General features: G+C 72.0%; 354 protein-coding genes, 4 tRNA genes, 3 rRNA genes, 8 pseudogenes and 2 riboswitches (1 of these 371 only partly in view). Of the genes and pseudogenes, 153 read left to right on the top strand and 216 right to left on the bottom strand.

Annotated features, from left to right (window positions below; all coding sequences use genetic code 11):
- Positions 1 to 217, top strand: partial view of a YML083C domain-containing protein gene (locus tag EV371_RS15285; protein WP_130462621.1) — the 3' portion only. Its footprint begins 170 nt before the window's first position; 217 of the gene's 387 nt are visible here — the last part of the coding sequence; the start codon falls outside the window, past its left edge; its stop codon occupies positions 215 to 217.
- A 3-nt stretch (positions 218 to 220) separates the two neighbouring features.
- Complete coding sequence (locus tag EV371_RS15280; protein ID WP_486484626.1) at positions 221 to 496, top strand: flavin reductase; 276 nt, start codon at positions 221 to 223, stop codon at positions 494 to 496.
- Between the two features lie 143 nt (positions 497 to 639).
- On the opposite strand, the gene EV371_RS15275 is transcribed toward EV371_RS15280, so the two are convergent.
- From EV371_RS15275 to EV371_RS15255, 5 genes are all read right to left on the bottom strand, one after another.
- Entirely contained in the window at positions 640 to 1356 is a 717-nt protein-coding gene (locus tag EV371_RS15275; RefSeq protein WP_130462620.1) for an ABC transporter ATP-binding protein, read from the bottom strand.
- A complete protein-coding gene (locus EV371_RS15270) occupies positions 1349 to 3391 on the bottom strand; it encodes a branched-chain amino acid ABC transporter ATP-binding protein/permease (RefSeq protein WP_130462619.1) in 2043 nt (680 codons plus the stop codon). Before EV371_RS15270 ends, EV371_RS15275 begins: the two co-directional genes overlap by 8 nt.
- Positions 3388 to 4260, bottom strand: coding sequence for a branched-chain amino acid ABC transporter permease (locus EV371_RS15265; protein WP_130462618.1), 873 nt, complete (start codon positions 4258 to 4260; stop codon positions 3388 to 3390). The genes EV371_RS15270 and EV371_RS15265 overlap by 4 nt, the downstream gene beginning before the upstream one ends.
- Positions 4261 to 4421: 161 nt before the next feature.
- Positions 4422 to 5672, bottom strand: a complete 1251-nt coding sequence (locus EV371_RS15260; protein ID WP_130462617.1) for an amino acid ABC transporter substrate-binding protein — start codon at positions 5670 to 5672, stop codon at positions 4422 to 4424.
- A gap of 101 nt (positions 5673 to 5773) precedes the next feature.
- Positions 5774 to 6274: a DoxX family membrane protein gene (locus EV371_RS15255; RefSeq protein WP_130462616.1), complete on the bottom strand. Its 501-nt coding sequence runs from the start codon at positions 6272 to 6274 to the stop codon at positions 5774 to 5776.
- 545 nt (positions 6275 to 6819) lie between these two features.
- Here EV371_RS15255 and EV371_RS15250 point away from each other — a divergent pair.
- The gene (locus tag EV371_RS15250) at positions 6820 to 7653 is read left to right on the top strand and encodes an IclR family transcriptional regulator domain-containing protein (RefSeq protein WP_130462615.1); all 834 of its coding nucleotides are present in this window, start codon (positions 6820 to 6822) and stop codon (positions 7651 to 7653) included.
- 62 nt (positions 7654 to 7715) lie between these two features.
- Here EV371_RS15250 and EV371_RS15245 read toward each other — a convergent pair whose 3' ends face one another.
- Genes EV371_RS15245 through EV371_RS15230 form a run of 4 tightly spaced genes read right to left on the bottom strand, consistent with a single transcriptional unit; the run spans position 7716 to position 10913 of the window.
- Positions 7716 to 8078, bottom strand: a complete 363-nt coding sequence (locus EV371_RS15245; RefSeq protein WP_130462614.1) for a hypothetical protein — start codon at positions 8076 to 8078, stop codon at positions 7716 to 7718.
- On the bottom strand, positions 8075 to 8956 hold the full coding sequence (locus EV371_RS15240; protein WP_130462613.1) for a DODA-type extradiol aromatic ring-opening family dioxygenase: 882 nt from the start codon (positions 8954 to 8956) through the stop codon (positions 8075 to 8077). The genes EV371_RS15245 and EV371_RS15240 overlap by 4 nt, the downstream gene beginning before the upstream one ends.
- Before the next feature lie 11 nt (positions 8957 to 8967).
- Entirely contained in the window at positions 8968 to 9765 is a 798-nt protein-coding gene (locus EV371_RS15235; RefSeq protein WP_130462612.1) for a citryl-CoA lyase, read from the bottom strand.
- A complete protein-coding gene (locus EV371_RS15230; protein ID WP_130462611.1) occupies positions 9747 to 10913 on the bottom strand; it encodes a CoA transferase in 1167 nt (388 codons plus the stop codon). The genes EV371_RS15235 and EV371_RS15230 overlap by 19 nt, the downstream gene beginning before the upstream one ends.
- A gap of 282 nt (positions 10914 to 11195) precedes the next feature.
- Between EV371_RS15230 and EV371_RS15225 the strand changes: the two genes are divergently transcribed.
- Positions 11196 to 12641, top strand: coding sequence for an amidohydrolase family protein (locus EV371_RS15225; protein ID WP_130462610.1), 1446 nt, complete (start codon positions 11196 to 11198; stop codon positions 12639 to 12641).
- Positions 12642 to 12699: 58 nt separating this feature from the next.
- Here the strand turns inward: EV371_RS15225 and EV371_RS15220 are convergent, their stop codons facing one another.
- Entirely contained in the window at positions 12700 to 13542 is an 843-nt protein-coding gene (locus tag EV371_RS15220) for an aldo/keto reductase (protein WP_207230501.1), read from the bottom strand.
- A 293-nt stretch (positions 13543 to 13835) separates the two neighbouring features.
- Between EV371_RS15220 and EV371_RS15215 the strand changes: the two genes are divergently transcribed.
- Positions 13836 to 15707: an IPT/TIG domain-containing protein gene (locus EV371_RS15215; RefSeq protein WP_130462609.1), complete on the top strand. Its 1872-nt coding sequence runs from the start codon at positions 13836 to 13838 to the stop codon at positions 15705 to 15707.
- Positions 15708 to 15762: 55 nt separating this feature from the next.
- Here the strand turns inward: EV371_RS15215 and EV371_RS15210 are convergent, their stop codons facing one another.
- Entirely contained in the window at positions 15763 to 16215 is a 453-nt protein-coding gene (locus EV371_RS15210) for a hypothetical protein (RefSeq protein WP_130462608.1), read from the bottom strand.
- Between the two features lie 286 nt (positions 16216 to 16501).
- Between EV371_RS15210 and EV371_RS15205 the strand changes: the two genes are divergently transcribed.
- A complete protein-coding gene (locus EV371_RS15205; RefSeq protein ID WP_349337291.1) occupies positions 16502 to 17143 on the top strand; it encodes a helix-turn-helix transcriptional regulator in 642 nt (213 codons plus the stop codon).
- A 157-nt stretch (positions 17144 to 17300) separates the two neighbouring features.
- The gene (locus EV371_RS15200; RefSeq protein WP_130462607.1) at positions 17301 to 18026 is read left to right on the top strand and encodes a hypothetical protein; all 726 of its coding nucleotides are present in this window, start codon (positions 17301 to 17303) and stop codon (positions 18024 to 18026) included.
- A gap of 132 nt (positions 18027 to 18158) precedes the next feature.
- Here EV371_RS15200 and EV371_RS15195 read toward each other — a convergent pair whose 3' ends face one another.
- Complete coding sequence (locus EV371_RS15195; protein ID WP_486484625.1) at positions 18159 to 20102, bottom strand: aldehyde dehydrogenase family protein; 1944 nt, start codon at positions 20100 to 20102, stop codon at positions 18159 to 18161.
- A 548-nt stretch (positions 20103 to 20650) separates the two neighbouring features.
- Here EV371_RS15195 and EV371_RS15190 point away from each other — a divergent pair.
- The 3 genes from EV371_RS15190 to EV371_RS15180 all read left to right on the top strand — a co-directional run bounded on the left by EV371_RS15190 (position 20651) and on the right by EV371_RS15180 (position 22768).
- Positions 20651 to 21100, top strand: coding sequence for an STAS domain-containing protein (locus EV371_RS15190; RefSeq protein ID WP_165436702.1), 450 nt, complete (start codon positions 20651 to 20653; stop codon positions 21098 to 21100).
- A 497-nt stretch (positions 21101 to 21597) separates the two neighbouring features.
- Positions 21598 to 22461, top strand: a complete 864-nt coding sequence (locus tag EV371_RS15185; RefSeq protein ID WP_486484624.1) for a hypothetical protein — start codon at positions 21598 to 21600, stop codon at positions 22459 to 22461.
- A 151-nt stretch (positions 22462 to 22612) separates the two neighbouring features.
- On the top strand, positions 22613 to 22768 hold the full coding sequence (locus tag EV371_RS15180) for a hypothetical protein (protein ID WP_207230500.1): 156 nt from the start codon (positions 22613 to 22615) through the stop codon (positions 22766 to 22768).
- A 296-nt stretch (positions 22769 to 23064) separates the two neighbouring features.
- Here the strand turns inward: EV371_RS15180 and EV371_RS15175 are convergent, their stop codons facing one another.
- The 4 genes from EV371_RS15175 to EV371_RS15160 are packed head-to-tail and all read right to left on the bottom strand — an operon-like array spanning position 23065 to position 26914.
- Positions 23065 to 24015 (bottom strand): ABC transporter substrate-binding protein, encoded by a 951-nt coding sequence (locus EV371_RS15175; protein ID WP_130462605.1) that lies wholly within the window; start codon positions 24013 to 24015, stop codon positions 23065 to 23067.
- Entirely contained in the window at positions 23997 to 24812 is an 816-nt protein-coding gene (locus EV371_RS15170; protein WP_130462604.1) for an ATP-binding cassette domain-containing protein, read from the bottom strand. The genes EV371_RS15175 and EV371_RS15170 overlap by 19 nt, the downstream gene beginning before the upstream one ends.
- A complete protein-coding gene (locus EV371_RS15165; RefSeq protein ID WP_349337286.1) occupies positions 24813 to 25871 on the bottom strand; it encodes a FecCD family ABC transporter permease in 1059 nt (352 codons plus the stop codon).
- Entirely contained in the window at positions 25868 to 26914 is a 1047-nt protein-coding gene (locus tag EV371_RS15160; RefSeq protein WP_130462603.1) for an iron ABC transporter permease, read from the bottom strand. Before EV371_RS15160 ends, EV371_RS15165 begins: the two co-directional genes overlap by 4 nt.
- Before the next feature lie 126 nt (positions 26915 to 27040).
- On the opposite strand from EV371_RS15160, the gene EV371_RS15155 reads away from it, so the two are divergent.
- From EV371_RS15155 to EV371_RS15145, 3 genes are all read left to right on the top strand, one after another.
- The gene (locus EV371_RS15155; protein WP_130462602.1) at positions 27041 to 27631 is read left to right on the top strand and encodes a TetR family transcriptional regulator C-terminal domain-containing protein; all 591 of its coding nucleotides are present in this window, start codon (positions 27041 to 27043) and stop codon (positions 27629 to 27631) included.
- Positions 27632 to 27656: 25 nt separating this feature from the next.
- Positions 27657 to 28697, top strand: a complete 1041-nt coding sequence (locus EV371_RS15150; protein WP_486484623.1) for an alpha/beta fold hydrolase — start codon at positions 27657 to 27659, stop codon at positions 28695 to 28697.
- Positions 28698 to 28773: 76 nt separating this feature from the next.
- Entirely contained in the window at positions 28774 to 29883 is a 1110-nt protein-coding gene (locus EV371_RS15145; RefSeq protein ID WP_349337283.1) for a hypothetical protein, read from the top strand.
- Positions 29884 to 29952: 69 nt separating this feature from the next.
- Here the strand turns inward: EV371_RS15145 and msrB are convergent, their stop codons facing one another.
- The 3 genes from msrB to EV371_RS15130 all read right to left on the bottom strand — a co-directional run bounded on the left by msrB (position 29953) and on the right by EV371_RS15130 (position 34018).
- Positions 29953 to 30414 (bottom strand): peptide-methionine (R)-S-oxide reductase, encoded by a 462-nt coding sequence (msrB, locus tag EV371_RS15140; protein ID WP_486484622.1) that lies wholly within the window; start codon positions 30412 to 30414, stop codon positions 29953 to 29955.
- Positions 30415 to 30549: 135 nt separating this feature from the next.
- Positions 30550 to 33438, bottom strand: a complete 2889-nt coding sequence (locus EV371_RS15135; protein ID WP_130462601.1) for a BTAD domain-containing putative transcriptional regulator — start codon at positions 33436 to 33438, stop codon at positions 30550 to 30552.
- Between the two features lie 193 nt (positions 33439 to 33631).
- Positions 33632 to 34018 (bottom strand): VOC family protein, encoded by a 387-nt coding sequence (locus EV371_RS15130; protein ID WP_130462600.1) that lies wholly within the window; start codon positions 34016 to 34018, stop codon positions 33632 to 33634.
- A gap of 237 nt (positions 34019 to 34255) precedes the next feature.
- Between EV371_RS15130 and EV371_RS15125 the strand changes: the two genes are divergently transcribed.
- From EV371_RS15125 to EV371_RS15085, 9 genes are all read left to right on the top strand, one after another.
- Positions 34256 to 34765, top strand: a complete 510-nt coding sequence (locus EV371_RS15125) for a hypothetical protein (RefSeq protein ID WP_130462599.1) — start codon at positions 34256 to 34258, stop codon at positions 34763 to 34765.
- Between the two features lie 198 nt (positions 34766 to 34963).
- Positions 34964 to 35779, top strand: coding sequence for an SAM-dependent methyltransferase (locus tag EV371_RS15120; protein WP_130462598.1), 816 nt, complete (start codon positions 34964 to 34966; stop codon positions 35777 to 35779).
- An 89-nt stretch (positions 35780 to 35868) separates the two neighbouring features.
- A complete protein-coding gene (locus EV371_RS15115) occupies positions 35869 to 37074 on the top strand; it encodes a hypothetical protein (protein WP_486484621.1) in 1206 nt (401 codons plus the stop codon).
- Positions 37075 to 37214: 140 nt separating this feature from the next.
- Complete coding sequence (locus EV371_RS15110; protein WP_130462597.1) at positions 37215 to 38204, top strand: 2-dehydropantoate 2-reductase; 990 nt, start codon at positions 37215 to 37217, stop codon at positions 38202 to 38204.
- Positions 38205 to 38320: 116 nt separating this feature from the next.
- The gene (locus EV371_RS15105) at positions 38321 to 39862 is read left to right on the top strand and encodes an aldehyde dehydrogenase family protein (RefSeq protein WP_130462596.1); all 1542 of its coding nucleotides are present in this window, start codon (positions 38321 to 38323) and stop codon (positions 39860 to 39862) included.
- Positions 39863 to 39866: 4 nt separating this feature from the next.
- Positions 39867 to 41570 carry a glyoxylate carboligase gene (gcl, locus tag EV371_RS15100; protein ID WP_130462595.1) on the top strand — a complete coding sequence of 568 codons (1704 nt, stop codon included), beginning with the start codon at positions 39867 to 39869 and terminating at the stop codon, positions 41568 to 41570.
- 228 nt (positions 41571 to 41798) lie between these two features.
- On the top strand, positions 41799 to 42560 hold the full coding sequence (locus EV371_RS15095) for an FCD domain-containing protein (protein WP_130462594.1): 762 nt from the start codon (positions 41799 to 41801) through the stop codon (positions 42558 to 42560).
- A 125-nt stretch (positions 42561 to 42685) separates the two neighbouring features.
- Positions 42686 to 43078 carry a YciI family protein gene (locus EV371_RS15090; RefSeq protein WP_130462593.1) on the top strand — a complete coding sequence of 131 codons (393 nt, stop codon included), beginning with the start codon at positions 42686 to 42688 and terminating at the stop codon, positions 43076 to 43078.
- The gene (locus EV371_RS15085; RefSeq protein WP_349337276.1) at positions 43062 to 44342 is read left to right on the top strand and encodes an RNA polymerase sigma factor; all 1281 of its coding nucleotides are present in this window, start codon (positions 43062 to 43064) and stop codon (positions 44340 to 44342) included. Before EV371_RS15090 ends, EV371_RS15085 begins: the two co-directional genes overlap by 17 nt.
- Positions 44343 to 44430: 88 nt before the next feature.
- Here the strand turns inward: EV371_RS15085 and oxc are convergent, their stop codons facing one another.
- Positions 44431 to 46164, bottom strand: coding sequence for an oxalyl-CoA decarboxylase (gene oxc, locus EV371_RS15080; RefSeq protein WP_130462592.1), 1734 nt, complete (start codon positions 46162 to 46164; stop codon positions 44431 to 44433).
- Between the two features lie 619 nt (positions 46165 to 46783).
- Here oxc and EV371_RS15075 point away from each other — a divergent pair.
- Positions 46784 to 46993: a hypothetical protein gene (locus tag EV371_RS15075; RefSeq protein WP_130462591.1), complete on the top strand. Its 210-nt coding sequence runs from the start codon at positions 46784 to 46786 to the stop codon at positions 46991 to 46993.
- A 7-nt stretch (positions 46994 to 47000) separates the two neighbouring features.
- On the opposite strand, the gene EV371_RS15070 is transcribed toward EV371_RS15075, so the two are convergent.
- From EV371_RS15070 to frc, 5 genes are all read right to left on the bottom strand, one after another.
- Positions 47001 to 48026 (bottom strand): TerC/Alx family metal homeostasis membrane protein, encoded by a 1026-nt coding sequence (locus EV371_RS15070; protein WP_130462590.1) that lies wholly within the window; start codon positions 48024 to 48026, stop codon positions 47001 to 47003.
- The gene (locus EV371_RS15065; RefSeq protein WP_130462589.1) at positions 48023 to 48601 is read right to left on the bottom strand and encodes a hypothetical protein; all 579 of its coding nucleotides are present in this window, start codon (positions 48599 to 48601) and stop codon (positions 48023 to 48025) included. Before EV371_RS15065 ends, EV371_RS15070 begins: the two co-directional genes overlap by 4 nt.
- A gap of 40 nt (positions 48602 to 48641) precedes the next feature.
- Complete coding sequence (locus EV371_RS15060) at positions 48642 to 50192, bottom strand: Nramp family divalent metal transporter (RefSeq protein ID WP_207230498.1); 1551 nt, start codon at positions 50190 to 50192, stop codon at positions 48642 to 48644.
- Positions 50193 to 50341: 149 nt separating this feature from the next.
- Positions 50342 to 52507 (bottom strand): acetate--CoA ligase family protein, encoded by a 2166-nt coding sequence (locus EV371_RS15055; protein WP_130462588.1) that lies wholly within the window; start codon positions 52505 to 52507, stop codon positions 50342 to 50344.
- Between the two features lie 121 nt (positions 52508 to 52628).
- Positions 52629 to 53858 (bottom strand): formyl-CoA transferase, encoded by a 1230-nt coding sequence (gene frc, locus EV371_RS15050; protein ID WP_130462587.1) that lies wholly within the window; start codon positions 53856 to 53858, stop codon positions 52629 to 52631.
- Between the two features lie 387 nt (positions 53859 to 54245).
- Here frc and sucC point away from each other — a divergent pair, with 387 nt between their 5' ends.
- The gene (gene sucC / locus EV371_RS15045; protein WP_130462586.1) at positions 54246 to 55424 is read left to right on the top strand and encodes an ADP-forming succinate--CoA ligase subunit beta; all 1179 of its coding nucleotides are present in this window, start codon (positions 54246 to 54248) and stop codon (positions 55422 to 55424) included.
- Between the two features lie 5 nt (positions 55425 to 55429).
- Positions 55430 to 56305, top strand: coding sequence for a succinate--CoA ligase subunit alpha (gene sucD, locus EV371_RS15040; protein ID WP_130465930.1), 876 nt, complete (start codon positions 55430 to 55432; stop codon positions 56303 to 56305).
- A 73-nt stretch (positions 56306 to 56378) separates the two neighbouring features.
- Here sucD and fdhD read toward each other — a convergent pair whose 3' ends face one another.
- Both fdhD and EV371_RS15030 read right to left on the bottom strand, forming a co-directional pair.
- Positions 56379 to 57227 (bottom strand): formate dehydrogenase accessory sulfurtransferase FdhD, encoded by an 849-nt coding sequence (fdhD, locus tag EV371_RS15035; RefSeq protein ID WP_130462585.1) that lies wholly within the window; start codon positions 57225 to 57227, stop codon positions 56379 to 56381.
- A gap of 81 nt (positions 57228 to 57308) precedes the next feature.
- Positions 57309 to 58682 carry an MFS transporter gene (locus tag EV371_RS15030; protein WP_130462584.1) on the bottom strand — a complete coding sequence of 458 codons (1374 nt, stop codon included), beginning with the start codon at positions 58680 to 58682 and terminating at the stop codon, positions 57309 to 57311.
- Positions 58683 to 58873: 191 nt separating this feature from the next.
- Between EV371_RS15030 and EV371_RS15025 the strand changes: the two genes are divergently transcribed.
- Complete coding sequence (locus EV371_RS15025) at positions 58874 to 60085, top strand: molybdopterin molybdotransferase MoeA (RefSeq protein ID WP_130462583.1); 1212 nt, start codon at positions 58874 to 58876, stop codon at positions 60083 to 60085.
- A gap of 83 nt (positions 60086 to 60168) precedes the next feature.
- On the top strand, positions 60169 to 60513 hold the full coding sequence (locus tag EV371_RS15020; RefSeq protein WP_130462582.1) for a hypothetical protein: 345 nt from the start codon (positions 60169 to 60171) through the stop codon (positions 60511 to 60513).
- Positions 60514 to 60606: 93 nt separating this feature from the next.
- On the opposite strand, the gene EV371_RS15015 is transcribed toward EV371_RS15020, so the two are convergent.
- The 3 genes from EV371_RS15015 to EV371_RS15005 are packed head-to-tail and all read right to left on the bottom strand — an operon-like array spanning position 60607 to position 63533.
- Entirely contained in the window at positions 60607 to 61782 is a 1176-nt protein-coding gene (locus EV371_RS15015) for a glycerate kinase family protein (RefSeq protein WP_130462581.1), read from the bottom strand.
- 13 nt (positions 61783 to 61795) lie between these two features.
- On the bottom strand, positions 61796 to 62680 hold the full coding sequence (locus EV371_RS15010; protein ID WP_130462580.1) for a 2-hydroxy-3-oxopropionate reductase: 885 nt from the start codon (positions 62678 to 62680) through the stop codon (positions 61796 to 61798).
- Between the two features lies 1 nt (position 62681).
- The gene (locus EV371_RS15005) at positions 62682 to 63533 is read right to left on the bottom strand and encodes a TIM barrel protein (RefSeq protein ID WP_130462579.1); all 852 of its coding nucleotides are present in this window, start codon (positions 63531 to 63533) and stop codon (positions 62682 to 62684) included.
- A gap of 207 nt (positions 63534 to 63740) precedes the next feature.
- Between EV371_RS15005 and EV371_RS15000 the strand changes: the two genes are divergently transcribed.
- On the top strand, positions 63741 to 64583 hold the full coding sequence (locus tag EV371_RS15000; RefSeq protein WP_349337268.1) for a polyamine aminopropyltransferase: 843 nt from the start codon (positions 63741 to 63743) through the stop codon (positions 64581 to 64583).
- Here the strand turns inward: EV371_RS15000 and EV371_RS14995 are convergent.
- The 8 genes from EV371_RS14995 to EV371_RS14960 form a co-directional block, all read right to left on the bottom strand.
- The gene (locus EV371_RS14995; protein ID WP_130462578.1) at positions 64488 to 65024 is read right to left on the bottom strand and encodes a hypothetical protein; all 537 of its coding nucleotides are present in this window, start codon (positions 65022 to 65024) and stop codon (positions 64488 to 64490) included. The genes EV371_RS15000 and EV371_RS14995 overlap by 96 nt on opposite strands.
- 106 nt (positions 65025 to 65130) lie before the next feature.
- A complete protein-coding gene (locus EV371_RS14990) occupies positions 65131 to 65349 on the bottom strand; it encodes a formate dehydrogenase subunit delta (protein WP_130462577.1) in 219 nt (72 codons plus the stop codon).
- Between the two features lies 1 nt (position 65350).
- Positions 65351 to 68164 carry a formate dehydrogenase subunit alpha gene (fdhF, locus tag EV371_RS14985; RefSeq protein WP_130462576.1) on the bottom strand — a complete coding sequence of 938 codons (2814 nt, stop codon included), beginning with the start codon at positions 68162 to 68164 and terminating at the stop codon, positions 65351 to 65353.
- Positions 68161 to 69744, bottom strand: a complete 1584-nt coding sequence (locus EV371_RS14980) for a formate dehydrogenase beta subunit (RefSeq protein ID WP_130462575.1) — start codon at positions 69742 to 69744, stop codon at positions 68161 to 68163. The genes fdhF and EV371_RS14980 overlap by 4 nt, the downstream gene beginning before the upstream one ends.
- On the bottom strand, positions 69741 to 70217 hold the full coding sequence (locus EV371_RS14975; protein WP_207230497.1) for a formate dehydrogenase subunit gamma: 477 nt from the start codon (positions 70215 to 70217) through the stop codon (positions 69741 to 69743). Before EV371_RS14975 ends, EV371_RS14980 begins: the two co-directional genes overlap by 4 nt.
- 124 nt (positions 70218 to 70341) lie before the next feature.
- Positions 70342 to 70836, bottom strand: coding sequence for a GNAT family N-acetyltransferase (locus tag EV371_RS14970; RefSeq protein ID WP_130462574.1), 495 nt, complete (start codon positions 70834 to 70836; stop codon positions 70342 to 70344).
- 30 nt (positions 70837 to 70866) lie between these two features.
- Positions 70867 to 71826, bottom strand: coding sequence for a sensor histidine kinase (locus tag EV371_RS14965; protein ID WP_130462573.1), 960 nt, complete (start codon positions 71824 to 71826; stop codon positions 70867 to 70869).
- Complete coding sequence (locus EV371_RS14960) at positions 71823 to 72662, bottom strand: MEDS domain-containing protein (protein WP_349337262.1); 840 nt, start codon at positions 72660 to 72662, stop codon at positions 71823 to 71825. The genes EV371_RS14965 and EV371_RS14960 overlap by 4 nt, the downstream gene beginning before the upstream one ends.
- A 162-nt stretch (positions 72663 to 72824) precedes the next feature.
- Between EV371_RS14960 and EV371_RS14955 the strand changes: the two genes are divergently transcribed.
- The 3 genes from EV371_RS14955 to EV371_RS14945 all read left to right on the top strand — a co-directional run bounded on the left by EV371_RS14955 (position 72825) and on the right by EV371_RS14945 (position 77583).
- Positions 72825 to 73400, top strand: a complete 576-nt coding sequence (locus EV371_RS14955) for a ferritin-like domain-containing protein (protein ID WP_130462572.1) — start codon at positions 72825 to 72827, stop codon at positions 73398 to 73400.
- Positions 73401 to 73792: 392 nt separating this feature from the next.
- Positions 73793 to 75715 carry an ATP-binding cassette domain-containing protein gene (locus tag EV371_RS14950; protein ID WP_207230496.1) on the top strand — a complete coding sequence of 641 codons (1923 nt, stop codon included), beginning with the start codon at positions 73793 to 73795 and terminating at the stop codon, positions 75713 to 75715.
- The gene (locus tag EV371_RS14945) at positions 75712 to 77583 is read left to right on the top strand and encodes an ABC transporter ATP-binding protein (protein ID WP_207230495.1); all 1872 of its coding nucleotides are present in this window, start codon (positions 75712 to 75714) and stop codon (positions 77581 to 77583) included. The genes EV371_RS14950 and EV371_RS14945 overlap by 4 nt, the downstream gene beginning before the upstream one ends.
- Positions 77584 to 77647: 64 nt before the next feature.
- Here EV371_RS14945 and EV371_RS14940 read toward each other — a convergent pair whose 3' ends face one another.
- Complete coding sequence (locus EV371_RS14940; protein ID WP_165436701.1) at positions 77648 to 79039, bottom strand: condensation domain-containing protein; 1392 nt, start codon at positions 79037 to 79039, stop codon at positions 77648 to 77650.
- 256 nt (positions 79040 to 79295) lie between these two features.
- Here EV371_RS14940 and EV371_RS33410 point away from each other — a divergent pair, with 256 nt between their 5' ends.
- From EV371_RS33410 to EV371_RS14915, 6 genes are all read left to right on the top strand, one after another.
- Positions 79296 to 79682 carry a phosphopantetheine-binding protein gene (locus EV371_RS33410; RefSeq protein ID WP_349337259.1) on the top strand — a complete coding sequence of 129 codons (387 nt, stop codon included), beginning with the start codon at positions 79296 to 79298 and terminating at the stop codon, positions 79680 to 79682.
- Entirely contained in the window at positions 79679 to 80962 is a 1284-nt protein-coding gene (locus tag EV371_RS14935; protein WP_349337258.1) for a cytochrome P450, read from the top strand. Before EV371_RS33410 ends, EV371_RS14935 begins: the two co-directional genes overlap by 4 nt.
- Positions 80959 to 82278 carry a condensation domain-containing protein gene (locus EV371_RS14930; RefSeq protein ID WP_130462570.1) on the top strand — a complete coding sequence of 440 codons (1320 nt, stop codon included), beginning with the start codon at positions 80959 to 80961 and terminating at the stop codon, positions 82276 to 82278. Before EV371_RS14935 ends, EV371_RS14930 begins: the two co-directional genes overlap by 4 nt.
- Positions 82275 to 83819 (top strand): amino acid adenylation domain-containing protein, encoded by a 1545-nt coding sequence (locus EV371_RS14925; protein WP_165436699.1) that lies wholly within the window; start codon positions 82275 to 82277, stop codon positions 83817 to 83819. The genes EV371_RS14930 and EV371_RS14925 overlap by 4 nt, the downstream gene beginning before the upstream one ends.
- 441 nt (positions 83820 to 84260) lie before the next feature.
- Positions 84261 to 87104, top strand: a complete 2844-nt coding sequence (locus tag EV371_RS14920; protein WP_130462568.1) for a BTAD domain-containing putative transcriptional regulator — start codon at positions 84261 to 84263, stop codon at positions 87102 to 87104.
- A gap of 343 nt (positions 87105 to 87447) precedes the next feature.
- Positions 87448 to 88890, top strand: coding sequence for an XRE family transcriptional regulator (locus tag EV371_RS14915; RefSeq protein WP_165436698.1), 1443 nt, complete (start codon positions 87448 to 87450; stop codon positions 88888 to 88890).
- A 199-nt stretch (positions 88891 to 89089) separates the two neighbouring features.
- Here EV371_RS14915 and EV371_RS34325 read toward each other — a convergent pair whose 3' ends face one another.
- Positions 89090 to 89242 carry a CGNR zinc finger domain-containing protein gene (locus EV371_RS34325; protein WP_486484620.1) on the bottom strand — a complete coding sequence of 51 codons (153 nt, stop codon included), beginning with the start codon at positions 89240 to 89242 and terminating at the stop codon, positions 89090 to 89092.
- Positions 89243 to 89258: 16 nt separating this feature from the next.
- Between EV371_RS34325 and EV371_RS14905 the strand changes: the two genes are divergently transcribed.
- Both EV371_RS14905 and EV371_RS14900 read left to right on the top strand, forming a co-directional pair.
- Positions 89259 to 89744 carry an alpha/beta fold hydrolase gene (locus EV371_RS14905; RefSeq protein WP_486484619.1) on the top strand — a complete coding sequence of 162 codons (486 nt, stop codon included), beginning with the start codon at positions 89259 to 89261 and terminating at the stop codon, positions 89742 to 89744.
- A gap of 141 nt (positions 89745 to 89885) precedes the next feature.
- Complete coding sequence (locus EV371_RS14900) at positions 89886 to 90587, top strand: MerR family transcriptional regulator (RefSeq protein ID WP_130462565.1); 702 nt, start codon at positions 89886 to 89888, stop codon at positions 90585 to 90587.
- Between the two features lies 1 nt (position 90588).
- On the opposite strand, the gene EV371_RS14895 is transcribed toward EV371_RS14900, so the two are convergent.
- The 5 genes from EV371_RS14895 to EV371_RS14875 all read right to left on the bottom strand — a co-directional run bounded on the left by EV371_RS14895 (position 90589) and on the right by EV371_RS14875 (position 96870).
- A complete protein-coding gene (locus tag EV371_RS14895; RefSeq protein WP_130462564.1) occupies positions 90589 to 91170 on the bottom strand; it encodes a carboxymuconolactone decarboxylase family protein in 582 nt (193 codons plus the stop codon).
- Positions 91170 to 91496 (bottom strand): carboxymuconolactone decarboxylase family protein, encoded by a 327-nt coding sequence (locus EV371_RS14890; protein ID WP_130462563.1) that lies wholly within the window; start codon positions 91494 to 91496, stop codon positions 91170 to 91172. Before EV371_RS14890 ends, EV371_RS14895 begins: the two co-directional genes overlap by 1 nt.
- A gap of 97 nt (positions 91497 to 91593) precedes the next feature.
- Positions 91594 to 94506, bottom strand: a complete 2913-nt coding sequence (locus EV371_RS14885) for a LuxR family transcriptional regulator (RefSeq protein ID WP_130462562.1) — start codon at positions 94504 to 94506, stop codon at positions 91594 to 91596.
- Positions 94507 to 94896: 390 nt separating this feature from the next.
- A complete protein-coding gene (locus EV371_RS14880; protein ID WP_349337249.1) occupies positions 94897 to 95715 on the bottom strand; it encodes a hypothetical protein in 819 nt (272 codons plus the stop codon).
- Positions 95716 to 95781: 66 nt separating this feature from the next.
- Positions 95782 to 96870: a toll/interleukin-1 receptor domain-containing protein gene (locus tag EV371_RS14875; RefSeq protein ID WP_165436697.1), complete on the bottom strand. Its 1089-nt coding sequence runs from the start codon at positions 96868 to 96870 to the stop codon at positions 95782 to 95784.
- A gap of 322 nt (positions 96871 to 97192) precedes the next feature.
- On the opposite strand from EV371_RS14875, the gene EV371_RS14870 reads away from it, so the two are divergent.
- The 6 genes from EV371_RS14870 to EV371_RS14845 all read left to right on the top strand — a co-directional run bounded on the left by EV371_RS14870 (position 97193) and on the right by EV371_RS14845 (position 106719).
- Positions 97193 to 97771 carry an LURP-one-related family protein gene (locus tag EV371_RS14870; protein ID WP_130462560.1) on the top strand — a complete coding sequence of 193 codons (579 nt, stop codon included), beginning with the start codon at positions 97193 to 97195 and terminating at the stop codon, positions 97769 to 97771.
- A gap of 207 nt (positions 97772 to 97978) precedes the next feature.
- Positions 97979 to 99280, top strand: a complete 1302-nt coding sequence (locus EV371_RS14865) for a tetratricopeptide repeat protein (RefSeq protein ID WP_486484618.1) — start codon at positions 97979 to 97981, stop codon at positions 99278 to 99280.
- A gap of 276 nt (positions 99281 to 99556) precedes the next feature.
- Complete coding sequence (locus EV371_RS14860; protein WP_486484940.1) at positions 99557 to 102163, top strand: fibronectin type III domain-containing protein; 2607 nt, start codon at positions 99557 to 99559, stop codon at positions 102161 to 102163.
- A 47-nt stretch (positions 102164 to 102210) separates the two neighbouring features.
- A complete protein-coding gene (locus EV371_RS14855) occupies positions 102211 to 103206 on the top strand; it encodes an AAA family ATPase (protein ID WP_130462559.1) in 996 nt (331 codons plus the stop codon).
- Between the two features lie 10 nt (positions 103207 to 103216).
- The gene (locus EV371_RS14850; protein WP_130462558.1) at positions 103217 to 104371 is read left to right on the top strand and encodes a DUF58 domain-containing protein; all 1155 of its coding nucleotides are present in this window, start codon (positions 103217 to 103219) and stop codon (positions 104369 to 104371) included.
- A gap of 41 nt (positions 104372 to 104412) precedes the next feature.
- Positions 104413 to 106719 carry a transglutaminase TgpA family protein gene (locus EV371_RS14845; protein ID WP_130465922.1) on the top strand — a complete coding sequence of 769 codons (2307 nt, stop codon included), beginning with the start codon at positions 104413 to 104415 and terminating at the stop codon, positions 106717 to 106719.
- Positions 106720 to 106808: 89 nt separating this feature from the next.
- Here EV371_RS14845 and EV371_RS14840 read toward each other — a convergent pair whose 3' ends face one another.
- A complete protein-coding gene (locus EV371_RS14840; protein WP_130465921.1) occupies positions 106809 to 107789 on the bottom strand; it encodes an LLM class F420-dependent oxidoreductase in 981 nt (326 codons plus the stop codon).
- An 84-nt stretch (positions 107790 to 107873) separates the two neighbouring features.
- Here EV371_RS14840 and EV371_RS14835 point away from each other — a divergent pair, with 84 nt between their 5' ends.
- A complete protein-coding gene (locus tag EV371_RS14835) occupies positions 107874 to 108713 on the top strand; it encodes a DUF1028 domain-containing protein (RefSeq protein WP_130462557.1) in 840 nt (279 codons plus the stop codon).
- Between the two features lie 132 nt (positions 108714 to 108845).
- On the opposite strand, the gene EV371_RS14830 is transcribed toward EV371_RS14835, so the two are convergent.
- Positions 108846 to 109433 (bottom strand): dihydrofolate reductase family protein, encoded by a 588-nt coding sequence (locus EV371_RS14830; protein ID WP_130462556.1) that lies wholly within the window; start codon positions 109431 to 109433, stop codon positions 108846 to 108848.
- Between the two features lie 140 nt (positions 109434 to 109573).
- Here EV371_RS14830 and EV371_RS33810 point away from each other — a divergent pair, with 140 nt between their 5' ends.
- Entirely contained in the window at positions 109574 to 112309 is a 2736-nt protein-coding gene (locus EV371_RS33810) for a winged helix-turn-helix domain-containing protein (RefSeq protein WP_130462555.1), read from the top strand.
- On the opposite strand, the gene EV371_RS14820 is transcribed toward EV371_RS33810, so the two are convergent.
- Positions 112306 to 113169, bottom strand: a complete 864-nt coding sequence (locus EV371_RS14820) for a phosphatase PAP2 family protein (protein WP_130465920.1) — start codon at positions 113167 to 113169, stop codon at positions 112306 to 112308. The two genes, EV371_RS33810 and EV371_RS14820, sit on opposite strands and share 4 nt — an antisense overlap.
- A gap of 474 nt (positions 113170 to 113643) precedes the next feature.
- Positions 113644 to 116553 carry a glycoside hydrolase family 48 protein gene (locus EV371_RS14815; RefSeq protein ID WP_130462554.1) on the bottom strand — a complete coding sequence of 970 codons (2910 nt, stop codon included), beginning with the start codon at positions 116551 to 116553 and terminating at the stop codon, positions 113644 to 113646.
- A gap of 1069 nt (positions 116554 to 117622) precedes the next feature.
- Between EV371_RS14815 and EV371_RS14810 the strand changes: the two genes are divergently transcribed.
- Together EV371_RS14810 and EV371_RS14805 are read left to right on the top strand one after the other, a co-directional pair.
- Positions 117623 to 119119: a GH1 family beta-glucosidase gene (locus tag EV371_RS14810; protein WP_130462553.1), complete on the top strand. Its 1497-nt coding sequence runs from the start codon at positions 117623 to 117625 to the stop codon at positions 119117 to 119119.
- A 40-nt stretch (positions 119120 to 119159) separates the two neighbouring features.
- Positions 119160 to 120188 carry a phosphotransferase gene (locus EV371_RS14805; RefSeq protein WP_130462552.1) on the top strand — a complete coding sequence of 343 codons (1029 nt, stop codon included), beginning with the start codon at positions 119160 to 119162 and terminating at the stop codon, positions 120186 to 120188.
- A gap of 101 nt (positions 120189 to 120289) precedes the next feature.
- On the opposite strand, the gene EV371_RS14800 is transcribed toward EV371_RS14805, so the two are convergent.
- From EV371_RS14800 to EV371_RS14790, 3 genes are all read right to left on the bottom strand, one after another.
- Entirely contained in the window at positions 120290 to 120712 is a 423-nt protein-coding gene (locus tag EV371_RS14800) for a roadblock/LC7 domain-containing protein (protein WP_130462551.1), read from the bottom strand.
- Positions 120709 to 123162, bottom strand: coding sequence for a sensor histidine kinase (locus tag EV371_RS14795; protein ID WP_486484617.1), 2454 nt, complete (start codon positions 123160 to 123162; stop codon positions 120709 to 120711). The genes EV371_RS14800 and EV371_RS14795 overlap by 4 nt, the downstream gene beginning before the upstream one ends.
- A 215-nt stretch (positions 123163 to 123377) precedes the next feature.
- Entirely contained in the window at positions 123378 to 124790 is a 1413-nt protein-coding gene (locus EV371_RS14790; protein ID WP_130462549.1) for an FGGY family carbohydrate kinase, read from the bottom strand.
- 309 nt (positions 124791 to 125099) lie between these two features.
- Between EV371_RS14790 and EV371_RS14785 the strand changes: the two genes are divergently transcribed.
- Both EV371_RS14785 and EV371_RS14780 read left to right on the top strand, forming a co-directional pair.
- Entirely contained in the window at positions 125100 to 127136 is a 2037-nt protein-coding gene (locus EV371_RS14785) for a chorismate-binding protein (protein WP_130462548.1), read from the top strand.
- A gap of 301 nt (positions 127137 to 127437) precedes the next feature.
- Positions 127438 to 128694, top strand: coding sequence for a sensor histidine kinase (locus tag EV371_RS14780; protein WP_130462547.1), 1257 nt, complete (start codon positions 127438 to 127440; stop codon positions 128692 to 128694).
- A gap of 75 nt (positions 128695 to 128769) precedes the next feature.
- Here the strand turns inward: EV371_RS14780 and EV371_RS14775 are convergent, their stop codons facing one another.
- On the bottom strand, positions 128770 to 129915 hold the full coding sequence (locus EV371_RS14775; protein WP_130462546.1) for a winged helix-turn-helix transcriptional regulator: 1146 nt from the start codon (positions 129913 to 129915) through the stop codon (positions 128770 to 128772).
- A gap of 83 nt (positions 129916 to 129998) precedes the next feature.
- Between EV371_RS14775 and EV371_RS14770 the strand changes: the two genes are divergently transcribed.
- Entirely contained in the window at positions 129999 to 130667 is a 669-nt protein-coding gene (locus tag EV371_RS14770; RefSeq protein WP_207230494.1) for a GNAT family N-acetyltransferase, read from the top strand.
- Positions 130668 to 130761: 94 nt separating this feature from the next.
- On the opposite strand, the gene EV371_RS14765 is transcribed toward EV371_RS14770, so the two are convergent.
- The 5 genes from EV371_RS14765 to EV371_RS14745 all read right to left on the bottom strand — a co-directional run bounded on the left by EV371_RS14765 (position 130762) and on the right by EV371_RS14745 (position 136202).
- A complete protein-coding gene (locus tag EV371_RS14765) occupies positions 130762 to 131622 on the bottom strand; it encodes a DMT family transporter (protein ID WP_130462545.1) in 861 nt (286 codons plus the stop codon).
- A gap of 154 nt (positions 131623 to 131776) precedes the next feature.
- Positions 131777 to 132985, bottom strand: coding sequence for a sn-glycerol-3-phosphate ABC transporter ATP-binding protein UgpC (locus EV371_RS14760; RefSeq protein ID WP_130462544.1), 1209 nt, complete (start codon positions 132983 to 132985; stop codon positions 131777 to 131779).
- 7 nt (positions 132986 to 132992) lie between these two features.
- On the bottom strand, positions 132993 to 133832 hold the full coding sequence (locus EV371_RS14755) for an ABC transporter permease subunit (protein WP_130462543.1): 840 nt from the start codon (positions 133830 to 133832) through the stop codon (positions 132993 to 132995).
- A gap of 115 nt (positions 133833 to 133947) precedes the next feature.
- Positions 133948 to 134919, bottom strand: a complete 972-nt coding sequence (locus EV371_RS14750) for a carbohydrate ABC transporter permease (protein WP_486484616.1) — start codon at positions 134917 to 134919, stop codon at positions 133948 to 133950.
- On the bottom strand, positions 134916 to 136202 hold the full coding sequence (locus EV371_RS14745) for an ABC transporter substrate-binding protein (RefSeq protein WP_130462542.1): 1287 nt from the start codon (positions 136200 to 136202) through the stop codon (positions 134916 to 134918). The genes EV371_RS14750 and EV371_RS14745 overlap by 4 nt, the downstream gene beginning before the upstream one ends.
- 596 nt (positions 136203 to 136798) lie before the next feature.
- Between EV371_RS14745 and EV371_RS14740 the strand changes: the two genes are divergently transcribed.
- From EV371_RS14740 to EV371_RS14730, 3 genes are all read left to right on the top strand, one after another.
- Positions 136799 to 137230 (top strand): hypothetical protein, encoded by a 432-nt coding sequence (locus tag EV371_RS14740; RefSeq protein ID WP_130462541.1) that lies wholly within the window; start codon positions 136799 to 136801, stop codon positions 137228 to 137230.
- A 137-nt stretch (positions 137231 to 137367) separates the two neighbouring features.
- On the top strand, positions 137368 to 137652 hold the full coding sequence (locus EV371_RS14735) for a hypothetical protein (protein WP_130462540.1): 285 nt from the start codon (positions 137368 to 137370) through the stop codon (positions 137650 to 137652).
- 171 nt (positions 137653 to 137823) lie between these two features.
- Entirely contained in the window at positions 137824 to 139851 is a 2028-nt protein-coding gene (locus tag EV371_RS14730; RefSeq protein WP_130462539.1) for an EAL domain-containing protein, read from the top strand.
- Positions 139852 to 139871: 20 nt separating this feature from the next.
- Here EV371_RS14730 and EV371_RS14725 read toward each other — a convergent pair whose 3' ends face one another.
- The gene (locus tag EV371_RS14725) at positions 139872 to 140849 is read right to left on the bottom strand and encodes an FAD-dependent oxidoreductase (protein WP_130462538.1); all 978 of its coding nucleotides are present in this window, start codon (positions 140847 to 140849) and stop codon (positions 139872 to 139874) included.
- A 168-nt stretch (positions 140850 to 141017) separates the two neighbouring features.
- Here EV371_RS14725 and EV371_RS14720 point away from each other — a divergent pair, with 168 nt between their 5' ends.
- Positions 141018 to 141365, top strand: coding sequence for a hypothetical protein (locus tag EV371_RS14720; protein ID WP_130462537.1), 348 nt, complete (start codon positions 141018 to 141020; stop codon positions 141363 to 141365).
- A 77-nt stretch (positions 141366 to 141442) separates the two neighbouring features.
- Here the strand turns inward: EV371_RS14720 and EV371_RS14715 are convergent, their stop codons facing one another.
- The 16 genes and pseudogenes from EV371_RS14715 to EV371_RS14645 form a co-directional block, all read right to left on the bottom strand.
- Positions 141443 to 142198 (bottom strand): alpha/beta fold hydrolase, encoded by a 756-nt coding sequence (locus EV371_RS14715; protein ID WP_130462536.1) that lies wholly within the window; start codon positions 142196 to 142198, stop codon positions 141443 to 141445.
- 49 nt (positions 142199 to 142247) lie between these two features.
- Positions 142248 to 144200 carry a BTAD domain-containing putative transcriptional regulator gene (locus EV371_RS14710; protein ID WP_130462535.1) on the bottom strand — a complete coding sequence of 651 codons (1953 nt, stop codon included), beginning with the start codon at positions 144198 to 144200 and terminating at the stop codon, positions 142248 to 142250.
- A 79-nt stretch (positions 144201 to 144279) separates the two neighbouring features.
- Positions 144280 to 146070: a fatty acyl-AMP ligase gene (locus EV371_RS14705; RefSeq protein ID WP_165436696.1), complete on the bottom strand. Its 1791-nt coding sequence runs from the start codon at positions 146068 to 146070 to the stop codon at positions 144280 to 144282.
- Positions 146071 to 146666: 596 nt separating this feature from the next.
- Entirely contained in the window at positions 146667 to 147617 is a 951-nt protein-coding gene (locus EV371_RS14700) for a TauD/TfdA family dioxygenase (RefSeq protein WP_130462533.1), read from the bottom strand.
- 49 nt (positions 147618 to 147666) lie between these two features.
- Positions 147667 to 148608 carry a TauD/TfdA family dioxygenase gene (locus tag EV371_RS14695; protein ID WP_130462532.1) on the bottom strand — a complete coding sequence of 314 codons (942 nt, stop codon included), beginning with the start codon at positions 148606 to 148608 and terminating at the stop codon, positions 147667 to 147669.
- 110 nt (positions 148609 to 148718) lie between these two features.
- Positions 148719 to 150215: an MFS transporter gene (locus tag EV371_RS14690; protein ID WP_486484615.1), complete on the bottom strand. Its 1497-nt coding sequence runs from the start codon at positions 150213 to 150215 to the stop codon at positions 148719 to 148721.
- Positions 150212 to 151159 (bottom strand): ornithine carbamoyltransferase, encoded by a 948-nt coding sequence (locus EV371_RS34320; protein ID WP_349337560.1) that lies wholly within the window; start codon positions 151157 to 151159, stop codon positions 150212 to 150214. The genes EV371_RS14690 and EV371_RS34320 overlap by 4 nt, the downstream gene beginning before the upstream one ends.
- A gap of 213 nt (positions 151160 to 151372) precedes the next feature.
- Positions 151373 to 154123 (bottom strand): annotated as a pseudogene (locus tag EV371_RS14685) (non-ribosomal peptide synthetase); the annotation flags it as partial.
- Between the two features lie 5 nt (positions 154124 to 154128).
- Complete coding sequence (locus EV371_RS14680; RefSeq protein ID WP_130462530.1) at positions 154129 to 165183, bottom strand: non-ribosomal peptide synthetase; 11055 nt, start codon at positions 165181 to 165183, stop codon at positions 154129 to 154131.
- The gene (locus EV371_RS14675) at positions 165180 to 170306 is read right to left on the bottom strand and encodes a non-ribosomal peptide synthetase (protein ID WP_130462529.1); all 5127 of its coding nucleotides are present in this window, start codon (positions 170304 to 170306) and stop codon (positions 165180 to 165182) included. The genes EV371_RS14680 and EV371_RS14675 overlap by 4 nt, the downstream gene beginning before the upstream one ends.
- 29 nt (positions 170307 to 170335) lie before the next feature.
- The gene (locus tag EV371_RS14670; RefSeq protein ID WP_101365415.1) at positions 170336 to 170551 is read right to left on the bottom strand and encodes an MbtH family protein; all 216 of its coding nucleotides are present in this window, start codon (positions 170549 to 170551) and stop codon (positions 170336 to 170338) included.
- A gap of 114 nt (positions 170552 to 170665) precedes the next feature.
- Positions 170666 to 171682, bottom strand: a complete 1017-nt coding sequence (gene sbnB / locus EV371_RS14665) for a 2,3-diaminopropionate biosynthesis protein SbnB (protein ID WP_130462528.1) — start codon at positions 171680 to 171682, stop codon at positions 170666 to 170668.
- Positions 171682 to 172695, bottom strand: coding sequence for a 2,3-diaminopropionate biosynthesis protein SbnA (gene sbnA, locus EV371_RS14660; protein WP_130462527.1), 1014 nt, complete (start codon positions 172693 to 172695; stop codon positions 171682 to 171684). The genes sbnB and sbnA overlap by 1 nt, the downstream gene beginning before the upstream one ends.
- 216 nt (positions 172696 to 172911) lie before the next feature.
- Positions 172912 to 175404, bottom strand: a complete 2493-nt coding sequence (locus EV371_RS14655) for an FtsX-like permease family protein (RefSeq protein WP_130462526.1) — start codon at positions 175402 to 175404, stop codon at positions 172912 to 172914.
- On the bottom strand, positions 175398 to 176132 hold the full coding sequence (locus EV371_RS14650; protein ID WP_349337222.1) for an ABC transporter ATP-binding protein: 735 nt from the start codon (positions 176130 to 176132) through the stop codon (positions 175398 to 175400). Before EV371_RS14650 ends, EV371_RS14655 begins: the two co-directional genes overlap by 7 nt.
- A gap of 107 nt (positions 176133 to 176239) precedes the next feature.
- On the bottom strand, positions 176240 to 177724 hold the full coding sequence (locus tag EV371_RS14645; protein WP_130462524.1) for a condensation domain-containing protein: 1485 nt from the start codon (positions 177722 to 177724) through the stop codon (positions 176240 to 176242).
- A gap of 134 nt (positions 177725 to 177858) precedes the next feature.
- Here EV371_RS14645 and EV371_RS14640 point away from each other — a divergent pair, with 134 nt between their 5' ends.
- Positions 177859 to 179052, top strand: coding sequence for an RNA-guided endonuclease TnpB family protein (locus EV371_RS14640; RefSeq protein WP_207230493.1), 1194 nt, complete (start codon positions 177859 to 177861; stop codon positions 179050 to 179052).
- On the opposite strand, the gene EV371_RS14635 is transcribed toward EV371_RS14640, so the two are convergent.
- The 22 genes from EV371_RS14635 to EV371_RS14530 all read right to left on the bottom strand — a co-directional run bounded on the left by EV371_RS14635 (position 179049) and on the right by EV371_RS14530 (position 201238).
- Complete coding sequence (locus EV371_RS14635; RefSeq protein WP_130462522.1) at positions 179049 to 179318, bottom strand: phosphopantetheine-binding protein; 270 nt, start codon at positions 179316 to 179318, stop codon at positions 179049 to 179051. The genes EV371_RS14640 and EV371_RS14635 overlap by 4 nt on opposite strands.
- A 32-nt stretch (positions 179319 to 179350) precedes the next feature.
- The gene (locus EV371_RS14630; protein WP_130462521.1) at positions 179351 to 181069 is read right to left on the bottom strand and encodes an acyl-CoA dehydrogenase family protein; all 1719 of its coding nucleotides are present in this window, start codon (positions 181067 to 181069) and stop codon (positions 179351 to 179353) included.
- Positions 181066 to 182883, bottom strand: a complete 1818-nt coding sequence (locus EV371_RS14625) for an acyl-CoA dehydrogenase family protein (protein WP_130462520.1) — start codon at positions 182881 to 182883, stop codon at positions 181066 to 181068. Before EV371_RS14625 ends, EV371_RS14630 begins: the two co-directional genes overlap by 4 nt.
- Positions 182884 to 182888: 5 nt before the next feature.
- Entirely contained in the window at positions 182889 to 184724 is a 1836-nt protein-coding gene (locus tag EV371_RS14620) for an AMP-binding protein (RefSeq protein WP_165436695.1), read from the bottom strand.
- A 123-nt stretch (positions 184725 to 184847) separates the two neighbouring features.
- Entirely contained in the window at positions 184848 to 185600 is a 753-nt protein-coding gene (locus EV371_RS14615) for a DsbA family protein (protein ID WP_130462518.1), read from the bottom strand.
- A gap of 30 nt (positions 185601 to 185630) precedes the next feature.
- Entirely contained in the window at positions 185631 to 186377 is a 747-nt protein-coding gene (fabG, locus tag EV371_RS14610; protein WP_130462517.1) for a 3-oxoacyl-ACP reductase FabG, read from the bottom strand.
- Positions 186374 to 186877 (bottom strand): 3-hydroxyacyl-ACP dehydratase, encoded by a 504-nt coding sequence (locus tag EV371_RS14605; RefSeq protein WP_130462516.1) that lies wholly within the window; start codon positions 186875 to 186877, stop codon positions 186374 to 186376. The genes fabG and EV371_RS14605 overlap by 4 nt, the downstream gene beginning before the upstream one ends.
- The gene (locus EV371_RS14600) at positions 186877 to 187257 is read right to left on the bottom strand and encodes an ApeI family dehydratase (protein ID WP_130462515.1); all 381 of its coding nucleotides are present in this window, start codon (positions 187255 to 187257) and stop codon (positions 186877 to 186879) included. The genes EV371_RS14605 and EV371_RS14600 overlap by 1 nt, the downstream gene beginning before the upstream one ends.
- Positions 187254 to 187442, bottom strand: a complete 189-nt coding sequence (locus EV371_RS33805; RefSeq protein ID WP_349337559.1) for an acyl carrier protein — start codon at positions 187440 to 187442, stop codon at positions 187254 to 187256. Before EV371_RS33805 ends, EV371_RS14600 begins: the two co-directional genes overlap by 4 nt.
- Positions 187385 to 188953, bottom strand: a complete 1569-nt coding sequence (locus EV371_RS14590) for an acetyl-CoA carboxylase biotin carboxylase subunit (protein ID WP_207230492.1) — start codon at positions 188951 to 188953, stop codon at positions 187385 to 187387. Before EV371_RS14590 ends, EV371_RS33805 begins: the two co-directional genes overlap by 58 nt.
- Positions 188954 to 188964: 11 nt before the next feature.
- On the bottom strand, positions 188965 to 189570 hold the full coding sequence (locus EV371_RS14585; RefSeq protein WP_130462513.1) for a biotin/lipoyl-containing protein: 606 nt from the start codon (positions 189568 to 189570) through the stop codon (positions 188965 to 188967).
- Positions 189563 to 191341, bottom strand: a complete 1779-nt coding sequence (gene accD, locus EV371_RS14580; RefSeq protein ID WP_486484614.1) for a Clp protease/crotonase-like domain-containing protein — start codon at positions 191339 to 191341, stop codon at positions 189563 to 189565. Before accD ends, EV371_RS14585 begins: the two co-directional genes overlap by 8 nt.
- A 3-nt stretch (positions 191342 to 191344) precedes the next feature.
- The gene (locus EV371_RS14575; RefSeq protein ID WP_207230491.1) at positions 191345 to 192463 is read right to left on the bottom strand and encodes a beta-ketoacyl synthase N-terminal-like domain-containing protein; all 1119 of its coding nucleotides are present in this window, start codon (positions 192461 to 192463) and stop codon (positions 191345 to 191347) included.
- Positions 192464 to 192478: 15 nt separating this feature from the next.
- Positions 192479 to 193426: an SDR family oxidoreductase gene (locus tag EV371_RS14570; protein ID WP_207230490.1), complete on the bottom strand. Its 948-nt coding sequence runs from the start codon at positions 193424 to 193426 to the stop codon at positions 192479 to 192481.
- Complete coding sequence (locus tag EV371_RS14565; protein ID WP_130462512.1) at positions 193420 to 194463, bottom strand: beta-ketoacyl synthase N-terminal-like domain-containing protein; 1044 nt, start codon at positions 194461 to 194463, stop codon at positions 193420 to 193422. The genes EV371_RS14570 and EV371_RS14565 overlap by 7 nt, the downstream gene beginning before the upstream one ends.
- The gene (locus tag EV371_RS14560; RefSeq protein ID WP_130462511.1) at positions 194460 to 195632 is read right to left on the bottom strand and encodes a beta-ketoacyl synthase N-terminal-like domain-containing protein; all 1173 of its coding nucleotides are present in this window, start codon (positions 195630 to 195632) and stop codon (positions 194460 to 194462) included. Before EV371_RS14560 ends, EV371_RS14565 begins: the two co-directional genes overlap by 4 nt.
- Complete coding sequence (locus tag EV371_RS14555; RefSeq protein WP_207230489.1) at positions 195629 to 196618, bottom strand: acyl-CoA thioesterase family protein; 990 nt, start codon at positions 196616 to 196618, stop codon at positions 195629 to 195631. The genes EV371_RS14560 and EV371_RS14555 overlap by 4 nt, the downstream gene beginning before the upstream one ends.
- Positions 196615 to 197559, bottom strand: a complete 945-nt coding sequence (locus EV371_RS14550) for an alpha/beta fold hydrolase (RefSeq protein WP_130462510.1) — start codon at positions 197557 to 197559, stop codon at positions 196615 to 196617. The genes EV371_RS14555 and EV371_RS14550 overlap by 4 nt, the downstream gene beginning before the upstream one ends.
- On the bottom strand, positions 197559 to 198527 hold the full coding sequence (locus EV371_RS14545) for a beta-ketoacyl synthase N-terminal-like domain-containing protein (protein ID WP_130462509.1): 969 nt from the start codon (positions 198525 to 198527) through the stop codon (positions 197559 to 197561). The genes EV371_RS14550 and EV371_RS14545 overlap by 1 nt, the downstream gene beginning before the upstream one ends.
- A complete protein-coding gene (locus tag EV371_RS14540; RefSeq protein ID WP_165436694.1) occupies positions 198527 to 199669 on the bottom strand; it encodes a beta-ketoacyl synthase N-terminal-like domain-containing protein in 1143 nt (380 codons plus the stop codon). Before EV371_RS14540 ends, EV371_RS14545 begins: the two co-directional genes overlap by 1 nt.
- Positions 199666 to 200919, bottom strand: a complete 1254-nt coding sequence (locus EV371_RS14535; protein WP_130462508.1) for a beta-ketoacyl-[acyl-carrier-protein] synthase family protein — start codon at positions 200917 to 200919, stop codon at positions 199666 to 199668. Before EV371_RS14535 ends, EV371_RS14540 begins: the two co-directional genes overlap by 4 nt.
- A gap of 55 nt (positions 200920 to 200974) precedes the next feature.
- Positions 200975 to 201238: a phosphopantetheine-binding protein gene (locus EV371_RS14530; RefSeq protein ID WP_130462507.1), complete on the bottom strand. Its 264-nt coding sequence runs from the start codon at positions 201236 to 201238 to the stop codon at positions 200975 to 200977.
- Positions 201239 to 201516: 278 nt separating this feature from the next.
- Here EV371_RS14530 and hrpA point away from each other — a divergent pair, with 278 nt between their 5' ends.
- The 5 genes from hrpA to EV371_RS14510 all read left to right on the top strand — a co-directional run bounded on the left by hrpA (position 201517) and on the right by EV371_RS14510 (position 208628).
- A complete protein-coding gene (gene hrpA / locus EV371_RS14525; protein ID WP_130462506.1) occupies positions 201517 to 205599 on the top strand; it encodes an ATP-dependent RNA helicase HrpA in 4083 nt (1360 codons plus the stop codon).
- A 98-nt stretch (positions 205600 to 205697) separates the two neighbouring features.
- Positions 205698 to 205789, top strand: a riboswitch (SAM riboswitch).
- A gap of 7 nt (positions 205790 to 205796) precedes the next feature.
- Positions 205797 to 205919: a hypothetical protein gene (locus EV371_RS34315; RefSeq protein ID WP_349337206.1), complete on the top strand. Its 123-nt coding sequence runs from the start codon at positions 205797 to 205799 to the stop codon at positions 205917 to 205919.
- 172 nt (positions 205920 to 206091) lie between these two features.
- Positions 206092 to 206973 carry an ABC transporter substrate-binding protein gene (locus EV371_RS14520; protein ID WP_130462505.1) on the top strand — a complete coding sequence of 294 codons (882 nt, stop codon included), beginning with the start codon at positions 206092 to 206094 and terminating at the stop codon, positions 206971 to 206973.
- Between the two features lie 82 nt (positions 206974 to 207055).
- Entirely contained in the window at positions 207056 to 207850 is a 795-nt protein-coding gene (locus EV371_RS14515; RefSeq protein ID WP_130462504.1) for an amino acid ABC transporter permease, read from the top strand.
- Complete coding sequence (locus tag EV371_RS14510) at positions 207843 to 208628, top strand: ATP-binding cassette domain-containing protein (protein ID WP_130462503.1); 786 nt, start codon at positions 207843 to 207845, stop codon at positions 208626 to 208628. Before EV371_RS14515 ends, EV371_RS14510 begins: the two co-directional genes overlap by 8 nt.
- A gap of 130 nt (positions 208629 to 208758) precedes the next feature.
- On the opposite strand, the gene EV371_RS14505 is transcribed toward EV371_RS14510, so the two are convergent.
- Positions 208759 to 209949: a cytochrome P450 gene (locus EV371_RS14505; protein ID WP_130462502.1), complete on the bottom strand. Its 1191-nt coding sequence runs from the start codon at positions 209947 to 209949 to the stop codon at positions 208759 to 208761.
- Positions 209950 to 210152: 203 nt separating this feature from the next.
- On the opposite strand from EV371_RS14505, the gene EV371_RS14500 reads away from it, so the two are divergent.
- The 3 genes from EV371_RS14500 to EV371_RS14490 all read left to right on the top strand — a co-directional run bounded on the left by EV371_RS14500 (position 210153) and on the right by EV371_RS14490 (position 212178).
- Positions 210153 to 210803 (top strand): CG0192-related protein, encoded by a 651-nt coding sequence (locus EV371_RS14500; protein ID WP_130462501.1) that lies wholly within the window; start codon positions 210153 to 210155, stop codon positions 210801 to 210803.
- 196 nt (positions 210804 to 210999) lie between these two features.
- Entirely contained in the window at positions 211000 to 211542 is a 543-nt protein-coding gene (locus EV371_RS14495; RefSeq protein ID WP_130462500.1) for a MarR family transcriptional regulator, read from the top strand.
- Positions 211543 to 211650: 108 nt separating this feature from the next.
- A complete protein-coding gene (locus tag EV371_RS14490) occupies positions 211651 to 212178 on the top strand; it encodes an SgcJ/EcaC family oxidoreductase (RefSeq protein ID WP_165436693.1) in 528 nt (175 codons plus the stop codon).
- Between the two features lie 184 nt (positions 212179 to 212362).
- Here EV371_RS14490 and EV371_RS14485 read toward each other — a convergent pair whose 3' ends face one another.
- On the bottom strand, positions 212363 to 213250 hold the full coding sequence (locus EV371_RS14485) for an imine reductase family protein (protein WP_130462498.1): 888 nt from the start codon (positions 213248 to 213250) through the stop codon (positions 212363 to 212365).
- Between the two features lie 44 nt (positions 213251 to 213294).
- On the opposite strand from EV371_RS14485, the gene EV371_RS14480 reads away from it, so the two are divergent.
- Positions 213295 to 213645 (top strand): winged helix-turn-helix transcriptional regulator, encoded by a 351-nt coding sequence (locus EV371_RS14480; protein ID WP_130462497.1) that lies wholly within the window; start codon positions 213295 to 213297, stop codon positions 213643 to 213645.
- Between the two features lie 177 nt (positions 213646 to 213822).
- On the opposite strand, the gene EV371_RS14475 is transcribed toward EV371_RS14480, so the two are convergent.
- Both EV371_RS14475 and EV371_RS14470 read right to left on the bottom strand, forming a co-directional pair.
- Positions 213823 to 214029: a DUF397 domain-containing protein gene (locus EV371_RS14475; RefSeq protein WP_130462496.1), complete on the bottom strand. Its 207-nt coding sequence runs from the start codon at positions 214027 to 214029 to the stop codon at positions 213823 to 213825.
- Positions 214030 to 214047: 18 nt separating this feature from the next.
- Positions 214048 to 214914 (bottom strand): Scr1 family TA system antitoxin-like transcriptional regulator, encoded by an 867-nt coding sequence (locus EV371_RS14470; RefSeq protein ID WP_130462495.1) that lies wholly within the window; start codon positions 214912 to 214914, stop codon positions 214048 to 214050.
- A 248-nt stretch (positions 214915 to 215162) separates the two neighbouring features.
- Here EV371_RS14470 and EV371_RS33400 point away from each other — a divergent pair, with 248 nt between their 5' ends.
- Both EV371_RS33400 and EV371_RS14465 read left to right on the top strand, forming a co-directional pair.
- On the top strand, positions 215163 to 215312 hold the full coding sequence (locus EV371_RS33400; RefSeq protein ID WP_165436692.1) for a hypothetical protein: 150 nt from the start codon (positions 215163 to 215165) through the stop codon (positions 215310 to 215312).
- 372 nt (positions 215313 to 215684) lie between these two features.
- Positions 215685 to 216215 (top strand): pyridoxamine 5'-phosphate oxidase family protein, encoded by a 531-nt coding sequence (locus EV371_RS14465; RefSeq protein WP_130462494.1) that lies wholly within the window; start codon positions 215685 to 215687, stop codon positions 216213 to 216215.
- A gap of 433 nt (positions 216216 to 216648) precedes the next feature.
- Here EV371_RS14465 and EV371_RS14460 read toward each other — a convergent pair whose 3' ends face one another.
- Positions 216649 to 218091 (bottom strand): cytochrome P450, encoded by a 1443-nt coding sequence (locus tag EV371_RS14460; protein ID WP_130462493.1) that lies wholly within the window; start codon positions 218089 to 218091, stop codon positions 216649 to 216651.
- Positions 218092 to 218450: 359 nt separating this feature from the next.
- On the opposite strand from EV371_RS14460, the gene EV371_RS14455 reads away from it, so the two are divergent.
- From EV371_RS14455 to EV371_RS34310, 4 genes and pseudogenes are all read left to right on the top strand, one after another.
- Complete coding sequence (locus EV371_RS14455; protein WP_486484613.1) at positions 218451 to 219143, top strand: LmbU family transcriptional regulator; 693 nt, start codon at positions 218451 to 218453, stop codon at positions 219141 to 219143.
- Between the two features lie 111 nt (positions 219144 to 219254).
- Positions 219255 to 223850: a non-ribosomal peptide synthetase gene (locus EV371_RS14450; RefSeq protein ID WP_165436691.1), complete on the top strand. Its 4596-nt coding sequence runs from the start codon at positions 219255 to 219257 to the stop codon at positions 223848 to 223850.
- A 12-nt stretch (positions 223851 to 223862) separates the two neighbouring features.
- Positions 223863 to 224246: a VOC family protein gene (locus tag EV371_RS14445; RefSeq protein WP_130462491.1), complete on the top strand. Its 384-nt coding sequence runs from the start codon at positions 223863 to 223865 to the stop codon at positions 224244 to 224246.
- 61 nt (positions 224247 to 224307) lie between these two features.
- A pseudogene (locus tag EV371_RS34310) lies at positions 224308 to 224508 on the top strand (MbtH family protein); the annotation flags it as partial.
- Between the two features lie 414 nt (positions 224509 to 224922).
- Here the strand turns inward: EV371_RS34310 and EV371_RS14435 are convergent.
- From EV371_RS14435 to EV371_RS14425, 3 genes are read right to left on the bottom strand one after another with little or no spacing between them, the layout of a single operon-like run.
- Complete coding sequence (locus EV371_RS14435) at positions 224923 to 232965, bottom strand: non-ribosomal peptide synthetase (protein ID WP_130462489.1); 8043 nt, start codon at positions 232963 to 232965, stop codon at positions 224923 to 224925.
- Positions 232962 to 234038, bottom strand: coding sequence for a BtrH N-terminal domain-containing protein (locus EV371_RS14430; protein WP_130462488.1), 1077 nt, complete (start codon positions 234036 to 234038; stop codon positions 232962 to 232964). The genes EV371_RS14435 and EV371_RS14430 overlap by 4 nt, the downstream gene beginning before the upstream one ends.
- A 3-nt stretch (positions 234039 to 234041) precedes the next feature.
- Complete coding sequence (locus EV371_RS14425) at positions 234042 to 234584, bottom strand: hypothetical protein (RefSeq protein WP_130462487.1); 543 nt, start codon at positions 234582 to 234584, stop codon at positions 234042 to 234044.
- Between the two features lie 271 nt (positions 234585 to 234855).
- On the opposite strand from EV371_RS14425, the gene EV371_RS14420 reads away from it, so the two are divergent.
- From EV371_RS14420 to EV371_RS14400, 5 genes are read left to right on the top strand one after another with little or no spacing between them, the layout of a single operon-like run.
- Entirely contained in the window at positions 234856 to 238146 is a 3291-nt protein-coding gene (locus EV371_RS14420; RefSeq protein WP_130462486.1) for a non-ribosomal peptide synthetase, read from the top strand.
- Positions 238127 to 239644 (top strand): histidine ammonia-lyase, encoded by a 1518-nt coding sequence (gene hutH / locus EV371_RS14415; RefSeq protein WP_130462485.1) that lies wholly within the window; start codon positions 238127 to 238129, stop codon positions 239642 to 239644. Before EV371_RS14420 ends, hutH begins: the two co-directional genes overlap by 20 nt.
- On the top strand, positions 239644 to 243057 hold the full coding sequence (locus EV371_RS14410) for a non-ribosomal peptide synthetase (protein ID WP_130462484.1): 3414 nt from the start codon (positions 239644 to 239646) through the stop codon (positions 243055 to 243057). The genes hutH and EV371_RS14410 overlap by 1 nt, the downstream gene beginning before the upstream one ends.
- Positions 243054 to 246098: a type I polyketide synthase gene (locus tag EV371_RS14405; RefSeq protein ID WP_130462483.1), complete on the top strand. Its 3045-nt coding sequence runs from the start codon at positions 243054 to 243056 to the stop codon at positions 246096 to 246098. The genes EV371_RS14410 and EV371_RS14405 overlap by 4 nt, the downstream gene beginning before the upstream one ends.
- Positions 246095 to 248260 carry an acyl-CoA dehydrogenase family protein gene (locus tag EV371_RS14400; RefSeq protein WP_130462482.1) on the top strand — a complete coding sequence of 722 codons (2166 nt, stop codon included), beginning with the start codon at positions 246095 to 246097 and terminating at the stop codon, positions 248258 to 248260. Before EV371_RS14405 ends, EV371_RS14400 begins: the two co-directional genes overlap by 4 nt.
- Here the strand turns inward: EV371_RS14400 and EV371_RS14395 are convergent.
- The 9 genes from EV371_RS14395 to EV371_RS33800 are packed head-to-tail and all read right to left on the bottom strand — an operon-like array spanning position 248249 to position 256099.
- Complete coding sequence (locus EV371_RS14395) at positions 248249 to 249205, bottom strand: transketolase family protein (RefSeq protein WP_349339841.1); 957 nt, start codon at positions 249203 to 249205, stop codon at positions 248249 to 248251. The two genes, EV371_RS14400 and EV371_RS14395, sit on opposite strands and share 12 nt — an antisense overlap.
- Positions 249202 to 250029 carry a transketolase gene (locus tag EV371_RS14390; protein ID WP_486484612.1) on the bottom strand — a complete coding sequence of 276 codons (828 nt, stop codon included), beginning with the start codon at positions 250027 to 250029 and terminating at the stop codon, positions 249202 to 249204. Before EV371_RS14390 ends, EV371_RS14395 begins: the two co-directional genes overlap by 4 nt.
- A complete protein-coding gene (locus EV371_RS14385) occupies positions 250026 to 251072 on the bottom strand; it encodes a M20/M25/M40 family metallo-hydrolase (RefSeq protein ID WP_130462481.1) in 1047 nt (348 codons plus the stop codon). Before EV371_RS14385 ends, EV371_RS14390 begins: the two co-directional genes overlap by 4 nt.
- Before the next feature lie 5 nt (positions 251073 to 251077).
- Positions 251078 to 251911, bottom strand: coding sequence for an acetylglutamate kinase (argB, locus tag EV371_RS14380; RefSeq protein WP_130462480.1), 834 nt, complete (start codon positions 251909 to 251911; stop codon positions 251078 to 251080).
- Between the two features lie 9 nt (positions 251912 to 251920).
- Positions 251921 to 252946 (bottom strand): N-acetyl-gamma-glutamyl-phosphate reductase, encoded by a 1026-nt coding sequence (gene argC, locus EV371_RS14375; RefSeq protein WP_130462479.1) that lies wholly within the window; start codon positions 252944 to 252946, stop codon positions 251921 to 251923.
- Positions 252943 to 253818 (bottom strand): RimK family alpha-L-glutamate ligase, encoded by an 876-nt coding sequence (locus tag EV371_RS14370; protein WP_349339845.1) that lies wholly within the window; start codon positions 253816 to 253818, stop codon positions 252943 to 252945. The genes argC and EV371_RS14370 overlap by 4 nt, the downstream gene beginning before the upstream one ends.
- Positions 253815 to 254567 carry a sulfotransferase-like domain-containing protein gene (locus EV371_RS34305; RefSeq protein ID WP_349339846.1) on the bottom strand — a complete coding sequence of 251 codons (753 nt, stop codon included), beginning with the start codon at positions 254565 to 254567 and terminating at the stop codon, positions 253815 to 253817. Before EV371_RS34305 ends, EV371_RS14370 begins: the two co-directional genes overlap by 4 nt.
- A 24-nt stretch (positions 254568 to 254591) precedes the next feature.
- Positions 254592 to 255893, bottom strand: coding sequence for a DegT/DnrJ/EryC1/StrS aminotransferase family protein (locus tag EV371_RS14365; RefSeq protein ID WP_130462477.1), 1302 nt, complete (start codon positions 255891 to 255893; stop codon positions 254592 to 254594).
- Positions 255894 to 255919: 26 nt separating this feature from the next.
- Positions 255920 to 256099 carry a lysine biosynthesis protein LysW gene (locus EV371_RS33800; protein ID WP_207230487.1) on the bottom strand — a complete coding sequence of 60 codons (180 nt, stop codon included), beginning with the start codon at positions 256097 to 256099 and terminating at the stop codon, positions 255920 to 255922.
- A 214-nt stretch (positions 256100 to 256313) separates the two neighbouring features.
- Between EV371_RS33800 and EV371_RS14355 the strand changes: the two genes are divergently transcribed.
- Both EV371_RS14355 and EV371_RS14350 read left to right on the top strand, forming a co-directional pair.
- Positions 256314 to 257531, top strand: a complete 1218-nt coding sequence (locus tag EV371_RS14355; protein ID WP_130462476.1) for a S8 family serine peptidase — start codon at positions 256314 to 256316, stop codon at positions 257529 to 257531.
- An 88-nt stretch (positions 257532 to 257619) separates the two neighbouring features.
- Positions 257620 to 258684 (top strand): glycosyltransferase family A protein, encoded by a 1065-nt coding sequence (locus tag EV371_RS14350; protein ID WP_165436689.1) that lies wholly within the window; start codon positions 257620 to 257622, stop codon positions 258682 to 258684.
- Between the two features lie 4 nt (positions 258685 to 258688).
- Here EV371_RS14350 and EV371_RS14345 read toward each other — a convergent pair whose 3' ends face one another.
- From EV371_RS14345 to EV371_RS14335, 3 genes are all read right to left on the bottom strand, one after another.
- Complete coding sequence (locus EV371_RS14345; RefSeq protein ID WP_130462474.1) at positions 258689 to 259489, bottom strand: ABC-2 family transporter protein; 801 nt, start codon at positions 259487 to 259489, stop codon at positions 258689 to 258691.
- A gap of 16 nt (positions 259490 to 259505) precedes the next feature.
- Positions 259506 to 260306, bottom strand: a complete 801-nt coding sequence (locus EV371_RS14340; RefSeq protein ID WP_130462473.1) for an ABC-2 family transporter protein — start codon at positions 260304 to 260306, stop codon at positions 259506 to 259508.
- A gap of 115 nt (positions 260307 to 260421) precedes the next feature.
- The gene (locus EV371_RS14335) at positions 260422 to 261501 is read right to left on the bottom strand and encodes an ABC transporter ATP-binding protein (protein ID WP_486484611.1); all 1080 of its coding nucleotides are present in this window, start codon (positions 261499 to 261501) and stop codon (positions 260422 to 260424) included.
- Positions 261502 to 261613: 112 nt separating this feature from the next.
- Here EV371_RS14335 and EV371_RS14330 point away from each other — a divergent pair, with 112 nt between their 5' ends.
- Together EV371_RS14330 and EV371_RS14325 are read left to right on the top strand one after the other, a co-directional pair.
- Positions 261614 to 263020: an FAD-dependent oxidoreductase gene (locus EV371_RS14330; protein ID WP_165436688.1), complete on the top strand. Its 1407-nt coding sequence runs from the start codon at positions 261614 to 261616 to the stop codon at positions 263018 to 263020.
- A complete protein-coding gene (locus EV371_RS14325; RefSeq protein WP_130462470.1) occupies positions 263017 to 263970 on the top strand; it encodes an NAD-dependent epimerase/dehydratase family protein in 954 nt (317 codons plus the stop codon). The genes EV371_RS14330 and EV371_RS14325 overlap by 4 nt, the downstream gene beginning before the upstream one ends.
- Before the next feature lie 9 nt (positions 263971 to 263979).
- Here the strand turns inward: EV371_RS14325 and EV371_RS14320 are convergent, their stop codons facing one another.
- On the bottom strand, positions 263980 to 264795 hold the full coding sequence (locus tag EV371_RS14320) for a thioesterase domain-containing protein (RefSeq protein WP_207230486.1): 816 nt from the start codon (positions 264793 to 264795) through the stop codon (positions 263980 to 263982).
- A 560-nt stretch (positions 264796 to 265355) separates the two neighbouring features.
- On the opposite strand from EV371_RS14320, the pseudogene EV371_RS14310 reads away from it, so the two are divergent.
- Positions 265356 to 265993, top strand: a pseudogene (locus EV371_RS14310) (IS256 family transposase); the annotation flags it as partial.
- A 90-nt stretch (positions 265994 to 266083) separates the two neighbouring features.
- On the opposite strand, the gene EV371_RS14305 reads toward EV371_RS14310, so the two are convergent.
- Complete coding sequence (locus tag EV371_RS14305; protein WP_486484610.1) at positions 266084 to 267259, bottom strand: IS110 family RNA-guided transposase; 1176 nt, start codon at positions 267257 to 267259, stop codon at positions 266084 to 266086.
- 310 nt (positions 267260 to 267569) lie between these two features.
- Between EV371_RS14305 and EV371_RS14300 the strand changes: the two genes are divergently transcribed.
- A complete protein-coding gene (locus tag EV371_RS14300; protein WP_130462469.1) occupies positions 267570 to 268604 on the top strand; it encodes an IS110 family RNA-guided transposase in 1035 nt (344 codons plus the stop codon).
- Positions 268605 to 268912: 308 nt separating this feature from the next.
- Here the strand turns inward: EV371_RS14300 and EV371_RS34300 are convergent.
- Positions 268913 to 269038: pseudogene (locus EV371_RS34300) on the bottom strand (LuxR C-terminal-related transcriptional regulator); the annotation flags it as partial.
- Between EV371_RS34300 and EV371_RS34295 the strand changes: the two are divergent.
- Positions 269022 to 269150 (top strand): hypothetical protein, encoded by a 129-nt coding sequence (locus EV371_RS34295; protein ID WP_486485003.1) that lies wholly within the window; start codon positions 269022 to 269024, stop codon positions 269148 to 269150. The pseudogene EV371_RS34300 and the gene EV371_RS34295 overlap by 17 nt on opposite strands.
- Positions 269151 to 269708: 558 nt before the next feature.
- A complete protein-coding gene (locus EV371_RS34290; protein WP_486484609.1) occupies positions 269709 to 270209 on the top strand; it encodes a tyrosine-type recombinase/integrase in 501 nt (166 codons plus the stop codon).
- A 26-nt stretch (positions 270210 to 270235) separates the two neighbouring features.
- Here the strand turns inward: EV371_RS34290 and EV371_RS14285 are convergent.
- From EV371_RS14285 to EV371_RS14180, 22 genes and pseudogenes are all read right to left on the bottom strand, one after another.
- Positions 270236 to 270309, bottom strand: a tRNA-Pro gene (locus EV371_RS14285).
- Between the two features lie 227 nt (positions 270310 to 270536).
- A complete protein-coding gene (gene der, locus EV371_RS14280) occupies positions 270537 to 271943 on the bottom strand; it encodes a ribosome biogenesis GTPase Der (RefSeq protein WP_486484608.1) in 1407 nt (468 codons plus the stop codon).
- A gap of 103 nt (positions 271944 to 272046) precedes the next feature.
- Entirely contained in the window at positions 272047 to 272730 is a 684-nt protein-coding gene (gene cmk / locus EV371_RS14275; RefSeq protein ID WP_130462468.1) for a (d)CMP kinase, read from the bottom strand.
- Positions 272731 to 272999: 269 nt separating this feature from the next.
- The gene (locus EV371_RS14270; RefSeq protein WP_130462467.1) at positions 273000 to 273749 is read right to left on the bottom strand and encodes a pseudouridine synthase; all 750 of its coding nucleotides are present in this window, start codon (positions 273747 to 273749) and stop codon (positions 273000 to 273002) included.
- Positions 273736 to 274713 (bottom strand): SMC-Scp complex subunit ScpB, encoded by a 978-nt coding sequence (scpB, locus tag EV371_RS14265; RefSeq protein ID WP_207230484.1) that lies wholly within the window; start codon positions 274711 to 274713, stop codon positions 273736 to 273738. Before scpB ends, EV371_RS14270 begins: the two co-directional genes overlap by 14 nt.
- On the bottom strand, positions 274710 to 275906 hold the full coding sequence (locus EV371_RS14260) for a segregation and condensation protein A (protein ID WP_486484607.1): 1197 nt from the start codon (positions 275904 to 275906) through the stop codon (positions 274710 to 274712). The genes scpB and EV371_RS14260 overlap by 4 nt, the downstream gene beginning before the upstream one ends.
- Before the next feature lie 119 nt (positions 275907 to 276025).
- Positions 276026 to 276955 carry an AAA family ATPase gene (locus tag EV371_RS14255; RefSeq protein WP_130462466.1) on the bottom strand — a complete coding sequence of 310 codons (930 nt, stop codon included), beginning with the start codon at positions 276953 to 276955 and terminating at the stop codon, positions 276026 to 276028.
- Positions 276956 to 277201: 246 nt separating this feature from the next.
- On the bottom strand, positions 277202 to 278188 hold the full coding sequence (locus tag EV371_RS14250; protein WP_130465903.1) for a site-specific tyrosine recombinase XerD: 987 nt from the start codon (positions 278186 to 278188) through the stop codon (positions 277202 to 277204).
- A gap of 139 nt (positions 278189 to 278327) precedes the next feature.
- Positions 278328 to 279443: an alanine dehydrogenase gene (gene ald / locus EV371_RS14245; RefSeq protein WP_130462465.1), complete on the bottom strand. Its 1116-nt coding sequence runs from the start codon at positions 279441 to 279443 to the stop codon at positions 278328 to 278330.
- Between the two features lie 220 nt (positions 279444 to 279663).
- Positions 279664 to 280272 carry an NUDIX hydrolase gene (locus EV371_RS14240; RefSeq protein ID WP_486484606.1) on the bottom strand — a complete coding sequence of 203 codons (609 nt, stop codon included), beginning with the start codon at positions 280270 to 280272 and terminating at the stop codon, positions 279664 to 279666.
- A 51-nt stretch (positions 280273 to 280323) separates the two neighbouring features.
- Complete coding sequence (gene pyrG, locus EV371_RS14235) at positions 280324 to 282126, bottom strand: CTP synthase (RefSeq protein WP_130462464.1); 1803 nt, start codon at positions 282124 to 282126, stop codon at positions 280324 to 280326.
- Positions 282127 to 282272: 146 nt separating this feature from the next.
- The gene (locus EV371_RS14230; protein ID WP_130462463.1) at positions 282273 to 284591 is read right to left on the bottom strand and encodes a hypothetical protein; all 2319 of its coding nucleotides are present in this window, start codon (positions 284589 to 284591) and stop codon (positions 282273 to 282275) included.
- A 143-nt stretch (positions 284592 to 284734) separates the two neighbouring features.
- A pseudogene (locus tag EV371_RS14225) lies at positions 284735 to 285874 on the bottom strand (glycosyltransferase family 4 protein); the annotation flags it as partial.
- Between the two features lie 131 nt (positions 285875 to 286005).
- Positions 286006 to 287745, bottom strand: a complete 1740-nt coding sequence (murJ, locus tag EV371_RS14220; protein WP_130462462.1) for a lipid II flippase MurJ — start codon at positions 287743 to 287745, stop codon at positions 286006 to 286008.
- A gap of 1 nt (position 287746) precedes the next feature.
- Positions 287747 to 288622 (bottom strand): hypothetical protein, encoded by an 876-nt coding sequence (locus tag EV371_RS14215; RefSeq protein ID WP_130462461.1) that lies wholly within the window; start codon positions 288620 to 288622, stop codon positions 287747 to 287749.
- Entirely contained in the window at positions 288619 to 289554 is a 936-nt protein-coding gene (locus EV371_RS14210) for a copper transporter (protein ID WP_130462460.1), read from the bottom strand. Before EV371_RS14210 ends, EV371_RS14215 begins: the two co-directional genes overlap by 4 nt.
- Before the next feature lie 50 nt (positions 289555 to 289604).
- The gene (steA, locus tag EV371_RS14205; RefSeq protein WP_130462459.1) at positions 289605 to 290783 is read right to left on the bottom strand and encodes a putative cytokinetic ring protein SteA; all 1179 of its coding nucleotides are present in this window, start codon (positions 290781 to 290783) and stop codon (positions 289605 to 289607) included.
- Positions 290784 to 290962: 179 nt separating this feature from the next.
- On the bottom strand, positions 290963 to 292720 hold the full coding sequence (gene recN / locus EV371_RS14200) for a DNA repair protein RecN (protein ID WP_130465900.1): 1758 nt from the start codon (positions 292718 to 292720) through the stop codon (positions 290963 to 290965).
- 282 nt (positions 292721 to 293002) lie between these two features.
- Complete coding sequence (locus EV371_RS14195; RefSeq protein ID WP_130462458.1) at positions 293003 to 293887, bottom strand: NAD kinase; 885 nt, start codon at positions 293885 to 293887, stop codon at positions 293003 to 293005.
- A complete protein-coding gene (locus EV371_RS14190) occupies positions 293884 to 294711 on the bottom strand; it encodes a TlyA family RNA methyltransferase (protein WP_130462457.1) in 828 nt (275 codons plus the stop codon). The genes EV371_RS14195 and EV371_RS14190 overlap by 4 nt, the downstream gene beginning before the upstream one ends.
- Positions 294712 to 294736: 25 nt before the next feature.
- Complete coding sequence (locus tag EV371_RS14185) at positions 294737 to 295000, bottom strand: hypothetical protein (protein WP_130462456.1); 264 nt, start codon at positions 294998 to 295000, stop codon at positions 294737 to 294739.
- Between the two features lie 52 nt (positions 295001 to 295052).
- Positions 295053 to 295670: a histone H1-like repetitive region-containing protein gene (locus EV371_RS14180; RefSeq protein ID WP_130462455.1), complete on the bottom strand. Its 618-nt coding sequence runs from the start codon at positions 295668 to 295670 to the stop codon at positions 295053 to 295055.
- A 118-nt stretch (positions 295671 to 295788) separates the two neighbouring features.
- Between EV371_RS14180 and EV371_RS14175 the strand changes: the two genes are divergently transcribed.
- The gene (locus EV371_RS14175) at positions 295789 to 296127 is read left to right on the top strand and encodes an alkyl sulfatase C-terminal domain-containing protein (RefSeq protein WP_130462454.1); all 339 of its coding nucleotides are present in this window, start codon (positions 295789 to 295791) and stop codon (positions 296125 to 296127) included.
- A 59-nt stretch (positions 296128 to 296186) separates the two neighbouring features.
- Here the strand turns inward: EV371_RS14175 and EV371_RS14170 are convergent, their stop codons facing one another.
- From EV371_RS14170 to EV371_RS14150, 5 genes are all read right to left on the bottom strand, one after another.
- Positions 296187 to 297215 (bottom strand): HAD-IIA family hydrolase, encoded by a 1029-nt coding sequence (locus tag EV371_RS14170; protein ID WP_165436687.1) that lies wholly within the window; start codon positions 297213 to 297215, stop codon positions 296187 to 296189.
- A complete protein-coding gene (locus EV371_RS14165) occupies positions 297212 to 298057 on the bottom strand; it encodes a tetratricopeptide repeat protein (RefSeq protein WP_486484605.1) in 846 nt (281 codons plus the stop codon). Before EV371_RS14165 ends, EV371_RS14170 begins: the two co-directional genes overlap by 4 nt.
- A 1772-nt stretch (positions 298058 to 299829) precedes the next feature.
- Positions 299830 to 299946: ribosomal RNA gene (rrf, locus tag EV371_RS14160) — 5S ribosomal RNA — on the bottom strand.
- A 104-nt stretch (positions 299947 to 300050) separates the two neighbouring features.
- Positions 300051 to 303166 (bottom strand): 23S ribosomal RNA (locus EV371_RS14155).
- A 357-nt stretch (positions 303167 to 303523) separates the two neighbouring features.
- Positions 303524 to 305039 (bottom strand): 16S ribosomal RNA (locus EV371_RS14150).
- Together the 16S, 23S and 5S rRNA genes form the textbook arrangement of a ribosomal RNA operon.
- Before the next feature lie 617 nt (positions 305040 to 305656).
- Here EV371_RS14150 and EV371_RS14145 point away from each other — a divergent pair.
- Positions 305657 to 305881 (top strand): hypothetical protein, encoded by a 225-nt coding sequence (locus tag EV371_RS14145; protein WP_130462452.1) that lies wholly within the window; start codon positions 305657 to 305659, stop codon positions 305879 to 305881.
- 133 nt (positions 305882 to 306014) lie between these two features.
- Here EV371_RS14145 and EV371_RS14140 read toward each other — a convergent pair whose 3' ends face one another.
- The 6 genes from EV371_RS14140 to EV371_RS14115 all read right to left on the bottom strand — a co-directional run bounded on the left by EV371_RS14140 (position 306015) and on the right by EV371_RS14115 (position 311527).
- Entirely contained in the window at positions 306015 to 306812 is a 798-nt protein-coding gene (locus EV371_RS14140; RefSeq protein WP_130462451.1) for a nitrilase-related carbon-nitrogen hydrolase, read from the bottom strand.
- A gap of 61 nt (positions 306813 to 306873) precedes the next feature.
- Positions 306874 to 308166 carry an ATP-dependent Clp protease ATP-binding subunit ClpX gene (gene clpX, locus EV371_RS14135; RefSeq protein WP_130462450.1) on the bottom strand — a complete coding sequence of 431 codons (1293 nt, stop codon included), beginning with the start codon at positions 308164 to 308166 and terminating at the stop codon, positions 306874 to 306876.
- Between the two features lie 217 nt (positions 308167 to 308383).
- Complete coding sequence (locus tag EV371_RS14130; RefSeq protein WP_101367584.1) at positions 308384 to 309052, bottom strand: ATP-dependent Clp protease proteolytic subunit; 669 nt, start codon at positions 309050 to 309052, stop codon at positions 308384 to 308386.
- Positions 309053 to 309063: 11 nt separating this feature from the next.
- Positions 309064 to 309684 carry an ATP-dependent Clp protease proteolytic subunit gene (locus EV371_RS14125; protein ID WP_130462449.1) on the bottom strand — a complete coding sequence of 207 codons (621 nt, stop codon included), beginning with the start codon at positions 309682 to 309684 and terminating at the stop codon, positions 309064 to 309066.
- Between the two features lie 258 nt (positions 309685 to 309942).
- The gene (tig, locus tag EV371_RS14120) at positions 309943 to 311301 is read right to left on the bottom strand and encodes a trigger factor (protein WP_130462448.1); all 1359 of its coding nucleotides are present in this window, start codon (positions 311299 to 311301) and stop codon (positions 309943 to 309945) included.
- A 152-nt stretch (positions 311302 to 311453) separates the two neighbouring features.
- Positions 311454 to 311527, bottom strand: a tRNA-Pro gene (locus EV371_RS14115).
- Positions 311528 to 311803: 276 nt separating this feature from the next.
- Here EV371_RS14115 and EV371_RS14110 point away from each other — a divergent pair.
- A tRNA-Gly gene (locus tag EV371_RS14110) sits at positions 311804 to 311877 on the top strand.
- 546 nt (positions 311878 to 312423) lie between these two features.
- Here EV371_RS14110 and EV371_RS14100 read toward each other — a convergent pair.
- Positions 312424 to 312786, bottom strand: a complete 363-nt coding sequence (locus EV371_RS14100) for a hypothetical protein (protein ID WP_130462447.1) — start codon at positions 312784 to 312786, stop codon at positions 312424 to 312426.
- 841 nt (positions 312787 to 313627) lie between these two features.
- Positions 313628 to 313976, bottom strand: a pseudogene (locus tag EV371_RS14095) (ADP-ribosylation/crystallin J1); the annotation flags it as partial.
- Positions 313977 to 314135: 159 nt separating this feature from the next.
- Here EV371_RS14095 and EV371_RS14090 point away from each other — a divergent pair.
- The gene (locus tag EV371_RS14090; RefSeq protein WP_130462446.1) at positions 314136 to 314378 is read left to right on the top strand and encodes a hypothetical protein; all 243 of its coding nucleotides are present in this window, start codon (positions 314136 to 314138) and stop codon (positions 314376 to 314378) included.
- Positions 314363 to 314695 carry a type II toxin-antitoxin system PemK/MazF family toxin gene (locus EV371_RS14085; protein ID WP_130462445.1) on the top strand — a complete coding sequence of 111 codons (333 nt, stop codon included), beginning with the start codon at positions 314363 to 314365 and terminating at the stop codon, positions 314693 to 314695. Before EV371_RS14090 ends, EV371_RS14085 begins: the two co-directional genes overlap by 16 nt.
- Positions 314696 to 315003: 308 nt before the next feature.
- Here the strand turns inward: EV371_RS14085 and EV371_RS14080 are convergent.
- A pseudogene (locus tag EV371_RS14080) lies at positions 315004 to 315608 on the bottom strand (IS1634 family transposase); the annotation flags it as partial.
- Between the two features lie 200 nt (positions 315609 to 315808).
- Between EV371_RS14080 and EV371_RS14075 the strand changes: the two are divergent.
- Entirely contained in the window at positions 315809 to 316540 is a 732-nt protein-coding gene (locus EV371_RS14075) for a response regulator (protein WP_207230482.1), read from the top strand.
- On the top strand, positions 316537 to 317988 hold the full coding sequence (locus EV371_RS14070) for a sensor histidine kinase (protein WP_130462444.1): 1452 nt from the start codon (positions 316537 to 316539) through the stop codon (positions 317986 to 317988). Before EV371_RS14075 ends, EV371_RS14070 begins: the two co-directional genes overlap by 4 nt.
- 207 nt (positions 317989 to 318195) lie before the next feature.
- Here EV371_RS14070 and EV371_RS14065 read toward each other — a convergent pair whose 3' ends face one another.
- Positions 318196 to 320343, bottom strand: a complete 2148-nt coding sequence (locus tag EV371_RS14065) for an MMPL family transporter (RefSeq protein ID WP_130462443.1) — start codon at positions 320341 to 320343, stop codon at positions 318196 to 318198.
- 622 nt (positions 320344 to 320965) lie between these two features.
- On the opposite strand from EV371_RS14065, the gene EV371_RS14055 reads away from it, so the two are divergent.
- Positions 320966 to 322171 carry a monooxygenase gene (locus EV371_RS14055; RefSeq protein ID WP_130462442.1) on the top strand — a complete coding sequence of 402 codons (1206 nt, stop codon included), beginning with the start codon at positions 320966 to 320968 and terminating at the stop codon, positions 322169 to 322171.
- Between the two features lie 240 nt (positions 322172 to 322411).
- Here the strand turns inward: EV371_RS14055 and EV371_RS14050 are convergent, their stop codons facing one another.
- Together EV371_RS14050 and EV371_RS14045 are read right to left on the bottom strand one after the other, a co-directional pair.
- On the bottom strand, positions 322412 to 323077 hold the full coding sequence (locus tag EV371_RS14050; protein ID WP_130465897.1) for a response regulator transcription factor: 666 nt from the start codon (positions 323075 to 323077) through the stop codon (positions 322412 to 322414).
- A gap of 456 nt (positions 323078 to 323533) precedes the next feature.
- Positions 323534 to 324520 (bottom strand): winged helix-turn-helix domain-containing protein, encoded by a 987-nt coding sequence (locus EV371_RS14045; protein WP_207230481.1) that lies wholly within the window; start codon positions 324518 to 324520, stop codon positions 323534 to 323536.
- A 96-nt stretch (positions 324521 to 324616) separates the two neighbouring features.
- On the opposite strand from EV371_RS14045, the gene EV371_RS14040 reads away from it, so the two are divergent.
- The 8 genes from EV371_RS14040 (at position 324617) to EV371_RS14005 (ending at position 334978) form a co-directional block, all read left to right on the top strand.
- Positions 324617 to 325831, top strand: a complete 1215-nt coding sequence (locus EV371_RS14040; protein WP_165436686.1) for an MFS transporter — start codon at positions 324617 to 324619, stop codon at positions 325829 to 325831.
- A gap of 633 nt (positions 325832 to 326464) precedes the next feature.
- The gene (locus EV371_RS14035) at positions 326465 to 328018 is read left to right on the top strand and encodes an alkaline phosphatase D family protein (RefSeq protein WP_349340276.1); all 1554 of its coding nucleotides are present in this window, start codon (positions 326465 to 326467) and stop codon (positions 328016 to 328018) included.
- A 17-nt stretch (positions 328019 to 328035) separates the two neighbouring features.
- Positions 328036 to 328776 (top strand): discoidin domain-containing protein, encoded by a 741-nt coding sequence (locus EV371_RS14030; protein ID WP_130462440.1) that lies wholly within the window; start codon positions 328036 to 328038, stop codon positions 328774 to 328776.
- 148 nt (positions 328777 to 328924) lie between these two features.
- Positions 328925 to 330139 carry a response regulator transcription factor gene (locus EV371_RS14025; RefSeq protein ID WP_165436685.1) on the top strand — a complete coding sequence of 405 codons (1215 nt, stop codon included), beginning with the start codon at positions 328925 to 328927 and terminating at the stop codon, positions 330137 to 330139.
- A gap of 156 nt (positions 330140 to 330295) precedes the next feature.
- On the top strand, positions 330296 to 331978 hold the full coding sequence (locus EV371_RS14020; protein WP_207230480.1) for an aldehyde dehydrogenase family protein: 1683 nt from the start codon (positions 330296 to 330298) through the stop codon (positions 331976 to 331978).
- Positions 331975 to 333105: an acyl-CoA dehydrogenase family protein gene (locus EV371_RS14015; protein WP_130462438.1), complete on the top strand. Its 1131-nt coding sequence runs from the start codon at positions 331975 to 331977 to the stop codon at positions 333103 to 333105. The genes EV371_RS14020 and EV371_RS14015 overlap by 4 nt, the downstream gene beginning before the upstream one ends.
- 73 nt (positions 333106 to 333178) lie before the next feature.
- Positions 333179 to 334417, top strand: a complete 1239-nt coding sequence (locus EV371_RS14010; protein WP_130462437.1) for an aminotransferase class III-fold pyridoxal phosphate-dependent enzyme — start codon at positions 333179 to 333181, stop codon at positions 334415 to 334417.
- A gap of 90 nt (positions 334418 to 334507) precedes the next feature.
- Positions 334508 to 334978, top strand: a complete 471-nt coding sequence (locus EV371_RS14005) for an SRPBCC family protein (protein WP_130462436.1) — start codon at positions 334508 to 334510, stop codon at positions 334976 to 334978.
- A 64-nt stretch (positions 334979 to 335042) separates the two neighbouring features.
- Here EV371_RS14005 and EV371_RS14000 read toward each other — a convergent pair whose 3' ends face one another.
- Together EV371_RS14000 and EV371_RS13995 are read right to left on the bottom strand one after the other, a co-directional pair.
- Complete coding sequence (locus EV371_RS14000; protein WP_130462435.1) at positions 335043 to 336269, bottom strand: cytochrome P450; 1227 nt, start codon at positions 336267 to 336269, stop codon at positions 335043 to 335045.
- Positions 336266 to 337216: a ferritin family protein gene (locus EV371_RS13995; RefSeq protein WP_130462434.1), complete on the bottom strand. Its 951-nt coding sequence runs from the start codon at positions 337214 to 337216 to the stop codon at positions 336266 to 336268. Before EV371_RS13995 ends, EV371_RS14000 begins: the two co-directional genes overlap by 4 nt.
- 227 nt (positions 337217 to 337443) lie before the next feature.
- Here EV371_RS13995 and EV371_RS13990 point away from each other — a divergent pair, with 227 nt between their 5' ends.
- A complete protein-coding gene (locus EV371_RS13990) occupies positions 337444 to 338118 on the top strand; it encodes a class I SAM-dependent methyltransferase (protein WP_130462433.1) in 675 nt (224 codons plus the stop codon).
- 62 nt (positions 338119 to 338180) lie between these two features.
- On the opposite strand, the gene EV371_RS13985 is transcribed toward EV371_RS13990, so the two are convergent.
- Entirely contained in the window at positions 338181 to 338732 is a 552-nt protein-coding gene (locus EV371_RS13985) for a GNAT family N-acetyltransferase (RefSeq protein ID WP_130462432.1), read from the bottom strand.
- Positions 338725 to 340122, bottom strand: coding sequence for an amino acid permease (locus EV371_RS13980; protein WP_130462431.1), 1398 nt, complete (start codon positions 340120 to 340122; stop codon positions 338725 to 338727). The genes EV371_RS13985 and EV371_RS13980 overlap by 8 nt, the downstream gene beginning before the upstream one ends.
- 111 nt (positions 340123 to 340233) lie before the next feature.
- Between EV371_RS13980 and EV371_RS13975 the strand changes: the two genes are divergently transcribed.
- Both EV371_RS13975 and EV371_RS13970 read left to right on the top strand, forming a co-directional pair.
- A complete protein-coding gene (locus EV371_RS13975; protein ID WP_130462430.1) occupies positions 340234 to 340707 on the top strand; it encodes a winged helix-turn-helix transcriptional regulator in 474 nt (157 codons plus the stop codon).
- 166 nt (positions 340708 to 340873) lie between these two features.
- Positions 340874 to 343993 carry a BTAD domain-containing putative transcriptional regulator gene (locus EV371_RS13970; protein ID WP_130462429.1) on the top strand — a complete coding sequence of 1040 codons (3120 nt, stop codon included), beginning with the start codon at positions 340874 to 340876 and terminating at the stop codon, positions 343991 to 343993.
- Between the two features lie 48 nt (positions 343994 to 344041).
- Here the strand turns inward: EV371_RS13970 and EV371_RS13965 are convergent, their stop codons facing one another.
- On the bottom strand, positions 344042 to 344947 hold the full coding sequence (locus EV371_RS13965) for a hypothetical protein (RefSeq protein ID WP_130462428.1): 906 nt from the start codon (positions 344945 to 344947) through the stop codon (positions 344042 to 344044).
- A gap of 229 nt (positions 344948 to 345176) precedes the next feature.
- On the opposite strand from EV371_RS13965, the gene EV371_RS13960 reads away from it, so the two are divergent.
- Entirely contained in the window at positions 345177 to 345749 is a 573-nt protein-coding gene (locus EV371_RS13960; protein ID WP_130462427.1) for a hypothetical protein, read from the top strand.
- Between the two features lie 30 nt (positions 345750 to 345779).
- Here the strand turns inward: EV371_RS13960 and EV371_RS13955 are convergent, their stop codons facing one another.
- A complete protein-coding gene (locus EV371_RS13955) occupies positions 345780 to 346991 on the bottom strand; it encodes a type III PLP-dependent enzyme domain-containing protein (RefSeq protein WP_486484604.1) in 1212 nt (403 codons plus the stop codon).
- Positions 346992 to 347244: 253 nt separating this feature from the next.
- Between EV371_RS13955 and EV371_RS13950 the strand changes: the two genes are divergently transcribed.
- Positions 347245 to 349491 carry an Hsp70 family protein gene (locus EV371_RS13950; protein ID WP_130462426.1) on the top strand — a complete coding sequence of 749 codons (2247 nt, stop codon included), beginning with the start codon at positions 347245 to 347247 and terminating at the stop codon, positions 349489 to 349491.
- A 153-nt stretch (positions 349492 to 349644) separates the two neighbouring features.
- A complete protein-coding gene (locus tag EV371_RS13945; protein ID WP_130462425.1) occupies positions 349645 to 350445 on the top strand; it encodes a hypothetical protein in 801 nt (266 codons plus the stop codon).
- A gap of 157 nt (positions 350446 to 350602) precedes the next feature.
- Here EV371_RS13945 and EV371_RS13940 read toward each other — a convergent pair whose 3' ends face one another.
- On the bottom strand, positions 350603 to 351427 hold the full coding sequence (locus EV371_RS13940; protein WP_486484603.1) for a CDP-alcohol phosphatidyltransferase family protein: 825 nt from the start codon (positions 351425 to 351427) through the stop codon (positions 350603 to 350605).
- A 113-nt stretch (positions 351428 to 351540) separates the two neighbouring features.
- On the opposite strand from EV371_RS13940, the gene EV371_RS13935 reads away from it, so the two are divergent.
- The 5 genes from EV371_RS13935 (at position 351541) to EV371_RS13915 (ending at position 356334) form a co-directional block, all read left to right on the top strand.
- On the top strand, positions 351541 to 352533 hold the full coding sequence (locus EV371_RS13935) for an MDR/zinc-dependent alcohol dehydrogenase-like family protein (RefSeq protein WP_130462424.1): 993 nt from the start codon (positions 351541 to 351543) through the stop codon (positions 352531 to 352533).
- A gap of 44 nt (positions 352534 to 352577) precedes the next feature.
- Entirely contained in the window at positions 352578 to 352976 is a 399-nt protein-coding gene (locus EV371_RS13930; protein WP_130462423.1) for a 6-carboxytetrahydropterin synthase, read from the top strand.
- A gap of 50 nt (positions 352977 to 353026) precedes the next feature.
- Positions 353027 to 354175: a glycosyltransferase gene (locus EV371_RS13925; protein WP_207230478.1), complete on the top strand. Its 1149-nt coding sequence runs from the start codon at positions 353027 to 353029 to the stop codon at positions 354173 to 354175.
- Complete coding sequence (locus tag EV371_RS13920) at positions 354172 to 355029, top strand: methyltransferase domain-containing protein (RefSeq protein ID WP_130462421.1); 858 nt, start codon at positions 354172 to 354174, stop codon at positions 355027 to 355029. The genes EV371_RS13925 and EV371_RS13920 overlap by 4 nt, the downstream gene beginning before the upstream one ends.
- Positions 355030 to 355173: 144 nt before the next feature.
- Positions 355174 to 356334: a lysylphosphatidylglycerol synthase transmembrane domain-containing protein gene (locus EV371_RS13915; RefSeq protein ID WP_130465891.1), complete on the top strand. Its 1161-nt coding sequence runs from the start codon at positions 355174 to 355176 to the stop codon at positions 356332 to 356334.
- A gap of 62 nt (positions 356335 to 356396) precedes the next feature.
- Here the strand turns inward: EV371_RS13915 and EV371_RS13910 are convergent, their stop codons facing one another.
- Positions 356397 to 357089, bottom strand: a complete 693-nt coding sequence (locus EV371_RS13910; protein ID WP_130462420.1) for a dihydrofolate reductase family protein — start codon at positions 357087 to 357089, stop codon at positions 356397 to 356399.
- A 224-nt stretch (positions 357090 to 357313) separates the two neighbouring features.
- On the opposite strand from EV371_RS13910, the gene EV371_RS13905 reads away from it, so the two are divergent.
- From EV371_RS13905 to EV371_RS13885, 5 genes and pseudogenes are all read left to right on the top strand, one after another.
- On the top strand, positions 357314 to 358039 hold the full coding sequence (locus EV371_RS13905; protein ID WP_130462419.1) for a GTP cyclohydrolase II: 726 nt from the start codon (positions 357314 to 357316) through the stop codon (positions 358037 to 358039).
- A 141-nt stretch (positions 358040 to 358180) separates the two neighbouring features.
- On the top strand, positions 358181 to 359161 hold the full coding sequence (locus EV371_RS13900) for an acetylxylan esterase (protein WP_130462418.1): 981 nt from the start codon (positions 358181 to 358183) through the stop codon (positions 359159 to 359161).
- Positions 359148 to 359594, top strand: coding sequence for a hypothetical protein (locus EV371_RS13895; protein ID WP_130462417.1), 447 nt, complete (start codon positions 359148 to 359150; stop codon positions 359592 to 359594). The genes EV371_RS13900 and EV371_RS13895 overlap by 14 nt, the downstream gene beginning before the upstream one ends.
- The gene (locus tag EV371_RS13890; protein WP_486484602.1) at positions 359476 to 359736 is read left to right on the top strand and encodes a WhiB family transcriptional regulator; all 261 of its coding nucleotides are present in this window, start codon (positions 359476 to 359478) and stop codon (positions 359734 to 359736) included. Before EV371_RS13895 ends, EV371_RS13890 begins: the two co-directional genes overlap by 119 nt.
- 52 nt (positions 359737 to 359788) lie before the next feature.
- A pseudogene (locus tag EV371_RS13885) lies at positions 359789 to 359914 on the top strand (helix-turn-helix domain-containing protein); the annotation flags it as partial.
- A gap of 58 nt (positions 359915 to 359972) precedes the next feature.
- Here EV371_RS13885 and EV371_RS13880 read toward each other — a convergent pair.
- The 4 genes from EV371_RS13880 to EV371_RS13865 all read right to left on the bottom strand — a co-directional run bounded on the left by EV371_RS13880 (position 359973) and on the right by EV371_RS13865 (position 362208).
- Entirely contained in the window at positions 359973 to 360668 is a 696-nt protein-coding gene (locus EV371_RS13880; protein ID WP_130462415.1) for a hypothetical protein, read from the bottom strand.
- 87 nt (positions 360669 to 360755) lie between these two features.
- Positions 360756 to 361364: a matrixin family metalloprotease gene (locus tag EV371_RS13875; protein ID WP_130462414.1), complete on the bottom strand. Its 609-nt coding sequence runs from the start codon at positions 361362 to 361364 to the stop codon at positions 360756 to 360758.
- Between the two features lie 142 nt (positions 361365 to 361506).
- Entirely contained in the window at positions 361507 to 361800 is a 294-nt protein-coding gene (locus tag EV371_RS13870; RefSeq protein ID WP_130462413.1) for a hypothetical protein, read from the bottom strand.
- Positions 361801 to 361803: 3 nt separating this feature from the next.
- Positions 361804 to 362208, bottom strand: a complete 405-nt coding sequence (locus EV371_RS13865) for a hypothetical protein (RefSeq protein ID WP_130462412.1) — start codon at positions 362206 to 362208, stop codon at positions 361804 to 361806.
- 260 nt (positions 362209 to 362468) lie between these two features.
- Between EV371_RS13865 and EV371_RS13860 the strand changes: the two genes are divergently transcribed.
- Positions 362469 to 363257, top strand: a complete 789-nt coding sequence (locus EV371_RS13860; RefSeq protein WP_165436683.1) for a Scr1 family TA system antitoxin-like transcriptional regulator — start codon at positions 362469 to 362471, stop codon at positions 363255 to 363257.
- A complete protein-coding gene (locus EV371_RS13855; RefSeq protein WP_130462410.1) occupies positions 363244 to 363435 on the top strand; it encodes a DUF397 domain-containing protein in 192 nt (63 codons plus the stop codon). Before EV371_RS13860 ends, EV371_RS13855 begins: the two co-directional genes overlap by 14 nt.
- Positions 363436 to 363534: 99 nt before the next feature.
- Here the strand turns inward: EV371_RS13855 and EV371_RS13850 are convergent, their stop codons facing one another.
- The gene (locus tag EV371_RS13850) at positions 363535 to 363741 is read right to left on the bottom strand and encodes a hypothetical protein (protein WP_130462409.1); all 207 of its coding nucleotides are present in this window, start codon (positions 363739 to 363741) and stop codon (positions 363535 to 363537) included.
- 62 nt (positions 363742 to 363803) lie between these two features.
- On the opposite strand from EV371_RS13850, the gene EV371_RS13845 reads away from it, so the two are divergent.
- The 3 genes from EV371_RS13845 to EV371_RS13835 all read left to right on the top strand — a co-directional run bounded on the left by EV371_RS13845 (position 363804) and on the right by EV371_RS13835 (position 367379).
- Positions 363804 to 365435, top strand: coding sequence for a S8 family peptidase (locus EV371_RS13845; protein ID WP_130462408.1), 1632 nt, complete (start codon positions 363804 to 363806; stop codon positions 365433 to 365435).
- Between the two features lie 25 nt (positions 365436 to 365460).
- On the top strand, positions 365461 to 366726 hold the full coding sequence (locus tag EV371_RS13840) for a hypothetical protein (RefSeq protein ID WP_130462407.1): 1266 nt from the start codon (positions 365461 to 365463) through the stop codon (positions 366724 to 366726).
- 191 nt (positions 366727 to 366917) lie between these two features.
- Complete coding sequence (locus EV371_RS13835) at positions 366918 to 367379, top strand: ATP-binding protein (protein WP_486484601.1); 462 nt, start codon at positions 366918 to 366920, stop codon at positions 367377 to 367379.
- A 164-nt stretch (positions 367380 to 367543) separates the two neighbouring features.
- Here the strand turns inward: EV371_RS13835 and EV371_RS13830 are convergent, their stop codons facing one another.
- On the bottom strand, positions 367544 to 373792 hold the full coding sequence (locus EV371_RS13830; RefSeq protein WP_130462405.1) for an RHS repeat-associated core domain-containing protein: 6249 nt from the start codon (positions 373790 to 373792) through the stop codon (positions 367544 to 367546).
- Between the two features lie 261 nt (positions 373793 to 374053).
- On the opposite strand from EV371_RS13830, the gene EV371_RS13825 reads away from it, so the two are divergent.
- Entirely contained in the window at positions 374054 to 375301 is a 1248-nt protein-coding gene (locus tag EV371_RS13825) for a phosphodiester glycosidase family protein (RefSeq protein ID WP_207230477.1), read from the top strand.
- 64 nt (positions 375302 to 375365) lie between these two features.
- Here EV371_RS13825 and fusA read toward each other — a convergent pair whose 3' ends face one another.
- The 3 genes from fusA to EV371_RS13810 form a co-directional block, all read right to left on the bottom strand.
- On the bottom strand, positions 375366 to 377468 hold the full coding sequence (fusA, locus tag EV371_RS13820) for an elongation factor G (protein WP_130462404.1): 2103 nt from the start codon (positions 377466 to 377468) through the stop codon (positions 375366 to 375368).
- Between the two features lie 697 nt (positions 377469 to 378165).
- A complete protein-coding gene (locus tag EV371_RS13815) occupies positions 378166 to 378846 on the bottom strand; it encodes a response regulator transcription factor (protein WP_130462403.1) in 681 nt (226 codons plus the stop codon).
- A complete protein-coding gene (locus EV371_RS13810) occupies positions 378843 to 380033 on the bottom strand; it encodes a sensor histidine kinase (protein ID WP_165436682.1) in 1191 nt (396 codons plus the stop codon). The genes EV371_RS13815 and EV371_RS13810 overlap by 4 nt, the downstream gene beginning before the upstream one ends.
- Positions 380034 to 380360: 327 nt before the next feature.
- Here EV371_RS13810 and EV371_RS13805 point away from each other — a divergent pair, with 327 nt between their 5' ends.
- Positions 380361 to 381059 (top strand): DUF998 domain-containing protein, encoded by a 699-nt coding sequence (locus EV371_RS13805; protein WP_130462401.1) that lies wholly within the window; start codon positions 380361 to 380363, stop codon positions 381057 to 381059.
- A 50-nt stretch (positions 381060 to 381109) separates the two neighbouring features.
- On the opposite strand, the gene EV371_RS13800 is transcribed toward EV371_RS13805, so the two are convergent.
- On the bottom strand, positions 381110 to 381334 hold the full coding sequence (locus tag EV371_RS13800; protein ID WP_130462400.1) for an AlpA family phage regulatory protein: 225 nt from the start codon (positions 381332 to 381334) through the stop codon (positions 381110 to 381112).
- Between the two features lie 243 nt (positions 381335 to 381577).
- On the opposite strand from EV371_RS13800, the gene EV371_RS13795 reads away from it, so the two are divergent.
- The gene (locus EV371_RS13795; protein ID WP_130462399.1) at positions 381578 to 381859 is read left to right on the top strand and encodes a hypothetical protein; all 282 of its coding nucleotides are present in this window, start codon (positions 381578 to 381580) and stop codon (positions 381857 to 381859) included.
- A gap of 404 nt (positions 381860 to 382263) precedes the next feature.
- Here EV371_RS13795 and EV371_RS33395 read toward each other — a convergent pair whose 3' ends face one another.
- From EV371_RS33395 to EV371_RS13780, 3 genes are all read right to left on the bottom strand, one after another.
- Positions 382264 to 382413 (bottom strand): hypothetical protein, encoded by a 150-nt coding sequence (locus tag EV371_RS33395; protein ID WP_165436681.1) that lies wholly within the window; start codon positions 382411 to 382413, stop codon positions 382264 to 382266.
- A 146-nt stretch (positions 382414 to 382559) separates the two neighbouring features.
- A complete protein-coding gene (locus EV371_RS13785; RefSeq protein ID WP_130462398.1) occupies positions 382560 to 383087 on the bottom strand; it encodes an O-acetyl-ADP-ribose deacetylase in 528 nt (175 codons plus the stop codon).
- A 116-nt stretch (positions 383088 to 383203) separates the two neighbouring features.
- On the bottom strand, positions 383204 to 384226 hold the full coding sequence (locus tag EV371_RS13780) for a VldE C-terminal domain-containing protein (RefSeq protein WP_130462397.1): 1023 nt from the start codon (positions 384224 to 384226) through the stop codon (positions 383204 to 383206).
- Between the two features lie 3 nt (positions 384227 to 384229).
- Positions 384230 to 384363: riboswitch (cyclic di-AMP (ydaO/yuaA leader) on the bottom strand.
- 577 nt (positions 384364 to 384940) lie between these two features.
- Between EV371_RS13780 and EV371_RS13775 the strand changes: the two genes are divergently transcribed.
- The gene (locus tag EV371_RS13775; protein WP_486484600.1) at positions 384941 to 385663 is read left to right on the top strand and encodes a polysaccharide deacetylase family protein; all 723 of its coding nucleotides are present in this window, start codon (positions 384941 to 384943) and stop codon (positions 385661 to 385663) included.
- Positions 385664 to 385690: 27 nt separating this feature from the next.
- On the opposite strand, the gene EV371_RS13770 is transcribed toward EV371_RS13775, so the two are convergent.
- Together EV371_RS13770 and EV371_RS13765 are read right to left on the bottom strand one after the other, a co-directional pair.
- A complete protein-coding gene (locus tag EV371_RS13770; protein ID WP_165436680.1) occupies positions 385691 to 386812 on the bottom strand; it encodes a glycosyltransferase in 1122 nt (373 codons plus the stop codon).
- Positions 386813 to 386910: 98 nt separating this feature from the next.
- Entirely contained in the window at positions 386911 to 387459 is a 549-nt protein-coding gene (locus EV371_RS13765) for a hypothetical protein (RefSeq protein ID WP_130462394.1), read from the bottom strand.
- A gap of 107 nt (positions 387460 to 387566) precedes the next feature.
- Here EV371_RS13765 and EV371_RS13760 point away from each other — a divergent pair, with 107 nt between their 5' ends.
- Positions 387567 to 388817 carry a GNAT family N-acetyltransferase gene (locus tag EV371_RS13760; RefSeq protein WP_130462393.1) on the top strand — a complete coding sequence of 417 codons (1251 nt, stop codon included), beginning with the start codon at positions 387567 to 387569 and terminating at the stop codon, positions 388815 to 388817.
- A gap of 38 nt (positions 388818 to 388855) precedes the next feature.
- Positions 388856 to 389179, top strand: a complete 324-nt coding sequence (locus tag EV371_RS13755; protein WP_130462392.1) for a hypothetical protein — start codon at positions 388856 to 388858, stop codon at positions 389177 to 389179.
- A gap of 16 nt (positions 389180 to 389195) precedes the next feature.
- Here EV371_RS13755 and EV371_RS13750 read toward each other — a convergent pair whose 3' ends face one another.
- From EV371_RS13750 to EV371_RS13740, 3 genes are all read right to left on the bottom strand, one after another.
- Positions 389196 to 389669 (bottom strand): ribose-5-phosphate isomerase, encoded by a 474-nt coding sequence (locus EV371_RS13750; protein ID WP_130462391.1) that lies wholly within the window; start codon positions 389667 to 389669, stop codon positions 389196 to 389198.
- A gap of 159 nt (positions 389670 to 389828) precedes the next feature.
- Positions 389829 to 391094 (bottom strand): DUF1015 family protein, encoded by a 1266-nt coding sequence (locus EV371_RS13745; RefSeq protein WP_130462390.1) that lies wholly within the window; start codon positions 391092 to 391094, stop codon positions 389829 to 389831.
- Between the two features lie 139 nt (positions 391095 to 391233).
- Positions 391234 to 391863, bottom strand: coding sequence for a mycothiol-dependent nitroreductase Rv2466c family protein (locus EV371_RS13740; RefSeq protein ID WP_130462389.1), 630 nt, complete (start codon positions 391861 to 391863; stop codon positions 391234 to 391236).
- A gap of 219 nt (positions 391864 to 392082) precedes the next feature.
- On the opposite strand from EV371_RS13740, the gene pepN reads away from it, so the two are divergent.
- Both pepN and EV371_RS34285 read left to right on the top strand, forming a co-directional pair.
- A complete protein-coding gene (gene pepN, locus EV371_RS13735; RefSeq protein ID WP_130465888.1) occupies positions 392083 to 394635 on the top strand; it encodes an aminopeptidase N in 2553 nt (850 codons plus the stop codon).
- Positions 394636 to 394738: 103 nt separating this feature from the next.
- Positions 394739 to 394864 carry a hypothetical protein gene (locus EV371_RS34285; RefSeq protein WP_486484599.1) on the top strand — a complete coding sequence of 42 codons (126 nt, stop codon included), beginning with the start codon at positions 394739 to 394741 and terminating at the stop codon, positions 394862 to 394864.
- A gap of 113 nt (positions 394865 to 394977) precedes the next feature.
- Here EV371_RS34285 and EV371_RS13730 read toward each other — a convergent pair whose 3' ends face one another.
- The 4 genes from EV371_RS13730 to EV371_RS13715 form a co-directional block, all read right to left on the bottom strand.
- A complete protein-coding gene (locus EV371_RS13730) occupies positions 394978 to 395406 on the bottom strand; it encodes a DUF5130 family protein (protein ID WP_130465887.1) in 429 nt (142 codons plus the stop codon).
- 4 nt (positions 395407 to 395410) lie between these two features.
- Positions 395411 to 395713, bottom strand: a complete 303-nt coding sequence (gene ctaJ / locus EV371_RS13725) for an aa3-type cytochrome oxidase subunit CtaJ (protein ID WP_486484598.1) — start codon at positions 395711 to 395713, stop codon at positions 395411 to 395413.
- A gap of 194 nt (positions 395714 to 395907) precedes the next feature.
- Positions 395908 to 397188: a kynureninase gene (kynU, locus tag EV371_RS13720; protein WP_130462388.1), complete on the bottom strand. Its 1281-nt coding sequence runs from the start codon at positions 397186 to 397188 to the stop codon at positions 395908 to 395910.
- A gap of 142 nt (positions 397189 to 397330) precedes the next feature.
- Entirely contained in the window at positions 397331 to 398224 is an 894-nt protein-coding gene (locus EV371_RS13715; RefSeq protein WP_486484939.1) for a tryptophan 2,3-dioxygenase, read from the bottom strand.
- Between the two features lie 275 nt (positions 398225 to 398499).
- Between EV371_RS13715 and EV371_RS13710 the strand changes: the two genes are divergently transcribed.
- The 3 genes from EV371_RS13710 to EV371_RS13700 all read left to right on the top strand — a co-directional run bounded on the left by EV371_RS13710 (position 398500) and on the right by EV371_RS13700 (position 400462).
- The gene (locus tag EV371_RS13710; protein ID WP_130465885.1) at positions 398500 to 398952 is read left to right on the top strand and encodes an AsnC family transcriptional regulator; all 453 of its coding nucleotides are present in this window, start codon (positions 398500 to 398502) and stop codon (positions 398950 to 398952) included.
- A 147-nt stretch (positions 398953 to 399099) separates the two neighbouring features.
- Entirely contained in the window at positions 399100 to 399621 is a 522-nt protein-coding gene (locus EV371_RS13705) for a hypothetical protein (RefSeq protein WP_349338224.1), read from the top strand.
- Between the two features lie 13 nt (positions 399622 to 399634).
- Positions 399635 to 400462 carry a class F sortase gene (locus tag EV371_RS13700; RefSeq protein ID WP_130462386.1) on the top strand — a complete coding sequence of 276 codons (828 nt, stop codon included), beginning with the start codon at positions 399635 to 399637 and terminating at the stop codon, positions 400460 to 400462.
- 38 nt (positions 400463 to 400500) lie between these two features.
- Here EV371_RS13700 and EV371_RS13695 read toward each other — a convergent pair whose 3' ends face one another.
- Entirely contained in the window at positions 400501 to 401034 is a 534-nt protein-coding gene (locus EV371_RS13695) for an HNH endonuclease (RefSeq protein WP_130462385.1), read from the bottom strand.
- A 383-nt stretch (positions 401035 to 401417) separates the two neighbouring features.
- Between EV371_RS13695 and EV371_RS13690 the strand changes: the two genes are divergently transcribed.
- The 3 genes from EV371_RS13690 (at position 401418) to EV371_RS13680 (ending at position 404773) form a co-directional block, all read left to right on the top strand.
- Complete coding sequence (locus EV371_RS13690; protein ID WP_130465883.1) at positions 401418 to 402452, top strand: mechanosensitive ion channel domain-containing protein; 1035 nt, start codon at positions 401418 to 401420, stop codon at positions 402450 to 402452.
- A gap of 347 nt (positions 402453 to 402799) precedes the next feature.
- Positions 402800 to 404170 (top strand): MFS transporter, encoded by a 1371-nt coding sequence (locus EV371_RS13685; RefSeq protein ID WP_130462384.1) that lies wholly within the window; start codon positions 402800 to 402802, stop codon positions 404168 to 404170.
- Between the two features lie 171 nt (positions 404171 to 404341).
- The gene (locus tag EV371_RS13680; RefSeq protein WP_130462383.1) at positions 404342 to 404773 is read left to right on the top strand and encodes a globin domain-containing protein; all 432 of its coding nucleotides are present in this window, start codon (positions 404342 to 404344) and stop codon (positions 404771 to 404773) included.
- Between the two features lie 26 nt (positions 404774 to 404799).
- On the opposite strand, the gene EV371_RS13675 is transcribed toward EV371_RS13680, so the two are convergent.
- The 4 genes from EV371_RS13675 to ettA form a co-directional block, all read right to left on the bottom strand.
- Positions 404800 to 405402, bottom strand: coding sequence for a YbjN domain-containing protein (locus EV371_RS13675; protein WP_130462382.1), 603 nt, complete (start codon positions 405400 to 405402; stop codon positions 404800 to 404802).
- Between the two features lie 131 nt (positions 405403 to 405533).
- Positions 405534 to 406337, bottom strand: a complete 804-nt coding sequence (locus EV371_RS13670; protein WP_130462381.1) for a DUF8185 domain-containing protein — start codon at positions 406335 to 406337, stop codon at positions 405534 to 405536.
- A gap of 47 nt (positions 406338 to 406384) precedes the next feature.
- Complete coding sequence (locus tag EV371_RS13665) at positions 406385 to 406846, bottom strand: thioesterase family protein (RefSeq protein ID WP_130465882.1); 462 nt, start codon at positions 406844 to 406846, stop codon at positions 406385 to 406387.
- A 34-nt stretch (positions 406847 to 406880) separates the two neighbouring features.
- Positions 406881 to 408557, bottom strand: coding sequence for an energy-dependent translational throttle protein EttA (ettA, locus tag EV371_RS13660; protein WP_130462380.1), 1677 nt, complete (start codon positions 408555 to 408557; stop codon positions 406881 to 406883).
- 437 nt (positions 408558 to 408994) lie between these two features.
- Between ettA and EV371_RS13655 the strand changes: the two genes are divergently transcribed.
- Entirely contained in the window at positions 408995 to 410395 is a 1401-nt protein-coding gene (locus EV371_RS13655) for a trehalose-6-phosphate synthase (RefSeq protein WP_130462379.1), read from the top strand.
- 11 nt (positions 410396 to 410406) lie between these two features.
- Positions 410407 to 413001: a trehalose-phosphatase gene (gene otsB / locus EV371_RS13650; protein ID WP_130465881.1), complete on the top strand. Its 2595-nt coding sequence runs from the start codon at positions 410407 to 410409 to the stop codon at positions 412999 to 413001.
- Positions 413002 to 413105: 104 nt separating this feature from the next.
- Here the strand turns inward: otsB and EV371_RS13645 are convergent, their stop codons facing one another.
- Complete coding sequence (locus tag EV371_RS13645) at positions 413106 to 414731, bottom strand: family 10 glycosylhydrolase (protein ID WP_130462378.1); 1626 nt, start codon at positions 414729 to 414731, stop codon at positions 413106 to 413108.
- A 210-nt stretch (positions 414732 to 414941) separates the two neighbouring features.
- Entirely contained in the window at positions 414942 to 416282 is a 1341-nt protein-coding gene (gene cobA / locus EV371_RS13640) for a uroporphyrinogen-III C-methyltransferase (RefSeq protein WP_130462377.1), read from the bottom strand.
- A gap of 114 nt (positions 416283 to 416396) precedes the next feature.
- Here cobA and EV371_RS13635 point away from each other — a divergent pair, with 114 nt between their 5' ends.
- Entirely contained in the window at positions 416397 to 417602 is a 1206-nt protein-coding gene (locus EV371_RS13635; protein ID WP_130462376.1) for an RNA-guided endonuclease TnpB family protein, read from the top strand.
- Here EV371_RS13635 and cobT read toward each other — a convergent pair.
- Complete coding sequence (gene cobT / locus EV371_RS13630) at positions 417599 to 418681, bottom strand: nicotinate-nucleotide--dimethylbenzimidazole phosphoribosyltransferase (protein WP_130465880.1); 1083 nt, start codon at positions 418679 to 418681, stop codon at positions 417599 to 417601. The genes EV371_RS13635 and cobT overlap by 4 nt on opposite strands.
- Positions 418681 to 419814, bottom strand: a complete 1134-nt coding sequence (gene cobC, locus EV371_RS13625) for an Rv2231c family histidinol phosphate aminotransferase CobC (protein ID WP_486484597.1) — start codon at positions 419812 to 419814, stop codon at positions 418681 to 418683. Before cobC ends, cobT begins: the two co-directional genes overlap by 1 nt.
- A 138-nt stretch (positions 419815 to 419952) precedes the next feature.
- Here cobC and EV371_RS13620 point away from each other — a divergent pair, with 138 nt between their 5' ends.
- A complete protein-coding gene (locus EV371_RS13620; protein WP_130462374.1) occupies positions 419953 to 422118 on the top strand; it encodes a transglycosylase domain-containing protein in 2166 nt (721 codons plus the stop codon).
- 108 nt (positions 422119 to 422226) lie between these two features.
- Here EV371_RS13620 and EV371_RS13615 read toward each other — a convergent pair whose 3' ends face one another.
- Complete coding sequence (locus tag EV371_RS13615; RefSeq protein WP_130462373.1) at positions 422227 to 422808, bottom strand: GNAT family N-acetyltransferase; 582 nt, start codon at positions 422806 to 422808, stop codon at positions 422227 to 422229.
- 105 nt (positions 422809 to 422913) lie between these two features.
- Positions 422914 to 425016: a cobyrinic acid a,c-diamide synthase CobB gene (locus EV371_RS13610; protein WP_130462372.1), complete on the bottom strand. Its 2103-nt coding sequence runs from the start codon at positions 425014 to 425016 to the stop codon at positions 422914 to 422916.
- A 195-nt stretch (positions 425017 to 425211) separates the two neighbouring features.
- Here EV371_RS13610 and EV371_RS13605 point away from each other — a divergent pair, with 195 nt between their 5' ends.
- Positions 425212 to 426042, top strand: coding sequence for an SURF1 family cytochrome oxidase biogenesis protein (locus tag EV371_RS13605; protein WP_130462371.1), 831 nt, complete (start codon positions 425212 to 425214; stop codon positions 426040 to 426042).
- Positions 426043 to 426187: 145 nt separating this feature from the next.
- Positions 426188 to 426673 carry a hypothetical protein gene (locus EV371_RS13600; RefSeq protein ID WP_130462370.1) on the top strand — a complete coding sequence of 162 codons (486 nt, stop codon included), beginning with the start codon at positions 426188 to 426190 and terminating at the stop codon, positions 426671 to 426673.
- 66 nt (positions 426674 to 426739) lie between these two features.
- On the opposite strand, the gene EV371_RS13595 is transcribed toward EV371_RS13600, so the two are convergent.
- Both EV371_RS13595 and EV371_RS13590 read right to left on the bottom strand, forming a co-directional pair.
- Entirely contained in the window at positions 426740 to 428587 is a 1848-nt protein-coding gene (locus EV371_RS13595) for an ATP-dependent DNA ligase (RefSeq protein WP_130462369.1), read from the bottom strand.
- Positions 428588 to 428665: 78 nt separating this feature from the next.
- On the bottom strand, positions 428666 to 428872 hold the full coding sequence (locus EV371_RS13590) for a hypothetical protein (protein ID WP_130462368.1): 207 nt from the start codon (positions 428870 to 428872) through the stop codon (positions 428666 to 428668).
- A gap of 184 nt (positions 428873 to 429056) precedes the next feature.
- Between EV371_RS13590 and EV371_RS13585 the strand changes: the two genes are divergently transcribed.
- On the top strand, positions 429057 to 430751 hold the full coding sequence (locus EV371_RS13585) for a hypothetical protein (RefSeq protein ID WP_130462367.1): 1695 nt from the start codon (positions 429057 to 429059) through the stop codon (positions 430749 to 430751).
- Positions 430752 to 430874: 123 nt separating this feature from the next.
- Here the strand turns inward: EV371_RS13585 and EV371_RS13580 are convergent, their stop codons facing one another.
- The 3 genes from EV371_RS13580 to EV371_RS13570 form a co-directional block, all read right to left on the bottom strand.
- Positions 430875 to 432239, bottom strand: coding sequence for a dipeptidase (locus tag EV371_RS13580; protein ID WP_130462366.1), 1365 nt, complete (start codon positions 432237 to 432239; stop codon positions 430875 to 430877).
- A gap of 108 nt (positions 432240 to 432347) precedes the next feature.
- A complete protein-coding gene (locus EV371_RS13575; protein WP_130462365.1) occupies positions 432348 to 433517 on the bottom strand; it encodes a M48 family metallopeptidase in 1170 nt (389 codons plus the stop codon).
- Positions 433518 to 433608: 91 nt separating this feature from the next.
- On the bottom strand, positions 433609 to 434211 hold the full coding sequence (locus tag EV371_RS13570) for a hypothetical protein (protein ID WP_130462364.1): 603 nt from the start codon (positions 434209 to 434211) through the stop codon (positions 433609 to 433611).
- Positions 434212 to 434259: 48 nt separating this feature from the next.
- Between EV371_RS13570 and EV371_RS13565 the strand changes: the two genes are divergently transcribed.
- Positions 434260 to 434670, top strand: coding sequence for a rhodanese-like domain-containing protein (locus EV371_RS13565; protein WP_130462363.1), 411 nt, complete (start codon positions 434260 to 434262; stop codon positions 434668 to 434670).
- A gap of 118 nt (positions 434671 to 434788) precedes the next feature.
- On the opposite strand, the gene EV371_RS13560 is transcribed toward EV371_RS13565, so the two are convergent.
- Together EV371_RS13560 and EV371_RS13555 are read right to left on the bottom strand one after the other, a co-directional pair.
- Positions 434789 to 436381: a cobyric acid synthase gene (locus EV371_RS13560; protein WP_130465879.1), complete on the bottom strand. Its 1593-nt coding sequence runs from the start codon at positions 436379 to 436381 to the stop codon at positions 434789 to 434791.
- A 5-nt stretch (positions 436382 to 436386) separates the two neighbouring features.
- Positions 436387 to 437373 (bottom strand): cobalamin biosynthesis protein, encoded by a 987-nt coding sequence (locus EV371_RS13555; protein ID WP_130465878.1) that lies wholly within the window; start codon positions 437371 to 437373, stop codon positions 436387 to 436389.
- Between the two features lie 485 nt (positions 437374 to 437858).
- On the opposite strand from EV371_RS13555, the gene EV371_RS13550 reads away from it, so the two are divergent.
- Positions 437859 to 439187, top strand: coding sequence for an acyltransferase family protein (locus EV371_RS13550; protein WP_130462362.1), 1329 nt, complete (start codon positions 437859 to 437861; stop codon positions 439185 to 439187).
- 262 nt (positions 439188 to 439449) lie between these two features.
- Here EV371_RS13550 and ssb read toward each other — a convergent pair whose 3' ends face one another.
- Both ssb and EV371_RS13540 read right to left on the bottom strand, forming a co-directional pair.
- The gene (gene ssb / locus EV371_RS13545; RefSeq protein WP_130462361.1) at positions 439450 to 440304 is read right to left on the bottom strand and encodes a single-stranded DNA-binding protein; all 855 of its coding nucleotides are present in this window, start codon (positions 440302 to 440304) and stop codon (positions 439450 to 439452) included.
- A gap of 201 nt (positions 440305 to 440505) precedes the next feature.
- On the bottom strand, positions 440506 to 441552 hold the full coding sequence (locus EV371_RS13540; protein WP_130462360.1) for a hypothetical protein: 1047 nt from the start codon (positions 441550 to 441552) through the stop codon (positions 440506 to 440508).
- Positions 441553 to 441664: 112 nt separating this feature from the next.
- On the opposite strand from EV371_RS13540, the gene EV371_RS13535 reads away from it, so the two are divergent.
- The 5 genes from EV371_RS13535 to EV371_RS13515 all read left to right on the top strand — a co-directional run bounded on the left by EV371_RS13535 (position 441665) and on the right by EV371_RS13515 (position 450939).
- Positions 441665 to 441737: transfer RNA gene (locus EV371_RS13535), tRNA-Arg, on the top strand.
- 293 nt (positions 441738 to 442030) lie between these two features.
- On the top strand, positions 442031 to 444928 hold the full coding sequence (locus tag EV371_RS13530) for an AAA family ATPase (RefSeq protein WP_165436679.1): 2898 nt from the start codon (positions 442031 to 442033) through the stop codon (positions 444926 to 444928).
- A gap of 374 nt (positions 444929 to 445302) precedes the next feature.
- Entirely contained in the window at positions 445303 to 449211 is a 3909-nt protein-coding gene (locus EV371_RS13525; RefSeq protein WP_207230475.1) for a S8 family serine peptidase, read from the top strand.
- 172 nt (positions 449212 to 449383) lie between these two features.
- Complete coding sequence (locus EV371_RS13520; protein ID WP_130462358.1) at positions 449384 to 449911, top strand: GNAT family N-acetyltransferase; 528 nt, start codon at positions 449384 to 449386, stop codon at positions 449909 to 449911.
- Positions 449912 to 449970: 59 nt separating this feature from the next.
- Positions 449971 to 450939, top strand: a complete 969-nt coding sequence (locus EV371_RS13515; RefSeq protein WP_130462357.1) for a non-homologous end-joining DNA ligase LigD — start codon at positions 449971 to 449973, stop codon at positions 450937 to 450939.
- Positions 450940 to 451127: 188 nt separating this feature from the next.
- On the opposite strand, the gene EV371_RS13510 is transcribed toward EV371_RS13515, so the two are convergent.
- Positions 451128 to 452477 carry an extracellular catalytic domain type 1 short-chain-length polyhydroxyalkanoate depolymerase gene (locus EV371_RS13510; protein WP_130462356.1) on the bottom strand — a complete coding sequence of 450 codons (1350 nt, stop codon included), beginning with the start codon at positions 452475 to 452477 and terminating at the stop codon, positions 451128 to 451130.
- A gap of 249 nt (positions 452478 to 452726) precedes the next feature.
- Between EV371_RS13510 and EV371_RS13505 the strand changes: the two genes are divergently transcribed.
- The 3 genes from EV371_RS13505 to EV371_RS13495 all read left to right on the top strand — a co-directional run bounded on the left by EV371_RS13505 (position 452727) and on the right by EV371_RS13495 (position 454875).
- Positions 452727 to 453074, top strand: coding sequence for an ArsR family transcriptional regulator (locus EV371_RS13505; RefSeq protein ID WP_207230742.1), 348 nt, complete (start codon positions 452727 to 452729; stop codon positions 453072 to 453074).
- Entirely contained in the window at positions 453074 to 453328 is a 255-nt protein-coding gene (locus EV371_RS13500) for a hypothetical protein (protein ID WP_130462354.1), read from the top strand. The genes EV371_RS13505 and EV371_RS13500 overlap by 1 nt, the downstream gene beginning before the upstream one ends.
- 125 nt (positions 453329 to 453453) lie before the next feature.
- Positions 453454 to 454875 carry a prolyl oligopeptidase family serine peptidase gene (locus EV371_RS13495; RefSeq protein WP_130462353.1) on the top strand — a complete coding sequence of 474 codons (1422 nt, stop codon included), beginning with the start codon at positions 453454 to 453456 and terminating at the stop codon, positions 454873 to 454875.
- Positions 454876 to 455062: 187 nt separating this feature from the next.
- Here EV371_RS13495 and EV371_RS13490 read toward each other — a convergent pair whose 3' ends face one another.
- The 6 genes from EV371_RS13490 to EV371_RS13465 all read right to left on the bottom strand — a co-directional run bounded on the left by EV371_RS13490 (position 455063) and on the right by EV371_RS13465 (position 461371).
- Positions 455063 to 456103 carry a substrate-binding domain-containing protein gene (locus tag EV371_RS13490; RefSeq protein ID WP_130462352.1) on the bottom strand — a complete coding sequence of 347 codons (1041 nt, stop codon included), beginning with the start codon at positions 456101 to 456103 and terminating at the stop codon, positions 455063 to 455065.
- A 72-nt stretch (positions 456104 to 456175) separates the two neighbouring features.
- Positions 456176 to 457180, bottom strand: coding sequence for an asparaginase domain-containing protein (locus tag EV371_RS13485; protein WP_130462351.1), 1005 nt, complete (start codon positions 457178 to 457180; stop codon positions 456176 to 456178).
- A 124-nt stretch (positions 457181 to 457304) separates the two neighbouring features.
- Positions 457305 to 458081 carry a Clp protease N-terminal domain-containing protein gene (locus EV371_RS13480; protein WP_130462350.1) on the bottom strand — a complete coding sequence of 259 codons (777 nt, stop codon included), beginning with the start codon at positions 458079 to 458081 and terminating at the stop codon, positions 457305 to 457307.
- 62 nt (positions 458082 to 458143) lie between these two features.
- Entirely contained in the window at positions 458144 to 458572 is a 429-nt protein-coding gene (locus EV371_RS13475) for a hypothetical protein (protein ID WP_130462349.1), read from the bottom strand.
- Between the two features lie 133 nt (positions 458573 to 458705).
- Positions 458706 to 460481, bottom strand: coding sequence for a hypothetical protein (locus EV371_RS13470; protein ID WP_349338206.1), 1776 nt, complete (start codon positions 460479 to 460481; stop codon positions 458706 to 458708).
- A complete protein-coding gene (locus EV371_RS13465; RefSeq protein WP_130462348.1) occupies positions 460478 to 461371 on the bottom strand; it encodes an ATP-binding cassette domain-containing protein in 894 nt (297 codons plus the stop codon). Before EV371_RS13465 ends, EV371_RS13470 begins: the two co-directional genes overlap by 4 nt.
- Positions 461372 to 461373 lie beyond the last annotated feature (2 nt).

Genomic DNA, 461373 nt, shown 5'->3' with positions numbered 1-461373 from the left:
CAGCCGCGCGACGCCGCCCGTCGACTTCACCGAGACCGAGCGGTCCGAAATCCGCGCTCTGACGCCGGACCCCGCTCCCCCACCGGCCCGGTCACGAACGACCAACCGCCGCCCCGCCCAGGACCCATCCACCAGCCCGCAGCCGAGGAATCGCCGCGCGGAAGCGCGCAGCCGCCAACCTCAGGAGCAGCACGCCCGGCGCGGTGAACGGGTGTGACCGGTGATCGGCCCGCAGGAGCGCTGGCTACGGCACGTGCGGCGCAAGTACGCCCGAGACGGCCACAACCCGACCAGGTCGTACGCCTGCCGCGCCTGCGCCTCTCCGTGGCCCTGCCGGCCCGCCCGCCTGGCGCTGTTGACCGCCTACCACGGTGACCGGATCGGCCTGATGGTCTACCTCGGCACGCATCTCGCCCGCGCCCTGTGCCAACTCCCCGACACGCACCCCGCGCTGATCACGGCACAACTTCTGGGCTGGCTCCCCCGCCGCCACTGACCCGTCTCATCACCCACGCCCGCCCCGGACCGTCTCTCCCCCGGTCCGGGGCGGGCCCAATTCCCACCGTCGACCGCCAGTCCCACCGTCGACCGCCAGCGAACCCGCACAGCCGACCCCCTCCGGTGCTCCGGACCGGCGGCTCACAACCCCAACACGCTGCGCCGCACCTCGGGGCTGTCGCGCAGTTCGTCCGCCGGCCCGGTCAACACCACCCGACCCTCACCGAGCAGGTACGCCCGGCCCGCCACCGCGAGCGCCCGCTGCACGTCCTGCTCCACCACGACCACGCTCACCCCGGTCGCGTTGATCTGGACGATCGCGTCGTAGACCTCGTCGACCCGGACCGGTGCGAGCCCCAGCGACGGCTCGTCGAGCAGCAGCAGGCGCGGCCGGGCCATCAGCGCCCGCCCGATCGCCAGCATCTGCTGCTCTCCCCCACTCAGACTGCCGGCGAGCTGACCTGCACGTTCGCTCAGCCTGGGGAAGAGCGCGTAGACCTCGGTCAGGGTGTCCCGGTGTTCCCGGCGGGCACCCCGTCGATAGGCGCCGAGCACCAGGTTGTCCAGCACGGTCATCCGGGGAAAGATCCGCCGCCCCTCCGGGACCACCGCCACGCCGTGCCCGCAGACGCGGTGGCCGCGCAGCCGGGTGACGTCGGCGCCGCCGACGGTGATTTTGCCACGGTACGCCGGATGCAGCCCGGCGATGGCGTTCACCAGTGTCGACTTGCCCGCACCGTTCGGGCCGACGACGCAGACCGTCTCCCCCTCCTGCACCTCCAACGCGACGTCCCAGAGCGCCTGGGCGTCGCCGTAGCGCACGTCGAGGTCGTGGACCCGCAACAACGGTTCAGACATGAGCTTGCCTCCCCAGGTAGGCGCGGACCACGGCCGGATCGTTCAGCACGGTCTGCGGGTCACCGTCGGCCAGGCAGGTGCCCCGGTCGAGCACCACCAGCCGGGTGGCGAGCTGGTTGAGCACCCGCAGCAGGTGCTCGACGATGACGATGGTGATGCCGCTGTCGTGGATCCGCCGGACCACCCGGACGGCGTTGTCGACCTCGGCCGGGTTGAGCCCGGCCAGTGCCTCGTCCAGCAGCAGCACCCGGGGGTTGGCGGCGATCGCCCGGGCCATCTCCAGCAGTTGCCGCTGGTGCAGGTTGAGGCTGCCGGGGTACGCGTCCGCGAGGTGTTCCAGCGCGACCGTACGCAGGTGGCGTTCCGCCATCGGCCGGGCCCGCTGCAACGAGGTTGGCGTACGCCCGAACATGATCGCCATCGCCACGTTGTCCCGGACGGTCATCGAGTCGAACGGTCGGGGGATCTGGTAGGTCCTCGCCATCCCGACGTGCGCGATCCGGTGCGGAGGCAGCCGGGTGATGTCCTGCCCGTCCAGCAGGATGGTGCCCCGGGTCGGCCGGATCGCCCCGGAGAGCAGGTTGACCAGGGTCGTCTTGCCGGACCCGTTCGGTCCGACGAGACCGACGAGTTCGCCCTCCCGGATCTGCACGCTCACGTCCTCCAGCGCGTGCACCCCACCGAAGTACCGGGCCACCTGGCGGCACTCGACCAGCACCTTGCCGCCGCTCAGATCCGGTACCGACCGACCGCCATCACCGTCACCGACACCGACAGCACCGTCACCCGCAACGGCCCCGGCGAGAGCATCGGCGACAGTGACCTGGTCCGACACCGGTTCGGCCACGCCGTCGCCGTCGGGCGCACTATCACCGCCGGCCGCGCCGTCACCGCTTGCCGCACTGCTGCTCGGCACGCTGCCGCCGGTCGGACGCAGGCCGAGCCGGGCCGCGATCTGAGGCGTGCCGAGCACGATCGCGGCCAGGCTGGCGGCGAGCATCCCGACGACCAGCCAGTCCAGCAGTTCGCCCCAGAATCGCAGCACCGCGAGGCCGCCGGTCACCACCACCAGGGTGCCGGCCGCGACCAGCGGCCGGGCCCGGAGCCGCGCGTACAGGCCGTCGGGGGCGAGCGCGACCAGCAGGGCGAGGACGCCGCCGAGAATGATCAGGTTGTACGCGTCCAGCCCGTACGACGAGAGCCGGTCCTGCAAGGTGACGATCAGTACCGCGCCGATCACCGGTCCGAGCCAGTGTCGCCGCCCGCCCAGCACTCCCATCACGATGACGAAGAGCGGGATGGTCAGCCCGAAGACGCTCTCGACGGTGACGAAGCCGATCTGCAGCGCGTAGACGCTGCCGGCGACGCCGCCGAGTACCCCGCTGAGCAGCATCGCCAGCATCTTGTACCGGAACGTCGCCACCCCGGTCACCTCGGCCACGTCCTCGGCGTCGCGGATCGCGGCCAGCGCGGCGCCGGGCCGGGTGTGCTGGACGACGTACGCGACGGCGACCGCTGCGGTGGCGATCAGCAGTGCCAGCAGGAACTGGAACTGCTGGAACGAGCCGATCCCGGCCGGCAGTTCGGGCACCGGGACGGTGGCGCCCTGTCCACCGTCGACCGACCGGTTGATCCGGGCGAACGCGGCCAGGATGAACGGCACGGCGAGGGTCAGCAGCGCGAAGATCTCGCCGCGCAGCGAGCCGAGCCGGAACGCCACGGCGCCGATGCCGAGGGCGAGCAGTCCGGAGAGTACCGCCGCCACCGGCAGGGTGAGGAAGAAGTCGACGCCGTGCCGGCCGGCGAGCACCGCGGTGCTGTAGGCGCCGACCCCGACGTACGCGGCCTGGCCGAAGCTGAAGTAGCCGCTGTAGCCGGAGAGGATGTTCCAGCTCGTCGCCTGGGCGATCCAGAAGCAGATCGAGCCGAGCAGCACCAGATGGAACGAGGCTATCCCGAGCTGGTCGGCGAAGGCGCCGAGCGCGGCCAGCGCCAGGAACGCCCCGAGCAGTCCCACCCCGCCCCGGCGCATCATCGGACACCTCCGGTGGTGGCGAAGAGTCCCTGCGGGCGCAGCAGCAGGGCGAGGATGATCGCGGAGAAGAGCACGAACGGCGCGGTCGCCGGTGACCAGACCGCGGCGACGACGCCGGAGAGCACCCCGACCAGGATCCCGGAGGCGAAGGTGCCGACCACCTCGCCGATCCCGCCGAGGATCACCACCGCGAAGACGGTGCCGAACCACTCGTACGCGGTCTCCGGGGTGAGCGCGTTGGCCAGCGCGAAGACCATCCCGGCGAGGGCTGCGGTCGCACCCACCACCCCGCCGAGCAGCACGCTGAGCCGCCGGTGGTCGACGCCGAAGGCACCGGCGACGGCCCGGTCCTGGGCCATCGCCCGCATCGCCCGGCCGGCGAAGGTACGCCGCAGCACCAGGTGTGCGGCGGCCACCACCAGCAGGGCGAGGCCGAACGCCATCAGGGTGGTGATCGGGAAGACCAGCCGGCCGAGCGTGACCGAGCCGGTGGCGTACGGGTTGACCTCGGCCGGCATCCGCTGGAAGTCGGCGCTCCAGATGTTGCTGACCACCTGGATCGTGATGCTCAGCAGCCCGAAGCTGACCAGCAGCGAGTTGAACTCGCTCAACCGCAGCCGGTCGAAGAGCCACTGGATCGCGGCGCCGGCCACGAAGAGCGCCGGCACCGTCACCACCAGAGACAGCAGCGGGTCGAGCCGCCACGAGACGGTGATCTGGAACGTGAGGTACGCGCCGATCAGAATCAGTCCGAAGTGGGCCAGGTTGATGACGCGCAGCACCCCCCAGGTGACGGAGAGGCCGGTGGCCATCAGGGCGTAGAGGCCACCGATCAGCGCTCCGCTGAGCGTGGCCTGGATGACGTTCATACGGGGGTCGCCTCGGCTTCTGGTCGGTCGGGCGGTTTCACTTGGTGATGTCGTCCACCGGCGACAGCGCTGTCGGGCCGGGGAGTGGATCGGTCGGGTCGGTGGGCGCGTCCGGGCCCGGGTCTGGGGCCGGGCCCGGACGCGCGGTCACGGGCGGGCGGTCACGAGCGGGCGGGGGCGAACGGCGCGGCGGCCCGGTCGGCCGGCCAGACGGTGACCCAGTCGCCCTGCTGGATCTGCTTGATGGCCTGGGTGGTCGGCCAGAAGTTCTGCACCTTCGGGTCGAAGCTGAGGTGGCCGCTGAAGGTCGTGTCCGCGCCCTTCTCGTGCAGGGTGTCGCACATCTTCTTCTGGTCGGTCCCGCCGCTCTCCTTCACCCCGGCGGCCAGGATCTCCCAGGCGTTCCAGGAGGCGGCGGCCTGGGTCTCGAAGACCGTGTACGGCAGCCCTGCCGCCTTGGCCCGGGCGGTGAAGTCGTCCACGATCTCGGTGGCCGGCGCCCCGAGCCGCTCCAGGGTCGGCTTGTTCGGCTCGAACATCGACACCGACAGCACCCCCTCGGCCACCTCGCCGAGGTCGAGCAGCGGTCCGGGTGCCGGGAAGAGGCTGAACATCCGCTTCGGCTCGTAGTTGAGCTGGGCCATCGCCTGGAGGAGGTTGACCGCGTCCACCCCGAGACCGTTGTTGATCACGAGATCGGGGTCGGCGTCGCGTACCTGGGTGGCGATCGGCGCCCAGTCGGTGGTCGTCGGCGGGTAGTGCACGTCGACCACGACGTCGATGCCCCGCTCCCGGGCGATGCTCAGCGCGCCGGTCTTGTCCTCGCCGTAGCCGTCGGAGACGAAGGCGGCCGAGCCGCTCTGGCTGGTCAGCACCGCGACCGACTTCGGCGGGTCGGGTTGGGCGGCGAGCGCGTCGAAGAGCTGGGTCGGGATGAACTGGTTCGGGGTGGGCCCGATCGACCAGGCCGGGAACTGGCACTCGTAGGTCAGCTGTGGTGCCAGCACGGCGGTGTGCTGGGGCATCACGTACCCGTGCCGCTGGGCGACCGCCATCGCGGAGAGGATGTTCGGGGTGGCGTACGGGCCGATGATCAGGTCCACCCGGTCCTGGCTGATCAGCCGCTCGTAGAGCTGGCTGACCTTGGACTGGTCGGACTGGTCGTCGACCACCTTCCACTCGACCTGGCGGCCAAGAAGCCCACCGGCGGCGTTCAGCCGCTCGACGAAGGTCTCGCCGGCGAGTTTGTGTATCTGCCCGGTCGCCGCGAAGGCGCCGGTGAGGGAGAGGGTCGAGCCGACCACGATCGGGTCGTCGTTGTCGGAGCCGGAACCGGAGCCGTTGCCGCAGCCGGCGGCGGCCACGCCGAGCGCCAGTGCGGTGGCGACGGCGGCAAGGGAACGCTTACGCATCTGTCGGATACCTTTCGTCGCTGTCGGGAGTGGGTCGCTGTCGCGGGGGCCCGGGGGCGGGTACGGCTCCCGGCGGTGCCGGGCCGGCGCCCCGGGGCCGGTCAGTCGCCGGCGGCGAGGGCGCGCCGGCGGCGCAGCAGTGGGGGTACGCTGCCGAGCAGCCCGACGGCCAGGGCCAGGGTGCCCCAGCCGTAGCCGGCGAACCCGTCGAGCCCGATCAGGTGATCCAGCGACCAGGCGCCGGGTCCGGTGTACGCCAGCACGATGGCGAGCGCGCCGTAGACGAAGGCGACCTCGTAGCCGCCGAGGTGCGCCCAGAGCCCGTTGGGGACGTTGACGGAGGCGGCCACGATCATCGTGCCGAGCACGACGCTCGCGCCGAGCGGGGTGGCCAGGCCCAGCGCGATCAGTGCCGCGCCGAGGAGTTCGGCCGTTCCGGCCAGCAGCGCCATGGCCCGACCGGGCCGGAAGCCCCAGGTGTGGAAGGTGCTGCCGGTGCCGGCGGGGCCCTGGCCACGGAACCAGCCGAACAGCTTCTGGCTGGCGTGGCCGAAGAGCAGCGCCGCGAGGAGGAGCCGGAGCAGTAGCAGGCCGAGGCTCATGCCGCACCTGCCGAGCCCGGTCCGCCGGTCTGGCCGGTGGTGCCTGGCCGGCTCTCGGCCGACCGCCGGGTGGGGTTGGTGCTGTGGGTGGACGCGGGACGCGGAACCACCGCCGATGGCGCCATAACTCTCTCCTCCGAGGCTGAGCCCTGCGCGACCTCTTCTGCGGACGAGCGTCCGCTACACGGACGCGACGCACATCACAATCTCCGCTGCCACCTGTTAGATGTCAAGACTCAGGCTGGAAACAATTGCGTCTGAGCGCGGACTGGTGTTCGCTTGACGGTCAGAGGTCGGGTCGGCGGCACAATTCCGTACCCGATCCACTTCGACCACCGGCCGGACGTGCCGGGACGGACGCCGCCCGGCCGAGCCGGGGGCGGGCCCGCCCGGACGTCGCCGGCGGGACACCGTCCGGGACGCCCCGGCAGTGCGCCGTCCGGCACCCCGGGTGGGCCCGTGGTGAACTGATGGACGCCCGACTTCCGTCCCGGCGGAAGCCGGGTGGCGGGTACCGACACGGCGACGACGGAGCGAGGCGGACGATGGCACAGCGCGGCGAAGGACCGGACTTCATCGAGGCCCTGGCCCGAGGGCTCAAGGTGATCACCGTCTTCCACGCCGACCAACCCCGGCTGAGCCTCAGCGAGGTCGCCGCCGCGGCCGGGCTCGCCCGGCCCACCGCCCGGCGCTTCCTGCTCACCCTGGAAGAACTCGGCTACGTCCGGGCCGACGCCGGCAGCTACGAACTCACTCCCCGGGTGCTGGAACTCGGGATGGCCTACGTCGGCGCGCTCTCGCTGTGGGACATCGCCCGCCCGCACATGCAGGACCTGGTCGCCGCCACCGGGGAATCCAGCTCGATGGCCCAGCTCGACGGCTCGGACATCGTCTACATGGCCCGGGTCGCGGTGCCGAAGATAATCGCGCTGCGGGTGCAGATCGGCACCCGCTTTCCGGCCAGCGTGACGTCACAGGGCAAGGTTCTGCTCGCCGCGCTGGACCCGGGCGCGCTCAACACGGCGCTGGCCCAGCCCAGCCGCTCCGGGGTGCAGCCGAAGGTCCGGCATGGACGGACCGCGCTGGACGCCATGCTCCGGGAGGTCCGGGCCCGGGGCTGGGCGCTCGCCGACGACGAGTTGGCCCCGGGCATCCGCTCGGTGGCGGTGCCGATCCGGGACGGCCAGGGCATGGTACGGGCCGCGATGAACGTCACCGTCAACTCGGCCGAGACCAGCGTCAAGACCCTGGTCGAGCAGCACCTTCCCCAGCTCATCCGGGCGGCCAGCGCGATCAGCGCGGACTGGGCCCGCTGGCAGTCCCGGCCGCAGATCGAGATGGGCGGTGTGGTGGAGACGGTCGTCGCCGCCCGACCCTGAGCCCTCGGCAGGACTTCGCACCGGCGGTGCCGTGACCGCCGGTGCGGGGGGTGCCGCCGTGGTCAGGTGGCGATGTCCGGGTACGGCAGCGAGAAGTGCGCCAGCCGGGCCGCGTAGTGCTTCTGGAAGCCGAGCGGTTCGGGGTGGTCCCGCTCGAACATCGCGATGAACAGGGTCAGCGTCAGGAACGGGTGTGCGCCCAGCTCGAAGAGTTTGACGTAGTCGTGGTCGACCAGCGCCTCCCGCTCGGCGTCGGAGAACCGCAGCCAGGTGCTCGCCTCGCCGGTGTGGCAGTTCAGCACCGCGTTGGCGCGCTCCGCCTCCCACCAGGTGACCATCCCGCGCGGGTCGTCACGGTAGCGCTCGACCAGCTCCGGATCCCGGTCCACGGTGTAGAGGAACTTGTTCAGCAGGTACTTGCTCACCGCCGCACCTCGCTTCCGGTCGGTACGCCGTTCGGATACCAGGTGAAGTAGGCCTCCATGGTGTGGAACAGGTCGAGGGTGTCGACGTGGTCCGCCCTGGCGCCCGCCCCGGCCACCCCCATCATCAGCATGAAGTCCATGAAGCCGTGGGTGGCGTTGCCCGGCGTGTGCAGGCTCTCCAGGGTCACCTCGGCCAGGCAGCGCTCCAGGTCACCGGTGGCGATCCACTCCACCGCCTTCCGGTCGAACTCGGGATCCGGCCCGTGCGGGCCGAACTGGCGGGGGCCGCCGAGTTCCAGCGACAGGTGGCCGGTGCCGATGATCGCCACCCGCAGGTGGCTCGGCCACGACTCGACCAGTTCCCGGATGGTCTGGCCGAGCTGCACGAACCGCTTCGGCTGCGGCAGCGGCGGCGCGAAGATGTTGGTGTAGATCGGCACGATCGGCAGGTCCGCCTCGGGACGCAGCGTGATGATCGGGCAGGTGATGCTGTGGTCGATCCGCAGCTCGTTGCTGAACGCCAGGTCGAAGCCGGCGTCCAGGCCCTCGCGCAGCAGGTGGGCCGAGAGGTCCTCCTGGCCCCGCAGCAGCATCCGGGGCAGGCCGAACTCGCGTTCCTCGTTGTACCAGTTCCCGTCGTAGAACGGGGCCTTGCCGACCAGGAACTGCGGCATGTTGTCCAGCCACAGCTGGTGAAAGTGGTCCGAGCCGACCATCACCAGCACGTCGGGGTTGGCCCGGGTCAGGGTCTCCCGGAAGTCCAGGATCTTGCGAACCCACTCGTCCGCGAAGGGCGGCCGGTCCTCGCCCTGTGCCGTGCTGGCCCGGTAGTAGAACGGATGGTGGGTGGAGGCGATCACCGCGGCGATGGTGGCCATCGCGACTCCTTTCAGACGGGTTCGGGGGGTGTGTAGCGGGCGTTGCGGTCGACGGTGCGGTAGATCTCCATCCCGAGGCCGGTACGGCGCTCCTCGGCCAGGTGGCCGAGGAGTCCGGCGGCCCGGGCCAGCAGCGCGAAGCCGCGCAGCAGCTCCGGCGGCAGGTCGAGGTCGGCCAGGGCGGCACCGCAGACGCCGGCACCGTTCAACGGCAGGGTACGGCCGAGCACCTGCGGGTGGACCCGGCCGATCGCCTCGAAAAGCCGCAGGTGGGGGCCGCGCAGGCCCTCCCGCTCGGCGAGCGCGATCAGCACCGGGGTACGCGGATCCCGCACCCTGTGCACCGGATGCCCCAGTCCGGGCACCAGCCGGCGCTCGGCCCGGGCCCGGGTGACGGCGCCGAGGGCCAGCTCGTCCCAGCCGGCGTCGTCGGTCGGTACCTCGGTCACCTCGGCCAACGTGTCGGCGAGGAACCGGCCGCTGTCCTCGGTGACGCCGAGGAACCGGGAGCCGCCACCGAGCAGGCCGGCGGCGAGCGCCCCCTGCAACGCCTCGGGGGCGCTCTGGTACGTCACCCGGGCGGCGATCGCCGTCGGGGTGAAGCCGTGGTCGGCGAGCGCGACGAGTACCGCCTCGAAGACGCGTACCTGGGCCGGGGTGGGGCGGCGCCCGGCGACCAGCCAGAAGGCGAGTTCGCCGAAGCCCACCTGGCCGATCAGGTCGGCGGCCAGGTCGTGACCGAGCAGGTGGATGGTGTCGGCGTCGGAGGTGCCGATCGAGGTGGGAAAGGTCAGTTCTGGGTCAGCCACGCGCGGATCTCCTCGCCGTGTTCGTCGAGCCCCGGTGGGGGCAGGTCGTACCGGGGATGGGTGGTGGAGAAGGTGATCGGGTTGCGCACCATCGGCACCGCGCCGTCGCCGTCGCCCACCGTCACCACCGGGTCGAGGCCGAGCCGCTCGGCGAAGGCCACTCCCCGGTCGATGGTGTTGATCGGCGCGCACGCCACCCCGGCGGCGATCAGGTCGGTGAACCACTCGTCCCTGGTCCGGGTGCGCAGCCGTTCGACCAGCAGCGGGCGCAGCTCCTCACGGTTGGCGGTGCGGTCCTGGTTGCGCCCGAACCGTGGGTCGTCGACGAGTTCCGGCAGGCCGAGGACCTCGCAGAGCTTGCGGAACTGGCCGTCGTTGCCGGCGATGACGATCAGTTCGCCGTCGGAGGTTGGCAGCGGCTCGTACGGGAAGAGGCTGGGGTGCGCGTTGCCCATCCGGTACGGCACCACCCCGCCGGCCACGTACCCGCTGCTGTGGTTGACCAGCCCGGACAGGGCCGAGGAGAGCAGGTTGACCTCGACGTGCTGGCCCCGGCCGCTGGCCGTGCGGTGGTGCAGCGCGGCCAGGATGCCGATGTTCGCGTGCATCCCGGCCATCACGTCGAAGACCGAGATCCCTGCCCGGTACGGCGAGCCGTCCGGGTCGCCGGTGAGGCTCATCAGCCCGGAGATCGCCTGCACCATCAGGTCGTAGCCGGGCAGCGCGGCGCCGGCGCCGGTGCCGAAGCCGCTGATCGAGGCGTAGACGATGCCCGGGTTCTCCGCCGCCACCGACTCGTAGTCGAGCCCGAACCGCCGCATGCCGCCGGGCTTGAAGTTCTCGATCATCACGTCGGCGCGCGCGGCGAGGGCGCGGGCCACGGTGAGGTCCTCCGGTGACCGCAGGTCCAGCGCGATGGAACGCTTGTTCCGATTGATGCCCAGGTAGTAGGTGGCCACCCCGTCCCGGACCGGTGGCATCCAGGTCCGGGTGTCGTCCCCGGCCGGCCCCTCCACCTTGATCACGTCGGCGCCGAGGTCCGCCAACAGCATCGTGGCGTACGGCCCGGCGAGGATCCGGGAGAAGTCGGCCACCACCAGTCCGGCCAGCGGTCCCGGTGTGCCACCGGTACCCGGCTGATCCGCCATGCTCCCGCCTCCGTCCGTCTCGCGGACGTTTGTCCGTCGCCGACAGTCTGTTCGCGCCCGACACACCTGTCAACTGTTGATCGGTCGCGCCGGGGCCGACCACGCCTGGGATAGCCGCCCTCCATCGGGCGCGGGCCGTAGCCGCCGCTCAATCCCGGATGCATCCGGCCGAGCACTACTCGTTGACAGGCGTGAAACACCGGGACAATAATTGCGCCACCTGCTCGCGCCCGCTATACGGACGATCGTCCGCGTAGATCGCTCCGTCGATAGGAGTTGGCGATGGCCACGACCGAGCCCGACCGCCCGGTGCTGCTGCACAACGGGCTGGTACTGACGATGGACGACGCACACACCGTGCTGACCGGCGGCGACGTGCTGGTGGTCGGCGACCGCATCGCCGAGGTGGGGGTCGGGTTGACCGCCCCGGACGGCGCGCTGGAGATCGACGCCAGCGGCGGCATCGTGCTGCCCGGAATGATCGACACCCACCGGCACATGTGGCAGACCGCGATGCGCGGCTACGGCGCCGACTGGACCCTGACCCAGTACTTCGTCTGGTACTACCTGGAATCCGGCAAGCTGTTCCGGCCCGAGGACATCTACGCCGGCAACCTGCTCGCCGCCATCGAGGCGATCGACGCCGGGGTCACCACCACGGTCGACTGGTCGCACGGACTACAGACCCCGCAGCACGCGGACGCCGCCGTCGACGCCCTGGAGGCGGTGCCCGGCCGCTTCGTCCTCGCCTACGGGAACATCCAGCAGGGGCCGTGGGAGTGGGCGACCCGCCCGGAGTTCCGCGACTTCGTCGAGCGGCGCATCGCCGGCAAGGGCGACAGGCTCGGCTTCCAGATGGCCTTCGACGTCACCGGCGACCCCGCCTTCCCGGAGCGGGCCGCCTTCGAGGTCGCCCGTGACCTCGGCGTACCGGTCACCACCCACGCCGGCGTCTGGGGCGCCACCAACGACGACGGCATCCGGCTGATGCACGAGAACGGCTTCATGACCCCGGCCACCGTCTACGTGCACGCGGCCACCCTGACCCGGGACTCGTACAACCGGATCGCCGCCACCGGCGGTTCGGTCTCGGTCTCCACCGAGAGCGAGCAGAGCGCCGGCCAGGGCTACCCGCCCACCTGGCAACTGCGCCACCACGGCATCCCGGTCTCGCTCTCGATGGACACCAGCGTCTGGTGGAGCGGTGACCTCTTCACCGCCATGCGCACCACACTGGGCGCGGACCGCTCCCGGGAGCACCTGGAGGCGCACGGCCGGCAGGACACCGTCACGCACTGCCACCTGCGCGCCGAGCAGGTGGTCGAGTGGGCCACCCGGGGCGGCAGCCGCGCGCTCGGCCTGGACGACAGGGTGGGCAGCCTGGAACCGGGCAAGAAGGCGGACGTCGTACTGATCAAGAACGACGACTCGCCGGTGATGTTCCCGATCCTCAACCCGTACGGCCACGTGGCCTTCCAGGCGCAGCGCGGTGACGTGCACACCGTCCTGATCGACGGCCGGCTGGTCAAGCACCAGCACCGGCTGGTCGGCGTCGACCTCGGCCGGGCCCGGCGCGAGGTGGAGCGGACCGTCGAGTACCTGATCGGGTCGATGGGTCGGGACGCCTGGGCGAAGGGCATGAACCCGGACGTCCCGGAGACCAAGGTGCGGGACAACCCGTACACGTACACCGAATGGGACGCCGGCTCCGCCCAGTGGAAGCGCTGAGCGGCGCAGGCCCGCGCCAGCCCCGGGTGGCACCGGCCCGGGCGGTCGGTGCCGGGGACTAGAGCATCTCCAGCGGCTGCGGGCCGCTCGGCGGCGGGAAGACCGCGTCGAGTACGACCAGGTCCTCGTCGCCGAGCCGCAGGTCGAGCGCCCCGGCGTTCTCCCGGGTGTGCGCCGGATCCGACGACCGGGGAATGGCGGCGACCGGATCCTGCCGCAGCACCCAGGCCAGCGCCACCTGCGCCGGTGTCACCCGGTGCCGGCCGGCGATCTCCGAGAGCTGGTCGTTGCCGAGCAACCGGCCCTGCTCGATCGGTGCGTACGCCATCGCCGGGATGCCGTGCGCACCCAGCCACGGCAGCAGGTCGTACTCCGGACCTCGTCGGGTCAGGTTGTAGAGGATCTGGTTGGCCGCGCAGGACTCGCCACCGGCCTCCATCAGGTCCACCATGTCCGACAGGTCGAAGTTGCTCACTCCCCACTGCCCGATCTCGCCCGCCGCCACCAGCTCGTCGAACGCCTCGATCGTCTCCGGCAGAGGATGGGTGCCGCGCCAGTGCAGCAGGTAGAGATCGATGTGGTCGGTCCCGAGCCGGCGCAGGCTTCGGCGACACGCCCGTACCGTGCCCTGCCGGCTGGCGTTCGCCGGCAACACCTTGTCGACCAGGAACACCTCGTCGCGGCGCCCGGCGATCGCCGCACCGACCAGTTCCTCCGCGGACCCGCTGCCGTACATCTCGGCGGTGTCGATCAACCTCATCCCGAGGTCCAGCCCGGCACGCAGCGCGGTGATCTCGTCCTGCCGCTGCCCGGGGTTCTCCCCCAGGTACCACGTTCCCTGGCCGAGTACCGGCATCGTCTGGCCCGACGGCAGTCTGATCGCGGGCATCGCGACGGTCATCTCGGCCTCCCGGCGGGTGGAACGCGTGCCGACGACAGCGGGGTTGCCGCACGGCACCGCCGGCCTACGACATGCGGCCCCGCCGGCCCACCCGCCGTCGGCCTACCCGGCACACCGCCGGCCAAACGAAAGCTCTGACCGCCGCCTCGGTGTAACGAAAGCTCTGACCGCCGCCGACGGCGTCCCGATTTGCGTAACCCGTCCGCTTATGTCTCGTTTCTTGGTGGAAGGGGCGGGGATGGCTGGCTGCCGACCGCCGCTCGGTACCAGCACCTGAGCTCCACGGGGGAAACGTGACGTCCATACGGAGAAGACTGTCCACGCTGGCGGTGGCGCTGCTCGCCGCCGACGCCGTACTGCACCTGCCGGCACCGGCCCTGGCCCAGCCCGGCTCCGCCGCCGCCCAAGGGGTGGTGGTCGACCTCTCCGCCGACGTGGCCGGCGTCGTGGTCGTCGACGCGGACGCCACGATCGGCAGCGCGACCGCGCCGGCCGGTGGTGGCACCGACACCTCCACCCTGGTGGACATCTCACTGGCGGGTGCGATCGGGGTGACCGCGGACGGCACCGTCGAGGAGGTCACCGCGACCCGTGGCGCCACCGCCTCCTCCGCGTTCTCCAGCGTCAACGGTCTGAATCTGACGGTGCTCGGCATCGACGTCCTCGACGCCGGCGAAGTGACCGCCACCGCCACCTGTCCGCTGGTCGGCGCGCAGACCGCCGAGACCACACTCGCCGACGTCTCGCTCTTCGGCACCACCGTCGTCCTGACGGCGAACGGCCCGGCGGTGCAGGGCAGCGCCGACGTCACCGTACCCGGACTGCTCGGTGCCAGCCTCGACGTGACGTTGACGCGCACCGAGACCACCACGGCGGCCGGTGCGGCGGCGACCGCCATCCTGGCCACGCTCACCCTGACCGGAACCGTGGCCGGACTGCCGGTGGCCATCCCGGTCGGCACCGTGATCGTGGCGCGGGCAACCTGCGAACGCCCGCCGGCACCCGCACCGCCCACCGCGTCCGCCATCGATCCGGACTCGGGTCCGCAGTCCGGCGGGCAGACCGTCACCATCACCGGCACCGGCTTCGTCCCCGGCGACACCACCGTCACCTTCGACGGCGTACCCGCCACCAACGTCACCGTCGCACCCGGCGGCACCTCACTGACCGCCGTCACCCCAGCCAACCCGATCGGCCCAGCCACCGTCATCGTCACCACCCCCGGCGGCTCCGCCACCCCACTCGACTACACCTACCTCGCCGACGGCAGCGGCGCCGTAGTGACCGGCCTCGACCCCACCTCCGGCCCCACCAGCGGCGGCACCACCGTCACCATCACCGGCACCGGCTTCACCGGCGCCACCGGGGTGACCCTCGACGGCGTGCCGGGCACCGACTTCACGGTCAACCCGGCCGGAACGACGATCACCGTCGTCACCCCGCCGAACGCCGCCGGGCCGGCCGAGGTCGCCGTGACCTTCCCGGCCGGTACCGCCGAGGACGGAACCTTCAGCTACGTGGCACCGACGATCACCTCGGTCTCCCCGCCGGCCGGGCCGAGCACCGGCGGAACCCGGGTGACGATCACCGGAACCGGCCTCACCGGGGCGACCGGTGTCGACTTCGGCGGCGAGCCCGGCACCGATCTGGTGGTCGACCCGAGCGGCACCTCGCTCACCGTCACCACCCCGCCCGGCACACCGGGCACCGTCGACGTCACCGTGCAGTTGCCCGGTGCGGATGCGGTCGCCGACGACGGCTTCACCTACCGGGCCGTGGTACCCGTGATCGAGACGGTCGACCCGGACCAGGGGCCCACCTCGGGCGGAAGGGTCGTGACCGTCGGCGGCAGCGGCTTCGTACCGGGGCAGACGACGGTGACGATCTGTGGCCGTACCATCCCGGCGAGCGCCGTGACGGTCGCCGCGAACGGGGGCTCCCTGACGTTCCGCACCCCGGCCTGCCCGGCCGGCGACGCCGCGATCACCGTCGGCACCCCGGCCGGCGTCTCCAACACGCTGCCCTTCCGGTACGCCGGGGCGCCGTTGCCGGTCACCGGCGATTCGGTGGTCTCGCTGGTCGGGATCAGCGCCGCGCTGACGGGTCTCGGGATCGTCCTGTTGCTGCTGACCCGACGACGCCGTACCGACCGGGCGACCGGCTGATCGGCAGCGGATCCGGCGCGGGCCCCGGGGGTGGTAGTCCCGGGGCCCGCGCCGGTCAGCGGGGCGGGCGGTCCGGTAACCGGATGACCGGTGGGGGAAGGACCTCGTCCTCGTCGATCCGGCCGACCAGATAGCGGCTGGTCTCGTCGAGATGCAGCACCCGGACCCCGGGCCGGTCGCGCAACCAGCGCCGCACCGTGACGGCGGCGAACCACCGGTTCATCCGGCGTACCGGCGGCAGACTCCGGCCGAAGGGCAGCAGTGCCGCCGGCGTGAGCCGCCAGACCGAGCAGCCGTCGAACTGGACGTGCGGGCGTCGACCGCGCAGCCGGCGCGGCCGGTGCACCAGCAGGATCCGCCGGTCGTCGAGGCGCTCGCCGGTGACGATCCGGAAGTAGTGTTCCGCGGCCCACTGGCCGTCGCCGGAGAGCACCGACCAGGTTCGTACGTCGCCGTCGGGCAGCGCGGCTCGGGTCTGCGCGGCTCGGGTCTGCGCGATGATCAGCACGGTCGGCCTTCCTGGTCCGGGATCGCCGGGGCGGGGCATCAAGACGTTCGTGATGAAGCTGTAACAAAGTCTAATCACCACAAACTTGACAAATGTCACCAACTGCGAGAGAGCGGGCCCCGCCGGCATTGTCGGGTGGCGGCGGGCAGCCCGCGCCAACACCGGGGTCGGCATGATGGTGCGGCGGGCGCCGTTCGACATCGGCACGCCGTCGCCCGGCCGCCCCGGTCGGCTCGCGGGTGGCGGTGTCCCGAGCGACGGCACAACGAGAAGGGGGTGACCCTCCGTGGTCGAGCTGACCGGACGGGCCCGGCGGGAGCACGCGGCTGAGCGGATCGTCCGATGGCTCCGGACGCCACGGGGTCGGCGGGCCGTACGCGTGACCGCCGTCCTCACCGGCTGCTACGTCTGGGCCATGGTCATCGTCGGGTTCTCGTTCGCCCTGGTCGAACGCGGCGCCCGGCACTGGTGGCTGATACTTCCGTTCGGCCTGCTGGTTCCGCTGATCGCGCTGGCCGCCGTACGCGCCGTCCCGGCCGCACCAGGGCCCGGCGCCGAGGCGGATGAGCCGGGCGTCGAGGCGGTCCGGCCCCCGGCCGGCACCGGCCCCGCTGCGAGGTCCCGGTCGGACGCCCGGCCGCCGCAGCCCGACGGCACCGGATCGGCCCGCCCCGCCGGGCCGGAGACCGGCACCGCGGCGGCCGGGCTGCCGCTGGAGCCGCTCAGCGGGCGGGAACTGCAGGTGCTGGCGCAGTTGGCGGCAGGGCGCTCCAACCGCGAGATCGCCAATGCCCTGTACGTCGCCCAGGGCACCGTCAAGGCGCACCTCAACCACATCTTCCGGAAGCTCGGGGCCGCCAGCCGGCTCCAGGCGGTCACGCACGCGCACCAGGCGGGCCTGCTCGACCGGGTCCGCGACGAGAAATAAACCCCCCGCTAAACCCCGGCATGGCCGTTCGGCAGACGCCGGCCGCGCCGCCGGCTGCCTAGCGTCGGGCCCCTGCGTTCGATCCCGCTGGCACCGCGACTCGTCGAGGCGATCGCAGCTGCGCAGCAGACCGGAAGAGAAGGAGCCTGCGATCGCCATGCCCCACGACGCACAGACCAGCCGTGGCTGGCCACGTCCACTACTGCTGCCGCTCTCGCTCGCCGTGGCGTTCGTCGCCGTCGTCGAGGGACTGTCCCTGGCCGAGTTTCTCCCGGTTCCGGTCGCGCTGCTCGTCGCGGTCGGTTGGGGGCTGGCGATCAGCCTGCTCACCGGCTGGCTCCGGAACCGGGCGACGCTGAGCGCGTGGTTCGAGGACGGCCTGGTCGCCCTCGGTGTCGTCGCGATGGCCCTGTTCGCCTTCGGCGGTGCGGCCGGGCTCCTGCTGCTCGGTGCCGCCCTGGACAGCCCCACCCTGACCGGAGAGACCCTGGTCCTGATGTTCCTGCCGAGCATCCCGGTCGCGATCATGGCGAACGTCCCGACGGAACTGGTCGTGGTTCCGATGCTCCTGGTCCTGGGCTGGCGCCCGGGACTACGGCGGATCCTGATCGTCGCCGCCGCGGCGCTGTACCTCGTACACCGGATCTGGACCTACCTGGTCTTCGCCTCCTCCCGGCTGGACTTCGCCGAGACGGAGCGCTCGACGACAGCGCTGACCGAGGCGGAACGCGAGCAGCTGGCGGCGGCCCTGCAGGTCGACGACCCCCGGTGGATCCTCAACCTGGCCATCTTCGCGGTCTTCCTCCTGGCCGCGTACTTCTCCCGGGTACGGGAGACCAGCTGGCGGGCAGCGGTGCCGGGCAGCCGCGTGCGCGCCACCTGACCGGCGGCGTCGACCCAGACGCCGACGAGCGGTGCCCGGCGGGTCGGCTCCGGATCGATCAGCTCCGGATCGATCAGCGGAGCGGATGGCGGGTGGTGCCGGCCAGGACCCGGCCGGCACCACCCGCAGAGGTCAGGTCAGCAGTTCCCCGTTGACCCGGCGCGGCAGCCCGAGCGGGTTGCTCGCCCGCAGCGCCGCCGGCAGCAACTCGTCGGGCATGCCCTGGTAGGCGACGGGACGCAGGAACCGGCGCAGCGCGGTGACCCCGACCGAGGTGTGCAGCGAGCCGGTGGTCGCCGGCCACGGCCCGCCGTGCTGCATCGCCCAGGTCACCGCCACCCCGGTCGGCCAGCCGTTCCAGATCACCCGGCCGGCACGCCGGGCCGCCAGCTCCACCACCCGGGCCGCCACCGGATCGTCGGCGCCCTCGCCGTGCACGGTGGCGGTCAGCGCACCCGGGACGACGGCCAGCGCGGCCAGCAGTTCCGCCTCGTCGGCGTACTCGACCAGCAGGGCTGCCGGACCGAAGCACTCCGCGAGCAGCCGGTCGGCGTGCCGGACGAGGTCACCTGCCGAGACCGCCAGCAGTTGCGCGGCGGCCCGGTAACCGGACTGGTCGACCTGGCCGGGCGGAACCACCGTCCGTACCCCGGGCACTCCGGCCAGCGCGGCCGCCCCCTCCCGGTACGCGTCCCGGATCCGGGAGTTGAGCAGCGGGCCGAGCGACGCGGCGGCGACCGCCTTGCCGAGTACCCCGTCCAGCTGGTGCCCCGCCGGCAGGAAGAGCAGACCGGGCTTGGTGCAGAACTGGCCCGTGCCGAGGGTGACCGAGCCGACGAACGCCTCGGCGATCGTGTTGCCCCGGGCGGCGAGCGCGGCCGGGGTGACCACGGTCGGGTTCAGCGAGCCGAGTTCGCCGTAGAAGGGGATCGGGTCGGTCCGGCCGGCGGCGAGGTCCGCCAGCGCCCGACCGCCGGAGGCGGAGCCGGTGAAGGCGCCGGCCGCGATCGCCGGATGGGTGATCAGGGCCTGGCCCGCCGCCATCCCCCGGACCACCGCGAACGTGCCGACCGGGGCGCCGCCCTCGGCGAGGGCGTTGGTGATCAGCGCGCCGCACAGGTCGGAGAGCCCCGGGTGGCCGGGGTGCGCCTTCACCACCACCGGGCAGCCGGCGGCCAGCGCGCTCGCCGTGTCGCCGCCGGGCACCGAGAAGGCGAGCGGGAAGTTCGACGCCGCGTAGACCGCGACCGGACCGACCGGAACCAGCATCCGGCGCAGGTCCGGTCGGGGTGCCGGCAGCGCGTCCGGGTCGGGCAGGTCGATCACCACCTCCAGGAACGACCCTTCCGTCACGGCGTCGGCGAACATCTCCAGCTGCACCCGGGTCCGGGTCAGCTCGCTGTGCAGCCGGGCCGTGCCGAGCCCCGTCTCGGCGTCGCCGAGCGCGACGATCTCGTCCCGGGAGCCCTCCAGCGCGGCGCCGATCCGGCGGAGCAGCTCCGCGCGGGTGGCCAACGGCAGCGCCGCGTACCTCTCGGCCGCGGCGGCGGCCAGCCGGCAGACCGCGTCCAGGGCGTCGGTACCGGTGTGCGGCACCGGGTGGCCGGTCGGCGTGCCGGTGTACGGGTTCATCGGCTGGTCCAGGTCCATACCAGTCTCCGTCGGTCGAGGGGTGATCACGGGGCGGGTACCAGTGTCCCCAACATCCTCTCCGGGGTCGCGGGGTGCCGCCCGCCGCGAGCAGTCCGCCGTCGCCCGGGTCACCCGGTGCGGTAGTTCCGTCCGGGCGGCACGGAGGGTGTCCATAATCCCTGCGGCCACCTCGGCGGCCGGCCGCTGCCGGGTCCGCTCGTCCAGCCAGAGGTCGACGAGCGTTCCGGACGAGTTGAGCGTCACCTCGACCAGCCCGTCGGCGTCCCGCGTGCTCACCCGGATCGCGGCGAGCCGGCGGGACAGCTCATCGGCCCGCTCCACACGGTCGGCGAACGAGACCTGCCAGGCGTCCACCAGGCGCCGCGCCGCGGGGAGTTCCGCCTCGTTGTTCCACATGCCGCCCTCTCCCGGTGCATCGGTCATCACCGGCAAGTCTGCCCGGCAGGCGTCCGGATGTCCGTCCATCCCCGCCGGGCGCGCAGCGGTCCGGCGGGGGATCAGGGTCGTCGACTCGGCGGTACCCCGCCGCCGCAGGCGGACACCGCCCCGGTCTCGCCGCGCCGTCCCGGCCGATCAGGGGTAGCATCGTGTCACCGGGTCAGACATGCGCCCAGCGTCGCCACCGATGCGAACGGTGACGACACGACGACGGATCATCGATCGACCGTCCGACCGGGAGGCAGCGTGTCGACAGGACCGAGGCCGGAGATCGCCGCGCGACGCTCCTGGTCCGGCCCGAGCCGACCCGCCGGGTGACCCGCCCGTCGCCATCAGCCGCAACCAACATCGCCGACAGTAGGCCCGCTGGTCGGCTCCGGTGCACCGACGCAGTGCCGACGCCTGCGGGGGCACAGCCGGCACGCCACGCTGGGCGATTCTCGACCGCCATCGGTACAGCGGCACCGCACGGACAGTCGATCGAGGTCAGTCTCGGCGGCCTCAGCCGATCACCAAATTGAATGGATACTCAGGTGAATAGTCACGCCTTTTCCGAAACAGCCGGCGAGCCGGCGTTCGCCATCGAACTCGACCCCGGCCCCGACCAGACCCTGATCGTCCGGCTCGTCGGTGCGCTGGACATGGACAACGCCGACGCGCTGCACGAGACGCTGCACCGCGCGCTGCGTCACCGGTTCCGTCGGGTGACCGTCGACCTTTCCCAAGTGACCTTCTGCGACTCCTCCGGTATCAGGGCGCTGCTGCTCAGCCACGCCGAGGCCGATCGGATCGGCTGCCGGCTCATTGCCGTCGCCCCTCGTCCCTTCGTACGGCGGGTGTTCGAACTCACCGGGGTGACCGGACTGCTCGGCCTCGATCCGCCCAGCATCCCCGAGCCGTCCGGTCCCGGTCGTAGCGCCGCGGCGGTCGCCGTCGACCCCGGCCCGGGTCCGAACGCCGAAGGCTCGCGGTCGGTGGCGTAGGGCGAGGACCACCGGCGTACGGTTCCCGCATCGAATCCACAGCGACCGGTCCGCGAAGGAAGGTCAGATTGACGCCTTTCATCCGTCCGGGGTGGGTTCAGGGCGTTCGCGCGGGGTACTGAGGGCTCAACCGACCCGAGGTGAGGCACTCATGACCTTCAATCCCCTGATTGAACCGGGAATCCCTCTGGACCGACAGCTCAGGAACTGGCGCGAACTGGACGTCGAGCCGCTGGACCCGGACGCCACGGACCCGTACACCCGGTGTCGGGTCATCGTCATGAACGGCATCGAGATCGAGTCCATCATGTTCAGCCACCATCTCGCCCGTACCTGCCCGGATCCGGAGGTGAAGCGGCAGCTGGCGTACACGCGGTACATCGAGGCGCAGCAGCAGAAGGTCGTCAACTGGCTGCTGCCGCCGATCGCCAGCACGCTGGAGACCACCATCGCCTACGAGCAGGTGGCGGTCGACCTGACCGCCTGGGTCGCCCGGATTGGAACCCGACCCGTACCTGAAGCAGGCGTACCAGTTCGGGGTGCTGGAGGACTTCGACCACCTGTACCGGTACGCCAACCTGTTCGAGATGGTCGAACGGCGCAAGGCGGAGAAGGTGGTGGACGGCCTGACCGAGGTGATGCCCGGGCGGCCGACCAAGGCCCACCACCGGCACCCGTACGACAACGTCCGCGATCCGTACGACCGGCACACCGTCGACCCGCTGTCCCGGCTACACGCCCTCACCGTCATGTCGGCCGAGCAACAGACGATGAACTTCTACATGAACGTCGGACCGCAGTACATGGAGCCGATCGCCCGGCAGCTCTACGTCGAGATCGGCATGATCGAACAGGAGCACGTGACCCACTACGAGTCGCTGGTGGATCCGGGCGAAACCTGGTGGGAGCGGCTGGTCACGCACGAGTACAACGAGGTGTACCTCTACCACTCCTTCATGACCCAGGAGCCGGACCCGAGGATCAGGGCGATCTGGGAACTGCACCTGAACATGGAGCTGGCGCAGTTGCGGCTCGCCTGTGACCTGATGCGTCGCTTCGACGGCCGGGACCCGGCCGAGGTACTGCCGGCGGAACTCCCCACCCCGGTGACCTTCGAGCCGAACAAGGAGTTTCTGCGGCACCTGCTGGACACGCAGATCGACCTGACCACACTGGGTGCGGGCTACGTGCGCGAGGCGCACGAACGATTCGAGAAGCTCCAGGAGCAGATCCACGGCGGGGCGGAGCCGCCCAGCGAGCGGGTGATCGACATGCACCGGGAACGCTTCGGCGCGGAGTACCGGATCGAGACCGAGGGTCCGCATCCGGTGGAGTCGCTGCGCGCGGAGCGTGACCGGTGAGCGCCGGCCGGACGGACGGCGGTACCGACGGAGTGGACGTCATCGACCTGCTGCTCGCCCAGCACGCGCGGATCGAGGAGCTGTTTCGCACGGTCGCATCGAGCGACGGCGACGCGAAACGCCACGGGCGGCCCACCCCGCGCACCGGTTGGTGGCGCTCGCCGCGGCGGTCCGGGCCGCCGAGGCGGTCGCTCCGACCCGGCCACACCCCGGGGTGGAGTCGGCCACCGCGAACCTGCTGCTCGGTCCGCCCGTCGCGGTCGTCGCCGCGGTTCGCAACGCGATCCGCGGCGTGACCCGTGCCTGAACGAGTCTTCCGCAGCGGCCCCGACGGGACGGCGGCGGGATCGCGGCGGCCGGGCGGGCGGTAGGGGCGGAGAACCCGGCCCGCGCGGGGTGTCGCCGCAGTGCGCCCTGGCCACCGCCATCCCGCCGCCGCCACGGGTGTCCCGGCCGGTGAGTCCGGGTGAGCTGGTGGCGCCGCTGACCGGGCCCGGTAAGCGGCGCTGGCCGCACCCGTCGGGCGACCGGTCACGGTCGGGGCCGGGCCCCGTCCCGCACCAGGTGCCGTACCCGGGTCCACGCCACCAAACGGCGGACCGGTCACGCCACCGGGACGTACTTCTCCAGGTCGTCAAGGATCTTGCCGGCAGCGGTGACCCCGATCCCGGTCATCCAGGTCTCGTCGGCGACCACGTACGCCCGGCCGGCCTTGACCGCCGTGAGGTTCTTCCAGAGGCTGCCGCCGGTCACCCTGGCCTGCTCGGCCGCGGCCTTCTCACCGAACGCGGTGACGAAGATGATGTCGCCGTCGACCTCGGAGATCCGCTCCGGGCTCACCTTGTCGAACCGCCTGTCCTCCTTGTTCGCCAGCAGTTGCCGCTCCGGCCGGCCCAGCCCGACGTCACCGAGCACCAGCCCGGAGAAGGACTCCGGACCGTAGACCCGGATCTCGGTGGGGCGGAACCGGACGATCGAGATCCTCCGGGCGGCGGCGTTGCCGAGCCTGGCGCCCAGCTCCTCGGCCCGCTTCTCGTAGCCGGCCAGCAGCTCCCTGGCCTCCTGCTCCTTGCCGAGCGCCTGCCCGTCGAGGAGGAAGTTCTCCTTCCAGGTGATGCCGACACGCTCGGTGAAGACGGTCGGGGCGATCGCGGACAACTCGTCGTAGAACTTCTCCTGGCGGAACTTGCTGCCCAGGATGAGGTCCGGCTGGAGCGCGGTGATCGCCTCCAGGTCCGGCTCGGTGAGCAGGCCCACCCGCTTGATCCCGGCGACCCGCTCCGCGCCGAAGTACGACGGCCAACCGGCCATCTCACCGGCCAGGGCGGCGCCCACCGGTACGACACCGAGCGAGAGGGCGGTGTCGACCTTGTCGGTGTCGAGTACGACGACCCGCTTCGGCTGTGCCGGTACCTCGGTGCTGCCCATCGCGTGGGTGACGGTCCGGGTCTCGCCCCCGGCCTCCGCCCCGACCACGGGGTCGCTGCTGGTGCAGCCGGCCAGGCCGGCGCCGAGGGCGGCGACGGTGAGCATCGTCATGACTGTGCGGCGCATGGGGAACCTTTCTCCAGGGAGAGCGTGCCCAGGGCGGGGACGACCAGTGGCGCCCCGGTCACCGGGCAGGGCACGACGACGCAGTCGAGCCCGAAGACGTCGCGGACCAGGTCCGCGGTGAGAATCTGCCGGGGCGGCCCGGTGGCCACCACCGCGCCGTCGCGCATCGCGACCAGGTGGTCGGCGTACCGGGCGGCCAGGTTGAGGTCGTGCAGGACGGCGACGACGGTCCGGCCGCGTTCGGTACGCAACCGGTGCAGCAGGTCGAGCACCTCCACCTGGTGGGCCAGGTCGAGGAAGGTGGTCGGCTCGTCGAGCAGGAGCGCCTCGGTGTCCTGGGCCAGCGTCATGGCGATCCAGACCCGCTGCCGCTGCCCGCCGGAGAGGGTGTCGACGGGCCGCTGCGCCAGCGCCGCGACGTCGGCCAGCACCATCGCCTCGCGGACCGCGACCTCGTCCTCCGGGGACCACTGCCGCCACCACCGCTGGTACGGCTGCCGCCCCCGCCCGACCAGGTCGGCCACGGTCACCCCCTCGGGCACCAGCGGGCTCTGCGGGAGTACGCCCAGCCGGCGGGCGACCGCCCGGGTCGGCAGGTCCCGGATCGCCGCCCCGTCCAGCAGCACCGTGCCCCGGCGCGGGGCGAGCAGCCGGGCCATGGTCCGCAGCAGGGTCGACTTGCCGCAGGCGTTCGGCCCGACGATGACGGTGAACGCGTCGGACGGCAGGTCCAGGTCGAGGCCGTCGATGACCGACCGGTCCTCGTAGCCGACCGCGAGATCGCGGGTGGAGAGCATCTAGGAGACCTTCCGTCGGGCGCGGAGCAGCAGATAGATCAGGTACGGACCGCCGAGGGCCGCGGTCAGTACCCCGGCCGGAAGCTGGGTGGGTGCGAAGAGCCGGCGGCCGGCGAGGTCGGCGAGGACCACCAGCAGCGCACCGACCAGGGCGGCGCAGAACAGTGGCGGCCGCTCGGCCCGGACCAGCCGCCGGGCCATCTGCGGGGCGGCGAGGGCCACGAAGTCCACCGCGCCGACCTGCGCGGTGACCATCGCGGCGGCCAGCACCCCGGCGGTGGCCAGGCCGACCCGGCGGGCGACCGGGCGCAACCCGATGCCCCGGGCGGTGTCGTCGTCCAACGCGCTGCCGTTCAGCGCCCAGCCGGCCCAGAGCAGCACCGGCAACAACAGCAGCAGGGTCGCCCCGAGGTACGCCGTCTCCCGCCAGCCCTTGCCGGCAAGCGTGCCGACCAGCCAGATCTGGGCCCGGATCCCGTCGATCGGGTCCGCCGAGAGCATCACCACCTCGGTCAGCGCCCGCAGCGCCACCGCGACGGCGACACCGGCCAGCACGAACCGCTGCGCGGCCAGTCCGTGCCGCAGGCCGAGCAGCAGCACCGCGACCGCCGCGAGGAGGCCACCGGCGAGCGCGGCCGGGGCGATCAGCACCGCGCTCGCCCCGGCGGTCAGCGCCACGGTGGCGGCGAGTCCGGCGCCCTGGCTGACCCCGATGACGTCGGGACTGGCCAGCGGGTTGCGGGCGACGGTCTGGATCAGCGTGCCGGCGATGCCGAAGACCGCCCCGACCGCCACCGCGAGGACCACCCGGGGCAGCCGCAGCTCGAGGACGACGAGGTCGTACCGGGTACCGGCGCCGGTGAGCGAGCGGAGCACGTCCTGCGGGGCGACGTACGGGGTGCCGAGGGAGAGCGCCAGCACCACGGCGGCGGCGAGCAGCAGGGCGAGTGCCCCGCCGACCAGCAACGGCCGGTGCCGGACGACCACCCGGGTGGGGCCGAGCCGGACCAGGGTACGTCCCACCGGCATCGCCGGGATCACCTCGCTCCGGCCGGTCACGCGGTCACCACCCGGGCCCGGCGGATCAGCAGCACCAGCAGGGGTGCCCCGAGCAGCGCGGTGACGATGCCGGCCGGCACCTCGCCGGGCGGCGCGACGAGCCGGCCGATGACGTCGGCGGCGAGCAGCAGGGCCGGCCCGAGCAGCGCCGCCAGCCCGAGGGTCCAGCGGTGGTCGGCGCCGACCAGGGCGCGGGCCAGGTGCGGCACGGCGAGCCCGATGAACGCGATCGGTCCGGCCGCCGCGACCGCCGCCCCGATGAGCAGCACCGCGCCCACTCCCCCGGCGAGCCGGACCAGCCCGATCCGGTGCCCCAGCCCGCGGGCGACGTCGTCACCGAGGGCGAGCGCGTCCAGGCCTCGGGCGGCGAACCCGGCCAGCAGGAGGCCGACCAGCACGAAGGGTACGACCTGGCCGGCAACGCCGACGTCCCGGCCGGTCAGGCCGCCGACCACCCAGAACCGGTACTCCTCGAAGGTGCGGGCGTCGACGGTGAGCAGGGCGATGACCGTCGCACCGAGGCTCGCGTCCAGGGCGACGCCGACCAGCGCCAGGGTCACCGGGCTGGCACCCTCACGGACCCGGTTGGCGATGCCGAAGACGAGCAGGCCGGCGAGGAGGGCACCGACGACACCGAACCAGACGTACCCGGCCAGCGTCCCGACCCCGAAGACCGCGATCGCGAGCACCACACCGAGGGATGCGCCGGCGCTGACCCCGAGGATCCGCGGCTCGGCCAGCGGGTTGCGGGTCAGTGCCTGGAGCAGCACCCCGGCCAGCGCCAGGGCCGGCCCGACGACGAGCCCGAGCAGGGTACGCGGCACCCGCAGCTCCCGGACGATGGTGCTCGCCTCGCCGCCGTCGGGTGCGACCAGCGCGAGCCACACCTGGCCGGGGGCGAGCGGCTTGCTGCCGAGCGCGAGACTCGCCAGTACGGCCAACGCCAGCAGTACGGCCACCGCGGCGGTGACCGTGACCCGCCGGCCGGCCCGGCGGTCCGGTCGGGCTGCGGTCCTGGGCGCCTCGGCCGGTACCGTCGTCACGTGCTTTCCCCGTACCTCTCGAATTAGGTTCGCCTAACCTTACGACCCGCGTTTCGCCGCGCCTCACCGGGATGACGTACGGATGCAGGCTTTGCAGGAAACGAACGATCGTGCTATCAATTCCGGGTGAGCAAGGGTGCGGCCACCCGGCAGGCGGTGCTGGCGGAGGCGACCGAGGTCGCCAGCCGGCTCGGTCTCGGCGGCCTCACGATCGGCTCGCTCGCCGCCCGGCTCGACATGTCCAAGAGCGGCCTGTTCGCGCACTTCCGCTCGAAGGAGGCGCTGCATCTGCAGGTGCTCGGCTACGCCCGGGACGCCTTCGTCGCCGAGGTGGTCCGCCCGGCGCTACGCGCCCCCCGGGGCGAGGCCCGGATGCGGGCGCTCTTCGACAACTGGCTGGAGAGCGTCAACGTCGCCGCCGCCTGCCTCTTCGTCTCGGCCTCGACCGAGTTCGACGACCAGCCCGGTCCGGTCCGGGACCAGTTGGTCGCCGACCACCGCGACCTTTCCGACGTCATCGCGCAGATCTTCCGCACCGGGATCGCCGAGGGCCAGTTCGACGAGGCCGCCGACCCCGAGCGGTTCGCCCACGACCTGCACAGCGTCATGCTCGGCGCCTTCCACTCGCGGCGCCTGCTGAACGACCCGCGCACCGACACCTGGGCCCGGCAGTCCTTCGAGGCCCTGCTGGACGCCGCCCGGCCGAAGTCCGGCTGACCGCACCCCGACCCGAGGAGTCATCGTGACCGGCACCTACGTCCGACGCAAGAAAAGCACGATCGTTCGTTCCTTTCGCTGGGTCATCATCACCGGGATGCGGGCCGCCTTCCGTACCCTGGAACACCTGGCGCCGGAGGCCGGCGGCCGGCTCGCGCTCCGGCTCTGGTGCACCCCGCCCCGCCGGCGCACCCCCACCGCCCGCACGGTGCCGGCCGGGACCGGCGCCGCCACCTTCACCGGCCCGCACGACGGCGCCCCCCGCACCGTCGCCGTCAACGGCGGTACGGTCACCAGCCGGGCCTGGGGCAGTGGCCCCTTCGTCTACCTGGCGCACGGCTGGGGCGGTTCCGCCACCCAGCTGCACGGCTTCGTCCCCACGCTGGTGGCCGCCGGCTACCGGGTGGTCGCCTGGGACGCGCTCAGTCACGGCCGCTCCGGACCGGGCGTGCTCGGCCCGCACCGGGCCACGCTCAGCGAGTTCGCCGACGCGCTGACGGCGGTCGTCCGCGCCCACGGCCCTGCGCACGCCGTGATCGCCCACTCGCTCGGCGCCAGCGCGGCCGGGCTCGCCGTCCTCGACGGGCTGCCGGTGCGTCGACTGGTGATGATCGCCCCGCTCGCCGACCCTCTCCCCCACATCGGGGCGTTCCGGCGGACTCTCGGTATCGGCCCGGCGGTCGGCGACCGGCTCATCGCGGCGATGGAGTCGCTGGTCGGCCGGCCGATCGCCGACTTCGACCTAGGGGCCCGCGCCCGGGGTGCCGGGCAACTGCCGCCGCTGCTGGTGGTGCAGGACCGCGACGACCGCGAGGTGAGCCCGACCGACGGGGTCACCATGGCCGCCGCCTGGCCGGGCCGGCTGTACCGCACCGCCGGGCTCGGGCACGGCCGCATCCTGGCCGACCCCGAGGTCGTACGCCGGGTCGTCGACTTCGTCCGCGAGGCGGGGCCCGACGCCGAACCCGACCACACCGCCGGCACCGGCCGGTCACCGGTGCCTCGGGAAGACCCGCCTCCGGTACCTCCTGGGGACGCCCTTCCGGTACCACAGGAGGTGACCTGACGGGTGACGGTCCCGCGATGGGCTGACCCCGTCGGGTCCCGGCTCGAAACGTGAAACCCCGTGCCACACTTGCCGGATGCGGCGCCTGACGACCCTGGTGGCCGCCGCGGTGCTGGTCCTCCCGGCCGGCGGCGCGGCAGCCCGACCGGCCGCCGGGCAGGTGGCGGCCGCTGCCCGCGCCGCCGCCGGCACCCCGGTCTGCACCGTCGACGACGAGCGGCTGGTGGAGATCTCCGGGCTGGCCGCCACCGACGACGGCTACGTGGTGGTCAACGACAGCTCCGACCTGGAAAGCCGGCGGCGGATCTTCTTCCTCGACCGGGACTGCGCGGTCACCCGCACCGTCCGCTACCCGTCCCGCCCCCGGGACACCGAGGACCTGGTCCGGGCGCCGGACGGCACCATCTGGATCGGTGACGTCGGCGACAACAACCGGGTACGCGAGACCGTCGCGTTTTGGAAACTGGCCCCGGGTGCCCGGTCGCCCGTGCTGTACCGGGTCAGTTACCCGGACGGCGCGCACGACGCGGAGGCGCTGCTGCTCTCCGCCGACGGCACCCCGATCATCGTCACCAAGGACTCCGGCACGCCCGGCCTCTACGCCCCGGTCCGGGAGCTGCGGGCCGGGCAGACCACCCCGCTGCGCAGGGTCGGCGAGGTCACCCTGCCGAGGAGCACCACCAGCAACCCCTTCTCGATCTTCGGACGGCTGCTCGTCACCGGCGGCGCGGTCGCCCCGGACGGCACCCGGGTGGTGCTGCGCACCTACGCCGACGCCCTGGAGTTCGACGTCACCGACGGCGACGTGGTCCGCGCCGTCACCGAGGGGACGCCCCGGGTCGTACCGCTGCCCGACGAGCCGCAGGGCGAGGCGATCACGTACGACCCGGACGGGACGGCGCTGCTGACGCTCTCGGAGAAGGCGGAGACCGAATCCGCCGCCGACCCGGTGCTGCTGCGCTATCCGATCCCGGACCGGGAGCCGAAACAGTCCTCCTCGCCGGGCACCAGCGCCGGGCCGGCCACACAGGACACCCGACTCGACCGGGACCGGGCGGCGGAGTCGAGCCGGGACGTGACCGGCCGGTTCGTCGGCGCGGTGACGCTGACCCTGCTGGTCCTGGTGGTGGCCGCCGGATTCGCCATCTGGCGGGCCCGCCGCCGGCCGTCGGGCCGGGGTCGATAGCGCCCGTCACCGACGCACCCCGCGCAACTCTGGCGGATCGACCCGGCGCGCTGACGTCACCGGCGACGGTCAGCCCCCGTCAGCACCGTCGAAGAGCCGGCGGTACTCGCCATATCCCTCGCGCTCCAGGTCGGCCAGGGGTACGAAGCGCAGCGCGGCGGAGTTCATGCAGTACCGCAGCCCGCCCCGCTCCCGTGGACCGTCGTCGAAGAGGTGGCCGAGGTGGCTGTCCCCGTGCGCCGACCGCACCTCGGTACGCACCATCCCGAGGGTCGAGTCGTCGACCTGCACCACGTTCGCGGGTTCGATCGACGCGGTGAAGCTCGGCCACCCGGTACCGCTGTCGAACTTGTCGACCGAGGCGAACAGCGGCTCGCCGGAGACGACGTCGACGTAGATGCCCGGTTCCTCGCTGTCCCAGTACTCGTTCCGGAACGGCGGTTCCGTGCCGGACTCTTGGGTCACGTGGTACTGCTGCGGGGACAGCCGGGAAACGACCTCCGGGTCCTTGCGGTACTCCTTCGACACCACCGGTCCTCCTTGCCCGTATCCTGCCCGGACGGGTACGCCCGGCGCCGCGCTGGCCACGGACGCGCTGGGGCGCGGGTGGCAGAGCCGGAGTTCCCTACCCGACCGGCGGCACCGGAAACCACTGCCGGGCGTCGCTCACCACTGGGGTGACGCGGAGCCGTCGGCGCCGACCCCGGTGCCGACCACCTGGCCCGGCCGGTCGAGCGCGGCGAGCTTGGCACGCACCTTGCCCGCCTCGATGTGGTCGACGTCGCCGAGCACCGCCAACGCCTCCCGCCAGACGTCCCCGGCGGCTCGCGGGTCCCCGAACGCGTGGTGGGTGTCACCGAGGTGCGACAGGGTGATGCCCTCCAGGTGGCGGTCGCCGATCGCCCGGTAGAGCCGCAGGGCCTGGTCGTAGCAGCGCAGCGACCGGGCCCGGTGGCCGAGATGGTGGTGCGCCCGGCCCAGACTCTCCCAGGTGTTGGCCTGCCCGTTGCGGTCGTCGAGTTCCTGGAGTTCGAGGAGGGCCTGCTCGCAGTAGGCCAGTGCCGAGGAGTGGTCCTCCAGCAGGGTGTGGTACCAGCCGACCGCGTTGCGCGCCCGCGCCACCCCGAGCCGACTGCCGGCGTCATGGAGCAGCCCGAGCGCCCTCCGGGCGTGGTCGAGCGCCTCGGGAAGCCGGCCCCGCCGCTCCCACATCAGCGACAGGTTCAGGTGCGTGTGCCCCTGCCCGGCCTGGTCACCGCAGTGGTCGTACAGCTCCAGGGCGTTGCGCAGCTGGGTGTCCGCGTCGTCGAGCCGGCCCAGCCGGGTGTAGGCCCGGGCGAGGAACCGGTACGCGACGGCCTGGGCCGCCGGCTCGGCGAGCCGGCGCGCGGCGGCCACCGCCGCACGCTGGGTGCCGACGAGGTCGTACCAGTGGCCGCGGCGGTCCAGATAGGTGGCCAGGATCCAGGCCAGCTGCCATGTCTGCACGTCGCGTCCACTGCCGGCGACGTGTACGAGAAGGGCCAGCAACACGAGGCGTTCGGCGGCGAACCAGTCGAGTGCCCCCTGGTCGTCGACGGGACACTCCGGGGTGACCCCGGGGCGGAGCCGGCCGAGCGGAAGCGGACTCGGCTCGGTCCGCAGCTTGGCGTCGGCGGCGTTCCCGCTGTGCAGGTAGTGGTCGAGCAGCCGGTCGACGGCGGATCGACGCCGCCGCGCCGAGTCGACCTGCTCGGCCACCTCGGCCGCGTAGGCTCGCAGCAGGTCGTGCGGGGCGTACCGGCCGACGGCGCGCTGCCCGAGCAGGTTCGACCGGGTCAGCTCGGCCAGTGCCTCCCGCACTTCGGCCAGCGGCCGACCGGCGAGACTGGCCGCCGCGGCGGCCGAGAGGTCCGGCCCGGGGTGCAGGCCGAGCAGTCGGAACAGTCGCGCGGCGGCCGGACTGAGCGACCGGTACGACCAGGAGAAGACCGCTCGCAGGTCGGTGGTCGGATCGCCGGTGCTCAGCGCGTCGAGCCGGCTGGCGCCCCGGCGCAACTGGCCGGCCAGATCGGCCAGGGAGAGGTTCCGGCTGGTGGCGACCTGGGCGGCCACGATCGCCAACGCCAGCGGCAGCCCGGCACACCGGGCCAGGATATCGACCACCGCCTGCGGTTCCTCGCCGGCCCGGTGATCGCCGATCCGCCGCAGGAGCAGTTCGCGGGCCTCCCGGGCGGGCAGCGGCTCGACCGGTACCGGTGTGGCGCCCTCGATGGCGACCAGGTCCGTCAACCGGGCCCGGCTGGTGACCAGGACCAGGCAGCCGGGCCCGCCGGGCAGCAGTGGGCGAAGCTGGGCGGCGTCCCGGGCGTTGTCCAGCAGCACCAGCATCCGCCGGTGGAACATCTGGCTGCGGTAGAGCGCCGCCTGCGCATCGGGGTCGGTCGGGATCCGCTCGGCCGGCACCGCGAGCGCGTCGAGGAACTGCCGCACCGCCTCGGCCGGGTCCACCGCCGGGCCGGCCGGGTCGAAGCCACGCAGGTTGACGTAGAGCTGGCCGTCGGGGAAACGGTGTGCCGCCTGGTGTGCCCAGTGCACCGCCAGGGTGGTCTTGCCGACACCGGCGGTGCCGGAGACCACGGCGATGACGGTCGCGGCCGGTCCGGGCGGCCGGGTCGCCCGGTCCAGCAGGCCGTCGAGCCGGGTCAACTCGCCCGTCCGGCCGGTGAACTCCGCCAGGTCCGCCGGAAGCTGCGCCGGCTTCGACGCGTTCCGGGCCACCCCCACCGGAGGCATCACCGGGCGGGCCGGACGGGCCGGCTGTTTCTCGTCCCGCAGCAGCGCGGCGTGCGCGGCCGCCAGCGCCGGCCCGGGCGCCACGCCCAGGTCCTCGGCAAGCCGCCGGCGCACCTCGTGGTACGCGGCGAATGCCTGCCCGCGCCGTCCCGCCACGTGGTACGCCCGGATCAGCCGGGCGTGTGCCGCCTCGTCCAGCGGCGCGGCGATTGCCGCCTCCGCCAGGATCGGCAACCCCTCGGCGGCCCGACCGGCGGCGATCATCACCTCGCCGTACCGGCCGAGTGCCGCCTGCCGCTCGCCGGCCAGCGCGACCACCTTCGGGTGGCTCGCCAGGGTGGGTATGTCGGCGAGCGCTGGGCCGTGCCACAGCGCCAGCGCCTCGCCGAGCAGTTCCGCCGCCGCGTCGAGTTGCCCCCGCCGCTGCGCGGTCGCGGCCGCGTCGACCCGCTGGCGGAACTGCGTGACGTCCAGCCCGGCGTCCGGCAGGTGCAGCGCGTAGCCGTCGCCGACCAGCCGCAGCACGGTTCCCCGGTCCCGGGGGCGCCGTTCCGGTTCGAGCAGCCGGCGCAGGTGCTTGACGTGGGTCTGGATGACGTTCGCCGCGCTGCTGGGCGGCTCCCGGTCGTACCAGAGCCCGCGCATGAGTTCGGCGCGTTGCAGCGGCTTGCCCCCGGCCAGTGCCAGCAGGCCCAGCACCACCCGTCGGGCCGCCGGTCCCAGGTCGAGCGGTTCACCGTCGCGCCAGGCCCGAACCGGACCGAGCAGCTGAATCCGCACGAGCGCCCCCCGCCGTCCGTCCACCGCCACCGCCGCCGGGTGTTTTCGGGTGCGGCGGCCACCTGACGTCGAACTTAGATCAGCGCCGGTTGATGTGCCTATCGGACCAACGGCGGTTTCCGGAGGCGGCCATCACTGCTTCACCGGGTCTACCGAGCCACCACCCGGACGGCGAGGCAACGGTGCCCGGGACTCACTGTCCGGGCCCGTTCCAGTCGACCAACTGGACGATGACGCCGTTGGGGTCGCGTACCTGGAAGGCCCGCTCGCCCCATTCCTCGGCGGTGAGCGGCATGGTGATGGTGACGCCCTCGGCCTGGAGGCGGGCGAGTTCGCCCTCCAGGTCCTCGACCACGAAGGCCAGGATCAGGCCGCGGGCGTGGTCGTCGCGCTGGTCCGCCGGCAGTGACGGTAGGCCCTGGCGCAGGAAGACGACGTTCATCCCGGCGTCTTCCCTGGTCAGCGAGGCGAAGCCGTCGGCGGCCATGGTCTCGTGGAATCCGAAGTGCGTGACGAGGAAACTGCTGGAGGCGGCGACGTCGGCCACGTTCAGCGAGACGGCGGATGAGGTGATCTTCACGAGCGGCTCCCTGGGAATCGAACTAACTCCTTACATTGTACAACGTACTAGGTACGGATATTCCCACCCGGAGGCACCCGCCAACGACGCGGCACCCCGGACCCGGCCGCGCGATGTCCGGAACACGCCCAGCCCCACCGGGCGGTTTCGCACACCTGTCGGGTAATTTCTGTTCTGGCCGTCGCCCGCCGAGGAGCTGGCGTCGGGCGGCCTCGCGGGACAGGAGATGGCACAGGCATGGGTAAACGGACGGTTCACGTCTCCGACTTCAGTGGCAAGGTGGTCCGGTCCGCCGACGAGGTGGTCCGGATCGTGGTGCTGGACCACCCCGACCTGGTCGCCGGGCCGGTGCGGTTGGAGGCCGAGCCGACCGAGGTCGAGAGCATCGACGACGCGGCGCTCGACGTCGCGGTCGTGGAGATCCACGATGGCCGGCCCGGGGAGGCGCCCCGCCGGGTGGTGCTCACCGCCAGCGAGTTCGACGCCCTCGCCACCGACGTGCCCATGGCCCAGCTGCTGCGGACCGCCGAACGGGTACGCCCGGCCAGGGCGAGCCGGGAACGGATCGACTACGCCACTCTGGAGCACGCCGGCAAACCGCACCGGGGCCGGGTCACCGAGGAGGAGGCGCGGTTGGTGCGCGACCACCTCGACGAGGTCAACAAGCGCCTCGCCGACGAGGGGATCCGGCAGATCGACCCCGCCGACCCCGAGCACGCCGCCCGGTACGGCTTCCTGACCGCCTGACGGTGACCTGCGGTCCAGTCGTTCCGGGCAGGGGTCCGCGGTCCGGTCGTTCCGGACAGGAACGGGGACAAGATCGACGGGACGGGCGCCGTGAACCATAATCGGTGCGGTGCCGCACCCCGGCATCACGTCCGGTTCCGGGCGACCCCTCGGCCGCCGCACCGACCGGACCGGTGGAACCGACTCCTCGGAGGTGCCGTGAGCGACCCGACCAGCCCGGCGGGCAAGGTGGACACGACCCTGGCGCATCCCGCCCGCCGCTACAACTACTGGCTGGGTGGCAAGGACAACTTCGCCGCCGACCGGATCTCCGGCGACCAGGTGGCCGCCGTCTTCCCGACGGTCAAACGCGCCGCCCAGGAGAACCGCAGGTTCCTGCAACGCACGGTGGGGTTCCTGACCGGGGAGGTCGGCATCCGGCAGTTCCTCGACATCGGCACCGGGCTGCCGACCGCCGACAACACCCACGAGGTAGCCCAGCGGATCGCACCCGAGTCCCGGGTCGTCTATGTGGACAACGATCCGCTGGTGATGGCACACGCCAGGGCCCTGCTCAGCTCCTCCCCGGAGGGCCGGAGCGCCTACATCGAACGGGACCTGCGCGATCCGGCGTCGATCCTGGAGGCCCCGGATCTGCACGACACCCTCGACCTGCGGCAGCCGGTCGGGTTGACGCTGGTCGCGATCCTGCACTTCGTACGCGACTTCGAGGACCCGTACGGCGTCGTGGCCCGGCTCGTCGGCGCGCTGCCGTCCGGCAGTTACCTGGTGATGTCACACGGCACCTACGACGGCGTACCGGCGGAGGTTGTCGCGAAGCTGGAGGAGGCGAACGCCGCCACCGGCGGACTGAGCCGGCCCCGCAGCCGGGACGAGTTCAGCCGGTTCTTCACCGGCCTGGACCTGGTCGACCCGGGGGTCGTGCCGATCGGGAACTGGCGGCCGGCGCCCGGCAGCACCCCACCCGAGCCGGACGACATCTGCATGTACGGGGCGGTCGCCCGGATTCCGTGAGCGTCCGCACCGGCCCGCCGGTCTGAAGAGTTCCTTAAGCCGGCCGGCTGGCCTCGGCCGATCCGAGCGTCCACACCTAGGATCTGCCGGTGCGTACCAGGACCATCCCCGGGCTGATCGCGACCGTACTGGCGACCGCGATCGGCCTGACCGCTTGCGGCTCGGCGGCGGACGACCGGTCCACCGCCCCGCAATCGGCTCCAGCGGTCGCCGATACCGGTGCCGCGACGCCGTCGCCGTCGGCTCCGGCCACTCCGTCACCCACCGCCAGGCCGTCCGCCTCCACCAGGCCGGTGCCGGCGCTGCCCCGGCCGGGCAACCCGAAGGGCCGGGCCGCCGTCCCGGCCGAGGCCCGCGCGGTGGACACGGCCAGGCCGACCCGGGTGATCGGCACCGGAACGCCGGCGAGCTGCACCTCCGAGGCGGTGGTCGCGGCGGTCGCCAAGGGCGGGATCATCACCTTCTCCTGCGGCCCCGCCCCGGTCACCATCACGATGCGGGCGACCGCGAAGATCCGGAACTCGACCGGTCCCCGGATCGTGCTCGACGGCGGCGGCAAGGTCACGCTCAGCGGCGGCGGCAAGCGCCGGATCCTCTACATGAACACCTGCGATCGGGCGCAGGGCTGGACCACCTCGCACTGCCAGGACCAGGACCACCCGCAGCTCACCGTGCAGAACCTGACCTTCGCCGACGGCAACTCCACCGGCGAGAAGGCCGAGGGCGGCGGTGGCGGGGCGATCTTCGTCCGGGGCGGGCGGTTCAAGGTGGTCAACTCACGGTTCGTCCGCAACCGGTGCGACCGGACCGGTCCGGATCTCGGCGGCGCGGCGATCCGGGTGCTCAGCCAGCACAAGGGGCTTCCGGTGTACGTGGTGAACAGCACCTTCGGTGGCGCCGCCGGGCAGGGCGGCAGCTGCGCCAACGGCGGCGCGCTGAGCAGCATCGGTGTCTCCTGGGTGGTGCTCAACAGCGTGCTGAGCCACAACCGGGCGGTCGGCCGGGGTGCCAACCCGGCCCGGAGCGGTACGCCCGGCGGTGGCAGCGGCGGTGCCATCTACGCCGACGGCAACCGGTTCACGGTGACGATCGCCGGCAGCGTGGTGCAGGACAACCGGGCCAACGAGGGCGGCGGAGCGGTCTTCTTCGTCAGCAACGACCGGACCGGGACGATGCGGATCGAGGGTTCGACGTTGCGGCGCAATCCCAGCGACGGCTTCGAGACCCGGGGCTTCCCGGGGATCTTCTTCCTCGGCGCCCGCAACCCGACGGTCACCGGCTCGACCCTGCGGTAGCGCGTCCGCTCCTGCCCCGACCGGCAGGCTTGTCAGCCTGAACTCAGATTGCATACTGTAGTCAGGATAACGCATACGGGGCCGCGCCGCTGTCGCGTCGCTGGGCGCCGGGCGGACGTCGTACGAGAAGGGAGCAGCACGTGCGAGTTGCAGTGCTCGGAGCCGGCGCCATCGGCGCGTACGTCGGTGCGTCCCTGTGCCGGGCCGGGGTGGATGTCCAGTTGATCGCCCGCGGTGCACACCTGGCCGCGCTGCGGGCGAAGGGGGTACGGGTGCACAGTCCCCGGGGCGACTTCGCGGCGCACCCGCACGCCACCGACGACCCGCACGAAATCGGGCCGGTGGACTACGTGTTCCTCGGCCTCAAGGCGCACTCCTACCCCTCGGTGGGGCCGCTACTGGAACCGCTGCTCGGCCCGGAGACCGCGCTCGTCGCCGGGCAGAACGGCATCCCGTGGTGGTATTTCCACAAGCTCGCGGGGCCGTACGAGGGGCAGCGGATCGAGGCCGTCGATCCGGGCGGGGCGACCTCGGCGGTGATGGCTCCGGAGCGGGCGATCGGCTGCGTTGTCTACCCGGCCACCGTGATCGAGTCGCCCGGGGTGATCCGGCACCTGGAGGGGACCCGGTTCTCCATCGGTGAGCCGGACGGCACGGTCTCGCAGCGGTGTCAGCGGTTCAGCGACGCGATGGTGGCCGGCGGACTGAAGTGTCCGGTCGAGCCGCGACTGCGCGACGACATCTGGATCAAGTTGATGGGGAACGTGTCACTGAACCCGATCAGCGCCCTGACCAGGGCCACCATGGCGGAGATCTGCGAGAGCCCCGGCACCCGCCGGGTGGTCGAGCAGATGATGACGGAGACACTCGACATCGCCAGCCGGGTCGGCAGTACGCCGGAGATCTCGATCGGCAAGCGCGTCGAGGGCGCCCGGCGAGTCGGCCACCACAAGACCTCGATGTTGCAGGACCTCGAGGCGGGCAAGGAGATGGAACTCGACGCGATCGTCGCCGCCGTGGTGGAGATCGCCGACATCACCGGTGCGCCGGCACCCACGCTGCGCACCATCTACGCCGCGACCGAGCTGCTGGCCAAGACCGTGGCCCGGCCGGCGCCGGCCCCAGCATGACGACCGCCTGACCGTCCGGTGCCGGTCGACCATCGGCGGGACCCACCGATCCATCGACCCGTCCCGGCCCGGCGATCTCGCCAATCCGCAGGACACCCGAGGCCCTGGAGGCTCCCGTGACCCTGATCCGCAAGCCAGGCACCGCCTGGGAGGACGTCTTCGCCCGCTGCCGCGAGACCGCACCCGAGGCCTTCGCCGACGACCGCGTCCGCAACTACTGGGGCGGGCGGTGGCGTGCCGACGGCGACCCGGTCCCGGCCACCTCACCGGTCGACGGCACCCCGATCGCCGGCCCGCCCCGGCTGACCGCGGCCACCACCGCCGAGGCGGTCCGGGCCGCCGCCGACACCCACCGCGGCTGGTCGACCCGGCCGCTGGCCGAGCGCAGGGCCCGGGTCAGCGCGACGCTCGACGCCCTCGCGGCACACCGCGACCTGTTGGCGCTGCTGCTGGTCTGGGAGATCGGCAAACCGTGGCGGCTGGCCACCGCGGACGTCGACCGCTGCCTCGACGGGGTGCGGTGGTACGTCGAGGAGATCGACTCCATGCTCGCCGGCCGCTCCCCGCTGCCCGGGCCGATCAGCAACATCTCAAGCTGGAACTACCCGATGAGCGTCATCATGCACTCGGTACTGGTGCAGGTGCTCGCCGGCAATGCGGTGGTGGCCAAGGCGCCCACCGATGGCGGGGTGAGCTGCCTGACCCTGGCCATCGCCCTCGCCGCCCGGCACGACCTGCCGATCACGCTGGTCAGCGGCGGCGGTGCCGAACTCTCCCCGGTGCTGGTGGACTCGCCCGAGATCGCCTGCGTCTTCTTCGTCGGGGGCCGCTCCGCCGGCAGCCAGGTCGCCGCCGGCCTGCTCAACTCCAGCAAGCGGCACGTGCTGGAGCAGGAGGGGCTGAACTGCTGGGGCGTCTGGGAGTTCAGCCACTGGGACGCCCTCGCCGGCAACGTCCGCAGGTCCTTCGAGTACGCCAAGCAGCGCTGCACCGCCTACCCCCGGTACGTCGTACAGCGCTCGCTCTTCGACCGGTTCCTCGCCGCGTACCTGCCGGCGGTCCGGGACGTCCGGTTCGGACATCCGCTCGCGGTCGAGCCGGGACAGGACGGCTTCCCCGACCTCGACTTCGGTCCCCTGATCAACGACCTCAAGGCCAAGGAGCTGACCGACGTCGTCGAGGCGGCGATCGCCAAGGGCGGCATACCGCTGCACCGTGGGTCGCTGGACGACGGTCGGTTCCTGCCCGGCCAGGACCGGTCGGCGTACCTGGCCCCGGTGGCGATCCTCGCTCCGCCGCCCTCCTCGCCGCTGTTCCACGCCGAACCGTTCGGGCCGGTCGACACGATCGTGCTGGTCGACACCGAGGCCGAACTGCTGGCCGGGATGAACGCCAGCAACGGGGCGCTGGTCGCCTCGCTGGCCTGTGACGACGACGCGACCGCGCAGCGGCTGGGCGGCGAGCTGCGGGCGTTCAAGATCGGTGTCAACCGGCCCCGCTCCCGGGGTGACCGGCAGGAGGTCTTCGGCGGCCGGGGCGCCTCCTGGCGGGGCGACTTCGTCGGCGGCGCCCTGCTGGTGCACGCGGTGACCGAGGGCCCGCCCGGCGAGCGCCGGTACGGCAACTTCCCCACCCACGCCCACTACCCGGAGGTCTGAACCCATGACCAGGATCCCCTGCATGGACGCGGTCGTCTCGGTGCTCGCCTCGGAGGGCGTGGACATCGCGTTCGGCTGCCCGGGTGCCGCGATCCTGCCGCTCTACGCGGCGCTGCGGCGCAGCGACATCCGGCACCTGATCGTCCGGCACGAGGAGGGTGCCACGCACATGGCGGACGGCTGGGCCCGGACCAACGGCCGGGTCGGGGTCGCGATCGGCACCTCCGGCCCGGCCGGCACCAACATGATCACCGGTCTCTACACCGCACAGGCGGACTCCATCCCGATGGTCTGCATCACCGGCCAGGCGCCGACCACCAAGCTGCACCAGGAGGCGTTCCAGGCGGTCGACATCGTCGAGATCGCCAAGCCGGTGACGAAGTGGGCGGTGCAGGTGAAGGAGGCCGCCCAGGCGCCCTGGATCTTCCGGGAGGCGTTCCGGATCGCCCGCTCCGGACGGCCCGGGCCGGTCCTGGTCGACCTGCCGATCGACGTGGCACGGCAGGAGATCGAGTGGGACGCCTCGATCGACGCCCCACTTCCGGTGGCCCGGGTCGAGCCGCACCTGCCCCGGGTCGAGCGGGCGCTGGACATGCTGCTCGCCGCCGAGCGGCCACTGATCCTGGCCGGTGGCGGAGTGATCATCGGCGAGGCCACCGACCTGCTCCGGGAGGTCGCCGAGACGCTGGACATCCCGGTCCAGGTCACCCTGATGGGCAAGGGCGCGATCCCGGAGGACCACGATCTCTTCGCCGGGATGACCGGCATCCAGACCACCCAGCGCTTCGGCAACGCGTCCTTCCTGGAGTCCGATCTGGTGCTCGCGCTCGGCGCCCGGTTCGGCGACCGACACACCGGGGACCTCCCGACCTACCGGGGCAACCGGAAATTCATCCACGTCGACATCGAGCCGACCCAGCTCGGCAAGGTTTTCGGGCCGGACCTCGGGGTGGTCTCGGACACCGGGGCGTTCCTCGCCGCGCTGCTCGACGCCGTCCGGCGTCGGGGGGTACGGCGGGACCGGGGTGAATGGGTCTCGCTGGTCCGCAGGCTGCGCGCGACACTGCGCCGCCGGGACGACTTCGACGCCGTACCGGTGAAGGCGCCCCGGGTCTTCCGGGAGCTCAACGAGTTCTTCGGCCCGGACACCTACTTCGTCACCGCGATCGGTCTCTACCAGATCTGGTCCGGACAGTTCCAGCGGGTGTTCAAGCCCCGGCACTACCAGGTCTGCGGTCAGGCCGGTCCGCTGGGTTGGGAGATCCCGGCGGCGATCGGGGTGAAATCCGCCAGACCCGACGCCGAGGTGGTCGGGGTGGTCGGGGACTACTCGTTCCAGTTCCTGGTCGAGGAGCTCGCGGTCGCCGCGCAGTACAACATCCCCTTCGTACTGGTGATGTTGAACAACGAGTATCTCGGACTGATCCGGCAGGCCGAGATCGGCTACGAGATGAACTACGAGGTGGACATCCACTACGACGAGTACGGCACGGACAACGTCAAGATCATGGAGGCGTACGGCTGCACCGGGCGCCGGGTGCGGCACCCCGACGAGATCGCCGACGCCCTCGCCTGGGCCAGCAAGGAGGCCCGGCGGACCAGCCGTCCGGTACTGGTCGAGGTGATGGTCGAACGCGAGGCGAACACCGCGCACGGGCTCTCCATCGCCCAGGTGCACGAGTTCGAGCCGGTGCCGGAAACCGAATAGTGGATCTCGCGGCCCGACCGGCGGGGTGGGCGACGTCGCCCACCCCGCCGACGCGCGCACGGTCGACCCGTACCATCGCTGGCGGTGATTCCGGCTGACCGCCGTGGCCTTTGCCGCCTCCGGGATGGCGACCTGCCGCGCCGGGATGGCAACGACGATTGCATCTGGACGACTGTATGCTATAGCCAACGAACGTCCGATCGGTTTCTTCGCAGCCGGAGGTAGTCCATGACCGAATGGGGGGGCTCGGCCTCGCCTGCCGGCGCCAGTAGTGGGCGGCGACGACTCACCGCGGCCCGCCGCGAGCCACGGGTGGCGCGCCAGCCCCTGGAACGGCCCGCGCCGCTGCGGCAGGCGGTCTACGACGTGATCGCGGAGATGATCATCAATCGCGAGCTGCGCCCCGGCGAGCACCTGGTCGAGAACGAGCTCGCGGCCCAGCTCGGCGTCAGCCGGCAGCCGGTCCGGGAGGCGCTGCAACGGCTGCAGAGCGAGGGCTGGGTGGACCTGCGCCCGGCACTCGGCGCGTTCGTGCACGTGCCGACCGAGGAGGAGGCGGACCAGCTCCTCGCCACCCGTACCCTGCTGGAGTCGGAGTCGGCCCGGCTGGCCGCCCGGCAGGCCACCGCGGAGCAGGTGGAACGGCTCCGCGAGCTACAGGAGGCCGGCGAGAAGGCGCTGCAGGACGACGACCAGGTGGAGCTGGTCGCCGCGAACGCGGCGCTGCACGCGTACGTTGTCGAGATGTCCGGCAACAAGGTCCTGGCCGAACTGATCGCGATGGTCGACCGGCGGGTGCGGTGGTACTACGCCCCGATCGCCCGGTCACGGGGCCGGGAGGCCTGGGACGAGCACGCGGAGCTGATCGAGGTGATCGCCAGCCGCAACGGCCGCCGGGCCGGCGAGCTGATGCGCAAGCACACCGAGCGCACCCGGGAGAGCTACCACCAGCGCCGCAGGGAGGCCGCCGAGCGGGAAACCCTGGGCTGATCCTCCCTGATGCCCGGCTGCCGTCCCGGAAATCGTGACCGCGCGGTGTCGACATCGGCGGGGCCGCACCGACGTTCCAGTCGAGCGACGGAACCGCCCCGTCGCGCGACCCGGAGGTGAATCCGATGAAGTACCTGATCCTGATCCACTCGAATCCCCAACCGTGGGGACACCCGACCGGCGACTACCTCGCCGCCCACCAGGAGCTGCCCGAGGACCTGCGCAAGCGGCTGAACGCCGACTTCGAGCAGGTGCTGACCGAGCTACAGGCCAATGGCGAGCTGATCAGCGGCGAGGCGCTGGGCGCACCGTCGGCGGCGCGGCTCTACCGCTGGCAGGACGGTGCGCCGCTGGCCACCGACGGTCCGTACTCGGAGGCGAAGGAGCATCTGGCGGGCTTCTTCCTCATCGACGTGGAGAGCCGGTCCCGCGCCGAGGAGGTCGCCGTGAAGTTCTCCGGCCCCGGGGAAACGGTGGAACTGCGGCCCCTGATGTGGCCCGGTGGCGACGACCAGTAGCCGTCCGGCCGGAACCGGACTGCCGACGCTGGCGGACGTGTGGCGCCGGGAGGCGCCGCACGTCCTCGGCGCGCTCCTGCGCCGGTACGGCGACCTGGCCGACTGCGAGGACGCGGTCCAGGATGCCGCGGAGGCCGCCGCCGCCCAGTGGTCCGCCGGCGGGCTACCGGACGATCCACGGGCCTGGCTGATCCGGGTCGCGTCGCGGCGCCTGATCGACAGGTTTCGGGCGGACTCCGCCCGGAGCCGCCGCGAGGCGCTGGACGCCGCCCGCCAGGGGAACGATCCTGCCATCGCGCCGGCCGCCGACGAGGTGCCGCACCCGGAGGTCGACGACACGCTCCGGCTGCTCTTCCTCTGCTGCCATCCCGTGCTGAGCAGGCCGTCACAGGTGGCCCTCAGCCTGCGCGCGGTGGCCGGGCTGAACGTGGAGCAGATCGCCGCCGCCTACCTCGTACCGGCCCGTACCATGACCCAACGACTCAGCCGGGCCCGCACGGCACTGCGGCAGGCGGGCGCACGGTTCGAGATGCCGTCACCGCCCGAGCTACCGGCCCGGGTCGCCGCGGTTCTCGACGTGTGCCACCTGGTCTTCACCGAGGGCTACGCCCGGACCTCCGGCGAGACCCTGCTCGACGCCTCACTCGCCGAGGAGGCGATCCGGCTCACCCGCCAGGTACACGCGGCACTGCCCGACCATGCCGAGGTCTCCGGCGCCCTCGCGCTGATGCTGCTCACCCACGCGCGGTCACCCGCCCGGACCGACGCCGCCGGCGATCTCGTACCGCTGGCGGAGCAGGACCGCTCACGCTGGCGGCGGGACATGATCGACGAGGGTGTCGCGCTACTCGAGACGACCCTGCCCCGCGGGCACGTGGGCAGGTACCAGCTCCAGGCCGCGATCGCCGCGGTGCACGCCGAGGCCGGCAGCTACGAGCACACCGACTGGTTGCAGATCAGTGTCCTCTACGACATGTTGGGGCGGACCGCTCCCGGCCCGACCGTCACACTGAACCACGCCGTCGCCGCCGCCATGGCCCACTCACCAGCGGTCGGTCTGGCCATGCTCGACCCGTTGCGCACCGACCCCGCCATGCGCCGGCACCACCGGCTGTACGCGGTACGCGCGCACCTGCTGGAACTCGACGGTGATCCGACCGGCGCCGCGGACGAGTACCGGCTGGCGGCGCGGTTGACCGCGAGCCTGCCCGAACAGCGCTATCTCAACCGGCGGCTGGCCCGGCTGGAGAACCCGTCCCGGTAGCCGCTGTCGTCCTCGTCGGGTCCGCTGTCGTCCTCGTCCGGTCGATGCGGGCTCGGCTCCGCGTGTCCGGAGGAGGTAGCGCCGGGCCTCACCGCTGCACCGTGATGCCCTTGGGGTTGAGGTGGGAGATGTTGCCGCTCTCGGTTCCGTCGGCGGGGTCGATGACGCAGTCGATCAGCGCGGGTCTGCCCAGCGCCAGGGCCTCGCGCAGGGCGACGGCGACCTCCGTCGGCGTCGTCGCCCGGTAGCCCCGGCCGCCGAATGCGGCGATCATGAGGTCGTGCCGGGCGCTGAGCGCGGTCGGTGCCGGGTCCCCGGACGACGACCCCTCGTCGCCACGGTAGACGCCGCTGTTGTTCAGCACGACGGTGACGACGGGCAGGTTGTAGCGGCAGATCGTCTCCATCTCCATGCCGCTGAACCCGAACGCGCTGTCGCCCTCGATGGCGACGACCGGGTCCCCGGTCTCGACGGCGGCGGCGATCGCGTACCCCAGACCGATGCCCATCACCCCCCAGGTGCCGCTGTCGAGGCGGTGACGCGGCACCGGCATGCCGATGGTGTTACGCGCCAGGTCCAGCGCGTTCGCGCCCTCGTTGACCAGATACGTCCGCGGGTTCTCCCGCAGGACGTCGCGGATGGCCTGTAGGGCGCCGAGGAACTTCATCGGATGTGCCGTCTCGGCGGCCTGCAGGCGCTTGGCCATCTTGCCGACGTTCTCGGCGGAGCGGGCCGCGAGTTCGTCCCGCCACTGGGCCGGGACCACGATCCGGCCGGGTCCGGTCCGGTCGATCAGCGCCTGCATCACCGAACCGACATCGCCGACGAGCGGTGCCGCGATGGGCTGGTTGCTGTCCAGTTCGGTACTGGCGATGTCCACCTGGATGAACCTGGCGTCGGCGTTCCACTGTGGCGCGTCGCCGTGTCCGAGCAGCCAGTTCAGGCGCGCACCGACGAGCATCACCACGTCGGCCCGCCGGAGGGCCAGTGATCTGGCGCTGGCCACCGACTGCGGGTGGTCGTCGGGCAGCAGGCCCTTCGCCATCGACATGGGCAGGTAGGGCAGACCGGTGAGCTCGACGAACCGCCGGATCTGGTCGTCCGCCTGCGCGTACGCGGCACCCTTGCCGAGCACGACCAGCGGCCGCCGTGCGCTCGCGAGCAGTTCGATCGCCCGGTCCAGGGCCGCGGGTTCGGGCACCTGGCGCGGGGCCGGGTCGACGACCCGCCACAGTGACGCCGCGCCCAGCTCCGCGTCGATGACCTCGCCGAGGACCGCGGCCGGGATGTCGAGGTAGACCCCTCCCGGTCGCCCGGACACGGCGGTGCGGATCGCGCGGGCCACGCCGCGGCCGATGTCTTCGGCCCGCTGTACGCGGTATGCCGCTTTGGCGAACTGTCGAGCCGCCGCCAACTGGTCCATCTCCTCGTAGTCACCCCGTTGCAGGTCGACGAGGTGCCGCTCGCTGGAGCCGGAGATCTGCACCATGGGGAAGCAGTTCACCGTGGCGTTGGCCAGGGCTACCAGCCCGTTGAGGAACCCCGGGGCGGAGACCGTGAGGCAGATTCCCGGCTTCTTCGTCAGGAAGCCGGCCGCCGCCGCCGCGTGCCCGGCGGCGCTCTCGTGCCGGAATCCGATGAAGCGGATGCCGGACGCCTGCGCCAGGCGGGCCAGGTCGGTGATCGGGATGCCGACCACGCCGTAGATGGAGTCGATCTCGTTGAGCTTGAGCGCGTCGACGACCAGATGGATCCCGTCGGTCAGCTTCTGCGCACTCACGAGGCCGCTGGCTTCTGACTCCCCGAGGGAAGCGATGGTCATGATCAGAATCCTCCATCATCGTCGTACGACGGGAAGCCGTGTCCTTCCCGTGCCCCAAAGACTGCATACCGTATGGGGTAGGCAATAATCGTGGACCATGTGACAGCGGAGTGTCTAGGGGTGACGGGGACGTTTTCCGGGCACGCTGGCCCCGCACGGGCGCCAGCCTGGTAGTCGTGGGCCCGGTCGGGTGATGCGGGTGGCTTTGGTCACTAGATCGTTTTTTGTATACCGAAGGCGGTATCCTGGAAGCGTCGAACAGGACCTGTCGCCGGAGACGAGCACGAGGGTTTGTGGTGGCGCGACACCGGGTAGCTCCACACAGGAGGCCCGACCTACAGTTCACGCCACGGTCCGGGCCGCGAGGTGGCGGCCCCGCACGGGCACGGCGGGCGACCCCCGCCGGTCATCGAGCCGGCGACAGACACAGATCCGGCCGCCACGCGACGAGGCGTGCCGGCGGAAGATCCGGCGACCCGGGTGCGCCCGGCCCCACCAGGCACACCCGGGTGTCCTGCCGGACCACCGTCCCGGACGGATTCACGCCGTCCGGAATGGTGCGCACGGTCCCGGGAAGCGTCGTTTCCCGGGAAGACCGACAAGCAGGAGTGATGCTGTCATGACCACCTGGCGAACGTTCTCACGTTCCCTGACCCGCCTCTCCGACCGGCTGGCCCTGCCGGCCGCGTTCCCGGCCGACGGTCGCCGCCTCGGGCTCGGCCTGGCGGCCGCACTGGAGAACCAACGCCGGGCCGCCCGGCCGAGCGACGAGGAGATCGAGCGCTTCCTCCGCGGCACCGCCGGGGACGAAGACCTGATCAAGATCTGACGACCGGTCAGGCCCCGTCCCGGTCCGCCGTCACGGTCTCGTGGGCAGCGGGGGTCCCGACCCCCGCCCCCTCCGTGGCGGCGGACGGCCGTTCGAACCGGTCCCGGCGGGACTTCGCCAGGCTGGCGACGGTGGTGACCAGCAACGTGCCCAGGATGACCCCGAGCGAGACCATGATCGGCACCTCCGGCGCCCAACCGATCCCATCGTGGTGCAGCGCCTCCAGCACGAGCTTGACCCCGATGAAGGCCAGGATGAACGCCAGGCCCTTGCTGAGGTACACCAGCCGGTCCAGCAGGCCGCCGATCAGGAAGTAGAGCTGCCGCAGCCCCATCAACGCGAACGTGTTGGCGGTGAAGACCAGGTACGGCTCCTGGGTCAGCCCGAAGATCGCCGGAATGGAGTCCAGCGCGAACAGCAGGTCGGTGGTGCCGATGGCGACCATGACGATCAGCATCGGGGTCACCATCAGCCGGCCGTCCACCCGGGCCAGCACCGAGGAACCCCGGTACGACCCGGTGGTCGGCAGGATCCGCTTCGCCGTACGCAGCGCCAGGTTCTCGGAGAACTCGTCCTCCTGCTGCGGCCCCACCAGCTTGACGGCGGTGTAGATCAGGAAGGCGCCGAAGAGGTAGAACAGCCAGTCGAACCGGGTGATCGCCTGCGCGCCGGCCGCGATGAAGGCACCCCGCATCAGCAGCGCCAGTACGATGCCGATGAGCAGCACCTTCTGCCGGTACTGCAACGGCACCGCGAACCGGCTCATGATGATGATGAAGACGAACAGGTTGTCGACGCTGAGCGAGTACTCGGTGATCCAGCCGGCGAAGAACTGACCGCCGTAGCCGCCCCCGACCGTCGCCGTCAGGACGAACCCGAAGGCGACCGCGGCCAGCACGTAGAAGCACACCCAGGCGACGCACTCCCGGAAGCTCGGCTCGCGCGGATTGCGGGCGACCAGGTAGAAGTCGAAGGCGATCATCACGAGGAAACCGACGATCGTCACGGCCCATACCCAGACCGGCAGGTTCATAACTCTCCCTTGGCTCGGAACACGGTGGATCGACCGGCAGCCCGAGCGGCGGCCCGGGCCCGCCGACGGCTCTCCCGGGCCTTCCACTGTGCCTCGGCATGCCGGAGGTAGAAGGTGTACAGCCGGTCGGCGGCCGGGTTGCGGTGCCGGATCCGGCGCAGCCAGCCCGGCGCGATCCGCTCGTGCAGCCAGCTGAAGCCGATCGCGAAGCCGAGACTGACGATCGCCTGGTAGGCGAGGAAGCCGGGCAGGTCCGGCGGCAGTGCCGGCCGACCGACGACCATCAGGCCGACCAGCATCTCGTGGACCACCCGGGCCACCGGAAATCCGATGAACCAGTAGAGCGCCGCGGGAGCGAAGACGCCCGGCGACACCACGCCGGCACCCGTCAGCAGCGCGAAGCCGCCGCCGAGCAGTACCAGCGGCAGGCCGAGCCCCACGCCGGTGGCCACCGCCCAGCCGATCGGTTGGCCGGCGAGCAGGGCGAGCCCGACGGCCGCCACCCCGGCGGTCGCACCGATGCCGGCTCCCGGCAGGGCGAGCTCACCGAGGTGGCGTACTTTGTCGCCGGTCATGCCATCTCCCCGTTCCGTTCGTGTCCCGCGGCCGGCCGGCTCATATGACCACGCCGAACCGGAGCAGGCTGTAGACGAGCATCCCGAGATAGAACAGCGCGCCGAACCCGATCACCGCGTTCTGCACGATGCCCGGCCGGATCGGCTTCGGCAACATGCGGTTGTTCACCAACAGCAGCACGACACAGTACGCGCCCATCGCGAAGGTGGAGAGGAAGGCCAGCACGTCGAGGATCGCGCCCGGGCCGTCCGCCGGCCCGAAGTTCAGGATCAGGATGCCGAACGTGATGACGCCCCAGAGGAACCCGGCGTACAGCTTCGACATGCTGAACCGCTTGGCCCCGGGCACGAAGTGGTAGGTCATGTCCGCCTGGCCCCGGGAGAACGAGTCGAAGAGGCCGAGCGTGGCGTTGAGGCCGATCAGCGCGATGAAGCCGAGGAAGACCCCGTGCAGCACCGGCGCCCCGGCCGCGGCGAACGCGTCGGCCATCGCGGTCAGCGCCGCCTCCCGCTCCCCGTCGCGGATCACGTCCCCGACGCCCGGGTTCTCCCGGACGGCGGTCTGGGCCAGCACCGTGAACGAGATGGTGACCAGCATCGTGACGCCCCAGAAGAGCAGCAGGGCGTCGAAGGTGACCCAGCGTCTCCAGCCCTTCCACTTCCTCATCTCCTCCGGGCTGTCGGTGTCGAACATGAAGCCGCGGGACGGCATCTCCTCCTGCTCGCCCGCGTGCCGCAGGCCACGGATCTTCGGGATGTGCGCGCCCATGCCGGCACCGGAGTCCCGCAGGTGCAGTGTGTACCACATCTGCTGCATCCCGGACGGGCCGGCGAAGGCGATCGCCCCGACGATGACCGGGAACCATGCCGCCGACATCGCCTCGTCCGGCAGGTAGCCGAAGTGGAACATGCCGCCGAGCGTGGAGGTGACGTCGCTCCACTGCCCGACGATCGAGGCGACCACCGAGGTGCCGATCACCAGTACGCCGATCAGCAGGCCGAGCAGGCTCTCCAGCAGCGGGTAGATCACCTTGGCCAGACTGAACACCACGCCGACCAGGATCAGCCCGACACAGGCGCTGACCGTCCAGGGTATGCCGGTCACCTCCTCGAAGGCGGCGGCGCCGGTCGAGAGGTGTCCGGGCCAGATGTAGACCAGGATCGCCACGCTGAAGAAGAACCACATCAGTGGTTTGAAGACCCGGGCGGCCCCGAAGAAGATGCTCTCTCCGGTCGCCATCGCGTACCGGGCCATCTCCAGCATCACGAAGGCCTGCAGGGTGACACCGATCAGGAAGAGCCACCGGATCTCCGGCCCGAAGATCAGGACCAGTCGGGGCCACATGTACGACTCGCCCATGCCCACGCCGAGCGCGACGAGGAACACGGTCGGGCCGAGGAGGTGGATCGAGGGCGGAGCCTTGGGCAGTTCCCGGATCGGCATCGGTTCGAGCCGTCCGGCCCGCCACACGCGCTCCTCGGCGGGGGGTGCCGCCGGGACACCGCCAGGCTGCTCGGGCATCGCGGCGGTGCCGGCCGCCGGGGTGGTACTGGTCGGCTGGGTTGGATAAGGGCTGTTCGAAGCGTCCACGCTGGACCTCCTGGGGACTGTGACGTCGTACGGAGCCGGAGGACGGGCCGGTTCCGACGCTTGTGTCCGTTGACCCTTGGCCGCGGAGCGGGTCGCCGTGTCGCTTAGTGGCCCCTCCAACTGACCGGTCGGGTGGAACCGTGCATTGCTCAGCGGCCGTCCGGTTGGCCGCCCAGCAGACCGGCGGAACGTGCCCACCGGTACTTGGCGCCGAGCACCGCGACCGGCTTCTCCGTGGTGTACGGGTAGGCGACGATCCGGTGCCGGTACAGGTACTCGCTGGCCTCCTCGACCTCGACGTCGCCGGCGAGCGAGGCGACCACCGGCTTGTGGACGCCCTTGGCCCGGAACTCCTCGACCACGTCGACGACCAGCTCGGCGAAGACCATCGGCGGGGTGACGATGGTGTGCCAGTAGCCGAGGATCAGCGAGTGGATACGGGGGTCGGACAGTCCCAGGGCGATGGTGTTGCGGTAGGTCGACGGCGGCTCACCGCCGGTGATGTCCACCGGGTTGCCGGCCGCGCCGAACGGCGGGATGAACCTGCGGAACGCCTCGTCGAGGTCCGGTGGGATCTCCATCAGGGTGAGCTTGTTGTCCACGCAGGCGTCCGAGAGCAGCACCCCGGAGCCGCCGGCACCGGTGATGATGACGACGTTCTCGCCCCGCGGGGTGGGCAGCAGTGGGATGCCCCGGGCGTACTCCAGCAGGTCGTTCAGGCCCGGGGCCCGGATCACGCCGTTGGAGCGCAGGATGTCGTCGTAGACCATGTCGTTGCCGGCCAGCGCCCCGGTGTGCGAGCTGGCCGCCCTGGCGCCCTGGTCGGTGCGGCCCGCCTTGAGCACCACCACCGGCTTGGTCCTGGAGACCCGGCGGGCGGTGTCGGCGAACGACCGGCCGTCCTTGAGGTCTTCCAGGTGCATGGCGATGAGCTGGGTGTTCGGGTCGCTCTCGAAGAAGGTCAGCAGGTCGTCCTCGTCGATGTCGGCCTTGTTGCCGACGCCGACGATCGCGGAGACCCCCATCCGGGCGGCCCGGCTGAAGCCGAGAATGGCCATCCCGATGCCGCCGCTCTGCGAGGAGAGCGCCACCCCGCCCTTGACGTCGTACGGGGTGCAGAACGTCGCCGAGAGGTTCTCCGGGGTGTAGTAGTAGCCGTAGATGTTCGGCCCGAGGATGCGTACGCCGTGTTCGCGGGCGACCCTGACCACCTCGGCCTGCAACTCGTGGTTGCCGGTCTCGCCGAACCCGGACGGGATCAGGATCGCCCCGGCGACCCCCTTGGCGCCGACCTCGGCCAGCGCCTGCGGCACGAACTTCGCCGGGATGGCGAAGACCGCCACGTCGACCGGGCCGGGCACGTCGGAGATGCTCCGGAACGCCTTGCGGTCTTCGATTTCGCTGGCCTTCGGGTTGATCGGGTAGATCTCGCCCTGGTAGCCGCCGTTGACCAGGTTCTTCATCACCGAGTTCCCGATCTTGCCGGCCTCGGCGGAGGCGCCGATCACCGCGACCGAGGCCGGCCGCATGATCCGGGTCATGCTGGCCAGGATCTCCTCGTCGGTGAAGCGCTCCGGCCGCACCGCCGCGGCCGGGTCGACCAGGATCCGCACGTCCACCGCGGTCGCACCGGCGGCGGTGGCCAGCACCGGGTTGAGATCCACCTCGGCCAGTTCCGGGAAGTCGGTGACCAGGTGCGACAGTCGGACGATCAGGTCGGCCAGCACCGCACGGTTGGCCGGCTCGGCGCCGCGTACCCCGCGCAGGATCTCGGCCGAGGCGATCCCGTCGATCATCGACAGCGCGGTGTCGGTGTCGGTCGGAGCGAGCCGGAACGTCACGTCCTTGAGCACCTCGACGAGTACGCCGCCGAGCCCGAACGCGACCACCTTGCCGAAGGTGGGGTCGGTGACCGTACCGACGATGACCTCGTGGCCGGCGTCGAGCTGCCGCTGCACCTGCACCCCGACGATCTCGGCATCCGCCCGGTACGCCCGGGCGTTGGCGAGGATGGTGTCGTACCCCGCGGCCACCTCCTCGGCGGTGCGCAGGCCCACCAGCACGCCGCCGGCCTCGGTCTTGTGCAGGATGTCCGGCGAGACGATCTTCAGCACCACCGGCAGGCCGATCCGCTCGGCCAGCGCGACCGCCTCCTCGGCGCTACCGGCCAGGCCCTCACCCGGGGTGGCGATCCCGTACGCCTCGACCACCAGCCGCCCCTCGGGAGCGGTCAGCGAACTCCGGCCCTGGGCGGCGGCCTGGTCCAGCACCCGCCGCACGGCCTCGCGGTCGTAGCTGCTGTCGTTGGATGGCATGACGTCGTCTCCTTCGGGGAACGCCGGTGCCGGCGGTGCCGGCGGACCGGGGAACGTGCGGTTCGGCTCGGACGGTGGTCGCGGATGCGGTGCCGGACGCCGTCGGATGACGTCCGGCCATTCAGACCGCGCCGGCGGCGCGCAGCTCGCCGACCTGGTCCTCGGAGTAGCCCAACTCGCCGAGGACCTGGCGAGTGTGCTCGCCGAGCAGCGGCGAGCGCTCCACCTCGACGTGCGAGTCGGAGAGCTTGATCGGGTTGCCGACCGTCTTGTACGCCCCCCGCGCGGGATGCGCGACCTCGACCACCGAGCCGAGCTGGGCGAGGGTCTCGTCCTCGATCAGCTCCCTGGTCGACAGGATCGGCCCGCACGGGATGTTGTACGCGTTGAGCCGCTCCATGACCTCCTGCTTGGTGTGCCGCTCGGTCCACTCCTCGATCAGCGCGAACGCCTTGTCGAGCTTGTTCAGGCGCACCTGCGGGGTGTTCCAGGCGGGGTCGTCGGCCAGCTCGGGCTTGCCGATCAGCTCGCAGAGCGGCTTCCAGCCCACCGGCTGGATGATCACGTAGATGTAGTCGTTCGGTCCGCCGGGGGCGCACCGCACCGCCCAGCCGGGCTGGCCGCCGCCGGAGGCGTTGCCGGAGCGGGGCACCTCGTCGCCGAAGGTCTCGTTCGGGTACTCCCCCAGCGGGCCGTGCGCCAGCCGCTGCTGGTCTCGCAGCTTGACCCGGCAGAGGTTGAGCACCGCGTCCTGCATGGCGACCTGCACCCGCTGCCCCCGCCCGGTGCGGGTGCGCTGGTAGAGCGCGGCCAGGATGCCGGCGACCAGGTGGATGCCGGTGCCGGAGTCGCCGATCTGCGCTCCGGTGGCGGTCGGCGGCCCGTCCTCGAAGCCGGTGGTGCTCATCGCCCCGCCCATCGCCTGGGCGATCACCTCGTACGCCTTGAAGTTGGCGTAGCGGCCCGGCCCGAAGCCCTTGATGGAGGCGTAGACCAGGCCGGGGTTGATTTCCTGGAGCCGTTCCCAGGGGAAGCCGAACCGCTCCACCACCCCGGGGCCGAAGTTCTCCACCAGGATGTCCACGCCGGACACCAACCGGGTGAAGACCTCCCTGCCCCGCTCGTGCTTCATGTTCAGGGTGATGCTGCGCTTGTTGCCGTTGAGCATCGTGAAGTAGAGGCTGTCCACGTTCGGGATGTCGCGCAGCTGGGTACGGGTGATGTCACCCTGGCCCGGCGCCTCCAACTTGATCACGTCCGCGCCCAGCCACGCCAGGATCTGCGTGGACGAGGGGCCGGACTGTACGTGCGTCATGTCGAGGACCCGTACGCCCTCCAGTGCCTTACCCATGCCAACCTCCTGTGCGCGCCCCGCCGTGCACTGCCGGCCGTCGAGCTGATGCCTCGGTTGCCTGCCGTCGCGGTTGCCGTGGACCTGTTCGATCCACCCCTGCCCGGGATTGCATACCGTATGGGGTAGGCAATATCGTGGCGCATGTAACAGCGGAGTGTCTAGGGGGTAGCGGGACGTTTTCCGCCGAAGTCGTTGAGGTCCCGGCGGTGCGACCCCCGTGCGTCGGTGCGGGTCAGAACCCGCTTCCGCTGCCCGCACCCCATCCCGGTCCGACCCTTACCTCCGGTCCGATCCGCACTCCCCCGGCTCTCCGACCGCCCGTCCGGGACCCGCCCACGGGCGGTCGGAGCCAACCCACCGAAGGTCGAGAAGAAGGGAGGCCCGGTGGACCTGTTGGAGCACCAGGCACAGGAACTCTTCGCCACGCACGGCGTACCGGTCAGCCGCAACCGCGTGGCCGGTACGCCCGACGAGGCCCACGCGGCCGCCGCCGAGATCGGCGGACGCGTGGTGGTCAAGGCACAGGTCAAGACCGGCGGCCGGGGCAAGGCCGGCGGGGTGAAACTGGCCGACGGGCCAGACGCGGCCCGGGACGCGGCCAGCCGGATCCTCGGGATGGGCATCAGGGGCCACACCGTGCACCGGGTGCTGGTCACCGAGGCCGGCGACATCGCCGACGAGTACTACGTGTCGTTCCTGCTCGACCGGTCCAACCGGTCGTTCCTGGCCCTCGCCTGCGCGCAGGGCGGCGTCGAGATCGAGCAGGTGGCGGCGGAGAACCCGGAGGCGCTGGCCCGGGCCTGGGTGGACCCGGCCGACGGGTTCGACCTGCCCGGCGCGCGCCGGCTGGCCACCGACGCCGGGCTGCCCGACGGGGTACGCGAGGAGGTGGCCCGGGTGCTCGTCCGGCTCTGGCACGTCTTCCGGTCGGAGGACGCCACCCTGGTCGAGATCAATCCACTGGCCCGACTGACCGACGGCAGCGTACGGGCCCTGGACGGCAAGGTGACGCTGGACGACAACGCCCGGTTCCGCCAGCCCGGGCACCTGCGGTACGTCGACATCGGCGCCACCGACCCGCTGGAGGCCAGGGCCGCCGAGAGGGACCTCAACTACGTCAAGCTGGACGGCGCCGTCGGAGTGATCGGAAACGGCGCCGGACTGGTGATGAGCACCCTGGACGTGGTCGCCTACGCCGGTGCGGAGTACGGCGGGGTGAGGCCGGCCAACTTCCTCGACATCGGCGGCGGCGCCTCGGCCGAGGTGATGGCGAACGGTCTGGAGATCGTCCTCGGCGATCCCGACGTGCGCAGCGTCCTCGTCAACGTCTTCGGCGGGATCACCGCCTGCGACGCGGTCGCCGACGGCATCGTCGCGGCGGTCGGGCTGCTCGCCGCCCGGGGTGAGGCGATCAGCAAACCGCTGGTCGTCCGCCTCGACGGCAACAACGCCGCACAGGGGCGGCGGATCCTCACCGAGGCCGCGCTTCCGGGCGTACGGCTGGTGGACACGATGGACGGGGCGGCGCGGCTCGCCGCCGAACTCGCCGGCAGGGGGGCGTGACAACCATGGCAATCTTCCTCACCGAGAAGAGCAGGGTGCTGGTCCAGGGCATCACCGGCACCGAGGGGACCCGGCACACCCGTCGGATGCTCGCCGCCGGCACCAACATCGTCGCCGGGGTCACCCCGGGCAAGGGCGGCCGGGACGTCGACGGCATCCCGGTCTACGACGGCTGCGCCGAAGCGGTCCGGGCGACCGGTGCCGACGTCAGCGTGGTCTTCGTACCACCGCGGTTCGCCAAGGCGGCCGTGCTGGAGGCGGTCGACGCTCGCCTCGGCCTGGCCGTGGTGCTCACCGAGGGCATCCCGGTGCACGACACCGTCGAGTTCTGGGCCTACACCCGGGCCGCCGGCAACCGCACCCGGATCATCGGACCGAACTGTCCCGGGCTGATCAGTCCCGGTCAGTCCAACGCCGGCATCATCCCGGCCGACATCACCAAGCGGGGCCCGATCGGCCTGGTCAGCAAGAGCGGCACCCTGACCTACCAGATGATGTACGAGCTGCGCGACTTCGGCTTCTCCACCTGTGTCGGAATCGGCGGCGACCCGATCGTCGGCACCACGCACATCGACTGCCTCCAGGCCTTCGAGGACGATCCGGAGACCGAGGCGATCGTGATGATCGGCGAGATCGGCGGGGACGCGGAGGAGCGTGCGGCGGCGTATATCGCCGAGTACGTCAGCAAGCCGGTGGTCGGCTACGTCGCCGGGTTCACCGCCCCGGAGGGGAAGACGATGGGGCACGCCGGGGCGATCGTCTCCGGGTCGTCCGGTACGGCGCTGGCCAAGCAGGATGCACTGGAGGCGGTCGGGGTCCGGGTCGGCCGGACGCCGTCCGAGACCGCCGCCCTGATGCGCGAGACGTTGCTGGCGCGCTGATCCGCGTCGGCGGCGCCGGTCCGGACGGTGTCCGACACCACCGTCCGGACCGCGCACCTCCCGCCCCGAACTGTCAGGCGGACAGGGTCGCCGGGGGCCGCTCGGTCAGCCGGTGCGCTCCGGCGTAGACGTTCATCGAGCTGCCCCGGAGGAAGCCGACCAGGGTCAGCCCGGCCTCCGAGGCCAGGTCGGCGGCGAGCGAGGAGGGCGCGGAGACCGCGGCCAGCGCCGGGACGCCGGCCATCACCGCCTTCTGCACCAGCTCGAACGAGGCCCGTCCGCTGACCATCAACACGGTGCCGCGCAGCGGTACCCGCCCGTCGCGCAGCGCCCAACCGACGACCTTGTCCACCGCGTTGTGCCGGCCGACGTCCTCGCGCAGGCAGTGCAGCCGGCCGTCGGCGGAGAAGAGCGCCGCGGCGTGTAGCCCGCCGGTGCGGTCGAAGACCCGCTGCGCGGCCCGCAGGGCGTCGGGCAGCGCGCTGAGCACATCGGGGTCGAGCCGCACCGGGTCGTCGGCCACCGACCAGGCCGCGCTGGTCCGCACCGCGTCCAGGCTGGCCTTGCCGCAGAGTCCGCAGGACGAGGTGGTGTAGAAGTTTCGCTCCAGCGACGGGTCCGGTGGCGCCACTCCGGCCGCCAGCACCACGTCGACCACGTTGTAGGTGTTGGCCCCGTCGGCGGTGGCACCCGCGCAGTAGCGGATGCCGGCGATCTCAGCGGCGCCGCGCACCACGCCCTCGCTGACCAGAAAGCCGGCCGCCAGGTCGAAGTCGTCCCCCGGGGTCCGCATGGTCACCACCAGGGAACGCCCGTTCACCCGGATCTCCATCGGCTCCTCCGCTGCCAGCGTGTCCACCGGCTCGCTGACCACGCCGTCGACGATCCGGACCAGCCGGCGTCGGCTCGTCACCCGTCCCATTCCGCCCCACCACCGTCCTCGCTCGGTCTCACCCGGCCGGTCGGCCCGTTCCACGGTAGGGCCGACCAGCCTCCGTCCGCACTAGAGCCGATCTGCGGGCAGCGGCGACGGCAGCCGGACCATCGCCAGTCCGGGCTGGCGCATCCAGCGGGTCAGCGCCGCACCGAACAGCCCCAGCGAACCGGCCACCAAAAACGGCACCACCGAATCCGGGGTGGTCACCACCAGCCCGGCCAGCACGATGCCGAGCAGTCCGCCGAGCGCCTTGCCGGTGTAGACGATGCCGTAGTTCGGCACCGTGGCGGCGTCACCGAACCAGTCCCGGACCAGGCTGACCAGCAGCGAGTAGCCGGCTCCGGTGCCCGCGCCGGCCAGCGCGGCGAAGCCCGCCACGGCGGCCGGGTGGTTGTCGTTGGCCGCCGCCGCGAGCAGGCCGAACTGGGCAATCCCGCCGACCAGCAGGGAGAGGCCGAGGGTGCCGCGCCGGCCGATCCGGTCGGAGAGCGAGCTGGTCACCGCCCGGCCGATGCCGTTCGACGCGGCCAGCGCGCCGATCCCGGCCACCAGGGTCAGCGCCGGCAACCCCTGGGTGTACGCGGCGCCGGCCAGGTACGCGATGTCGAACAGCGCCATCGTCGCGGTGAGTACCACCACCACGAACATCAGCGGCAGCATTCCGCTGCGTACCGCCGCGCGGGGCGGGTAGGGGCGGGCGGCGGGGCGGTTGTGCGGGATGCTGCGGTTGATCCGCCGGTCGACGGCCCAGCGCTGCGGGTCGATCTGCGCCGGCCACCAGTTGCGGGGCGGCTTGCGCATCAGCACGCCGCAGGCGGTCACCACCGCGAAGACGGCGACGGCGGTCCCGGTCAGCATCGTCGTCCGGTTGCCGGCGTCCAGGCCGTAACCGGCGAGCACGACGAATGGGATCGACCCGTAGCCGAACGCGGCGCCGACCACCGCCACCCGGCCAGCGATCCGCTCCGGGAACCACTCGGTGACGCAGGCGATGCAGGTCAGGTAGACGAGTCCGGCGCCGATGCCGCCGAGCACCGAGTAGCCGAGCAACACGGTGGCGAGGTCGGCCCGGTGCGCCAGGGTGAGCAGTGCGGTGAGGCAGCAGGCGGCGCCGACGAGCATCGGTACGGCCAGCCGGCGGCCGAGTCGCCGGTACCACCACCCGGCCAGTGGTGAACTGCCCGCCTGGCAGATCACCCAGAGTGCGAGTACGGCGAACGCCTGCCACAGGCTCCAGCCGTTCGCCTCGATCAGGGTGGGCAGCGCGGCGCCGTAGCCGTACTGGAAGAGGCTGATCGCCAGCATCGCGGCCCAGGGCAGCAGCAGCATCCACGCCCGGGACCGGCCCAGCAGGGCCCGGTCGCTCTCGCCGATCCGGTAGCGGCGGCCGTAGAGGTCGCTGATCTCGCGCACCGCCGTGTCGTTGCTGGAGTCCGTCATCTGATGCCTCCAACTGGCCACTGTATACTGTATGGTGAGTGCACTATTCTCTACCACCGAGGGGCGGCTGTCCAGGTCGATCTGCGGGCGAACGGATCGACCGGTCGGGTTCCCCCGAGGTCATCACGTCGGCGACGCGGCGAGGAGAGCGGCATGAGCGGGCTGAGGCCACCGATCCGGGACGCCGCGCGATGAGCGCCGTCGCCTGGCACGAGGCGCGGCGGTGCGCCCGGGAGATCGCCCGGCCACTCGGCACCGTCCAACGGGCCCTGTCCGAGGCGGTCGGCTCCGCCCTGGCGGTGCCGCTGGTCGCGCTGGCCCCGCTGCCGGCGTACCACTGCGCCGCGATGGACGGATACGCGGTGGCGGGACCCGGCCCGTGGCGGCTCACCGGACGGGTACTGGCCGGCGATCCGGGCATACCGGCACCGCTGACCGCCGGGGACGCCGCCGAGATCGGCACCGGTGCCGTGGTGCCGGCCGGCGCCGACGCCGTACTGCCGTACGAGCGGGCGACCCGAACGGACCGGACCGTCCACGGCGAGATCGAGCGGGGCCGGCACGTACGCCGCAGGGGCGAGGACTGTCCGGTGGGTCAGGAGGTGCTGCCCGCCGGCACGGTGGTCAACCCGGTCGTGCTCGGCCTGGCCGCCAGCCTCGGCCACGACACCCTGACCGTGCACCGGCACCCCCGGGTCGGCATCGTGCTGACCGGAGCGGAGCTGCGCACCGCCGGCATCCCGACGGCCGGACAGGTCCGGGACGCGATCGGGCCGATGCTGCCGGGACTGATCCGGGCCGCCGGAGCCGAGCTGGCCTGGTCCACCCGGATCGCCGACGACGCCTCGGCGCTGGTCGCCGCGTTGCTGCGCTCCGACGCCGACGTGCTGGTGGTCTGTGGAGCAACCTCGGCCGGCGCCGCCGACCACCTGCGCCGGGCCCTGGACACGCTCGCCGCCGAGGTACCGGTACGCGGCGTCGCCTGCCGGCCGGGCCACCCCCAACTCCTGGCCGGCCTGCCGGACGGCCGGTTCGTGGTCGGGCTGCCCGGCAACCCGTACGCGGCCCTGGTCGCCGCGCTGACCCTGCTCTCCCCGCTGCTCGGCCGGCTCGCCGGGCGTACCGAACCGGCGAACCTGACCGCGACGCTGGCCGGTCCGGTAGCACCGCACGACCGGGACACCCGGTTGGTGCCGGTGGCCCGGGACGGGTCGGCGGCGATTCCGGTCGGGCACGACCGCCCCGGTTCGCTCTGGGGCGCCGCAGGGGCGGACGCGCTCGCGGTCGTCCCGCCCGGCTGGGCCGGCGCGGAGGTCGAGTTGCTTGCGCTGCCGGCCGCCGAGACCGCGCTGACCTCGCCGGCTCCGGTCCCGTTCCGGCCGGTGGTCGCCGCCACGGCCTGAGCCGGCGGCCCGTCTCCGGCGGCCCGTCTCCGGCGGCCCGCGGGAGAACAAGCAACTGGACAGGCATCGATACGCTGTGCTTTGTGGCCGTGACGAAAGGGATTGCTTCGGCCGTCGCCGCTGGTGCCGTTATCGGCTTCATAATCGGGGGCGTCTTTGAGACCGTGGCCGGCGGAATCGTTCTCGGCTGCGGCATCGTCGCCGCGACCGTCTGGTCGTATGTGGCCGAACACCAGGGGTGGCGCGAGCGGGTGCAGTTCACCGGCATCTTTGCTGTAGGTGGCGGCGCACTCAGTGTCGCGGCGGCCCTGGGCAAGCCGTCCGTCTTGGTTGGTGCCTGCTTCGGCCTGTTCGCTGTCCTGCTCTCGGTGATCGTGTGGTTCACCGCGGAGGGCGGAAGCAGCGACCTCGGCGGTCCCACTGACTGACCGTAATCGTGTCTGTGTCGCGTCTACCCAGTTCAGGCGACGTCCACCGGAGCGTGAGCAGCCCGCCTGGCCGCCCCGGGGTGGCGACCCGGGTCAGCGCCGCCGGACCTGCCCGGACGGTTCCAGCCAGTCGGCGGCGAGCAGCTCCGCGACCTTTTCGACCAGCTCGGCGGCGCGGTGCAGGCAGGCCGCCGGGTCCGGTTCGACCGAGGTCAGCGGGTAGACCGCCTGAATGCCGGCGTCCCGCAGTTCCTCCGGGCCGACGCTGACCTGGCCGGCGACGGCCACGGTGGGCACGCCGGCCCGGGCGGCAGCCCCGGCCACCCCGACCGGCGCCTTGCCGTGCAGGCTCTGCGCGTCCAGCGATCCTTCCCCGGTGACCACCAGGTCGGCGCCGGCCACCGCCTCGGGAAAGCCCAGCAGGTCGAGCAGCAGTTCGATGCCGGGCCGGAACCGCGCACCGAGGAAGCCGAGCGCGGCGAACCCGACCCCGCCGGCCGCGCCCGCACCGGCCCGGTCCCTGACCCGGGGGCCCGGGGTGGCGCAGGGCGGACCCGCCGCCCGGATCGCCGGCTCGACCAGATCGGCCCAGCGGGTCAGACCCGCCTCCAGTACCGCGACGTCGTCGGTGGACGCCCCCTTCTGCGGGCCGTACACGGCGGCGGCACCGGTCGGGCCGAGCAGCGGGTTGTCCACGTCTCCGGCCACCACGAACCGGGTACGCCGGACCGCCGGATGCAGCCCGGTCAGGTCCACCCGGTGCAGGCGGCGCAGCGCCGCACCGCCGTCCGGCAACTCCGCGCCGCGTTCGTCCAGCAGGCGTACGCCGAGCGCGCCGACCAGCCCCGCCCCGCCGTCGGTACTTGCGCTGCCGCCCAGCCCGAGTACCACCTCGGCACACCCGTACTCCAGCGCCGCCCGGATCGCCTCGCCGGCACCACGACTGCTCGCGTGCAGCGGATCGGGTACCCCGGCCGGCAGCCGGCGCAGCCCGCAGGCGTCCGCCAGCTCGACCACGGCCACGCCGTCGGCGTACCCGAACGCGGTTTCCACCGATGTGCCGGTCGGGCCGGCGACGGAGACCGGGATCCGGTGGAAGCCGGCCGAGACCGCCGCGTCGAGGGTGCCGTCACCGCCGTCGGCGACCGGGAAGCCGCGTACCTCGATGCCGGGTGCGGCCCGGCGTAGCCCGGCGGACAGATGGTGGACGACCTCGGCGGCGGTCAGCGAGCCCTTGAACTTGTCCGGTGCCAGTAGGACGTGCCCCATCGGCGCGACGTGGTCAGCCGGCGGACCGGCCGGAGAGCTGCTGGACCAGTTTGAGCAGCGCGCTGTGGTCGAGGCCGCCGTCGCCCTGTGCCTTGAGCGCGGCGATGAGCTGGGCGACCGTCGCACCGAGCGGGATCACCACCCCGGCCTCCCGGGCAGCCGAGGTGACGATCCCCATGTCCTTGTGGTGCAGGTCGATCCGGAAGCCCGGCTGGAACTGCCGGGCCAGCATCCCGGCCGCCTTACGGTCCAGGATGCGGTTGCCGGCCAGGCCGCCGGCCAGCACCCTGACCGCCGCCTCGGTGTCCACACCGTACGCCTCGAGGAAGACGATCGCCTCGGCGACCAGCTCGATGGTGCCGGCCACGATGAGCTGGTTGGCCGCCTTCACGGTCTGGCCGGCGCCGACCGGACCGACGTGCACGACGGTACCGCCCAGCACCTCCAGGATCGGCCGGGCGGCGGCGAAGTCCGCCGGCTCGCCACCGACCATGATGGAGAGGGTGCCCCCGATCGCGCCCGCCTCGCCGCCGCTGACCGGGGCGTCCAGCACCCGCACGGAGAGGGTCCGGGCGGCCTCGGCTACCTGCCGGGAGGTGCCCGGCGAGATGCTGCTCATGTCGACGTAGAGCTGGCCGGGGCGGGCGTTGGCCAGGATGCCGGAGTCGCCCAGGGCGACCGACTCGACGTCGGCCGAGTCGCGGACCATCGTGATCACCACGTCGACCTGCCGCACCAGCTCGCCGATGCCGGCGGCGACCTTGCCACCGGCCTGGTCCAAGGCGGCGTTGCGGGCCGGGCTGACGTCGTAGCCGACGACGTCGTGACCGGCCTTGATCAGGTTGACGGCCATCGGACCGCCCATGATGCCGAGGCCGATGAAACCGATGCTGGTCATCTCAGCGCTCCCCTTCGTTGGTCTGGTCGGCACCGCCGCCCCGGCGGTGCCGGGGCAGCCACTCGAAGCTGTCCGCGCTCGGTCCGCTGGGCAGGTATTCCAGGCCGACCCAGCCCCGGTAGCCGGCCCGTTCGAGCTGGTCGAGCTGGCCGTCGAGGTCGATCTCACCGGTGCCGGGCTCGTGCCGGCCGGGCGCGTCGGCGATCTGCACGTGCCCGATCCGGTCGGCGTACTCGGCGAGCACCTTGGGCACGTCGTCGCCGTTGACGGTGAGGTGGTAGAGGTCGGCGAGGAGGGCCACGTTGCGGATGTCGCGTTCGACCAGCAGCTGGTCGAGTACCGCGACCACGTCGGCGGCGGTACGCAGCGGGTAGGGCTGCGGGCCGCTGACCGCCTCGACGAGCACCGTGCCGCCGATCCGGGCCACCGCGGCGGCGGCGAAGGCCAGATTGGCCACTGCCGTCTCCTCCTGCGTGCTCGGGTGCAGGTCGGCGATCCGGTTGCCGTAGAGGGCGTTGAACGACCGGCAGCCGGTGGCGGCGCCGATCATCGCGACCAGTTCGACGTTCTCCCGGAACTCGGCGGACCGGGCCGGCCAGGAGACCACTCCCCGATCACCGCCGGGCAGGTCCCCGGCGAAGAAGTTCAGCCCCACCAGTCGGACGTCGGCGTCGTGGAGGGCGGCGAGGAACGCCTCCACTTCGGAGGCCCGGGGCACCGCCTCGGTGAACGGCCACCAGGACTCGACGGCGTCGAATCCGGCCGCCTTGGCCGCCGCCGGCCGTTCCAGCAGGGGCAGTTCGGTGAAGAGGACCGAGCAGTTCACGTCGTAGCGGAGGTGGTGGGCGGGCACGGGTCCTCCCGAGCGGCTGGACGAGACTTGATTACCTACAGAATTCTGTATGCAGTATGGAAGTGAGTGTACACCAGTCCCGGCCGCAGCAGCCGATCGAGGTGCAAGGTGATCGCCGTACACCCGGAGTGGCCCCGCCCGGCATGGACGTCCGAGCCGGGCGATACGATCCCGCCCAAGCGGACGAGGTGGAGGGGTGGGCCCGGGTTGAGCGCGCGCTTCGAGGAAATCGACCGGCGCGACACGCCCATCGGCACGATCAGTCTCCGGCGGAGGCTGGAGCCCTCCCTGCGGATCGACGTCTACGAGGTAAAACTCGGCGACGAGTTCCTGATGTCCAGCCTGTTTCCGGTGGCCGAGATCGAACTCGCCCGGCTCGGTCTGGCGCGGGTCTCCGGCACCGGCCTCGACGTGGTGGTCGGCGGACTCGGGCTCGGCTACACCGCACGCGCGGCGCTGGCCGATCCCCGGGTGCGGTCGCTGACCGTGGTGGAGAGGCTCGGCGCGGTGATCGAGTGGCACCGGGAAGGGTTGTTGCCGCACGCCGCCGAGTTGACTGCCGACCCGCGCACCCGGCTGGTCTGCGGCGACTTCTTCGCCATGGCCAACGGGGCCGGATTCGATCCCGACGCACCGGGCCGGCGGTTCGACGCCGTCCTCCTGGACGTCGACCACACGCCACGGCAGGTCCTGCATCCGAGCCACGCGGCGTTCTACCGCCGCGAGGGCCTGCGCCGGCTCACCGACCACCTGCTGCCGGGCGGCGCCTTCGCGCTCTGGTCGAACGACCCGCCGGACGAGGAGTTCACCCGCACCCTCGCCGAGGTCTTCACGAGGCCGGTGGCGCAGGTGGTGCGTTTCCACAACCACCTACAGGACCGCGAGGCGACCAACACGGTCTACCTCGCGGAGTGGGCGGCACCACCCGGCCCGGACCGGCACCAGCGAACTGGTTCAGGACCAGAGCAGGGCGCTGGCCAGGGAAATCAGCGCAGTGACCAGCAGGGCGCCGCCGGACCCGACACCGGTCACCGCACTCACCGGCAGTGACCGGGCCCGCGCCACCGGTACGGCAACCAGCGCCACCACGGTCACCAGGACCGCCGGTAGGTGGACGAGCGGATAGTTCATCAGCACCGCCACCGGAAAGAGGTGCAACCCGACGACGAGTGCGACCCAGGCGGGGATCAGCTCCCTGTGCCGGACCAGCGCCAGGGCCACCGCGCCGAGGCCGGCGGCGCCGAACTCGATGCCGACGACCACCCCGAACGCCTTACTGGTGTCCGCGTCGAAAGCGGTGCCGTCGGTCCAGTGCCGCCAGGCGAGCAGGCCGCCGGCGGCCGCAATCAGCATCGACCCACCGGACCCGATGCCGAGCCACCTCGGCCAGCGCGGCGGCGGCTTGTCCTGGGCCCACCCGAACCAGGAGGAGGCGAAGAAGCCAAGGATGACGGCGGTCATCGCCGCGTCCCGGACGAACTCTGCGCTCATCGGTCGTGTCCCCTCCGCCCGGGCAGCGGACCACGGACCTTGATCACCGTACGCAAGGCGCTCTGACCGGATTCAGCCGGGTCAACGCGCGGCTGGAACGAGGCCGTCAGCTATCGAGCGACCGGGCGGCGGCCAGGGCGAGCGGATCGAGCGCGTCCGGTTCGGTCTCCGCCCGGCGCAGCAGGTCGGCCCGCATCCGGGGATCCCAGAACGCCCGAATGTGTGCGGCGATCGCCGCCGCCGCCTCGCCCGGCGGCTGGTGCCGGAAGTGCACGGCGATCTCGTTGGCGAGCCTGACCTGTGCCGAGGTGGTGTTGGCCGACATCTCAGTCCGCCATCGCCGGCAGCCGGGTCTCCGCCTCGGCAGCCCCGGCCGGTGCCGACGGACTCTTCAGGCCGACCTGCACCGCCGTCACCTTGTACTCCGGACAGTTCGTCGCCCAGTCGGAGTTCTCCGTGGTGACCACGTTCGCCCCGGTCACCGGATGGTGGAAGGTCGTGTAGACCACCCCCACCGGCACCCGGTCGGTCAGGACCGCGCGCAGCGAGGTGGCACCGACCCGGCTGGCGAGGGTGACCTCGTCACCGTCGTTGATGCCCCGGACCTCCGCGTCGTGCGGGTGGATCTCGAGTACGTCCTCCGGGTGCCACGCCACGTTACTGGTCCGCCGGGTCTGCGCCCCCACGTTGTACTGGCTGAGGATCCGCCCGGTGGTCAGGATCAGCGGGAACTTCCGGGTGCTCCGTTCCCGGGTCGGCACGAACGGGGTCTGCACGAACCGGCCCCGGCCCCGGACGAAGCCGTCCATGTGCATGATCGGAGTGCCCTCCGGCGCGCCGTCGTTGCAAGGCCACTGCACGCTGCCCAGCTTGTCCAGCTTGTCGAAGGAGACCCCGGCGAAGGTCGGGGTGAGCGCGGCGATCTCGTCCATGATCTGGCTCGGGTGGTCGTACCGCATCGGATAGCCCATCGCCTCGGCGATCTCGGCGACGATCTCCCACTCGTGCTTGCCCGTCTTCGGGGGCATCACCGGCCGAACCCGGTTGATCCGGCGTTCGGCGTTGGTGAAGGTGCCGTCCTTCTCCAGGAAGGAGGTGCCGGGCAGGAACACGTGGGCGAACTTCGCCGTCTCGTTGAGGAACAGGTCCTGCACCACGAGCAGTTCCAGTGCCTCCAGCGCGGCATGCACGTGCGTGATGTTCGGGTCGGACTGCGCGATGTCCTCGCCCTGCACGAAGAGCGCCCGGAAGCTGCCGTCGATCGCCGCGTCGAACATGTTCGGGATCCGCAGCCCCGGTTCGGCCAGCAGCTCGCGTCCCCACATGTTCTCGAAGACGCCCCGGACGACGTCGTCGGAGATGTGCCGGTAGCCGGGCAGCTCGTGCGGGAACGACCCCATGTCGCAGGAGCCCTGCACGTTGTTCTGCCCGCGCAGCGGGTTGACCCCGACGCCGTCCCGGCCGATGTTGCCGGTCGCCATCGCCAGGTTCGCCATCCCCATCACCATGGTCGAGCCCTGGCTGTGCTCGGTCACGCCGAGCCCGTAGTAGATGGCACCGTTGCCGCCGGTGGCGTAGAGCCGGGCCGCCGCCCGGAGTTCCTCGGCCGGTACCCCGGTGAGGTCCTCGACCGCCTCCGGGCTGTTCTCCGGCCGGGCGATGAACTCGGCCCAGCCGTCGAAGTCCTCGCAGCGCTCGTCGACGAAGGCCCGGTCCACCAGCCCTTCGGTGAGCACCACGTGGGCCATCGCGTTCACCACCGCCACGTTGGTGCCGGGGGCGAGCTGGAGGTGGTGGGTCGCCTCGACGTGCGGCGACCGGACCAGGTCGATCCGGCGCGGGTCGATGACGATCAGCCTGGCGCCCTCGCGGATCCGGCGCTTCATCCGGGAGGCGAAGACCGGGTGTGCGTCGGTCGGGTTCGCACCGATCACCATGATCACGTCGGCCTCGGCCACCGAGCGGAAGTCCTGGGTACCGGCCGAGGTGCCGAAGGTCTGCTTCAGTCCGTACCCGGTCGGCGAGTGGCAGACCCGGGCGCAGGTGTCCACGTTGTTGTTGCCGAACGCGGCCCGGATCATCTTCTGCACCACGTAGACCTCCTCGTTGGTGGTACGCGAGGAGGTGATGCCGCCGATCGCCCCGACCCCGTGCCGGGCCTGGATCTCCTTGAGCCGCCCCGCCGTGTAGGAGATCGCGGTCTCCCAGTCGACCGGTCGCCACTCGTCGGTGATGCTCTCCCGGAGCATCGGGGTGAGGATCCGGTCCGGGTGGCTGGCGTAGCCGAACGCGAACCGGCCCTTGACGCAGGAGTGCCCCTCGTTCGCCCCGCCGTCCTTGTAGGGCACCATCCGGACCAGCTCGGCACCGCGCAACTCGGCCTTGAAGGAGCAGCCGACACCGCAGTAGGCGCAGGTGGTGACGACGGTCCGGGTCGGCATGCCGAGCTGCACCACCGTCTTCTCCTGGAGGGTGGCGGTCGGGCAGGCCTGCACACAGGCGCCGCAGGAAACGCACTCGGAGCTCATGAAGTCGGTGCCGCCGGCCGACACCTTGGAGTCGAAGCCGCGTCCGGCGATGGTCAGCGCGAACGTCCCCTGCACCTCACCGCAGGCCCGCACGCAGCGGGAGCAGGCGATGCACTTGGACGCCTCGAAGTCGAAGTACGGGTTGCTGGAGTCGGTCTTCTCGTCGAGGTGGTTGGCGCCGTCCTGGCCGTACCGGACCTGGCGCAGCCCGACCACTCCGGACATGTCCTGCAACTCGCAGTCGCCATTGGCCGAACAGGTGAGGCAGTCCAGCGGGTGGTCGGAGATGTACAGCTCCATCACGCCCTGCCGGAGCTTCGCCAGCTTCGGCGACTCGGTGCGTACGCTCATGCCCTCGGTGACCGGGGTGGTGCAGGAGGCCGGAGTGCCGCGACGGCCGTCGATCTCCACCAGGCAGAGCCGGCAGGAGCCGAACGCCTCCAGGCTGTCGGTGGCGCAGAGCTTCGGAATGTCGATCCCGGTCAGCGCCGCCGCCCGCATCACCGAGGTGCCCTCGGGAACCGCGACGGGATGGCCGTCGACGGTCACGGTGACGGTCGCCGGGCCGGGCCGGGCGGGGGTGCCGAGGTCTGGTTCCTTCAGCAGACTCATGACGGTGTGGCCTCCTCGTATCGGCCGGCGGACCGCTCCCCCCCGGCGGTGAAGTCGTCCGGGAAGTGCAGCAGTGCGCTGCGTACCGGCATCGGTGTCAGGCCGCCCATCGCGCAGAGCGACCCCTCGGTCATCAGCTCGCATAGATCACCCAGCAGGGCCAGGTTTCCGTCCGGGTCCTGGCCGGCGGTGATCCTGTCGATCACCTCGACGCCCCGGACCGCGCCGACCCGGCAGGGGGTGCACTTGCCGCAGGACTCCTCGGCGCAGAACTCCATGGCGAATCTCGCCATCGCCGCCATGTCGACGCTGTCGTCGAAGACCACGATGCCACCGTGGCCGAGCATCGCGCCGGCCGAGGCGAAGGCCTCGTACTCCATCGGCAGGTCCAGGCCGGTCGCCGGCAGGTACGCCCCGAGAGGGCCGCCGACCTGGACCGCGCGGACCGGCCGGCCGGTGCGGGTACCGCCGCCGTAGCTGTGGATCAGCTCGCCCAGCGTCATCCCGAAGGCGGTCTCGAAGATGCCGCCCCGGGCGACGTTGCCGGCCAGTTGGAAGACCTGGGTGCCCCGGGACCGCTCCACCCCGAGCGCCTGGTACGCCGCCGCACCGTCGGCGAGGATGGTCGGCACCGAGGCCAGGGTGAGCACGTTGTTCACCACGGTCGGCCTGCCGAACAGACCGGTGATCGCCGGAATCGGCGGCTTGGCCCGGACCATGCCGCGCTTGCCCTCCAGGCTCTCCAGCATCGCGGTTTCCTCGCCGCAGATGTAGGCGCCCGCGCCGACCCGGACGTGCAGGTCGAAGCGGAGCCCGGTGCCGAGGATGTCGCCGCCGAGCCAGCCGTGTTCCCTGGCGACCCCGATCGCCTGCCCCATCGTCCGTACCGCGTCGGGATACTCGGAGCGGATGTATAGGTAGCCCTCGGTGGCGCCGACCGCGTGCGCGGCGATGGTCATCCCCTCGATCAGGGTGAACGGATCGCCCTCCATCAGCATCCGGTCGGCGAAGGTGCCGCTGTCGCCCTCGTCGGCGTTGCAGCAGACGAACTTCAGCTCGCCGGGGGTGTCCAGGACCGTCTTCCACTTGATTCCGGCCGGGAAGCCGGCGCCGCCCCGGCCGCGCAGTCCGGACTCGGTGACCTGGGCGACCACCTCGGCCGGGCTCATTTCCAGGGCGCGGCGCAGCCCGGCGAGACCGCCGTGTGCGAGGTAGTCGGACGGACTGAGCGGGTCGGTGACGCCGACCCGGGCGAAGCAGAGCCGGGTCTGGTCGCGCAGCCAGGGCAGCTCGGCGACGACGCCCTGGCACAGCTCGTGGTCGGCGCCGTCGAGCAGTCCGGCGTCGACGAGGTCGGCGACCGCCTCCGGCTCGACCGGCCCGTACCCGATCCGGCCGCGCTCGGTGACCACCTCGACCAGCGGCTCCAGCCAGAGCATGCCGTGCGATCCGTTCCGGACCACCCGGACCACCCGGCCGGCCTCGGCCGCGGCCCGCTCGATCTCGGCGGCGACCAGGTCGGCGCCGACCGAGACGGCGGCCGAGTCACGGGGTACGTAGACCGTCACCGGGGCCGTCATGCCTGCACCGCCTTCGTCAGCAGGGCGTCCAGCAGGGCCGGGGTGAGTCGCCCGTGCACCCGCTCGTCGATCTGTCCGGCCGGGCCGAGCGCGCAGTTGCCCAGGCAGAACACCTGCTCCAGGGTGACCGAACCATCCGATGTGGTCTGTCCGATCTTGACGCCCAGGGTCCGCTCCGCGTACCCGACGAGTTGTTCGGCGCCGACCGACTGGCAGGCCTCGGCCCGGCAGAGCTTCAGCACCGTCCGCCCGGCCGGCTCGGCCCGGAAGTCGGTGTAGAAGGTGACCACCCCGTGCACGTCGGCGCGGGAGATGTTCAGCTCGCTGGCCAGGACCGGCACGACGTCGGGGTCGACGTAGCCGAACTCGGCCTGGATCCGGTGCAGGATCGGCAACAGCGCACCACGATCACCACGATGCGCCGCGACCAGCGCGCGCACCCGATCCGTCACCGAGGGGTCCGGACTGGCCACGGTGATCCCACCTCCACTCGCGCCGACTGGACCTCCACCATACGTCTCTGTGGATACCGTATGCAATATCGCGCGACAGGCGTCCGGCCGACGCGCGGGCACGGTCGGCGGCCACCGCGCAGCGTCAACCGACCGCGGTACTGCGCCGCTCCAGCAGCACCACGTCCCGCCACTTGCCGTGGTGCCGCCCGACCCGCTCCCGTACGCCGACGACCCGGAAGCCGACCCGCTCGTGCAGGGTCAGGCTGGCGACGTTCTCCGGAAACACCCCGGACTGGATCGTCCAGATCCCGGCCGCCTCGGTCGAGGCGATCAACGCGTCCAGCAGGGCCCGCGCCACGCCCCTGCCCTGGGCGGCGGGATCGACGTAGACGGAGTGTTCGACCACTCCGGCGTAGACGGCCCGGCTGGAGACCGCACTGACCGCCGCCCAGCCGCGCACCGTACCCTCGTCGTCCACCGCGACCAGCCGGTGCGCGGCGAGCCGCCCGGCGTCGAACGCCGGCCAGGTCGGCGCGGCGGTCTCGAAGCTGGCCTGGCCGGTGTCCAGCCCGGCCTGGTAGATCGCCAGTACGGCGGCGGCGTCGGCCGGCTCCATCACCCGGATCCGCATCGGCATCCTCCGGTCACGGTCGGGACGGGCCTGGCCTCAGTCGGTGAAGTGCGGGTTTCCGGCGGTGAGCCGGAGAGTGAAGGCGCCCTGGCCACGGTGCAGCGCCACGTGGTTGCACGACTGGTAGGTGATCCACAGACCGAGCCCGCCCGCACCGCCGTCGGCCGTCGGCAGCAGCCCGGCGAACGGGTCCGTCGGACCGCCCCCCTCGTCGCTGACCGCGACGACCACCCGATCCGCGCCGACCCAGAGCCGGAACCGGACCGGCGGGCGGCCGTGCCGCAGCGCGTTGGTCACCACCTCGCTGACGGCGACGACCAGGTCCTCGAGTTCGTCGGTCGGGAGCAGTCCGGAGTCGACCTGGTGGATCGCCTGCCGGGCCCGGGTGGGTGACGGATCGACGAGTTCGACGAGCGGCGGCGTCCGCTGGAGCGGATCCGGCACCGGCGACCGCTCCTCCGACAGGTACGCCTTCGGCTCGGTGTACGTCTCGCTCGGGCGACGGCCGTCCGCCGTGACCACCCGCGGGTGGGTACGCAGCACGTCCCGGAGCACCGCGGACGGGGTGATCCGGGTGTCGTACGCGCACATGCTCCAGAGCGGAAAGCTGTCGTACGCGTGATTGATCGCCGATTCGTAGCGGGCCCACCAGTCCCAGGTCACCCCGAGCGCGGCCGGCGGCACCTCGCCGACGATCCGGATCTGCCGGGCGCCCTCGGCGAGGTATCCGGCCAGCATCCGCTGGTAGGAGCGGATCGCGACGGCCGGGCGGGCGTAGAGGTCACCGCCGGGCAGGAAGGTGACCCCCGAGCCGGCGGGCAGCGCGGCCCGGACCAGCGTCGCCGTCCGCTCGCCGACGGCGACCACCGTCGGTTCCCCGGCCGAGACGCCGCCGAGCAGGAACGGCAGTACGACGGCGAGCAGCTCCTCGTCGGAGCGGTAGGGCACGGCCTCGTGGTAGTAGCCCTCGTGCCCGGCCCCGGCGCCCGTCCTCATCGCGCCGCCTCGACCCGGACTCCGGAGAGCCCGAGCAACTCGACCAGACGGGCGGCGGCGGTCCACGGAGTCCGCAGTACGGCGGTGGCGTCCCGGACTCCGGCGTAGTCGTGCAGCCGGGTCAGGCAGTTGTGGTCGATGAACCGCAGGTCGCCGGCCCGCATCACCAGCTCACCGCCGACCGGGCTCAGGTCGGCGTGCTCCAGCGCCGTGGCGAACATTTCGTGGTTGAGGGTGTCCAGCTCCCCCGCCAGCGCCGCCGCGCCGTCCCCGGGGTGGCAGGCGTAGAGCCGGAACAGGACGTCGGGAACGTTGCTCACCGGGTGCAGGCAAGCCAGCTCGGCGATGGTCCGGTCGCCCAGCGCGGCCCGATGGTAGCCGCACATGCCGGCGAGGGGCCGCAGTCGCATGTACCGGTCGATGGCATGTTCATAACGGGCAAACGCCCTGAGTTGGGCCGGAGTGCGCACCAGTGGTGTGACGTCTGCCACCACCCGCAGTCCGGTGTAACCGGCGGCGAGGGCCTCCTCGGTCGCGGCCGTGAAGCGCCGGACCTGCTCAACGGGCTCGATGACGCCGCCCGGATACGTCGAGTCGAGCCCCGGCACCAGGGCGGCGCCCCGGCGTAGCGCCTCGGTGAACCCGACCAGCCCGGCCAGCCGCTCGACGACCGGCTCCGGTGGCCCCGGCGCCACGTACCAGACCCGCTCACCGGCGGCGAGACCATCGGCGAGGAACCGCCGGGCCCGGCGCTCGAATGCCGCCGGATCGTCGTAGGACCAGCAGACATGACCGTACGGCACGACCGCACGAGGGTTGATCATGCCCGTACCCACACCCGAGAGTCTAGGCCGCGCGAGCCCGACGGTCACCCGCCGGGTAACGGACCGAAGACCGTCCGGTCGGGCCTGACCTGGGCCAGCTTTCCTGGTTTGTCGCCACGACGGCCGGGTAGGCGCCTGTCTCCTAGCACCGTCGCCGGTCGGAAGGGGCGCGCGATGAGCGGTCCGAGTCACACCATGGGCAGCCAACCGTGGCTGCACCAGCACGACGGGCGGATCCAGGAGTTCGGCACCGTTCGGCAGTTCCCCCTCGGGCTCTCCTCGGACGCCCGGATGTACTCCTGCCAGCGGCTCAACCGGGTCTTGGCCGACAGCCAGATCCTGTACGCGCTCTACAAGAAGCACCACTGGTTGATGCGCGGGCCGACCTTCTACCAACTCCACCTGCTGCTCGACAAGCACGCCGGCGAGCAGTTGGCGTTGATCGACATGATCGCCGAACGGGTACAGACGCTCGGCGGGGTGGCGGTCGGCGACCCGAGGCACGTTGCCGAGATCACCCGGATCCCCCGGTCGCCCGACGGCGCCGAGCAGGTGCCGGTGATGCTCTCCCGGCTGCTCGAGGCGCACGAGATCATCCTGATCGACGTCCGCGACGCAGCCCGACGGGTGGCCGAGCTGGGCGACGACGGCAGCAACGACCTGCTGGTGTCCAGCGTGCTCCGGACCGGTGAACTGCAGGCCTGGTTCCTCGCCGAGCACCTGGTCGAGACGCCGCTGGCCCGGACCTGATCGGGGCGCCGGCTCGGATAGACCCACAGTTCGGAAGACCTGGCCGGCGGGCCAGCCGGTGTTGCCGGTGAACACCCGCCGGCCGTAGCGGGTCGGGTGGCCGGAAGGCGACCGTGCCCGTGTTCCGCGGTGGCCGGACCGTGGCCGGCGTGCCACCGTCGTCCTGGTCGACCTGCCGCCCGCCCGACCCCCGGACGGTGCCGGCAGGCTGGTCAGGATGGTTGACGTCGGTGTGGAACCGATCCAGCCCGTCGACGGCGCCGGTCCGAACAGTTCCGAACAGGCCCGAACAGCGACGGTCGGCTATCCCGATACGAAAGCTGTGAAGCTTTCCGCGTCGTCATCTCTGTCGTCGTCGCTGTCGTCATGTCTGCTGGAATGTGGGTGGATCGTTGCGGAGTCACCAACGATGGTCGGCAGTCGCCAGGCTGCTGCGGTACGCGGGTCCGCCCGCCGTGGTCGCCGTGCTGCTCAACGTTGCGATCGGCGTGCTGCCGTTGGGCTTCCTGGTCGGAATGAGCGCCATGCTGGACCGGCTCGCCTCGGGCGGTGACGAGCTGCCGCTGCTGGCCGCGGCCTTCGGCTGTTTCCTCGTCCAACAGATTCTGGCGCCGTTCCAGCCGGCGCTGGGTGAGGTGATCACCCGCCGCGTCGACGGGCGCTGTATCCAACGGCTGCTCGCCGGATCGTTCCGGGGAGCACCGATCTCCGCCCTGGAAGATCCGTCGACGCTCGACAGGCTGGCGGACATCCGAGCGGCATTCGACGGCAACCTGCCGACGCCGGGGCGGGCGGTAGCCGGCGCGTTGGCGCTGGTGGCCCGCTACAGCCAGCTCGTCGGTGCGGTCGCACTCGTCGCCGTCGTCCTCGGTGGCCCGGCGGCGACGGCGGTCGGGGCGAGCGCGCTGATCGTCCGCTTCGGGCAGCGCGGCTCGCTGGGCAGGTTCGCGGCGCTGTGGGACGGCCTGGCCGCTGCCCGGCGCCGGGTGCTGTACCTGCGCCGTCTCGCGGCTGGGCCGGAGGCAGCAAAGGAGATTCGGGTGTTGGGCCTGCGCGGGTGGCTCGGCGAGCGGCACCGGAAGGCCAGCGAGGACTACCTGCGTCCGCTGTGGGCGGGACGCCGGCGGCTGTTGGCCACACCGTTTCTCGGCTACGCGGCGGCCGGCCTGGCTGGTGCGACGTACGCCCTCGTCCATCTGGCGCAGGCGGGCGCGGGCGGCGCCCTCACGGTGCTCGAGCTCGCCATCGCCGCGCAGGCGGTGCTCATCCCGATCAGGTTCGGTGTCTTCTTCCCGGAGTCGGACGTGCAGACCCAGTTCGGGGTCCAGGCGTACCGTGCGCTCACCGAGCTCGAGGCACGAGTGGAGCGAGCCTCGCAGGAGGCGGCGGGGATCGACCCGGTTGCCGGTCCCGGTGAGCCGGCCGAGACCGCCGGTACGGTCGCCCGGGCCGTGGCGACCGCCCCGCACCGTGAGATCCGGTTCCAGGGCGTCCATTTCGGCTATCCCGGCGGCAGCCCGGTCTTCTCCGGACTCGACGTCACCCTGCCGGCCGGTCGCTCCACCGCCGTGGTCGGGCTCAACGGCGCCGGCAAGACGACGCTGGTCAAGCTCCTGGCCGGCTTCTACCATCCGGACCAGGGCGCGGTCACCGTCGACGGCCGGGATCTGCGTGACCTGGACGGCGACAGCTGGCGTAGGCAGCTCGCGGTCATCTTCCAGAACTTCATCCGGTACGAGCTCACCGCGGCGGAGAACATCGGACTCGGTGCGCCCATGCGCATCGACGACCTCCCGGCGGTACGCGACGCAGCGCGTCGGGTGGGCGTGCTGGACGCCCTCGACGAGCTGCCGGCGGGCCTGGCGACCCCGCTGCACTCGCACCAGGACGGCGGCCGGGACCTGTCCGGCGGCCAGTGGCAGCGGGTCGCCCTGGCCCGAGCGCTGTTCGCGGTGCGGGCCGGCGCCTCGATCCTGGTGCTCGACGAGCCGACCGCGCACCTCGACGTCCGGGCCGAAGCCGAATTCTTCGATCGCTTCCTGAAGACCACCGCCGGCCTCACCAGCCTGGTGATCTCGCACCGCTTCTCGACGGTCCGCCGAGCCGACCACATCGCGGTCCTGGAGCAGGGACGGGTGGTGGAGTACGGCGACCACGACAGCCTCGTCGCGTCCGGCGGCCGGTACGCGGAGATGTTCGCCATGCAGGCGCGGCGCTTCGTCGACCTCGCCCCCGCCGCTGCCGATATCTCCGCAGACCTTCGCCGGTCCGCTGGTGCGACTGCCGGCCAGGGCACGGCGGAGGTGGACCGGTGACCGGGCCGCTGCGCGCGATCCGCTACCTGCTCGCCCTCGCGGTTCGAACCGACCCGACCCGCCTGGCCGTAGCCGGCACCCTGATGCTGCTGGGTTATCTGGCCACACCCTTCATCGGCGTGTTGCTCAAGGAGCTGACCGACGCGGCGATCGCCGGAGCAGCGCGTACGGCGGTCTGGCTCGCCGTCGGACTGGCCGCCCTGCTGGTGTGCGAGCTGATGATGGGCCACTTCGCCCACCTCTACCATCACGAGCTGGGCGAACGGCAGGAGGCGGCGATCGACCGGGAGCTGCTCGACATCGCCCACGGTGGGCCCGGGCTGCGACACTTCGACGATCCCCGGTTCGTCGACGCGCTCACCCTCGTACGCCAAGACGTCAACCAGACGAGGCCAGCCCTGGAGGCCGTACTCCAGTTGCTCGGCATCGCGGTGCAGTTGGCCGTGACGACCGCTGTTCTCGCGCTCGTGGATCCCTGGCTTGCGCTGCTGCCGGCGGCGGCGGTGCCGCCGGTGCTGTTGTCCCGGTATGCCCAGGATCTGGTCGACCGGGCTCGCAGCGGCCAGACGGGGCGTATCCGGACCACCGTCCACCTGATGGATCTCGCGGCTTCCGCGGACGCCGTGAAGGAGATCCGGCTCACCGGAGCCGCCAGGTTCCTGATGGCACGGCAGGATGCGGACTGGTCGTCCACGACCGCCGTGCTGGCCCGCGCGCACCACGCGGCGGCGGGACTGCGCGCTCTCGGGCAGGTGACCTTCGGTTGCGTGTACGGCGGCACCCTGTTGCTGGTCGTGCAGCGGGCGGGGCGCGGAGAGGCCAGCATCGGCGACGTCGTGCTGCTGGTCACCCTGGCGATGCAGATCTCCACGCAGGTCGCCGGTGCGCTGGGCCTTCTGGGAACGTTGCAGGCGGCCGGCCACACGGTGCGACGCCTGGACCTGTTGCGTCGCCGCGCGGCAGCCGCCTCGCCGTCGACCGTGCCGATCGTGCCCCAACGGACCGTGCGGCGGCCGGCCGCCCGTGACACCACCGGAGCTCGACCGTCCGCGCCGGGGCGGGTGCCGCCCGGTGGCGTCCTGCCCGACCGTCTGGTCAGCGGAGTCCGGCTGGTCGGCGTCACCGTGCGCTACACCGAGGACGCCCGGCCGGCGCTGCGCGACGTCACCCTCACGATCCCGGCCGGTGCGACCGTCGCCGTCGTGGGCGAGAACGGCGCGGGCAAGTCCACTCTGGTCAAGCTGCTCTGCGGGTTCTACCAACCGAGCGCGGGCCGACTGCTCGTCGACGACGTCGAGCTGACCGGCGCCGCCGCCGAGCAGTGGCGGTCGCGAATGTCGACCCTCTTCCAGGACTTCGCCCGGCTACAGCTGACCTTGCGGGAGAACGTCGGCGTCGGCCATCTCCCGTCGGTCGGCGACGACACCGCCATCACCGCCGCCATCACCGCCGCCGACGCCGAGTCGGTGACCCGGCGGGTGCCCGGCGGTCTGGACGGACTACTCGGCCGAGACTTCGGCGACGGAGCGGAGCTGTCCGGCGGGCAGTGGCAACGGCTCGGGTTGTCCCGCGCGTTCATGCGACCGCGCCCCCTGCTGGTGGCACTCGACGAACCGGCGGCCGCCCTGGACGCGCCAGCGGAACACGCCCTGTTCCAGCGGTTCCACAGCGCGGCGCGCCAGGCCCGGAAGGAGGCCGGTGCGGTGACCCTCTTCGTGTCGCACCGCCTCTCGACGGTGCGCGAGGCGGATCTGATCATCGTCTTGGACCGTGGACACGTGGTCGAACTCGGCGACCATGGGCAGCTCATGTCGCGCGACGGGCTCTACGCCGAACTGTTCCGTCTGCAGGCCCGGGTCTACGGGTGAGCGGCCGGGGTCGGCGGTCACCGGCGGGTCCGTGCACACCGGGAGGGGGCCCGGCAGCGGCTGGTCACCGGCGGGTCCGTACCGCCCGCACGCCGGTGACCGTGCCGATGTCGGCCGCGGACACCTGGGCGGTGGCGGCACGTACCAGCAGACGCTCCATTCCGGACAACGCCAGCCGCATGTCGGGAAGCGGCACGAATGTGGTGTCGGCGAGCAGCGCGACGGTGGTGGCCGAGCCCTGTACGCCCGTCGTGACGAAGTATGTCGCGTCCACCCGTGGCCACCCTCCCGCCTCGACGATGGTGGTCTCGCTGGTGAGCGCGGCAAGTTGCTCTTCGGTCACGTTCGGCCCCGTCGCGGGCCGGAGGTCGGCCGGCCGGACGTCGTTGAAGTAGGCGCTGATGTCGATCTCCGCGCCACGCTCCCGGGCCAGGTCGGCGCGGAGCCGGCGAATCGCGTGCGGCTCGTAGTACCCGGACTGGTACGCCCTGAGCATCCCGCCCAGCGTCGCGGTGACCGCCTCGTCGAAGGACCGTCCGGTAAGATCCACCCGGAGCAGCCCGTCCTGGGCGAACGTGCCGACGACGCCGCGCCGTCTGGTGTCGAACCGGTTGTTGACGATGATCTGCATGGCGAGATCGGTATGGCCGGTCACCTGGCCCAGCACGCAGGCCGCGGCCGCGCACAGGACGGTCGAGTTCGTGACCCGTCGGCGCGCGGCGATCTCGTCGGCGGCCAGGGTCACGGCCTGCGATGCCATCATCAGCGCCTGGAACCTCGGCTGCGCGGCGGGGTGGGCAGGGTAGTCGAAAAGCGTCGTCGGCGCGTCGGTCAGGGCGAGTCGCCAGTATTCCAGCGCGCGTGCGTGACGCCGCAGCAGCGGGGTCGTGGCCTCCTCCGCCGCGATGTCCAGAAGGCTCGCCGGCTCCTCGGTGACGTCCTGCAACCCGCCGCCGAGCAGTCGCTCGAGTTCGGCGACGAGCAGCAGTGCTCCGGCGCCGTCCACCGCGTGATGGCTGAGCACCAGCAGCAGCACCGAGGAACCGCCGGAAGCCGTCACCAGGTATGCCCGCAGTGGCCAGTCGCGCTCCGGCCAGAGCTCGATCGACCGGCGCTGCTCGTGCAGGTCCCGCACCGTGGGGGCGACCTTGTCCGCGGACACCTCGTGCACCTCGAGGCAGATCGCACCCGCGCCGTCCACGACCTGACGCATCTCGCCGGCTGTCTCGACGAACCGGGTACGCAGCGCAGCGTGGCGCACCAGCACCGTCCGCAGCGCGGCAACGACGTCGTCGACGTCGGTCCCGGTCGGTACCGCCACCCGGTAGCCCATGTTGAAGTAGCCGACGTCGTCACCCACCCACTCCATCGACCGCAGGATCGCCCGCTGCCCCCAGGTCAGCGGGGCAGTACCGGTGACGGCCCCGGACACGGAGATCGTTCGAACATGTGACATCAGAAGCCCTCCGACGATCCCCTGCCCACGGTTGCGCCTCCCCCTGTGCCGGCCGAGGCCGGCGCAGGTACTCCACCACGGTCCGGGCCAGAAGACACGACCATCAGCTGCGCGGATACGTTCAGAACTGTTCCGTACGAGGGCGAACACCCGCACCCCTGGCGCCCCCGACGGCGAGCGGGTTTGCATGTCGAGGTCACCGCCGGCGCCGCGGCCCTGGTCGCCTGGCGGACCGGACTCTTCCCTGGAGGTGCCCTTGACCACCGCCGTGTCCCGTGACCAGCTGGGCATGTCGTCGCCGTACGTCCCACCGGAGGACGAGCTGGAGCACCGGCTGGCGCAGCTCTGGGGTGCCCGGCTCACCGTATGGCCGATCGGCCGCCACGATGACTTCTTCCAGCTCGGCGGGGACTCCCTGCTCGCCGCCGAACTGCAACTGGACATCGACCAGGCACTCGGGGTCGAGGCGGACATTGCCACCCTGTTCATCGCCCCCACCGTCGCCGAGCTGGCCGACGCCGTACGGGAACTCCTGCCGCCGTCCCGGGCGGAGGTGCCGGCACCGATCTCCACCATCGGCGACCCACCGGTCCCGTCCACCGTCGGCGCAGGGCTACCGGTGTCCCCGGTGGGCGAAGAGTGAGCACGCCCGCGGCTGGTGGCTCCGCTCTGTCCGGCTCGGCCTATCCGGACCTGGGAGACCTGTCGCGGATCGACCTCGCCGACCCGATGCTGCTGGCCAGCGACCGGCGTTACGAGGTCTGGGATCGGCTCCGCCGGCACCGGCCGGTGCACTGGCAATCCGTGGCCGACGCCGGCACGGCGGACGGCTTCTGGTCGGTGACCAGGTACGCCGACGTGTGCCGGGTGCTCGCCGACCACGCCCGCTTCACCTCCGAGCGCGGCACCCTGCTCAACCTGCTGGGCCGCCGCGATCCCGCCGCCGGACAACAGATGGCGGCCACCGATCCGCCCCGGCACGGCCGGATGCGGCTGCCGGTGCAGCGGGCCATGGGTCTCTCCTCCGCCCGCAACTACGAACGGGAGGTGCGGGCCGGAGTCCGGTTGCTGCTCGCCGACCACGCCGCAGGTGGGCCGTTCGATGCCGTGACGATGCTCGCCGGGCTGCCGCTGACGGTGCTGGGGCCACTGCTCGGGGTGCCCACCGCGGACTGGCCTGAGCTGGCCCGGCTGGCCGCCATGTGCACCGCCGAGGACGATCCGGCCTACCAGCTCCCCGAAGGAGCCGAGGCGACGCTGCGACGTGGCCACCGTGCACTCTTCGGCTATTTCTCGGACCTCGCCCGTAAGCGGGCTCGCCAGGGCGGCGACGATCTGGTGAGCCTGCTGCTCAGGATGGATGTCGACGGTCAGCGGTTGGGACGTGGAGCGGTGGTGTCCAACTGTTACAGCCTGCTGTTGGGCGCCAGCGTCACACTTCCGCACGTGCCGACGGCGGCTCTCGCGCACCTCGCCGGCACCGACCGGTACGCCCACTGGGCACGCCGCCCCGACCTGCTCAACAGCGGCGTCGAGGAGGCGTTGCGCTGGGCGTCGCCGGCCAGCCACTTCATGCGGGTGGCCCGCCACCCGGTCGAACTGTCCGGAGTGACCGTCGCCGCCGGAGAGGCCGTCGTCGCCTGGTTGGGATCGGCGAACCGTGATCCGGCGGTGTTCTCCCAGCCGGACCGGTTCGACGTGCGGCGCACACCCAACCGGCACCTCGCGTTCGGGACCGGCCGGCACTACTGCATCGGTTCGCACCTGGCCCGGCTGGCGCTGCGGCTGTTCTTCGCCGAGCTGTTCGCCACCTTCGAGTCGCTGACACCGGACGGCGAACCCGTGCGTGTGCGGTCGACCTTTCTCAGCGGTTACCAGCGGCTTCCCCTGCGCGGGCAGCCTCGTCGGAGGGACGAACGATGATCGTGACCAGAGTGTCCGGATCACCCCTGACCTATGCCCAGGAACTCCTCGACGAGTTGGAGCGCTGGAGCCCGGGGCGGATACGCGGCCCCCGGTCGGTGCTGGCGGCGGCCCACCGGGTCACCGGCCCGGTGGACATCGCGGTACTGCACACCGCACTCGGCGATGTCGTTGCCCGGCACGGCGCGCTGCGGACGGTCGTCGTCGCTGACGGCGCTGCGCGGTACCAGCAGGTGCGGGCCCCGGAGCCGGTCACGCTGACGGTGACGGATCTCCACCCCGACGACCCGCCGCAGGGTTTCGTGGCGTCGGTCGATCGGCTGGAGCATCCGATCGACGAGGTGCCACGATTGTGGGCCTACCTGGGGCGGTACTCGGAACGCGACGCCGTGCTGGTGCTCGTCGCCCACCGGGTCGCGGTCGACGAGTGGTCGTTGCCGGTGCTCGCCCGCGACCTGGTCGCGGCCTACACCCACCGGATCCGCGGGCTCGGCCCGTTGGACGTCGCCGTCATGCAGTACGTCGACATCGCCGACGACGACCACTCCGCACAGTGGCAGGCGCGAATCCGCCGGCTGGTCCCGTACTGGCGTGACCGCCTGCGCGGGGTCACAGAGCTGGGCCTGCCGGTATCACCCGCCGGCACCCGGCGGCGGTCGGAAACCTCCGGTCAGCCGCCCACGGAGGGGACGGCCACGGCGACGTTCGCCGTAGACGAGAATCTCTGGCGATGCGTCGCGGGCGCCGCCCGGCGTCGGCGAACCACGCCGTTCACCCTGCTGCTCACCGCATTCGTCGCCGAATTCTTCGCAGACACCGATGGTACGGCGATGGTGCCGGTACTCACCGCCGGACGCACCCCGGCGGAGCGGGACACGGTGGGATGCCTGTTCAACATGCTGTCGATGCGTCTGGACCTCTCCGACCGCCCCGACGGGGAGGAGCTGCTGCGCCGGGTCGATGCCACCTGCCGGGAGGCGTACGTCAACGACATCCCTCTGATGCCGGTGCTGCGGGAGACGCCGGAACTCGCCACCGCGCTGACCAGCCGGGACCGGATGCTGCCGTTCTTCCAGTACGTACCGCCGCCACCGCTGCGTCCGCTGGTGGACGAACCGGCCGTTGGGCTGACACCACTGGACGCCGTCCCGTTGACGATGCCGCTGCTCCCGACCGCGCTGCTGTGGCGCCTCGTCGGGGCGGGCCCGGTCACCGGACACGTCGGCTACGACCCGATGCTGGTCGACGCGAGCTGGGTGGCGGAGCGCGTCGACGGCTACCTGCGCCGGCTCGACCGGCTGGCAGGCGACCGGTGAGTGACTGGAAACCACAACTGGTCGGGGCGGCGGTGACGGCCCCGCCACACATCCTCGATCTGCTCGAGCCGTGGTTCGATGCCGACGCCGCAGCGGTGAGTGACCAGGAGGCGGGCCTGACCTACCGCGAATTGGCCGACCGGTCCGCCGCCGTCGCTCGGGCGCTGTACGAGCATGGGGTCAAGGCCGGGGACTGCGTGGTCGTCCACGCGTTGATGTCCCGTTGGGCGGTGGTCGGCATGCTCGGCGCGCTACGGGCGGGTGTCCGGTACGTCGCCGTCGACGCGGCCTTCCCGGTAGCCCGCCAGCGGCTGATCGCTGCGGCCTCCGGAGCCCGGTTGGCGGTGGTCGAGCCGGGACTTCCGCTCGCCCTGGACGGGCTGCCCCGGTTGGAGATGGAGCGGGTCACGCCGCCCGCGACGGACTCGGGTCCGGCGCCCGGCACAACGGTGTGTCCAGCCCCGCCGGCCCCCCGTGCCGAGGCCGCCTACACCTGTTTCACGAGCGGTTCCACCGGAGTGCCGAAGGGGGTGACCGTGCCGGCGGCAGCGCTGGCGTACTCCACGGCCGCACGGTTGGCCTACTACCGGGACCCCGTCCGGGTGTTCCTGCTCTGTTCGTCGATCTCCTTCGACAGCTCGGTCGCGGGGATCTACTGGACGCTGGCGGCTGGCGGGCACCTGGTCATTCCGGCCAGTCGTCCCGCAGACCTGGTCGCCGTCCGCCGTGCGGCCCGACGCTGGCCCCCGTCCCACCTGCTCATGGTGCCCGGCCTGTACCGGGCGGCACTGCGCGGAGGTCTCGCCGCGGAGCTGGGCTCCCTGTCGACGGCGATCGTCGCCGGGGAGCCCTGCCCACCCGCGTTGGTGGGTGAGCATCTGGCGGCGTTGCCCCGAACACGGCTCTACAACGAGTACGGACCGACCGAGTGCACCGTCTGGTGCACCGTGCACGCCTGCGGCTCGGCCGACGCCACCGGGCTGTCCGTGCCGATCGGTGTCCCGATACCGGGTGCCCGACTGTACGTGCGGGACCCCGCCGGCGCGCCGACACCGACCGGCGAGGTCGGCGAGTTGTACGTCGGCGGGCCGGGGGTCGCCCGGCCGGCCTCACCGGACGCTGATCCGGACAACTCGCCATTCCGCCGGGTCGGCGACGAGTGGCTCTACCGCACCGGGGACCTCGTCGCCGTCGGCCGTGACGGGTCGCTGACCTTTCATGGTCGTTTCGACGACCAGCTCAAGCTCGGTGGCGTGCGGGTGGAACGGATGGAGATCGAACAGGCGCTTGCCGAGGCCCCTGGGGTGGTCGCCGCGGCGGTGGGGGTGACGACCGCAGGTGCACAGCCCCGGGTTGTCGGGTTCGTGGTGCCGGGGGCGGCCCGGGACACCGCTGGGATCCGGGCGTTCATGCTCACCCGACTGCCGGCCGCCGCGCTGCCGGTCCGGTTCGAGGCCGTGTCGACGTTGCCGTTGCTGCCGAACGGCAAGGTGGACCACGGTGAACTGGACCGCCGCGCCGCTGCGGTGCTCGCGGTCTGACACGGGCCAGCGCCCCTCCGGCCGTCAGTGCGCGAACGCCCGTTGGCATCGGTCGCGGGGTGACGCGTTCCCGATATCCCGGCCCAACCGGTGTACCCCTGCCGAGGAGCAGGTGAGCTACGCCGCCGCGAATCAGCCTCACCGATCACTGACGGCTGCGGCGCCACTGCCGAAGGCCGCCGCTCGCCCGTCGGAGGGCGACGCGGGCCCCGCGTCCCGATCGGATGCCGAAAACGTCGGGTCGGTCCGGCACCCGAGAGCACACGGATCCGGTCGTGCCCTCGTAGGGTATTGATGGAAATTGACGACGTACCCGGTGTGGGAGGGCGAGGCGTGGAGATTCAGCCGCACCCGAACCGGGCAATCCCGCGCGCCCCGCCTCCGTACGGATGACCCCGAAGAGTTGCCAGCAGCCCGGTATTCGATCGCTGGGAGCATCGGATGCACTTCCGTCTACTTGGACCGCTGCGGGTCTCCACCGCTGCCGACGACGAGATACCGATCGGCCGGCCGAAGCTCCGCCTCCTGCTGGCCCTTCTCCTGGTCAGGGCCAACACCTCGGTTTCGGCGGACAGTCTGGTGAATGACCTGTGGGGGGCGGACCTGCCGGAGTCGGCCTCGTCGAATCTGCGTACGTACGTGTGGTCGCTGCGCCGGCTGCTGACGCAGGCCGACCCGGCGACCGCACTGATCAGCACGGATTCGCGCGGGTACATGATCCGGGTGTCGCCGGAGTGCCTGGACGTGCTGACGTTCGGTCGGCTGATCGCCGACGGCGCCGATGCGCGCCGGCTCGGGGATCTCAAGCTGGTGGTCAGACGGCTCGAACAGGCACTGGGATTGTGGCGCGGCGCGGCGTTCGAAGGCATTCCCCACACGAGCGGCCTGCTCGTCGCCACGGCGCAGCGCCTGGAAGAACAGCGGCTCGCCGCGGTGGAGGAACTTTTCGACGCCCGTCTCGGGCTGGGCCGGCATACCGAGGCGATCGCGGAGCTTCAGGGCTGGATCGTTCAGCATCCGTTGCGGGAGCGGTTGTGGGAGCAACTGATGCTGGCGCTCTACCGTGACGGGCGGCAGGCTGACGCGCTCGCCGCGTATCAGCGGCTACGGAGGCGCCTGGTCGAGGAGATCGGGGTGGAGCCGAGTCAGCCACTGCGGACGTTGCAGGGCCGGATTCTGCGATCCGATCCGACACTGGCACCGTCCGGTGGCGTCGCCACGGTGGCATCGTTGCGTGACGGCCTGACACCGCGGCAGCTACCGCTGGATGTCTCCACATTCGTTGGCCGGGCGGGCGAGCTGGCCATGCTGGGAGGGATGCTCGACCCGGGCGACGGAACCGGACATGGTCCCGTGGTGATCATCCACGGCCCTCCTGGCGTGGGCAAGTCGGCGCTGGCCGTCCATGCCGTCGACCTCTGGTCCAGGTGCTTCCCAGACGGGCAGCTGTATGTGAATCTCCGTGGGGCGACGCCGGGCGTCGAGCCGCTCTGTCCCGGCGAGGGCCTGGGCCGGTTCCTCCGAGCGCTGGGGGTTCCCGCGGCGGAGGTGCCGCACGACATCGAGGAGGCGGCAGCCCTCTACCGCACCCTGGTGGCCGCTCGACGGATGGTGGTCCTGTTGGACAACGCCGCGACGGCGGGTCAGGTGCGTCCGCTGCTGCCGGGCACGTCCCGCACCGCCGTGCTCGTCACCAGCCGGGCCGGTCTGACCGCCCTTGAAGGCGCCACCCACGTGGGTCTCGGCCCGCTCGACCCGGACGCATCGCGGGCGATGCTCGAACGCCTGATCGGCGATGCCCGGACGGCGGCCGACCCGCCGGCCACCGCGCGACTCGTCGAGCTGTGCGACCGGATGCCGCTCGGGCTGCACGTGGCCGCCTCCCGGCTCAAGACCAGGCCGGCCTGGACCGTCCGGGACCTGGTGGACCGCCTCACCGACGAGCAGCACCGGCTCACCGAACTGGCCTCCGGTGACCTCGCGGTGCGCAGCAGCCTTGGGGTGAGCTACGCGGCCCTGCGGCGAAGCGACGATCCGGGCGACCGTGCGGCCGCCCGCACGCTGTGCCTGATCGGCCTGGTAGCGGTAACCGACATCGATTCCCACATGGCGGCGGCCCTGCTCGACACAACGCCGGCCGAGGCGGACCGGGTCATCGAACGCCTGCTGGACGCCCATCTGGTGGAGACGGTCGAGTCCGACCGCTACCAGGTGCACGATCTGGTCCGGCTGTTCGCCCGGGAACTGGCCGCCAGTACCGTCCCAGAGGGTGAAGCCACCGCCGTGATCAGCAGGCTACTCGGCTACTACCTCGCCACCGCCCGCGACGCGACCCGACTGTTGTACTCGAACCGCACGCAGTATCCGGTGCCGGACGTGTCCGTGATGCCGAAGCCGTTCACCGCCCCGGACGAGGCTCACCGGTGGCTGGAGGCGGAACGGGTGAACCTGCTGGCGGCGGCCCGTCAGTCGTGGCATGGCCCGGACGAGCACGTTCGGCTCGGCATCGGGCTGGCACTGGCGCTGCACTGGTTCTTCTGCGTGGAGGGCTACCCCCGCGACATGATCGAACTGGACGAGCAAGCCATCGGCATGGCGAGGAAGGTGGGTGACCGGCGTTCGGAGGCGTACGCCAACGGCAGCATCGGTGGCGCGTTCATGATGGTCGGGCGCCCGGAGAAGGCCGAGGCACACATTGCGGCGGAGCTGTCCATCTGCCGGAAGCTCGGTGACCGCTTCGGCGAGCAGCGGGCGCTGGGTAACCTCGCGCTCACCTACCTGCTTCAGGACCGCCCTGAGGAGGCGGTCGTGCATCTGGAGCAGCAGTCGACGGTGGCCCACCAGATCGGTGCTGTGGTCGGCGAGGTGTACGCGCTCAAATCCCTGGGCCGGGCGTACCACCAGCTCGGCCGGCACGACGAAGCTATCCGGTTCGTCGAGAAGGCCCTGGCCTGGTACGACGAGACCGGCGACGACTATGCCGCGGCCGGGGCGCTCCAGCGGTTGGGCCTGATCCATATCGATCTCGGTCGCCTGGATCATGCTGCGGACCTGCTGACCCGCGCCGTTGAACGCGCGCGTCGGATCCGCCACCGACCGGGCGAGGCACAGGCCCTGATCGCCCTGGCCCGCGCCTCGCGGCTGCTCGGCGCCACGGACAGGGCGGCCAGCTACGCCGAGGAAGCGATCGCGATCGCCGACGAGCTGGGTTTGACCTGGGTCCGGACCATGGCGAGCACGGAGCACACAGCAGCCCTCGACGCCGGCCACGAGCACCGCGGCTAGCCGGTGCGCGCCGCGAGTCCCCGCCGGCGGCGGCACCGCCGGTCGTCGTCCGGCGGCATGGCCGGCCACTTCCAGGACGATCTCGGACGGGCTCGGCCTGTGTATGAGGCGTAGACCAGGCGTGTACGACCATCGATGAAACTTGACGAATGGGTGGGACATACGCAGAAGGCGGGTAGGCCGACCGAACGGCCTGAACGACCTGAGCGCTCGTCCGAGAGCGTCGGCGACAACGGTTCGGGGTAGACGATCTCCCCGCCGCACGGCACCTTCGCCGAGCTGTCGGAAGGTACACCCCGAACAGCCCGGCCCGGTGGCGGTCGCAGAGGGGGATGAGCATCCGGTGACGTACGTCGATCCAGACGCCGCCCAGGACAGTGCCGAGTATGTGCTGCTGCTTCGGCGGCGTCGAGAGGCGGCCGGTCTGTCGTACCGGCAGTTGGCCCGTCAGGCACGGCAGGGTGCCCGCTCGCTGCCGCCGAGTACGGTCGCCACGATGCTGCATCGGTCTACATTGCCCAGTCGCGACCTGGTCACGACATACATCCGGGCCTGCGGCGGCACCGACGCGGAGGTGGCCGCGTGGCTGGAGACAAGGACGCGGATCGCGATGTCGGCCGGCACCCGGCACCAGCGTCCGCCGGGCGGCGCCAAAATACACGGCGCCAGCACCGCCACGATCTCCGCCGAGCCGGTACTGCCGCGCCAGCTTCCGCCCGCGGTCGCCAACCTGGTTGGCCGGCGACACCAGATCGTCGAGATGGACACCGCGATCACCGGTCCCGGCCCCGGGCTGATCATCGTCTCCGGCGCGCCCGGCGTGGGCAAGACAGCGCTGGCGGTGCAGTGGGCACACCGGGTCAGCCGCCGATTTCCGGACGGTCAGTTCCACCTCGACCTCCGTGGCCACGGCCAGTGCGCCGCCGTGCCGACGCGGGCCGCGCTCGTCCAACTGCTCGTCGCACTCGGCGTGCCGGCCGGCCGGGTACCCACGGACGAGCGGCAGGCCGCCAGCCTGTTCCGGTCGGTGGTCGCGGGCCGGCGAGTCCTCCTGCTGCTGGACGGTGCGGTCTCGGCCGAGCAGGTGCGGCTGCTGCGCCCCGGCGGACCGGGTACCTGCACGGTGGTCACCAGTCGGGACAGCCTCGTCGGACTCGCCGTGCACGACGGTGGCCGGATGATCGAGGTACCACCGCTGGAGCAACCGCACGCGGTCCAGCTGCTGTCGCAGACCGTCGGTGAGCGGGCTGTCGCGGCCGAACCGGAGGCGGCCGGCGTGCTGACCGAGCTGTGTGACAGGTTGCCGCTGGCGTTACGGATCGCGGCCATCGGGCTGGGCCCCGGCACGAGGACTCCGCTCGCCGACCTCGTCGCCCGGATGCGCGCCAACGGGCGACTCACCGCGCTGGCCGTACACGGCGACCCGGAGGCCGGGCTCGAGGCATCCTTCGCTCCTTCCTACCACCGCTTGGACAACGCCTCGAAGCGGGTCTTCCGGCTACTCGGGACGCTTCCCACGGCTGTGGTCACCGCGTCGGTCGCGGCCGCCGCCCTGGCCGAGACGGTCGGGTACGTGCAGACCGCACTGTGCCGGCTCGTGGACGGGCACCTGGTCACCCGCCTGGGTGTCGACAGCTACTGGATGCCGGACCTGCTGCGCGAGTACGCGGGCCAGCTCGCCGTTGGATCTGACCCGTTTCTCGGACATCGCAGATCAGGGCGCGGCGAGCCCTCGAGGAGGATGTTCGTCGTGGAAGGCATGGGTAGGAGGTCGCCTGCCTCGTGAGGCGTTCCGGCAGCTCCTCGCGGCGCACCTGGTCGAGGCCGAGCTCACCGGCGTCATCCGACCAGGTCCTCCATGCGCAGCCGATCCTGTCGGTCGAACAGCAGGTCGTGCACCTTTCACCGCCGCCGGGAGGTCGGCGAGGTGATCCGCGCCTCGTCCGCGACCACTTTCTCGCCTGGTCCTCCCCTCCGGTCCGCGATCACCTCCCCGGGATACGCCCGCGGCGGTAGGCCCGCTGGCTCTTCTCCCGGCTGCCGCACACCGCCATGGAGCACCAGCGTCCAGAGCGGTTACGGGAGGCATCGTAGAACGTCCAGCGGCAGTAACCGCGCTCGCACGCCTTCAGCCGCACCCAGGTGCCGTCGTTGATGGCCCGGTGGAGGACGGGCCTCGGCGAGCAGTGGGACACCGCCAGGGCGTACTGGGCCGACCCGACCGACGACAGGCGCGCCGAGCTTCCGGACTGGCTGCACTTCGCCGGCACCCGTGACCAGTACCGCGCCGGGCTGCCCGAGTACCTGCGGGTGCTGCACCCGCCGGAGTCATGGCACCTCGACTGGGAGCGCATGAGCCGCCCCGGCAACGTCGAGGCGCAGTTCGCGCTCTTCACCGACTACGCCAACCACGTCGCCCGGTTCGAGGAGATCGCCGAGTACCACCGGGCTCACCAGCCGCCGGCCCTCGTGCTGTGGGGACGCCGCGACCCGTACTTCGACGTCGCCGAGGTCCTCGCCTACCACCGCGCCCTCGATCACCTGGACGCGCACATCTACGACGGCGGGCACTTCCTGCTGGAGACGCACCCGGCCGAGTGCGCCGAGCTCATCCGGGCGTTCGTGCTCGACAACGCCTGAACCGATCCGCCGCGGTGCATGGCCGGCCCGACCAGCTGCGGAGCGCTCACCTTCCGGCCATGACGGCAGTAATTTCACTGATACCCCACACCGGGTCGCGTCGGTACGTTCGAATCGCCCCAGGACGTGAGGAGAGCGGCCGTGACGGTTACCGTGTCCCAGCTCGGCGGCGACGCCGGTCCGGCACCGGCGCCCCCGCGGTACACCATCGACAACCTCGCCCGGCTGGTCGGGATGTCGCCGCGCAACATCCGGGCGCACCAGGCCCGCGGCCTGCTCGCGCCGCCCGCCCGGTACGGCCGGACCGCCTACTACGGCGCCGGCCACGTACGCCGGCTGGAGAACATCAAGTCGTTGCAGCGGCAGGGTTTCAACCTGGTCGCCATCGAGGCGATGCTCGGGGTACGCCACCTGACTCCGCCACCGGCCGAACCGCTGACGGACGCGCTGAACCGGCTGGCCGTCGAGCACCCCGCCCTGCTGCACAGCCTCGCCCGGCACGGCGTGCTGGTGCGCGCCGAGGAGGGCGCGGTCACCACGGCTCGCCCCCGGGCCGTGCAACCCGCACTCGCCCTGCACCAGGCCGGCGTGCCGGTGCTGGCCTCGCTGCGGCTGCTCGCCGAGGTGCTGGACCGGCTTCGCCCGGTCGCCGACGAACTCGTGCCGGCGGCCGAGGGCCGGTTGGCGCAGCTGTACCCGGCCGATGCCCCGGCCTCCCCCGGGCAGCAGCCCGGGCACGAGAGCGGGGTGCTGACCCAGGGCCTGGCCCGGCTGCTCAGCGAGGCCTTCCGGGTCGTCGCGGAGAACACCGGCACCGCCCGCGCTATCGATAGCCCCGCTTGAGCTATCGATAGCCCCGCTTGAGCAGGTACCTGGCCCCTGCCTCGAAGCCCTCGGGACTGAGTACCTCGAAGCCGAAGGCGTCGGCGAGCCGGGCGGTCGTGTTGAACGCGACACAGACCGCCAGCGCGTCCTTGACCTGCTGGCGTGAGACGCCGGCGGAAAGCACCTCCCGGACGTCCTCGGCACCGAGCTTTCCCTCGGCGGTCAGCTTGCCCAGCATCCGCAGCGTTGCCCGCAGCGGTTCCGGCACGGGGGCCGATTCCACGTCGGCCAGCACCGCCGCCACCAGCGGCCCGTCCTGGTATGCCTGCCGAGCGGTCGCGGTGTGCGCGGCTATGCAGAACGCCGACTCGTGCACCTTGGACACGTAGGCCGCCATCAGCTCCCGGTCGGCCACCGTCCAGGCGGACGGCCCGCGCATCGCCTCGTGAATGAACACCTTTGCCCGGGCGCCGTAGAAGTCGGGCCGGTAGAAGACCAGCTTCGCCGCGTCCGGAACCGGGTGCCCGGAGAAGAGCCGGATGAGCGCGAACAGCAGTTTGCTCCCGGGGTGGTAGCCGCGGTTGAGGATGTCGAGGCGCATTATTCGGCCCTCCCGTCGACGGTTGCCTCGGCCAGAGCCGCCAGTCCCGCGTCGTACAGCCGGGTGGACTGGCCGACCACAGCGCAGATGACCAGCTCGAAAAGCTGGTCCTCGCTGAAGCCCGACGCCCTTGCCGCGGCGAGGTCCGCCTCGGTGAGCTGCGTCGGCGTCGCGACGACCTTGTCGATCAGTGTGTCCAACGGCGGGGACAGGCCCTCGTTGCCGAACGCGCGGGCCCGCTGCTCTGCCGTGGCCCTGCCCTCGCCACTCAGGATGCGATCCACCAGTGCTCGGTGTGCCGCTCGCTTGCTGTCCTCGTCCGGCATGGCGTCCCCTCCTCCGCGGCTGGGCTGTCTGCCCTCCTGTAATTAGACGATCGGCGCGCGCCCGGACACGACACGGGGCAGAATCTTTTCGATTACCTCATCCCCGGGCCAGCAGGCCGACCAGCGCGGTACGCGAGGTCACCCCGAGCTTCCGGTAGATCCGCATCAGGTGCGCGTCGACCGTACGTGGGCTGATCTGGAGTTGCCTGGCGATCGCCCGGGACGTGGCACCGGTGACCGTCAGCTCGGCGACCTCCCGCTCCCGGGCGGTCAGCAGCGCCAACGGATGCGCCGGATCCGACACCGCCCCGGGCCGGTCGGCCGGCACGGCACGCCGGGACAGCCGCGCGGCCAGCTGGCGCTGGGCCCGGTCCGCCCGCCCGGCCAGCCAGCGTGCCCCGCTGGCCGTGAAGAGCCGCTTGGCCCGGCCGAGCTGCTCACGGGCCGACCGCGGGTCCCCGGTCGCCGTCAGCCCCTCGGCGAGCACCATCCGGGCCTGGCCCTCCGTCACCGGCATGCCGGCCGCGCCGAGCCGACCGATCGCCGGTGCCGCCTCCGTGACGGCGTCACCCGGATCGCCGTAGGTCAGGGCCAGGGTCGCACCGGCCATACCGACCAGCCCGAGTCGACCGGGCAGGTCGCCGGCGGCGTCGGCGGCCCGGATGAGCCAACGCCGGGCCGGCGGTGGTACGCCCCCCGGCCCGTCTCGCACCGGTCCGGGCCCCCCAGCGAGGGCGGCGGCGGAGAGCGCCCGTACGACGAGCACGCCCGCCTCGGCCGGCCCGAGGCAGCGGTACGTCTCCGTGTCGGCCAGCAGCTCCTGGCAGCCGGCGTCGTCGCCGACGGCCGCGCTCGCCTCGGCCAGGTGCATCCGCACCACCGCCCGGTACAGCGTGGACCGTGGGGCGGCGCTGCCCCGCAGCCGGTCCAGGGCCGGGCGTACCGCATCCGGTCCGGCGAGCCAGAGCAGCGGCCGGAGCCGTACCGCCGCCGCCAGCGTCGCCGCCTCGGCGCTCCCCTGCCACCGGGCGATCTCCTCCGCCTCCTCGGCGTCCCGTAGCGCGTCGTCGACCCGGCCCACGGTGCCGTAGAGCACACTCCGGGCGGCGTAGAGCAGTGGATGCACGTGGATCCGCCCGTACCGGAGCCCCACCTCGATGCCCCGCTCCGCGTGCGCCAGCCCGTCGTCGACCCGGTCCAGCATCGCCTCGATCCAGCCGAGCAGCGCGATCGCGCCGAGTTCGTCCCGGAGCGCGACGTCGCCGAGGGCGTCGACCAGCCGGGCGGCGTAGGAGACCCGCAGCCGGGCGGTGGCCAGTGGTTCCCGGGCGACCGCGCAGGCCGCCAGCACGGTGCTGGCGGCGGCCTCGACCCCCCGATGACCGCCCTGCCGCGCCCGGTCCATCGTCCTGCCGGCGTGCCTGGCCCCGGTTCGCCAGCGACCGGCCAGCATCTCCGTCACCGCGAGTTCGAGCCGCAGCATCGCCTGCGGGGTGCCGGTGCCGCCGAGCCGTTCCAGTTCGCTGCTGAGCAACGCGCTGGCGACGTCGAGCCGGCCGGCGAGCCGCTCCAGCACGGCGAGCTGCTCGACCGCCGCGTGCCGGTGCGGGCCGGCTACCGCGACGAGATCGTGCAGCACGGTCCGCGCCTCGTCGAACTGGCCGGTCACCCCGAGCGCCTTGGCGAACAGCAGCCGCAGCTCGGACCGGCGATCGGCCCGACCGGTGCCGTCCGGCAGCGCCGACAGTGCGACGCGCAGCCAGCCGGCGCTGGTGCTCGGCGCCGTACCCATGGTGGTGATCGCGGCCATGGCGATGACCTCGGCGGCGGCCTCGTCGCCCGGCTGGATCGCCCTCGCCAGGTGGTGGGCCCGCAGCGTCAGCGGGGCGCCGCCGCGTTCCAGGTGGGCGGCGGCGCGGCGGTGGGCGGCCAGCCGCCAGGCCGGACCGGCGAGCCAGTACGCCACCGCCCGCACCAGCGAGTGCCGGAAGTCCAGCTCCGCGCCGACCTGGCGGAGCAGGTTCCGGGCCACCAGCGCGTCGAGCGCGGCGGTGGTGCGGTGCGAATCGATCCCGGCCGCGGCGGCGACGGCGCCGATGTCGAGGCCGGGGCCGACCACGGCGGTCGCCTGGAGCACGAGCCGTTCGGTCGGGTCCAGCCCACGGATCTCGATCGCCATCGCACCGTGCAGGGCGTCGGTCACCGGCTCGTCGGGGAAGTCGCCGCGGCGCAGCGCGGCGAGGACCTGCGTCGAGGTGCCGGCCAGCAGCTCCAGGTAGAGCGGGTTGCCGCCGCTGACCTGGTGCAGCAGCCGACGCCGGGACGGCGGCTCGGCGGGCAGCAACTGGTGCACGTCGGCGCCGGTCAGCGGGGCGAGCCGGAGCCGATCGGGCAGCGGCGCCAGGTGGGCGAGTTCCTCGGCCAGTCTGGGCGGGCACTGCGCGGACCGGAACGCGAGCACCACCGTGATCCGGGCGTCCGGCGGATGCCGCAGCAGGTAGCCGAGAAACTCGACGGAGGCGTCGTCGGCCCACTGCACGTCGTCGAAGACCAGCAGCGCTCCGGCGGGGCGGGCGGCGGCGGTGACCAGGCCGCGCAACCGGCGGTGCCGCCGGTGCCGGTCGACCGCCGCGGTGGCCGGCCCCGGCCCGCCGGGGTCGTGCACCGCGAGAGTGTCGAGCGCCGCGTGCAGGTCGGCCCGATGATCGGGTACGCCGGCCAGCGCGTCCAGCAGCACGCCGTACGGGAGGGAGTGCTCGAACTCGGTCGCCCGACCGAGCAGCACGGTACGACCACGGTCAGCGGCCAGCTGTGCCAGTTCGGCCACGAGTCGACTCTTGCCGATGCCCGGTTCGCCGTCCAGCACCAGGAACCGGGGCCGTGTCCGGTCCTCGTCGAGCAGCGCGACCATCCGGGCCAGCTCGGCGTCCCGACCAACCAGCGCGGCGACGGTGTGCGCCGCCGCCGGTCGCGGTACGGCCGTCGGCTCCGATGGCGATGTGACCGGCACCTGCGAACCTCCAGGACATGGGGTGATCCTGGTCCGAGGTAACCGCGTCGACAGCCGCCCATGCCAGAGGAGATCGGGCAGAACTATAAGCGGTCATCAGTCCATTGACACCATGGCGCCGGGAATCCCGGCGCGCCCCCTTCCCGGCTCCCGGGGCCGTTACCGCAGCTCCGAAGCGCCGGACGGACCGGGCGACGGGCTCGGACACGGCGCCGGCGCCGCCGGCGGGCGGTGGCCACGGAGGCGGGTGTAGTCGCGGATGGCGCCCACTCCCGTGCCCGGTGCCGCGGGCGGCTTCCCGCAGTACGGAACGCACGGTCCCGCAGGTGGGACCGGGCGGGCGCCCGCGCTGACCGGTCCGTTCGGACCGGCTCCCGCCGCGGCAGCCGGTCAGTGGCGGAGCTTCCGGGCCGCCGTCCGGGCCACCCGCACCCCGACCATCCCCGGCACCGCCCGGGTCGCCGCCTCCCGTACGCCCCTGATGGCCATGCCCGGCATGCTCCGGTCGCCCCGGCCGCCCATCTCGCGCACGCCCCTGGCCACCATCCCGCCCAGGCCCATGCCCATGCCCTTGCCCGTCATGCCGCGCATTCGCTTGCCGGCCATCCCACGCATCTGTTTGCCGGCCATCCCCCGCATGCTCCTGGTCCGGTGCGCGATCCCACCCATCCGGTGCAGCACGCCCTGGATCACCTGGCCGGGCTTCTGCTGCTCGCCGGCGAGCGCGGTGACCACGATCAACCCGCCGGTCAGGGCCGGGATCACCCACTGCAACACCCGCAGCTGCCGCTGCCGGGCCGCGACACCCGGCGGCGTGCCGTTCTCCGGAGCCGTCGTCGCCACCACCGGCGCCTCGCTGCTCTTCTCCAACTGCATCCCGAGCATCCGGCTGTAGCCGGTCGCCGCCAGCGCCGCCACCGTCAGCCCGGTCTTGACCGCGCTCATCCGGCCCACCCCGGCCTGGACCAACATCCGCGGGCTCTCGGTGATCAGCTCACCGGCGGCACCGGCGACATGGGTGCCGATCGCCGCCGCGTTCACCGGGGTCCATCTGGCCCAGCCGGCCGAGGCGACCCCCAACCGCTGTCTCGAATCGCTCACCTTCGCCGCCGCGCCGTTGACCCCGATCGCACCCATCAGCGCGCCGCCGAACCAGGCAGCCAGGCCGAGATCGTGCATCGAGCGCAGTACCGTGTGCCGCTCCGACATCTGCCAACCTCCGTCGTAGGAGATCCGCCGGGTACCCGCCCGGGCGACTTCCAATCCCCGGTCGGGCTAGTCCAACACGATGTCGTCGTCGGGTACGCCCAGGTCCTGGACCTGGTAGTCGATGCCGCGCAGCGGCAGGTTCCGGACGAAGAAGACCCTCGACGGCAGCCCTGTCGACTGCCCGGTCCCCTGGGTGATCCCGGTACCCGTGAAGCAGAGCCAGCTGATCCCGAGCACCTCCCGGATGAAGTAGTCCGGGCCCCACGGGGTGTACCTGCGCTGCCGGATGGTGCAGCTCGCATACCACGCCTGCTGGTCGCCGGAGTAGTAGTTCCGGGGTGGGCGGCCGAGCAGCGCCCGTTCCTCGTCGGTCGCCGCGAAGCACGCCGCGCGGGCCGGATCGGAGAGGATCCGGAAGGCCGCCTTCCAGGTGGCCGGCAGCAGGTCCATCCTGCGGCGGTTGCGCTCACCCAGCTCGAAGGTGAGGGCCAGCCAGGGGCCGTTCGAGTTTTCGACCTGCTCGAAGGCGTCTCCGATCCAGAGGTTGGCGAGGATCTGCCGCAGGGTGCGGTGCCGCTGCTCGTCGTGGTCCCCGACGAAGACGTACTTGCGGGTGCCGAGGCCGAGCTGCCCGGCGGGGTCGAAGCCGTCCCGGGGTACCAGCCGGACGGCCCGCTCGACCACCGTCCGCTCCTCGTACCGGCGCAGAAGCTCGTCGGCCGGCATCGCAAGACGGTGTCGGAAGGTCTCCCGCAGCCGCCCGGCGACCTCCGGCAGCCCGCCCGCGGCGGTGACCGGGAGTGCCTGCCCGAGCCGCAGGCCGAAGGGAAGGTGACCGTTCCCGGCGGACCCGTTCAGCAGGATGGGCACGACCCGGTGCGCTCCGTTCTCCCGGCGGGACAGCTCGACGGCCTCGGCTACCTCCTCCCGCTGGTGGTAGGCGCGGTCCGTAGCGTCGGAGATCAGCATCAGGGTGATCGCCGCGCCGCGCCGGGCGGCCGGCAGCCGATCGCCCCGGTCGTCGCCGGGCGGCAGGCTCCGGTGGTCGAGAAACACCCGGAAGGGGGGACTGAGCAGGTCGTACAGTTCCTCCGCGGCGGCGCGGTCCGCAGGCGCGTACTCGATGAAGAAGTCCCAACGGTCCTCTCGGGTCATGCCCTGCTCCGTCATCTCGGCATCATCGCCGGTGGGGATCGCACCGATGCCCCATCCAAGCAGCCCGTCCGGCGTCCGTCGATGCCAACCACCAGCCCGATGGTCGCCGATCGGGCGACGTTCGCGGCCGGTCCGGATCCGTTCGTCGGGATCGGTGGTGCGACCGGTCGGCAGCGTCGGCGCGCCAGCCTCCGGACCGGGCGGCGCGAACTCCCCCGGCTGTGCCACACTCCGAGGCTGCGCCTGCACAGCAGGTGGCCGGCACGCCGGCCCCACCGCCGACGCCCCAGAAGCCGGACGCCCCCAAGAAAAGGAAACCCCCATGCAGCTCGATGTGCTCCAGTCCCAGCGCCAGTTCCACGTCCGGCAGCGGATTCGGTTCATGGTCAACCAGTACGAGGTACACGCGGTCAACCCGGACGGCTCAGAGGGCGAGCTGCTGGCCTTCGCCCAGCAGAAGCGGCTCGCCTTCAAGGAGCAGGTGACCCTCTACGCGGACGACACCAAGCAGCAGCCGGTGCTCGGCTTCAAGGCCCGTCAGGTGATGGACCTCGGTGCGACGTACGACGTGACCGACGCCGCCGGTACCCCCATCGGGCTGTTCCGCAAGGACTTCAAGGCATCGCTGCTCCGCTCCACCTGGCACGTCGAGCAGCCGGGGCTCGGGCAGGCCACCGGCCAGGAGCGCAGTCTGCCGGTCGCGCTGCTGCGCCGGTTCGTCGACTCGCTGTCCTGGTTGCCGTACCACTTCGACTTCACCATCGGCGGCCAGCCGGCGTTCTCGGTGGTGAAGAAGTGGGGTCTGCGCGACCGGTACGTGGTCGACATCCACCTGCCGCAGCTCGACCGCCGACTGGTCATCGCGATGGCGGTCGGGCTGGACGCGTTGCAGAGCCGCTGACCCGCGAGCCGTCCGATGGGGGCCGGCGTCGACCGCCGGCCCCCATCGGAACGTAGGGCTCGATCCCGAAAGCTCGGGCAGATCCGTGGGTGACCCGATCCACCCTGGCCAGTGGCTTGCAGTGCGCGGAACGCGGTCCGGCACAACGCCGGAACGGCGCGGTGGAACCGCGGCCCGGCTGGCGCGGTACCCGGTCCAGGAGGCAGCATGGCGGGCGTGTCTCAGCCACCACAACTTGCCGCCGTGCAGGGCCGCGCCCGGGCGCTACGCGACGGCGGTGACGATCCGGGTGCCCGACGGCTGCTCACCCAGGCGCTCGACGCGGCCCGCCCGGCCTACGGCAAGGACCATCCGGAAGTGCTGGCCACCGTCGGGGTGCTGGCACGGTGGCACCGGGAGGCCGACGACCCGGCGGCCGCCCGGCGGCTGCTCGAGGAGGCGCTGCTCGATGGTCAACGCCGGTGGGGCGAAGCCGACCCCCTGATGCTGTCGCTCAGCTTCGAGCTCGGCGCCGTCGCCGAGGAACTGGGCAACCGGCACGAGGCACGCCGCAACTTCGGCCGGGTCGCCTCGCTCGGGCCGGGTGTGCTCGGCGACGACCACTGGCAGGTCCGGGCGGCCCGGGACTACCTCGGGGAGGCGGCCGGCGCGGCCACGGCACTCTCCGCGCCACCCGCCGGGCCGGCCGCGGTCCCGCCGCCACCGGCCGGGCCGAACCCGGTCCCGCCGCCACCCGCCGGGCCGAACCCGGTCCCGCCCCCGCCTCCGTCGCCGATGTCCGCACCACCGGCCCAACCGGCCGGCGGTGGATCGTTCCAGCCGGCCGCCACCTCACCGACCTACGCACCAGCCGCCGGACCGGTGTCGGGACATCCGGCCGGACCGGTGTCGGGACATCCGGCCGGACCGGGGTCAGGACATCCGGCCGAGCCGGCAACCTCGCCGTACGCCGAGCAGATGCCGGCGACGTACCCGCCGTACTCGGCGCAGTCGGCTGCCCGGTCCGAGCCGTACCCGGTAAGCGCTCCACCCCCGGCTGCCGTCCCGGCCGCACCGGCGCCCGAGCCGAGCCGCGGTCGCGGTTCGACGGTGGCCGCCGCGATCGCCGCCACCGCAGCGGTGGTCGCCGCGATCGTGGTGGTGGTCACGGTGGTGGTCGACAGGAGCGGTTCACCCGGCCCGGGGCCGACCGACGAGCGCGGCGAGCCGATCGTCGCCGGTGAGCCACCGACCGACGTGAAGCTGCTCGACGAGGGCACCGCGATCACCGTCACCTGGACCGACCCGAGCGGCGGAACCGTGCCGTTCGTCGTCGCCGGCGGCCGCGCCGGCCAGCAGACCAAACCGATGATTACTCTCAGTGCCGGCGAGACCACCTACAAGGTGAACGCGCTGAACCCCAAGCTCGATTACTGCTTCTCGGTGCTCGCCGTCTATTCGACCAATGAATTCGCCCCATCCGATCTTGCCTGCACGAAGCGCGACGGCACCGGGGCGACGCCGCCCTGATCACAATTCGACAACCGTTCTTACCACGCTGACCTGCGGAGACGGTGACGGGCGACGGAGCTTATCCACAATTCGCGCCGCCTCCGTCCACAAGGGCACGCTCCAGGTACCCGCGGGCAAAGCCAGGGCCCTATGATGGCACGCGGTTTCGGGAAAGATTCGCTGACGACGGCGGTCGGACACGACCGCCCACGGGTGGGGAGGCGGCCGACTGTGGTCACCACAGGCAACGGCTTGACAGGCAGTGACGGCACCGGCGGGGCCGACCCCGCCGGCGTGGCGCCCGGTGCGCCGCCGGCCCGCCGCCGCACCCGGATCCGGGGCGGACTGGTCACCATCGCCACCGTGGCCGCCCTGGCCGCCGCGATGGGGCTGACCGTGCTCGGGCTCGGCGCCGCCGACAACGCCGTGGCCAGCTTCGATGCCAGTTCCTGGCTGTGGAGCACAGCCAGGAGCGAGGTGGCCCGGGTCAACGGCGTCACCGGTCGGGTCGACACCCGGGTCCAGATCCCGCAGGGCCGCAACCATCGGATGCAGGTGGTGCAGACCGACCGGTTGCTGATCCTGCGCGACCTGAACACCGGCCAGGTCAGCTCGCTGGACCTGGCCACCCTGCAGATCATCGCGACCACCAGTACCACCGCCGGGATCGGGGTCAACGTGGCCCTGCACGAGGACGCGGCGTTCGTCGTCGACGCGGTGCAGGGGATCGTGCGCCAACTCGACCCCCGGTCGCTGACCCCGGTCGGCGAGCAGATCCACTACCCGCCCGGCATCACCGGCGGCGAGTTCGACGGCACCGGGCGGCTCTGGGTCGCGGTGCCCAGCGAGGGGACCGTCTCCGCCATCACCGCCGCCAAGCTCCCGGCGTCCGACAGCGGCGGCACGGGCGGCAGTGTCAGCCCGGAGCAGGTCTTCAACGACGCGGTCGCCGACCCGAGCCACGACCTGACGATCTCCACTCTGGACGACGGCGTGGCGGTGCTCGACCGGACCACCAACACGTTGACCACACTGCGCGGCGGGGACAAGCAACCGGTCAAACTGCCGCTCACCGGCCCGGGCGCGATGCCGCCCCGGACCACCGGCCTCCGGGTGCCGGTGACGGTGCTGGACGACCGCAACATCGTGGTGGCCGACAACGGCACCGTGGGGCAGCAGTTCAGGGTGCCGGGCGCCGGCACCCGGCTGAGCCCCGCCGTCGCCTGGGCGGACCGGTTCTACTGCGCCGACGAGGACACCGGCACCGTCTACTCGTTCGATCCCACCGGCAAGCTGCTGGAAAAGATCGAGATCCCGGGCGCCAACGGCCCGCTGGAGCTGGAGGTCCGGGAGAACCACCTCTTCATCAACGCCCCGAACTCCGCCGTCGCCCGGGTCATCGACGACAAGCACCAGGTCAAGGAGGTCGACAAGTACGCCAACGACGTGCTCGGTGGTGACCCGCCGCCGAACCCGCCGCCGCCTCCGCCGCCGCCGAAGCCGGTGATCAGCAAGCCGAGCGCGCCGAAGTCGGTGACCGCCGCCGCCGGCAATGCCCAGGCCCGGGTGAGCTGGCGACCCGCCGCGGCCAACGGTGCTGCCATCACCCGGTACGTGGTGCAGGGCGCCGGCCGGACCTTCGAGGTGGGCGCCAACCAGCGCTCGCTGGAGGTGACCGGCCTGACCAACGGCGAGACCTACCGGTTCTCGGTGCACGCGGTGAACGCCAAGGGCGCCGGTCCGGCGAAGAGGAGCAACCCGGTGGTGCCGACCTCCGAGGTGCCGGATCCGCCGGCCAGCGTCACCGCCGAGGAGCGGCCGGACGGCACGGTCGTGGTCAGGTGGCCGGCCGCCAACGGCCAGGGCTACAAGATCAACAAGTACGCCGTGACCGCCATCTCGGCCGGCGCCAACGCACCGGTCGGCGAGTCGACCAAGACCGAGCTGGTGATCCCGGCCGGCGAACTCGACTACGGCAACCAGTACGCCTTCACCGTGGTCTCGATCAACGAGAAGGGCGCCGGCTCGGCCGCCTCGCCGGCCAGCAACACCGTCGTCCCGTTCAGCACCCCGGCCGCGCCGGTCAACCTCCAGGCCAAGACGGTTGCCGGCTCACCCGGCACCGTCTCGATGACCTGGAGCCCGCCGGCCGACAACGGCCGTCCGATCACGAAATACCTGGTCGACGCGGGCGGGAAGAAGAGCGAGGTGACCGACACCCAGGCCACCGTGGGAGGGCTGGGTGACGGGGCGACCGTCACCGTCCGGGTGCAGGCGGTCAACGAGGCCGGCCCCGGTGCCACCGCGACCGACACGGCCAGGACGGTCGCGGCGCCCCGGGTCACCATCACCGGGACCTCCGCCGACGCCACCTCGGTCACGGTCGACTTCACCGTGGACGACGGCGGTGGGAAGGCGAGTTGTTCGGTGACGCCGGCCGGCCGGGCCAAGGTCAACGGCAACTGCTCCAGCATCCGGGTCACCGGGCTGACTCCCAGCACGTCCTACGACCTCACGGTGACGGCGACCAATGCGGCCGGCAACGGCACCGACAAGGTCAGCAAGTCGACCGCCGCTGTCTACGGCATCGCCACCTGCAAGAACGGACCCGACGGGGACCAGCGGACCTACTGCGACTCGGACGGCCCGGGCCGCAATGGCAACGAGATCTTCTCGGGGACCCGGCAGAACAACGACCAGCAGGTCGGCTGGGCGAGGCCGGGCACCCGGTTGGAGGCGTACTGCAAGAAGTCCGGCCAGGAGATCGACGCCTGGATCTACAACGACAACAAGAAGAGCACCTGGTGGGTCCAGGTCAAGTACGAGGGCAAGAACTACATCCCGTTCGCCTGGCTCGACCTCGAGGGGGGCGACAATATCAACATCCTGCCGACCTGCTGACCGCGTCGGTAGCAGGGAGCACCTCCGGTAACAGGGAGCACCACGACGTGAACAACCACGAGCCGCTTACCCCGCACCATGTACAGGGCTTCGCCAACCTGGCCGCCCGGATCGCCGACAACATCAGCTCGGTGGTGCTGGGTAAGCCGCACGTGGTCCGGCTGGCGCTCACCGCGCTCTTCGCCCAGGGGCACGTCCTGCTGGAGGACGTGCCCGGGGTGGGCAAGACCACCCTGGCCCGGGCGATCGCGGCGACCGTGCACGGCCAGTGGCGGCGGATCCAGTTCACGCCGGACCTGCTCCCCGCCGACGTCTCCGGGGTGACCATCTTCAACCAGGCCAGCCGGGCCTTCGAGTTCCACCCCGGCCCGGTCTTCGCGAACATCGTCATCGCCGACGAGATCAACCGGGCCTCCCCGAAGACCCAGTCGGCGCTGCTGGAGGTGATGGAGGAGCGCAACGTCACCGTGGACGGGGTCCGGCACCCGGTCCCCCGGCCGTTCCTGGTGGTCGCCACCCAGAACCCGGTCGAGATGGACGGCACCTACCGGCTGCCCGAGGCGCAGCTCGACCGGTTCCTGGTGAAGCTCTCCGTCGGCTACCCCGACGAGGCGGTCGAGATCGAGGTGCTCCGCGGTGCCCCGATGCGCTCGCCGGAGGCGCTGGAGCCGGTCACCGACACCGCCACCGTCGGCGAGATGGTCCGGATGGCCCAGCGGGTGCACATCGCCGATCCGCTCTACGCGTACGCGGTCCGGCTGGCGGCGGCGACCCGCACCCACCCGCAGGTCCGGGTCGGGGTCAGCCCCCGGGGTGTGATCGCGCTGACCCGGGCGGCCTGCGCGTACGCCCTGATCGACGGGCGGGGCTGGATCCTTCCCGAAGACCTCAAGACGCTCACCGAGCCGGTCTTCGCACACCGGATCCTGCTCTCCCCCGACGCCCAGGTCCGGGGCGTCACCGCGACCGAGGTGCTGCACGAGGCGGTCGCGTCGGTGCCGGTGCCGCTCCCGTCGGGCCAGCTCGCCTCGGCCGGCACCTGAGCCCGGCGTCATGACGGTCACCTCCCGCGGCGTCGGCCTCCTCGTCGGCGCCGCCATCCTCCTCGTCACCGGTTTCCGGTTCGGCTACCCCGAACTCGCCCTGCTCGGCACCACCGCCGCCATCGCGGTCGCCTGCGCCGCCGGCAACGCCGCCTGGCGCCCCCGACTCGACGTCAGCCGGGTCGCCGACCCGGACCGGGTGGGTCGGGGCGAGCCGGCGAGCATGACGCTGACGGTCCGCAACAGCGCCCGGCTCCGCTCGGCCAACCTGATCGCCGAGGACCGCTGCGGCGACCGCGCGGTGCCGGTGCCGCTGCTCCGGCTGCGTCCGGGTCGGGACACCACGGTCAGCTATCCGGTCCCCACCTTCCGGCGCGGCGTGATCGACGTCGGCCCGCTGCGGGTCACCGGGCGAGACGCGTTCGGACTGATCACCGTCGCCCGCTCGCACGGCGAGACCGCGCAGGTCTGGGTACATCCCCGGATCCACCCGCTGGCGGCGGTGCCGGCCGGCGTCGCACGGAGCATGGACGGCCGGATCGACAAGGTGCCGCAGGGGTCGATCACCTTCGACTCGCTCCGGGAGTACGTCGTCGGTGACGAGCTGCGCCGGGTGCACTGGCGAAGCAGCGCAAAGGTCGGCGAGTTGATGGTCAAGGAGCAGATGGACACCAGCCTGCCCCGGATCGTCGTACTGCTGGACAACCGGGCCGGTGCCCATCCGGGGCGGGTCGACGGGATCGCCGAGACGTTCGAGTCGGCCTGCGAGGCGGCGGCCTCGGTGGTGGTCGCCGCCCGCCGCGAGGACCTGCCGGTGACGCTGCTGCTGGTCGCGGACTTCGACGGCTCCGGGGAGTTCCTGGACCGGCTCGCCGCCGCCGACCTGGTGCGGGGACCGCAGGGCACCGAGGGCGACCCGCTGCGCACCACCACGCTGCGGCTGCGGCAGGAACGGCTCGGCGACACCCTGGTCTTCCTCACCGGTCCGGGCGCCGCCGCCGACCTCGGCTACGTCGGCGCGCTCCGCCCGGGGTACCCGTCGGTGGTGGCCGGAGTGTTCGGCGCTGGCGGGCAGAGCCCCGCCGGCACGTCCGGACTGGTCGTGATCGACGCGGCCGACGGTGCGGAGTTCGCGGCCGAGTGGGACGGGGTCCGCCGGTGGTGAGATTCCTCCGGACGCTGCCGGTGCCGCTGGCCCTGGTGGCGATGATCGGCCTGGCCGGTGCCGTCCTCGGCGGGGTGTACGCCGACCCGCTGCTCAGCCGGCTCGTCCTCGGCGCGGCGGTCGGCTCGGTCGGGGTCAGCCTGGCCGCCCGGCGCCTGCCGTCCTGGCTGGTCGCCCCGCTCTCGGTGCTGGCCCTGTTCGGCTACACGGCCGCCGCGGTCCGGTTCACCGCCCAGCGGGCCGACCTGCCCGGCTCGCTCGGCGAGGTGGCGGCCGACGCCGCCCGCAACGGCATCCCCCGGCTGCTCACCGCGCTGATCCCGGTCGAGCCGACGCCGGACACCGTGATCGTGCCGCTGGTCGCGGCCTGGCTGGCCGGGCTGGCCGGTGCCGAGGTCGGGATCCGGGCCGACCGGGTGCTGCTCGGCCTGACCGCCCCGGCTGCCCTGTACGCGGGCGCGCTCTACGTCGTGGGCCCGAACGCCGACTCGACACCCTGGCTGACCGTGGCGTTCGCCGCCGCCGGTGCGCTGGCCCTGGCTGCCGGCGCACCGCCGGCTCCGCCGGAGCACCGCCGCGACCCCGATCCGGCCGCTGAGCTGGGTCCGGGGGTCAGGGCCGCGCTGCGGGCCCGCACCCTGGCCAGTACCGCACTGGGCGTGGTGGTGGTGCTCGGCCTCACCGTGCTGGTGGCGCCCGTCGTGGCCCGGCAGGTCGGCACCACCCCGGTCGACCCGCGCCGCTACGTCCAACCGCCGCAGGTGGACAGCCTCGACGAGAATCCGCTGATCCGGATCTCCGGCTGGGCGCTGAACCCGGACCAGAAGCTGCTCGACGTGGCCACCGTCGCGGGCGGCCCGCCGGCGGCCAGCACCGCCACGCCGACCCCGGCCGGCGACGGCGCGGAGCCGGCCGAGGAGGAGGGTCCGGGACCCGGCCAGCGGATCCGGCTCGCCGTGCTCGGCGACTACGACGGGGTGACCTGGCGGGTCGGCGCGACGTACCGGAACGCGGGACGGGTGCTGCCCGAGCCGGAGCCGCTGCCCGACAGCCGGGTGAGGCAGGTGGTGCAGCAGATCACCATCGACGGACTGACCGGCAAGTTGCTGCCTGCGGTACCCACCCCGCGTGAGGTGACCGGCGCCCGGGTCGCGTACGACCAGGAGAGTGGGACGCTGATCCGGCCGGAGGGGCTGACGGCCGGGCTGACCTACTCGGTCACCTCCCGACAGGAGAGCCCCGACTACAGCCTGCTGCCCTCGGCCGGCGTGCCGGCCGGCGACGAGGTGGCCCGGTTCCTCAGGGTCGAGCCGGGTGCGCCGGAACAGATGCAGCAGCTAGCCGCCCATCTCGCCGAGGAGAACGGCGCGCCGTACGCCCGGGCCGACGCGATCGAGAGGTTCCTCGCCGAGCACTACCGGGTGGTAGCCGACGCGCCGAGCGGGCACGCCTATCCCAACCTCAACTTCTTCCTCTTCGGTCCGGGCAACGGCGGTGGGCAGCGGGGCACCTCGGAGCAGTTCGCCGCCTCCTTCGCGGTACTCGGCCGGATGATCGGGCTGCCCACCCGGGTGGTGGTCGGTTTCCGGTCGCCGACCGGCACCGGACCGGTGCGCGGCGCGGACGCCCTCGCCTGGCCCGAGGTGCTCTTCGACGGCCTCGGCTGGGTGGCGTTCGACCCGTTGCCGAAGCCGAACACCCGACCAAAGCCGGTGGAGCGGGACTTCAAGCCGGAGCCGGAGGATCCCACGCCGCCGCCGGACGAGGCGTCGCAGACTCCGGCGGCCACCCCGAGCGGCACGCTCGGCCCGCAGGCGGCGCCGGACCGGGGTGGCCTCGGCACCCCGGTCCTGGTCGGCGGCGGTATCGGCGGGCTGCTGCTCCTGCTCGCCGGGCTGGCCACCCTGATCGTCGGCATGCGCCGGGGCATGCGTCGCCGCCGACTCACCGAGGGGCCGCCGGCCCAGCGGATCGCCGGAGCCTGGCGGGAGGTGACCGACGCGTTGCGGCTGGCCGGGCGGCCGGTGCCGGATCATCTGGCGGCCACCGAGGTCGCCGAGCACGCCAGGTCCACCCTGCGCCGAGCGGCGGAGGCGGGGCGGGCGCCCGACGGCGTTCCCGAGCAGCCGGTCCGCCCCGGAGCGCTCCGCCCGGCGGCGCCGGCCGTCGACGACCTGGCCGCGCTGGTCAACCTGGCCGCGTTCGCGCCCGGCAACGCCACCGACGACCAGGCTCGGCGGGCCGGTGAACTGGCGGTGGCGTACGCGGCGGAACTCCGCGCCGACCGGCCGTGGTGGCGCCGGCTGCTCTGGTCGCTGCATCCCGGCCCGCTCCGCTGGCGGCGTTGACCAGCCCTTGCGGACGTGCGGCGCCACGCTACCGGCCACCACGGTGACGCCACCGAGGAGCAACGATGCCGAGCGGGCGGTCCGGGTGGTCAGCCCGAGGGCGTCGTCGCCGGGCCGAGCTGCGCGAGCAGGGTGGTCAGCGCGGCGGCGCCGCCGGCCGTGACCTCCGGGGTGGGCAGCAGGGCCAGCACCGGAACGTCGACCCCGGCTGCCACGTAGCGCTCGATCCGCGTCCGGCACGTCTCCGGGCTGCCGTGCACGACCAGTTCGTCGACCAGCTCGTCCGGGACCAGCTCGGCGGCACCCCGACGGTCACCGGCCGCCCAGGCCCGCCACATCGGAGCGAGCACCGCCTCCCGGCCGAGCCAGCGGTGGAAATCCGCGTACGCCGGAACGGTCAGGTAGGTGGTGATCAGCCGGCGGGCCAGCTTCCGGGCGTACCCGGCGTCCTCGGTCGGGCAGACGAAGATCCGGGCGGCCACCTCGAAGCCGGGACGGCGCTCGCCCAGCGTGGCGATCACCTTCGGTACGTCGTCGTCGGCCAGCCAGTTGAGGATCGTCCCGTCCGCCTCGGCGGCGGCCAGCCGCAGCATCCGGGGACGCAGCGCCGCCAGCAGGATCGGCGGCGGTACGGCCGGCGGCCGCTCCAACCGGAACCGCCGCACGGTGAAGGTGTCGTAGACCTCGTCGACCGTCTCGCCCCGCAGCGCCGCCCGCAGGAAGCTCAGTACGTCGCGGCTGCGCCGGAACGGTTCGGCGAACCGGGTCGCGTTCCAGTCCTGCACCAGCACCGGTGACGAGGCGCCGATGCCGAGCGAGAACCGGCCGGGGGCGGCCTCGGCCAGTGCCGCCGCGCTCATCGCCAGCAGGCCGGGTCCCCGGGTGAAGACCGGGGCGACGGCGGTGCCCAACCGCAGCGACGGCTGCCAGGCTGCGGCGAGCGCCAGCGGGGTGAACGCGTCGGTGCCGGCCACCTCTGCGGACCACAGGTCGGTGAACCCGGCCTCGGCGAGCGCGTCGTAGACCGCGTCGTGACCGTCGAGCGGTACGCCGCCCAGCGGCACGGTCATTCCCCAGCGTGTGGTCACCGGTCGATGGTGCCCGCTCGCCGCGGCCCCGGCAACCGGGCGCCCCGATCTTGTAGCCTCTGCCGGGTGACCTTCTCGATCGTGGCACGCTCCGACGACGGCCGGCTGCACGGGGTCGCGGTCGCCAGCAAGTTCCTCGGTGTCGGTGCCATGGTGCCGGCCGCCGAGGCCGAGGTGGGCGCGCTGGCCACCCAGGCGCACGCCAACCTGGCCTACCGGCCACAGGGACTGGCGTTCCTCCGTACCGGCCTGGCCGCGGCCGACGCGCTGGCCGGGTTGGTCGCCGCCGACGCCGGCCGTCCGCAGCGCCAGCTCGGGATCGTCGATGCGGACGGCACGGCCGCCACCTACACCGGCGCCGGCTGCCACGACTGGGCCGGCGGGCAGGCCGGTGCCCGCTGGGCGATCCAGGGCAACATCCTGGTCGGCCCACAGGTCGTCGAGGAGATGCGGGACGCCTGGCTCGGCGGCGCCGACCTGCGCTTTCCGGACCGGCTGCTCGGCGCGCTCCGGGCCGGGGACCTGGCCGGTGGTGACCGGCGTGGCCGGCAGAGCGCCGCCCTGCTGGTGGTCGGCCGTGGCGGTGGGTACGGCGGCACCGGCGACGTGGTCGTGGACCTGCGGGTGGACGACCATCCCGATCCGGTGACCGAGCTGGCGCGGCTGCTGGACCTGCACCGGATTCTCTTCGACCGCCCCGATCCGGAGACGCTGCTCGACCTGACCGGTGACCTCGCCGAGGAGGTGTCGCGGCTGCTCGCCAGGGTGGGCCACCCGGACGACGGCGCGACGCTGGAGGATCGGCTCGCCGACTGGGCCGGAGTGGAGAACCTGGAGGAGCGGCTGGTGCCGGCCAGGATCGACCCCGTCGTGCTCGCGCAGCTACGGATACGGGCCCGGTCCTGAGCAGACGGCTGCCGCCTCGAACCTGCGTACCGCGAGCAGTAGCCCCGCCCTGCCCTCGACGGCGGCAGGCCGGGTGCGTAGACCGCACCCGGCCTGCCGCCGGAACCCCGGTTACCGACGACCTGCCCCGGTTCAGGCGGTGGCCTCGGGGTCCTGCACCGACCCGACCAGCTGGTCCTGGCTGGGGGTGTAGGTCGACACGACCACACCCGACTCGAACGTCTGCACGCCGACCAACCGCAGGACCATCGGCTCGTCCGACTCTTCGAAGAGCCGCACCCCACCGCCGAGCACGACGGGGTAGGTGACCAGGCGCAGTTCGTCGAGGAGGTCGTTGCGCAGCAGCCACCTGACCAGTCCGACGCTGCCGTAGATCAGGATGTCGCCGTCCACCTCGACCTTCAGCTTGGCGATCGTCTCGGCGACGTTCTCGCTGATCACGGTGGTGTTGTTCCACTCGGCCCGGTCCAGCGTCGTCGAAACGACGTACTTGGGCATGTTGTTCATCTTGTCGGCGAAACCCGCCTCGTCGGTCATGTTCGGCCATGCGGCGGCGAACCCCTGGTAGGTGACCCGGCCGAGCAGCAGGGCGTCGGCGGCCCGGAGCTGCTCCAGCCCGGTCTGCATGGAGTCCTCGCTGACGAACTGGAAGGTGAACCGCTGCGGCTCGTCGACGATTCCGTCGGCGGTCGTGAAGATGGACAGAACGATGCGTCCCATGTTGTGCCTCCCGTGTGTGTTTTCGGTGACCTGAGATAGAGCCTCCGGCACGGGGACGGCGCGGGCATCCGTGGCGACCACGCATTCCAGCACGGATTCGGCCGCTCGGTACTGATCCGGGGGTCCGGCATGATGGTGCGATGACCGTCGCGTATCCCGTCGGAGCGTCGAAGCGCGAGATCGAGGTACTCGTCATGCTCGGCGCGCGCCTGTCCAACGCTGACATCGCCGGCAGGCTCCACATCTCGGTACGGACCGTGGAGAGTCACGTCTCCGCGCTGCTGCGCAAGTACGGCGTCGCCGATCGCAGGGCGCTCGCCGAGATCGCCGTGCAGGCGCAGGCGGGTGCGCCGGTACCGGGGCGGCTGGCCGGACTGCAACCGGCGCTCACCGCCTTCATCGGCAGGAGCGTCGAACACGAGCACCTGCTGGAGACGCTGCGCGACGCGCGCCTGGTGACCCTGGTGGGACCCGGCGGGGTGGGCAAGACGCGACTGGCGGGCCAGCTCGCCGAGGCGGCCGGGCCGTCCTTCCCCTCCGGTGGCGCATTCGTCGATCTCGTCCCGGCCCGGGGCGGGTACGTCGCGCAGGCGGTCGCCGCGGCGCTCGGCGTCAGCGAGCGTCCGCAACAGTCGCTGGAGGACGCCGTGGTGGAGCGGCTCGGCGAGGGCCGGTCGCTGCTGGTGTTGGACAACTGCGAGCACGTGATCGACGTGGTGGCGCCGTTCGCGGAACGGGTGCTGGCCGGCTGCCCCGGTACCCGCATCCTCGCCACCAGCAGGGAGCGACTCGGCGTACCGGGCGAGCGTGCCGTACCGCTCGGCCCGCTGCCGCTGGGGTCCGACGCCGAGCGACTCTTCGTCGACCGCGCCACCGCCGCGGATTCCGGGTTCGCGGCGGACCCGGCGGTGGTCGCCGATCTGTGCCGGCGGCTGGACGGCATGCCGCTGGCGATCGAGCTGGCTGCGGCCCGCAGTGCCACCCTGGGCGAGGACGGGTTGCTGGCCGCGCTCGACGACCACCTGCGGCTGGTGGCCGGCGGCAGGGGTGTGGACGAGCGGCACCGCTCGCTGCGCGCGGTCATCGGCTGGAGCCACGACCTGCTCGACGAGGAGGAACGTGTGCTGTTCCGGCGGCTCGCCGCCTTCGCCGGGGCGTTCGACCTCGACGCCGTCGTCGCGGTGAGCCCGGTCGGGAGCACCCGAGGCGCGGTTGCCGACGTGCTCGGCCGGCTGGCGGACAAGAGCCTGGTCACCGTGCACCGCCGGGAGGGTACGGCCCGGTGGCGGCTGCTGCAGACGGTGCGCGCGTTCGCCACCGAGCAGCTGGACGGGTCGGGCGAGCGACCGGAGATCCAGGACCGGCATCTGCGCTGGGCGACCGATGTCGCCACCGGGCTGGAGACGAGACTGGACGGCGACGAATGGTACGAAGAGTTCGACGCGGTCGCCGACGACCTGAGAGCCGCCCTCGCCGCCGCTCCCGAAGGCCGGGCCGAGCTGCCGCACCGGCTGGCCCGAGCCCTGGCTCACCTCGCCTACAGCCGACGGTTCCTGGCGGAATCTCTCGGCCACTACCGGGCCGCCGCCGAGCGGGCCCCGGCACCGGGCACGGCCGCGGCGGACCTCTACGCCGCCGCCGCCGTTTCGCACGCGCTCGGCGACGACGGCCAGCGCCCGTTCGACCTGCTGCTCGCGGCGGCGGAGCGGGCCCGCGCGGCCGGGGATCACGGGGCCAGGGCCATCGCGCTGGCGCAGGCGGTCACCACCGCCCGGAGGCATCCGGCAGGCTTCGCCGTTCCGTACCAGCGCCTGCGTGATCTCCTCGACGAGGCGACGTCGGCGGCGGACGGGGCCAGCGACGCCGTGGTGTCGGCCCGGCTCGCCGAGGCCGCGGCCTGGGCCGCGACCTCCGACAGGTACGAGGCGGACCCGGCGCTCGCCGACGCCGCCGCGGCAGCCGCCCGGGCCACCGGCGATCCGGTGCTGATCAGCGCGGCCCTGGATGCGGTGGCCACCGCCGGCATCGTGGCGGGGCGTGGCGGAGAGGTGCGCCGGGTGACGGAGGAACGGTTGGCCCTGCTGCCGGCGATGCCCCGGCACGACCCGACCGCCGCCCCGGAGATCGTCGACACGTACCGGATGGCCCACCTGGCCGCCCTCGGCGTCGGCGACCTGCCGGCCGCCCTGTCGATCGGGCAGCGGACCGTCGACGACGACCTCGCGGGTGGCTCCTACTACTCGGCCGCCCTCCTGATCACCCCGCTGGTGCTCAGCGGGCGCTTCGACGAGGCGCTGCGGATGGCGGGCACCGCGTGGGACGGCTGGCAGCGGGCCGGCCGTCCCCGCACCGGCACGATGTCACCGCCGATGGCCGCCGTCGCCCTCGTGCACGGGCTACGCGGCGACGACGACGGGTACGCCTTGTGGCGTTCCCGCGCGATCGAGGTCATCGGGGAGCTGCCCGCGCACTCCACGTTCCTGACGATGGTCGATGCGCGGCTCGCCGTGCACACCGGGCGGGTCGGGGACGCCGCCGCAATCGTCCGCCTGGCGTTCAACGGGGTCCGCAGCTGGTCCCCGCCCTACTCCCGGGCGGCCGGCGCCGAACTGGCCGTCCTCGCCGGGCTGCCCGACGCGCCGGAGCTGCTGTCGGCCGCCGAACGGCACGAGAGCGCCTGGGCCGCCGCCTGCACCGCTCGCGCCCGGGGGCGCCATGACGGCGACAGCGCGGCCCTCACCGCCGCCGTGGCGGGGTGGGAGCGGATCGGCGCCCGGTTCGAACGGGCCACCACGCTCCTGCTGTTGCCGGAGCGCGCCGCCGAGGGCCGACAGGAGCTCGCCGCCCTCGGTGTCGAGGTGCCGGCCGGTCCCTAGTCCGCCGGCCCCTTGCCACCTCGGCCGGTATCTCGGGGCACCACTCGATGCAGGGTGACCAGTACCAGGGCGGTCACCAGGGCTGCGGTACCGGCGATCCCCGCCGCGCTGCCGCCGTACGCGACCAGGAGCTGGCGCCGGCCGAACTCGGTGATCGGCGTGGACCGCACGCCATCGGTCCAGCCGAGGGCGACCGCGGCAACCAGCAGCAGAGCCAGGCCGACGATGGCCAGCACCGCGCTGGCCCGCCGGTTGCCGTCCACGGCCGCGACCTGTGCGGTCTCGCGCTGGGTCAGCAGCAGCGTCAGGCTGGCCGCGGACGCCCAGGCGCCGACCACCAGAAGGGCCGCCACGGCATCGCTGGGCCGGTGCCAGCCGGCCGAGAGGGTACCGACACCGGTCGCGGCGGCGTACCCGGCGCCGACCAGCGCGGCCCAGCCGCGCACCCGGGGCGGCAGCACCATGACCAGCGCGATCGCCACCGAGGCGGCGACGGTGGTGTGTCCACTGGGCAGGCTGTTGCCGGCCGCGTCCCGGGCCTCGTCGACGTTGAAGTCGGGCCGCTCGATGAGGACCTTCAGCGCCTGGGTGGTGAGATTGGCGCCCAGGATCAGCAGCACGGTCACCACCGCCAGGGTGATCCGGACCCGGATCAGCGCGATGAAGCCGATGACCGCGGTCGCGACCAGCAGGGACAGCAGGGAGACGGCGTTCAACACGCCGCCGACGATGCCCTCGATCCGGTGCTGTCCGACCGAGGTGCCGGTGAGTGCGATGGTGTCCAGCACCTGGCCGTGTTCGGTGCCGACGGCGAACCGCCAGAGCACGACAAACGCGAGTATCTGTAGCGCGGTCCACATGACCAGCCAGGACGCTGTCAGGATGCCGCTTTGGCGACGCACGCCGGACACCGTATCGGACGCTCCCGGCATAGCCGACACCGCACCGTCCGGTGCCGGTCGGGAACAGGGCGAGATGACAAGAAGCGGGAGGGGCCGCCACGGGGGAAGCGGCCCCTCCCACTGAGGGAAGGATACTCCGTCACGCCGTACGCGGCACCCCGTACTGACTGGAAACTCAGTGTCTTTGTCCAGTCCCGCCATGAAGGTCTCCGCCAGGACGGCCGGCGGAGCATGCCGGTCCCGGGCCGGCCGGAGGCGAGTCCGGGCGGGCGGCACCGGTTGGTGCCGCCCGCCCGGGCAGTGGTGCGCGTCCTCGCGCCGTCCGGAGTGGAACGGGAGTGGCGGGCCGGCCGGATCGCTGCGTTGGCCAATCCGGCCGGGCCCGCCACGGTTGGCCTGACCGTGGGAATCAGGCCCGTCTGGTGACCGGGATCAGCCGATCAGCCGGTCGTAGTCGTGCAGCGCCATCGCCACGTCGATCTGCGCCCAGAAGCGGTGGTAGTTGAACGTCGGCACCGGGCCGCCGTTCAGGTACGACTCCACCTTGTCCCAGTCCGGGTCGTCCTCGAGGAACGAGCGGATGCTCAGGAAGGTGGAGTTGGAGTTGATCGGGTCACCGTTCGGCATGGTGCCGGTGAAGCCGGACGGGACGTAGAGGCCCTGGCCGGTGCTGGAGTTGTAGGTGTCGTCGAAGCGGTTGTAGTCCGCCTTGGTCTCCGTCACCGAGACGCCCAGGTCGTCCTTGTGCTGCAACACGGCGTCGAGCAGGGCCTTCGCCATGTCCTTGGACGGCTGGTGGTTGGCCTTCGCACCGTAGTAGACCAGCGTACGGGCGTAGGCACCCGCGACGCCGACGTCCTGGGTGTAGTCGACCACCGAGACCCGCAGGTTGCTGTTGTTCACCGAGGTGGTACCGGAGGTCCAGCTGCCACCCGGCTGACCGCTCCAGCTCAGCGTCGACGGGATCTCGTAGTTCGCGCCGCTCACCGTGGTGTGCTCGAGCGCCCAGTTGACCCACTTGTCGAGCAGCGCCTTGGCCCGGGTGTCACCACTCTCGTGGTAGTACTCCGCGACCCGCTCCATGCTCCACGCCTGGAAGCCGAACCACTGGTTCGACGGCGGGTCGTGGTAGACCGGCTTGACGTCGTACACCATGCCGTAGAAGGTCGGCACCCCGGACGGGCGGGCGCTGTAGTCGCCGTTCCAGCTGTTGGTCGCGCCACCGGCGATGGCGCCGTCGGCCGACTGGAGCCAGGTGTAGAAGTCGATCTGCCGAGTGAGGCTGGTGGCCCAGTCGGTCCGCGCGGTCGGCGACCGCGGGGTCAGCTCGGAGACCGTGGAGAGGGCGTACGCGGCGAACGGGTTCTGGTAGCCGCCGTGGTTGTGGCTGGAACCGATCCGCCACGACCAGCTGCTGCTGCCACCCTGCGAGCCGCCCCAGGCGTAGTACCAGGAGAGCAGGTACGCGGCGCTGTTCTTGCCGGTGCCGGCCGCGCAGGACGGCGAGGCGCACCCGGGCTGCTTGAAGTACTTGTCGTACATCGCGTAGCGCAGGTAGTCACCCATCTTGGCGGCGTTGGCGATGGTGGCCGAGATCTGACCCTCGGCACCCTGCTCCTTGGCCCACTTCAGCGCCCAGTACGCGGCCTGGACGGCGCGCGCGTCGGCGTCGGGAGCGTTGGTGTAGCGCCACTGCTGGGCGTAGGACGAGTCACCGATGAAGATCGGCAGGTAGCCGTTCGGGCCGCCGTGCGTGAACGTCTCGCAGGAGGGGTGCGGGACGGTCTCGAAGACCGACTCCTGCGGGCCCCGCTGGTAGGTGTTGATGTACGCCGGCTTGGTGGTGCCGTCGCCGCACTTGCCGTAGCCGTAGACGTTGTCCACGTCGAGCAGCCAGTGCATGCCGTACACCCGGCCGCTGTTGTAGGTGGACTGCAGCTCGGCGGCGAGCGGGTCCTGGCCCACCTTGACGCTGGAGTCGAGCTTGCCGCCCTGCTGCGGATAGAGGTCGGGCCGGTTCGCCTCCGGGGCGTAGTCCGCCGGGTCGCTGGCGTTGTAGTTCGACTGGGTCTCGGACGGGATGATGTACCGGTCCATGACCTCCCAGGCGTCGTTGAACGGTCCCCACTCGCCGGTGGTCCGGCCGTACATGGCCTCCAGGAAGAGCCAGTAGCTGAACGCCTCGGAAGTGGTCTCGTGACCGTGGTCCGGGGCCTCGACCAGCAGCGTCTCCACCGAGTGGTACGGCACGCCCTCGGGGCTGAAGTAGCCGTTCGCCGGCGCCTTGATCTTGTTGTACAGCTCCAGGAACTCCTCACCGTACTCGCCGGCCGGTCCGCCACCCTCGTCGTCGGTGACGGTCACCTGGGTGGTGCCGGGGGTGCGCCCGCTGGCGCTGGCGGTGATGGTCGCCGTGTCGTTGGTGTCGTCGGCGTCCTGTGCGGCGTTGACCTGGACGTTGACCCCGGTGTTCCAGTTCGACGGGGTGATCGTCGCGGTGCTGGCGCCGAGCGTCACGTCCGCGTCGCCGGTCTTGCTCAGGTTGACGGTGACGTTGCTGGTCGGCGCGGCGCTGAGCCTGACGTTCAGCGCGGCGTTGCCGCCCTCGGGCACCGTGAGGGTCGCCGGGACCACCACGCTCGCCTGGCTGGTGCCGCCGACGGTGAAGGCCACCTCGTCGATGCCGCTCAGTCCGGCGCTGTCGTACGCCCGGGCCTGCGCGGTGTACGACCCGGCCGGCAGCGCGCTGTTGGTGTAGCTGTACGGCGCGCTGGTGTCGGTGCCGACCAGCAGGCCGTTGCGGTAGAACTCGACGCGCTCGACCGGTCCCTCGGCGTCGGTGGCGGTCGCCGTGACGGTGACGTTGGCCGGTGCGGTGAAGGTCGCGCCGTTGGCCGGGCTGGTGATGTCGACGGTCGGCGCGGTGTTCTGGGCGCCGTTGCAGGGGTTGCCGTTGATGGTGAACGCGGTCGGGTTGGCGTTCGTCCCGGAGTAGGAGCCGTTGAACCCGATGCTGGTGGAGGCGCCGGTGGCCAGGTTGCCGTTCCAGGACATGTTCGTCGCGGTCACGTTCGCGCCGGACTGGGTCCAGTTCGCCGACCAGCCCTGGGTGATGCGCTGGTTGCCCGGGAACGTGAATCCTAGGCTCCAGCTGGTCATCGGGTCGCCGACGTTCCTGATGGTGATGGACGCGCTGAATCCGGAGCCCCAGCTGTTGGCGGTATAGGTGACGTCGCAGCCGGGTGCCGCGTAGGCGGTGCCGGGGATGACGGCAACACCTCCGACCACCAATATGCCGGCGGCGGCCATCGCCAGTCGGCGTCTTCCTAACCTCAACTTCATGTCGTGACTTCTCCTCGCGGACCGGGCCGCGGTCATGCCGCGGCTGGGGCGCCTCCTGTGCGCGTGGTGCGGGGGCGATGCGCGTGGTGGGGTGGGCGCCGGAATGGTGGTGATCAACCCGTCCCGGACCGGGGTCGGCGGACGCCGGAGGAGACGCCGGACGTGGCGGCTCCGAGCGGTGCAGGGACGCCGTTACCGAGAGACTCGGATGCCCTGGCGGCCCACGTTCGCGTCGGCTGGTGGCTCCCTACCGCGATAGTTCGACAGTGTTGCATGGGAGCGCTCCCGCAGCAAGTGGAGGCGGTTCAGCTCCACTAGGGACGACCAGAAGAGCCCGCTGACCTGGGCATAGCGTCGATCCCCACAGCACGGCGGGGTTTCGTCGACGTTGGCCTGATGTTTCGATCTTATTTTGGGTCTTTCACAAACCCGTGACGCGGGCTACAGTCCAACCAACGTCGATGGGAGCGCTTCCATCGATGACGGTGTAAGTAGCTTGGATCGCACCACCACGGAGGTGCGAGGACCCGGTCCGCCGGGTCGATCGCTCCCCGATGGGCGAGCTACGGACATGTTACGTAGCCGCCGACCGCTCAGCCAGAGGGCTGAGGGCGGGCCAGCCCGGACTCCGCCGTCAGCCAGCTCACCAACGTCGGAAGGAGGTGGAACCAGAGCCACTCGCGTGGCCCGGCTCCCGCGCGGCACGCACGACCTGGACGCCAATTCCGCTCGTGCGTGTTTGTAACTCATGCTGGGGACGGGGGTTGCCCTCCCCGTCCCCACACTAACCCCCCGCCAACGACGGGAATATCGGTCATCGGTACAGCGTCCCGACGCCGAACCGGTCGATCGGCTGCGTCATCGGCACCTTGGACGGCGACCGGCCTCGTCGCGACGCGACGAACGGTCGCCGTGGTCATGGTGCACGTGGGGACGGGCAATGGACGAGGCCCAGACCCGCCATTGCCACCCGAACATCCCATACGCAATCGCCCGGTAGATCGCTACGCTCTTGTGTGGGAGCGCTCCCGGAGTACTGCGGAGGGCCCCACTCACGAGGAGACACAGCATGTCCGTACTGACTCGGCGGCATCTGCTACGCCGCGCCGCGTTGTCCGCCAGTGCCGTGCCGGCCGGCCGCCTGTCGACGAGCACGGCGGCGGCAGCAGCCGCCGGCGCGGTGGCGACCGGCTGCGACGCCGACCCCGAGGCCGACGACGAGCGACGTACGGCGCCGGACGCGCAGCTCGGACTCCGCTTTCCGGACGGCTTCGGGTGGGGCGCGGCCACCTCGGCATACCAGATCGAGGGGGCGGCCAAGGACGACGGACGGGGCGAGTCCGTCTGGGACACGTTCAGCCACACCCCGGGACGGGTCCGGGGCGGGGACACCGGCGACGTCGCTGCCGACCACTACCACCGGTACGTCGAGGACCTGGACCTGATGAAGGAACTGGGACTGCGGACGTACCGGTTCTCGATCTCCTGGCCGCGGATCCAGGCCGACGGCACCGGCGCGCCCAACCAGCGCGGACTCGACTTCTACCGGCGCCTGGTCGACGGCCTGCACGACCGGGGCATCGCCCCGATGGCCACCCTCTTCCACTGGGACCTGCCGCAGTCGCTGCAGGACGTCGGCGGCTGGGAGTCCCGGGACGTCGCCTACCGCTTCGCCGACTACGCCGAGGCGATCTTCGAGGCGCTCGGCACCAGCGTGCCGGTCTGGCTGACCATCAACGAGCCCAAGACGGTGGTGCAGAACGGCTACCTGCAGGGGCACCACGCCCCCGGGCTGCGCGACCCGGACGCGGCCTACCTGGTCGCGCACCACCTGCAACTCGCGCACGGCCTGGCGGTACGCGCGCTGCGCGCCACCGGCAGCGACAGCCGGATCGGCCCCGCGCTGAACCTGCACCCCTGCTACCCGGCCGACGACGCCCCCGGGGTCGCCGACGCGACCCGGCTCTACGACGGTTACGAGAACCGGCTCTACCTGGACTCCATCTTCCGGGGCGCCTACCCGGGCGACGTCCTGGCCGACCTGGGCCCGGACAGCCGGATGGTCCGAGGCATCCGGGACGGCGACCTGGCGATCATCTCGTCCCCGGTGGACCTGCTCGCGGTGCAGTACTACACGCCGCTCTACATCACCGCCGACGGCGGTACGGTCCGCCGGTGGGCGACCTCCGAGGCGAGCTGGCAGCAGATCTTCCCCGAGGGGATGTACGACATCCTCACCCGGGTGACCCGGGACTACGGCGACGTGCCGCTCACCGTCACCGAGAACGGCCTGCCCACCCCGGACCGGCTCGCCGCGGACGGCACGGTGGACGACATCGGCCGGATCGCCTTCCTCCGCGACCACCTGGCGGCCGCACACCGGGCCATCGGCGACGGCGTACCGCTGGAGAGCTACCACGTCTGGTCGCTGATGGACAACTTCGAATGGAACGAGGGCTACGAGCAGCGATGGGGGCTGGTCTACGTCGACTTCCCCACCCAGCGCCGGATCCCCAAGCGCAGCGCGCACTGGTACCGGCGAGTGGTCGCCGAGAACACGGTCTGACCCCGAGCCGGCCCGACCGTACCACCGTCGAAGGGGTTGCATGGGGAATTACAGCTCGACAAGAAGGCACATCACCGAGGCCGAACTCCGGTCGCTGGTCCGGCGCGGCTTCGGTGACCGGACCGGGATCACCGACTGGCAGGAACTGACCGGCGGCACCTACAACGCGGTGTACGCGATCACCCTCGGCGAAGGCACCGAACTGGTGCTCAAGGTCGCCCCGCCACCCGAGCTGAAGCTGCTCAGCCACGAGGTCGACCTGATGCGCACCGAGGTCGACTTCTACCGCCGGGCCGCCCGGGTGGTGCCCGTCGTACCCGAGGTCGTGCACGCCGACTTCCACCGGGACCTGATCGGCACCGACTTCGTCTTCCTCAGCCGCGTGGCCGGCAGGGACCTGAACGGCATCCGGGACGAGCTGACCCCGGCGCAGCTCAGCACCGTACGCGGTGAGATCGCCGCGTACGCGGCCGGGCTGCACACCGTCACCGGCCCGTCGTACGGCTATCCGCTGCGTGGCAGCCGGAGTTGGCAGCCGACCTGGCGGGGTGCCTTCGGCGCGATGGTCGACGACATCCTCGCCGACGCACTCCGGCTGGGCAGTGCGCTCCCCGCCCCGCCCGACCGGATCGGCGAGCTGCTACGGCGGCACGCCGACGTCCTCGATGAGGTACGCCGGCCCGCACTGGTCCACTTCGACCTCTGGGACGGCAACGTCTTCGTCGCCGCCGATCCCGCCGGCACGGTCCGGGTGACCGGCCTGATCGACGGCGAACGGGCCTTCTTCGGCGACCCGCTGGCCGAACTGGTCTCGATGACGCTCTTCCGTGAACTGGACGACGAACCGGAAATCCTCGCCGGCTACGCCTCCGCCGGACACGGCCGAATCGAACTGACCCCCACCGCGCGGCGCCGGCTCACCCTGTACACGATCTATCTCTATCTCATCATGTGCATCGAAGGCGCCACCCGGGGCTGGGACGGACCGGAACGGGACGAGTACGAACAGAGGCTCGCCGGGCGGCTCGACGCGCAGCTGAGCCGGCTCGACAAGGTGGGATCGGCTTAGGAGGGACAAGGCCGGATCGGCACAGGACGGCAGCAGCGCCGGACGGGATCGAGGCGACCCGGCGGCTGGCACACCGTCGCCCCGCTGACCGGGACCACCGGTCAGCGGGGCAGTGCCTGCTGGAGCTCCGCCCGCAGCGCCGGAGTCAACATCTCACCCGCCGCCTTCGCCAGCTTCGCCATCTCGTAGCCCACCACGCCGATGTCGGCGTCGTTGGCCGCGAGGGTGGCCAGAATCGAACCGTCCCGGATCTGCATCACCAGGAAGTAGCCCCGCCCCATCTCGACCACCGTCTGCTTGACGATGTCGCCGTCGAACATCTCCGCTGCCCCGGTCGTAATGCTGGACAATCCGGAGGTGACCGCGGCGAGCTTGTCGGCGTGGTCCCGGGGCAGGTGCTCGGAGACCGCCACCAGCAACCCGTCGGCGGAGACCACGATGGCGTGCGCCACCCCCGGCACCCGCTCCGTGAACCCGCTCACCAGCCAGTTCAGATCCCGTGCCTCTTGACTGAGCGTGCTCAATACTTCTCCTCTTCGGTGCGCGCGCCGGCCGGCGCCATGGGTATGACCATCGTGTCCTCTGCCTCGGCCCGCCGCAGCCCACCGTAGTACCGGGAGAGCATGCCGCCCACCTGCTCCGGATCGGGCGCCTCACGCTGGACCGGCGGCCTGGGGCGGGCCGACTCCGCCTTCACCCGCAGTTGGGCCATCGGCACCCGGATCGGCAGCCCGTTGGCGTTGGTCCCGCCGGTCACCGGCACCGCCGGTGGGGCGTTCCCGGTGGCCAGCGCCCCGGTCGGCCCGCCGGCCGCGGCCGGCGGCGCCATGTTCGCCCTGCCCTGCCGCGACCACCAGGTACTGGCCGGCGCGGAACCGGCACCGCCGGCCATCCCGAGCACGTCCTCGGCCCGGGTCGGCGTCTCCCGGCGACCCGGCCGGCGAAGCTGCCCGGCGTCGACGCCGCCGCCCTCCCCCGGCGCCGGCCGGCCCTGCGGCGGACGCGTCCCGTTCGGTCCGGTCACCGCACCCGCGACCATCTCGAGCATCCGCCGTTCCGGAACGGCCGACGGATCCGCGGTCGGCGCCGGGGCGAGCAGGTTCGCCGGCAGCCGGACCGCCGCCACCAGGCCGCCCTGCCCGCTGCTCCGCAACCGCACCCGGATTCCCTGCCGGGCGGCCAGGTGGCTGACCACGAACAGACCCATCCGCTCCGACGCGGCAACGTCCGCGGCCGGCGGCACCGCGAGCATCTGGTTAGCCCCCTCCAGCGCGGCCGGACTCATCCCGAGGCCCTGGTCCACCACCTGCACCAGGACGCTGCCGTCCGGCTGCCTGGCAGCGTCGACCTGGACCACGGTGTCCGGACGGGAGAACGCCGAGGCGTTCTCCAGCAACTCGGCCAGCAGGTGCACCAGGTCGGCGACGGCGTGCCCGACGACGTACAGCTCGTCGGCGACGTTGTGCCGGATCCGCTGGTACTGCTCGATCTCGGCAACCGCGGCCAGCAGCACCGTGCCGAGCAGCACCGGGCGGTTCCACCGCCGGGTGGCCTCGCTGCCGGCCAGTACCAGCAGGCTGTCGTCGTTACGCCGCATGCGCGCGGCGAGGTGGTCCAGTTTGAACAGGTTCTCCAGCTGGTCCGGGTCGCTCTCGTCCTGCTCCAGCCCGTCGAGCAGCTCCAACTGCCGCTCGACCAGCACCTGGCTGCGTCGGGCCAGGTTGACGAACATGGCGTTGACGTGTCGTCGCATGATCGCCTGTTCCAGCGCCACCGTCACCGCGCTGCGGTGCACCGCCACGAACGCCTCGGCCACCTCGCCGATCTCGTCCATCGACCGGACGTCGGCCGGCGGCACGTCGAACTCGGCGGCGACCGGATCGACCGTACGCAGCCGTTCCAGGGTCTCCGGCAACTCGACCTGCGCCACCCGCAGCGCCTGACCGCGCAGCATCCGCAGCGAGCGGGCGACCGAGCGGCCGATCGCGATCGAGGTGAACAGGGCGGCCAGCAGTACGCCCAGCACGCCGCCCGCGGTGAGCAGCGTCCGACGTAACTGCGCCGCGCTGCGGGAGTCCGCCAGCGCCACCGCGTCGTCCACCGCACCCGCCTGGACCTGCCGGAGCAGCTCCTGGCGCTGCTGGCTGATCGTCCACCAGGAGCCGGGTTCCAGCACCGCGGCGGTGCGCTCGCCGGCGGAGAAGGTCGTCTCCTCCAACCGGACCGCGGCCACGAAGTCCGGGTCAGCCGCGGCCCGCTCGTACCGTTCTATCTGTCGGTCGGTGGCCGAGCGCCGGAACCCGGCCAGGCCGGTGAGCTGCTGCGCCCGCAGGTCTGCCAGCTTGACCAGGTCGTTCTGGTCGTACCGGCCGGCCCGGGCGGCGGCGTAGAGCTCTCCCCGGATCCGCGAGTTGATCTCCTTGACCTGGGCGAACTCGACGTATCGCAGTACCGCGTCGGTCAGGTCGGCGCGATCCGCACCCGGCGACGGCTCGGCCAGCAGCACCAGCAGCACCTCGATGGCCCGGTCGTACTCGGCCAGTACCGGATCGGGGTTGAAGCCGGCCGCCGGCACCGAGGCCCGGACCTCCGGCAGCCGACCGAGTGCGTTGTCGACCCGGTCGTAGGAGATCCGCCACGAGGCCTCGCCCCTGGCCAGCGGCGCCGCCGCCGCCCGGAACCGGTCGATGGCCCGGTCGGCGACCGGGTAGACCGCCTCCAGCGCCGGCAGCGGGCGGCCCGGCTCGACCAGCGGCCGCGCGCCGGTGCCCAGCGCCGCCAGCTCGCCCGCGGTCTGGTCCCGCTCGCGCTGCAGCTCGTGCACCAGCGCGGTGATCTCGCGGCCGACCGTCACCTGGTCGGCGAACTCGTCGAGCAGGTCGGCCTGGCTGACCAGGGCACTGGTCTGCGCCCCGGCGAGCACCAGGAACGCGACCGACGGGACCACGAGGACGGCGCCCAGCTTGGTACGCATCCGCCAGTCCCGCACTCGGAACGCGGACCTGCGGCGATGCGGCACCACCCGGACATCGAGACGGCGTCGGCGGTGACGCGAGACGGCGCCATGTGACGGGTCCGGGGCAACAGCCACCATGCCTCCTACCGTCCTCGATGCAGGGGCGCGCCAAGGAGCGGAGCTATTCCAATTCAGCCCCGGCCTGCTGTCAATGATCAGGGGGGCGGTACAGCTCACGAAGGATACTGCGGGTGATCAGATCTTGTCGCTGTCGCCGACTCGTCCTCATCCGTCCGGACGATGCGCTCAAGTCCGGACGCACCGTCGAGTCGACCGATCGCCACCAGAGCAGCGCCGACCGCACCGATCTCCGGGTTGCGGACGTGACGTACCTCCCGCGGGGCCAGCGCGACCGAAAATGAACGCCGCCACCACCCGGACGCGGCGACGGCCCCGCCGCCGAGTACGACCTGGACCGATTTGTCCAGGGTAGACTCGATCATCGTGACCACCTGCGCCACCTGGAGGCAGAGCGCACCCATCAGTCCGGCCAGGATGTCCACCGCGGTGGTGTTGAAACCGAGCCCGGCCAGCGCGCCGGAGCCGGCCGGGCCGAGCCCGGGTGGCCGGTCGCCGCCCAGCCGGGGATCGGCCGGTACGCCGTCACCGGGCGGCAGCCGGGCCAGCGCCCGGTCGAGCGCCGGTCCCTCGGGCAGCCTCATCTCCCGGCGGGCCCACGCGTAGAGGTTGCCGCCGCCGGAGAAGGCGGTACCGGTCACCACGTGCTCGTGGTCCACCCGGTAGCGCCAGAGCTGCTCCGGCAGCGGCGGCAGCTCGACACCCGCCGGAACCCGCTGGACCAGCCGCACCGCCGCCGACGTGCCGACGGTGACCGCCGCGCGCCGGCTGTCGTAGCAGCCGCAGCCCACGTTCGAGGCGGCGCCGTCGCCGCTGGGCGGCGCCCAACGGGCGGCCCGCAGCGCCGGCCAACGCCGGGCGTACTCGGAACGGAGCCGGCCGTGCCAGGCCAGCGGTGCCAGCGTCGGCAACTCGCCCGGGCGTACCCCGGCCAGCTCGGACGCCTCCGGATCCCAGTCCAGGGTGCGCAGGTCGAGCAGGCCGGTGCCGGAGGCCTGGGAGATGGACATGACCGTCTCGTCGAGGAGCGCGCCGCAGACGTACTCGACCAGGCCGGCGAAGCGGACCCTGGCCGCGCCGCACCGCTGGCGGAGCCAGGGCAGCCGGACCGACCAGTAGAACCGGTGCCACCAGGTGCCGGTACGCCGGTGGTAGTCGGCCGGATCCACCGGTCCGGCGATCCCCGCCGGTGCGCTGGGGCGAGTATCCAACCAGGTCAGCACCGGGCCGAGCGGATCGCCGGAGGCGTCCAGCGGGACCACCGAGTGCCACTGCGCCGAGGCGACGACGAGCTCGACACCGTCGAGGTGGCGCGCCGCCGCCAGCTCGTCCAGGCACTCGACGAGGGCGCCGAGGTAGGCCGGGCCGTCAAGGCTGGCCTGGCCGTCGCCGCCGATCAGGATCTCGACCGGTCGCCGGGCCAGCGCACCGGGCATCGGCCGGGCAGCCCCGTCCAGCACCAGGCCGCGCACCGACGACGTACCCAGGTCGAGAGCGAGAATCCTCATCGACCGAAACCGTACCGGTTCCCGGCTACCGACCAGGGCAAGGTCGCCGGCTACCGGCCGGACGGGGTGCTCTCGTCCCGGCCGCCCACCTGGTGGACAGGTCTGCCGAAGGGGTGCCGGCCCGACCGGCGCTGACCTAGACTCGGCCCGTGCTCGCGCGACTCAACTCCTGGTGGCCCGCCATCCCGGCGGCCGACCTCCGCGCGTAGCGATCTTCCACGCGGCCGCCCCACGCGGCGGCCGCCAAGGGTTCCCCCACGCCACTCCCGGCCACCGCCTGGAACGGCCCCCGGCTGTGAGGGACGACCGATGACCCTGCTGAACCATCTGCTGCACACCATCGCGAGTGGGGCCGACCCCGGCCCGTTCGCCCTGCTACGCCGGGACGGCGCCGCCGATCTGGAGATCTTCACCGGCGTGCCGCGCACCGTCGACCGACTCGCCGACATCCCCCTACCGGCCGGGCCGGCCGGGCCGCGCACCCTCGCCGTGGTGCCGTACCGGCAAATCGGCGAGCGTGGCTTCGCCTGTGTCGACGACGGCGCCCCGCTGGAGTGCCTGGTACTCGACGAACCCGAGCGGGCCCCGCTGGCCGACGCGGTGGCGGTCCTGCCCGAGGTGCCGGTACCGGTCCGGGACGCCGGCTTCGACATCGCCGACCCGGAGTACGCGGAGATCGTCGCCCGGGTGCTGCGCGACGAGATCGGCCGGGGCGAGGGGGCGAACTTCGTGATCCACCGTTGCTACCTCGGCACCCTGGCCGGTCCCCCGCTGCCGGCGGCGCTGGCCGCGCTGCGCCGGCTGCTCACCGGAGAACGCGGCGCGTACTGGACGTTCCTGGTGCACACCGGCGGCCGGATCCTGGTCGGCGCCTCGCCGGAACGGCACGTCAGCGTCGAGGACGGCCTGGTCATGATGAACCCGATCAGCGGCACCCTGCGCCACCCGGGCCGGCCGGCGGACCGGGCGGAGCTGCTGCGGTTCCTCGCCGACCAGAAGGAGATCGACGAGCTGTACATGGTGCTCGACGAGGAACTGAAGATGATGGCGACCGTCGCCGAGCAGGGCGGCCAGGTGATCGGGCCGTACCTCAAGGAGATGGCGCATCTGACCCACACCGAGTACCTGCTCGCCGGGCGCGGCTCGCACGACGTCCGGGAGGTGCTCCGGGAGACGATGTTCGCGCCGACCGTCACCGGCAGCCCGATGGAGAACGCCTGCCGGGTCATCGCCAGGCACGAGCGGCGCGGCCGGGGCTACTACGCGGGCGTACTGGCGCTGCTCGGCTTCGACGAGGCCGGGCGGCAGACCCTGGACGCGCCGATCCTGATCCGTACCGCCGAGATCTCGCCCGGTGCCGAGCTGCGGGTGCCGGTCGGCGCGACGCTGGTGCGGCACTCCACCGCCGCCGCCGAGGTGGCCGAGACGCACGCCAAGGCGGCTGGCGTGTTGACCGCGCTGGGGCTGCGACCGGGGCCGGCCGGTCCCGCCGACCGGGCCGGCGCGACCACGGGCTCCAGCACGACCACGGGCTCCAGCACGACCACGGGCTCCAGCACGACCACGGGCCCGGCGGAGCCGGTCACCGACCCCGCGCCGGCCGCGGAGGTCCGGCTCGCCGACGACCCGGCGGTACGGGCGGCGCTGGCGGCCCGCAACATCGGGCTCGCCCCGTTCTGGCTGGAACAGCGGACGCCGGGTGCCACGGCACGGCCGGAGTTCGGCGGCCTGCGGGTGCTGGTCGTCGACGCCGAGGACACCTTCACCGGCATGCTCGCCCACCAGCTGCGGGCGCTCGGGCTGGCCGTGGCGGTACGCCCCTGGGCCGAGGTCACCAGGGCGGGCGGGTTCGATCCGGCCACCACCGACCTCACGGTGCTGGGCCCCGGGCCGGGCGACCCCGGACACCCGACCGACCCGAAGATGGTCGCCCTACGCGGCCTGGTCGGCCGGCTGCTCGACGCCGGGTCGCCGACCCTCGGCGTCTGCCTCGGCCACCAGATGCTGGCCGCCCGGCTCGGCCTGACCCTGCACCGGCGCGCCAGCCCCTACCAGGGGGTGTGCCGGGACGTCACGCTCTTCGACACCGTCGCCCGGGTCGGCTTCTACTCCAGCTACACGGCGCTGGCCGACGCCGACCGGCTCGACACCGCGTACGGGCCGGTGGGGCTGGCCCGGGACCCGGTCGACGGTGCGGTGCACGCACTGCGCGGGCCGACGTACGCCGGGGTGCAGTTCCACCCCGAGTCCGTACTGAGCCGGGACGGGATTGCGGTGCTGACCGGCATGCTGGGCCGGCTGCTTCCGACCCCGGCCACGGCGCATACTCCCCGGTATCCCGGGTAGGCATTCGCAAGCCGGTGGTCCGGGCGGGTTGAGAGCCCTCGTCCGGGCCACCGGTCCACGTGTGCCAGCCGCTCGGGGGCCCCGGTCGACCTGCGTGCCACCCGGCCGGGGCGCCGGTGGACCTGCGTGCCACCCAGCCGGGGCCCCGGTCGACCTGTGCGCCAGCCGCTCGGGGCACGGGTCGACCTGCGCCGTCCGGTCGGAAAGGGCGTGCGACCATGGGCGGAACCGGCTCGGGGCCGGTCCGCCGACCCCCGGTGCGCCGCCTCCCCCGGGTCCGGTGCGTTGGAGGTCTGCTGCGATGTCCGGCCACGTCTCGTCGACCCGGGCGACCGACGCCGCCGCGGCGGAGACCGCCGTGGGGGGTCGGGCCGAGCCGGACACCTGGGCCGGCCGCTACGGGTTCTGGGACCTCTACTTCGGGCTGGTCATGCTCGGGGTCGCCGGCTTCCTGGTGGTCAACGGCCCGGATCCGCTACCGGGGCGGCTCGCGGTGTTGCTGCCGCTGGCCGGGCTGACCGGCTGGTACCTCGGTTTCGGCCGCCGCCTGATGCGCGACGAGATCGAGGACTGGCGCGGGTACGCCTATCTCGCCGGTGCCCTGGCGCTCTACGTACCCGCGGTGCTGCTCGACGGCGCGGCGTCGTTCGTCCTGTTCGCGCTCTGCCCGCAGGCGTTCATGGTGGCCGCCGCGCTGCCGGCCACGGTCATGGTGGTCGTGTTCACCTCGGTGCATCTCACGGTACTGCTGGCCAGGGGCTTCGAACCTGCGCAGGTGGTGAGCGGCCCGCTGCCGGTCGCGGGGCTGGGCGTGGTGCTCTCCGCGGTCCTGGGCACCTGGAGCCGGCGGGTGGTCGCGCAGAGCCAGGAGCGGGCCCGGCTGATCCGCGAGTTGGACCGGTCCCGGTCCGAGGTGGCCCGGCTGTCGCACGAGGCGGGCACCCTGGCCGAGCGACAACGGCTGGCCGGCGAGATCCACGACACCATCGCACAGGGCCTGACCAGTGTCGTCCTGCTGGTGCAGGCGGCCGACGACGACATCGACGGCGATCCGGAGCGGGCGCGCCGGCACCTGGCGCTCGCCGCGCGTACGGCCCGGGAGAACCTCGCCGAGACCCGCGAGTTGATCGCGGCCCTGACCCCGGCGGCGCTGGCCGGCTCGTCCCTGACCGACGCACTCGCCCGGCTGGTCGCCCGGTTCACCGCCGAGGTCGGTATCGCCGCCGACTTCCGGTGCACGGGCAGCCCCGTCGGCTTGGCCACGGCGACCGAGGTGGTACTGCTGCGGGCCGCCCAGGAGTCGCTGACCAACGTCCGCAAGCACGCCGACGCCCGGACCGTCTCGGTACGGCTCGCCTTCCAGCCGGACCGGGCGGTGCTGACCGTTACCGACGACGGTCGTGGCCTGACCGCGACCTCCGGCGCCGATCCGGCCGCCGGCGGTTATGGGCTGACCGCGATGCGGGCCCGGGTGGAGCAGGCGTCCGGGGTGTTGACGATCGGTCCCGGTACGCCGGCCGGAGCCGGGACCACGGTACGAATCGAGCTGCCCGCCTGATCGCCACCAGGGTCAGCGGCTGCCGGGCCGTACCTGCGGCCGGTGGAGGCGCGGAACGGCCGAGTACCGCCGGAGTCAGCCGGCACCGTGCCGGCCGTGCCGCCCGGGCCCGGGTGAGCGGAGACCGAGCCGGCCGTGCTGCCCGGCCCAGCTGTCGAGGCCGGTCAGCACCTCGCGGAGTCCGGTGCCGCGTTCGGTGAGCGCGTAGCTGATCCGGGTCGGTGGCCCGGGGTCCACCCGGCGGCGCAGCAGCCCCTCGTCGGCGAGTTCACGCAGCCGCTCGGTGAGCACCCGCCTGGAGACGCCGGGCAGGGCCTCCACCAGATCACGGAACCGTGCCTCCCCGTGGCCGAGGACGTGCAGCAGGTCGAGAGTCCAGCGCCGGCCGAGCAGATCCATTGCCGCCGAGGTGGCCGCCGGGACGCGCCGGTCGGAGGCGGTGGTTACTTTTCCAAACCTGGTTGTCTCTTCGGTTCGTGATCCGCCGGGCTCGTCCGCCGGGCTCGGCTCGCCGGCCGGGATCGGCTCGCCGGTCAGGAAGACGGCGATGCCGTCGAGCACCCGGGCCAGGCCGAACTCGAAGTCCTGCCGTACGGTCCCCGGGGCGGCACCGACCTGCCCGATCAGCCGGGACAGCCGCGGAAACCGCCCGGTGCCGAGCAACCGGGTCAGCGTGGGCGTCTCGGCCGCCCACCACTGCTCGCTGCTCACCCCGGTCCGCCGCTCCTCCTCGGCCTCGGCCTGTACGTACCGGGCAGCGCCCTGCACGTAGTCACTGACGGTGAGGTAGACCTGGAGCATCGTCGCCGGCTCCAGCCCGAAGCCGTCGACGGCGCCCAGTACCCACTCCACGCTGGCCAGCACGTTCGAGCCCAGCGGCGGCCGCCCGGTGCCGGCCACGATCGGCAACACCCACTGATGCCGCTGGTACATCGCCCACTCGAGGCGGGCGTGGAGCTCGATCCTGGCCCGCCAGCCGGCCGGGCCCGGCTCCGGATAGTCGATCTCGCCGAAGACGCTCTCCACCATCAGGTCGACCAGTTCGGCCTTGCCCGGCACGTACCGGTAGAGCGACATCACCCCGGCGTCCAGGGCGGCGGCGACCCGCCGCATCGAGAGGGTCGCCAGACCGTACGCGTCGGCGAGCCCGACCGCCACCCGCACGATGCGGTCCAGGCTCAGCCCCGCGCCGGTCCCGGCATCGTCACCGTCGCCTTCCATCCGCTCCCGCCCTCACTCCGCTACAACGTACGCAGGTTCGCGTACACTGTACCGACCCCATCCGCGAGCTTGACGAGGTGACGATGACCGAGACGATCACGGTACGCCGGGCCGAATTGGCCGACGCCCCGACGATCGCCGCCATGGTGGGCCGGGCCGGCGAGGACGAGGCGGTGCTGGACTGGGTGCTGCCGGACGAGCGGGCCCGCCAGGCGTGTGCGCAGGCGTGGGTCGACCTCGCCTCCGACTGGGTCGGCGGCGCGCTGGAGGCCGGCGAGATACTGCTGGCCGGCGACGAGTCGTCCGGGATCGGTGGCCTGTCGGTATGGGAGTGGCGTGCCGCCGGCCAAAGCGAAGCCCCGACCACCGCCGACCCGGGGCGGGACGAGCGGCAGGCCGCCTTCCTCGCCCGGGCCTACGGCCGGTACGCGCCCCGGATGGCCCTGGTCGGCGAGCTGATCGCGGCCCGCCACCCCGATCGGGAACCACACTGGTACCTCCAGCAGATGGCGGTGCTGCCCGCACTGCGCGGTCGAGGGCTCGGCGGCGCGATGCTGCGGCACCACCTCGTCCGGGCCGACGCCGACGGGATCGGCTGCTATCTGGAGGCGAGTTCACCGCGCAACCGTGCGCTCTACGAGCGGCACGGCTTCCGGCCCGAGGGCGAACCGATCCGGCTGCCCGACGGGGGCCCGGCACTGCAACCGATGTGGCGCGATCCCCACCGCGCCCCGAGCCCGGCCGGAACCTGAGCCCTGCCGGGAGGTGAGCCCCGCCGGGACCTGAGCCCCGCCGGGTGGTGACTCCGGCAGGATCTGCGCCGGCCGGGACCCGAGCCCCGGCCGCTCAGCCGCCCTCGTAACCTTCCCGGCCGGTGGACCGGGTACTGGCCAGCCAGATCCCGAAGCCCATCGCCAGCACGGCGGGCACCTCGACCAGGAGCCGGAGTCCGCCGACCGAGAGCGTCTCGTGGAACGCGGTCACCCCGATGACGATGCTGGCAACCGGATCCACCAGGGTGATCGAGGTGAGCGGCGCGGCCAGTGGGCCGTTCTGAAAGGCGTTCTGGTTCAGCGCCACCGAGGCGAACCCGACCACCGCCAGCGCGTACAGGTGCCAGTCGACCAATGTCGAGAGCGGGTCGTGAGCGACCCGCTCGGCGACGGTCTTCAACAGCGACGCGGTGCCGGCGTAGAGCAGCCCGCTGGCGATCCCGAGCAGCGTTCCCCGGAGGGCGCCGGTGGCCCGGTGGGCGAGGAGCAGACAGATCCCGACCAGGGCGCTGCCGATCAGCGCGACTCCGAGCCAGCCCATCATGGAGGGCTGGGCCACTCCCGCCCGAGGTCGGGCCGCACCGAGGAAGGCCGTGAGCCCCAGGACACAGACGGCGACCGCGGTGATGTCCCGGGGATGCGGCCGGCGGTGGTCGAGGGCCGCCTCCAGCGGGATCGCCAGGAACATCGCGGTGATCAGCAGGGGCTGGATCAGGGTCAGCGGCCCGAACCGGAGGGCGAGCGCCTGCAGGAGCGTACCGGTCAGGTCGGGGAGCTTGCCGAGCAGCCAACTCCGGCGACGCAGCAGCCGGATCAGCAACCGTGGGTCGGCCGTACCGTGTTGCGGTTCCCGTCGCGCGGCGCGCTGCTGTAGGGCGGCCCCGAAGGCGAAACAGACGGCGGAGCCGACCGCCAGCCCGATCGCCGCGATCATGCGGCGGTCCCGGCACCGAACCGCGGCACGCGCTCCGCATCCACACGGCTACGCTACGTGCTGAAGTGGCTGGTCACGGACCGTTCCGTCCCTGGTCGTCGGCCCCTTCCCCTGTCGTCCGAGCCGCCGGGTCCCCGCGACCGCGCTTGCCGGCTCAGGAGGCGAGCGTTCCGGCGGCCCTGCCGTCGTGCAGGGTGAGGTTGCGGCCGTTCGACGGGTCGAACAGGTGGATCTTCTCCAGGTTGAACCAGATCCGCTGGTTCCGCCCCTCGGTGACCGCGGACTCCGCCGACAGTCGGGTCACCAGGTTCGTCCCACCGCCGCCGAACCCGTCGGCGCCCACGTCGGCGGCGAGCTCCTCCAGCTCTGCCGCGCTGGCCCGCTCGCCCTCGACCGTCAGATAGACGTACTTGTCGGAGCCCATCGACTCGACGATCTCGACCGGCGCCTCGAACTCCATCCCCCGCTCCCGGGTCTGCTCGTCGACCAGGGCCGCGTCCTCGAAGTGCTCCGGACGGATGCCGAGGATCAGCTCCCGGGGTGCGTCCTCGGCCGCCAACTCGCGCCGCAGCCGGTCGCCGACGGGTACGTCGCCGATCGCCGTACGAAGCCTGCCGTCCTCGACCGCGGCGTGCAGGAAGTTCATCGACGGCGAGCCGATGAACCCGGCCACGAAGAGGTTGGCCGGCTGGTCGTACAGCTCCTGGGGCGGGCCGACCTGCTGCACCGCGCCGCCCCGCATGATCACGACGCGGTCGCCGAGGGTCATCGCCTCGGTCTGGTCGTGCGTGACGTACACCGTCGTGGTGCCGAGCTGCTTCTGCAACCGGGACACCACGGTACGCATCTGCACCCGCAGCTTGGCGTCGAGGTTGGAAAGCGGCTCGTCCATCAGGAACGCCTTCGGATTGCGCACGATCGCCCGGCCCATCGCCACCCGCTGGCGCTGCCCACCGGAGAGGTTCGCCGGCTTGCGGTCCAGCAGCGGGGTCAGCTCCAGCACCTTCGCCGCCTCGGCCACCTTCTGCTCGATGGTCGCCCTGTCCAGCTTGGCGAGCCGGAGCGGGAACGCCATGTTCTCCCGGACTGTCATGTTCGGATACAGGGCGTACGACTGGAAGACCATCGCGATGTCCCGGTCCCGGGGCGCCTTGTCGTTGACCCGCTCACCGTCGATGCGCAGCTCGCCGGAGCTGATGTCCTCCAGCCCGGCGATCATGTTCAGGGTGGTCGACTTCCCGCAGCCCGAAGGGCCGACCAGGATCACGAACTCGCCGTCGGCGATCTCCAGGTCGACGTCCCGGACCGCGACGGTCCCGTCCGGGAACCTCTTGCTCACCTTGTCCAGCACGATGTCAGCCACTGCGACCTCACCCCTTGACGGCGCCGGACGTCAGGCCCGACACGATGCGACGCTGGAAGAACAGCACGAACAGAATGATCGGAACCGTGATCACCACGGCGGCGGCGCAGATCGCCCCGGTCGGATCCTCGAACTGCGACTCCCCGGTGAAGAACGACAGCGCCACCGGTACCGTGCGGGACCGCTCGGTGGAGGTCAGCGAGATCGCGAAGAGGAAGTCGTTCCAGCAGAAGATGAAGACCAGGATCGCGGTGGTGAAGACCCCGGGCGCGGCCAGCGGCGCGATCACCCGGCGGAACGCCTGCCCCGAGGTGGCGCCGTCCATCTTGGCGGCCTTCTCCAGATCCCACGGGATCTGCTTGAAGAACGCCGAGAGCGTGTAGATGGCCAGCGGCAACGAGAAGGTGATGTACGGCAGGATCAGCCCCGGCCAGGTGTCGAAGAGCCCGAGCGACCGCTCGATCTCGAACAGCGGCGAGACCAGCGAGACCTGCGGAAACATCGCGATCAGCAGGGAGACCCCGACCAGGGCCCGCTTACCCGGAAAGTCCAGCCGGGCCACCGCGTACGCGGCCATGGTGCCGAGCACCACCGCGACGGCGGTGGCGATCAGGGCGATCCCGATGGAGTTGCCCAGGGCCCGGACGAACTGGTTGGTGGAGAAGATCGTGCGGTAGTTGTCCAGGGTCCACTCCCGGGGGATGAAGTTCCCGTCGGTGAGCGTGCCGGTGGTCTTGAACGACAGCGAGGCGATCCACAGCACCGGGACCAGCGCGAAGACCACCACCACGAGGTCCAGCAGCCCCCACCGCCACTTCGCCGTGGCCGTGGTGTCGATAGCAGCCATTAGCGCCTCCTTCCGATCGCGACTGCGGGGCTCCGCTTCGCTGCGCTCCTCGCGCTCACCCAGCGCCTCCTTCCGATCGCGACTGCGGGGCTCCGCTTCGCTGCGCTCCTCGCGCTCACCGGCGGCTTCCCTCGTCCGGGCTGCCCGGGGCAGCGGTGCCGAACAGTTTCACGAAGACGAACGCGATGATCGCCACGGCCAGGAAGATCAGTACCGACATGGTCGACCCGATCCCGAGGTTGAGCCCGCGCATCAGGTTGTTGTAGGCGAGCATCGACACCGACGAGGTCTCGTTCGACCCACCCGTCAGGACGAAGATGTTGTCGAAGACCCGGAACGCATCCAGGGTGCGGAACAGCAACGCCACCAGGATCGCCGGCTTCATCACCGGCAACATGACCTTGGTGAACCGCTGCCAGGCGGTGGCGCCGTCCATCGAAGCCGCCTTGAGCAGGTCCTCCGGCACCAGCGCCAGACCCGCCATCAGCAGCAACGCCATGAACGGGGTGGTCTTCCAGATCTCCGCCAGCATGATGATCGCCAGCGCGCTGGCCCGTTCGGTCAGCGGCGCCCCCTCACCGAAGAGGTTGGCCAGGTATCCGGTGCCGGGGGTCCAGGCGTACCGCCAGGAGAAGGCCGCGACCACCGTGACGATGCCGTACGGGATCAGCGCCGAGGTGCGGACCAGGCCGCGCCCGACGATGGTCCGGTGCATCACGACGGCCAGTCCCATGCCCAGCACGAGTTCGACGGCGACCGTCACGACGGTGATCAGCATCGTCACCCCGAACGCGGTCCACCAGTAGTCGTTGGTCAGTACGGTGACGTAGTTGGTCAGGCCGATGAACTCCCGCTCCTCCGGAAACTTGAGGTCGAAGCGCTGCAACGACAACCAGACGGAGTAGAGGATCGGATAGGCGGTCACCGCCAGCATCACCAGCGCGGCCGGGGCGCAGAGCAGCCAGCCCAGCCTGCGCTCGGCCCGCTTCCCCTCGCTGCGCGCCGTCCGACCGGTCCGGCCGCGCCGGGGCGCCGGCACCGTGCCGGCCCGGTCCACCGGGGTCGAGGTCTCGGTCTCGGTGCTCACGGCAGCACCCCCTTGGAGTCGAGCGCGTCCTGCGTCGCCTCGCGCATCCGGTCCGCGGTCTCCTCCGGTTCGATCGACGACGGCGGGGAGAGCATCGCCGACAGCACCGTCGAGATGTTCTGGTACGCCGGGCTGCGCGGCCGGGTCGCCGGATCCTTCAGCTCCTCGAGGATGGTGTCCCGCATCGGGTACGCCTCGGCCATCTCCGGCTCGGCGTAGACGCTCTCGATCGTCGGCGGTACCCCGTCGTTGATCGCGGAGAACTTCTGGTGTTCGGCGTTGCGCAGGCAGGCCGCGGCGTCGAAGGACTCGTCGGGATGCCGGGTGTACCGGCTGACTCCCAGGTTGAACCCGCCGATCGTCACCTTGCTCGGCATCTGCGGGTCCACGCCCGGATAGCGGGCCCACTTGACCTTCTTCGCCAGCTCCGGATCCGCCTCCTGCATGGCCGGATAGACGAACGGCCAGTTGAGTTGGAAGGCGCCGGCCCCGGACTGGAAGTCGAGCCGCGCCTGGTCCTCGATCGTGTTCGAGAACGAGGAGGTGGTGATCCCGGCGGTGGCGAAGTTCCGCAGCACCTCCAGCGCCCGGACGGCACCGTCGTCGAAGACCGCCTTGCTGCCGTCGTCGTTGATGATCTGGCCACCGGCGCTGGCCACCAGGGTGTTGTAGAGGACGACGAGCCCCTCGTACTGGGCGCCCATCGTGATCACCCGGTACGGCTTGCCCTGTCCCCGCAGCTCCTGGGCCATCCGGATCATCTCGTCCCAGGTCTTCGGCGGCTCCGGCACCAGGTCGGAGCGGTACCAGAGGAGCTGCACGTTGGTGTTCTTCGGAGCGGCGTAGAGCCTGCCCTCGTACCGGGCGGTCTCCAGCGGACCGGCCAGGGTGCCGCGCTCGGCCTCGGCCCGGCGCTCACCGGTCCACTCCAGCAGCCAGCCCGCACTGGCGAACTCCTGGGTCCAGGTGACGTCCAGGCCCAGGATGTCCATGCCCGAGTCCTCGGCGGCCAGCCGCCGGACCAGCTGCACCCGCTGATCGTCGGCGGCCCGGGGCAGCACCCGGTACGCGATCCGGTACCGTCCGCCCGCCTGGGCGTTGCAGTCGTCGACCACCTTCTGGATGTTCTGTTCGGTGGTGTAGTAGAGGTTGATCGTCGGGATGCCGCCGTCGTCACCGGAGCCGCAGGCGGCGAGGGGGCCCAGCAACGTCAGCATCGTCAGCGCGGCCGCGAGCCGGAACCGGCGGCCTCGGCCCGGGCCGACCCGCTCGGGCTCAGTCATCGCCACACCCCGCTGCCCGCCCGGCCGTTCCGCCGACATCGGCCTCCGCCGACCATGTCCACCGGTGGCAGCCCACCGACCGCCTGTCGCGCGCCTGGTGACCGCTCATCGCGCCGTCCTCCCTCTCCACGACGGCCGGGGCGGAGCCGTCCCGGCACACGGCGAAAAGCACCCCGCCACCAGCCGCAGCGAACCACCGGACCGGGCGTAGGTGTCGAGTACCCCCTCTGCCCCGCGACCCAGCGGCCGAAACATCGACAGCGCTCGGCGCCGACGGCCGTCGAGCCGCCCGCGGAGCCGATTCCGGTCCACTGTCGTATTCCCGCTGGCCGACGCCTCCGCTACCGTGGGTGCTACCTCCGGCGCCAGCAGGTCGCCGTCGATGCCGACCCGTCTGGGGAAGTCGATGCCGACCCGTCTGGGGGAGTTGGCCACGCCGACACGCCTGAAGAGCACGCCGACCCGCCTGAAGAGTTGGCCACGTCGCCGACGACGCGTCTAGGTCCGGCCCTTGGGCACGGCCGGCTCCGACAGGCGAAACGCGCCCCGTCCCCACGATCCTTCGCCCGGGATCGTCTGCAAGAGGAGGTGCCGCCGTGCGGAACACCCGGGAACTGACGCTGTCCTTCGAGGTCAGCGGGCCACCACCGGTCAAGACCGAGGCACTTTCGATCTTCGCGGCCGGGCATCGGCAGGCCGCCCGGGTCCGTACGCTGCTCCAGGCCGCCTGCGCCGCGGCGCAGCGCAGCGGCTGGACCGCGTTGACCGAGCCGGTCGCCCTGGAGATCGTCCTGCGTTGCCCGCCGGGCCGCCGAACCTCCGACGCGGCGACCCTGATCGGCGGGATCGGCGCCGTGCTCCAGGACAAGAAGCGGGCCGCCGACATCGGCCTCGCCCACCTCGGGGTGCTCGCCGACGTCGCGCTCTACGTGGACGACCGGCAGATCCAGCGGGTCTCGTACCGGGAGGAGCCGGCCGAGGAGATGTCGTACCTGGTGCGGGTGACCAGCCTGCCCCCGGTGGTGTGAGCGGGTCGCCGGCGGGGAAGACGTCGGCACCGGTGCGCCGGATCCGGTTTGGCCGCCACCGGGCGCTGGGTACGCGTCGGTGACCGACGGGTGACGGGGACCGACGGGCAACGGCACCGGCGACGAGAGGAGCGGCCATGTCGGAGCCATACGTCACGCTCGACCCGACCGGGCTCGACCCGGCGCGGCAGCACCTGCGGGGGCCCCTGGAGGAACAGCTCAGCTCCGCGCTGCGCGCGGCGACCGACCGGGTCCGGGCCGACTACGCCGGTGAACCGGTCGAGGAGGTCTGTCGGCGGCTGCTCGACGAGACCCGGGCGGGGCTGCATCCCGACATCGCCGACGGATTCACCCCGGACATGGACGAGTTCTGCCGGGTGGCCGTGGCGATCGTCCGCCGGGACGCCTCCGGATCCCCCTGACCGTGCCCGGGGACCGGTGACCGCGCCGGGGACCGGCAAGATCGACGACTGTCGGCGTAGGGACGCTGGCCGTGCGGCTCCGGCCTCCGTACACTCAGTGCGCCGTCACGGCCGACCGTCCGCGTCCCGCGTCCGCTGCACCCGATCCGGTCGATCTCTACGGGAGGCCCAGTGCCCGCGCTGCCGTCCAGTGTGCCCGCCGCGGTGCTCGACACCACCTCCACTGCCCTGCTGACCACCGCCGAGACCGGCGAGGTGACCTGGTACAACCGGGCGGCGCAGCGACTCGGCCAGCTGATCGGCGCGGACATCGGCTCGCTGCCGTTCGGCACGGCCACCCCGGACGGGCCGCCGGTCGAGCTGCGCTGCCTGACCGCCGACGGCGCGGTCCGGCACCTGCGGGTGACGTGCCGACGGCTGCCGTCGCTGCCGCGCGCCGCCGCGGAGCCGGACGGCCGGTTGGTGTACGAGCTGGCCGACGTCACCGAGCAGCGCGCCGACCGGCGCCGTGCCGACGACTACGCCTGGCGGCTGTCCCACATCGAGCAGCTGGCCCGGGTCGGCACCTGGGAGTGGCACCTCCCCACCGACCAGGTGGTCTGGTCACCCACCCTGAAGGCCATGATCGGGCTGGACCCGGAGACCGCGCTCGACTACCCGACCTACCGGACGATGGTGCATCCGGACGACCTCGGAGTGATCGAGGCGACGCTGGAGCAGGCGATCCGGGAGGCAAACTCGTTCACCTACACCCATCGGATGTACCTGGCGAACAGCCGCCAGATGCGCGTCCTGGAGTGCTACGGCGAGGTCTTCACCGACGAGTCCGGCCGACCGCTGCGGATGCTCGGCACCGCACACGACATCACCGAGATCCGGCAGGTCCAGGACGAGCTGGCGTACCTGGCCGAACACGACCCGCTGACCGGGCTGCCGAACCGGCGGGCCCTGACCGCCCGGATGAGCGAGCTGACCGGCGGCGACGCGGCGCCGGCCGCACTGCTCCTGATCGACATCGACAACTTCAAGGACATCAACGACCTGCGCGGGCACGCCATCGGCGACGAGGTGCTCCGGCTGCTGGCCCGGCTGCTCCCCGACCACCTGCCCGCCGAGGCGGTACTCGGCCGGCTCGGCGGGGACGAGTTCGCCGTCCTGCTGCCCTGCTGCGACGCCGACCGGGCACTCGCGGTCGGGGCCGGGCTCTGCGACCTGGTCGCCCGTACCCCGCTGGCGGTGCGCGGCGAGCCGCTGCGGGTCACGTTGAGCATCGGCGCCGCCCCGCTGGACGCCGCCGACGACGACGCGCTGTTGCTCGCCCACGCCGACCTGGCGCTGTACCAGGCCAAGGGCGAGGGCCGCAACCGGGCCCGACTCTTCGCCCCGGAGCAGCAGCGGCTGGCCGCCCAGCGGGTCGACCTCGTCTCCCGGGTACGGCGTGCGCTGGACACCGGCCAGCTGCAGCTCGACGCCCAGCCGATCATCGACCTCGGCGACGACCGGGTACGCAGCTACGAGCTGCTGATGCGGGTTCGCGACGACCAGCACCGGCAGATCGGCCCGGGCGACTTCCTGCCGGCGTTGGAGAGCGGTGACATGATTTACGAGCTGGACCGCTGGGTGGTGGAGACGGCCACCCGCGCACTCGCCTCGGCCCGGGCCGCCGGGGTGGAGCTGCGGCTGGACGTGAACATCTCCAGCCGTTCACTGGAGGACCCGAGCTTCGGGGACTGGGTGGTCGGCACCCTGGCCGCCGTCGGCGTACCGGCGACCCAGCTCGGGCTGGAGATCACCGAGACCACCGCCATCGCCAACCTGGCCGCGGCCCGCCGGCTGGCCTCGACGCTCACCTCGGCCGGCTGCCGGTTCAGCCTGGACGACTTCGGTGCCGGGTACGGCTCCTTCGTCTACCTCAAGCACCTGCCGTTCACCGCCGTGAAGATCGCGGGCGAGTTCGTCCGGCAGGCGGACCACGGCGGTTCCGACCCGATTCTGATCGACGCGGTGGTCAGGGCCGCGCACGGGCTCGGAATGCGGACGGTCGCCGAGCACATCGACCGGCCCGAGCTGGTGCCGGTGCTGCGCGGACTCGGCGTCGACCGGGGCCAGGGATACCACCTGGGCCGCCCGGAGCCGCTGCGTGAGCTGATGGCCCGCACCATCGCCCGGGGCGGGGTCTCCGCGACCACCACCCGGTAGCCGCACACCGTCCCGGGCCGCTAGCCGACGGCCAGCGCCACCACCTCGTCGGCGCAACCCCAACCCAGGGTGACGCCGGCCCCGCCGTGCCCGTAGTTGTGGATCAGCCGGGCCGGTCCGGCCAGCCCGGAGGCGTCCTCGGCCAGCCGGGCTCCGCCGAGCCGGCCGGGCCGCAGCCCGGCGAGCTGCCCGAGCACCGGCGCTCCGGCCAGCTCCGGGACCAGTGCGACGCATCGGGCCAGGATCGCCGCCCCGACCTCGTCGTCCGGTCCGGTCTCCGTCCGGTACGGCTCGAAGGTGCCACCCAGCACCACGTCCCGGCTGCGCGGGTGTACGTAGGTGATGCCGGCCGGGTTCTGCTCGTCGCGTACCGAGGCGGTCAGGCCGGGGTTGCCGACCAGCACGATCCGGCCCCGGATCGGGTGCACGGCCGGATCGTCGGCGAGTTTCCCGGCGGCCAGCCCGGTCGCGTTGACCACCAGCGGTGCCCGCCGCGCCGACGGCAACGCCTCGGTGGCGATCCCGGGCACGTCGGCGAGCCGGTCCACCCGGTACCGGCGCACCGGCACGTCCCGCCGGGCGAGCCGGTCGACCAGCCACTCCAGGTACGGGCCCATCTCGACGGTCGGCACGGTGAACCGCCACTGTCCGGCGTACCCGGGCGGGGGTGCGACGGCCCGGAAGTCGGGCACCGCCGGGGCCCACCACGGATCCCCGGTGACCGGCTCGCGCAGCAGCATCCGGGTCGGTCGCATCACCACCCCCGGCACCGCCTGCCGGGCCTGTCCGGCGAGCACCTCGAAGGTGCGCCGCGCCCAGCCCAGCACCCGGGAATCGCCACTGGTCCGGGTCGGGTACCAGACCGCGGCGGCGACCCGGGAGACGGTGTCGGCGGGCTCGTCGGCGCTCAGCACCGCCACCCGGGCACCGGCCTCGGCCAGCCGTATCGCGGTGGTCAGACCGACCACCCCTGCGCCGAGCACCACGACGTCCCGCATCCGACCAGCCTGCCGGTCGATACTGCCGGTGACAACCTCCCGCAGGGTAGTCGAAATATCACTCCAAGTCCATACAGGAAGACCCCTAAACCGCGCTGGAAGCCCGTAAGTAAATAAACTCGCTTGACGAGGGATCAATGAGGGTTTCTGCGCATGAAAGGTACGACTATGCTCGGGACCGTGAAGGAAGAGATGGACCGCGATCTCGGCGCTTCCACCCGGACCCAGCGCTACGTGGTGGTGTCCGAGGTCGTCGTCGAGGTGGAGAACGACTACCGGCTCCGGGCGGCGGCGCTGGCCAAGCTGGATGCGGTGGCGTCCAGCACCCCCGAGGGTCTGGAGCGGATGCGCAGCCGCATCGAGGGTGACACCGCGGTCGCGCTCGACTTCCTCACCGATCCCGTCGCCGCCATCGCCGCCGCAGACGGCATCCGCGCACACGGCCACGGCATCCGGGTGCGGCGCTACCTCCCCCGGGACGACGGCGACGGTGGCCCCGGTGGCGAGGAGCGGTGACCGCTCGCCGATCGCGTTCGACCGGTCCTGTGACGCGATGACCGCGCCCCCCGGAGCGAGCCGGTTCCTGCCCGGCCCTACCGGGGCAGGATCCGCTCGACCAGCAGCGGGACGAGCCGGTCGGCCTGGTCGTCGAGATAGAAGTGCCCGCCGGGCAGCGAATGCACGTCGAGCCCGGCGCTGGTGTGCACCACCCAGCGACGCGCGTCGGCGGTGGTGAAGGTGTGGTCCCGGTCCCCGACGATCGCGGTGACCGGACAGTTCAGCGGCTCACCGGCCGCATACTGATAGGTCTCGATCAGCCGCAGGTCGCTCCGGACCATCGGCAGGGTCAACTGCCGAATCTCGTCGAGTTCCAGCAGTTCCACGCCGGCGCCGCCGAGTTCCCGGAGGTAGGCGAGCACCCCGTCGTCGTCGCGCAGGTGCACCCCGATCGACCGCCGGGCCGACGGCGCCGGACCGGCCGACGCGAAGAGTCGGCGAACCGTCAACGAGTCGCTGTTCCGTAGCCGGCGGGCCACCTCGAAGGCGACCACGGCACCCATGCTGTGCCCGAAGAAGACCACCGGCCCGGTCAGTTCCCGCTCGACCGCCGCGACGATCTCGTCGACCAGTACCGTCATCTCCTCGATGACCGGCTCGCCGTACCGGTTCTGCCGGCCGGGATACTGGACCGCGACCACCTCGATCGGGTCGGGGACGAGTTCCGCGAAGCGCCGGTATCCGGCCGCCCCGCCGCCCGCGTGTGGAAAGCAGACCAGCCGGACCGTGGCCCGGGGTGCGGCTCCGAAGCGGAGGAACCAGGCGTTCGTGACCCTGCCGTACGTGCTCACCGGTGCAGCCCTTTCCCGTGCTGGAGTGTGCTCTGGCGGAGCCGGACGGTCACCCGTTCTCCTTCGTACCCGGTCCTGACCGGCTGCCGAACGTCCGGTCCAGCGCCGCGTACCGCTCGTCGGCCGTCTCCTCGTCGGCGGCCTGCTCCAGGGCGAGTGCCCGGACCAGGTCGTGGAAGAAGTACCGGGCCTGGCTCGAACCGTCGACCTGGGTGACGTCGAGCAGTCGGGCGTCGACCAGTTGTTCCAGCAGTTCCCGCGCGGTGGCGAGGGTGACGTCGAGCAGCACCGCGGCGGTCCAGATGGCGAACCGGGGCGCGTCCAACAGGGCCAGCAGCCGGAAGGCGCGCCGGGCCGGCTCGCCCAGGCCCTGCAGGCTCAGCGCCACGCTGGCCCGGACCTCCAGGTCGCCGATCCGGAGTTCGTCGAGCCGGCGGCGCTGACTGGAGAGCCGGTCGGCGAGCCGGGCGAGCCGCCAGTGCGGCTTCGCGGTGAGCCGGGCACCCGCGATGCGTACCCCGAGCGGCAGGTGGCCGCAGAGTTCGACGATGCGTACCGCGGCCTCCGGCTCGGCTGCCACCCGGGCGGCACCGACGATCTTGGAGAGCAGCTCCAGCGCCTGCTGGTGTTCGAGGACGTCCAGGTCGATCAGGGGTACGCCCTCCAGCGCCGCCAGCCGGGCCCGGCTGGTCACCATCGCCGCGCAGGTCGGGCTCTCCGGCAGCAGCGGGCGCACCTGCTGCTCGCTGGCGGCGTTGTCGAGCAGCACCAGCACCCGGCGCCCGGCCAGCCGGCTCTGGTAGAGCTGGATCCGTTCCGCCATCGACGGCGGGACCTCGGACGCCTCGGTGCCGAGCGCCCGCAGGATGGTGCCGAGCAGATCGGCGGGGTCCGCCGGCTGCGGTCCGGCACCGCGCAGGTCGAGATAGATCTGCCCGTCCGGGTACGACGACCGCAGCAGGTGGCCGACGTGGATCGCCAGGGCCGTCTTGCCCAGCCCGGCCATCCCGCCGATGACGCAGGCGAGCCGCCGCCCGCCGTTGTCCGCCCGGGTCCGCAGCAGCGCGACCACCTGGGCGGCCTCCCGGTCGCGGCCGGTGAAGTCGGCGACATCCGGAGGGAGCCGGGCCGGCAGCGGCTCGGCCGGGGTGTGCCGGACGACCACCCGGGCCTCGGATGCCGGCAGGGTGAGCGACGGCTCGGCGGCCAGGATGGACTTGTGCAGGTCCTGTAGTTCGCGTCCCGGATCGATGCCGAGTTCCTCGGCCAGCAGGTGCCGGTAGTCCTGGTAGCTGGCCAGCGCGTCGGCCTGCCGACCGCAGCGGTAGAGCGTCAGCATGAGCTGGCTGCGCAACTGCTCGCGCAGCGGTTCCACGGCGACCAGTCCGGTCAGTTCGACGACCAGCCGCCCGTGCTGGCCGAGCGCCAGTTCGGCGTCGATCCGGTCGCCGAGCACGGCCAGCCGCGCCTCCTCCAGGCGGGGCCGCTCCGCGTCGCTGAGGAACTCGGTCACCCCGGCGAGGGCGGGACCGCGCCAGAGCGCGAGGGCGCCGCGCAGCGCCGCGGCGGCGTCGGCCGGCCGACTCTCGGCGAGAGCGTCCCGGCCGCGCGCCGCGAGTTGCTCGAAACGCACCAGGTCGAACCGCTCGGGCGCGACCCGAAGTACGTAACCGGGGCGCTGCCGGACGATCTCGGCGTCCGGGGCGAGCTTGGCGCGCAGCCGGGAGACGTACGTCTGGATCTGCGCGGCGGCGGTGACCGGCGGGTCGTCCCCCCAGAGCACGACGGCGAGTCGCGAGTCGGAGACCACCCGCCCCCGCGCCAGCAGCAGTACGGCGAGCACGGTGCGCACCTTGGACGCGCTGAGCTCGACCACGCCGGTCGAGTCGACCACCTCGACCGAGCCGAGGATCCGGAATTCCATCCCCCTCGACCGGGAATGGTCGGCCAGCTCCGGGTCGGTGGGATCGGGCGGCGCCGGAGTCGGCGGGGTTCCGAACATCAGGACCTCCGGTGAGCGCGAGGAGCGTAGCGCAGCGGAGCCCCGCAGTCGCGAACGGACGCAAGCCGCCCGCCGCGGCTCATCGGAAGTCCTTGCCGTGGCCCACCGCGAGCGGCCGGCCGACGGCGCGGTAGCGGCGCCGCGTCTCGATGTCCAGGTCCTCGTAGACCGGGTCGAGGGCGTCGGCCATGAACAGCTCCCGCATCAGCGCCCGCTGCACCTTGCCACCGGGCGACTTGCGGACCTTGCCGGGGCGCAGGAAGGCCACGTTGGCCACCCGCACCCCGAAGCATCGGCTGAGCCAGTCCTTGACGGCGCGGGCCAGTGACGACAGCGTGGCCGGGTCGACCGGCTCCGCCTGGACCTCGTGCAGGACGACGATCTCCTGCCGGGGCGACGGCACCGCGAAGACCGTACCGGTCAGGTCGGCGAAGCGGGTGTCGGAGATGCGTACCGCCTTCTCCATGTCGTGCGGGTAGAGGCTCCGCCCGCCGATGACGAGCATCTCCCGCATCCGACCCAGCACGTAGAGCTCGGCACCGGCCCAGACCCCGAGATCACCCGTGCGCAGGTAACCGCCCTCGCCGTCGGCGGTGGTCGCCCCGAAGACCCGGTCGCTCTCCACCGCCCGCCGCCAGTAGCCGCGGGCCACGCTCCGGCCCCGGATCCAGATCTCGCCGAGTCGCCCGTCGGGTAGCACGGCGGCGGTGTCCGGGTCGACGATCCTGACGTCGAGACCGTTCACCGTGCCACTGCTGACGAGCGATCTCGCCGTGGCCGCATCGGCCGCCGCCGGCAACAGAATGTTCTGTTCCAACCGGCTCGGATCGAACCTTTCCAATGCGAGCGGACGACCGGGGCGGGTACCGGACACGAACAGTGTCGACTCGGCGATGTGATAGCCCACCCGGACCGCCTCGCGACGGAAGCCGGCCGGCGCGAACCGGTCGGCGAATTCGATCAGGGGCTCGGGTTCGATCGGGTCGGCGCCGCCGACGCAGGCGTGCTCCCAGCGGGTCAGGTCCACGCCCCTGACCTGCTCGTCGGTCACCTCCCGCGCACACAACCGGTACGCGAAGCCGGGTGCGGAACTGAGCCGTACATCGTATTTGTCAATAGCTTTCAACCAGCGGACCGGATCAGTAAAGAAATCGTCGGCCGCCATGAGCACGGTGGTGGCACCGCGATAGAGCGGTTCGAGCAGCATTTCGATCAGGCCGGCACCGTCGTGCAATGGCAGCCACCCAAGGGAACGGTCCTCGGGCGTCAGGGAAAAAGCGTCCCGTAATATCTCGAAGTTGTGCGTCAGGTTGCCATGGCTGATCATTACGCCTTTCGGATCGCTCGTGGAGCCCGTGGTGTAGCGCAGCAGCGCGAGCCCGCCCGGACTGATGTGTGTAGGGCCGTCCCACGCACCCGGGGCGGCCGGCCCGGCGATGTCGGTGGCGGTACACAGCAGCCGGTCCAGCCCGTCCTGACTCATCCAGTCCGAGACGGTGACCAGGCTCGCGCTGTCGGTCAACACGATGCGCGGATCGGAGTCCAGCGCTATCCCGGTGGCCCGCATGAGGTGGTGCTTGTCCCCGTTGGGCAGCGGGGCCGGCACCGGCACGATCCCGGCGTACATGCAGCCCAGGATGCTTTTGACGAACTCGAGGCCGGTCGGATAGAGCAGCAGTGCCCGATCACCCGGACGGCACCGGTCCCGCAGGCGGCCGGCCAACTCCCGGGCTGCCCGGTCCAGCTCGCCGTAACACAAAGATTCCGAATGCTCCTCACGTTCGCCCCAGCGGAGGAGGACAACAGCCTCCCGGTCCGGATCCTGGTCGGCGCGTCGGGCGACCCGCTCCACCAAACCCACGATTCCCACCCGCATTTCCCCCCAAAATGTTGGCTACGGGAAGCGTGGCCAACCACGGCGGACCACCCAATGAGCGACAGGCTCCGGGGGCCACGACCGCGGACGCCAGATCTCCCCAAACGCTCACGGACGGTTCCGCCTACGATATCGGTGCACGCATATTCAATCAAGTCAGGTTGGAGACACCGATAAGAACTTTGCGCGAAGCATCTGGAAAACATCCTGCCACTTATCAGGCCCGGTCTTTACTACCGAAAAGTAACCTCGTTCCACGTTGCCGCAATGTCCCGCTCACCAGGGCAATTGGCCCGGTTCGGTCGGGACACTTCCACTTCTTTGTCGAAGCAGACAACATAGGCGGGCGTCGCGGGGATACGGTCGCGTATCTATAAGACAAGACAGTTTCACATTCTCGTCCGTAACCGGGCGATCCATGGCCGGAACGGGCCCTGCGGCGGAGTCGGGAAATAGCGGACGCGCCACGCGAGAAGCCCGCCCGGGCGGCCATGGGGCTGCCGGAGGCGGGCTCCGCTTGTTGGGTCAGACGTTTCGACTCGCCGGGTCAACCGTTTCGGCTAACTGAGTCAACCGTTTCGGCTACTTGGTCAGGCGTTCGACGGCTCCGCCATCGCGACCGCGATCTGCCGAGGGCCGGTGAACGGCTCGCGACCGTGCGCCGCGAGCATGTTGTCCACCACCAGCACGTCGTCGTACTGCCAGTCGAACCGTACGGTCGCGGCCCGGTAGCAGTCGCGCAGGTGGGCGATGACGTCGTCCGGGATCCGCGCCCCGTCGCCGTAGTAGGTGTTCGTCGGCAGGTCCTCCTCGTCGAACATCTCCAGGACCCCCTCCCGGACGTCCTTCGGCAACGTCGTCACGTGGAAGAACGTCGCGTGGTTGAACCACACCGTCTCGCCACTGACCGGATGTGTGTGCACCGGCTTGCGGACCGCCCGGGTCCGCAGCCCGCCGCCGTCCCGCCACTCGGTCTCGATCCCGTTGCCGGCGCAGTACTCGGCGACGGCCACCCGGTCGTCGGTGTTGAAGATCTGCTGCCAGGATGTGCCGAACGAGCCGTGGAAGTTGCGCACCACCATCCAGCCCCGCCGGACGAACTCCTCCCGGATGGTCGGGTCGATCGCCCGATACACCTTGCGGATGTCGGCCAGCGGGGTCGCGCCCCGGGTGGCCGGCGCCTGGCGGCAGTAGAAGTAGAGGGTGAGCGGCCACACCGCCTGATAGGAGTTCTCGTTGTGCAGGAAGATCTCCTCTTCCGGCGGATAGTCGGTCGAGGTGTAGACCTGGCCCTTGATGGTGCTACGCGGCGAGGAGCGCTCCGAATAGGTCAGCGGCGGGCCGGAGAGCGCGCGTACCACCGCGTCGAAGCCGTCGACGCCGCCGACGGAGAAGCCGCGCAGCAGCAGCGCACCCCGCTCGTTGAGAATCCTCCGCAGGCCGGCGCGCTCGGCCCGGATCAGCTCCCCGATCTCGGCGCCGGCCGACTCGCGGGTGACCAGGTGCGGCATTGTTCCGGTGTCAGTGGTGGAGAGAGTCATGGTCGGAGTCCTTCGTCTGGACGAGCCCGCGGTTCAGGTCGGGAAAGGATCAGTCGGACATCGCCACCAGGACCCGACGCCGTCCGGTGAACGGGCGCCGGCCGTGGCCGACCAGTACGTTGTCGATCAAGAGCACGTCGCCCTGCCGCCAGTCGACGTCGACGGCGCTCTCCAGCCCACGGTCGCGGACCTGGATGACGTACTCGTCCGGGATCGGGGTGCCGTCGGCAAAGGTGACCGACTGCGGCAACTCGTCGGGCGGGAGCACCTCGGCCAGCGACTTCGCGGTCTCGTCACCGAGCGCCGCCGGGTGCCACTGGTCCGACTGGTTGAACCACACCTCGGTCCCGGTCACCGGGTGCCGGGTGGTGGACGGGCGGTCCTGGGTGACCCGCAGCCCGCCGTCGGGCTTCCACTCCCAGCTCGCCTCGGTGCTGCTCAGGAACGCCTCGACCTCGTCCCGGTCGGCGGTCTCGAAGGTGTCCTGCCAGCTCTTGCCGAGGCCGAAGCCGTCGTGCAGGTTCTGGGTGTAGCGCACCCCGCCGGCGTACGCGGCGCGTACCTCCGGGTCCAGGGACTCCAGCCACCGGACACCGTCGACCACCGGAGTGGCGCCGCCGGTCTCCGCGGCCGTGTGGCAGAAGAACATCAGCCGGGACGGCCACTGGTGCGCGTACGACAGCTCGTTGTGCATCGAGATGGTGAACTCGGGCGGGTACTCGGTGGAGGTGTAGACGTTCTTCCCCACCTTGGTGCGCGGCGAGTTGCCGTGCACGTACGCCAGGCGGTTGGGCAGCAACCGGTCCATGACCGGGTCGAGCGTCTCCTCCGTCACCTGGAAGCCCCGGAAGACCAGCGCCTTCTCCGCGGTCAGCAGCTCTGCCAGGTCCGGCGAGGTCGAAAGGTAGTCGACCAGCCCCTGCGGGCTCGCCTCGACCCCGGCGGCCGCCGGGTCGATCTCCATCGGTCTCCAGGTCTGGTGACCTTCCATCGGACTCTCCCTTCGAGGGGACTCCCGCGAAGGTGGAGACCGGTAGCGGGAATCGGAAGGTAATGCGTCGGTGACACAGCCGTCATCCAGTCCAAGGATGAGGGCAAGATCTATACTTTCTCGATACTGCGGCCATCAGACCGCTCGACGCCGGCTCCACCGCTCCCGGACCAGTCGGCTGCCGGCCGGACGATGTCGTTGCGGCCCGGCGCGGCGTGCCGGCCGAGCCGGCGGACGAGCCGAGCGTTGTCCGGGGACTTGACGATGCCCCGCACCGCCGGACTGACCAGGGCGAGAAGCACCAGCGAGGCCATCACCGCGCTCAGACCCAGCACCGTCGCCCGGACCCCGGCACCGCCCAGCAGCACCCCGCCGGCCAGCGCGCCGAGGAAGTTCGCCCCCGAGGCGAGCAGCGTGGCGACGGCGCCGATCCGGCCCATCATCGGGTCCGGGGTGATCCGTACCATGTAGACCCCGCCGACCACGTTGAACAGACCGCCGACGTAGCTGTTGACGGCGAAGATCACCGCCAGGCTGACCGGATCGGTGGTGAACGCCATCAGCGGCACCGTCAGCGCCCAGGCCGCCAGCCCGCCCACCACCAGGGTCCGCAGGGTGGCCCGGCGCATCCACCACATCCCGCTCAGCGCGCCGAGCATCCCGCCCACCCCGCTGGCTCCGATCACCGCACCGACCAGCGCGGCCGAACCGCCACCGTTGCGGATGGTGACCATCAGGGTCAGGGTCAGCGCCTGGAAGACGGCGTTGCTGACCGCGACGTAACCCAGCACGGTACGCAGGAAGCGCTGCTGCCAGAGCCAGGCAACGCCCTCGGCGATGTCGGCGCGCAGCGTACCGCGGCCCGCCGGCCGGGTCTGCTGGAAGGGTCGCCGGATCAGCAGCAACGCCAACAGCGAACCGAGGTGGGCGACCGTGGTGAACAGGAACGGCGCCCACCTGGCAGCGGTGAAGAGGAGGCCGCCCAGCGGCTGGCCGATCAGCACCGCCGCCCGGCCACGGGTCTCGTTCTGGGTCAGCGCGGCCGGCAACTGATCGGCCGGGACCAGGTGCCGGACGGCGGCCCGCTCGGCAAGCTGGTAGAAGACGGTCAGGCTGGTCTGCACGAACGCCACGACCATGAGCTGGGGCACCCAGACCCGATCGAACAGCACCGCCACCGCGACGCTGCCGGTGGCGACGAGACAACCCAGGTCACAGAGGATCATCATCCGGCGCCGGTCCCAGCGGTCCACGAACGCGCCCGCCGGCAACTGCACGAGCAGGTGCGGCAGCAGCGCGGCGGCACCGACCAGGCCCGCGTTGCCGGCCGAGCCGGTGTACCAGAGCACCAGCATCGGGTACGCGATCGAGGTGATCCGCGCCCCGATCAGGGTGCCGGCCGCCCCGGTCCAGAGCAGCAGGAAGTCCCGGTTACGGCGCAGCGGGACGCTCGGCACGGGCGGCCCGCCGGGATCCGCGGGCGGCCCGCCGGGATCGGACGGCACCGCCACACCGGGCGGCGCCGACGAGGCGGTGGACGGCGCCGACGGCGCACCGCGCGGCACCGCCCCGCCGGATGGCGGGGCGGGCTCCTCCACGAGGCTCACGAGCCGGTCCCTGGCGGTTCGCCGACCGGACCACGACGGCACCACTCCAGTACCGCCATCGCGCTGTGCAGCTTGTTCTCCGCCTGCTCGAAGGCGATGCTCGCCGGCCCGTCCAGCACCTCGGCGGTGACCTCCTCGCCACGGTGCGCCGGAAGGTCGTGCATGAAGACCGCGTCCGGACTGCCGGCCCAGAGCCCGGTGCCGACCTGGAACGGGGCGAAGATCTCCCGCCAGTTCGGGTCGGGTTTGCTGGTGCCGGTCGTCTGCCACCGGGTGGTGTAGATGACGTCGAACCCGGCGGGCAGCTCGGCCATGTCGTGCCGCTCGCAGATCGTCGCGGTACCCCGGGCCGCCTGAGCGGTGGCGGTCGACCTGATCTCCTCGGTCAACCCGTAGCCGGGTGGCGTCCGCAGCTCCAGGTGGGTGCCGGCGTACCGGGTCAGGGCCAGGGCGAGCGCGGCGGCGCTGTTGTTGCCCTCCCCGACGTAGAGCACCCGCAGCCCGTCGATCCGACCGAAGTGGTCGAGCATCGTGGTCAGGTCGGTCAGCGCCTGGGTCGGGTGCTCGTCGGCGGTCATCGCGTTGACCACCGACATCCGGTCCTGGCCAGCCAGCTGGCGCAGCTCCGCCGGGTCGCCCGAGGTCCGGGCCACCAGCGCGTCGAGCATCCGGGACATCACCCGACCGGTGTCGGCGTACGTCTCGCCGGTGTTGAGCTGGAGATCGTCCGGCCCGTACGCGACGATCTGCGCCCCGAGCCGCAGCGCACCGCTGGAGAACGCGGTCCGGGTCCTGGTCGAGGTCTTCCTGAAGTAGACGCCGACCACGTCGCCGTCGAGCGGCCGCTCCCGCCGGGCCCGCCCGGACCGGAACCGTACCCCCCGGGCGACGATGGACCGCAGGTCCTCGTCGGTCAGGTCGTTGATCGAAATCAGATGCCGCACCGCCCGCGCCTCCTCCCGCACCGTGCCGCCGGCCGGCGGCACGTCCCCGGCCCGGTCGGCGGCGAGGCCGGGACGGCCGGCCGGCTCCCCGACCCGGATGGTCTCGCCGTCGCCGACCGCGGCGTAACCGGTCGGCTCTGCACCGCCGGGCCGCTCGGCCCAGCCGGCCAGCTCGGTGGCGACGAACGACTGCACCGCCTTGCCGGACTCGGAGTTGGTCAGCACCACGAAGCCGTCGCCGGCCCGGAGCCGGCCCAGGGTCATCGCCCGGTAGCCGACCGTCTCGCCCGGATGGCCGAACTCCAGGTCCGGCGCGGTGTCGTCGACGACCGTGCCGAGACCGTAGAAGCTGCCCGGCGAGGCGACTGCCACCAGTTCGGCGGCGAGCCCCGGGGTGAGCAGCTCACCGCCGCCCCGGTGCGCGCGGTGGATCTCGACCAGCACCCGGGCCAGGTCCGCGGCGGTCGTCCAGAGACCCCCGGCGGCCAGCGCCGGGCGGTTACGCCAGCCACCGGGTACGGGTACCCCGTGCGCGTCGTGCCCGAGCGCGACCCGTCGGGCCGGGTCGGCCGGGAACGCCGGGTCGAAGCTGCTGCCGGTCATGCCCAGCGGTGCGAGGACGAGCCGGTCGATCAGCTCCGGGAAAGGTTCCCCGGTCAGGTCGACCAGCACCTGTTGCAACACCGCGTAGTGGCTGTTGGTCTTCCGGAACGACTCCCCCGGGGCCAGGTCGGGCCGGACCGGCTCGGATGTCGCGGGCGGGCGGCCGTACAGCACGTCGAGCAGGGACGGTGCCGGCTCGGTCGGGGCGTACCCGGTGTTCGGGCTGGTGGAGAGGCCGGAGACGTTCGCCAGCAGGTGCCGTACGGTGACCGGCCCGGGTCCGTCCGGCACCCGCCACGAGGTCAGATACCGGTTCACGTCGACGTCCAGCTCCAGCCGCCCCTCGCGGACCAGCCGGAGTACCCCGAGCGCGGTAACGTGCTTGCTGATCGAGGCGACCTGGAACGGGGTCTCCGGGGTGACCGGCTCGGCTCCGCCGGCGACCAGTACGCCGTAGCCGCGTACCTTGGCGACCTGGCCGGCCCGGACCAGCGCGACACTCGCCCCTGGCACGTGGTGTGCGGACATGATGGGCAGCGGCGACGGACCGCCCTCGGCCTTCCCGGGCTCGACGACGGGGAGAAGCTGGGTCGGTTCGACCAGGACACTGGCCGGGGCCGGCGCGCCGAGGGCGACGGCCAGCTCGGCGACCGTGCCGTGCTGGTACAACATCCGCAACGAGACCGGGAGTCCGGCCTTCCGGGCGGCGGTGACGAGTTGCACGATCCGCATCGAGTCGGCGCCCAGGTCGAAGAACCTGTCGTGCACACCCACCCGGTCGATGCCGAGCACCTCGACACAGACCCGGGCGATCCGCCGCTCGGTCTCGGTGCGCGGCGCCACGAACTCCCGCTCCCCGCCGAACGAGGTCCGCTCCGGCGCCGGAAGGGCCCGCCGGTCCACCTTGCCGGCCGAGTTCAGCGGCAGCGCGTCCAGGGAGACGAACGCGGCCGGCACCATGTAGCCGGGCAGCGCCGCGGCCAGGAACTCCCGCAGCTCGGTCGGCTCGATCGGCCGGCCGTCCACCGGTACGACGTAGCCGGCGAGCCACTTCTCGCCGCCGGTGTCCTCCCGGGCCACCACCACACCGTTGCGGACGCTCGGATGGGCGAGCAGCCGCTCCTCGATCTCGGGCAGCTCGATCCGGTGCCCCCGGATCTTCACCTGGTGGTCCGCCCGGCCCAGGAACTCCAGGTTGCCGTCCGGCCCGTACCGGACCAGGTCGCCGGTGCGGTACATCCGGCTCCCGGCTGCCCTGCCGAACGGCTCCGGCAGGAACTTCTCGGCGGTCAACTCCGGGCGGTTGACGTACCCCCGGGCGACGCCGTCACCGGCGATGTACAGTTCGCCGACGACGCCGAGCGCGACCGGCTGGAGATCCCGGTCCAGCACGTAGGTCCGGGTGTTGGCGATGGGTCGGCCGATCGGCACCACCTCGACGTCGCCGGGCACCTCCCAGGTGGTCGACCAGATGGCCGTCTCGGTCGGACCGTAGACGTTGACGAGTCGCTTCACCCGGCCGCGCAGTTCACCGGCGAGCGCCGGCGGCAGCGCCTCGCCGCCGACCAGCCCGACCACCGGCCGCTCCGCGAATCCGGCGTCCAGCAGCAGCTTCCAGCCGGACGGCGTCGCCTGGACGTGGGTCACCGGAAAGCGGTCCAGCAGGCCGAGCAGTTCGCCGCTGTCCCCCACCTCGTCGTCGTCGGCCAGCACCAGCCGGCCGCCGGTGACCAGCGGAAGGTACAGCTCCAGCCCGGATATGTCGAAGGAGAGCGAGGTCGCGGCGAGCCAGACGTCATCGCTGCCGGCGTCGAGCAGCCGCCGCATCGAGAAGAGCAGGTTCAGCAGCGCGCGGTGCGAGACCTGTACGCCCTTGGGCCGGCCCGTCGAACCGGAGGTGAAGATGATGTACGCCAGTTGGTGCTGGTCGTCACGGCGGGACACCGGTTCCGCCGGCCGGGACTCGATCACGTCGGAGTCCCGGCCGGCGAGGACGTGCCGGCCGGAGTAGACCCCGTCCAGCCGGCCGACCAGCCGTGACTCGCTCACCACCAGCTCCGCCCCGGCGGTTTCCAGCATGTAGCCGAGCCGTTCCGGCGGCAGGTCCGGGTCCAGCGGCACGTAGGCGGCGCCCGTCTTCCAGACCGCCAGCAGCCAGGCCAGCAGCGACGGCTCCCGGGGCAACAGCACCCCGACCACCGCCTCCGGCCCGACCCCGGCCGCCCGCAGGTGCCGGGCGTACCGGTTCGCCAGCGCGTCGAGTTCGGCGTACCGGACCCGCTCGCCACCCTGGACCACCGCCACCGACTTCGGGGTGGCCGCGGCCTGTGCCTCGATTACGTGGTGCACCGATCGACTCATCCTGCTCACCACTCCACGGCCGTGTCGTTCCAGTCGGTCAACACCGTCTCCAGCTCCCCCGCCGGCACGTACGTCGCCCGGGCGTCACCGTCGGCACCGGCGGCCATCGACTCCAGCACCGCCCGGTACATCGCCACCACCCGCTCGGCGTTCTCCAGGGTCAGTGCGGAGCGCCGGACCCGCAGCATCAGGTGCCCCGGACCGGTCGACACCGCGAGCGCGAACTCGTTGGCGGCGTCGCCCGCGCCGGCCCGCACGTCGACGAGATCCGTGTCGACCTGGTGGAAGTCCTGATAGCTGAACATCACCTCGATGAGCTGCCGGCCGCCGACCTGGCGTTGGATCGCCGGCATCGGGTAGCGCCGGTGCGGCCAGAGTTCGACCTCGCGGTCGAAGACCTGCCGGACCAGGTCACCCCAGGTGCCGGCCATCCGGTCGTGCGCGAACGGCAGCGTGTTGAGGTACATCCCGTAGACCTTGTCGGCGCCGTCGATCTCGGGTCGGGCGCTGCACACCAGCCCGGCGAAGAACGCCGGCTCGTCGGTGAGCTGGCTGAGCACCTTCAGGTGTGCGGCGTGCAGCACCGCCTTCATCGACGTACGGGTCGCCGTCGCCAGCGCGCGCAGCCCGGGCTCCAGGTCCGGGAAGCCGACCGGGATCCGGAAGCTGCTGGCGTCGTCGGCGGCACCGCCCCAACCGGCGGGCAGGGTGAACCGGGCGTGCCGGGTGACGATCCCCTGCCAGTAGTCGCGATCCACCGCCGACCCCAGCGAGTCGAGTTCGGCCGCGATGAAGTCCGCGTACCGGACCTCGGGTGCGGCGACCGGCTCGGGGGTCTCGCCGGCGGCAAGCTGCCGGTAGAGGTCGAGCACCTCCATCAGCAGCGACTGCTGGCTCCAGCCCTCGGTGACCGCGTGGCACTGGGTGAAACCAAGCCGCCAGGCGTCGTCGCCCTCCACGAACCCGGCCATCCGGAGGAGCGGCGGGCTGGCCAGGTCGAACAGGCTCGACCGCTCCCGGGCGATCAGGTCGTGCAGGGCCCGCTCCCGGCCCGGGTCGTCCAGGTGCCGGACGTCGCACACCTCGACCGGCATCTCGGCGGTGTCGTGCACGAGCTGCATCGGCACCGAGTACGTGTCCAGGTCGAACGAGGTCCGCAGCAGTTCGTGCCGCTCGACCACGAACCGGGCCGCCTCGCGCAGCGCCTCCGGCTGGAAGGGCCGCTCGTCCCGGATCCGGAAGAAGCTGGTGTTGTGGTAGCGGTTACCGCCCACCCCGCCGAGCATCTCGACGACCATGCCGAGTTGCACCTGCGACAGCGGGTAGGCGTCGACCACCCCGGCCGGCAGCTGCGCCCGGTCCTCGGCGGAGATCAGCGCGAAGGGCGCCACCGGACCGGCCTCGGCCGGCTGATCGGTGACCGACTGGCCGGCGAGCTTCTCGGCGAGTTCGGCGACCGTGCGGTACTGGAACACGTCCCGGACCGCCACCTCGAACCCCGCCGCCCGCAACCTCCCCACCAACGCCACCGCACGAATCGAATGCCCACCCAGATCGAAGAAACTCTCCGTCACCCCCACCCGATCCAGGCCCAGCACCTCCCGCCACACCGCAGCGATCCGCTCCTCCACCGGCGTACGCGGACCCACAAACACCGAACCCGCATCCACCGCGGCAGAATCCGGATCCGGCAACGCCCGCCGATCCACCTTCCCGTTCGCGTTCAACGGCAACGCATCCAACGACACGAACCCCGCCGGCACCATGTACTCCGGCAACCGAGCCGCCACATGCGCCGTCAACCCGGCCACATCCAGCCCACCCGACGAAACGGGCACGCAGTACGCCACCAGACGCTTGTCCGACGCCGCACCCACCGCGACCACCACCGCATCGCGAACCGCGTCGTGCTCCAGCAACACCGACCGGACCTCACCCAACTCGATCCGATACCCGTGCACCTTCACCTGATCGTCAACCCGACCCACGAACTCCACATCGCCCGACGCCAACACCCGCACCAGATCACCCGTGCGATAAAGCCGGGCACCCGGAACAGAACCGAACGGATCAGGCACGAACCGCTCCGCCGTCAACTCCGGACGATTCAGATAACCCCGAGCCACACCAACGCCGCCGACATACAACTCACCCACCACACCCAGCGGGACCGGCGACAGATCGGCGTCCAGCACGTACATCGCCATGCCGGGCAGCGGACGACCGATCGGCACCACGTCCGAGCCGGGCGTGCCGGTGACGGGGTGGACGCAGGTACCGACCGACGCCTCCGTCGGCCCGTACTCGTTGACCAGGCGGCCGTCGCCGAGGAACCGGCGCCAGTTCTCGGCGACCGGGCCGGGCAGGGCCTCGCCGGCCACCACCACGACCTCGGCCAGTGCGGCGAGCTGGGCCGGCTCGGCCTGCTGGCCGAGGATCTCCAGGTGGCCGGGGGTCAGCTTCAGGAAACTGAACGGACCCGCCGCCACCAACTCCCGACCCAGATCCGCCATATCCAGATCCGCACCCGCCAACCACACCCGCTGACCCGACACCAACGGCGCCCACACATTCGGCACCACCAGATCGAACGCCACCGACGAGAACAACGCCGAACCACCCACACCACGACCAACCAACTCCCGCGCCGCCCACGACACATGGTTGACCAACCCACGATGCGACACCGCCACACCCTTCGGCCGACCCGTCGACCCCGACGTGAAAATCACGTACGCCAAACGGTCCAGGTCGGCGGGTTCGGCGATCGGAGTCGCCGGACGGTTGCCGATCTCCAGGCGCTCGGTGTCGACGAGGACGCAGTCCAGGGCCGGGTCGAAGCGGTCCGCGTGCCGGGACCGGGTGACCACCACCCGGGCACCGGCGTCGGCGAGCATCGTGTTCACCCGGTCGGCCGGGAAGGAGGGGTCCAGCGGCACGTACGCGCCACCGGTCTTCCAGACCGCCAGGAAGGTGGCGATCAGGTCCGGACCCCGGTCCAGCAGCACCCCGACCAGGGACTCCGGCCCCACGCCCCGGGACCGCAGGTGCCGGGCCAGCCGGTTCGCCCGGGCATCCAGCTCCGCGTAGTCGAGTTCCAGTTCGCCGAGTGCCACCGCGGTCCGGTCCGGGTGCGCGGCCACCACGTCGGCCACCAGCTCCGGCACGGTACGGGTCGGTGCCGCGGTGGGGTTGACGGCGTACTCGCCGAGCAGCCGCTCCCGCTCGTCCGCCGGCAGGTGGTTGTCCCGGGCGTCGCCGTCGGCACCACTCGCCGCCATCGCCGCCAGCACCGCCCGGTACATCGCGCCGAGCCGGGTCGCGTCCGGCCGGCTCAGCACGTGCGTGTCGGCGGTCAGTACCAGGCTGCCGGTCATCGCGGCGACGGCCAGACCGAACTCGGTGGCCCCCTCGCCGAGACCGGACTCCACGTCGACCAGCTCGGTGTCGACCGCGTCGAAGTCCTGGTAGCTGAACCGCACGTCGAGCAGGCGCTGCCCGTCGGCCAGCTCGCGCTGGATCGCCGGCATCGGGTAGCGCCGGTGCGGCCAGAGTTCGACCTCGCGGTCGAAGACCTGCCGGACCAGCTCGCCCCAGGTCGCCGCGCCGCGCCGGTGGGCGAAGGGCAGCGTGTTGAGGTACATGCCGTAGACCCGGTCGGCGCCGTCGACCTCGGGCCGCGCGCTGCACACCAGGCCGGTGTAGAAGACCGGCTCGTCGGTGAGCTGGCTCATCACCTTCAGGTGCGCGGCGTGCAGCACCGCCTTCAACGACGTACGCGTCGCCGTGGCCAGTGCCCGCAGCTCCGGCGCCAGGTCCCGGACCGGCACGGTGACCGAGTACGGCTCCCGGGGTGTCGCCGGATCACCAGCCCAGCCGGTCGGCAGCGACAGTCGGGTGTAGCCGTCGACGATCCCGCGCCAGTAGTCGCGGTCCTCGGTCGAGGAGAGCGAGTCCAGTTCGGCGGCGACGAAGTCCGCGTACCGGACCGCTGGCCGGGTCGCGGGTGCGGGCTGCTCGCCGGCCTGGAGCTGCTGGTAGAGCTCCAACAGCTCGGTCAGCATCGCCCGGTGGCTCCATCCCTCGGTGATCGGGTGGGAGACCGTGACGGACATCCACCACGCCTCGTCGCTCTCCTCGTGCACGGTGAACCGCAGCAGCGGAGCCACCCCGAGGTCGAACAGCTCGGCCCGTTCCGCCGTGGTGAACTCCCGGATCGCCTGCTGCCGCCCGGCGGCGTCGAGCTGCCGGATGTCGCGTACGCCGATCGGGATCTCGGCGGTGTCGTGCACGAGCTGCATCGGCACCGAGTACGTGGTCAGGTCGAACGAGGTTCGCAGCAGTTCGTGCCGCTCGACCACGATCCGGGCCGCCTCGCGCAGCGCCGCCAGGCCGAACGGCCGCTCGGTGCGCAGCCGGAACGAGGTGACGTTGTGGTAGGCGTGCAGGTCGCTGTCGGCCAGCATCTCGACGACCATGCCGAGTTGCACCTGCGACAGCGGATACGCGTCGACCACCCCGGCCGGCAGCTTCGCCCGGTCCTCCGTGGACACCAGCGCGAACGGCGCCACGGTCGGCCCGTCGACGGTCGTACCCTCGACGGCCGCCTCCGGCGCCGGACCGGCGAGCTTCTCGGCGAGTTCGGCGACCGTGCGGTACTGGAACACGTCCCGGACCGCCACCTCGAACCCCGCCGCCCGCAACCTCCCCACCAACGCCACCGCACGAATCGAATGCCCACCCAGATCGAAGAAACTCTCCGTCACCCCCACCCGATCCAGGCCCAGCACCTCCCGCCACACCGCAGCGATCCGCTCCTCCACCGGCGTACGCGGACCCACAAACACCGAACCCGCATCCACCGCGGCAGAATCCGGATCCGGCAACGCCCGCCGATCCACCTTCCCGTTCGCGTTCAACGGCAACGCATCCAACGACACGAACCCCGCCGGCACCATGTACTCCGGCAACCGAGCCGCCACATGCGCCGTCAACCCGGCCACATCCAGCCCACCCGACGAAACGGGCACGCAGTACGCCACCAGACGCTTGTCCGACGCCGCACCCACCGCGACCACCACCGCATCGCGAACCGCGTCGTGCTCCAGCAACACCGACCGGACCTCACCCAACTCGATCCGATACCCGTGCACCTTCACCTGATCGTCAACCCGACCCACGAACTCCACATCGCCCGACGCCAACACCCGCACCAGATCACCCGTGCGATAAAGCCGGGCACCCGGAACAGAACCGAACGGATCAGGCACGAACCGCTCCGCCGTCAACTCCGGACGATTCACATAACCCCGAGCAACCCCCACCCCACCGACGAACAACTCACCCAACACACCCACCGGAACCGGCGACAGGTCAGCATCAAGGACGTACATCGCCATCCCCGGCAACGGCCGACCGATCGGCACCACATCAGCGGTCCGCGCGTCCCGAACCGGGTGGACACAGGTGCCAACCGACGCCTCCGTCGGCCCGTACTCGTTGACCAACTCCGCGTCGGGGGCGCACTCGCACCAGCGTTCCAGCGTCTGCCGGGTGAACGCCTCGCCGGCCACCACCGTGACGGCGGCGAGCCCACTGGCCTGGCCCGGTGCGAGCTGGTGCGCGAGCACCTCCAGGTGGCCGGGGGTCAGCTTCAGGAAACTGAACGGACCCGCCGCCACCAACTCCCGACCCAGATCCGCCATATCCAGATCCGCACCCGCCAACCACACCCGCTGACCCGACACCAACGGCGCCCACACATTCGGCACCACCAGATCGAACGCCACCGACGAGAACAACGCCGAACCACCCACACCACGACCAACCAACTCCCGCGCCGCCCACGACACATGGTTGACCAACCCACGATGCGACACCGCCACACCCTTCGGCCGACCCGTCGACCCCGACGTGAAAATCACGTACGCCAAACGGTCCAGGTCGGTCGGGACCGCGAGCGGGGTCGCGGGCTGTCCCGCGATGGCCGGCGCGTCCTTGTCGACCAGGACCCGCACCGGGACGTCGGGGAACCGGTCGGCGTAGCCGGCGCCGGTCACCACCACCCGGGCACCGGCATCGGCCAGCATGTCGGCGAGCCGGTCGGCCGGATGGGCCGGGTCGAGCGGGACGTACGCGCCGCCGGCCTTCCAGACCGCCAGGAGGCTGGCGACCAGGTCCGGACCCCGGTCCAGCAGCACCCCGACGACCGACTCCGGCACCACGCCGCAGGCGCGCAGGTGCCGGGAGAGCCGGTTCGCCCGGGCGTCCAGCTCGGCAAAGCTGAGCTGCCGGCCGGCGTACTCCACCGCCACCGCGTGCGGGGTGGCCGAGACCTGCGCGCCGAACCGCTCCGGTACGGCCGGTCCGGCCGGCTCGGCGGTGGTGCGGTTCCACTCGACCACCAGCCGCTGCCGCTCCTCGTCGGCGAGGAAGGTGCCCCGGGCGTCACCCTCCGGGTCCGCCGCCATCGCCTCCAGCACGGCCCGGTACATGGCTCCCATCCGGTCGCCGTTGGCCCGGCTCAGCACCCGGGGGTTGACCGCCATCGTCACGTAGCCGAGCCGGACCGCCACGGCGAGCGGGAACTCGGTCGGGCTGTCGTCGATGCTGGCCATGTAGTCGACGAGATCCCGGTCGACCTGGTCGAAGTCGTGGTAGCTGAACCGGACGTCCATCAGCCGCTGGCCGTCACCGAACTCGCGCTGGATCTCCGGCATCGGGAACCGGCGGCGGGGCCAGATCTCCATCTCCCGGGCGTACGTCCGCGTCACCAGCTCCAGCCAGGTCCGGGCACCCCGGTCGTAGCCGAACGGCAGGCTGTTCAGGTACATCCCGTAGACCCGGTCGGCGCCGACCACCTCGGGCCGGCCGTGCAGCACCAGGCCGGTCAGGAACGACTCCTCGGCGCTGAGCTGGCTCATCACCTTCAGGTGCGCGGCGAGCAGCACCGTCTTCAGCGACGCCTTCGCCCGGCTGGCCAGCTTGCGCAGGTCGGACTCCAGGTCGTGGAACGGCACCCCGAGCATCAGCGACTCGCGCGGTGCGTTCTCGTCGCCCCAGCCGGTCGGCAGGGAGAACCGGGCGTACCGGCCGACGATGTCCCGCCAGTAGTCCCGGTCCTCCGCCGAGGCCAGCGAGCGCAGCTCGGCGGCGATGAAGTCGGCGAACCGCACCGGCGGGGCCTCGACCTCCGCCGGGGTGCCACCGTCCCGGATCTCCCGGTAGAGGTCCAGCACCTCCATCAGCAGCGAGTGGTGGCTCCAGCCCTCGATGATCGCGTGGCACTCGGTGACCGACAGCCACCAGGTCTTGTCGTCGCAGACGTGCGCGTGCAGCCGCATCAGGGCCGGCTGGGTCAGGTCGAAGACGTCGGCCCGCTCCACGGCGGTGAACTCCCGCAGCGACCGGTCCAGTTCGGCGGCGTCCAGGTGCCGCAGGTCCCGCTCGCCGACCGGCATCTCGGCGGTCGGGTACACCACCTGCATCGGCACCGAGTACGTGGTCAGGTCGATCGCGGTCCGCAGCACCTCGTGCCGGGCCACCACGATCCGGGCCGCCTCGCGGAGCGCGTCCAGCGCGAACGGCCGCTCGTCCCGGATTCGGAACGAGGTCACGTTGTGGTACGCGTGCAGCTCCCCGTCGGAGAGCATCTCCACGACCATGCCGGCCTGGACCCGGGACAGCGGGTACGCGTCGCTCGCCCCGGCCGGCACCTTCGCCCGGTCCTCGGCGGAGATCAGCTCGAATGGTGCCACCGGGCGCTCCTGCTCAGCCGGCGTCGACCGGCCGTCGAGGATCCCGCAGAGTTCGGCGACGGTGCGGTGCGCGAAGACGTCCCGGACGGAGACGTCCAGCCCGATCGCCCGCAGCTCGCCAACCAGGGCGACCGCCCGGATCGAGTGACCGCCGAGGTCGAAGAAGCTGTCGTGCACGCCGACCCGCTCGACCCCGAGCACGTCCCGCCAGATCGCCGCTACCCGCTCCTCCACCGGGGTACGCGGGGCGACGTAGACCTGCTCTCCGGAGAGCGCGGCGCGGTCCGGTGCGGGCAGCGCGCGGCGGTCGAGCTTGCCGTTGGCGGTCAGCGGGATCTTCTCCAGCGGCACGAACGCCGCCGGCACCATGTACTCCGGCAGGCCGCGGGCGAGGAACTCGCGTAGTTCGGTTGGGTTCGGCACCTGGTCGCCCTCGGCCACCAGGTAGCCGACCAGTCGCTGGTCGCCGGGGATGTCCTCCCGGACCACCACCACCGCGTCCCGGACGCCGGGGTGTGCGGCCAGCACGCTCTCGATCTCGCCGAGTTCGACCCGGTAGCCGCGGATCTGCACCTGGTGGTCGATCCGGCCCAGGAAGTCCAGCCCACCGTCGGGCCGGCGCCGGGCCAGGTCACCACTGCGGTACATCCTGGCCCCGGGCTCGGCCGCGAACGGATCCGGCACGAACCGCTGCGCCGTCAGCTCAGGCCGGTTCAGGTAGCCCCGGGCCACGCCCGGACCACCGACGTGGATCTCACCGGGCACCCCGACCGGGACCAGGTTGCCGTAGCCGTCCAGCAGATAGATCCGGGTATCGCTCAGCGGATAGCCGACCGGATTGCCGGCGCCGGTGATGTCCTGCGGGCGTACCCGGTGGTAGGTGGAGTGCACCGTCGTCTCGGTGATCCCGTACATGTTGATCAATGCCGGTCGGTCACCGAACCGGGCCATCCAGGGGGCCAGCTCGGCCATCTCCAACTTCTCGCCGGCGAAGACCACGGCCCGCAGTTCCAGGGCGGCGAGCCGGGGATCGTCGTTGCGGGCATACCCGACCAGGCTGCGGAACGCCGACGGGGTCTGGTTGAGCACCGTCACCCGCTCGGCGACCAGCAGCTCCAGGAACTCGTCCGGCAGCCGGGTCACCTCGCGCGGCACCACCACCAGCCGACCGCCGTAGAGCAGGGCACCCCAGAGTTCCCAGACCGAGACGTCGAAGGCGTACGAGTGGAACAGCGGCCAGACGTCGTCGGCGGAGAACCGGTAGTGGGTCTCGCCGACGGTCAGCAGTCGGAGCACGTTGGCGTGGGTCAGGCAGACCCCCTTCGGCCGGCCCGTCGACCCCGACGTGTAGATCACGTAGATCAGGTTCTCCGGGCCGGAGACCGGAACGGGGTTCTCCGCCGACTGCCCGGACAGGTCCTCCTCGTCCAGGTTCACCACGGCACCGGCGGAGAAGCCGGCGACCGTAGCGGCCAGGGACGACTGCGTCACGATCACCGACGCGCCCGCGTCGCCGACCATGAAGCCCAGCCGGTCCACCGGCTGCGCCGGGTCCAACGGCAGGTAGGCGGCCCCGGCCTTCAGCACCCCGAGCAGGGTCGGCACCAGGTCGATGCCCCGCTCCAGGCAGACCCCGACCAGGGACTCCGGTCCCACGCCGAGCGCGCGGAGCCGGTGCGCGAGTCGGTTCGCCCGGGCGTTCACCTCGGCGTACGACAACGAGACACCCTCGAAGGTCACCGCCACCGCGTCCGGCGCGGCGGCCACCCGCTCCTCGAAGGCCTGGTGCACGGTCCGGGTCGGCGGCACCGGGTCGATCCGGAACGGGTCGGCGACCCCGGTGACCTCGGCCCGCTCTGCCTCGTCCAGCAGCTCGACCGTGCAGAGCGACCGATCCGGGTCGGCGACGACGGCCTGGAGCAGCCGGACCAGGTGCCCGCCCATCCGCCGCATCGTGGCACCGTCGAAGAGCGCGGTCGCGTACTCCAGGTGGGCGCGCAGCCCGCCGTCGGCCGCCTCCTGGATCTGCAGCGTCACGTCGAAGCGGGAGACCTGGGAGAGCGCGTCCAGCGGGGCGACCGCCAGCCCCGGCATCGCGTACCCGCCGGCACCCGCCTCGTGCATGGTGAAGGCGACCTGGAACAGCGGGGTACGGGACATGTCCCGCTCCGGCTGGAGCTCGTCGACGAGCTGCCCGAACGGCACCTCCTGGTGGTCGAAGGCGGCCAGCACGGTCTGCCGGTTGGCCGACAGCAGCTCACCGAAGGTGATGTCGGAGTCCCAGCGGGCCCGCATCACCAGGCTGTTGATGCCGTACCCGATCAGCTTGGAAAGCTCGGGCCGGTTGCGTCCGGAGACCACCGTGCCGACCGGGATGTCGGTGCCGCCGGTGTACCTGGACAGCAGTGCCTGGTAGCCGGTGAGCAGCACCATGAACAGGGTCGCGTCGTGCCGGCGGGCGAGGTCGCGCAGCTGCCCGCCGAGTCCGGCCGGCAGCTCCACCTCGACCACCGCACCGGCCCAGTCCCGGGTCGCCGGGCGGGGGCGGTCCGCCGGCAGGTCCAGCGGCGGCACCCCGGCGAGCTGCTGCCGCCAGTAGTCCAGGTGCCGCTGGTGTTCCGCCGCCGAGCGGTTCCGCTCCCAGGCGGCGTAGTCGGCGTACTGCACGGGCAGCGGGGCGAGGGTGCTGGGGCGGCCGGTGAGCGCGGCCGCGTACAGCTCGCTGAGTTCCTCGGCGAAGACCCCGACCGACCAGGCGTCGCAGGCGATGTGGTGGAAGACCACGACCAGCAGGTGGTCGTCGTCGGCCAGCCGGATCAGCCGGGCCCGGACCGGCCACTGGGTGGCCAGGTCGAACGGAATCGCCGGCTCCTGGGCGGCCCGCTCGAAGCCCCGGCGCTCCCGCTCCGCCTCGGGCAGATCGGTCAGGTCCGACACCGCCAGCGGTACCGGACCGGCCGGGTCGATCACCTGGGTCGGCTCGCCGGCGACCAGCGCGTAGCGGGTGCGCAGGATCTCGTGCCGGCCGACCAGTTCGGTCAGCGCCCGGCGCAGTGCGGCCGGGTCGAGCCGGCCGCGCAGTCGCAGCGCGAGCGGCACCAGGTACTCCCAGCTGCCCGGGTCCAGCCGGCTCAGGAACCACATCTGCTGCTGCCCGAAGGAGAGCGGCAGCGGGCCGGTCCGGTCCACCCGGGTCAGCGCCGCGCGGCGACCGCCGCGCAGCCGCCCGGCGAGCCGGGCCCGCAGCAGTTCCTCCCGGGCCGCCTCGACACCGCGTTCGATCGTGCCCTCGCCCGTGCTCATCCCTTTTGCTCCTTCAGCAACGCCAGACCGGCCAGCAGGTCGGAATCGGATAGCTCGTCGATCTCGGCGCGGATCCGCTCCTCGACCGCCTCGGCGATCCGCGCGATCGTGGGCCGCTCGAAGACGGTCCGGACCGGAAGGTCGATCTCGAACTCCTGCTGGATCCGGGAGGCCAGCCGGACCGCGAGGATCGAGTGGCCGCCGACGGTGAAGAAGTTCGTCTGGGTACCGGCGTCGACGTCGAGCAGTTCGGCCCAGATCTCGGCGATCCGCTCCTCGACCGGGCCCTGCGGCGCGACGTAGCCCGCCGTGTCGACCTCGGCGACCGTCCGGGCCGGGCGGGGCAGCGCGCGGCGGTCGAGCTTGCCGTTGGCGGTCAGCGGGATCTTCTCCAGCGGCACGAAGACGCCCGGCACCATGTAGTCGGGCAGCCGGCTGCCGCAGTAGCCGACCAGGTCGGGGACGAGCGGTGGGTGGTCGGCGTCGGGTACGTAGTAGGCGACGACCCTCGGCTGGCCCGGCTCCGGCTCGTCGGTCAGCACGACCGCGTTCCGGATGCCGGGGTGTGCGGCGAGCACGCTCTCGATCTCGCCGAGTTCGACCCGGTAGCCGCGGATCTGCACCTGGTGGTCGATCCGGCCCAGGAAGTCCAGCCCACCGTCGGGCCGGCGCCGGGCCAGGTCACCACTGCGGTACATCCTGGCCCCGGGCTCGGCCGCGAACGGATCCGGCACGAACCGCTGCGCCGTCAGCTCAGGCCGGTTCAGGTAGCCCCGGGCCACGCCCGGACCACCGACGTGGATCTCACCGGGCACCCCGACCGGGACCAGGTTGCCGTAGCCGTCCAGCAGATAGATCCGGGTATCGCTCAGCGGATAGCCGACCGGATTGCCGGCGCCGGTGATGTCCTGCGGGCGTACCCGGTGGTAGGTGGAGTGCACCGTCGTCTCGGTGATCCCGTACATGTTGATCAATGCCGGTCGGTCACCGAACCGGGCCATCCAGGGGGCCAGCTCGGCCATCTCCAACTTCTCGCCGGCGAAGACCACGGCGCGCAGCGACAGCCGGTCCAGCCGGGAATCGTCGTCCCGGGCGAACCCGACCAGGCTGCGGAACGCCGACGGGGTCTGGTTGAGCACCGTCACCCGCTCGGCGACCAGCAGCTCCAGGAACTCGTCCGGCAGCCGGGTCACCTCGCGCGGCACCACCACCAGCCGACCGCCGTAGGCCAGGGCACCCCAGAGTTCCCAGACCGAGACGTCGAAGGCGTACGAGTGGAACAGCGTCCACACGTCGTCGGCGGAGAAGGCGTACTGCGGGTGGGTGGTGCGCAACAGCCGCAGCACGTTGGCATGGGTCAGGCAGACCCCCTTCGGCCGGCCCGTCGACCCCGACGTGTAGATCACGTAGATCAGGTCCTCGGGGTGCGAGACCGGCGTGGGGTTCCGCACCGGCTGCTCCGACAGATCCTCCTGGTCGAGCACCACCCGCTCGCCGTCGAAGAAGCCGGCGACCGTCCCGACCAGCGACGCCTGCGTCACCATCACCGACGCGCCCGCGTCGCCGACCATGAGGCCCAGCCGGTCCGCCGGCTGCGCCGGATCCAACGGCAGGTACGCCGCCCCGGACTTCAGCACCCCGATCAGCGTCGGGACGAGTTCGATGCCCCGTTCCAGGCAGACTCCGACCAGCGAGCCGGCCCGGACCCCGCCGGCACGCAGCCGGTGCGCCAGCCGGTTCGCCCGGGCGTTCACCTCGGCGTACGTCAACGAAACACCCTCGAAGGTCACCGCCACCGCGTCCGGGTCGAGCAGCACCCGGTCCTCGAAGACCTGGTGCAGGCAGCGGTCCGGGTTGCCGGTGCGGAACGGGTCGGTCCGTCCGGTGCCGACCAGCTCGTCGACCGGGCCGAGGAAGTCCACCGCGCCGAGCCGCAGCTCCGGGTCCGTGGTGACCGCCCGGAGCAGCCGGACCAGGTGCCCGCCCATGCGGTCCACGGTGCCGCGGTCGAAGAGCGCGGTCGCGTACTCCAGCGCGCCGAGCATCGTGCCGTCGGCCTGTACCCGGACGAAGAGCGTCAGGTCGGTCTTGGCGATCTGCCACGCCTCGGTGAACGCGGCCAGGTCGTCCGCCTGGACCGCGCCGCCGGTGAGCCCCTCGTCGTGCAGGTCGAACGCGACCTGGAACAGCGGGGTCCGGGACATGTCCCGATCCGGCTGGAGGTCGTCGACGAGCCGCTCGAACGGCAGCGTCTGGTGTGCGAAGGCCGCCCGGCAGACCTCCCGGGTCGCCTCCAGCGCCTCGCCGAACCGCATCCCCGCGGTCAGCTTCGGCCGCAGCACCAGCGAGTTGAGGAAGAACCCGACCATGTCCTCCAGCTCGGGCCGGTTCCGGCCGGCAACCGGAGTACCGACGGCGACGTCCCAGCGTCCGGCGTACCGGGCGAGCAGCGTGCTGAACGCGGTCAGCATCGTCATGTACGGGGAGGCGCCGTACCGCCGGCCGAGGTCGCGGATCGCGCCGGCCAGCGCGGGCGGGATGGTGAACGGGGCGAGCGCGCCCCGTGGGTCGCGCCGGGCCGGTCGGGGCCGGTCGGTCGGCAGGTCCAGCGGCCCGAGCCCGTCCAGGGTCCTCCGCCAGTACGCCAGCTCCGCCGCCAGCACCTCCTCGGTCAGCCAGCCCTGCTGCCAGCTGGCGAAGTCGGGGTACTGGATCGGCAGCTCCGGCAGTTCCGGGGCGCGACCGGCTACCGCCGCCGCGCAGAGTTCCCGCAGCTCCCGCTCAAGCACCACCGACGACCAGCCGTCGCAGGCGATGTGGTGCAGGGTGAGCAGCAGCACCGACTCGCCCGCCGGGACCCGCCCGGCGGTGGCCGGGATCCGCACCGAGGTCGGCGGGGTCGGCGTCGGCGTACCCGGGAAGCGGACCAGCAGCGCCCGCCAGACCGGGCCGGTGGCCAGGTCGAAGCCGCGCTCGAACTCGGCCCGGAACACCGTCTCCAGGTCGGCCGCGGCGGCCTCGACGACCCGCAGCTCGACCGGGCCCGGCGGGTCGACCACCTGGCGGGGCTCGCCGCCGTCCTCGACGTACCGGGTGCGGAGGATCGCGTGCCGTCCGGTCAGCGCGTCCAGCGCCCGCCGGACCGTGCTCTGCTCGACCTCCGGGCCGAGCCGGACGAAGAGCGGGGCGACCCACTCGGTGTTGCCCGGCTCCAGCCGGTCCAGGAACCAGAGCCGGCGCTGCCCGAAGGAGAGCGGCAGCGGCCCGGTCCGGCCGACCTGGACGATCGGCGGGCCGTCGTCTTCGGGCACCGCGATCAGCTTCGCCTGCTGTTCCACGGTGGGCGCGGCGAAGAGGCCGCGCAGCGCGACCTTGCTGCCGGAGGCCGCCCGAAGCTGGTTGGCCAGCCGGGTGAGCAGCAGCGAGGAGCCGCCGAGCGAGAAGAAGTCGTCGTGCGCGCCGACCCGGTCCACCTTGAGCAGTTCCGCCCAGGAGCGGGCGACCAGTCGCTCGGCGGCGGTTCGCGGCGCCACGTAGGGCGGGCGGCCGTCCTCGGCGGCGGGGTCCGGCACCGGCAGCGCGGCCCGGTCCACCTTGCCGCTGCCGTTCAGCGGGAACTCCGGCATGGCCACGAAGGCGGCCGGGATCATCGGGTCGGGCAGCCGGTCCCGGAGGAAGGCACGCAGCCGGTCGGCGGCCGGCACCCGCTCGCCGGTGACGTACCCGACGAGCCGCTTGCCACCGTCGGCGCTCTGCACCGCCAGCACCACCGCGGCGCTGACGTCGGGGTGGGCGACCAGCGCGGACTCGACCTCGCCGGGCTCGATCCGGACGCCGTTGACCTTCACCTGGTGGTCGAGCCGCCCGATGTACTCCAGGGTGGCGTCGGCCCGCCACCGGACCAGGTCGCCGGTGCGGTACAGCCGGGACCCGGCCGGCCCGTACGGGTCGGGGACGAACTTCTCGGCGGTCAGGTCCGGCCGGCCGAGGTAGCCCCGGGCCACCCCGACCCCGCCGGCGTGCAGTTCACCGGCGACCCCGACCGGCACCGGGTCACCGTTCGGGTCCAGCACCAGCACCCGCAGGTTGGCCAGCGGTCGGCCGATCGGCACCGGGCCGGTCGGCAGCGCCGGGTCGTACGGGTGCGCGGTCACGTCGATGGCGCACTCGGTCGGCCCGTACGTGTTCCAGAGGGTGACCTTGAGCCCGTCGGTGAGCCGCCGGCACAGCTCGGCGTGCAGCGGCTCGCCGGCCGAGAAGAGCAGCCGCAGCGAGGTGCAGTCCCGCCAGCCGGGGTCGTCGGCGACGAGCCGGAGTACCGACGGCACACCCTGGAGGACGGTGACGCCGTACCCGCGGATCGCCCGGACCAGCGCCGCGGGGTCGTGTTCGGCGCCGACCGGGGCGAGCACCACCGCACCGCCACTGACCAGCGGGGCGAAGAACTCCCAGCAGGCCGCGTCGAAGGTCAGCGCGGTCTTCTGCAACACCCGGTCGGCCGGGCCGAGTCCGTGCTGCCGGACCGCCCAGTCGACCCGGTTGGCGATCGCCGCGTGGCTGATCATGACGCCCTTGGGCCGGCCGGTGGATCCGGAGGTGTAGATCGCGTAGCCGAGGTGGTCCCCGGTCGCCGGGTTCGTCGGCGCCTCGTCGGCCAGCTCGGCGAGTTCGGCCGAGATGTCGTCGAGGCGGACCACCCGGGCACCGGTGCCGGCCACCAGGTCGGCATGGGCCGATCCGGTGAGCACGATCCCGGCGCCGGTGTCGGTCAGCACCCACGTCGCCCAGTCCCGCGGGTGGTCCGGGCTCAGCGGCAGGTAACCGGCACCGGCCTTCCAGACGCCGAGCAGCGCGACGACCAGGTCCACGCCGCGGGGCAGGCAGACCCCGACCAGCGTGTCGGCGCCGGCACCGAGGTCGCGCAGGTACCGGGCCAGCCGGTTCGCCCGGCGGTCGAGTTCGGCGTACGTCACCTCGACGTCGCCGGCCAGTACGGCGACCGCGTCGGGCGTGGCCGCCACCTGGCGGGCGACCAGCGCCGGCAGGATGTTGGCGGACCCGGCCACGCCGGCCGGCCCGCTGGAGTCGCCGACCAGGTCAGTCCGGCTTCGATCGGGGTTCATACGTGCTCCTCACCTCGTCGCGGGGGCGGTCAGCTCTGTGCCGCCGCCATCCGCTGGCGCAGGCTCAGCGGTCGCATGTCGGTCCAGACCTCGCCGATCCGGGCGAGGCAGTCGGCACGCGGGCCCTCGGTGCCCTCGGCGTGCCAGCCCGCCGGCAGATCCCGGTCGGCGGGCCAGATCGAGTACTGCTCCTCGTCGTTGCGGACCACCCGGTACACCCGGTCGTCGGTCTGCTCGTCAGCCATCGGAACTCCTTGTTGGTCGAGGCTCCGGCCGGCGGCCGGAGCGCCTGGGATTCGCGGTGCCGCCCGGAGCGCGCCGGTGGCGGGCCGGCCGGGTGGGTGCGGGCTGGCACCGGATCATCCGGGACCCGCGGTACCGCTCGAAGCGGGCAGGAAGTTGTCGACGCGGATGCCGAGGCCCCGCTCGACGGCGGCGGCCCGGACGAACTCCGCGAGCGTGATGTCCAGGGCGCCGAGGCCGAACGGCGAGTAGACGACCGTCCGGTCGGGATCGCGGCGGAAGCCGCCGGTGCCGCGCAGGATCTGGCCGATCGGCGCGTCGATGAAGTCCCGGTGCCCCACCTGCAACTCGGTCAGGTGCAGCGAGGTCCGTTCCCGGCACACGTGGTCGGCGTCGTCGACCACGTTCTGGCTGGCCAGGATCGTCGCCGGGGTCAGGTCGCGCAGCGAGACGTGCAGCACGAGGGTTCCGGGTCGGGCCGGGCCGAGGTCGAGGTGCGGTTCGGCCGCCGTGGTGGCGATCGAGACCAGGTCGTGCGCGGCGACGGCCCGGCCGGCGTCGGCGGCGAGCGTCACGTGCAGGGTCGGCGAGAGGTCCGCGCACTGCCGGGCGAACGCGGCGGCCCGCCCGCAGTCGCTGTCGAAGAGGGTCACCTCGCTCAGCGTGGGCAGGGCGGCGAGCAGGAAGCGCAGCACCTCCAGGTTGATCACGCCACAGCCGATCAGCGTCACCCCGCCGGGGCCGGGCTCGCGGACCAGCAGGCGGGCGGCGAGTGCGGCGCTGGCAGCGGTCCGCTTCGCCGAGATCACCGAGCCTTCCAGCAGCGCTGTCGGCTGCCCGGTCTCCAGGTCGTTGATCACGATCGAGGCGCTGGCCCGGGCCAGCCCGCGGGTGATGTTCCCCGGCCAGGAGGCGATCCACTTCATCCCGGCGGCCGGCGACTTCCCGCCGACGTACGCGGGCAGCCCGATGATCCGGTTGCGGGCCTGCTCCGGGAAGCGGAGGAATATCGAGTGCGGCACCGCGGTGGCGCCCTCGTCGTGCAACCGGTACGCCTCGCCGGCCAGCTCGATCAGCGCGAGTTCGCGCTTGGCCAGGATCTGTTGCACGTCGTCATGTCGAAGGATCAGCATCAGGCCTGATCACCACCGGCGGCTTCCTTCCAGAGGTGCGAAACCTCACCGAAGCGGTTCCGGACCCAGTCGTCGGAATAGATCGTGTCGAGGTAGCGGTCGCCACCGTCGGGGAAGATGAGTACGCAGGTCGCATCCTCGGGAATGCTCGGGCCGCGCCGATCCAGGGCGGCGACGGTAGCCCCGGAGGAACCGCCGGCCAGGATCGCCTCCCGGGCGGTGAGCCGGCGGCAGGCGGCGACGCACTCGAGATCGGTCACGTGGATGACCTCGTCGGCGGCGTCCGGGTCGAAGAGTCCCGGCCGCAGCGACGCGCCGTGCCCGGGCAGCAGCCGCTCGATCGGCTGCTGCCCGTCGAAGATCATGCTGCCGACGGCGTCGACCGCGACGATCTTCGTGGTCAGCCCGTGCTGCCGGACGTAGTCCGCACAGCCGCGCAGGGTGCCGCAGGAACTGACCGCGCAGAACAGGTAGTCGACGGCACCGTCGAGCGCCTCGACTATCTCGCCCATGGTCTGCCGGTGCGCGATCGGGTTGAGCGGGTTCGCGTACTGGTTGGGCCAGAACGCGTGCGGGGTGTTCGACACGAGTTCGCGGACCCGGCGTACCCGCACCGGCAGGTACTCGCCGCTGTCCGGGTCGGGCCGGCTCACCACCTCGACCGAGGCGTGGTACGCCCGCAGTATCGCGATGTTCTGTTCGGTCGTCTTGGCGTCCACCACGCAGACGAACCGGAGTCCGAAATACCGGCAGATCTGGGCGAGCCCGACCGCCAGATTTCCCGAGCTGGATTCGACCACCACCGACCGGCCCGGCTGGAGCTCGCCGCTGCGGATTTTCTCCAACAGCATGCTCAGTGCGGTCCGATCCTTGACGCTGCCGCCGGGATTGAACCGCTCCAGCTTCGCGAACACCCTGATTCGTGCATCGGGTACCAGGCGTTCGAGTTCCACCAGAGGCGTGTTCCCGACGGCCGCGAGGATCCCCTTCAGCGCATGCGGTGAACCTTCCATTGGCACGGCTTTCCCTTCGCGGGTCAGGTACGTTCCCGGGAAACGTCACCGCCAGGTGCCGTTCCCACGGTTGGCGCCGGCCTGCTTTCTCGGCTCCTTGACATCCTGCGACCCGCGGCTATACCAGCCCCATATCGAAACTATCTTCACAACGAACCGGGCTCCGACCACCCGGAAATCGGGTGGCGGAGCCCGGACGCAGTCCGATGTGAACGGCTATTCGCGTACGCCGGCCAGCTCGACCGCGCCGGTCCGGTTCGCCAGCCGGACCGGCACCACCGCGCCGAGTACGGCCAGCACGGCACTGACCACAGTGATCAGTGCCACCGTGCCCCACGGCACGCTGACCGGGGTGGCCCCGACCAGCTGCCCCAGGGCGAGCCGCAGCCCGGCCAGGTTCACCGCCGAGGCCCCGACCGCGAGCAGCACCCCGACGCCGGCCACCAGCAGCGACTCGGCGGCGAAGACCCGGAGCACCTGCCGTGGGGTGGCCCCGGCCAGCCGCAGGATCGCCAGGTCCCGGAGCCGATCCGAGGTCGCCATCACCAGCGTGTTGACGATGGCGATGAAGCAGAAGACGATCGCGATGCCGAGCACCAGCAGCATGCCCAGCGTGCTGGCCTGACTGTTCTCGCGGCTCTCCTCGCCGAGCCACTCCTGCGCCGGGATCGCCCGGGCGCCCAGTCCGGCGGTGGCGCTCGCCAGGGCGGCCCGGACGGTCGCCTGGTCGGTGCCCTCGCGCAGGGAGACGTAGACCCGGCGGGCCAGCCCGGTGAAGGCGTACCGGGCGGTGCCGGCGTACCTCGTGCTCAGGTAGGCGACGTCGTTGCTGCCGGAGGTGGTGTCGAGGACCGCCACCACCCGCAGCGGCACCGTGCTGCCGTCGGCCATGAAGACCTCGACGGTCTCGCCGACCCCGACCCCCCAGTCGTCGTTGACGATGATGGTGTCGTCGCGCAGGTCGGCCGGGTTGCCCTCGTCCACCGGCAGGGTCAGGGTGCTGGCCAGTGCCGCCGGGTCGACGGCCAGCGCCTCGTAGTCGGCGAGCCGGGCGTCGTCCCGGGCATAGACCATGGTCGGCAGGGCGGCGACGACGTCGACGCCGGGGATCGCCCGGACCCGCTCGGTGACCGCCTCGTTGACCCCGGGCGTGCCGTCCGGGGTCACCACGAAGTCGGCGGTGACCTGGTTGCGCCGGCCGCTGTCCTTGGCCCGGTCGATGGTCGCGGCCGCGCCGAGCAGCGAGATGGAGAGCCCGACGGTGAGCAGCACCGGCGCCGCGGTGGCCGCGGTGCGCCGCACCGAGGTCAGCGCGCTTTCCCGGACCAGCATCCCGGCGGCGCCGCCGAGCCGGCCGAGCGGCCAGGTGATCAGCCGGGCGATCGGCTTCACCACCACCGGGGCGAGCAGCGCGAAGGCGAGGATCGGGAACATCAGCACCCCGATGTACCGGGTCGGCGCCATCACCATCCCCGGGTTCACCGCCGCCACCCAGCCGATGGTGACCAGCCCGAAGGCGAGCGCGAGCAGCCCGTACAGCCACCGGCCGGAGGTCATGGTCCGGGAGTCGACGGCGGCGTCCCGCAGCGCCTCGATCGGGCGTACGTCGCCGGCCCGGCGGGACGCCGCCCAGACCCCGGCCAGCGCCACGCCCAGGCCGGTGCAGAAGGCGATCAGCAGCGGCACCCAGACCGCCGGCCCGGTGGAGAACTCCACGGTGAACCACGGCGGGGCGAGCCCCAGGTCGACCATCCAGCCGGCCAGCAGCGGCGCGGCGCCCAGCCCGAGGGCGCAGCCGGCGACCGCGGAGGCGAAGCCGACCACGAACGCCTCGGCCAGCACCATCCGGCGTACCTGCCGGGGGGTGGCACCGACCGTGCGGAGCAGGGCGATCTCCCGACGCCGCTGGGCGACCGCGAAGGCGAAGGTCGAGGCGACCAGGAAGATCGAGACGAAGCCGGCGACCACGGCGGTGATCGGCAGCAGCGTCTGGGTGTTGTCGATCGCCTCCCGGTCGGCGTTGTAGCTCGGGTCCAGCACGCTGCGCCGATCCCCGGTGAGCACCTCGGCGTCCCCGCCGACCGCCTGCCGGACCGCCTCCGGCGCCCCGTAGGAGACCAGCGCCTCGACCCGGGGCGAGAGCCGGGCCGCCTCCGCCTCGGTGAAGAAGACCGCGGACTCGAAATCGGCCGGCGCCGTCACCCCGGCGACGGTGTAGTCGCGCGGCCCGCCGGTGGTGAAGACGCTGACCCGCTCGCCCGGGCCGGCACCGCCGCTCGGCACCACGACCTCGCTGTCCGACTGCGGCGGCCGGCCGGCGGCCAGGGCGTACGGGGCGAACTCGGCGCTGGCCCAGCCGTGCCCGACCTGGTCGTCGGGGCCGCCGGCGAGTTGGGCGTAGAAGGAGCGGACCGGTACCGTGCGGCCCAGCGCGCCGACCTCGGCGGCGAGCGCGTCGGAGATGCCTCGGGCCTGGATCAAGGAGCGGCTGCCCGGGTCGTGCCGGGCCGGATCCCACTGCGGGTCGAGCGCGGCGACCACCACCGGGGCGGCGGCGAACCGCTGCGGCGCCCGTTCGGGCAGCCCCAGGGTGGCGCCGATCTCCAGCCCCATCGCGGCGATCATGCCGGCGCCCAGGGTGAGCGCGACGAAGGTTCCGACGAACGCGGCCCAGCGCACCCGCAGCGTCTGCAACGCGATGCTCAGCACGCGCCGACCTCCATCCGGGTCATCCGGGCGGCGATCGCCTCCGCCGTCGGGTTGACCAGCTCACCGGCGAGCACCCCGTCGGCGAGGAAGACCACCCGGTCCGCCCGGGCGGCGGTCACCGGGTCGTGCGTCACCATCACGATGGTCTGCCCGTGCCGGTCGACCAGGCCGCGCAGCAGCGCCAGCACCTCCCGGCTGGTGCTGGTGTCCAGCGCACCGGTCGGCTCGTCGGCGAAGAGCACCGCCGGCTTGGTCACCAGGGCGCGGGCGATCGCGACCCGCTGCTGCTGGCCGCCGGAGAGCTGGGCCGGCCGGTGCCCGCCCCGGTTGCCGAGCCCCACCTCGGCGAGAACCTCCGCCACCTCGGACCGGCTCGGCCTGCGGCCGGCCAGCCGCACCGGCAGTGCCACGTTCTGCTCGGCGGTCAGCGACGGCAGCAGGTTGAACGCCTGGAAGACGAAGCCGATCCGGTCGCGCCGGAGCAGGGTCAGCGCGGTCTCGCTCAGCCCGGTCAGGTCGGTGTCGCCGATCAGCACCCGACCGCCGGTCGGCCGGTCCAGACCCGCCGCGCACTGCAGCAGGGTCGACTTGCCCGAGCCGGACGGCCCCATGATCGCGGTAAAGCTTCCGGCCCGGAGGTCGAGCGACACGTCTCGCAGGGCGGTCACCGCGTTCTGACCCGAACCGTACGTCTTACTCAGCGACTCCAGCCGCACAGCCTGCTCCATAGCGAGCATCCAATCACTGATTGTTAGATCGACACATGAGATACCACCCTGAGAACTCCCGGACCGGCGACCCTGAGGTATCCCGGGTTTCGGGCGGTTCCCGGGCCTCACCGTCCGGGCGAGACCCCGCCGGTACCCAACGCGAGCAGCTGTTCCAGTTCTGCGCTGTCGACAAGGGAGACCCGGTCGATCCGGCGCGTCGGGTCGGCGGTGGCCGCCTCCAGCAGCCGGCGGTAGTGCCCGGTGAGCCGCTCTATGGTCGCACCGTCGAACAGATCCGTGTTGTACCGGAAGGCACCGGTGAGTGAATTCTCCGCCTGGCGCAGCTCCACGTTGAGGTCGAACTGCCCCTCCAGTTGCGGTACGTCGAACGCCGCCAGCCGCAGCCCGGAGTACTCGATCTCCGGGCCGACGGCGGCGCCCTCCGGCACCATCGGCAGCGGCGGGTCGAGCCGGTCCGCCGCCACCATCGTGAAGGCGATCCGGAACAGCGGCGACCGGCTGCCGCCCCGGCCCGCCCCGAGCATCCGGTCCAGCAGCGGGAACGGGTAGCCGACGTGGGCCAGCCCGGAGAGCAGTTCCCGATGTGCCGCCGCCACCGCGTCGCCGAAGGTCGCCCCGGGCGCGAACGACGCGCGCAGCACCAGCGTGTTGACCAGATACCCGACCACGTCCCGCAGCCCCGCGCCGTACCGGGTCGCGACCGGGCAGCCGAGCGCGAAGTCGTCCTGGCCGCCGTACCGGTACAGGGTGGCCTGGAAGACCCCGAGTAGGAAGGCGAACGGGGTCACTCCGGCCGCCGTGGCCGCCGCCCTGACCCGGGCCGCGAGTTCGTCCGGGAGCCGCAGGTGGTAGGTCGCCCCGTCGAAGGTCTGCCGATCCGGTCGGGGCCGGTCGACCGGGATCGCCCCGGCCGCCACCCCGGTGCAGCGGTTCCGCCAGTACCGTTCCAGCCGGTCCCGCCGGGGCGAGTCGAGCAGTACCCGCTCCGCCTCGACATGGTCCAGGTAGCCTGCGGTCAGCGGTGCCCAGTCCGGCGCGCCACCGGCCGCGATCCCCCGGTAGCCGGCGAGCAGGTCGCGCAGCAGCAGCCACTGCGAGGTGGCGTCGCTGACGATGTGGTGGGTGACCAGCACCAGGGCGGCGTCCTCGGCGGAGCGGCGCAGCAGCACCACCCGGAACACGTCACCGGCACCGAGCCGGAACGGCACCTCGCCGACCGACCGGGCCAGCCCGAGCAGTGCCTCGTCGGAACGGCCCGGCACCTCCCGGACCTCCAGCCGGGAGCCGCCCGCCCGATCGACGCCGGCCGGCGGGACGAACTGCCGGGGCACCCCGTCGACCTCGGCGAAGGCCGCCCCGAGCACCGGATGCCGGGCCACCAGCGCGTCGACCGCCCGGGCCAGCGCCGTCTCGTCCAGCGCGGACCGGACCCGGACCGCGAGCGTGATGTTGTACGCCGGACTCTCCGGCGCGAGCTGGTAGAGGAACCAGAGCGCCTGCTGCCCGACCGAGAGCGGCTGGCCGGGACCGGGCGGCGAACCGTCCGGCCCGGCCGGCGGCTGCCCTGACCCGGCCGACTGCACTGTCATCAGCAGCCGCCTGAGAAACCGCTGGCTTTAGCCATGGGAAAGAAAGGACGGTCAGACGTAGTGTTGGTTGTCGGCATGGCGTCCACTCCTCTGCGTGGGCGGAACTGTCGGATGCGGCTGGCATGGTTGCGGGTGTGGAAGAGACGGTGCGGTACACCTACCGGTTGCGCCCCGGCGCGGCCGCGCAGGCCGCGCTGTTGGCCGAGTGGGGGCGGTGCCGCTGGTTGTGGAACGAGGCCGTCCACCAGTACAGAACCGGCCGCAAACCCACCCTCTGTAGGCTGTCGAAGCTGCTGACCGAGGCACGGGCCCGCTCGTCGTGGCTCCGCGACGGGTCCCAGGTCGCCCAACAGCAGACGCTGCGCAGCTACGCCCTCGCCCTCCAGCACTCCTTCAAGGTGAAGGGATGCGGTCGGCCGAGGGTCAAACGACTGAAGGACACGCTGCCCAGCCTGGAATACACCACGCGTGGGTTCTCGATCCGCGACCGCCGGTTGCGGCTGCCCGGCGGCGTCACCATGCCCGTCGTCTGGTCCCGCGAACTGCCGTCCGATCCGACCAGCGTCCGCGTCTACCAGGACACGCTCGGGTACTGGTACGCCTCCTTCGTCGTCCGCCGGACGACCATACCCGCCCCAGATGCCGAGGGTGCGATCGGTGTCGACTGGGGTGTCGCCACGACCGCGACCACGACGGATGCGGCCTACGACCTGCCATACCTCGGCCACCGGAAACGGTGCGCCGCCGAACTCGCCAAGGCGCAACGTCGGATGGCTCGCCGCCAGCGGGTGAAGGGCATCCCACCGTCGAACGGCTACCTGCGGGCCAAACGCCAGGCGGCGAAGCTGGCGAAGAAGGCAGCCCGGCAGAATACCCACGACGTCCGCATCTGGGCGAAGAAGATCGTCGACAACCACGCCACCATCGCCGTCGAGGACTTCACACCAGCGTTCCTCACCAAGTCTCGGATGGCCCGCAAGGCCGCTGACGCGGCGATCGGTGCGGCAAAGCGGGAACTGGTCGACCGTGGCATGCGGGCGGGCCGGAAGGTGGTGCTGGTACCGCCCGCCTACACCACGATGACCTGCTCGCAGTGCGGTACGAGAGCCAAGCACCGCCTCGGGCTGGGTGTCAGAGTCTTCCGGTGCGACACCTGCGGACACACCGCCTGCCGCGACCGGAACGCCGCGAGGACGATCCTCGCCACGGCAGAGCGTAACCGTGCTGGTGCCGACGACGTAAGACATGCGATCACCTCCTCCCGGGACGGTGGCCTCGTGCGGTCCGAGCCAGAAATCCCCCGGCTTCCAACCGTGGGGAAGCGTTAACCTCGGGACCCCAGCACGCCGTGCAGGTAGCCGGCGAGAGCGTTCACGGTCGGGTGGTCCCAGGCCATCGTCGGCTCCACCTCGATGTCGAACCGCTCCTCCACGTCCCCGCTCAGGGTCATCGCGTACACCGAGTCGAGGCCGATCTCGACCAGCGGCGCGTCGGCGTCGATCTCCTCGGCCGGCCGTTGCAGGTAGAACGCGATCCGGCCGACCAGCCAGCTACGGATGGCGTCGACGGACGTGTCCTGGATGGTTCCGGACATGGTGCACTCCTTTGGCGTACGGACGCGGGCGGTCAGCCGGCCAGGTGCCGGTTGACGAGATCGAAGCCGCGGTTGTCCTGGTGACGTGTCAGCAGTTCGACGAAGAGGTGCCGCTCCAGCCCGTCCGGTGCCGCGCCCGGGTCGACGCCCAGCCGTCCGGCGAGCCGGGACAGCGCGGCGAGCAGCCACGGGGTGTCCCGCAGGAACGGGTCGTCCTGGTTGTGCCGCCACACCCCGAGGCAGGAGGCGGCGGCCAGCACGGTGGCGTACCGGTCGGTCAGCTCGAAGCTGCGCCGGCCGGCGATCACCGTACGGTCCCGGGGTGGCAGGTCGGCGCAGATCTCGGCGAGCCGGTCGAGTTCGGCGGTGAAGAGCCGGCAGAGCCGGCCGACGACCGGGTCGGCACCGGGTTCGGCGAGGTAGCCCCGGAGCGTGGCGGTCAGACTGTCCACCCCCCGGGCGGAGAGCCCGAGCGCGCCGAAGTCCAGCGGCGGCAGCGGACCGGTGAGCCGGAACAGTGCCGGCGGCGGTGGCGGGGACGAGCGCCAGCCCTGCTGGGCCAGCCGGGGCAGCTGCGGGATGATCGTCGCCTGGCAGACCGCCGCGCTGGCGTGGGTGAGCGTCGCGGCGAGCAGGTCCCGCAGGTTCTTCTGGAAGATTCCGTACGGGCCGTCCCGCAGGTAGGACCGGGCGCCCAGCACCACCGAGAGCCGGTGTGCCGCCTCCTGCAACAGCTTCGGCACCAGGTACTTCACCGCGGCGCTGTACACGCTGGTCTGCTCCGGCAGCAGGTGCAGCGCCCGGGCGACCACGGTGGCCAGGCAGTCGCTGATCAGCAGGTCCAGGAAGCCGTCGACCAGGGTGGTCCGGGCGTGCGGCAGTTCGGCCACCGGCAGCCCGTACAGCCGGCGGTCGAGGGCGAACCGCAGCACCGTACGCAGCTGGGTGTCGACGATCCCGACCGCCATCCCGGGCAGTACGCCCCGGGTCACCTGGAACGCCCGCAGCACCGTCTCCATCGCGGCGCCGAGGTCGCCGACGGCCGCGTCGGCCGGCACCGGGCAGTCGGTGAACTCCAGCCCGCCGAGCAGCACCCCGCGGACACCCGCGGTCCGGTGGCGGCGCAGCCGCCGCAGGTGCTCCGCCGGCAGCGCGGCCATGTCCAGCAGCAGGTGCGAGTGGCTGCGACTGCCCGGCCGGTCGTCGGTGCGGGCGAAGAGGGTCACCGCGTCCGCCCGGCCCAGGTTGCCGACCATCTCCTTGCGACCGGTCACCACGAAGTGGTCCCCGGCGGGCCGGGCGCGCAGCCGGGCCCGGCCGAAGTCGGTGCCGTGCGCCAGCTCGTTGTAGCCGGCCGACGCCTTGCCGTGCCGCAGCAGCAGGTCGGCCATCCAGCGCCGCTGCTGGGCGGTGCCGCTGGTCCAGACCGGGGTGGCGGCGATGAAGGTGGTGACCCCGTAGCCGACCCCGAGGGTGGTGTCCCGGCGGAACACCGCGCGCATCACCTGGGCCAGCCGGTCGGCCCGGTCGAACCGGCCGCCGAGGGCCCGGGGCACGAACTCGGCGTTCAGCCCGTACCCGTCGAGCGCCCGCTCGCCCTCGGCGAGCAGTTCGCCGCGCTCGTCGGCGGCGAGCACCGCCGGATAGCCGACCGGGTTCGCCGGGTCGTGCGGATCGCCGAGGTACGTCTCCAGGTCCGGCTCGGCGGTGCGGGCCGGGGCGGCACCGGGCAGGGCGGCGTCGACACTCATCGGAGCACCTCGGAGGGTTGGGTGGCCGTCCCGGCGGGCCGGGCCGCAGGTTCGGATGCCGGCCTGCCCGCCTCGGCGAGCCGGGCCGGGAGCAGGGAGAAGAGCCGGCCCTCGCGGTGCTGGGCACGCAGGTCCGGCAGCAGCCGGTCGTAGTCGGCGCCGTCGTCCGGTCCGGGACCGGTCGCGGTGGCCGGCCGGAGCTGCCCGATCAGCCGGTGCAGGCAGGCACGCAGCCAGCGGGCGTCCGCCCAGAGCGGTGCGGTCGGGCCGTCGGCGAGCCAGTGCCGGTTGCGCAGCCACAGTTGCAGGCAGGCGGCGGCGGCGAAGGCGAGCGCGTACTCGCCGGCCATCCCGAACGCCTTGGCCGGGACCCGCCGGGGTTGCGGCCGGTAGGCGGCCATCCGCTCGTGCAGCCCGTCGACCAGCCCGGCCAGCGTCTCGGCCTGGGCGGCCAGGGCCGACGGGGCGATGCCGGCGTCGACCAGTTCCCGCACCTCGGCGACGGCGGCCGGCAGCTGCTGCACCACGCTGCACCCGCTCCGGGACAGCAGCGCGAGCCGGCTCCGGTCGAAGTCGGGCAGCGGCCGGGCCAGTTCGACCGTGTCGGCCAGCCCCGGATCGACCACGCCCCGCCGGTAGCCGCGAACCAGGCCCGGGAACTGGTTGACCAGGGTGTTCAGGTTGACCAGGGTGTTGCCGTCGAAGATCCCGACGATCCGGTGGTCGCGCTCGATCTTCTGGAACAGCCCGTCGGCGTGGTCGGCGGTGAGCAGGGCCCGGGCCCCGAGCACCTGGCCGAGTCGCGGGATGGTCCGGTCCATCATCGTCGGCACCAGGTACTTGGCGACCGCCGAGGTGACGCTCAGCTCGCCGGGGGTGGCGTGGATGCCGCGCGCGGTCAGCACGCTGGTGGCCTCGCCGATCAGCAGGTCGACGTACGCCTCGGTGAGGGTGCGGTGGGCGTGCGGCAGGTCGACGAGTGCCCGGTCGTAGAGCCGGTGCCCGGTGGCGAAGTCGAGGACCAGCCGCAGCGCCTGGTCGGCCAGGCCGAGCGACATCGCCGCGCACATCGTCCGGGTGAGCTGGACACTCTTCAGCACGATCTCCGGGCCGGCTCCGGCTTTGCCGAGCAGCGCCTCGGCCGGCACCTCGGCGCCGGTGAACGCGATCCCGCTGATGTCCGCGCCGCGTACCCCGTGGGTGCGCTCCTTCGGCAGGCAGCGGAACGTGCCGGCGGCGAGCCGTCGCTTGTCGACCAGCAGCAGGCTGAAACCCCGGGTGCCGCCGGCCGGCTCGGTCCGGGCCAGTACGCAGACCAGATCCCCCCGGCTGGCGTTGTTGATCAGCCACTTCTCCCCGTCGATCCGGTAGCCGGCGCCGGTCGGCACCGCCGACACCTCACCGGCGAGCAGGTCGCTGCCGTGCTCCCGCTCGGTCAGCGCCAGCGAGATGACGCTGCCGGCGAGCACCTCGGCACCGACCCGGCGGGCCTGCTCCGGGGTGGCGCCGACCCAGGCGGAGACCGCACCGAGGTAGGTCTTGCCGTGTCCGATCGCGACGGTCAGGTCCCGGCGGGCCAGGATCCGCACCGCGTGCAGCAGTTCCTCGTAGCTGCGCAGTTCGCCGCCGTACTCGGCCGGCACGTACCAGCGGGGTAGCCCGAGCCGGTCCAGCTCGGCACAGATCTGGGCCGGGAACTCCTCCCGGGCGTCCAGCGCGACACAGCGGGCGAACGACGCCGCCCGGCCCGGGTCGTGCGGGTCGCCGAGGCCGTGGTCGAGGTGTTCGGCGAGCGCGAAGGCGGGATAGCGCATCCCGCTCACCCCCGCCCGGCCGGCACCGGCAGCCCGGCGCGGGCGGCCCGGTAGCGCTGCCGGACCTCCGGATCGAGATCCTCGTACGTCGCGTCCAGCACGCCGGAGACGAAGAGTTCCCGCATCATGGTGCGCTGGATCTTCCCGCTGGTGGTGCGCCGGACCTGGCCGACCCGGACGAACACGACGTTCGCCACCCGGAGCCCGAGGATCCGGCTCAGCGTCGACTTGACCGCACCGGCCAGCCCGGCGATCTCGACGGCGTCCCGGCTCCGGGTGCGCAGCTCCTGGACGACCACGATCTCCTCCCGGGGCGCCGGCACCGAGAAGACCGCGCAGGGCAGCCCGGCGAATGCCTCGGCCACCTCCCGGACCTCGCGTTCCAGGTCGTGCGGGTAGAGATTGCGGCCGTGCACGATCATCATTTCCTTGATCCGGCCGGTGACGTACAGTTCGCCGTCGTCGAAGACGCCGAGGTCACCGGTGCGCAGGAAGCCGCCGTCGCCGTCCGCGGTCACCGCGCCGAAGGCCCGCCGGGTCGCCTCCGGGTCCCCCCAGTAGCCCCGGGTCACGCTGCCGCCCCGGATCCACACCTCGCCGACCCGGCCGTCCGGCAGCACGGTGGAGGTGCCGGGGTCGATGATCCGCACGTCCAGCCCGTTGACCCGGCCGCTGCCGACCAGGGCCAGCCCGGCCGGGGCCGGCAGCGGGGCGAAGACGTCCCGGGCCAGCGCGTCGGGGTCGACGTGTGCGGTGACGGGGCGGCCGGTCGGGCGGGCTCCGGTGACACAGAGCGTCGCCTCGGCCAGCCCGTACGTCGGCAGGAACGACTCGTAGCGGAATCCGGCCGGGGCGAACCGGGCGGCGAACCGCTCCAGGGTGGCCGGGTCGACCGGCTCGGCGCCGTTGCAGGCGTACCGCCAGCGGGACAGGTCCAGCCCGGCGACCTGCTCGTCGCTGAGCAGCCGGGCGCAGAGGTCGTACGCGAAGTTCGGCGCGCAGGCCACCTCGGCGCCGTACCGGTCGATAGCCTCCAGCCACAGGTGCGGCCGTTTGAGGAAGTCGTTGGGCCGGATCAGCACCGCCGTGCTGCCGAGCAGCAGCGGCGCGATCAGCATCGCGATCAGGCCCATGTCGTGGTAGAGCGGCAACCAGGAGCAGAACCGGGTCTGGTCGGTCCAGCCGAGCGTGCGGTGCACCGAACCGATGTTGTGCAGCACGTTGCCGTGGGTGACCATCACGCCCTTCGGGTCGCTGGTCGACCCGGAGGTGTACTGGAGGAACGCGATGTCGTCGGGGCGGGCCGGATAGGGCAGCCACCCGGCGACCGCCGCCGGCCCGCCCGGGTCCGCCGCGTCTGCGCCGGGGCCCGGGTCCGTCGCGTCGGCGACCGCGCCCGGGGCGTCGAGGTCGGTCGCCGCGAACGCCAAGTGGTCCAGCCCCTCCTGGAGCATCCAGTCGTCGACCGCCCGCAGGTTCTCCGGACCGGTCAGCACCACCGCCACGTCCGCGTTCCGGGCGATCGCGCTGGTCCGGTCGGCGTGGTGCCGGTAGTTCGCCGGCAGCGGCACCGGCACCGGGATCACTCCGGCGTAGAGGCAGCCCAGGAAGCCGGCCACGAACTCCAGCCCGGTCGGATAGAGCAGCAGCGCCCGGTCGCCCGGCCGGCACCGCCGGCCCAGCCAGGCCGCCGTCGACCGGGCCGCCCGGTCGAGTTCGGCGTACGTCAGGGACGTTTCGACGAACCGGTCCCCCGCACCACGGCAGAACACCACCGCCTGCCGCCCTGGCGATCGGGCGACGTTGCGCCGGACCGCCTCGACGATGCTTCCCTTGGACACGTTCACTTCCCCGGCTTCTCCGGTACGGCATCCACCGCGCCATCGGCGTTTCCGTGGCAGACCGTACGATCGACGTCCATATTCGGGCTATATCGGCGGGCTGCGCCCCGGGCCGTCGGCCGGTCAGCCGCAACCGCCGGCGTGTCCCTCGTCGGTCCGGCCCGGCGCACCCGCGAGCACCGGTTCCGGAGCCGTCCCGTTCCCCGGCACCCGCGCCGGGCCCACCGGCGCGCCGCTCGACGGTTTCGTGGCGGCGACACGCTTCGCGGTGACCGAGGCGGCGAAGGCGTCCAGCCGGTCCACCCCCCAGTACCGGTCGTGGCCGTGCACGAAGAACGGCACCCCGAACACGCCGTCGCGGTAGATGTCGAGCAGTGCGGCGACGCCCTGGCGGCGTACCTCGGGATCGTCCGCCGCCCCGGACACCCCGGCCGGATCGAGCCCCAGCTCGGCGGCGATCCCGGCGACCGTGGCCCGGTCGCAGATGTCGCGCCCCTCGTCCCACCTGGCCCGGTACGCCCGCTCCAGGTACGCCGCCCCGGCACCGTGCCGCGCCGCCACCAGGTAGCCCAGGTGCGGGATCTCCCAGACCGGCTCCCGGTCGACCGGCCAGCGCAACGTCAGCCCGCGCTGCGCGGTGAGCCGCCGGACGTCGGCGAGCACGTAGAGGTGCTTCGCCCGGGACATCGGGGTGTAGACGAATTCGCCGCCGGCCTCGGCGAGCAGCCGCGAACTGTGCTCGTCCGGCTCCCAGAACGGCACCCACTCCAGCTCGGACGGAAGCTCCGGATGCCGCTGGTGCAGGTCCCGGTAGGCGAGCCAGGAGTACGGGCTGCGCAGGCTGAAGTAGAACCGTGGGGTGCGGCGCACCGCCATGGAAACTCCTCGGGGCAGGGGCGGTACGCGCTACAGCGCGATGCCGCCGTCGACTTGGAAGACCTGGCCGGTGACGTAGGAGGCCCGGTCCGAGACGAGGAAGCCGACGAGGTCGGCGGCCTCCTCCGCCCGGCCGAACCGGCCCAGCGGGATCCGGCCCAGCATCTCCTTGGCGACCGCCGGGGGCAGCCCCGAGGTCATGTCGGTCTCGATGAAGCCCGGTGCGACGGCGTTGGCCCGGATGCCGTACCGGCCCATCTCCTTGGCCAGCGCCCTGGTGAAGCCGATGATCCCGGCCTTGGAGGCCGAGTAGTTGGTCTGCCCGGCGTTGCCGGCGACCCCGGCCACCGAGGAGAGCGTCACCACCGATCCACGCTTCCGCTTCATCATCGCGAAGACCGCCGACCGGCACACCGTGAAGGTGCCGTCGAGGTTGGTCCGGAGTACGCCGTGCCACTCGTCCTCGCCCATCAGCACCAGCGGCCGGTCCCGGGTCACCCCGGCGACGGTCACCACCGCCTCGATCGGGCCCAGCTCGTCCTCGGTGGCGGCGACGAAGTCGCGTACCTGGGCCAGATCCACCACGTCGACCTGCCGGGTCAGCACCCGGGCCCCGGCGGACCGGGCGGCCTTGGCCGACAGTTCCGCCGCCTCCGCGTTGGCCTGGTAGCAGAAGGCCACGTCGAAGCCGTCGGCGGCCAGCCGGGCCACCACGGCCCGGCCGATGCCCCGGGACCCGCCGCTGACCAGCGCGACGCGCCGTCCGTTCTCACTCATCTCACACCCCCGGCCACCGCGGCCGGCTGCGCCGGGCGCAGCGCGCTGACCGGGCGCTGCGCCTCGACGAACTGCCCGACCTGGAGCACCGTCCGGTCGCCGACCACGGTCTCGCCCTCCAGGATCACCGTGTCACCGACGAGCTTGACCAGCCGGACCCGGTGTTCCAGGACGTCACCCGGATACACCGGTGCACCGAAGCTGACGTTGTTGATCGCGCCGGCCAGCCCGACCATCCCGACCAGGACGTCCGGGTTGGGCTTCTCCCAGGTGGCCAGCAACACGCCCGCCTGTGCCCAGGACTCGACGATCAGCGTCGCCGGGTACGCGTAGTCGCGGTCGGCGGACTCGTCACCGAGCCACTGGTAACACGACTCGGTGCAGCTCACCGCCTTCACCGCGGTCAGCCGCTCCCCCGGCACCAGCTCGACCACCCGGTCCAGCAGCAGGATCGGGTACCGGTGCGGCACCACCTTCCGGATCTCGGCGACGCCGAACATCAGTCCTCCTCCGGGCGGTACCGCAGCCGCAGCTCGGCGGCCCGCCCCCGGTCGGTGTTGACGGTGGCCGTGCAGCGCAGCTCCGGGCCGGTGAAGGTGAACGCCACCTCGATCCGGAGTTCGTCGCCGGGGGCGACCGGGCTGAGGAACCGGCACCGGTCCATGGCGGCCAGTTCCGGCCGGTAGCTGCCGCGCAGCGCGGCCCGGACGGTCTGACCGACCAGTTCGACCAGGTACACGCCGGGCAGCAGCGGAAAGCCCGGGAAGTGGCCGGCGAAGACCGGGTCACCGGGATCCACCTTGGCGGTCGCCACCGCGGAGGTCTCGTCGGCCTCGACCAGCTCGACCTGGTCGGCCAGGGGTGCGCAGCGCAGCGTCACGACCGGGCCCGCAGCTTGCCGTCGAGGAGTTGGTAGGTGCTGTCGAGCGTGCTGACCGCGACCAGCTCGCTCTCCTCCATCTTGACGCCGTACCGCTTCTCCAGCCGGACGGTGATCTCCAGGGCCATCAGGGAGTCCACCTCCAGGTCGTTGACGAAGTGGGCGTCGTCGGTGACCTCGGCCAGGTCGACGTCGATGGTGTCGGCGATGAGCCGCCGGAGGTCTTCCTTGTCGAGCCCCGTGGTGAGCTGGTCAGACATGACTTTCCGTCCTTTCGGTGGGTACCTCGTGGTGCTTCGGCGTGGGCGTCGTCGCCCGGGGTTGGCTCGGCAGGCACGGACTCGGCGAGCACGGACTCGGCGAGCACGGACTCGACGACGCCGAGTTGGTAGTCGCCGGCCCGGAAGCCGGGATGGCGCAGCAGCCGGCGGTGGAAGTCGACGTTCGTGGTCACCCCCGCCGACCGGTACTCGGCCAGCGCCCGGTCCAGCCGGCGCAGCGCCTCCTCCCGGGTGGCGCCGTACGTGACGATCTTGGCCAGCAGCGAGTCGTAGAACGGCGGTACGACATAGCCGTCGTAGAGGTGGCTGTCCACCCGTACGCCGGGGCCGGCCGGCATCCGCAGCCCGTACAGCCGGCCGGTCGAGCCGGCCCAGTCCCGGTCGACGTCCTCGGCGTTGATCCGCGCCTCGATCGAGTGCCCCTCGAACCGGACGTCGGACTGGCTCAGGTCCAGCCGTTCCCCGGCGGCGATCCGGATCATCCAGCCGACGATGTCGATCCCGGTGCGTACCTCGGTGATCGGGTGCTCGACCTGGAGCCGGGTGTTCATCTCCATGAAGTACGCCGCCCCGTCCGGCGCGACCAGGAACTCGAAGGTGCCGGCGCTGACGTAGCCGATGTCCCGGGCCCCGGCCACCGCCGCCGCGCAGAGCCGCTCCCGCAGCCGCGGGTCCAGCGCCGGGGAGGGTGACTCCTCGACCAGCTTCTGGTGCCGGCGCTGCACCGAGCAGTCCCGCTCGCCGAGGTGCAGCACGGTGCCGTGCCCGTCGGCCAGCACCTGCACCTCGATGTGCCGGGCGGCCGGCAGGTACCGCTCCAGGTAGACCCGGTCGTCGGCGAAGAGGGTGCGTGCGGCGGCCCGGGTCGACTCGTACGCCAGCGGCAGGTCCTCGGGCCGGTGCACCACCGCGATGCCCCGGCCGCCGCCACCGGCCACCGACTTGATGATCAGCGGGAACTCGATCTCGTCGGAGACCGTGACCGCGTCGCCGAGGGAGTCGACGGTGCCGTCCGAGCCGGGCAGTACCGGCACCCCGGCGGCCCGCATCGCCGCCCGGGCCGCCACCTTGTCGCCCATCAGCGCGATGTGCTCGGCGGCCGGGCCGACGAAGGTGAGCCCGACGCCCCGGCAGGAGGCGGCGAAGACCGGGTCCTCGGAGAGGAAGCCGCAGCCCGGGTGCACCGCGTCGGCGCCGGACTTGGCGGCGGCGTAGAGGATGGCCGGGATGTTGGTGTAGCTGCGGGCGACCGGCGCCGGCCCGATCCGCACGGACTGGTCGGCGAGCTGCACCGCCAGGCTGTCCCGGTCGGCGGAGGAGTAGACCTGCACGGTTTCCAGACCGAGGTCCCGGCAGGCGCGGATGATCCGGACGGCGATCTCGCCCCGGTTGCAGATGAGTACCCGGTTGACCATGTCCGCCCGCCTCAGCCCGGCTCGATGCTGAGCAGCGGCTGCTCGTACTCGACGACCTCGCCGTCGCTGACGTGGACGGCCCGGACGATCCCGCCCCGGTCGGCGAGGACCGGGTTCATCATCTTCATCGCCTCGACGATCGCGACCTGGTCGCCGGCCTCGACGCGCTCGCCGATCTCGGCGAAGGGCGGCTGGTCCGGGCCGGGACGGCGGTAGAAGACCCCCATCAGCGGCGCGGTCACCGGCACGGTGCCCACCGGCGCGGCGACGGCGGTCGCATCCGGTACCGCCGCCACGGCCGCGCCGGGTAGGGCGCTCGGCGCCGTCCCGGTCGCCTGGGCCGGCACGCCGGGCACCGACGCCAGCACGACCGGAGCCGACGCCTGCTCGGCGGTGACGACCCGCTCCCGGCCGCCCTCGGCTGCCTCGACCTCGATCCGGACGTCGGCCACGCTCACCCGGACCCGCCGGATGGCCGGGTCGCGGACCAGCTCGGCCACCTCGGCGGCGGCCCGTACCGCGCTGCGCAACGTGCTCTCCGGCACCGGCACCGCCCCGTCGACCCGGACCGGCGGACCGCCGTTCGTCGACCGGACACCGTTGCTCGTCTCAGACATGCGCGCCTTCCCTCCATGGTTCCGCCGCCGGGCTGCCGGTGCCGCCGCCGTCCCGGATGGTGTCGCCGCCGTCCCGGGCGGTGCCGCCGTCCCGGGCCAGCACGCCGTATCCGCGCAGCCGGCGGTAGCGGGCGGCCAGCAGTTCCTCGACCGGCACCCCGGCAAGCTGACCCAGCAGCCGGCTCACCGCCCCGGCGACGAGTCCGGCGGCCCGCTCCGGGTCACCGGGTGGCTCCGGCAGGATCTCGTCGACCACACCGAGCCGGCCGAGGTCCTCGGCGCGCAGCCGCAGCGCGCGGGCGGCCACCGGGGCCTGCCCGGCGTCGCCGAAGAGGATCGCGGCGCAGCCCTCCGGACTGATCACCGAGAAGACGCCGTTCTCCTGAATCAGCAGCCGGTCCGCGACCGCCAGCGCCAGCGCGCCACCACTGCCGCCCTCCCCGGTGATCACCGCGACCACCGGGGTACGCAGCCCCGCCGCCAGGGCCAGGGTCTCGGCGATCGCACCGCTCTGGTTGCCCTCCTCGGCCGCCAACCCCGGGTAGGCCCCCGGGGTGTCCACCAGGGTCACCACCGGTACGCCCCAGCGCTGCGCCAGCTCGAACAGCCGCATCACCTTGCGGTAGCCGGCCGGATGCGGCATGCCGAAGTTGTTCGCCACGTTCTCCCTGGTGTCCCGCCCCTTGGCGGTCCCGACCACCACCACCGGGCTGCCGTCCAGCCGAGCCAGCCCGCCGACGATCGCCGAGTCGTCCCGCTCCCAGCGGTCGCCGTGCAGCTCGACGAAGTCGTCGAAGATCCGGTCGAGGTGCTGCCGCACCGTCGGCCGGTCCGCGGCCCGGGCCCGGCGCACCGCCGTCCAGGCGTCCACCGAGCGCTCGGGCCGGTCCTCGTGCCCGGGGGTACGGGACGGCCGCGGCCCGGCAACCGGCACCGGGCCGGCGGCGGTTCCGGCCGCCGCGCAGAAGCCGATCAGCCGGGCCAGCACCCCGGGCAGCTCCGCCCGGCGTACCACCAGGTCGACGTGGCCGTGCTCGTGCAGGAAGCGCGCGGTCTGGAAGCCCGCCGGCAGCGGCTGCCGGATCGTCTGCTCGATCACCCGGGGACCGGCGAAACCCGCCCGGGTCCCCTCCTCGGCGACGATCACGTCACCGAGACTGGCGAAGGAGGCGGCCACCCCGCCGTAGACCGGATCGGTGAGCACGCTGAGGTAGGGCACCCCGGCGTCCCGGAGCAGCCGGATCGCGGCGGCGGTCTTGGCCATCTGCAACAGGGAGAGGACGCCCTCCTGCATCCGGGCGCCGCCGGAGGCGCTGACCGCGACCAGCGGCACCCCGTGGTCCAGCGCGGTCTCGGCGGCCCGGGCGACCTTCTCGCCGACCGCCGAGCCCATGCTGCCGCCGAGGAAGGCGAAGTCGAGCACGACCAGGGCGACCCGGTGCCCGCCGATGGTCGCCAGCCCCAGCACCGCGCCGTCGGCCCGACCGGTCTTCGCCCGGGCCCGCTCCAGCCGCTGCGGGTACGGCATCCGGTCGGTGAACTCCAGCGGATCGGCGGCGGCGAGGTCGGCGTCGTGCTCGACGAAGCTGTCCGGGTCGACCAGCAGCGCGATCCGGTCGTCGGCGCCCAGCGGCAGGTGGTGGCCGCACTCGGGACAGGTGTGCAGGGCCCGGGCCAGCCGGTCCCGGTGCAGCAGCGCCGCGCAGCGCGGGCACGGCCGCCAGACGCCGTCCGGCAGCCCGTTGATCCGCTCCAGTGTGGATGGTTCCACCGGTCAGCCCACCGAGCCGAGCAGGGTGGCGCCGACCTGGCCGTCCCGGTCCACCCCGGTGACGAGTGCGACGCCGTCGGGACGGTCGGCCAACTCGCCGAGCGCACCGGCGAGCTGGAACGCGGACGACGCCGCCGAGGTGTCGCCGAGCAGGGCCCGGCAGTGCACCCGGGTCGGCCGGGCCGCACCGAGCACGTCGGCCAGGGCCGCCTCCTCCTGCGCGCCGAACCCGTCGCCGCTGTCCGAGGCGGCCAGCACGGTGACGTCGGCCGGGCTCAGGCCGGCTCCGGCGAGCACCTCGGCGACGGCGCGGGCCAACGCCGGCCGGGCCCCCGACGGGTCGGCGAAGGCGAGGAACCGGGAACCCCGGACCGCCGCCAGCGGTTGACGCTGCTGCCGGACCGCGCTGGAGTACGACTCCAGCAGGAAGATCGCACAACCCTCGCCGAGCGGGGTCGCGCCGCCGGCCGGGGCGACGCCGTCGGAGGACCGGGCGTGCCACTCCAGCCAGCCGCGCGGCACCGAGTACTCCTCGACCGCACCGCAGAGCACCGGCTCGCTGTGGCCGCACCGGTGCAGCCGTACGGCGTAGTTCAGCGCCAGCAGGCCGGTCAGGGAGCCGCCCGCGATGGTGGTGTTCGGGCCCTTCAGCCCGTACCAGATCGCGCTCTGCCCGGCGGCGCGGTTCATCACCGTGTTCGGGAAGCGCGCCGGGTCGACGTGGAACGGCTTCGCCCCGGTCAGCGACTCCCGGGTGAAGTCCATGATGCTCCGCACGCTGCCCGAGTTGGTGCCCAGCACCAGGCCGAGCCGCTCCGGCTCGCCGAGCCGCTCCCGGCCGTACCGGTCGAGCAGCATCCCGACGGTGGCGACCGCGATCCCGGTGGCCCGGTCCATCGACCGGGTGCCCTTCTTGCCGAGCACCTCGGCGACGTCGAAGCCGGGGATCAGCCCGGCCCGGTCGTACGGCCCGGGCCAGGCGTCCGGGTCCAGCGCGGTCACCGCACCGGTCCCGGCCCGCAGGCCGGCGGTGAACCGGTCGGCGCCGAGCCCGAACGCCGACGCGGCCGACCAGCCGGAGAGCACCAGCTCGTCCGCGGCGATGGTGGTGGTGACGCTCATCTGTCTCTTCTCCCCTCAGACCGCGGCCGACGTCGCGACCGGCGTCCCGTCCGGCTCGGGTGCCGCGTTCGGCTCGGGTGCCGCGTCAGGCGTCGCGTTCGGCTCGGCTGCCGCCTTCGCCGGGTCCGGTTCGGCGGCCTCGGCGTGCCGGGGACTCCAGGCCGGAATTCCGGCGATGTTCTCGGCCCCGTCGACCCCGATCGTGTTGCCGGTGATCCAGGACGAGTCGGTGCGGGACAGCAGCAGGATCGCCTCGGCGACGTCCTCGGGCCGGGTGAGCCGGCCGTGCGGGTTGGTGGCGCTGGCCTGGGCGACGAACTGCGAGTGCTCCGGGATCCGCTCCAGGGCCGGCGTCACGGTCACCCCGGCGCAGAGGGCGTTCACGGCGACGCCGTACCGGGCGAGTTCGCAGGCGAGCTGCCGGACGTGCGACTCCAGGGCACACTTGGCCGCCGACACCGCGCCGTAGCTCGGCATCACCGAGGTGGCGCCGGAGCTGGTCATCGCGTACACCTTCGCGCCCCGGTGCAGCAGCTTCGCCGCCATCAGCTCCTGCACCCAGTAGACGAGGCTGTGCGCCATCACGTCGACGGTCATCTCCAGGTGCCGTTGGCCCAACGTCCTGTCCCAGCCGGCACGCGGCAGGTACGGCAGCAGCGAACCGAACGCCAGCGAGTGCAGTACGACGTGCAGCCCGCGCGCCCCGGTCAGCTCGGTGATGGTGGGCAGCAGTTGGGCCCGGGCCGACCGGCTGGACGCGTTGACGTTGAAGAAGTGCGCCTGTACGCCGTACCCGCGCAGCTCCGCTTCGAGCGCCTTGGCCGCCTCGGCCCGCTCGCCCATGTCCAGGTGCACGCCGATGACGTTGCCGCCCTCCCGGGCCAGCGCCAGCGCGGTCGCCCGCCCCATGCCGCTGGACGCGCCCAGCAGCAGACTCCATGTGCCTTCCAGGGGAATCAGCATCCCGCGCTCCTATTCGTCGATCCGGCCGTCCGCCAGATCCGGACCATCGCCACGTTTCCGGTGCCGGCCGCCGTGACCAGCAGGCTGTCCCCGTCGGCGGCGCGCAGCCGGTCGGCCAGCCGGAGCATCGGGGTGAGGCTGCCGGCGGCGGGCGGGCCGGCATCCCGCACCGGGCCGACGGCGGCCGGTACCGCACCGGCCACCAGCTCGCTGACCGGCGAGTCGTCGAGCAGCGCGTACACCGGGACCTGGTCGGCGCCGAGGTCACGCGCCGCCTCCCGGACCACCGCCGCGGCCCGCTCCCGGACCGCACCGGAGCCGAGCCCGCGCGGCGGCAGCAGCAGGGTCCGGACCGCGCACCGGCCGTAGCCGGTGACGCCCCGCGCCTCCGCCCGCTCCGGCGGCTCCAGCAACAGCACCACCGCGCCCTCCTCCGGCGCGGCCGCCTCCGGCGCCGGCACCGCCTGCTCCATCGCCCCGGCGAGCAGCAGGTTGACCCGGCCGGCCGCGAACGCCCGCGCGCCGACCTGCATCGACTCCAGGCCGGCGACCAGCGGCGAGGTCAGGGTCAGGCTGATCCCGGTGAAGCCGTGCTCCATCGACAGCCGGCTGGTCAGCACGTTGACCGCCCCGAACGGCGCGGTGACCGGGCTCAGCTCGCCGGCATGCTCGGCGATCACGGTGCGGTCCTGCTCGTCGTGCAGTGCCGCCACCCCGTTGTTGGTGCCGATCACCACACCCCGGAACTCCTCACCGGCGCCGTCGAGGCAGCCACCGGCGTCGTCGAGGGCGTCCCGCCCGGCCACCAGCAGGTACTGGCAGGCGGCCGGCAGGTACTTGTAGCCGCGCCGGCCGAGCCGGGTGCGGACGTCGAACCAGGCACCGGTCGCCGGCCGGTCCACCGGCGGTGCGCAGACGCCGATCCCGGTGACCACGACCTGGCCGGCCGGCGGCATCCGGCCCGGCACCCGGCCGACCGACGGCACCGGAGCCGGCGCGTGGCCGGCGACTCCGACCCCGGTCCCGATCCGGCTCATCCGCCGGCCCCCGCCAGCACCAGAGACACGTTGTTGCCGCCGAAGGCGTAGCCGTTGACCATGACCCGGTCGACGTCGAGCGGGGTGGTCACGCCCTGCGGCAGCCAGACCCGGCACTCCGGGTCCTGCTCGGCGATCGGCACGTTGGGCGGCACGGTCCGGTGCCGCAGGATCAGCGCCGCCGCCACCGCGGCGACCGAGGCCGCCGCGCCGCCGGTGTGCCCGATCAGCGCCTTGAGGCTGTAGAGCGGCACGTCGGGACCGAGCACGTCGTTCAGGGCCCGGCCCTCCACCACGTCGTTGAGCTGGGTACCGGTGCCGTGCGGCAGGACGCAGCCGATCCGTTGGTCGGCACCGCCGGAATCCAGCGCCGCCCGCATCGCCCGGATGATCTGGGTGCCCGCCGGCTCCGGTGCGGTCAGGTGGTGGGCGTCGCAGGTCCAGCCGGAGCCGGACAGCGTGGCGTGCACCGTCGCGCCCCTGACCCGGGCGTGCTCCGCCGACTCCACCACCAGGGCGCCGGCGGCCTCGCCGAACGACGTACCCCGGCGGTGCAGGTCGAACGGGCGGCACCGGACCGGGTCCACCGCCCCCATCCGGTTGAAGCAGGCCAGCATCACCCGGCTGTACGCGTCCGCCCCGACCGCCAGCACCACGTCCGCCTCGCCGGACCGGACCAGGTCGGCCGCGGCCCCGAGGGCGAAGCCGCCGGCCGCGCAGGCGTTGCTGATCGTGGTCGCGACGCTCAGCGGCCCGAGCCGGTCGGCGATCTCCGAGGCGACGCCGAGCGCCGAGGTGAACCGGGCGGCCGGCTTGCCACCGTCCGCCCGCCACTGCTCGTGCAGACTCGCGTCACCCATGCAGGTGCCCAGGGCCAGGCCGGTCCGGGACCCCGCCGACGCCGGCCCGCCCAGCGGCAGGCCGGCGTCGGCGATGGCCTCGTCGACCGCGGTCAGCGCCAGCCGGGAGGTCCGGGCCAGCGCCTGCGACTGCGCCGGCAGGTCGGCGTCGGCGACGCACTGCACCGCCGGCACGTCCATGTTCGCGTACGGGTCCGGCACCGGACCCGGGTCGGTAACCGGTGCCGCCATCATCGCGTCCCAGAGGGCGCGCGTACCACTGCCGTGGCACGTGACGACACCGAGGCCGGTGATGGCGACGCCGGTCATCGACGCGTACTCGGGGCAGCCGGCGCACCTTCCAGCGCGCCGGCGAGACGGTCGTCGAAGTCCACCAGGCTCCAGTCACGACGGTTCTCGATCACCGCGTACCCGTGGGTGATCCTCCCCGTCGCGGTCGGCACCAGGATGCCGTCGCGGAGGACGTAGCAGTCCATCCGCGAGGTGTAGGTGAGCCGCTTGAAGACGTTCTCGACGGTGAAGACCGTGTAGAGGTCCTCCTCCATCCGCGCCTCGTCGAGGATGGTGATCCGGGAATGCGGCACCACCGGGATCCAGTCCTGCTCGTCCAGCAGCCGCTTGATCGAGACGCCCCGGTCGGCCAGGAAGAGGTCGACGACCTCCTCCATCTGCCGCAGGTAGCCGGACATCTGCATCCGCTCGGTGAAGTGGCAGTAGAAGTACGGGATCCGCCACTTCCAGGCGTACGCGTTGCGGCCGGCGGTGAGTCCGGCCAGCAGGTCGCCCTCGGGCGCCGGGCCGGCGGCGGCCGGCCGGGTCACCTTGACCGGCGACTGACCCAGCCGCGACACCGCGTACGGGGCCAGCTCGGCCGGCACCTGCTGTGCCGGGTGCCCGTGCGGGTCGATGCGCAGCTCCACCCGGACCTTCGCGCTGACCGCCTTGATCGGCGGGGTGCCGTCGACCGAGATCTCCACCGCGAAGGCGAGCGCGTCCCCGGGCAGCGGCCGGACCTCGGCCGTCGCCACGTCGTCGATGTGGAAGGCGTGGGTGATCCGGCTGTCGATGTCGACGATGTCGACGCAGAGGCCGTGCCGCTCGTACAGCCCGCCGGGCGCGAAGCCGCGCTGCCGCAGGTGGTCGAGGACGGCCTCCTCGACCAGGTAGTTGACGTGCTTGAAGCCGATCCAGGTGCAGATGTTGGACCCCTCGTACCGGGGCCGCAGCTCCACACGGGTCACTCCGTCCCCGGCCGGTTCGGAGACGGGACGGGGTGCCAGGGTCGTCGAGTTCACGTGCGCTCCAGGTGTGTGTCGAGGATCGGTTCCGGGTGTGTGTCGGGGGGCGACAGCGGGAGGGCGAAGTCCGCCACCAGGGCGGCGAACCGGTCGGGGTGCTCCGCCATCGGGAAGTGGCCGCAGCCGGGAAGCAGCGCGTACCGGCCGGCGGGTGCGGCGTCGGCCAGCGCCCGACCGTCGCCGGGCCGGGCCGCGAAGTCGCCGTCGCCGGAGACCACCAGCAGCGGCAGCGGCAGGTCGGCGACGGGCAGGAACGGGGTACGCAGGTACGCGTCGAAGAAACGCATCCAGCCGTACGGGCCGATCCGCTCCCGGACCCGCTCGCCCATCGCGGCGCGTACCTCGGCGGGCAGCCCGGCCGGGGCGCTGACCCGGATCCCCTCCTCGAGGATCCGGTGGAAGTCGTTGAGGTAGAAGTCGATCGCCGCCCAGTCGAAGTCGGCGGCGGCCGGCCGGTAGAAGGGCGAGACCAGCACCACCGCCCGGGGCAGCGGCACTCCCGCCGTGGCCGCCGGGGCCATCGCCGGCCGGACGCTCTCCGGCGCCGTCTCCGCGCCGGTCGGGGCGAGCAGCTCCAGCAGGGTGTTCGCGGCGAACGAGTGCGCCACCACCAGGTCGGCGCCACCGTCCACCCCGGCCAGCGCCTGCGCCACCGCGCCGGTGGCGTCGGCCCGGTGGCTCCAGCCGTTGTCGCCGACGCTCGCCCACGGCAGCTCGACGTCCCACAGCTCCAGCCACTCCGGCGCCCGCGACTCGAAGCGGTCCCAGATGGCCCGGCTGCTGCCGAGGCCGTGCAGCAGCAGGGTACGCACCGGCCGGGTGCCGGCACCGGACCGCCGGCACCGCACCGGTACCCCGACACCGCGCGGTACCGCCCGGTCAGCCCGGACCCCGAGATCATGCCCGGCGTCCGTCCTCGACGGCGCGTAGGTGCTCATCACCGGCCTCCACCCGCGGTGAGCAGCAGCGCGGCCGCCGCGTCCGAGCCGTCGCCGTCGGCGCTGGCCAGTACGGCACCCCGGTCGTGCCCGTTCAGCCAGGCGGTGCCGGCGACGCACTGGAGCACGCCGAGCGCGCCGGAGCAGTGCCCGTGGTAGGCGGTCAGGTCGTGGCTGGTCCGCTCGGTCATCCCGGCCGGGCCGCCCGCTCCGGCCCCGAACCACATGTCCACCGGTCGCGGGTCGGTACGCCGGATCGCCGCCACCGCCGCCGGCTGGTCCGCCTTGCGGGCGTACGGGCCGAGTTCGGCGAGCGCCTCGACGCCCCGGTCCCGCACCGCCGCCGCCGACTCCAGCACCAGCGCGGCGGCGCCGTCGAAGAGCCGGGGATCGTCCTCGCGGTTGGAGCGCCCGCCGCTGACCAGGTGGCGGACCGGGTCGTTCGCCGGCTCGACCCCGACCACCAGCACCCGGTCCACCCGGCCGGCCCGCACCAGCAGCCGCCCCCAGTTGACCGCGTCCAGCCCGGAGGTCGACCCGTTGCACATGGTCAGGTTGGCACCGCGCAGCCGGAACCAGATCGCCAGCCAGGACGCGATCACGTTGCTGGCGGTGGCCGGTAGCGCCATCGGGCTCAGCCCGACGTACGTCTCCGCGGCGATGGTCGAGACCGTGTCGCAGATCGTGTCGACGTTGCCATAGTTGGAGCTGACCACCACGCCGACGGTCTCACCGGGCACGGTCAGGCCCGGGTCACCGAGGAGTCCGGCGTCGGCCAGCGCGTCCCGGCCGGCACAGAGCGCGAGCCGGGTGGCCCGGTCCTTGTAGCGCAGCCCCTTGCCGGTCAGCCGGCGCGCAGGGTCGTCGGAGTCGCCGCCGGCCGGAGCACGCCGGAGCAGGTCGTCGGGGCCGGCGATTCCGGAGACCGCCACGCCCACCCCGCTGACCACCACGTCGGCCGGAGCCATCAGGACACCTTCTCCACGATCGCGACGGCGTTCAGCCCGCCGAAGCCGAACGAGTCCACCTGGGCGACCCGCAGGGTGGCCAGCTCGGCGTGCTCGCGTACCAGTCGGAAGCCGTCGACCTCGTCGATCGGGTTGTCCAGGCCGAGGATCGGCGGTATCACCCCGGAGCGCAGCGTCTCGACCGCGACCACCAGGCTGTGCAGCCCGGAGGCGCCGGCCGTGTGCCCGGTCATCGACTTGATCGCGGTCATGTACGGGGTGGGCGCCACCCCGGAGAAGACCTCCCGGACGGCCTGCGCCTCGGCCTCGTCGTTCAGCGCCGTACCGGTGCCGTGCAGCATCAGCAGGTCGACGTCGGCCGGCTCCACCCCGGCCCGCCGGTGCGCCTCCCGGGTGACCAGCGCGATGCTCTTGGCGTCCGGCGCCGACGGGTGGTAGGCGTCGCAGTTCATCGCCACGCCCCGGACCCGGGCGTGCCGGTGTCCGGCGCCGGGCCCGTCCGCCTCCCGGCGCAGCACCACGGCGACCGCGCCCTCGCCCTGGAGCATTCCCCGGCGGTCCCGGTCGAACGGCCGCACCCGCTCGGGCGCCTCCGGGTAGCAGCGGTCCAGCAGCCCGTAGGTGCTCTCGGTGATGGTGTCGACCCCGGCCACCACCACGGTCTCGGCGGCACCGAGCTCCAGCAGGTCCGTGCCGAGCCCGAGGGTGTAGAGCGAGGCCGAGCAGGCGTTGGCCACCGTGTGCGTGTTGGTGGCGCCGAGCCTCTTCCGCAGTGCGGTGCCGAAGTGCAGGTCGCGCACGTCGAACGGCACACCGTCGCGCCAGCTCAGCTCGACCGAGCGCAGTTCGCGCAGCGTGGTGCCGATCAGCACCGGGATGTCGCCGAGGTCGTCGTCGAGCCCGGCGTCGGCCAGCGCGGCGGCTACCGCCTGCTCCAGCCACCGGCTGGCCCGCAGGGTTTCGTCACAGCCGGGCCCCGGCCGGTCGTCGATCTCGTACGCGTGCTGCGCCCGGTACCGGCTGCGGTCGAAGCCGCGCAGTTCGGCCAGCCCGCTGTAGCCGGCGCAGAGCGAGTCGAAGAACTCGACGGTGTTGCCGCCGATGCTGGCCACCGTGCCCATCCCCACCACCAGCGCGGTCATGCCGTCCCCACCTCGTCGTACCGGCCGAGGATCAGCACCGCGTTGTTGCCGCCGAAGGCGAGTGCGTTGTTCTGCACCACCCGCAGGTCGGCGTCCCGAGCCACGTTCGGCACGCAGTCGAGCCCACACTCGGGGTCGGTCTCGACGTGGTTGATGGTCGGCGGGATGAACCTGTGGGTGATGGCCAGGGCGCAGGCGGCCGAGGCCAGGGCGCTCGCCGCACCCATGGTGTGCCCGATCATCCCCTTGATCGAGACGGTGCGCGGCGGGCGCTGCCCGAAGACCTGCCGGATGGCGCCGGCCTCGGTCACGTCGTTCGCCTTGGTCCCGGTGCCGTGCGCGGAGATGAAGTCGATGTCGCCGGGCTTCACCCCGGCGTTGCGGTGGGCCAGCTCGATGCAGCGGGCGATGCTGTTCTGGTCCGGCGCGACCGGGTGGTACGCGTCGCAGTTGAGCCCGTAGCCGAGCACCTCCGCGTAGATCCGCGCGCCCCGGGCCCGCGCCGAGTCGAGGCTCTCCATCAGCAGGATGCCGGCGCCCTCACCGGTGAGGATGCCCTTGCGGTTGCGGTCGAACGGCTGGCACGCCTCCGGGGCGATGGTGCCGAGCCGGTAGAAGCCGGTGAAGGTCTTCCGGCACAACGCGTCGGCGCCACCGCAGAGCGCCACCTCCACGTCGCCACCGCGGATCGCGTCGAAGCCGTACCCGACCGCGTAGTTGCCGGCCGCGCAGGCGGTCGGGATCGTCACCGCCTCGACGTCGGTCAGCCCGAGTTCGGCGACGATGCTGGAGGAGAGGCGACCGGCGGGGACCCGACGCGTTACGACCGGGTCGAAGTGCTCGGCGCCCCGGTCGACCTGGACCCCGACCAGTTGGTCGAGGTCGTGGGACTCACCGTCGGTGGTCCCCACCGACACCAGCGCGCGGCGGGACCGCAGCGCGTCGACGGAGATGCCCGCGTCCGCGACCGCCATGCCGGCGGCGGCGGCCGAGAGCTGGCTCGCCCGGCCGAGCTGCGCCGGGTCGACGTGATGCAGCCAGCGGGCCGGGTCGAAGTCGGTGATCTCGCACCCGTTGGCGTGCGCGAACCCGGTCGTGTCGAACGCGGTGATCGGCTTGACCCCGCTCCGACCGGCCCGCAGCCCGGCGAGAAACTCCTCGACCCCGATTCCGATGCTGGTCACCACGCCGAGCCCGGTGACGACCACCCGGCGGGGCGATCGAGCATCGCCTGGCAGAACGCTCATCATCGCGCCTCACTCACCTGTAGTCTTCCGACCCGACTTCGCCGTCCGCGCGGCGTGCTCAGGCGTTCGCCGCCTCGCCGACGACGGCGTAAACGCCCTGCAGATTCACCATTCGGCTCAGTTCCGCCTGGTCGATCGTGACGTGCAGATTCCGCTCCAGCGCCGCGAGAATTTCGATCGCGAGCAGTGAGTCCGCACCGTGGTCCTCTTTGAAGAGACTGGTCTCGGTAACCTCGTCGGCGTCGATTTCCAGAATCTCGCAGACGATCTCCTTGACCTGCTCGCGGTCGATGTCGGTGCTGGTCGGGGTCGTGCTGGTCATGTCGCCTCCAGAAACGGCTCGGAAGAGTTAATGTCTCGATGGCTAGCTCTGGCTGGTGGCGCCGTGCGCCTCATCGCCCGATACCGTTTGCCGCCTCCGCCGTCTGGCGGCACCATCGGATCGCGGTACTGTCCCGAGTGTGTGAGCCGCGACTATATTTCTCCTATATGGCGACGGGCGGTCCGCCATATAGGGACCGATCGCCGGGGCACCCCGCGCCGGAAGGTCGGTAACTCGCGGGCGGTCACCGCCCGGGCCTGCCTATCCTTGGCGACGACATGCAGACGCCACCGCCCGCCCCTGCCGTACCCGCCGCCGACCTCCCCGCGCTCCGACGCCGGCTGCCGGAGTTGATGTTCCGCGACCAGCGCCGGCTCCAGCGCCGGGTGGACGGGCTGGCCAAGATCCGTGATCTCGGGCGGCGGCAGGCGGCGACCGCCGAGATCGCCGCTGAGATCGACACGGCGGAGCAGCGACTCGCCCACCGCCGGGCCGCCGTACCGGTGATCACCTATCCGGCCGGGCTGCCGGTCAGCGACCGTAGGGACGACCTGCTCGCCGCGATCCGGGACCACCAGGTGGTGATCGTGGCCGGTGAGACCGGCTCCGGCAAGACCACCCAGCTGCCGAAGATCTGTCTGGAGCTGGGTCGGGGCGTCCGGGGGCTGATCGGGCACACCCAGCCGCGCCGGCTGGCCGCACGTACCGTGGCGGACCGGATCGCCGACGAACTCGGCACCGAACTGGGCGGGGTGGTGGGCTACAAGGTCCGCTTCACCGACCAGGTCGGGGACGGCACGCTGGTCAAGCTGATGACCGACGGCATCCTGCTCGCCGAACTCCAGCAGGACCGGATGCTGCGGCAGTACGACACGCTGATCATCGACGAGGCGCACGAGCGCAGCCTCAACATCGACTTCATCCTCGGTTACCTCCGGCAGCTGCTGCCCCGCCGGCCCGACCTCAAGGTGATCATCACCTCGGCGACCATCGACCCGGAACGGTTCGCCCGGCACTTCGCCTCCGGCGACCAGCCGGCGCCGGTGCTGGAGGTCTCCGGCCGGACCTATCCAGTCCAGACCCGGTACCGGCCGCTGGTCGAGCTGGCCGACGGCGAGGACCCGGACGACGACGGGGAGACCGTACGGGACCAGATCCAGGCGATCGGCGACGCGGTGCAGGAGCTGGCCGCCGAGGGCCCCGGGGACATCCTGGTCTTCCTCAGCGGAGAACGGGAGATCCGGGACACCGCCGACGCGCTCGGCAAACTGGTGCAGAATCGCCCGGCCCTGCGGGACACCGAGATCCTGCCGCTGTACGCCCGGCTCTCCACCGCCGAACAGCACCGGGTCTTCCAGCCGCACCGGGGCCGCCGGGTCGTGCTGGCCACCAACGTCGCCGAGACCTCGCTCACGGTGCCCGGCGTCAAGTACGTGGTCGATCCCGGCACGGCCAGGATCTCGCGCTACAGCCACCGGCTCAAGGTGCAGCGGCTGCCGATCGAACCGGTCTCCCAGGCATCGGCGAACCAGCGCAAGGGGCGCTGCGGGCGTACCTCGGACGGGATCTGCATCCGGCTCTACGACGAGCCGGACTTCCTGTCCCGGTCGGAGTTCACCGATCCGGAGATCCTGCGCACCAACCTCGCCTCGGTCATCCTCCAGATGACCGCGATCGGGCTCGGCGACATCGCCGCCTTCCCGTTCATCGACCCGCCGGACAAGCGCAACATCGCCGACGGGGTCAACCTGCTGCGCGAGCTGGGCGCGCTGGAGGAGACCGGCGAGCAGACCGGGCATCGCCTCACCCCGCTGGGCCGCCGGCTGGCGCAGCTCCCGGTCGACCCCCGGCTGGCTCGGATGGTGCTGGAGGGCGAGCGCAACGGCTGTGCCACCGAGGTGTCGGTGATCGCCGCCGCCCTCTCCATCCAGGATCCCCGGGAGCGGCCCGCCGACCGGCAGGCCCAGGCCGACCAGGCGCACGCCCGGTTCACCGACAAGGAGTCGGATTTCGCCGCCCTGCTCAACCTCTGGCGATACCTCCAGGAGCAGCAGCGGGCGCTGTCCTCCAGCGGATTCCGCCGGATGTGCAAGGCCGAGTACCTCAACTACCTGCGGGTCCGGGAGTGGCAGGACATCCACGCTCAGCTCCGCCAGGTGCTCCGGAGCACCGGCGAACGCCCGGCCGACGGCCGTGCGGGTCGGGGTCGGCGCGGCGGCGGGCCGGCGGCCGACGGGACCGCCCGCGCCGGCCGACCCGATCCGGGTACCCCGACCGAGGTGGCCGACGGCGCGACCGCGGAGAGCATCGACACGGACCGGATCCACCAGTCGCTGCTCGCCGGGCTGCTCTCGCACGTCGGGCTGAAGGAAACGCAGAAGAACGAGTACCTCGGGGCTCGCGGGGCGAAGTTCGCCCTCTTCCCGGGCTCGGCGCTGTTCCGCAAGCCGCCGCGTTGGGTGATGGCCGCCGAACTGGTCGAGACGTCCCGGCTCTGGGGCCGGGTCGCCGCCCGGATCGAGCCGGACTGGGTGGAGGCGCTCGCCCAACATCTGGTCAAGCGAAGCTACAGCGAGCCGCACTGGGAGAAGAAGCAGGCCGCGGTGATGGCCTTCGAGAAGGTCACCCTCTACGGCATCCCGCTGGTCAGCGGCCGGAAGGTCAACTTCGGCCGGATCGACCCGACGCTGAGCCGGGAACTGTTCATCCGGCACGCACTGGTGGAGGGCGACTGGCAGACCCACCACCGGTTCTTCGCCGACAACCGGGCCCTGCTCGACGAGGTCGAGGAGTTGGAGCACCGGGCCCGCCGCCGGGACATCCTGGTCGACGACGAGACGCTGTACGCCTTCTACGACCAGCGGATCCCCGCCGAGGTGGTCTCCGGCCGGCACTTCGACGCCTGGTGGAAGAAGACCCGCCGGGACCGGCCCGACCTGCTCACCTTCGACCGGCAGATGCTTGTCAACGAGGGACGGGGCGGCGTCGACGCGGCCGACTATCCCGACGAGTGGCACTCGGAGGGGGTGGCGCTGCCGCTGACGTACCGGTTCGAGCCGGGGGCGGAGACCGACGGGGTGACGGTGGACATCCCGCTGCCGATGCTCAACCAGGTCGACCCGGAGAGCTTCGACTGGCAGGTGCCGGGGCTGCGCGAGGAGCTGGTGGTGGCGCTGATCCGGTCGCTGCCGAAGGCCGTACGCCGCAACTTCGTCCCGGTGCCCGACTATGCCCGGGCGGCGCTGGCCTCGATCACCCCCGGTCGGGAGCCGCTGCTGGACGCGCTGACCCACCAACTGCGCCGGATGACCGGGGTGACCGTGCCCCGGGACGCCTGGGACCTCGACCGGTTGCCGGCGCACCTGCGCCCCACCTTCCGAGTGGTCGGCGAGGAGCGGCAGACCGTCGCCGAGGGCAAGGACCTGCCGGCACTGCAACGGCAGCTCACCACCCAGGTACGCCGGATGGTGGCCGCGGCCGCGCCGGACGTCGAGCGTTCCGGGCTGCGGGAGTGGAGCATCGGCACGCTGCCGCGCTCGAACGAGCAGGACCGGGCCGGCTACCCGGTGACCGCCTATCCGGCCCTGGTCGACGAGGGCGACAGCGTCGGAGTACGGGTCTTCGAGACCGCGGCCGAGCAGGGCCGGCAGATGTGGGCCGGTACCCGACGGCTGCTCCGGCTGACCCTCGGCTCGCCGCAGAAGTTCGTCTCGGGCCGGCTCTCCAACGAGGCGAAGCTGGCGCTGAGCCGCAATCCGCACCGCAACGTGCAGGACCTGCTCGACGACGCCGCCGACGCGGCGGTGGACAAGCTGCTCGCCGAGGCCGGTGGGCCGGCCTGGGACGCCGAGGGTTTCGCCGCGCTGCGGGACCGGGTCCGGGCGGAGTTGGTCGACACCACCTTCGAGGTCGTCGACCGGGTACGCCGGGTGCTCGCCGCCGCGTACGCGGTCGAGCAGCGGCTGGCCCGGACCAACAACCTGACCATGGTGGCGGCGCTGGCCGACATCCGGGCCCAGCTCTCCGGGCTGGTGCACCGGGGTTTCGTCACCGAGACCGGTTACGCCCGGCTCGCCGACCTGCCGCGCTATCTGACCGCGATCGAGCGCCGCCTCGATCGGCTGCCGCAGAACCCGCAACGGGACCGCGACCAGCAGGCCCGGATCGCCCAGGTGCAGCAGGAGTACCGGGAGATGGTCGACGCGCTGCCGCCGGCCCGCCGGGGCGACGACGCGGTACGGCAGATCCGCTGGATGATCGAGGAACTCCGGGTGAACGTCTTCGCCCAGGCCCTCGGTACGCCGTACCCGATCTCGGAGCAGCGGATCTACCGGGCGATGGACGTCGCCGAGGCCGGCTGAGTCGCGCCGGTCGCACCGCCCGGCGGGTGGCGAGTAACACAGCCATTCCGGCCCTGACCAGTTGGAATGTCGGGGCCTGGGTTGGCTAGGCTGATCACCGACCATCCAGAGCGACCGAGAGACCTGGCTCGTCGACGTCGCAGCAACCCCCCAATGCGGGTGCGGGTGCTACCGCCAGGAGCGATGGAGGTTTCGCAGTGCGCAACATCCGAGCCGGGCGGACGAGCCGGCTCAGCCGGCTCCATGTCACCTGGCACCGCTGGCGTCGACACGTCGACCTCTGCCGGACCAGCACCATGCTCTGTCGGGCCTCGGACTGATCGCGACGCCCTGCCAGCCCTCGGCCTGATCGCGACCGCCGGTCGGCGGTAATCCGACCACCCCGTCAACACCCCCTGAGCGACGCAGTCGCCGTACTGTCCGGGACCGGTTGGGCCGGTCGGGACAGTCGTCGGCCCGTCGTCGCCGGATATTTACTGGAGTTTCAGCACAATGCGTATCAATACCCTCGCCACCCGCCTCCTCTCCGGGGTAGCCGCCGTCGCGCTGCTCGGCGTGGTCGCCGCCTGCGGCGGCTCCTCCTCCGCCGACGCCGCCGACAACCCGTACGACCTGCTGCAACCCGGCACCCTGCGGGTCGGCACCCTGACCGACGCCCCGCCGAACGTCTATCTGAGGGACGGCAGGTTCACCGGCTTCGACAACGACCTGATGACCGCCGTCGCCGGCAAGCTCGGCCTCAAGGTCGAGTTCGTCGGTACCGAGTTCTCCGCGCTGCTCGCCCAGGTCAACACCCACAAGTTCGACGTCGGCTCGTCGTCGATCACCATCACCGACGCGCGGAAGAAGACCGTCGACTTCACCAACGGGTACGACTTCAGCTACTTCGGCCTCGACGTACCGGCCGGGTCGCCGATCAAGAGCTTCACCGAGCTGAAGGGCAAGCGGGTGGTCGTGGTGCAGGGCACCGTGCAGGACGACTACGCCACCAAGGAGGGTCTGGACCCCGTCCGGGTACCCGACTACAACGGCGCGCTCAACCTGCTCAAGGCGAAGACCGCCGACGCCTGGATCGCGCCCGCCGAGATCGGTGAGAAGTCCGCGCAGGAGAGTGGCGGCAAGGTCGTACTGGCCGAGAAGCAGCTCGGCTCGGAACCGACCGCGTTCGCGGTGGCCAAGGGCGCCAACGCGCTGCGCGAGGCGCTGAACTCCGCACTCGACCAGGTGATCGAGGACGGCACCTGGACCCGTCTCCAGCAGCAGTACTACCCCGGGCGGCCGGTGCCGGAGGGCTTCAAGCCGGGCAGCGGCACGGTGACGTACCCGCCGGTCAACGCCGCTGCGACGAGCCCGGCGGCCACCCCGGCGAGCTGACCGGGCCAGCACCGCAGACAGCCGTCGGCCGGCCGCCCCGCGCGGCCGGCCGACGCCTACCGGATCCGAGACAGGCGAGGCGATGGAGACCCTGGCGACGCTGTGGGAGATTTTCTTCGACTGGGAGTCGATGCGCGAGGCGCTGCCCGAGATGCTCACGGTCGGGCTGCCCAACACGCTGCTGCTGGCGCTGCTCTCCGCCATCGTGGGGACGCTGCTCGGCATGCTGCTCGCGATGGCCGGGCTGTCCCGGAGCCGGTGGCTGCGCTGGCCGGCCCGGGTCTACACCGACGTGTTCCGGGGACTCCCGGCCGCCGTCACCATCCTGCTGATCGGGGTCGGGCTGGCGCCCCTCGGGCTCGCCTGGTGGGGCCCCAACCCGTATCCGCTGGGCATCCTGGCGCTGTCGCTGATCGCGTCGGCGTACATCGGGGAGATCTTCCGGTCCGGCATCCAGAGCGTGGAGGCCAGCCAACTGGAGGCGACCCGGGCCCTGGGCCTGTCGCACAGCGCCGCCATGCGCCTGGTGATCATCCCGCAGGGCGTACGCCGGGTCCTGCCGGCCTGGGTCAACCAGCTCATCGCACTGATCAAGGACTCCAGCCTGGTCTACTTCCTCGGCCTGGTGGCCAGCCAGCGGGAACTGTTCCGGATCGGCCAGGACCACGCCGCGAACACCGGCAACGAGTCGGCGCTGCTGCTCGCCGGGCTGTTCTATCTGGCCATCACCGTGCCGCTGACCCACCTGGTCAACTGGGTCGACCGGCGGCTGCGGGACGGCCGGGCCGGCGGCCCGGAACCCGACGAGGACGATCCGGTGGCGCTGGCCGGCGAGACCGCGCTACCGGCGGGTGGGAGGGGAACCCAGCATGCCTGAGTCTGTCACTCCGACGGTGTCGGCCCGGCCGGACGGGGCAGGCCCCGGATACGAGTCGGTCAGCGTCGCGACCCGGGACGTCCATCTTGCGTTCGGCCGCAACCAGGTGCTGCGCGGCATCGACCTGCAGGTCGGCCGGGGCGAGACCGCCTGCGTGATCGGCCCGTCCGGCTCCGGGAAGTCCACCCTGCTGCGGGTCGTCAACCGGCTGCTGGAGCCGGACCGGGGCGACGTACTGCTGGACGGCGTGAGCGTGCTCGACCAGGACCCGGACGCGCTGCGCCAGCGGATCGGCATGGTCTTCCAGCAGTTCAACCTGTTTCCGCACATGACGGTGCTGCGCAACGTCACGCTCGCGCTCCGGCAGCTCAGGAAGCTCTCCCGGGACGAGGCCACCGAGCTGGCGCTGCGCCAGCTCGACCTGGTCGGGCTGCGGCACAAGGCGGACGTCCGACCCGGCCGGCTCTCCGGCGGACAGCAGCAGCGGGTGGCCATCGCCCGCGCGCTGGCGATGTCACCCCGGGTGATGCTCTTCGACGAGGCGACCTCGGCGCTCGACCCCGAACTCGTTAAGGGCGTGCTCTCGCTGATGGCGGACCTGGCCGGCCAGGGCATGACGATGCTGGTGGTCACCCACGAGATGAGCTTCGCCCGGCAGGTCGCCGACCAGGTCGTCTTCCTCGACCGGGGCCGGGTGGTCGAGGCCGGCCCGCCCGCGCAGGTCTTCGAGGACCCGCGCAGCGCTCGGCTCGGGCAGTTCCTCTCCCAGGTCCTCTGAGTTTGGCTCCGTCCCGGGTGCCGTCCGAGCTGTCCCGTCGCTCCGTCCCGGGTGCCGTCCGAGCTGTCCCGTCGCTCCGTCCGGGGTGCCGTCCGAGCTGTCCCGTCGCTGCGCACCGGGTGCCGGCGGGTCAGCCGCGCGGCTGGACCGGCAGCGCCGACAGGCCACGGAGCAGCAGGCTGGACCGCCAGCCGATCTCCTCCGGCGGCACCGCCAGGCGCATCCCGGGAAACCGGCGGGCCAGCGCGCCGAAGGCGATCTGCCCCTCCAGCCGGGCCAGCGGTGCGCCGAGGCAGTAGTGGATGCCGTGCCCGAAGGCGAGGTTGGGCGTCGGCGGGCGGTCCAGGTCCAGCCGGTCCGGCTCGGCGAACCGGTCCGGGTCCCGGTTCGCCGACAGCAGGGCCACCAGCACCGACGCGCCCTCCGGAATGGTCCGGCCGCCCAGCTCGACCGGCTCCATCGCGGTCCGGAACGAGGCGTTCTGCACCGGGCCCTCGTAGCGAAGCACCTCGTCGATGATGCCGGGCAGCAGCTCCGGCTCGGCCACCACCCGGGCCCAGTGCTTCGGCTCGGCCAACAGCAGGAGCATGCCGTTGCCGATCAGGTTGACGGTGGTCTCGTGCCCGGCGATCAGGAAGAGGTAGACCATCGAGACGAGTTCGTCGTCGGTGAGCCGGTCCCCCTGCTCGTGCACCGCGATCAGCGCGGAGAGCAGATCGTCGGCCGGCCGGGCGCGCTTGGCCGCCAGGAGCGTACGGATGTAGCCGACGATCGCGGTCAACGCGGGCGGCAGTCCGGCGGGGTTCATCGGGCCGGTGACGATCGCATCCGTCCAACGGCGGAAGTCGGCCTGGTCCTCGGCCGGCACCCCGAGCAGCTCGCAGATCACCTGGATCGGCAGCGGGAAGGCGAAGCTGTCGATCAGGTCCACCTCTTCGGCGTCGACGATGCCGTCGAGCAACTCTTCGGCCAGCTCCTCGATCCTGGGGCGCAGCGCGGCCACCCGGCGCGTGGTGAACGCACCGGAGACCAGCCGCCGCAGCCGGGTGTGGTCGGGTGGGTTCAGCGCCAGCATGTGCCGGCCCACCGCCCGGGCCACATCGTCGGGGAGCATCCCGCGGTAGGTGAACCCGCCGGCCGAGGTCGCCTTCGCCAGCCGTGGGTCGCTCAGCGCCCGCTGGGCGTCCTCGTAGCGGGTGACGACCCAGGCGGTGGCACCGGTCGGCAGGGTGATCTGCACGACCGGGCTGTCCCGGCGCAGCTCGGCGAGGACCCGGTGCAGATCGGCGGCGGTCCCGAACGGATTGGCGATGGTCGACATTCGTCTCCCCCAGACGACGAGTGGACGGCCCGGCGGCCGGAGCGGATCCGGGGTCCCTGCCATGCTGCCACCGTCCGCGCCGGACGCGGTAACCCGGCTATCCGGCGGCCGTGTGCCGGGGTGCGCCGCCGCCGCTGAGACCCCGGGCGTCCGGGCGCGTGCAGAGCGGGTACCCGTCGAGGGCGCCCGCTACGATCTTGGGCATGGCGCTGCTGCACCGGGCCACACTGCATCCCGGCAAACTCGAACTCCTGGCGGACTGGCTGCCCGGCCGGCGATGGTACCGGGGCCCGGCCCCCGCCGACGTCGTCCGGGTCGCGAGCTTCCGGCTCGACGACCCGGACGGAGCGGTCGGGATCGAGACGATGCTGGTCAGGTCCGGTGACGGGCCGGTACACCAGGTCCCACTCACCTACCGCGACGCACCCCTGCCCGGCGGCGACGAGTGGCTGATCGGCACGGCCGAGCACTCGGTGCTCGGCCGCCGCTGGGTGTACGACGCCTGCGGCGACCCGGTCTACGCCAGCGCGCTGGCCGCCGCGATCGTCACCGACGGCGGCCAGGCGGAGGAGTTCTTCGAGGTCGACGGCGTACGCGATGTCCGCGAGCCGAGCATGACCGTGACCGGCAGCGGCACCCCGGACAGCGTCCTGCCGCCGGTACGCGTGGTCCGCCGGGTGGTCGAGGACGAACCGACGACCATCGTCACGGACGCCGTGGAACTCGCCGTCGTCCGCCGCCCCGGAAGCGGAGACGGCGGGCTGAACGGTGCCATGCCGACCGCCGCCGCGCTGACCGGCACCTGGCCCGGCCAACCGACCCCGGTACCGCTCGCGTACGCCGTACTGCGCTGAGGCCGGACCGTCCACTCAGTGGCCGACGATCCGATCGGACCTGAGCGCCGTCACCCGGCGCACGGGTCGACTTCCGGCTACGTCGTGCCATCGGCGTGCGCGACACTTCCGCTGGTACGCCGGGCTGTGCTGGTCGTCCGTCCTTTGATCGTTACGGTCGAGACGATGGCCGCACGGCCGGAGTCGGAAGGGGTGGATGGTGGAGGGCCGGGATGAGCTGATCGGTGGGTTGGTGGAGGAGATGCCGCGCTACATCTCCGCCGCGGTGAGATTTCAGGTCGCGGTCGCCCATCAGCTCGACATGTCGGTTTCCGACGTGCACGGGCTGGCCGCACTGTTGGAGACCGGACCGGCCGGGGTCAGACAGCTGGCCGAGCTGATGGGCATGACCACGAGTGCGGTGACCCGCCTCGTGGACCGGCTCGAACGCGGCGGATATGTGCGGCGGGAGCCTGATCCGGCGGACCGTCGGCGGGTCGTGATCCATGTGGTTCCGGAGCGGGTCGGGCAGGTCGCGGAGTACTACGAGCGGCTGAACGTTCGCTGGCAGCGGCAGATCGGCCAGTACTCCGACGCCGAGTTGCGGTTCCTGCTCGAGTTCCTGCGGCAGGGGCGTCGGGACGCCCGGGCCGAGACCGTCAATCTGCGCGCCGGGGGCCGGCAGCATGCCACTCGGGGGCGCCGGGTCCTGCGACCACCCTCTGACGGGCCCCCGGAGAGCGGTAAGGGAGCACCCTGATCTACCCCGGATAGCTGCTGTGAGAACTTGCTGCTTGCAGCAGCGACCCGGTTGACTGGTTCGCGGACGGCAGGAGCCGTCGCTACTTGTCAATGGAGGTGGAGAGTCGTGCACGTGCGAGGCTTCCGGTTCGGTCAGTTCGTCGTCGCGTCGGTCGCGGTCATTGCCGTGGCCGGGTTGGCGGCGTGTGGCTCGGACAACGACCGAGACCGCGACAGGTCGGTGCCACCCCCAGCGAGTGCCGGTACGGGGGCGGTGACCGGAGCCGACGAGACCGAGGTTCGAGGACTGCTCGACAAGATCAACGAGGCGTGGGCGCGGGGCGACGCCACCGCGTACGCCTCGTACCACACCGCCGACGCCGATCTGATCGACTTTCGCGGCATCCATGCAGCGGGCCGGCAGGCGATCGTCGACCTGCTTCAGCCCGCGTTCGACAGCGTGCTGAAGAACAGCAAGGTCGAAGCGCGGATCGTCGACCTGCGCTTCCTCTCCGCCGATGTCGCGATCTTCCACACCAGGGGCAAGATCGTTCCCATGGGTGAGGACTCGATCCAGACCTTCGTGGCCACCAAAGGCCCCGACGGCTGGCTCATCGCGGCCTTCCAGAACACCCGGGTCCAGGCCGGCGGGTAAGGGTGTGCCGCGAATCGACGCTGGCCTGCCAGGTCGAGCGGCTCCATCACCGCCAGGTGTGCACAAGATCGCCGGTCCCGGTTCTGCTCGCTGAACCTCCACCGGAGACCTCGCCGTAGCACGACCTCCCACCCGGCAGACCCGCACGCCAGTTCGGACCCGGGCGCCGACTTCGACATACGACTCAGCGGCGACCGAGCAGTTCGGCCACCCTCAGGAAGCCGTCCGCGCCGTGGCCGAGCCCGATCACCCGGCGAGTGAGCCCCTCGACCGCCCGCATCACGCTCGCGTCGATCCCGTGCGCCTCGGCGGCGTGCACGACGTGTGACATGGTCGAGGCCGCCGAGGTGATCGGGTTGTCCGCGCCGGAGTAGCTGCCGTCCTCGACCTCCGCCGCCGTCTGCTCGAAGATCGGCGGCAGTATCTCACCGATGCCCATGGCGAAGGGCGCCAGTTCCCGCGCGGTGATTCCCTCCGCCCGGGCCACCGCGAGTGCGTGGGCCCAGCCCGCCATCGAGGTCCAGAAGATGTCGAGCAGGGCGAGGTCGTACGCCGCCGCTCGGCCGATCTCCTCGCCGACGTGGGTGTGGGTGCCGCCCAGCCTCTCCAGCACGGGCCGGTGCCGCCGGTAGAGGTCGCTCGGACCACTGTGGATGAAGACCCCGTCCGGGGTGCCGATGGTCGTGGTCGGCGTCATGATCGCGCCGTCCAGGTAGTCGATGCCGCGCTCGGCCGCCCAGGCCGCGACGTCCCGTGCCCGGTCAGGTGTGTCCGCGCTGAGGTTCGCCACCGTGCGACTCTCGAGCGCGTCCGCGACGGCACCGGCCCTAAGGATGGTCTCCACCGCGTCGTTGTTCACCACGCAGACCACGGTCAACCCGCTCGCGGCGACCGCCTCCGCCGCCGAGCCTGCGGCGACCGCGCCCCGCTCGACCAGGGCGGTTTCCCGGCCCGGGGTCCGGTTCCAGACCGTGGTGGACAGGCCGGCGTCCAGGAAGGCGCCGGCCAGGGCCCGGCCCATCGGTCCGAGACCGAGTACCGTGACAGCGGACTGTTCGGGGTGCGAGGACATAGCGGTACTCCTGAACTTGTGCAAACTGGGGTAAAGAGGACGCAATGACACGCAGCCGAGCCCGGGATCTGAACGTCTGCGGGGTGACCGCCGCGATCGCCGTGATCGACGGCAAGTGGAAGACTTCGCTGCTCTGGCTGCTGGAATCCGGCCCGCACCGCCCCGCCGAGCTACGCCGACGGCTGCCGGGCCTCACCGAGAAGGTGCTGACCCAGGCGCTACGCGAGATGGAGAGCGACGGGCTGGTGCACCGGGAGGTGCACGATGTGTTGCCGTTGAAGACCGTCTATTCGCTGACCCCGTTCGGCCGTGACCTGGCCGAGGCGGTGGCGCCGCTCTCCGACTGGGGGCACCGCCGCCTGGAGAAGCTCGCCGCCGCCCGGTCGGCCTCCTGAAACAGACCGTCGACCTCCTCTCGATCCGGATCCGGCGGCCCGTTCGACCGCCCACACCCAGGCTCGCCCGGCGCGCTCCGGCCGACAAGTACGCACAAGAAAGTGGCTACCCCGGCACGCGGACGGCGGCCCCGCCTACGGCTCCGGCGGGGCCGCCGAGCGCTGCGCTGGCACGCGTCACGCCGCCGGCGTCCCGTGCTTCAGCGACGCCGTGAAGGTCGCCCAGGCGGCCGGACGGAACGCGAGCACCGGCCCGGACCGGTCCTTGCTGTCCCGGACCGCGACGACGGCGCCCAGGTTGTCGGCAACCTCGACGCAGTTGCCGTTCGCACCCGAACGAATGCTCGTACGCCAGACGGCATCGGTCAGGTCAGAGTCGTACATCTTCTTCACCTCCTTCCGTCAATCCCGCTCGGCGGCACGGGCGATCAAGCGGATCGAAGCCGCCGGATTGAGCGCTGCCGCGCGTAGGTGTTCGAAGAGGTCCGTGTAGCTGGCGATGTCGGCGTCACGTTCAAGGAACAGGGCGTTGACGCGGTTCTCGATGTAGACCAGATCCGAATCCGCCGGATCCGGAAAACTCATGATCGCGAATGCGCCGTACATGCCCGGGTGCGCGCCGACCTCGTAAGGCAGGACCTGCACGGTGATGTTGGGCAGCTTGGTGAGCTTGGCAAGGTGTTGCAACTGGTCGCGCATCACTTCCGCACCGCCTACCTTGCGGTGCAGGACGCTCTCGTCGAGGATCGCCCACACTTTGAGCGGCTCGGCCTTGCTGATCGTCTCCTGGCGCCTGAGTCGCGCCTCGACTCGCCTTTCGACCTCCTCCTCCGTTCCGTTCGGCAACAGTCCGGCGGTGACGGCTCGGGCGTACGCCTCGGTCTGGAGCAGGCCGGGGACGAAGAGCGACTCGTAGTTGCGGACCGACTGGGCCTCGGACTCGAACGAGATGTAGGTGCTGTACTCGTCGGGCAACTGGTCCTCGTACGCCTGCAACCATCCCAACTGCCCGGCGTCCTTGGCGAGTGCGACCATTTCGAGCCGGCGCTCCGGATCGGTGACGCCGTAGACGTCGAGCAGCCCGAGCAGGGTTCGGCGCTGGGGTCGGGCCCGCGCGGTTTCGAGCCGCCAAAGGGTGGCGGGATTCATGTGGGTCCGTTCGGCGACGTCTTCCCGGGTGAGGCCGGCGCCGTGTCGCAGTGCGCGGATTTCCGCCGCCAGTCGGCGCAGTCTGACGGTCGGCGGTTGTTTTCGGGCCGCCACGTTCACGCTCCTTCGCTCCTCTCCAGTCTCATGTGGCTTGCGTTTGCAAGGCAATGGAAAAGCGGCGCGATATGAACAGAACGTCCACTCGCAAGCCTTGCGTTCGTGCATGGCGCTCCAGCCCGCGCACCTTCCCCCGCTGGGGCGCGTCGTGGCCACCTCCGCCCCTCGGGCGGATGGCCCGCAACCGGGATGCCGGGCAGAACGTCTGGCGGCAACCAGCTGCCCGGCATCCCTGCACTCAGGAGGTCGCGATGCTGCTGCGTCTGTTCTGCACGGTGGTCGGCTGCACACTGCTCGGCTTCCTCGTCGGCCTTTTCGCCTTCAAGGTCAAGTCCGGTTGGTGTCCACGCTGCGGCACGACCACCTCCGAACTGGCCGGCCAGCATCGCGCCCGGCCCTGATCGGACCGCCCCGGCCCGGCAGAAAGAAGAGCTCGTGAGCCTGGAGGAACTGACCAGCAAGGAGCCGTTCTACGCGGCTATGCGGCTGCTGACCGAGAAGCACCACGCAAGCCGACCAGCGCTCGTAGAGACTGTCAGAGGGTGCGTAGCAGCGCTACCTGTAGCTTCGCCACCACCATGCTCGACGCCGACGTCAGCCTGCGCGACGTGCAGACTCGCGCCGGCTGTCGTGCGGCCCACCGGCGTCCGCGAGCCAGCATAAGAAATATGACGCAAGGTGTCAGGTTTTGGGTGGAGCATAGTTTCATCGGTCGGCGCCGGTACTAGGCGCGGACCGGGCGGCACGGACAGATACGGAAAGACAGGACCTCCATGCACGAAACTCCAGAAGATTTCGAAAAGCTCCAGGCCCTCCTTGACGCCTCCCTCGCCCGCTCCACCTCCCACCTCCGCTCGATCATCAACACCGCGCGCACACTGAACGCGGAGCAGCTCACCCAGGTCCTCACCGGCATGTGCACCCTCGCTCTGTCCAGCGTTACGGCGAAGGGTGAGCCGCGGATCAGCGGTGTGGACGGGCACTTCCTGCGAGGCAAGTGGTACTTCGGCACGGCGCGCGACGCGGCCAAGGCGCGCCACCTCGCGGCGCGGCCCGCCGCCAGCGCCGCACATTTGCGCGGTGAGGACCTCGGCGTCTTCACGCACGGTAAGGTGGAGATCCTCAACCCCCAGCATGGCGATCGGGCCGCGGACTGGCCGGACGTGCTTGCGTACCTTAAGAACTTTTACGGCGACGACCTCTTCGACTGGGACAACGACGTTGTCTACTACCGGCTGCATCCGCACTGGATGACCGTCTATGCCCCCGACCTCGCAAAGCTCACCGTGGCGTCCGAGCCCTGATCCGCAGCGCGGGCCAACCGATGCGCGTCCAAGGCTCGCTTCGTAAGAGGTCTCGTTACCGTCTGGTAGCCCTGACCAGCGTTTCTGCTGGTCAGGGCTTTCTGCCTGTCGGGACGGCCGGATTCGAGGGAGTGTGTCGAAATCCTACGCAGTCCCCCGACCCGGACCGGCGTTGGGCAGGTATCCATCGCGAGCCAATCTCTCGCGGCGCCAGATCTCGTCACGTCTTCGTCGCTCAAGCCGCTGGAGGTGCTTTTTCTGGCACTCTGCAAATTCCCACGCTCCTGCGCAGCCTGTAAGCTGGGATCAGATTCGCCTTTGTGATGTCAGCGCCGCAGACTACAAAGGTGGAAAGCTTGGCAAGTCGGTTCGGGGCAGCCCCGGAATACCGGCTAGGAGACCACCCGGCCCGCTAGCCACCCGGCGGCCTCGATCAGCTCCCTTTCCCTCGATCGGCTCGACGAGCCCCCGCAGCATTCGCAGCGACCGACCCCGAGGTCGGTGCGACCGAGCGCCAGGTTTCCCCGTTTTGGACGGCGACCGTGACCTCGACTCCAGGAGACGGCAACAGACGGTTGCCGAGCAGCCCGGGATTCGGCTCGATGCGCTGGCCGGCGACGAGGTCGAGCCGGAAGCGCTGGACTATGCCGCCGACCACGGACCGGAACGCGTGCCGTGCCAGCGACTTGCCGATGCAGGACCGCTCGCCGGTGCCCCAGGGCTGGAAGGCGCCGGGCCGGTAGGCCGACCCGCTGAGGAAGCGCCGCGGGCGGAACTCGAGCGGGTCCTCGAACGACCGGACGCTGCGCTGCGTCACCCAGGGCACCAGGAGCAGAGGCGCGCCGACCGGCAGTAGATGACCACCGACCTCGAGCGGGCTGATGGTCCCCTTGAACTCCCAGGCCGCCGCCGGATACAGCCGCATCGCCTCGTTGAGCACCGCCTCCAGGTACGGCAGGCGGCGGGCGTCCTCGGGGCGAGGTATCCGGCCGTCGAGCGTTGCGTTTAGCTCGTCGACCAGTTCGCGGGCCGGCCCGGGATTGAGAGAGAGCAGCAGCAGCGCCCACACCATCGCCGACGCCAGCGAGGTCAGGCCCGCGAAGTGCAGTTGCAGCACGAAGTCGCGGACCAGCGCAGGCTCCGGGGACAGGCCCGCATTCTCGACCTCCGCCAGCACCGCCTGAGCCAGCGAGTAGCGAGTCGGCTGGACCCGGCCGGTCGCGATCGCGGTGATCCGGGCGTCGATCGCCGCTCGGCCGGCCTGCAGCTCGGCACGCCGCGCGAGCCCCGGCACCGGAAACGGCAGGTAGGTGGTGGCGATGCGCTGGGGAGTCGACTCCAGGACGTCGATGTAGGTGTCGACCGCAGCGTCGACCTCCGGTGCGGCGGCCGCGATGTCCACACCGAACATGTACGTCTTGAAGATGCGGCGGGTGAGCGCCGTGATCTCCGGCAGCAGGTCGAGCCGGGTGCCGGGCCGCCAGGTGTCGACCAGCCGCTGGGTCTCGTCGATCGCGATCGTGACATAGGAGGCAAGGGAGTGCTGGCCGAGGGCGCGGTGACAGATGCGACGGTACCGCGCATGCTCCTCCCCCGTCGAGTTGAGCGGCCCGCGGCCCTGGATGTCGTCGCGCGGTTGCATTTCGACGCCGGCGGCGCCGGTAATCTCGACCCCTCCGCCGAGGGCCCTGTGGACCGCCTCGACCTCGTCCGGGCCGAACACCGCGATCACCCGGCGGCCGTTGAGCGGCAGCGCCACGAGGTCGCCATAATCGCGGTGTGCCCGTTCGAGAGACCGCAGGGGACGGCGCAGGAACGACCATTGCTGGCGCGGCAACATCATGGGGCGCGGGCCTGGAATCTGCACTACGGCCATTCTTCACGTCCACTCCACCGGTTGAAACAACGAATTCTGTCACGGGTCGGCGATCGGCATCCCTCATAACGGCACACGCGGTCGGTGACCGCACTATGGAAAGCGACCGGGTCGGGCCTGCGTAGTTCCATGGTGACGCGCCGGCATGCGCCTGTCGAGTCCTCGCGTGCGCGGCGCGGCGACTGCAACGATTAACTTTACTCATTGGCGAATCTCAGATATGTGAGCGCGCTATCACAGACCGCATACGGCCGGTTGACGCGCCGTTTGGATGCTGCTATTCTTCGAGTGAAGTCGATCTCTCTAGGGGATCGATTAACCCCAATGCAGAAACACCAACGTCATCACCGGGGGTCTCCGTGTCCAACGTGAAGTTGACAAACGCAGCCCGCCTCAATGGCTCAGCCAGAATGAGAGCCGACGACACCGCGCCCGAGGCAAAGGCCATTCCACAGCTGCATCGGCGACAGATACTCGTGACTCGGGTGGGCCTCGAGATTCCGTCGGACACGACATTTGACGGCTGGAAAGCCGCCGGACAGCAGCTGTCCCGGATCGTCGACTCGTCCGCGTGGTGCCTCGGCGACTGGCTGGTCTACGGCAAGAACCGGTATGCCGACCGCTACCTGCACGTCATTCAGCTCGCCAACCTCGACTACCAGACGCTGCGGAACTACGCGTGGGTGGCCCGGCGGTTCAGCATCGAGCGCAGGCGTCCGTCGCTCAGCTTCCAGCACCACGCGGAGGCGGCCTCGCTGCCCCAGCCCGAGCAGGACCAGTGGCTGGACCAGGCGGAGGAGCACGGCTGGTCGCGCAACCAGCTGCGCCGGCAGATCCGGGTGAGCCGCGCCGGCGAGCTGCCGTCGACGCCGAGCAACGCGGTGCTGCCGCGGCTGTACGTTCCGGGCGAGCGGTTCCGGCGCTGGCGGGCAGCGGCCGACCAGTCCCGCATCGAATTCGAGGCGTGGATCCTCGACGCCCTGGACACGGCCGCCACCCAGACGCTCGCCGCCGACGATTCCGACGCCGGCGAGGAGCCCGCAAGCGCGTGAACTTGGCGCCGGGCGGCCGGTGCGCCACGACGGCAATCCATGTGTCGCCAGCCATGTCTCGCCAGCGAGACAGGAGCGCGCCCGCCCAAAGATCAGGCCCGGAGGTGTGCTTTGCCCGACACGATCGACGACACGGCCGGCGTACCGCAGATGCGTGCCGGCTTGAGCCCGGCCCGAGCCGCGCTGCTTCGGCGCTGGACGCAGGGCCGCTCCGCGACGGAGGTGGTGGTGCCCCGCCGCCGCGGCACCGGGCCCGCCCCGCTGTCCTTCTCTCAGGAGCGGCTCTGGATCCTGGACCGGTTGCTCGGCGCCGGTCATGCGTACAACACGATCCCGCTGGTCGCCCGGCTCCGCGGGCCGCTCGACGTGACGCTCTTCGAGCGGAGCCTGGCCGCCGTCGCCGCCCGTCACGAGGTGATGCGCAGCCGGATAGAGCTGGTCGACGGCGAACCGGTGCAGGTCGTGCTGCCCAACGTGCCGATCGTCGTGGACGCGGTCGACCTGCGCGCGGTGCCCGACCCGGCCGCCGAGGCGCTGCGGCTGGCCCGCGCCCAGCGCGGCGAGTCCTTCGACCTGGCCACCGGCCCGCTGTTTCGCACCCGGCTCTTTCGGGTGGCGGACGACGAGCACATTCTGCTGCACCTGATGCACCACACCATCTCCGACGGCTGGTCGGACGACGTCCTGATCCGGGAGATCGCCGCGGTGTACCGGGCGCTGGCCGACGGCCGGAGTCCGGATCTTCCCGCGTTGCCCATCCAGTACGCCGATTATGCGGTGTGGCAACGGCAACGGCTGACGGGTGAGCACCTCGACCGGCTGCTCGGCTACTGGCGCGATCGGCTCGAGGACGCGCCTCGCGCGCTGGACCTGCCCACCGACCGTCCCCGGCCGGCCGTTCAGCGCCTGATCTCCGACACCCGGACGGTACGGGTGCCGGCCGGCGTCACCGGGCGGCTGAAGGCGCTCGCCCGCGAGGCGGACGCGACGCTGTTCATGGTCGTGCTCGCCGCGGTGGACGTGTTGCTGGCCCGCTACAGCGGGCAGACCGACATCGTCGTCGGCTCGCCGGTGGCCAATCGCACCCAGTCTCAGACCGAACGCCTGATCGGCTGCTTCGTCAATACCCTGGTGCTGCGCTGCGACCTGGACGGCAACCCCACGTTCCGCCGGCTGCTGGGCCGGGTCCGGCAGGTGGCGCTGGGCGCGTACCACCATCAGGAGTTGCCCTTCGAGCGCCTCGTGGAGGAGCTGCAGCCCGACCGGGACAGCAGCCGCAACCCGCTGTTCCAGGTGATGGTCGCGCTGCAGAACAGCCCGCCGGCCGACCTGACGTTCGGCTCCTTCCGGCTCAGCCCGATCGAGCTGGACAACGGCGTGGCGAAGTTCGACATCACGGTCGACCTGCGGGAATTCGAGGGCGAGCTGGTCGGGCGCATCCAGTTCGACGCCGACCTGTTCGACCCGCAGACCTGCGACCGGATGTCCGCGCACCTCGGCACGCTCCTGGCCGGTATCGCGGCGGCGCCGGACACGGCGATCGCCGACCTGCCTCTGTTGGACGAGGCGCAGCTGGACCTGTTGACCCGGCAGTGGAACGACACCGCCGCCGACCACGACCTGGAGCCGTTGCACCGCACCATCGAGCGATGGGCGGCCACCCGGCCCGACGCGATCGCGGTGACCGCCCCGGACGGCCAGCTGACCTACCGGGAGCTGAACGCGCGCGCGGAGCGGCTGGCCGCGCGGCTGCACCGGGCCGGTGCCGGCCCGGACGTGCTGATCGGGCTCTGCGTGCAGCGGTCGGTGCTGCTGCCGCTCGGCATCCTCGGCATCCTCAAGGCCGGAGCGGCGTACCTGCCGCTGGATCCCGCCCATCCCGCCGAGCGCATCGAGTACATGCTGCGGGACGCCGCCGTGCCGCTGGTGGTGAGCACCACCGGGAACGCCGGCCTCCTGCCCCGGTCGGGCCCGCCGGCGATCCTGCTGGACGAGGTGCCCGAGCAGCCGCTGCCGGCCGTGCCGGTCGCGCCCGCCGGCGGTCCGGCCGGGCTGGACAACCTCGCCTACGTCATCTACACCTCGGGCTCGACCGGGCGCCCGAAGGGCGTGATGATCTCGCATCGCGCGGTGGCGAACATGATCCGTTCGACGCTGGACGAGATCGGCACGGTCGACGGCGATGCCGTGCTGCAGTTCGCCACGGTGTGCTTCGACGTGTCCGTGCTGGAGATCTTCGGCGCACTCTGTTCCGGCGCCCGGCTGGTCGTCCCAGACGGCGAGACGGTGCTCGATCCGGCGGCGCTCACCGGGCTGACCCGGCGCGAGCAGGTCACCGTCGCCGACATTCCACCGGCCGTCCTGCACATGCTCGACCCGGCCGCGATGCCGTCGCTACGCATCCAGTTCATCGGCTGCGAGGCCTTCGGCGGCCCGCTGGCCACCCGATGGCAGCAACCGGGACGGCGGCTCATCAACGGGTACGGGCCGACCGAGGCGACCGTGATGATGACGCTGATGGAGCTCGACCAGCCGTACGAGCGGATGCCGCCGATCGGTCGTCCCATGCCGAACCATCAGGTTCACCTGCTCGACCAGGGGCTGCGTCCGGTGCCGGTCGGCGTGCCGGGCGAGCTGTACATCGGCGGAACGGGTCTGGCCCGCGGTTACCTGAACCGGCCCGGCCTGACCGCCGACCGCTTCGTCCCGGACGGTTACGGCGGCACGCCCGGCGCACGCCTGTATCGCACCGGCGACCTGGCGCGGCACCGGGCGGACGGGATCCTCGAGTTCGTCGGCCGGGCCGACCGACAGGTGAAGATCCGCGGCCTGCGCATCGAGGTCGGCGAGATCGAGGCCGTGCTTGAGCAGCACCCCGCGGTGTCCCGGGCCGTGGTCGTGGTCCGCGAGACGCCGGCCGAGTCCAAGCACCTGGTGGCGTACGCCCAGCCGGAAGCCGGCGAGCCGGCAGGGCCGGACGAGCTGCGCGACTGGCTACGCCGGCGCCTGCCCAGCTACATGGAACCCAGGCTCATCGTGCCGGTCGACGAGCTGCCGCTGATGCCCAGCGGCAAGGTGGACCGGGCGGCCCTGCCCGACCCGGACAAGCTGGCCGCACCGGCCGACCGGCCGCACACGCCGCCGCGCACCGACCTGGAACGCACCCTGCTGGAGCAAGTCTTCGGGGTCGTCCTGGGCACTCGGGACATCGACGTGAACGAGAGCTTCTTCCAGCTCGGCGGCAACTCGCTGCAGCTCGCGCACCTGCAGTCGCGCATCGTCGAGACGCTCGGCGTGGAGATCCCGTTGCGTACGCTGTTCGCGACCCCGACCGTGGCCGCGCTCGCCGGCCACCTCGCCGATCTGGTGCCGGCGGACCCTACGGCGCCGGCGCGGGACCTGGCCGACGGCGAACGGGTTCCGCTCACCGCACAGCAGCGGTGGTGGTGGCGCACGGCGGGGCGCTACAACAAGCCGATGGCTGCCCGGCTGCGCGGCTTCGTCGATCCCGAGGCGGTGACCGGGGCCGTACGCCAGGTGGTGGCCCGGCACGAGACGCTGCGCACCACGTTCGACACCGACGGACCGGAGCCGGTCGGCGTGGTGCACGCCGACCTTCCCCCCGACGTCGCCGAGGTGGATCTGTCGGACGCCGGCTGGAGCGCCGTCGCCGAGGCATTCGCGGCGGAGGTCGCACACATCTTCGATCTGCGGCACGGCCCACTGGTGCGGCTGCGGCTGCTCCGCCTGGCCCCCTACGACCAGCTGATCGTGGTCACCGTGCACCCGCTGCTGTGGGACGGCTGGTCCCGTGCCGTGCTCGCGCACGAGCTGCTGTCCTTCGCCGACGCGGTCGCGGTGGACGAGCCACCTGCCGCGCTGCCGATCCAGTACCGGCATTGCGCTTACGGGCAGGCGGACGAGCCGGCGAACGCCGAGTCCCTGGCGTACTGGACCGGCGTTCTGGCCGGTGCGCCCGCTCCCCTGGCGCTGCCCGGGCGCGAAACCGCGACGCCGGCCGCCGCCCCCCGGCCCGGCGCGACACACCGGTTCGCCGTCGACGAGAAGGTGACCGCCGCGCTGGACGGCGTGCAGCGCGAGACCGGCGCGTCGATGTTCGTGCTCACGTTCACCGCCTTCGTCGTGACCCTCTCGGCGATGACCGGTGAGCAGGACGTGGTGGTCGGCGTGCCCCTCGCCAACCGGGTCCGGCCCGGCACGGCGGGACTCGTCGGCAACTTCGTCAGCACCATGCCGCTGCGGATCCGGCTGACCGGGCTCGTCAGCCTTCGCGACGTGCTCGACCAGGTACGCGAGCGAGTGGTCGAGGCGTACGCCCACCAGGAGGTCCCGGCCGAGGCGTTGTGCCTTGCCCTCGACCCGGACGGCGCCCGCCTCCCGTTCGGGATCACCTTCGATCTGCTGACCGAGGCGACCCGGTTGCGGCCCGCGCCCGGCATCGACCTGACACCGGTAGAGCTGGACACGGCGTATGCGGACTTCGACCTGACGCTCGCCATGGAGCGGCGGCCGGACGGTTTGCACGGCACGGTGAGCCATGCGACGGACGCCTACCCGGCCGCCACCGCGGTGGAGCTGGCCGACCGGTACGGCACGGTGCTCAGCGCGCTCGCCCGCGATCCGCGTACCGGTATCGCGGAGCTGCACGGCGCCGCGCGAGCCGTCGTGCCGGAGCTGTCCACATGAAAGACTCGCCGCATGGCAGAACTGCACGATGTCGTCGTCGACTGCGAACACCCTGCCGCGCAGGCCCGCTTCTGGGCCGCCGCCCTGGACGGGTACCGGGTGGCCCCGTACGACGAGGCCGAGCTGAAGCGACTGCGGGAGAACGGCATCGACGACCCCGAGGACGATCCGAGCGTGCTGGTGGAGTCGGACCCGGGAGTGCGCCCGCGCTTCTGGTTCCAGCTCGTTCCGGAGAAGAAGACCACGAAGAACCGGGTTCACGTCGACCTGCGGGCCGACGACCGGGCGGCCGAGGTGGCCCGCCTGGTCGGCCTTGGCGCGTCGGTGATCAGCGAGTTCGACGTCTGGACGTTGCTGGCCGATCCGGAAGGCAACGAGTTCTGCGTGCGCGACTGATCGTCACCGGCTGCCGGTCCGTCCGCCGCGCGTATGCACAGCGGCATCCGAGGAGGAAGCGATGGACGAGCAGGTGGAGCACGAGTCCTACCAGGTCGTGCGCAACGACGAGGAGCAGCACTCGATCTGGCCCGAGCAGCGCCCGCTGCCGGACGGCTGGCATCAGGTCGGGTTCGCCGGCGGCAAGGACGCCTGCCTGGCCCACATCGAGCAGGTTTGGACCGACATGCGGCCGCTGAGCCTGCGCCGGGCCATGGCCGCGGCGCCGGCGCTGCCCGCCGGGGAGCCCGCCGACGACGGGCCGGACCTGCTCGACCGGCTCTCCGCGGGCGAGCACCCGGTGGAGGTGGTGCTCCGGCCGCGGGCCGACCCGGCCCGCCTGCGCGACGCGATCGACGCCCGATACGTACACCTGCGGTTCTCCGGCACGAACGGCGGCACCGAGCTGGGCGTGCGGCTCACTCCGGAGACCGACGCGTCCGCGGCGGACTTCGCGGCCGGCACCGGCACCGTCACCCTCGTCGGCACACTGACGCTCGATTTCCGGGCGGCCACCTGCCGGGCGCTGGTCGACGTCGGTACGCTCGCCGGGCGGGGAAGTCTGCAGGCTGCCTGATCCGCGACGCACGACGGCGCCCCGGCCGCATCGGCCGGGGCGCCGCTTCGTGCATGCCGGTCAGGCGGACGGTGAACCGGCAGTGGCGCGATGCACCGCGGCCGCGAACGACAGCAGCCGGTCGTCGTCGAAGATGAGGCGCAGCGAGAGGTCGACGCCGTACCGCTCGCTGAGCCTTCTGGTCATTCTCGCCGCGAGCAGCGAGTCGCCGCCGAGCTCGAAGAACCGGTCGTGGCGGGCGATCGGATGCACGCCGATCAGGTCCTGCCACACCTGGGCCACCGCTGTCTCCGTCGCACCGTGCGGTGGCTCGCCGGCATCCGGGATCACCTCGGGCACCGGCACCGCTGCGAGCCCGACGCGGTCCACCTTGCCGCTCGCCGTCCGTGGGAACGCATCCAGCGTGACGAACGCGGCCGGCACCATGTATTCCGGCAACCGGCGGCGCAGGGCCGCGCGGAGGGCGCCGGTGTCCGGGTCGGCCTCCCCGGGCCGCCATCGCAGGTACGCCACGAGCCGCCGGTCGGGTGCGTCGCCGTGCCCGGTCACATGGACGACCGCCTCGGCGATCCCGGGCACGGCCAGCAGGGCGGACTCGATCTCGCCCGGCTCCACCCGATGTCCACGGATCTTGACCTGCTGGTCCAGCCGCCCCAGCACGTCCAGCCCGTACGGCGTCCACCGGCCCCGGTCCCCGGTGCGGTACTGGCGTTCTCCCGGCCGGCCCGCCGGGTCGGGGACGAAGACCGAGGCGGTGAGGCCGGGCCGGCCCAGGTATCCCCGGGACACTCCGACGCCGGGGGACACGATCTCGCCGACGACGTCCGGCGGCACGGGTACGAGGTCACGGGCGAGCACCACGATGCGTGAGCCGGGCAGCGGATAGCCGGCGGTCACCACGGACACCTCGCGGTCGAGCTCCGTCCAGGTCGAGCAGAAGCTGTCCTCGGTCGTGCCGTACAGGTTGATGACCCGTCCCGGCCCGCGGGTCCAGACGCGCCGGGCCAGCGGCGCGGAGAGCGGCTCGCCGCCGAGGGCCACGCTGCGTACCCCGCCGGGCCACCCGTCGATGTCGAGCAGTGCGGCCATCGCGGACGGCACCGTCGTCACCAGAGTCACCCTGTCCCGGTCCGGCAACGTGGGCAGCTCGAGCACCGACTCGGCCAGAACCACGGTGCCACCGGCCGTCAGCGGGGCGAACAGCTCGAACAACGACAGGTCGAAGACGAGCGAGGTTGCGCCGAGGACGCCGGCCATCTCGTCCGCGCCGAACGCCTGCCGGCCCCACGCGATCCTGGCGAGCGCCCCGCGGTGGGTCACCCCGACGCCCTTCGGCCGGCCGGTGGAGCCCGACGTGTACAGCACGTACGCCAGCTGGTCGACGCTGAGCAGGGCGGGATCGTCGAGCGCCAGACAGGTGCGGCCCGCCGCGGCCACCGCGTCGTCGATCGTCACCACCGGCACGTCGTAGGCGTCGAGCCAGGTCGCCGTGTCGGCGTCGGTGAGCAGCAGCCGGGCGCCGGCGTCGGCGAGCATCTCGGCGCGGCGTTCAGCCGGGTCGCTGTCGCGAAGCGGCAGGTAGGCGGCCCCGGCGGCGAGAACGCCGAGCATGGCGACCGGCAGGTCGACGGTGCGCCGGTGGCAGATGGCCACTCGGTCCTCGACGCCCACCCCGAGGCTGCGCAGCCCGGCCGCCAACCGGCGCACCCGGCGCTCCAGCGCCCCGTAGCTGAGCGATTCCTCGGGCGCCGCGACCGCGATCCGATCGGGGTGGCGGGACGCCCCCGTCAGAATCGCCCCGTGCAGCCAGGGCGAGCCGAGATCGGGCACCTCACCGCCGTCGCACCAGCCGGCCAGCAGCGCGCGGTCGGCCGCGTCCATCAGGTCGAGGCGCTCCAGCGGAACGTCCGGGGCGGCGACCCCGGCGGCGCAGAGCCGGAGCAGCTGGTCGGCGAGGCGGTCCATGGTGGACGCATCGAAGAGGTCCGCGTCGTATTCGAAGGCGACCTCCAGCGGGCCGGGCCGGGCCGCAGCGCCGATCAGCACGCTGAGATCGAACTTCGCGACACCGGTCGGTATCGGCGTGACCTCGGCGCGCACGCCGTCCAGCCAGAACTCGGCGGTGGCCGGCTGCTCGCCGAGCATCACCTGGAACAGCGGGTTGGCCAGGGCCGGGTGACCGGCCCCGGTGGCCTGGACGACCTCGGCGAACGGGACGTCATCGTGCGCGATCGCCTCGAACAGCTCGGCCCTGGTGCGGGTGAGCATGGCGCGCAGCGACGGCATGTCGGTCAGATCGGCCCGGAAGACGACGGTGTTCACCAGGGCGCCGAACACCTCGGCGGCGCCGCTCGCCCCGCGGCCGGCCACGGCGACGCCGAGGCCGAAACGGTGCTGGCCGGCGCGCCGGCCGAGCACCGCGCTCACCAGCACGGTCACCGCCATGGAACGGGTCGCGCCGGTCTCGGTGCACAATGCGTCGAGCCCGGCGAGCGCTTCACCCGCCAGGGTACGGCGCACGGTTGCGGCGCGACGGGACGCGACCGCCGGCCGGGGGCGGTCGGTGGGCAGCGCAAGCTCGGGCAGACCGGCCAGCCGGTCCCGCCACCAGTCCAGCTCAGCCCCGGCTTTGCCGCGTGCGGTCGATTCGGCGTGCTGCCCCGCCGCGATGGCGACGCTCGAGCCGGCCGGCGGCAGCGGACGGTCCGTGGCGTACGCCCGGCCCAGGTCGCGGGCGAGCAGATCGAGCGACCAGCCGTCGCAGATCGCATGGTGCGCCACGAAGATCAGGTGGTGGTCGCCGGTGGGCGCGCGCAGCAGCCGTGCCCGCCACGGCGACGCGGCCGTCAGGTCGAACGGGGCGGTCGCCGCCTCCGCCGCCAGCCGGGGGATATCCGCCTCGTTCGCCTCCTCGACGGGAAGGTGCACCGGCGCCGCCGGACCGACCCGCTGCCTGAGGTTCCCCTCCCGGGTCTCCAACCGCACCCGCAGGCCGTCGTGCCGGTCGACGACCGCCCGCAGCGCCCGCTCCAGCCGACCGGGGTCGAGCGGCCCGCGCAGGCGCACCTGCCCGGCGATGTGGTAGGCCGGGCTGTCGGGAGCCAGCGCCTGCAACAGGCACAGCCGCTCCTGGGTCGGCGACAGCGGGTAGAAAGCGTCGTCCGTGGCCGGTGCGGGGGCGACCGGCGACGCGCCCGCCTCGTCCAGTCGCGCGGCCAGCCCGGCGATGGTCGGTTGGTCCAGCAACCGGCCCAGCGGAAGGCGCACCGCCGTCCGTTCCTCGACGGCGGTCAGCAGCCGCATCGCGAGCAGGGAGTGCCCACCCGTCATGAAGAAGTCCGCGTCCGGGTCCGGGTCGGTGACGCCGAGCAGGTTGGCCCAGATCTCGGCGACGGTCCGCTCGGTCGGCGTGCGGGGAGTCCGCCGCGCCGGAACGTGCTCCGCCGGCACCGGAACCCGGGCCAGCGCTTCCCGGTCGAGCTTGCCGCGGGCGTTGCGGGGCAGCGCGTCCAGCGCCAGCCACCGAACCGGCACCATGGCCGCCGGCAGCGCAGCGGCCACGTGGGCGCGCAGTACGGCGGCGTCGGCGTCGCCGACGACGTACGCGGCCAGCGCGGCATCCGGCTCGCCGGCCCGGTGCACGACGACGGCGGCCTCGCGCACGCTGGGATGGGCGCCGAGAACCGCCTCGATCTCGTCGAGCTCGATCCGCACCCCGCGCACCTTGACCTGCCGGTCACCGCGGCCGAGATAGATCAGGTGACCGTCGTGCCGCCGGCGGACCAGGTCGCCGGTGCGATAGGCGCGGGTGCCCGGCGCGCCGGCCGGGTCGGGGCCGAACCGGTCGGCGGTCGCAGCGGCGTCGGCCAGGTAGCCACGAGCCACCTGGGCGCCGCCGAGATACAGCTCGCCGGGCTCGCCCGTGCCGGCCGCCCGGCCGCCGGCCGCCCGCACCCGGGCGCCGACCGCGGGCAGACCGGTGCCGATGGTGACCAGCCGGCGATCGGCCGGGTCCTGTTCGGCGACGGTGGCGTAGGTGGTGGCCTCGGTCGGGCCGTACAGGTTGACGATCCGGCCGACATCGGCGTGTGCCAGGTCGCGGACCAGGGCGGCGGGCAGCGGCTCGCCCGCCAGGTTCACCGCGCCGACGCCCGCCGGCAGGCCGTCGGCGACCAGCTGGGCGGCGATGGAGGGCACCGTGTTGAGCAGGGTCACGTGTTCCCGCTCGGGCAGGCGCGATAGTTGCAGGGCATCCTCCGCGATGATCACGGTGCCGCCCGCCGCCACCGTGACGAGGAGCTCGAATACGGAGAGGTCGAACGTGAGCGGGGTGCCGGCCAGGACGCCGGCGAGCTGGCCGGCCGGGTATGCCCGCACACCCCAGCCGATGAACGCGGCGAGGTTGCGCCGGGTCATCGCGACGCTCTTTGGCCGGCCCGTCGACCCGGAGGTGAACAGCACGTGGGCCAGTTGCTCGGGGTGCGGGGCCGACCCGGCCGGGGACCCGCCGCCCGCGGCGTCGCCGTCGTCGAGCAGCAGCACGGGCCAGCCGGCCGGCACCTGGCCCACGGTGGCCCGGGTGGCGAGGGCGAGTGCGAGGCGCGCGTCACGCCGGATCGCGTCCAGCCGGGCGGGCGGCAGCGTGAGGTCGACGGGGCAGTACGCGCCACCGGCCCGCAGGATGCCGAGCAGCGCGACGAGCAGCTGCGGCGTGCGCGGCACGGCCACGCCGACGCAGACCTCGGGACCCACCCCGCGCGCGGCAAGGCGGGCGGCAAGACCGGTGGCCTGCCGCCAGAGCCCACGGTAGGTGAGCGCCGACGGTCCCTGCCGCACGGCGACCGCGTCCGATCGGGAGTGCTCCCGGATGCGGTCCAGCACGTCACGGAAGGGCCCGGCGGCCGGCAGCGGCTCGGTGCCGGCGCGCGCTCCGGTCACCGGCGCAGACGGGTCGGCCAAGGCGCTCCGGAGCGTGGCGACGTACTCGTCGAGCATCGCCGCGGCCGTCGCCTCGTCGAACCGGTCGGCGTCGTACCGCAGCGCCACGACGGTGCCCGCCTCGGTTTCCCCGACCTCCACTGTGAGTTCGACCGCGCTGCCCGTCGACGGCAACGGCAGCGTCTCGGCCCGCAGGCCGCCCAGGTCGAGCAGCACGCCGGGCAGGCCGAGGGCGAGGCCCACGGTGCCCGCCGGGGCGAAGGCGGGCGGGCGGTGGTAGACGAACAGCACGTCGAAAAGCGGGTTCCGCCCGTCCCGGCGGGAGGCGCCCGCAGCCTCCACGATCTCGGCGAACGGCAGCGCCTGGTGGTCGAGGGCGGCGGTCACCGCCCGGTGCGCACGGCGCACCAGCTCGGCAAGGCTGCCCGCCGCCCCGTCGAGGCGCAACGGCACGGAGTTCGCCAGGAAGCCGACCACGCCGCGCAGGGCCGGTGTCCCCCGGCCCGCGACCGGCGTGCCGAGCACGACGTCACCGCCGCCGGCATAGCGCGCCAGCTGCGCGGCCAGCGCGGCGACCAGCACGGTGTACGCGGTGGTGCCCAGCCTCGTGGCCGCGGCGGCGAGCGCGTCGCCCGGCAGGTCGCCGGCCGTACGTCGGACGACGCCGACGTGCTCGGCCGACATTCCGCTCGCCGGGTAGTCCGCCGGGAGGGTGGCGTGCCCGGCCTCGTAGCCGTGGAAGGCAGCGGCCCACCATTCGCGCAGCCGCTCCCACGCCTCGACGTCGCCCGGACCGGGCAGCCGGCCCGGCTCGGGCAGCACCGGCTCGGCACCGGAGCGCAGCGCGCGGTAGATCTCGGCGAACTCGGCGAGCAGCAGCGCGGCCGACCAGAGGTCCACCGCCGCGTGGTGCACCGCGACGGCGAGAATCCGGCCGGCGTCGGTCTCGACGAGCGCGGCACGCAACAGCCCTGCGGCGGCCGGGTCGAAGGGGGCGTTGGTGACCTGGTGGACCGCCGCGTCGACCGCTTCGGCCCGGCGCCCGCGCAGGTCGATACGTCTCAGCACCGGTGACGGCGGCGGCTCGCCGGCCGCTCCGGCGGTCGTGGCGCGCAGGGCGGGATGCCGGTCGAACAGCAGGCGCAGCGTCTGCTCCAAGGCGTCCGGATCCACGTCGCCGCCGAGCCGGAACGCGCGGCCGAGCACGTGCATCGTGGTGCCGGCGTGGTACCGCTCGAGGTAGCGGATGCCGTCCCCGTTGGCCTCGGCCATCGCGCCGCCGCTGGCGGTGCCCGTCGCGGCCGCCCCGCCCTGCCCTTCGGCGATCAGCGTGGCCAGTGCGATAACCGACGGCGCGGCCATGAGGTCGGCCACCAGCACCTCGACACCCCAGTGGGTGGCGATGTCGCCCTGAAGCTGCAGGAGCGCGAGCGAGTCGAGGCCGAGTTCGAGCAGGGAGACGTCGCCGCGCGGCTCCGCGACCCCGCCCACGGCCGCGACCCGGGCACACAGGTCGGCCACGATCCCGGCGAGCCCCTCGGGCGCGTCGGCGGATGCCTCGAAGGTTCCGCCGGCGGGCCGGTCCTCGTGCAGTACCGGAAGCTCCTTGCGCCGGTACCGGTCCCGGGCGACGGACCTGCGGACCTTGCCGCTGGTAGTCCGCGGGAGACCGCCCCGGCGAACCAGCAGCAGCGCCGCCGGGCTCGCCTCGGTGGCCGCGAGGATCGCGGCCCGCGCCCGCGAGAAGAAATCGGCCGGCAGCTCCACACCGCGGGCCGGAGCCTCTATCGCGGCGACCAACTGCTCCCCCGCCGACCCGTCGGCCGGCTCGACCGCGAACGCAGCGGCCGCGGACCCGCACAGCACCGGATCGACGCCGCGCAGGATCTCCTCGACGTCCTCCGCGTGGATGTTGCGGCCTCGCACCACGACGATGTCCTTGAGCCTGCCGGTGATGAACACCTCGCCGTTGACGATCCGGCCGATGTCGCCGGTCCGCAGCCCGTCCGTCCGATACACGGCGGCGGTCTCGGCGGGCCGCCGCCAGTAGCCGGCGGTCACGCTCGGACCCCGCAGGACCAGCTCGCCGGTCTCGCCGGGGTCGGCCGGGACGCCGGTCTCCGGGTCGAGCACAGTGAGCGTCTGGCCGCCCAGCACCGAGCCGTTGGACACCCGCTCCGGCACATCGGGCGCGTCGTCCGCCCGGAAACGCAGGCCGCCGAGGCGCGCGCCGCCGCTGACGATGAGGGTCGCCTCGGCCATGCCGTAGCAGGGGTAGAACGCCTCGGGCCGGAAGCCGGCGACCGCGAACGCCTCGGCGAACCGGCGCAGCGTACCGGCCCGGACCGGTTCCGCACCGGTGAACGCGACAGCCCACGCCGAGAGGTCGAGGGCGGCCCGCTCGTCGGCCGGGATGCGCTCGACGCACAGGTCGAACGCGAAGTTCGGGCCGCCGGACACCGTCACCCGGCCCTCGCTGACCAGCCGCAGCCAGGCCAGTGGCCGACGGACGAACGCCTCGGCCGGCATCAGGGTCATCGACATGCCCGACCACAGGGGCGACAGCATGCCGCCGACCAGACCCATGTCGTGGTAGGGCGGCAGCCAGACCAGGGCCCGGTCCGCCGGCGTGAGCGTCATTCCGTCGGTGATGGCGGCGGTGTTGTGCGCAAGGTTCGCGTGGGTCACCATGACGCCCTTGGGGACCCCGGTCGAGCCCGAGGTGTACTGCAGCACGGCGAGTTCCGACCCGGCGGGCTCGGTGCCCGCTTCGGTCGGCCGGGCCAGGCCGGCCAGGCCGTCCGGCCCGAACGCGGCCACGGCGCCGGCGTCGCGCACGATCGGGTGGTCGGCCAGCTCGGCCGTCTGCAGCGGCCGACCGCCCCGGGGCGGCAGCGGCACGGCCACCAGTCCCGCCGCCAGAATGCCGAGGAAATTCACCAGGTAGTCGAGGCCGCCCGGAATGGCGAGCGCCACCCGTTGACCGGGCGCCCAGGACTCACGCAGCCGCGCGGCGACCTCCGCCACGCGGGTGGCCGCGTCGGCATAGGTGAGATCGCGCAGCGCCCCGGTGGCGGTGTCGAGGTCGCGGTATCCCACCCTCGCCGGCTCGCGCTCCGCACGCCGTAGCAGGGCGTCGATCAGCGGGCGGCTGTCGCCGGTCACGACGCGCCCAGCGGCCGCGCGCCGGCGGCGGTCAACGGGCGCGGATCGCCCGGCGGCTCGTCGAGCCGGCGGATTGCGGCGGTGAGCCGGTCCAGCACGTCCTCGTGGTCGGCGAGCAGCAGGCGGGTCCGGCGGCTCAGCTCCGCGGCGTAGTTGTCGCCGGTGGTGGAACTGTGCGCGCCGAAGATGCGCAGCCCGGTCCACTGGTGGGCCAGCCGGTCGACCTGTCGCCCGGCATGCACCAGCGCATCGCAGCGCAACCGGTTCCCCGTCACCCGCAGGAAGTCCGCGTGCAGTGCCGCCGCTCCCTGCGCCGCCCAGCCGACGCCGTACAGCTCCGCCAGTGCGCCGGCCCGGTCGTCCCGCCCAGCCACGTCGGCCAGCCAGTGGCGCAGGCCCGCCAGCCCACCGCGGCGCGGGTCGCCGGGCTCCAGCCAGCCACGGACGTTGTGCGCCACGACCCCGCCCACCCAGGCCGCGGTGGCCTTCGGCGCCGTTCCGGTGAACTCGACGTCGATCCAGCGGTGCCGGATCCGGTGGCCGGCGAAAAAGTAGTCCCTGGTGTTGGGCCGGGCCTCGTTCGCCGAGCCCCGGGCGCGCAGGAAGTCGTCAAGCGCGAGGGGCCCGGTGAACAGCGGCGGTGTGGCCTCCAGCAGGTAGACCTCCCGTGCCTCGTCGTCGAAGCCCCACACCACGACCAGATGCGCGGCGTGCACGTCACCGAACGCCGGCCGGATGGGCATGTAGAAGTTGTCCACCGCGGCGAGCACCGGACGGCCGTCCTGGATGGACGCCCGGATGCCGGCCCAGGCCTCCTGCGCGTCCGCCGGCTCCTGCCACCGCGCCCGCACCGGATGGAACGGGAAGAGGTTCTCCCCCAGGGTCGGCCGGGGCGCCGGGTGGTAGTACTCCTCGCCACTCACCCGCGCCGGGTCGTGGTGGAACTCCCATCCCGCGCCGAGCGCCTCCACCGGGTCGAAGCCCTGGCGCAGCAGCAGCGTGCCGAAGCAGTCGTGCAGGCAGTTGCCGAGGTCGTGGAACCAGAACGGGACGTCCTTCAACAGCACCTTCATCGGCTAGTTCCATCCGTTGGCGGCGAGCGTCATCGCGAAGACGTGGATCGCGATGTTGTGTGGCAGACGCAGGTATGCCAGCTCCTGCTGGCGCGAGACGGCCAGGCGCTGTTGCCAGATGCGCGGTCCGATTCCCGCCTGCACGTGCCGGGGAAAGTGGATCCGGCGGCAGGTGATCGCCTCGATCTCGCCGAAGTGCGGCGGCGAGGCGGGCCAGAAGTCGGACACCCGCAGCCACTCCTGGTCCGCCACGCCGTCGCGGTAGTGCAGGTGGACGACGTCCTCAGCCCGCCGTTCCGAACAGGCGAGCAGGTAGATCCAGTCCCATCGGCCGGGCGGCAGGTCGATGCGCTGTCCGGCGCAGACCACGTTGTCGAGACGGCCCGGTCCGGTGCGCGGAAACCTGAACGGCACCTGAGTACGCCGGAACAGCTCCGTCCCGTCGGGCAGCTCCTCGGCGGGGAACGAGTTTCTCCAGACGTTGAGCCGGCCGTCGGCGAGACGGTCCTGGGTGGTGGCGCCGGTATTGTTGAAATAGGCCGTCAAATCAATGGGAACGGCACAGAAACCGGCTGCCTGAATGACGTTTTCCATGGATGTCCCGATTCATCTTCGAGAGTCGTGGAAATGACGGTGATACGAGTCTCGGCAAGTTCCGCGAACCCGTCAAGAGCACTTGAGAGTCCTGCACCCGGCGTTGTCCCGCCGGCGGGACAACGCCGGCGGGACGGCACGTGAGTGCCGCCGGACAATGTCTTTCCGGCCCGCCGGGAATCGCTAGACTAGCGCCGACAAACGACCGGGAGGTGACTTTCCGGTGCGACCCTCCACCGCGCCACGCGGCATCATTCCTGCGGGATTGGCACAAGAACGCTTCTGGTACATCGACCAGCTGCTGCCGGGCACCGCCGTCCACAATCTCGCGTTCGCCGCCGACATCGACGGCGACCTAAACGTCGCGGCCGTCGAGCACGCCGTGCACACCATCGCCCGGCGGCACGAGATCCTTCGCACCCGCTTCGTGGTGCGCGACGGCACGCTGTGCCTCGGCGCGGTCGAGCAGACGGGCCCGGAACTGGCCGTCTCCGACTGCCCGACCGACGACCTCGATGCGGCCACCCGGACGCTGGCGACCGCGCCGTTCGGCTACGAGGCCGGGCCGATGGTGCGGACCGCGCTGTTGAAAGCCGCCGGTCCGGATGCCCCGGCGCGGCATCGCCTGGTGCTGGTGACGCATCACGCGATCTTCGACGGATGGTCGTTCGGCGTGTTCCTGGCCGAGTTCGGCGCCCTTTACCGGGCGCATGCCACCGGCACAGATCCCGAGCTGCCGCCGATCGATCGCCAGTACCGCGACTACGCCGCGGCGCAGCGCGAACGGCTGGCGTCGGACGGCTTCGCCGGCGACCTCGCCTACTGGAGTGGGGCGCTGGTCGGGCTCGCCGACACCGAGCCGGTTACGCTGCCGCCGGACCTGGCGCGGCCGGCCCGGCTCCGGTTCCGCGGCGGAACGCACCGCTTCCGGGTGGCCGCGGACGACCTCGCACGGCTTCGCACGGTCGCCGACCAGGAGTCCACCACCGCGTTCGTGACTTGCCTGGCCGCCCTGCAGGCGGTGCTGAGCCACCGCACCGGCCGCACCGACGTCGTCGTGGGCGCGCCCGTCGCCGGACGGCCGGACGCCACGGCCGAACGGTTGATCGGTCCGTTCCTCAATGTGGTCGTGCTTCGCGGCGACGTCTCCGGTGACCCCACGTTCCGGCAGCTGCTGGTGCGCGGCCGAGCCGTTACCGGCGACGCGTTCGCGCACGCCGACCCGCCGCTGCAGTACGTCGCCGAGCGGCTCAGCGCCCGCCGCGGGCCGGCGGCGGCGCCGTTCCGCGTCGCACTCGCCCTGCAGAACACGCCCGCCGCGGCGCTGGACCTCGGCGCCGGCCTGCGGCAGCGGCCCGTGCGCCTCGATCCGGAAACCGCGCAGAACGACCTGTCGCTGTTCCTCACGCCCACGGCGGACGGCATGGATGCGATGCTGGTCTACGACCGCGACCTGTTCCGCCCGGAGACCGTCGAAGCGTTCGCCGCCGACCTGCTCGACGTGCTACGGCGGGCCGGCCGGTCGCCCGACACCCCGGTCTCGCGGTGGCTTCGCCGGGCACCCTCGGCGGCCGGGCCCACACTGCCGGCGGTCCTCGACGGCCTGACCGGTCATGCCGGCCCGGGACCCGATGCCACCCTGGTGGCACGGTTCCGCCGGTGGGCCGCAGCGCAGCCCGAGCGGGACGCCCTGGTTCACCACGATCGGCGGGTCAGCTACGGCGAGCTGGACACGTCGAGCGACCGGATCGCCGACGCCCTGGTGGCCCACGGCGTGCCCGCCGGCGCGCCGGTGGCCCTGATCGCGGACAACCACCCGGCGGCCATCGCCGCGCTACTCGGCATTCTCAAGGCCGGCGCGGCATTCGCCTGCCTGGACCCGCGCCAGCCTCCGGCCCGGCACGCCGAGATCCTGGCCGACCTGGCGCCCGCCCTGCTGATCGTCGACGACCCGGAGCGCCGCACCGGCCCGGTCCCGGTCCTGGTGCTCGATGAGCTGATCCGTACCGGCCGGGCGGACCGCCCGGCGCAACGACCGATCGACCCGGAGACGCCGGCCTATGTCGCGTACACCTCGGGCTCCACCGGGCGTCCCAAGGGGATCCCGCACCGCCACCGGGACCTGGCGCAGTTCGTGGCCTGGCAGAGCGAGGCGTTCGAGATCGGACCGGGACTGCGGGTGGGTCAGCTCGCCTCGCTCACCTTCGACGTCGCCTACTGCGAGATCTTCGGGGCGCTCTGCCACGGCGCCACGCTCTGCCTGCGGCCGCCCGGCGCCACCGCCGACCCGGCGCTCCTGTCCGCCTGGCTGAGCAACGACCGGGTTCAGCTGCTCCAGGTCATCCCGCGGCTCTTCGACGAGATCCTCGCCGCGGCCGGCGCCGCCGGCCTGCCGGAGCTGCGCACCGTCATGTTCGTCGGCGAGGCGCTGCACACGGAGCGGGTCGATCGGGTACGGGGCTGCCTCGGCGATGACGTCCGGCTGGTCAACGTGTACGGACCCACCGAGGTCGTGGCCGCTACCTTCCACGTGGTGCCGGCGACGGCGGCCGGACCGCCGGATGCCGTGGTGCCGATCGGCCGTCCGATCCCCGGGCGGCACCTGGTGTTGCTCGACGAGACCGGCGTGCCCTGCCGGCCGGGCACGGTCGGCGAGATCTGCATCTTCAGCCCGTACCTGGCCGACGGTTACCATCGCGACGCGCGAGAGAGCGCCCGCCGGTTCGTGCCGAGCCCGCTGCCGGATCGCCCGGGCGTCATGTACCGGACCGGCGACCTGGGCCGCCTGCGCGGCGGCGCGCCACTTCTGGAGTTCGCCGGGCGGCTGGACAACCAGGTCAAGATCAACGGCATCCGCCTCGAGCTGGAGGAGGTCGAGGCCTCGGCCGTCGGCCACCCGCAGGTGCGCGAGTGCGCCGCCGCGGTGCGTACGGCCGGCGCCGGGCAGCGGCTCGTCGCGTACGTGACGACGGTCGACGGGTCGCCAGTGCCGGACCTCCGCGACCACCTGCGGCACAGCGTCCCGGCACACCTCGTGCCGGCCGAGGTGATCGTGCTGGCGGCGCTGCCCCGTACGGTCAGCGGAAAGATCGACCGGGGCGCCTTGCCGGCGCCGCCCACCCGGCCGGCGCCGGCCGGCCACGTCGCCCCCCGCACGTTCCTGGAACGAACCCTGGCGGCGCTGGTCGCCGAGGTGCTCGAAGTCGAGCGGGTCGGCGCGCACGACGACTTCTTCGACATCGGCGGCAACTCGCTGCAGGCGGCCCGCCTGGTCAACCGGGTACGCGACGAGCTCGGCCTCGACCTCGGGCTGCAGGCGCTGCTGGACGCGCCCACCGTGGCGGGAGCCGCAGCCGCCGTGCAGGCCGCCGCCGGCGATATCGACTACGACGAGCAACTCGCCGCCATCGAGCGCGAGCTCGACCGTATGACTGCCGACGAGCTTTCCACGCTCGTTCGTCAGCACCAGCCCTCGACCGAGAACCAGGGGAGCCATGACGACCGAGACAGTTGAGATCACGTTCGCCGACCACACCCTGGAGGACCTGCACGAGATCGCCACGGCCCGGCCGCGGCTCGCGCTCGGCGCGGACGTGGCCGAGAAGATCGCCGAGGGCGCTCGGTACATCGAGAAGATCCAGTTCCAGGACCGGCACATCTACGGCGTCAACACCGGCTTCGGCTCCCTCTGCGAGACTCGCATCGACCCGTCGGCCATGTCGGCGTTGCAGCACAAGCACCTGGTGTCGCACGCCTGCGGCATCGGCGAGGTGGTGCCCGAGCGGATCTCCCGCCTGGCCATGCTGGTCAAGCTGCTGACCTTCCGGGCCGGCTACTGCGGCATCTCGCTTGACGTGGTGGGGCGGCTGCTCGACCTCTGGAACGCCGGCGTCATCCCCGCGATCCCGCGGAAGGGCTCGGTCGGCGCCAGCGGCGACCTTGCACCCCTGGCCCACCTGGCGCTGCCCGTCATCGGTCTGGGCCGGGTGTACCGCGACGGCGAGCTCGTCGACGCGGCGCCGGTGCTCGCCGAGCTCGGCTGGAAGCCGATCACTCTGCGCCCCAAGGAGGGACTGGCGCTGACCAACGGCGTGCAGTACATCAACGCCATCGCCGCTGACTGCGTCGTGCGCGCCGGCCGGCTCGTCCGCACCGCCGACGTCGTGGCGGCCTTGAGCCTCCAGGCGTTCAGCTGCGCCGAGACGTTCTACGAAAGGATCCTGCACGAGACCTCGCGGCACCCCGAGCGCGGCGTGGTGGCGGCGAACCTGCGCACCATGGTCGAGGGCAGCAACCACTTCACCCTGCCGGGCAGCAACGTCGCCAAGGAGGACCCGTACTCGTTCCGCTGCGTGCCGCAGGTGCACGGCGCGGTGCGGCAGACGTACGGCTTCGCCCGCACCATCGTCGAGCGGGAATGCAACAGCGTCTCGGACAACCCGCTGTTCTTCCCCGAGCACGACCGCGTGATCCTCGGCGGCAACCTGCACGGCGAGTCCACGGCGTTCGCGCTGGACTTCCTCGCCATCGCGATGAGCGAGCTCGCCAACATCTCCGAGCGGCGCACCTACCAGCTGCTGTCCGGTCAGCACAACCTGCCGGACTACCTGGTTCCGGTACCGGGACTGGACTCGGGCCTGATGATCCCGCAGTACACCTCGGCCGCCCTGGTCAACGAAAACAAGGTGCTGTGCACCCCGGCCAGCGTCGACACCATTCCCACCTGCCAGCTGCAGGAGGACCACGTCAGCATGGGCGGCACCAGCGCGTACAAGCTCATGCAGATCCTCGACAACTGCGAGTACGTGCTCGGCATCGAGCTGATCACCGCTGCGCAGGCCGTGGACCTCAACAAGGAGCTGCGGCTGGGTCCGGCCTCCCAGCGGGTCTACGACGAGTTCCGGTCGGTCGTCCCGTTCCTGGACGCCGACCGGCAGCAGTCGCTGGACATCGAGGCGGCCCGGACGCACGTCCGGGCGCAGAGCCCGGCCTGGGCCGCAGGACTCGCCTGATGCCGGCCGACCCGGCGCCGGAGGTTACGTCCCGGCGCGCGCTCGCCGAGGAGCTGCTGCGAGCCCGGCTGCGGCCCGGCGCGGATCGGGCGGCTGCCCCGGTCCGGCACCGGGACCCGGCGCCGCTCACGTACCCCCAGGAGCGGCTCTGGCTGCTGGAGCAGATGTATCCCGGGCGCGGCGCGTACTACGAGGTGTTCGCCGTACGGTTGGACGGGCCACTGGACGCCGGCCGGCTCGAGCGCGCACTCGCTGCGGTGGTTCGCCGGCACGAGGCGCTGCGGACCGCGATCCGCTGCCGCGACGGGCGGCCGGTGCAGGTGGTGACGGACGACGTCACCGTGCCGCTGGAGACCCAGTCGTTCCCGCAGCCCGGCGCGTCCGCCCGGGAGGAGGCCGCGCTCACCGCGGTGCGGACCCGCGCCGAGCGCCCCTTCGACCTCACGGTCGCACCGCTGATGCGCGCATACCTGGCCCGTCTGGACGCCGAGCGGCACATCCTGGCGCTGGTGATGCACCACATCGTCACCGACGGCTGGTCGCTGCGGATCCTGCTGGACGAGATGCTCGCGCACTACGTCGCCGAGGCCACCGGTGTGGCTCCGGCGCTGCCGGCGCTGCCGTTGCGGTACAGCGACTACGCGCACGAGCAGCGAGCCCGGCCGCCGGAGGAACGGTTCGCCGAAGGGCTCCGGTACTGGGCCGAGCACCTGCGCGGCGCACCCGGCGCGCTGCAACTGCCGACCGATCGTGACCATCCGGCCGTGCCGACGTACGCCGGCGGTGAGCATGTGTTCACCGTGCCGCCTCCGCTGGCAGCAGCCCTGCGGCAGCTGGCCCGCCGGGAACGGGCCACCCTCTTCATGGTGCTGCTCGGTGCCTACGCCACGCTGTTGTCCCGCCTCGGCGGCCAGGAGGACGTCGTCGTCGGCACGCCGGTGGCCAACCGGGAGTCCGCGGCCACCGAGCGCCTCGTCGGCCTGCTCATGAACACGATCGCGCTCCGCACGTCGCTGGCCGGCGAGCCCACGTTCCGGCAGCTGCTAAGGCGGGTGCGCGAGGTGGTGGCCGCCGGGCTGCAGCATGGCGACGTGCCGTTCGAGAAGGTGGTCGAGGCAGTCGGCACCGACCGCGAGGTCCTGCGCAATCCCCTGTTCCAAGCGATGTTCGTGCTGCACAACACCCCGTTCGCCAGCCCGGACCTGCCGGGCGTCACGGTTACCGCGCTGTCCGGGTTGACCGGCACCGCCAAGTTCGACCTGACGCTCGGCGTCGTCGAGGTGGGCGACGCGCTGGAGTGCCAGCTCGAGTTCAACGCGGACGTCTTCGACCCGGCGACCGCCGCCCGGCTGGCCGGCCACTACCGGTCGCTGCTGGCCGGCGCCGTGGCGGACCCCGACCGTACGATATGGGACCTCGACCTGCTCGATCCCGGGCAACGGGCGGCGATCGAGGCGGACTGGTACCCGCCTACGGCCGCCCCGGGGCCGGTCGCCTGCCTGCACGATGCCTTCGCCGCCCAGGCCGCACGCACACCCGGGGCGCCGGCGGTCGTCGACGGCGCACGCCGGGTCACCTACGGTGAGCTCAAGTCGCGGGTGGACGCCCTGGCCGCCCGGTTGCGGCGGCACGGCGTGCGCCGCGGCACGCTGGTCGCCCTGCAACTCGAGCGCGGCCTGGAGCTGGTGACCGGCATTCTCGGCGTGCTGACCGCCGGCGGCGCCTACGTTCCGGTCGATCCCGGCGAACCGCCGGAGCGGCTGCACTACATCCTGGCGGAGACGAGCCCCGTGGTCCTGCTCGTCCGGCGGGTGCCGGACGCGGCGCCGCACCACGACGGCACCGTGATCCTGGCCGTCGACGGCGACACCACCGAGCCGGCCGGCGACGGCGACACCACCGAGCCGGCCGGCGACGGTGACGCCACCGAGCCGGCCGAACCCGGGGACCTGGCCTACGTCATCTACACCTCGGGTTCGACGGGCCGGCCCAAGGGCGTGCCGATCGAGCATCGCAACGTGATCGGGCTGTTTCGCGCCGTCCGCGAACGGGTCCGGTTCGGCCCCGGTGACGTATGGACGATGTTCCACTCCTACACCTTCGACGTGTCCGTCTGGGAGCTGTTCGGCGCGCTGCTGCACGGCGGCACGCTGGTGATCGTGCCGCGGGAGGTGAGCCGCTCCCCCGAGGAGTTGCGCCGGCTCCTGGCCGAGCAGCGGGTGACCGTCCTCTGCCAGACACCGACCGCGTTCTACGGTCTCGCCGACGCCGACGCCGACGCCCGCGCGGACGGCGCCGCACTGGACGCCCTCCGCATGGTCGTCCTCGGCGGGGAACGGCTGGAGTTCGGGCGGTTGGCCGGCTGGTTCTCCCGGTACGGCGACGAAGTGCCGCGGGTCGTCAACGCGTACGGCCCGACGGAGGCCACCGTGTGGACGACCTGGCGCGACCTCACCGCGGCCGACACGGGCATCGCCCGCAGCCGCATCGGCAGGCCCCTGCCCGGGGCGGGAGTCCTCGTGGTCGACCACCGGCTGCGGCCGGTGCCACCCGGCGTGCCGGGGGAACTCGTGATCGGCGGACCCTCGCTGACCCGGGGCTACCTGAACCGGCCGGAGCTGACCGCCGAGCGGTTCGTCGTCGACCCGCTCGGTGGCGACCGCCGCGGCTACCGCACGGGGGACGTGGTGCGCCGGCTGGCCGACGGGGACCTGGAATACCTCGGCCGGACCGACTTCCAGGTGAAGATCCGCGGGCACCGGGTGGAACCCGGCGAGGTGGAGTCGGCGATGCGCGAACACTCCCAGGTCGCCGAGGCGGTCGTCGTCGCCGGGCCCGACCCGGCCGGCGGCGAGAGGCTCATCGGATACGTGGTGGCCGCCGGCGTCGCCGCACCCCCGGCCGGCGAACTGCGCGACTTCCTGCGCCGGCGTCTTCCCGCCTACATGGTGCCGTCGGCGTTCGTGGCGATCCCCGCCGTTCCGCTGACCACCAGCGGCAAGACGGACCGCCGGGCTTTGCCGCCGCCGCCCGGCGCGGAGACGGTGCGGACCGAGCCGTACGTCGCCCCGCGCACGCCGGCCGAGCGCGTCCTCGCGGCGATCTTCGCGGAGCTGCTCGGCGCCTCCCGAATCGGCATCGACGACAACTTCTTCGATCTGGGCGGCCACTCGGTGCTCGCGCTGCACCTGCACCAGCGGATGCGGGCGGAGGCGCTGCCCGTCGAGGTCATCAGCATCTTCCAACACCCGACTGTGCGCACCCTGGCCGGCCTGCTCGATCGTGAACCGGCGGGAGCGGCCGCGCTGGGCCGGGCCCGCGACCGGGGAGCCGAGCGCCGGGCCGCCCGGGCGGGGCGCGCGGTCGCCGGGCTGCCGACCGGCGGCACGATGAGCGAAGGGCGCGAACCATGACACCATTTCCCGGCGCCGACGACATACCGGTACCGGAGACCGCCGTCGCGATAGTGGGCATGGCCGGTCGGTTCCCGGGCGCCTCCTCGGTCGCGCAGCTCTGGCGCAACCTGTGCGACGGCGTCGAGAGCGTCACCTTCTTCACCCCCGAGCAGCTCGCCGCGGCGGGAGTGCCCGAGCAGGAGTACGCCGACCCGGCGTACGTGCCCGCCCGCGCCGTCGTCGAGGATGTCGAGCTGTTCGACGCGGAGTTCTTCGGGTACAGCGTGCGGGACGCGGAGATCCTCGACCCGCAGCAACGGCTGTTCCTGGAATGTGCCTGGCACGCGCTCGAGGACGCCGGGTACGACCCCGAGCGGTACGACGGCCACATCGGCGTGTTCGGCGGCTCGGCGATCAGCATGTACCTGCTGGGCCTGCTGGCGCACCCCGAGCTGGTGCGCACCGTCGGCGGGTACCGCCTGCTGCTCGCCAACGACAAGGACCATCTGACCACCCGGGTGGCGCACAAGCTCAACCTGCGCGGTCCGGCCGTGACCGTGCAGACCGCCTGCTCCACCTCGCTGGTCGCCGTGCACCTCGCCGTGGACTCGCTGCTCTCCCGTCAGTGCGACCTGGCCCTCGCCGGCGGGGTCACGCTCAGCCTGCCGCAGGTGGCCGGATACCGGTTCGAGGAGCAGGGCATCATGTCGCCGGACGGGCACTGCCGGCCGCTGGACGCCGCGGCCGCCGGCACCGTGCCCGGCAACGGCGCCGGAATCGTGGTTCTCAGGCGCCTGGCCGACGCGCTCGCCGACGGGGACACCGTGCACGCGCTGATCCTCGGCTCGGCGGTGAACAACGACGGCGGCCGGAAGGCCGGGTACACGGCGCCGAGCGCACAGGGCCAGGCCGAGGTGGTCGCCGAAGCCGTGGACGCGGCCGGCGTCAGCCCGCACAGCATCGGGTACGTCGAGGCGCACGGCACGGGCACCGGGCTCGGCGACCCGATCGAGGTGGCGGCCCTGGCCGAGGCCCTCGGCCGGGACGAGACGTCCGCGAGCTGCATCGTCGGCTCGGTGAAGTCGAACGTCGGCCACCTGGACGTGGCGGCCGGTGTCGTCGGCGTCATCAAGACGGCCCTGGCGCTGCGGCACGGCGTGCTGCCGCCGACGCTGCACTTCCGGGCGCCGAACCCACGCAGCCGGCTGAGCGAGGCCGGCTTCGTGGTGAACTCCGCCGTTCGCGACTGGCCGGCCGGCGACGGCCCGCGCCGGGCCGGGGTCAGCTCGTTCGGCATGGGCGGCACGAACGCCCACGTGATCCTGCAGGAGCCGCCCGCGCCGCCGCCACACGTCCCCGGCCGCACCCGGCACGTGCTGACCCTGTCGGCGACGAGCCCGGCGGCCCTGACCGAGCTGAGCGCCGTGCTCGCCCGCCACCTGAGCGAGGAGCCGGGGGCGCCGCTTGCCGACGTCGCCTACACCACCCAGGTGGGCCGCCGGGTGCACCGCTACCGGCGGGCGGTGAGCGGTGCGGACGCGGCCGAGCTGTGCGCCGCGCTCAAGGCCCGGCCGTCCGCGGGCGACGGCACCGCTGGCGGTCAGGAGGTGGCTTTCCTCTTCCCCGGCCAGGGTTCCCAGCGCCGGGGCATGGCCGCAGTGCTGTACCGCGAGGAGCCGGTCTTCCGGGCCGCGGTCGATCGCTGCCTGCGATTCGTCCCGGCCGCGCTCGGCACCGGCCTGCGCATGGCGCTGCTGGACGACCCGGGCGCGCCGGACCTGCGCGACACCGCGCTCGCCCAGCCCGCGCTCTTCGTCGTCGAGTTCGCGCTGACCGAGCTCTGGGCGGCCTGGGGCGTACGGCCGGCGGCGATGATCGGCCACAGCGTCGGTGAATACGTCGCCGCCTGCGTGGCCGGCGTCTTCTCGCTGGAGGACGCCCTGGCGGTGGTCACCGCTCGCGGCCGGCTGGTGAGCGGTGTGCCGGCCGCCGCGATGCTGAGCACCGGCTGCTCCGAGGACGAGCTGGCCGAGCTGATCGACGGCATCGGCCGGCCCGGCGTCGCCGCCGAGGTTTCGGTGGCGGCGATCAACGGACCCCGCCTCACCGTGCTTTCCGGAACGAGCGAAGCGATCACGGCCGTCGAAGGGCAGGCGGCCGCCCGGGGTGTCCCGGCCCGGCGCCTGTTCGTCTCGCACGCGTTCCACTCCTGGCTGCTCGATCCGGTGCTGGCCGAGTTCGAGGCGGTGGTGGCGGGCGTGCGGCGGAACGCGCCGCGGATCCCCTACCTGTCCAACGTGACCGGCCGCTGGATCACGGCCGACGAGGCGACCAGCCCTCAGTACTGGGCCGCCCACCTGCGCGGCACGGTGCGCTTCGCCGACGGCGTACGGAATCTGCTGGCCGGCGGTCCGCGGGTGCTGCTGGAGGTGGGGCCCGGATCCGGGCTGGCCGGCCCGGCGGTCGTGTCGGGCGGGACGGACCGGCCGGTGCTGATCAGCACCCTGCCGGCCACCGGTCCCGGCGGGCTCGCCGGTGCGGCCGTGCCCGACGCGGCCGGCGGACTCTGGGCCGCCGGTGTCGACATCGACTGGTCCGCATACCACGACGGCCCCGGGCGCCGGCGGGTGCCGCTGCCCGGCTATCCGTTCCAGCGCCGCCGGCTGTGGATCGACGGGGGCCCCGGCCTCGGCGGCTACCGCGCCGCCGGCAGCGAGGCGCCCACCCGGGCGCCGGCACAGGCGCCCGCCGGCCCGGACGGCGATCCCGCCGCCACCGACGTGGAACGGGTGCTGCTCGGCCTCTGGACCGAGATGCTCGGCGAGCAGCCGATCGGGCTGCACGACGAGTTCCTCACGCTGGGCGGCCACTCGTTGCTCGCGACGCAGCTCACCACGCGGATCCGGGAGACCTTCGACGTTCCGCTGACCATCGAGCAGCTCTTCGAGCTGCGCACCGTCGCACGGATCGGCGACCACATCGAAAACCTGCTCCTCGAAAGGCTGGCGGCGCTGGACGACGACGAGGTGGAGCGTCTGGTGTCCGAGGAGGCGCTGTGATCGCTCTGCGCGACGAGCAGCGGGTCTTCGAGCACGAGCTGCGCGAGTTCTTCGCCACTTCGGAGATGGCTGCGGCGGTCGCGGCGGCCGCGGTCGCCGGCCCGGGCGCCGGGGAGCCGCTGCATCTTGTGCACCGGCTGCTGGGCCGGCGGGGCTGGCTCGCCGCGGGTTGGCCGGTGCGGTACGGCGGCGCCGGCCGGGGCCCCGTCGAGGCGGCGCTGGTGCACCGCGAGCTGGTCCGCCACGGCGTGCCCGACCTGCTGTTCGTGGTGTCCATCTGCTATGTGGGCAACCTACTGCTGGCGGCCGCCGGCGAGGTCGTGCGCGAGGCGTTCCTACCGCGCCTGGCTCGCGGCGAGCTCACCTCGTGCACGCTGTACAGCGAGCCGTCGACCGGGTCCGACCTCGCGTCGCTGAGCTGCCGGGCCGAGGAGGTACCGGGCGGCTTCCGGCTCTCCGGAACCAAGGTGTACAGCCAGGCGACCGAGCACGCCGGGTACGGCGTGGTCGCGGCGCGCACCGCGGGCCCTGCGGACGCGCCGCACGACGGGATCACGCTGTTCTGGATGCCGCTGGACGCGTCCGGCGTGACCGTGCGCACCACGCCGTGCCTCTCGGCAAACCCGTTCAGCCGGGTGACGCTGGACGGCGTCGAGGTGCCCGCCGACAACGTGATCGGCACGGTCGGCGAGGGCTGGCCGTTGCTCAACGAGGCGCTGTCGATGGAGCGCACCGGCCTGGAGGCTCACCTCAAGGTGCGCCGCTGGCTCGACGACATCGCTGCGCATGCCCGGACCGGCGGCGCGGGCTCCGACCCGGCCGTGGCGCAGGCGCTCGCCGCGCTCGAGAGCGAGGTCTCGGCCGGCGGGGAGCTGGCCTGGGAGATGATCGGCAAGCAGGCGCAGGGGCGCCTCGACGGCGTAGGCGCGGCCATGTCCAAGTGGTACAACACCGAGGTCGGCCGGCCGTTGGCTCGGCTCGCCCTCGACGTGGGCCTGCCGGACGCCGGTTCGTTGCTGGGCGAGGCGCCCGGCCTCACCCTCTCCGCGGGCACCTCCGAGATCATGCTGTACGCGATCGCGGGCGGCCACCTGCGGGTACAGATTCCCGATGCGGCCGCCGAACCGCTCGACGACCCTGACGCCCGGCTGCGCCGGAGGCTGCGGCGCTTCGTGGAGGCCACCTTCCCCGGCCCCCTGCTGGCCGCCGGTGACGATCCCATCCGTACCGAGCCGGTGGACGGCAGCCCCGGACCGGACGAGGTCTGGCGGGCACTGGTCGACAGTGGCACGGCGGGCCTGACCCTGCCCCGGGCCGCCGGTGGCTCCGCCGCGGGACTGGCCGACTCCGTGGTGCTGATGCACGAGCTGGGCCGGCTGCTGATCGCCGGACCGCTGGCGCCCACGCTCGCCGTCGCGGAGCAGGACGGGCCGGCGGCGGGCGACCTGACCCGGACGGTGGCGGTCGCGCCGCCGGCCGTCGGCCACCACCGGCCGGCGCTGGCCGACGGCCGGCTGACCGGTGACGCCGGGCCCGTCGTCGGCGCTGAGCAGGCCGACCGGCTGCTGGTGCTCGCCTCGGCGCCGGCCGGGCCGGCGCTGGTGGTGGTCGACCGGGACGCGGACGGCGTAAAGATCGTCTCGCGCGGGGAACTCCGGATTGCCGAAGTCGGCTTCGCCGACGCGGCGGTGCCCCAGCAGAACGTGGTGTGTGCGGCCGGGTCGCCGGCGTACTGGCGCCTGCTCGACCGCCTGTACCTGCGGCAGAGCGGGTACCTGCTGGGCCTGGCGGGGCACGCGTTCGAGCTGACCCTGCGGTACGCCAAGGGCCGCCGCCAGTTCGGTCGTCCCGTGGCGACGTTCCAGCACGTGTCGTTCCGGCTCGCGGCCCTGGCGACCCGCCTGCACGCTGCGGGCCGTCTGGTGCGCGCCCTGGCGGTCACGCACGACGCGGGCGGGGCCGCCGGGAGCGCGGCCGCCCTCGCCCTGGTGTCGGAGCTCGCCCGGGACGTGACCGCGGAGGGGGTTCAACTGCACGGCGCGTACGGCTACACGCTCGCCGCACCGGTGGCCCGGTATTACCGCCGGGCGGCCGTGGAGACGATCCGCTACGGCACCCCGGCCGCGCTGCGTGCGCAGGCCGCAGCGCGGCTACCGGTCTGACGTCACCAGGGTGGACCGGGCCGCGGCGACCACCGCCTCCGCCGTGATGCCGGCCTGCTCCAGCAGGTGTGCGTGGTCGCCGATCAGGGTGAAGAACCGGTCCGGTGCGCCGATCCGGCGCACCGGCCGCGGGTCGGTCGCGCTCAGCCACTCGGCCACCGCCGAGCCCAGACCACCGCTCATCCAATGCTCCTCGACCGTCACCACTACCCTGGCCGCCCGCGCCGCCCGGCTCAGGGTCGCGGTGTCCAGCGGCTTGACCGTGTGCATGTCGAGCACGGTCACTCCGGCGCCGGCCGCCGCCAGCGTGTCGGCCGCCGCGAGGGCCGCACACACCGGCCGCGGGCCGCACGCGACGATGAGCACCTCGCCGCCGAGCGGGCGCAGCACCCGGCAGCTCCCCCAGCGCACCGGCCCCTTCCCGCCGGGCAGTGGCGGGGTGGCGTCGCGCCCGAGCCGCAGATAGCTCGGGCCGTCAAGGGCCGGCGCCCGGCGCAGCAGGGCGAGCGCGGCGTCCGTGTCGGCCGGCACCGCTACACGCATGCCCGGCAGCATGCGCATGATCGCCACGTCCTCCAGCGCGTGGTGAGTGGGACCCAGCGACGCCGCGGACAGGCCGGCGTGGGAGGCCACGATGTGCACCGGCAGGCCGGCGTACGCGAGGTCCACCTTCACCGCCTCCAGGGCGCGGGTCGCCGCGAACGTGGCCATGGTGTGCACGAACGGGATCAGCCCGGTGCGGGCCAGCCCCGCGGCCACCCCCATCATGTTCTGCTCGGCTATGCCGAGGTTGAGGTAACGCGCCGCGGCCGGGCCGAAGTCCACCCGGGCGAAGGCCCCCGTGTCACTGTCGAGACAGACCACCCGGTCGTCGGCGCGCATCAGGTCGGCCAGCTGGTGTGCGCACGCCTCTCGGGCCGTCCGGCCGCCGGCAGCGGCGGTCACGACGGATCCCGCGGTTCCGCCAGGTCGAGCGTGGACATGGCGCGTCGCAGCTGCGCCCCACCCAGCCGCGCGAAGTGGCTGTGCACCTTGTTCTCCACGTAGGGCAGGCCCTTTCCCTTGATCGTGGCGGCAAGCACCACGGTGGGCCGGCCCGGCGCGGTGGAGCCCAGCACCGCGCGCAGGCTCGCCGGATCGTGCCCGTCCGCCGTGACCACCCGCCAGCCGAAGCTCTCCCACTTGCCGGCCAGCGGTTCCAGACCCACGACCGACTCGGTAGCTCCGGTGATTTGCAGGCCGTTGCGGTCGACCACGGCGGTCAGCCGGTCCAGGCCGTAGCCGCCGGCGGCCATGGCCGCCTCCCACACCGAGCCCTCCTGCAGCTCCCCGTCGCCCAGGATCACGAAGCAGCGGCGGGCCGAGCCGGTCAGCCGCAGGCCGAGCGCGACGCCCACGCCCAGCGGCAGGCCGTGGCCGAGCGCACCGGTGGGCGCCTCGATGCCGGGCACGCCGGGGGGCGGATGCGCCGTCAGCCGGCTTCCGGGCAGCCCGTACGAATCCACCAGCGCCTCGGGCAGGAACCCGCACTCGACGAGCACCGCGTACAGTCCGATCGCCCCGTGGCCCTTGCTGAGCAGCAACACGTCCCGGTCCGGTCCGCCGGGCCGCGCCGGGTCGACCAGCATGACTTCGCGGTACAGGACGAGCAGGATCTCGACGAGCGACATCGAGCCGCCCAGATGGCCGCCGGACGGCGACGCGCACATCGCCACGATTCGCCGCCGCACCCGCAGGGCGGCGGCGGCGAAGTCCGTCGCGGCGGTCACGGCCGGTGTCCCGCGGCCAGCCGCTCGCCGAGCCGGTCGAGCGCATTGATGAGCACCGCGATGGCACGCAGATAGTCGTCCAGCGGTAGATGCTCGTCGCCACTGTGATCCAGCCGGCTGTCGCCCGGCCCGTAGCAGGCCATCGGCACCGACCAGTAGCCGGCGAGCGTGTTCATGTCAGAGGTGGCCGTCTTGACCTTCAGCGTCGGCCGTGTGCCCTGCCCGCCGATGGCGCCGCTCAGGGCGCGTACCACCGGGTCGCGGCGGCCGACCCGGCACGCCGGCACCGAACTCACCAGCGTGATCTCTCCCTCGGGCAGCCGGTCGCGGAGCACGGCGAGCAGGTCGTCCGGGTCGAAGCCGAGCGGGCTGCGCACGCTGAACACCGCCTCGGCGGCGTCGAGATCGCCGCGGATCTCGTGCAGCCTGGTGCCCGGCAGGTCGAAGGCGGCGTGGCTGAGCCGGGGGCCAACCGCGTCCTGGAAGGTCCGCCACGCCGCCGCGGTGAGCTCGGCCGCCCGCGGGGTGGGCCGGGTGGAATGGCCGGGCGCGCACCGCACCCGGTAGTGGAAGTCCGTCCGCCCCTTGTAGCCGAGCACCACCGAGGACCAGCCGCTGGGCTCGCCGATCAACAGCGCGTCCGGCGCCGGGTAGGTCCGCCCGAGATGGTGTGCCCCACGGGAGCTGGGCACCTCCTCCTCGACGGCGCCGGCCACCACCAGGCGGCCCGGAAACCGGCTCGCCGCGGCCGCGCAGACCATGGCGGCGAGCGCACCCTTGGCGTCGACCGAGCCGCGCCCGTACAGCCGGCCGTCGCGCACCGCCACCGGAAGGGTGGCGCCCTCGGTGTCGAGGTGGCCGACGAGCATCACCGTCGGGCCGCCTGGCGGCCCGATCTCGCCGACCGCGTTGCCGGCCGCGTCCACCCGCGCCTGGTAGCGACGCGCGGTCATCTCAGCGACCAGGAGCCGGGCGAGGCCGCGCTCGCCGCCCGAGGGCGAGGGCGTCTCCACCATCCGGCGCAGCAGCCCGACGGGATCCATGGCGCTCACCGCGCCGCCGCGAACAGCACCGGCACGATCCGGCTGCCGGCGCCGGCGAGGGCTGCGGTGACCGGCGCCGGGACGCGGGCGTCGGCTATCTGCACCGACGGGATCCCCGCCTCGACCGCCGAGCGGGCGGCCAGCAGCTTCACCGCCATCCCGTCGGTCGCGCCCGGCGGCGGCGGGCCCGCGCCGACCGGTACGACGCGGCGCAGCGTGCTCTCGTCGGCCGCGTCGGCGAGCACCCCGGGCGCGCCGGTGAGCAGCACCAGGGCACTGGCCCGCAAGGCCACCGCGATGGCCGCGGCGGCCCGGTCGGCGTTGACGTTCAGCGGCTGGCCGTCCTCGCCCAGGGCCGGCGGCGACACCACCGGCACATAACCGGCGTGCACCAGATGCGTGAGCAACTCGGGCCGGGCACCGACCAGCCGGCCGGCGTGGTCGTCGCGCACCACGACTCTCCGTCCGTCCAGGATTGCCCGATGCGCCGCCACCCGCCGGGCCCGCAGCAGGCCCGCGTCGAGGCCGGTCAGGCCCACCGCCGGCACACCCGCGCGCAGGAGGCCCACCAGCAGGCGTGGCTTCGCCGCCCCGGCCAGGGCGAGCACGGTCACTTCCAGGGTGGCCGCGTCCGTGTACCGGCCGACCGACCCGTCCGGCGCCAGCAGTTGCCGCTGCGGCACCCCGAGCCGGCCCGCCAGCCCGGCGATGTCGACGGATCCGCCGTGCACGAGCACCACCCGCCGGCCGGCCCCGGTCAGGGCGCCGACGTCGGCACAGATCGCGGCCACGTCCGCCGTGCCGTTACCGGCGCACTTGACCACCACGATGTCCGGCATGGCCCTCCCTCAGTTCGGATGCAGACCGGTGAACTCCAGCCCACGCCTCTCCGGCAGCCCGAAGCGGATGTTCATGCACTGCACCGCGTTGCCGGCGCCGCCCTTGACCAGGTTGTCCAGGGCCGCGACGAACATTCCGGTACGCCGCGGCTCGTCGACGGCGAAGCCGACGTCGCAGAAGTTGGAACCGGTCAGCAGCTTCGGCTCCGGGAGCCGGTACAGCCCCCGCCGCTCGGCCACCACCCGGACGAACGGCTCGTCGGCGTAACGGGTGCGGTACGCGGCTCGCACGGCTTGCAGGTCGACGCCGTCGACCAGCGCGGCCCGGCACACCACCTGAACCCCGCGCACCGCCTCGACCCCGGTCACCGTCATCCGCACCGGGCAGCCGATCGCCTGCTCGATCTCCGCCTCGTGCCGGTGCCCGAACGGCGCGACGACCCGGATCGCCCCGGAACGCTCGGCGTGCACATTGGCCTCGCTCGGCAGCCGGCCCGAGCCGCTCGATCCGGTGCGGGCGTCGACCCAGACCTCACCGGCGACCAGGCCGGCCCGCAGCACCGGATGGAGCGCGAGGATCCCGGCGGTCGCCATGCATCCCGGCACGCTGATTCGGGCGGCGTCGACCAGCTGCTTGCGGTGCGTCTCGGGCAGCCCGGTGACGAATTCGGCGAGCAGGTCCGGACGCAGCTGCGGCTCCCCGTAGTAGTGGGCGTACTGCAGCGGATCGGCGAGGCGGAAGTCCCCGGACAGGTCGATCGCCGTGGTGCCCGCGCGGAGCAGGGCCGGCAGCTCCCGCATGGCACGGCGATGACCCCACGCGCCGAACAGAACCTCGCAGCGGTCCGGGTCGGCCGCACCGGCGAAGATCAGGTCGGTCACGCCGCGCAGGTTGGGGTGCACTCCGTCCACCCGCCGGCCGGCCGAGCCGGCCGACACGGCTGCGGTGACGTCGACGTCCGGGTGCCCGAGCAGCAGCCGCAGCAGCTCGCCGCCGATGTAGCCGGCCGCACCGACGACCGTGGCCCGGATCACGCCCCGACCTGCCGCATCAGGTGGTCGGCGATGCACTCGGCTACGTTCACCCGGTCGGCGTGCGCGGCCTGGAAGCCGGCGAACTCCACGCGGTGGTTCACCTCGATGATTCGCAGCTCGCCGGCGGCGTCCTCGATCAGGTCGACGCCGGCGATCTCGGCGCCGACCGCCTCCGCAGCCGCGACGGAGAGCTCGGCCACGTCGCTGGTGAGGGCGCAGCGCACGCTCGTGGCGCCGGTCGCCACGTTGGCCCGCCAGCCCTGCGCCTGCCGCCAGGTCACCCCGAGCGCCTGGTCGCCGACCACGACCACACGCAGGTCCCGTTTCGCGTCGGCGATGAACTGCTGCACGTAGACCAGCCGGGCCAGCGGCGCTGGCAGGGCGGCCACGTAGTCCAGCACCGTGACAGCGGTAGCGCGGTCCGGCAGCAGGCTGACCAGCCGGCCCCAGGACCCGACCAGCGGCTTGATCACCGCCGGGTAGCCGATCTCGTCCAGGGCCGCCAGCGCGGCCGCCGGCGTGAGGGCGAGCGCCGTGCGGGCCGTGGGCAGGCTCCGCTCGTCCAGGGCGAGCGAGGTGAGCCACTTGTCGCCGCAGGTCGCGGCGGTGGCCGCAGTGTTCACCACGAGGATTCCCCAGGCCTCGAGGCAGCGGGCCGCGTACACCGCCCGGGTCAGGCTGATCTCCCGGTTCAGCACGAGCGACCACGGGGCGGGTACGCCGTCGATCGGGAAGTAGAGCGCGGCGGCATCGACGGGCGCGGCCTCGATACCGCGACGGCGCAGCGCGGTCAGGATGTCCCGCTCCTCGGCCCGGATCCGGGCCGCGAGCAGGCCGACGCGGGGTCCGCCGGCGACGTCGTCACCGGTCACGGCCGGCCCGCCGTCGCGATCGGCCCGGTCGGGCAGTGCCGGCGCAGCCGCCGGTAGACCGGTGTGTGGTGGTCGAGGTAAGCCCGTAGGTGGGGGACGTCGTCCAGCGCTACCCCGTGGCGCGGCGACCGGTTCTCGAACCCGGTGGTGCGCGCGACGTCGAGGTGCCACCGCCCGGTGGCGCGCCATTCCGGCCGGTCGCCCGCGGCCCAGGACATCGCCGCGGGTACGAACGCGATGCCGGCGTCCGCACAATAGCGTGCGGCCGTGCCGCTTGGGTCGGCCACCAGGTCGGCGGCGTCGATCACCAGCGGCGTACGGCCGGTCAGCTCCCGCACCCGCAGGAAGAGCCGCTCCAGGTGATCGAAGCCGATCTGGTCGCGGCGCACCCGCGGATTCACCGCGTAGTACGACGGAATGGTCTCGGCCGGGTCCCGGACGAGAAACGCGCTGTGCGCCCGCGACCGGAGGAATTCCGGATCGGCCAGCACCACCGGGTACTCCTCGTCGGTGGTGTCCTTGACGAACACCCGCCGATGCGGCGGCAGCGCGGTCAGGGCGTCGATCACCGCTTGCTCGGTGCAAACCCTGCGCCCGGCGACCTCCGCGGCGCCGTGCTCGGCGAGGGTGGAGAACGGCTCGTGGACCGCGACGACGTCACCACGCTGGATCATCATCCTGAAGAAGGCCGTCGAGCGAGCCCGCGGCACGCTCCACAGCAGCAGTATTTTCCCGGCGGCCGCGATCATTCCGGCTCCCTCTCCTCGTTGGTCTCAGTGCCCGAGCGGGTCGGTGTGCGCGAGCGACGGGACCGGCGCGTCCGTCCGCGACGAGCGGGCCATCGCCACAAGCACGTCGCGGTTGGCCCACAGCTTCTCGAACGCGTCGGCGAACCGCCGCAGCAGCGCGCCCGTGCCGGGATTGAGCTGGGCGCGCTGGATGACGAACGAGTCGTCCACGACCGCCCGGCACACGCTCACGTCCGTGGCCCGATGCGCGACCCCGCCGTCGCGGAAGACCGGCTGCTCGGGCAGCGGCACGGACTGGTACCGCGAGACCGGCACGCCTTCGCCGCGCAACACCCGGGTCGCCGCGGGCCGCAACGCCGGCGCGTACTCGCCGGGAAGGCCGAACGCCTCGGCACGCACCCGGAACCGCAGGATGTGCCATCCGTGCTCACGATCCTCGGGGCAGACCGGCACGGTGAAGCCCGGCAGCGCCGCCACCCGGTCCAGGAACGGCCGGACGGCGCGGTCGCGCGCCCGGCTCGCCTCGTCGAGCCGGGCGAGCTGACGGCGGGTGAACGCGGCCTGGATCGCGCCGAGCTTGGCGTTCCATCCGATGCTCCGGGAGAGGTAGGGCCGCTCGCCGCGGGCCGGGATGTCCTCGCCGAACTGCCGCATCCGGCCGACCTGCGCCGCCAGCTCGTCGTCGTCGGTGGTGACGAGGCCGCCCTCGCCACACGTCGGCAGGTTCTTGGAGGCGTTGAGGCTGAACGCTCCAAGCGTGCCGATCGAGCCGGTCACCCGGCCGCGGTAGGCGACGCCGTGCGACTGTGCGGCATCCTCCACCACGGCCAGGCCGTGCCGCCGGGCGAACGCACAGATCTCGTCCATCTCGGCGGGCAGGCCGTGCAGGTGCACGGGCAGCACGGCGGCGGTTCTCGCCGACCGCGCCGCCGCCAGCGCGTGCGGTGCGAGGTTGAAGGTGACCGGGTCGATGTCGGCGAAGACCGGCACGGCGCCTAGGTGCGCCACCGCGAGAGCGCTGCCGACGAAGCTGAGGGCCGGGACGATGACCTCGTCGCCCGCCGCCACACCGGCCGCGCAGAGCGCGAGGGACAGCGCCACGGTGCCGTTGGCCACGGCGAGGCAGTGCGCTGTGCCGACCCGGCCGGCCCACTCCCGTTCCAAAGCCGGTATCTCCTGTTCCCCGGCGGCGACGCCGGTGAACAGGCCGGAGCGCAGCACCTCGGCCACCGCCGCGCGCTCGGCATTGGTCACCACCGGCCACTCGGGCGCCGGCGTGCCGGCCGGCACCGCCGGCTCACCGCCGAGCATGGCAAGTCTGGACATGACATCCACTCTCCGACCAGCCGCCGCTACTCGCCCCAGTCCTCCTCCACCTCCGGCGCCAGGGCGAGCACCACCGGCGCGGTGGCCACCACCTCCAGCTCGCCGCGACACTCTCCACACTCGACGATCTCGGTGACCATGACCGTCGACCGAACCGAGACCTTGCCATCGCACCCTGGGCAAACCACGTCCAGCGTCGTGCTCATCAGGCTCTCCTCTGATGGCGGATTCGGGGGGATGCTGCCTTTCTACCGACCGCCTGAGCGGGGCGACAAGGGCGATGAACGCGGCCGGAGCACCGGTGTCTCGCCGGCGAGACAGGCGCCGGCACGGCCGTTCTGCCGGCTGTTGCGCCTGCCCGAAACGCGCCGACACACTCAATCGATGCACTGGATCGCATCGCCCGACGAAGGAGACCACGTGCACAGATCTCTGCGGAGCGCGGTGGTGCTCGGCTCGGTGACCGCGATGCTGGCGGCCACGGCCGCCGTGATGCCGGCGGCCGCGGAGGCCGCAGCCGTCGCGGTTCCCACCGGCGCCGCAACGAGCGACGGCCGGCTGGGCTGCGCGACACCCGCCGACCCCACCGATTTCCGCTGCTTCGGCCACCGGCGCACCGCGTCGGCAACGCCGAGTTCCGGCGGCAAGCCGGCCGGCTTCGGCCCGGCCGACCTGCGCTCGGCATACCGGCTGCCGCGCTCGTCGACCCACGCGACGGTCGCGATCGTCGCCGCCTACGACAACCCGAACGCCGAGTCCGACCTCGCGGTCTACCGCGCGACCTTCGGCCTGCCGCCCTGCACCTCGGCGAACGGCTGCTTCCGCAAGGTCAACCAGCAGGGCATGCCGGCTCCGCTCCCGGCCGCCGACGCGGGCTGGGCCGGCGAGATCTCGCTCGACCTCGCCATGGTCTCCGCCGCGTGCGCCACCTGCCGCATTCTGCTCGTCGAGGCCGACGACGCGTCGATGAACCTGCTCACGGCGGTCGGTACCGCAGTCGGGCTGGGCGCGCGTTACGTGTCGATGAGCTGGGGCACCGCCGAGGAACCGCTCGAGGCGGTGATCGACGGGCCGGTGTTCGACCATCCCGGGGTCGTGTTCACCGCGGCCAGCGGCGACAGCGGCTACGCCGCCGGCCCCGTCTACCCGGCATCCTCGCCCTGGGTCACCGCCGTCGGTGGCACCACCCTGGCACGCTCGCCCACGCCGCGCGGCTGGACGGAGATCGCCTGGCCGGGCAGTGGCAGCGGCTGCTCGGCGTACCTGGCCCGTCCGTCGTTCCAGCATGGACGCACACCGTGCGCAAGCCGGGCCACCGCCGACGTGGCGGCGATCGGCGACCCGGACGCGGGCGTGGCGGTCTATCAGACATACGGCGACACCGGCTGGGGTACCGACGGCGGCACGAGTGCCGGCGCGCCCTTCATCGCGGGCGTCTACGCACTTGCCGGGGCGGCCGGCCACGCCGGAACCGCCAACAGCTACCCGTACCAGGCGCGGGCCGGCCTCTTCGACGTGGTGAGGGGTAGCACCGGCAGCTGCGCCGAGACCCGGCTCTGCACGGCGGTTCGCGGGTGGGACGGGCCGACCGGCCTCGGCACCCCGAACGGCATCGCAGCGTTCGCGCCGCATCGCTGAGCCGGCCGAAGCACCAGGCCGCCCCGGCCATCCCGGGGCGGCCCGCACATTCCCACGATCAGGAATCTCCCCGCGCATGGAGGCGAGCATGTCCGTCGACACTCCGTTGGTGAGCGTCATCGTGCCCTGCTACAACGCCGGCAGGTGGGTGCGCCACGCCGTGAACAGCGCGCTGCACCAGACCCACCCGAACATCGAAGTGATCGTGGTCGACGACGGCTCGACCGACGACAGCCTGGCCGTACTGGCGGAATTCGGCGACCGGATCGACGTCACGACCATTCCCAACGGCGGAGCCTGTCACGCCCGCAACGTGGCACTGGGCCGGGCACATGGCGAGTTCATCCAGTTCCTGGACGCCGACAACGTCCTCATGCCGACGAAGATCGAGCGGTCGCTGGAGAAGTTTCGCGCCGAGCCCGGCCTCGACCTCGTCTTCACCGCCCTGCACTACCCCGATGAGTACGAGTTCACCCACGAGCCGGAGTTTCCCGAGGACGAGCTGAAACGCAGCGTCGAGGGCATGAACGACTGGGTCTACTCACTGGTCCTGCCCGGCACCGGTGTGCCGTCCCTGGAGACGTCCCAGCCGCTGTACCGCCGGTCGACGCTGGACCGGTTCGGCACCTGGGACGAGAACCTACGCTGTATGGAGGACATCGAGCTGTCCGCCCGGCACGCGCTGGCCGGCGCGAAGGCCGCACCGCTCGAGATGATCGGGGTAATCTACCGCAACCACCCGGGCGAGCGGGCCACCCAGCAGATGCGATTCGACAACGAGCAGTACTTCATCTCGGTGCTGAAGATGCTCGAGGTCGCCCGCACCCACGACCGGATGGACGGGGCCATCGAGGAGTTCGCGGTCAACTTCCTGGTCTGGATCGCCGCCCGGGTGTGCATCGCGGAGCACCGCTACGGCAAGGCGCGCACGTATCTCGCTCTGGCCCGGGACATCCGGCCCGAGCTGCCCGGCCCGCTGCCGTTCCGGCTGCTGGCGAGGACAATCGGGGCGTTCCCCGCGCTCGTCGGCGTCCAGGTCGCGCTCACGCTGAACCGCCGGGTATTCCGGATCCCACTGGAGAGCGCGGAGAACCTGGAAGCCACCACCCGGATGTCCGACCTGCTGCGGCCGCTGCGCGGCGGCCGCGGCTGATCCCTCAGTGTCCGCTGCTCTGGTACCGCCGAAGCTCCCGGACCCAGATCGCGTACGCGCCCACGAGCAGCAGACAGCCGACCACCGGCGAGCCGGCCGCGAGCCATCCGGGCACGCGCAGTTCGCCGGTTCGGTTCATCAGCACCGTGCCCGGCAGATAGGCCACGAACGCGAGCGGCAGCACGAAAGTCGACACGAACTGCGCCGTGCCCGAGAAGATGTGCATCGGGTACCCGCCGAAGGTGTTGAAGACGGTGTCGATGGTCGACCGCAGCGCCTGCGTCGAGAGTGTGCGGAAGGTCAGCGCGGCCAGCCCGAGCTGGATGCCGAGCTCCAGGCAGGCGCCGCCGAGCACGGCGAGCACGACATACGCGACGGCGGCCACCGACCAGTCGATCGGCGCGACCGCCGACGCGACGGCCAGCAGCACCAGGCCGCCGAGCAGGTCGCCGGTCGGCATCAGCGACACCCGGTAGGTCAGGAAGTACAGCAACGGGTTGCCCGGCCGTACCAGGAAGCGGTCGAAGTGCCCCTCACGCACGATCTCGTCGATCGAGAGCAGCTGGTTGAACGGCGCCACCCACACGCCGTGCGCGGTGAGCCGGAGCGCGTACAGGAACGTCACCTCGGCGACGCTCCACGTGCCCAGGTCACCGAACTGGTGGAGCACCACCGCGATGGACGCGAGCCCGACGCCCTGGTAGACGGCGCCGGCCAGGACGGTGACGACGACGTTGACCCGGTACTGGGCCTGCGCCCGGACCGCGGCTCGCGTCAGCAACCACCACGCGCGTACCGGAGACATCGGCACCTCCTGGGGATCAACCACCCTGAATGACGACCCGGTGCACCGCCCGCGACCAGAGCAGCCGCCCGCCGAGCCACAGCAGGACGACCCAGAGCGCCTGCAGGGCGAGGAGGCGCGGCACGTCGGCGGTGGCGGCGTGGCCGAGGTAGATGGCCAGCGGAACGTACGTCACCGCCTGGAACGGCAGCGCCTCGGCGACCAGGCGCAGCCCGTCCGGCATGAACCACAGCGGAACGATCGCACCGGAGAAGAACATGAAGACGACGCGGTAGATGACGAAGATGCCGGTCGTCTCCATCGTCCAGAACGCGATCATGCCGACCAGCACGGAGAGCATGGCGCTGACGAGATAGGCCAGCACCATGCTCAGCACGTAGCCGAGCGCCGCCGCGAGGCTCGCCGGCGCCCGTCCTCCGCCGACCAGCACGGCCAGCGGCAGCGTCGCGACCACGAACGGGGCGGTGGCGAGCGCCCGGCCGACCTGGCGCGCATGGATCTGCGTGGTGAAGCTCATCGGCCGGGTGAGGTCCCCGGCGATCTGACCCTCCCGCACGCGCGGCGGTATCAGCGAGAACTCCCAGGGAGAGGTGACCCAGGTCTGCACGTTGGCGAAGGTGGCGTACGTGATCATCATGCCGAGGCTGACCCCGGCGACCTCGGGACGGCCCTGATAGACGGCGGTCCAGAGGATCCGCAACAGGTACACCTGAAAAATCACCGCGACCACGTTCATCAGGTAGTTGGCGCGATACACCAGCGAGGTGCGGGCCTGAATCGCCATCATGCATCGGTACCGGCGCACGGCGCTCGGCATGCGGACACCAAGCACAGCACTCCCAACTGAGCTGGTCGGTGGGGACTGGGCGGTGGCGAAATGGCCGAGAGGCGTCACCATTGTCGCGTGGGGCCGGAACCGCACGAAACACCTGTCACGCGGGTTGCGTCTCGCCGGCGGGACGCACGTCCGGGCTTGCCGACCCGTACAGCCGGTGCACGACGTCCTCCAGGCTGGGCTCGAGGATCGACAGGTCCGTGACCGGATACCGGCTGAGCACCGTGCCGACGAGCTCGGCCACGTTCACCGCGGCCGGATCGAACCGCAGGACCCAGTTGCCGTCACCGCGCGGCGAGACCTCGACGCCCGCCAGGTCCGGGGCCCGGGTGCACTCGGGCATCCGCACCACCAGCTGTCGGTAGGCGGGGAAGGCCGCCTTCAGCGAGGCGAGATCACCGTCGTGCAGCAGGCGGCCGTTGTCGATCAGCAGGAGCCGGTGGCACAGGCGCTCTACGTCCGTGAGGTCGTGCGTGGTGAGGATGACCGTCACGCCGCGGTCGCGGTTCAGCTCGCGGATGAACGTCCGGATCCGGTCGCGCGCCAGCACGTCGAGCCCGATGGTCGGCTCGTCCAGGTACAGGATGCGCGGCTCGTGCATCATCGCGGCGGCGAGCTCGCCGCGCATCCGCTGGCCGAGGGACAGCTGGCGCACGGGCGTGTCCAGGAAGGCGGACATCTGCAGCAGCTCGGTGAACCGGCGCAGGTTCTCCCGGTACCGGGCCGGGTGCACTTCGTAGAGACGGCCCACCAGCTCCAGCGAATCGCGCAACGGCAGGTCCCACCACAGCTGCGAGCGCTGGCCGAAGACCACGCCGATCTGCCGGGCGTTGCGCACCCGGTCGAACCACGGGCGGGCGCCGGCCACCACGACGGTGCCGGAGGTCGGCGTCAGGATCCCACAGAGCAGCTTCACCGTCGTCGACTTCCCGGCGCCGTTGGGGCCCAGGTAGGCCACCATCTCGCCGGGTTCGATGTCGAAGCCGATGCCGTCGACGGCGCACACCACCTCGTGCTGGCGAGTGAGCAGAGTGCGCAGGGCGCCCCAGCGCCCGGTGATCCGCTTGCTCCGGTGGTACCGCTTGACCAGGTCACGAACGACGATGACGGGCATGGCCGCGACGATTCCAGCCACGGTCACGGCGCGACAAGCTCCGCACCCGGGCCACCGGTGCACTCCGCGCTCAACTGTTGTGCGCCGTCCCGCGTCGTGGTGCTCTGGTGATCGGTCGACGTGGCCCTTTGTCCGATGTAGACGGCTCGGTCCACTGCCTCAACGGAGGAAGGCGATGGCATCCACCAACCCCATGGCAGGCGAACACGTAATCCTCGGTGCCGGCCCCTGCGGCCTGGCGGCCGCACGCGAGCTGTGCCGCGGCGGCGGTACGCCGATCGTCGTGGAGCGCGAAGAGTCGGCCGGCGGGCTCGCCTCGTCGTTCGCGGACGATCGCGGCTTCATCTGGGATCTGGGCGCGCACGTGGCCTTCAGTCCGTTCGGCGACTTCGACGATCTGCTCGACGACATGATGGGCGACGACGTGCTGCGGCACGAGCGCTCTTCCTACGTCGTGTACGGGGACCGCTGGGTGCCCTATCCGTTCCAACACAATCTCGCGATGCTGCCGACGGACGAGGCCGTGGAGTGCATGGTGGACCTCATCGAGCGGCCCCGGCAGGCGGTCCGGACGTTCGACGACTGGATCATGACGAACTTCGGGCCCGGGATCGCCGACCGGTTCATGCGTCCCTACAACGCCAAGGTGTGGACGGTTCCCTGCACCGAGATGTCCGCGGACTGGATCGCCGAGCGCGTGGCCACCGTAAACTGGCGCACCGCGCTCGCCAACCTGGTGCACGGAAGGGTGGTGCCCGGCTGGGGGCCCAACAGCACGTTCAGCTATCCGGGCAGCGGCGGCATCGGCGAGCCGTTCCGCCGGCTGGCCGATCAACTGCCCGACGTCCGGTACGGGCGCACGGTGACCCAGGTGAATCCGCACGCGCACACGCTGACCCTCGGCAACGGTGATCGCCTCGGCTTCCACCAGCTGATCTCCACGATCCCGCTGACTGCTCTGGTCGCCGCGCTGACCGACTGCCCGGCCGAGGTGCGGGACGCGGCCCGGGCGCTGCGGCACAACCAGGTTCTCGTGGTCGGCGTGGGCGCCACGGGCACCGTGCAGACCAACTGGCACTGGCTGTACTTCCCCGAGCAGGTGTACCCGTTCTACCGGATCACCAACATCGGGTTGTGCTCGGCACGGAACCTGCCCGAGCCGCACGACGGTCACGTCTCGTTCATGGCCGAGATCGCACAGCCGGCTGGCGCCCCGTGGCCGGACGCCGGCGACGCCACCCGGGACACGATTCGCGGGCTCGTCCGCTCCGGGCTGCTGCCCGACGGGAACAGCGTGGTATCCACGTTCGTTCGCCGGGTGCCGCTGGCCTATCCGATACCCACCCTGGACCGCACCGAGGCCGTCGCGACGATCCTGGGATACCTGGAGAGCCACCAGATCTACTCGCGCGGCCGGTTCGGCGTGTGGATGTACGAGCACGGCAACATGGACCACGCGGTGCGCATGGGCAAGGACGTCGCCCGCCACCTGCTGTCGGGGGCGGAGGAACTGGTCCGCCTGCCGCACATGGGCGCGCCCGTGCCGACGGAGCCGGCCGGCCTCACCGGGACCCGTCGATGAGGGTCCTGGTCACCGGCGCCACGGGGTTCATCGGCGGCCATGTCGCGCGGGTGCTGCTCGGCGAGGGCTTCGAGGTCGCGGTGCTCGACGACCTGTCGAGCGGCCGGCTGGTCACGCTCACCGAGCTGGCCCGCCTGGGCCTGCGCGAGGAGAACGTCTTCGTGACCGACGCCGCCACCGACGAGGCCGCCCGCGCGGTGCGGCGCTGGTCGCCTGACGTCCTCATCCACCTCGCGGCCCAGCCGCGCGTGATCGCGTCGGTGCAGGACCCAGTGCGGGACGCGCGGGCCAACGTGCTCGGCACGGTCACCATGCTGGACGCGGCAGCCCGTTCCGGGCAGTGCCGCGTGGTCCTGGCCTCGAGCGGGGGCGCCGTGTACGGCGAGCAGGCCGGGGCCGCCGCGCCGACCAGCGAGCGGGTGCGGCCCCGGCCGATCAGCCCGTACGGGCTCAGCAAGGCGACCACCGAGTCGTACGCCGGCGTGTACGGCGCGTTGACCGGGCTGCCGGTCTCCATCCTCCGACTGGGCAACGTGTACGGCCGCCACCTCGACGGCAGCCCAGGGCCCGGTGTGCTCACCGTGTTCGCCCGGGCCGTGGCCGCGGGCGAGGCGCAGCAGGTGATAGGCGACGGCCGGCAGACGCGCGATTTCGTCCACGTCCACGACGTCGCGGAGGCCTTCCGGCTGACGGTGACGACGGCTGCGCCGGTCGTGCTCAACATCGGCTCGGGGCGGGAGACGAGCGTGCTGGCCGCCCTGCAGGCCGTGTGCGAGGCGCTGAACGCCCCGGCCAAGCCCGTGCACGTCGCGGCGATCAGCGGCGAGGTGGGGCGGGTGTGCCTGGACGTGTCGGCCGCCCGAACCAAGCTGGGCTGGCAGGCCACGGTGCCACTGGACGCCGGGATCCGCGAGCTCGTCAAGAGCCCGGCGGGCGCCGTCCCAGGCTGACGCCCGGCGTCAGTCCCCGCCGGCTCTCCGCATGCCTGCCACGATCATTTCGATCATCTGCCGCACCGCGTCCGAGCCGAAGAAATGTCCGCCGTCGAGGACGTTCAGGACGAACGGCCCGGTCGTCTCCGCGCCCCACGGCTCCATCCGGCGCGCCGGCGATTCCTCGTCGGCCGCTCCGGCGAAGGCGGTGATCGGGATGTCGAGGAGCACACCCGGCTGATAAGTGTGGGTGCTGAGCACGGTCAGATCGGCCCGCAGCGTCGCGACCATCTCGCCCAGCAGCCCCTGGTCCTCGAAGAGTTGGGACGGAGTGCCGCCCATCTCCCGCATGTACCGCACCAGACCCTCGTCCGGGCCGTTCCAGCCGCGGATCTGGCGGTCCAGGCTCGGCGCCACGCTCGCGGAGACGTACAGCGCCCGCGGCATCGGCATCGCGCGCTCGCGGAGGGCGTGCGCGAGCGACCAGCCGACCCGTGCGCCCATGCTGGCGCCGAAGAACGCGACCGGCTGCTGGTCCAGCAGTGGCTCGACCGCCGCGACGAGGTCGTCCACCAGCTTGTCCATCTCGTGGTAGCGCGGCTCGGCGAAGCGGTCGGCGCGACCGGGCAGTTGCACGGCGACCGGATCGATTGACGGCGGCAGCAGCTGTGGCCACTGGCGGAACGTGGCCGCGTTGCCACCGGCGTGGTGCAGGCAGAGCAGTATCGTGGCGCCTGGCGCCTGGCGCCGGGCGCCGGAACCGCTTGAACCAGCGTCGTCCGTCGGACATGGCGGGCTTCCTCTCCTCGGCGGTGCTATCCGACGGCATCCAGTCGTCTCCACAGAGATGCGCCCTTCCTCGCAACGGAACCCGAGCCGCCCGGCGAGCTGAAGCAGGGCTGTGCTTGCCGATTAATCCATCCGCGCTGGTCAGGGGAGCTTTCGGATCAGCCGACAGATCTTGGCCTGTTCGAGGCAGTAGCCCGTGTCCATCATTATCGGCGACTGCGATGATACCGCCTCGTGCTGTTTCGACTGGCCTACCTGGCGTCACGAACATGTTCGCGCTGCTGCGACTGCCGCCGCGCAGCGACCGCGACAAGGATGCGGAAGTCCTGGCGTTGCGGCACCAGCTCGCGGTGCTGCAACGTCACCTCGGCGGGCAGAAGATCCGATCCGAACCGGCTCCTCGGGCGCTACTGGCGGCGCTGCCGCACCGCTGCCAGGGCCAACGCCGCACGACCTGCGGCTGCTGGTACGCCCCGACACAATCCTGCGCTGGCACCGCGACCTGCTCGCGCGCCGCCACGCCGCCGCATCCCCCCGCGCGGTCGGGTCTGTGGGTCGAACGGTGTTTCCGGCCTGACACACCGGGCGTTGTGCCTGGTGAGGAGGGTGCCGTGATGACCGCGACACTGAACGATGTGACCCCGAGGAAGGCGAAGGCTGAGCCGTCGGCGGAGGCGAAGGCCGCCGCCGAGCTGGTCCGGTTGGCCAAGGAGCAGGGCCTGTCGTTGACCGGCCCGGACGGGCTGCTGAAGCAGTTGACCAAGACGGTCCTGGAGCCGCGCTCAACGAGGAGATGACCGGGCACCTCGGCTACGAGAAACATGATCCAGCCGGTGTCGGGTCGGGCAACGTCCGTAACGGCAGCCGGGCGAAGACGGTACTGACCGACGCCAGCGGACCCGTTCAGATCGACGTGCCGCGGGATCGGGCCGGCACGTTCGAGCCCCAGATTGTGCGGAAGCGGCAGCGCCGGTTGACCGGTGTGGACGAGGTCATGTTGTCGCTGTATGCGAAAGGTTTGACGACCGGGGAGATCTCGGCTCACTTCGCGGAGATCTACGGCGCGTCGGTGAGCAGGGAGACGATCTCCCGGATCACCGACAAGGTGGTCGAGGAGATGACCGACTGGTCCCACCGGCCCCTTGACGAGGTCTACGCGGCGGTGTTCATCGACGCCATCATCGTGAAGGTCCGGGACGGGCAGGTCGCGAACCCGCCGTTCTGCGCCGCGATCGGCGTCACCCTCGATGGTGGCGCCAGCCAGACTTCTGGCGGCTACTTTCCGTTACGAACATGCTCATCGGTCGCCGTCGTCAACTACCGGATCTGGCACCCCTCTCTGTCAAGCGCTGGTCGGGAGCGGTGTTCTAGGCTGACTGGTGGCGGGTCCGGGAAGTGACTTCTCCGAAGAGCTGGCCTGGGGATGTGAGCTGGTCACGCTGGAGTCAGTAGTCGTTCCCCGTTGTCCTCCCGGGCCCGTCACCGTGGTCGTGGCGTCGTCGATCATGCGTCGGTAGACGATGTCGGACAGGCGTCGCTTCAGCGCTCGCATCGCTTCCATCGACGTCTTGCCGGCGGCCTTCTTCCGATCGAAGTAGGCGCGACCCTCGGTCGGGTTACGCAGCTGGACGGTGGCCATGATGTGCAGTACCCGGTTGATCTGCCGGTTCCCGGCGCGGGAGAGCCGGTGGTGTACCTGCTCGCCGGAAGACGCGTCGATGGGGGCGGTGCCGTTCCAGGAGGCGAAGTGGGCCCGGTTCGGGAACCGGGTGATGCCGCCGACCTCGACCAGCAGCCGGGCAGCGCCGGACGGTCCGATGCCATGCAGGTCCATCAACGTGGTTCCAGTAGAAGCGACAAGCTCCTTCGGTTCCTTGTCGGCGTCCTTCGTGCGTCGGTAGATCCGTTCGAGGTCGCCGATCAGCTCCGCGGCGGCCCGCCGTCGGGCCTTGCCGACCGTGTCTCGGGGCCGGACCGTGGCCAGCAACGCTTTGGCTTGGGCGGCGGACAGGCTCTTCTTCGCCCCACCCGGGATGAGTTCGAGGAGCAGTTGGTGCAGCTGGGACACCATCCGGGTGTGGTCCTCGCCCAAGGAGCGGCGCCGGTCGACCAGGATCCGCAGCAGGGCGAGCTGTTCGTCGTTGACCAGCGGGCGGAGCCCGGCCATGCGGGTGCCGACCAGGGCGATGGAGTGGGCGTCGGTGGCGTCGGTCTTGCGGCCCTGACCGGTGGCGAACACCCGCGCCCTGGCCGACAGCTTCGGCGGAACGTCGACGACCTGCTCACCGTCGGCCAACAACCGGTTGGCGATGTGCCGTCCGATGCCCTGACAGCCCTCGATCGCCCAGACCCGGTTCGGCCATTGGTTGGCGTACTTTCTCATCGCCGTGTAGCCGTCGCGGTCGGTGTCGAACCGGCCGCCGCCGACGATGGTCTCGTCGCCGGCCATGACCTCGATCGTTGCCGAGCGCTTGTGCGGGTCCATCCCGATGACCACACGATCTGACGTGCCACTCACCGCGTCCTCCGATGCTCGATCCACCTGGGTTGTCGAGCCGGGAGGGCAACGCTACTTCGAGCCGAGCAAACCCCTGACTTGTCTACTGGAGTCAGGCGCTGGGGTCTGCAGCCCGTAGCGTCAGGGCGTCGGTCGGCACTGGCTCGCAAACCCCTTGCCGCCCTCGGGTTGGCTCTTCAAGAGCGTGCCGCCGCTGGCCGGCGCCCGGCCGTGGCGTGGCTCAACAGAGGCGTGCTCACCGAATTTCCGCAAGTCAGGCTGCCCGCCACGGTGATCCTCGTTCGCTTTGGCGGAAGGAACCCAGCTTCCCGTGATCACGATCGGCATCGACCCACACAAGTCCTCCTTGACCGCTGTCGCCCTCGACGAGACCGGTCACCTGCTGGCGACCAGGCGGATCACCGTCAACGCCGCCGCATACAAGACGCTGACCGACTGGGTCGCCCGCTGGCCGCAGCGCCGTTTTGCTGTCGAAGGCGCCGCTGGGCTGGGGCGGGGTATCGCGCAACTGCTGGCCGCCGCCGGCGAACACGTCGTCGACGTCCCAGCCACCCTGGCCGCTCGAGCGCGGCTGCTGGACACGGGCGGCACCCGCAAGACCGACGCCGCGGACGCCGCCAGCGTCGCTCACGCCGCAATGCGGCACCAGCGGTTGCGTCAGGTCGTCGCCGAGGACCATCACACCCGGCTGCGGTTGCTCTCCGAACGCCGCGACGACCTGGCTCGCGAACGCGTCCGACTACTCAACCGGCTTCACGTGCTGCTGCGTGATTTGCTCCCCGGCGGCGCGGCGCTGGACCTCACCGCGGATAAGGCCACCGCGCTGCTGCGCAACATCCGGCCTCTCACCGCCACCGACAGCTGCCGCCGCGACCTGGCACGGGAAATGATCACGGACCTACGCCACCTGGACCGGCGCCTGCACGCCAACCAGGCCCAGATCCGGCAGGTCCTGAACGAGACGCAATCCACCATCACCGAGATCCGCGGTGTCGGGCACATCATCGCCGCGAAGATCCTTGGCCACGTCGGCGACATCAGCCGATTCCCGAGCGCCGATAACTTCGCCAGCTACGCCGGCACCTCGCCACTCGAGGCATCCAGCGGCGAACGGCGCCGCCACCGGCTCAACCCCACCGGCAACCGGCAACTCAACACCGCCCTGCACACCATCGCGCTCGTCCAAGCCCGCGACGAAGGCCCCGGCCGCGTCTACTACCAGCGCAAACTCAGCCAAGGGAAAACACCCGCCGAAGCCCGCCGCGCACTCAAACGACGCCTCGCCAACGTCCTCTACCGACACCTCATCAAAGATCAACACAAACTCGCCACCGGTACGGGTTGACACACAGAGGCGCTCTTGAGCCTCTCCCCGCCCTGGGGCGACGCCCGGGCCGCGCAGGCCAGATGAGAGCCACACGACAGCGTGGGCAGCCGAAATGAGAGCGACAGCCCGGGCGCCTCGACCGAAGCCTGGCCGGGCCACGGTCGCAGGTCAATGAAACAAGTAGCCGATGTGCGGAAGTTGGGCAATAGCAAGTGGTCGATGGCCCCCGCCTGAGCTGTCTGGCGGTGAGGGGTTGGCCGGCTCGGCCAACGGGTCGGCTAGCCCGCCCACGCCGGGTGCGGGCAGGGGCCAGAAGGCTTCCGGTGTCAGCCGGTGAGGCCGGCGTCGTGGGCGAGCAGGGCGACCTGGGTACGGTTATCGAGATCGAGTTTGGTGAATATGCGGGAAATGTGGGCTTTCACGGTGGCCACGCTCATGAACAGCTCGCCTGTCCAGGGTCCGCCGTTCATCCGGCTGTCGGCCCGGGTCGTCAAGTACGACCCGGACGACGTCCGCGCCTGGCTGGATCGGCACAGGACCGACCCGGACCGGGTGGACCGGTGAACGCGTTCACGCCTCCGCTCGGCGTGAGCCTGTCGGTTGACGTGGAGGAGCGCCCGGGGCGGCCGAACCGTACCGTGCCCGGGTCCGCTGGATCGACCCGGCATCGGGGCGGCGCCGCTCCAAGTCCCACGCGTTCGGTGATCCGGAGCAGGCGCAAGCCTGGCTCGACGCGATGCAGCGGGCGGCCCGTGGCGGCGTCGACCCGAACGCGGCGACAATGCGCCTGACAGAGTACGGCGACTCGGTGATGCGCCTGGCGATGCGGGGCCTTGAGGGCAAGACCCTCGATCCGTACTTGGCGGGGTGGCGCAAGCGTGTCGTGCCGACCCTGGGCCATCTGCCGCTGCGGATGATCACCAACGGCGCGGCGGACCGGGCCGTGCATGGCTGGATCGCCGACGGCTGCGGTCGCTCGACGGTCAAGAACAGCCTGGCCGCACTGGTCCGACCACCCTCGCGGCGGCACTGGTCGAGCGCTCGCACGGCCACTACCCCGGCTGGGGCGACGTCGTCACGTTCGCGGCCGGTACGGCGGCCCGGATCGGCGAGGTGTCCGGCGTGCGCAAGCTGGACATCGACCGGGATTCGTGGATTTGGACCGTCCGCCGGCAGACCACCACCGGACCGGGCGGCCTGGTCGACAAGGGCACCAAGGGCAAGCGCGCCCGACAGGTACCCATCATCGAGGAGCTGCGACCGATGGTGGCGGCGAGACTCGACACGGCGGCGAGTGACGACGCCCGGCTGTTCGTCGGCCCTCGTGGCGGTCGTATCAGTACGGCGGTGCTGCGGGACGCGACCCACTGGGACGAGGTGGTCAGTTCCCTCGGCTACGAGTACCTACGCCGTCATGACCTGCGGCACACCGGTCTGACCTGGATGGCCGATGCCGGCGTACCGGTACACGTCCTGCGGAAGATCGCGGGTCACGGCTCATTGACCACGACACAGCGCTACCTGCACCCGAACCGAGAGTCCATTACGGCCGCTGGGGCGGCGCTGACTCTGCATCTGGCGGGGCGACGGTCCCCGAGTGGCCCCCAAAGGGGGATCGCATGATCGCGAAATACCCCTGTCTACCTGCGTCGGGACGGCCGGATTCGAACCGACGACCCCTTGACCCCCAGTCAAGTGCGCTACCAAACTGCGCCACGTCCCGCTCCCGCCCGGCGCCCCGTGCGTCAGCCGGTACAGCGTAGCGCAGGACCCTTTCGGACGCGCAACGGCCCACCGTCCCCCTCGTCCGAACCGGCCCGGCGGCACCGGGGCGCACACCCGATCACCACCCCTACATCATCCTAGGAAGATAGGTCATTGTCCCGGGGTCCGCTCGTCGTGGGGCAGCGGCGCTGAACGAGGTGTGCTGACCGTGGGCTGGCGGCGGACTCAGCCGTGCGGCCTGCCCCGCCCGCCGGCACCGACCTTCTTGCGGGGGCGTACCGACACCTCCACCGGACTGCCCGCGAAGCCGAACTCCTCGCGGAGCTTGCGTTCGACGAAGCGCTGGTAGCCGGCGTCCAACGGGCCGGTGGTGAAGAGCACGAACCGGGGAGGACAGGTGCCGGCCTGGGTGGCGAAGAGCACCCGAGGTGCCCGGCCTCCCCGCACAGGGTGCGGGGTCGCCTGCACCAGCGCGGTGAGCCACTGGTTCAGCTGCCCGGTCGGAACCCGGGTCTCCCAGCTGGCCAGCGCGGTACGCAGCGCCGGCGCGAGCTTGTCCACCGCCCGCCCGGTCTTGGCCGAGACGTTGATCCGGATCGCCCAGGGAATCCGACGCAGCTCCCGCTCGATCTCCTTGTCCAGGTAGTAGCGGCGGTCCGCGTCGACCAGGTCCCACTTGTTGAACGCGATCACCAGGGCTCGGCCGGTCTCGGTGACCGTGCTGAGGATCCGCTGGTCCTGCTCGCTGATCGGCTCACTGGCGTCGAGCAGCACCACCGCCACCTCGGCCGCCTCGATCGCGGCGGCGGTACGCAGGCTCGCGTAGTACTCCGTGCCGCTGGCCTTGCCGACCCGCTTGCGCAGCCCGGCGGTGTCCACCAGTTGCCACACCTCGCCGCCGATCTCCACCAGGCTGTCGACCGGGTCGACCGTGGTGCCGGCGACCGCGTCGACCACCGCCCGCTCCTCCTTGGCGAGCCGGTTGAGCAGGCTGGACTTTCCGACGTTGGGGCGGCCGACCAGGGCCACCCGGCGTGGCCCGCGCGGGCCCGCCTCGGTGACCGGCGGCGCGTCCGGCAAAGCCTCAAGGATCGCGTCGAGCAGGTCACCGGAGCCCCGGCCGTGCAGCGCGGAGACCGGCCGCGGCTCGCCCAGACCGAGCGACCACAACGAGGTCGCCTCGATCTCCACGGCCGTGTTGTCGGCCTTGTTCGCGACCAGCAGCACCGGCTTGGCGCTGCGCCGGAGCATGCGTACGGCGGCCTCGTCGACGTCGGTCGCCCCGACCGTGGCATCGACCACGAACAGCACCACGTCGGCCGTGGCGACGGCATTCTCGGCCTGCGCGGCGATGGCGGCGGCCCGATCCCTCGCGTCCGGCTCCCAGCCGCCGGTGTCGACCACGGTGAACTGTCGTCCCGACCACTGCGCGTCGTACGGCACCCGGTCCCGGGTCACCCCGGGAGTGTCCTCCACCACCGCCTGCCGGCGACCGATGATCCGGTTGACCAGCGTCGACTTACCGACGTTGGGTCGCCCGACCACGGCCACCACCGGCACCGGGCCGGTCGGCTCGGCCTCGTCGACGATATCCGGCTCCCGCAGCTCGACCCAGCCGTCCCCCGCGTTCACGCCGCCTCCTCAATTGCACCACCACGGAAGATCCCGGTGGCATCGTTCCGCCGGGTGTCAGCCCGGTTGTCCACTACCGCACCGGCTCCGCCGATCGACCGGGTCACCGGCCCGGCCGCCGCTCGATGAGCAGGGCTCGCAGCCGCGTGACCACCTCGTCGATACCCAGCGCGGTGGTGTCCAGCACCACCGCGTCCGGAGCCTGCCGCAGCGGGTCCGCGGTCCGGGTGGAGTCGAGCCGGTCCCGCCGGGCCAGGTCGGCGGCGGTGGCGGCCAGGTCGGCGGCGTTCTCCGCGCTGCGCCGTCGCGCCCGCGCGTCGGCCGAGGCGGTCAGGTACACCTTGAGGTCGGCGTCGGGTGCCACCACCGAGCCGATGTCCCGGCCCTCCACCACGATCCGGCCGGCGGCGTCGATCATCTCCCGCTGTTGCGCGACGAGCAGTTCCCGTACCGCCGGCACGGCCGACACCGCCGAGACCGCAGCCGTCACCTCCGGGCTCCGGATCTCGCGGTCAACTGCGATGCCGTCGGCGGTCACGCTCGGCGCCTGCGGGTCCACCCCGATCTTCAGGTCGGTCTCCCCCGCCACCTTGGCCACTGCCTCGGCGTCCTGCGGGTCGACCCCGGAGCGCAGCACCGCCCAGGTGACGGCCCGGTACATCGCCCCGGTGTCGAGGTAGCGGGCGTCGAGTGCGCCCGCCAGCCGGCGGGAGACGGTCGACTTCCCCGAACCGGAGGGGCCATCCACGGCAACCACACATCGCCCGGTCCGTACCTTCTCCGCCACCGTCTCCTCCTCCACCGATCACTGGGCGATATGCCCGGTACTGCCGAGTTCACCCGGGCAGCCGGCCGGGGCGGCGCCGCCACCTGTCGCCGTCCATCATGCCCCGTCCCCCGGACCGGCCCGCGCCCGACACCTGAGGCCGGCGGCCAGCCACACACCCAGCACCGCCGCTCGCCGCCGCCACCGCCGACGGGTGGACCGGCCCCCGGCAACCACCAGCGCAGCAACCGCGCGAGAACGGCCAACCACGGAAACCCAGGAGGCCCGGGTCAGTCACCGACCGCCTTGAAGAGGGCGGCGATCTCGGCATTGGTCAACCGGCGGGTACGCCCGGGCCGCAGGTCGCCGAGCCGGATCGGACCGATGGCGGTACGGATGAGCCGGGACACCGGGTGCCCGACCTCCTCCAACAGCCGCCTGACGATGTGCTTGCGCCCCTCGTGCAGGGTCAACTCCACCTGGGCCGTACGTCCCAGCGTGTCCACCAAGCGGAATTCGTCGACCCGGGCCATGCCGTCGGACAGCTCCACACCGGCCTTCAGCCGACGGCCGGCGGTGCGGGACAGCGGCCCCGCCACCTCGCACAGATAGGTCTTCGGCACCCCGTACGACGGGTGCATCAGCCGGTGCGCCAGCGTGCCGTCGTTGGTCAGCAGCAACAGTCCCTCGCTGTCGGCGTCGAGCCGCCCGACGTGGTAGACGCGCTGCTCCACCCGGCCGAGGAAGTCTGCCAGCGCGGTGCGACCCTTCTCGTCCGCCATCGTCGAGACCACGCCACGTGGCTTGTTCATCGCCAGGTAGGCAAGCCGGGTGTCGGTGACCAGCCGCTCACCGTCGACGTGGATGACGGCGGTGGCCGGGTCGACCTTGTCGCCGAGTTGCGCGACCCGTCCGTCGACGGTGACCCGGCGCCGGAAGATCAGGTCCTCGCAGGCACGCCGGGAGCCGACGCCGGCCGCGGCGAGCACCTTCTGCAGGCGCTCCGCGGCGGGGGCATCGGAACTGTCATCGCGGGGCATCGGCTATCTCTTCCACGTCGTCGGGCAGGAACGGGGCCAGCGGCGGCAGCTGGGCGACGGAGTCCAGCCCGAGTTTCTCCAGGAACAGCGTTGTCGTCCGGTACAGGAACGCTCCGCTCTCCGGTTCGGTGCCGCACTCCTCCACCAGGCCGCGAGTGACCAGGGTACGGATCACCCCGTCACAGTTGACACCCCGGATGGCCGAAATCCGGGACCGGGTCACCGGTTGCTTGTAGGCGACCACGGCGAGCGTCTCCAACGCCGCCTGGGTCAGCCGGACGGACTGCCCGTCCAGCACGAACCGCTCGACATAGGCGGCGTACTCCGGTCGGGTGTAGAGCCGCCAGCCACCCGCCGCCCGCCGTAACTCGAAGCCGTGCCCGGCCGAGGTGTAACCGGCGGACAGTCGCTCCAGCATCGCCGAGACCCGCTCGGTCGGCTGCTCCAGCACCTGCGCCAGCAGGATCTCGGTTACCGGCTCGTCCACCACGAGCAGGATGGCCTCCAGGGCGCCGCGCAGCTCGTCGTCGTCGATCAGCGCCAGCGCCCCGGCGGACCGGCCGGCGCCGTCGGGCACCCGCGCCGCCGCCGGCCCACCCCCCGCGTCCGGACCGGCATCCTCGGGTACGCCCACCACCTCGGTTGGCTCCGCACCGCGTTCCTCGGCGTCCGCCGTCGCGCCCGGCTGCTCGGCGACCGCCATGTCCTCGGCCGAGACCGCCCCGGCACCCGACTCTGCCGACTCGGCCGACTCGGCCGACTCGGCGATTTCAGCCCTCTCGGCGGACTCGGCCGGCCCCACAAACTCAGCGGACTCGGCCGGCCCGGCAACCTCAGCGGACTCCGCGGGCTCGGCGGACTCGGCGGAGCGCTGCGGCGAACGGCCTCCTGCTGACCGTTCCCACGGTGGCACCCAGGCCGCCGCCTGCTCGGCCAGCGAGTCGGGTCGTTTTTCGCTGGTCACCGCGCTTCCTCCTGCGTCTCGTCCCCGGTCACCATTCCGGCCGGCTCCGTCGCCATTCCGGCCGGCTCCGTCGGCATCCCGGCCGGCTCCGTCGGCATCCCGGCCGGCTCCGTCGGCGCCCCGGCCGGGTCGATCGGGTCCGGTCCGGTGTCGTCACTCTCCACCGGTACCGCCGCCGGTCCGTCGTCGCCAGCGGGCCGCTCCGGTGGTGCCGGCGCGCCCGCGTACTCGTCGATGTCGAGTTCGGCGCCGCCGTCCTCGGGACCGGTCCACCGTACGGTCAGCTCGCCGAGCGCCTCCACCTGGGCGAAGCCGACCAGCCCCTCCCGGTACAGCTCCAGCAGGGCCAGGAACCGGGCGACCACCTCAAGAGTGGACTCGCAGTCGGCGCAGAGTACTCGGAAGGTGGCGATCCCGGCCCGGCGAAGCCGGTCGCGCAGTAGCGCCGCGTGTTCCCGGACACTCACCCGGACCATGTGCACGTGGTCGATGGAGACCACGGGTGCCTTCTTCGGAGTCATCGCCCGGACCGCCAACGCGGCGAGCCGGTCCGGGCCGATCCCGAGTACCAGGTCCGGCAGCGCCTCGGCGTACCGCGGTTCCAGTGCGACGGCCCGAGGGTAGCGACGGGAGCCGATGGTCTCCAGCTCGGCGATGTGCCCGGCGGCCTCCTTGTACGCCTTGTACTGCAACAGCCGGGCGAAGAGCAGGTCCCGGGCCTCCAGCAGGGCCAGGTCCTCCTCGTCCTCGACCTGGGCGGCCGGCAGCAGCCGGGCGGCCTTGAGATCGAGCAGGGTGGCCGCGACGACGAGGAACTCGCTCGCCTCGTCCAGGTCCCAGTCGTCCCCCATCGCCCGGATGTACGCGATGAACTCGTCGGTGACCCGGTGCAGGGCGACCTCGGTCACATCGAGCTTGTGCTTGCCGATGAGCTGTAGCAGCAGATCGAACGGGCCGGTGAAGTTCGCCAGCCGTACGGTGAAGCCACCCGCCGCCTCGGCCACGACCTCGGGGCCGGCCTCGGCCACGACCTCGGGGCCGGCCTGAGCGCCGAACTGAGCGTCAGCCTGGGTGTCGCCGGGTGCCGACTGCAGCGGATCCGGTACGGACCGCGATGGATCCGACAGGGCCGGGGAGGTGGGCGGGGAACTCACCCGACGACCGTAGTCCACCGGTTCCGGACCGTCAGCCATCAGCGCCGCTCCGGTGCCGTCTCGCACGAGATGATCCTGGACAAGGCGGGCGCCGACCCGGGCCGGGACAACCGGAACGCACCACCGCCGGCCGCCGCCGGTCGGAACCGTCCACCTGGTTACCGCTCGGCCTGCGCGGCGATCACCTCTCGGGCGAGCTGGCGGTAGTTGCGGGCTCCGGAGGAGGCCGGATCCAGCGTGGTGATCGGCGCACCGGCGACCGTGGACTCGGGGAACTTGACCGTCTTGGTGATCACGGTCTGGTACACCTTGTCGCCGAACGCCTCCACCACCCGCTGGAGCACCTGACGGCAGTGTGTGGTGCGGCTGTCGTACATGGTGGCGAGGATGCCTTCCAGCTCCAGGTCGAAGTTGAGCCGTTCGCGGACCTTGTCGATGGTGTCCAGCAACAGCGCGACACCACGCAGGCTGAAGAACTCGCACTCCAGCGGGATCAGTACGCCGTCGGCCACGGTCAGGGCGTTGATGGCGAGCAGGCCCAGGGACGGCTGGCAGTCGATCAGGACGTAGTCGTATTCCTTGCGGATCGACCTCAGCACCCGGGCCAGGGCCATCTCCCGGGCGACCTCGTTGACGAGCTGGATCTCGGCGGCCGAGAGGTCGATGTTGGCCGGCAGCAGGTGCAGCCCGGCGACATCCGTCTTGATCAGCACATCCTCGGCGGTGACGTCGTCCTGCATCAGCAGGTTGTAGACCGACAGGTCGAGGTTGTGCGGGTTGACGCCCAGACCGACCGAGAGCGCACCCTGCGGGTCGAAGTCGACCAGGAGCACGCGGCGACCGTACTCGGCCAGTGCGGCGCCGAGGTTGATCGTCGTGGTGGTCTTGCCCACCCCGCCCTTCTGGTTGGCCATCGCGATGATCCGGGCCGGCCCGTGCCGGTCGGTGGGCATCGGTTCCGGGATCGGCTTGCGCATCGTGTACGCGGCCGGGTCGGCTGGACCCAACTCGGCACCGAGGTCCAGGGCGGACTGCTGCTCGCGCAAGGTCGAGGTCCACGCCTCGGCACGGTCGCCGTTTCCAGCCATGTCCTCGTACGCCCCCTCCCGACGACTGCCCGGCGTCGGAGCCGAACGGTGTCCTGTGCGGCGCCGCCGCGAACCTCGATTGCCGCCTCACGAGGCCTCGCCAGATCCCGACTCTACGCCACGTCGCAGCACCGTAGTGGGCACCGTCTCGGCGTGTCGAGCCGGCCGCCGACCGCCACCACCCGGCCGGAATCGCACCCGCCGCCCGACAGTACCCCGTCGGTGGTGCGACCGGGATCGCCCGGGTCAGCCCCGCGCCCGGGGGTGCGCGGTGGCGTACACCTCCCGGAGCCGGTCCACGGTGACCAAGGTGTACACCTGGGTGGTGGTGACCGAGGCGTGCCCGAGCAGTTCCTGCACCACCCGTACGTCGGCACCGCCGTCGAGCAGGTGGGTGGCGTACGAGTGCCGCAGCGTGTGCGGGGAGACCGCGCGCGGACCGTCCACCGGCAACCCGGCCCGGGCGGCAGCGCGGCGCAGGATGGTCCAGGCACTCTGCCGGGACAGCGGCCCACCGCGGGCGTTGAGGAAGACCGCCGGCCCGCCCCTACCGGCGGCGGCCAGCGTCGGCCGGCCCCGCACCAGGTAGGCCCGCACCGCCTCGGCGGCGTATCCGCCGACCGGAACCAGTCGGGTCCGACCCCCCTTGCCGTGCAGCAGCACCGACCCGTCGGTCAGGTCGAGGTCGTCGACCGCCGCGCCGACCGCCTCGGAGATCCGCGCGCCGGTGCCGTAGAGGAACTCCAGCAGGGCCCGGTCCCGCAGCGACAGCGCGACCCGGGGCCCGGTGGCGTCGACCGCCCCGGCGCTCTCCAGCAGCCGGACCACCTCGCTGACCTCCAGCGCCCGGGGCAGCCGACGGGGCGGGACCGGCGGGCGTACGTCCCGGCTCGGGTCCTGGCCGACCAGTCCCTCCCGGACCGCGAACCGGTGCAGGCCGCGGACCGCGCTGGCGGCCCGGGCCGCCGACGCCGCCGCCAGCGGCGGGTGCCCGTCCGCCCCGGCCCGCAGCCGGGCCACGTGCGCGGCGACCTCGGCCGGCCCGACCGCCGCCAGGTCATCGACGCCGCCGGCGGCGAGCGACGCCAGATACCGGTCCAGGTCCCGGCGGTACGAGCTGAGCGTGTTCCGGGACAGCCCGCGCTCGACGGTGAGGTGGTCGAGGTAGGTGCGCACGGCGCGGCGCAGTGCCGGTGACGGTTCGGGTCCGTCACCGGCCGGCTGCGGCGGCACGGTCGGGCCGGCGCCCGGACGGCCCGGGTCACCGGCGACCTTCGGCGCGGTTGCCGGGCGACTCGTCCCGGGGCCTCCCCTCACTGGTACACCTCTGTTCGCGACTGCGGTGCTCGCAAACCCGGCTCACTCCGCACGCTCACCCGAGGACGTCCGCCAGCGGTAGCACGCCCATCCCGTGCGCCTCGGCGACCGGGCCGTAGGTGACCTGGCCGGCGTGGGTGTTCAGCCCGAGCGCGAGCGCCGGGTCGCGACGCAGCGCCTCCTGCCAGCCGTGGTTGGCCAGTTCGAGGGCGTACGGCAGGGTGACGTTGGTCAGCGCGTACGTGCTGGTGTGCGGCACCGCGCCGGGCATGTTCGCCACGCAGTAGAACAGCGATTCGTGCACCGGGTAGACCGGGTCGTCGTGGGTGGTCGGCCGGGAGTCCTCGAAGCAGCCGCCCTGGTCGATCGAGATGTCCACCAGCACGCTGCCCGGCTTCATCCGGGAGACCAGCTCGTTGCTGATCAACGTCGGTGCCTTGGCACCGGGCACCAGTACCGCGCCGATCACCAGGTCGGCGTCGAGGACCGCCCGCTCGATCTCGTAGGTGTTCGACGCCACCGTCTGCAGGTGACCCCGGTAGATGGCGTCGGCCTGGCGGAGTTGGCCGACCGCGCGGTCCAGCAGCAGCACCTCGGCCTGCAGGCCGAGCGCGATCGCGGCGGCGTTCCGGCCGGAGACACCGGCTCCGATCACCACGGTCTTGGCGGCGTACACCCCGGAGACGCCGCCCATCAGCACGCCGCGCCCGCCGCCGGAGCGCATCAGGTGGTACGCCCCCACCTGCGGGGCGAGCCGCCCGGCGACCTCGGACATCGGGGCGAGCAGCGGCAGCGACCGGTCGGGCAGCTCGACGGTCTCGTACGCGATCCCGGTCACCGACCGGTCGAGCAGCGCGTCGGTGCACTCCTTGGAGGCGGCCAGGTGCAGGTAGGTGAAGAGCACCTGTCCCTCGCGCATCCGGTGGTACTCCTCGGCGACCGGCTCCTTGACCTTCAGGACCAGTTCGGCGACTCCCCACACCTCGTCGGCGGCACCGAGGATGGTGGCCCCGGCGGCGGCGAACTCGGCGTCGGTGATGGACGAGCCGGTTCCGGCGCCGCTTTCCACATACACCTCGTGGCCGGCTCGGACGAACTCGTGCACTCCGGCTGGGGTGATTGCCACCCGGTACTCGCGGTTCTTGACCTCGCGCGGAATTCCGACCTTCACGATTCCGACACCTCCCTCCGGGGTAACCGGCCCCGGCCGCGCGACGCGCGGTGGCTCCGTTGCCACCGCGGTCCACCGTCCCGCCCGCGGAAGTCTAGGACCGGAGTGGCGCCGCGGCAGCCAGCATTGTGACAGGCGGTAACCGCGAACTTTGACGATATGTCAGCCACGGGGATCCCGCGAATCGGTCGAAGCCGCGGATCGTCGGCGGTGCGCGTGGTCAGGGCAGGGGTGAATCGGCGGGGCGGAGCCCTGCCCAGCCCCGATCCCGGGAGCGGGCCGCCGCGAGCACCCCGGCGACACAGGCGACGTTGGTGATCTCACCGGCCAGGACCATCGAGACCGCCTCGTCCAGGTCGACCCGGGTCACCGCCAGGCCGGCCTCCTCGTCGTGCCGCTCGTGCCGTTGCTCCGGCGGCACCTCGGAGAGGTCCCGGGCCAGGAAGATCCGGATCAGCTCGTCCGAGTACCCCGGTGACGTGTGCACGTCCACCAGCAGGTCGAGCCGGCCGGCGACCAGATCGACCTCCTCGGCCAGCTCCCGCAGCGCACCCGCCGGCAGCGCCTCACCCGCGACGTCGGTCAACCCGGCGGGCAGTTCCCAGATCACCCGGCGCAGCGGGTGGCGGTACTGCCGGATCAGTACCGCCCTTCCCCGCTCGTCGAGGGCGAGCACTCCGACCGCCCCGACGTGCCGGACGTAGTCCCGGGGCACCACCCGGCCGCCCGGCATCGCGACCTGGTCGGTGACCACCGAGAAGACCTTGCCCCGGAACCGTTCCCGCCGCTCGCGTACCTCGTAGCCGTGCCCGTCGGCCCGACCGTTCACGCCCGCACCGCCGCCTCTCCACCCCTCACGCGCCACCGTGCCGACCCGGGGTCACGACGACGAGCGGGCCCTCGCGGCCCGGCTCTGCCCGTTGCGTCCGGCGCCCTTCTCCGGCTCGGCGAGGTCCGTCAGCTCGGACCGCTCCGCGACCAGCGTGGCGGCGGCGCCGTCGGCCGGCGCCAGATCCACCGGAAGCTGGTCCGCCGACGAGTAGGCGACGACCGCACCGACGAACGCGGCGAACAACGGGTGCGGCCGGGTCGGCCGGCTCTTCAGCTCCGGATGTGCCTGGGTCGCCACGAAGAACGGGTGCAGCGACCGCTCCAGTTCGACGAACTCGACCAACCGGCCGTCCGGGGAGGTACCGGAGATGTGCAGACCCGCCTTGGTCAGCGCGTCCCGGTAGGCGTTGTTCACCTCGTACCGGTGCCGGTGCCGCTCGCTGACCTCGGTTTCGCCGTACGCCTGCGCGACCAGCGAGCCCTCGGCGAGCCGCGCCGGGTACGCGCCAAGCCGCATGGTGCCGCCCAGGTCGCCCCGGCCGGCGACGATGTCCTCCTGGTCGGCCATGGTGGCGATCACCGGATGCCGGGCCTTGGAGTCGAACTCCAGCGAGTTCGCGCCGTCCAGCCCGGCCAGGTTCCGGGCCACCTCGATGGTCATGCACTGGAGGCCGAGGCAGAGACCGAGGATCGGGATGCCGTTCTCCCGGGCGTACCGGGCGGCGCCGATCTTTCCCTCGATGCCGCGTACCCCGAACCCGCCGGGAATGACGATGCCGTCGACACCGGCCAGCGCGGCCGCCGCGCCGGAGGCGGTGACGCACTCGTCGCTCGGCACCCAGTGCAGCTCCACCCGGGCCCGGTGACCGAAGCCGGCGGCCCGGATCGCCTCGCTCACCGACAGGTACGCGTCGGGCAGGTCGACGTACTTGCCGACCAGCGCGACCCGGACGATGTGCCGCGGGTGGTGTACCCGCTCCAGCAGGTCGTCCCAGCTCTGCCAGGCGACGTCCCGGAACGACAGCCCGAGCCGGCGCACCACGTACGCGTCCAGGCCCTCCTGGTGGAGCACCTTCGGGATGTCGTAGATGCTCGGCGCGTCCGGTGCGGCGATCACCGCCTCCCGGTCGACGTCGCAGTAGAGCGACAGCTTGTGCTTGAGCTTGTCCGGGATCTCCCGGTCCGAGCGGCAGACGATGGCGTCCGGCTGGATACCGATGCTGCGCAGCGCGGCGACCGAGTGCTGGGTGGGCTTGGTCTTCAGCTCCCCCGACGGCGCCAGGTACGGCACCAGCGAGACATGCAGGTAGAAGCAGTTGTCCCGGCCCAGGTCGTGCCGGACCTGACGGATCGCCTCCAGGAACGGCAGCGACTCGATGTCACCGACCGTGCCGCCGACCTCGGTGATCGCCACGTCCGGGGTGCGGCCGTCGTCGTCCGGGTCGGCCATGGCCAGGATCCGGGCCTTTATCTCGTTGGTGATGTGCGGGATCACCTGCACGGTGTCCCCGAGGTACTCGCCGCGGCGCTCCTTGGCGATCACGTCCGAGTAGATCTGCCCGGTGGTGACGTTCGCCTTTCCGGATAGCGCGCGGTCGAGGAACCGCTCGTAGTGCCCGACGTCGAGGTCGGTCTCGGCGCCGTCGTCGGTGACGAAGACCTCACCGTGCTGGAACGGGTTCATGGTGCCGGGGTCGACGTTCAGGTAGGGGTCGAGCTTCTGCATCACGACCCGAAGGCCTCGCGCCGTGAGGAGGTTTCCGAGGCTGGAGGCGGTCAGGCCCTTACCGAGTGAGGAGGCAACCCCCCCGGTGACGAAAATATGCCTGGTCGTCCGTACTGAAGGGGCCAAGGCCTGCTCCCGTGGTCGTCTGTCGCGGTCGTGCGAACCGGTGTCGGACCACCGAGGTGATCCACGTGATCCACGGGATTCCACGGTAACACCAGGCCGGCCGGGGCTGCCGGGGGCACCCGTCCGCACCGCAGGTCCGGTGCCGGTCAGCCGGCCGGTACCTCGGCCGACGCCTGCGCCGGCCCGGGTTTCGCGCGGCCCGGGGCAGAGCCGGTCGCCGGGGCCGAGTCGGACGGGGCATCCGAGTCGGACGGGGCATCCGGGCCTGCCGGGTCCGCCGGGCTAGCCGGGTCCGCCGGGCTAGCCGGGTCCGCCGGGCTAGCCGGGTCAGCCGGGCCGGACGGGTCGGCCGGGCCGGGTCCGGTCGGCGGCATGGTCCGGTCGGTGGCGTGGTCGAGGACCCGGAGCGCGGCCAGGGCGGCCATCGGCACGGCCAGTGCCGCCGCCGCACCCGCCACGTTGAGGGCGGACCCGCCGAGCAGGCCGGCGATCAGCGCGGCGACGGTAATACCGGCCATTCCGCCGCGCATGGCGGGATAGATCCCGAACAGCCGCTTGAGCCCACCCCAGGGACGGAGCAGGGCGAACCACACCAGAACCGCACCGACCAGCGCGAGGACGGTGAGCGGGCTGCCGGCCAGGGCGGCCAGGTTCGCCGCACCGGAGCGGTGCACGGTCAGCCCGCTGGTACCGTCGCCGACCGCGGTGAGGAACCGGCCGAGGCTGCCCCGCTGGTCGAGCGGCTGCCGCAGGTCCATCACGGCGAACCCGACGGTCACCGCCAGGCCTGCGATGGTGGCCCAGGCGAGCCGACCCAGGCTGAGCCAGCCGCCTGTACTGATCGCGGCGGCAATGCTCACCCCGGCGGTCAGCGCGACCGCGCCCACCGCGTCGTCGCCCAGGTACGGGCTGCCGACCACGATCACCCCGAGCACGCCGACCAGTACCACCACGGCCGGCCGCCAACTGCGGCGTACCCGCTGGGCCAGCCATGCCGCCGAGAGCAGGCTGCCGGCGATGAAGACCCCGAGCCCGACGACGCCGAGGCCGGCGTACCGGCCGCCCTCCAGGGCCGAGTACCCGGTCACGCCGTTGAGTTGCAGGCGTGCCCCGGTGATCACGTCCGCACCGACGACCAGCGCGGCCAGCGCCGCCACGCTGCCCAGCGGCCAGAGGGTGCGCTGATATGCCCGGGCGAGCCGCACCGCGGCGGTGGCCAGGCCGAGCACCACCGCCGTGACCAGGCCGAAATAGACGCCGGCGTGCTCGCCCCGCCACCACGGGACGGCATCCGCGACCAGCGCCGCCGGAATCGCCAGGGCGGCAGCGATGAGCAGTACCTCGACCGCCGCTACCACCCGCCGGGGCACCGGGGCGGGGCCGGACGGGCGGGGGTCGCGCCGCGCCCGGCGCAGCAGCGGCAGTACGGCCACCGCCAGCAGGCACTGCAGCCCGGCCAACAGCAGGAAGAACCACTTGGCGACCCGTTGCTGGGCCCGGGCCTCGCGGTCGGCGTCGGCGGGGGCCGCGATAGCCGTGGGCAGGTCCGCCGGACGGCCTTCGACCACCGCCGCCGGCTGACCGATGAAGAGTCGCTTCGGCGCCGGCCGGCCCAACGCGGCCAGCGCCGTGGGTGCCAGGTCGACGAGCTGCAGGTAGCCGTCCCGGCCGGTGCTGCGGGAGGTCAGCCAGCCACGTCCCCAACCCGGGCCGTCCGCGACCGCGACGTGCAGCCGGGACGAATGGTCGGTGTCGGCGACCCCGGCCACCAGCACCAGGGACCGTTCGGGCCGGGCGGCCAGTACCCGGGCCAGCGTGGCATCGGCGCGACGGGCGGCGGCGGCCCGGACGGCGGGGTCGTCGCCGCTGACGGTGCCGAGGTCGATGATGCTGAGTACGCAGTCGGCGAGCCACTGGGCCGGGTCGGGCGGCAGTTCCGCGGCGTACCGGTCGACCCGGCCGAACGGCCGGGCGGCGGCGACCGCGCCCCCCGGGCCGACCGCGTTGGTACAGCGGACCGATTCGGCCAGCGCACCCGGCATGGCGCCCCAGGGGAGCTTGTCCCGGTTGTGAATCACCGTGGTCCGCTGGTCCGGCAGGTTGGCGCTGGCCCCTCCGGGCTGTTCGACGGTGACGCTGATCGGCGGGCACTGCCCGGTGACGATGCTGCCATCCCAGGCTGCGTAGTTGCCCGCGCCGAGGGTCTGCCACCCGTCGACGGGACAGGTCGGCTGCCGGGCCGACCGGACCGACAACGAGCCGATGGCACCGTGTTCGGCCATCCGCCACAGCGTCGGGGTGGTCTGCGGATCGACGTCGTCCCAGCGCAGCCCGGGCACCCCGGCCAGCAGCACGTAGTCGACGGTCTGCTCCGGAGTGCGGGTGGCCGGCCGGACGACGAGCGCGGCCACGCCGAGGGCCACCACCGCGGCGGTCAGCAGTACGGGTACCAGCCGGCGCAGCATCAGCCGCGCCCCGCCGACGAGCCGGTCCCCCGGCCGGTGGAGGGCGACCGGCCGACGGAGGGTGGCGGACCCCCACCGGGCCGGTCGGACTCCTCCGGCGCCGGGCCGGGTCCGGCCGGCCCTGGGTCGACGGGAACCGGCACCGGGTTCTCCGGGCCGCCGGAGGTGGGCCGGAGCGCCCCGATCTCGGCGTAGATGGTGGCGACGGCGGCGACGGTCTCCTCCTCGGTCGGCCACTGGGCCGCCCGCAGGGTCGCCAGCCGAGCCAGTTCGGCCCGGCGGGTGGGATCGTCGAACAGGGCCCGCACCGCCTCGTCGACCGCGACCACGTCGTCGGGCGGAACCAGTACCGCCGCCTCGCCCACCAGCTCCGGCACCCCGCCGACAGCGGTCGCCACCAGCGGAACGCCGGCCCGCAACGCCTCCTGGGCGAAGAGCTGCCGCGCCTCCCAGTCGCTGGTCACCACGGCCAGATCAGCCCCGGCCAGCAGGTCGGCCACGTCGGTGCGGTGCCCGAGCAGCGTCACCGGGGCCCGGGCGGCGGAGATCCGAGCGGCCAGCGGCAGGTAGCTCGGACCACTGCCGGCGATCACCACCACCGGCGGCGGATCCAGTTCCCGCCACCGGGCGGCGGCGTCGACCAGTACGTCGTACCGCTTCTGCGGGTGCAGCCGACCGACCGACAGGATCAGCGGCTGGTCCGGGGCGACACCGAACTCGGCCCGTACCGCCGAGCGGCTGCGCCCGGGCGCCGGCAGGGTGGGCGCGGCCACCGGGGCGAGCCGGGCGTCCCGGGCGCCGAGGGCGGCGGCCCGCTCCACGAGGTCGGCGGAGGCGCCGAGACAGACCCGGGCCCGCCTTGCGACGATCCGCTCCACCAGCCGGGAGAGCCGCCCGCGCAGTCCGCCGGCGAGCACCGCGTTGTGCCAGGTCACCACGACCGGGGCGGCGGGGCGGGCGAGCACCGCCACCAGGCCGGCCCGCAGGCCGTGCGCGTGCACCACGTCGACCGGTCCGGCCAGCGCCCGGCGTAGCGCCGAGACCGCCCGCGCGTCGGCCGGGGTGGGGTTGGCCGGGATCTCCACCGGAACGAACCGGGCTCCGGCGGCGGTGAAGTCGAACTGCTCCTGGGTCGCGGCCGGACCGCAGACGGTGACCGCCATTCCGGCGCCGGCCAGCCCTCCGGCGAGCGAGCGGACGTGTTGGCCGACCCCACCGGTGCTGGAGGCGAGCACCAGGACGACCGCACCGGTACGCCCGGCGCTGGCCGTCGGGCCCGACATATCCGGCTCGGTACGCCCGGCGCTGGCCGTCAGGCCCGACACGTCCGGCTCGGTACGCCCGGCGCTGGCCGTCAGGCCCGACACGTCCGGTTCGGCGCGGTCCCCCGGTCGAGCCGGCCCACCCCGCTCGCTCACCGCGACACCCGCTCCTTCCCGTCGTCCTCGCCCGGGTCGGCCGCGTCCGGCCGCTCCGCGCGTTTCGTCTCCGCCCCGCCCCGCCGCTGCCCGGTCGTCGACCTGCCCGGGCGGGCCAGCGCCAGCGCGCCGCGCAGCCGTCCGCGCAGCGTCGCCAGCAGCGGCCGGACGTCGTGCCGGTCCAGCGGATAGGCGACCGCGACGAAAGCCGCGGCCACGGCGACTCCGGACAGCATGCCCTGCACGAGTGCGTCGACTCGCGCCGGGGTGCCAACCCCGAGGCCGGGCAGCCGGTACGCGCAGACCACCCCGACCACCGCCCCGGCCGCCGCAGCGAGCAGGCCGACCAGTGCTGACCTGGTAATTCCGGTCAACGCCGCCGGGCCGGCGCTGCGCCGGACCGCGACGACCAGCAGGACGCCCAACGCCAGCATGCCGACCGAGTTCGCCACCGCGACCGCGAACACCCGATAGTCAACCGGGAAGGCGGCGGAGAAGCCCACCGCGGCGAAGGGGACGACGAGCCAGCCGGCCAGGGTGGCGATCGCCGCCGGCCGGGTGGCGCCGCGCGCGTACAGGGCCCGGGTGAGCACGGCGAAGAGACCGTAGCCGAGCAGGCCCGGTGCGAACCCGGCGATGGCGGCCACCTCGGAGGGCCCGCTCTCCGGCCAGAAGAACCGGGCCACCGGTTCGGCGGTACCGATCAGCGCCGCCGCGCCGAGGCAGCTGAACAGCAGCACCCGGCGGGCTGTCGGGGCGAGCGTCCTGCGGTATCCCGACTCGTCGCCGGTGGCGTGCGCGGCGGACAGGTTCGGGTACGCCGCGACCGCGAGCGGCACGGCGAGTACCGCCCAGGGCAGCAGGTACACCGTCTGGGCGAGGTTGAACACGATCTCCGCACCGGTCGGTCCGCCGCTGAGCTGGCGGAGGCTGACCACCAGGGCGACCTGCTGGCCGATCACCGTCACCGCGCCGGCCAGGGCGAGCCCGCCGATCCTGCCCCGGACGTCGGTGGGGAACCGGTACCCGAGCCGGGGCCGCAGCTGGAGCCGGCGCACCGGGAGGAGCAGCGACAGCGAGAGCACCACCACGCCGAGGGTGGTGCCGAGGGAGAGGATGAGCTCGCCGTCCCACCCGACCCGGGCGATGGTGGGGTGCACCCCCTCGACGGCCGCGAACGCCAGGTAGACCCCGATCACCGTCACGCTGGAGAGCAGCGGGGCGAGCACCGGCCAGGCGAACCGCCGGTACGACTGGAGCACCCCGGTCAGCACGATGCCGATGCCGTACAGCGGCAGTTGTGGGGCGAAGACCCGGAGCATCCGGGCGCCGGCTGCGATCTCGGCGGCGCTGCGGTGGTCCGAGATCAGCCCGACGATCGGTTCGGCGAGCAGCGCCACCGCGACCGCGAGCGGCACCAGCAGGCTCACCGTCCAGGTGAGCAGCGCCCCGGTGGTCGCGGCGACCGCCGCCCGGTCACCGGCCACGACCGCGCCGGCCAGCAGCGGGACGACGAGGCTCGCCAGCGCCCCACCGGCGACGATCTCGAAGACGATGTTCGGGACGCTGTTCGCCACCACGTACATGCCGCCGAGGTCGCTGGAGTCGCCCATCACCCAGGTGAAGACTCCGGTACGCCCGAACCCGACCAGTCGACTGACCACGGTGAGTACGGCGATCAGCGTTGCGGCCCCGGCCACCCGCCCGGCGCCGACCAGGGGTGCCGGCCTGTTCACCTCAGGAGTGTCGCCGGCCCAGGGCGTCCAGCTCGCGCAACCCCGGGGTGTTCTGAATCACCCGGGTGAAGCTGACCTTCTCGCTGGCGGCGGTGAGCGCGGTGATCAGGGCGAGTGCCCCGGCCCGCCCCACCGGCCCGGTACGGGCGGCGAGCGCGACCCCGAGCAGCGCGCCGAGGGCGTTCGCCCCGCTGTCGCCGAGCATGACGCGTTCGTCGAGGTCGGCCGGGAGCAGCGCGGCGGCCGCACCGACCGGCCCGGCGGCGAGCCCACCGGTCGGGCCGGGCAGCAGTGGCGCGCCGAGCAGCACGCCGGACTTGAGTGCCCGTCCCGGCCGCAGGTCGAGCAGGTTGACCAGGTTCGCGGTACCGGCGATGACGCCCGCGCCGAGCAGCAGGTCGACGAGTCCGCCGGCGGTCCCGGCGCGGCGGCGGCCTGGATGGGACCGGACCGCCGGGTCGGCGGCGAGCAGGGCCGCGGCGGCCAGCCCGGCTGCACCGACCCCGGCGATCTTGACGACGCCGCTGGTCACCCGCCCCTGGCGGAGCGCGGCGAGGTGCCCGGCGAAGCCCTTGGCGGTCTTCTGCTCCGGCCGGGCACCGACCACGTCGTCATAGAGCCCGACGGTCCCGCAGGAGAGGCCGGCGACCAGGGCGGCGGCCCCGGCCGGGCGGCTCGGCGCGCCGGCGGCGGCACCCACGGCCGCTCCCGCGGCGAGCGCCGGGCCGGCGGCGAGGGTGACGGTGCGCCCCCGAAAGTTGGTACGGCGCAGCCCGGCCGCCCAGGGGCCGGCGAGCACGCCACGCAGGGCGGCACCGGCGAGCAGTGCGCCGACACCGAGCGCCCGGGCCCCGGCGCTCCTTGACCGGGCGGTCACTCCGGCATTTCCGGCAGCAGCGAGTCGGCACCCGCGCCGACGCCGTACGCGCCGGCCTGTTTCTGGGTTGTCTGCCGGCCCAGCGCCAGCGCGGTGACCACCTGCCCGGCCACGGTGTTGGTGTTGTCGACGGTGGAAATGGTCTTGGAGAGCGCGGGGTCCCGACGTACCTCGGCGACCAGGTTGCCGCCGCTGCTGCCGTTGCCGGCGACCACGATCGCCCCGGCCTTGTCGAACTGCTCGGCGAGCTGGACCACCGCCCGGTCCTTGCGGGCCGCATCCCGGTCCACGTACGGCTGCCCGCTGACCACCACGACCGCCTCGGCGGGACCAGTGATTTTCTCCGGCACGTTGAGGTAGCCCTCCTCGCTGTAGTCGTCCAGCACGGAACGCCGGTCGGCCTCGGTCACCGGCGAGCCGCCCTCGGGGCGGTCCAGCAGGGCGCTGGCCAGCAGGGCGCTGGACTTCTCCACCCCCTCACCGCTGGGCAGCCCGACGTCCGGGACGGTGGGCCTGACCGCCCTGGCCGCGACGCCCAGTAGCAGGACGCTGTTGTCCGGGTCGACGAACTTCTCCTGCACGTCGATCTGCCCGGTGACCGAGGCACCGGCCAGCCGGAGCATCTCGACGATCCCCTCGACCTGGTCCTGCCCGCTCGGCAGCACCAGGAGCAGGACGCGCCGGCCGGCGAGGGTGCCCTTGAGCATGTGCGGCGCCGCCTCCCGGACGAAGTCCTCCTCACGCTGGACCTCGGTTTCCAGGCTGTTCACCGACTCGCGCAGCTGCTCGTTCTTCTTGCCCAGCGCGTTGACCTGGTCCTTGAGCGAGTCGGCCACCGGACCGTTCAGCGCGGCGGTACCCACGACCAGGCCGATCGCCAGGGCGAGGAACACCGCGGTCAGCGAGACCACGTGGTACCGGAAATTGATCACGACAAGAGCCTCTTGATCGTCACTCGGGGCCGGGAGGAGACCAGCACTGACTAGAAGAGCTGTCCGAGCTGGAATACGACATTGTCCCACCACTCGGCGGCGACCCCGAGGTAAGCCTTACCGACGGTGGAGACGGCGACCGCCGATGCCATCGCGGCCAACGCCGAGAGCACCAGCAGCAACAGCGACGACCCGGAGATGCTCTGCCGGTAGAGCCGGCTGACCCCCTTGGCGTCGACCAGCTTGCCGCCGACCTTGAGCCGGGTCAGGAAGGTGGAGGCCATCCCGCCCCGCCCCTTGTCCAGGAACTCGACCAGGGTGGCGTGGGTGCCGACCGCGACGATCAGCGACGCGCCCTTGCCGTCGGCGAGCAGCATCGCCAGGTCCTCGCTGGTGGCCGCGGCCGGGAAGGTCTGCGCGGTCACGCCGAGGCCGTTCACCCGGGCCAGTCCCGGCGCCCGGCCGTCCGGGTACGCGTGCACGATCACCTCGGCGCCGCACCGCAGTACGTCGTCGGTGACCGAGTCCATGTCGCCGATGATCAGATCTGGCGTGTAACCCGCCTCCACCAGCGCGTCCGCGCCGCCGTCCACGCCGATCAGCACCGGCTTGAACTCCCGGATGTACGGGCGCAGCACGTCCAGGTCGGCCTTGTAGTCGTAGCCCCGGACCACGATCAGGCAGTGCCGGCCCCGGATCGGGGTCTCGACATCCGGCACGCCGACCCCGTCGAGCAGCAGCTCCCGTTCCTGCTTGAGGTATTCCATGGTGTTGGCGGCGAACGCCTCCAACTGCACCGACAGCCCTTCCCGGGCGTCGGCCATCGCCTTGGCCACCGATTCGGCGTCCTGCCGGCTGCCGTGCCCGACCGGTTCCTCGCCGAGCAGCACGGTGTTGCCGTCGATCCGGACCGTGTCACCCTCCCGGATCTGCTGGAAGATGCCCTCGCCGAGGTCGTCGAGGAGCGGGATCCCGGCTTTGATCAGCACTTCCGGCCCGAGGTTCGGATAGCGGCCGGAGACCGACGGCTTGGCGTTGAGCACCGCGGCGACGCCGACCGCGACCAGCGAGTCGGCCGCGACCCGGTCCAGGTCGACATGGTCGATCACCGCGACGTCGCCCGGACGAAGCCGGCTGACCAGGCGCTTCGTCCGGCGATCCAGCCGCGCGGTGCCGACGACTTTGCCCGGTTCGGCGCTCCGGGCCCGGCGCAACGTGGGTAAACGCATCCCAACCATCCTGGCATGTGGGGCAGAGCTTTCTGTCGCGACATGCCTGAGCAGGGCCGCCACCCCAAGGGAACCATATTCATGCCCGGTCGGATGTGGTCGGCATCACATCATTCGATTCGGTACCACGGTACGTGACCGAAAGTTTCACGCTCCGTCGCGTACGCGGTGCCGGGGCCTCAGGAGCGACGTTCCCGGGCAGCCACCGCCAGAAGTTCCTCCGCATGCGCGATACCCAGATCGGAGTCCGGCAAACCGGCGAGCATCCGGGCCAGCTCCCGGGCCCGTTCGGTGTCCTCCACCACCCGAACCCCGCTGGTTGTCACCGCACCGCCGGTGTCCTTGGCCACCACCAGGTGCCGGTCGGCGAACGCGGCCACCTGCGGCAGGTGGGTCACCACCAGCACCTGGTGGCTGCGGGCCAACCGGGCCAACCGGCGACCGATCTCCACCGCCGCCTGCCCGCCGACCCCGGCGTCGACCTCGTCGAAGACCAGCGTGGGCGGGCCGCCGGAGCCGGCGAAGACCACCTCGATGGCGAGCATCACCCGGGACAGCTCGCCGCCGGAGGCACCGCGCTGCAGCGGTAGCGCCGGGGCGCCCGGATGGGCCAGCAGCCGCAGTTCGACCTCGTCCGCCCCGTCCGGGCCGACCCCGACCTCGGCCCCGTCGACGGTGAGGGTCGGCTCGGCCTTGCCGGCCGGCCGGGGCAACACCGCCACCTCGATCCGGGCGTGCGGCATTGCCAGCCCGGCCAGCTCGACGGTCACCTGCTCGGCGAAGCGGGTGGCCGCCTCGCGCCGGGCCGCCGAGAGCCGGCCGGCCAACTCGGCCACCTCGCCCGCCAACCGCTGCCGCTCCCGATCCAGCTCGTCGAGGAGTTCATCGGAGGTGTCCAGCTCCGACAGTCGGCTCCGAGCCCGGTCCGCCCAGGCGATCACCCCGTCGACATCGTCGGCGTACTTGCGGGTCAGCCCGCGCAGCGCGGCCCGGCGCTCGTAGATGACCTGCAACCGGGCCGGGTCGGCGTCCAGCGCGGCGAGGTAGCCGGACAGCTCGGCCGCGATGTCGCCGACCAGCGTGGCGACCTCCTCCAGCCGCCCCGACAGGTCACCGAGGGTCCGGTCCACCCCGGCCTGTGCCTCCAGCGTCCGGCGGGCGTGTCCGAGCAGGGTGGTCACGTCGGCCATCTCGTCGGTCGGCTCGGCGGCGCCCGCCACGCAGAGCTGGGCGGTCTGCGCGGCGGTCCGCAGCCCCTCCGCGTGCTCCAGCCGCTGCGCCTCGGCCTTGAGCTCCTCGTCCTCACCCGGCTGCGGGTCGACCCGGGTGATCTCGTCGAGACCCAGCCGCAGCAGGTCGGCCTCCTGGTTGCGCTCCCGCGCGTTGCGCCGCCGGTCGGCCAGGTCGTCGGAGACCCGCCGCCACCGGGTGTACGACTCGCGCAGGCTCTCCAACAGCTTCTCGTGCTCCGACCCGCCGAACCGGTCAAGCGCGGCCCGCTGCTCCGCAGGCCGGAGCAGCCGGAGCTGGTCCGACTGGCCGTGCACGGCCAGCACCTGCTCGCCCACCTCGGCCAGCATCGACACCGGCATGCTGCGACCGGCCACGTGCGCCCGTGACCGCCCCTCCACGGTGACCGCACGGCTGAGCAGCACCGAGCCGTCCTCGTCCGGCTCACCGCCGGCGTCCACCACCCGGGCGTGCACCGCCGTCGCGGTGGCGCCGGTCAGCCGCAGCCGCCCCTCCACCACGGCCCGGCCGGGATCGGCCCGCACCCGGCCGGCGTCGGCCCGCCCGCCGAAGAGCAGGCCGAGACCGGTCACCACCATCGTCTTTCCGGCGCCGGTCTCGCCCGTGATGACGTTCATGCCGCGAGTCAGCGGCAGTGTGGTGTCCTCGATGACACCCAGTCCGGTGATGCGCAGCTCTTCCAGCACAGGCACCGACAGTAGTAGCGGTCCCCGACACTTGACCACCCGGCACACGTACCCGAGCGGTATCGGGCCCGCGGCCCGCCCGTCCGTCCGGCATACGTCGGCCCGCGGATCGCCCCGTTGCCGGCCGGCGGGCACCGGCGGATCGCCCTGTTGCCGGCCGGCGGGCACCGGCGGATCGCCCTGTTGCCGGCCGGCGGGCATCGGCGGGTCGGGCGACTGTCCGGCCACGGTAGCGGCCTGTGGATCGCGGTGCTGTCCGGTGCCGCTGGCACCCCGCCGTGGTCAGCGGCGGTTGCCCCGCCAGCCGTGCACCGGCAGGCCGAACTTCGCCACCAGCCGGTCGGTGAAATGCCGGGTGCGCAGCCGGACGATTCGCACCGGCAGCGCACCCCGCTGCACCGTCACCCTGGCCCCGGGCGGCAGGTCGTAGACCCGGCGACCGTCGCAGCAGAGCACCGCCAGGGTGGTGAACGGGTCCACCGTGATGGTGAAGCTCGCCGTCGGCGCGGTAACGATCGGCCGGCTGAACAGCGCGTGCGCGCTGATCGGCACCAGCAGCAGCGCCTCCACCTCCGGCCAGACCACCGGGCCACCGGCCGAGAACGCGTACGCGGTGGAGCCGGTCGGCGTCGCACAGACCACACCGTCGCAGCCGTACCGGGACAGTGGCCGGTCGTCGACGTCGACGAGCAGCTCCAGCATCTGGGCCCGCTCGCCCTTCTCCACGCTCACCTCGTTGAGCGCCCACGAATCGATCACCGGACCGCCCTCGAACTCGGCCCGGGTGTCGAGGGTGAGCCGCTCGTCCACTGTGTAGTTCCGGTCCACGATGTCCCGGACCGCCTGATCCAGGTCGTCGATCTCGGCCTCGGCGAGGAAGCCGACCTTTCCGAGGTTGATACCGAGCAGCGGTGCCTTCGCCGGCCGGGCCAGATCGGCGGCGCGCAGGAAGGTACCGTCGCCGCCGAGCGCGAGGACGATCTCGGCGCCCTCGGCCGCGCCGAGCAGGCTCACCGGGGTCACCCCGGGCAGGTCCAGGTCGTCGGCCTCCTCGGCCACCACCCGGACCTCGAAGCCGGCCTGGATCAGGTCCGCAGCGACCGTACGGGCATGCTCGGTGCTCCGCCGCCGTCCGGTGTGCGTGACCAACAGCGCCGTCCGGGTCATCGGACTCCCTCCCGCGCCACCGCCGGCCCGGCCGTCACCACCGCTGCCACCAGCGCCTCGTCCGGCGGTGGCGCGTCGGCGCGCAGCCAGACGAAGAACTCCACATTGCCGCTCGGCCCCGGTAGCGGGCTCGCCACCACACCGGCCAGGCCGAGACCGAGTCCGGCCGCCGCGTCGGTCACCGTGCGCACCGCCTCGACCCGTAGCTGCGGATCGCGTACCACCCCACCGCTGCCCACCCGTTCCCTTCCCACCTCGAACTGCGGCTTGACCATCAGCACCAGGTCACCGTCCGGGGTGGTGCAGCCGGCAAGCGCCGGCAGTACCAGGCGGAGCGAGATGAACGACAGGTCCGCGACGGTGAGGGTCACCGTGCCGCCGATGGTGTCGGGCGTCAGGGTACGCACATTCGTGCGCTCGAATACCCGGACCCGCTGGTCGGACCGGATTGTCCAGGCCAGCTGGCCGTAGCCGACGTCCACCGCCACCACCTCGGCGGCGCCGGCCCGGAGCAGCACGTCGGTGAAACCACCGGTCGACGCTCCCGCGTCCAGGCAGCGCCGGCCGGTGACGTCCAGCCCGTCCGGGGCGAACGCCGCGAGCGCGCCGGCCAGTTTGTGGCCGCCCCGGGAGACGTACTCCGTACTCGGGTCCTCGCCGAGCACCCGAACCGGATCCGCCGGGTCCACCATCGCGGCCACCTTCTGCGCCCGTACCCCGCGGACCTGCACCCGCCCGGCCTCGACCAGCGCCGCTGCCTGTTCCCGGGACCGGGCCATCCCACGGCGGACGAGTTCGGCGTCGAGCCGGGTACGACGTGCCATCGCAGTTCTCCGAGGGGGGCTGGGCTCACGCCTGGTCGATGGTGGCGAGGGTTTCCCGCAGGGTCTGGTGCGCCGCCTCGTACTGGGCGATCTGGTCGGCAGGCGGCAGGTTCGCGGCGTTCGCCATCGCCCGAAGTACCGCGTCCACGGCGGGGTGACCCGAACCGTCGCCGTCCGGGCCAGTGGCATTGCTCCGCTCGCCCGCCGACGCCGGGCCGGGAGCCGGACGGGCCGTTCCGGGAACGGGCGGAGCCGGCCGGAACGACCCCGGTAGGGGTACCTGACTCATGCCGCTCCTCCGCACTGCCCCTCAACCCGGCGGACCCGGTCTCCAGTGGAGATCATGCCGCATCGCCGCCCGGCGGCGCCGTCCGCTTGGCCACGGCCCTGCCCGGAACCGACTTCTTCACGGCCACCGCCTTGCTCGCGTCCGCCTTCCTCGCCACGGTCTTCTTCGCCGTCGGCTGGTTCGCCACGGCCTTCTTCGCCACGGCCTTCTTGGCGACCGCCTTCTTCGCCACCGTCTTCTTGGCGACCGCCTTCTTCGCCACGGTCTTCTTGGCTGGCCTGTCACTTCCGGCCGGCGCATCCCGACCCGGTGGTCGTCCCTCGCCCGCTTCCGTCGCCGCCGCACCGACGGCGCCACCCGGCGCCCCCGCCCGGGCGGCAGAGAGTTCCCGCTCCAACCGGGCGACCCGGTCGGTCAGCGCCGTGACCTCGTCCGCGCTGGCCAGCCCGAGGGCCGCGAGGGTGCGGTCGATCTCGACCCGGATGATCCGGATCAGCGCCTCCCGGTTGGCCATCCCGGTGGAAACCAGCTCCTCGGCCATGGTCTGCAGTTGAGCGGCCGTGGCTCCGCTGGATCCGACCAGCTTCCTGGCGGCGGCCTGCGCACGCTTCTTCGACGCTTCCGTCAGCCCAAGGGCCAGCTCAAGGTAGGCCCGCCACGCGTCCTGCATACCTCGGTCCTTTCGCGGGTGCCGACTGTTCAGGTTGTCACGCTACCGGGCGCCCCGGTCCGCCCAGTGCGGTACGGTGCCCGGGGACGGGCGTGGCGTGATGCGAGGGGGCACGACGATGGCGACCGTGGACGAGTGCCGGCAGGCGTTGCACGATTTGGCGGCCCGGATGGACGCCAACGCCGACAAGGTACGCAAGCAGGTCGATCTCGACCGCACCCTGGCCTGCCGGATCACCGACCTGGGTACGGCGTTCCACGGCCGGCTGACCGGTGGACGCCTGGTCGAGCTGGCTGACGGGGACGACCCGCAGGCGAAGATCGCGCTGAGCACCACCAGTGACGACCTGATCCGCCTCGTCCGAGGCGAGCTGGACGTGCCGAAGGCCCTCGCCTCCCGGCAGATGTCGATCAACGCCAACCCGTTCGATCTGCTCAAGCTCCGCAAGATGCTCTGACCGCAGATGCTCTGACCACAGCTGGCCCGTCCACGCCGTCCCGCCGATGTCACTCGCGGTCAGGGCAGCAGGCCAAGTTCCTCGAGAGTCTTCCGGGCCGCTTCGGATCCCGGCTCCAGGGCATCGACCGGCACTCCCGACCAACTCGCCGCACAGAGCGCGGCCAGTGCGGCCATCCTCGTACCCTCCCCGGTGAGAACCGTCGGACCGCCGTCGACCACCTGCCAGCCGGCGCCGGCCCCTTCGGCGGGATCGGCGCTCAGCCGGGCGACCCGGGCCGGGTCGAAGAGGCCGCCCAGGTCGCTCGCCACGAAGTCCGGCCGGGCCGACGGCGCCGCGCGCAGCAGGTCGACCGGCGCCGACACCCCGGTGAGTACCAGCAGACTTTCCATCCCGGCCCGGACCGCGCCCTCGATGTCGGTGTCCAGACGGTCGCCGACCACCAGCGGGCGGGCCGCACCGAACCGCCGGGCGGCGGCGGTGAACAGCGCCGGCTCCGGCTTGCCGACCACCACGTCGGGGTCGCGGGCGAGCGCGGTACGCACCGCCGCGACCAGTGAGCCGTTTCCGGGCACCGGACCACGGGCGGTCGGCAGTGTCCGGTCCGTGTTGGTCACGAACCAGTCCGCGCCGGCCCGTATCGCCAGGGCCGCCTCGGCGAGCTCCGCCCAGCCGACCTCCGGCCCGTAGCCCTGCACCACCGCCACCGGCGCGTCCTCCAGCCGGGAGACGGGACGCAACCCGACGTCACGTACCTCGGTCCGGAGTGCCTCTGCCCCGACCACCAGCACCGGAGAGTCCGGCGGAAACCGGTGGGCCAGCAACTCCGCCGCGGCGGCCGCCGAGGTGAGCACCTCCTGCGGCCGCACGGTGAGCCCCATCCCGGTGAGCAGCGCGGCGACCTCGTCGGCGCGCCGGGAGGCGTTGTTCGTCGCGTACGCCAGCGGCTTGCCCTCGGCGTGCAGCCGGCCGACCGCGGCGACCGCCGTCACGATCGGCCGGTCGACGAGATAGACCACACCGTCCAGATCGAAGATCACCAGTTCGTACGCGTCGACCAGCCGGCCGCCCGGCGAGGAGTGGCTCACGATTCCGCGCCACGCACCGGAGGCACCGTGCGGTCAGCCTCAGCCACCTCCGCGTCCTCTCCGGTGTCCGAGCTCGGCTCGCTCGGCTCAGGATCGGCGGGCGCCAGGGCCGTCTCGGCCCCCGGTGTCGGCGCGTCCCCGTCGTTCAGCTCCACATCGACCGGCTCCGCGTCGGTCAACTCCGAGTCGATCGGCTCCGCATCGCCGACCGGTCGAGCCTCCTCGACCCCGGCCGCGTCGTCCCCGACCTCGTTATCGGCCTCGCCCTCGGCGTCGTCCTCGTCCTCGTCGCTTTCCAGCACGACGCCGTCGATCTCCAGCAGCCGCTCGGCGGCGTCGGTCTCACCGAACTCGTCCACCTCGGCCGCCCTGGCGAACCACTCCCGCGCCTCCTCCGCCCGGTCCACCGCGAGCAGCGCGTCGGCGTACGCGTAACGCAGCCGGGCCGTCCACGGCTCGGCCTGCGCGGCGGTCAGTTCACGCACCTGGAGCATCGCCACTGCCGCGTCGCCCTGGCCCATGTCGCTACGGGCCCCGGCCGCCACGATCAACAACTCCACCGCCCCGGCCGCATCCAGCGACTCGCGGTCGGCGCCCCGGTAGAGGTCGATCGCGCGCTCCGGACGCCCGAGCGCCCGCTCACAGTCAGCGATCACCGCCAGGTGGGTCTGCCGCCCGCTCATCCGGTGGTACGTCCGGAGTTCGGCGATGGCGGTCTGCCACTCACCCGCCCGGTACGCCGCCAGCCCTACCGCCTCCCGCACGGGTGCGATCCGGGCAGCCAGCCGCCGCGCGGCAAGCGCGTGCTCCAGAGCCAGGCCCGGGTCCTCGTCGATCAGCACTCCGGTCGCGACGAGATGCCGCGCGACCGTATCCGCGACCGGCTTGGCCAGCGAGAGAAGCTCCGCTCGTACCGCACTGTCGAGATCCGTGGCAACGATCTCCTCCGGCAGGGTAGGGCCGGCAACGTCCCCGGCAGCACCCGGGCGGTCGGAGCGGTCACGTCGATCCTGGCCGCCGGAGCGGGTGTAGCCAGCGTCGTCCCCACCGGTTCCGTTCCGGCCCGACGGGCCGGTCCCCTGCCGAGGTTTCCGGTCACGCCGGCCCTCGTCGGCACGGCCACGGTCGGCACCAGCCGGCCGGAAGCCCTCCCGGGCAGCGCCCCGGCCGTCCCGGTCCGACCTGCGGAAACCGCCACGGTCGCCATCACGCGCACCGTCCCGGTCCGAACCTCGGAAGCTGCCTTCCCGGCCTCGGCCGTCGAACCCACGACGACCCGCGTCGTCGCCGAAGCGCCGCCCGGCGCCACGCTGGTCCGCGCCGCCCGACGGTCCGCCACGGTGGTCACCGCCGCGTCCGCCTTCACCGCCGGACCCCCGGTCCGAGCGTCCCCGGTAGCCACTCTCGCCCCGGTAACCACCGTCCCGCCGGTCGTCGCGGTAGCCGGCGCCACGCGCGTCGCCACCGCCCCGTCGGTCGTCGCCCCGCCGGTCGTCGCGGTAGCCGGCGCCACGGCCATCGCCACCACCGCGTCGGTCGTCACGGAAGCCGGGCCGGGAGCCGCCCCGGAAGCCACCGCTCTCGCCCCGGTAGCCACCACGCCGATCGTCACCACCGGAGCCACCGCCCCGACCCTGGTAGCCACCACCGCGCCGATCGTCACCACCGGAGTAACCCCGGTAGCCGCCGCCGGCACCTCGGGACTCGCCGCGCCGGCCCTCGTCTCGGGGACGGCCACCACGCGGGTCACGGTCGCCCCGCCGGTCGTCTCGGAAGTCACCGCCCCGCGAGGGGTAGTCGGTACGGGGGCGACGGTCACCGCGGCTGGAGTCGTCCCGTCCTCCGGACTGGTACCCCCGCTCGCGGTAGCCACCGTCCCTGTCGGTGCCATCACGCGGGCCCGTGCCGGCCGGACGGTTGTCCTGGCGTCCGGCCGTGCGCCCCGAGCCGAAGTCGTCGTCCCGGCGCCCGTCGCCACCCCGGTAGCCACCACCGGGCCGGAAGCCGGCGTCGCCGTCCCGCCGGCCGGAGTCGCGGTATCCGCCGCCACCGACGTCGTCACCACGGGAGCCCCGGTAACCACCGGACCGCCGACCGTCGGCGCCGAACCGGCCAGCACCACCGGTACGGTCGCCCCGGAAGCCGCGGTCACCTCGGGCATCCCGGTCGCCCCGGAAGCCGCCGCCGCGTTGCCCGTCTCGGAAGCCGCCGCCGCGTCGCTCTTCACCACCGGACCGGTAGCCGCCAGGGCGGCCGTCCCGGTAGCCGGCCCCGTCGCGGGCAGCCGGACGGTCGCGGCGCTCACCCTCACGAGGAGCTGCGCGGTCACGGCGGTCGCTTCCCCGGCCCTCGGTCCGACGACTCCCAGCCGGATAGCCTCCCCGGTCTCCGGATGCGCCAGGCGAATCGCGGTCCCCGCGATAGGGCGGACGCGCGTCTCGACGCGGGGAATCATCCCGACCGCCGCTACGGCGGTCCGGATGGTCGTCTCGACGGCGCGGGCGGTCTCCGCCATGCGCTCCTGCACTCACGGGGTACATCCTTCCTCATGGCGAGATCGCCGCATCACGCAGTGCAGGGCCACCCCGACCGGGGTGGCCCTGCAAACTAAGATGTCCGGCGGTGTCTTACTCTCCCACACCCTCCCGAGTGCAGTACCATCAGCGCTGGAAGGCTTAGCTTCCGGGTTCGGAATGTAACCGGGCGTTTCCCTTCCGCCATAACCGCCGTAACCCTATCAACAACACAAACAACAACCCCCGACCCACACACGCGGGGAAACCAACTCTTGTTGTTCGTTTGCTGTGAATCACACAGTGGACGCGTAGCAGCTTTGTAGTCAAGTCCTCGGCTTATTAGTACCGGTCAACTGAACCAGTTACCTGGCTTACATCTCCGGCCTATCAACCCAGTCGTCTCACTGGGAGCCTTACCCCCTAATAGGGGTGGGATACCTCATCTTGAAGCAGGCTTCCCGCTTAGATGCTTTCAGCGGTTATCCCTCCCGAACGTAGCCAACCAGCCGTGCCCCTGGCGGGACAACTGGCACACCAGAGGTTCGTCCGTCCCGGTCCTCTCGTACTAGGGACAGCCCTTCTCAAGTATCCTACGCGCACGGCGGATAGGGACCGAACTGTCTCACGACGTTCTAAACCCAGCTCGCGTACCGCTTTAATGGGCGAACAGCCCAACCCTTGGGACCTGCTACAGCCCCAGGATGCGACGAGCCGACATCGAGGTGCCAAACCATCCCGTCGATATGGACTCTTGGGGAAGATCAGCCTGTTATCCCCGGGGTACCTTTTATCCGTTGAGCGACACCGCTTCCACACGCAAGTGCCGGATCACTAGTCCCGACTTTCGTCCCTGCTCGACCCGTCAGTCTCACAGTCAAGCTCCCTTATACACTTACACTCAACACCTGATTGCCAACCAGGCTGAGGGAACCTTTGGGCGCCTCCGTTACCATTTAGGAGGCAACCGCCCCAGTTAAACTACCCACCAGACACTGTCCCTGAACCCGATAAGGGCCCGAAGTTAGATACCCGAACCAACCAGAGTGGTATTTCAAGATTGCCTCCACCCATACTGGCGTATAGGCTTCACCGGCTCCCACCTATCCTACACAAGCTAATTCAAGCACCAATGTCAAGCTATAGTAAAGGTCCCGGGGTCTTTCCGTCCTGCCGCGCGTAACGAGCATCTTTACTCGTACTGCAATTTCGCCGGGCCTGTGGTTGAGACAGTGGGGAAGTCGTTACGCCATTCGTGCAGGTCGGAACTTACCCGACAAGGAATTTCGCTACCTTAGGATGGTTATAGTTACCACCGCCGTTTACTGGCGCTTAAGTTCTCAGCTTCGCCCCCCGAAAGGAGCTAACCGGTCCCCTTAACGTTCCAGCACCGGGCAGGCGTCAGTCCATATACATCGAATTACTTCTTCGCATGGACCTGTGTTTTTAGTAAACAGTCGCTTCCCCCTGCTCTCTGCGGCCATACCACGCTCCACAAGCGTGTTGCTTCACGTGTCCGGCCCCCCTTCTCCCTAAGTTACGGGGGCAATTTGCCGAGTTCCTTAACCACAGTTCACCCGATCGCCTCGGTATTCTCTACCTGACCACCTGTGTCGGTTTAGGGTACGGGCCGCTCGGAACTCGCTAGAGGCTTTTCTCGGCAGCATAGGATCACTGACTTCACCTGAATCGGCTCGGCATCACGTCTCACCCACACGCACCACGGATTTACCTATGGCACGGGCTACACGCTTACCCCGGCACAACCACCGGCCGGGCTCAGCTACCTTCCTGCGTCACCCCATCGCTTGACTACTACCCGCCAGGTTCCCACGCTCCCCCACCTCAACCCGAAGGTCTTGGCAGGTTCGGGTGGTTAGCACAACGAGGTTCATCACGGGCGCTCCTACACGGGTACGGGAATATCAACCCGTTATCCATCGACTACGCCTCTCGGCCTCGCCTTAGGCCCCGACTCACCCAGGGCGGATTAACCTGGCCCTGGAACCCTTGGTCATCCGGCGGAAGGGTTTCTCACCCTTCTTTCGCTACTCATGCCTGCATTCTCACTCGTGCCGCGTCCACAACTCGATCACTCGGCTGCTTCACCCCCGGCACGACGCTCCCCTACCCACCCACACACCTGCACGACAATCCAAAGACCATCGCGAAGTCAATATGTGAATGCCACAGCTTCGGCGGTGTACTTGAGCCCCGCTACATTGTCGGCGCGGAACCACTTGACCAGTGAGCTATTACGCACTCTTTAAAGGATGGCTGCTTCTAAGCCAACCTCCTGGTTGTCTATGCGACCCCACATCCTTTTCCACTTAGCACACGCTTAGGGGCCTTAGCTGGCGATCTGGGCTGTTTCCCTCTCGACTACGAAGCTTATCCCCCGCAGTCTCACTGCCGCGCTCTCACTTACCGGCATTCGGAGTTTAGCTGATTTCAGTAACCTTGTAGGGCCCCTAGACCATCCAGTGCTCTACCTCCGGCAAGAAACACACGACGCTGCACCTAAATGCATTTCGGGGAGAACCAGCTATCACGGAGTTTGATTGGCCTTTCACCCCTAACCACAGGTCATCCCCCAACTTTTCAACGTTGGTGGGTTCGGCCCTCCACGCGGTCTTACCCACGCTTCAGCCTGCCCATGGCTAGATCACCCCGCTTCGGGTCTAGAACACGCGACTACACGCCCTATTCAGACTCGCTTTCGCTACGGCTACCCCACACAGGTTAACCTCGCCACATGCCACTAACTCGCAGGCTCATTCTTCAAAAGGCACGCCGTCACCCCAAAAAGAGGCTCCGACGGATTGTAGGCGAACGGTTTCAGGTACTATTTCACTCCCCTCCCGGGGTACTTTTCACCATTCCCTCACGGTACTCGTCCGCTATCGGTCACCAGGAAGTATTTAGGCTTACCAGGTGGTCCTGGCAGATTCACGGCAGATTTCAGGAGTCCGCCGCTACTCGGGAACACCCACAAGGAAGACCAGATGCTTTCACCTACCGGACTATCACCGCCTACGGTTGGCTTTTCCACACCATTCAGCTAACACCTGGCTTTATCACTCCCCACACGAGTGTCAGCTCGTGTCATGAGGTCCCACAACCCCGACCACGCAACCCCTGACAGGTATCACACGCAACCGGTTTAGCCTCAATCCGCTTTCGCTCGCCACTACTCACGGAATCACTATTGTTTTCTCTTCCTACGGGTACTGAGATGTTTCACTTCCCCGCGTTCCCTCCACACACCCTATGAATTCAGGTGCAGGTGACACCACATGACTGGTGCCAGGTTACCCCATTCGGACACCCTGGGATCACAGCTCGGTTGACAGCTCCCCCAGGCCTATCGCGGCCTCCCACGTCCTTCATCGGCTCCTGGTGCCAAGGCATCCACCGTCCGCCCTTGACAACTTGACCACAAAGATGCTCGCGTCCACTGTGCAATTCTCAACAAACGACCAACCCACCACCCACACCCCACACCAGCAACCCCACCCCCCACAAAAGAGGCAGAACCCGGTATGCGAGGCCAAGCGTGCCTGGCAGAGACAACAACCCACAGGTTGTTCCCTCAGGACCCAACAGGATGCTCTACACCCACCACCAGCCGCACCAACCCGACCTTCCACACCCCCACACAGGGGGCCGTACTCGCCGAAAGTTGGCCGCTGCCAGCCGTGAACTCACCAGTGTCTCCGCCAATCGAGCACCCCGCCACCACACAAACGGATGACACGGGCTCCTACCCGACCTTCGCCAGGAGGCGCTCCTTAGAAAGGAGGTGATCCAGCCGCACCTTCCGGTACGGCTACCTTGTTACGACTTCGTCCCAATCGCCAGCCCCACCTTCGACCACTCCCCCCCTCACGGGTTAGGCCATGGGCTTCGGGTGTTGCCGACTTTCGTGACGTGACGGGCGGTGTGTACAAGGCCCGGGAACGTATTCACCGCAGCGTTGCTGATCTGCGATTACTAGCGACTCCGACTTCACGGGGTCGAGTTGCAGACCCCGATCCGAACTGAGACCGGCTTTTTGGGATTCGCTCCACCTCACGGTATCGCAGCCCATTGTACCGGCCATTGTAGCATGCGTGAAGCCCTGGACATAAGGGGCATGATGACTTGACGTCATCCCCACCTTCCTCCGAGTTGACCCCGGCAGTCTTCGATGAGTCCCCACCATAACGTGCTGGCAACATCGAACAAGGGTTGCGCTCGTTGCGGGACTTAACCCAACATCTCACGACACGAGCTGACGACAGCCATGCACCACCTGTGACCGCCCCCGAAGGACCCCACATCTCTGCAGGTTTTGCGGCCATGTCAAACCCAGGTAAGGTTCTTCGCGTTGCATCGAATTAATCCGCATGCTCCGCCGCTTGTGCGGGCCCCCGTCAATTCCTTTGAGTTTTAGCCTTGCGGCCGTACTCCCCAGGCGGGGCGCTTAATGCGTTAGCTGCGGCACAGAGAACCGGAGAGGCCCCCCACACCTAGCGCCCAACGTTTACAGCGTGGACTACCAGGGTATCTAATCCTGTTCGCTCCCCACGCTTTCGCTCCTCAGCGTCAGTATCGGCCCAGAGACCCGCCTTCGCCACCGGTGTTCCTCCTGATATCTGCGCATTTCACCGCTACACCAGGAATTCCAGTCTCCCCTACCGAACTCTAGCCTGCCCGTATCGGCTGCAAGCCCACAGTTGAGCCGTGGGTTTTCACAGTCGACGCGACAAGCCGCCTACGAGCTCTTTACGCCCAATAAATCCGGACAACGCTCGCGCCCTACGTCTTACCGCGGCTGCTGGCACGTAGTTGGCCGGCGCTTCTTCTGCAGGTACCGTCACAAACGCTTCGTCCCTGCTGAAAGAGGTTTACAACCCGAAGGCCGTCATCCCTCACGCGGCGTCGCTGCATCAGGCTTCCGCCCATTGTGCAATATTCCCCACTGCTGCCTCCCGTAGGAGTCTGGGCCGTGTCTCAGTCCCAGTGTGGCCGGTCGCCCTCTCAGGCCGGCTACCCGTCATCGCCTTGGTAGGCCATCACCCCACCAACAAGCTGATAGGCCGCGAGCCCATCCCAAGCCGAAAAACTTTCCACCCACCCCCATGCGGAGACAGGTCATATCCGGTATTAGCCCCCGTTTCCGAGGGTTATCCCAAAGCCTGAGGCAGGTTACTCACGTGTTACTCACCCGTTCGCCGCTCGAGTACCCCGAAGGGCCTTTCCGCTCGACTTGCATGTGTTAAGCACGCCGCCAGCGTTCGTCCTGAGCCAGGATCAAACTCTCCAACAAAAACCAAACGGAAAATCCAAACCCCGGCAACAAAAAACACTTGCTGCCAAACAAAACTTGGCACTGGCTTATCAAGCACCCTGTTGAGTTCTCAAAGAACAACCACACACCAAAACACGAACCCCAACTCGGGGAACGGCCTCGGGGCAACTTGCCTAACCTACCCGTCCAGGCCCGCAGTGTCAAGCCCCAACTTCTGACTCGATCTGCGAATCTGAAGAATCCTCGTACTGACGCCCACCGAAGAACGGTGCTCGTTGCTGTCGAGGGAAGCCCGCAGACCGGCCGATGGCCGCTCGCGGCTCATCTGCCCGGCTCCTGCCGGCCTCAGACACTCTACTCGGTTGGTCCCGCATTCTCAACCTGAAACATCTCCGGTCGAGCGCACCACCCGGCCTCCGCCTCCGTCCGGCAGGCACCCCTTCGGGAGACCGCCGTCGGAAGACCGAGGTGCTCGCGGCCCGGCCTCGTCGTCCGGGGCGCCGCGTGCAGAGAGAAAGGTACGCCGCTGGACCGCTGGGCGCAAATCGACGTACTCCTCCTTCCTGTACCGCTGTGACCGGACCGTGCCGCGCTAGTCCGTGTCATACCTGGGCAAGCGTGTCAGAGTGGCAACCATGGCCGCGTTCGCGAGCTCCACACAGATCACCGTCGCGCAGGACAGCATCACCGCGCTCCTGCTGCCGTTCTGGCAGCTCGTGATCGGCGGTCTCGTGCTGCTGGCCGTGGTCGCCTCGATACACCGGCTGGCGCGTCGCGGCCGATCCCGGATGACCACCGGACTGCTGGTGACGGCCACCGCGATCATCGGCCTGGCCGTCGTCGGCATGCTGCTGCAATAGCCGATCCCTGTTCCCTCCGGCGTCGCCGGACCGCCGCGGTCGGTCGCCGTTCCGATGTGACCGCACGCTGCCGCGACGAGACGGACGCCGTCCTGACGTGACGGGTGCCGTCCTGATGACGTGACGGGTGCCGTCAGAGGCGGCGGTTGGCCAGGCTGGGCAGCTCGGTTCGGATGTCGTGCAGCCGGTCGAGGTCGAGGTCGGCGACGACGATCCCGACCGTGTCCGGCGCCTGACCGAGTACGGTCCCCCAGGGGTCGATCACCATGCTGCGACCGAAGCAGGTGCGACCTGGATCGTGGTCACCGATCTGTCCCGCCGCCGCCACGTAGCACTGGTTCTCGATCGCCCGGGCGCGCAACAGGACCTCCCAGTGGTCCCGGCCGGTGTGCAGCATGAAGGCGGCGGGCACCACCAGCAGTTGAGCCTGCCCACCGACGGCCAACTGCCGGTACAACTCGGGAAAGCGCAGGTCGTAGCAGATCGACAGGCCGACGCGTACGCCGTCGACCGTGACGGTGACCGGCGCGGAACCGGCGGCGACGGTCTTGGATTCGAGGTACGAGACCCGCCCCGGGATCTCCACGTCGTAGAGGTGGATCTTGCGGTACGTCGCGGCGAGCGCACCGGAACGGTCGAAGATCAGCGAGGTGTTGTAGGTGTGCTCCGGATCCGGCCCCGTCTCGTGGAACGAACCGGCATGCACCCACATCCCGTGCCGCCGGGCCAGCTCGGCGAAGAACGCGGCGAACTCGCCGTCGACCGGCTCAGGTGGCGGCAGTCCACGGGACGGGCCGAGGTAGTCGACGTACTCCGGAAGGATCGCCAGGTCCGCTCCGGCGGCCGCGGCCCGGGCGAGCAGCTCGCCGGCGGCGGCCAGGTTGGCCTTCCGGTCGTCGCGGGCGTTGAGCTGGCAGACTGCGACGCGCATGCGGAGAGCCTACGGCCGTGGTCTCCGGGTGACCAGGCTTACCCGGGCGGGCGCGGGGCGGTCAGGCCGAGCGCTCCTCGCGCTCGCGACGGGCGCGGCGGCCGGTGAACTCGCGCGGAACGATCGTCGGGTTGACGTTCTCCAGCACCACACCCCGGGTGATCAGGACGCGGGCCGCATTCGGGTTGCTGGGCACCTCGTACATCACCGAGAGCAGGACCTCTTCGAGGATGGCGCGCAGGCCCCGGGCACCGGTGCCGCGCAGCATGGCCTGATCGGCGATCGCCTCCAACGCCGCCGGCTCGAACTCCAGCTCCACACCGTCGAGCTCGAAGAGGCGCTGGTACTGCCGGACGAGCGCGTTGCGTGGCTCGGTCAGGATCCTGACCAGCGCCTCGCGGTTGAGGCTCCGGACGTTGGTGATCACCGGGAGCCGGCCGATGAACTCGGGAATCAGACCGAACTTGAGCATGTCCTCCGGCATGACCCGACCGAAGATGTCGTCGGTCGAGCGCTCGGAGACCGAACGGAGGTGGGCACCGAAGCCGAGCCCGCCCTGGCCGGTACGGGCCTCGATGATCTGGTCCAGCCCGGCGAAGGCACCACCGCAGATGAACAGCACGTTGGTGGTGTCGATCTGAATGAACTCCTGGTGCGGGTGTTTCCGGCCACCCTGCGGCGGCACGTTGGCCACCGTGCCTTCCAGGATCTTGAGCAGCGCCTGCTGCACACCCTCACCGGAGACGTCCCTGGTGATCGACGGGTTCTCCGACTTGCGGGCGATCTTGTCGACCTCGTCGATGTAGATGATCCCGGTCTCGGCCCGCTTGATGTCGTAGTCGGCGGCCTGGATCAGCTTCAGCAGGATGTTCTCGACGTCCTCGCCGACGTAGCCGGCCTCGGTCAGCGCGGTCGCGTCGGCGATCGCGAACGGCACGTTCAGCATCCGGGCGAGAGTCTGGGCCAGGTGTGTCTTTCCGCACCCGGTGGGACCGATCAGCAGGATGTTGGACTTCGACAGCTCCACCCCGTCGGCGGAACCGGGCCCGCCGGCGCCCTCGGCCTGGATCCGCTTGTAGTGGTTGTAGACCGCTACCGCGAGGGCCTTCTTCGCCTGGTCCTGGCCCACGACGTACTGGTCGAGGAACTGGCAGATCTCCATCGGCTTGGGAAGCTCTTCCCACTTCACCTCGCCAGACTCGGCCAGCTCCTCCTCGATGATCTCGTTGCAGAGGTCGATGCACTCGTCGCAGATATAGACCCCGGGGCCTGCGATGAGCTTCTTGACCTGCTTCTGCGACTTGCCGCAGAAGGAGCACTTCAGTAGGTCGCCACCGTCGCCGATCCGTGCCACCTACGTTCTCCCTGCGCTCATCGGCCAGCCTGTCCTAGCAGAGACACTGGCCTGCGGACGGTACGCCCGTCGGTCTTCTTCACCGGCCGGTCCCGACCGGCCATGGGCGGTGCAGAACCGACGTTACCCGCTGCGCGGGGTTTCTCCGACCCCCAAAGCGGGGTGTGTCAGAGGCCGGCCACCGGACAACCGGACGGCCGGCCTCTGACCAGAATGATCAGCTCGAGGCGTTCGCCGCGAGCAGGCCCTTCTTTCGGCTGGTCAGGATCGTGTCGACCAGACCGTACTCACGGGACTCCTCCGCGGTCATGAACTTGTCACGGTCGATATCACGACGGACTCGTTCAATCGGCTGGTTGGAGTGTCGGGAAAGCATCTCCTCGAGCTGGGTACGCATCCGGAGGATCTCCCGGGCCTGGATCTCGATGTCCGAGCCCTGCCCGTAGCCGCCCTCGGTGGCCGGCTGGTGGATGATGATCCGGGAGTTCGGCAGCGCCATGCGCTTGCCGGGCGTACCGGCGGCGAGGAGTACGGCGGCCGCGCTGGCCGCCTGCCCGAGGCAGACGGTCTGGATGTCCGGCCGGACGTACTGCATCGTGTCGTAGATCGCCGTCATGGCCGTGAACGAGCCACCGGGCGAGTTGATGTACATGATGATGTCGCGGTCCGGGTCGGTGCCCTCCAGCGTCAGCAGCTGAGCCATCACGTCGTTGGCCGACGCGTCGTCCACCTGCACGCCGAGGAAGATGATCCGGTCCTCGAAGAGCTTGTTGTAGGGGTTCGACTCCTTGACGCCGTACGAGGTGCGCTCGACGAAGGAGGGCAGGACGTACCGGTTGTGCACGGGCTGGAAGCCGCCACCGGCAAGCAGGGTCGGGTCGGTCATCTTTCCGCTCCTCAGCTCAGGGTCCCGGCGCCTTCCGGAACCTGCGCGGCTCCGGTGATCACCTTGTCGATGAAGCCGTAGTCCTTGGCCTCGGTGGCGGTGAACCAGCGGTCCCGGTCCGAGTCGGCCTCGATCTGGGCCTGCTCCTGGCCGGTGTGGAAGGCCACCCGCTCCTGGAACATCCGCTTGGTGTAGAGCATCTGCTCGGCCTGGATGGCGATGTCGGAGGCCGTCCCGCCCATGCCGCCGGACGGCTGATGCATCATGATCCGCGCATGCGGCAGGGCGTAGCGCTTGCCCTTGGTGCCGGCGCAGAGCAGGAGCTGGCCCATCGAGGCGGCCATGCCCATCGCGACCGTGGAGACGTCGTTGTCGATGAACTGCATCGTGTCGTAGATCGCCATGCCGGAGTAGACCGAGCCACCCGGCGAGTTGATCCACAGGTTGATGTCGCGGCCGGGGTCCTCCGCGGCGAGTAGCAGCAGCTGTGCGCAGATGCGGTTGGCGACCTGGTCGGTCACCTCGCTGCCAAGGAAGATGATCCGCTCCTTGAGCAGCCGGTTGTAGACCGAGTCGTCGAGGTTGCCACCAAGTGCGTCCGCACTGCGGGCTTCGGTCACCCGCAGGGGCATAGCTGAGAAGTCTGAACCAGTCATGGCAGCCCTTCGCTCTCCGTGCGTCTTACGCCCGACATTAACCGCTGACCGGGGTCGTAACGTCCCGGTCCGGGCACTGTTCGCTCACAGCGCAGTTGGTCCCTGGCCGCAGCGCGGCTGGCCGCAGCGCGGCTGGCGGCGGCGCGCTGACCGCCCGGGGCGTACTCGATGGGGTTTCGGCCGGTCGGGCCCGGAGCGTGGCGTCGGGACCCGGCGGTCACGACCCCGCGCGGCTCAGTGCTCGTGGTCGTGCTCGTGGTCGTGCTCCTCGCCACTCGCGGCGCGCAGCTCTTCCATGCTGATCGGGTTGCCGGCCGAGTCAGTGATCTTGATCCGCTCCATCACCATGGCCAGGGCCTTGCCCCGCCGGACGTCGCCGAAGACCGCGCCGGCCGCACCGGAGCGGACGAGCTGGTCGTAGTACTGCTGGGGAGCCATCCCGGCGCGCTGCGCCCGGTGCACGATCTCGTGCCCGAACTCGTCGTCGGAGACCTGCACCTGCTCGGCGTCGGCCAGGGTGTCCAGCAGAAGCTGGATCTTGACCCCCTCGGTGGCCGCGTCCTTCAGCTCGGCGTCGATCTGCTCCTCGGTCTTCTCCTCGGAGGTGAGATATTCCTCCAGGGAGGCGCCGATCCGCTCCAGCTGGTCGACCATGGCCTGCTTGCGGTGCTCGACCTCCTCGCGCACGACCCCCTCCGGGGCCGGCACGTCGGCGGCCGCCACGATCTGCTCCAAGGCGCGGTCCCGAGCGGCGTAGATCTGCTCGATCTTCTTCGACCGGCTGACCCGCTCGCGGATGTCGCCCCGCAGCTCGTCGAGGGTGTCAAACTCGCTGGCGAGCTGGGCAAAATCGTCGTCGAGCGGCGGCAGTTCCTTCTCCTTGACGGTGCGGACCGTCACGGCGACGTCGGCGTCCCGCCCGGCGAAGTCGCCGCCGACGAGCTGGGTCTGGAAGTTGGTCGCCTCACCGGCCGAGAGGCCGACCAGTACCTCGTCCAGCCCTGGCAGGAGCTGCTTGCTGCCGACCTCGTGCGAGATGTTGGTGGCCGAGCCGCCCGGCACCTCCTCGCCGTCGACGGTCGCCGCCAGGTCGATCTGCACGTAGTCGCCCTCCTGGGCGGCCCGCTCGACCGTCTTCAGCGTGGCGAACCGCTCCCGCAGACTGGCGACCTGGGCCTCGATCTCGTCCTCGTCGATCTGAAGCTCGTCGACGGTCACCTCGACCGTGGAGAGGTCGGGCAGCGAAATCTCGGGGCGGACATCGACCTCGGCGGTGAACTTCAGCGCGTCACCGTCGTTGAACTCGGTAATCTCGACCTCGGGCCGGCCCAGCGTCTTGACGTCGTGCTCGCGGACCGCGGCGAGAATGTTCTCCGGAATGGCCTCCTGGACGGCCTCGTTGAGCACCGCGCCGCGGCCGACCCGCTGGTCGATCACCGCCGCCGGCACCTTGCCGCGCCGGAAACCCGGGACGTTGACCTGCGAGGCGATCTCCCGGTACGCCTTCTTGAGGCTCGGCTCGAGCTCGACGAACGGCACCTCGATGGCGAGCCGCACGCGCGTCGGGCTCAGAGTCTCGACGGTGCTCTTCACAGGCGTACTCCTTGACGGATCTCGATCTTTATTCTGGGCCGGTATTCAGCCCATCGAGTGTAGGCGAGCCGGCGGAGGCGTCTGACGGCGCGGGGTGGCAAGGCTCACCCCGCAGCCGAGGCTCCCCCCGCAGCCGCAGCCGCGGGCGACAGTCGGGGTGGCGGGATTTGAACCCACGGCCCCTCGCTCCCAAAGCGAGTGCGCTACCAAGCTGCGCCACACCCCGTGGCGGTGAAGAGTGTATGCGGTCCGGTCGGGGTCACGCCCGCCCGGTCTCCGTGCCGGGCCGCCGTGTCGCCCCGATCCAGCTTGATCCAGGTGTACGCGGGGTGCCGGCGCTTCCCGTCCCGGACCCGTCCGCCTGGCGGGTGGTGGGGTGGAGAGTGCCCGGTGGCGGGTGGCTGGGTGGGGTGGGGTGGCGCCAGCCGGCGGTATGCCGGTGTCGGCGGAGCGGGGCGACCGGTTAGGCTATGCGTCGCGTCCCGAGATGATCGGGGCGAGCGCGGGCGTAGCTCAATGGCAGAGCTTCAGTCTTCCAAACTGACGGTGCGGGTTCGATTCCCGTCGCCCGCTCCACACCCTCCGGCCCAGGGCAGCGGCATGATCGCCTCGCCTGGGCCGATTCGTTTCCAGCCCTTGTCGATCTTGCGGGCCATTCGCGTGCCAGTAGCGCGCGCCGCGCCGTCCGGGGTGGCCTTCCGGGTCGCCTTCTTCGCTGCCTGCTCCCGGGTGGCCCTGGGTGACTTCTTGGGCTTCGGTTGGCCCTTGGCGATCCGGCGATCCATGCCAGCGGCGATCTCCCGGTCACGCTCGCTGGTGGCGTGCTGGTAGATGAGCGCGGCCCGCATGCTGGCGTGGCCCATCCGGTGCATCAGCTCCTCAGACGCGCTCTAGCTTACGGCTGTAGTGGCGATCGTTCGGATCACTGCCGTTGCCGGCAGCAACCCGACCGTACGCCTTCATGAACGGCCCTATCCCTCGCCGGAGTCGGTCACGTCGGTGCCCCATGGACCGACGGTAGGCGCTGTAGGACTCTGCGGGCCAAGGGTTTGTCACTCATAGCCACCCACTGTGGCGGGTGCATGACGCCTCCTGCTGGAATCGAGTTGAGACGGGCGGGGCCTACTCGGCTCTGCTGCGGACCTGGTGCTGTTGGTCCACTCCGATGCACGCCACCACGGACGAGGCATCAGCCGACAGGAAGAGCTGAAAGTAGTACGGCGGATTATCGACCCGCACTCCGCCGAGGCGTAACGCCTGGTGTCCCGCACCGCGCAGATGCTCGACAGCTTCCGCGAAGCCAAGCGTAGGTATCCCAGCATCGCGGGTGATCTTGTCCCGAACGCCGTATGTCGCTGCCAGTTGGCTCGCTGGGACGAGCCCGGCGGCGATGTCGAACCCGGCACCGGCGCCAAGTGCTGCCCGACACGCCTCGTACGCCTCGCCCGCACCACCCAACAGGGCCACCAGGGTTTCCCGCCGCACGGCAACAACGTACCGGACGAAGCACCCGGAGAGCCGTGACGATTGCGTGGGTGGTTGGCCGCCATCGTGGGCCGGGCAATCGCTGCCGCGCCGCTTCGCGGCTCGACCCGCAACCAGGACTCCGGCCGTCCAGCCAGTCTCCGATGTGGCGCTGCACGAGCCGCAGTCTCCGTGACAATGCTGAGGTGTCGTCGGCGTACGGCGAATGCCAGTCGTGCCAGTCCGTCGTTTCGGTCACCCGACGATGCTGCCATGCCGGATTAGCACCAGGCCGATCCCGTCCGCTTTACCACACACAAAAGCACGCCACAAAGAAGCGCTACCCTCGGTCATGACATCTTGGACGAATCGGTACACGGACGTGCCGAGAACAGTGCGACGTTCTCCCCCGCTCCGGCGGGCGGTTTCGGCAGCGGAGTAGGCGTCGTTGTGGCAGCAGGGCGTGGACCGGTTACTCCGCCTCGAACTCGAAGGTGCCCGCCTCGATGCGGTCGATGAGCTGGCTGACATCGTCCGCTTGCCGGATTGCGCTTTCCCATCCACTGCTTGTGATGTCGACCAGCAGCACCGGTGCAGGGTCGATGCGCAGGTCGAGCACGAGTTGTTCACGGGAGCCGTCACCGCCGATGATCGCGATGCCGGGGTGCGCATCGGTGGCTTCGCCCCATGCGTCATGCAGCTCGATCATCTCGCGTGGCGAATTGAGCCAAACGTAGGTCTCGCGGGTCACCCAGCCTCGCCGGAACCACGACTCACCTTGGAGGTAGGCTCGCCAATCGACAGGCAGAGGTCGGCCCAATGCCTTGTCGGCATCGAAGAATTCCTGGTCGTTCACTGAGCCGCGGTACTCGGCGCCCTCGGTGATCGCGCCGACAAGGTGGGCGTTGAGGTCGGCAAGCTCCTCGGCGGGGATCCAGTACTCCAGCACGTCGCGGCCACCGGCCTGGTGAACCTCGTAACGGTCCAAGTACGAGCGCTGGACATCGAACCGGGTTACGTAACCGACACCTTCAGCGGGGACGTTCCACTCGCGGGCGATCTTCGTCGCGTACCAGCGATTGAGCACGAGGTAGAAGATCGGCTGGTCCGGCAGGCGTGGTGGCCATGCCCGCCACCCCGATGCCGCCTACGAGGTCAAGTTCGGCCTGCCCGGTAGGCCGCCATAAGGTGGTCGTGTCGGAGTTGTCGATGGTCTGCTCCTCGTCAATCGTGGTTGCAGGGCTTCGTGGCGAGCCGCGCGTCCACCAGGGCCTGTCTCGCGATTACGCTGCGCTCCTGGGAGTTGCTGGTTGACGATTCAGGGTGCCCAGGTGCGGCACTACCACTGTCGAGTGGTAGGCTCCGGTGGTATGACGCAGGCGATCAAACGCACCCTATCGATGCGCCCCGAGGTCGATCGAATGCTCACCGCCCATGTCCAGCGCACGCCCGGGGCCACGATGTCCGCGACCGTCAATGCAGCCTTGGCCGAGTACCTGGAGGCTGCGGCGCTGGAGGCGTATCGGCGATGGGACGCCGAGGCCGACGAGGGTGAGCGAGCAGCCTTGGACGCGTTCGCCGTCCACCATGACGAGTCTTGGTCCGCCGGGTGAGGCGGGGAAGCATTCTGCAGTACCTGGTGGGCAGCCACCGGCTGCGAGTCGTCGTCGTCACGGCGGATCGATACAATCCGACCCACGGTCTCGTGGCCCCGCTTCGCGAACGAACCGCACCCGACCTCGCCCCCGCGTTCCTCGTGCCGCTGAGCCGGCAGGACTGGCCGACCGCCGCTGTCATTGATCTCTCCCGGGTACGCGCCCTCGACCCCGCATCAGTCGCCGGACCGGCCGGCCAGCTCACCCACACAACCCTCACGGCCTTGACGACCGCCGTCCGCAGCTACCTCGGCGCGGCGGACCGGATTTCTTAGCAGACCTGACACGGCTTCAGAGGCACTCCCCACTTGGATCGCGGTTACCTTGCCGTCCGCCGGTTTGACCGTCGGACGGTGCACTTCGCTGGCGGCATCGCTGGTGTGGGGATCGGGGTGGCGCTGCCCATGGGACTGGCACGGTGTTGCCCACCCATCCGGTGTTTCGAACTGGCTCGATGTATTCACCGTGGTAGCCGATGGAGTGCAGCAACAGCAGCGTGGCGTAGCGGCGGTAGAGCTGCCAGCTGTCCTCGACGAGTCCATCGTGCCTGTAGATCTGATCCTGAGGTGTCTGCGGGTGGATCAACCCAGACGATGCGGGCCAGGCTCCATTCGCGCATGTCGGTCTTGACCTGCCGGATCAGGGCGGAGTCGCCGGTGTTGCCGGGCCAGCACCACACGCGCACGGGGATGCCGGGGCGGGTAACGGCCATCGCGACCACCACCTGGGGCAGGTCGTCGCGGGGGAGTCCCTGCTCTTGCCATGGGTGCGGAACCCGGCCTGCTTGGCTGCTGCGGGATCGTCGGCGTCGACCGGTTCGCCCTTGTCGTCACGCCAGACGAGGTCGTCGGCCTCGTCGAGTTCGAAGTAGGTGCTGGTGGTGTCGAAGAACAGCAGGTCGACTTGCAGGTTGAGCAGGTCGGCAATCTGGTCGTAGACACCGCGGGTCAACGCGGGTTCGACCTCGATGAGCTGGTCCATCGCCCGGTAGCAGGCGTCGTTGGTGACGTGCGCAAGGCCGGGCAGGTGCACGTCCTGGCAGACCCAGTCGGCGCCGGCCAGTTTGCTCGACGGCGTCAGCGCCCGGTTCGCGACCAGCGCGAACAGAACCCGTTCGACGTCGACCTCGCGGCGGGTCGAGCCGACCAGCGGCCGCAGGACGGTGTCGATACGCAGCCGGCGCCACAGCCGACGAACGTTCACGCGTACCTGACTGGCCGGGCCAACCTGTACGCCGAAGATCATGCGGTGGGTGGCGATCGCGGGTATGGCCCGCCGGATCACCCGCGGCGAAACCGGCCCGCCGGCCGACCCGCCGAACGTTCAACTGGACCTGATCACCACCCTCTCAACACGTTCTAATCCTGGCCTCAGGTTGATCGGGCAGGATGAGCGGAAAAGCATCGACTGGAGAGGGGCGGGCCGGCGTGCGGATCATGATCGCGGATGACGAGGCGGCCATCCGTGAGTCGCTGGAGCGGGTGCTCCAGGTCGAGGGTTACGACACCAGCACCGTCGCCAACGGTCTCGCGGTGCTCGACGGGGTCGGTGGGGCCGGCGGTGACAAGCTGGATCTGCTGATCCTCGACGTGATGATGCCCCGCCTCGGCGGGTTGGAGACCTGCCGGCGGTTGCGGGCGGCGGGTCGGGATCTGCCGGTGCTCATGCTGACCGCCCGTGACCAGGTCTCCGACCGGGTCGCCGGGCTGGACGCGGGCGCCGACGACTATCTACCCAAGCCGTTCGCCACCGAGGAGTTGCTGGCCCGGGTCCGGGCTCTGCTGCGCCGCCGCGCGCCGGGCGACGACGAGTCGCAGCTCCTGACGTTCGCCGACGTCCGGCTGGATCCCGACGGGTTCGAGGCGTGGCGGGGTGGGCGGCCGCTGCACCTGACCCGGACCGAGTTCTCCCTGCTGCAGGTCCTGATGCGCAACGCGACCCGGGTGTTGACCCGTGACGCGCTGTTCGAGGCGATCTGGGGCTTCGACATGAGCACGACCGCCAACAACCTCCAGGTGTATGTGAGCTACCTGCGCCGCAAGATGGAGGCCGAGGGTGAGCCGCGATTGATCTACACGCTGCGCGGCTTGGGGTACACGTTGCGGGAGACTCCTCCGTGAGCAGGCCCGCCGGCCGGGAACCGCGCCGGCTGACCCGATGGTGGCGCCGGCGGTCCCTGCGGACCAGGCTGACGGTGATCGCGGCGACGGCCATCGCGGTCTGCGTGTTCGTGGCCTTTCAGGTGGCCAGCGAGCTACTGGACTGGGAGCTGCGGGACACCGTCGAGGATCAGCTGCGCGCCGACTCCCGCGTCCTGGCGACGGACGCGGAGCGCGCCGGTCTGGCGCAGGTCCAGCTACCGCCGTATCCCGGATCCGGTCGGCTGGTGCGGGTCATCCTGCCCGACGGCTCGACCCGGACGCCGGTCGGCCAACCCGCGCTGCCTCCGGTCAGCGAGGACGCCGGGCGCGTGGCGCAGGGCGCGTTGGCCGACCTGATGGAGTCGAACGACAGCGATGACGACGGCTACGTCATCTACACGCTGCGGGCGGGCGACGGCGCGGTCCAGCTGGCCCGCGTCACCGACGACAGCCCGATCAACCAGTTCGGGTTTGGCATGCTGCTGATCGGGCTGCTCTGTGTGGTCGGCGGCGCCCTTGTCGGGCGGACCGTGGCGCGGGCCGGGCTGGCACCGATCGACCGGCTGACCGCCGCCGCGGTACGTGTCGCGCAGACCCGGGATCTCGACGCCGACATCCCGGATGAGGGCGGTGGGGAGATCCGGCGGCTGATCCTGTCGATCAACGACATGCTCGCCGCGCTTCGGGACTCCCGGCGGGCCCAGCGGTTGCTCGCCGAGGACGCCGCCCACGAGCTCAAGACCCCGCTCACCAGCCTGCGCCTCAACGTCGAGCTGTTGATCCGGCTCGATCGGCGCGGCACCCTGGACAGCGCACTGCCGGCGGAGAGCCGGACCCGGCTGCTCAACGATCTCGGCGCCCAGGTGGCCGAGTTGAGCACCCTTGCCGCCGAGCTGACCGACCTGGCGCGCGGTGACGTCAGCGACGAGAGCACCGAGCTGCTCGACCTCGCCGACGTGGTGGTGGCCGCCGCGACCCGGGCGCGTTCCCGCGTGCCCGACATCGAGGTCGCGCTCGACGTGACCTCCGTGTGGATGAGCGGGCGGCCCGCTGCGCTCCAGCGGGCGGTGCTCAACCTCATCGACAACGCCCGCAAATGGTCCCCTCCGGACCAGCCGGTCCAGGTCCGGCTCCGTGCCGAGGGCGCGTCGGCGGTGCTCGACGTCGACGACGCCGGGCCGGGCATCGACGCCGCCGACGTGCCGCGGGTGTTCGACCGGTTCTACCGTGCCGACAGCGCCCGGGCGTTGCCGGGATCCGGTCTGGGGCTGTCGATCGTGCAGCGGGTCGTCGACGCCCACGGCGGCCGGGTCACCGTCGCCCGGTCCGCACGCGGTGGCGCGCTGCTGCGGGTCGACCTTCCGGCCGCGGCCCCGCCCGCCCCGATCGCGCGGCTCACCGCCGGGGAGGACACCGCGGTGCGCTGACCTGCCCCGGCGGCGTGGCGCAGGACAAAGGGACGGCGGCCCTCGGGCATGGCCCCGCGCGGTTCACCGTCGGGACAGGACACCGTGGTGCGCCGGCCCCGGCCCCGGCCGCACGGCGCAGGACCGAAGGGCGGCGAGTGCCGGGCCCATGAAAAGATCCGGGACGGGCCTGGGTCCCCGTCCCGGATCTCGTCCGTGCCGCCGCGCTCACCGTTGCAGCGCGAGTTCCTCATCGTCCGCGAGCGGCCGTTGACCGTCCGGCGGCTCCACCGGTCGGGACAGCCGGCTCGGCCACCACATCCGCCGGCCGATCAGCAGGGTGAGGGCGGGCACCAGGACCGACCGCACCAGCAGGGCGTCGAGCAGTACGCCGAAGGCGACCAGGAACCCGACCTCGATCAGCATCACCAGCGGAAGTGTGGTGAGGACCGCGAACGTGGCCGCCAGGACCAGGCCTGCCGAGGTGATGACGCCACCGGTGGCGGAGAGGGCCTTTAGGATGCCCTCTCTGGTGCCGAGACGCACGGTCTCCTCCCGGGCCCGGCTGGCCAGGAAGATGTTGTAGTCGACGCCGAGCGCCACCAGGAACAGGAATGCCAGCAGCGGCACCGAAGAGTCGACACCCTTGAACCCGAGGATCGTGTCGAAGACGAACACGCTGCCGCCAAAGGCTGCCGCGAACGAGACGACCACGGTGGCCATCAGGACCAGCGGGGCCACGATCGCGCGCAGCAGCAGCCCGAGGACGACCAGGACGACGACGAGCACCAGCGGGATCACCAACTTCTCGTCGCGGCTGGTGGTCACCTCGGTGTCGAGGTTCTCCGCGCTCGGCCCGCCGACGATCGCCTCCGCCCCGCTCACCGCGTGCACGGCGGTGCGCACCCGCTTGATCGTTTCGTACTCCGCGGCGGAGTCCGGCGCGTCTGTCGGGAACACGGAGATGTCGGCCCAGCCACCGCTGGTCTGGCCCGGGATGGCCTCAGCCACACCGCGGGTGCCCTTGACGATGTCGAGCACCCGCTCCTGGTAGGCCGGCCGCGTGAAGATCGTCATCGGCTGGCCGCCGAGCTCCGGGAAGTGCTGGCGGAGGACGGTGAAGCCGGTGACCGACTCCGGCGCGGACAGGAACTGGTCCTGCTCCCGCAGGGCGCCGGTGTTGCCCGCCAGCCCGATGGCGAGAACACCCATAATTCCGAGCGAGCTGAGCGTCGCCACCCACCGGCGACGGCTGATGGCGGTGCCGAGCCGTCCCCACAGCCCCGGCTTCTCCTCCACTACCGTGCTGAACCGCGGGATGGCCGGCCAGAAGATCCGCCTGCCGAGCACCACGAGCACCGCCGGGAACAGCGTCAGCATGGCGATCAGCGCGCACAGGATGCCGGCCGCACCGATCGGGCCCAACCCGCTGGTGCTGTTCAGGTCCGCGACGAGCAGGCAGAGCAGGCCGGCGACCACGGTGGCCGCGGATGCGACGATGGCCGGCGCCGCGCTGCGTAGCGCGTGGACCATCGCAACCCGGACGTTCTCGTGGTGGTGCAGTGCCTCCCGGTACCGGGCGATGAGCAACAGCGCGTAGTCCGTGCCGACGCCGAACACCAGGATCGTCAGCAGCGCCGAGTTCTGGTCGTTGACCACGATGCCGAAGCCCTTGACGAGCAGGTAGACGGTCGCCATCGCAGTCAGTGCGGCCGCGCCCACGACCACCAGCGGGATCAACCACAACACCGGGCTGCGGTAGGTGAGAATGAGCAGGAGCGTGACGACGACGACGGTGGTGAGGAAAACCTGCAGGTCGATGCCGTCGAAGACGGCGTCCATGTCGCCGTCGACCGCGGCCGGGCCGGTCACTTCGAGTTCCAGCCCGGCGGGGCGGTCCTTCGCGGCCTCACGCAACGGGCCGACGATGGCCTCCGGTCCGCCGTAGGTCGTGTCCACATCGAGGGTGAACATCATCGCCTTGCCGTCGATGGAGGGTCTCGTCGGTGAGCCCTCGTCGTCCTCGCCGGCTGCCGCCGTCGCCGTCGGCGGGTACCGCTTGGCAAGGGTGTTGTAGTGGCGCTCGACCGTCGCGCGGTCGGCGTCGGTCATCCCGCCGGCGCGGTGGTACACGAAAACGAACGTGTTGTCCTCACCGCCGGGCAGACTGTCCTCCAGGACCGCCACCTTGGTGGACTCGGCGCTGGCCGGCAGGGTGTCCACGGCTCTGTCGGTGGTGACCGAGCTCAACTTCCCGCTCAGCGGCACCATGACCGCCGCCAGCGCCACCCACAACCCGATCACCAGCCACGGCACCCACCGCGCTGCCAACCGACCGGTCGACGCTTCCCCGGACGGCGCTGCGTTGACTGCCATCACTAGCCTCCTACATACGGGTTACATCGCTTATCTGATGCCGACTTCCTACCGAGCGAACCTGAGACGACCGTTAGAACGGCGCTCAGGCCGGTTGGCCGACCCAGGTGCCCAGCGCACGCACCAGCGCGGTGGCGCCCTTTGCCGCCGAGCCGCACGGCGTCGAGGATCGCGGTCCATGAGGTCCGGCCCGGTTCCAGGGCGCGATGAACGAGTACGGCCAGTCCGGGTTCAGCTGGGCCTGGTTCGACCTCGATCCAGCGCTTGTTGTTCAGCGCGTCGTACGACGCGCCGTACCCGCGCCGGTGCTCGGGGGCAACGACAACCCGACCAGGGTTCGTACCGGCCCATCGGTACAGAGCATCGCGTCGGTGAGCTCGAACAGCGCGTCGACCCGCGCGGTCAGGCAGGCGTAGCAGTCGGTTCTGAGCTGGGAGTTTGGCTTCCGTCCATCGCCGATGGACTTTCGTGGGCGTGACTTCGGGCGCAGTTGCGACGGGCGTTGATTCTCGTGCGGGTGTCGAACGGCGCTCCGGAGAGCAGTACCGTGGTGCCACCTCCCGCCGAGGATGACGACCGCAGTACGACGAAACAGGACGGAATCGGGCCTAGCGTTCAGGTTATGACGAAACCTGATAGCCCACTGTGGAGATTCGGGGCGGCCACCATGGCGCTGGCGACGGCGTTCGCTGTCGCCGCCTGCGGGTCGGACGCCGACGACAGTGCGGCGCCCGCTGCGGCAGGCTCGCACAGCGCGCACGCGGGCGGGTCGTCGGCTCCACCGCAGCCGCTGCGCGCCGGCGAGCGGTTCCTGGACCTGAGGATGGCCGAGGCCTACACGCCCACGCCGCCGGAGGGCGGCACGGACGAGTACCGGTGCCAGATGATCGATCCGGGCCTGACCGAGACGGCGTTCCTGACCGGGACCCAATTCGCACCGGAGAACGTCGCCATCGCACACCACGCCATCGTGTACGCGGTGCCGCCGGGCGGCGCCGCCGCGGTGCGCAAGCAGGACGCGAAGACCCCCGGCCCCGGCTGGCAGTGTTTCGGCGGAACCGGCGTGGCCGGCGCCGAGGTAGAGGACGGAGACGCGGCGTGGGTGGACACCTGGGCGCCGGGCGCCACCGAGACGCTGCTCACCCAGGACGCCGGCCACAAGCTGGAGCCGGGCAGCCTGCTCATCCTCCAGATCCACTACAACCTGCTCGCGACCGACGGCACGCCGGCCGGGTCGGACCGCTCGGCGGTGCGGCTGCGGCTGACGGACGGCACGCCGCAGACCCGGGAACTCGAGACGTGGTCGCTCGACGCGCCGACCGACCTGCCCTGCGCCGCCGACGAATCGGGTCCGCTCTGTGACCGGGCGACCTCAATCGCGGACGTGACGAAGCGGTTCGGGCCGGAGGTCGGCGAGATGGCAGACCGTCAGGTGGAGGAATGCAACCAGGGCGGCGCGCCGAAGCCCGGTGACACCCAGACCTGCGACCACGAGGTGGAGGCGCCGATGACCCTGTACGCCGGTTTCGGCCACATGCACATGCTCGGGCGGGCCATAAAGGTCGAACTCAACCCGGGCACGCCGAACGCCGAGGTCGTGCTGGACGTGCCGCAGTTCGACTTCGACAACCAGCGGCTGATGCCGCTGCCGTCGCCGGTGGAGATCGGTCCGGGGGACACGCTGCGGGTGACGTGTACGCACGACGCGGGGCTGCGCAAACGGCTGCCGCAGCTGAGCAAGCTGCCACCGCGCTACGTGGTGTGGGGCGACGGCACCAGCGACGAGATGTGCATTGGCATCATGACGGTCTCCCCCCGCAAGTCCTGACGAAGCGCCGAACGTGTGTGAGCTCACCGAGGTCAACAAAGCTGAAAAACAGCTCTGAGCTCACACACGTTTCGCACTGAACTCACCCGCGTGCGGGCGTCGTGGCGGTCGGACGGGCGGTGACGTGGGCGGCTGCACGCGGCCCCGGCAGCGGAGCGGTAGATCACGCGGAGCGGATCGGCCCGGAGCGGTGCGGCTGGGAACTACGGTCGCGCCCTGACTGACGCGCGAGATGAAGCGCTAAATCGGCCGGGTGAGTCTCATGTCGTAGGCAAGGATGACGGCCTGGATCCGGTCCCGTGCGCCGATCTTGGCGAGGACCCGCCCGACGTGGGTCTTCACTGTCGACTCCGACAGCGTGAACCGTTGCGCGATCTCGCCGTTGGTCAGGCCATGGCCGATGGCGACGAGGATCTCGCGCTCGCGGTCGGTCAGGGAGTCCAGCCGGGGGTCCTCCCACACCGGCCCGCAGAGGTCATCGTCGAGCCGGTCGGCGAACGCGTCGAGCAGCCGCCGAGTCAGCGGCGGCGCGATCACCGCGTCCCCAGCGGCGACGGCCCGGATGCCGGCGAGCAGCTCCTCCGGGCGGGTGTCCTTCAGCAGGAAACCGCTTGCCCCGGCCCGCAGCGCGGCGAGCGCGTACCGGTCCACGTCGAACGTCGTCAGCACCAGGATCCGGGAACGTCCACCGGCCGCGACGATGCGCCGGGTGGCCTCGATCCCGTCGACGCCCGGCATGCGGATGTCCATCAGCACCACGTCGGGATGCAGCTCGCTGGTCCGCCGAACGGCCTCGGCGCCGTTCTCAGCCTCGCCGACGATCTCGGTGTCGGGGGTGCTCTCCAGCAGCATGCGGAACCCGAAGCGCTGCAGCGGCAGGGCGTCCGCCACGAGCACAGAGATCATGAATGGCTGCCTTTCGGGGTCGCGTGTACGGTCCAGTCGCCGTCTGGTGCGGGGCCGGCGCTGACCGTGCCGACATAGAGTGCGGCGCGATCGGCCGTGCCGGCGAGGCCGAGACCGGCGTCGCCCGGCGGTGCCTACTTCATAGCGAGCGAACCTGAGACGACTGTTAAGAACGGCGCTCAGGCCGGTTGCCGCCGGCGCGGGTGCGTCGTCGGGCGGGCCGCTGTCGTGCACGACGATGTCGGACCTGAGCCTGGCAGGAGTCGGCCGCAGACCCAGAGTGTCGGTGACGATGAATCGCTTGCGGCCATTGATCTTCTTGCCGGCGTCGTAGCCGCGACCGTCGACGGCGACGAGCCGGCGTTGCAGTTCACGTTCTGGCTGTTCCCACCCCATGATTCGCGAGTGCCCAGCTTGTCAGGATCTCGTGTCGTCAACGTCATGACCCCGCAACTCCTAGTCCAGGAGTGCGTCGCCCCGCGTGGTGCGTACGTAGAAGACCAGTCGACCGGCCCGCTGCCGGGTGACCAGGCCCGCAGCCGCGAGCCGCGAGAGGTGAGCCGAGACTCCGCTCGGGGCCAGTCCGGTACGGCGAGCCAGCGACGTCGTCGTCGACGGGGTCGACAGCTCGGCCAGCAGGGTCGCCCGAGCCTGGCCGAGGACCGGGGCGAGGTCCGGCGCGGGTGGGTCATCGATCCACATCGAGCCCACACCCCGAGCGGGATACCGCAGGACCGGAGCCCAGGACTCGGACGCCTTGACGAAGACGTTCGGCCAGGCGAACAGCGACGGCACGAGCACCAGGCCACGGCCGCCGAGTTCGTAGTGCAGATCCAGGTGGGGCCGGTTCACCGACAGGACGTCGTCCGACCACGAAACCATGGGATCGAGTTCGGAGAACATCCGATTCGGGCCTGCGTCGGCGAGTCGCCGTGCCCGGAACATCACGTCGCCCTCCAGGATGCCGCGCATCCGCCCCCAATACGGCGCCAGCGCGAGGTTCCAGTAGGTCCACATCTGTTCCACGATCACGGGAAGGGTCCGACGCGGCGCGCGACGCAGGTCTGACAGCGAGGCCGGCAGCCGGTCGCCGTACACCGCCGCGAGTTCCTCGTGTACGACCGCCGCCGGTGTCTTGCGCACGGCCGCGAACTCCGCCTCGGGCTCGGCCACGGGCGAGTGCGGCGCGGGCGCGAGGAAGCCCGGCAGCTTCCGTTCCGGCGCGATCACCAGGTCGTGCAGCTGACGCAGCCCGGGTGCGGCCAGCACCGCGGTCCGGTGCCGGTTCACCCATGGCAGGTGCACGGCGTGCGCGCCGGGATCGCGCAGGACCCGCAGGCTCGCGACGACCTCCCAGGCGGGGGAGATCGCGAATCTGACACTGGCGAGGTCGGCCAGGGACAACGACATTCGCAGCATCAGGCCGGCCTCACGAGGATTCATCGTAGTCCGAATCATTGGTACGCGCGGGCGGCCGACACCGAGGGTTCGGGCATGCCGATCCAGCACGCCCCCCGTCGTGAGTCCGACACTCGGACCTTGCCCCGCGACTTCACCCGCTACCTCGTCGCCGCCCTGGCGGCGAAGTGGGGCTTCAACATCGCCAAGGTGGCCGTCCCGCTCGCCGCGATCACGTCCCTCGGCGCTGGTCCGGGCGCCGCGGGTGCACTGGCCGCTGCCGGCACCGCTCCCTTCCTAATACTCGGATTGCCGGCGGGCGCATGGCTCGACCGCGTCGCCCGCCGCCCGGTCATGATCGCCATGGATCTGGCCCGGTTCGCGCTGATCGGCTCGGTACCGATCGCTGCCGCCTGCTCCGCCCTGACCATGACCCAGCTCTGGCTGGTGGTGTTCCTCAACGGCGTCGCGACCGTCTTCTTCGACGTCGCGACGCAGAGCTACCTGCCGGACCTTGTCGGCGGCGGCCGGCGCCTGGTCGCCGCGAATGGCCGGCTCGGCATCGTGGAGCAGGCGGCGTTGGTCGGCGGCCCCGCGGTGGCCGGCTGGCTGGTCGGCCTCTCCACAGCCTCGGCGGTGCTGATCGCGACGGCACTCGGCTACCTCTGGTCGGCGCTGTGGATCCGACGCATCCAGCGGCCGGAGCCACGCCGGGGCGAGGTCGTACGACGCTCGCTCGCGGCCGAGGTGCGCGAGGGCCTGTCGTTCGTCCGGCACAACCAGACCCTGCGCGCGATCGCCGTCGCCGGAGCGCTGGTGAACTTCGCAGTGGCGGGTACCGTCGCGATGCTGCCGCTCATCCTGGTTGAGGAACTGCGCTGGTCGGAGAGCCAGCTAGGTCTCTTCCTCGGTGCTGGCGGGACTGGCGGCCTGCTCGGAGCGCTTTACGGTGAGCGATTGTCAAGGCTTCTCGGCGCCGGCCGCTCGGTGCTCGTGATCGGGCTGGTGATCGCCCCGGTCTCGTTCGTGCTACCGCTCGTCGGTCAGGCCGTTCCCGGACCGGCCGCCGCGCTCGCCTGGGCACTCGTCATCTTCAAGGTCGGCTTCGACAGCGTGGTTCTGATGTCGTTCCGCCAGCACGTCACGCCGCCACGGCTACTCGGACGCGTCAACGGCACCCTGCGGGTGATCTTCAGCGGTGCGCTCACCCTCGGCGCGGCAGCCGCGGCATTCGTCGGTAATCTCTCCGGCCCACGCACCGCCACCTGGGTCGCCTGTGTCACACTCGCGCTGGTGTGGGTGCCGATCCTGCACTCCCCGATGCGCCGGCAGACCCTCGACGGATCGTCCGCATGACGGACGAGCTCTGGCGACCCGACGTTATCGATGGCCCCAAGGAACTCCCGTCTCCACGGCCCACCGCAAGGAACGTCCTTAACGACCCGCACACGTGAGCCTGCAGGCCAAGCCGCAACGGTCACGTTTCAGGCAACGGATATCCACGCACCTGCCCGCCAGCGCCGAGTGCGGCGACGAGCCCGCTGGCCTGCTCCGGCGCGCTCTGGTCCGCCCACCTGTGAACGGCTCGCAGGAACCCAATCTCAGCCGCCGGCCACTCGGGCACCCGCTCGGGGTTGCTCGACATCACAGCTCACCTCCTCCGTCACACACCGCCACTCACCGTCGCACGGTCAGCACCGGCATCACCGTGACTCGGGCGCGCGGAAAGCCGACAGCACGGCAAGCCGGAGACGATCTTCCAGACCGACGGTGCGGGTTCGATTTCCGTCGCTGGCTCCACGACTCTCCCGCCCGGGTCGGATAACGAAGTGATCAATGTTCGCCGTCCGGTCCCGCTGTCGCTGTACTGAGTTAACACATTGCTGACAATCTCCGTCCGATCACACGTCGACTGTGCTGAGACGGAGGAGACCAGTGACAGAGAGTGGTAACCGACTCGACCGGCGGCGACTACTGCAGCTAGGCGGCGTGAGCGCGGCCTCGATCATGCTCGGGACGGGCGCGATCTCGTCCGGTCGGGCGTACGCGGCCCCGTCGTTCACGGCAGATCCGTTCAGCCTCGGTGTGGCCTCCGGCGACCCGCTGCCGGGCAGCGTCGTGCTGTGGACCCGGTTGGCCCCCGACCCGCTGGCCGAGGACGGCCATGGCGGCATGCCGCGCCGACCGGTTCGGGTGCGCTGGGAGGTCGCCGCCGACGAGCGGTTCCGGCACGTCGTCCGGCGCGGCAGCGTCGAGGCGACGCCGGAACTGGCGCACTCGGTGCACGCCGAGGTGTACGGCCTACAGCCCGGACGCGAGTACTTCTACCGCTTCGCCGCCGGCCCGAACGAAAGCCCCGTCGGCCGGACGAGGACGGCGCCCGCTGTCCATGCCCGTGTGGAGAAGCTGCGCCTGGCCTTCGCCTCCTGCCAGGCGTGGCCGGACGGCTTCTACACCGCCTACCAGCACATGGCGGCCGAGGATCTGGACCTCGTCATCCACCTCGGCGACTACATCTACGAGTACGGTATCCCGGCCACCGGCGGAAACCGGAACACCCCGGTTCCGGCGTACTTCGCCACCGAGACCGTGAGCCTGAAGCGGTACCGGACCCAGTACGCGTTGTACAAGAGCGATCCCGACCTCCAGGCGGCGCACGCGGCGTTCCCGTGGCTGGTGACTCTCGACGACCACGAGGTCGAGAACAACTGGGCCGACGACGTGCCCGAGGGCAACACCCTGACGCCGACCCGTCCGGAGTTCCTGGAGCGGCGCGCGGCGGCGTTCCGGGCGTACTACGAGCATCTGCCGATCCGCAGCAGCGCGCTGCCGACCGGCCCCGACATGCGGCTGTACCGCCGGTTCACCTACGGCGACCTGGCCGAGTTCAACATGCTCGACACCCGGCAGTACCGCTCCCCGATCGCGAACGCCGAGACCGACGAGCGCCTCGACCCGGCCCGTACCCTCACCGGGGCCGAGCAGGAACGGTGGCTGCTGCACGGTCTGGCGGCGTCGCGCTCGCGGTGGAACGTCCTGGCCCAGCAGATCCGGGTCGCGCAGTTCGACCACGGCTCGGAGACCGATCCGAACCTGCCGCACGACGGCTGGGAAGGGTTCGGGATGGACAGCTGGGACGGCTACGTCGCCTCCCGGGACCGGATCTTCGGCGGCATCGTCGAGCGGGGTGTGCGCAACCCGGTGGTGCTGACCGGCGACTGGCACCGCAACCTGGTGGCCGACATCAAGGCCGACTACGCCGACCCGGACTCCGCGACGATCGCCTCGGAACTGGTCGGCACGTCGATCAGCTCCGGTGGCAACGGTACCGACATCGACAACCTCGGCCGGGCCGGGCTGATCGTCAATCCGCACGTGAAGTTCTACAACATCCAGCGCGGCTACGTGTCCTGCAGGCTCGACGCCCAGCGGTGGACGTCGGAGTTCAAAGTGTTGCCGCAGGTACTCACCCCCGGGGCGCCGATCTCCACCCGCGCCAGCTACGTGATCGAGGATGGCCGGCCGGGTGCCGTGCCCGCGTGACGAGAGGAATTGCAGCGATGACCAGCCACCCGCTCACCGCCGGCGTCGACTACCGCGGGCCGCTGCGGCCCGTACGCCACCTCACCGCCACCCCGCAGGAGGGTCCGGCCCGCCAGAGCGTCGTACTGGACTGGGCCCCGCCGGCCGGCGGTCGGATCGTGGACCACTACATCGTCTACGGCTCGCGGCGCCGCCACTTCACCGCCGATGATGCCGAGCTCGTCGTCGAGGCGCCGGTCAGCCGGTACGTGCACGGCGGCCTCGGCCCGGACAGTCAGGTCTGGCACTACCGCGTCGTCGGCATCGACGCCGCCGGCAACGTCGGCAGTTTCCGGGCATCGCCGCAGGCCATGGCCACCACGGCGGGCTCGTTCGTGCTCGGCGCCACCGCCTCCAGCCAGTTCTCCGCCGACTACGCCGCATCGCTCGCCGTCGACGGCTCCATGTCCAGCCGGTGGGCCGCGGCCTACACCGACGACGAGTGGATCCAGGTCGAGCTGGCCCGCCCGATCATCGCGGGCCGGGTCGAGTTGCACTGGCAGGACGCGTACGCGCGCGACTACGACCTGCTGGTCTCGCCGGACGGGACCGACTGGACATTGGTGCGCGAGGTACGCGGCAAGCCGACCGCCGACGCCGACATCCACGAGGTCACCGGCGCCGGCGCCTTCCGGTTCGTCCGGATGCACGGCCGGCTGCGGGCCACCCGGTGGGGCTTCTCGATCTGGGAGTTCTGGGTCTCACCGACCCCGGGATAGGCGCGTCGGCGCCCAGGTCACCCAGGGTTGGACGAGTTTCGGCACGTCACCACCTATGCGCTTTATGTGCTCACTCCTTCCTACGCTGCCCCCGCCGGCTCGGCACCTGTCCGGACGAGCCGGGTCGCGGACCGCTGGAGGTTTGGGCATGGGTGGGAGGAGGCCGACGGCCGTCCAGGGGTGCCTGGGGCTCTCCGTCGGGGTCGGTGCGGACCGACTCGGTGTCAGCAGCGACGATCCAGATCTCGACGTCGCGTGGTTGGCGGATCGCGTACGGGCGCTGTTCCGGCACACGGTGCCGTACGACGAGATCTGTGTCGGCCTCACCGACCCGTTGACGGGCCTGATCACAGCGGTGCAGAACCGTCGCCCACCGGTACCGCCGGAGACGTATCTGGAGACCGAGTACGTCGCCCCGGACGTCAACCGGGTGGCGTGGCTCGGCGTCCAGTCGGATCCGGTCGGCGTCCTCTCGGCGGCGACGGCCGGGAAGCTGGTCAGCAGCAACCGGTACCGGTGGGTGTTGCGGCCGAGCGGCGTGCGGCACGAGTTGCGGGCGGCCCTGGTCGACCAGGGCCTGCGCTGGGGGTTCCTCACCCTGCTGCGTGGCCCGGAGCTGCCCGACTTCTCGCCGGTCGAGGCGGGACTGGTTCGTTCGGCCCTACCCGAACTCGTCCGGGACTTGCGGACCACCCTGCTGCGCACGTCGACGCGGGTCGTTGCCGAGCGCCCGTCCGGGGTGGCGCTGATCGGTGTGGGCGGACTGGTCGAGGAGGCCTCTCCGGCGGCGGAGGGGCTGTTCGCGCAGCTTGCGTCGTACCAGTCGGAGGTCGGGCTGGCACTGCCGGTGCCCGTCGCGACGATGGCGGCGAGCCTGCGCGCGCCGGGTGCGCGGGAGAGCCGGCGCGCCCTGCTGCGTGACCCGGACGGTGGTTGGCTGGTACTGACCGGGCGGCGGCTCGCCTCGGCCGGGGCGTGGTCCCGGGTTGTCGTCTCGTTCGAACCGGCGTCGCCGATGGACGTCGCACCGCTGGTGTTGCGCACGCGCGGGCTGACCGACCGGCAGCTCGCGGTGGCGATGTGCGTGCTGCGCGGTATGACGAACGCGGAGATCGCGGACGATCTCGGGATCTCCGTGCACACGGTGCAGGACCACCTCAAGGCCAACTTCGCGAAGGTGGGCGTGCAGAGCCGCCGGGAACTCGTGCGCATGGTCTTCCGAAGCGGGTACTCGGAGCGGGGCGACCGTGGGTACTCGGAACGGGTCGAGCGCGGGTGCCCGGAGCGACTCGAGCGGCGGGGGTCGGCGGAGGGCTGGCAGCGGGCCGCGCACCGGGGCGGGACGGAGCAGAGGTGTCGATGACATCCCAAACTTCTGGGGATGGGCCCGGCCTCGATCCGACCGTAACCTCTCGTGGGTTGGAACCCGGGTGGGCACCAGCGTTCCGGGCACCACCCGAAAGAGCGTGACCTGGTGTTCGTGCCCGCCGAAGGCGTGTCGTGATTCAGCGAGGACAATGTGCGCAGCTACTCCTTGTACATCGACGGCAACGACGTGTCAACTGGCCGCTGGATCCACACGATCCGGGCCAGTGCGCTGTTGACCGACGCCTTCAGCGCGCTCACCCTCAAGCGCTCACTGGATCGTGGCGGGGAGGCGGATCCGGACGACGCCCGCGTGGTGGGTCGGGTCGCGTACGCCTCGCCCGAGCAGTGCCTGCCCGCCCTGGCCGCCGCGCGTCGCGCGCAGCCGATCTGGGCGCGGGTCCCCTTCGCGGAACGGCTCGCCTTCGGCGCCGCGATCCACGACGACCTGCGGGCCCGGGCGACCGAATTCGTGGACATCCTGGTGGCGGAGGGCCATCCCCGGCGACTCGCCGAGTGGGAGGTGGCCGGTGTCCTTGAGGGGAGCAGTCCGGAGTCCCTACAGGTCAGCGCGGAGCTGATGGTACGAACCCGGCGGGTCGGCCAGCGTGAGGTTCGGCTGGTACGGAAGCCGGACGGCGTCCTCTGCGTACATCCGCCCCGGAACGCGTCGGCGTCGAACTCCGTCCTCGGGATGCCGGCCCTGATCGCCGGCAACAGCGTCGTGGTGAAGGCTCCCCGAAGCTCGCCGCTGGGGGTCGCCTGGTTCTGGCGGGAGATCGTCGCCCCGGCACTGGACCGGTTCGGCGCCCCGCCCGGCACGCTCAATCTGATCTGTGCGGAGCCGAAGCCGGTTCTGGAACAGTGGCTCGACAGTCCCGACGTGGACGACGTGATGTTCATCGGGGACAGCAACCGGGGAATCGAGTTCGGCAAGCGATGCGTCGAGCGTGGCAAGAAGCCGATCCTGGAACTCGCCGGCAACGACGGGGTCCTGGTGTGGAAGGACGCCGACCTGGAGTCGGCGGCCCGCGCGCTGACCGAGTGCTTCTACGGGTCGGCGCAGATCTGCATGGTTCCCAAGTACGCCCTGGTGCATCCGGCGGTCGCGAACGAACTCCTCGACCGGCTCCGCAAGTGGCTGCCGGAGATCCGGCCGGGGCTGCCGGAGGAGCCGGACGTACTACTCACTCCGGTCCTCCGGACGGGCGAGTTCTTCACCGTCCTCGACGAGGCGCGGAAGGCCGGCGCCGAACTGGTGGCCGGTGGTGAGCGGATGGACCAGGACGGCGTACCCAGCCCGACGGGGTTGTTCCTGCAACCCACCGTGATCCGGGTGGACGGCCTGGACCGGGCCCGGGAGCTGCGGGCGGTGCAGGCGGAGACCTTCTATCCACTGTTGCCGATCGTGGTTCTCGACGACGGCGCGATCGACGCCGCCGAGCCTGACGACGCGATGTTCGACCGGGCGGTGGGTTTCCTCAACCGCAACACGTACGGGCTGCGCAACTCACTGTGGAGCGAGGACCCGGACCGGATCGACCAGTTCTGCGAGCGGGTGGTGAACGGCGGACTGTTGAAGGTGAACGACTCGCATCTCGGGTTCGTGCCGGGGCTGCCCACGCACGGGGGCACCGGCCTGACCGGCGGCCCGTTCGGCGAGTGCAACCTGCCGATGATCCGGTCGAGCCATCTCCAGGGCATCAGCATCGCCACCGAGGTACGCCCCCGGGACAGTGTCTTCACCCACCTGCGGCAATCCGCCGCCGCACCGCAGGCCGGCGGCGTCCCCGTCGACGCGGTCCGTCCCGGCGGCTTCGTGGAGGCGGGGGCATGAGGCTCCTGGCCGCCGATCGGGCCATCCTCGACCGCCTGCTCCCGGGTTTGGACGCCGCACTCGGCCGGCACCCGCTGACCGAACTCGAGCGTCCGGAGAGCCCCGGGCTCGCCGCGTTCCGGCTCGCCCGCGGTCCCGGGTTGCTGGTCCCCGTCGAGCACGGCGGCACCGGGGCCACCGCGCGCGAGGCGGTGCGGTGTACCCGGGCGATCGGTTCCAGGTCGCCCTCCCTGGCGGTCGCCGCGACCATGCACAACTTCTCCGTCGCCAGCCTGGTCGCCCTCAGCAGCCGCAGCGAGGGGTTCGAGTGGATGCTCCTGGACGCGGTCGCCCGGGACCGGCTGCTCGTCGCCAGTGCCTTCGCCGAGGGGCGTACCGCGCAGGGCATCCTGTCGCCGACGATGCGGGCGGAACGCGACGGCAAGCGCTGGCTCGTCACCGGCAGCAAGAAGCCCTGCAGCCTGTCCCGGTCGGCGGACATCTTCACCACCAGCGTGCTGTTGCACGAGGATGCGGAGGCGCCGCGGCTGGGTGTCGCGCTGATCACCGCGCACAGCCCGGGGATCACGGTACGGCCGTTCTGGGCGAGCGGGGTACTCACCGGCGCGGAGAGCGACGAGCTTGTCCTGACCGAGGTGCCGGTGGAGGACGAACTCATGGTGCGGATGGCGGTCGATCCGGACGCGCCGCCCGACGACGATCTCCAGACGGTGGGACTGATCTGGTTCAGTCTGCTGATCACCGCTGCCTACCTCGGCGCCGCGGCGGGGCTCGTGGAGCGGCTGACCGCCACCCGGGGGACTCCGGAGCTGCGGGCCCAGATCGTCACCGATCTGGTGGGGGCGGCGCTGGCCGTCGACCGGGTGGCCGCCGACGTCGACGCCGGGGACACGGGGCAGGACGTCCTCGCGGACGCGCTGGTCGCCCGGTACGCCGCGCAGGGCGCGATCGGGCGCGCCGTGAGCCAGACCGTGGAACTGCTCGGCGGGATCGCCTTCGTCTCCGGCCCCGATGTGGCCTACCTGGCCGCCGCATGTCAGGCCCTCGCGTTCCATCCGCCGTCGCGGGGATCCGTCGGTCGGTCACTCGACGGCTACTTCGCCGGCGGGACCCTGACGGTCGACTGACGAGCCGAAGAGATGACGAGCCGGAGAGATGACGGACGACCGGTGACAACCGGCTGATGAAGGCGGAGAGCCGATGACCTCGACCGACCTCGATGTGCTCGGCGTCGTGCGGAGCCACCTCAGCGAGGGGCGGGCCGCGCTCGCGGAGATGTTCGGCGGGCACCTGGAGGAATCCTCGCACGCCTCCCGGCTGCGTACCCGGGACGGCCGGGAGTTCCTGAACTGCGCCGGGTACGGGGTCTTCCTGCTCGGCGCGACGCACCCGCACGTGACCGAGGCCGTGGTGGCGCAGGTCCGACGGCATCCCCTCTCCACCCGGGTCGTGCTGGACCCGGTCGCCGCCGAGGCGGCCCGTACCCTGGTCGAGGTCTGCCCGCCCGGCCTGTCCCAGGTGCACTTCACCGGTTCCGGTGCCGAGGCGACCGAGACGGCGATCAAGCTCGCCCGGGCCCACGGCAAGCGGCGGCTGGTCACCACCGTCGACGGCTACCACGGCAAGACGATGGGGGCGCTCAGCCTCACCGCCCGGGACCTCTACCAGAAGCCCTTCCAGCCGCTGCTCCCCGACGTCGTGCAGATCCCCTACGGCGACGCCGAGGCGTTGGCGGGGGTACTCGCCGACGGCGTCCCGTCCTGCTTCGTGGTGGAACCGGTGCAGGGCGAGGCCGGGGTGATCGTGCCACCCTCCGGATACCTGGCCGAGGTGGCGGAGGTCTGTCGGCGGCACGGGTGCTTCCTGGTGGTCGACGAGATCCTCACCGGGCTGGGCCGGCTCGGTCGGTGGTGGGGTGTGGACGCCGACGGCATCACCCCCGACGTCATGCTGGTCGGCAAGGCGCTCTCCGGCGGCGTCATCCCGGTGGCGGCGGCGGTGGCGACCCGGGCGGCGCTCAGGCCGTTCTCCAAGGACCCGTTCCTGCACACCTCGACCTTCTCCGCCGCCCCGGTCGCGATGGCGGCCGCCCGGGCGGCGGTGGAGGCGATCCAGGCCGAGGACGCCGTCGGTACCGCCGGCCGGCTCGGCTCGCTGCTCGTCGAGCGCCTGCGGCACTCCGCCACCCGCTGTCCCCACCTGGTACGCGAGGTACGCGGGGTCGGCCTGCTGATCGGGGTCGAGATGCGCGACTCCGGTCTCGCCGGCGAGTTGCTGATGGAGCTCTTCGACGCGGGAATCCTGGTCAACCATTCCCTGAACAACTCGGCGGTGCTCCGGCTCACCCCGCCGGTGACCCTGACCGCCAGCGAGGTCGATCGGCTGCTGGCCGCCTTCGACACCGCGTTCGACACGCTGGCCGCGCGGTTCCCCGGCTGACCGTCCCCGGATCGTCGATGCCAGCGATGTCTATGCCAGCCGGTCACCCACCGTCACCACCGCCGTTCCATCGACACTCGGAGGAGTGCCATGCCGCTGGTCATCGTCGACGCCCAGATCACCGGGCACCGGGTCGAACAGGTCTACGACACCGTCGCCGACTTCGCCCGGTACCCGGAACTGGTGGACACGGTGCGCTCGGTCGAGGTCGACCCGCCCGAGCCGGACGGCTCGGTCGCGAGCACCTGGAGCGTGCTGTTCCGTAACGGCATCCTGCGCTGGCGGGAGGTCGACCGGTTCGACCGCGACGCCCTTCGGATCTGGTTCGAACAGACCGAGGGCGAGTTCGACGTGTTCCGCGGCGAGTGGAGTCTGAAGCCCGACCGGGACGTTGTCCGGCTGCTCTTCCAGGCAGAGTTCGACTTCGGCGTCGCCAGCCTCGCCCCGATCATCGATCCGGTCGCGACCCGGGTCCTCACCGAGTCGATGCAGACGATTCTGCGGGGTCTGTTCGGCCCCGACTCGGTGCGGTTCGCCGTCGAGGCGAACCCGGTGGCCTGACCCCCACGCCCACCGAAAAGGCCGGGCGTGGGGGGCGTGGTGGTACCCGGGACGCGCGGGGTCGTCAGTCGACGAGCCGTACCGGCATCCGGTCCATCCCACGGATCATCAGGGTTCCCCGCCACCGCACCTCGCCGGCGAGCCGCAGCGCCGGCGCCCGGCGGAGAAGTGCGGCCACCGCGATCTGCAGTTCGAGCCGGGCCAGTGCCGCGCCCAGGCAGAAGTGGATGCCGGCGCTGAAGGACAGGTGGTTGCCCGCCGACTCGCGGGTCAGGTCCAGCCGGTCCGGGTCGACGAACATCTCCGGATCGCGGTTGGCCGCGCCGAGCAGCAGGATCGCCGACTCGCCACGGTGGATCGACTGGCCGCCCACCACCAGGCCGTCGGTCAACGCGGTCCGCCGGGTGATCTGCACCGACGCGTCGTACCGCAGCAGTTCGTCCACGGCGGTCCGGGTGAGGGTCGGCCGGGTCCGGGCCAGGGTGAGCTGGTCCGGGTTGCCCAGCAGGGCGAGCGTGGCGTTGCCGATCATCGCGGCCGTGGTCTCGTGCCCCGCGACGAGCAGGAGCATGCAGGTCAGCGTGAGTTCCCGCTCGGTCAGCTGGTGGCCCTGCCCGGCCAGGGAGACGAGTCGACCCAGCAGGTCGTCGGTCGGCTCGCGGCGCCGCGCGGCGATCAGTTCCCGCAGATAGCCGGAGAACTCCCGGTCGGCCCACTCGAACCGGTCGAGTACGTCCGGCGACAGCAGCATCCGCGGCTCGGTGCCCCGGGCCAGCGCCAGCGACCACTCCCGGAAGTCCTTCTGGTCGTCGACCGGTACGCCGAGCAGTTCGCAGATGACCGCCAGCGGCAGCGGGTAGGCGTACGCGTCGATCAGGTCGACCTCGCCGGCCGCCAGAGCGTCGTCGAGCAGCCGCTCGGTCACGGTACGGATCAGCGGCTCCAGCCGGGAGACCAACCTCGGGGAGAACGCCCTGTTCACCAGGCCGCGGAGCCGGGTGTGGTCCGGCGGGTCCATGGTGAGGAACGACTGCAGCGACAGGTCGAGGTCGAACCCGACTGCCTCGCCCCGCTCGGCGAGGGCCTGGGTCACGTCGTCCCGGGTGCCGTGGCCCCACCGGGGATCGCGGACTATCTCCGCGATGTCGGCGTGCCGGCTCACCACCCACGGCCCGAACGGAGTACGGAACACCGGCGCTTCGGTACGCAGCCGGGCGTACGAGGGGTACGGGTCGGCGTGGAACTCCGGGCTGAACGGATTGAACAGGTCCGGGTCGGCGTAGTCGGTCATATCGCCTCTGTCAGTCCCATGTAGGTCAGCCGGACGTCCTGGGTCTCCTTCGACCAGCGCAGCGCCGCGTCGATGCGCTCGTCGGGGGTGGTGTCCAGGAGGCGCCGCCCGGGCCAGATCTCGTAGTCGCCGATCACGTCGGCCCGGTCGAGCATGCCCTCCTGGAACAGCGCCTCGTGCCGTTCCAGCATCTTGGTCAGCGGGAGCCGCTGCCACATCTCCCGACCACGGACGATGAGCTCGACCAGCCGATCCTTCTGCTGCGGCTGCTCGGCCACGTAGCGCCGTACGATCGTGCTCCCGACCGTCAGGTGCCGGATCTCGTCGATTCCCGCGCCGCGCTGGATCTGCGCGGCGGCCGGGTCCAGGACCTGCCACTTGCGCTCGCTCAGCTCCGTCGTGGGTGCGATGACACCCTCGACCAGCACGGTGAGGACCACGACACCGCCGTAGAAGTCGCCCTTGGCGAGCACCCCGAGGCCGAACGTCTCCAGCGGAAAGAGCACCTTCCGCGCGTCCTGGCCGGCCACCTTCTCCATCAGGGTCGGCAGTTCGGCTTCCGGTATGCCGAGTTCGAGCAGGTGGCCACGGTAGGTGCGGGCGTGCCGGGCCTCGTCGAGGAGCTGGGTGGCGTAGAACTCCATGCAGGCGATGTCGGGGGTCAGCGGCACCAGGGCGGCGATGGCCCGGGTCGCCTTCTCCTCGGCGATCGCCTGGAAGGCGAACTCCTCGACCACGGCGTCCCGCAGCGGGCCGGGCCGGCGCATGAAGTCCGGTATCGCGGCGTCCGGGGCGTGGCCGTGCACCAGTCCTCGCAGGCTGCCGCCGGCGACAGCGCCGAGCCAGTAGTCGAGGTCACACTGCTCGGGACTCAGCTCCAGGGTCCGTGCGCCTTCCAGCACCCCCGGGGCGGTCGTCCAGGCAACCTCGGACGGGATCTCGGTCATCCAGTACTGACTCCTTCGCGAGTCGACCGCGCGGTCGGCGGCTGTTCCGCCACCGGTCGGCCGGATGTTAGCGGCGGTCGCCCGGCCCGGCCCATCCCTGGAAACCGGGGATGGCGTGCTCCGGCGGACGCGGCTAGCGTGACGGGCCGCGCTTCCTGGTCACCGAGCCTGCGCTGCCCGGTCGCCGGGCCGCGCTGTCTGGTCGCGACGACGAGCGGAGATCACCGATGACGACCGACTCCCCGGCCGACCGGAGTCTGGACGCGGGTCCCGGGCAGGCGGTCTACAGCGAGCGCATTCTCGCCATCTACGACACCGGAGTACTCCGGATCGCCCAGCCCCTCGCCTGGCGCTGCCCGAGCAGCCGGATCCTCGCCCTCTACGACGAGCACGCCTCGGCGGACCACCTCGACATCGGGGTCGGCACCGGCTACTTCCTCGACCGGTGCCGGTTTCCCGAGCCGCAGCCGCGGATCACGGTGCTCGACATGAACTCGAACTCGCTGGCCGCGGCGGAGCGTCGGCTGTCCCGCTACCAGATCCGTACCCAGCAGGCCAATGTGCTCGAACCCATCCCGCTACCGGCCCGCAGCTTCGGCTCGGTCGGAATGAACTGCCTGTTGCACTGCCTGCCCGGCACGCTCACCGACAAGGCCGCGGCCCTGGCGAACGTCAGGGCGCTGATGCGTCCGGGAGCGGTGCTGTTCGGCTCGACGGTGCTGGTCAAGGGAATCCGGCACAACCCACTCGGACGGATCCTCGTCAACTCGTGGAACCGGCGCGGCATCTGGAGCAATCGACAGGACGACCTGGCGGGTCTGCACGCGGCGTTCAGCGCGCACTTCGAGCGGTACGAGATCAACCTCGTCGGGCGCTCGGCCCTCTTCACGGCCTGGGCCTGATCCACGCCGGCCGGCCGGGCTCCGCTGCCAGCCGGCCACGGCGCCGAGCGTGGCAACCCCGGCTACCGGTCCGGCCACTGCTCGGCGAGCAGTCCGTAGATAACGTTGTCCGTCCAGACGCCCTTCGTCCAGTAGTCCCGGCGCAGGTGCGCCTCCTTGACCATGCCCACCCGCTCGCACAGCCGCGCCGACGCCTCGTTCAACGGGTTGAGCTGCGCGATCACCCGGTGCATCCGACAGTGTCCGAAGGCGACGCCGAGGAGTGCCCGTACCGCCTCGGTGGCGTAGCCCCGGCCGGAGACCGCCGGGTGGAAGGCCCAGCCCATCTCGCCCCGGGACAGCGTCTCGTCGGCCGGCCACAGAATCACGTCGCCGACCACCTCGCCGTTGTGCTCCACCACCAGCGCCAGCCGGGAGTCGACCCCGGTGATCGCCGTGTAGTGGATCCGCCTGCCGACCATCTCGGCCGCGAACTCCCGCGACCAGGGCTCCCACGGGATGTAGCGGGCCACGACCGGATCGCTGTAGTAGGCGTGCAGCGCCGCCACGTCGTCGGCCCGGTACTGGCGGAGCAGCAGTCGCTCGGTACGGATCGGCAGCGCCAGGTCAGACATGTGGTCCAGTATCCGACCTGCGCATCCCCGCCCCGCCGACGGGCACCCGCGACGCGACGCGGTCACCTCGGGCGGCGCTCCCTCGCCGGGCGAGCAGGGCGAACGCGGTGACGCAGGCGGCGGGAACCAGGGCGTACCCGCTGAAGACGAGCATCGCGACGACCGCGACCAACGCGACGGCGGCGACCACCCGCAGCGGCCCGGGCAGCACCCGGCAGGCGGCGGCGGTACAGCCGAGGTAGACCACCAGGAAGAACGTGGTCGGCACGTTGACCAGGGCGGCCAGCCCGACCCGACCGGTACCGAGCAGTCCGATCAGCACGACCCCCGAGCCGAGGAGGGCGGCGAGCAGCCACGGCGGCATGACGTCCGAGGCCACCGCCGGGCGCCGTGCGACGTTTCCGAGCCGGGAGCCGACCGACCCGAGCCGGGAGCCGACCGACCCGAGCCGGGCGCTGGTCGGCCCGATCCGCGCGCCGGAGGTCAGCGAGCGTGCCAGGCTGGCGGCGCCGGAGAGGTACGCGAGGACGGCGCCGACGGTGAGCACGCCCGCGCCGACGGCGGCGATGGTCCGGCCGGCCGGGCCGACCGCGAGAGTGAGCAGTGCGGCCAGCGGCACCGACGTGCTCGCCTGGGGCCCGAGCGCGGCCACGGTGACCGTCCCCAGCGCCAGGTAGATCACCGTGGTGGTGCCGAAGGCGATGCCGATGACCACCGGGAGCTGCTGGCGCGGCCGGGCGAACCGGTGGGTCAGCGGCGCGATCGCCTCCCAGCCGACGAAGGCCAGCATCAGGGTGGCGGCCGCCGGACCGATCGCCAGCCAGCCGTGCGGCGCGAACGGCGTCCAGTTCGCGGCGCTGCTGGCCGGGGCGGCTCCGGTGACCGCACCGACGACGATCACGACGAGCAGCAGGACCAGGCCGAACTGCACGGTTGCCGAGGTACGCACGCCGCGCAGCGCCACGGCGAGGGTGCCGAGCAGCAGGACGGCGGCGCTGGCGGAGGCGAGCCGGAGGTCGCCACCGAGCAGGTCGGCGACGTAGTTGCCGCAGGTGACGCAGACGATCGGCGCGCCGGTCACCACCCCGGCGAGGAAACACCAGGCGACCGCGCGGCCTACCCGGGGTCCGAGGCCCGCCTCGGCGTACGCCCGGACCCCGCCGGCCGACGGGTAACGCACGCCGAGGGCGGCGAAGACGATGGCGAACAGGCCCGACACGACCAGCAGGCCGGCCCAGGCCAGGATCGACGCCGGTCCGGCCCGGGTCACGGCCAGGCCGGGCAGGAGCAGCAGGCCCGGTCCGAGCAGCGCCCCGACGTAGAGCGCGGCGCCCCGCGGCACGCCGATGTCGGGTACGGCGGGCTCCCGCCGGCTGGTCAGGCTGGTCATGACGAAAGTCTGGCAGCGCAGCCGCGGCACGCGATGGCAAATATGCGCGGATCAGCGGGCTGTTGTGCAACATCGTTGCGTCAGTGGCTGGTACTGCGACAGCATGTGCGGATGGCTGTCTACGACTCCACCGACCGGGCGATCCTGGACCGCCTCCAGAACGACGGGCGGATCCCCAATGTCGACCTCGCCGAGGCGGTGGCGCTGTCGCCGTCGGCCTGCCTGCGTCGGGTACGCGCCCTCGAACAGGACGGGCTGATCGCCGGCTACCGGGCCGAGCTCGACCGGACCCGGCTGGGGCTGGACCTGACGGTATTCGTCGAACTGAAGGTGGGTCAGCACTCCCGGGAGACCGCGGCCCGGATCGAGTCGGTGCTGACCGGCATCCCCGAGGTCGTCGCCTGTCACGTCATCTCCGGCTCCGCCGACTTCCTGGTCGAGGCGGCGGTGGCCAACCTGGCCGCGTACGAGCGGCTGCTGATCGACCAGATCCTCGCCATCCCCGGGATCGTGGACGCCCGCAGCACCTTCGCGATCCGCACGGTGAAGACCCGTGGCCCCCTGCCGCTGGCCCAGTTGCGCTGAGCCGGGCGTAGCGCATCTGTCCGGGCGTAGCGCATCTGTCCGGGCCTACGGCGGTCTGTCCGGGCGTACGGCAGTCGTGAAATAGGCTGCCCGGTGCCGCGCGGTGCGGCATCCTGCTGACAACCGGGTCACCGTCGGTGACCCGGGTCAGGGGGTGCGGCCGGCGATGGCAGTGGAGCTGGTGCTCTTCGGTGAGGTGCGGGCCCGGGTCGACGGCCGGCCGGTCGATCTCGGCCACGCGCGGCAGCGGTGCGTGCTGGCGGCGCTGCTGGTCGACGCCAACCGGGTGGTGCCGGTGGACCGGCTGCTGGACCGGGTGTGGGGCGAGGAGCGCCCGCGGCACGCCCGCAACGCCCTCTCCGGGTATGTGTCCCGGCTGCGTGGGCTGCTCGGCGCGGGCGGCGGGGCCACGATCGTCCGCCGGTCCGACGGGTACCTGCTGAAGGTCGATCCGGAGGCGGTCGATCTGCACCGCTTCCACCGGCTGCTCGCCCGGGCCCGGTCCGCCGCCCGACCCGGCGCCCCCGGCGATCGGGACAGTCGGAACGGCCCAGGCGGTCAGGGCGGCGGTCCGCCCCACGACGGGGCGACCCCGGCCGCGCTGCTCGAAGAGGCGTTGTCGCTGTGCCGTGGCGAGCCCTTCGGCAGCCTCGACACGCCCTGGCTGGCCGGGATCCGTACCGCACTCGCGGCCGAACGACTGGGCGCCGAACTCGATCTGACCGATCTCGCCCTGGTCGCCGGCCGGCACGCCGAACTCCTCGGCGAGCTGACGGGGCGGGCCGCCGCGTACCCGTTCGACGAGCGGATCGCCGGGCAGGTGATGACCGCGCTGTACCGCTGCGGCCGGCAGGCCGACGCGCTCCGGCACTACCAGGACGTCCGGTCCCGGCTCGCCGAGGAGCTGGGCATGGATCCGGCACCGGCACTGCAACGGCTGTACCGGCGGATCCTGACCGGCGACCCGGCGCTGGACGGCCCTCCGGCGCCGGCCCCGCAGGCTCCGCCCGCCCCGCAGGCTCCGCCGGGTCCGCAGAGTCCGCCGGCCCCGCAGAGTCCGCCGGGTCCGCAGAGTCCGCCGGGTCCGCCGGCCCCGCAGAGTCCGCCGCCGCCGGGGAGCGCCGCGTGCCCGCCGCTGGACGACGCCGCGAGCCCGTCGCCGTCGCTGCCCCGGCAACTGCCGGCACCGCCGGCCGCGTTCACCGCGCGGGAGTACGAGCTGACCGAGCTGGACGCGCTCGTCGACCCGGCCTCCGGCGTCGGCGCCACCGCCGTGGTCTCCGGCTCCGCCGGAGTGGGCAAGAGCGCGCTCGCGCTGCACTGGGCACACCGCAACGCCGACCACTTTCCCGACGGGCAGCTCTACGTCAACCTGCGCGGCTTCGACCAGGACGGTGTGCTGGTCGACCCGGCGGAGGCGGTGCGCGGATTCCTCGACGCGTTCGGCGTCGGCGCCCGGCGGATACCGGTGGGGCTCGCCGCGCAGGCCGCGCTCTACCGCAGCCTGGTCGCCGGCCGGCGAATGCTGGTCGTCCTCGACAACGCCCACGACGCCGGGCAGGTCCGCCCGCTGCTGCCCGGCGCCCCCGGCTGCGCCACCGTGGTGACCAGCCGGAACCGGCTGGCCGGCCTGGTCGCGATCGACGGCGCGCGGCCGGTCACCGTCGACCTGTTCCGGCCTGCCGAGGCCCGACGCTTCCTGGCCCGGCGCCTCGGCGCCGACCGGGTGGCCGACGAGCCGGCCGCCGTGGCCGAGATCGCGGCCCGGTGCGCGCGGTTGCCGTTGGCGCTGGCCGTGGTGGCTGCCCGCGCCGCCGCGTACCGGCACTTCCGTCTCGCCGATCTGGCCGCCGAGTTGCGCACCGCCGACTGCAGCCTCGACCCGTTCGACGGTGGCGAACCGGCGGCGAACGTCCGGGCCGTCTTCTCCTGGTCGTACCGGGCACTGCACCCCGCCGCCGCTCGGCTGTTCCGGCTGGTCGGGCTGCATCCCGGGGCGGATCTGACCGCGCCGGCCGTGGCCAGCCTCGCCGGCCTGCCGGTGGCGGCGGTACGCCGGCTGCTCACCGAGCTGGCCCAGGCGCACCTGCTCGACGAACGGTCGCCGGGGCGGTACGCCGGACACGACCTGCTGCGGGCGTACGCCGCCGAACGGGCCGAGGCCGAGGAGGCGGCCACCGACCGGCGTACGGCGGCGACCCGGCTACTCGACCACTACCTGCACACCGCGTACGCGGCCGACCGGCTGCTGTATCCACACCGCGACCCGATCGTGCTGGCCGAGCCGGCCCCGGGCGCCGAACCCGAGTCCTTCGCCGACCGGGCCGGCGCGGGGGCGTGGCTGCGGGCCGAACACCGGACCCTGCACACCCTGGTCGACTGGGCGGCCCGGAACGGGTTCGACCGGCACTGCTGGGAGCTGGCCTGGAGCCTGACCAGCTTCTTCAACCTGAGCGGGTACTGGCACGACCAGGTGGCCGTGCAGCGTACCGCGCTGGAGGCGGCGGGCCGGGTCGGCGACGAGGCGGCGCAGGCGCACGTACACCGGAATCTCGGCCGGGCGCAGACCCAGCTCGGCCGCCTCGACCAGGCCCGGGCTCACCTCGTCGAGGCGGCGCGGCTCTTCGTCGCCGTCGGCGACCGCGCCAACCATGCGCAGACGCGGGTGAACCTCGCGCGGATCCTCGAACAGCAGGGTCGGGACCGGGCGGCGCTGCACCACGACCGGCGCTCGCTCGACCTCTACCGCGAGATCGGTCACCTGACCGGGCAGGCCCGGGCGATGAACAACATCGCCTGCATGCTCACCCGGCTCGGCGAGTACGACCAGGCCCGGGAGCTGTGCCGGCAGGCGCTCCGGCTCAACGAGGAGATCGGCAACCGGCACGGTACGGCGACGAACTGGCAGACTCTCGGATATCTCGAATGCGCCGCCGGGGCGTACCCGGCCGCGGTCGCCGGCTGCCGGCGCGCGCTCGACCTCTTCGCCGAGGTCGGTGACCGGGGCGGCGCCGCGGAGACGCTGACCTGCCTCGGCGAGGCGCTGCACGGCGGCGGCGAAATCAGTGCCGCCGTGCAGGCGTGGGAACGGGCGCTGGTGCTGCACGACGAGATGGGCCACCCGGACGCCGACCGGGTACGCCGGCACCTGCTCGCGGCGCGGCAGGACGGCCGGATCGGCAGCATGCTCCCGGCGGGTACCGCCGCACGCCCGCGTACCGCTGCACGCCCGGATGCCGCCGCACGCCCGGATGCCGCCGCCTCGGGCCGGTACCCGGGAAGCTGACGACGGCCGGTCGGCGCCCGTGGCTGCCGACCGGCCGTCCCGAACCCGTCAGGAGGCGCAGATCGCCTGGCTGACGATGAAGTCCCAGTCCTGACTGACCGGAGTGTTCTCCACCGCGAACGCCTGGACATCGTCGAGTGCGTTGGCCGGGTAGACCACCTGGAGCGAGACCCCACCGGGCGCGGTGTCGGAGATCGCCGCACCCGCACCGTGCACCCGGGTACCGTTCGGGCAGCGCGCGAAGGCGATCTTCTCCGACTCCGAGTCGCTCTGCGCCGAGGCGGTCATGACCACCTGGTAGCCGGCCGGCCGGTTCAGGCAGACCGCGTACGCGTCGACGGTCCAGTTACCGGAGTAGCCGTTCGCGTCCTCGTGGGCGGTGGCCCGGAAGATGTCACCGCTGGCCGAGGCCCGGGACACCTGGAGTGCCACGTCCCGCCCCGGGTTGACGATCCGGGCACCGCCGCCGATGGCCCGCTTGCTGCCGCACTCCGCCCGCGCCTCCAACTCGACCGGGGACGAGGTCGCCGAGGTCCGGGTACCCACCACCTGGTAGCCGGAGAGTCCGGACCGGCTGGCGCAGATCGCGTACGCCTGCACCCACCAGTCGCCGGTCATCGCGGCCGTGGTCTCCGAGCCGGTCACCACGAAGCTGTCCGGGGCTCCGTCGGTGCGGTGCTCCGGAAAGAGCTGCACCAGCGTCACCTTGGCGCTGTCCGCGGCGGCCACCGCGAAGGCCCAGCCCCCGCCGCCGATCACCCACTTGCCGGCCGGACACTCGGCCCGGGCGGTGTGGGTCTGCTGCGAGTCGATCGCCGACAGCGGAGACGTCACCTTCTCGATGCCGGTCACCGCCGCGGCCGGGCCGGCACCGGCAAACTGGACCCCGACCTGGGCGGCCACCACGATCATGGCGGCACCGGCCGGGGCGAACCAGCGGTTCATGCGAGTCATTGCCCTGTTCCCCTCTCTTTCCGGGTCGTCGGTCGGCCCGGGTAACTGCCGACAACGGTGGCCGGCGAGGTTTCGGCAACTCTTCGGTGACGATGAAACCGCAGGTCATTGGCGTGAAGCCGAACCGAAGCCGCCGACCGCCACACTCGGCGGCAGACGGGGCCGCGACCGGGCCGTCCCGATCGAGCGGGGCGACCGACGTGCGCCCCGGTAGCGAGGAGGCCAGCCGATGAATCTCCCGTCGGTAGGTACCGCCCGGGCCGGCGTGCCGCGCTGGCCGGCTCTCCTGCACCGCTGGCCGAGCCTGCTCGGCCTGGCGGTCGCCGTACCGCAGCTCGTGCTCGGCGCGGGTCACGAGACGGTGGCCATCGTGGTCTGTGTGGCCACACTGTGCTACCTCGGCGCGGCCGCGTTCGACCGGCCGTGGGTCGCCTGGGCGGCGGTTCCCGGAGCCAGCGTGGTGGTGACGATCAGCAAGATCACCGGCCTGGCCTGGTGGGCGGGCATCGGCATCGCCGCACTCGCCCTGGTCGTCGTCGGCCTGTTCAACCGGGCGCCCCGACCGGCGTTCACCGCACAGGTCGCGGCACTGATCGGGTACGGCGGTCTCGCCGTCGGCACGCTCGCGGTGGCGCCGCGCGCCGGCTTGGTCCTCGCCGGCATGCTGCTGACCGGTCATGGCGTGTGGGACCTTGTCCACTATCGACGCAACGAGGTGGTGCCCCGATCGCTGGCCGAGTTCTGCCTGCTGCTGGACGTGCCGCTGGGGATCGGCGTCATCGTGCTCGCCCTTCTCGACTGACTCGGAGGACCGGGCCCGACCGCCGGGCCCCTACCAGCCGCGCAGCCGGGGCCAGATCTCCGTGGCGGCACCGGTGGCCGGGTCCAGCACCAGGTACTCGTCGTGCTGGGCGGCGGTCGCGCAGGCGTGGATCGGCAGGATCCGCACCCGGGTGCCGACCGGAAGATCGGGCAGGGTGCCGTGGCTGCCCGGCCGGACGGTCAGGATGCCGTGTTCCTGGCTGGCGTCGGTCATCAGCAGATCCGGATAGTGCGGCCCGTCGAGCCGGGCGACCAGGCCGTAACCCTGGTCGACGGGCTGCACCGACGTCCCCCGGTCGCGTGAGGTGGCCATCCAGCCGCCGTCGGTGACGATCCAGCCCCGCTCCGGCTGGTGCCCGATGACCGTGACGACCACGGACATCGCCAGGTCGTCGACGGTGCAGACGCCGATCCCGGCCATCACCAGGTCGAAGAAGACGAAGTTGCCGGCCCGGACCTCGGTCACCCCGGTGAGGTCCGCCGCGGAGTGCGCGGTCGGGGTCGAGCCGACGCTGACCACCGGCACGGCGAAGCCGGCGGCCCGGAGCAGCTCGACGGCCCGGACCGCGCTGGCCCGCTCGTTCTCCGCCGCGGCGACCAGTTCCTCCCGGGACCGGCAGTGGTACGACCCGCCCGCGTGCAGCAGTACCCCCCGGGCCTCGGCACCGCCCCGCTCCAGCGTCCCGGCGATCCGCACCGCCGCCGGGTCGTCCGGGCGCAGCCCGCCCCGGTGCCCGTCGCAGTCGATCTCGATCAGCGCCGGGACGGAGACCCCGGTCCGGGTCGAGACGGCGGCCACCGCCTCGGCCTGGGCGACGCTGTCGATCAGCACCTGGAGGTCCACCCCGGCGCGACGCAGCGCCACCACCCGATCCAGCTTCTGCGGGGCGAGCCCGACCGCGTACAGGATGTCGGTGTAGCCGTGTGCGGCGAAGACCTCCGCCTCGCGCAGCGTCGAGACGGTGATCGGGCCCGGCTCGCCGTCGAAGAGCAGCCGGGCGACGGCCAGCGACTTCGCCGTCTTGACGTGCGGGCGCAGCGGGGTACCCGACCGGGCCAGCCGGGATCGGAGCCGGGCGATGTTCCGGCGCACCCGCTCCGGGTCGACCAGCAGGAAAGGAGTCTCGGGCCGGCCCTCGGCGGGCCGCGACTCTGTTGACCCCTGTTGTCGGCAGGGTGGGCCCTCGCCGGCCGGCGCCGGGCGGTCACTGGTCAGGGTCACGGCGACTCTCCTCCGGTTGCCCGGCAAGTCTAGGCCGACCTCCCGCCCGGTCCGGGCCGGACAGCCAGCCGTCTTCACCCGGGCGGGGCCGGACAGGCAGCCGTCTTCACCCGGGCCGGATTCACCGTCGTGCAGGCGGAGAGCGGCGGTGCCGCCCTGCTCGGCGGGTCGGCGTCCGGACGGGACCGGTGTCGGACGCCGACGTTCCGGGGCGTCGATGTTCCGGGCGTCGAGGGCCGACTAGGCTGCCGGGGTGGCGGACGGTGATTTCCGGCTGAGTGTCGACTACGGCACCTCGCACACTGCGGCCGTGTTGCGCTGGCCGGACGGGCGTACCCGTCCGCTGCTGTTCGACGGTTCGCCACTGCTCGCCTCGGCCACCTGTGTGGATGACGGCGGCACGATTCTGTCCGGTCAGGACGCCATCAGCGCCGCCCGGCGGCGACCGCAGGGCTTCGAGCCGTACCCGAAGCGGCGCATCGGCGAGGGCATGCTCTGGCTCGGCGACCGGGAGGTCTCCGTCACCTCACTGGTGGTCGCCACGCTGGCCCGGGTGGCCGACGAGGCCGGCCGGGTCGCGGGGCCGGACGGGCCCGGATCCGTACTGCTCACCGTGCCCGCCACCTGGGGGACAACCCGGCGGGCCCTGCTGGTGGCCGCCGCCGTCGAGGCCGGCCTGCCCGAGCCCCGGCTCGCCGCCGAGCCGGTCGCCGCCGCGAGCTACCTGGTGGGGGCCGGCGAACTGACCGTGCCGACCGGCGGTCACGTCGCCGTCTACGACCTCGGCGCCGGTACCTTCGACGCGACCGTGGTCCGGCGGACCGCGACCGGCGGCTTCACCGTGCTGGCCACCGACGGCCTGCCGCAGACCGGCGGGCTGGATCTCGACGCGGCGCTGGTCGGGTACGTCGGTCGGCTGCTGGCGGACCGCGATCCGGACCGGTGGCGGCGGCTGACCGCACCGGACGACGACGCCGACCGCCGTGCCGCGCTGACCCTGTGGGACGAGGCACGCCGGGCGAAGGAGAGCCTGAGCCGAACCTCGGTCGGTTACCTGCACGTCCCACTCTTCGACGAGTCGGTGCCGGTCGGCCGGGAGGAGTTCGACCGACTGGCCCGGGCGGTGCTGGACCGCACCGTCGAGGTGACAGTGGCGGCGATCCGTTCGGCCGGCCCCGGGGCGGGACCGGCCACGGTCGTCCTGGTCGGCGGCGCCAGCCGGATCCCGCTGGCCGCCACCCTGCTGCACCGGGTCCTCGGGGTGGCGCCGGTCGTCACCGAGCAGCCGGAACTCGTGGTGGCCGAGGGGGCCCTGGCGGTATCGCCGGACGACATGCTGCAGCCCGCGCCGGCCCCACCAACGCCACCAACGCCACCCAGCACTCCGCCAGCAACGCCACCCGGCACTCCGCCGTCACCTCCACCTGGCGCTCCGGCGCCAACGCCACCCGGCACTCCGCCGTCACCTCCACCTGGCACTCTGGCACCAACGCCACCCGGCGCTCGGTCGTCACCTCCACCTGGCACTCTGGCACCAACGCCACCCGGCGCTCGGTCGTCACCGCCGCCCGACCCCAAGGCGGCCGGGCGGTCGGCGGTGCCCCGGGTGAGCGGTCGACTCCAGCTCGCCGGGGTACTCGTGCTGGTCCTGCTGGCCGTCGCCGTGGTGCTGCGCCCATGGGACCGGCCCGGCGGTGGGGCCGCCGACCCCACCCCGAGCGTGGGGGCGACGTCGAGATTCGCCGACGGCACCACCATGCAACGGTTGCAGGCGGCGGGGCGGATGACGATCGGAAGCAGGTTCGACCTGCCCGGCACCGGTCACCGCGAACCCGACGGGACGATGACGGGATTCGACGTGGAGATCGGCCGGTTGATCGCCGCCGAGCTCGGCCTCGACCCCGCCGATGTGCGGTGGACGGAGGTTTCGTTGACCGGCCGGGAGGATCTCCTTGAGCAGGGCGCGGTCGACCTGGTCATCGCCACCTACACCATCACCGAGGCACGCGCCCGGCGGGTCGCGTTCGCCGGACCGTACCACCTGCCGGGGCAGCGACTGCTGGTGCGCGCCGACGACACCGTGATCACCGGCCCGGAGGCGCTACTGACCGTCGGCGCCCAGGTCTGCACCGTCAGCGGCACCCCGCACGGCGGGCGGCTCGAAGCGCACCTCGACGGCCGGTCGTCGACGCTGGTGTCGCGGGCGAGCTACCAGAAGTGCGCGGAGGCGCTCGCCTCCGGCGAGCTCGACGCGATCACCGGCGACGGGTCGGCCCTGGCGGGCCTCGTCGCCGACGGCGACACCCGGTTCCGGCTGGCGGGCCCGGGGTTCGACCCGCAGCCGCACGGAATCGGCCTGCGCCGAGGTGACGAGCCGTTCCGGGACTGGCTCACCGACACCCTGCGGCGGATCATCGCCGACGGCCGCTGGCAGGCTGCCTGGCAACGTACCCTCGGCCGCTACGACGAACAGGAGCCGACCGTCCCCGAGGTCCGCTGAGTCGTTGGCCTGTGGGACCGGTGCCGAGCTGCCGGTGCCGGCGATCCCGGCGACGTGCGGCGACACCGGGCGAGGTGACCCGCCGGAACATCCCGGCGACGGTTCGGGCGAGCCGCAGCCCTCGGCACGGATCCCCGGCCGAGAATGCAGGACATGTCGACGTTGTCCGCGGGACCGGACGGTGCGGCCCGGCAGCCGCCCGGTGCCGCCTCCCAGCCAGGGCCGGCAAGGGCACTCCCGGCCGGGTCGGATCTGGACTACTACCTGGTTCGCCCGGACAACCGGGACGTCGCGGGCCCGGCGGCGATCCTCGTCGAGGAGTTCGCTCTGAGCGGGGACTGTTCGGCGGTCCGGCTCGACAGCACGGGCTGGACGGCGGGCGGCTCCCGCTGGAGGGGCGCCTCGGCGTTCAGCCGGGGCATACGTACCGACGCCGCCCTTCGCGACCGGGTCGTCGGCGCCACCCGGCAGGAGGTCGAGTTCGCCTACCGCCATCTCGGCGGTGGCGAACTGCCGGCCGAGGAGGTACTGCGCGGATACTTCGACGCCGGCATCCTGCTGCCCGCCTCGGCACCGCTGCGGTTGAGCGCCGGCCGGGCCACCGCCGGCTTCACCGAGACCCGGGTCTACCGGGTCCTCTTCACCGCCTGGCGCGACCCGGACGGCCTGGCCGGACTGCTCGACACCTGGCGGATGTCGCCCGGTGACGGGCGGATGATGTCTGGTGACGGCGCCGCCGGTGCCCTGACCGGAGTCGTCGGCACCGCTCGGCGCCGGATCGGCGTCGACGTCTTCACCTGGGAACTGCGCCGGCTCGGTGCCGCCTGGTGCCTGGACCTGACGGCCGATCTGGCCGGCAGTCGCGGCGACGTCGTCGGCCCGCCGCTGCGCGAGCTGACCACGGCGGCCAGGATGGCGGGGCTGATCCCGGTGACGATCGAACGCTTCCGCTGACCGGCCGCTCCCCTGACGGGCCGCTCCCCTGACGGGCCGCTCCCGCTGACCGGCCGCTCCCGCTGACCGGCCGCTCCCGCTGACCGGGCGGGGAGCGCGAGGAACGGGAACCAGCGGCGGGCATGCTGGAGCCCGACGAGGATCGGCTGGCACGGGTTCAGCGCGAGCCGGCCGATACCGGGTCCCGATGGCGGGCCCGCCACAGCCAGCCGACATCCCGGGCGAAGGACCAGCACAGCAGCGCCAGTGCCAGCCCGACCGAGGCGTACGCCAGTGGTCCGGGCAGCAGGCCGGAACTCGCCACCGCCAGCACGATCCCCTGCATCGCGGCGACGGTCTTCCGGGAGAACCGGTGCGGCAGGGCCGCTCTGAGCCAGGGGAGCGCCCAGGCGGCCGCGACGAAGACGTACCGGAGGACGCCGATCGCCAGTACCCAGCCGCCGAGGGATCGGGCGAGGTACGCGCTCAGTACCAGGATGAGGAAGGCGTCGACCTCCATGTCGAACCGGGCGCCGAGCGCGGAGGTGGTGCCGGTGCGCCGGGCGACCTGACCGTCCACCCAGTCCAGCGCCAGTGCCACGCTCGCCACGGCGACCAGCAGCCCGACCGGAGCCGGTGCCCAGAAGGAGGTAGCCACCAGCGCGGTCACCCCGCCGACCAGGCTGGCCCGGGCCAGGGTGACCTGGTTGGCCGCGCCGAGCGTCCGGGCGCCGGACCGACGCATGCCCCGGACGAGCAGCAGCCAGCTGACCACCGCGTACGCCGATCCGGCCAGCCAGCCGGCGGGACCCAGCCCGACCGTCGCGGAGAGCGCCGCCAGCAGGACGAACTGGACGGCCAGCCCCACCGTCGGCCCGTCCACCTCCGTCGACGTGTCGACCGGTACGGGACGGCCGCCGTCGAGCGGCGCCGATCGGGTCCGATGCCACGAGGGACGCAGCCGGACCAGGGATGTTGCGATCGGATGATCACTGACAGTCAACGTTCCTCCGTTACGGTTTGGCACGATCAGCACGCCGCGTATCGTTGCCGCTGCCCACCCCCGTGGAAACGGAAAACGTCCGCGTTCGGTTCATCGCGCTGGGAAAGGGGTCGATGACAGTGCGTGCCCGGGCCTTCTGGCTTGCCGCACCCGGCCGGGGTGAGATCCGGCCGGTTCCGCTGGCGCCGCCCGGTGCCGACGAGGTACTGGTCCGCACCCTCCACTCCGGCCTGAGCCGGGGGACCGAGACGCTGGTCTTCGCCGGCAAGGTGCCACCGAACCAGTACGCGACGATGCGCGCCCCGTTCCAGGACGGCGACTTCCCCGCCCCGGTGAAGTACGGCTACCTCAACGTCGGGCTGGTCGAGTCGGGGCCGGAGCACCTGGCCGGCCGTACCGTCTTCTGCCTCTACCCGCACCAGACCCGGTACGTCGTGCCGGCGTCGGCGGTCACCGTCGTACCGGACGGGGTGCCGGCGGCCCGGGCGGTGCTCGCCGGCACCGTGGAGACCGCGGTGAACGCGCTCTGGGACGCCGCGCCCCTGGTCGGCGACCGGATCACCGTCGTCGGGGCCGGGATGGTCGGCAGCGCCGTGGCCGGGGTCCTCGCCCGGTTTCCCGGCGCCCGGGTGCAACTGGTCGACGCCGACCCCACCCGGGCGGGCGTCGCCGCCGCGTTCGGCGTCGACTTCGCGTCACCCGCCGAGGCGGCCGGCGACCGAGACCTGGTGGTGCACGCCAGCGCCACCTCGGCCGGGCTCACCCGGTCACTGGAACTGCTCGCCCCGGAGGGCACCGTGGTCGAACTGAGCTGGTACGGCGACCGCCCGGTCAGTGTGCCGCTCGGCGAGAACTTCCATTCCCGACGGCTGACGGTACGGAGCAGCCAGGTGGGGACGGTGTCACCGAACGTGCGCGGGCGGCGAACCTTCGCCGACCGGCTCGCCCTGGCCCTGGAACTGCTCGCCGACCCGGCGTTCGACGCCCTGCTGACCGGCGCCTGCGACTTCGAGGAGTTGCCGGAGGTACTCCCCCGGCTGGTCAGCGGCGAACTGCCCGCCCTGTGCCACCGGGTCGACTACGGTGGCCCGGCCATCGACCAGTAGCCGCGACCACCCATTTGGAGCCGGAGACACCAGGAGGAGAATCCTTGTTCAGCATCACCGTCCGTGACCACATCATGATCGCGCACAGCTTCCGGGGCGAGGTCTTCGGCCCGGCCCAGAAGCTGCACGGGGCGACCTACGTGGTGGACGCCACGTTCCGCCGGCCGGAACTCGACGCCGACAACCTCGTCGTGGACATCGGACTGGCCTCCGGACAGTTGGCCGAGGTGCTGGGCGAACTCAACTACCGCAACCTGGACGACGAGCCGTCGCTGGCCGGGATCAACACCTCGACCGAGGCGCTCGCCCGGATCATCGCCGACCGGCTGGCCGAGCGGGTGCACGCGGGATCGCTCGGTGCCGGGGCGCGCGGACTGACCGGACTGACCGTCACCCTGCACGAGTCGCACATCGCCTGGGCCAGCTACGAGCGGACGCTTTGACCGGACCGGCTCCCGGCCCGGCGGGTGGATCCGGTGACGCGGGCGGCCCGGTGCGCGCCGGGACGGCGTACGTGGTGCTGCCCGGGGACATCGACGATCCGGGCACCCCGAGCGGCGGTAACCGCTACGACCGCCGGGTCGTCACCGGGCTTCGCGGGCTCGGCTGGCAGGTGCGCGAACTTCCCGTGCCGGGGAGCTGGCCCCGGCCGGCCGAGGCCGAGCGGATCGCGCTGGCCGCCGCGCTCGCCGGCGTACCGGACGGGGCGGTGGTGCTGCTGGACGGGCTGGTGGCCTGCGGCGTACCCGAGGTCGTCGGTCCGGCCGCCGGCCGACTCCGGCTGGCGGTGCTGGTGCACCTGCCGCTCGGCGACGAGACCGGGCTGCCGCCCGAGGTGGCGGCCCGGCTCGACGACCTGGAACGGCAGACGCTGCGGGCGGTGCCGGTGATCGTCGCGACCAGCGCCGGAACCGGGCGGGCGCTGGTGGAACGGCACGGCCTGCCCGCCGCGCGGGTGCACGTCGTGCCGCCCGGGGTCGCGGCCGCACCGCTGGCCGAGGGTACGGATGGCGCCACGGGCCTGCTCAGTGTCGCCTCGGTCATCCCCCGCAAGGGCCACGACGTACTGGTCGAGGCGCTGGCCACGATCCCGGACCGGGCGTGGACCTGCCGCTGTGTCGGCCCCGTCGACCGCGATCGGGGGCATGTCGACCGGGTGCGCCGCCTCGCCGAGGCGGCCGGGCTGACCGACCGGGTACGGTTCCTCGGTCCGCGTACCGGCGCCGAACTGGCCGCCGACTACGCCACCGCCGACCTGCTGGTGCTGGCGTCCCGGGCCGAGCCGTACGGCATGGTCGTCACCGAGGCGCTGGCCCGGGGCATCCCGGTGCTGGGCAGCGCGGTGGACGGGCTACCGGAGGCAATCGGGCGGACGCCGGACGGAATCGTGCCCGGGCTGTTGGTGCCGCCCGGCGACCCGGCGGCGCTGGCCGGGGCGCTGCGCCGCTGGTTCGACGAGCCGGACCTGCGGCATCGGCTCCGGACCGCCGCCCGGCAGCGCCGGGCCGACCTGCCCGGCTGGGAGGTCACCGCCGCCCGCCTCGGCGAGGTGCTGGCCGCGCTGGCCCGGTCGGCGGGGGACGACATGACTGAGCACGCCAGGTCTTTCCGACCGGGCTGGGACGGCGAGGAGAGGGCATGACCGAGCACGGCGCGCAGACCGGGCAACCGGAGGACGGGGACGACGATTCGCCGTACAGCCTGGCCTGGCTCGGCCTGCGGGAGCCGGCCGACGCCCGCGCCCGGGCGGCTGAACTGGTCGAACCGCTGCGCAACCTGCTGCCCGACGCCAATCCGGTGGTGATCCGGGACCTCGGCTGCGGCAGCGGTTCGATGGGGCGCTGGCTCGCCGGCCAGCTGCCCGGTCCGCAGCACTGGATGCTCTACGACCGCGAGCCCGGGCTGCTCGACCACGCCCGGGACCACCTCCCGCGGACCGCCGCCGACGGCTCCCCGGTCAGCGTACGGACCCGGGAGTGCGACCTCACCCGGCTGACCGCCGACGACCTCGCCGGGGCGTCGCTGGTCACCGCGTCCGCCCTGCTCGACCTGCTCACCCTCGCCGAGGTGGAGCGGCTCGTCACGGCATGTGTGGACGCCGGCTCTCCGGCGCTGCTGACCCTGTCCGTGCTGGGCGAGGTGGAGTTCTCCCCGGCCGACCCGCTCGACGCCGAGATCGCCGCCGCGTTCAACGCCCACCAGCGGCGCGGTACCGGTGCCCAGCAGCTGCTCGGCCCGGACGCCGTGCAGGCGACCGCCGAGGCGTTCCGCCGGTGTGGCGCGGAGGTACGGGTCCGGCCCAGCCCGTGGCGGCTCGGCCCGGCGGAGGCGGACCTGACCGCGCGGTGGCTGCGCGGCTGGGTCGCCGCCGCCGTCGAGCAGCGGCCGGAGCTGGCCGTCCCGGCCGCCGGCTACCTGGAGCGTCGACTCGCCGCCGCGACCGCCGGTCGGCTGCGGGTGGTCGTCGGGCACGCCGACCTGCTCGCCACGTCCTGATGCACGCGTACCGACCCGGCTCGGCGGCGGATGAACCGCAGCCCCGGTTGCCTCGTATAACTGGCGAGGACCGATCGAGGGAGGCTGGCGGATGTGCGGGGCGAGGACGGCACGGCGGAGAGTTCCGGCGGACCGGGCGGCGTCGTGAGGCGTACCTTCTGGGCCTGGGCGCGGCTGCTCGGCGGTGCCGCCATCCTCGGCTTCCTGGTGTGGCGGCTCGGCACCGGAGCGTTCCTGGACGGGCTGCGGGTGATCGATGTCGGCACCCTGCTCGCCGCGCTCGGGATCGGGTTGCTGACCACGGTGTTCAGCGCCTGGCGCTGGTGCCTGGTCGCCCGGGGCCTCGGCATCCGGCTGCCGCTGGGCCGGGCGGTCGCCGACTACTACCGGGGGCTCTTCCTCAACGCGGCCCTGCCGGGTGGCGTGCTCGGGGACGTGCACCGGGCGGTCCGGCACGGCAGGGATGTGCAGGACGTGGGCCGGGGCGTCCGGGCCGTGGTGCTGGAACGCTGCGCCGGGCAGGTCGTGCTGGTCACCGTCGGGGCGCTGGCGCTGCTGCTCGCCGCTCCCGTCCCGCTGCCGGCAGCAGCCGGCCCGACCGGGCGGCTGGTGGCCGTCGTCCTGGGCACGGCCCTGGTACTCGCTGTCGCCGGCTGGCTCGTCCTGCGGTCGCGACGGCGGCTCGACCGGCACCTCCGGCGGGGCCGTTCCGTCCCGGCCGGCGCCCCGGACTCGGCGTCCGGCGGCGAGGACCGGGGTTCGGCCCGACCCGGGGCCTCGCGGTGGGTTCGGGCGTACCGGACGGGCGTCTCCGACGTACGGCTCGGGCTGCTCGCCCGGAACAGTTGGCCCGGGGTCGCGCTCTCGTCCGCCGTGGTGCTCGCCGGGCACCTCGGCACGTTCGTCGTCGCGGCCCGGGCCGCCGGTTCGTCGGCGCCACTCACCCGGCTCCTACCCCTGATGCTGCTGGCCCTGATCGCGATGGCGTTGCCGCTGAACGTCGGCGGCTGGGGGCCCCGGGAGGGCGTCACCGCCTGGGCGTTCGGGGCTGCCGGGCTGGGCGCCTCGCTCGGCCTCACCGTCGCCGTGGTGTACGGGGTACTCGCCTTCGTCGCCAGCCTGCCCGGAGCCGCGGTGCTGGTCGCCCGCTGGGTCGGCGGGCTCCACGCCACCGGGACCTCCGCCACCGGGACCTCCGCCACCGGGACCTCCGCCACCGGGACCTCCGTCACCGGGACCTCTGTCACCGGGGCGGCCGTCGCGTCGGCGACGCCCCGGCTCCGGCTACCCCGAGCGGTCGCGTGAGCGGCGGCGGGACCCGCCGCCCGCCCTTCCCCGCCCCGGCCGACCCGGCGGGTATGCCTCGATCACGTCTCGGCGAACCGTTCCGAGAGGGCGTAGCGCAACAGCACCACGTCGCCGATCTGGCAGACCTCGGCCAGCTCCGCCCGGCGGTCCGGTCCCCACGGAAACCGGCCATCGTTGACGAAACGCGGCGCCCGGGAGTCACCGACGAAGAACGGTGCGATCACCAACTGCAACTCGTCGGCGAGGCCGGCGGTGAGGAACTGGGTGTGTATCGTCCCGCCACCCTCGACCATCAACCGAGCCACGCCCCGGGCGTGCAGGTCGGCCAGTACCAGTTCGAGGTCGACGGGATCGCCGCTGTCCACCACGGTCGCCACCTCGCCGAGACGCTTGCGGGCCTCGTCCAGGCTGGCGCTCGCGCAGTAGACGAGCTTGTCGATCTCGCCGGTGACGAAGAACCGGGCGGTCGGGTCCAGGTCGGCTCGGCCGGTCACGGTCACCTTCACCGGGGTGGGTCGCAGCCCCCGGGCCACCCGCTCGGCCCTGCGCTGCGGCGACCGGACCAGCAGGCGCGGATTGTCCTGCCGGACCGTACCGGCGCCGACCAGGATCGCGTCGCACTCGGCTCGTACCGCGTCGACCCGGTCGAAATCGGCGTCGTTGGAGAGCAGCAGCCGGGTACCGCTGGCGTTGTCCAGGTAGCCGTCGATTGACATGCCGCAGCTGAGCAGTACGTACGGCCGGTCGCCCACTTGTCGCACCTCTCCGTCGATGAACAGCCCACGCGGTGGGTCAGTCTTCCGCATCGTCGGCGCCCGTCCCCGCCGGCCTCGCCCCGGCGCCGACCGGCCCGCGTCGGATGACCCCGCGTCGGGTACCAGCCTCCACGCTCTGTCTGCGCGCGGGCGGGCAGACCCCCGAGAGAGGCACTCTAGATCTTCAGGGCGTACGCACCCGACTCCAAGAGGGAGAACTGATGCCGCACACACCGCCCCAGGTAACCACCGCCGAAGCACCCGAAACGCTGGCCGCGCCGGAAACGCTGGCCGCGCCGGGGCCGGTTCCGGCCGCCACCGTACGCCGGCAGGTGACCGTACCGCTCCGCTTCGCCGACGGCTACACCGCGACCGCGCGCGTCTTCACCTTCGACGGGCTGGTGGACGGCCGGGAGCACCTCGCCCTCGGCCTGGGCGACTGGCGGGACAGGCTCGGCCGGTCCGCCGACGGCATGCCGGCACCCCTGGTGCGGCCGCACAGCGAGTGCATGACCGGCGACGTGTTCGGCAGCCAGCGGTGCGACTGCGGCCCGCAACTGCGCGAGGCGGTCCAGCGGATCAGCGACCGCGGTGGCTTCCTGCTCTACCTGCGGCAGGAGGGCCGGGGCATCGGGCTGTACGCGAAGCTCGACGCGTACGCGCTGCAGGACGTGGGGCTGGACACCTACGAGGCCAACCTGGCACTCGGGCATGGCGAGGACGAGCGGGACTACACCGTCGCCGCGCAGATGCTCCGTACGCTCGGCGCCGACCGGATCGCACTGCTGAGCAACAACCCCGACAAGGCAGAGCAACTCGGCCGGCTCGGCGTGCAGGTCACCGAACGGGTTCCCACCGGGGTGCACCTCTCCCCCGCCAACGCCCGATACCTGCAGACGAAGGCCCACCACACCGCGCACACCATCGAGCTGCCACTCGCCGACTGAGCGGCGAACCGGGACGTGCGCCACCGGCACGTCGGGGCCACCGGTCCGGGCGCTACCCTCCGGCTTCGGGACCCCCGGCTCGCGGCCGGGGCCGCTCGCCGGGCTGCACCCTCCAGCCCGCGACGACGAGAGGAGACGGGCATGCTTGTCGACTGGCCACTGGATCGGTTGCGCGACTACCGGCCGGAGCGCGATGAACCGGCCGACTTCGACGCCTTCTGGGCCAACACGCTCGCCCAGGCCCGCGAGGTCGGCACGCCGGCGAAGTTCGAGCCGTACGACGCGAATCTCTCCACCGTGGAGGTTTACGACGTCACCTTCTCCGGTTTCGCCGGCCAGCCCGTACGCGGGTGGTTCCTGCTCCCCCGGCACCGTACCGGCCGGCTGCCCTGCGTCGTGGAGTACATCGGGTACGGCGGCGGGCGCGGACTGCCGCACGAGTGGCTCGCCTGGAGCGCCGCCGGCTACGCCCACCTGGTGATGGACACCCGGGGCCAGGGCAGCAACGGTTACCTGGTCGGCGACACCCCGGACCCGGACCCGGTCGGCCTGCCGCAGACTCCCGGCTTCATGACTCGCGGGCTCGGCGATCCGTCGTCGTACTACTACCGCCGGCTCTTCACCGACGCGGTCCGGGCCGTGGAGACCGCCCGGGAGCACCCCCGGGTCGATCCCGAGCGGGTGGTGGTGGCCGGCACCAGCCAGGGTGGTGGGATCAGCATCGCCGTCTCCGGCCTGGTCGACGGGCTCGCGGCGGTGATGCCGAACGTACCGTTCCTCTGCCACTACCGGCGGGCCACCGAGATCACCGACGCCTCGCCGTACCAGGAGTTGGTGACGTACCTGCGGACCCACCGGCACGACGTCGAGCGGGTCTTCCACACTCTCAGCTACTTCGACGGGGTCAACTTCGCCAGCCGGGCCACCGCCCCGGCGCTCTTCTCCGTCGCCCTGATGGACGCGGTCTGCCCGCCGTCGACGGTCTACGCCGCGTTCAACCACTACGGGGGCACGGAGAAGGAGATCACGGTGTGGCCGTACAACGGGCACGAGGGTGGAGCCGGTTTCCAGTTTCCCCGACAGGCAGACCTGCTCCGACGGCTCTTCGGTGCACAGGGCTAGCCCGGGGCGGAAGGTCGGCACGCCGGAGGTCGGCTACGGCGCCGCCTTCGACCGGCTCTTCGCGCGGGGTCGCGCCGCGCTGCTGGCCGGTACGAACCACTGCGACTCCCCGCCGGTCGACGGTGGCCGGTGGGGGCTGTCGGTGGTGCTGCCACCGGATCCGGCGTGCGCCGCCCGGCTCGCCGTCGAACTCGGCGAGGACGCCTGGTTCGAGGCCGACTTCGCCCGGGACATCTGGTACGCCACCCTGGTGCACTTCACCGCGCCGCTGCGCGATCCGGTCGCCCTGGTCGACTGGGTGGCCGCGCGGCGCGGTGCCGACCTCGGTGACGCGGTCGTCAACGCGGCCGAACTGCTGCGCTTCCGGTTCAACGGGCGCCAGCCGGTACGGGTGCCGCTGGCCAGCGCGCCGTTCGGCGCCGGTACCGGATAGCCCGCCCGGCCCGGCCCCGCCGACCGGAGCGGCTCGCTCTCTGTGTGCGGACTGCCCGATCAAGACGCGGTGCCGGGAGTACGCCCGGGAGGCCGGAGAGGAATACGGGGTGTGGGGCGGGGAAGGGCCGGTAGAGCGGTGATGCGGCGCCGCCACCGGGCGGTAGCGGTCCGACCGAGCCGGAGCGGAACGCGCGGATTGTCGAGCTGCGGGCCGCCGGGATGAGTCTCCGGGGGATCGCCGAACAGATGGGCATCAGCAAGGACACCGTTTGGGGGGGTGGTGGTCCGAAGCGCCACCGGGTAGCCCAGCCCGTGTAAACGACGCACCCCGGACCGCCGTTGCTGGCGACCCGGGGTGCTTTCGTATTCGGTTCGACTAGGCGACGCCACGCACCGCCGAGACCAGATCACTCAACCGGGCGTACCCCCGCGCCTCGGTGGCCATGTCGGACGCTCCCGGAAGCGTCTCGGCCAGCGGGGTTGCGACCGATTCCGCCCCTTGGATGAAGAGCCCTTGCGGATTCACCACCCGGAAGTAGTCGGCTTCCTCCGGGGTCGCCTCGTCCGTGCCCTGGCCGGGCGCCGGGTCACTCTTCTTTCGCAGCACCCATACCGCCTGGTGGCCGACCGGCATTGCCCCTTTCAGGTCAGCCAGCGTCACCCCATCGAACTCCACCGTCAGTTCGTCGGCGAACTGCGGCGCCAGCGTGCCAGCCAACACGGTTGGCCGGATGACTACGCCGATGTACGGATGATCTCCCCCCTCGGTGCGAAGCACGCGCGTCTCCGTCACCCGAAGAACGGTGCCGACGACTACCACGGACGCCGCCCGTACGCCCTGAGCCAGGGTCCGGTAGTGCTCGACGAAGAGCCCTTCAAACCGGAACGAGCCGTAGAACGCTTCCGCCTTCCGGTCGTACGCGTCCAGGACCGCACCCTCCGCTGTCGCCGCCGAGTCTGCGACCGTCGCCCGGCTCGGTTGACCCGCTTCCTTGGCGCACGCCGCCAGCGGCGCGACCACCGCGACCGCGCTCACGAGTGCCACCAGGCCCCCAATCCGTAACGTCTTCATGAATTGACCCTTTCCCTGACGTACCTACATGATTCGACGCGCCATCTCGCCGGCCGGCTCCCGGCCGGGCGGGACGATTTCGGGGGATCAGTAGTGGCCGTTGATGTGCGCCCGGTCGTGCGCGTTCAACGTCTCCGGGTAGCTACCCACGTTGTTCATGCAACTGGTCGTGTCGGTTGCGTGCCGGAGCCCGACCGTGTGCCCGATCTCGTGACATGCGGTTGCGCGCCGGTTCGCCTCGGCGCTGAAATAGGTTGCGTACGACGCGTTGTACTTGAGCGTCTGCCCTCGACACCACCGGTTCGGATGCGACCCGCCCGTCCCCGTGTTGTTGGTCGGACAATCGACGCGCGCATACCACCCGTTGACGCCATAGGGCTCATCCTGAACGAGTACATCCGGGTAGCTGTCGGAGCCGTCGGTGTAGGCAACCAGGTCAGTCGGGTTGTACTGGTTGTCGCGCGCCCACCCGTGGGACGACTGCATCCCATTGATGTCTTCATCGCCAATCCAGTTGATCACGTGATAGATGTTGTTGGCGACGCTGACGCAAGCGGTCGTTGACCCTGTGTCGCAGATCGACCCGAAGTTGGTTGCGTGTGCCGGTGGTGCGACCACCACAGCGCCGAGCGGGAGCGCCAGAACCAGGGCGCCGAGCGCCGCGACTCTCCGCGCGACTGAGGTTGGACTGATCACGGGGACTCCAATCCGTGAGGGGAGGGAAGTCGAGCGATCCGAGGCGGACCGTTCGACCAGCGCGCCCGGCCCCGGCCGTCGTCGTGGGGGAAGTGAGCGGGTTGACGACGAACCGGGGCCGAGCCGCCGGCCCACGGGACGCTCAGTGGCGCCGGGGAACCCAGTAGAGGATCTGGCCGACGATCATCGCGGGGTGTCGATCGGGCAACGCCTCCAGGGCGTTCGCCAGGTGTGCAGCGAGGTACACCATGAGCCCCACCCGGTCACCCCCGAAGCCGACCAGCAGTGCCCGCCGCGCGTCCGAGCAGGGCCAATCGTGCTCGCACTCCCGGCAGGCGTACCGGTCCCCGGGAAGGTGTTGCCCGGGCGCCTTGGCCGCTTCCGCCGCCGCGCGTCGCCGCGCGGCCCGTGCCCAGCGCTCCCACGGCCCGATCACCGGTCAGACCCGTTCGTGTTCGTTGTGCCGGGCGCGCTCCTCCCCGGCCGGGGTGAGGTGACCGGGCCGCCCGTACTGCCACGTAGGCCACTCCCGGGTGGGGCCGTTCCATCCGTCGTGTCGGCTGTTCGGGCGTGGGGGTGTGGGTCGGGGTGGCGGGGGTGGGGGCGGGGGGTTCGGCACCGGTACCGGGTCCATCCAGGCCCGGGACTCCCGGGCGATCTTCGCCTCGGTCGTAGCGGTCCGGACCGCCCGCCGGAAGGCGTGCCGGCCGATCGGCCCCACCTCCGGGGCGTACGGCCGGAGCACCAGCTCGATCGAGTCCGGACAGCGCCAGCGGAAGCCGCATCGGCAGTACAGCCAGAGTCGCCACCAGGCCCGGCGGTGCGCATTACGTATCCGTCTCATGTGTTGCCCTCCCGTTCTGGCAGACAAGGGGAGGGGCGGCGCCATGGCTCCAGTTCCAGCACCGCCCCCGTTGACGGAGGGGGCCCACCCAACGGGGCAGAAGGGGAACCCGCCCCGAGGCGTCTGGGTGGGTCCGGGTTGCGAGCCACGTACCCTCCGTCGACATCCACCCTGGACTGTGACGGCGCGGTGACGGAAGATGAGCGGGGTGACTGTCCGATGATGGCGGGCCGCCCGTTTGACCACCCGGGGTGATAATCGTGAATGACCAACCGGCGTCGCTTCCGGCCCGCCTTCGGGAGCTGCGCACTGGACGGAAGCTGTCTCAGGAACGGCTGGCCGCTGCCGTCGGCGTGGCGAAGGCGACCGTTCAGGCTTTCGAGTCGGGGAAGCTGATACCGCAGGAAGGCACAGCGCAGCGCCTTGACGAGGTGTTCGGCACCGGCAACGAGCTTCAAGGGCTGGCGCGGACTGCGCACGAAGACTTGCGCCCATGGCTGCGCCCGTGGGTCGAGAACGAGCGCCGGGCAATCCTACTGCGATCTTGGCAACCGCTTGTGATTCCGGCGCCGCTACAGCGCGAAGCGTATATGCGAGAGATGTTCGCGGCCGTCCCCTCGAACGCGGGGAGGGTAGAGGATCTAGTCGCGGATCGGCTGGCCCGGCAAGCGACCGTCCTGGACCGTGATCCGCCGGTGACGATCTCGTGCATCATCGCGGAATTCGCGCTTCGTCGCGGTTCGCGCGACGTGATGAAAGATCAGCTCGGGTACCTCGCCGACATCGGACACAAGCCAACCGTGACGGTGCGTGTGCTCCCGGATGCCCTCGGAGGGCTGCACGCTGGCCTAGGCGGTCCGATCTCGATAGCGACCCTGGCCGACGGCCGGCGAGTCTCATACCTGGATGACCAGCTACAGGGCAAGGTGGCAACCTCGGCACGGGATGTCGGGGAGTTAGAGCTATCGTGGGAGGCGATCAACGGCCTGGCGATGGCGGCCGACCAGAGCAGAGACCTAATCTTGGAGCTACTGAATGAACACAAGTGACGCCCCAGCCTGGCGGAAGTCCACGCGTTCCGGTGGAGACTCAAACTGCGTAGAGGTTGCCGACAACCTTCCCGGCCGGGTACTCGTCCGGGACACCAAGGACCGGGACGGCGGAACGCTGGCGTTCGCCCCGGAGAGTTGGCGAGCCTTCGTCACCCTGGCGAAGTCGCACGGCTGACGGACCGGCCGTACACAGCCCTGAAACGACGAAAAGCCCCGGCCCATGGGTAAACCATGGGTCCGGGGCGTCTTCGTCTTCTGGCGTGTGCTCAGTGGGTCAGGTGACCCGGGGGATGAACTGGGTGGAGTCGTCGGCGGACAGGTCCGCCAGGTACGCGGCCTCCCCGGTCTCCTCGGGGGTCGGAGGCGCCATCGCTAGCACCTCCTCGACGGCCGCCTCAGCCTGGCCGGCCGGAGTCACCCTCGCTCGGCTCACCAGGGTCAGCGCCGTCAGGATCAGCCCGACCAGCACTGTCAGATCCACGTCCGCCGCTTTCCTCCGGCCATCCGTGCGCAAGGATGGTCTGGAATTCACGGGAGGAATCGATGGACTCCGACAGCGTCGACCCTGGCCGCCCGGCGGAGCCGCTGCCCGCCGAGTTCGGCTCGACCGAACGGAACGCCGACGGCGGCGACCGGGCCAGCCCACTGTCGCCGGTGCCCACCTCGCCCAACCTGGTCACCGACTCGGTCATCGCCCGACCGTTGCAGGAGCGGATGCGGTCCTCGGGCGAGGAGCCGATCGGCGTGGTGATCGAGCTGCGTACCCGCCATCTGGGCGGGGTGCGCGGGGCGCAGGCCCGGATCCGGGAGCTGATCCGGGAGGTCGCCGGTGTCGAGACGCCGGTCTGGCCGATCGGCTCGTACGTCAGCAGCGCCCTGACCGCCGCACAGATCCGCGCCCTGGTGGCCGCCGACGCCGAGGAGGCCGAGGAGGTCGCCCAGGAGCAGGCGGAGGCCGGAATGGCGGAGCAGGACCCAGGCTCCGGCCAGGCCCCCGAGGAGCCGTCGGCGTCGACGGTCGGCGCCGGGCCCGCCCCACGGTCGGCGATCCACCGGATCTGGCCCAACTTCGAGGTCCAGCCGCTCATCCACCGCTCCGTGGTGACCACCAAGTGCCAGGCGGCGCACCGCGCCTTCAACGCGTACGGCCAGGACATCGTCTGGGCGGTGCTCGACTCCGGCATCGACGAGGGGCACGCGCACTTCCATCGGCACGGCAACCTGGCGCTGACCCCGCCGCTGGCGCACCGCTCGTTCATCGGGGACAGCGACGCCGAGGCGACGAGGGACCTGGCCGGGCACGGCACGCACGTGGCCGGGATCCTGGCCGGTGAGCAGATCGTCGGCGAGAACGAGAGTCCGCTGACCGCCGCCGCCTTCTACCAGCCGGACGTGGGGGACCTGCGTACCGAGCGGATGCACCTGCGCGCGGTCAGCGGGATGGCGCCGCGTTGCCGGCTGCTCTCCTGCAAGATCCTCCGGGACGACGGCTCCGGCGACATGGCGGCGGTGCTGGCCGCGCTGGAGTACATCCAGGAACTCAACGACTACGGCCGGGAGCTCCTGGTGCACGGGGTCAACCTGTCGGTGGGCTATCCGTTCGACCCGACCTGGTTCGCCACCGGTCTCAGCCCGATCTGCCGGGAGGTCGACCGGCTGGTACAGTCCGGCGTGGTCGTGGTGGCGGCGGCCGGCAACACCGGGTACGGCTACGTCATCGACGCCGGTGGCCGGCGGATGCGTACGGCGTTCGACCTGACCATCAACGACCCGGGCAACGCCGAACTGGCGATCACGGTCGGCGCCACCTCCTGCCGGCCGCACGCCTCCGGCGTCTCCTACTTCTCCTCCAAGGGCCCCACCGGGGACGGTCGGGCCAAGCCGGACCTGGTGGCGCCCGGCGAGCGGGTGATCAGCGCCGGTGCCGGCCGACTGCTGGAGCAGGCGCTCAGCAGCGTGCCCGGCGCGACCTACGTGGAGAACTCCGGTACCTCGATGGCGGCACCGCACGTCTCGGGCGTGGCGGCCGCGTTCATGTCGGTGCACCAGGAGTTCATCGGCCGCCCGCACCGGGTCAAGCGGGCGCTGCTCGACTCCGCCACCGACCTCGGTCGGGACCCTTCGTTCCAGGGTCGCGGGCTCGTCGACGCGATGCGGGCCCTCCAGTCGGTCTGACCACTCGCTCCCGGATGAGGTGCAGATGCAGTTCCCGTACGCCGAGGTGGAGATCCGGTCCACCGGTGCGATCCACGACAACAACCAGCGGCGGGCCGCGGTGGAACTGGTCGCCGCCTGCGGCGCCACCGACGTACTCGTGCTCTGCCACGGCTGGAACAACGACATCCCGCAGGCCCGCCGCCTCTACCAGCGGCTCACCGACAACCTGGCGGCGGTGCGCCCGGCGGTACCCGGGGCGGAGTCCCGGACCCTGGCCGTGGTCGGCGCGCTCTGGCCGTCGATCCGCTGGTCGGACGAGGACGAGGTGGCCGGCGGCGGGGTCGCGGTCGGCGACGAGGCGGTCGCGCTGATCGGGGCCATCGCGACCCGGGTCGAGGACCCGGCCCGGGCAGCCCTGCTGACCCGGCTGGTGCCGAGGCTCGCGGACTCGGCCGAGGCCCGGCAGCGCTTCCTCGACGCCCTGCGGGAGCAGATCCCACCCGGGCCGGCCGAGCCGTTCTCCGGCGCTGTGGGGGTGGACGAGGATCCGCCGCCGGCGGCGCTGCTGCACGGAGACGCGGAGACGGTCTTCGAGGCGGTTGGCGGCCCCGAGGTCGACTTCGGGCGACCGGAGCGGACCGGCGGCGCGGCCGGCTTCGGCTTCGACCTGGACAGCGTGCTGGCCAAGGCGCGCGGGGTGTTGAACGTGACCACCTACTACACGATGAAGGACCGGGCCGGGAAGGTCGGCTCCGGCGGCATCGCCACGCTGCTGTCCGAGCTGGCCCGGGCATCCGCGTCGGGCGTACGGCTGCACCTGGCCGGTCACTCGTTCGGCGCCCGGGCGCTGGCCGCCGCCGCGGTGCGGCACCCCCGGCTGCACTCCTGCACTCTGCTGCAGGGCGCGTTCAGCCACCACGCCTTCGCGGTGAACTTCAACGGTCGGGGCGAGAACGGGCTGTTCCGGTCGCTACTGGCCGATCGGCAGATGACCGGACCGATGTTGGTCACGCACACCGTCAACGACCGGGCGGTCGGCCTGGCGTACGCGGCGGCGTCCCGGCTCGCCCGGCAGGCCGGCGCCGGGCTGGGCGACGCCAACGACCCGTACGGCGGAATCGGTCGAAACGGGGCGCTGAAGACACCCGAGGTGGTCCAGCCCTGCGTCGATCTGCTGGAGGTGGGCGGCGGCTACCAGTTCCGGCCGGGTCGGGTGTTCAACCTGAAAGCGGACAGGTTCATCCGCTCGCACGGCGACGTCAGCGGTCGACAGGTCGTCTACGCTCTGTACTCTGCGATCAGCAGCTGACGACCTGCGCCTCCCGCAGCGGCGGTGTCGAGCCCGCATCGGAAGCTCGAAACCCGGTCGTCTTTTTGATTGGCTCGGCCACCGGTGGGTACGGTCCGCGCTGTACCCCTGACGGGTTCGGTGACCTTGGAGGCGCCATGACGGACGGTCCGTTGGACGATCAACGGACGGAGACACAGTATGGACCCCTGTTGCTCGAGGCGGACTTCGACGCGGAGCAGGTGGCCGACGTACGGCGGGCGCTGACCGAGTGCCTTCTCGGAGCCGGCCTGGGCGGGGATCGGCTGGACGACTTCGTGACGGCGGTCAACGAGGCGATGACCAACGCGGTCCGGCACGGCGGCGGCCGAGGAGAGCTGCGGTTCTGGCGGCGGCGGCACCTGGTCTGTGAGGTCCGGGACCACGGGAGCGGCTTCGGCGACCCGGTGCCGGCCATCCCCGCCAGCCGTCCCCGGCCGTCCGCCGGTGGCGGGATGGGGCTCTGGCTGGCCCACCAGCTCGCGGACTCGATCGAGGTGCGCAGCGGCACCGACGGTGTCCGGGTACGGCTGACCATGGCCGTCACGGATCCGGCCGACGTACCGCCGGCCCCCGGCTGGGGCGCGGCCGGCCCCGGCGGTCCGGGGCCGGCCTGGCCCGGCGACGCCGGGTAACCCCCGACCTGGTAACCAAACGGCTGAGTCCGCATAAGGGAGAACGCTGTGGTAGCCCGGGGTGGGATTCCCCCGGGCTACTCAGCGATCAGCCCCCGTCGCCACTCAACGGTCAGCCCCCGTCTGCTTCACCTCCGGCATCGCTCAGCGATCCGGGATAGGCCTTACCACCTGATCTCGCCGAAGATTCGCCTGGCTTGGACCACGGTGCCTCGCACGTTGCCTGTCAGGGTGCCGCCGGTCTGGACCAGATGACCCGCGACGTTTCCGTTGGTGACTGAACCGCCGATTTGGTGCAGGTTTCCGTAAACGTTGCCATTGACGGTGGCGTTGATCAGGGTCACGTTGCCGTAGACGTCGCCGTTCACTGTTCGGTTCATGATGACGCTGATGTTGCCCTTGCTCAGCGACACCAGTTTTTCGGCAGAACCGGCCGCCGCGCCAATGCCGCCGGCGCCGGCGGCCGAGCCGACACTCGCGGCGCCGGAGACGGCACCGACCACCGCCGTGCCGCCGGCTATCGTGGCCACACCTACGGCCGTTCGCCCGGCACCCCGGAGGATGTTGTCGATGATGTTGCGCTGCGGGTGCCCGGGATTGGTTCTCCGCTGCGGATCGCGGCGGATGTGCGGGGACTTCTTGGGCTCCGGGCGGCTCTTCTTCGGCCGCTTGGCGCTCTTCTTCCGACTATTCCCGTTATCCCCGCCCTCGTTCCATTTCTTCTCCTTTTTCCTGTTCTTGGTGGACTTTCTGGGCAGTTTCGCGGCCCGGGCCGCGATCTTCACCACCTTGTCCGCGACCCACCTCGCGCTCTTCACGGCCACGGTGATCCACTCTTTGACGAACTTGAAGACGATGCGGAGAACCTGATAGGAAATGAGCACGAGGCGCTCGATGCTCTTCACGATCTGTCCGAGTGGCGGGATCTTCTTGATCACCTCATAGGTTTTCCGCACCCAGCGCCAGACCCTCTCCCAGCGGTACTCGACGACCATCTTCACCCTCATCTTCTTCACCATGCGGGTGGAGATGACCCATCGCTCACCGTCGGGGTCGGCGTACGTCGCCGGGTTGTTGTTGGCGTAGGCGTAGCTGTTGAGTTGCTGCGGATCGGACAGGTCGACGATCGGGTCGACGGAGATGAACCGGCCCAGGGACGGGTCGTAGTCGCGGGCCCCGAGATGGACCAGCCCGGTGTCCGGGTCCGCGGTGCCACCGACGAAGCTCTTCTGACCGGGCCAGCCGGCCGGCGTGGCACCACGGGCCTCGCCGTACGGGGTGAACCGGCGCCGCTTCACCTCCTGGCTGGCGGCGTCGATGGCGATCTCCGGCGTGCCGTGGTGGTCCATCGCCAGCCAGTGCAGCTTGTCGTCGGCGGAGGTGCGTACGGCGACGGTGCGGCCGTTGAAGTTGTAGTAGCGGGTGCCGGTCACCGTGCCGTTCGGGGCCAGATGCAGCTCGGTCTCGCCGAGGTAGAGGGTGGTGCCGTTGGAGTCGCGGCGGATGAGCCGGTTGCCTCCGGCGTCGTAGAGGAAGCTGGTGGTGACGCCGTTCTTGGTGATGCTGGCGATGTTGCCTTCCGGGTCCCAGCTGATGGCCTGCTGGGCGGTGCCCTTCTTCCGGGTGGTCATGTTCCCGGCCGCGTCGTAGCCGAAGTCCTCGACCAGCTGGCTGCCGTCCGGGCCGGTGGTGGTCACCTTGCTGACCGCGTGCGGCTTCGGCTGTCCCGTCGCCGGGTAGGTGTAGGCGCTCGTGGTCTTGGTGCCGTTCGGGTTGGTGCGGGTTTCCGACGTACGGTTGCCGGTCTTGTCCAGGGCCCACGAGTGCCAGTACGGCGCCGGGCCGCCCAGCCCGGCGGCGGTCGGCGCCGCCGCACAGTCGCCGGAGCCCGGTGTCCACGCCTCGGTGGCCCGGCGCAGGTAGTCGTACCGGAAGCACTGGGTCTCCTCGGCGCCGGGCGCCCGCTCGGCGATCGACGTGACGTTACCGGCCTGGTCATACTTGAACGCCACGTCGGCGATCACCCCTGGTGCGGTGTCCCGCTCGACCACCGCACGGGAGAGCCGGTGGGTGCCGTACTCGTACCCGTACCCGAGCTTCACCGCCTTGCCGCCGGCCGACAGCCTCAGCTCGCGCACCTCACCGAACTGGGTGTAGGCGGTGCCCGTGACGTAGGTGTCCGCTCCGCTGAGGGTCACCGGCAGACCCAAGCGGTCGTAGCCGATGGCGAGACTCTCCTCCGGCAGCCCGCCAACCGCCGGTAGGCTGGCCGTCGCCACGTCGCCGTTCACCTTGAACGTGCTGGTGAACTCGTAGCTGCCGGCGAGGCCCTGCTCGTTGCGCGGAATGGTGTAGCGGGTGGCGGTCACCCGCCCGGCGGCATCCAGATCAGCCAGCGACGTCGTGTACTCGTTGCCGTCGACGTACCTGCTGGCGGAGGTCTGGTAGCCGAGGGCCGGCTTGCCGTTGACCGGCGTGTCGTAGGTCCAGCCGATCCGCTTGGGCCCGCTCGGTGATCCGTCGTGCGTTCCGGTCCGCCGGCCGAGGAGGTCGTAGGTGTGCGCCAGCTTCAGTTCGCGCGCGTCCTTCTCAGTGAGCAGTTCCCCGGCGTCGTCGTAGGTGTACTCGGTCACGCCCCGGTCCGGCTCCTCGGCCCGGGTCATGAAGCCCCGCAGGTCGTAGGAGTACCGCCACACGTTCCCGGCCGGGTCGGTGACGGCTTGCAGCTGCCCGCGCCGGTTGTAGGTGTACTTCGTCGCGTCGTACGGGCCGGTCGGGGCATTGCCATGGTACTGACGCAGCTCGACCAGCCGGCCCTCCGCGTCGTAGAGCTCGGTGGTCGGGGTATCCCCGTCCAACGGATCGGTGTCGTGCCGGTTGTGGGTGAAGGTGTGCGTGGTCCGCCACCGCTCCACCCCCTCGATACGGAAGATGACCTCCCTCGGTCGCTCGCTCTCGTCGTACACCGTCACGATCTGCGCCGGCACCCGGTCCTCGTCGGCTATGAGCACGGTCGGCCCGGGTGGAGCGTCGTTGTAGTAGGGGCCGTTCTCCTTGACCAGCAGGCCCCGTGAGTCGTAGACGGTGTCGGAGACGAGCCGGCCTCCGCCGGGCGCCGGTGCCTGGGTCTGGCGGGGCCGCATCAGCCCGTCGTAGAGCTCGTACTCGGTGTCGTAACCGCCGTCCGGCAGCAGCGTCCTGGTGGTGACCACGTTGGCCCCGTCGCGGCGCACCAGGTAGCTGTACTCCGCACTGGGGCTCTGCGTCGGGTCCCGGCCGGGAAGCCAGAGCTTGGCCAGCCGCCCGTGCGGGTCGTACCTCATCTCGGTCCGGCGCCCGTTTGCGTCCACGGTGGATCTTTCCAGCCCCCAGGCGGGCTCTAACGTGGTCGTACTCACGTGCCCGAGCGCGTTGGTGGCCTTGACCTGGGTGAGCGGTCCGCTGGTGGCGGGGGTGTACGCGACCGTCGAGCGGGCGCCCTTGGCGTCGATCGTCTCGGTCACCCGGCCGTGTACGTCGTACCGGGCCTGCACGACGGTGACATATCGTGGCACGTCGCCGGAGTAGCCGGACAGCTCCTCCACCTTGGTCAGGACGCCACGGGTCGGAACGGCGCCGAGGGTGGTGTTGTTGCCGTCGTAGTAGTAGCGGATGTCGACCATGGCGTGATCCGGGTACGTGGGGGTCTTGTCGCAACCGACGGTGACGGTCTGGATCCGGTACGGCGCGTCGATGATCCACGCGGACTCGTTCGACGCGTACCAGTAGCGGGTGCAGGTGTCGTCGTCCGGATCGTCCACGTCGCTGAGGTCGGTGACCTGGGTCAGCAGTCCGTCGTCGCTGTAGATGTGCTCCGCCCCGTTGGTCTGCCACTGGCCGGCACCGGTGGCCTTGCTCTGCCGTACCGCGGACTCCTCCAGCTGGTACGACCGGGTCGTGCCCCAGCTGCGGCTGCGCGTCGCGGTCGGCGCGGACAACCACGGGTCGACGGTCTCCTTTTCCTGCACCGCGTTACCGGCGCCGTAGGTGACGATCTCCCGTGCCGTGCCGGCGAGCGGGTCGGCGTCCGGAATGCCCTGTACCAGCACGTGCTTCGTGTCACCGGCGGCGGTCCGGTCGCCGTCCATGCCGCGGAAGTACAGCGACTCGGTGACGCTCTGGACACCGCCCGGACTGCCCTTGTGCATGCGGACCCGGTCGTAGCCGCGCCACTGCGACCAGGTCTTGTACTTGTCACCGACCATGCCGTCCCTGTCGTCGTAACGCCACGCCGGCTTACCCGGATACTCGATCCGGGTCACCGCCGGCAGCAGGCCGGTCGTGCGATCCGCCTCGGTCACCTGGGTCACGACGTACTTGTTGAACCAGTCCTCCCGATCCTTGGTTTCGCCCTCGGGGGTCCAGCGCACGGGATGGCAGCGTTTGTCGTTGTCGTCCGGCGTCGGCAGGTTCGACGGCGCGACGCACTCCTGCGGCGTGTACTCCACGGTGATCTCGCCGCCCGAGTCGAGGCTGATCTTCCTCATCCGCATCCAGTTCATCGGCGGGACGTAGTCGTTGCCGTCCACCCGGTTGTGCATCGGCACCCCGTCGAAGCTGATCTCCGGCAAGGTCAGCTCGTCACCCACGTGGCCCGTGTTGCGGATCGACGCCAGCCACATTCCGGCCCGGGTGCCGTCCCCGGGGTTCGGGTACGAGTGCGTCAACTCCCACGAGTCCACCGGCTGGTACGCCGAGCCGTTCCACACCTTCGTGGTGACCGTCTTCAGCCGGTTCTGGGTCCAGAACGTCGGAGTGAACTTGTTGTTGCAGTTCGTCTTGCTCGTGCACGCCTGGTTCCACGGCACGTCCGGCCAGTTGGCCGGCTGCGCCGACGTGCACGTCGTGCCGGGGATGCACCGGCCGGCCGTGGTGAACTCCACCCGGCCGACGGCCGGCGTCGTGTAGACCTCACCGTCCCGCTGCCCGTAGTCGATCCGCTTGAGGTAGCCACCGCGCACGTAGGATGACACCTTGGTCGCCGTGTTGTTGCGGGCGTAGTAGTTCGTCTCCTTCTCGTAGAACAGGCTCATCGTGTTGCCGTGCCGGTCGACGACGTAGTCCAGGTTCCACCGCCACGCCTGCGCCTCGCAGACCGAGGCGTCGAACGTCGACTTCCGGCACGGCTCGCCGGCGTGGTTGCCGTACACCGGAACCGTCCACACCGAGTTGGTGACCGGGTCCCCGCTCGTCCAGCCGGTTGTCAGCTTGTGCTTGCCGAAGTAGTACTGGGTGCCGCTCCGGCTGGTGATCCGCCAGTACTCGCCGTCGTTGTCGTCGTTGTCGCCGCCGGTCAGCAGCTCCACCTTCGACCCGTCGTCGAGGCGGGGCTTCCACGTCCCGGTCGCGTCGTCGCGGACCAGTTCGCCCCCGCGACCGTTCATCACCACGTACGCGTTACCGGCGCTCTTCGGCGCGGTGGTCGAGCTGTCCGAGGCCCAGCACAGGTCGCCGGTCTTGCGGCCGCTGTTGTTGCCGCCGGAGGTGTCGTCGGCGCAGGACTTGTACCGCCGCTCGATGTAGCCGCCCGGATCGAACTCGAACCCCTCACCCACCCAGGACGGCTGGTTGTTGGTCGACGACCCGCGGCCGTCCACGTTGCCGCTGGAGTAGGTCAGGCTCATCTGCGGCTCCGGCCCACCCAACCCGGGCGGCGCGTCCATCGGGTACTCCCAGGAGAAGTCGCCCGACGAGGTGCCCACCGACCACGTCGAGGACGGGGACAGCGTCGACGCCGCGTAGGAACCGGCGCCGGACGACGCGCCCGCCATCACCGCGTACAGTGCGCCGGCCCGGCCAGCGGGCACCGTCACGGTACCGGTGAGCCGACCCGAGCCGTTGTTGCGAGTGGGGATCGGCGTGGCGGCACATTCGGTGCGCTCCGGAGTGGACAACGCACATTCCGGTAGGGACACCAGGCGCAGCCGGACCGCCCAGTCACCGCCGTACGCGTTGGCGAAGCCGGAGTAGTCCACCTCCAGTCCGACCTGACCGCTGGCCGCCACCGCATCGGTGCGTCTCACCCGCAGCGGCAGCCGATCCTCCTGGCGCGGCAGCATCTCCACGGCGACCCGGCCGGGCGCCTTGGCGCCCCCGGACACCGAGACCGGGAGGCTGCCCGCCTTGACCGGACCGGTGCCCAGGGAGACCTCCGCCGCCCCGACGGACGGCCACGAGACCCTGGGCGTGGAGCGTAGCGCCAGCTTGTCGTCGAGCCCCGGGGCGGGTTTCGGCGCCGTCACGGACCTGCCCGGCACCGACGGTTCCCGGGCCAGCGACACCTCGGTCGCCTCGGAGCGCGACGGAGGTATCACAGCGACCATCGGGGCCACCATCACGGCTGCGGTCACCATGGCGATGTAGCGGGTACGCATGAGGGTCACGCTCCACTCGGCAGGTCGAACAGCTGGTCGATGGAGGGACGCCCAGGTGTCGCCCGCAGCGCCCTTTTCAGCCTTCTGGTGCCATCAACCACACGGCTAGGTAAGGGTCGCAGCGACCTGCACACCTTCTGCACACCGTGAGACTCGGCAACTCCCCACCCGCCCGCGGCCCGTCGATGTCTTGTTGACCTTGGTCGCCGCACCCGGAAGTGTGATCGGTGTTTCGCTGTCCCGATTCGGAAGGCACCGACATTGTTCAGATCCGACCGCTCCCACCGAGCCCGTAAGCTGCTTGCCTCGTCGGCTGTCGGCCTCACGCTGGCCCTGGTCGCCGGCGCCACCCCGGCCGTCGCGCATCCGTCCGCCGGTACCGCGCCGACGATCTCGACGGTGCCGGGCATCCTCGCACCCGGGGTGACCTACCGGGAGTTCACCCGGCCGACCGCCGGAGTCGAGGTGCCGCTCCATCTCGTCGAGGTGGATCTACGCAACCCGCTGGTCACGGTCGACCTGATCACGGCGGGTGCGGTCACGGCCCGGGAACCGATCTCCGAGCAGGCCGACGAACGACGGGCGATCGCCGCGGTGAACGGCGACTTCTTCAACATCAGCAACGCCCAGCCCGGGGTCGAGGTGACCGGATCAGCGGTCGGCCCGGCGATTTCCGGCGGGAACGACCTGAAGGCGGCCGTACCGAACGGGCAGCGGTTCGGCCCCGGGCTGCCACCGGGTACCGCCACCTCCGACGTCCTCGGGGTCGGGGTGGACCGGGTCGGCCGGCTCGCGCGGGTCGGCCTGACCGGCACCTTCTCGGCCGGCCGGGAACGTTTTCCGGTCACCGGCTTCAACCAGTACGCCCTGCCGATGGGCGGGGTCGGGGTCTTCGACAGCGACTGGGGCACCGTCTCCCGTAAGCGGTCCACCTGCGGCACCGACACCAATCGCGCCGCGCCGTGCAGCATCGACACGTACGAGCTGAGCGTCCGGCACGGCCGGGTGGTCCGGACCGGCACGGAGCCGGGTGCCGGGGCGATCGCCCGGGACACCGTGGTGCTGGTCGGCCGGGAGCAGGGCGCCGAGACGCTGCGCCAGTTCGAGGTCGGCGACCGGGTACGCGTCGACTACGACCTGGTGCCGGACACCCGGATGCCGTTCCGGTTCGCGGTCGGCGGGTTCCCGATCCTCCGGGACGGCGAGCCGCTGGCTGGGCTGGACGGACGGACCGCCGCCATCCGTACCGCCGCCGGGGTCAGCGCGGACGGTCGTCGCCTCTACCTGCTGGCCGTGGACGGCGCCGGCCCCGGCCTGACCATCCTCGACCTGGCGCTGACCCTGCGTGAGCTGGGCGCCGCCAGCGCGGTCAACCTCGACGGCGGCGGGTCCACCACCCTGGTCACCCGGACCGTGACCGAGCCCGCCGTCGAGGTTCGGAACCACCCGTCCGGCGGCGCGGAACGGCCGGTGCCGAACGGCATCGGAGTCTTCTCCCGGCTGGGCTGACCGGCGGCCAGCGCCGGCTCCGGATCGGCTCCCCACCCGCCTTCCTCCGGACGCTGGGCTCCGGTCAGCGTCGCGGCACCGCGTCGGCGACCGCGCCGGGCACCGGCTGGTAGCCGGCCGCCCGGGTGCTGAACGTGCCCCGCCCCTGGCTCCGGCTGCGCAGCCGGGTGGCGTAGCCGAACAGTTCGGCCAGCGGCACGGTCGCGGTGACCACCACGGTGCCGGCCCGGGTGGTCGAGCCGGCGACCCGGCCGCGCCGGGCCGCCAGGTCGCCCAGCACCGCACCGACGGCGTCCTCCGGAACGGTCACCGTCACCTCGACCACCGGTTCCAACAGGACCACCTCGCTGGCGGCCAGCGCCGCGCGCAGCGCGAGCCGGCCGGCGGTACGGAACGCCAGCTCCGAGGAGTCCTTGACGTGGGTGGCACCGTCGGTCAGGGTGACCCGCAGCCCGATCACCGGGTGGCCGCCGAAGGGCCCGTCGGCGAGCGCGTCCCGGCAGCCGGCCTCGACCGCCCGGACGTACTCCTTCGGGACCCGGCCACCGACGACCGTCGAGGCGAACTCGAACTCCGGTACCTCGCCACCGCCAGTCGTCGGGTCGGCGTCCAGGGGTGTCACGTCGAGCACGACGTGCGCCCACTGGCCCGCGCCGCCGTCCTGCTTGACGTGCCGGTACACCAGTCCGGAGACGCCACGCAGGACGGTCTCCCGGTACGCCACCTGCGGCCGGCCGACGACCACCTCCAGACCACGGTCCTGACGGATCTTCTCCACCGCCACCTCCAGGTGAAGTTCACCCATCCCGGAGAGCACGGTCTGGCCGGTCTCCGGGTCGGTCCGGACGGCCAGCGACGGATCCTCCTCGACCAGCCGGGCGAGTGCCGAGGCCAACCGTCCGGCGTCGGCGCTCCGGCGCGCCTCGACTGCGACCGAGACCACCGGGGCGGCGGCGGTCGGCGGTTCGAGCAGCAGCGGCGCCTCGGTGGCGCAGAGGGTCGCGCCGACCCGCGCCGACTTCAGCCCGACCACCGCGACGATGTCGCCGGCCACCGCCCGGTCCACCTCGGTGTGCCGATCGGCCTGGACCCGCAGGATCCGGCTGATCCGCTCGGTACGCCCGGTTCCGGCGTCCCGCACCACGCCTCCCTTCTCGACGGTGCCCGCGTAGATTCGCAGGTAACTCAGCCGACCCGTGCCGGTCGAGTTGACCTTGAACACCAGGGCGGTGAACGGCCCCGCCGGGTCGGCGGGCCGCTCCCGTGGCTCGCCGCCGGGGGTGCTGCCGCGCACCGCCGGAACGTCCAGCGGCGACGGCAGGTAGTCGACGACCGCGTCGAGCAGCGGCTCGATCCCCCGGTTCCGGTACGCAGAGCCGCAGAGCACCACCAGGCCGTCCCCGGTACGGGTCAGGTCCCGCAGCACGCTCCGAAGCGACTCGGCGGACAGCGTCGACCGTTCGCAGTACTCCTCCAGCGCGGCCGGATGCCGCTCGGCGACCGTCTCGACGAGCGCTCGGCGGCGCCGCTCCGCCTCCCCGCACATCTCGTCCGGTACCGGCCCCTCGACGGGACGCTCGGCGCCGTCGGCCCAGACCAGCGAGCGCATGGTGACCAGGTCCACCAGGCCGGTGAAGCCCTCCTCCCGGCCGATCGGCAACTGCACCACCAGCGGGGTGGTCCGGAGCCGGTCGCGGATCGACCGGACCGCCGCGTCCAGGTCGGCGCCGGCCCGGTCCAGCTTGTTGACGAAGGCGATCCGGGGTACGCCGTGCCGGTCGGCCTGCCGCCACACCGACTCGCTCTGCGGCTCGACTCCGGCGACACCGTCGAAGACCGCGATCGCGCCGTCGAGCACCCGCAGGGCCCGCTCCACCTCGTCGGCGAAGTCGACGTGTCCCGGGGTGTCGATCAGGTTGATCCGGTGTCCGGCCCACTCGCAGCTCACCGCGGCGGCGAAGATCGTGATGCCGCGGCGACGCTCCTGGGCGTCGAAGTCGGTGACGGTCGTCCCGGCGTGCACCTCGCCGCGCTTGTAGGTGGCTCCGGTGGCGTAGAGGATCCGCTCGGTGGTGGTGGTCTTGCCGGCGTCGACGTGGGCGAGGATGCCCAGGTTACGCAGCCGGAACAGGGAGTGGGAAACGGTACGGTGCAGCTCGGTACGCACGGCCGATGGCCTCTCTGGGTGGTCTGTCGACTCTGACGGCGCGATTCCTCCGGACGCGCCCGGCCGGTACCCGGCCAGGCGGATCTCCCCGAGCCAGCCGCGCCAGCGGCAGCCGTCAGCGGCCAGCCCGTCAGCAGCAGCCGACAGCGGCAACTGACAGCGGCAACCGGCGGCCGACCTCGGCGACAGGACAGCCACGGCGACTGCGACGGCAGCCACGACAGCCACGGCCACAGCGATGGTCACGGCGGCGGCGGTGAGGGTCGGCGAACGGCTCAGGGATGCGTCACGGAACTCCGGTGCGGCCGCGCGGGCCGGCACCGGATGTCAGGAAGACGCCAGAATCACCCGGTGCAGCGACTGGGGAATGACGACAGCGGTGCGGTAGCGCACGGCCGGCTCCCCTCACTCGTCGTCGCACGCGTCCGGCCACGGACAGGCCAAGATCGCGCTGGGCTGGTCACGAGTGTACTTAACCGAGACTCCGCGCACAGCCCGGTTATCCGCCACCCGGTCACTCCAGCGGCGTCCCGGCCGTCGAGCCGGGGCGGGTCAACCACCGGTGCCCATCTCCTGCTGAGCCTTCTCCAGCGCCGCCGCGATCTCCGGCTCGCCGACCTGCTGCCCGCTGGCGATCTTGCCGAAGAGGTCCCGCATCAAACAGAACCGGCGCAGGCCAGCGCTCGGACGGGTACCGCTACTCGTCGGCCGCGTCGTGGGCGAGCAGCGCGAGCTGAATCCGGTTGTCGAGGTCGAGCTTGGCCAGCGCGCTGGAGACGTACGCCTTGACCGTGCCGACGGACAGGAACAGCCGGTCGGCGATCTCGCTGTTCGACAGCCCCTCCGCCACCGCGACGGCGACCGCCCGTTCCCGTTCGGAGAGCAGCCCGAACCGCTCCCGGGCCAGTTCGCGGCGCTGGTCGGGTCGGCGGTGCGGGACGGAGCCCGCGACGTGGTCGATCAGGGTACGGGCGACCGTCGGGGAGAGCACCGGCTCACCGGTGGCGGCCCGGCGCACCGCGTCGACGATCTGCTCCGGCGGGGTGTGCTTGACCAGGAACCCGGCCGCGCCGTTGCGGAGCGCGTCGAGGATCGTCGCGTCGGCGTCGAAGGTGGTCAGCACGATGACCTCCGGACGCTGCCCCGACCGGGCGGTGATCGCCCGGGTCGCCGCGATCCCGTCCAGCAGCGGCATCCGGACGTCCATCAGCACCACGTCCGGGCGCAGCCGGGTCACCGCGTCGGCGACGTCGGCACCGTCCGCCGCCTCGCCGACGACCTCGATGTCCGGCGCCCCGCCGAGCATCAGCCGCAGACCGGTCCGGACCAGCGCGTCGTCGTCGACCAGGAGTACCCGGATCGCGTCACCCGGAGTCATGCCGGCCAGGGTAGCCGGGTGGCGAGCCGGAACGTCGCGCCGACCACACCGTGCTCGATGGTCCCGCCGTCCAGGGCCAGCCGCTCGGCGAGCCCGGTCAGCCCGGCGCCTGCCCCGGGGAGATCGGCCGCCGTACGCGGGGACGGCAGCGGGTTGGTGATCGTGGCGGCGATGCCGCTGGCGGGATCGACCTCCACCCGTACCGTCACCTCGGTCTGGCCGGCGTGTTTCCGGGCGTTCGTCAGACCCTCCTGGACCGTGCGGTAGACCGTACGCTGCACCGCCGGCCGTAGCGACTCGGCCGCACCGGGCGGGCAGACCATCTCGAACGCCACCCGCTGACCGGCCGCCTGCGCCTCCTGGACCAGTCGGAGGATGTCGGCCAGCCTCGGCTGCGGCGCCGACCGGTCGTCCGTACCGGAGTCCGGGTGCGGCCCGCCGCCGTCCCGGTCACCCCGCTCCGGCCGCAGTACGGCGAGCACGTCGCCCAGCTCGACCAGGGCCTGTCGGGCGTTGTCCCGGATCACCTCGATCGCCCCGCCCAGCTCCGTCGCGCCCAACGGCGCCCCGGCACCGGCGTCGGACTGCGCCGTCCGGTACGCCAACGCGCCCGCGTGCACCGAGATCAGCGAAATCCGGTGCGCCAGTACGTCGTGCATCTCCCGGGCGATCCGCTCCCGTTCGGCCCGGCGGGCCCCGGCCAGCCGGCGCCGCTGTTCGGCACGCTCCCGGTCGACCTCGCGCCGCAGGTTGGCGATGAGTTGCCGACGGGCCCGAACCGCGATCCCCCAGCCGAGCGGCACCAGGTACATCAGCAGAACCATCGTCAGGTACGCCCACCGGGTGACGCCGGGCGGCGGGTTCTCGTATCCGAACGCCAGCGAGGGCACCAGGTGCAGCACGGCGAGCAGGGCCGCCGGCAGCCAGTTGCGGTGCACCGCGACGGTGAGCACCATCACCAGGGCCGCGCCGAGCCCGGTGGCCGCCAGCGCCACCACCAGCACCATCGCGACGCCGAGGAGGATCGGGAAACGCCGCCGCCACCACAGGGCCAGGCAGCCGACGGCACCGACCCACGGGTCGATCGTGAGCATCCAGCCGGGGATCGTGTCGACGTAGTGCAGCGGTACGCTGCGCCAGGTCCACGCCCACACGAGCATCGCCAGGCCGAAGAGCACGAGATCCACGAGCCAGTCCCGGATGGTGCGCCGGCGCCGGCCCGTACCGCCGGGTCCGGTGGGGGCGGACCCGGATGGCACGGCGGTGCCGGCCCAGCCTCGACCGGGCCACCGAAGGCGTCGGGCCAGCTCCATACACCGAGCCTACAAACGGCCGGTTCCACCGAAGGGCTGGTCAACCGGCCAACAGCCCTGGCCAGCCGACCAGAACCGATGGCCGACCGGCAGCAGCGCCGGGCCGGGTCCGTACCGCAACGTCCAAGGACGGGACCGCAGCAGACCCCACCGGTCCCGGGGCCGCCCCTCGGCGCCGGATGCGTCACCCATGGAGGAAACATGTCACCGCGTCGGCTGACCCGGTTCCTGCTCTGCGGTGGAGCGGTCGGTCCACCGCTCTTTATCCTGGTGTTCCTGGTCGACGGTGCCACCCGGGCCGGCTACGACCCGACGTACCACCCGGTGAGCGCGCTGAGTCTCGGCCCGCGCGGCTGGATCCAGATCACCAACTTCGTACTGATCGGGCTGCTGCTACTCGGCTTCGCGGTCGGGCTGCGCCGCGCGCTGCGTCCGGGCCGCGCCGACCTCTGGGGGCCGCTGGCCGTTGGCGCGCTCGGGCTCGGGCTGCTGCTCTCCGGCGTCTTCGTGATGGACCCGGCCCGGGGCTATCCGCCCGCTGCCCCGCCGGACGGGATCGCCACCAGCCTGCCGGGCGTACTGCACGACAACCTCGGCATCGTGGTGTTCGCGTCGGTGCCGGTGGCGTGCTTCGTCCTGGCCCGCCGCTCCGCCGGCCGCCCGACCGGTCGGGCCTGGGTCGGGTACGACCTCCTGACCGGACTCGCCGGACTGGCCCTGTTCGTCACCTTCGGTACGGCGTGGGAGACCGACCATCCGTCGGCCGGCCTGATCCAACGAGTGATGATCGCCGTCAATTGGGCCTGGATCACGGTCCTAGCCCTCCGCCTGCTCGCCGAGACCCGCAGCCGGGCGGGCGAGCCGGCCGGAGTCGGCCGTTGGCTGCCCGAGAGTCTCTGATACCCGAGGCGGTCCTGTGGCCGCTGGAACCGGTCATCGGGTCCGTTTCCTCAGCCCGGCTCGTCCTCGTCGTCGCTGACTGGTGGTCGAGGCCGGCGGTGCTTCCTGATCCAATCCTCGACCTCGGCACGGACCCAGACGGACCCGCCGATGAGTGTCTGGTACGGCTCTGGGAAATTTCGCTGATTGATGATCTGCCGCGCCCGCGACCGGCCAACACCCAGCATCGCCTGAATCTCCGCAGGTCCGACGAGCGGACCGGGCAGCTTGGCCATGGGCGCGACCGTACTCACCAGCTCGGCCTACCCGATCTGCTCCGGTAGATTCGCCTGACATGTTGGCCTGTACACTTGCGCAGGAGACAGCACCCGCGAGACGATCGGGCGAGCCCTCGTCCGGGTGGCCATCGCGAGCGGTCGGGCGGGGCGCTGAAACGGGAGCTGCCGCCGGTCCTCTTCCAATCCTCCGGCGCCCGGCGGCAGCCCCCGCCCCGCCTACCTGCCGAGGAGGGCAAGCCCGTGCGACTGGATCCGTACAGCTCCGACCCGCCACCACCGTTGACGCTGGAACAACAGAACGAGCGACTGAAAGTCGAGCTTGCCTCCTGCCAGCAGGCCCTGTGCCACCTACAGTCACGGCTGACCGAGGCCAAGGTCCGGCTGGCGATGATCAGTCGGATCGTCCGGGACGTCGAACGGACCAGACGCGCGCCAGGCGTTTCCTTCGCCGCCGTCCGGGCGGCGCTGTACGTCCAACCCGACCGGCTCCGCAATCTCGGCGCCGATCTACCCATTCTGTAAATGAGGCTGAATCTCGTGAGGTGGCGCCCTATCGCCGATCTGGTTGCCACGTCGCGGCCCGACGGGTACCGCCCAATTTCGCAGCCGGCCCGACAGCTGAGTCACGCAAGATCGCCCACGCCTTACCGCCCGCAGCCTGAAACTACGGCTGCAACGCCCTCGCCTTCCACCCATCACCGCCGACACCGAGTCCGAAAAGGGCGCCTCCGCTCGTCTGGGGGGGGTGGTGTTGGCGCACCCGGATCGCGTAACCCGGGCCCGGGCTGCACGTGGAACTCGCCCAGCGGGGTGCGTACCTCGGCTACGACGGGATGGCCCGGCAAACCGGGCCGGATCCGTGATCCGCGGGCCGCAGGGATGCCGCCGACATGCCGAGACACCGGCACGTCGGCGGCGGCCGGGGGCTATCCGGCCCGGTACGCGTCGACGATGGTCTGCTCGACGCCGCTGCCCGCGTCACCGTGGGCCGCGACCTTCAGCGAGACCGACTGGCCGGCGTCTGGTTGCGGCAACTGGGCCTGGTACGTCCCGTCGCCGGAGCGGTCGACCCGCACGGGTTGCCAGGTGGTGCCGCCGTCGAGGGAGACGGAGAGCGTGAAGGAGGTGCCGACCTCGGGCCCAGCTGAGCCGCCGGGGCGGTGTGCCGCCCACCGGCGAACCGGTCGCCCGGTGTCTGGGGTTCCGGCCCGGGCTCGGACGGTCAGGCTGCCGGCCCGGCCGGGCCGGTCCCGTCGAGTGCCGCCCGCAGCAGCGTGCGGGTCTGCTCGTCGAAGGCGACCAGCCGGATCGACTCGACCGCCGACGGCGTGGACCGGAGCGTATCGACCGCGATCCGGGCCGCCCGGTCGGCAGGAAAGCCGTAGACCCCGGTGGCGATCGCCGGAAAGGCCACGCTGCGCGCACCCACCTCGTCGGCGACCGCCAAGCAGCGGCGATAGCAGGAGGCCAGCACCTCGGCCTCGCCGAATCCGCCGCCCGCCCAGACCGGACCGACGGTGTGGATGACGTTGCGGACCGGCGGGTCGAGGTCGAACGCCGGGGTCGCCACCGCCTCGCCGGGTGGGCAGGGTGCGAGCGCCCCGCCCGCCTCGGCGAGCCGGGGACCGGCCGCGCGGTGGATGGCACCGTCCACACCGCCACCACCCAGCAGCGACTCGTTGGCGGCGGTGACGATCGCGTCCACGCGTTCCCGGATGATGTCGCCACGGACGACTTCGATGGTGACCATCCGCCGATGATGCCAGTCGGCGCGGCACCTGTCCGCACAACGCGACCGCCCCGCGACCTGGCGGCCAGGTGGCGGGGCGGTGGCGTTGTGCTGCGCGGGCTGTTCTGCTGCTCGGGCTACAGCATCGAGACGTGCACGTGGTCGGTGTGGTCGCTCGGACCGCTGTAGGAACTCCAGCCCCGGTCCGGGAACCAGATTTCCTTGTACCAGATCACGTAGAGGATGCCGAGCCGGTCCGCGTTGCGGATCAGGAACGCGGCCAGGTCGTTGCCGTACTTCATCTGGTCGTCGTTGGCGGCCCGGCTGAAGCCGGAGTTGCGCAGCGACCAGTCGCAGGCGCGGCCCTTCGGGTGCTCGAACGGCCCGCCGGGCCGGTAGCAGCCGACGAACCTCTTGAAGCCCGCCCGGCGCACCTCGTTGTACATGTGCAGAGTCCGGGCGGTGACGCAGCCGCTGGTGGTCGGGTCGTTCTTGTTGCAGGGCAGCCCCGGGAAGCCGTCCGCCATCCCGGGCCCCGGCCTGGCCACCGGCGAGGTGGCCGCCACCAGCCCCTTGTCGGGGCGCGAGTTGCCACCCACCAGGGCGAGCGCCTTCGCCGCGTCCGACTGCTGCTTCTTGATGATTTTCTCTTGCGCGGCCTGCTTGGCGACCTCCTCGTCGATCGCCTTCTTGGCCGCACCGACCTCGTCCCGCGCCTGGTTGAGCGCGCGGATCTTGCTGTTGTTGAACATGTTCAACTCGTTGAGCGCGGACGCCCGCTCCATGAACGAGCTGGCCGAGGGGTCGGACGAGTTGTTGGTCAGCAGCATCGATATCGCGCTGAGCTTGCCGCTGCGGTACGACTCGGCCGCGATCTCGCTCGCCTCCGGCGTGAGTGCCGCGAGGCGGGCTTCCGCCTGCTTCAACTGGGTGCCGAGTTGCTGCTGCCGCCGCTGGGACTTGACGCGCTCGGCCTTCGCCTCGGCGAGCCGCTTGCCTGCGCTGGCGAGCACCTCTCCGAGTACCGGTGAGTCGGCCTCCTCCTCAGGAGCCGGCTTCGGCGCTGGCGCCGCCGACGCCTCCGAGGGGACCATGACCAGTGCTGCGGCGGTGAGCAGTGCCAGGGCAGTCGCCAGTGTTCGGCGTAGGGGTGCCCTCACATGTATCCCTTCCGTCGGCCGCCGACCGGGTTAGCTGACGGGTTCGGGATGGAAGTGGTCCCTACCGCTGTCGCGGATTCACCCCAGGGGTGCGTGGGTCCCCGGCTCGCCGTGTGGCGATTAGGCGGCGATCAGCGCCGGCGCCACGCGGCATCCGGCGGCTATGAACGGCAGACAGCATACCCGGTTTCGCTTCTCGAATGGCAAGACCCAATCATGGCCAAAGGCGTTGTCGGGCAACGACTATCAGTAATCACTGCGCTTCGGACGCATCGAAGAGCATGCTTTGTCCGCCATTATCGACTTGCTGCTGTCGGCTATTTACCAAGCGCGTTCCCACCCGCTCGACGTGCGGAAACGTGTCCAGGTTGGTCAGTCGGTGATTCTCCGGTCACCATGGGCGCCAGGGTGTTGTGCCGCACGGCCACCGGCCACGGTGCCGGCCGAGAGCAGACCCACGGTCACCACAACCCGGTGCCGCGACACGCGGCACGGCGGACTACGTGTCCGGCACGGCGTGTCGAACTCGCCTGCACCCCCGGACCTCCCCGGAGCGCCGCATCTCCCCGGAGCGCCGCGCGCCGGCTACCCGATCGGCGCCCCCGCAAACTCGGTCGGCCCCCGGAAGACCCGGGCCGGACTGGCCGGGCCACCCGTGGCGGATGAGGATGAAGACCGGCCGCGCGGGTATCCGCGTCCGCGATGGTGCGGCGGGTGGAGGAACGAGTGCGCGGACGCGCGGTACCGGCGACGACCGTCGGTGCCGCGCTGGCCGCCCAGGTGGTACCGGCGCTGACCGTGCTGCCCGGGGTACGGCTGAGGTTCTTTCCCCGGCTGAGCGGACGTGGCTCTCCGGGCCACGTCGCGCTGACCTTCGACGACGGCCCGGACCCGGCCTCCACCCCGCTCTTCGTCGAGACCCTGGCCGCACACCGGACCCGGGCGACGTTCTTCCTGCTCGGGTCGATGCTGGCCCGCGCACCCGAACTCGGCCTGGACCTCGCCGCCGCCGGGCACGAGGTGGCGGTGCACGGCTGGGCGCACCGGAACCTGCTGCTCCGCGGCCCGCACGCGACCTACCGCGACCTGGCCCGCACCCGGGAGCTGATCGGCGCGGTGACCGGGCGGACGCCCCGGTACTTCCGCCCGCCGTACGGGGTGCTCAGCACCGCCGCCCTGATGGCCGCCCGCCGGCTGGGCCTGACCCCGGTGCTCTGGACCTGCTGGGGGCGGGACTGGACCCGGTCGGCGACCCGCACCTCGGTACTCGACACGCTGCGCGCCGGGCTGTCCGGCGGCGGCACCGTACTGCTGCACGACTCCGACTGCACCTCGGCGCCGGGCTCCTGGCAGGCCAGCCTCGCCGCGCTGCCGTACCTGCTTGAGGAGTGCCTCCGCCGGGGCTGGCGGGTCGGCCCGCTCGGCGAGCACGGCTGATCCGGCGCCGCCGTGCTCAGCCCACAGTCAGCCCACCCGATCGGTCACCTCGCCGGGTACCGCCTCGGCACGACTGCCGGGCACCGGCGGCGGGGCCGAGGCGGCGGTGCCGACCGCCGGCCGCGCTCCGGAGCGCGGGTGCCGGACCCGGGTCACCACGCCGACGTGCGCCCGCCGCGCGGCCTGGAGCGCGGTGAACAGCCCGTACGCACCGCGACCGACCAGCCGGTGCTTGAGTCCGGCGGCACCGCCCGGCGGCTGGTAGCCCGCCGGTGGCAGGTGGGCCCGGTACCGGGTGACGATCTCGGCGAAGAACTCGCGGCGGCGGCCCGGCGGCACCCGCCGGGGATGGCCGAGCACCTGCAACAGGTGCCAGATCATCCGCTGGAAGATCAGGTGACGCAGTTCGGCCGACACCGCCGGGTCGGCGTCCAGGCCGGCCAACACCCGGTCCCAGTGCGCGAAGACCTCGAAGTGCCGTTCGCTGACCGTCGCGGTGATCGCGCCCTCCGGGCGCTGCCGGTAGGCGTAACAGCAGCGGTCCAGCAGGGTGATCCGCCGCGCGGCGAGCATCAGCGGGAAGCTGAACGAGACGTCCTCGTACCAGCCGGGCTCGAACCCAAGGCCCAGGTCGAGGAGGAACCGGCGCCGGATCACCTTGTTGCAGGTGATGTGCAGCACCGACAGCAGCCCGGGGCGCTCCCGGAGGGTGAACGTCTCCGGCACCGGCTTCCCGGCACCGACCTGGGAGAGCGACAGGTGCCGGGTCCCGCCGTTCGGGTAGTACCGGGTGTAGGCGGTGATCAGCAGGTCCGGCCGGGTCCGGGTCAGCCGCTCGGCGACGGCCCGCAGGCTCCCCTCCGGCAGCCAGTCGTCGCCGTCGACGAACCACACGTACTCGCCGGTGGCCCGGGACAGGCCGGTGTTGCGGGCCGTCCCGAGCCCCTGGTTGCGGTCCAGGGTGACCACCACCAGCCGGGGGTCGCGTTCGGCGTACCGGGCCAGGATCGCCGCGCTGCCGTCGCTGGAGCCGTCGTCCACCGCCACCAGTTCGAGGTCGGGAAAGGACGGGTCGAGAATGGAGTCCAGGCAGTCCGCCAGGTACGCCCGCACCTGGTAGACCGGGACTATCACGCTGAGCAGGGTCACCGTGCACAACCTCCAGTGGAGGACGGAGACCGAATAGTAGCGCCGAGTAATCGGACGCCACGCGCTCAGTAACTATCGAGTGACCAAATTGTGATTTGTCACCCGAGCCCGGCCACCCAGTTCCACAGGTCGACCACCCACCCGGTCTGGCGCAGGTACGCCACCCCGACCCCGGCCAGGAAGATCCCGGTGACCAGGTGCGCGCCCCGGGCACTGCGGCGGATCCGGCCGAGCTGACGCTCCCAGACCACCCGGCCGACCAACCGGGCCAGCGCGAAGAGGCCGACCGCGACGAAGAGGGTCAGCACGAAGGTGACCACCGGACTGGTCAGGTCGCCCCGCGACGAGATCGCCCAGATTCCCCAGCAGACGAAGGCGAAGAGGCCGCCCATCATGCTCCAGTGCCGTCCGATGCGCAGCTGGCGCCAGTGGTAGCCGGGCGGAAGCTGCTGCCGCTCCTGCTCCATCACCGGCCACCCGGTGCCGGTCGGCTCGTGCGGCGCCTCCGGCTCGGTACGCGGCCGCGGCACCCCGACCTGCGCCACACCCCGCCGGAATCCCTCGGTCCCCGGCGGCATCCCCGGTCCCTCCGCACCGGGCGGCATCTCGACGGTCCGCTCGGCCCACGGCTGCGTCTGGTCTGCCATCTGTCCTGTCCTCCCCATCGGGTCGGGCCCGAACCCGTCCCCAGTTCCGAGGGTAACCAGCCGGTAAACACCTCGCCGAGCCGGCGTGGATCGGTTAGACAGGATCGATGACCGCCACGACGCTCGGATCAGAGCCACCGATCGAGGTCGGCGCCCCGGCCGACTGGGCCGCCATCGCCACCCTGCTGTACGCCGCCTACCACGCACTGCCGGACGAGGACGAGGCGGAGGCGGGCCAGGCCCTCACCGAACCGGAACGGTCGCTGCTGATCCGCTCCGGGGACGCCGTGGTGGCGCACGCGGCGGCGTTCACCCGGGAGCTGACCGTGCCGGGTGCGGTCGTACCTGCCGCGCACGTGACCAGGGTCGCGGTGGCGGCCACCCATCGCCGGCAGGGTCTGCTCAGCCGGCTGATGCGCCGACAGCTGCGGGACGTCCGGGCTGCCGGCCGGGAGCCGATCGCGGTGCTCTGGGCCAGCGAGGGGCAGATCTATCCCCGGTTCGGCTACGGCCAGGCGGCGCAACGGTGGCGCCTGGACGTGCAGACCGCCGGGCTGCGCCTGGCCGAGCCGGACGGGACCGGACCGAGGACAACGCTGCGCACCGGCGACCCGGTCGCGCTGCGACCCGCGCTCGCCGCCCTCTGGGACCGGCTCCGCCGGGACCGGCCGGGCTGGTCCAGCCGGACCGACCCGTGGTGGCGGTACCTGTTGATCGACAACCCCGCCCAGCGGTCCGGCGCGACGGCCCGGCAGGTCATACTCGCCGAGACGGCGGACGGGCCGGTCGGCTACGCCCTGTGGCGGGTCCGGCCCGGACAGGACGACCGGGGGCCACGGTGCAGCGTACTTCTCGACGAGCTGGTGGCCGCCGACCCAGCGGCCTACGCGGCGCTGTGGCGGTTCCTGGTCGGCATCGACCTGACCCGGAACGTGCGGTACGACTTCGCCGCCACCGACGAGCCGGTGCAGCACCTGGCCGACGAGGTACGCCAGCTCGGTGCCCGGCTCGACCACGGGCTCTGGGTCCGGATCGTGGACCTGCCGGCGGCGCTGACGGCCCGCGGATACGCCACCGACGTCGACGTCGTACTGGAGGTCACCGACCCGCTGCTGCCGGAGAACGCGGGACGGTGGCGGTTGACCGCCGCGGCCGGCACCGCCCGGTGTGGCCGGACCGACGACCCGGCCGATCTCGCCTGCGACGTACGCGATCTCGCCACCGCCTACCTCGGCGGCCCCTCCCTCGCCGCGCTGGCCGCCGCCGGGCGGGTCCGGGAGATCCGTCCCGGCGCCCTGGCCCGGACCTCCGCCGCGTTCGGCTGGCACCGAGCGCCCGCCGGCCTCGGAATCTTCTGAGTCAGGACCGGCAGGCCATCGACCGGTAGTGTCGAGGCATGACCGACCCGGAGCGCCGACGGCGGAGACTGCGCCATGACCCGGCGAGCGGCAGCGGCGGTCCACCCGGGGAGAGCCAGCGCGGCGGCGACCCGGGCACCGGGCCGGGAGCCGCGCCGGGCGGCGGAGACGACCGGGACGCGGAACGCGGCCTGCGCGGGCTGATCGGCTCGGGCGCCTCCCAGGTGAGCGTCGGGGCGGCGATGCGGGCCCGGGACGCGGCCCGGCCCACCGAGGCCGATCTGGCCGAGGCGGCCGAACGGCTGGTGCTGGTCCGACGCAACTGGGTACCTCGGGAGGAGCTGCCGCGCGGCGGCCGCTGACCGGCGGGGTCGGCGGCTACGACGCCGGCAGCGCCGGCAGCGCACCGGAGCGCTCGTACTCGGCGACCTGCCTGATCCGCCGCGCGTGCCGCTCGTTGCCGGAGAACGGCGTGGTGAGGAACGCCTCCACGATCGCGGTCGCCTCGTCCAGGGTGTGCTGGCGGGCACCGATCGCGACCACGTTCGCGTCGTTGTGCTCCCTGGCGAGCTGGGCGATCTCGACGCTCCAGGCGAGCGCCGCCCGTATTCCGGCCACCTTGTTGGCGGCGATCTGCTCGCCGTTGCCCGAGCCACCGATCACCACGCCCAGGCTGCCCGCGTCGGCCACCACCCGGGCCCCGGCGTGCAGGCAGAACGCCGGATAGTCGTCGTCCGGGTCGAAGAGGAACGGCCCGACGTCCACCAGTTCGTAGTCCTGCTTGGCCAGATGGTTGGCCAGGTGCACCTTGAGTTCGTAGCCGGCATGGTCGGATCCCAGATAGACGCGCATACCGCGCAGTCTGTCAGCCCGACGCGGCCACCCGCCGGCAGGCACGGCGACAGCCGAACAGATCACAGGAGTGGTCGCGGCCCGAGACCCGTCCGATTGGCCGGAGACACCGGTTGGAGACGCCGGCCGGAGACATCGGCCGGCGGCCCGGCCGCGCCGTCAGCCCCGGTGCGCCTCCGTCGTGTTCCGGCCGAGTTCGGCCAGCACCAGGCCGGCGCGGGCCTTCGGGGTGAACCAGGTGCTCTTCCGGGGCATCTTCTGCCGGGCCAGGTTGACCGCGACGAAGTCCCGCACGGTCACCGGAGCGATCAGGATCGCCAACTCCGCCCGGCCCGCGTCGACCTCGCCGACCAGCCACCGCGCCGGGTAGTCCCCACCGACGTACGTGATCCGCTTGTCACCCGGGTCCAGCCCGAGCGCCTCCCGCAGCAGCACCCGCTCGACGAGCGCATGGTCCAGGTTCTCCACCCCACCGCCCTGACCGGTGGGAAGCGTGACCGCGTAGGTCGCGCCGGCAGTGTAGAGCTGGATCGTGCCGCCGGAGTCCGGCACCGCCGCCGGACCGGCCACCGGCTCGACCCCGGCGCCGGCGGCGCGCAGCCGGTCGAGCAGCTCGTCCGGGGTACTGGTCAGCTCGCTGACCAGCCGGTTGTACGGCTGGATCGCCACCGAGGCGGGTGTGGTGATCACCGCGAGGAACCGGGGCAGCTCACCGATCTGCGCGGCCAGGCTGCGGTGGTTTCCGTCCGCGACGACCAGCTCACCGGCGCCGGCCAGCGCCAGCAGCTCGTCCTGGCCGGCCCCCGGCCCGAGCAGCCAGATGGCGTGCGTACGCCCGGCCTGGTCGGTGTCGGTCGCGGCGGGCGGACCGGCCTCGTCGGTGGCCTCGGCCAACGCCCGGTGCAGCGCCTCGCCGGTCTCCCGCCCCGGCCCGCCGGCACCCTCGCCGGCGGCCCGGTTACCGGTCTGGAGCAGCAGTACCGGCGAGAGGAGATGACCGGTCGCCTCGGCCAGCGCCACCCGCTCGCGCACCTTGGCGATGAAGACGTCCTCGTTCCGGATCACCAGTCCGGGCTCGTCCGCGCTGGTGGAGATCTGGTCGGTGTCGACCATGGCGAACATCCCGTAACCGGGCGCCTCACCGGGCGCGGTGATCCGGTAGAGCACCACGACCTGCTCGGCCGGGGTGTAGCTGCCGTCGGCCCGGGCCTGCGCCAACCGGGCCACCGCGGCGGGCAGCGCGTCGGTGAAGGACCGCCCGAGGCTCTCCGGCGCCCGGTGCGGCATCTCGATCGCGAGTGCGCTGGCGGGGTTGTCCCGGATGATCGCCGTGATCTCGGCGTCGTCGGCGAACTCGTCGTAGTTCTGGGCGCCGGTGCCGCCGGTGGTGACCCAGGCGCGGCGGATCGGATGCACGACCGTCATGTGCGGGAACGCTACCGGCGGTGCCGGACCCGGCGTACGGACACCCCGGCGGTTTCCACCCCGTGGGCGGCGACCCGGCCGGTGGCGTACCGGCCGGGTCGCCCGCCCCGGGCGATCAGTGCACCGGGTTGCAGAGGATTCAGTCGAAGCTCGGCGCCTCGGTACGGGTCCGCTTCAGCTCGTAGAAACCGGGGGTGCCGGCGACCAGGAGTACGCCGTCCCAGAGCCGGCCGGCCGCCTCCCCCCGAGGGGCGGGCGTGATCACCGGACCGAAGAACGCGACGGTCTGGCCCGGCACCGGGCCGGGAGCGTGGATCACCGGTGTGCCGACGTCCTGGCCGACCGGCATCATCCCGGCGTCGTGGCTGGCCCGCAGCGCCTCGTCGTACCCGGTCGAGTCGGCGGCCTCGGCCAGCGCCGGGTCCAGCCCGACCTCGGCCAGCGCCGCCCGGTACAGCTCCGGTCCCCGGTCCTCCCGACCGAGGTGGATCCGGTTGCCGAGCGCGGTGTAGAGCCTGCCGACCGCCTCGGCACCGTGCCGCTGCTCGACCGCGATGCAGATCCGCACCGGGCCCCAGGCGGTCTTCAGCCCTTCCCGGTACTCCTCGGGAAGGTCGTCCCGGCCCTCGTTGAGCACCGAAAGGCTCATCACCCGGAACCGGATGTCGACCGGCCTGACCTTCTCCACCTCCAGCAGCCAGCGGGAGGTGATCCAGGCCCAGGGGCAGATCGGGTCGAAGAACATGTCAACGGACGCGCGCTCGGACACGGCGCGACTCCCTTCGTCGTCTGGGAGGCCGGAATCGGCGACACCGTTACAGATCTTCACCCCGCAGACCCCCCGCCGACAGCGGGATGAGACCGTGACCTGGAGCACCGGTGGCGTTTCCGCCGGCATGAAACACTCAACGTCGAGCCGTGGGGATGGCTCGACGCTGTCGACGGGGACAGTCAGCGGGCAGACCGGATGGAGATTCACGTGCCAGGAGTGCGCAACCTGACCCAGGTCGAGGCGACGGAGCGGGGTCGTCTACTGGACGTCACCGGCTATGACATCCGCCTGGACCTGTCGTCTGCGGGGCGGGGCGCCCAAACCCGCACCTTCCGCTCGACGACGGAGGTCCGGTTCCGGTGCGCCGAGCCGGGCGCCAGCACCTTCATCGAGGTGGCGGCGGATTCGGTACGGTCCGCGACGCTGAACGGCTCCCCGGTCGACCTCTCCGGGTGGTCGGCCGAGGACGGGCTCATCCTGACCGGCCTGTCCGCCGAGAACACCCTGGTCGTCGACGCCGACTTCCTCTACTCCTCCAGCGGGCAGGGGATGCACCGCAGCGTCGATCCGGTGGACGGCGAGACCTATCTCTACAGCCAGTTCGAGACCGCCGACGCCCAGCGGGTCTTCGCCTGCTTCGACCAGCCGGACCTGAAGAGCGTCTTCACCTGGCACGCGACCGTGCCGGCACACTGGCGGGTCGTCTCCAACATGCCGGTGAGCGGCGAGGAGCCGGCGGACGCGGAGACCAAGACGGTCCGGTTCGCCGAGTCGGTCCGGATGAGCACCTACATCACCGCGCTCTGCGCCGGCCCCTACCACGAGGTGCGGTTCACCCACGACGGCGTCGACCTCGGATACTTCTGCCGGACCAGCATGGCGCGGTACCTCGACGCGACGGACCTGCACCTGATCACCACCCAGGGCTTCGACTTCTTCCAGCGGCAGTTCGGCGTCCGTTACCCGCTGCCCAAGTACGACCAGGTGTGGGTGCCGGACTTCAACGCCGGCGCGATGGAGAACTTCGGCTGTGTCACGCACGCCGAGGCGCACTACCTGTTCCGCTCCCAGGAGACCGACTTCGAGTACGAGCAGCGGGCCAACACGATCCTGCACGAGCTGGCCCACATGTGGTTCGGCAACCTGGTCACCATGCGCTGGTGGAACGACCTGTGGCTGAACGAGTCGTTCGCCGAGTGGGCCAGCCACTGGGCCAACACCAACGCCACCCGGTTCGGCGACGCCTGGACGACCTTCCTCTCCGTCCGGAAGAACTGGGGCTACCGGCAGGACCAGCTCTCCTCCACCCACCCGGTCTACTGCGAGATGCCGGACCTGGAGGCCGTCGAGGTCAACTTCGACGGCATCACGTACGCCAAGGGCGCCAGCGTGCTCAAGCAGCTGGTGGCGTACGTCGGCGAGGCGCCGTTCCTGGAGGGCCTGCGCAGCTACTTCGGCAGGTACGCCTGGAGCAACGCCACCTTCGACGACCTGCTGACCGAGTTGGAGGCGGCCTCCGGGCGGGAACTGCGCAAGTTCGCCGCGGAGTGGCTGGAGACCTCGCAGGTCAACACGCTCCGCCCGGAGGTGTCGATCGGCCCGGACGGCAGGTACGAGTCGGTGGTGGTCCGGCAGGAGGCGGCGAACGAGCACCCGACGCTGCGTACCCACCGGATCGGGATCGGCCTCTACGACCTGCGGGGCGACCGACTGGTCCGGCGGGACCGGATCGAGGTCGACGTCGCTGGCGAGCGTACCGAGCTGCCCCAGCTCACCGGAGTGGCGGCACCGGACGTGCTGCTGCTCAACGACGACGACCTGACCTATGCCAAGCTGCGGCTGGACGAGCGGTCGATGGCGACGGTGGTGCGGCACATCGCCGCGTTCGAGTCCTCGCTGGCCCGTGGCCTGTGCTGGGCCGCCGCCTGGGACATGGTCCGGGACGCCGAACTGGCCGCCCGGGACTACGTGGCGCTGGCCCTGGCCGGGCTGCCCGCCGAGACCGACATCAACCTGGTCACCGCGACACTGCGGCAGGTCTCCGCCACGCTCACCTCGTACGCCACGCCGGAGTGGGCGCCGACCGGCTGGGCGCGGTTCGCCCGTACCGCGGCGACTGCGGTGCGCGCCGCCGAGCCGGGTAGCGGCCTGCAACTGACCTGGGCCCGGACCTACACCTCGGCGGCCCGCAGCGACGAGGAGTTGGCCGTGCTCCGGGGTTGGCTGGACGGTGCGGAGGTGCCGGACGGGCTGACCGTCGACACCGAACTGCGCTGGTCGGTGCTGCGTGCCCTGGTCGCGGGTGGCGCGGCGGGACCGGCCGACATCGACGCCGAGCTGGCCGCGGACCGGACGTCGAGCGGCGAGCGGGAGGCAGCGCTCGCCCACGCGCTGCTGCCCACCGCCGAGAACAAGCAGGCGGTGTGGCGCACCCTGACCGGGGACGAGGCACTGCCGAACTGGCGGCACCGGGCGCTGCTGCAGGGCTTCCAGCACCCGGCGCAGGTCGAGCTGACCGCCCCGTACGCCGAGCGGTTCTTCCAGGTCGTCGGCCAGGTATGGAAGAGCCGGGACAGCGAGCCGGCGCAGGAGTTCGTCATGCTCGCCTATCCGGCGTACCAGATCACCGACGAGACCGTCCGGCTGACCGATGCCTGGCTGGCCGAGCCGGGGCATCCGGCGCCGCTGCGCCGGCTGGTCGCCGAGGGGCGGGACGGCGTGGTGCGGGCGCTGGGGGCCCGGGCCAGGGACGCGGCGTCACCGGCCTGACCTCACCGCCGGACGGGCCGCCCGCCGAACCGACCGCACCAGGCGGTGCGGGGCGGTGGCCGGCCGGTCCGGGCCGTTAGGCTTCCCGATGGAGGTGGATTCGATGGCCCAACCGCGCTACGAGTGGCATCCGCCCGAGCAGGGGTGGACCGAGGACGATCTGCGCACCCTGCCCGCGGACGGGCACCGCATCGAGTCGTACTGGCGGATCGGCACCTGGTTGGCCTGACCGGCCGCCGAGCCGGCCCGGACGTCGTCGGCGTCCAGCCGGGCCCGCGCGTCGATGCCGACCCCCGGCGGACGCCCCGGGGCGGGCGAAGGGCGGGCCGGACGGCTGCGGCGTCAGGCGGAGCTGCGGGCCCGGCTGGCGAGCTGGTCCAGGCCGCTGACAATGCCGCCGGCGAGGTCGCCGCCGCCGAAGGCGGCCACCATGGAGAGCGCGGCGAGCTTGGCGTCCCGGTCCGGGATCCGCTTGCGTGCCTCGGCCCCGGTGACGATCTCCAGCACCCGCTGGTTCGGCGAGAGCGCGAGCAGTACGGCGCGGGCCGGCTCTACCAGCTCCAGGTGCAGCCGCTGCGCATCCTCGCGTACCGGCTCGGTCAGCGGACCGACGTAGACGGTGAAGACCAGCCCGGTGGACTCGTCGGCGATCCGCAGCGCCTCGTCGATCCGGAGGAGCTGGCGGGTGGTGAACGGCCCGTCGAGCACGTTCGGCCGGGCGGTGCTGCCCGCCGGCCCGTCCCCGGCCCCGGGCCGCTCGGCCGTCGACACGCTCTTACCAGCGGTCACTTGCGCCCCCTGTCACGCCGGCGCGCTTCGGCGCGCCGATGGTCTCGATCTCCCCGCTGGTCAACGCCCGGGTCTCCGCACCGGCCGGCAGCGCGGCCCGGGCGGACTCGGTCAGGTGCTCGGGCGAGGAGAGGAACCAGACCGGCGTGAACTCGAAGGGCCGCCCCGGGCGGTAACGCCGGGCGTGCCGGCCGCTCCGGCCGGCCCCGGCCAACACCGTGATCAGAAGTATCGCGGCGGCCGGGATGCCAACGAAGACCAGCAACGTGTCGGAAACAGACAACCTCAACGCCCCCAGGCGAAAACGGGATCATCGTGCCCGGTCGGAGTGGGTGACGAAAGCGTCCACCTGACCGATCCGGTCGTCGTTCACGGTATCGGAAACCGCCACCCAGCAGATCTCGGGGTGCCGATCCCGGCCGTAACCGGCCGGCGCCCGCCCGCCCCCAAGCCCTGGCGGGGACGCCCGGTCGGCGGTCCGGATCATGCCTCGTCGACGAGCCGGGCCAGCGCCTCGGCCGCCCGCCAGCAGTCGTGGTACGTCGAGTACAGCGGGACCGGGGCCAGCCGGATCACGTCCGGCTCCCGGTCGTCGACGAGCACCCCGTACTCCCGGGACAGCCGCCCGGTCAGCGCGGCGGCCCCGCCCCGGCCGATCCGGACGGAGAGCTGGCAGCCGCGCCGGGCCGGCTCGCGCGGGGTGAGCACGGCAAGCGGCCGCCCGGGAGTGATCTGGTCGAGCAGTCCTTCGAGGTAGCCGGTCAACCGCTCGCTGCGGGCCCGCAGCGCGGGCATCCCGACCTGTTCGAAGATGGCCAGGGCGCTGCGCATCGGCGCCATCGCCAGCACCGGCGGGTTGGAGATCAGCCACGCCTCCACGGTGGCCGGCGGCCTGGAGACCGGGGCCATCTCGAACCGGGTCGCCTCGTCAGTGCCCCACCAGCCCTCGAACCGGTCCATCGCCGGGTCGCCGAGGTGCCGCTCATGCACGAATGCCCCGGCCAGCGCCCCCGGCCCCGAGTTCAGGTACTTGTAGGTGCACCAGGCGGCGAAGTCCACGTCCCAGTCGTGCAGCGCCAGCGGCACGTTGCCGACCGCGTGCGCGAGGTCCCAGCCGACCAGGGCGCCGGCCCGGTGCCCGGCCCGGGTGATCTCCGGGATGTCCATCAGCTCCCCGGTCAGGTAGTTGACCCCGCCGAGCAGCACCAGCGCGACCCGGTGCCCCTCGCGGTCGAGGTGGTCGACCACGTCCTCGGTACGCAGGTTCTCCTCGCCGGGGCGGGGGCGCAGCCGGACGACGGTCTCGTCCGGGTCCAGCCCGTGGTGCCGGGCCTGGCTGCGCACCGCGTAGCTGTCGGACGGGAAGGCGCCGTCCTCGATCAGGATCCGGTCCCGGCCGGCCTCCGGCCGGTAGAAGGAGACCATCAGCAGGTGCAGGTTGACCGTGAGCGAGTTCATCACCACGGTCTCGGCCGGCAGCGCGCCGACCAGCGACGCGCTCGGCCCGGTGAGCGCGCGGTACGACGGCACCCAGGGCCGGTCGCCGGCGAAGTGGCCGGAGACGCCGAGCCGGGCCCAGGTCTCCAGCTCGGCCTCCAGGTCGGCGCGGGCGGCCCGGGGTTGCAGCCCGAGCGAGTTGCCGACCAGGTAGGCGGCCTCGGCGTACCGGCCGCCCTCGGCCGGAGGGACGTGGAAGAGGTGCCGGTGACCCGGGTCGGCCTCGTCGCGGCGCCGGGCCGCCTCCTCCTGCTCCGGGGTGGTCATCCGCTCGTCAACTCCTCTGTCGCCCGCCCTCGGGGCCTCTGTCGCCCGCCCTCGGGTCCTCGTTCGCTCGCCCTCAGACCTCGTTCACTCGCCCTCGGGTCCTCGTTCGCTCGCCCTCGGAACGGAACGGTAGCCGCCGGCACTACATCTCCGTCCGGGCAGCCCACAGCTCGGGGAAGACCTCCCGGGCCATGCTCCGGCGCAGCCAGGCCGCGCCCGCCGACCCGCCGGTACCGACCTTGGCACCCATGGTTCGGCGTACCGCCTTCAGGTGCTGGTGCCGCCAGTCGTCGAACTGTTCGGCGATCTCCACCAGCGTCTCGCCCAGCTGCCGCAGGTGGTTGTCCGGGCCGGTGTCGGCGTAGATCTCCACCCAGGCGGCGGTCAGCTCGGCGCTCGGCTCGGCCTCGGCGGAGAAGTCCCGATGCGACAGCGCGGCCGGCAGGTCGAAGCCCCGGCGGGCCAGCAGGGCGGCCACCTCGTCCCAGACACTCGGCGCTCGGAGCGTCTCGACAAGTTCCGCGTGGACCTTCGGCTGCCGATGGAACGGCCGGACCATGCTGGCGGACTTCAACCCGAGCAGGAACTCCAGCTGCCGGTACATCGCGGACTGGAACCCGGAGCCCTCGCCGAGCAGGTTGCGGAACCGGTTGAAGTCGGCAGGGGTCATCCAGCGCAGTCCCCGCCAGGCCCCGTTCAGCCCCTCCAGGTGCAGGGCGGCCCGGTGCAGCGGGGCGAGCGCGCCCCACAGGTCGTCGGCGCGCAGCCGCTGCCGCGCCTCGCGCAACTCGAAGCAGGTCAGCCCGAAGTACAGCTCCATGATCTGGCTGACCATCAGGAACGACATCTCGCCGGGATCCCGGCTCAGCGGCTGCTGGAGGCGATGCAGCGTACTGGCGTGCACGTACTCGTCGTACGGCGTACGTCCGACCGGTTCCAGGGTCGGCTCGCCGCCGTTCGCCGCCGCCCGGGCCGCCCGCTGCGCCGCGTTCACCGGACGTACCCGGGGTCGACCAGGTCGCCGCTGCCGCTGGATGCTCTCCACCGTCGCCTCCGTTCCGTGCCCGCTGCCGGGTTCGTGGCCCGCTGCCGGATTCTTCGTGGCCCGCTGCCGGGTTCGGGTTGGCCCGCACTGCGTTCCGTGGCCCGCTACCGTCATGATCTCGCCGCCGACGCCGCGGACGGAATGCCGGACCAACGGCGATAGGGGCTCAAGTCCAGCGCTTGTGTGGTTGGCCGGCGGATTGGCTTAACGTTTGAAAGGTCGATCCGGAGTACGGGGTCAGGTCAGGCGAGAGTGAGCAGACGATGATGGACGAGATGGACTGGGCACTGCTGCGGGAACTCCAGGCGGATGCCCGGCTCTCCTTCAGCGAACTCTCCCGCCGGGTCCACCTCTCGCCACCGGCCGTCGCCGAACGGGTCCGCCGGCTGGAGGAATCCGGTGTGGTGACCGGGTACCACGCACACGTCGACCTGGCCCGGGCCGGCCGGAACGTGGTCGCGATGATCCGGATGTCCTGTTACGGAGCCCGATGCATCCTCCGGGACCCGGAGGTGCCGGACTGGCCGGAGATCCTGGAGATACACCGGATCACCGGGGACGCCTGCTCGATGCTCAAGGTGGCGGCCGAGTCGATCGAGACGTTCGAGCGGGTGATCGACCGTCTCGCCCCGTACGGCCAGCCGTCGAGCACGATGGTGCTCTCCAGTCCGCTGGACTGGCACCCGGTACTCCCGGTTCCGCCCGCGTCAGGAGGTTGACCAGGGCGACCGTCTGTTCTCAGCCGCCCGGGAGCGTGTGTGCGCCCGGTCGGTGGGAAGACGTCCCGGGACGGTGGCCGCGCACCCGACCCGCGCCCGACGCGACGGGTGCCCGGCCGAGGGGTTGCACCGCCGGGGAGGGAAGTCATGCTCACTGCCAAGGTCGTCGGCCGTACGATCGCCGCCGGCGTCACCGTCGCCACCCTGGTTCCCGGGCCACTGTTCGGAAACGTGAGCGCGGTACGGGCCGGACCGAACACGTTCGTCGAGGTCACCCCGAACACCGCCCAGGCGGGTACCCGGGTCAACATCCGGGCGAGTTGCGACGGCGCGAACAACCAGCAGGCCACGGTGCACTCGGACGCGTTCGGCCGGGTGATCGTGCGCCCCGACAACGGCTTCCTGACCGGGTCGGTGACGATCCCGGGCAGCAAGGCCCCCGGGGCGTACGCGGTGAACCTGGCCTGCGAGCAGAACGGCAACAACGCCACCACCACGCTGACCGTGGTGAACATGAGTCAGGGCAGCCAGGGACCGGCCACCGGCGGTGGCGGTACGGCGGGCGGACCGGGCGGGACGCTGATGATCGCCGGTGGTCTCGGCATCGTCGTGCTGGCGCTCGGGTTCGGGGTGGCCGGCCGGCGGCGGCGTACCGAACCGGGTAGTTGACCCGCGGGCCGGCATGTTCCGCTTCTCCACGGGCGACGGCACGTGGCGGGGCCGGACCGGCCGTTGGTGGGCGCGTACCGCGCGGTGGCGACACCGCACGGCCCGGCTCGCCCGGCAGGCCACCGCGGCGAGCATCACCAGCCCGGATCCGGTCGACGGCACCCCGCCCGGCACCCTGGACACCGCGCCGCCCCGGTCGCCCCGGTGGGTGGGCCGACGCCGCTGGGCCCGCCGGCCCGGCCCGGTACCCGTGATCACCCTGCTGCTGGGCCTGCTCGTCACCCTCTTCGGGGTGCAGAGCGTCACCGGGATGGTCCTGCTGCCCAGCGGGCTGCCGTTCGGCGCACCGGCACCGCCCCGCAAGTTTCCGGTGCTGGAGTCGAGCCCGCCGGTGGAGATCGGCATCCGGTCGCTCGATCTGACCGCGCCGGTGCACCCGGTCGGGGTGGCACCGGACGGCACCATCGAGGTGCCGGCGTCGGACCGCCGGGAGGAGGCCGGCTGGTACCGCCAGAGCCCGACCCCGGGTCAGTACGGGCCGTCGGTGATCGTCGGCCACGTCGACACCCGGACCGGACCGGCCGTCTTCCACGACCTGGCCGGGCTGCGCCCCGGCGCCAAGATCGAGATCGATCGGGAGGACCGGTCGGTGGCGGTCTTCGAGGTCAACTCCGTCAGGCGGTTCAACAAGTCCGATCTGCCGGTGGACCAGGTCTACGGCGACTTCAGCCGGCCGTCACTCCGGCTGATCACCTGCGGCGGTCGCTGGGTCGGCGGCTCCACCGGATACTCCGACAATGTCATCGTGTTCGCGTCCCTGGTCTCGGCCCGGCACACCTGAGTCTCCGCCCGCCGGGGCGTGACCGGGGACGGGCGCTCTCAGGCCGCCTCGGCCTCGCACAGGTCCAGCCAGTCCGCCCAGCGTGGGTCCGGTGCCCGGTGCCCCAGCACCCGCCACGCGATGCCCTTCGGCGCGGTCGGCAGCGAGTGCAGCCGCCAGCCCAGCTCGGCCGGGGTCTTGTCACCCTTGGTGTGGTTGCACCGGGCGCAGGCCGCGACGACGTTCTCCCAGGCGTGCCGGCCGCCCCGGCTGCGCGGGAAGACGTGGTCGATGGTCTCGGCCGGGCCTCGGCAGTAGACACAGCGCCAGTTGTCGCGGGCGAAGATCGCCCGGCGGGAGAGCCCGACGTGGGTCCGGTACGGCACCCGGACGAACCGGGTCAGCCGGACGACCGACGGCACCGGCAGGGAGTTGCGGGCACTGTGCAGGATCCCGTCCCCGTCTGCCACGCAGACGGCTTTGGCGGAGAGAACCAGAATGGCGGCTCGACGCACTGAAACGACACACAGCGGCTCATAGGTCGCATTGAGCACCAACGCTCCGGAGCCCGCCGTGGGTCGTATGTCAGGCATCGCGCTCACCCTCTCGGTTGTTTCCGGTCCGCTCCCTCGCCCGCCCGGTGCCGGCCCCGCCCCGGTGACCGGCCGAGCAGTACGCGACGACCGGCCGCCATGACCACGGCCGACGCCGGCAGATCACCGGCGTCCGTGCGCCAATAGTCCCCGATAGCTGGCGCGATTGCACGCACTAATCCGGGGTCCCGCAGAAAGCTTTCACGTCCCGTGGCAGGATGACCGGTTCCGTCCCCCACCCCGCCGGACGTCGGCGCGGGCGCGCCCCACGACGCGAGCGCCGTCGGCCACCGGCCGGCGGGTCGGCCGAGACGGGCGGACGCCGGTACGGTACGAAGGCACTCGTGAACCCCGCGACGCTGATCACCGCCGCCGTGCTCGGAATGCCGCTGGCCGAGACGCCGGCCCCCGGGACGCCGGACCCCACGCCGAGCTGCCTGGACAACCCGCTCTGCGATCAGGTCTACCGGGTGACCAGGTCGGCGTGGTTCGCCGAGGGGAGCAACCTCTTCCTGATCAAGCCGGCCACGATCCTGCTGATCCTGCTGGTGGCGGTCCTGCTGCGGTTCCTGCTGCACCGGACCATCAACCGGCTGGTACGAAGCACCTCGGAGAGCCGGATCCCGACGGTGCTCCGGCCGCTGCGGGAGCGTACGCCCAGTGCCGCGGGGGACCCACAGGCCGTCGTACCCGAACGGCGCCGGCAGCGGGCCGAGGCGATCGGCTCGGTACTGCGCAGCGCGACCACCGCGGTGGTCTTCGCGATCGCCGCGCTACAGATCCTCAGCGAACTCAGCTTCGACCTGGCCCCGTTGCTGGCCAGTGCCGGCATCGCCGGCCTGGCCCTCGGCTTCGGCGCCCAGACGCTGGTCAAGGATCTGCTGAGCGGGCTCTTCATGCTGCTGGAGGACCAGTACGGGGTCGGGGACACGGTGGACCTCGGCGAGGCGACCGGGGTGGTCGAGGCGGTCGGTCTGCGGATCACCACCGTCCGGGACGCCCGAGGAGTCGTCTGGTACATCCGCAACGGCGAGATCATCCGGGTCGGCAACAAGAGCCAGGGCTGGGCGATGGTCGTGGTGGACATGCCGATCGGCTTCGCCCGTACCGAGGAGGCCACGGCGGTACTGCGGACCGCCGCCGCCTCGGTCGCGGTCGACCCGGACTTCGCACCGGAACTGGTGGAGCCGCCCGAGGTCGTCGGGGTCGAGCAGATCACCGTGGACGGTTCGGTGATCCGGACGGTCGCCAAGACGACCGCCGAGGGGCAGTTCGCAATCGCCCGGGAACTGCGCCGCCGGCTGGCCGAGGCGTTGGAGAACTCGGGCATCACCGCCGGCATCGCGGCGACCAGGATGTTCCCCCGGCCGTCGACCCCGCCGGGCGACGGCGAGACCGGCCAGGGTGGAGCGACCTGACCCGCCAGCGGCACAACCCGGCCGGCTAGGCCGGCACAGCCGGGCCGGCTACCCGGAACGGTGCTGGGCCACCTACGCCGGACGGTGTCGTGGGCGTACCGGATGGTCCGGCCAGAGAGCCGGCTGTCAGGGGTCGCGTACCGTGTGGGCGGTCCGGTATCGTCCGTTCGACCAGTCGGAGATGCGACGATCTATCCGTTTACCCTAGCCAGTCGTCATACGATCGGGCAGAATCCAGAACTAGCTCCCTCCCGGAGCGTAATGAAGACCTTGCTGATCCGAACGTCTAACGTTCCCGGCAGCCCCATCACATTTGGTCAGCGGTCGAGAACGATGGAGGCCCACCGGTGTCCGAAGAGACACACACTCCTGAGCGGCAGGCAACCTTTCGGGAAGTGTTCGCCCAGCGTGAATACCGGGCGGTCTTCGCGGCCACCGTACTGACCTGGACCGGGGACTATCTCGCCAAGGCCGCCGTCACGCTGCTGGTCTACCAGCAGAGCCAGTCTGTCGCCCTCTCCGCGGCCGCCTTCGCCACCAGTTACCTGCCGTGGCTGGTCGGTGGCCCACTGCTGACCACCCTCGCCGACCGGTACCCGTACCGGACCGTCATGGTGATCTGCGACCTGATCCGGCTGCCGCTGTACGCGGCCATCGCGATCGACGGGCTGGACACGCCGGTGATCCTGGCCCTGCTCTTCGCGGCGACCCTGGCAAATCCGCCCAGCCAGGCGGCCCGGTCCGCGATGCTCCCGCTCCTGCTCACCGGGGACCGGCTGGTCGTCGCGCTCTCCCTGCACGGCAGCGCGAGCCAGGCGGCACAGGTCCTCGGCTATGCCGTCGGGGCCGGCATCGCGCTCTACAGTCCGGCCCTGGCCCTGCTCCTCAACGCCGCCGCGTTCGGGGTCTCCGCGTCGATCCTCTGGTTCGGCGTCCGGCACCGGCCCGCCGTGCCGCCCGAGCACGGCCGGCGGCACCTGCTCCGGGAGACCGGCGCCGGGTTCGCCCTGGTATTCGGCACCCCGGTGCTGCGGGCCATCGCGATCATGGTGTTCTGCGCGATGCTCTTCGCGATCGTCCCGGAGGGGTTGGCCGCGGCCTGGGCCACCGAGTTCGCGGGCACGGGCGCCGAGCGGAGCGCCACCCAGGCGCTGATCATGGTCGCCGCACCGGCCGGTTTCATCGTCGGTGGCCTGCTGGTCGGCCGGGCCGTCCGGCCGGACCTGCGCCGCGCCCTGGTGCGACCGTTCGCGGTACTCGCCCCGCTGGCCCTGGTGCCCGCGCTCCTCAACCCACCGCCGGCGGTGGTCGCGCTGCTGGCCGCGGTCTCGGGCTTCGCGGTCGCCGGGCTGCTGCCGGTGACGAACGGACTGTTCGTGCTCGCTCTGCCGCACGGCTACCGGGCCCGGGCCAACGGCGTGATGAACACCGGCGTACAGGTGGTGCAGGGCGTCGCGGTGCTCGCCACCGGCCTGCTGGCCGAGCGGTTCACCATTCCCGGGGTGGTGGGGCTGTGGAGCGCCGCCGGAGTGCTGCTGATGCTGCTGCTGGCACTGCACTGGCCGCGGTCCGAGCGGTTCGACGCGGCGATCACGGCGGCCCAGCGCCGTTCCGCCGAGCGGGAGGCCGCGGCCGAGTCGGCCCCGGCCCGGCCGGGGCGTACGTCCCCGCCCAATCCCCGGCCGCCCTCCTCGGAGGCGGGCATCGGGGCTGTCTGAGGCGCAGCGGGCATCTTCTGGGCCTCTCGGGGCCGTCCGAGGCGGAGGCGGGCAGCTCGGGGCCGTCTGTGCCCCGCGCCAGGGCGGCGGTCGGCACGGTGTGAGGCACCCCGCACCCGGGGGACGGCTCCGGCTGCGGTCGATCGCCGAACCGGATGGCAGGATGGAGCGGTGAATCCCGCAGGTGAGCGAGAGCAGACCCGCCCGTCACCGACCTTCTACGAGGAGATCGGTGGCGAGCCCGCCTTCCGGCGACTGGTCGACGAGTTCTACGCGGGTGTCGCCACCGACCCGGTGCTCCGGCCGATGTACCCGGAGGAGGACCTCGGCCCGGCGGCGGATCGACTGAGGCTCTTTCTGATCCAGTACTGGGGTGGCCCGAACACCTACTCCGCGCAGCGGGGGCACCCCCGGCTGCGGATGCGGCACGCGCCGTACCGGGTCGGGCCGGTCGAGCGGGACGCCTGGCTGCGACACATGCGGCGGGCGATGGACCGGCTGGAGTTGTCGCCGGAGCAGGACGCGACCCTGTGGCAGTACCTCGAACGGGCCGCCTACTTCATGGTCAACACAATGGACGAGACGCCGGGGGCTGCGCACTGAGCGTCGGCCCCGGCAGCCGGTCGCGCCTAGAGCAGCGCGCCCTCGTCGTGCAGCCAGTCGACGAAGGTGGTCGCCACCGCGGCGCCGCAGTCCAGCATCTCGACGAGCAGGGCATCGTGCGCGCCGGCGCTCAACGGCACCTGCAACTCGGCGTAGATCGGCAGTTGGCCGCGCTCGGTGGGGTCACCGACGTACGCCTTACAGAACCGGCGGGTGTGGTTCCACTCGTTGACCACCCGGTAGGCCCGGTCGGCCCAGTCCGGCGGCACGGTGGAGTGTGGACGGGCCCGCATCACGAGAATCTCGTCGTCCGGCCCCTCCAGGGCGAACAGCACGGCGTGCCGCTCCCACATGGCCAGCAGGCTGCCGTCGCCGTCGGCGAGGTAGCGCACGTCGAGCAGGTCCAGCGCGTCACCGACCCGGCGTAGCGTCACCGGCGCGATCACCGGGGGGATCTCCCTGATCGAAGCCCGGTCCCCCGGCCGGGCATCGGGTTCCGGTCGGGAGTCGTGTTCCGGCTCCCGGGGGGCTGGCGGCCCGACTCGGACTGCGCCGTCCGACGGGATCCTGCTTCGAGTTTCCGGCTCGCCGCCACCGGCGTGGCCGGGGCGCCATGACCACCACGGCATCGCTTGCGCACCTCACTCCCCAGCGGATCCACGTGCCTACGTTGCGTTGGATCCGAGGCCCGACGGTACCCGTACAGCCGGCTTGAAGCACCCCCCCAACTACAGCCCCAGGACGGATGGACCATGCCTCATCAGCCGTTCGGGTGATCACGCGCCGGTTTTATCGCAAGCTGACTGACTTTCTGTGACCATGCCACTCCGAATGGTGCGGCCAAGCCAACCCAACGTCCCATGATCCGGACCTGTACGGCGTCCTGCCCGGCGGAGCCGGAGGAGCCGAGAAAGCCCATCCGGACGATGGCCTGGACGAGCCGTTGAGAGATCTCGATCCGGCCGCCGCCGGAAGCCGGACCGGCACCGACGGTGCCGGGTACCGGCACCGGATCGGCGCCGGTTGGGCCGGAAGCCGGAACGGCGCCGGGGGCGGGCATCGGATCGGTGGTCGACGGCGGTCCGGTCACCACCACCGCGACATGGTCGAGCAGGGCGTCCCGGACCGCGCGCTGACCCACCGCCCGCCCGGCGACGCCCTCGGCGGCGGCCCCGCGCAGGGTCTGCGCGGCCGCGACCGCGATCCGGCGCAGTTCGGCACCGGCGATCGTCTCCACCACCGTCCCGGGCCCACCCGGCACCGGCCAGCGCCAGTCGGCGTCCCGGCGTCGGGGCAGCGCCGCACCACCGCGGCCGAGTTCGGCCAGCAGCTCGGCGGCGGAGACCGTGGCGTCGCCGGGACCGGCCCCGGCGACCACCCGGCCGACCAGCACGTCCCAGGGCAGCCGTGCCCAGAGCACTGTCCGGTCCGGACCACCGGCCGCCCCGCCGGGCGACCCGGACCGGAGCCGGACCACCGCACCCGGGTCGAGCCGGGTCAACCGGGCCAGAAAGGCACCGGCGTCCGGCAGGCCGGAGAGCCCGTGTCCGTTCCCGGCCGCCACTGCCGCACCATCCGAAGCGTTCTCCACCGCCGGCACCGACTCGCTCCCTACGCTGGCTTGTCCCGGGTCTCCGGCTCGATCAGGTACCGCCGCAGGAACTCCTGTTCGGAGTCGGTCAGCCGGCGCGGCCGCTGCTGGTCGAGGTCGAACGGCACCAGCACCGACCGGGCCCGGCTGGCCAGCACCGGACCGTCGAACAGCTCGTAGGCGATGGTGAACCGGGACTGCCGCAGATCCTCGACCCACATCTCGATGTGTACCGTCGGGGCGCACTCGGCGGCGGCCCGGTCGAGCGTGTACCCGACCGGACGCAGGTAGTCGATCTCGTGCCGGTAGATCACCACGCCGTCGGCGAACGAGCCCACGCCCCAGGCGCGGCCGCCGGCGAACATCAGCGCCACCCGGGCCTCCTCGTACAGGGTGAGGAAGCGGGCGTTGTTGACGTGCCCGTACGCGTCAAGGTCGGACCAGCGCAGTGCGCAGTCGTAGCCGAACCGCCGCCCGTCCACCCGCGCCGCCTGTTCCGGCCGGGCCCGCACCGGACTAGTCACGGGTGAGCTTGCGGTAGGTGACCCGGTGCGGTCGGGCTGCCTCCGCGCCGAGCCGGTCGATCTTGTTCTTCTCGTACGCCTCGAAGTTGCCCTCGAACCAGAACCACTTCGACGGGTCCTCGTCGTCGCCCTCCCAGGCCAGGATGTGCGTCGCCACCCGGTCCAGGAACATCCGGTCGTGCGAGATGACCACGGCGCAGCCGGGGAACTCCAGCAGCGCGTTCTCCAGCGAGGAGAGGGTCTCCACGTCGAGGTCGTTGGTGGGCTCGTCGAGCAGGATGACGTTGCCACCGATCTTGAGGGTCAGTGCCAGGTTGAGCCGGTTGCGCTCGCCGCCGGAGAGCACCTTGGTCGGCTTCTGCTGGTCCGGACCCTTGAACCCGAAGGCCGCCACGTACGCCCGGGACGGCATCTCGACCTTGCCCACCATCAGGTGGTCCAGCCCGTCCGAGACGACCTCCCAGACGGTCTTGTCGCCGGCCAGCCCCTCCCGGTTCTGGTCGACGTACGACAGCTTGACCGTGTCACCGATCTTGACCGAGCCGGCCGTCGGCTGTTCCAGCCCGACGATCGTCTTGAACAGGGTGGTCTTGCCGACGCCGTTCGGGCCGATGATGCCGACGATGCCGTTGCGGGGCAGCGAGAAGCTCAGATCGTCAATCAGCACCCGCTCGCCGAACGCCTTGCGCAGCCCCTGCACCTCGATCACGGTGTTGCCCAGCCGAGGGCCCGGCGGGATCTGGATCTCCTCGAAGTCCAGCTTCCGGGTCTTCTCGGCCTCGTTCGCCATCTCCTCGTAGCGGTCCAGCCGGGCCCTGGACTTGGTCTGCCGGGCCTTGGCGTTGGACCGGACCCACTCCAGTTCCTCGCTCAGCCGCTTCTTCATCTTGGCGTCGCGGCGGCCCTCGACGGCCAGCCGGGCCGCCTTCTTCTCCAGGTAGGTGGAGTAGTTGCCCTCGTAGCCGACGGCCCGGCCCCGGTCGAGTTCGAGGATCCAGCCGGCGACGTTGTCGAGGAAGTACCGGTCGTGCGTGATCGCCATGACCGTGCCGGCGTACTTGGCGAGGTGCTGCTCCAACCACTGCACGCTCTCCGCGTCCAGGTGGTTGGTCGGCTCGTCCAGCAGCAGCAGGTCGGGCGCCTCCAGCAGCAGCTTGCAGAGCGCGACCCGGCGCCGCTCGCCACCGGAGAGCTGGGTGACCTCGGCGTCCGGCGGCGGACAGCGCAGCGCGTCCATCGCCAGTTCGAGCTTGGAGTCGATGTCCCAGGCGTCGGCGTGGTCCAGCTCCTCCTGGAGCTGCCCCATCTCGGCCATCAGCTCGTCGGAGTAGTCGGTGGCCATCTGCTCGGCGATCTTGTTGAACCGCTCCAGCTTGGCCTTGGTCTCCGCCACCGCCTCCTCGATGTTGCCGAGCACGGTCTTCGCGTCGTTCAGCGGCGGCTCCTGGGCGAGCAGCCCGACGGTGTAGCCGGGCATCAGCCGGGCCTCGCCGTTGCTCGGCCGGTCCAGGCCCGCCATGATCTTGAGCAGGCTGGACTTGCCGGCGCCGTTGGGACCGACCACACCGATCTTGGCCCCCGGCAGGAAGCTCAGCGTCACGTTGTCCAGCACGACCTTGTCGCCGTGCGCCTTGCGCGCCTTCTCCAGGACGTAGATGTACTGGGCCACGGTGCGGCCTACCTCCCACGGATGTGATGTCCCCGGCTGCCGTGTTTTCGACCGAGCACGACGTCGGGCTTGCTGTGGACCGCGGTGTCGGGTCACGCCGGCCACGCGGTGCGGCGGAGAGCGCCATCCTCAATCCTGACAGGTCCGGCCCGGCCCGCCCACATCACCCTCCGCCGGGCCCGACCGCAGCCCTCACCGCAGCCGCCGAAGGCTGCCCCGGCGCCGCCGCCGGAGCCGCCGTCAAGGCTGCGCCCGAGCCGCCGCCGGAGCCGCCGTTGGCGGCTGCGCCGGGCCGGCGGAGCGGGTGGCCATGATCACCTTGTGTTTCTCCACCCCGTCTCGTTGGGCAGTAACTGTGGCACTGGGGGTTAGGCACCGCAGCTACGCTCAGTACGCTCAGCGGTGGACCAGCCGTCATCACCGGAGGTGCACTGATTGTGACCGTACGTAGCTCGTTCGTGGTCGTTGCGAATCGCCTGCCGGTCGACGAGGTGACCACACCCGAGGGACGCCAGTGGCGTCGCAGCCCGGGAGGACTGGTCACCGCCCTGCATCCGGTGCTCGCCCAGCACCAGGGCACCTGGGTCGGCTGGGCCGGCGGGGTCGGCGCCGCGCCGGAGCCGTTCGACCTGGAGGGGATCCGGCTGCACCCGGTGCCGCTGAGCGCGGAGGAGCTCGAACGCTACTACGAGGGCCAGTCCAACGCCACGATCTGGCCGCTCTACCACGACGCGGTGGAGACTCCGGCCTACAAGCGGCGCTGGCGCGAGGCGTACCGGCTGGTGAACGCCCGGTTCGCCGAGGCCGCCGCCGAGGTGGCCGCCGAGGGCGCGACGGTCTGGGTGCAGGACTACCAGCTCCAACTGGTGCCGGCGATGCTCCGCGAACTCCGGCCCGACCTGCGGATCGGCTTCTTCCTGCACATTCCGTTCCCGCCCATCGAACTCTTCATGCAGATGCCGCTGCGCGCCGAGGTGCTGCGCGGGCTGCTCGGCGCCGACCTGGTCGGCTTCCAGCAGCGGCTGGCGGCGCAGAACTTCGTCCGGCTGGCCCGGCACCTGCTCGGCCTCCGCTACCAGGGCCAGATGATCCAGGTGGACGGCCGGCAGGTCAAGGCGGGCGCCTTCCCCATCTCGATCGACGTCGCCGAGATGGAGCGGATGGCCGTCGACCCGACGGTGCAGGCCCGGGCGAAGCAGATCCGTACCGAGCTGGGCGACCCGAAGACGGTGATCCTCGGGGTGGACCGGCTCGACTACACCAAGGGGATCGAACTTCGGCTCAAGGCGTTCCGCGAGTTGCTGTCTGACGGAAAGTTGACAGTTCCCGACGCGGTTATGGTGCAAGTTGCTACGCCAAGTCGGGAACGGGTGGAGCACTACCAGGCACTCCGGGTCAAGGTGGAACGTGAAGTTGGTCGAATTAATGGCGAATTCGGCCGTGTCGGTGTACCGGCAGTCCATTACCTCCATCAGTCGTACAGTCGCAGTGAACTGGCCGCGCTCTACTGCGCGGCCGACGTGATGATGGTGACCCCGCTGCGAGACGGAATGAATCTGGTGGCCAAGGAGTACGTAGCAACGCGCGCCGACTCGGGCGGCGCCCTCGTGCTCAGTGAGTTTGCCGGCGCCGCCACCGAGCTGCGCCAGGCATTCCTCTGTAACCCGCACGACCCGGACGGTGTCAAGGACGCGCTGCTGCGCGCGGTCCACGTCGACAAGGTCGAGGCCCGGCGCCGCATGCGCATCATGCAGCGCCACCTGCGTACCCACGACGTCGGGCACTGGGCCCGTTCCTTCCTCAACGAGTTGGGCGTACCCGAGACGGAGGACGAGTGAAGTCCGGCTCCCTGCTCGACGGGGGTCCCCGCACCCTCGACGTGATCGACCCCGAACTGCGGTCCGCGATCGGCCGGATCGCCCGGGTACCACAGCTCCTGGTCGCCTGCGACTACGACGGCACGCTCGCGCCGATCGTGGAGGACCCGACCAAGGCCGTGCCGCTGCCCGAGTCGGTCGCCGCCGTACGCGCGCTGGCCGCGCTGCCGCAGACCACCGTCGCCGTGGTCTCCGGGCGGGCCCTGCGTGACCTGGCCACCCTCTCCCGGCTACCCAGCGAGGTGCATCTGGTCGGGAGCCACGGCTCCGAGTTCGATATCGGTTTCGTCGAGCGGCTCTCCCCCGAGCTGATCGAGGTACGCACCCGGCTCCGCAACGAGCTGCGCCAGATCGTCGCCGGCAGGGCCCGGGTACGCCTGGAGACCAAGCCGGCCAGCATCGCGGTACACACCCGGGGCGCCGACCCCGAGGTGGCCGCCGAGGTCGTCGCGGCGGTGGACGCCGGCCCCGCCATCTGGGCCGACGTCACCGTGACCCGGGGCAAGGAGGTGATCGAGCTGTCGGTGATTCCCACCGACAAGGGCACCGCGCTCGAACAGCTCCGTACCCAGCTCTCGGCGAGCGCGGCGCTGTTCCTCGGCGACGACGTCACCGACGAGAACGCCTTCGCCAAGCTGCAGGGGCCGGACGTCGGCATCAAGATCGGTCCGGGCGAGACCCGGGCCGCGTACCGGATCGACGAGCCGGTCGACGCCGCCCGGGTGCTCGGGCTGCTGCTGGAGGTACGCCGCAACTGGCTCTTCGGCGAGCGCGCCGTACCGATCGAGCGGCACTCGATGCTGGCCAACGGGCGTACCGTCGCACTCGTCACCCCGGAGGCGAGCCTGACCTGGCTCTGCCACCCCAAGCCCGACTCCCCGGCGATCTTCGCCGACCTGGTCGGCGGCAACCCGGCCGGCTACTTCAGCGTCGCGCCGGAACGCGGCGGCCTGCCGCTCGGCCAGCGCTACCGGACGGGCACCATGACGGTGGAGACCCGCTGGTCCGGGCTGACCGTCACCGACTGGCTGGACCGGCCGTCCACCGGCGGCGTGCCGGCCGGATCGGCCGTGATCAGTGGCGACTCGACCCTGGTCCGGGTGCTCACCGGCGCCGGCCGGGCCCGGCTGGAGTTCGCCCCCCGCCCCGAGTTCGGCCAGGTCGCCGTCCAGCTCCAGCCGCTCGGCGACGGACTCCTGGTGCTCGGCTCCAACGAGCCGATCGCGCTCTACTCCCCCGGGGTCGAGTGGGAGATCGCGAGCGACGGCGGCTACGAGACCGCCCGGGCCGTGGTCGATCTGGCCGCCGCCGGCGGCTCGATCAGCTGCGAGCTGCGGTTCGGCTCGCACAACCTGGACCACCACCGGGTGCCGGTGCACGAGCGGCAGGCGATGGCCGAGCAGCCATGGCGGGACTGGGTCGCCGGACTGCGGCTCCCCACCTCGGCCCGGGACATGGTCGGGCGCAGCGCGCTGACCCTACGCGGCCTGGTGCACGAGGCCAGCGGCTCCATCCTGGCCGCCGCGACCACCTCGCTCCCCGAGGAACTGGGCGGGGTACGCAACTGGGACTACCGGTACTGCTGGCTCCGGGACGCCGCGATGACCGCCCGGGCGCTTGTCGACCTCGGCTCGCTGAACGAGGCCGAGGGCTTCCTGCGCTGGGTCGACGGCTGCGTCGAGCGCACCGGCGGGCACCCGGAGCGGCTGCACCCGCTCTACACGGTGGACGGCTACGAGCTGGGCGCCGAGGCGGTCATCGACACCCTGCCCGGGTACGCCGGCTCCCGGCCGGTCCGGGTCGGCAACCTCGCCAACCACCAGCTCCAGCTCGACGTCTTCGGGCCGATCGCCGACCTGCTGGCGGCCGTCGCCGACCTGCGCGGCGCGGTGCACGACACCGAGTGGCGGGTGCTGGAGAACATGGTCGAGGCGGTCGCCCGGCGCTGGCACGAACCCGACCACGGGCTCTGGGAGGCCCGGCTGCCTCCCCGGCACCACGTCTACTCCAAGGTGATGTGCTGGATGACGGTGGACCGGGCGCTGCACGTGGTGCGGCGGCACGGCGACGGCGACCGGCAGGAGTGGGTCGAACTGCGCGACCGGATCGGGCACAACGTGCTGGAGTTCGGTTGGCACGCCGGGGCAGGTGCCTACACGGTGGCGTACGGGGACGAGGAGATGGACGCCTCCTCGCTCTGGATCGGCCTGTCCGGCCTGCTCCCCGACGACGACCCCCGGTTCCTGGCCACCGTGCTCAAGGTCGAGGCAGACCTGCGCAGCGGCCCGGTCGTCTACCGCTACCGGTGGGACGACGGGCTGCCGGGCCGGGAGGGCGGTTTCCACATCTGCACCGCCTGGCTGATCGAGGCGTACCTGCGTACCGGTCGACGCTCCGACGCCGAGGAGCTGTTCAGCCAGATGGTGGACACGGCGGGTCCGACCGGGCTGCTCCCCGAGCAGTACGACCCGATCTCCGAGCGCGGCCTGGGCAACCACCCGCAGGCCTACAGCCACCTCGGCCTGATCCGCTGCGCCCTCCTGCTGGACGACATGGTCAAGGCGTGACGATCGCGCGGCCGGGTGACATCGTGCTTCTTCGGTGACACCGCCGCTTGAGTGCTGTGGTGGCCTCACGGCCTCCGTGAGGCCACTACAGCAGGCGACCAGCGTCAGCCGACCGGCGCGGAGGTTCCGGCGGCGGCGGGCTGGCTCTCGTGGTGCAGGCGGGAGACGGCGGTGATCAGGTAGGCCGGGTCGCCGACCGGGGGCGGAGCGGTGTCGGTGAAGCGCTGGGTGCCGGAGCCGGCTCGCTGGAGCCGGAGCAGGTTACGCGGAGCGTCGATTCCGCAGCCGGCGGCGTCGGCGCGGTAGATCGCGTAGTAGGCCGGCGCCGTGCCGCCGGACGGGGCCGACCAGGTCAGCTCCACCCCGGTGCCGACCCGACGGGCGGCCGGTGACCGGACCGGGCCGGGCGCCGTCCCACCGAGCCGGGTGTTCACCGGCACCAGCGCCGGATAGCGGTAGAAGTCGGTCCGCAGTCGGTCGGTGAAGCCCAGCGGGTTCGCCAGCAGTTGCTCGATCGAATAGTAGATGTCGCCGGAGACCCGGTGGCTCCGGTTGCGTACCAGATGGTCCGGCATCTCCTCCGGATCACCCCACTCCCCGATCCGGTACGCCGCCTGCCCGACGTAGAGCTGCACGTCGGTGCCGGCGACGACCTCGGACCACCAGGGCACCAGAACGTCGTAGTCGGCGGCGGCGAAGCCGATCGTCCAGTAGAGCTGCGGTGCCACGTAGTCGATCCAGCCCTGCTTCACCCACCTGCGACTGTCGGCGTAGATGGCGTCGTAGGACTGCAGGCCGGTGGTGGCCGAGCCGAGCGGATCGGTCCCGGCGTTGCGCCAGATGCCGAACGGCGAGATGCCGTACCTGACGTGCGGCTTGACCTGCCGGATCCGGGTACCCACCTCCTGCACCAGGGTGTCGACGTTGGACCGCCGCCAGTCGGCGAGCGACCGGCCCGCCCCGTACGCGGCGTACTCGGCGGCGTCCGGGAAGGTCTGCCCGCTCACCGGGTACGGGTAGAAGTAGTCGTCGAAGTGCACCCCGTCCAGGTCGTACCGGGTCACCGCGTCCATGATCGCGTTGACGGTGTGCCGCCGGGCGGCCGGCACGCCAGGGTTGTAGTAGAGCTTGCCGTCGTAACGCTCCACCCAACTCGGGTTGGTTCGGGCCGGATGTCCGGCGGCCAGCCTCGTCGGATCGCCCTGGGTGCTCACCCGGTACGGGTTGAACCAGCCGTGCAGTTCCAGGTTGCGGGCGTGTGCCTCGGCGACCGCGAAGGCCAGCGGGTCGTAGCCGGGATTCCCGCCCTGGCTCCCGGTCAGATACTGCGACCACGGCTCGTACGGCGACGGCCAGAACGCGTCAGCGGCCGGTCGGATCTGCAGGAACACCGCGTTGAGCCGCAGGGCGGCGGCCTGGTCGAGCAGGTTGCGCAGCTCGGCCTGCTGCGCGGCGGCGGTGAGCCCGGCTCGGGACGGCCAGTTGATGTTGGAGACGGAGGCGATCCAGGCTCCTCGGAGCTGTCGCTTCGGGTTCTCCCCCACCGGGCAGTCGGCGGCGGCGCTCCGGACGCCGTTCGCTCCGCCGGCCGCAGATCGGGCACCCGCCGTCGACACACCGACGGCCGGCGGCCGCGCCGCACCGGCCACCGCGCCGGAGCCGACGGTCGTGAGCAGGGCCAGCAGGCCCGTCAGCAGCAGTCGCCGCGCGCCCGTCCCACCTCGTGCCATCGCCAGCACTCCTATCGTCGGCCGGCCCGGCGGAGTGCTGATGGTGGCACGCACCCAGCGCCGACCGGCCGGGGCGACCCGCCGCACGTCGGCGCACCGCCCCGGCCGCACGCAGGTCGCGCCCGGCATCCAGTGATGGCGATAAGTTTCGCCCAGCGGAATCGATATGTAAAGATACTTCAACCAGTGCCTGAAGGCGACCGGGACGCGTCAGGCGACCGGGGCTGCGGAGGTTCCGGTTCCGGTTCCGGCCGGAACTCCGGCCAGTGTCGTCGCCACCTCGCCGAAGACCACCACCGCCGGGGCGCGGAAGCCAGCCGCGTGCGTCTCGGCCGCGACCGCGTCCAGCGTCGACCGGAGTACCCGCTGACCGTCGGTCGTGCCCTCCTGCACCACGGCGGCCGGAGTTTCCGGCGGCCGGCCGTGCGCTTGCAGAGCGGCGGCGATCGCCGGCAGGTTCCTCAGCCCCATCAGCACGACCAGGGTGCCCCGGAGCCGGGCCAGCGCCGACCAGTCGACGAGGGAGTCGGGATGTCCCGGCGGGAGGTGCCCGGAGACGACGGTGAACTCGTGCGCCACACCTCGGTGGGTCACCGGGACACCCGCCGCCGCCGGGGCGGCGACCGAACTCGTCACCCCGGGAACCACCGTCACCGGTACCCCGGCCGCGGCACACGCCAGCACCTCCTCGCCGCCCCGGCCGAAGACGTACGGGTCACCGCCCTTGAGGCGTACCACCCGGGCACCGGCCAGGGCCCGCTGCACCAGTACCCGGTTGATCTCCTCCTGGGTGGCGGCCGGACCGTGCGGGATCTTGGTGGCGTCCACCAGCTCGACATCGGGCCGCAGCTCGTCGAGGAGCAATCCGGGGACCAGGCGGTCGGCGACCACGACGTCGGCCTCGGCGAGCAGCCGCCGGCCACGAACCGTGATCAGTTCGGGGTCGCCGGGGCCAGCGCCGACCAGTGCGACCCGGCCGACCGGGCCGGCCACTGCCGGAGGGGCGGTGGTGGTCGGCTCCGACCCGTCGCCGCCGGCCCGCCCCGCCGGCACGCCGCTGCCGCCGGCAACGGCCTCGTCCGGCTCGCCGCCGACGCTGAGGGTTCCGCTGACCAGTTTTTCTCGGATCGCGTCCCGGACCGCCACCGCCCGGCGCGGGTTGCCCCCGCCGAGCACCGCGACGGTGACCGGGCCGTACCGGGTGACCGCCGGGGTCCAGGCGGTCGCGGCGTCCCGGTCGTCGGCGCGTACGCAGAAGATCCGCCGGTCGAGCGCGGCCGCGCTGACCGCCTCGGCGGCAGCCGGATCGTCGATCGCCACCTGTACCAGCCAGGCCCCGTCGAGGTCGGCCGGTGCGAACTCCCGAGCGACCCACTCCAACCGGCCCGCGTCGACGTGTGCCCGCAGCGCCGGGGTCAGCGCGGGGGCGACCACCACCACCCGGGCCTGCGCGTCGAGCAGCGCCGGCACCCGCCGGGTCGCCACCGCCCCGCCACCGACCACCAGCACACGCCGGCCGGCGAGCCGCAGCGCAAGTGGATACATGATCATCGGAAGCCGCCCGAGCAAGCCCTGGCTTCAGCCATGGGGAGGAGAGGGTGGTCAGGCGTGGTCGGCATGGCATCGGCTCCTGGCGGCTGGGCGAAACTGTCGGATGCGGCTGGGATGCTTCCAGTTGTGGAGGAGACGGTGCGGTACACCTACCGGTTGCGCCCCGGCGTGACCGCAGAGGCCGTGCTGTTGGCGGAGTGGGGGCGGTGTCGCTGGTTGTGGAACGAGGCCGTCCACCAGTACAAGACCGGCCGTAAACCCACCTTCGGCAAGCTGTCTAAACTGCTGACCGAAGCGCGGGCCGGCTCGTCGTGGCTGCGGGAAGGCTCTCAAGTCGCCCAGCAGCAGACGTTGCGTACCTACGCTCTTGCCCTTCAACACTCCTTCACGGTGAAGGGGCGAGGTCGCCCGGCAGTCAAGCGGTTGAAGGACACGCTGCCCAGCCTCGAATACACGGTGCGCGGGTTCTCGATCCGCGACCGTCGACTGCGGCTGCCCGGCGGCGTCAGGATTCCGGTCGTCTGGTCCCGCGAGTTGCCGTCCGCTCCGACCAGTGTCCGGGTCTACCAGGACTGCCTCGGGCACTGGTACGCGTCCTTCGTTGTCCGCCGCGAGGCCGCATCGGCGCCTGACGTTGCGGGTGGGATCGGTGTGGACTGGGGTGTCACGACGACCGCAACCACGACAGATGCCGCCTACGACCTGCCGTACCTCGGCCACCGCAAACGCTGCGCCGCCGAACTGGCCAAGGCGCAGCGCCGGATGGCCCGGCGTCGCAGGCCGAAGGGCGCTCCACCGTCGAACGGCTACCTGCGCGCCAAACGGCAGGCGGCGAAGCTGGCGAAGAAGGCGGCCCGGCAGAACACCCACGACGCCCGCATCTGGGCCAAGAAGGTCATCGACAACCACGCCACGATCGCCGTCGAGGACTTCACACCCACATTCCTCACCAGATCCCAGATGGCCCGCAAGGCCGCCGACGCGGCGATCGGGGCGGCGAAGCGGGAACTGGTCGAGCGTGGCATGCGGGCGGGCCGGAAGGTGGTGCTGGTACCGCCCGCCTACACCACGATGACCTGCTCGCAGTGCGGTACGAGAGCCAAGCACCGCCTCGGGCTGGATGTCAGAGTCTTCCGGTGCGACACCTGCGGGCACACCGCCTGCCGCGACCGGAACGCCGCGAGGACGATCCTCGCCACGGCAGAGCGTGACCGTGCTGGCGCCGACGACGTGAGACACGCGATCACCTCCTTCCAGGGCGGTGGGCTCGTGCGGTCTGAGCCAGAAATCCCCCGGCTTCCAGCCATAGGGAAGCGTTAATTTTCCGACACTCCCGCCGCGTCGAACGTGGCCACCTCGTGCAGAACCCGCACCGCACTGGCGACCACCGGATAGGCAAGCAGGGCGCCGGTGCCCTCGCCGAGCCGTAGGCCCAGGTCGATTATCGGCAGCAGGCCCAGCCGGTCCAAGCCGGCGCTCGCGCCCGGCTCGGCCGAGCGGTGCCCGGCTACCATCGCGCCGACCGCGTCCGGGGCGAAGGCGGCCGCCGCGAGCGCGGCGGCGACCGCGCTCACCCCGTCCAGCAGCACCGGGACACGCCGCGCGGCGCCGCCCAGGACAAAGCCCGCCAGCGCCGCGTGCTCCAGCCCGCCGACCGAGGCCAGCGCCCCGAGCGGATCGGCCGGATCGGGTACGTGCCGGGCCAGCGCCGCCCGCACCACGGCCACCTTGCGGGCGTACGTCGGATCGTCGACCCCGGTGCCCCGTCCGGTGGCCTCGGCCGGGTCCATCCCGGCGAAGGCGGCGATCAGCGCGGCGGCAGCCGTGGTGTTGCCGATCCCCATGTCACCGGTGACCAGGATCCCCGCACCGGTGTCGACCAGGTCGTACGCCACCCGGATGCCGGTCTCGACCGCACTGCGTGCCTCGTCCCGGGTCAGGGCGGGCTGGACACTCATGTCCCGGCTGCCGGCCCGCACCTTCGCGTCGACCAGCCGGGGAGTCGAGCGGCCCGGCCGCTGCGCCGGCACCGGTACCTGCGCCACCGGGGTGGCCACCCCGACGTCGACCACGATGACCGCGGCGCCGGACTGCCCGGCGAAGGCGTTCACCACCGCACCGCCGGCGAGAAAGTTGGCCACCATCTGTGCGGTGACCTCCTGCGGCCACGGGGTCACCCCCTGGGCGTGCACGCCGTGGTCGGCGGCGAAGATCGCCACCGCGGCAGGCTCGGGCAGCGGTGGTGGACAGGCACCGGCGAGCCCGGCCAGGCGTACCGAGAGTTCCTCCAGGGCGCCCAGCGAACCGGCCGGCTTGGTCAGTCTGGCGTTCAGGTCCCGAGCCGCGGCCATGGCCGGCTCGTCGAGTGGACCGATCTCGGCCAGGGTGGCGTCCAACATCATGCCTCCAGGATTCCGGCCAGCGCGGCCACGAAGAGGTCGGTGGTGGCAGTGTCCCGTACCGCGAGCCGGAGCCAGTCGGGGCCGAGCCCCGGGAAGGTGTCCCCGCGCCGTACCGCGAAGCCCCGGTCACGCAGGGCCAGCCGTACCCGCGCCGCCCCGGGCAGGTGCACCAGGACGAACGCGCTGGCCGGGGTGCCCGCGACGCGTACCAGGGGCAGCTCGCCGAGGCGCCGGACCAGGTACGCCCGCCGGGCGGCGAGCCGGGCGGCGAGCCGGCGCTCCGCCTCCACCGCAGCGGGCGTGGCGCAGGCCGCCGCCGCGGCGAGCGCCGGGGTGGAGACCGCCCAGAGCGGTTGCACCGCCGCCAGCCGCTCGACCAGCTCGGCCGGAGCGAGCAGGTAGCCGATGCGGAGTCCGGCCAGTCCCCAGGTCTTGGTGAGGCTCCGCACCACGACCAGCCCCGGTAGGTCACGCCGGGCCGCCAGCGACTCGGGTTCGGCGACGTCCCCGGCGGCCCCGGCTCCACCGCCCGCCCCGGTGCCAGCATCGGCATCGGCATCGGCGCGGATGGTGGAGTCGGCGAAGGCCTCGTCGACGACCAGCACCCGGCCGGGGCGGGCCAGTCCGGCCAGTACGCCCGCCGGGTGGAGTACCGAGGTGGGGTTGGTCGGGTTGCCGACGAAGACCAGGTCGGCGTCGGCCGGTACCCGTCCGGGGTCCAGCCGGAAGCCGCTCTCCGCCGGCAGCAGTACCCGCTCGACCCGGTGCCCGGCCGCCCGCAGCGCCGCCTCGGGCTCGGTGAACTGGGGATGCACGACGACCGGCCGACGCGCGGCCCGGAGTGCCTGGGCGAGCAGCACGAACGCCTCTGCCGCCCCGGCGGTCAGCAGCACCTCGTCGACCGGCCGGCGATGCCGGGCGGCGACGGCGGCCCGGGCCGGGGCTGGATCGGGGTAGGCGGTCAGCGCCTCCAGCGAGGCGACGATCGGCTCCCGCAACCAGGCCGGCATCGGATGCCGCTGGACGTTGACCGCGAGATCCACCAGCCCCGGAGCCAGCTCGACGTCGCCGTGGTGACCGAGATCGGGCTCGGCGGGTTTCGGTGCGGGTGCTGGCCGGTGCATGGGCATGATCCTGCCGGGCGGCCGGTCGCGGCGGCCAGCGGGCGTCGCGGAGCGGATCGGGGGTAACCGAAGCGACCGGGCAGAAGGCTCGGATATCCGCGAATCTTTATCATGTTTTACCGGGATTCATCATAGCTTGGAGGCGTGACGGACCCCACCACCCGCCCTGCCCCTGGTCGACTCGTACCCCTGCTCCGTGCCGGACTCATCGCCGGTGTGGTCGTCGCGGCGGCGTTGTTCCCGTTCGTCGCGGTCGGCGGCCTGGCCGCCAAGGCCGGTGCCGACCTGGTGGAGAAGACCCCCGCCGACCTGCTCGCCGCGGCGCCCGCACAGACCAGCTACGTCTACGCCGCCGACGGGACGACCCTGATCACCACCTTCTACGAGGAACACCGGCGGTACGTGCCGCTCTCCCAGATGTCGCCGTACATCCAGCAGGCGATCGTGGCCTCGGAGGACTCCCGGTTCTACGAGCACAACGGAGTCGACCCCAAGGGCGTGCTCCGGGCCTTCGTCGCCAACCAGCAGGCCGGTGGGGTGTCCCAGGGCGCCTCGACGCTGACCATGCAGTACGTCCGGATGGCCCTGCGGGACAGCGCGACAACCCCGATGGAGGCCCGGCAGGCCACGGAGCAGACGCCGCTGCGCAAGCTCCGGGAGATGCGACTCGCCCTCGACCTGGAGAAGGAGGTCTCGAAGTCGCAGATCCTGGAGCGCTACCTCAACGCGGCCTACTTCGGCCATCGGGCATACGGCATCTACTCGGCATCGGAGATCTTCTTCTCGAAGCTCCCGAAGGACCTCACTCCGGTCGAGGCGGCCACCCTAGCCGGGCTGGTCAAGGCGCCGACCACGTACGACCCGGCCAGCTCGGACCGAAAGGCCGCCACGGACCGGCGCAACTACGTACTCGACCGGATGCAGGCGATGGGCTACCTGTCTCCACAGGACACGGCGGCGGCGAAGGCCGAACCGATCCAGCTGCGCCTCAGCAACCCGCCGAACGACTGCATCTCGGTGCCGGAGGAGCACAACGGCTGGGGATTCTTCTGCGACTACCTGAAGGCCTGGTGGGCGGCGCAGCCAGCGTTCGGCAGCAACTCGCTCGAACGCCTGGACAAGCTGCGCCGGGGCGGTTACACCATCATCACCAGCCTGGACCCGAAGATGCAGGAGATCGCCGACGACCAGGTGCAGTCCGCGATCTCCAACAACAGCCCGTTCGGTCACGGCCTGGTCGCGGTCGAACCCGGCACCGGGTACGTCAGGTCGATGGCGGTGAACCGGAACTATTCGCTGGACCAGAGCGAGAACGGCCCACACTCCGACCCGAGCCGGCGCAACCGGATGAAGGGCAACTACCCGAACACCGTGGTCCCGCTGCTCGGCGGCGGAGATCTCCCCGGCTACCAGGCGGGATCGACGTTCAAGATGTTCACCATGCTCGCCGCGCTGGACGCCGGACTTCCGCTCAGTACGGCGTTCAACTCACCGCACCGGTTCGTGTCGATCTACCCGGACGGCAGCGGTGGCCCGACGGACTGCGGCGGCTACTGGTGCCCGTCGAACGCCAGCGGCGCGATGAGCGGGCACCAGACCATGTGGTCCGGCTTCGGCAAGTCGGTCAACACGTATTTCGTCTGGTTGGAGCAGAAGGTTGGTGCCGAGAACGTGGTCCGGCTCGCCGAACGGTTGGGCCTGCAGTGGCGTACCGACATCGACAAGCGGCAGGCGTCGCCGATCCAGGCGAACAAGTGGGGCTCGTTCACCCTCGGGGTTTCCGACGTCACCCCGCTGGAGATGGCCAACGCGTACGCCACGGTCGCCGCCGAGGGACGGTTCTGCGAGGCGCTGCCGGTCACCTCGATCGTCGGGCCGGACGGCATGCCGGCGACGTACCGGACCGGCGCCGGGATGGATCTGGAGATCGCGCTGCCGAGGTGCAGCCAGGAGGTCAGCGCCGACGCGGCCCGCGCCGCCACCGACGCCGCCCGGTGCCCGACCGGGGACACCCCGGCCCGGGGGTCCTGCGGCGGCTGGTCGACCGCCGACCGGGTCCGGGGCATCGTCGGTCGGCCGGTTGCCGGCAAGACCGGTACCACCGACAGCGACCGGGCCGCCTGGTTCGTGGGTTACACCCCTGAACTGGCCGCCGCGAGCTTCCTCTCCGACCCGGACAGCCCGATGAACCCGGTCGGCTCGGGCCCGGCGAACAAACCCATCGACACCGTCGCCGGATTCCTGAAAGACGCACTGAAGGACCAGCCGGTACGCCAGTTCAACCCGCCCTCGGACGAACTCACCGGCTGACCGGGCCGGTCCTCGCCGAGCCCGCCACAGGCGGTCCCGCCGGCCGGGTGCCCCGGGGGTGGCTGCGACGGCGCGGGATCCTCGTGCTGGGAACCGACCGGGTCGCCGTCAGGTTCCGGGTGAGTGCAGGTCGGCGGCGACCAGGGACCAGACCTCCAGGTCGACCCGGCCGCTGTGCACGTACCCGGCGTTGCGCAGCAGCCCCTCGTAGGTGAAACCGGCCTTCTCCGCGACCCGCCGAGACGCGGTGTTGCCGGGCGCCACCCGCAGTTCGAGCCGCTGGAAGCCGTGCTCCAGGATCAACGCGACGGCTATCGCGTCGACCGCCTCCGCCGCCATGCCGAAGCCCCGCGCCTCCGGCGCGATCGCGTACGACACCTCGGTGACCCGGCCGCCCCAGTCGGTGCGCTTGGTCCACAGGCAGCCCACCAGCCGCTCGTCCTCGCGCCGGATCACGCCGTAGTGGTCGCCATTACCACTGTCCCGCCGCTCCTGGGCCATCTCGGTGCACCAGGCGTCGGCGTCGATCTCCCCGAGTTCCCGCTGGAACGGCAGCCAGCGTTGAGTCTGCTTGTCGGCGAAGATCGCCGAGACCGCCTTCGCGTCCGACCCTCTCAGCGGGCGTACGTACACCCGAGGCGTCGACACGGTCAGGGTCGGAAAGCGGCGCACTGCCACCTCTCCGCTCATACCGCCGGCTCACCCCACTCGTCGCCCGACCGCCTCTCGACGGTGTCCCATCGGCCAGACCCAGGCCGCTCGCCACCGATCCGGATCATGCGCCACCGATCCAGATCACGCCACCGGTCCAGCCGCCGGACTGTTCGGCACGGCGCCGGTCGCCGGCTCGGACCCGACCGTTCCGCCCGGTCCGGCAGCCTCCACCGGCGACTCGGTGTCGGAGCCGGCGGCCCTCGGCGCGGGGACGGCCCGCGAGCCGGCACCCGGCCGGATCGGACCGCCGTCAGTCGGCCCAGCGCCACCAGGGAGCACACCGCCACCGGAGGACGCAGCACCACCACGTGACGCAGCACCACCAGACGGGACAGCACCACCAGACGGGACAGCACCACCAGACGGGGCAGCACCACCAGACGGGGCAGGGCGACCGGACGCGGGGCCGGCAGTTGGCTGCCGTGGACCGGTTGCGTCCGGGCCGACCGGAACGGCAGGCCGACCAGCACCCGAGGGCGAGACCGGAACGGCAGACTGGCCAGCGCCCGAGGGCGAGACCGGAGCCGGTGGCGAGACCGAAACAGCCGGCCCGACCGGAGCCGGCGGCGAAACCGGAGCCGACGGCGAACCCGGGGCCGCCGGTGGCACCGGAGCAGCCGGCCCGACCGGGCTCGACGGGGAGACCGGAGCCGACGGGGAGACCGGAGCCGACGGGGAGACCGGAGCCGACGATCCGACCGATCCTGGCGACACCGGCGCGGCCGGGCCCACCGCCCCCGCCGACGGCGCGGCGGCAGCCGGCGCGACCGGAACCGTCGGCGACGTGGGCGCCGGGCCGGACGGGGTACCGGCCGACGTGGCAGCGGCGACCAGGCGACTGGCGATCACCGGACTGCTCGCCCAGTGCAGCGTCAACTGGGAGGCGTGCACCCGACGCCAGACGAAGCCCTCCGGCGGGCCACCGCCCCAGCTCCACGCCGGGGTCTGCCCGGCCCGTGGGGTCAGTACCCCGCGATGCTGCTTGTAGCCGACCAGCCGGGCGCCGAGCCGGGCGACCGGGGTGTCCGCCCGGGCCGTCGCCTCGCGGTACCCGACCACGGTCCGGTCCAGGCTCACCCCGGTGGCGTCCAGCACTCCACACATCGGGCGCCCGTCGAACTCCCGGGACAGCCAGAGCAGCCCGGCCCCCTCGGCGATCACCGGGCGGCCGGTACGGGCAAGTTCCGCGACCGCGATGCAGAGCCGGCGGTTCGCCGACAGCTCCTCGGCGTACGTCTCGGGAAGCGCGCCGCCGATCACCAGCGCACCGGTCTGCGCCGGCAGGGTCTCGTCGCGGAGCGGATCGAAGGCGACCACCTCGGCGCCGGCCGCCGCCAGCAGTTCGGCGGTCTCGGCGTACGAGTACGACAGGGTCGGCCCGCCGGCCAGCGCCACCACGGTACCCGTACCCGTGGTCGGCGGGTCGCCGACCGGTCCCAGCTCGGCGAGCGCATCCGCGGCCGACCAGGCGGTCACCGGCACCCGGGGCGCCGAGCGGGCCAGCGTCAGCAGCCGGTCGAGGTCGACGACTCCGGCGATCGCCTCTCCGAGCCGGCGCACCCCCCGGTACGCCTCCACGGCGCGCTGCATCACCGGCACCACGCCGTGCTGCCGGGACGGCAGGACGGCGGGCAGGTCCCGTCGGCGCAACGCCCCGAAGACGGGTACGCCGATGTCGTCCAGCGCGTCGCGCAGCAGTTGCTCGTGCCGGTCCGAGGCGACCCGGTTCAGGATCACGCCGCCGAGCCAGAGCATCTCGTCGTACGCCCGGAAGCCGTGCGCCAGCGCGGCGACCGACTGGCCCATCGAGCCCACGTCGACGACCAGCACCACCGGGGCCCGCAGGCTGGTGGCGATCGCGGCGGTCGAGTCGATCTCGGGCCGGCCGGCCAGGCTGTCGAAGAGCCCCATCGTGCCCTCCACCACCGCGATCTCGGCATCGGCGGAGCCGTGCGCGAAGAGCGGGGCGATCCGCTGCGGGCCGACCAGCCGGGGGTCGAGGTTGCGGCCGGGGTGTCCGGCGGCGAGCCCGAGGTAGGCGGCGTCGGTGTGATCGGGACCAACCTTGAACCCGGCGGCGTCCAGTCCTCGGGCGGCGAGCGCGGCGAGCAGGCCGACCGCGATCGCGGTCTTGCCGTGTCCGGACGACGGTGCGCTCACCACTACGCGCGGCGCGTCGATCATGGTCGGCTCCTCGGGGCGCGGTCACCGCCCCCGGTGCGGGCGGTTCTGGTACGGACGGTGGTGGTGCGAGGGACGGCCCGGCCCGACCCGTCGATCGAACCGACGCGCGTGAGGATACCCGGCACCGGGCGCCGCGCCGGCCCGCCGAGCCGGCCACCTGGCAAACCGGGGCAGCCGCCCGGGTAGCCTCGTGCTGTGTACCGGTTCCTGCTCACGCCCCGCTGGCTGGGCATCCTCGCGCTGACCCTGGCCGCGGCCGCCGTGATGGTGCTGCTCGGCAACTGGCAGCTGAGCCGCTACCAGGAGCGGGCCGCGATCAACGAGCGAATCGACGAGACCGCGACGCTGGCACCGGTGCCGGTGCATCACGTGCTGCCCCGGCCGGACGGCCCGGCGGGCACGGTCGGTCCGGCGACGCCGGCCGGCGCGGCGTGGACCCGGGTCACCGTGACCGGGCGGTACGACAGCACGAACGTAATCATGATCCGCAGCCGTACCGTGGCGAGCAGGGTCGGCTTCGAGGTGCTCACCCCGCTGCGGCTGGCTGACGGCAGCGCCGTCCTGGTGGACCGGGGCTGGATTCCGCCGGCCGAGGGCGGCGGCGCGCTGGCCCGGCCCGAGGTCCCGGCGGTCCCGTCCGGCGAGGTGACGGTGGTGGGCCGGGTTCACCTGTCGGAGAGCAAGCCGGACGCCGTCACCCGGCGGGACGGCCGGATCGAGACCCGGCGGATCGCCGTACCGGCGCTGGCCCGGGAGCTGCCGTATCCGGTCTACTCGGCTTATCTGCTGTTGGACGAGCAGACTCCGGCCGCCGACCCGGCCTTCTCGGCGATACCGATCCGGCACGAGAACGACTGGCAGAACGGCGGCTACGTCGTGCAGTGGTGGCTGTTCGCGGCGATGGCCCTGGTCGGCTTCTGCTGGGCGGCCCGCCGGGAGGCGCGCGGTGACCTATTGGACGGCGACCGGGACCGGCTCGGCCAGGATCGGCTGGATCAGCCGGCTCCGGCCACCCCGGGCGGCTGAGCCCGGTCGCGCTCGCCACCGCCTGCCCGTCCGACCCCGGTCGGGCTGCGGTCATCGACGCACCGCCTGCACCTCACGGTGGCGGCGGCCACGATCCGGGTTAGGGTCTGCGAAACCGGCGGTGTGGCATTGGGGAGGAGCCGCAATGAGTGTGGACCCGAGCGGAGCGCCGGACGTACCTCCGCCACCACCAACCGATCCATGGCCGACCAACCGCCCGTGGCCGACCGACGCCTCGGTCTCGCCCGGCTATCCACCACCCACCGCCCCGGGCTCGCCGGAGCCGGTGGTCGCGCAGATCGGCGAGATCGCGGTCACCCCGTCGACGGTACGCACCCCGAGTGGCGACCTTCCACTCGCCGGTTCGCAGTGGCACGTCGCGGACTACTGGCAGAGCGAGCAGAAGACGCCGACCTGGGCGATCGTGGTTGCGGTGGTCGGCTTCTGCGTACTGACCGTGTTCAGCCTGCTGTTCCTGCTCGTCAAGGAGACCGTCCACCGTGGAACCGTGCAGGTGACGGTGACCAACGGCCTCCGGCAATACGTCGCCCGGATCCCGGTCACCGAACAGTTCCAGGTCCAGCAGATCCACCAGCAGGTCAACTACGCGCGGTCGCTGGCCGCGATCTGACTTCCGGTCGATGCCGGACGGTCAGGCCCCCGTGCCCAGCCGGGGGGTGACCGCGACGGCGGCCGGTCAGGGACGCCGACCCTCGTGGATGGCTCGTACGGTGTCGATGGTGTCCGCTTCCGCCGCGCTCTTGTCGTCGCGGTACCGCAGTACGCGGGCGAAGCGCAGCGCCACGCCGCCCGGATAGCGCGGGCTGCTCTGCACCCCGTCGAAGGCGATCTCCACGACCTGTTCGGGACGCACCCGGACCACCCAGTCGCCGCGCTCCACCGCCAACTCCTGGAACCGCTCGGTCTGCCAGCGCAGCAACTCGTCGGTCAACCCCTTGAAGGTCTTGCCGAGCATCACGAAGCCGCCGGTCTCGGGATCACGGGCGCCGAGGTGCAGGTTCGACAGCCAACCCTTGCGCCGGCCACTGCCCCACTCGACGGCAAGCACCACGAGGTCGAGGGTGTGCCTCGGCTTGACCTTGACCCAGGCGGCACCACGGCGACCCGCGTCGTACGCCGCCTGCGGCGCCTTGACCACGATGCCTTCGTGCCCGGCGTCGACAGCGGCGGCGAAGGCCGTCGACGCCTGCTCGACGGTGTCGACGGTGATCCGCTCGACGAGTTGTGCCGGCGAGACGGTGCGGGACAGCGCGGCCCAGCGCTCGTGTCCCGGCGCGTCGAGCAGGTCGACGCCGTCCAGGTGGAGGATGTCGAAGAAGTACGGCGTCAGCACGACCCCACCGCTGGTGTTCGCCGCCGCGATCACGGCAGGGGCGACGGTCGCCGGACGGTCCGGGCCGGGGATCTCGGCGGGTGCCGTGCCGGAGGTGCCGATCCGGGGCACCTCGGAGATGTCCACCGACCCCACCGACCACGCCGACCCTGCCGTCGACGGTGCGACCGGCGCCGCGCCGAAGCTCCGTGTCCCGCCCGCCGTGTCGGCGTCGTCCACGCCGACCGCTGCCACCTCGTCCGGCCCGCCGCCGACCGCTGCCACCTCGTCCGGCCCGCCGCCAACCGCTGCCAGGTCGCCCGGCTCGCGGCGGGCCTCGTCGCGGACTGCCCGGCGGGCTCCCCTGGTCGCCGCCCGGCTGGCGGTCTCCTGGAAGGGCCGGGGTCGGCCGGAGGCATCGAGGGCGATCGCCTCGCCGTCCAGCACCAGCTCGCGGGCTGGCAGGGAGCGCACCGCCGCCACCACCTCGGGAACCCGCGAGGTGATCTCGTCGAGGCTGCGGGTGAAGACCGAGATGTCGTCGCCGGAGCGGTGCACCTGGATGCGGATGCCATCGAGCTTCACGTCGACCACCGCCGGCAGCCCGACGGCGGTCAGCGCCTCCTCGACCGACCCCGCGCTCTGCGCCAGCATCGGTGCGAGCGGGCGGCCGACCTGCAGCGCGAACCCGGTCAGTGCGCCCGAGCCGCCGGTGAGCGCGGCCGCCGCGACCGCCTTCAGGTCACCGGCGAGCAGCAGTGCCCGGCGCACCGTCGGTAGCGGCACCTCGGCCGCCCGGGCGATCGCCTCGGCCAGCAGGCCCGCCTGGGCGCCCTGCCGCAGCTCCCCGCTGAACAGGCCGAGCAGCAGCCGCCGCTCGTCGACGGTGGCGGCGCCGAAGAGGGCTGCCAACAGCTGACGCCGACGCTGCTGTGAGCCCGGTCCCCGCACCTCGGCCAGCTCGGCTATCGCCGCGTCGACGCCGGCCACCGTCAGGGTCGGATGCTCGGCCGGCGGCGGCAGCTCACGCAGGCTGGCGTAGCCGACCCCGGTCTGCCGCTGACGCAGCTCGCCGGCCAGGTAACCCGAACCGGCGACGAGTTCCTCCGGCGCGAGGTTGCGCAGCGCCTCGGCGAGCAGCTCGACCTTGGCCCGCCGGCCCGAGGTGGCGGCGACGGCCGCGGAGGTGGCTGCCAGATCAACGAAGCGCACGGCTCCATCCTGGCAGCCAGCACCGACATCATTCCGGCCGGCCCGCCATCGTCCCCCGGCTGAGCTGGGCAGGGACGGTCAGACCGAGGCAGGTTCCTCAATGCGTAGGCCACGGGCACGCACGCTGTCGGCCACCCGGGCGAGAGCGGCGTCGAGCGCACAGAGAACTGTGGAAAGCTCGCCGAGCTGGTCCCGGAGCGCATCCTCGGACCACGCGGAGACGTCGACGTCCCGCAGCGCACTGACCGCGGCGTCGAGCCGCGCGATCGCCTCGTTCGTACTCATGTTCGAAACCTTACCGCCTCGAAACTCCCGCCGGGCGCTTTCTCCGTTTTCTTCCCGCGAACATCCCCTCGTGGACAGGTGGACTATCTTCGACTACGGACACCCGTCCTCTGTCCACACTCCCCTCCAGCCAGACGCGGTCCGGTCTCCGGACCCGGGCTCCGGCGAGACCCCCCGGAGAGTCATGACGAACGGCATCCTCCGCCCAGGCAAGCGGGTCGGCGCGGCCGCCGCCGCGGTGTTCGCGGCGCTCGCCCTCACCGCCGCCCCCACCCCGGCGTACGCCGCGGCGCAGCCACGGTTGCAGATCTCCAGCGCCACCGAGGCGACGATCGACACCACCGGCAGCACCCTCGGCTTCCACCTGCACAACACCGGGGACGCGCCGGCCACCGAGGTGGGCGCGGTCTACAACGCCGAGCACACCAGCGACGACGTCATCCTCTCGGTCCCGCCCGGCGGCGAGGACTGCCAACAGTCCCACAAGACGGCGACGTGCCGGCACGACGACCTGGCGCCGGGACAGCGCCGGCTGATCGAGCCGATCAGGCTGCGCAGTGCCCCGGACGCCCGGCCGGGTCCGGCGGGGTTCGTCCAGGTCAGCGTCTCGGGCCAGGGGCCCGACGGTGCGGTCTCGGCGACGTACGAGCTTCCGGTGAGCATCCGGGCCACCGGCTCGGGCCTGGTCGCCGAGGTCGGCGACCTCGGTAGCGCCGAGCAGCGGGTCGGCGGCGGCGACCGCCGAGGCCTGGACGCCAGGGTGTTCAACCTCGGGAAGAGCACCCTGCCCGGCTTCCGCCTGACGATCACCCTCCCGCTCGGGGCAACATTCGTCGAGCGGTACACCGAGTGCGTCTACGATGACGACCTCCCCGGCGAGCCACCGGCGGGCTACGTCTACGGCCCCCGGCGGGTGACCTGCCAGATGCACCTGATCCTGGAACCCGGCAGCGGAGTCGCCTTCTCCGATCCGGTCTCCGGGGACGCGGCGTTCAACGTCGTCTTCGGCAAGAACCTCCCGGGGCCCGCCGAGGCGAGCGGCCGGTTCGAGGCCGGCGTACCGGATCAGCCGCTCCCGCAGACCCGGCCCCGGGCAGCGACGCCGGACGGCCGGTCGCTGGCCGCCAAGGTCGCCGAGCTGCGGGCCAGGGCGGCCGGGGCGGAGCAGCGGTCCCGGGTCGAGCCCGGAACGCCGGAACAGCCCGGCGACACCGGACAGCCGACCACACCGGGCCGGCAGGCCCCGACCGGTGGCGGCGACCCGGCCCAGCTGACCCCCGCGGCCGAGCCGCACGTCGCCGAGTTCGGCATCTGGACCAAGCCCAACAGCCACGACCTCGAGGTACGCGCGACGCCGGTCACCGGCTCCGTCGGCGACACCGTGGAGGTGCCGTACCGCATCACCAACCACGGTCCGTCGGACGGCGGTGCCGCGTGGCGGATCGTCGCGCCGAGCGGCACCGTCCTGTTGCCGAGCCAGTGGTGCGCGTTCCGGGACGAGCAGGGTGAGCCGGTCGCCGAGCTGACCGAGGTCGACTGCGGCACCGAGAGCCAGTGGCTGGCGACCGCCTCCGGCGAGGGCGTCGTGTCGTCGGCGGTACGCCTGAAGATCAAGTCGACACCGGGTACCGACGGCACGATCACGATCCGGGCCCTCGGACCGTCGACGGAGACGGGACCGAAGAGCAACACCGCCCAGCTCCTGATCAACAAGCCGGGCGGCGGTGGCGGCGCGGACGGTGGCGACGACGGGCTCCCGATCACCGGGGTCCGGACCGGCCCCATCGCCGCCGTCGGCGCCGCTGCCCTGCTGCTCGGCGCGGTGCTGCTGCTGGTGGGCCGGCGGCGCCGGTCGACGGCACCCCCGCCCGCCGAGTAACCGGTCCGGGCGCCGGAAAGCCGCCGGGCCCGTCCGGGGGATCGGAACGACTCGTCGGCCGATCCCCCGGATGGACCCGCTCGATCCGTGAACCGCCGGGTCCGCTGGGCGGCCGCGGATGGCTCAGCGGGCGCCGGCCGCCTCGGCGACCTTGACCAGCAGCAGCGCCTCGGCCAGGCAGACCCTGGCGAACTCCCCCAGGTGCAGGCTCTCGTTCGGCCCGTGTGCCCGCGCGTACGGGTCCTCCACACCGGTCACCAGGATCGCGGCCTCCGGGAAGATCCGGCGGAACGTCTCGATGAACGGGATGGAGCCCCCGATCCCCATGTCCACCGGCTCGACGCCGTCCCAGGCGGTCCGGAAGGCGGCGCGGGCCGCGTCGTACATCGGGCCGGAGGCGTCGATCACGCACGGCTCGCCGTCGTGTTCCAGGGTCACGGTGACGCTCGCCCCGTGCGGGGCGTGCCGGCGCAGGTGCTCGGTCAACGCCGCGTACGCCTTCGCGGCCTGGTCACCCGGGGCGAGCCGGACGCTCAACTTGGCCTTCGCCGACGGGACCAGGGCGTTCGGCGCCTCCGCGGTCGGCGGGGCGTCCAGCCCGATCACCGAGATCGCCGGCTTGTTCCAGAACCGGTCGGTCAGCCGGCCGGTGCCGATGAACGAGACCCCGTCGAGCATCCCGGCCTCGGCACGCAGCCGATCCTCCGGATAGTCGACGGTGGCACCCGCCGTGCTGACCAGCCCCTGGACCGCCACGTCTCCGGCTGGGTCGTGCAGGGTGGCGAGGAGTTGGCAGAGCGTGGTCAGCGCGTCCGGTACCGCCCCGCCGAACATGCCGCTGTGCACCGCCTGGGAGAGGGTGCGGACCTCCACGAAGCAGTTGACGATGCCGCGCAGCGATGTCGTCAACGCCGGTACGCCGATGTCCCAGTTGCCGGAGTCCGCGATCACGATCACGTCGGCGGCGATCTCGTCCCGGTGCTCGGTGAGAAGCCGCTCCAGCGAGTCGGAGCCGTACTCCTCCTCACCCTCGACGAAGAGCACCACGCCGACCGGGAGCGCGTCACCGAAGGCCCGCAACGCGGCGACGTGGGCCAGCACGCCGGCCTTGTCGTCGGCGGCGCCCCGTCCGTAGAGCCGGCCGTCCCGCTCCACCGGCTCGAACGGGTCACTCTGCCAGAGGCTCAGGTCGCCGACCGGCTGCACGTCGTGATGCGCGTACAGCATCACGGTCGGTGCGCCGGGCGGCGCGGGACGCCGGCCGATCACCGCCGGCTGGCCGCCGGACCGGACCACCCGCACGTCGAGAGAGCAGCCGCGCAGCAGTTCGGCGACCGCCTCGGCGGAACGCTCGAGCTGGGAGTGGTCGAAGCCGTCGAAGGCGATCCCGGGGATCCGGACCAGCCGCTCCAGGTCGGCCCGTACGCCCGGCAGCTCGCGATCGATCGCGGCACGAAGTTCGGACTCGGTGCGGATAGTCGTGGTCATGCCGAAGATCGTATGCCGCGCCGCGCCGCGTGATCATCCGAACCCCGGACGACGCGTGATCATCCGAACCCCGGTGGACGCTCGTCCAGGCTGTCGGCGGGCGGAGTGCTACCGGGGTTGCCCGGTCGGCGGTTCCGGTGCCTCTCCGTCGGTCCCGGGTGCCGGGCCGGTGGAGCCGGTCGTGCCCGGCTTGTCGTTCCGGCGGGTACGACCGGCCGCCCGAGCGGCGGCCTCACCCGCCGCGTTCGCCCAGGAACGGGCCCGACCCGCGCTGCCGCCGGCCCACTCGCCAAGGTCACTGGCGCCGTCGCCGAGCCGGCGCAGCAGGCCGACAAGCGGATCCTGGGATCGTCCGAAGGCCTCCCGGTACGCCTCCGCCGCAGCCTTGATCTCGGCGGACACCGAGGTCAGACCGTCATCGTCCCGGCGCGGATAGTCGCCGCCGAGCAACCGGGCGTACGCGCCGGAGTCGACCCACCTGCGCAGGTCCGCCGCCCGGGCCACCGGCACCGGATGGGTACTCCAGGCGGTCATCCGGATCTTGTGCAGGCTGTCCCGGAGGTCACCGCCACCCTCGTACTCGGCGGCCTGCTCCAGGAATGCGGCCGTGTCGATCTGGCTCAGGTCGCCACCGCCGGCCAGCTTCATCAGTACCCGCAGCGCCGCCGCCGGGTCCTGGCCGGCGAGCAGTCCGGCCCGGTCGCCCGACAGCTCCGCCTTGCGCCACCACTCCAGCATCGCGGCGATGATCGCCCGGAGGGCGAGCGCACCGACCGGCAGCCAGCTCAGGTTTGCCGCCCACCGGGTCAGGATGGTGAGGATTGTCTTGTAGACGGCGTGCCCGCTGCCCACGTGGCCCAGTTCGTGGCCGAGCAGGAAGCGGAGCTCGTCGTCGTCGAGTTGGTTGACGGCGGCAGAGGTGATCACGATGAACGGCCGGTCGAGACCGATCGCCTCACCGGACAGCCAGGGCGACTGGGTCACGAAGAGTTCGGGCAGCTCGGCCACGTCCAGCGCGGCACCCGCCTCGGCGTAGAGCCGGTACACCCGGGAGTACTGCCGGTGGTCGACCCGGATCGCGGAGGCCAGGTAGGAGAGCCGGAAGCCGCGCTCGTTCCACATCCCGAAGAAGGCCTTGACCACGTCGTCGAAGCCGCGTAGTTCGCGCAGTGCGGTCAGCGCACCACGGTCGGCCGGATGCTCCCAGGCCCGGGAGCTGATTCCGCGCAGTACCACCCGTCGCCGGGCCGGAGTGCCACCCGTACCGTCTGCCGTCATGGTGTCCCCCCGCCCGCCGCGCGTCGGCCCTGTCCTGCCGATCGTGCCCCAGCGATGCGGATACGTCCATAAGCGGACCAGGGTCAGTCCGTCACCGGACCCGGACGAAGGCGGTGCCGTCCCGCACCGAGCCGGTGGCGCCGTCCACCACCAGGTCGGCTCGCTCGACGGTGCGGTCGGCGGCGAAGTGCGCACGCTCGCCGCGACGCCAGACCGCCAGCCGGGATGCCAGCGCAGCGCCGTCCCGGGCGAGGGTACGGTCCCGGCACAGGTCCACCGGTGCGGTCACGAAGACGGCGAGGCTGAGTTCGGCGGCGATGGCGGCACGGGCGCTGGAGACTCCTTCGACGATCACCACCGGGGCGGGCGGCACCGCCGTCCAGTCCGGCCCGAAGCGGTCCCGGGTCCAGTCGTACCGGCGGTACCGCGCTGACCGACCGCTGCGCAGCGGGGCGAGGATCCACTCCTCCAGCCGGGGCCAGAAGGTGAACTGGTCCGCCCAGCCGTCGAGCAGGTCGTCGGTGTGCACCACCGGCGTGGCGACCTCGAACGCGGCCGCCAGCCGGCCGGCGAAGACCGTCTTGCCGGCTCCGCTCGGCCCGTCGACCGCGACCAGTCGGGTACGCCCCAGCCGGGCCGGCCGCCCCAGGATCCGCTCCGCCAGGTCGGCGTACGGCTCCACGACGGGTGACATCCGGCCGACCCTACCCGTCGGTGACCTGGGCAGGCGGACAATGATCCGGTGTCGGACCAGGATCGGGGTGTGGCGGTGCTGCTGGCGCGCGCCCGCGCCGGAGTACGCCGTCTGACACCGCTGGAAACTCTCGCGGCGGTGCGGCGCGGGGCGCTGCTGGTGGACACCCGTACCGATCCGCAGCGGGCGGAGCAGGGCGAGTTGCCGGGGGCATTGGTGATCGACCGGACCGTGCTGGAGTGGCGGCTCGATCCGGCCAGCGGGTCCCGGATCCCGGAGGCGGTCGGCTATGACATCGAGATCGTGGTCGTCTGCCGGCAGGGCTACAGTTCCAGCCTGGCGGCGGCCAGTCTCCGAGCCCTGGGACTGTGGCGGGCGACGGACCTGATCGGCGGCTTCGATGCCTGGCGGCGGGCGGGACTGCCCTGTGCCGACCACCCGGCTGACGTGCGGAGGTGACGCGCGGAGGTGACGCGCGCGGAGGTGACCCCGCCCGGCGGACGCCCGAAGGGTCACCCCGCCCGGCCGACTGTGCGGAGGTGACCCGGCCGGGTCGACGCCCGAAGGGTCACCCCGTTCACGTCGGCGCAGGGGCCTGTTCCGCCGCGACGCGCTGGGTGGTCGTCGGGTGTGCCGGAGGTGCGCCCGGCGGGACGAACGGCAGCCCGGCCGGCGGTCCCTGTTCGACGAGCCGCCACAGCGCGGTGGTGTCGAGGTGCTCCTGCACCAGGTCGCCGAGGAGGTCCAGGGTGCGTTCCCGGGCGGCGGCGAACGACGTGTCCGGGGCGACCTGGAAGCGGTGCCGGCCAGCAAGTCTGGCCACCTCGGTGAGGAAGCGGCGCCGGAACGGGTCCGAGGTGAAGGCGCCGTGCCAGTGGGTGCCGAACAGGTGACCGACCGCCGCGCCCTCCGGCCGGCCATCCGGGTGGTGGATCAGTGGTGGCGGTGCCGGGTCGGCACCGGAGACGTACCCGTGGTGGATTTCGTAGCCCTGGACCGGGACCGACCCGAACGCCGTCCCCATCGAACGGGTCACGGTCTTGGCGGCGCCGAAGGTGATCTCGACCGGTAGCAGGCCGAGGCCGGCGACCCGCCCTCGCCCGCTCTCCACCTCGTCGTGTATGTGCCGGGCGAGCATCTGGTAGCCGCCGCAGATGCCGAGCAGGGGCCGCCCGGCTGCCGCGTGCGCCTGCACCACGTCAGCCAGGCCGGTACGGCGCAGCCAGTCCAGGTCGTCCACCGTCGACTTCGTACCGGGCAGTACGACGAGATCGGCGGCGGCCACCTCGGCCGGCTCGACGGTCAGCCGGACCCGTACTCCCGGCTCGGTGGCCAGGGCCTCCACGTCGGTGGCGTTGGAGACCCGGGGCAGCCGGATCACCGCCACGTCCAGCCACTCGCCACCCTTCGGCGGTGCCGGCCGGCCGAGCACCCGCCCGTAGGCGAGCGAGTCCTCGGCGTCGAGCCACAGGTCGACGTGCCAGGGCAGCACCCCGTACGTCGATCGCCCGGTGAGTTCGGTCAGCATGTCGAGCCCGGGACGGAGCAGGTCCAGGTCACCGCGGAACTTGTTGACCACGAAACCGGCCACGAGCTCCTGGTCGGCGGCGTCCAACAGGGCCAGCGTGCCGAACATCGACGCGAAGACACCGCCCCGGTCGATGTCGCCGACCACGATTGTCGGCAGCCGGGCGTGCCGGGCCAGCCCCATGTTGGCGTAGTCGGCGTCCCGCAGGTTGATCTCGGTCGGGCTGCCCGCCCCCTCGCAGACCACGACGTCGTATTCGGCGCGCAGTTCGGCGAGGGCTTCGAAGGCGGCCGTGGCCAATCGGGGACGCAGGGCGCGGAAGTTGCCGGCCGTGATGGTGTCGACCGCCCGGCCGAGCAGCACGACCTGGCTCGACCGGTCGCTTCCGGGTTTCAGCAGTACCGGGTTGAACCGCAGGTCCGGCGGCACGCCGCAGGCGGCGGCCTGCATGGCCTGGGCCCGACCGATCTCGCCGCCCCGCCCGTCCGGCCCGACCACCACCGCCGAGTTGTTCGACATGTTCTGCGCCTTGAAGGGCGCCACGCTCACCCCCTGGCGGTGCAGCCAGCGGCAGATGCCGGCGGTGAGCACGCTCTTGCCGGCGTCCGAGGTGGTACCGGCGACCAGCAGCCCGCCGCTCACCGGGCTCATCCGGCTGCCCACCGGCGGGCGAGCCAACCGCCCGCGCCCCGACGCGGCCGGCTCGTGGCCGCGTACGCCACGGCCACGCCCAGCGCGGCGAGCCCGACCGCTCCGGAGAGCCGGGCGGCCCGTTCGATGTGCCGCCGCTCCGGCCGGGGGCCGTCGCCGAGGAACGGCCGGACCTCGGAACGCCCGAAGTAGACGTTACGGCCGCCCAGCCGGACGCCGAGCGCGCCGGCCATCGCCGCCTCACACTGTCCGGCGTTCGGACTGGGATGGTCCGCCCGGTCCCGCCGCCACACCTGCCAGGCACGCGTCCGGTCGCCCCGGACCAGCGGGGCGGCGGCGATGGTGAGCAGCCCGGTCAGCCGGGAGGGCACCAGGTTGAGCAGGTCGTCGAGGCGGGCGGCGGCGGTGCCGAACCGGGCGTACCGCTCCGCGCGGTGACCGACCATCGCGTCCAGGGTGTTCGCCGCCCGATAGCCCAGGAGTCCGGGTAACCCTGCCACCGCGCCCCAGACCAGCGGGGCGACCACCGCGTCGGAGGTGTTCTCCGCCACCGACTCGACGGTGGCGCGGGCGAGTTCGGGCTCGTCCAGCGCGGCCGGGTCCCGCCCGCAGAGGTGGCCGAGGCGTTGCCGTGCCGCCGGCAGGTCCGCCCGGCGAAGGGCCTGGCTCATGAGCGTGGCTTCCCGCCGTAGCGTCCGTCCCCCGAGCACCATCCAGGTGGCGGCCGCGACCAGCGCCGCGCGGGCCAGCGGCCGATGCCGCGTGGCGACCGCCGCCGCCCCACCGAGAGCCACAGGTACGCCGACGGCCAGCGCCGCGAACCCGGCACCCGAGGCACGTCGAGGCTGGTACATCCGCCGTTCGAGCGCGCTCGCGAACTGCCCGAACCCGGCGACCGGATGGCCTCGCCGGGGATCCCCGAGGAGCGCGTCGAGCGCGTAGCCGGCGGCCAGCCCCGCCGCGTTCGCCGTGCCGCTGCCCAGCCACCCCGGCGCTCCGCTCCGACTGCCGGTCCGGCGCGTCCGGCCGGGACGCGGTCCGCCGCGCCTCCCGGACAATCCGCTGTCTGGCCCTCCGGACAACCGGCTATCTGGCTCTCCGGACAACCGGCTATCTGGCTCTCCCGAGGACCGGCCTACTGGGCGCACGGCCACCACCTCCCCCGCTGCGGAGCCTAGTCCGGGTCGTCACCAGGTCCGGTCGACACCTCACGGCCAGCGCACGACGGCCCACAGCTCCCTCGATCCGGCATCGCCGCCCAGCATCCGGGCGGTGGAGGGCTGTCCCACGTCGCTTTCGTTGGGCACGCGCCGACCGCGGGCCGCCTCGGCACCGGATAGGGTCGCGGACGGACCCGCGGCAGCGGGGGTATCCAGCCGGGAGCGACCACAGGTCCGAACATCTCGGCACGATCCGGCCAACGGGAGGCGTAAGTGCTGGCCATCGATGTGCGCATCGAGGAGGCGCGATGGTCAGTGTGACGACCGTCACCGAGGATGCACCCGACCCGTCGACCGCCGCCGGCAGAGCAGCGAACGGATCCGGCGGTGGGACCGGAGGTGCGCTGCACCGGCTGCCGTCCCTGACCGGACTGCGGTGGGTCGCCGCGATGCTGGTTTTCGGTTTTCACGTCGGCACGATGCAGATCGTCGCTGAACCCGGATATCGCCAGGTCGTCGACTGGGTCTTCACGCTCGGTCTCTCCGGCGTGCAGTTCTTCTTCATCCTCAGCGGCTTCGTACTGGTCTGGTCCGCCCGGCCCGGTGACACCAAGCGCGCCTTCTGGCGACGCCGAGCGGCGAAGATCTACCCGAACCACCTCGTCACCTGGGCCGTGGTCCTCGCACTCGCCTGGTACTGGTCCGACGCCGTCAACCTGAAGGCGGCAGTGGCCAACCTGTTCCTGGTCCAGGCGTGGATTCCGGTAGACGGCTACTTCTACAGCATCAACAACGTCAGTTGGTCGCTCGCCTGCGAGATGTTCTTCTATCTCTCGCTGCCGTTCGCCCTCCCGCTGATCCGCCGGATGCGCGCGTGGCAGCTCTACGCCGTCGTCATCGCCATGCCGCTGCTCATCATGGCGATGTGGCCGGGCCAGCAACTGCTGCCGGAGACCGTCCGCTGGTGGTTCACCCAGATCTTCCCGGTCGTTCGCTCCTTCGAGTTCTGGATGGGTGTGGCCGCCGCCGAACTCATGCTGCGGGGAAAGTGGCGAGGACCGGGTCTGTTCGTCTCCACCGGCCTCTTCGTCGTGATCTGGGTCGCGTCGATGGAGTGGATCCGCGCCGAGCTCTGGACCACCGTGCTGGCCTTCGGCTACGTACTGGTGATCGCGAGCGCGGCCCGGGCGGACACCACCGGCCGCTGGTCGCCGTGGCGGTCCCGGCCACTGGTCTGGCTCGGCGAGGTGTCGTTCGCGTTCTATCTGGTCCATGTCTTCCTGATCAAAGCCATCTTCCGTTTCGCCGGGCACAGCGGCGGGTTCCCCGGCTGGCAGGGCCCGGCCGTCGCCATCGCCATGCTGCTGGTGAGCTTGGCTGCCGCCTGGCTGCTCTTCCGCTTCGTCGAGACACCGATGATGCGGCTCCTCAATCCTCGACGCCGACCTCGAACCACACCGCCACCCGCTGGCGTACGCCGCATACAAGCGCGGACGGTCGTACGTCAGCGGCAGCCCGAGCAGGCGGATGATGACCCTGCCCCGGAGGCGCCGGACCAGGCGACCGGGACGGTGCCGGCACCCCGGAACGGCCAGCAATCGGAGGACTTTGACAGCCGCGCGCCGGCCGGGGCATAGCCCGAAGACCAGGAGGGGACGTACCCGATCTGCGCCCGTGGCTGCCCGCGCGGTGCAACCCGGCCCGACGGCTCGGGTGGGGAGATCGGCCAGTGCCGCGACCGACCTCCCCACCCTCGGCTCCCCGGATAGGCGGTGCGGAGGCGACCACCGCGTCGATCCGGGCGACCGACTGTCCGACCACCTATCCGAGCCGGACAGTCGGACCGGGCAGGTCCGGGTTGCACCCCTTCCGGCCAGCAGGCTTAGCGGCCGGAAGCGTTCAGACGGACACCGGCAGCCGGCCACGGCCACGGCGGTTTCGCCCGGCGCCGCCGATCTTGCCGAGGTCTGCGGTACCGGCGTCGTTCTCGTCGCGGAACTCCTGGCTCTGCGCGTCCCCACCGTTGCCGTCGGGCTCGATCTCGTCCTCCCCGACGTCGACCCCGTCGATGTCGTTCCGCTCTCCCCCACCACCGCCCGGCGGGCCGTAGGAGCTGCCGGTCAACGAAGTGGTCGTCTCGTCCGGGTCGGTCACGTCACCGTCGGGCAGCCCGTCAAGCTCGATCCGGCCGTCGAAGGTGTCGGCCGGCGGGTGCACCGGATCGAAGCCCTGACCCGGCGGTACCGGCAGACCCCGGTATTCGCCGTCGTCGTCGAACGGGCGCTCGTCGGGCAGTACCGGTGCCTCCTCGGACGGCACCGACTCGGTGGTCTCGCCGTGTACCCGGGCCTCCGCCTCGGCCTCCTCCATCGAGGATGTCGCCGTCGACGGCCGGTTGCGGGCGAACCGTCCCCTCCCCCGGGAGAGGTCGTGGCCGACCGCCACCGCCTCCAACTCGTACATGGTCCGGTGGTTGCCCGCGTCGTCGGTCCAGTCCCGCGTGTAGAGCCGGCCGACCACGACAACCGGGTCGCCGACCATCACCGAGGAGGCGACGCCCTCCGCCAACTTCCGCCAACAGTTCACCCTGACGCGCAGGCTGTTGCCGTCGACCCAGCGCCCGCTCTCCCGGTCCAGGCGACGAGCGGTCGAGGCCACCTTGAAGTTGGCCACCAGGGTGCCGCTCTGCGTGGTACGCCGCCATTCCGGTGCGGTCAGCACATTACCGACAATCGTTACATAGGTATCGAACATCGTCCCTCCACAGGGCTCCGGTTGTTCCCGTCCGAGCCGACTCGACCGATAGCGTCGCCGCCGTACCCGTCAGGCAGCCACCGCTGTCGGCTCGCCTGTGGACAACCGGGTGCCCTGTGGAAAAAGCCCTGATCAAGAAGTGATCTGGTATTGCCCTGCGCGACCGCGCCCTCTCCGGGCCGGCCGTATCGCAGCAGGTGTTCACCGAGTTGGCCCGCTGGGCCTCGGCTTACGTCGCTTCGATCCCCGCACCGGCGGCCGCTCCGGCCAGTCCGTCGTCCCCCCGTCACCCGACCGCTGTCGAGGCAGGCGGTACGGACCCGGTTCCGAGCCCGACGCGCCCCGCCACCGACCCGGCTCAGGCTCGGCTTCCGGCTCAGGCTCGGGACGGGGGCTGTCATGCCAGCGGGCCCGGCCTGCCCCTGACGCCGGCCGGGGGTCGTCCCGCCGGCGCTCCGGCTCGGGCGCCGGCTCCGGTTCCGGCCGCGCGTCGCCACGCCACCGCCGGGGACCCGAGCGGTCGGGCTCCTCAATTCGGGGAGTTCCCTGCCAGCGCTCCGGCTCCGGGGGCGCGCTCCGCCACCGTCCCGGCTCAGGCTCCGGGGGCGCGCTCCGCCAGCGCTCCGGCTCAGGCTCCGGCTCCGGGGCACCCCGCCACCGCTCCGGCTCGGGCTCCGGTTGCGGAGCCGCGCCTCGCCGGCGCCCCGGCTCCTCCCACCGATCCGCCCGCGGCTCGGGCTCCGGCGTCGTCCGATACGTCGACCACCCGCCCTCGCGCCACACCAGCAGCTCACGGCTGAGCAGATTCTGGTCGCCGGCGAAGAAGACCCGGTCCACGGCCCGCCGCACCTTCTCGATGCCCGGCCGGGAAGCCGTACCGGTGACAATCACCACGTCCCGGGCCGGTACGCCGACGACCAGCTCGCCCGGCACGGACCGCTCCAGATCCTCCCAGACCTCGGCGGCGAGCAGCACGGTGGATTCCAACCCGCCGAACGAGAGCATCGGCGCGGGCGGCTGGCCGTCGATCCGCAACCGGGGCAGCAGCCGGTAGAGATTGTCGACGGCCACCTGCCGCAGCTCGGCCTGGCTGATCTCAAGCTCGTCCAGGTCGTCCCAGGTGACGAGGCGGCCGCCGTACGGCGGCCCGAACGAGTAGCCGACGTCGAGGTCCTGGGTGAAGTCTTCGAGCAGGTGGTTCTCGCCGTACCTGGCGTCTTCGGTCGACACCAGCAGCGGCAAAAACATTGTGCTCGTCAACTGCACGCTTCGAAACCTAGTATGTGCAGGCCAGATCGTCACGTCCTCGCCGAGGCTCGTCCCGGCAGCGGTAGCCTGCTGGGGCACACGACCACGTCCCGCGCCCGTAGCTCAGCGGATAGAGCAGCTGCCTTCTAAGCAGTTGGTCGCAGGTTCGAATCCTGCCGGGCGCGCCGATCCAGACAGAGTACGAACCCTGAACCCCGGACCCCCAGGTCCGGGATGCTCCATCTGTGGGGATTCGGACGTACGGCGGGATTCTGTTCCGGCCGGCCAGGACGCGACGAGAGACCGGCCAGGACGCGGCGAGAGAGATTGCGCTGCTGGCCGGGGATCGGACGGCTCGCGCCGGTAGACAACAGGGCCCCGGCATAGAGAATAAGATCATCTGTCTGACTGCACCGAGGAGCCTGCCATGCCGGGTGCGGCCGGTATACGCGGCCACCTGACCGATGGATTCCCCCAGTTGACCCCGCCGGCCCTCGTGGGTCGCGCCGGGGAGCTGAGCGCGCTGGCGGAGGCGATGGCGCAACCAGCGGCCCTGGTCCTGGTCGAGGGAGAGGCCGGGATCGGTAAGAGCCGGCTGGTACTGGAGTTTCTGGCCCTGCCGGCGATGCGGGCGCGCCTGGTTCTGGTCGCGGTCTGTCCGCCGTTCCGCGAGCCGCACACGCTCGGTCCGGTGCTGGACGGGGTGCGGCACGTGACGAAGACGGTGGCGGGTCTCGGGCTGAGTCCGCTGGCCGGGACGCTGCGCCCCTTCTTCCCGGAATGGGCAGCGCAGCTGCCACCACCGCCGGAGCCGCTCGATGACGCCCGGGCAGCGCGACACCGGATGTTCCGGGCGCTGGTGGAGCTGCTGGACCGGCTGCGCATCTCGGTACTGGTCGTGGAGGACGTGCACTGGGCGGACGAGGCCACCGCGGAGTTCCTGCTGTTCCTCGCCGCGCGTCCGGATGCCTGGTCCGGCTCCCGCCCGGGGCTGCTCGTCACCTACCGGCCGGAGGACCTACCCGCGAACACGCCGGTGGTACAGATCTCCTCGCGGCGGCCGGCCGGGACCACCCGGCTGCGTATCCCGCTCCGTGGCCTCGACGTCGCACACACCGCCCGGCTGATGTCGTCCATGCTGGCGGGCGAGACCGTCTCCACCGAGTTCGCGGAGTTCCTGCACCGGCACACCGCAGGGATCCCACTCGCTGTCGAAGAGGTGATGCGACTACTGCACGCCCGCGCCGACCTGATTCATCGCGATGAGGGCTGGGCGCGGCGCCGGCTGGACCGGATCGACATACCCGCGACGGTGCGCGACGCCGTGCTCGAACGGGCCGCGCGGCTCGGTGCCCCAGCCCAGGCGGTGTTGCACGCCGCAGCCGTACTCGTCGACGCGTCGGACGGGGCGATGCTCGCCGCGGTCAGCGGTCTGGGAACGGACGACGCGGACCAGGGCATATCCGAGGCGAACCAGAGCGGCCTGCTCCAGCAGGACGAGCGCGGCAACTTCTCGGTACGGCACCCGCTTGCGGCGCAGGCGGTGTACGACACGATCCCGCCCTCCGAGCGACGTACGCTGCACCACCGCGCGGCCGCGCTCCTCCAGCAGGGCAGGGCGGCACCGCTGGCCCGCCTCGCCCACCACTACCGGGCGGCCGGCGACATCGCCTTCTGGCTCCGGTATGCCGAGCTGGCCGCAGACCTGGCGCTCGGCTCCGCCGACGAGGCCGGGGCGACGACCCTGCTGTACCAACTGCTCGACAGTCCTGATCTGCCCGCGAACGCCGTGGCGCGGCTGGTGGCCAAGATGCCGTTCACGTGGTTCGCCGGTCCCGCTCGGATGGACATCCTGGTACGGGCGCTGCGGCGGGCCATGGACGATGGTCGCCTGCCCATCCGCGAACGCGGTGCGACCCGGCTGCACCTCGCCCGGGTCCTGTGGATGGCGGGTGAGATCGTCCCGGCCCGGGACGAGGCCGAACGGTCACTTGCCGAGCTACCACCCGGATCGGTCGAGGCGGCACGGGCGATGGGTTTGCTGGGCCGGCCGGAGCTGGTCGCCGGGACCAGGGCCGCGAACCTGGACTGGCTGCGGCGCTCGGCCGCCGCGTGCGACTCCGGGTGGTCCCCGGCAGACCGGCTCAACCTCGTCGTCAACCGGGCGACCGCGCTGCTGAGAATGGGTGAGGAGTCGGGGTGGGTCGAGGCCGCGAGGATTCCGCAGGACGTTCCCGATTCGACGATGCGCCGCCACGTGACTCTCGGCCACCTGAACGTCGGCGATTCCGCCATGCGCTGGGGCCGCTACGGCCTGGCCCGCCGCCATCTGGCCATCGCCCTCATGCTCGCCGAGCGACACGACCTGCTGGCAGTACGGGACGCGGTGCTCGCCACCCAGGTGCACCTGGACTGGTTCGTCGGCGAATGGACCGGCCTGGCCGGCCGGGCCAGGGCGGTGGCCCGCGGCGACGATCCCACCCGAGGCACGTGGGCCGAGGCGCACCTGGTCCTCAATATGGTCCGCGCGGCAACCGCAGCCCCGGGCTCGCCTGATCTCACCGGAGTGCTCGACCAGTGCCGTCGGCACGGGACGGCGGAACTCTACGTGGAGACCGCCGCGGTGATCGCCACGATGCGGTTGGCCGACGGCGACGTCGACGGGGCGCTGTCCGTCACCGAGGATCCGGTACGGGTCGTCGCCGCCACCGGGATCTGGCTGTGGGGCGCGTCCGTGGTGCCGGTTCACGTCGACGCCCTGGTCTCTGCGGGACGGGTCGACGCGGCGGCGGATCTGGTCCGCGACTTCGCCACCGGCATGCGCGGGCGCGACATCCCGACCGCACGGGCGGCCATAGCCCAAGCCCGCGCGGCGGTCGCCGAGGGGCGTGGCGACCGGCAGCGGGCGGCGGCCCTCTACCGGCGGGCCGCCGGCATCTGGCGGTCGCTGCCGCAACCGTACGACGCGCTTCGCACGTCCGAGCGTGGCGCGGCGATTGACGCGGGCGACCGCGGGCGGGCGGACCTCGCCGAGGTGCTGGACGGGTTCTCCGCGCTGGGTGCCCGTCGCGACGCCGACCGGGTTCGGCGCCGGCTACGCGATCTCGGCGTGTCCGTGCCCCGATCCGCGCGCGGCGGCCGGCCCAGCTACGGAGATCGGCTGTCGCCGCGCGAGTTGGACGTGGTGCGGCTGCTGCTCGTGGGTAGGACCAACCGGCAGATCGCCGACGATCTCGTGATCTCCGTGCAGACCGTGGCGAGCCATCTCAAGTCAGTCATGCGGAAGCTACGGGTCTCGTCCCGCACCGCGGTGGCCGTACAGGCCGTGGAACTGGGCCTGCTCTCCGGAGACACGGCAACCGGCGCCGACGAGTAAATCGCCGCGTCGAGATTAATCCCTCATCCGACCAATCGTGCGTACCACCGGGACGGGCGGAGACTGCGGCGATGGAAGATCGCGAGCCGACTCCAACGACCCAAGAGTCTACCGACGGCTTCCCGGAAGGCGCCCCGCCACCCGCGGCGGAGTCTCCGGCTGCGGATCTGCGGCCATCTCCCGAGACGTCACCCGGGACCGACCCGGACGACGAGTACCAACCCCTGTAGGCAGAACCGCCTCCTCGGTACGTGCGATGGATAGGAGACACCTTGTATCGCAAACCAAGACCGCGCCTACGGCGATCGGTCGCCACCCCCACCGGTACGTCAGTTCGGCTGCGTTTCACTGCCAGCCTGGTCACGTCCCTGGCCGTGATCCTGGCGTCCTTCGCGTCGGTACCGAACGCCAACGCGGCGACCCCCGCCTCCGCACAGACCGCCTCCGCGCAGTCCGCCTCCGCGCAGTCCGTGGCGTTGCCGAGCGTGAACGGGTCGCACACGATCACCTTGGTGACCGGTGACAAGGTCACACTCACCGCCAACGACAGCGGCGACTTCGACATCACCACCGAGCCGTCGGTACGCCAGGATGGTGAGCGGCCGGTGCTGGCGGTCAAGCGAGGGCCCGACGGGGTGTACGTGATCCCGTCCGACGCGGCGCTGGACGTGTTGACCGGGCGCCTGGACCGCGAACTGTTCAACGTGGAGTATCTGGCCGCGAACGGCTACGCGGACAACCAGTCCGGTCAGGTGCCGGTGATCGTCCAGTACCCGCGGGTCCGCGGGTTCGCGGCGGCAGCGAAGGCGGCGGACGCGCTTCCGGCCAGCACCCCGTCCGTCGACCTGCCCAGCGTGCACGGCGCGGCGTTGAAGGTGTCGAAGGCCCAGGCGGGCACGTTCTGGAGCAGCGTTCGGGGGTCCAGGGCCACGCTCGACGCCGGGCTGGCGAAGGTGTGGCTGGACCGCAAGGTCAAGGTCAACCTCGATGAGAGCGTGCCGCTGGTCGGTGCGCCGCAGGCGTGGGCGGCCGGTCACGACGGCCGTGGCGTGGATGTCGCGGTGCTGGACACCGGCATCGACGACACCCATCCCGACCTGCGGGACAAGGTCGCCGCCTCGAAGTCGTTCGTGCCCGGGGTGACCTCCGTCAAGGATGGACACGGCCACGGCACCCATGTGGCCTCCACCATCGTCGGTTCCGGCGCCGCCTCGGACGGTCGCCGTAAGGGGGTGGCTCCGGGGGCACGGCTGCTGGTCGGCAAGGTGCTCGACGACACCGGCTACGGCGACTTCTCCTGGATCATGGCCGGGATGGAGTGGGCCGCACACCACGCCAGGATCGTGTCCATGAGCCTCGGCGGGCCGGTCACCGACGGCACCGACATCGTGACCCAGTCGGTGAACCAGCTCACCGCCGAGACCGGCGCCCTGTTCGTCATCGCCGCCGGCAACAGCGGACAGCCGGAGACCATCGCGACGCCCGGAACGGCGAAGGCGGCGCTGACCGTCGGGGCGACCGACAAGAGCGACCAGCTCGCCTGGTTCTCCAGCCAGGGTCCCCGGCTGGACGGGATGCTCAAGCCGGACATCGCTGCCCCTGGTGCGGGCATCGTCGCGGCCCGGGCGGCCGGCACTGCGCCGGGTCCGATCGTCGATGGCGTCTATACCCAACTGGAGGGCACCTCGATGGCCACTCCGCACGTGGCGGGAGCGGCGGCGATCCTCGCCCAGACCCACCCGGACTGGACGGCCGCGCGGCTCAAGTCGGCGTTGATGAGCACCGCCAAGGACGTCGGCCTGACCGTCTACCAGCAGGGCGCGGGGCGGTTGGACGTGGCCCGCGCCGACCGGCAGCAGGTCGTCGCCACCACGCCGAACCTCGACTTCGGCCTGGTGCCGATCACTGGGCAGACCCTACCGATCGACAAGCAGGTCACGTACGCCAACGGCTCCGACAAGCCGGTCACGCTCACCGTCGCCACGACGCTGCACGCCCCCGGTGGTGAGATGGTCTCCGGCGCGCTGAGGGGGGACACGACCGTCACCGTCCCGGCGGGCGGCACCGCGTCCGCGACGGTCACCCTGGACGCGAACGACCTGGCACGCGGGAACTACAGCGGAACGGTCGTGGCCACCGACGAGGCGTCCGGGACCCGGGTGACCATCCCGGTCGGGCTGGTCCGCTCGCCGCCGATGGCAACGCTCAGCGTCCGGACCCTCGACCGCGACGGCAACCTCGCCTATCCGCTCGCGATCGACATCATCGATGTGACGAAGGGCGGTAAGGGCGGCATCGTCCAGGCCTACACGCCGGAGGTCGGCGTAATCAATGCCTTGGTGCCGGAGGGGACCTACAGCGTCTCGGAGATCGTCGGCTGGGTCGACGATGACTCGCTGCAGAACTACGGCTACCTGACCAACCCGCAGTTCACCGTCCGGGGCGACACCACGATCACCCTCGACGCCCGGAAGGTGAAGCAGGTCGAGTTCCGCACCCCGCGGGAGAGCAAGCCGCTGGACAGCGCACCTGACCTGGTGCTGCAACGGACGACACAGGACGGTGCCAGATACTCGCTGAGCATGCCTCTGGACATGTTCCGGGATGCCTGGGTGCGGCTCGGCGCGACGCCGACGCCGCGGGTCACCAAGGGCCGGTTCCACTTCGGTACCCACTGGATCCTCGGCACGGCCAAGGTCGAGCTGAACGTCCTGGGACATCAGCGACGAACGCTGCACCCCACAACTCTGGCCAGCTTCGGTGACATCCAGGGAAGGCAGAGCCCGGGCTACGTCCCGGTCACCGGAACCCGCGACCTTCCGCTGGTCGACGTCCGGCACGGCCTGCCCGACGAGGTGGTCGGAATGGACCTGCACGGCAAGCTTGCCCTGATGGAGTCACGGGGGTGCGGACTGCCGATCGACGACATCATCGCCGTCCGCGAGGCGGGAGCCGCCGCGATCGTCGCCTTCCCGCCCACCGGCATGGGCTGCCGTATCCCGATGGAGATCGCGCAGCCAAATTTCCAGCCCCCAAAGCCGGTCAACATCGCCCATGTGGCAATCTCCACCGCCGAAGGCGCATGGCTGCGCAAGCAGCTCACCCGCGGCGCGGTCACGCTGCGACTGTCCGGCACCCCGCAGACCTCCTACATATACACGCTCGCGCCGTATGAGGAGGGGCGGATCCCGTCGTCCCTGCGGTACCGCTACACCGATGGCCAGCTCGCCCGGATCGACATGCTGCCGCATTCGACCGGATCCCGGAGCTACGGTTTCGTGGACAGCACGGCGCTGCGCGACAGCACCAAGGGAATGGGCGGGACCGACATAGTCAGGCTTCCCGAGGACGCCGCGACGAACCTCCGGGTGTACGTCGGCCCGGTGTCCGACCGCATCGTGCACAAACGCAACTTCATTCAGTACGAAGCAAGCGAAACTGGAGCGCGCAATCTGGGCGGCCACGAGAAGATCGAGGTGTTCGACCGGCCCGTACGGCGGACCGAGCGGTGGTTCACCACACCGGTCACGCCGGGGGCTCGGCGCCTGTCCCATGCCACCGAGCGGTTCTTCACGTCCGACCCGATCGCGTCGCGTGGCATCGATGTGTCGTGTACCTTCTGCCGTACCGACGATCGTCTCGACACCCTCTTCTCGATGTGGGCGGAAGGGCAGCGGGCGAGCTATCCGTCAACGGCCGAAGAACACATCCTGAAATGGGAGTTCCACCTGTACAACGGTGATGAGGAGATCCCGCGGAACCCGGGAATTCCGAGCATGACCTACACGCTGCCGCCGGAGAAGAACACCTACCGGCTCACCGGGCGCTCCGCGCGCACCGACGTCACGTGGACCTTCACCTCGCAGCGGCCGACCCGCGACACCATCCCGCAGGGCCATGGTTGTCGCCTGCGCAGCACATTCCAGACTGGAACGTGCCGGCAGGAGCCCTTCGTACTGGTCGGGTACGACCTGGGCGGGAGCCTGGCGGCCGACAACACGGTCGCCGCGGGCAGGCACACCTTCCGGGTGACGGCCTACCATCCGGCGGCGGCGGTCCGGATGCCGCGGATCGCCGGGCTGAAACTGTGGTACAGCACCGACGACGGCGCACACTGGGCACCCGCCGCGCTGCGCCGCCACGGCGACGGCGACTACCTGGCCACCGCCGTCTACCCGGCGCTTTCGGGGACCAGCGGAGCGGTCAGCCTGAAGGTCGAAGCGTGGGATGCCGACGGTAACCGCATCGAGCAGACCACCAAACGCGCCTTCAACCTCCGTTAACAACCCGCAGGAGTGCCGTGTGGCGAGACTCTAGTTCTCGCCACACGGCACCTGCCGATTGGTCAGCGGCACCGGCCGGGCCGCCGAGGAGCGGTCCTGCCGGCCGCGGGCCGCGCACCGCCCCGGTGGTATCCCGGTTGTCCACCGGTGGCCGGCGCACTAGCGTCGCGGCGTGCAGATCCGCGAGTTCACCGAGTCCGACTGGCCCCCGGTGTGGGCGATCGTCCGGGACGTCGTGCGGGCCGGGGAGACGTTCACCTACGACCCTCGGATGACCGCGGAGCAGGCGTACGACACCTGGATCGAGTCGCCGCCGGGGCTGACCGTGGTGGCCGTCGAGGACGACCGGCTGCTCGGTACGGCCAAGATGGGGCCGAACCGGGCCGGCCCGGGCGGACACGTCTCGACCGCCAGCTTCATGGTCGCCGCCGACGCCCGGGGGCGGGGCGTGGGGACGGCGCTGTTCCGGTACGCCCTGGACTGGGCGAGGCGGCACGGGTACGCCGGGATGCAGTTCAACGCCGTCGCCGAGTCCAACGAGCGGGCCGTCGCGCTCTACCGGCGGCACGGGTTCGACGTGGTGGGCACGGTGCCGGGCGCCTTCGCCCACCCGGTCCTGGGTCGGGTCGGACTGCACATCATGTACCACGAGTTCGCGGACCGGCCCTCGTCGGAGGGCCCGGCTACGCTCCCGGCATGACGCGACCGGGCCGGCCCGGCAGCGTTGACCGTGCGGTGGCATCCCGGGAGAGTGGGTCGATGACGGGCAAAGCCGACGAGGTGCGCGACGGGGTCTCCCTGACCAACCTCGACCAGCCCCTGTTCGACGGGGCGGACGCGACCAAGCGGGACCTGGTGGACTACCTCGACGAGGTGCGGGACCCGCTGATCGGCCAGTTGCGGGACCGGCCGCTCTCGGTGATCCGGGTGCTCCGGGGCCAGCCGCCGTTCATGCAGAAGAACGTGCCGCGCTACACCCCGGCGTGGATCTCGACGGTGACGCTCTGGGCGGAGGCGTCCCGCCGCGAGGTGTCGTACGCCCTCTGCAACGACCGGCGCACCCTGCTCTGGTTCGGCAACCAGCGGGCCGTGGAGTACCACCCCACCCTGGTCACGGCCGGGCGGCGGGACCGCGCCACCCACCTGGTGCTGGACCTCGACCCACCGGGCCCCGACACGTTCGCGCTGGTCGTGAACGCCGCTCACCTGGTCCGGCAGGCACTCGCCGAGGCGGGGCTGTCCGGCGTGGTGAAGACCAGCGGGGCGAAGGGGCTGCACGTCTTCGTACCTGTCGACCCGGAAGCGCCGATCGAGGACGTGGCCGCCGCGACCCGGGCGCTGGCCGCCCGGGCGGAACGGCTGGATTCCGCGCTGGCGACCACCGCCTTCATCCGGGAGGACCGGGGCGGCCGGGTCTTCGTCGACTCGACCCGGTCCGGTGGCGCGACCGTGGTCTCGGCGTACAGTCCCCGGCTCCGTCCGGGGGTGCCGGTGTCGTTTCCGGTGCCGTGGGAGGACCTGGACCGGGTCACCCCGGCGGACTTCACCCTGCGTACCGTGCCCGGCCTGCTCGCCGGGGGCGATCCGTGGACCGAGCGGATGCCCGGGCCGCAGCGGCTCCCCGCCGACTTGGTCGCCGAGGGGCACACCATCCCGATCGCCCGGGTGCAGGCGATGCACGAGGGCAGGCGCCGGGCCCGCGCCCGCCGCGCCGCCGAGTCCGAGTAGGTGCGGCGCCGACCATCCGGTCCGGCGCCACCGCGCGGCTTCCGGTCCGGCGCCGCCGCGCGCCCGACCGTGCCCCGGAGCCGGGCCGGCGGGTTGCCGGCGGATGATCCCCGCCGGCAACCCGCCCCTCCCTCGCGCGGCCCGTCGCGCTTCGATAACGACTGGTGGCGGATCGGGTACGAACCCGGTCAGCTCAGCGTGCAGGCCGTCCCGTTGAGGCTGATCGAGGCCGGCCTACCGTTGTTGCCGGTGTGGGTGGCCTGGAAGCCGATCCCGACCGACGCGTTCGGCGCGATGGTGCCGTTGTAGCTGACGTTGCGGGCGGTCACCGCACCACTGGTCGGACTGTAGGACGCGTTCCAGCCCGAGGTAATGGTCTGGCCGGCCGGCAGGGTGAAGGAGAGCGTCCAGCCGTTGATCGCGGAGCTGCCCCGGTTGGTGATGGTGATCTGCGCGGTCAGCCCGGAGTTCCAGGCGTTCACCACGTAGCTGACCGCGCACCCGCCGGACGGTGGCGGCGTGGTGGTCGGGACGGCCGTCGGCGTGACGGTCGGCGTGGCGGTCGGCGTGACGGTCGGCGTGACGGTCGGCGTCGCGGTCGGCGTCGCGGTCGGCGTGCTGGTGCTGTCCAGCCCGAAGAACCGAATCGCCTCGGCCGCGTTCACCGGCAGGTTGTGCGAGACGCCCTGCATGCTGATCGCCTCGACCGGCGCCATCGGACCGCTGCCGCCGTACCGGGTACGGGTGTGGCCTGACTGCGGCGTGTCGGTGAAGGTCGGGGTCTGGCTCAGCCCGTGCACGTTGGTCCACTGCTTGATCTCTTCACCGAAGTTCGGGTAGCGCAGCGTCTCGTCGTTGGTGCCGTGCCACAACTGCATCCGGGGTCGGGCGCCGGTGTAGCCGGGGTACGCGGCCCGGACCAGGTCGCCCCACTGTTGTGCGGTACGGATGATCTGGCCGTTGGCGCACTCGCTGTTCCAGGTCGAGCCGCCGGTGGTGGCGAAGCAGCTGTGCGGTACACCGGCGAACGCCGCTCCGGCGCTGAAGACGTCCGGATAGTTGCCGAGCAGCACGTTGGTCATCATGGCGCCGGAGGAGGTGCCGGTGGCGAAGACCTGGCCGGTGTTGTAGCGCTGTTGCACGTACCGGACCATCGACACGATCGAGACGGGATCGCTGCCGCCGTCGCGGCGCAGCGCCTGCGGGGAGTAGACGTCGAAACACTGGCCGCTGCGGGTCGCCGAGGGGTAGATGACGATGTAGCCGTACCGGTCGGCCAGCGAGGCGAACTGGGTTCCGGAGTAGAACGCGGGGCCGGTCCCGGTGCAGTAGTGCACGGCGACCACGATCGCGGGACGCGCCGCCAGCCGGTCCGGGACGTAGAGGTGCATCCGCAGGTTGCTGGGGTTGGTCCCGAAGTTGGTCACCTCGGTCAGCGCCGCCGCCGAGGCCGGTGTGGCCACGGTCAGGCTCACCAGTCCCGCGGTCAACAGCATCGCGCCGGTCGCGACGGCGAGCGCGCGTACGAGTCGTCGCATCCTGGTCCCCTCTCGACCCGGCGAGGCGCGGTCACGGACGGGCGATCCGGGACGTCCTGCCACCTGAAACATCCCAAAGTATCGATGGGAATGTTTCACCGCACAAGACATTGAGACACATGATTTCGCAACGAACGAGGTCGCGCACCGTCCACACCTACCACCCCGGTCCGTCCGGCTTTCCTGTTGACGCTCACCGCTGGCACGTGCAAGACTTTGTTGGCAGGTGAAAGAAGGATGTGGCGCGTGATGGAACATCCCGGGGATGAGTTGGTCCGAGTGCTGGCCACGCTGGCCAATCCACATCGGCTACGGGTCGTGGCGGCGCTGAGCCGTCACCGCAACTACGTCAGCCAACTCGCTCGCGAACTCAACATCAGCCGAGCGCTGCTGCAAGTTCACCTGCGGCGGTTGGAGGCCGCCGGGCTGGTCTCGGCGTCTCTCGAGCTATCCAAGGAGGGAAAGGCGATGAAGTTCTATGAGGTCGAGCCATTTCTGGTGCGGCTGACACCGGAGACCATCGCAACCGCGGTGCAGACGCTGACGATGGGTGACGAGGGTGATGCGGACGACCGGTCGCCGGAGGCGGGCCGGTAATGGACCAGGAAATCGTGCTCCTCGGAATCCTGGGCCTGCTCACGCTCCTTGGCGTGGTGCTCATCTGGCAGGCGTTCGCGACCGCGCGCGCCCGCGCCAAGCTGGCCCGGGAGGACGAGTACCGCGGGCTCAGCGCCCGCGCCATCGCCGTTCAGGAGGACAGCGGCCGTCGCCTCGACGAGATCACCCGCGAGATCGTCGAACTACGCGCCCGCCTCGACAAGATCGAACGCGTTCTTACCGTCGTCGACTGACGGAGAGTCCTGGGCTGTCGAGTGCAGTCGACAGCCCAGGAAGGGAAAGGCGCACCGCGCACGCCGCGTGGCGGCGTGCTTCCACCAGCACGCACTCTCTCCGGGAACAGGAGAACACCATCCCCATGTCCACAGCAAGCCGGCTGCCCGCATTCCGCAACCGGGTCTGGGCGGTCACCGCAGCCCTGATGCTTCTACCAGTCACCCTGCCGGCGGCAACGCCCGCGGCACCGACCCGTTCGGGCGGCGTCACCGCCGCCCCGGTCACCATCCGGAGCGGACCGCGCGAACTGCCCGGCACGGTGTTCACACCGGCGGTCGCCAGCGGCCCGACCCCCGCCGTGGTCATCGTCCATGACGCGGGGCCGCGCGAACGCAGCCACTACGAGCCAGAGGCACGTGCCCTCGCCGCCGCCGGCATCACCACCCTCGTCTACGACAAGCGGACCGACGGGTACTCGCTGACCGACCGTTCCTTTCCGGCACTGGCCGACGACGCACTCGCCGCGGTGCGGGCGCTGCGATCCTGGCCCGGCATCGATCCACACCGGGTGGGTCTGCTCGGCCGCAGCGAGGGTGGATGGGTCGCGCCGCTCGCCGCGAGCCGGTCGCCGGAGGTCGCATTCGTGGTCACCGTTGGCGCCAGCGGACTGCCACCGGCACGCACCCAGGCATGGAGCAACATCACCCAACTGGACCACGCCGGTGTCAGGCCATCGCTGCTGCGTCCACTCGGGGTTCGGTTCACCCGGGTACTGGTCGCGGCGGGGATGTTCGGCGCCGCCGACTACGACCCGGTGCCGATGCTGATCCGGGTACGCCAGCCCGTTCTCGCGGTCTTCGGCGAGCACGACCGGTCAACGGCGCCCGGCGAGAGCGTAGACATCTTCCGTACGGCGCTGGAGCGTGGCGGTAACCGCTCCTACACCATCCGGGTCGTGGCGAACGCCGACCACGAACTCCGGCACTCGACGACCGGTTTCGGCCAGGCCGACGACTTCGCCCCGGGCTATGTCGAACTCGTCGCGTCCTGGATAACCGGCCTCTCGCCGAAACCACCCGCGGCAAGCGCCGACCCGGCCCCGCCGCAACGCTTCCGCAGCGCCGTGCTGCCCACGCTTGCCTGGTACGAGTCGCTCCCCGTGCAACTCGGCGCGCTGCTCGCGATGCTCGGTGCTTTCGTCGCCTATCCGGTGGCCGGGATCGTGCGTCGGATCCGCGGACGCAGGGACAGTTCGCCAGTGCGGAAGCCGGCAAGGGTCCTGGCGGTCCTTGGCCCGGTTACGGTCGTCGGGTCCGTGCTGTATCTCGGTTACCTGACCGCCACCGGCGCGCTCACGATCGGACCGGTCGTGGCCGGCCGGCCAGCGCCCTTTCTCCTCCTCCAACTGCTCGCCGTCGCGGTCGTCACCGCCGCCGTCCTGACAGCGGTCGCCTGGTGGCGTGACCGCCAGCAGGCAACCAGCAGGAAGGCCATCGGCCTGGCACTGACCGGGGCGGCGATCTTCGTACCGTGGGGCGCCTACTGGGGACTGTTCGCCGTATAGCCCGCCGGTAGGCACCCTGGACAGCCAGCCGATATGCGCGCTGGACAGCCAACTGGCAGACGCTGAACAGGCGCGCTGGACAGCCAACCGGTAGGCGGTATCTCCGGCCAGGCGCGGGCTTCCGCACCCGCGCCTGGCCGCACGCGGTGGTCGTGCCGGAGGACGCCGATATCGCGGCCGGTGCCGCTCAGCGGCGGGCCGGCGGGGCGGTGCTCTCCCGTACGACGAGATCGGTGGCCAGCTCGATCCGGTGCTGGTCCAGGGACTGGCCCGCCGCGAGATCGATGATCATCCGGGCGGCGGTCATTCCCATCTGCTCCAGCGGCTGGCGGATCGTCGTCATCGGCGGCCCGGACCAGCGGGTGAAGGGGAGGTCGTCGAAGCCGATGACGCTCAGCTCGTCCGGGATGCGCACTCCGACCCGCCGGGCCGCCTCGTAGACCCCGAGCGCCTGGAGGTCGTTGGCGGTGAAGATCGCGGTGGGCGGGTCGGGCAGCGACAGCAACTCCCGGCCGTCGGTCAGGCCACCCTCGACGTACAGGGTGCTGATCCGCACCAGGTCGGGATCCACCGGTACCCCGGCCGCGTCCATCGCCGCCCGGTAGCCGTCGAGCCGGGCCCGGCAGCACGGCCACTCCGGCGGCCCGCTCAACATCGCGATTCGGCGGTGCCCGAGATCCAGCAGGTGCCGGGTGGCGGCCAGCCCGCCGTTCCAGTTCGTCGCCCCGACCGACGGGGTCTGGTGCAGCGGCTCCCCGGTCGGATCCAGCACGACGAGCGGAATCGACCGGGTGGCCAACTGCGACTGCTGCGCGACGGTCAGCTCGGAGAAGACCGCGATCACGCCGATCGGCCGCCGGGTCAGGACCTGCTCGGTCCAGGCCCGGCCCGGAGTCAGCCGGCCCTGCATCTCGGTGAGTACGACGGCGAGGTCGTGCTCCCGGGCCACCTTCTCGACCCCTCGGATGATCTCCAGTGCCCACAGGCTCTCCAGGGCGTGGAAGACCAACTCCACGATCGCCACCGACGCCGACCCGCCCGGCCTGCGGTAACCGTGCTCCCGCAGGATCGCCTCGACCCGCTTCCGGGTCTCCAGCGCCACCCCCGTCTGCCCGTTGATGACCCGGGACACCGTCGGTGCGGAGACCCCGGCCAACCGGGCGATCTTGGCAACGGTGAGCACCCTGCCACGCCCGCTGCGGGCCGCCTGCGGATCGGTGCCGGTCACCGCCGCAGCCTACGCGAACATCGACGATCGACACCGTCCCGGTTCGGCGGCTCGGCCCGTCCCGCCAGCGCGTCAGCGGTCGGGCGCCGAGCCCAGCCGGTCGAACCAGTCCCGGGCCGCCGCCACCCCGCCGCCGTCGCCGTCGCCGCCGAGGGCCACCATCAGCGCGACCCGCGCCTTGCCGGCGGGCAGGCCCCGAGCCCCGATCACGCCGACCCGGGCGGCCAGCCCGGCCGGCGGCGGCAGGTCGGCCAGGTCGACCGTCCGGGTACGGCACCGGGAAGCGACCACCACCGGGACGTCCCAGTCGGTCAGCTCGGCGATCGCCGCGAACAGGCTCGCCGGGACGTTGCCCGGCCCGGTCCCCTCCAGTACGACGCCCCGGGCACCCGCGTCCACCACGGTGGTGAGCAGCCCGGATTCCATTCCCGGGTACGTCCTCAGCAGCGCCACGTCCGTCTCCGGTTCGCCGTGCGCCCCGGGCGGCCGGTGTGGCGCCGGGCCGACCAGCTCGACCCGCTTCCCGACGACCCGCCCGAGCGGCGCGAAGGGTGCCGAGGAGAAGGCCCGCACGGTGGTGGCGTCGACCATGCTCACCCAGCGGGCGGCGTGCAGTTCGTCGTCGACGCAGACCACGGCGCCGACCCCGCGCAGCAGCGGATCCGCCGCGGCGGCGATGGACGACGCCAGGTTGCGTGGGCCGTCGGTGGAGAGCTCGTCGAGCTGCCGCTGCGCGCCGGTGAAGACGATCGCGCCGCGTCGGGCGGCCGGGCCGGCCAGCAGGTCGGCGAGGTAGGCGGTCTCCTCCAGGGTGTCGGTGCCGTGGCTGACCACGACCCCGTCGAACCCGTCGGCCAGGATGGCGGCCCGGGCCCGGCGGGCCAGACCGAGCATCGTGCCCGGCGTGGTGTCCCAGCCCGGCTCGGCAAGGACGTCCTCGACCACCACCTCGGCGGCGAGCAGCTCCGGCGGAATCGTGCCGAGCAGCTCCGCACCGGACGCGACGCCCTCCCGTCCCCGGCTGGTCGAGTAGGCGATGGTGTCCTTCGTCGCGAGCAGCAGTATCCGGCTGGCCACGTCTGATCCCTTCGGTCCGGGCAGGTGCTACGGCAGGTCGGTCAGCAACGGAAGCGCCAGCACCAGCAGGAACGTCAGCATCGCGACGAGCGCCGGCACCATCCTGCGCATCTCGGCCACCGGATCACTCGGCGTCGGCATCGGTTCCGCCGACCCGCTTCTCCAGCCGTTCGAGCCGGGCGACGATCGGCTGGAGTTCCCGGCGTACCGCGGCGGCCAGCAGCGCGGCGACCTCGGGTGACGGTCCGACGGCGCCTGCCCGGTCCGGCGGCGGGGTCTGGGCCCGCAGGTGGACGTAGCCGGCCAGGGCCGCCGCCACCGCCCGGCGGGTCAGCCGCAGTTCGGCACCGAGTGACCGGAGCAGCTGCCCGCCCTCCCCGTCGGGCTCGGCGATCAGGCCCAGCAGCAGGTGCTCGCAGCCGACGTAGTTGTGGCCGAACGCGGTCGCCTCGGTGACGGCCAGCTCCAGGGCGTTCGCCGCCGGGCCGCTGAAGTGCAGGCTGTCGTCCGGATCGCCGCCCGGCTCGGTCGCCGGCCGACCGGCGAGGCCCTGGAACACCCGGTCCGGATCGATCTCCTCCGCCCGCAGCACGTGCAGGGCCAGGTTTGTTCCTTCGGCCAGGATCCCGGCGAGCAGGTGCCCGCTGCCGACCGCTGCGGAGCCGTCCTCCCGGGACCTGTCGACCGCGAGCAGCACCGCGGCGCGGGCCCGGGGGGTGAAGTTCGGCAGCCGGGTGGCCAGATCGGCGTCGTCGAGGTCGCCGAGGGCGGCCTCCCGGATCGCGGTCACCCGGCGCACCGCCTGTTCGAGCGCCCGCTGGCAGACCGCCGAGACCGGAATCCCGGCGACCCGCACCGCCTCGGCCAGCTCGTCCGGGAGGTAGACGTTGATCTTCGGCATCGCGGGGCTCCTCGGGTCGGCGTGGCGAACTGACCCGACTATAACCCCTATGGGGTTATCTGCTACCCCCGTTGCTCTCGCAGGTCGGCCTCGTCGTCGGCGACCGGCCCGCCCAGCTGCCCGGTCCGGTACGGGTCCAGCACCTCCAGCACCCGCCGACCCCAGCGCTCGTGCGCCGCCTGTCGGGTGACCCCCGCCGCCCGGGCGATCAGCTCCCAGGTCACCCCCCAGCGACGCAGGCCGACGACGCTGGCGAACGGGTCGACACCCGAGGCGAGGACGATCCGGAAGTGCAGCAACTGCGACGCGATCTCGCGCTGTCGCCCGGCCGTCCCCTCCTGCTCGGCCGCCCACTCCGGGCTGCCCGGCACCGGCCGGCCACCGATCAGTAGATCGGCCTGCCGGCTCGCCTCGTTGACGGCGGCATTGGCGGCGGCCACGGCGGCGGGAGCGACATCGACGGTCAGCGCGGCTTCCACGAATTGATCCATACCGTCAAGGTATCCTTGACACACGATTGTCGTCAAGCCTGTCTTGACGTATCGGGTGACGTTGCCCCCGGGCTGCACCGGCTGAGCTGACGCCTCTGCTACCGACCCCACCGCCGGCTGTGCCGACGGTCCGCTACCGGCGGGCGTGTCGGAGGGCGCCGACCAGGAAGGCGAGGGCGAGCAGCGCGAGTGCGCAGCCGGCCACCAGCAGCGGGCCCGGTCCGGCCGGACGGCCGTCGAGACGTACCGCGCCCATGAAGTCCAGCGCGGCGATGCCGTTGCACGCCGAATACCAGAGTGCGAGGTAGCCGACCTGGAAGAGCCGGTGGGTCCGGCTCACCACCCCCGCTGCGAGCGCGAGCGACGGGACGAAGAGCGCACCGGCGACACCGGCGGCCACGCCCGGCACGTCCTGCGCCAGCAGCATCCGGAGCAACGGGACCAGTCCGGTCATCCCGGCGAGGGCCACCCCGGCGATCCACTCGGCCAGCATCCGACGCCGCGGCCCCGGATAGGCGCCGAGCAGCCCGGTCAGGCCGTACTCGTGGCTCTGGGTGCCCAACCGGGACCAGAGCAACACCGGCCAGATCCAGGCCAGCGGCAGGACCGCCGCCGGTACGGCCGAAACCGGCACCACGGCACCGCCCACCGCGAGCAGTCCCACCCCCAGCCACCACCAGCGGGACGCGGAACGCGCCAGTACCCGCAACTCGCCCCTGAGCAACCGGCCCAGTCCGTCAACCGGGCGGCGCCCGGCGGGACGTACCGATGGAATGCCCGACCGGTCGACGGACCGTAACCAGGAGGGCGCGGCGTCGACGAACCGCGGACCTGCCGGCGTCGACGCGCCCGCGGAGCCGGACGGGAACGGCCCGGGGGCGGACGGGGACGGCCCAGAGCCGAACGGGGACGGCCCAGGGGCGGACGGGGACGGCCCAGGGGCGGACGGGGACGGCCCGGGGGCGGGCGGGGCGGAGGGCCGGCGCCGGCCGGTACGGGCCGGATCGAACCGGTTGAACCAGAGCGCCGGCAGTACCGCGATCCCGACCGCGACCAGGGCGAGCAGCATCCGCTGACCGACGAAGCCGGCATCCGGGGCGAGCCCGGACCACTCGAAGGTCCGCAGTGGAGAGTCGAGGTACATCAGGCCCAGGCTGAACTCGCCATCCGGTCGCAGCCCTGCGTCGACCAGTCCGTCCCGGACCGAAAGGGCCACCTCGGGCACGCCGAGTCCACCCAGTGGAGCGTCCGGCCCCTGTCCCACGATCGCCCCGACCAGCGCCAGGAAGAACCAGACGATGTTGCCGAATCCGGCCCGCAGCGGCCGGACGGTTTCGAAGAGCACCGCGACCGCGGCGGTCACCGCCAGCACCGGCAGGGCCAACAGGCCGAACGGCAGCAGCAACGCGACCGGATCAACCGCCCCGTCCTCGCCCCGGGCGATCTGCATCAGCACGGCCGTACCGGCCAGAACGCCGAGCATCGACCCCAGCACCAGCAGGTTGCTGAGGAACTTGCCGAGGAGGTAGCCGGGCCGGGACAGCGGGGTGGTGGCGAGCAGCTCCCCCACTCCGGTGCGCTGGTCCCGGACGAGCGCCCCACGGATCACGTAGAAGCCGGCGACGGTCAGCCAGAGTGCTCCGGCGAGCGCGGTCACGGTGCCCACATAGGCGCTGTTGTAGACCCCTCGGTACATCCCGGCGTTGACGACCACCCAGCGGCCGTCCAGGTCCGGCACCGCCAGGTAGCCCAGGCCGACCGCCGCGGCCAGCACCACCGCGTACGCCGGGCGGCGTGCCCGCTCCCGGAAGTCCGCGACGGCGATCGCGACCGGCGCGCGCAGGGCCGCGGCGCCAGCGCGAAGTGGAGTCGGTGCGGTGCGCGGTGCCCTGGTCCCGCTGGCGGTCATCGCGGCACCGACCACGGGACCGACCGGGCCGGCTGGTGGATCGCGTCCAGATAGACGTCCTCCAGGTCGGGTGGGACCCTGCTGGCAGCCGGGCCGGGCTGCCGCGTCGAGATCAGCCGGACCCGGACCCCGGCCGGAGTCCGGACGAGCCGGCTGACCAGATGTCCGGCCTGGAGCCGGGGTACGTCGGCCGGGTCGGCCAGCAGTTCCCACACCCGGCCCTCGGCAGACCGGAGCAGCTCTGCCGGGGTACCCCGGCGGCGGATCCGCCCCTGCGCGACGATGGCGATCTCCCCGGCCACCGACTCGACGTCCGAGACGATGTGCGTGGAGAGCACCACCACCCGGTCGGCCGCCAGCTCGCCGAGCAGGTTGCGGAACCGGAGCCGCTCCTCGGGGTCCAGCCCGGCGGTCGGCTCGTCCACCACCAGTACCCGAGGATCCGCCAGCAGGGTCTGCGCGATACCGACCCGGCGCAGCATCCCGCCGGAGAACCCGCCCAGCGGGCGCTTGCCGGCACCGGTCAGATTGACCAGCTCCAGCAGCTCGTCGATCCGGACCCGCGCGGTCCGCGCCGGCAGCCCCTTGGCCGCGGCGAGGCACCCCAGGAACTCCCGGGCGGTCAGGTGCGGATAGACCCCGAAATCCTGCGGAAGATAGCCGAGCACCCGGCGCAGCACGTCCGGCCGGGCCAGCACGTCGGCGCCGCCGAAGCGGAGCTGCCCGCTGGTCGGCCGGGTGACCGTGGCGGCGATCCGGATCAGCGAGGACTTGCCGGCCCCGTTCGGTCCGAGCAGGCCCAGCACCCCGGCGCCGAGCCGCAGCGTCACGCCGTCGACCGCCCGGTGACCGCCCCGGTAGACCTTCACGATGTCGCACAGTTCGAACACGT

This window comes from Plantactinospora sp. CNZ321 (genome assembly GCF_004217235.1).
Note: the sequence above shows the minus strand (reverse complement) of the source record. Positions and strands in the feature narration are given on the sequence as shown.

Bases quoted from the DNA above. Each gene is read 5' to 3' on its own strand.
- EV371_RS15240 (WP_130462613.1), bottom strand. From the start codon at position 8,956: ATGGCCACCATCGCCGCGGTGATCGCCTCCACCCACCATCCGTTCTAC.
- EV371_RS13590 (WP_130462368.1), bottom strand. From the start codon at position 428,872: ATGAGTACGAACGAGGCGATCGCGCGGCTCGACGCCGCGGTCAGTGCG.
- EV371_RS14050 (WP_130465897.1), bottom strand. From the start codon at position 323,077: ATGATCTCTGTGCTCGTGGCGGACGCCCTGCCGCTGCAGCGCTTCGGG.
- EV371_RS14195 (WP_130462458.1), bottom strand. From the start codon at position 293,887: ATGACCCGGACGGCGCTGTTGGTCACGCACACCGGACGGCGGCGGAGC.
- EV371_RS13540 (WP_130462360.1), bottom strand. From the start codon at position 441,552: ATGTTTTTGCCGCTGCTGGTGTCGACCGAAGACGCCAGGTACGGCGAG.
- EV371_RS15170 (WP_130462604.1), bottom strand. From the start codon at position 24,812: ATGCTCTCCACCCGCGATCTCGCGGTCGGCTACGAGGACCGGTCGGTC.
- EV371_RS14875 (WP_165436697.1), bottom strand. From the start codon at position 96,870: ATGACCCGAGAGGACCGTTGGGACTTCTTCATCGAGTACGCGCCTGCG.
- EV371_RS14560 (WP_130462511.1), bottom strand. From the start codon at position 195,632: ATGACCGGCGTCGCCATCACCGGCCTCGGTGTCGTCACGTGCCACGGC.
- EV371_RS13845 (WP_130462408.1), top strand. From the start codon at position 363,804: ATGGACTCCGACAGCGTCGACCCTGGCCGCCCGGCGGAGCCGCTGCCC.
- EV371_RS13550 (WP_130462362.1), top strand. From the start codon at position 437,859: ATGGTCAGTGTGACGACCGTCACCGAGGATGCACCCGACCCGTCGACC.
- EV371_RS13755 (WP_130462392.1), top strand. From the start codon at position 388,856: ATGACCGACCCGGAGCGCCGACGGCGGAGACTGCGCCATGACCCGGCG.
- EV371_RS13905 (WP_130462419.1), top strand. From the start codon at position 357,314: ATGCCGCACACACCGCCCCAGGTAACCACCGCCGAAGCACCCGAAACG.
- EV371_RS13765 (WP_130462394.1), bottom strand. From the start codon at position 387,459: ATGGCAGACCAGACGCAGCCGTGGGCCGAGCGGACCGTCGAGATGCCG.
- frc (WP_130462587.1), bottom strand. From the start codon at position 53,858: ATGGGTAAGGCACTGGAGGGCGTACGGGTCCTCGACATGACGCACGTA.
- EV371_RS14820 (WP_130465920.1), bottom strand. From the start codon at position 113,169: ATGTGGACCGCGCTACAGATACTCGCGTTTGTCGTGCTCTGGCGGTTC.
- EV371_RS15270 (WP_130462619.1), bottom strand. From the start codon at position 3,391: ATGATGCGCCGGGGCGGGGTGGGACTGCTCGGGGCGTTCCTGGCGCTG.
- EV371_RS14840 (WP_130465921.1), bottom strand. From the start codon at position 107,789: ATGACCGTGCCGCTGGGCGGCGTACCGCTCGACGGTCACGACGCGGTC.
- EV371_RS14130 (WP_101367584.1), bottom strand. From the start codon at position 309,052: ATGACCGACCCGACCCTGCTTGCCGGTGGCGGCTTCCAGCCCGTGCAC.
- EV371_RS14030 (WP_130462440.1), top strand. From the start codon at position 328,036: ATGACCAGCCACCCGCTCACCGCCGGCGTCGACTACCGCGGGCCGCTG.
- EV371_RS13980 (WP_130462431.1), bottom strand. From the start codon at position 340,122: ATGACCAGCCTGACCAGCCGGCGGGAGCCCGCCGTACCCGACATCGGC.
- EV371_RS14385 (WP_130462481.1), bottom strand. From the start codon at position 251,072: ATGGATCCCGTCGGGCTGCTGCGCCGGATGGTGGAGACGCCCTCGCCC.
- EV371_RS13695 (WP_130462385.1), bottom strand. From the start codon at position 401,034: ATGCCTGACATACGACCCACGGCGGGCTCCGGAGCGTTGGTGCTCAAT.
- EV371_RS14720 (WP_130462537.1), top strand. From the start codon at position 141,018: ATGCTCGGGACCGTGAAGGAAGAGATGGACCGCGATCTCGGCGCTTCC.
- EV371_RS14890 (WP_130462563.1), bottom strand. From the start codon at position 91,496: ATGCCGGACGAGGACAGCAAGCGAGCGGCACACCGAGCACTGGTGGAT.
- EV371_RS14810 (WP_130462553.1), top strand. From the start codon at position 117,623: ATGTCCGTACTGACTCGGCGGCATCTGCTACGCCGCGCCGCGTTGTCC.
- EV371_RS14645 (WP_130462524.1), bottom strand. From the start codon at position 177,724: ATGACAGTGCAGTCGGCCGGGTCAGGGCAGCCGCCGGCCGGGCCGGAC.
- EV371_RS14680 (WP_130462530.1), bottom strand. From the start codon at position 165,183: ATGAGCACGGGCGAGGGCACGATCGAACGCGGTGTCGAGGCGGCCCGG.
- EV371_RS14970 (WP_130462574.1), bottom strand. From the start codon at position 70,836: ATGCCGATGCGGATCCGGGTGATGGAGCCGGCCGACGCCGCCGCCGTA.
- EV371_RS14725 (WP_130462538.1), bottom strand. From the start codon at position 140,849: ATGCGGGACGTCGTGGTGCTCGGCGCAGGGGTGGTCGGTCTGACCACC.
- EV371_RS33400 (WP_165436692.1), top strand. From the start codon at position 215,163: ATGCTGCTGCGTCTGTTCTGCACGGTGGTCGGCTGCACACTGCTCGGC.
- fdhF (WP_130462576.1), bottom strand. From the start codon at position 68,164: ATGAGTCTGCTGAAGGAACCAGACCTCGGCACCCCCGCCCGGCCCGGC.
- EV371_RS14505 (WP_130462502.1), bottom strand. From the start codon at position 209,949: ATGTCGACCATCGCCAATCCGTTCGGGACCGCCGCCGATCTGCACCGG.
- EV371_RS14895 (WP_130462564.1), bottom strand. From the start codon at position 91,170: ATGCGCCTCGACATCCTCAACCGCGGCTACCACCCCGGGAGCAAACTG.
- sbnA (WP_130462527.1), bottom strand. From the start codon at position 172,695: ATGGAAGGTTCACCGCATGCGCTGAAGGGGATCCTCGCGGCCGTCGGG.
- EV371_RS15220 (WP_207230501.1), bottom strand. From the start codon at position 13,542: ATGACCGTCGCGATGCCCGCGATCAGACTGCCGTCGGGCCAGACGATG.
- fabG (WP_130462517.1), bottom strand. From the start codon at position 186,377: ATGAGTGAGAACGGACGGCGCGTCGCGCTGGTCAGCGGCGGGTCCCGG.
- EV371_RS15010 (WP_130462580.1), bottom strand. From the start codon at position 62,680: ATGACCAGCATCGGTTTCATCGGCCTCGGCATCATGGGCGGTCCGATG.
- EV371_RS14930 (WP_130462570.1), top strand. From the start codon at position 80,959: ATGATCGTGACCAGAGTGTCCGGATCACCCCTGACCTATGCCCAGGAA.
- EV371_RS14410 (WP_130462484.1), top strand. From the start codon at position 239,644: ATGCCGGCCGACCCGGCGCCGGAGGTTACGTCCCGGCGCGCGCTCGCC.
- EV371_RS14775 (WP_130462546.1), bottom strand. From the start codon at position 129,915: ATGGAAGGCGACGGTGACGATGCCGGGACCGGCGCGGGGCTGAGCCTG.
- EV371_RS13880 (WP_130462415.1), bottom strand. From the start codon at position 360,668: ATGAAGACGTTACGGATTGGGGGCCTGGTGGCACTCGTGAGCGCGGTC.
- EV371_RS14990 (WP_130462577.1), bottom strand. From the start codon at position 65,349: ATGTCGGCCAACACCACCTCGGCACAGGTCAGGCTCGCCAACGAGATC.
- EV371_RS14540 (WP_165436694.1), bottom strand. From the start codon at position 199,669: ATGACCGCGCTGGTGGTGGGGATGGGCACGGTGGCCAGCATCGGCGGC.
- hrpA (WP_130462506.1), top strand. From the start codon at position 201,517: ATGCAGACGCCACCGCCCGCCCCTGCCGTACCCGCCGCCGACCTCCCC.
- EV371_RS14460 (WP_130462493.1), bottom strand. From the start codon at position 218,091: ATGGCCGTAGTGCAGATTCCAGGCCCGCGCCCCATGATGTTGCCGCGC.
- EV371_RS15195 (WP_486484625.1), bottom strand. From the start codon at position 20,102: ATGACCGATGCACCGGGAGAGGGCGGCATGTGGAACAACGAGGCGGAA.
- EV371_RS13710 (WP_130465885.1), top strand. From the start codon at position 398,500: ATGGACGAGATGGACTGGGCACTGCTGCGGGAACTCCAGGCGGATGCC.
- EV371_RS14185 (WP_130462456.1), bottom strand. From the start codon at position 295,000: ATGAGTCAGGTACCCCTACCGGGGTCGTTCCGGCCGGCTCCGCCCGTT.
- EV371_RS13480 (WP_130462350.1), bottom strand. From the start codon at position 458,081: ATGCCGAAGATCAACGTCTACCTCCCGGACGAGCTGGCCGAGGCGGTG.
- fdhD (WP_130462585.1), bottom strand. From the start codon at position 57,227: ATGGGACGGGTGACGAGCCGACGCCGGCTGGTCCGGATCGTCGACGGC.
- EV371_RS14025 (WP_165436685.1), top strand. From the start codon at position 328,925: ATGGGTGGGAGGAGGCCGACGGCCGTCCAGGGGTGCCTGGGGCTCTCC.
- EV371_RS13865 (WP_130462412.1), bottom strand. From the start codon at position 362,208: ATGAGACGGATACGTAATGCGCACCGCCGGGCCTGGTGGCGACTCTGG.
- EV371_RS14495 (WP_130462500.1), top strand. From the start codon at position 211,000: ATGGTGGAGGGCCGGGATGAGCTGATCGGTGGGTTGGTGGAGGAGATG.
- EV371_RS34295 (WP_486485003.1), top strand. From the start codon at position 269,022: ATGAACAGCTCGCCTGTCCAGGGTCCGCCGTTCATCCGGCTGTCGGCC.
- EV371_RS13990 (WP_130462433.1), top strand. From the start codon at position 337,444: ATGACGACCGACTCCCCGGCCGACCGGAGTCTGGACGCGGGTCCCGGG.
- EV371_RS13920 (WP_130462421.1), top strand. From the start codon at position 354,172: ATGACCGAGCACGGCGCGCAGACCGGGCAACCGGAGGACGGGGACGAC.
- EV371_RS14570 (WP_207230490.1), bottom strand. From the start codon at position 193,426: ATGCTGATTCCCCTGGAAGGCACATGGAGTCTGCTGCTGGGCGCGTCC.
- EV371_RS14340 (WP_130462473.1), bottom strand. From the start codon at position 260,306: ATGCCGAGCGCCGTGCGCCGGTACCGATGCATGATGGCGATTCAGGCC.
- EV371_RS14475 (WP_130462496.1), bottom strand. From the start codon at position 214,029: ATGTACGACTCTGACCTGACCGATGCCGTCTGGCGTACGAGCATTCGT.
- EV371_RS14175 (WP_130462454.1), top strand. From the start codon at position 295,789: ATGGCGACCGTGGACGAGTGCCGGCAGGCGTTGCACGATTTGGCGGCC.
- steA (WP_130462459.1), bottom strand. From the start codon at position 290,783: ATGCGTTTACCCACGTTGCGCCGGGCCCGGAGCGCCGAACCGGGCAAA.
- EV371_RS14345 (WP_130462474.1), bottom strand. From the start codon at position 259,489: ATGTCTCCGGTACGCGCGTGGTGGTTGCTGACGCGAGCCGCGGTCCGG.
- EV371_RS14260 (WP_486484607.1), bottom strand. From the start codon at position 275,906: ATGGCTGACGGTCCGGAACCGGTGGACTACGGTCGTCGGGTGAGTTCC.
- EV371_RS14000 (WP_130462435.1), bottom strand. From the start codon at position 336,269: ATGACCGACTACGCCGACCCGGACCTGTTCAATCCGTTCAGCCCGGAG.
- EV371_RS14635 (WP_130462522.1), bottom strand. From the start codon at position 179,318: ATGTCCGGAACCATCCAGGACACGTCCGTCGACGCCATCCGTAGCTGG.
- EV371_RS13840 (WP_130462407.1), top strand. From the start codon at position 365,461: ATGCAGTTCCCGTACGCCGAGGTGGAGATCCGGTCCACCGGTGCGATC.
- gcl (WP_130462595.1), top strand. From the start codon at position 39,867: ATGACCAGGATCCCCTGCATGGACGCGGTCGTCTCGGTGCTCGCCTCG.
- EV371_RS13800 (WP_130462400.1), bottom strand. From the start codon at position 381,334: ATGGCCAAGCTGCCCGGTCCGCTCGTCGGACCTGCGGAGATTCAGGCG.
- EV371_RS14350 (WP_165436689.1), top strand. From the start codon at position 257,620: ATGTCCGTCGACACTCCGTTGGTGAGCGTCATCGTGCCCTGCTACAAC.
- EV371_RS13855 (WP_130462410.1), top strand. From the start codon at position 363,244: ATGAACACAAGTGACGCCCCAGCCTGGCGGAAGTCCACGCGTTCCGGT.
- argB (WP_130462480.1), bottom strand. From the start codon at position 251,911: ATGCCGGACATCGTGGTGGTCAAGTGCGCCGGTAACGGCACGGCGGAC.
- EV371_RS14770 (WP_207230494.1), top strand. From the start codon at position 129,999: ATGACCGAGACGATCACGGTACGCCGGGCCGAATTGGCCGACGCCCCG.
- EV371_RS14830 (WP_130462556.1), bottom strand. From the start codon at position 109,433: ATGGGACGCATCGTTCTGTCCATCTTCACGACCGCCGACGGAATCGTC.
- EV371_RS13610 (WP_130462372.1), bottom strand. From the start codon at position 425,016: ATGATCGACGCGCCGCGCGTAGTGGTGAGCGCACCGTCGTCCGGACAC.
- EV371_RS14015 (WP_130462438.1), top strand. From the start codon at position 331,975: ATGAGGCTCCTGGCCGCCGATCGGGCCATCCTCGACCGCCTGCTCCCG.
- EV371_RS33800 (WP_207230487.1), bottom strand. From the start codon at position 256,099: ATGAGCACGACGCTGGACGTGGTTTGCCCAGGGTGCGATGGCAAGGTC.
- oxc (WP_130462592.1), bottom strand. From the start codon at position 46,164: ATGACCATCGCTTCCCTCGGGGAGTCAGAAGCCAGCGGCCTCGTGAGT.
- EV371_RS13515 (WP_130462357.1), top strand. From the start codon at position 449,971: ATGACGGGCAAAGCCGACGAGGTGCGCGACGGGGTCTCCCTGACCAAC.
- EV371_RS13510 (WP_130462356.1), bottom strand. From the start codon at position 452,477: ATGCGACGACTCGTACGCGCGCTCGCCGTCGCGACCGGCGCGATGCTG.
- EV371_RS14270 (WP_130462467.1), bottom strand. From the start codon at position 273,749: ATGCCCCGCGATGACAGTTCCGATGCCCCCGCCGCGGAGCGCCTGCAG.
- EV371_RS13645 (WP_130462378.1), bottom strand. From the start codon at position 414,731: ATGGCACGAGGTGGGACGGGCGCGCGGCGACTGCTGCTGACGGGCCTG.
- EV371_RS14545 (WP_130462509.1), bottom strand. From the start codon at position 198,527: ATGGCTCCGGCCGACGTGGTGGTCAGCGGGGTGGGCGTGGCGGTCTCC.
- cobA (WP_130462377.1), bottom strand. From the start codon at position 416,282: ATGATCATGTATCCACTTGCGCTGCGGCTCGCCGGCCGGCGTGTGCTG.
- EV371_RS14575 (WP_207230491.1), bottom strand. From the start codon at position 192,463: ATGAGCGTCACCACCACCATCGCCGCGGACGAGCTGGTGCTCTCCGGC.
- kynU (WP_130462388.1), bottom strand. From the start codon at position 397,188: ATGACCACCCCGGAGCAGGAGGAGGCGGCCCGGCGCCGCGACGAGGCC.
- EV371_RS13475 (WP_130462349.1), bottom strand. From the start codon at position 458,572: ATGGATCAATTCGTGGAAGCCGCGCTGACCGTCGATGTCGCTCCCGCC.
- EV371_RS14735 (WP_130462540.1), top strand. From the start codon at position 137,368: ATGTCGGAGCCATACGTCACGCTCGACCCGACCGGGCTCGACCCGGCG.
- EV371_RS14790 (WP_130462549.1), bottom strand. From the start codon at position 124,790: ATGAGGATTCTCGCTCTCGACCTGGGTACGTCGTCGGTGCGCGGCCTG.
- EV371_RS13760 (WP_130462393.1), top strand. From the start codon at position 387,567: ATGACCGCCACGACGCTCGGATCAGAGCCACCGATCGAGGTCGGCGCC.
- EV371_RS15125 (WP_130462599.1), top strand. From the start codon at position 34,256: ATGGGTAAACGGACGGTTCACGTCTCCGACTTCAGTGGCAAGGTGGTC.
- EV371_RS14465 (WP_130462494.1), top strand. From the start codon at position 215,685: ATGCACGAAACTCCAGAAGATTTCGAAAAGCTCCAGGCCCTCCTTGAC.
- EV371_RS13700 (WP_130462386.1), top strand. From the start codon at position 399,635: ATGTTCCGCTTCTCCACGGGCGACGGCACGTGGCGGGGCCGGACCGGC.
- EV371_RS14590 (WP_207230492.1), bottom strand. From the start codon at position 188,953: ATGGTCAACCGGGTACTCATCTGCAACCGGGGCGAGATCGCCGTCCGG.
- ssb (WP_130462361.1), bottom strand. From the start codon at position 440,304: ATGTTCGATACCTATGTAACGATTGTCGGTAATGTGCTGACCGCACCG.
- sucD (WP_130465930.1), top strand. From the start codon at position 55,430: ATGGCAATCTTCCTCACCGAGAAGAGCAGGGTGCTGGTCCAGGGCATC.
- EV371_RS15065 (WP_130462589.1), bottom strand. From the start codon at position 48,601: ATGACCGGCGACAAAGTACGCCACCTCGGTGAGCTCGCCCTGCCGGGA.
- EV371_RS15025 (WP_130462583.1), top strand. From the start codon at position 58,874: ATGAGCGCCGTCGCCTGGCACGAGGCGCGGCGGTGCGCCCGGGAGATC.
- EV371_RS14325 (WP_130462470.1), top strand. From the start codon at position 263,017: ATGAGGGTCCTGGTCACCGGCGCCACGGGGTTCATCGGCGGCCATGTC.
- EV371_RS14145 (WP_130462452.1), top strand. From the start codon at position 305,657: ATGGCCGCGTTCGCGAGCTCCACACAGATCACCGTCGCGCAGGACAGC.
- EV371_RS14850 (WP_130462558.1), top strand. From the start codon at position 103,217: ATGACGGTCACCTCCCGCGGCGTCGGCCTCCTCGTCGGCGCCGCCATC.
- EV371_RS33810 (WP_130462555.1), top strand. From the start codon at position 109,574: ATGACCGTCGCGTATCCCGTCGGAGCGTCGAAGCGCGAGATCGAGGTA.
- EV371_RS15090 (WP_130462593.1), top strand. From the start codon at position 42,686: ATGAAGTACCTGATCCTGATCCACTCGAATCCCCAACCGTGGGGACAC.
- EV371_RS14670 (WP_101365415.1), bottom strand. From the start codon at position 170,551: ATGGCTGACGAGCAGACCGACGACCGGGTGTACCGGGTGGTCCGCAAC.
- EV371_RS14980 (WP_130462575.1), bottom strand. From the start codon at position 69,744: ATGACGGCCCCGGTGACGGTCTACGTACCCCGTGACTCGGCCGCCGTC.
- EV371_RS13580 (WP_130462366.1), bottom strand. From the start codon at position 432,239: ATGACCACGACTATCCGCACCGAGTCCGAACTTCGTGCCGCGATCGAT.
- EV371_RS14920 (WP_130462568.1), top strand. From the start codon at position 84,261: ATGCACTTCCGTCTACTTGGACCGCTGCGGGTCTCCACCGCTGCCGAC.
- EV371_RS14630 (WP_130462521.1), bottom strand. From the start codon at position 181,069: ATGAGTGTCGACGCCGCCCTGCCCGGTGCCGCCCCGGCCCGCACCGCC.
- EV371_RS14445 (WP_130462491.1), top strand. From the start codon at position 223,863: ATGGCAGAACTGCACGATGTCGTCGTCGACTGCGAACACCCTGCCGCG.
- EV371_RS13900 (WP_130462418.1), top strand. From the start codon at position 358,181: ATGCTTGTCGACTGGCCACTGGATCGGTTGCGCGACTACCGGCCGGAG.
- EV371_RS14995 (WP_130462578.1), bottom strand. From the start codon at position 65,024: ATGAGCGCAGAGTTCGTCCGGGACGCGGCGATGACCGCCGTCATCCTT.
- sbnB (WP_130462528.1), bottom strand. From the start codon at position 171,682: ATGCTGATCCTTCGACATGACGACGTGCAACAGATCCTGGCCAAGCGC.
- EV371_RS14815 (WP_130462554.1), bottom strand. From the start codon at position 116,553: ATGAAGTTGAGGTTAGGAAGACGCCGACTGGCGATGGCCGCCGCCGGC.
- EV371_RS14955 (WP_130462572.1), top strand. From the start codon at position 72,825: ATGAGCGGTCCGAGTCACACCATGGGCAGCCAACCGTGGCTGCACCAG.
- EV371_RS14530 (WP_130462507.1), bottom strand. From the start codon at position 201,238: ATGACCAGCACGACCCCGACCAGCACCGACATCGACCGCGAGCAGGTC.
- EV371_RS13785 (WP_130462398.1), bottom strand. From the start codon at position 383,087: ATGGTCACCATCGAAGTCGTCCGTGGCGACATCATCCGGGAACGCGTG.
- EV371_RS14880 (WP_349337249.1), bottom strand. From the start codon at position 95,715: ATGTCGGAGCGGCACACGGTACTGCGCTCGATGCACGATCTCGGCCTG.
- EV371_RS15230 (WP_130462611.1), bottom strand. From the start codon at position 10,913: ATGGCGGATCAGCCGGGTACCGGTGGCACACCGGGACCGCTGGCCGGA.
- EV371_RS13995 (WP_130462434.1), bottom strand. From the start codon at position 337,216: ATGACCGAGATCCCGTCCGAGGTTGCCTGGACGACCGCCCCGGGGGTG.
- EV371_RS14965 (WP_130462573.1), bottom strand. From the start codon at position 71,826: ATGAGGACGGGCGCCGGGGCCGGGCACGAGGGCTACTACCACGAGGCC.
- EV371_RS15225 (WP_130462610.1), top strand. From the start codon at position 11,196: ATGGCCACGACCGAGCCCGACCGCCCGGTGCTGCTGCACAACGGGCTG.
- EV371_RS14180 (WP_130462455.1), bottom strand. From the start codon at position 295,670: ATGCAGGACGCGTGGCGGGCCTACCTTGAGCTGGCCCTTGGGCTGACG.
- EV371_RS13975 (WP_130462430.1), top strand. From the start codon at position 340,234: ATGGCTGTCTACGACTCCACCGACCGGGCGATCCTGGACCGCCTCCAG.
- EV371_RS14870 (WP_130462560.1), top strand. From the start codon at position 97,193: ATGCAGCTCGATGTGCTCCAGTCCCAGCGCCAGTTCCACGTCCGGCAG.
- EV371_RS34305 (WP_349339846.1), bottom strand. From the start codon at position 254,567: ATGATCGCGGCCGCCGGGAAAATACTGCTGCTGTGGAGCGTGCCGCGG.
- EV371_RS13705 (WP_349338224.1), top strand. From the start codon at position 399,100: ATGCTCACTGCCAAGGTCGTCGGCCGTACGATCGCCGCCGGCGTCACC.
- EV371_RS14650 (WP_349337222.1), bottom strand. From the start codon at position 176,132: ATGGAGCAGGCTGTGCGGCTGGAGTCGCTGAGTAAGACGTACGGTTCG.
- EV371_RS14255 (WP_130462466.1), bottom strand. From the start codon at position 276,955: ATGGCTGGAAACGGCGACCGTGCCGAGGCGTGGACCTCGACCTTGCGC.
- EV371_RS14905 (WP_486484619.1), top strand. From the start codon at position 89,259: ATGGCCCGGTGGAGGACGGGCCTCGGCGAGCAGTGGGACACCGCCAGG.
- EV371_RS34285 (WP_486484599.1), top strand. From the start codon at position 394,739: ATGGCCCAACCGCGCTACGAGTGGCATCCGCCCGAGCAGGGGTGGACC.
- EV371_RS15095 (WP_130462594.1), top strand. From the start codon at position 41,799: ATGACCGAATGGGGGGGCTCGGCCTCGCCTGCCGGCGCCAGTAGTGGG.
- EV371_RS14795 (WP_486484617.1), bottom strand. From the start codon at position 123,162: ATGCGTACCAAGCTGGGCGCCGTCCTCGTGGTCCCGTCGGTCGCGTTC.
- EV371_RS14755 (WP_130462543.1), bottom strand. From the start codon at position 133,832: ATGGCTGCTATCGACACCACGGCCACGGCGAAGTGGCGGTGGGGGCTG.
- EV371_RS13935 (WP_130462424.1), top strand. From the start codon at position 351,541: ATGACAGTGCGTGCCCGGGCCTTCTGGCTTGCCGCACCCGGCCGGGGT.
- EV371_RS15200 (WP_130462607.1), top strand. From the start codon at position 17,301: ATGCCCCACGACGCACAGACCAGCCGTGGCTGGCCACGTCCACTACTG.
- EV371_RS13505 (WP_207230742.1), top strand. From the start codon at position 452,727: ATGGAACATCCCGGGGATGAGTTGGTCCGAGTGCTGGCCACGCTGGCC.
- EV371_RS14940 (WP_165436701.1), bottom strand. From the start codon at position 79,039: ATGTCACATGTTCGAACGATCTCCGTGTCCGGGGCCGTCACCGGTACT.
- EV371_RS13575 (WP_130462365.1), bottom strand. From the start codon at position 433,517: ATGACGGCAGACGGTACGGGTGGCACTCCGGCCCGGCGACGGGTGGTA.
- EV371_RS14520 (WP_130462505.1), top strand. From the start codon at position 206,092: ATGCGTATCAATACCCTCGCCACCCGCCTCCTCTCCGGGGTAGCCGCC.
- EV371_RS15070 (WP_130462590.1), bottom strand. From the start codon at position 48,026: ATGAACCTGCCGGTCTGGGTATGGGCCGTGACGATCGTCGGTTTCCTC.
- EV371_RS15265 (WP_130462618.1), bottom strand. From the start codon at position 4,260: ATGAACGTCATCCAGGCCACGCTCAGCGGAGCGCTGATCGGTGGCCTC.
- EV371_RS13750 (WP_130462391.1), bottom strand. From the start codon at position 389,669: ATGCGCGTCTATCTGGGATCCGACCATGCCGGCTACGAACTCAAGGTG.
- EV371_RS13470 (WP_349338206.1), bottom strand. From the start codon at position 460,481: ATGACCGCCAGCGGGACCAGGGCACCGCGCACCGCACCGACTCCACTT.
- EV371_RS13985 (WP_130462432.1), bottom strand. From the start codon at position 338,732: ATGTCTGACCTGGCGCTGCCGATCCGTACCGAGCGACTGCTGCTCCGC.
- EV371_RS14365 (WP_130462477.1), bottom strand. From the start codon at position 255,893: ATGTCCAGACTTGCCATGCTCGGCGGTGAGCCGGCGGTGCCGGCCGGC.
- EV371_RS14785 (WP_130462548.1), top strand. From the start codon at position 125,100: ATGACCCTGCTGAACCATCTGCTGCACACCATCGCGAGTGGGGCCGAC.
- EV371_RS13495 (WP_130462353.1), top strand. From the start codon at position 453,454: ATGTCCACAGCAAGCCGGCTGCCCGCATTCCGCAACCGGGTCTGGGCG.
- EV371_RS13675 (WP_130462382.1), bottom strand. From the start codon at position 405,402: ATGCCGTGGTGGTCATGGCGCCCCGGCCACGCCGGTGGCGGCGAGCCG.
- EV371_RS14430 (WP_130462488.1), bottom strand. From the start codon at position 234,038: ATGAAGGTGCTGTTGAAGGACGTCCCGTTCTGGTTCCACGACCTCGGC.
- EV371_RS15055 (WP_130462588.1), bottom strand. From the start codon at position 52,507: ATGCCATCCAACGACAGCAGCTACGACCGCGAGGCCGTGCGGCGGGTG.
- EV371_RS15175 (WP_130462605.1), bottom strand. From the start codon at position 24,015: ATGCGCCGCACAGTCATGACGATGCTCACCGTCGCCGCCCTCGGCGCC.
- EV371_RS14535 (WP_130462508.1), bottom strand. From the start codon at position 200,919: ATGATGAGCGTTCTGCCAGGCGATGCTCGATCGCCCCGCCGGGTGGTC.
- EV371_RS14065 (WP_130462443.1), bottom strand. From the start codon at position 320,343: ATGGCAGTCAACGCAGCGCCGTCCGGGGAAGCGTCGACCGGTCGGTTG.
- EV371_RS15015 (WP_130462581.1), bottom strand. From the start codon at position 61,782: ATGGGGCACGTCCTACTGGCACCGGACAAGTTCAAGGGCTCGCTGACC.
- EV371_RS14700 (WP_130462533.1), bottom strand. From the start codon at position 147,617: ATGACTCTCTCCACCACTGACACCGGAACAATGCCGCACCTGGTCACC.
- EV371_RS14675 (WP_130462529.1), bottom strand. From the start codon at position 170,306: ATGAACCCCGATCGAAGCCGGACTGACCTGGTCGGCGACTCCAGCGGG.
- EV371_RS14125 (WP_130462449.1), bottom strand. From the start codon at position 309,684: ATGCCCCTGCGGGTGACCGAAGCCCGCAGTGCGGACGCACTTGGTGGC.
- EV371_RS14605 (WP_130462516.1), bottom strand. From the start codon at position 186,877: ATGTTCGGCGTCGCCGAGATCCGGAAGGTGGTGCCGCACCGGTACCCG.
- EV371_RS13615 (WP_130462373.1), bottom strand. From the start codon at position 422,808: ATGAGCGGAGAGGTGGCAGTGCGCCGCTTTCCGACCCTGACCGTGTCG.
- EV371_RS14190 (WP_130462457.1), bottom strand. From the start codon at position 294,711: ATGGCACGTCGTACCCGGCTCGACGCCGAACTCGTCCGCCGTGGGATG.
- EV371_RS15260 (WP_130462617.1), bottom strand. From the start codon at position 5,672: ATGCGTAAGCGTTCCCTTGCCGCCGTCGCCACCGCACTGGCGCTCGGC.
- EV371_RS14230 (WP_130462463.1), bottom strand. From the start codon at position 284,591: ATGCTGCGCCGGCTGGTACCCGTACTGCTGACCGCCGCGGTGGTGGCC.
- EV371_RS13970 (WP_130462429.1), top strand. From the start codon at position 340,874: ATGGCAGTGGAGCTGGTGCTCTTCGGTGAGGTGCGGGCCCGGGTCGAC.
- EV371_RS14585 (WP_130462513.1), bottom strand. From the start codon at position 189,570: ATGTCTGAGACGAGCAACGGTGTCCGGTCGACGAACGGCGGTCCGCCG.
- EV371_RS15145 (WP_349337283.1), top strand. From the start codon at position 28,774: ATGCGGCGCCTGACGACCCTGGTGGCCGCCGCGGTGCTGGTCCTCCCG.
- EV371_RS13815 (WP_130462403.1), bottom strand. From the start codon at position 378,846: ATGACTCCGGGTGACGCGATCCGGGTACTCCTGGTCGACGACGACGCG.
- EV371_RS13965 (WP_130462428.1), bottom strand. From the start codon at position 344,947: ATGACTCGCATGAACCGCTGGTTCGCCCCGGCCGGTGCCGCCATGATC.
- EV371_RS13635 (WP_130462376.1), top strand. From the start codon at position 416,397: ATGCTTCCAGTTGTGGAGGAGACGGTGCGGTACACCTACCGGTTGCGC.
- EV371_RS15275 (WP_130462620.1), bottom strand. From the start codon at position 1,356: ATGTCTGAACCGTTGTTGCGGGTCCACGACCTCGACGTGCGCTACGGC.
- EV371_RS14090 (WP_130462446.1), top strand. From the start codon at position 314,136: ATGACGCAGGCGATCAAACGCACCCTATCGATGCGCCCCGAGGTCGAT.
- EV371_RS14055 (WP_130462442.1), top strand. From the start codon at position 320,966: ATGACGAAACCTGATAGCCCACTGTGGAGATTCGGGGCGGCCACCATG.
- EV371_RS15255 (WP_130462616.1), bottom strand. From the start codon at position 6,274: ATGAGCCTCGGCCTGCTACTGCTCCGGCTCCTCCTCGCGGCGCTGCTC.
- hutH (WP_130462485.1), top strand. From the start codon at position 238,127: ATGACGACCGAGACAGTTGAGATCACGTTCGCCGACCACACCCTGGAG.
- EV371_RS14805 (WP_130462552.1), top strand. From the start codon at position 119,160: ATGGGGAATTACAGCTCGACAAGAAGGCACATCACCGAGGCCGAACTC.
- EV371_RS13805 (WP_130462401.1), top strand. From the start codon at position 380,361: ATGTCACCGCGTCGGCTGACCCGGTTCCTGCTCTGCGGTGGAGCGGTC.
- EV371_RS14485 (WP_130462498.1), bottom strand. From the start codon at position 213,250: ATGTCCTCGCACCCCGAACAGTCCGCTGTCACGGTACTCGGTCTCGGA.
- EV371_RS13500 (WP_130462354.1), top strand. From the start codon at position 453,074: ATGGACCAGGAAATCGTGCTCCTCGGAATCCTGGGCCTGCTCACGCTC.
- cobC (WP_486484597.1), bottom strand. From the start codon at position 419,814: ATGCCCATGCACCGGCCAGCACCCGCACCGAAACCCGCCGAGCCCGAT.
- EV371_RS14780 (WP_130462547.1), top strand. From the start codon at position 127,438: ATGTCCGGCCACGTCTCGTCGACCCGGGCGACCGACGCCGCCGCGGCG.
- EV371_RS14075 (WP_207230482.1), top strand. From the start codon at position 315,809: ATGAGCGGAAAAGCATCGACTGGAGAGGGGCGGGCCGGCGTGCGGATC.
- EV371_RS14710 (WP_130462535.1), bottom strand. From the start codon at position 144,200: ATGTTCGGAACCCCGCCGACTCCGGCGCCGCCCGATCCCACCGACCCG.
- EV371_RS13570 (WP_130462364.1), bottom strand. From the start codon at position 434,211: ATGTCACCCGTCGTGGAGCCGTACGCCGACCTGGCGGAGCGGATCCTG.
- EV371_RS14010 (WP_130462437.1), top strand. From the start codon at position 333,179: ATGACCTCGACCGACCTCGATGTGCTCGGCGTCGTGCGGAGCCACCTC.
- EV371_RS14330 (WP_165436688.1), top strand. From the start codon at position 261,614: ATGGCATCCACCAACCCCATGGCAGGCGAACACGTAATCCTCGGTGCC.
- EV371_RS13585 (WP_130462367.1), top strand. From the start codon at position 429,057: ATGACGAACGGCATCCTCCGCCCAGGCAAGCGGGTCGGCGCGGCCGCC.
- EV371_RS13830 (WP_130462405.1), bottom strand. From the start codon at position 373,792: ATGCGTACCCGCTACATCGCCATGGTGACCGCAGCCGTGATGGTGGCC.
- EV371_RS14625 (WP_130462520.1), bottom strand. From the start codon at position 182,883: ATGCGCTATCCCGCCTTCGCGCTCGCCGAACACCTCGACCACGGCCTC.
- EV371_RS14480 (WP_130462497.1), top strand. From the start codon at position 213,295: ATGACACGCAGCCGAGCCCGGGATCTGAACGTCTGCGGGGTGACCGCC.
- EV371_RS14765 (WP_130462545.1), bottom strand. From the start codon at position 131,622: ATGATCGCGGCGATCGGGCTGGCGGTCGGCTCCGCCGTCTGTTTCGCC.
- EV371_RS14045 (WP_207230481.1), bottom strand. From the start codon at position 324,520: ATGAATCCTCGTGAGGCCGGCCTGATGCTGCGAATGTCGTTGTCCCTG.
- EV371_RS14565 (WP_130462512.1), bottom strand. From the start codon at position 194,463: ATGAGCCGGATCGGGACCGGGGTCGGAGTCGCCGGCCACGCGCCGGCT.
- EV371_RS14745 (WP_130462542.1), bottom strand. From the start codon at position 136,202: ATGACTGAGCCCGAGCGGGTCGGCCCGGGCCGAGGCCGCCGGTTCCGG.
- EV371_RS14510 (WP_130462503.1), top strand. From the start codon at position 207,843: ATGCCTGAGTCTGTCACTCCGACGGTGTCGGCCCGGCCGGACGGGGCA.
- EV371_RS13600 (WP_130462370.1), top strand. From the start codon at position 426,188: ATGAGTGTGGACCCGAGCGGAGCGCCGGACGTACCTCCGCCACCACCA.
- EV371_RS14865 (WP_486484618.1), top strand. From the start codon at position 97,979: ATGGCGGGCGTGTCTCAGCCACCACAACTTGCCGCCGTGCAGGGCCGC.
- EV371_RS14405 (WP_130462483.1), top strand. From the start codon at position 243,054: ATGACACCATTTCCCGGCGCCGACGACATACCGGTACCGGAGACCGCC.
- EV371_RS14500 (WP_130462501.1), top strand. From the start codon at position 210,153: ATGGCGCTGCTGCACCGGGCCACACTGCATCCCGGCAAACTCGAACTC.
- EV371_RS14515 (WP_130462504.1), top strand. From the start codon at position 207,056: ATGGAGACCCTGGCGACGCTGTGGGAGATTTTCTTCGACTGGGAGTCG.
- EV371_RS14695 (WP_130462532.1), bottom strand. From the start codon at position 148,608: ATGGAAGGTCACCAGACCTGGAGACCGATGGAGATCGACCCGGCGGCC.
- EV371_RS13690 (WP_130465883.1), top strand. From the start codon at position 401,418: ATGCCGCTGGCCGAGACGCCGGCCCCCGGGACGCCGGACCCCACGCCG.
- EV371_RS15075 (WP_130462591.1), top strand. From the start codon at position 46,784: ATGACCACCTGGCGAACGTTCTCACGTTCCCTGACCCGCCTCTCCGAC.
- EV371_RS14615 (WP_130462518.1), bottom strand. From the start codon at position 185,600: ATGGCGGTGCGCCGCACCCCACGGTTCTACTTCAGCCTGCGCAGCCCG.
- EV371_RS14845 (WP_130465922.1), top strand. From the start codon at position 104,413: ATGATCGGCCTGGCCGGTGCCGTCCTCGGCGGGGTGTACGCCGACCCG.
- cobT (WP_130465880.1), bottom strand. From the start codon at position 418,681: ATGTTGGACGCCACCCTGGCCGAGATCGGTCCACTCGACGAGCCGGCC.
- EV371_RS14550 (WP_130462510.1), bottom strand. From the start codon at position 197,559: ATGAGCACCTACGCGCCGTCGAGGACGGACGCCGGGCATGATCTCGGG.
- EV371_RS13745 (WP_130462390.1), bottom strand. From the start codon at position 391,094: ATGACGGTCGTGCATCCGATCCGCCGCGCCTGGGTCACCACCGGCGGC.
- EV371_RS13945 (WP_130462425.1), top strand. From the start codon at position 349,645: ATGTCGACGTTGTCCGCGGGACCGGACGGTGCGGCCCGGCAGCCGCCC.
- EV371_RS15030 (WP_130462584.1), bottom strand. From the start codon at position 58,682: ATGACGGACTCCAGCAACGACACGGCGGTGCGCGAGATCAGCGACCTC.
- EV371_RS13960 (WP_130462427.1), top strand. From the start codon at position 345,177: ATGAATCTCCCGTCGGTAGGTACCGCCCGGGCCGGCGTGCCGCGCTGG.
- EV371_RS14005 (WP_130462436.1), top strand. From the start codon at position 334,508: ATGCCGCTGGTCATCGTCGACGCCCAGATCACCGGGCACCGGGTCGAA.
- EV371_RS15250 (WP_130462615.1), top strand. From the start codon at position 6,820: ATGGCACAGCGCGGCGAAGGACCGGACTTCATCGAGGCCCTGGCCCGA.
- EV371_RS14140 (WP_130462451.1), bottom strand. From the start codon at position 306,812: ATGCGCGTCGCAGTCTGCCAGCTCAACGCCCGCGACGACCGGAAGGCC.